This is a genomic window from Streptomyces cynarae, assembly GCF_025642135.1.
GTDB lineage: Bacteria > Actinomycetota > Actinomycetes > Streptomycetales > Streptomycetaceae > Streptomyces > Streptomyces cynarae.
Genome location: NZ_CP106793.1, coordinates 8588646 through 9050018, shown reverse-complemented (window position 1 = coordinate 9050018; position 461373 = coordinate 8588646). Strand labels below are relative to the sequence as shown.

Below are 461373 nucleotides of genomic sequence, written 5' to 3'. Positions count from 1 at the left end.
TCGGCTTCCTGCCGCTCGCGCCAGTCCCATTCCATACGGCCGGCCGGGCCTTTGCGGCGGGCCGCGGGCGGCTGAGGCGGGCGCAGCCTGGCCGTCTCGGCCACGCGCAGCAGGTGTGCGCGGTCTCCTGGCGTGGCGAGCAGTTCCTCGTCCTCGCCGGATAGGAGCCGGGCGAAGCAGGCCGCGGCCCGCGGGAAGATGCCCGCCCACGGCGGTACGGGGTAGGCGGCGCAGCCGTCGGTGTAACGGGCGCGGTCGTGCAGGGCGGGCGTGGCTGCGGCGTCGTCGTAGTCGCGGGGGCGGGCGGTGGCAAGTTGTTGCAGAGAGGCGCCGGTGAACAGAGCAGCGGTGAGGGTCGCGGCCAGGCTGGGATGTGCGGTCGCTGTGTGAAGCCGGTGGGCGACTCGCTGGGCGGTGGGCGCGGTGAGAGGCACGGGTGGTGGGCGGTGCCGCCAGGCGATCGGCGGTGGCGTGCACGGGTCGGCGCAGGGGCGGGGGCTGTCGTAGGAGACGAGGCGTTCCAGTGCCGGCAGGGTGAGCCACCGGCTGGCCGGCGCGGCGGGCTCGTCTGGGGGCGGGGGTTCGGCGATAGGCGTGCCGTAGTAGTGGCGGCGGGCGGCCGCGAAGTCGGCGGTGACGGAGTAGTCGACCGTCCGCAGGGCCTGATGCAGAGCGGCGGGAAGGTGAGGGCGGTGGCAGACCAGGGTCAGGTGGATACCAGCGAAGGCATGTAGCTGCAGGAGGCGCATCGTGCGGCGGGCAGTGAGGCGGTGAGCGCGCAGGACGGTCAGCCTGGTGACGGGCAGGGCGGTCAGCCAGGCAGTGGCGGCTTCCCAGGCGGGCTGACGACCGCCGGGAAAGCGGCCCGGGAGCAGGGGCGGTTTACCCAGGGCGACGAGAAGGTCGTGGGCGAGGCCGGTTTCGCTGGTGGTGCCCGGGCCGGGGTGCAGGGTGATCCGGCCGGACGGCGGATGGTGGGCGGCCAGAGCGGTGTGCGTGTGCAGCACGTCGTCATGACGGTCGAGAACCACGGTGACGGACGGCAGCGGCGGAGCAGGAGGCATGGACGGTGTGGTCAGGCGAGGCGGCTGAAGGCCCAGCGCAGCAGCTCCTGGTCGACGCGGGCACGTCCCGTACGGGCCAGTGCGGTACGGGTGTGGGCGGTCAGCTGGGCCCGGGCGCGGAAGTTGCCGTGCGCGGCGTGCTGATCGGCGAAGGCGATGTCCTCGGGGTCGGCGTCAGCCCAGACCGGGTGGAACAGCGGGATCACCTCCAGGACCTCGTCGGGTGTGAGGCGCGTGAACTGCTGCCAGATGAAGATGCGGGAGGAGAGCATCGGTTCGCGGCGCAGCACGGTGTGGCAGCCCGCGCCACCGACGAAAATGATGGCGAGCTGGGTTGAGGGTTCGTCCCAGAGGTAGCGGAAGTATTCGAACGCCTCCCCGCCTGGCCACTGGGCCTCGTCGACGAGGAAGGTACGGGAGCGTTCGGCCAGGGCCGTCTTCAGCAGACGGTCGAACTCGCTGGGGTGACGCGGTGGCTCCCCGGCCAGGTCGAGCGCGGTGAACAGTTCGTAGCGCACCGCGCGGGCCGTGGGACGGGCACGGAAGGTGATCTTTCGGACGTCCTCACCGGGTTCGAGTCCGCGCAAGCAGGTATTGACGGCGAGGGTCTTGCCGAAGCCGGCGCCGCCATGGATGCACATCATCGCGCGGGCAGCGACCGTGTCGGTGATGTTCTCCCGGGCAGTGAGCAGGGCGCGGGTGGTGACCACGGAGGCGTCGGGCAGGTCGACGTACTGGTAGGTGGCCGCGGTCACGAGGCGTCTCCGTCTTCAGCGGTGGTGGAGGGTACGGCCCGTCCGGCCGGGCCGTCGGGGACTGCAGGGGCGGAGTCACGGCCTGGCGGGAGCGGGGCGGGGCGGGCCGGCGCGGCCAGAGAGGGCGGGGTGCGCCAGTCGGCCGGGGTGCGGCGTGCGGGATGACGTCCGGCATCGCGAGCTGCGCGAGGTCGGATTCAGCAGGCTGGGCGAGTTCGGCCTCGACCTGCGCGGTGGTCAGCGCGCCGAGCCGCCGAGGGGGCTCGGCCTGGGTAGCGGCGGCATAGCGCTCGCGCTGCGAGGCCTCCAGGTCCTTCTTCAGGCGGCGCGCACGGGCGGCCCGCGTTTTCCGTACGGCACTGACCTGTTCCTCGGTGGCCTGATCGGCCAGGTCCGCGGGACCGAGGTAGCGGCCAGTGGCGGCGTGGTAGACCTCGATGCGGTGGTCGTGGTGGGGCATGAAGCGGATCCGGACCTGGATACCGGCCTGGCCGGTCATCCACGGCCCCACGTAGTCGCGTCTCCTGAAACGGATGCCGCGGGTGGTCAGCATGCGAGTACCGGCGTCCTCCAGGGTGAACGTCCACAGATCCGCGGCCGGCACGTCCCGCAGCGGGGTGGGATCGTCCTGCCACGCCTGAAGCGGAGTCTTGCCCCGCAACGGCGCCGGGCGGTGCTCGGTGTTCCACCAGAGCGTCCAGGCCAGAAGCTGGGTGGTGAAGTCCTCGAAGCCCAGCAGCACTTCGTCCTTCGGACGGAAGGAGCGTTGCCGGGGCACGGCTGGCGGGCGTAGCCGGGCAGCGCGGCCAGGAACATGCTCTCCACCGCACGGTTCAGGCCCTCCACGGTGCCCTTGAGGTGGGGGGTGTAGGCGGGCAGGTCCTCCACCGTCACGTCCAGGAGATCGAACGCTGCGGTCACCGTCCGGGACAGGAAGTCCTTGCCACGGTCCACCCGTACCTTCTCGGGCACGCCGCCGAACGGGCCGTAGGGTCCTCGCGCAGCACGGCGGAGCGCAGCGCAGCGAGTACCGACTCCCGCGACGGATGCCCGGGCGTGACGGCAACGCCGGTGATCGCGTTGGTGGCGCAGTCGGTGAACCAGGTGATCCACGGCCTGCGGGCATGGCCGTCGACGTCGACCAGCACCGCCGCCTGGACGTGGTCGGTCTCCCACACCTGGTTCCGCCAGCCCCGCAGCCGGGCCAGGAACACATCATGCTTGCGCGCCGCCCGCTCCCCACCTGCAAGCCCGGCCCGCTCCCCCGGCGTCAGATCACGGCGGATCGCCCGGTGCAGCGTCGGGATCGACGGAGGAGACTCGCCCTCGCCCCTGGCCGCGCGAGCGGTCAGCTCACGATGCACCGCCGCGACGTTGCCCTTCCACAGCCCCAGCAGAGCCCGGACCTCATCAGTAACCGTGAACCGCCCCGGATACGCAGCCCGCTCCCCCGGTGCCCGGGCCGCAGCCTCGTCCCGCTCGGCGGCCGCCAGCCACCGCCACACCGCACGCTCCCGCACCCCAGCACGTCCGCCGCCGACCTCACCTGCCCAGTGGTGAGGTTCCCCTCCCGCCGCAGGGCCAGCAGACGGCGCACCGCCGGCCCCCGCAACGCCCGAACCGACACAGCCGGCAAAGCCCCACTCGAATCACCACCCGCCCCTTCCGGGGCCAGAACCTGCTCTCCCTGATCCACCCCCCGAGCACACCAACACCCACCGGCCAGGGGATCAGAACTCACGAAACTGAGACAGCGTCACCCCTCATGCAATAACGCCCCAGAACAGCAATGCCCCGCAGCTCTCTCACGCCCAAGACAGTGGCCCCACGCCTCGAAACCGCCACCGACCAGCAACAACACACCCAGCCCCCACTGTCTCTCACCCCACTGTCCCAAAACCGAGAGATCGCACGCTCCGTACCGGTGGGGGGCACCGCCGCCGACTTCGCGGGCACCGCGCTCGCGCCCGTGCGCGACCATGCCGGCGCCGTGGAAGACCGCTCCGTCCTGGTCGGCGCCCCGCGCGCGCTCGCCCCCGCGCACCGCGAAGCGGTGGTCCGCGTCCACGTCATGGGCCAGGCGGGCGAGGACGTCGCCGCACAGCTGGGCGTTCCGCGCGGGACGGTCAAGTCCCGTACCCAGCACGGCGTCCGTGCGCTGCGGGCGGAGTTGGCGCGCCTGGGCATCCGCGGCGCGGCGGCCTGGGCGCCCGCTCCCACGGCAGAATGCCGCGCTGACACCTTACGGGGGCCACGGCCGCACCCCGTGGCGCCGTTGAGACATGTCGCAGGTGTGACACCAAAGGCCGGTGACATGCTCACCGCCACAGCAGATTCTGTCGGACAGCGCGTCACTCCCAGCTGTACGAGAGGTGCTTGGCTGATGGCATGGATCCGCCTGACGGCGGCGATATCGACAGGATTGCTGCTGGCCGCCGGAGGCGTGCCGGCCGCCTCCGCCCGGACGCCCCAGGACACCGCGGCGCGACCCGCCGGCGGCCAGGGCGCGCCGCCCGTGACCGTACGCCTGGTGACCGGCGACCGCGTGACGGTGACGCCGGGGCCGACGGCCGCCGCGCCGCCTCGGTCGAGCCGGGACCCGGCCGTGAGGGCATCGTCTTCCGCACGTACCAGGAGGACGGCGGCGACCTGACGGTGCTGCCGTCGGACGCCGTGGACCTGGTCTCCGCCGGGACGCTGGACCGGCGTCTGTTCGACGTGTCCGCCCTGATCGCCCAGGGCTACGACGAGGGCGGCACCTCCGCGCTGCCGCTGATCGTCTCCGCCTCCCGCGCGGCGGCGTGGCCCGGACGACCGCGAAGAGCGAGAAGGCCGCGGCGGCCGTCGCGGACCGGGTCGCCGCGTTCAACGAGGCATCGGCCCCGGCGCGGACCCTCGCCAGTATCGGCGCGCGGTCGCTGCGCGTCGCGGACGACGACCTCGGCGCCTTCTGGAAGGCCTTGAACCCGGGCGGCACCGAGGGCACCGCCCGCGCCGCCGCGACGCCGCGGGTGTGGCTGGACGGCCGGGTCGCGCCGGTGCTGGACCGCAGCACGGCGCAGATCAACGCGCCTGCGGCGTGGAAGGCCGGGTACGAGGGCCAGGGCGTGAAGGTGGCCGTGCTGGACACCGGCGTGGACGCCGCCCACCCCGATCTGGCGGGCCGGATCGCGGAGTCGAAGGACTTCTCGGGCAGCGGGAACACCGTGGACCACTTCGGGCACGGCACGCACGTGGCGTCGATCGTCGGCGGTACGGGCGCGGCGTCCTCCGGTTCCCGCAAGGGTGTGGCGCCGAAGGCGGAGCTGCTGATCGGCAAGGTGCTCGGCGATGACGGCTACGGCTCGGAGTCGCAGGTCATCGACGGCATGGAGTGGGCGGCCGCCGAGCACGCCAAGGTCGTCAACATGAGCCTCGGCTCCGACGAGCCGACCGACGGCACCGACCCGATGAGCCAGGCCCTCAACACGCTGTCCGCCTCCGGCGACACCCTCTTCGTCGTCGCGGCGGGCAACGCGGGCCAGAGCGGGGACTCCACGATCGGTTCGCCCGGTGCGGCCGACGCCGCGCTGACGGTGGGCGCCGTGGACCGCGACGACTCCCTGGCCTCCTTCTCCAGCCGCGGTCCGCGCCTCGGCGACAAGGCCGTCAAGCCCGACGTGACAGCCCCCGGCGTCGGCATCGTCGCCGCGCGCGCGTCCGGCACCACCATGGGCGACCCGGTCGACGCGAACTACACGGCGGCGTCCGGCACCTCGATGGCGACCCCGCACGTGGCGGGTGCCGTCGCGCTGATCGCGCAGCAGCACCCCGGCTGGACCGGTCAGCAGTTGAAGGACGCGCTGATCAGCACCGCGCACACCGTGCCGGGCACGAAGGCGACCGAGCAGGGCGGCGGCCGGATCGACGTCGCCGCGGCCATGGGCGCGGTCACGGCCACCGGCAGCGTGCTGCTGCCCGCCGTCCAGGTGGGCGGCGGCAAGCAGCAGTCGGCGACCCTGCACTACACCAACGCCGGTGACAAGGCAGTGGACCTGAAGCTGAGCGTGGCCCTGGCCAACTCCGACGGCGTGGCCCTGACGGCCGGTGTCGTCGCGCCCGGCGCGAGCACCGTCCACCTCGCCCCCGGTGCCTCCGCCGACGTGCCGCTGAGCACCGACGCGAAGGACGCCAGGCGCGGCGCCTACTACGGCTACGCCACCGCGACCGGCGCGGACGGCACCGTCCTCGCCCACACCACGCTCTCCCTGGTCGTGCACGCGCCGCTGCACCGGCTCACCGTGATCGCCCGCGACCGCGCGGGCAAGGTGCTGCCGGGCTGGCTGCCGACGATCTGGGGCCAGGACGGCTTCGTCTCGTACACCAGCGCCGACCCCGCGGTCGCCGTCGTCGAGGAGGGCACCTACCAGGTCGACTTCAGCACTTTGGACAACGCCTCGGACGGCCAGGAACTGGTCGAGGTGATCAACCCGCAGGTGAAGGTCTCCAAGGACACCACGGTGACGCTGGACGCCTCCAAGGTCACCCAGGTGCAGATCCGCACGCCCGAGCCCGCTGAGCAACGGGGATCCTCAGCTACCAGACGTACCGGCGCATCGAGGGCCACGGCCTGATCCAGGGCGTGATGTTCTTCGACATCGCCAAGCGCATCTACGTCAGCCCGACCGCGCAGGTCACCGACGGCACCTTCGAGTTCGCCTCGCGCTGGCAGATGACGGCCCCGCAGTTGCGAGCGAAGGTGTCCGGCACTTCGGCGCCCTTCGCCCCGTACTACCTGCCGACCTCACCGGTCTTCGACGACAAGGGCGTCCGGCTGACCGCGGTGGACGCCGGAGCGGGCACCGCCGCGGACTTCAGGGCCGCCCATGTGCGCGGGAAGCTCGCTGTCGTCCGCTACGACTTCGGTAACGACGCCGAGCTGGCGAAGGCCGCCGCGGACGCCGGGGCCAAGGCGCTGATGCTCGTCGTGCCCGAGGGCTTCTTCCCCTGGACGCGCTGGCAGCCGGAGGGCGACCGCCTCGCGCTGCCGATCATGCGCGCCGGCTCGACCGAGGGCACCGACCTGCTCAAGCGCGCCGGTAAGCGCACCACCACGGTGGAGTTCTCCGGCACGGTGAAGAGCCCCTACCTGTACGACGTGATGCAGGTGTCCCAGCAGCGCGTTCCCGAGAAGCTGGTGTACACGGTCAGCGAACGCAACAGCGCGGTGGTGAAGGCCGCCTACACCCGCACCGGTGCCTCGGCCTGGGGGAGCGAGCAGCGTTTCGGCTGGCGCCCCTACCAGGAGTTCGCCTGGAACCAGTACACCCGTGACGTGCCGGTGGGACAGCAGCGCACCGAGTACGTGACGGCCGGTGACACGTTGTGGAGCCACACCGTGCACCACGACACCGTCATGGACCGCGACCTCGCGCTGGGCGTCGGCATGCAGGACGCCGCCCGCACCTACCGGCCCGGACAGCACGCCGCGGAGAAGTGGTTCGCGGGGCCGGTACGCCCGTCGATCCCGCACGGTGTGACGGGCTGGCCCGGCTCGGTGCGCAACGGCGACACCTTGTCCCTGCACATCCCGGAATTCACCGACTCCCAGTCCGGCCACTGGTCGTTCGCGGAGGCCAGCTCGCTGGGTGGCGGTGTAGGCACCGGTGCCGCGGTGTCCGCGGTGGGCGACCCGAGCGACGTGGCCCACGCCGAGGTGTACCGCGACGGCCGGCTCGTGGCGCAGTCCGACACCGGGGCCTGGGGCGGATTCGAGGTGCCCGCGGGCAAGGCCGGCTACCGGCTGGACCTCACCACCGCCCGCACCTCCGCCGACTGGCAGTTCGGCACCGGCACCAGGACGTCCTGGACGTTCACCTCGGACACCGCGGCGACGGCCACGCTGCTGCCGCTGCTCCAGGTCGACTACAGCGCGCCGGTGGACCTCCGCAACGCGGTGGGTCCGCGCCGGTCGCACACGCTGGGTCTGAACGTACGGATGCCGGACGGCCTGGCCGCCCCGCGCGGGGTCACGCTCAAGGTCGAGGCGTCGTACGACGACGGCCGTACCTGGCACACCGCGCACACCGCCCGCACCGCGCGGCACGGCGGCACGCGGTTCACCGCCGCGGTCGAACGGCCGTCGGGGGTGCGCGGGGACGCGTACGTCAGCCTGCGGGTAACCGCGGTGGACGCCGCGGGCAACACCGTGCGGCAGACGGTCGACCGCGCCTACCTGCACCGCGGCCCCTCCTCGGGGCAGTGACGGCGGCCCCGCGGAACGGCTGAACGACGGCGGGGCCCGGGCGGAAATCCTGGCACCCGCCGTTTGCTTGCCCGGTCGTGGCCCGCAGTGCAAACTTCAACGGGCCGTTCCGCTTCTCGGGGCCGGCCGCGGCGAGGGAGGGGCACGGCATGCTGGAGCCGGCAGGTCTCACGGCGATCGAGGAGACGGTCTACCGGCTCCTGGTCGGGACCGCGACCGCGTCGGCCCAGGAGGTCGCCGACCAAACCGGGCTCCCGCGCGACTCCGTCGAGGCCGTCCTCGCAGCCCTGCGCGGCAAGGGCCTCGCCAGCACCACCGACCGCGATCCGCTGCACTACGCGGCCGTACCGCCCGACGTGGCGCTGCTGCCGCGGTTGCAGCGCAACGCCGACGCGCTCGACAAGGCCCGTACCGCCGTCACCGACCTCCTCGACAGCTACCGCAGTACGCGCCGCAGGCACGACCCCGGCCAGCTCATCGAGGTCATCACCGGAGCGGAGGCGCTGCGCCAGCACCTGCGGCAGATGCAGGACAACGCGCGCCACGAGATGCTCTGGTTCTGCAAGGCGCAGTACGTGGCGATGCCCTCGGGCAGCAACCGCGCCGAGTACGACGCCCTCGCCCGCGGGGTGCGCTACCGCGTCCTGTACGAGCAGGCCTTCTTCGACGACGAGGGCGCCGTCGACAACGTCGTGGAAGGTGTGCGCGCCGGTGAGGTGGCCCGCTCGGTCCCGCACCTGCCGCTGCGCCTGGCCGTGGCCGACCGCGCCATCGCCATCTGCCCGCTGGTCCCCGGTGGGCCCCAGGGCAGTCCCCATGTGGCGACGGCCGCGCTGGTGCGAGGCAGCAGCCTGCTGGAGGCGCTCATCTCACTCTTCGAGCGCTACTGGGAGACCGCGGTCCCGCTGAACGTCAGCGCGTCCGGAGGGGTGGAGGGCAGCGACGGGGTCGTCGACGCCGACCCGCTGACCGAGACCGACCGCCGGCTGCTCTCGCTGCTCGTGGCGGGTGTCGCCGACAAGGCCATCGCGAGTCAGATGGGGCTGAGCAGGCGCACCGTGCAACGCCACATCCAGCACATGATGACCCTCGCCGGCGCCGACACGCGGATGCAGCTCGCCTGGCAAGCCGCTCGCCGCGGCTGGCTCTGAGTCCCTCCGCCCCCAGGCGAACTGACTATTCGTCAGTCCCGGCGTGGTTACCGTCCGGTGCGGGGCCGGCCGGGCGCGGGCGAGCCCGTACGGACCGGTCGCGGCGGCGGCCGGGCGGCCAGCCCGGGCCCCTGGCATTGGCCAGAGCCTTCAGCCCTCGTCGCGGACTCGGTCGGTCGATGGGACGCTTCGTATGGCACACCGCGGGACGACTGGCCTTCGAGCAGCTGCACAACCGGCTTCAGCGGCGCGGACTGGACGTGCAGACCGAAACGCGATCCGAGGACGGACGGGTGATCACCGACGTGCTGGTGACCAGCGCCGGCGCACGCGTGGGATGGGAAGCCCAGCACTCCCCCATCACCGCCAGTACCGTGCGCCGGCGATCCGCCAAAGCCCGCGAGCGCAACATCGCACCTCTGCGGGTGACCCCAGACGCCACCTCTGCCCTCATAGACCGCGCCCCCAGGACCCGCGTCGACGACGTGCCCTGGCAGCGCATCATCTCCCCCCTCGCCCAGATCATCCGCGGCGGCGTCCGCCACCTGCAGATCTGAAAATGCACCCCCACCAGCCAACGCTCATGTCCCGAAAACGGCAGAGCATGCGGAAAGTGGCACAGCGGCTGGTCCCTGCCCGCCCCGCGCATCCCACAGGAACACGCCACCCCGCTCGACGAACTCAACGTCACCAGCGCCGACGGCGAACACCTGCCCGTACGCCCCCGCAACCGGCACGACCCCCACCGCACCTCCTACCTGTGGGCCCTGGCCCGCGACGTCAAGCGCTGGCACGAGATCACCAGCGAAACCAACACCCCGTCCGGGAGGTGGCCCACCCGACGACGAACCGGTCACCTACACCAAACAAGAACTCGACAGCTCCTGCCGCTACGGCGAAGAAGGCCCCCACACCAGCAGCCCACGCCCGCGACGCGAGACGTCCTCCGCCACCGGCCTGCACACCTTCGACCACACCCCCCCCCCACGACACCCTGCTCCAACCCACCAGACCCATCGCCCTCCGCCTGTCCCCCCGCGAACGCCTCGTCATCACAGCAGAACCGAAGTGCCCACCCTGGGAAATCGGCCCCTGCACGCTGCCTGCCACGCCCAACCACCGCTACGGCCCCCGAAGCCCCAAAGCATGCCCCGCCTGCCGCGTCACCACCCAGCACACGTAGGACCACGCCCCATACCAACAACCACTCAACCTGAACACCGGCCACCGCACGTGACACGACCTGATCACCCAGCCCGCCAACTGACAAAACCACAGACCAGACCCCACACAGCAAGACCACCACCCACACGCCAGCACCAGCTGAAACACCCGCGCCACCCGACCACACCCAACACAGCAAACTGATAAGCCCAGATAGAACCACCAGACACTGATCAGAAACACCGCTCCTGGACATCGACCAACTATCCGCCATCGGCATGCTGGGTATGTCGGTGAGTTTGAGGAACAGGTGTCGCTCAGCACCGAGAACGCCTCGGATTGAGGCGTATGGATGTCGGTGAGTTTCGGCAACACCAGGGGGCTTGCGGTGGGAGCATGGGCATGCTCCGTGCTGTGAGGGGGCGTCGATGGCGCCGAAGTCCAAGGTTGAGCTGTACGCGGCGATCCGCAGAGACTGCCGTGCCGGGTTGTCGAAGCGGGCTGTGATGCGGAAATACGGCGTAGGCCACCCGACGGTGCAGAGCGCGCTGGAGTCGGCTTGGCCTCGTCCGCGTAAGAAGCTGCCGCCGCGGCCGACCCGTCTGGACCCGTACAAGCCGGTGATCGACCAGATGCTGCGGGCCGATCTGGACGCCCCGCGCAAGCAGCGGCATACCGCAAAACGTGTCTTCGATCGGCTGCTTGAGGAGCATTAGGCCCACGGGCGTTTCCTACGGTATGGTCCGCGACTACGTCGCAGTGCGTCGTGGGGAGATCCGCGCGATGGCCGGTCGCGGTCCCGCCGAGGCGTTCGTGCCGCAATCGCACCGCCCCGGCGTCGAAGCGGAGGTCGACTTCGGAGATGTGACGGTACGTCTGGCCGGGCGGACGGTGACCTGCTACCTGTTCAGCTTCCGCCTGTCGTATTCCGGCAAGGCAGCGCACCGGATCTTCGCGTCCGGCGGACAGGAAGCGTTCTTCGAAGGCCACGTGCACGCCCTCAGCGTCCTGAGTGGGGCGCCGACCGGCAAGGTCCGCTACGACAACTTGAAGGCCGCTGTCGCCAAGGTGATCGGGTTCACCAGGGAAAGACGGGAAAACGAGCGGTGGATCACCTTCCGGGGGCACTACGGACTGGACAGTTTCTACTGCCGCCCCGGCCTGGCCGGCGCACACGAGAAGGGCGGAGTCGAAGGGGACATCGGCTACTTCCGCCGCAACCACCTCGTCCCGGTCCCCGATGTGGACTCCTTGGCCGAGCTGAACCTGCTCGTCGATCAATGGGACAAGCATGACGATGCCCGCCGTATTCGGATGCGGCCCCGCACCGTGGGCGAGTACTTCGCCGTCGAACAACCTCTGTTGAAGCCACTGCCGGACGAGCCGTTCTGCACCAGCCGCACCTTCGCCCTGCGGGTGGACCGACACAGCCGCATATCGGTCCGCACCAACAGCTACTCGGTGCCGGTCCGCTTCATCGGCCGCCGGGTGCGGGCCGTGCTGCACGCCAACGAACTGGTCGTCTACGACGGCAGCACAGAGATAGCCCGGCACGAACGGCTGATCGCAAAGGGCGGAGAACGACTCGTACTGGACCACTACCTGGAAGCCCTCGTGCGCAAGCCCGGCGCCCTGCCCGGAGCGACCGCGCTCGAACAGGCCAAAGCCGCGGGGAAGGTCACCCCGGTCCACGACGCCTGGTGGGCCGCAGCCTGCAAAGCCCGCGGCGACCGCGACGGCACCCGGGCCCTGATCGACGTCCTGCTGCTGGGCCGGCGCATCCCCCACGAGCACCTGGTTGCCGGGCTCGCATCCACCCTGCGGGTGGGCGCGCTGACCGCGGACGCAGTCGCCCTGGAGGCCCGCAAGGCCCAGGAAGCCGACGACGCCGACACGGCCCTGCCCGAGCCAAAGCCGCCCAGGCGAGAGCCGACAGTCACCTACCTGACCGCGCGGCGGCTGGCCCATCTGCCGCCCGACACCCGGCCGTTGCCCTCACCGGCCCCCTACGACCAGCTCCTTGGCCGCCGCACCCGCGGCACGACCGCTGCCAGCAAAGGAGAGCAGATGCCATGAACGCCACCAGCCGCCGTCGGATGAGCGAACAGGCGGCCGAGACCGCCGTGGTCGGTGCCTGCCGGATGCTCCAACTGCCCACCATCCGTCGGAAGTTCACGGACCTGGCCGAGCAGGCCGCCCGCGAACAGATGTCCTACCTCGCCTTCCTCGCCGAGCTGCTGCTGGCCGAGTGCGACGACCGGGCACGACGCCGATCCGAGCGAAGGATCAAGGCAGCTGCCTTCCCGAGGCAGAAGTCGCTGCGGGAATTCGACTTCGACGCCAACGCCAACATCGATGCCGCGGTCGTGCACACCCTTGCCACCTGCGAGTGGGTGAAGAAGGGGCAGCCGCTCTGCCTGATCGGCGACTCCGGCACCGGCAAATCCCACCTGCTGATCGCGCTCGGCACCGAGGCCGCGATGGCGGGCTTCCGCGTGAAGTACACCCTGGCGACCAGGCTCGTCAACGAACTCGTCGAAGCCGCGGACGAGAAGCAGCTGACCAAGACGATCGCCCGGTACGGCCGCGTCGATCTTTTATGCATCGACGAACTGGGCTACATGGAACTCGACAAACACGGCGCCGAACTGCTGTTCCAGGTTCTGACCGAGCGGGAGGAGAAGAACAGCGTCGCCATCGCCTCCAACGAAGCTTTCGGCGGCTGGACCAAGACGTTCACCGATCCCCGGCTCTGCACCGCCATCGTCGACCGGCTGACCTTCAACGGCACCATCATCGAGACCGGCACCGACTCCTACCGCCTCGCCCAGTCCCGGGCCAGGGCAGAACAAGCCGCCGTGACCTGAACAGTGCCGGGGAACTTGCAGTCAGTTCACCATCGCGCGATGGCGAGCTTCCCGGATGATGCGGTCGGCGGTCTCCTCGGGAGTGAGGGCAGCGGTGTCAAACCACCAGCCGACATCGCCGAGCTCGCGCTTCATGTCGGCATCGAGATCTTCATAGCCGTCGAAGTCGAACCGCTCCCGTGGATCACGGAGAGTGTTGCGGTGCTGGCATGCCTCGATACCCGGTGCGAGGACGACGAACAGAACTTTCCTGGCCGGAAGGAGCGAGACGAAGAAGTCCAGCTGCCTGCGGTCGGGGATCACCCAGTCGATCACGGGCGCGAAGCCGGCGTCGGCAAAATTGTTCGCCAGCATGCATAGATTGCGGTTGCACAGCTCCACCTGCCGCGCTGCCTCGTCGGCCGGTTCACCGAGGGCCCAGACGTGACCGCTGACGATCAGCCTGTTGATGAAGTCGCCGTCGAGCCGGGCGGAGCGCGGCAGACGCTCGGCGACGAGCCTGGTCACCGTCGACTTCCCGGCCCCGGGCATCCCCGTCACGATCAGGCAGTCCGGCGTCTCAGAAGTGATCACGCTTGAAATCGTGCCAGCGTGCCTGGTGGCCAGCAATCGTATTGTCAAGGAGCGGTCCTCATGAGCAGTCCGCTCCGGCCCCGGGGGCGAGAGAGCCCCCGCCCAGGTCTCGGGGAGCTGCGAGCGGGTGCCCTCACACCGCATGGCCGACAGCCGCCTGGCTATGCCGCGTTCCTAAAACTCGCCGACACTTCTGCGGCCGAGCCCCTCAAGCGTTCCCGGAACTCACCACCACACGTTGCTGCTTCCCACCGACACAATCAGGCATGCGCTGGACATAGGAAGGCGCACGTCGCGGGAGACGCCGGCGGGCACGTCAACCATGTCTGCCATTTCACCGGGCCGGGCGAGTGGTCGTCGAGGCCTGCGGTGACCCCGCTCGTCCCGACGGCCTCCGCCTCAAGGTCGACCGCGCCGTTCTAGAGGGGTCGAAGGACGCGTGCGGGCGGAGTCTGAACGTCTTGCCGCTGGATCTGCTGGGCGCCGGGATCGAAAGTGCTCGAGCGGTCGGCACTCGCCCGGCTCATAGTGGTCCGCCGCCCTCCCCGGCGGTGTGCCCGGGGAGGACGGTGGAGGTCGCAGAGCGTGCGTCACAAAGGTGACGACGGTGCCGGGCTGGGCCTTGGCACCGGGGAAGCCGCCGGCGTAGGTGCCGGTGGCCGTCCAGCGCACGGAGGCGTGGTGTCCGGCGACCATCGGAGAGCGCCTGCGCGGAGCGGCGTCGATGCCGGACTGGTCGCTGTGCGCCATCGACTCCGTCAGCCTCAGGGCTGCAAAAGGCAACCACTGACCGGACCGAGCTTCCCGTCGAGTTCGTGCGGATGCACAGCGGGCCGGGGCGTCCCGCCACCGCCGGTGCGCAGCACCGGCAGAGCCCGTCCCTCCTTGCCCTCGGCCAGCGCAACCGGAGGGAACACCCCGTCCTTGGCGGTGATCAGCACGTCGTAGCGCTCGGCCATGTCCGGCAGCAGCGCATCCGCCTTCGTGTGCTCGACGGGGTGACCCGGCGGTCCTCAGGCGGAAGGTACCAGGGAGAAGACCACCCGCTTTCCGGTGGTGGTGTCCTCCCGCTCGTTGAGCCCCCACAGGCGCCCGGACGAGGGGGCGTAGGAGAGGTTCTGGGTCAGCGGCGGGGCATGGGTGAGGACATGCGGCGCGGCGCCAGGCAGCGCCCGGTGGATGCAGTACGGCACGTTGGAGTCGGTGGTGCCCGCGGTCTCGGGGCATTCGCCGCTGAAGTAGTAATAGGTGCCGTCCGTGGCGGCTCCCTGCACCTTCCAGATCGGCACGGTGTAGGCACCGGTCGCCGTGACGGTCCCGGTGTAGTCGTTCGCGGTGTCGGTGTCCGGGAGCGCCGTGCTCGCGTTCAGCGGCCAGCGGATCAGCGGCCCACCCCCCTGGGTGGCGAACTGCGAGGTGACCAGGGCGTCCGGTGAGGATGTGCGGTCCAGGCTGAGCGAGGTCAGGCACGGCCGCGTGGCGTCGCAGGGGTCACCCGTGTTGCCGGTGAAGTAGACGCCGGCCATGGGCAGCGCCCAGTTGTGGTAGCGGGCCGAGGACTTGCCGTTGCCCAGGATGCCGACCTGGTCGGTGGAGGTGTCGCTCATCTTCCACAGGTGCCGCAGGTCGTAGACCTGTATCTGGTGCCCGGTGGCGACGAAGAGCTTGTTGCCGTACCAGGTGACACCGTCCGCATGGCCGCTCAGCACGTCCATCCCGAACCGGTCGCCGGCCCCGCCCACCGGGCGGAAGGTGTAGCCGCTGCTGGTGGAGTACGGGTCGACCAGCAGCACGTGCTGGTAGGTGACCGAGGTGCCGGTCGACTCCGCGATGGTGATCCGCGCATAGTCGTTGTCGGTGAAGTGCCAGGAGGCGATGTAGAGGTAGTGCCCGTTCCAGGTGCCGCTCGGCTGGGCGTCGTGCGAACCGGTCAGTCCCTGGGGCGTCCAGACGGCGGAGGTGTCGTCGGCCTGGTCCCAGCAGAAGCCGTCGTACTTCAGTGAGCCGTCGAGGTTGGTGTTGTGGCACAGTGCCGCCCGACCGGCGTGACCACCGTCGGCGAGCACCTGGTCGGGCGAGGTGCGCACGGAGACGCTCCCCGACGCCTCGATCTGCTGGATCGCGGCGCCGCGGTTCGTGAAGTCCCCCGCCCGCATCGTGAACCCGCTGGGGTCGATCGGGGCCAGGACGGAGGCCGCCGCCGCCGGATGAGCCACGGAGAGGGTGACCGCCGAGAGCAGCAGGGCCAGAAAAACGCCAACCGCCCTGATCCACCGGGGGTTTGTGCGGCACATGATTCTGTTCATGGGCGCTGACGCTACATCAGCAACCACAGGAAACAGACAGACCGGGGGGCGCCTGTGCCCGCTCTTTCCTTGCCGGCCCAGGGGGGTTGCGGGACCGGGGCCCAGCTGCTGCAGCAACTGCGTGGCGACACGGCCTTTCCTGCCGGCCGGTCTACACGTTCATGTCCACGACCGTACCCAGGACGTCTCCGACCGGGCCGCCGCCCTGCGGGCCGGCGCGAGCGGCTTCCTGGTCAAGGACATGGCGCTGGTGGACATCCTCACGGCGATCCGCGTGGTCGCCGCAGGCGACGCCCTGATCGCGCCGAGTGTCACCCGCCGCCTGATCGCCGATCTCACCGCGCGGCCCGGACCGGCCGCGCGGATGCGCCGGCTGCCGGGCATCACCGAGCGCGAGCGCGAGGTCCTGACCCTGGTCGGCCGCGGCTTGTCCAATGCGGAGATCGCCGAGCAGCTCTTCATCTGCCCTGCCACCGCCAAGACCCACGTCGCCAGGCTGCTGACCAGGCTCGACGCCCGTGACCGCGTCCAACTCGTCATCGCCGCCTATGACGCGGGCCTGGTGTCCCCGTCCGGCTGAGCCCACGCGGACGACAACGCCAGGACGGGAACCCCGAGCACGGCACTGCTACGGCAGCTGGACGGCGACTTCCGGCTCGTCCGGTGAAGGCCCGTCCAGCAGCGGCTCCGGTACGCCCTTCAGCTGCAGGTCGAAGAAGTCCCCAAGGTACGTCCGGGTGATCGCCAGCCCGCGCACCGGCTCGATCGCTCCCGGCCGGCTGGGCAGGCCCGCCGCCCTGGCAAGCAGCGGCAGGTCGCTGAAGGTGCCGTGTTCGGCGCCGGCGATCGTGAGCCGGCGCTTCCAGCCGTCCAGGCTTGTCCAGGCGTCGTCCCAGCTGGAATCCATGCCCGGGCTCTCGTCGGACTGGGCGCCGAACAGGAGGAAGGGCCTGCCGTCCAGACCGGTGGCCGGGACCGGCACCTGGAAGGTGCCGTCCATGTTCACCCCGGCCCGCACCCGGCGGTCGGCGGCCATGGTCACGGCGGCAGCGTCCCCGCCGATGGAGTGCCCGGCCATACCGATGCGTCGTCGGTCGATCAGGTGGGCACAGGCCCAGGTCGAGTGATGGGACGTCAGCTGGTCGATCACGAAGGAGGCGTCCTTCGCCCGGCTCCTGGCGACGGCCGGCAGCCCGCCCGCCGGCGGCTGGTCGCAGATGGCGCAGGGCAGGGTCCGTCCGTCGGGGAAAGTGACGCCTGGGGTCTCGTAGGTGTGGTCGATCAGCGCGACGACGTACCCGCGGCTGGCCAGGTCCTCGGCGACACTGCTGAACAGCGCCCGCGGGAAGCCGAGGCCGGGTGAGAGCAGTACCAGCGGGAAGCGGCCGTGCACCGGGCGCGCGTCCGCCCGCGCCCACGTACGGACCGCGCTCAGCGCCTCGGGCGGAATTCCGGAGCCCGGAACCTTTTCCCGCAGGAAAAGCCGGGCCTCCTCAGTGGTCATGTAGGCAGCGGCTACCCCGCTCCCGAGCCGGGCCGGGTAGTACATCGACACCATCAGCTGCCGAGGTCCCGCCGCCGGCACCCAGGGGTCCTGGCGGCCGCCGTCGACGAGGTGGAGCATGTTCCGGCCGACTGCGTACCGGCCGGTCGGGCGGGGCAGTGCCGCCGCGAACCCGCTTGCCGCCGGGTGAGCGGAGGACACGGCGTCGGACGGCGCGGCGGAAGGCCGGTGCCGCGACGGCAATCGGCAACGGCAGGAAGAGTGCGAGCACGGCGGTCAGCGCCGCGCGGCGGATACTCGTCATGCACCAGAAACTAGGGCGCAGGCACACCCTCTGACGTCAGCTCAGGAGCGGGACAGCGCCTCCGCTTCCAGGCGGATCCGCCGTCCCCTCGCAGGCGGACCACTGGCTACCGTCCGCGGACAGCGGCGCCCCGGGAGACGAAACTCCGCGCGCGCTGAGGGAGACTGGCGGCCTCCAGCGCACTGTATCTCCCGCTCGCCACGAGCTGGAACTTGACACCCTCCCGACCCTCGGGGTGCTCGTAGCCGTCGGGGAGGAACCGCCGGTAGTGCTCGCTGGCGCGTTGGAAGAACTGCGGGCGCTCGGAGCGGGAGAGACATCCCTCGAGATTGAGAAGGAAGAGGTAGTGACGGATCATACGAGTGAAGAGGAAGGGAGCCACAACCTCCAGGGCGCCGCGCTCCTCGAGCAAGTCGAAGCTGTCTTCGTACCGGCCGAAGACGTCGAAGTGGGTGCCGCCCGGTGAGCCTGCGGGGTGTTGAGTGTGCCGACGGCGGATCTGGACGCAGTTCCACTTCAGGACGGCGACCCGGTCGGCGGCGAGCATGGCACGGTGGACGACTGCGACCTCCTCGTGGAGACCGTCAGGGAACGCGAGTTCCTGCCGGGTCCACAAGTCGCGGCGGACCAAACGGTCCCAGGAGTAGGCGGGAGCACCGAACAACTCGGGCTGGTCCATCGAGGCGAAGGGCTCACGTCCCTGCCGGGCAAGCAGGCCGGCGGCGGCACCGGGCCATGAGCGGCCGCGATGGAGGCGAGTGTGCCCGAAGAGAAGAACGTCCGGCTCGTCTGCCGATTGCAGCCGATCGACCATCGCCTGAAGCGTTTCACCCCCGATGATGTGATCGCTGTCCAGGAACAGCAGGTAGTCACCGGCGGCGCGCTCCGCCCCCGCGTTGCGTATCCGGCCGATGCCAGCGACGCCCGTCAGCCGCACGACCGAGACCCGCCCATCCCGCCGAGCATAGTCATCCACCAAGTCCGCAGGGCATTCAGCAGACTGGTCCAGGACCGCGACAACCTCCACGTCCCGGAAGGACTGGTTCAGTATCGAATTCAGGCAGACCTCCAGCTGTCCCTGAAGGTCGTACGCGGCGACTATGACGCTGATCATCGGCGTGAACTCCGCTCTAAACGCTGCGAGATGAACAGGGGACGGGCCCGCCACGGGGTGGTAAACGAGCCGCGCCTCTGTCTTGACGCCGCCCGCATACCTCCCCCCGGAGATCAGGCGGCGTGATCCCGACCGGGGTCACTGTGTTCAGCGCGTCCCAGGTCCTGCGTGTCACAGGGGGCGGCCCATCGTTACAAGATCACCAAGTTTGTGATCGATCTCCTGCTGCTGACGAACGCGACTTCCGGCAGAGGCAGGAGCAGCCCCCGCAGTCCGCCTGAAACAAAATCACCTGACTCTACGAAAATCGGGGCAGCTCACATCCTGAAGCCCCGGCAGGCTTGCCCACGCTCCGTGATCCGGTCACTTCGCCGGCGTGGAGGGCAGTGAAGTCGGCGTGCGCGGCCTCGACGGCTTCGGGGTACGCCTCCCTCTTCCCGTGACCGGCGAGCGCCCGGTAGGTGCTGGCGACGGAGGGGTCCTGTCCTTTGCGCTTGCCGGTGGGGATGACGAGGTCGCGCTGGCTCTGTTCGACGGACTCGCCGCCCGCGCGGCGCTGCAGCACGGTGTGGAGCATGTCGTCGGTGATGACAGGGAGCCGGCCGCTGCGCTTGGCCTTGCGGGCGGCGGTGTCGAGCCCTTCGATGGTGGCCACACGGATGTTCTCCCTCAGCGTCCAGGCCCTCGTTGACCAAATCTCGGCGGACCACGGGGAGGGGTTCTTGCCCCCGGTGGCGGTCAGGGACGGAGGAGGGTTTTGATAGCGCGGCGTTCGTCCATGGCCTTGTAGCCTTCGGCGGCCTGGTCGAGGGGCAGGGTGAGGTCAAAGACGCGGCCGGGGTGCACGGGTCGAGGCCTCGCCAGGGCCGGGCGTCTCGCCCGCAACGGCCTGACGTCGAGCTGTATCTGTCCCGGCTTCAGTTCCGAGGAGCATCGGTGTTCGTCTTCTTCCCCGCCCGCCTGGCCACGGCCGGTGCGGTCTTCGCGGTGGCCGCCGAGTGCGGCGCCGCATACCCGCCCGTCGACCGTCTCCCGGCCGGTGACGCCGTCGTCATCGTCATCGTCGTCCTGGCCGTCACCGTGCTGGCCGCGACCGGACCTGAGGTGCCCGCCGCGCTGGGCGTGCTGGCGGCCACGGCCGCCGGCCGGCTCGCGCGTGCCCGGCCGGGGCTGGGCTCGGACGTGCGCCGCGCGTTCGGCAGGGCGCTCTGATGGCTGGCCGACCGCTCAGCCCGCTTCCGGACAGTACGCCCCCTCAGCTGCGGGCTCTCGTGCAGCGGCTGCGCAACGCCAAGGAGTCCTCGGGCAAGACCTTTGAGGTGCTCGCCAAGGACAGCGGAGTCTCGGAGAGCGTCGTACGGCGCGCCCTCGCAGGAAAGCGGGTGCCCCTGCTGGAGACGATGGAGAGGATCGCCCGCGCCTGCGGCCGCAACGAGTACGACATGGCAAAGCTCTGGCACGGCGCGAAGGCGGAGGAGGTCCTGCCGTCTGGTGCGCGGAAGTTGGGCCCGAAGATGGTCACCTCGGGCGTCGAGTTCGTCGAGTCCATGATCTTCATGCGGATAGAGGGCGGGTACCCGCCGCTGCAGCAACTTGAGCAGAGGGCGGGCAGAGACCAGGGCGGCCGGACGCGGTTGCCGCACTCGACCCTGCAGCTGGTCCTGAAGGGACGTATCCCCACCACCGAGAAGCTGTTCACCGTCTTCATGGACGCCCTGGCGGTACCTCCCACCCAGATGCGTAACTGGCTGGACACCCACCGCCGTCTCGTTGCCGACGCCACCACGCGGCGCGCCTGGGGGGAGCCTCCCCCCCCCGTCGTACGGGACGATCCGGCCGCGCTCACCTCATGTGAGACCGCCGACCTTGCACTTGCGCGTATGGACCGCCATGAGGAGATCAAACGGAAGTCCGGACAGCTGCGGGAGCCGGACGACTACGAACTCCCGCAGGATGCGGACCTCGGCGTCACCAAGGGCGACGCGATCACCGACAAGATCGACCTGGCGCTGCGCGGCGAGCACCCGACCCAACCGGCCCTCTACGAGGCCGAGTACGCCACCCTCACCGGAACCCGGCCCGACTACACCCGCCCCGGCGCCTCGGGCCCGGGCACGGTGCCGCTGCCCAAGGGTTCCTCCGCCACCTTCTGGGTGTACTCACCCACAGACGGCGAATCGGCGGTCTGCGTCGACCACTTCGGCGGCGGCCGGGCAAAGGTGCTGCTGGACGGTGAGGAACTCGACGTCCCCCAGGTGGGAGGCGAGACGAAGGGCACGGACACGCTGCGAGTGTTCCTGTCCGGGGGCATCAACAAGATCACCGTGAACGGTGACTCGAAGGAACTGCTCCTCGACCGGCTGCGAGTGGCCTCGGGCGGCGGCACCCTCGTACCGATGGTCTACCAGGCCGAGAACGGCACGCTGACCGGCGCCACCAGGGTCACCACCGCATACCCCTTCGCCGCCGGCGGCAAGGCGGTCACTGACATCGGCGCCGCAAGGGCCAACGCCCTCACCCTCGACGTCACCGCCGAGCGCGCCGGTCGGCACGCCCTGACCATCCGCTACTCCAACGGCGAACAGGCGCCGTCCACCCACTACAACCCCGACCCCATCGCCCGGCACGCCGACCTCTCGGTCAACGGCGGACCGGCCCGCAGGATCCTGTTCCCGACGACCTTCCACTTCAACAGCTTCCAGGGCCTGACCATCCGGGTCACCCTCAAGAAGGGCACGAACCGCCTCACCTTCACTGCGGAGGAACTGCCGGACTTCGACGGCGACACCTACAACGAGCACGGCCAGCGATCCTCGTACGCGCCGGTGATCGACCAGATCGCCGTCACACCGCTGGCGGCCGGATAGCCCTCATCGCGCACGGCTGAGTACCGGTCGCCGATCCGGACGCTGCGTCGATCGGCGAGTATCGACGGACTCAGGTCCGTCCCCTGTTCATCGGATACCGGCAGGCCGGACGGGCCGTCGCGGGCACTCATCTCCAGCGCGCCGATGGAGATGAGGGCCCGCCCGAGCCAAGTGCCCTCCCCCGTCGGCACTGCGCCGAGGAGTTCGCCGCCGAGGTGGAGCGCTGTGGCGCCACCCTCGACTCGCACGCCGATGGCGGCCAGCGGCAGCGCGATGCAGATGCGGTTGCCCTCGGCGAGCGCGCGCCTGGTCCGCCTCCCCGACACAGGTGCGACCTGGCCGGAAGGCGCGGGACGCGCGCCGCCGGCTACCTCTCGGCCCGGGCGCCACCGCGGGAACGCCCTCCGAGCCTGGCGCGCGACCGGCTCACTTCTCTTGCCCGCGCACCCCGAACAGCCTCCCTGTTCAATTGAGGAGCGCACTTTATCCGAGGGCCGTCGACGGCAGGCTGCACTGCGACCGCGACGAGCCCGTCCGACTCGATCTGGGCCCTGTGCCCGGTGCCACTGCCTGACAATGCGAAGGAGTCTGAACAGCACATGCGTTATCGCGAACTCGGCCGTACCGGACTGACCGTCTCCGAAATCGGCTTCGGGGCTTGGGGGTTGGGTCAGGGGGCGTGGGTCGGCGCCGACGACGACTCCGCCGTGCGCGCCCTGCACCGTGCCCTCGACCTGGGCGTCAACCTCATCGACACCGCCAGGGCCTACGACCGAAGCGAGCGTGTCGTGGGCCGTGCCCTCCGGGAACTCCCCGGCGGCGGTGACGGTGTGTACGTGGCGACGAAGGTCGGGCCCAAGATCCCGGTCTCCCTGGCGCCCAGCGGACTCGACGTCATGGAGGTGTTCCCCGGCGCGCATCTGCGCGAGGGCCTGGAGACCAGTCTGCGGGAACTGGGCCGCGACCACGTCGACCTGCTCCAGCTGCACACCTGGGAGGACGAGTGGACCGGCCGCGGCGACTGGCTGGAGACGGTGGGCGCCCTCAAAGAGGAAGGCAAGATCAGGTTCTTCGGGATCTCCGTCAAGGACCACCAGCCCGAGAACGTGCTCACGGTACTGCGCACCGGAGTGCTGGACGCCGTCCAGGTCATCTACAACATCTTCGAACAGGCCCCGTCCGAGGCCCTGTTGCCGGCCTGCGCGGAGTACGGCGTCGGTGTGATCGGCCGGGTCGCACTCGACGAAGGCGCCCTCACGGGCTCGATCCGTACGGGCGTCACCTTCCCCGAGGGCGACTGGCGCAACTGGTACTTCAGGGACGACCGGGCCGCCCTGGTCGAGAGGCGCGTGGACGCCCTTCTGGCCGACCTGGGGATCGGTGTCGACGAGCTGCCGTCCGTCGCCCTGCGGTTCGCGCTCGCCGGACAGGCGGTCTCCACGGTCATCGTCGGGATGCGGTCACTGGCGAACGTGGAACGCAACGCGGCGGTCGCCGAGACACCGCCACTGACCGACGGGCAACTCACGCTTCTGGCCAAGCACCGCTGGCCGAAGAACTTCTACAACTGATCCGTTACCGCGGCCCGCCCCCCGAGCCGGTCGCCCGGCTACTCACTGTGACGCGCCTGCCGCTGTATGCCTCCCCTCACGGCCGGGGCACGGAACGGCGCCCGAGAAGGCTGGTCAGAAAACTTCCTTCTCTCACGGCTAGAGGTCGGACGGGTATCCCTTGGCACGGAGCCAGGTACCGAGGGCGAGAGGGACGATGCCTCCATGCGGTAGACCAGTGTCGGCGCTGTAGCGGCGGATCCGGCGCTGAAGCTGGAGCACTTCGGGGACGGCGTGGTTGAGCTGTCCGCGTTTGGTGTGCCGGTTTCCGATGACGTCCAAAGTGTCCGGGTGCGGCGTAGGAGCGTCGTCGGTCGGGTGGGGCTCGGCGTCGAGCGCATCGGCGATTTCACGCAGTCGACGGGCGTAGGGGGAGTGATCAGGCACGCGAGCTGCTCCGGTCGGTGTGGCTAGGCGGATAGCTATCCGCTATAGGGCTATTGGAATAGTCGCGGGATGGGCGTCCGCGAGCGAGAGAAGCGTTCGCGGACACCCGGGGAGATGTACGCCGCGTCAGAAGCCGCGGGCGCTGAGCCACTCGTCCAGCGCGACCGAGAGGAGGCACTGACCGCCGGCAGCTCGCCTGACCGCCGCGGGGCCATCGGGAAGAGACGACAGGAGCACCCAACCCTGCCATTCCGCAGCCAGTTACTCCTCGGGGGCGGTCCCATGCAACGTGCGACCGGGCACGGGACCGCCAAGCCCTGCCGTCCTGTCCGAGCCGGGCACTGAAAACCGTACGAAGACACGCAGCCGAACGCACGCTCAGCAGCGCGCAGGAGTGGCCTTCGATACCGCGTGTGCAGGGCGAAGACCTCGACGGGCGGCTGATCGAGGGCAGCAGGGGCCCTCTTTCACTCCCAAGGGCGAAGAGATCGTCTGTCTCTCGCCGTCGCCTGGCTATGGGGGCAAACTGGCCGACCTCGGGCTGGAGTGGGCAGCACGGGTGCGTGCGGCATCCAGGTCGGCCACCTCGCCCGCGGGCTCGGCTCGGTCGGCAGCCGGGGCTGGCGCGGCTGCCGGGAGGGGGTGGGGAAGCCGACCGGGGCGCTCAGCGGCTTCGTCAGACGCCCCTTCGCCCACTGCTCGGCCGCCTGAGGGTCGGCGAGCACGGAGTGCAGGGTGCCCTGGACCTCGTGCCGCGTGTTATCGCTGATGGGCTGCCCGGCCTGGGCCGTCAGCTCGCCGGCCTGCCGGGCAGAGCGGAGGTGAGCTGGTGCTGCTGTGCCGACAGCTCCCTCAGTTGCTCACCGTCCAGATCCTTGTGAGCCTGCCGCAGCGCCTCGCCCAGCTGCAGCAGCCGCTGCACCTCCTCGGGCTGCTCGCGCATCAGCAGATTGCTCGCCCACGCGGCCTGGGTCGGGCGGCGCAGCCGACGGATCTGGTCGGCCAGATCGCGGTCCCCCGCGGCGCGGGCGGCCTTGACCCGGGCGTCCCGTGCCGGGGTGAAGTCACCCGGCGGCAGGCCGTACAACTCATCGGCGACAACATCCAGATCCACCCTTCCCTCCCACCCGCCAGAACCGATATGCAGATTTTGTCACTGTTAGATCTGGTAAGGGTTGAATTTCGGGGGTGGTCACGGGGTCGAAGCCCGTGTGGTCATCAGCTGTCATGCCGCCTCCTGGACTATGGCCAGCGCGGCAGGTGTCAGTGGGCTCCGCTTGGATGGCTCCGTGTCAGTCTATGAAGTGATCAAGCAGCTGCCTGCCATCGCGACGGTCCGCGATCGGGCCAGGGCCCTGGCGGTGCTGGACGCCGTTCTGAGCCCTGAGTGTGAGTGGAGGTATTACTCCTTCGATTCCGGCTGGTCGCCGGGCGAGGAGATGGCCTCGATGAGGGACGGCGCTGGCAACGACTACGCCATCGTGTTCTCCGCCGCCGGGGTCTATGCCCAGGCGTGCGACCACGAGTCGCCGATGTTTCTCTATCACGTCGCGCCTCCGGCGCTCTGGCCTGGGCTCTTCGACTCGGTACCGGACGTCTTCCGTCCCTATCTGGACGAGCCCGCCTTCGCCGACCACAACGGACTGCCCCGAGCGACCGTCTGCTTCTGGCGCGAGAGTGCGGACAGCCAGTGGAGGTGCGGCGAAGTACACGTGCCGGACGAGGACATGGACGACGCCGACGGTGCTGAGTGGCTGTTCGATGTGCTCATCGCGGGCAGTGCCGAGGCCTACCGGGAGTTCGCCGAGGAGGTCTACGAAGTGACGCTTGACCTGGCCGCGGTGCAAGCGGTTTTTGATCTCACGCCGCTGACTCAGGAGATCGTCTCGGCGTTGAACCCGGAAGTGACACTCGGTGATCTGGCCAAGGACATAGCCCAGATCGGCTACCCGACGACCAAATGAGCGCCGCTGCTGTCTGGCGGCCTCCCGGACTCGGCAAGGGGCGAGACAGACCGGGAAGCGGCGCTGTGCGCACTGCTGTCTGTCCACCCAGTGGTGGCGTTCACGTTCGCGTGGACCCGGCGGGCGGTCGAGTCGCGGGACGGGCGCTCAGCGCCTCGTCTCGTACCTGGTCAGGATCACGCCGCAGGGAAGCGTCCGCGTCTCTACCACGTTCAGGTTCACCCAGCTGTCCAGCGCGGTGAAGAACGGCGTGCCGCCGCCCACCAGGACCGGCGCGGTGGCCAGCACGTACTCGTCGATCAGCCCAGCCCGCATGGCCACCCCGGCGAGCGTCGCGCCGCCGATGTCCATCGGGCCGCCGTCCTCGGCCTTGAGCCGGGTGATCTCGGCGACCGCGTCGCCGGTGACCAGGCGGGTGTTCCAGTCGACCTTGTCGATCGTCGAAGAGAACACCACCTTCGACATGTCCCGCCAGCGACGCGCGAACTCAACCTGCGCCGGGGTGGCGTTGGGCTGCTGGTCGCCGGTCGGCCAGTAGGAACTCATCGTCTGCCACAGCTTGCGCCCGTACAGCGTCAAGTCGGTCGCCTGCAACTGGTCGGACCAAAACTGGAACAGCTCGTCGCTCGGCACGCTCCAGCCGATGTCGTCGCCGGGCGCGGCGATGTAGCCGTCCAGGGTCAGGTTCATGCCGTAGATCAGTTTCCGCACGGCTCCAGCCCTCCGTGAGTCGGTCTCACGCGTACAGACCGGCGCAGCGCGGGAAACTCATCGGTGCGCGATATGAGCTCGCCTGTAGTCCTCGTGCTCGGTGGCTCAGCCTGGAGACGGCCCCGAACGTGGCGACGATCGCGTGATCGCTGCCGTTGGTCAGTCGGTGGCCGTTGCGAAGCGCGGTGCGCGTGTCGGTGTGCTCATTCCACTCCGCGCCGATCCGGGCCGTCGCCTCGGCCTCGATCAACTCCTGGAGCATCCGCTCGGCCACACCACGGACGAGTTCGAGCCCGTCCGCCGAACGTAGTGACTCAAGCAGGCGGAGTTGCACGGTGGCCCACCCTGCGGGCGGGGAGCGGAAACCACGTCGGCCTTCGTCTTGGTCAAGTGCACCTTGGTCGGAGCACAGGATCAGGCGAAGGCCGCCCCCACGTCCGCGAATCCCCAGGTGAGCGACTCAGTTCGAGACGCCGTTCGAAGCAGGTAGATAAAGAACAAGTGAAAGCGGATGTACTCGCGGTTCGTGGCCCTGCGGATCTTGCCGGCCGGACGCGCGAGATCCGCAAGACACCGACGGACCCGAACTGCCCGTGCGCTGGCTGCTGGCCGAACGGCCTGCCACCGAGCCCGAACCGGTACAGTTCCGGCTGTCCAACCTACCCGCCGACACCCCGCTGGCCACCCTCGTGCGCACCGCGAAACTGCGAGCACGACTACCACGAGATGAAGCAGGTCCTGGGCCTGGCCCACTTCGAGGGCCGCACCTTCAGAGGCTGGCACCACCACGTCACCCTCCCCTCCAGCGCATCGCCCGGCCCCCAAAAGGGACGGCGTCGGCCTGAGCCTCTACAAGGCCGCCCGCGAACTGCAGCTACTCCTCGCAGTCCGGGCCGGCGCCTGCCCCACCTATCACCGCGAAACGCCACAACCCATCCCGACCTGACCAAGCACTACTAGCCGGTGACGCGGTGGAAGGTCCACCGCTGGTTGGAGCCGCCGGTGTCGCGGTACTGGATCAGTGCGGCGCCGTCGGCCGTGCTGCCCCCGCTGACGTCGAGCACCTTGCCGCTGTTGCGGTTGACCAGAATGAACTGGCCACCGGCCTGGGGGCGCAGCTGCCACTGCTGGCTCGTGCGGCCGTCGGCGGTCATCTGCACGACCCGTGCGCCGTCCGCCAGTGAGGACCCTGCCACGTCGAGGACCTTGCCGCTGTTGACGCAGGTGATGGTGTGGTAGCCGTCCGCGGTGGACTGGAAGGTCCACTGCTGGTTCGGTTTGCCGTTGTCGGGCCACTGGATCACGGCGGCGCCGTCCGCCTTGGAGGCACTGGCGACGTCGGCGACCTTGCCGCTGCGCACGCTGACGCACGTGTAGGTACGGGTGGGCGCGATGGTGTACTGCACCGAGTCCACGTCGACGTAGCCGGTGTTGTTCGGGTTGTAGGTGTAGAGACCGATCCGGTCGCCGCGGTAGCCGCCCCAGGTGAGCTGGTAGGTGCCGCCGAAAGCGGTGAAGGTGTTTCCGTCGAGGCTGTAGGAGAACTGGCTGACGCCGCTCACGTTCCAGGTGGTGCGCAGCCACACGGCGTCCTGCGTGACGGCCGGGCCGTAGGTCAGGGTGCCGCCGGCGTTGTGAGCGATCGTGGTGGTGGTGCCGGAGCGCCGCACGCCCAGTCCGGCGTAGGTGGCCGCGTAGTGGCACAGTCCGGCGTGCTGGCCGTCGGCGAGGCCGGCCAGTTCGAGGCGGACGGTCACCATCGCGTCGCCCGCGGTGCGCAGCACCCGTTGGGTGAGGGTGTTGCCGACCTTGGTCAGGTTGTCGGCCGCCAGCGGTGCGAACGCCTTCAGCCTCAGGTAGCCGGGGCGTTCGGTCAACGACCAGTGGTCCACGCGCGGCTGGTAGTACCACTCCCACTGCGGCTTGAGGCGGGTGTCGGTGAACAGGTCGCTGGTCACCACGGGGGGCAGTGCGTCGAGGGGCAGGCCGGGTGTGCCGCCGCCGGGTACCTGGCCGGTCCACACCATGTTGCCGATGCCGTCCGCGCCCACCTGGCCCAGGATCGGCCAGCCGTCCACCCAGGTCACCGGTAGCAGGGACAGCGGCCTTCCCTCCCAGTCGCCGTGGCCGTGGTGGGTCACGAAATACCAGGTGCCGTCCGGCGCCTGCACCAGCCCGCCCTGGTTGGGCTCGCGGTCCACCGAGGCGTTGACGTGCTCCAGTTGCCGGGTCTCGTAGGGGCCGTAGAGGCTGGAGCCGCGGTTCATCATCAGCACTCGGCCCTCGGACTTCACCTCGCTGTACAGGTGGTAGTACAGGCCGTTGATCTTGTACAGCTTGTTGGCCTCGCTGCCCGGCGACTGGTGGATGACCGTGGGCGAGCCGACCAGCGACTTGCCGTCCTCGGACATCTTGAACAGGTTGATCTTGTAGCCGTCCGAGTAGTGCGTGGCGACCAGGTAGCCCTGGCCGTCGTCGTCCCAGAACGGGCACGGGTCGTCCCAGCCGGAGGTCCGCCACACCGCCGTCAGCGGATCCCACGGCCCGCTCGGCGATGGGGCCGACGTCATGAAGAAGCCCTCGTCGGGGGTGTTGAAGTACACCCAGTACCGGCCCGCGTGGTAGCGGATGGCCCCGGCCCACACGCCGCGGCCGAAGCGGTTCATCCGGTCCCAGTTCAACAGGGGGCCGATGCTGGTGAGATCGTCGACCGCGCCGCCGAGCGTCCGCCAGTTCACCAGGTCCGTCGAGTGCAGGACGGCCACGCCGGGCGAGTACCCGAACGTGCTGGTGATGCCGTAGTAGTCGGCGCCGACCCGGATGCAGTCCCAGTCGCTGAAGTCACCGGGGAGGATGGGGTTGACGTAGGTGCCGTCGCCCTGGTCCCCCCACGTACCGGCGGGAGGTGTGGCTGCCGCCGCCGTGCTGGGGGGCAGCAGGCTCGGCAGCAGAAGCGCCCCGCAGCCGACCGCGGCGAGCCGGCCGAGTTGTCGTCTGGTGATGTCCACGATTTCCGTCCTTGTTCAGGAGTCATCACGTGTATGGGAGGGGTTCGTACACAAGTACGCGGTGGTGGAGGTCAAAAGGGGGCGGTGCCGGTCCGCGTTTCACCGGCACCGCCCCTCATGCCCTTCGACTCTTTCGGTCCGTCCCCGCAGCAGGCCGAGGGGCTGAGCAGGGGCCTGCGGCCCCCGGCGGCCGGCAGCCACCGGAGTCAGTCCACGTTCACCGCCTGCCACAGCTGGCTGTCGGCGTTCGTATCCTTCGTCTGCACGAGCTGAGTCGACGAGCCGGACACCGCGAGCAGCATGCCGCTGTTCACGTTCTTGATCTTGTAGTAGCCGTTCCCGCTGGCGGTCAGCGTCCAGTGCTGGCTCGCACCGTTGTTGTCCGGCTGCTGGATGATGGTCGCGCCGTCCTCGGTGGATGCGCTGGTGACGTCCAGCAGCTGGCCGCTGTTCTGGTTGACGATCTCGTAGCTGTCGTCACCCACTGCGACGAACCGCCAGTGCTGGTTCTGCGCTCCAGTGTCGTTCCACTGGATGACGTTCGCCCCGGCGGTCGACGATGCGCCCGAGACGTCGGCCGCCTTGCCGTTGCTCTTGTTGAGGACCTTGTAGAACGCGTTCTTGGCGGGGAAGGGAATGGAGGCGAACGCGTCCAGCGCGCAGACGGTGTTGGACGAAGCCGCGTTCTTCGTTCCGGAGCACACGACCTTGATGGTGTGCGGACCTGCGGGAAGATCCGTCTTCTCGAACAGCGGCACCTGCTTCGTCACCGTCGAGGCGTACGCGTCGATGCCCGACTGCGCCAGGGTGCCGTCGATGTAGACGTCGACCTTCCCCATGTTTGGCTGCTTCATGCTGAGATACCGAACGCCCGAGCCGGTGAACGAGTACTGGACGTAGTCGCCGGTCTTGTTGGTGTATCTCTCGGATCCGTCGAAGTCCTTGGAGTCGTTCCAGTTCGACCAGGCAGAGGAGTAGGTGAGACCCGAGTCCTTGTCGTCGACGTAGGCCCATCGCTGCCGTACGAGGGACTTCGACGCGGCGGACGCGTTCCCCTGGGTGTCCAGGACGTAGAGGCGGTAGTCGCCGACCGTCGGCGGGACACTGATGGTCGTCGCCGTTCCGGACGCCTTGGTCATGGTGGGGCCGACGGCGAACGTCGTCGTACCCGAAGGAGCCAGCCAGAGCGTCTTCGTCGCGTCGCCGAGGCTGCGGACGGGGATTGACGACACGCCCTTGCCGGTGAACGTGCTCGCGGGCAGGGCGTAGTCCTGCGGACCCAGGTCGCTCTGCGGGACGAGGTCCTTGTAGGCGTCCTCCAGACCGGAGTTCACGGCGATGCTGTACGCCTGCGACGGCCACACGTCGTCCGAGTACGCGTGCACGTCCTGGATGGTGCTGTTCGGGACGCTCTTGCTGAAGATCTTGTTGACGGTGCCGTAGGTGTTCGTAATGGTCAAGTCGTGCTGCCTGCCCCATGTACCGGAGTTGATGGTGTAGGCCACGTTCGGGTCGACGTCGAGCACGTTGTCGTGGAAGTTGAGGTAGGCGGACCCCTCATCGGGGTGCAGTCCGTACTTGTGGCCGGCCGGCACGCCCTGGATGTAGTTGTTGCTGATCACGGTGCCCGGCTGGCTGCCCAGGTCGTAGATGGGAGCGGAGTCGCCCAGCACCTGCATCGTGTCGACGATCTGGTTGTAGCCGATGGTGTTGTTCTTCGCCGTGGTGGTCGGTGCCCCGGGATTGATGGACTTCGCCGAACCGTCGAAGTTCCACCATCCCCAGCCGAGGGTGATGCCCGCCCACGGGGACTTCTCGATCCGGTTGTGCTGCACGGACAGCCTGTCGGTGAAGTACGCCGACACGGGGCTGGACCCCTGGAACAACACCGCACTGTCGTAGAGGTAGTTGTCCGTGATCGAGATGTTCTTGCAGAGACCCTCGACGTCCACCGGATACTTCTCGTGGTTGGTCGATGTGTAGTCCCCGATGTACACGTGTTGGGGGTGCCCCACGGTGATGGCGGATCCGGCTATGTCGTTCGTGACGTTGCCGATCAACTGCGAGTCGGTCACGTCGTTGACCATGTTGATCCCGTCGGCGCCAGTGTGCTGCACCGTGTTGCGTTGCAGGACGATCCCGTCGGCGTTCTCGACCTGGATGGCACCCGGCGGCAGGTCGACGTTGCGGTAGGTGTACGCGTGGAAGTTCTGCTTCGCGTACACGGTCGAGCTGGCGTTGCCCTGCTGTCCCTGCCGGAAGACGGAGCCCGCGACATTGACCAGGTTCCAGTCGGAGTGCTCGACCGTGAGACCGGAGAACGTGATGTTCCGCGCGTGGTCGGTTGCGGACGTTCCGGCGATCTTGATGATCGTGGACACGTTGTTCGGCGCGAAGACCTGCGCCGACGTCATGTCCTCGGAGCCGGACTTGTAGTAGTACAACGTGTGCTTCGTCTTGTCGAAGTAGAACTCGCCGGGCTGATCCAGGAATTCGTACGCGTTCATGAAAGTGTGGCTGCCGCTGCCGGCCTTGAAGTTGCCGTTCGGCGTTCCCTGGGCGATGGCCGCGCCCGGCTCCTGGAACAGGGCCACCCGGTTGGCGCCGTCCGAGCTCGTGGTGATCTGGCGGACGCCCACGATGGCCGTGGTCCAGGTCGTCGCCGACTGGATCTCCACGTCGTCCTGGTTGGAGGCGATGGCGGGCAGATCGGAGAGGCTGTACTTGGCCCCGTCGCACTGCGAACCCGACTCCCACGCCCAGGAAGCCTGGCCGACTGTGACGGCGTAGGACCCGTAGCACCCGGCCGAGTTGATCGTCTTGGAGGCCATCTTGGCGCGCTTGCCGTTGACATAGAGCGAGCGGAGCTTGATGTTGCGGTTCAGCGTGGCCTTCCAGATGTTCTCGCTGTGCTGAGTCCAGCCGGTCACCTGAACGCCTCCGTCCAGCACCGGCTTCTCGTTCTGGTAGGCGGCGTACACGACATGGTGGCCGTTGGTTCCGGAGTCGGCCGACGTGAAGTTGATGGTGCTGCTCACCGGGTAGTCACCGCCGCGGAGATAGACGGTGATGTCTCCGGTCATGTCGCTGTTGACCGTGCGCACCATGTCCCGTGCGTGCTGCAGGGTCTTGAACGGTGCGGTGATCGTCCCGGCGTTGGCGTCGTCACCGTTGGGGGCGACGTAGTAGGTCGCTTGGGTAGCGGCCGAGGCCGGGGTCGGTGTCGTGAGGGAAGTCAGCAGCGCAGCCGAGCAGGCCATGGCGACCACTGCTGACAGCTTGCGGATGGTGGAGGTGAGGGGCCTCATCGTCTGCCCCTCCTTCTGCTGCCGATGGTCGGCAAAGCGTTCATGTGGCGGCTCCGGGGTGTTGTCAGTGTGATTGACGCGGATCTTCATCGCCCGGGCCGTCGAGCGCCCCGAGGGCTCAGGAGCGTCGGTGAGCGGCACGATCTCGCGTATGGGGGGCGACTTCAGCAGGCGGACATCGACGGTGCTTGGGGTGGGTGGTCGGGAAGGCGATGGCGGCGGCCGGAAGGCCGGTGTCGCGCCCCGTACAGACCTCTGCGATCACCCGTGCACGGGCGACCAGGGTGGACGGCCGTGTAACGGACGGCGAGTGTCATCGTGTTCTCCGGAGTTCCCTTCAGCACGAGAGCCGGCGGTCACCTACAAACGGGAAGGCGGTACACGGCGGTCGCGGTACCGGCGAGGAGCGCGCAGATCTCGTTCCCGGCACAGTCGGTGAGCAGTTCGTCCGCGGTGGCGGCCCAGCGGTTCCAGCCGCCCGCAAAGTTGGCGACCGGACCAGCCCGCGTTCGGCATAGGGGCGTTGCAGCTCCTCCGGGCCCGTCTCGCCCTGGACGAGACGGCGCTCTCACGTACGGTACGGACCGTGCGGCCACCGTGCTGTGCGGACGGCGGCCGGCGATGGGCTGGTTGGCGATGGTATGCAGATCGTCGGGGGCAGGTCGATGCCAGGGCGGGGTCGTCGAGCCGGGGTAGCGGACGCTGGTCGAGCTCCCACAGGTGGTGGATGAGTGGGGCGGTGGTGGGGGGCCACTGCTGGTCCGCAGGCTTGTTGACGGTCATGAGTGATTCCCTTGGTTTGCAGGGGCCCGAGCAGGTCGGGGGAGCTTGGATGAACCGACGCCGGGCCGTCCCGGTCGGCGTCGCTTAGATGAGACGGCTGTACCGAACCAACGCGGGAAGAAATTAGCCGCCTCATCAAGGGGTCCGTCAAGAGCGTGTACGACACTTCTTCGATGGACTTGAGGCGACGGGCATTACTTATGCACTGTTATAACCAGCAAGGTTGGTGTATACGCTTGAAAGCCAGGGCTTGTATTTGTGATCCTGGTCAAAATGAGTACGACTTATCAATCTGCGATTCTGTCGACTCACAGCGATCGGCAGCGTTTGGGCTGTAGCCACCCGGGGAAGTAGCGGATGGGCGACACGCCAGCGATCGAAGCGGCCAGATTGCACATCGTCAGCCCCCAAGGACATCACGCCGCAACGGTCAAGCAACCTGCTCCAGGACGTCTTGGCACACGAAGCCACGACGGACCTGCGGGGAGCCCTCAGCCATGCCGTGGCCTGGTTCGCCGAAGAGGACCGGCTCGACGACGCGGTGCACACGGCGACCTACCCGCAGTTCAGCGAGCAACTGCCCAGCCGGGCGGTCGGCCCGATGGCGGTGGTGTTGAAAAGCTGGCCCAGGAAGTCCAAGGTACCGAGTTTTCGCAGGTGGGGCACAGTGACCAGGACCCGGTCGGCTGAGGCGAGCTTGGCTTTGGCACCTGCGCCAGGGGCCACCAGGCGCTCGTGCCCTCGACGTGTGCGGAGCACTTGCTCGCGTGAACCTCGGGTCCTGGAGCGAACGACGCGTGAGGCGAGTCGGTCTGGCCGCCAGGGCCTCGTCCGGTGTGCTGCCCGTGGTCGCCGCGTGCATCGGAAGCTCGGGGTGGAGGGTGTAGTTCCTGTCGCCGTGGGAGCGATGGCGAGTGATGGGCAGACAGAGCGGCGATCTCGTCGTCGCTGACGCGGATGCCGGTGGGGTATTCACCGCTGTCGAGTTCGGCATGGACGGTGAGATCGGTGCGGCTGGTGGTCGCAGCGATGGTTTGGAGCATGACTTCATCGCTGGTCAGGGTCTGCCGCGCCAGTCATGGTGATGTGGGAGAACAGCCGTGCTCGATGTTGTTCCACTTCGATGTGCCGGGCGGCAGGTGACACACGGTGATCTCGAGGCCGGCCTCGCTGGCGAGGTCGGCCACGTGGATCTTCCAGCCGCGAGTGCGATAACCGTTGGACCGCCGTGGGACGAACTCGGTGCCGACGACTACCTCCCGGCCGTCTCCTCCGCCGGCAGTGGGGAGAACGCCAGCGAGCCACTGGCCGAAGAGACTATGGGTGGTCTTGAAAGTTGAGCGGCGCGGAGGTGTCCGCGGGCCCGGCGTGTGGTGACGCTGTGTCCGTAGTCGTTGGTCGTCGGCGTTGCGAAAACCGAAGGCGTTGCGAGCGACGAGCTTGACAGACCCTGCTGGACAGCATCGACCACATCACCGCACAGATCGACCGGCTCACGCAGCGGATCACCGCCGCGATCGACGACCTGCCCGGCCCCGCCGACAGCGCCTCCCGGCCGGGTCCGTCGCTGGTGGCCCGGCTCGATGCGATACCCGGTGTCGGCGCCGGCACCGCACCGGTCCCGCTCGCCGAACTGGACCCGGACATGAGCCTGTTTCCCACCGCCGCAGGTCGGCGAGCAGGTTGATGATCTGGGCCTGGACGCTGACGTCGAGCGCGGCCACCGCCTCGTCGAGGATCAGCAGCCGGGGCCGCCGCAGCGCCAGCGCCCGGGCGATGGCGGCACGCTGCCGCTGGCCGCCCGAGAGCGCTCGGGGCCGGGCCGCTCCCTGGCGCTCGTCGAGGCCCACCTGCTGCAGGAGCTGCTGGACGCGTTCGCCGTGGTGGGCGCTCTCCTCGGGGAAGTGGACGCGCAGGATCTCCCCGATGGCCGCGGCCACGCTCTGGTGCGGGTCGAGCGAGGTGTAGGGGTCCTGGAAGACCATCTGCACCTCGCGGGCCCGCGTCCTGCGCTCCCGATGATGGGCACGGCCGGTGGCCCGGGCCGTGCCGTCGTATCCGATGAGACCGAAGGTGGGCGTCTCCAGGCCGGCGATCATCCTGGCGACGGTGGTCTTGCCGGATCCGGACTCCCCTACCACGGCCAGGGAGCCGCCGGGAGGCAGCGCGAACGACACGTCGTCCACGGCGATGAAGCCTTCTGCGTCCGTGGCTCGGGGCGAGGGGAAGACCTTGCGCAGGTGCTCCACGCGCAGCAGCGGGGTCATGTCGTCTCCGATCGTTGCGGGGCGTCCAACGGGAGGCGCCCGTGCAGTTCCTCGGCCCGGTGGCACGCCACTTCGTGCTGGTCCACGACGCGGAGTTGCGGGCGTTCGGTGCGGCAGCGGTCCTGGGCGAAGGTGCAGCGGTTGGCGAAGACGCAACCGGGGCCTACTTCGAAGGCCGAGACCGGTCGTCCTGGGATGGCCCGCAGCCGCTGGACGTCCACCGTGCTCGGGCGGGAGGCGAGCAGGCCCGCGGTGCAGGGGGCGCAGGCTGGGGCAGCCGGGAAACGCTGGACGTCACGCTGGTGGGAATCTTTCCGGATCCGGGCGTAGCGTGAAATGAGAGGACTCATATCTGCGCTTAGAGGGGGCTGCGGCGAGTGGCCCTGATCACGGGGCCTCGGTGCTTCACGGTCATCCTGGTCATCCTGAGTGAGCGGGTGAAGGCCTGCAGAGGGCGACGCCGATGACAGCTCGGTGCTAATGAGGATGCCGGCGTCGGCATCGCGTCGAACTTCTCGGGTGCTGAGAGACGAAGGGTCGCTCATGCCTCGATTCATGCGCGCGCTCGTGGCCGTGAAGGCCGGCGAGCCCACCGACGTCCTGCGGCTGGAATCCCGGCCTGTTCCCACGCCGAAAGCCGGTCAGGCGCTGGTCCGTGTGAAGGCGACTCCGATTCACGCCAGTGATCTGCACGTGCTGCGCGGCCGCTACGGTTTTTCCCCCGGATTCCCCGCTGTCGGGGGCGCCATGGAGTGCGTGGGCCGTGTTGCGGTCCTGGGCCCGGACACCGAAGGACCGACGGTCGGCGAGCGTGTGGTGGTCGCCGCGGTCCCCGCGGTACCCGGCCCCCCTGTGGTCGGCACCTGGCAGGAGTACCTCGTCGCCGACACGCAAAGGCTCCTGCCGGTCCCCGAGGACCTGAGCGACTCCAGTGTCTGCCAGCTCGCCGTCAACCCGTTGACCGCTTTGCTCCTCGTCACGCGGGAACTCGACGTACAGCCGGGCGAATGGCTGCTGCAGACGGCCGCGGGCTCCACCGTCGGCCGGCTCGTCATCCAGCTGTCCAGGCATCTGGGTATCCGCACGATCAACGTCGTGCGGCGACGAGCCGCCGTCGAGGAGATCGAAGCGCTCGGTGGGGACGAGGTCATCTGCACTGAGGACGAGGACCTGTTGCAGCGCGTCACCGAGACGGCGGGACCGGCCGGCGTGCGGAAGGCCATCGACTGTGTCGCGGGCCCGGTGGGCGCCCAGGTGTCCCAGGCACTGGCTCCGGGCGGGGAGGTCGTGGTCTACGGCGCGCTCTCCACCCACCGGCAGACCGACCCGGCGGCGCTGACGATCCCGCTCCAGGCACGCTCGGTCATCTACGAGACCAAAACGGTCCGAGGCTTCTGGCTGAACCGCTGGTTCGGCACCACCTCGCCTGAGGACGCACTGCGCGCGCTGTCCCAGGTGCGCGATCTCGTCGCCGATGGGGTCCTGAGCATCCCCCAAGGCCGGCCGTTCCCGCTCGAACACTTCCCCGAGGCCGTCGCGCTCGCCGAGGCCCCCGCGCACGGCACCAAGCCGCTCTTCGTCTTCGAAGACGGCCGGGACGGGGACAACGGGTAGGAAGAGGCCCTGCCGGTGCATCGGCGGTGCGGTCGCCGCGTCCAGGGCCGCCTGTGAACCTGGTCAAGCCTGCCGGGGCGGCCCCGACTGCCGCCGCACGATGGGACAGTGATCGGTCAGGACGCGTCCGCCAGAGCCTGCGCATCCGCCTCGGGCTCCTTCGACGTGGCGGACGCCGTCCGGCCCGAGCCGCCGCGGCTGAGGTGCACACCGATCGCCGAGGTCGCCAGGCCCAGTACGGCGGCTGCCCACCAGGCAATCCGGAAGTCGTGCCGTGAGGCGGCACCGACGTGCGAGCCGACCACCGCGACCAGGACGGCCACGCCGATCGTGGCGGAGATCTGGCGGACGGAGTTGACCAGCGCCGACCCGGTCGCCGCACGGTGCCCAGGCAGGGCGTGCACACCGGCGGCCACCAGCGTGCCCAGAGCCAGGCCGACGCCCGTACCGGTCAACAACTGGCTGGGCAGCAGGTCACGCAGGTAGTCCGGCGTGACGGACGCGAAGCACACGCGCCAGACCATGCCGCCGGTGAACAGCAACCCGCCCGCGGCGACCAGCGGACCGTGCCCGAAGCGCTGCGCGGCGCTGGCGGTCAGAAGGGTGACGACGGGCACGAGGGCGGGACCGGGGACCAGGGCGACACCGGTGCGCAGCGCGCTCCAGTGCCAGACCTCCTGGCACCACAGCACGTTCGACAGCAGCATGATCGCGAAGGCGACGCCGAACACGAGGCTGCCCGAGTTCGCCGCTCCGAAGCGCGGCAGCCGTAGCAGGTGCAGCTCGAACAGCGGGTGGGGGTGTCGCAGGGACCTGAGGACGAACGCGGCGCCGCCGATCACAGCAACGGCCAGGAGCAGTACGGACCCGCCGCTCGTCCAGCCCCGGTCGGGGGCCTGCACCAGCGCCCCGGACAATGCCGCGACCGACGAGATGAGCAGCAGGGCTCCGAGGAGGTCGGGCAGCGGTCCCGTCTCCCGCGCCGGCGGCTTCGGCAGGGCCGATCGGCCTGCGATGAGCGCGGCGATGCCGATGGGCACGTTGACCGCGAAGACCCACCTCCAGTCCACCTCGGTCAGGAGGCCGCCGGCGACGGGCCCGGCGGCCGCGGCGAGCCCTCCGACCGCAGCCCAGTTCCGGGTGGCGTGGGTACGGCGTTCGGCCGGCACTGTCGCCAGCAGCAGGGCCAAGGACGTCGGGATCTGGGCGGACGCCCCGACGGCCTGCACCACCCGGGCCACGACGAGGGTCCCCAGGTTCGGGGCCAGTGCACAGCCCAGCGACGCGAGGGTGAAGACGGCGATCCCGGTGAGGAAGACCGGCCGCTGGCCTATGCGGTCACCGGCGCGCCCGGCCACCACCAGCAGCGCGGCGAAGGTGATCGCGTAGGCGTTGAGGACCCAGGACAGCGAACCGAGGGTCACTCCGCTGCCGCCCCCGGAGAAGCTCGCTCCCATGGCCGGAAGGGCGACGTTGACGACCCACAGGTCCAGGTTGGTCATGAAGACGGCCACCAGGACCACCACAGTGGCGGTTCGAGCATGCTTTGGAAATCCAAGCGTCATGGGCATGGCGCTAGTGAACCATGGGGCGGTTTGGAACTCAAACCATCGCGAGGTGATACTGGGTCCGTGACCACACGCATCGATCCCCAGGACATGACCGGACGCCCCTGCTCGCTCACCGCCGCCCTGCAGATCGTCGGCGACCGATGGGCTCTGCCGGCGATCCGCGAGGTCATGCTCGGCAACCACCGGTTCCGGCAGATCGCCAGGAACACCGGCGCCCCCACGGACCGTCTGGCGGCACGCCTGAAGGCGCTGGTGGAGAGCGGCGTCCTCGAACGGCGCCCACTGCCGGACGACGCACGCCACAGCGGCTACTACCTGACCGAGGCAGGACGCGACCTGGCCGGCATCACCCGCGAGCTCATCGGCTGGGGCGATCGCTGGGCCGTCACCTCACCGCCCGTCCGGCTCCTCCACCGGGACCACGAACTCGTCACCCACACGGTCTGCGAGGCCTGCGGCGAGCGGGTCCACGCCGAGGACATCCACCGGGAAGAGACGACCCCTGGCTGGGACCGCTCCGGTCCAGTGCAGGCGTCATAAACAGCGGCGGGCTGCGACCGCAACGGCAGCGGCATGTCCGGGCACGTCGCGCGATGCAAGGGAGCGGCGCGCAGGAGTGAGGAGCAGGCTGGACGGGGGTGGCGGACATCCGTGGCGCACAACGAAGCCATCTCGCCCTTCGATGGCGCGGCAGTACTGGAAGCCCTGTTCCACCAATCCCCGACAGGCCTGAGGGTCCTGGACGCGGAGCTGCTCCTTCGGCCGGGGCGAACTCCAGCTTGCCGACGGCGCCCCACGCTGGTGACCCGCGGCCGCATGGTGCGGTTGCCCCACCTGGGTCGGGCGCTGACCCAGCTCTCGCCCCGGAACGGCGCGCCGGGCAAGAGCGCAGATCTCACGCCGCGCCTTAAGGAGATGTGATGCAGGTAGCCGTGGTCACCTACGACGGATTCAACGAACTGGACAGCTTCATCGCTTCCGCGCTGATCAACCGGTGCCGTGAGGACGGCCTGGAAGCCTTCATCACGACGCCGACGCCGGTGGTCACGTCGATGAGCGGCGTCGAGGTGACCGGGCAGCGCCCGATGGAGTTCGTGCCCGAGGCCGAGGTCGTGCTGATCGGCAGCGGCGTGAAGACGCGGGACGTGGTCGCCGACGATGAGCTGGTCTCCCGGCTGCGGCTCGACCCTTCACGCCAGCTGATCGGCGCGCAGTGCTCCGGCGCGCTGGTGCTTGCCCGGCTGGGGCTGCTGGAGGGCATGCCGGCGTGCACGGACAGGAAGAGCCGGCCGTTCGTCGAAGCCCGCGGCGTCACCGTGCTGGACACGCCGTTCCACGCCGAGGGGAACATTGCCACAGCGGGTGGTTGCCTGGCGTCCCAGTACCTCGCCACCTGGGTGATCACCCGGACACTCGGGGAAGAGGCCGCACGCGAAGTCGTCAACTACGTGGCTCCCGTAGGCGAAAACCAGGAGACCGTCGATCGCGCCCTGCGCGCCGTCCAGACGGGAGCGCTCGCACTGCACTGACGTCCCGTGATCGTGGCTGCTGGTCACGAGCGGTTGTCGGAATGACGAACTGCCTGTGCCGACCGCACCGTCCCCCGGCCCGGAGCCCTCGGACGTAGCGCGGTCGTCCCCCTCAGGAGACCAGATGAACGAACTACTCACCGAGTCGATCAAAGCCCACGGCGGGAACATGCGCTGGCGCCAGCTGACCCAGGCGCGAGCCACCCTTGTCAGCGGCGGTCAGCTCTTCGCCGCCAAAGGCCTGCCGCAGGATCCCGCGCCCCGCGAGATGACCGTTCTCCTCCACGAGGAGCACGCCTCGGTCAGACCCTTCGGCGCCCCCGACCAGAAGACCGACTTCACGCCCGGACGTGTGAGCATCGACAAGCTCGACGGGCGAGTGGTGGCTGCACGCGAGAACCCACGGTCATCCTTCACAGGCCACACCCTGGAGACCCCCTGGGACCCGCTGGACCGCGCCTACTTCAACGGTTACGCCCTGTGGACCTATCTCACCACCCCGTTCCTGCTGGCCATGCCCGGCTTCACGGTCACCGAGATCGAACCATGGCGGGAAGGAGACGAACTGTGGCGGGGACTGCGCGCCGCGTTCCCGCCCGACATCGCCAGCCACAGCACCCACCAGAACTTCTACTTCGGCCCCGACCGGCTGCTGCGCCGACACGACTATCACGTCGACGTGGCGGGCGCATTCCCGGCCGCGCAGTACGTCTACGACTTCGTGGAAGCGGACGGCATCGTGCTGCCCACCAAGCGCCGGGCATACCGCCGCGACGCACATGGCTCTCCCATCCTCGAGCAGGTCATGGTCTCGATCGACCTCAGCGATGTGCACTTCAGCTGACCTCAGGAGAACACCTGCCCGGTGAGCTGACGCGGACTGACGAGCCGCGGGGACGTCCGAGCAGAGACTGGTTGGAAGTCAGCGCCCGCGGAGAGGACACCTGCGCACGGCTCGGAGCACGGCCTTGCGAAGCGACTTGCCCAAGCGCAGGAAGGGATGTGGAGGGGGCCGCCAGGCAGGCGGCCGCTCCGGTAGCAGCGGGACCCGCGGCATGAGGTAACGAGCCCGGTCGACCTCCATCTCACACAGGACCACCCCGCCCATCTCTCCCAGCCTGATAGTCACAGGACGCGGCGGATCTCCCGGGAATTCGGCACGCAGCACGGCGGTACCCGCCCCCGGTACCTGTCCCTGGCCGACCACCTTCCCGTCGACCAGCACCTCCACCGAGCCTGAGGCGCGTGCCGACTGGACCGTGACGGAGTGGCCGTCCTGGTCAAGGTGGAAGCGGCTGCCCACACCCATGCATCCAGCGTAGGGCCGCCCGAAAGGGCACGGTCCGGTTCAAATGCACCTGCGCAGCGGCGCCAATCCGATCCGGACGTCGACGGCGCGGGCGTACGAGGTGACGATCACCCTAATCGTGGAGTACCTGCTGGACCGCCGGTAGGGATGGGTGGATACCTGCCGGGAGCGGTTCGGGCAGGCACCTCAGGTCGTCTTCCACGAAGCCAACACGGTGGTACACACGCTGGAGTACGAGGGCGACCCCCCGGCGCCGGCCACTGACCTACGACGAGGTCCAGGCCCTGTTCGACGCGGCGTACCCTGCTGCTCGGCAGGTACGACGACCGCGGCCGCCTTCAGTACACCGGCCGCACCACCGCTCTCGCCGAGACAACGAGCAGCACGGTCACCGGGCTACTCGCCCCGGCGCGGCACGGTCATCCATGGACGGGCTGGTCGTTCTCCGCCAGGTGGGGCAGCCGCGAGACGCTGGACGTCACGCTGGTGGAACCCGAGTTGGTTGTCGAACTGGGCGTCGACGTCGCCCGCGACGCCTCAGGCCGGTGGCGCCATCCCGCACGCCTACACCGTGCCCGCCCCGACCTCTCCCCCAGCGACGTCGCCCGCTTCGGCACCTGACCCGCGCCGTACGACGGAGTCAGTCCGCTCATCGTCTTCAGCGCTCCCCGCGGTCGAGGGCGGCGACCTCGCGTACGGCCCCGGCGATTGCTTGGTAGTCCTTTCTCAGGATCGCGCCGTGGTTGCTGGGGACCTTCGCGCTGACGCGGAGGTTCGCGTTGCGGGCGGTCACCGCATCGAGGCCGGCGCGTATCCGTTCCTGCTCATCACCGCGGCTTCCGAGGGACGTGCCCGAAGCGACCACGTACCGCACCGGGACGACGATGTTCTCCAGCACAGGGCCCAGCTCGCTCTCGCGGGAGAGCCTGCCGAGCTCGATGTTGCTGTCCGCCTGTTCTTCGGCGGTCATCCGCGGGGTCAGGCCAGTCGGGCGCAACAGCGGCGTGAACCAGCCCATCCGCCGAAACAGCTTCCGGATGCGCTCCTCCATGGCCTCATCCAGCCAGTCGTGCGGGAACGCGCCGTCGACCAGGACCGCGCCCACGGTACGGGCCGGATTACGGTCGGCCCAGTGCGCCCCGACGACCGCCCCGTAGGACCAGCCCACCAGCAGCGCCCGGTCCACGGCCCTGGCCGCCAGAACGGCGTCGACATCGCGGACGGCGGCCTCGAAGGAGTAGTCCGCCGAGCGCTTCGACTTCCTGCCGCGGGCCCGCTCGTCGTAGGTGATGTGCCGCCATCCTGTTCCCAGTTCGGCGATGACCCGCCTCCAGTAGCCCTGGGTGGCGAACTGGCCGTTGAGGTAGATCACGGGGATCCCGGGGCCACCGCTGTCGGTGACGGCCAGGGCCGTGTCGTCGACCGGCACCATGCCGGTCCACTGTGCATGGGTCGAGAAGGTGCTGTTCTTCCTCATGGGTTCCCCCTGGTCGCGTGAAGCGTCTTGTTCGACTTCTGCGGGCGCTGCGCGTGGAGCGCGGGCCCCTGGAAACAGGCGGCCGGGTCGTCGGCGTCCACCGGGATTGCGGTGGCGGTCGACCCGGCCGGACAGTCCCGGCTCTGCTCGTCGCAGGCTGCGGATCTACAGGCTGCGGGCGGTGATGTCGCCGTGGGAGGTGGTGGCGCGGATGTCGAGTTCGGTGGTGCCGTCGTTCTTGAGCGCGTTGCTGATGCGGCCGTGGCCGGTGCCGGCGTCCAGGGCGGCCGAGACGCCGGCGGCGGCGACGACCGAGATGTCGCCGGACTCGGTGCGCAGCACGACCGTGCCGCGCCCGGCCTCGGCGATCCGGATGTCGCCCCGTGCGGTGCTGATCTGAGCGGAGCCGCCCAGCCGGCCGACCTCGACATCGCCGTCGAGCGCGGTGAGGCGGACGCTCGCGGCCTCGTCGATCTTGATCTGGCGGTACGCGCCTTCGAAGGCGACGTCGCCCAGGCGGCCGACGACCCGGAGTTCAACGCCGGCCGCCTTCGCCTCGACGTGGGAGCCGGCGGGCAGCTGGACGGTCACCTCGACCGACCCCGAAGGGCCGAAGAGCTGGTTCTTCGCCTCCGGGGCCGCGATCCGCAGGACGCCGTCGCCGTAGGCGACCTCGATCTGCTCCGCCGCCTTCACGTCGCGGCTCTTGGCGGCATTGGCGGGCAGGACCTCGACCGTGGTGTCGGCCCGGTCGGCGGCGATGAACTGGATGCGTCCCGCGGGGATGTCGAGGACGGCGGAGACCGGGGCGGGGGTGTGGAACTTCTGCATGACGTTCTCCTGTGGGCTCGTTGTTTCTGATATTGGAAACGCTACGTTGCGTTCGAGGACTTGGCAACAAGCTCGTTGCGAATGAACGGAATCCATGCAGGTAGAAGAGGAATATTGTTGCAATGGGTATGCTGGCTAACGCAACAACCTCATGCGGTTCGTTGCAATAGATTGAGAGTGAAGGCTATGGTGGAACCGCCACCCACCGCGGTGACCTTCTGCCAGATCACCGCCCTCCCCGGCACGCGCCGTCCCGCTTACGGCGTAGGCGCCGCTGGTACGCTCCTGACCTACACCACGTCAGAGACCCGCCGTTGCGCGGCGGCTGAATCCGGGTTACATCAACGGGCCGAGAGCGACGTCCGCCCCGCACTCGGTGCAGGCCACGGCGCCGGGGCGGCGCAGCACCTCCAAGGCCGCGTACACGTCGAGCTCCTCCGCCTCCAAATAGGTGGGGACGACGTCGTACCGGACGCCGCCGATGGGCCGCACCTGGCGAGGGGTGAGCCAGACCCGGTACTCGCGCGGCTCGACGGTCTCGGTGGCGGGATCGTCGGCCCCCAAGGGCAGCGCCACCCAGTACAACCACCCGGCCTTGGGAAACTGCCCCGGGCGTGCAGCCGGCCCCGCAGTTCCCACCCGTCAGGCAAGATCACCCGAACCTGCGGCGGGGGTCGCTCAGCGGAAGGCATGAAGACCCACTAGCTGCCGGACGGGTGACCGCCGTCCGATCCCCTCTCCACGGCCTGCCCCCGCTCCCACACCCTCAGCACCCGCTCGCTCCCGTCGCCGTCCTCGGCGAGCCGGATGACGACCTTCTCGTCGCTGCCGTGGCCCGAACCAGTCACGCCAGGTACGGCGAGCGGTCGCCCCATCGGCCCACTCCCCGGCGACCGCCGGGCCGCCGACCTCGTGCCGACCACCTCGCCGCCGCCTGGCAGGCCGCCTACGGGCGCAGCCCGGACCCGGTGCGTTCGTACAGCGAGGCGATCAAGGCGGTGGAGTGCGCGGCGCTCGCATGGAGGCGAGCCCGTCGGCACTTCCGGGGTGGCATCAGTCCGCCGTGCCGTACCTGAGTCCGTCGAGGGTGAGGTCGAGGAGGCGTTCGGCCTGCTCGCGCTCCTCGGGCTTTCCCGAGGCGAGGGCGACGCCGGTGAGGGCGGCAAACAGGACGGCCGGGCTGATGTCCGACCGGATGGTCCCGGCTGCGGTCGCGGCGTCCATGAGCGAGGTGAGGGCGGTCATGATCAGCTCGCGGCTGTGGTCGTAGGGGTTGACGCCGGAGTCGACGACGGCGCGGAGGGCCTCGGCCATCCCCAGTTTCGCGGTGGCGTAGTCGATGAAGCGCCCCATCCAGGCGCGGAGCGCCTCGCGTGGCGGCATGGCCGCCAGGAGATCGGGGGCGGCGTCGCACAGCCGGCTCAGTTCGTTGCGGTAGGCGGCCTCGATCAGCGCCTCCCGGGTGGGGAAGTTGCGGTAGAGGGTGCCGGAGCCCACGCCCGCCTCCTTGGCGATGCGCTCGAGGTGCGCCTCCAGCCCTTCTTCGGCGAAGACGCGTACGGCCGCGGAAAGGATCTTCTCGCGGTTGCGCCGCGCGTCGGCCCGCAGCGGTCGCCCGGTGTCTGTAGTCACGTAAGGGCCTTTCCTCATCGAAATTAAGTGGAGGCGTCTCCACATCTTGCTAAGTGGCGACGCCTCCGCTTACAGTCGAGGAAGCGGAGACGCCTCCACTTCCGAGTGTAGAGCACATCCCGCCGCCGTCCGCAGGGTGCGGACACACCCCATCGCAAGGAGAAAACGATGAGCCTCCCGCTCGAAGGCAAGGTCGCCGTGGTCACTGGCGGCGCGTCCGGCGTCGGCCTGGGGATCGCCCAGGAGTTCGTAAACCAGGGCGCCCGCGTGGTCATCACCGACCTGCAGCAGAAGCCGCTGGACGAGGCGGTCGCCACGGTCGGCCCGAACTGCTCCGGCATCGTCGCCGACGTCACCAAGCTCGCCGACATGGAGGCGGTGTACCAGGAGGTCATCGCGCGCCACGGACGCCTCGACGCGGTCGTGGCCAACGCCGGCATCGGCGCCCACGCCCCGCTCGGCTCGATCACCGAGGAGCAGTTCGAGCGGACCTTCAACGTCAACGCCAAGGGCGTCCTGTTCACCGTCCAGCCGGCGATCCCGCTGCTGCCGCCCGGCGGCACGGTCGTCATCATCGGCTCGACCGCCTCCATCCAGCCCCCGGCCGGCATGGGCCTGTACGGCGGCGCCAAGGCCGCCGTGCGCGCCTTCATCCGGTCCTGGATCCAGGACATCAAGGGCACCGGCATCCGCATGAACGTCCTCAGCCCCGGCGCCGTGGACACCGAATCCCTGCGCCGCGCCCTCGCCATGGCACAGGGCGCCGACGCCGTCCCCGCCGCCATCCAGAAGATGGGCGAGGGCAACCCCAGCGGCCGGATCGCCGACCCCCGCGAGATGGGCAAGGCCGCAGCCTTCCTCTCCAGCGACGCCTCCAGCTTCATCACCGGCGTCGAACTCTTCGCCGACGGCGGCATGGCCCAGGTCTGAGCAGCCAAGCCGTAGCACGCGCGCCCGACGACCAGGCCCGCCGCGCGCGCCCCATCCCGCCGACATCCTCTTACCGGGCCAGGCTTCGACCGGCCCGTTCCCGCCGGCACGCAAGCGCCCGCGATCACCCCTCTCCGGCGGAGCCAGGCGCGACCGCCGCTCCGCACACCGCTCACACTCTGTCGGCCCCCGAAGGCCAGAACAGGACCCCACCATGTCCGCAACGCAGCGCATCCCTGCCGCCATACCGCCGACTTCGTCCGCCCAATCGCCTGCCACTTTGCAGCGCAGCAGCCGCCGCGCGGCGTTCGGCATCATGATCGTGCTGGTCGGGCAGCTGATGCTCACCCTCGACGGCACCATCGTCAACGTGGCCCTGCCCAGCATCGGCACCGGTCTCGGCCTGGGCCCGTCCGCCCTGTCCTGGATCGTCAACGCCTACACCCTCGCCTTCGGCGGCCTGATGCTGACCGGCGGACGGCTCGGAGACACCTACGGCCGGCGGCGCGTCTTCCTCATCGGGCTGAGCGTCTTCACCGCCTCCTCCCTGCTCGGCGGCTTCGCCCAGAGCGCCGCCCTGCTGATCGCCGCCCGCGCGGCGCAGGGCATCGGAGCGGCCCTCGCCGCACCCGGCGTGCTCGCCCTGGTCACCACCAGCGCCCGCGACGACGCTGCACGCAACCGGGCCCTGGCCCTGTTCGCTGCCGTCGGTATCGGCGGCAGCACCCTCGGCCTTCTCCTGGGCGGTGTGGTCACCGAAGTCGGATCCTGGCGCTGGACCCTGTTCATCAACGTCCCCATCGGCATCGCCGTGCTCGCCCTCGTCCCGCGGTTCGTTGCCGAAACCCCGCGCAACCCCGGCCGCTTCGACCTCGTCGGCGCACTTAGCGCCACCGGCGCGGCCGTGGCCATCGTCTGGGCACTGATCGGCGCACCCGAGCACGGCTGGGCCTCCGCCCAGACCATCGGCTCTCTCACCGCCGGCGTCGTGCTCCTGGCCGTCCTGGCCATGACCGAACGCCGGGTCGCCCACCCGATGCTGGTGCCCGCCCTGCTGCGCGACCGACGCCGCCTGGGCGCTCTCGCCGTCACCACCCTGGTCTTCGGCTCCCAGATCGCCACGTTCTTCCTGGTCGTGCAGTACGTCCAGCGGGTGCTGCACTTCGGCCCCATCGCTGCCGGTGCCGCGTTCTTGCCGATGACGCTGGGCATCTTCGCCATGGCACGCACCGCTCCCAAGCTGGTGGCCCGCTTCGGACAGAAGCCGCTGCTGATCACCGGTGCCCTCGGCCTGACCGCCAGCTACGTCTGGCTCAGCAACATCGACACGACCAGTGGCTACGTCACCGCGGTCCTCGGCCCCCTGCTGATCAACGGCATCTCGGCCGGACTGACCTTCATGCCGGCCGCCTCCCTGATGATGAGCGGCGTCGCACCGCAGCACGCCGGAGCGGCCTCCGGCCTGCTCCAGACGGTCCAGCAGCTGGGCGGCGCCATCGGACTCGCCGTCGTCGTCTCGGTCTACGCCGCGGGAGCCGTCCCCGGCCAGTTCGTCCCCGGAGCCCGCGCCGCATTCCTGACCACCGCCGCATTCACGCTCCTGGCCTCCACCCTGGCAGCCCTCATCCTGCGCTCCCGCCGACAGGCCCACGCCAAGACCAACTGAAGCACCACCCGGCGAGCCGGCTTCCCACCATCGTGGAAGCCGGCTCGCCGCCGTCCATCCGCCCACGGGCCAGGCGGCCAGGCGGCCAGGCGGCCAGATCCAACGAGCCGTTCCCGACCAATCACAACCGCAGCTCTGTTATGTCGGCCTCAGGAACAGGCACTGACAACGGCCACCCGGTGGTCCTGGTCTTGCACACGGGGCGGGCGGCCGTCTCGTGATCCGCAGAGATCGACAGCGGCCCGGCTGCAACCGGGCCGTTCTGCTGTCTGGTTAGTTGTTGTCGAGAGCCTTCTCGATGATCTTCATGGTGACCTCCACGACCTTCGTCAAGAAGGCGTAGAAGCGATCGCGGGCGAGGCGAGCATCGCTTTGAGGATGCGTTGCAGCTCGACGCGGTCCTGGGGGGTGACCCTCGCCAACCTGCGATCGTACTCCGCCGCGAGGGCTGCAAGTGCGCGATCGCGTGCTTGCGTGCCCTCGGCGGTCAGTACGAGCCGATGACGCCGCAGGTCCGCCTCGTCGATCTCGCGTCGGATGAAGCCCTTGGCGACGAGGTTGCGAACGTAGACCGTCACGCTCGCCTTGGGCAGCAGCAGCGCGGTCGCGATCTCGGCCGGGTACGGCGATGCCTCTACCTCGGCCAGGACGAAGAACTCCTTCGTCTCCAGCCCGAGCTCGGCCAGCTCCCGCGTGCAGGCGTCCATCACGACTGCCAGCAGCCGCTGGTTCAGCGTCCACAGCTGCGCCCCGTCGACTGACATGCGACCCCTCCATCCATGCGGTACAGTTTCGTTTCGTATTAGTTCTGGATCGTACAAAATACTATCTCGTACTGGACTCCTATGGAACAACAATCTCACGAAGGAAGCCACACATGCTTCAGCACCTCACGATCCCGCGCGGCCCCATCAACCTCGCCGCAGACCTCCACCTGCCCGACAACGCCGACAGCAGCGCACCGCTGCGCGCCGTCGTGCTCTCTACCCCAGGCAGCAGCGTCAAGGAGCAGATCGGCGCCAACTACGCCTCCCGTCTCGCCGCCCGCGGCATCGCCGCGCTCGTCCTCGACCCCGCCCATCAGGGCCAGAGCGAGGGCGAGCCCCGCGACCTCGAAGACCCCTACCGCCGAGGCGAGGACATCTCCTACGCCATCGACGCGCTCACCACGACCCTCAGCATCGACCCGCAGCGCATCGGCGTCCTCGGCATCTGCGCCGGTGGCGGCTACGCCGTGCACACCGCCCGCACGGACCACCGCATCAAAGCGGTCGGCACGGTCGTCCCCGTCAACATCGGCGCCGCGCTGCGCAACTTCTCCCCCGACGGTCCGGCCGCAGCACTCGACGCCCTCGCGGACGCCCGTACCGAAGAGGCCCGCTCCGGCGAGACAACCCGCGTGAACTGGCTGCCCGACACCCTTGAGGACGCCGCGGCAGCGGGCCTGACCGACATCGACACCACTCAGGCCGTCACCTACTACCGCACCGAGCGGGGCGGCAACGAACACTCCACGAACCGGCGCCTCTTGCGCAGCGACTCCCTCCTGCTGGGCTATGACGCGTTCCACTTGGCCGATCGGCTCATGACCCAGCCACTGCAGGTCGTCCTCGCCGGACGCATCGGCAACACCGGCTCCTACGACATGGGCATGCAGCTGTGGAAGCTGGCCCCCAACCCCGTCGACCTCATGGTGATCGACGGCGCCGGCCACTACGAGATGTACGACGAACCGGCATACGTCGACGCCGCCGTCGAACGACTCACCAGCTTCTATGCGAACAACCTGTAAGGCACCCGAACCGGCGAACCGACCATCTCATCACTGATGCCGTGAACGCCGTACGCCGCCTCGGTGCCCGGCACTTCCGGGTTGACCAGCGTGTTCAGCAGCGTCTCACCAGTCACGGCGTGCACCATTGCCGCAGCCGGCGTCAGCGGGCCTGGTTCAGCGCCCGGGTCAGTTCCCGGTTAGCCGCCCGCGCAGCATCGAGTTCCTCGGTCCGCTCATCGAGTTGGCCCCTTATGTCGGCCAACTCTTGTTCGAGCAACGTGATGCGACGTTGAAGCTGGTCAATGTCGGCGGACGCACCAAGGCCGGATTCCTTCCAGGCGGTTTCACCGAGGCTCTCGGACAGACGCTTCTCCAACTGCCGGACCCGGACTGTCAGCCGACTGTTCCGCTCCAGCGCATTGGTCAGGTCTGCCCGCAGCGAGGCCCGGCTGACGGCCGCGATCCGGCCTTCTTCTGGTGGGGCTGCTGCGGCGGCGTGGACGCGTTCGAGGAGGTCGCGGTGCCGGTAGATGTAGGTACGGTCCACTCGTGCCGCGCGAGCCAGTCCGGAGACCGTGATGTCCTCGTCGCTTCGCAGCAGGACATCGAGAGCTTTGAGAACGCGTTCACGGCGGCGGGCCGAGTCGGCTCGCCGCCCGTCGATCATGCTGGCCCTCCGGTACTCTCCGGGCGAAGGTCCGGCAGGGGCTGGCGGACACGCGGCATGCCCAGGGACACGCCGCGGCTGCGGCGGACCAGCGCGACTGCCTCGCGAATCTGGGCCCGGTCCTCGTCGGTGAGCTCGTCGAGGTCCTGGCGCACCCGCTGACCCAGGCGACGGACACGGGCAATCTCGTCGTCCGATGGTGTGGCCTCCGCCTTGGCCCAGGGGTCGGCGTTGGCGAAGGCGGCCAGACGTTCACGGTTGCGCAGCAGGTCGGCCAGGTATGCCTCAAGGTCGGGGAGGTAGGAGACGTCGGTGCGAAAGTGTCCGCAGCCCACGCAGTGATGCGGCCATCACCCGGCAGGGCCGTGCCGTGGTGAGTGTACTTGCCCACGTCCAGGGCGCAGAACACATCGATCGATGTGAAGTCGTTGCTGGTCACCGGGCTTTCCCCTCCCCGGAGTCACCACCGGTGGCCCGCCGGGCACCGGAGATCGGCAGCCGCATTACGCAGCCCTGCCTGTCGGCGGACACGCTTCCATCAGCGACCATCCGGTGCCGCCGGGACCGGCGACAGCACCCCCCGGATCATCGAGGACAGGGGCAAAGAGTCATACCGGCCCCGAAGGCCACGAGCCCCAACCGGGCTCTACAAGGAAGGTAATGGGCATCGGAAGCCGCTTGTGGCGGGTCCGAGAGGCACCGCCACAAGCTTTGTCCGGTATGACGAACGATGGTCGAAGGGGCTGAGTACAAATGGAAGAGAACGACCAAGCCCTCCTTCCGCGACGGACGCTAGTTCAGCACGATGCGCCAGCGGTTGTCGGCGGTGCCGTCGTCCGCGTCCTGGACCGCGAACGCGCCGACCGCGGTGGAGTTGCCCGCGATGGCGAGCAGCTTGCCGCTGTTCTCGTTGCGGATCTTGTAGGTCCCGTCGCCCTGGTCGAGCAGCGTCCACCTGTGGTCGGCGGTGCCGTTGTCCGACCACTGCAGGACGGTCGCGCCGTCCGTCGTGGACATGCTCAGGACGCCGAGCACCTTGCCGCTGTGGGCGTTGCGGAAGCGGACCGCGCTTCCATCAGTGATCATTTCCCAGTTGTGGTCGGCGGTGCCGTTGTCCGTCCACTGCAGAGCGCGGCCACCGTCGGCCGTGGACATGTTCTGAATGCCCAGCAGGAGACCGCTGCCCACGTTGGCGAGACGGACGGTATTGCCGGTGGTGTTCCAGTAGACGGTGTAGTTGAAGCCGTGCGCGTCGTGGAATGGGCCCAGGTTGACGGTGGAGCCGTTGGCGGTGGCGGTGAAGGCGAGTGAACTGCTGCTGGTCCGTTTGATCGAGGACGTGGTCAGCGCAGGGAGGGAGCTGAGCGTGGAGTCACCGTAGTTGCCGGCAAGGACCACCGGGCCGTAGGTGATCGCGGCGACGTTCGCGTTGTCGTTGGCCGGTCGGATGCCGATCCGCATGGGCAGGCGGACGGTGACGGTGTCGCCGGAGGTCCAGGAGCGGTTCAGGGTGGCGTAGCTGCCGGGGGTGGTGGTGATGTTCTGCGCGACGCCGTTGACGCTGATGGTGGCCCCGGTGGTCCAGCTCGGTATACGGATGCGCATCGCCCACGTTCCGCTGACGCTGCCGGTGACCTGAAGGGTCGTCGTGTCGCTGACAGGGTAGGTCGTCGTCTGGGTGACGGTGATACCGCGCTCCGTCCAAGTGAGCACCGACGGCACGAACATGTTCACGGTCAGCGTGGTGTCGTTGTGGAAGTAGATGGAGTCCATCAGCCTGGTGTGCATCTCCAGGCCCGTGCCCTGGCAGCACCAGAAGGTGCCGTAGTCGGTGCTCCAGGTGCCGCCGCCCAACGCCGGGCCCACACCGCGCCGACCTCCCGGCTTGAGGGGGGTGAAGTAGGTGACGTGGCCGTGGTCGTCGGCCGGGTTCTGCTGGCCGATGATCTGGTTGAGCCACGCCCGCTCGTAGTAGTCGAACAACGCGACGCGGTTCGGGTCGAGCGTGAACAGCTCCCGGGTGAGGGTGAGCATGTTGATGGTGTTGCAGCTTTCGCACGTGTCGTTGGTCAGGTAGCCGGCGATGGCGTTCGGGGCGCGGAAGTGCTCCGCCTGGCTGTTGCCGCCGATGGCGTAGGTGTGCGCGTTGACGGTGATGTTCCAGGCGTTGGTGGCGATGTCCCGGTAGCGGGTGGTGCCGGTGGCCTTGTACTCCCGGGCGGCACCGATCCACTTGGGAACCTGGGTGTTGGCGTGCAGTCCGCCCAGCTGGTCCTGGTTGGACGCCAGGGGGTCGAACACCGCGGCGTGGTCGAAGCGCTGGGCGACGGTGAGCCACCGCGCGTCGCCCGTCTGCTGGTAGAGATCGGTCAGCACGGCGTTCATGCCGCCGAACTCGACGCGCAGCATGGTCTGCATCTGCTGGCTGGTCAGCCGGCTGGTGCGCCAGTCGACCCATCCGGCCAGGGCGAGCAGCACGTCCCGGGCTTGTGTGCTGCCGATGTGGCGCCATACGTCCAGCAGGCCGACGAGGGTCTTGTGGATGGTGTAGTACAGCACTTCGCCACTGGTTCCCTGCTCGAGAGCAGTGAAGTTGGACTCGGGGTAGCCGGAGAGGTACCCGGCGCTGAAACCGGCGGCGCTGTTGTTGGCCTGGCATTTGGCCAGTTCCGCGACCATGTAGGTGGCCTTGTCCCGGCAGGTGGTGTCCCCGGTGACGGCGTACGACTGTGCCCATGCCGTGAGGAAGTGCCCCTGGATGTGGGTGCGGAAGCCGAAGTTCGGCGCGTCCCAGCCGCCGTTGGCGGTCGCGCCGTTGGTGGACAGCTTGTGGTTGGCGCGGAAGTTGTACAGCAGCCGGTCGACATCGATGAACCGCAGGTAGTTCTGGGTGCGGTTCTGGTTGTCCAGCCACCGGCTCGCGGTGAGTCGTACCTGGCCGAGTTCGAAGGGGTGCGCCAAGACCCCGATGTCGGTCCTCGCGGGGGCGATGGCCGCTTGGGCGGAAGACGCGCCGAGGAAGGATCCTGTGGCAGAGGCGGCCACGGTGGCCCCGGCCAGTTGCAGGAGACGACGCCTGCTGACGGAGGAAGACATCTTGAGCCTTTCGATACGGCAGAGCGACTGCTTGGACATTTGATGTGCCGGCTCACACGTCCGACGGTCGGGCGCGGCGCGTCACGGGCTTGTGTGCTGCCGACGCGGCGCCCTACGGCCGACAGGCCGACGACATCTTCCTCACGTGGTTCGACTTTTCAAACGTCGTCCGAAATATGGAACGCGAATCCTCGCTGACACATGGGATGGATTAACGGATATGGACGTTGCTTGTGTCTAGCCTTGTGAACTCAAATTCTTACCGGCTGTCGGGTTGTCCCGTAGTTCTGCGGCCACGTGCTGCGGGGGCGCAGTTCCACGCCCCGGTACACGATGGCCTGCGGACGGGCCGTGTAGCCGCTCTGCGAATGCGGGTTGGCGGACAGCTTCGCGTAGCCGGCGGTGTAGGGCGCGGCGCCGACCTTCACCTTGGCGGCCATGCGGGCGAGGTAGGCGCCGGTGTGGAGGAGGCCGGGGTGCGCGAAGGCTCCGCCCGCGGCCACCGAGGGGGTGGCGACGCCGGCGAGACCGACGGCTGCGGCGCCCGTGGCCTTGAGCATGGTGCGCCGACTGATCTGTCGTGTCGCGTGCATGTACAGGAGACGGGGGGGACGGCGGCGCAATAACAGAAACTGGGTGGACGTTTTTCAGGGGATTGCCTGACGGGGTTGAGCACTGCCGTGTGGCTGGTGATCGAGGGTGGGGCCGGCTGCTGGTGCGGCGTGCTGGGGGTTGTGCGGGCGGGGGATGTGCTGGATGCATGGGAGCGGAGGCGGGCGCTAGTGGCCTCTTTGAGCCACCGCGGCCTGCCCGGCCCTGCCCTCGGCCGGCGTTCCCGGTAGTTGCGCTGGGCGTCGACCAGGGAGACCTTGTTCGCGCCGCCAGCCATGGTCGGTCAGCGGAACTGGACCCCGCCGTCCCCCAGAAGCGGACGGGGCATATCTCGTATGAGCCGGGCCAGGGAGCCGGGTGAGTGCCGGATCGCTCATTTGCACGTCAGTGGATCGGATGTGTCGGATGCATTGACGCGCCCTCCTTTCCGGATCTAACCTCTGCCCGATTTCACGAACAGTGTTCGATATATCGTTCAACATGCCTGATTGGACAGTGAGTTGGCTATCAAGGCTTCCGGCCGAAGCGCCGCGCACCTGAAACGCCTTCACGGGCGCTGAGAAGCACAGACACCCGGCCTGTGTCGCAACCTCCCCACCTGGGTGGATGCGCGTGCTCACGCGCCCTGACCCGCCGTCGCCACGGCTTCAATGGGCGAAGCGGTGAAGCACCGTTGTTCGGATCCGCCCTTCCGGCTCGCGCGGTATTCGGGTCCTGTCCCGCCCATTCCGAGACCAAGTTCCCCCCGCCGCCCCGCTTTCCCTTAGCCGGCGGTGGCACCCGCACGCGACAGGAGATCCCATGTCTGCGCTCCGCGCCCGGCTGACGTTGATATTGCTCGCCGTCTGTCTCCTCTTCACGGGCCAGGCCCTCACCGCACCCCAGCGAGCGGCCGCCGCCGACCCCGGCTACCTGATGGTGCATTTCACCGGCGACTCCGCGACCGGGCAGATGCTGTACCTCGCGCACAGCACGGACGGCCTGCACTGGAACGACCTCAACGGCGGAGCGCCGGTCCTGAACTCCAAGATCGGCACGAAGGGGGTGCGCGATCCCGCACTGGTGCGCTCTCCCGACGGGAGCAAGTACTGGATCATCGCGACCGACCTGTGCATCCGCTGCGGCTCCACGTACACCAACGGCAGCCCCAACTTCGTGGTGTGGGAGTCGACCGACCTGGTGACCTGGTCGGATCCGTGGCTGCTCGGCGCCGCCACACTGATCCCCGGCGGAAAGAACGCGTGGGCACCGGAGGCGATCTTCAACCCCGAGACCAACGACTACGTCCTGTACTGGGCGACGAACGCCACGGTCAACGGCATCTTCAAATACCGCATCTACTCCGCCCGCACCAAGGACTTCCGCACCATCACCACCCCGCAGATCTGGATCGACCCCCCCGGCAGCACGCCGGTCGTCGACACCCAGATGACCGAGGTGCCCGCCGGCATCGGCCCCTACCGCTACCTGAGGGTCTCCGGCGACGGCCAGAACAACGTCGAAGCCAGCAACTCGATCCTGGGGACGTGGACCAACCTCGGCAACCTCTCCAGCATCGGCCTCACCGGCAACGTGGTCGAAGGCCCGGTGTGGATGAAGTTCAGGGACCGCAACGAGTGGGCCCTCTACATCGACTACAACAACCCGCAAGGCGTACGCGAATACCGGCCGATCCTGACGACCAACCCGTTCGACGTCAGCACCTATCGGCTTCAGGACGCGACCAGCTACGACATGGGCGGCACCCCCAAGCGCCACGGCGCGATCATGACCCTCACCGCGGCCGAGGAGAGCCGCGTGCTCGCCCGCTGGCCCAACACCCCGGCCCAGCGGCTCCAGTCGTACAACTTCCCGGACCGCTACGTGCGCCAGATCAACTTCGACGTGCGCATCGACCCCACCGTCACCCCCGCCGAGGACGCCCAGTTCCGGCTCAGGCCCGGCCTGACCGGCACCGGAACTGTCTCCTTCGAGTCGGTCAACTACCCCGGCTACTTCCTGCGCCACGCCAACTACGACTTCCAGCTGGTCCGCAACGACGGCAGCGCCCAGTTCGCCGCGGACGCCACCTTCAACAAGGTCGCCGGCCTCGCCGACTCCACCTGGTCGTCGTTCCAGTCGTACAACCACCCGGACCGCTACATCCGCCACTACGCCTACTACCTGAAGCTAGACCCGATCACCACCGCGACGGGACGCAGTGACGCCACCTTCCGCGTGACGAGCTGACCCGACACCGACAGGGGTGCCGGCGCCTCCGCGGAGAGCTCCGGCACCCGACCGTCCACCACACAGGCAACGGCGGTACAGCGGCTGTGACACCACACCCACCGTGGTGCCAGGGCACCAGCCGGTTCGCCGCCATCCCTCGGAGCTGACCAGCAGCCCGCCCCGCCTCCGGTGCCGACAACGGCCGAAGCCGCACCGGCAACGGAAGCTTCGACGCGACCCGCACCGTCCGCACAGCCGGACACCCGGGTTCGTCGACGCCCACCCTCACCCCATCCTGTGAAGGAGCCCTTCATGTTCAAGCCACCGTGGATACGCCGCGTCAGACGCGCGCTGCTCGCGGCCGGTGCCACCGCCGCGCTCGCCGCCGGTCTGCTCACCGCCACGGCCGCCCCCTCGCAGGCCGCCACCGAGGGGCCGTGCGACATCTACGCTGCGGGCGGCACCCCCTGCGTCGCCGCGCACAGCACCACCCGCGCCCTGTACAGGGCGTACAACGGCCCGCTGTACCAGGTCAAGCGCGCCTCCGACAACGCGACCAAGGACATCGGCCTGCTGAGCGCGGGCGGATACGCCGACGCCGCGCAGCAGGACTCCTTCTGCGCGAACACCAGCTGTGTCATCACCGTCATCTACGACCAGTCACCCAAGCACAACAACCTCACCCAGGCGCTCAAGGGCTACTGGCCCGGTCCGGCGGAGAACGGGAACGACAACCTGGCCAACGCCTTCGAGGCGCCGGTCACGGTCGGCGGGCACAAGGCGTACGGCGTCTACGTGGCCCCCGGCACCGGCTACCGCAACAACAACACCAACGGCATCGCCACCGGCGACCAGCCCGAGGGCATGTACGCCATCTTCGACGGCACGCACGTCAACGGCGGCTGCTGCTTCGACTACGGCAACGCCGAGACGACTGGCAACGACGACGGCAACGGCACCATGGAAGCCATCTACTTCGGCACCAGCACGGGCTGGGGCTCCGGCAGCGGCACCGGCCCCTGGATCATGGCCGACTTGGAGAACGGCCTGTTCTCCGGGGTCAACCGCGGCTTGAACGCGGGCGACCCGACCATCAACCACCGGTTCACGACCGCCATCGTCAAGGGCGGCCCGAACCACTGGGCCATCCGCGGCGGCAACGCCCAGTCGGGCAGTCTGTCCACCTTCTACGACGGCATACGCCCCACCGTCGGCGGCTACAACCCGATGAAGAAGCAGGGCGCGATCATCCTCGGCATCGGCGGTGACAACAGCAACACCGGCCAAGGCACCTTCTACGAAGGCGTCATGACCCAGGGCTACCCCTCGGACGCCACCGAGAACGCCGTCCAGGCCAACATCACCGCCTCCGGCTACAACAGCGGCTCGACCAGCACCGGAACCCTCACCCCCGGCTCCCGGATCTCCCTGCAGGCCACCACCGCGCCCTGCTGCACCTCCCACTACCTGCGCCACAACAGCGCCGACACCAAGGTCGTCATCTCCAGCGTCAACTCCACCAGCTCGGCCACCGACAAGGCCAACGCCACCTGGATCGTCCGGGCCGGACTGGCCAACACCTCCTGCCTGTCCTTCGAGTCCGCCGACAAGCCGGGCCAGTTCCTACGCCACTCCAACTACCAGCTCTACCTGAACACGGACAACGGCGGCAGCTCGTTCGCGAAGGACGCCACCTTCTGCCCCACCGCGGGCAACAGCGGCGTCGGCACCTCCTTCCAGTCCGTCAACTTCCCGACCAAGTACCTCCGCCACTACAACTACACGGCCTACATCGCCAGCAACGGCGGCACCAACGCCTGGGACAACACGACGTCGTGGGCCCAGGACACCAGCTGGCTCACCGCGGCTCCCTGGAACTGACGAGGGACCGAACCTGTGGGCGGCTCCGGGCCGGGCCGCCCACAGGTTCTGGATCCGCCCGCACCTTCCTACGCCCCGGAGGCACCAGATGAGCGCAACCCCCCTCCCGTCGCGCCGGCTGTTCCTCGGCATGGCCGCGGCCGTGCCGCTGTCCATGACGGGTGCGCTGACCGTCGGCAGCCGGTCCGCGAGCGCCGCGACGGCCTCCCCGTTCGTCATGGCCTACTTCACCCAGTCACCGAGAAACCTCGGTACGGACTACGGCCTGCACCTCGCCGTCAGCACCGACGCGCTGCAATGGATGCCGCTGAACCAGAACAACCCCGTCGTGACCCCGACCGCCGGCGACGGCGGTCTGCGCGACCCCGTCATCCTGCCCAAGCAGGACGGCACCTACGTCGTCATGGCGACCAACCTGAAGGGCACCGACTGGACCAAGAAGAGCCCGTACATCCACGTCTGGGACTCCGCCGACCTGCGCTCCTTCGACAACTACCGCCTGCTGAAACTGTACGACATGGCCACCCACACCTGGGCGCCCGACGCCTTCTGGGACGCCTCCCGCGGCCAGTACGCCATCCTCTACTCGGCCGTGAACAGCAGCGGCCACAACGTGATCATGGTGAACTACACCACGGACTTCCAGACGGTGACGGCACCGCAGGTCTTCTTCGACCCGGGCTACGACGTCATCGACGGCACCCTGGCGAAGGACGTGAACGGCGTCAACTACCTGTACTACAAAGGCCACAACAGCCTCACGGGTGCGAAGTCCACCTCGCTCAATCCCGGCAGCTTCACCCAGTTCACCTCGGGCCTGGCGCCTCAGGGAGGCATCGAGGGCCCGATCCTCGCCCAGGCCGCCGGCACCTGGTACCTGTGGGGCGACGCCAACGCGCTGTTCTACACCTGGCAGACCAGCGACCTCTCCACCGGCACCTGGACCGCCACCGACCGGCGTGTCTACACCCAGCCGCTGAACTCCAAGCACGCCGACATCAAGCAGATTCCCCAGACGGTGTACGACAACATGGTCGCTCGGTGGGGAAAGCCGGCCTGGAACCGGCTGAAGTCCTACAACTTCCCGGACAGATTCTGGCGGCAGGCCGACAGCATCGGCCGCATCGACCCGTACCCCTTCGACCCCTACATCGACTCGCAATGGAAGGTGGTGCCGGGGCTGGCCGACTCCTCCGGCGTCTCCTTCCAGTCCGTCACCGACCCGACCCGCTACCTGCGGCACGCCTACTTCCAGCTGCGACTGGACGCCAACGACGGCACCGCGAAGTTCGCCCAGGACGCCACCTTCCACAAGACGGCCGGGCTCGCCGACCCGTCCTGGTCGTCGTTCCGCTCGCACAACTACCCGGACCGCTACATCCGGCACTACGACTACGTGCTGCGCATCGACCCGATCTCCAACACCACCGGCAGAGCCGACGCCACGTTCTCCGTCTGGTACTGAGCTTGGCGTTTATCCTCGCCTGTCACCCGACCTGCTGATCTGTGGTTCTTCCAGGGACAGCGGAGGCGGCCGTTCTCCACGCTTCGAGATGTCGAGTAACGAAGCCCGAGAGAACGGCCGCTGCGTATGAGTCTCCCGTCCCTGGGTCCGCAGGCCAGGCATCGAGCGTGTTGTCCCGCTTTCGGGTCGAGTCTACGACTGCCTTTACGCCCGGGCGGATGCGCTCTTCGAGCTCACGGACGCGGTGCTTGTGCGGACGGGCCGGTGAAGACGCTGGTCGAGTTGTCGCTGGCGGTCGAGCACCGGCGTGTGCACGGCGCCTGTACGCGGCGATGGACCGGGGCCGGGCGGAGCCGGCACGGTTGCGCCGCGCGCTGGCCGGCTTGCCGCTGCCGAAGGCGGCCGACGGACGTGTCGTGGTGGCCGTGGATGTGAGCAACGGGCTCCGCCCCGATGTCCCCACCAGCGACGACCGGCTGTTCTGCCACGTCTACGGACGCGGCGCCCGCAGTAGGGACCAGTTCGTGCCGGGCTGGCCGTACTCCTTCGTCGCTGCCCTGGAAACGGGCCGTACCTCCTGGTGCGCGCTGTTGGACGCCGTGCGCCTTGGGCCCACCGACGACGCGACCGCCGCCACAGCAGCCCAACTCCACGGCGCTGTAAAGCGGTTGATCCACGCGGGGCAGTGGGAGCCAGGAGATCCCGAGATTCTGATCGTGATGGACTCCGGCTACGACGTCGCCTACCTCTCCCACGTGCTGGCGGACCTGCCAGTGATGCTGCTCGGGCGCCTGCGCTCCGACCGCGTCATGCTCCGCGACCCTGGCCCGCCCCGTTTTGGCCCCAGAGGCGGGCGCTCGCGTCGGCACGGCGGTGTCCTCGCCCTGGCCCGGCCCGAGACCTGGCACACCCCGAGGTGACAACGTCCACGGACACCACCCGCTACGGCACCGCCGAGACCATGGCCTGGGACCGGAAGCACCCCAGACTCACCCACCGCGGCCCCTGGCTGGAACACGCGAAGGATGAACTGCCTGTCCTGCACGGCTCGTTGCTCCGTCTGAAGGTCGGACGGCTGCCGGGCGACCGCCACCCGAAACCCCTATGGCTGTGGTGCTCGGCCCCCGGCGCCACCAGCACGGATGTCGACCGCTGGTGGCATGCGTTCCTCCGCCGCTTCACCTGGAACACACCTTCCGGCTGATGAAGCAGACACTCGGCTGGACACGCCCAAAGATCCGCCTTGCCGACACCGCTGACGTGTGGACCTGGCTGATCATCGCCGCCCATACACAGCTGCGTCTCGCCCGCCCCCTCGCCGAGGACCTCCGCCGCCCCTGGGAACACCGCACCGAACCCCGCCGCCTCACTCCCGCCCGCGCCCGCCGCGGGTTTCGCAACATCCGCGCGACCGCTGCCAGCCCGGCAGCCGCACCAAAACCATCCCGCCCAGTCCCCGGACGGCCGCCCGGCTCGAAGAACAAACACCAAGCCAGACACCACGACGTCGGCAAGACGGTCAAACGCAGAACACGAAGCCCGCCGAGGATAAACGCCAAGCTTTCAGCAACATGACACTGCTGACGCACGCAATCGACATCGAGGGTGACGGCTTCCTGCAGAGCGGGCAGCCGTTGACTGTGCACAGCACGGCCGTGCTGCTGGCCTTCGGGGCTGATCCTTAGCTCGCAGACCCAGACGGCCACACCCCCATGGACATGGCCAATCACTACGGCCACGACCTGGCCGTGAAACTGCTGCAGGCCCACATCAGCAGACGAGCCGCCGATAACATATGAGGGTGCAGGCGATGCTCGTGAAGGCGAGGAAGTGCTCGGCCCTGCGCTCATAGCGGCGTTGGAGGCGGCGGCAGCCGACGAGCCAGGCCATGGTGCGTTCGATGCTCTAACGGCGCCGGCCAGCCGTTGGCCGGAGTCGGTTCCCTTGCGGGCGATCCGGGGCGTGATCCTGCGGGCGCGTGACCATCGCCGCAGGGGTCGTAGTCGTAACCCTTGTCGCGGTGGAGCTTGCCCGGTCTGCGTCGCCGCCGGCCGCGCCGGGAGCGGATCGGCAGGACGCCCTGCAAGCGGGATGAGGGCCTGGCTGTCGTGCACGTTGGCGCCCGAGATACCGACGGACAGGGGCAGACCGGTCCGCTCGGTGATCAAGTGGATCTTCGAGCACTTGCACCGGCTGCACAGCAGCCTCGACTATCGCAGCCCCGCCGACCACGAAACCGTCCTGGCGGCCCGACCACCACACCGAAGGTGTCCGTCAAAGCGGAACAAGCTCAGCGTCGGTGCTGACGTCCCACACTACGGGGGAAAGCACATGACGGGCCGCGGCCACCACTCCGTACCTCCGGAGCGAGAGCGCCCGTCGGTGTCGTTGCGTCAGCCCACCTCGGGCGCGGGCTCCTTGACCGGCTGGGCGGGGATCTCCGCCATCGGCGCGGCTGCTGCTTCCGACTCCTCTGGCTTCGCCGTACAGACGGTCTCGCCGTTCAGGGCCTTCTTCGCCCGCACGGCGTCCAGTGCGCCCTCCCAACGGGACACCGCGAAGACGGCGACGCAGTTGCCCAGCAGGTTGGTGACGACGCGCATCGAGTCCATGATGCGGTCGACGCCGAGCAGCAGGGCGACGGCACCGGCCGGGAGGACGCCGAGGGCCGACGCGGTCGCGGACAGGGCCAGGAAGGCCGAACCGGGCACGCCGGCCATTCCCTTGCTGGTCAGCATGAGCACCAGCACCACGGTGATCTGCTGGCTCAGGCTGAGGTGCACCCCCACCGCCTGGGCGATGAACAGGGTGCCAATGGACAGGTAGAGCGAGGCACCGTCGAGGTTGAAGGAGTACCCCGTGGGCAGTACCAGGCCCACCGCGTCGTCGCGCGCGCCGGCGCGGCGCAGCTTCTGCATCACGCGCGGCATGACGGACTCGGTGGAGGCGGTGCCGAGGGCCAGAAGCACCTCCTCACGGATGTACCGGACGAACTTCCACAGGCTCAGCCCCGTGACCACTCTCAGTGCCACGGCGAGCAGCACGAGGAAGAGTGCCGCTGCCGCATAGCACAGCACGATGAGCTTGGCGTACGTCTTCATCACGCCGAGCCCGTACTGCCCCACCAGGTGAGCCATCGCACCGAACACGGCGAGCGGCGCCAGACGCATGACGAAGCCGACGATCGCGAAGATGACGTCCTGCGCCTGTTCGATGGCGGGCAGGACCTTGGGCACCTTGGTGTGGCCGAGGTGAAGCAGCGCCGCGCCCACCAGGCAGGCCAGCACGAGCACTTGCAGCAGCGCGTTGTCGGCGAAGGCGCCGAGGAAACTCTGCGGCAGGGCGTTCAGGATGAACTCGGCCGCCGACGGCAACGCACCGCCGTGCGTCTGCTTGTCGATGGCCGACGCGTCGAGCTTGGACGGGTCGACGTGCATGCCGGAGCCCGGCCCGACGACGTTGGCGGCGACCAGTCCGATCACCAGCGCGGCCGTGGACGCGACCTCGAACCAGATCAGGGCCTTCAGTCCGATCCGGCCGCAGGCCTTCAGATCGCCCGCCTTGGCGATGCCGACGACCACGACACAGAACACGAGCGGCGAGATCACCGTCTCGATGAGCCTGGTGAAACCGTCGCCGAGCGGCTGGAGAGCCGTGGCCGTGTCCGGCCACAACATTCCGACCACTATGCCGAGCACGAGGGCGCAGGCGACCTGCGCGAAGAGAGAGGTACGCAGTATGCGTGCGACGCGTCGCGGCAGGGAGGGTGCGGACTCCGTCACGAGCACTCCTAGAGGGGACGATGGACTCACAGAAGCCCGAAGGAACTTCTGCCATACGGAAAGCGGATTCCGTGGCGATCACTCTGGAGGTTTTCTTGCTTGCAGGGAAGACCTCTGTGTTTCAGTCCTGTAAATCACGTCACGAGTGACACATCGCACACACAAGGTTCAAACCACCGTCGCCTTCTGGGAGCGCTTCCTGAACGGTGGTCAGCCGCCGGTCGCAACAACCCTGCGAGCCATACACGGGTGGCATCCGCGTGTTCTGCCGACCGCGTGGCGCGGTCGCGCGGCACATCGGTGGTGTACTCAGCATCGCCGCTGCAGGTGTCGTCGAGCGTGACCAGGTATTGCGCCGACCACCGCGGGTCTCCACGGCGCCGCGGCCCGCTCACCGGGCCTCAGAACGGTGCGCAGCCGGTCGCCCGTTGGGAGCGTCGCTGGTTGTCGTCCATGGTGCCCGCGGCCAGCGCGGCCCTGCGTGCGCAGCCTGCACGCAGGGCCCGCCCCCAGGAGGTCTTGCTCACCACGACGGCTCCTGTGAGCATGGAGATGCTCGCAGTGGTCTCACGCACGGTGTCTCCAGGGGCAACTCCACTCTCCCCCAAGAGGACGTCACTGGGCGTCAGGGCTTTCCTCCGATTGCCCCCAGGTGCTCAGATGCGCCCCTGTCGCCCACCATCACCGTGGGCTCCTGGGCCGGATCGAGTACTCGCAGCAGGTGCCTCATACCGGATTCGGGCACGGTGATACAGGCCAATCTGCCGTCTTGGTGGTCCCCGTGCAGCCAGATGCCGCCGCCCTTCTCCTCGCCTTCAGGACGGGTCGGGATCGTGGGGCGGGGTACCCCGGGAGTGTAAATCTAACGGCGGATCCGACGATCATGGGAGCGACGTCAAGTGACTGACACCGCCGTGGAGTTGGAGACCGTGGAGCCTGTCGAGAGTGCCCAGTCGGGGCAGCCTGCGTCCGTGTCCGACGAGCAACTGGTCGCGATGCTGGTGGAGCGGGCCCGGTCGGAGGGGCTGCAGCTGACCGGGCAGGGTGGGCTGCTGCAGCAGCTGACCAAGCGGGTCTTGGAATCTGCCCTGGAAGGCGAGATCACCGATCACCTCGGTTATGAGAAGCATGATCCGGCAGGGAAGAACAACGGCAACAGCCGTAACGGCACCCGTGCCAAGACGGTGCTGACCGACGTCGGGCCGGTCGAGGTGAAGGTGCCGCGTGATACCGCCGGCAGCTTCGAGCCGCAGATCGTCAAAAAGCGGCAGCGGCGCCTGACCGGCGTCGATGAGATGGTGCTCTCTTTGTCCGCGAAGGGCCTTACCCACGGGGAGATATCGGCTCACCTCGCCGAGGTGTACGGCGCCGAGGTGTCCAAGCAGACCGTCTCCACCATCACCGACAAAGTGATGGAGGGCATGGCCGAGTGGCAGAACCGGCCGCTCGACCGCGTCTATCCGGTCCTGTTCGTGGACGCCATCAACGTCAAGATCAGGGACGGGAAGGTCGCGAACCGTCCGGTCTACGTCGTGATGGCGGTGACCGTGGACGGCACCCGCGACATCCTCGGCATCTGGGCCGGCGATGGCGGCGAGGGCGCCAAGTACTGGCTGCACGTGTTCACCGAGCTGAAGAACCGCGGCCTGGACGACGTGCTGATGCTGGTCTGCGACGGGCTCAAGGGCCTTCCCGAGGCCGTGGAGACCGTCTGGCCTCGCACGATTGTCCAGACGTGCGTGGTTCACCTGCTGCGGAACTCGTTCCGCTACGCCGCCCGTCAGGACTGGGACAAGGTCGCAGGGGCCCTCAAACCCATCTACACCGCACCCAGCGAGGACGCGGCCACCGAGCGGTTCCTGGAGTTCCAGGAGTCCTGGGGCCGGAAGTATCCGGCGATCGTGAAGCTGTGGTCGGACGCCTGGGCTGAGTTCGTGCCCTTCCTCTCCTTCGACGTCGAGATCCGCAAGGTCATCTGCAGCACGAACGCGATCGAGAGCGTCAACGCCCGCATCCGCAGGTCCGTCCGCGCTCGCGGACACTTCCCCAACGAAGCCGCCGCTCTCAAGTGCATCTACATGGCGCTGATGAGCCTGGACCCGACGGGGAAGGGCCGCAAGCGGTGGACCATGCGCTGGAAAGCACCCCTGAACGCGTTCCAGATCGCTTTCGAGGGCCGCCTGACTCCGAGCAACAACTGACCATCAACAACCAAGATCAGCCGTTAAATTGACACACCCGGTACCCCTGAACCGGTTGTAGTCGATGGCGATGACGTAGTCGAAAGCGTTCGGGTGCAGATCCAATGAGGGTGTTGTCGATCAGGCCGTGAGTGTGAGTTGGTCGCGGTAGCGGGCCTGATGGTTGCGGGCGTACTCCTGCTTCTCGTGCCAGCTCCAGTAGGTGTTGAAGTCGCCTTTGGCGCGCAGGGCGCGGAGCTTGAGAACGGCCTCGGCGCCGGCGAGTCCCCAGCGGGCCCCGGTGTTGTCGAGTCGGTCTTTGACCAGGTGGCGGCAGGCGCCCTCGATGATTCTCGTCGCGATGGGCCAGCCGCGTTCGAGCGCGGTGTCGTAGCACAGGTAGGCGGCCTTGTTGCGCAGGTAGCCGACGGCGTCGTCGATGCCCTTGCGGCGGTTCTTCTTCGGCCGGGCGGCGCGGGCGGCTGTCTGCAGCGCGGCCGCGACCTGTTCGGCGCCACCGCCGAGGATGGTGGGGGCGTGAGGTGCGACGAAGGCTTCGGCGGCCGGGTCGCCGGCCTGGTGCAGGCACCAGGCCGCGTCCCAGAGGTATTCGAGCACGTGGATGAGGTCGATGACGATGTGCACCGTCACGCCCCGGCGTTCGGCCTCGGCGGTGATGAGGTCGAGTTGGTGGCGGGCGCCGTCCACGAGCACGACCCAGCACCGGCGGTGGGTGGGGTCGCGGTGCTCGGCCTGGTCGAACGCGGTGGCCACGACCTGGGCGGCGATGTCGTCGACTGAGCCGGTCAGCCACTTGGACCTGGCCTTGGGCCCGGGACGGCGTTCGTGCCCGTCACTGTCACCGTCGTCGGGGTCGGTGATGATGTCGTCGACGCCGCGCTTGGCGGGCTCGGCGTCGTAGACCGCTGCCAGGGTGGCCATGCGCTTGCGGCTGTGCTTCTCGCCGGCGGCAAGGCGGGACTTCATCTTGTTGCCGCCCTTGGCCACGGCGGCTTTGGCGGTGGCCTCGCGCAGCGCCTCCGGCCTTATCACCACGCCCTTGCCGTCGACCGAGATCACCAGCGTGGTCACGTCGGTGCACGGGGCGGGCATCAAGGCGTCGTAGAAGTCGTCGATGTCGGCGGCAGCGGCCACCGCGAGTTCCTGGACCTGCCGGTGGCCGATCCCGGCGCCCGTCACGGCGTTGATCCGCTCGCATGCCTCGGCGAACGAGCCCCTCGACGCCTCGATCGCCGCGAGCTTGGCCAGCACGTGGCTGTGCATCCCCGCCGGCAGGTTCAGCACCGCGTCGGCCGGGTGCAGATCGGCCACCGAGCTGCCGCGGTAGGCGATCCGGGTCACCATCACCTTCCCGAACACCGTGGCCAGGGTCAGCGAACGGCTCCGCTCGATCCTCGTGCGCTCCCCACCGCTCGCGTCCACCGCTTCGGGCAGCCGCTGCTCGGTCAGCTCCCGCAGCCGCAGATGGTCCTGGAACAGCTGCCGGGTCACTTCCCGGATCCGCGAGCCCAGCAGGTCCTCCAACTGCGAGTGCGTCAAGGAGGCCGCGTCGGTGGATGCCAGTTCGTCGACGACGGACTCGAACAGGCGGCGGGAGGCCGCGAACTCGGTTTCCGCGGTCACCAGATCCGCCCCGCTCCCGCCGCTCACCGGGCACCCGGCCGGGACCAGCGCGAACAGCCCCGACTCGGCCTAAACGAGGATCCGGCGTTCGACCAGCCGCTTCAGCTTCGACCGCATGCCCTCGACGTGATTGGCCTGTGTCCCCAGCCCCACAGCGGGTGCACACTCCTTGCACCGCAACGGCCCCTCAGCCTCGGCGAACGCCACCAGGATCCGACGGTAGGCCGGCGCGGTCACCGTGGCGTCCCGGACGCCTGCGCAGCGAGCATCATCGCCGCCAGATCCGTCAACGGCGCCACCGCCGCCTCCACATCCCCCACCGGGTCCGCGGCCGCGCCGGGCCGTCGGACAGCACATCGTCCACGGCCTCCCGCGTGATCCGAAAGCCACGACAGCTCCGCCTCCGCCTGCGACAACTCCTCGGAAATCCCGGCGATCTGCTCGCGCAGCCGATCGGCCCGGCCACAAGCCGCTACTTCCCTGGCCTCAAGTGCCTCGATCAACGACGGCACCACGCCACCCACCCCGCAACGGTGCCCGCGCCCACGGCGGGCTCAACGCCGACGACGGTAGAAGCCAGCCCGGGCAGCCACACCGCAGAACCACGCGAAATCACCCCATCGGGACAATCCCATAAGATCTCCGCCCAAAGCGTATGTGCACTTCGCTCGATTCGATCGTCTTCACGCTTGAATCGAGCGCAGCGATCCGGCATTGTGCTTGAAGCAAGCGCAATGCCTGCCGTTCGCGTAGGCGAGAGAGGTGCTTCATGGACGAGATCGACCGGGCCATCCTGCGAGAGCTGCAGGTCGACGGCCGGATCCCTTACGCCGATCTGGGGCCGAAGGTGGGGTTGTCACCCTCGGCCGCGAGGCTCCGGCTGCAGCGGCTGATCGACACGAACGCGGTCCAGGTCGTCGGAGTGACCGATCCGATGACCATGGGCCAGCAGACAATGGCGCTCCTGGGCTTGCGCATCGACGGCGATCCCCGGGCGGTCGCCGATGAGCTGGCCCGGCACGACGAAGTGGTGTACACGGTCCTGACGTCCGGCGGCTTCGACCTGTTCGCGGAGGTGGTGTGCAGTCAGCCTCGAGATCTTCTGGACTTCATCAACGACGTCGTGCGGCCCATCGAGGGTGTCGCATCCCTGGAGAACTTCCCCTACTTCGGGATTCACACTCACCGCTTCTTGTGGCATGTCGACTGAGGCATCCGAGCGTCCCAGCCCTGTTTGCCCGCACCAGCCGAGGAACCCTGCATGCTGCCCGACGAGTACCGCACGATCGACTTCTTCACCGAGGACGCCCTTCCCGTACCCCGCGTGGCACCGGCCGAGGCTGAGCTCATCGCTGCCGAACACCTCGGCATCACCGCTCGCGCGCAGTCGCTGGGCAGCCAGCAGGACGCCAACTTCCTGCTGTACGCCGACGATGGGACGCCCGCGGCGATTCTGAAGATCGCCAACCCTGCCTTCAGCACTGTGGAGATCGAAGCCCAGGACGCGGCAGCCGACCTGATCGCCTCGGCCCGCCCGGAACTGCGCATCGCCACCGTCCTGCGCGGCCCTGACGGCTCCCCGCGTCGCACGACGGTGGACACTGAGACGGGTCCGGCCGTCGCGCGACTGCTGCGCTACCTGCCCGGCGGCGCACTCTCGGGACCCCGGCACCTGTCACCTACCACGGTGGCGGCCATGGGCACGATCGCCGGAAAGGTCAGCACCGCCCTGCGCGACTTCCGGCATCCGGGCCTCGACCGCGTTCTCCAGTGGGACCCGCAGCACGCTGATCGCGTCGTCGCCAAGCTCGCCGGGCACATCGACGAGCCCGACCAGCGTGCCGCCGTCCAGAACGCGACCGCCGAGGCCTGGGCACACGTCCAGAAGCTCGCCGCCGCGCTGCCGTCGCAGGCCGTGCACCTGGACCTCACCGACGACAATCTCATCCGCCGTCCTGACACCCGTCCGCCGATGCCGGACGGAGTCATCGACTTCGGTGACGTGACCACGAGCTGGGCGGTCGGCGAACTTGCCGTGACACTGTCCTCACTGCTCCACCACGACGGGATCGAGCCTCACCACGTACTGCCGGCCGTCCGCGCCTTCCACGCCGTTCGGCCTCTCTCCCCCGAGGAGGCGGAGGCGTTGTGGCCGCTCGTGGTCCTGCGCGCCTCCGTGCTGGTCGCCAGCGGGAGGCAGCAGGCTGCCGTCGACGAGGACAACGCCTACGCGAAGGCCGCACTCGACCGCGAGTGGCGCATATTCGAACAGGCCACCTGGCTGCCCCTGCCGGTGATGATCCACCTCGTCAGGGGCGTGACCGGCATGGCCGACGTGCCTGCCCGGACCACGCAGGCCGATACGCCGGTGCGCCCTCTCCTGCGGGACCTCGCCGCCGGCGACGTCACCCTCCTCGACCTGTCCACCGACGCCGATTCCATGGACCACGGAGCCTGGATGGACGCCGGCACCGAGGACAGGCTGGCGGCCGCCGCGCTCGCGGACGGAGCAGCCTCCGTCGCCACCCGGTACGCACATGCGCGGCTCACTCGGACACCGGCACTGTCGGCGGTCTCCACCGCCACGGTGCCCACCGGAATCGACCTCTGGCTCGGCCGGGATGCCGTGGTGCAGGCGCCCGCCGCGGGCAGGGTCCTCGCCGCGGCGCCGGGCCGCGTGGACCTCACCTACGGCGCGCAGGCGCTGTCGCTGTCCTTCCCCCGCGCGATCCAGCCCGTGGTCAGCACCGGTGCGACGGTGCAGGCGGGCGAGGACATCGTCCAGCTCAGCTCCGGCGCCTCGGTCCACGTTGCGTTGCGTGACGCCGACGGCCCCGCCGCCCCGCGCCTGGTCCGTCCCGAGTACGCCGCCGGCTGGCTCGCGCTCACCGCCGACCCCGCCCCGCTCCTCGGCCTCCCGGTCGACTCCGACCGCACGTGCGAGAGGGACCTGCTCGACCGGCGCGACGCCGCGTTCGCGACCGTACAGGAGCACTACTACGCCAACCCTCCCCAGATCGAACGAGGCTGGCGCCACCATCTCCTGTCCACCGACGGCCGCTCGTACCTCGACATCGTCAACAACGTCACCCCGTTGGGCCACGCCCACCCCCGGGTCGAGCGGGCGGTTTCCCGGCAGCTGCGACGGCTCAACACCAACTCGCGATTCCACTACGCCTCCGTGGTGGAGTTCACCGAACGTCTCGCCGGACTGCTTCCCGAGCCTCTGGACACGGTGTTCCTGGTCAACTCCGGTTCCGAGGCGGTGGACCTGGGCATCCGGCTGGCCGTCGGGGCCTCAGGGCAGCACGATGTTGTCGCACTGCGCGAGGCGTACCACGGCTGGACGTACGCCTCCGACGCGGTCTCCACCTCGCTCCAGGACAACCCGAACGCCCTCGCCACCCGCCCGAGCTGGGTCCACACCGTGGACTCGCCCAACTCCTACCGAGGCCGGCACCGCGGGACGGACGCCGGGCGCTACGGACCCGAGGCCGTCGGGGTGATCAACGAACTGGCCGCTTCCGGCCGCCCGGCAGGAGCGTTCATCGGCGAGACCTACTACGGCAACGCCGGAGGCGTCGCCCTCCCCGACGACTATCTCGCCCAGGTGTACGCGGCTGTCCGCCGTCACGGCGGCCTCGCCGTCGCCGACGAGGTCCAAGTCGGCTACGGCCGCCTGGGACACTGGTTCTGGGGCTTCGAGCAGCAGCGGGTCATCCCCGACATCGTCTGTGTCGCCAAGGCCATGGGCAACGGACACCCCCTCGGCGCCGTCATCACGTCCAAGTCGGTCGCGGACCGGTACCGCGACCAGGGCTACTTCTTCTCCTCCACCGGTGGCAGCCCGGTCTCCAGCGTCGTGGGCCTCACCGTCCTGGACACCCTGCGCGACGAGGACCTCCAGGGCAACGCGGTGCGCGTCGGCGGCCATCTGAAGCGCCGGCTCGAGACACTGGCCGACCGCTACGGCATCATCGGCGCCGTCCACGGCTCGGGCCTCTACCTCGGCCTCGAACTCGTCCGGGACCGCACCAACCTGGAACCCGCCACCGAAGAGACCGCCGAACTCTGCGACCGCATGCTCGACCTCGGGGTCATCGTCCAGCCCACCGGCGACCACCTCAACATCCTGAAGATCAAGCCACCGCTGTGCATCGACACCGCCGCCGCGGACTTCTTCGTCGACATGCTCGACCTGGCCCTCATCCAACTCGGCCACGGCCACACCTGGTGACACCCGGCTCGGCATCGGCGCTTCGCGATTCGGCGCCGAGGTGACGCTCGACCTGCTGGCCGGCGACCGCTATGTGGTCCGTACTGGGTGCGCTTGGAGGCAGTTGCCGAGGGATTCGCTCCCTGGCAGACCGTGTACTGGTACTTCACCTGGTGGCACGGCGACGGCACGGTCGGACGGATCCACGACGCCCCGCGGAGCAAGGTTCGTGAGGCTGATGGCCGCCAAGCCGAGCCGAGTGCCGGGCTGATCGACTCGCAGTCGATCAGCACCGCCGACACCGTCCCGGCCGCCACCAGGGGCTTCGACGCCGGCAAGAAGCGGGCTTGTCCTTCCGCCGTGCGAGGGTGGAGGTCACCTGCGAGTGCGGCGGGGCGGGGTTGGCCCTCGGCGACTCCGACTGCGGCACCTTCTCATGCCTGATCATCATGGGCAACGCGGCCGGGAAGGTACGGCTCGCCCCCAGGCACGGACTTCCGCGTGTGGCACACCACGTGGCCGGCATCGCTGCAGATCCCAAACACGGTCTCAGCGAGCCGGTGGGGTGAGGGTGGTGCGGTCGAACGGGCCACCATGTGAGGCGGCGTACGTGACGGCGTCGTTGACGGCGTTGAGGCCGAACGACCGGACCCGTTCGGCGGCGAGGTCCAGGGTGCCCGAGGCGAGGAGCCTGATGATGCCGACGTTCGCTGTACGCGGGTACATCCACTGGCCGCGCACGGTGATCGAGTTGCGCATGATCCATGGGTACGGGAGGGCGAGGTCGTCGCCACCGAGCATGCCGACGCCGCCCATGAGAACGACGCGGCCGTATTCGCGCACGGTCATGGCTGCCGTGCGCGCTGCCGAGCTGGGTGCGCTCGGCGGTAGCAGGTCGATCACCATGTCGATCGGGCCGTCGGCCGCCGCGGACATCGCCGCGCGGTCGCCGGCCTCGTCCCCGGTGAGCGCGACCGGGCGCACGAGCGGACCGAACCGGTCGGCGAGGAGGTCGAGCGCGGCCTGGTTGCGGCCTGGGGCGACCACGCGGCCCGCCCCCATGGCGAGCGCGACCGCAACCGCACTGCTGCCGAGGTTGCCGGTAGCCCCGTTGACGAGCAGCGTCTCACCGGCTGCGAGCCCGCCGGCCAGCAGCCCGCCGTAAGGGATGACGTGCACGCCGAGCGCGGCCCAGCGGGCCGGGTCGTCCCCCGCCGCTGCGGGGAGCGGGAAGACGTTCTCCGTCGGGACCCGCATGAGCTCGGCGAACGATCCGTCGTGCAGGTACCGGGCGAGGCGCGCGCCGCCCTCGCCGCGGGAACTCCAGCCCTGGAGCGTGATGTCGGGCGTCAGGGCGTCATCCCGCGAGCGCACCGTCGAGTCGCACCACACCAGGTCGCCGGGGCCCAGCCGGGTGGCGTCCGGGCCCACGTGGACGACCCGTCCCACGCCGCCGATCCCGGGCACGACGGGAGGGACCAGGGGGTAGTTCCGCTCGCCGCTGAAGACCTCAGCCGCGTAGGGCGCCACGCTGGCGGCGAGGACCTCGACCACCACCTCGCCGCCGCCGGCCTCGGGGTCGGGAACCTCCCGCACCGTGAGCGGGGCACCGAACTGCGTCAGAACTGCTGCTCGCACGTGATGACCTCCGTGTTCGTCCGTGTTCGTCGGGATCGACACTAGGAACCCGGCGGGCATGCGGGAAGCGACGATCAAGCATCTGTGGTATGCGTATCCCGCATGGACATCTCCAGCACAGGCCTACGGGTCCTGCGGCAGATCGCCGAGTCCGGCAGCTTCACCGCAGCAGCCACCCGGCTCGGCTACACACAGTCGGCGGTCTCACGCCAGGCCGCCGCCCTCGAACGAAGCGCGGGCGCCGCCCTGTTCGAACGCCGCCCTGACGGAGTGCGGCTCACCCCCGCGGGTCTGACTCTGTTGCGCCACGCTCGCACGATCCTGGACTGTCTGACGGCGGCCGAGCGCGACCTCACCGGCACCGTCTCGCGTACCGAAGTGGTGCGGCTCGGACTGTTCCTGAGCGCGGGCGCGGCCATCCTGCCTCTCTCACTCACCCGCCTCGCGGCGACCGACCCGCAGATCACGGTCACGACTACCGAGGGCACCACGCCCTCCCTGGTCCGGGCACTGCGCGCGGGCTCGATCGACCTTGCCGTGCTGACGTCCCGCCCGCCCCACCGGCCTTTGGACGGCGAGTCGCCGCGCCTGCACGTCGAGACCGTTACGGACACCGAACTGGTCGTGGCGGTGCCTTCGACCGGAGAGTTCGCCGGCCGCACCACGGTGCACGTCGACGAACTGATCGACGCCCCGTGGATTGCCGCCCCGGCGTCGAACGCCGAGCCACTGCTCGGCGTCTGGCCTGGCCTGCCCGGACGGCCGGACATCGTCCACTGCGCGCGCGACTGGCTGACGAAGCTTCAGCTGGTCGCCGCTGGCTTCGGGGTGACAACGGTCCCCTCCCGGCTCTCGCCGATGCTGCCGCCCGGGGTGAGCCTGCTGCACGTCGAAGGCGCACCTCCCGAGATCCGCCGGGTTCTCGTGGCGCGGCTCCCCGGCCGCCCCACCCCGGCGATCACGGCCGTCACCCGAGCAATTGCCTCGACCACCTGATACGTGCCGCCGGCCGTCAGATTCGGTGCCATAGCCCGCCGAGGGCGCGCACCATCACGTGTACCTCTGCATTAGCCTCGAACTTTCGTGATGGGCCGTCGACGAAGTCGGCGGCCCATTTCGTTGTCGGTGGTGGAGGGCGGGCAGGCTGAGGGCCCGGGTGTCGTCTCGGGTGGACGCCGGGTTCCACTGCTCCGGGCTGGATCCACTTCTCGCAGGGACGGGTGAGTCCGCTGGTCATCCGGGGTTCGGCAGGAGTGCGAGCCGTTCGAGGGCGTCGGTGATGGCACGGGCCCAGGGCCAGTGGTGGGCGAGGCGGAGGATGCGGCGCCGGCCGGTGGTGACGAGCTGTCCGGCCGCGGAGAACAGGCAGAGCCGCAGGCGACGGGGTTCCCAGAGTCGGGCTTTGCCGGTCAGAGCGAGCATGGGCATCCAGGCCAGCAGGTCGAGTGCGATCTGGACGATCTCCAGCCAGACCTTGTTCTGCGCGGTGTGGTGGAGGGGCAGGTTGCGCAGGCCATTGGACCGGGCGGCCCGGATCCGGTCCTCCGCTCGGGCCCGCAGACGGTGACGGAGCTCGAGCTCGGCGATCGGCCGACCGGTCGACCGGTCGTATTGGTAGCGAAGCAGGTGATCCGCATGCCGTCCGCGTCCGCGATTCTCAACTGGGCGCCGGGGTGAGGTCGTTCCTTGCGGACGATCAGCCGCATGCCGCTGGGCCAGCCGTCCAGCAGCTTGCCCGTGAGCTCGGCGACCCAGGCTCCGTCGCGGACCTGGCCGTCGGCCTCGACGGCCGGCGTCCATGCCGGGCCGGGGATCTTCAGCACGTGCTGGTGGATCGCCTCGGTGATCACCATGCCGACCGAGTAGGACAGCCATCGGCCTCGCTTCGCGAGCCAGGACACGAAGTCGTGGGTGCCGCCGGCGGAGTCCGTGCGGATCAGCGTCATGCCGTCCTCGCCGGTACTTCTTCGGCAGTTGAGCCAGGGCCCGTTGGGCGGTGGTGATGTGGTCGGCGGCCGTGTTCGAGCCCGCGTTACCTGGTCTGAGGACAGCGGCGACCGGCTCTCCGGTTCCGCCCGGGCCGTGGTCGACGAAGGCCGTCAGGGGGTGATGGCCGTAGGTCTTCTTCCAGGTCGCGGCCGCATCCTCCTTGTCGGAGTGCGCCATCACGAGGACGCCGTCGATGTCGACCGTGACCCGTCCATCAGTGTCCGGGGCGTTCTTGCCCGCCAACGACCAGACCCGGCTGCGGACTTCGGCCCGTGCGGACCGGATGGCCTGCAGGGCTTTCTCGTCGGAGCCGGCGAGGGTGTCGATCAGGCGGGAGACCGTCGGGTCGGAAGCGACCGGCCCGAAGACAGCCGGCTCACACCTCAGCATCGCGACGTCCGCGAGGCAGTCCCCGCCCAGTGCGACCGCCAGAGCAAGGTCCAGAAGGATCTTCCCAGGATCGTGGACGGCCCGCGGCTTGCGCCAGGACGCCAGGGCTGTGTATATCGCCTGGTCAAGGCCGATCTTGCGGACCGTCTCCAGCAGCAGGACCGCACCGGCCAGCGAGGCCACCCGCCGACCGTCTCCCTGGACACGGACACGCGGGTACGACGAGATAGGCTCTCTCACCTGGAAAGTGCTCTTTTCCTTGCAGCCAACAGGACCCTCAGCAAGTCCCATCGTTGCAGGTCAAGGGCACTTTCCGCGTTTCTGATCAACTCCTGGACAGCTCACCTCGTGCGAACGCGGAGGTTAGGGCACTTTGTATCCGGCGGCACGGAACAGTTCATACCATTCGGATCGGGTGAGCGGGATGTCTGAACCAAGCGCGGCGGCCCTGACACGTTCTGGCGTGGTCGTGCCGAGCACGACCTGTATCTGCGCGGGATGGCGCGTGATCCAGGCGACCGCGATCGCCTCGGCCGGCACGCCGTATTTGTCGCTCAGCCGGTCGATTACGGCGTTCAACTCGGGGAAGCGTTCGGAACCGAGGAACGGGCCGTCGAAGAATCCGGCCTGGAAAGGCGACCACGCCTGAATGGTGATGTCGTGCAGGCGGCAGTAGTCGACGATTCCGTCATCACGTACGACCGACTGATCGAGGCCCTGCATATTCGCGGCGACGCCCTGCGCGATCATCGGGGCGTGAGTGATCGACAGCTGCAGCTGGTTCGCCACGATTGGTTGCGTCACGTGTTTGCGCAGCAGGTCGAGTTGTCGGGGGGTGTGGTTGGAGACGCCGAAGGCACGGACTTTGCCTGCCGCCGACAGCTCGTCGAAGGCACGGGCCACCTCCTCCGGCTCAACGAGAGCGTCGGGACGGTGCAGCAGCAGGATGTCGAGATAGTCCGTGTCCAGTGCCCGGAGTGAACCGTTCACGGACTCGATGATGTGGTGATGAGAGAAGTCGAAGTATGACGCGTCCTTGACGATTCCAACCTTCGACTGAATGACGAACTGCTCACGCTCCGCCAGGCTGAGTTTCATGGCTTCAGCGAACCGACGCTCGCAACCGTGGTCGTCCGAGCCGTATACGTCGGCGTGATCGAGGAACGTGATGCCGGTGTCGCGTGCAGTGTTCACGAGCCTGCGCACCGCCTCGTCGGTCATGTTCTGGATGCGCATCAGTCCAAGAACGACGTTGGGGACCACCATGTCGGTGCCGGGCAGGATGAAGGTCTTCATGTGACTCTTTCGCTGTGACTTGAACGTTTCAGACCGAAGGAAGTGCGAACTGGTCGGCTATGAGCTCGAGATCGGCCGCGGCTGCGAAGTCGCGGATGCTTGCGGAGCGCGAGGCCCTGGGGATCGGGATGACGGCGGGCGCGAGCGCGAGTTCCCAGGTGTGCGTGATGCGGTGGACGTTGGTGCCTGTCTCGTTGGCGGCCTGGTGGATCGCGCTGTAGCGTTCTGCGTGACCCTTCGCGTTCGCGATACCGCCGAGCGGGCGCCAGGGCAGGAAGGCGAGGCCGAGCTTGGTGCAGTGCTCGAGTTCTTCCCGGCTGGAGCGGAAGCGGGCGAGAACTGGTCCTGAACCGACACGAGCCCACCGCCGAGCAATGCGCGGGTTGTGTCGATCTGTGCGACGGCGGCGTTTGATATTCCGGCCATCATGACGACATCCTCGTCGAGCAACTTCCGTATTTCACCGAGCCGATCGCGTCGACGCCGAGCCAGTGGGCGGGCCGATCGCGGAGACGTTCCGGTCGCCGAGGATGCGATGCTGCATCAGCTTCCTCCTCTCGGACGCCTTGGCGAGTTCGCGGTGCTGTGCGACGTCGCGTGCTCACTCTAGAAATGGCCGATCTGGAAATCCAACAGTTGTTGGTTCTGATATTGAGAACTGTGGGCTCTGAATAGATTTGCGCCAGACGGTGTGCGTGCCTGCGATCGCTGAGTGCGCGACTGCCGTAGCGGCCGCCCCCTGCGCTCTGCTCCCCCTCCAGGGAGGCCGAGGTTTGCGGAAGACGACATGTCGCATTCGCCCTCATCGAGAGTGCCTCCCTAACCTCGAACTTCCCACCTTCTGCCCGTGGCCGACGACGGTCGTCTTGAACCCCTGATCCACCAGGGCCTTGTGCACCGTGTCGGTGTCGGCGGCGGCCTTGTCCAGCAACGCGATGCCGGCGGCGTTGTCGTGCGCGGACGCGGCCAGCACCACCACCGCGATCACCAGACCGAGAACATCAACTGCCAGGCCGCGCTTGCGGCCTGGGACTTTTTTGCCGCGTCCCTTCCGGTGGTGCCGGCGGGCACCCCGGCGGCCGCGTGCAGGCTCTGGGTGTCGAGCACCACCAGGCTCGGGTCCGCCTTGCGCCCCCGGCTCTCGCGGCCCTGCCAGCGCAGCAGGTCGTGGATGGTCTGGTCGGTGCCGTCGTCGCGCCACGTGTGGAAGTAGTACTTCACCGCGCCGACCGGTGGTAGATCGAGGGGGAGGTAGTCCCACTGGCAGCCGGTACGGGACTGGTAGAGCAGGGCGCAGCTGGCGCAAGGCCCCTGGACCGACGTCGACCAGATGAAGCGGGGATCTTCCCGTGAGTCACGTGGTAAAACGAAAAGCATCTGCACTCCGCGCTCGGCTACTGCCACCAGCCGAGTACGAGGAAACCTGCTCGCACAACCAGGAGCACGCACACAGTCCGTCTGAAACAAGGTCACTGAGTTCTACGAAACCGGGCAGTTCATTCCCCCGCCTGGCGGGTGGTGCCCAGCCGACCGGCGGGGGCGAACCGGCCGACTGCCGGATGGGTTCCCGATCGTCGGTCACGGACACTGGGATCATGACAACGGCGAGTGGCAACGGCGGCGGAGGGCGACGGGAAGCCTTTTTCGTGACCGGAGCATTCACACACGGCGGCGCGGCCGCATGGCTGAATCCCGCCTCTCGGGTGCCTGCCGACGACGCCACTGTCCCTTCTCGGATCTGCTCCAGCCGATGTGCCTAGCGTCGCCCCGGCTACGGCACGGAGACCTAAGGTGAGGTGCCTCCGCCCTCACCAGTGCCGTCACTGTGACAGGTCCGCTTCGAGGAAAACGCTTCTGCGCCGCCCGCGTGGACAGCACGGACGCCGGTGCGATCGATGTCTGGAGCTGCCGGTCCACCGCACCATCACGAGCAACAGGGAGATCTTCCATGACGTGCTTCTTCGACCCGGTCCACGGCCCCGGCGCCACGACCGTGACCTGGTCACCCCAGTGGGGCGTGTCCCGCCCTGTGCAGGTGTGCGGCGCCTGCGCGCAGCGCGTGCAGACCACCCCGCCGCCCTACTACAGCCCATACCAGCCGGGTTATCCGCAGGCTGAATACGCGCAGGCACCCGGCTACCCTCAGCAGGGCTACCCGGTTCAGAACACAGGCCCCCAGCAACAGGGATACCCGGCCCAGGACACGAGCCCCCAGCAGCAGGGCGGGCGCCGTTTCGGTGCCGGCGCGCTGATCGGCGCCGGCGCAGCCGGTCTGGTCGGCGGCGCACTCCTGAACGAGGCGATGAGCGGCGACAAACCGGAAGCGGTCGTGAACAACCACTACGGGGACGACGACTTCAGCGACTTCGAGTAAGGCGATCGACGTGGCGTGGCGCTTCACACGGAGACCACGCCGCGTCCGGGACGCCACGTCTCCGCCCGAAATCATTCCTGGGCCAACTGCCTGCCATGGCATGCTCGCGGCACCCAGTCGGGGGACGTCGCAGAACGCTGCGGTCGTGGTGCGGGACGAGGCCGTCCCCGGGGCGGGGCCCGGCCGGTCCCCGCCCCGTCCTTGCCAGCCGTTTCCGCGCCCGTCGCGCTCCATCAGAGTCGCGCTCCGCCCGGACTCCAGAGCAGTCGCCCGCCTGCGCTTCATGTCTTCCGCTGCTGACAACCAGTCCCGCATCCACGGCCCGGCGATCCGGGCCTTCTCCACTCCCCCACTGGCGTTCAAGTCCGACGCGCCCATGCAGGCGCGCCAGGAGGAACCCACACACATGCAGCCCCTCACCGACAACGCCCGTACTTTCGGACAGCACCCCGAGGAGTTCGCCAAGCCGGCCGAAGGCCAGTTCCCGCGGGCGCTGTTCATCACCTGCTCCGATTCCCGGTTCGTCCCGCCGCACACCTCGCTCCACCCCACCAGCGAGGCGGCCACCATCGAGTAAGCCGTGGAAGTCCTCGGCGTCCGCGACATCCTCGTCTGCGGCCACTCGCACTGCGGCGCCGTCGGCGAGAAGGTCCGCGGCGACGGTCTGGACGCCGTACCCGCCGTACGCGACTGGCTCGCGCGCACCTCCCCGCGCCCGGTCGGCACGGCCCAGGGCCCCGAAGTCGCCCAGGGCGTGTAGGCCCACATCCTGACCCGGCTGCTACGCCTGCGCTCCTACCCGTGCATCGAGCGCGAACTCACCGACGGCCGACTCAACCTGCACGCCTGGTACTGCCAGGTGCACACCGGCGCCGTACGCACGTCCATGCGGATGGAGACGTTCAGCGAGTCGCTTGATGTCAACCATGCGCTGGCCTCCTGGTGGGCCGACACCGAATGCGGCTTCCCGGCCCTCGCCGGACCGCACTGGCGTGATGACGCTCATGTCCACGTATCGAAAGGGCGATGCCGGGCGAGGGTGGCGCCGATCGCGGTGACGTGCCACATGCGATCCGAAACCGGGTTTTCGTACGCGGCCGCAGTCCATGCCGTCTCACGGGGTCTGCTTCGTGAACACGCTCGATCCTCAGGGTCTGGGATTCATGGATCGCGTGCGTGGTCTCGTCCGACCAGGTCGTTCCCTGTCCCGTTCGGCATGCTGAGGCAGACGAGGCATCCGCGAGCATCGGGCGGGTTGTGCTCAGGAGGGCCGGGTGGGGGCCCGTAGTTCGGTCTTGTATCCGCCCTGTGGGGTGGGCTCGGCTGTGAGGGTGCCGTCGAGCAGTTCGGCGCGTTCTTTCAGGCCGATGAGGCCGTGCCGGGCGCTGGGCAGGGCGACGGAGGAGCGGGTGGGGGCGGTGTTGGTGACGGTGACGCCGAAGTGCTGCGCGTCGTGCCACAGGCGCACCTCGGCAAGGGCGCCGGGGGCATGCCTGCGTACGTTGGTGAGGGCTTCCTGGACCGTGCGGTAGACGGTGCGTTGGGCGGTTGTGCTGATGCCGGGCGGGAGCCCGCCGGTCAGGGTCACCTTGATGCCGCTGTTGGCGATCAGCTGCTGGAGGTCGGCGAGGGTGGGTTGGGGGGTGAGGTCGGTTTCCTTGCCGTCGGAGGCGCGCAGCAGGGTGACCATGTGGCAGAGTTCGTCGAGGGTGTTCACGCTCAGGGTGCGGATGGTGCGGGCGGCGTCGCGGGCGTCGGGGTCCTTGGCGGCGACCTGCAGGGCTCCGGCCTGTACGGCGATGAGGCTGACCTGGTGGGAGACGACGTCGTGCATCTCCCGGGCCAGTTGGGCGCGTTCGCGGGCGAGGACGGTCCGGGGCGCTGCCGGTCGCACGTGGAGCTCCGCCTTGAAGGTCGGCACGGTGGACGCGTTGCTCGGGCTTGCGGTCGTGGTGGCCAACGCCGTCGTCAAGTAGGGCAGTTTGCCGTCCGCCCCCGCCGACCGGCCGACGCGATGCCGTTCCGCCGGTCGGCGGGGCGGTCCCGGCCGGTCGGCGGGGGCGTTACCGAAGCCTGCCGGATGGTCCGCCTCCCGACAGCACCGAGAGATTCTCCGTATGACACAGATACAGCCGCCGCAGGAGACAGCACGACGTCCGGGTGCTCGCGTCGGATCACGTCGGCGGACGATCGCCGGATACTTCCTGGCCCAGGCGTCGGCGAACTCGGCGAATCGCTCCAGGGCGGCCTCTTCGGTCGGAGCGGTGTAGACAGGCTCGAGGAGCCACGCGATCTTGTCTCCCGGTCCTGGCGGGCGGCATAGCGGAAGGAGTTCCGCAGTAGGTGGACCACGCAGGTCTGCACGATCGTGCGGGGCCAGACCATCTCCACCGCCTCGGGCAGCCCCTTGAGCCCGTCGCAGACCGTTGCTGCCGATCCACACCCCAGGCGCCCCTCAGGCACCGTCGCACCTCGGACCTCAAGCGGAGTCACACGCGAGACCCGCGCCGCGCAAACTCGCGTTCGGGCTCAACTTCTGTGACACGGTAACTGTGAGAGATGGCTGAGCGTCTCAACGCGGCACCTGAAGACGCTCGACAATGTTCCAGGATCACGGCCGTTGAGCGGACAGTTCGGGGGCCTTGGAAGAATTCGTGCTCGGGCTGAAGGAGCTGCTGTTCCCGTCGATCCGGCACGTCGTGGTGCAGTCGGTGGACGATACCGAGACAGTCCGCGTGGACGCGCAATCCACCCCGGCCGGCCCCGCCTGCCCCGGATGCGGAGCTTGGTCGACCCGGGTTTCATGGCTCCTGCCTGCGGCTTCCGCAGGACGAGCGCAGCGGTCAGCCTAGTGCCCGGCCGGCAAGAGGCACGAGTCGGCCCGCGCTCGTGTGGACCCCAGCAGCATGGACAGTAAGGCGCCAGGACAGGCCGACGCGTCCACGGTAGACGCGGCCGCTTTCGATGCAGCGGCTGCTTCCATCCTGGTTGCGGAACACCGCCGGAACTGTGAGCCCGCTGCGCCGGGCCGCAGGGTGGAGTGCGCAGCGGCAGGGTTGGCGGTTACCGGCTGGCTCGCATGGCCGGTACCGGGGCCCGCCCCACGGAGGTTCCGAGCCCCGTGTGCGCGTGATACCACTTGTCGGAGCCCCGCCGCCGCGTCCGCGGCGTCGCACGGACGAGCCTTCACGCGGCCGCGCGCAGCGCCATCGGCGTGCACTTGCGTCAGCCAATCACCCCTACGTCGGGCCGACTTCTCGGCTACGATCGCGTGGCCCGTCGTCGTCGCGACCGGAGAGGGAGTCATGTTGCGCAGGCTGGTCGGCACGGTGGCCGGTTTGCTCGTGCTGTTCGTCGGCAGTCTCGCCTTCAACGCCGCCTCCGGGCAGAGTCGCTGGCCCGGGCCGCTCGACTTCGTGCGCGTCCACCCCTGGGCGGTGCTACTGCTCCTGATCCCCCTCGCACTGGCCGAACTGCGGCCGGAGCGGCGCGGTGACCGCACACCGCGCCCTGCCACGGCCGCGACGTACCGGCTGCCGCCGCGCAACACCCACTTCACCGGCCGCGACGCGACCCTGCGTGAGCTGCGGCGGCGCCTCACCTCGGCGGGCGACGTCGCGATACAGGTCGTGCATGGGCTGGGCGGCGTGGGCAAGACACAGTTCGCTGTCGAGTACGCGTACCGCTACCTGTCGAAGTACCGGTTCGTCGCCTTCGTCGACGCAGAGGACCCCGACCTGGTGGCATCGCAATTCGCATCGCTGGCCAGGGAACTGGGACTGGTGGAGGTCGGCTCGGAACAGGTCGTTTCGGGTGTGTACGCCACGTTGCAGGATCGCAGGCCCTGGCTGATCATCTTCGACAACGCGGAGAAGCCGAGCACGCTCGTGCACACGCTGCCATCGGCGGACCTGGCGAGGAACGGCCACGTCGTCGTCACGACCAGGGTGAGCGGATGGTCAGGCACGGCTGACGTGATGGACCTGCAGGTGTTCACCAGGGAGGAGTCTGTGGAACTGCTGGTCCGGCGGGTGCCCGGTACGACCGCACAGACGGCGGACCGGATCGCGGAGCAACTGGGGGACCTGCCGCTCGCGTTGGAGCAGGCGGCCGGCTACATGGGTTACAACCAGACGCCGCCCGACGAGTACCTGGCCCTGCTGACGTCGCGGCTGGAGGAAATGATCGCGCGGGGCGAACTGGCCGACCGGCCGGCGGTGGTCGTCGCGACCCTGTGGCAGCTCAGCGTGCGCAAACTCCAGCGGGAGCAACCGCAGGCGGTGCCGCTGCTGGAACTGTGCGCCCTGCTGGCCCCGGACCCGATCCCGCTGGACCTGTTCACAGGCAGCCCGGAACCGCCGATCACGGCGGCGGCCGACCCGCTGGTTTGGGACACGACGGTCGGCACCCTGGCCGGCCTGGGCCTCGCAAGGCGCGAAGACACCTCCTTGGTGCTGCACCGGCTGGTCCAGGCAGCGATCCGAGCCACGATGCCCGAAGACCTGCTTGCGACAGCCCGGGCCACACTGTGCCGTGCACTGCTGACGGCCGTGCCGCACGACATCCACGGTGATCCGGACGCACGGCCGCGCTGGCACAGGCTGCTCCCGCACGTGCTGGCCGTGACCAAGGACGACCCACCGGCCCAGTGCGCCGCGGAGACGGCGCTACTGCTCCGGCTGGCCTCGCAGTTCCTCTTGCAGATCGGCGACCACAGAGTGGCTCTGCCGCTGTGCGAACGCGCCCTCGCGCTCGACGAAGCGCTTGAGGGCCGGGACGCAGAGGTTGGCTTCGACCTGATCACTTTGGCGCAGATCCACCGGGACCTCGGCGCGCCGCAGACGGCCCGCCCGCTCGCGGAGCGTGCGCTACACCGGCACGAGTCCTGCCTGCCAGCCGGAAGCCCCGCCATCGCGACGGACCTGGCGACACTCGCGCGGACGCTGTCCCTTCTCGGCGAGCACCGGGCGGCGCTGCCGCTTACCGAGCGGGCACTGCAGATCGACGAGGCCGCATACGGGCCCGACGACCCCTACGTCAGCTTCGACCTGATCGCCCTGGCAACCGTCCACCTGGACCTCGGCGACCCCGCCACAGCCCTGCCACCCATCTCACGGGCGCTACGGATCCGCGAGGCCCACTACCCGCCGGACCACCTCTACATCGGCTATGCCCTGCTCCTCAAGGCCCGAGCCCTGCACGCATTGGATGATCCCTCCGCAGTGAACCTCGCACGCCGGGGCGCGCATATCCTGCACACCCAACTCGGCAGGACCCACCCCAAGACGGAAGATGCTCTCGCGCTGGCAAACCGCCTGAAACGATGAGCCGGATCAACTGCCGGGCGGTGTCCATGCGGGTGGCGGACCTCGTCGGCCAGGCAGCGTGTGCGGCACCAGCAGGTCCTCCCGCGCCCGCAGCGCCACCACGTACTCCTTGCCGCGCATCACGAACGTGGTGATGCCGGTCTTGTTCTCCTTCTCCCCCACGGCGCGCTTGGATCCGGTAGCGGACCGTCGGCGCCTGTGATCGTCACACGCGGGGTATGGCGGGCCCATCCGCCCCCCACCTCAGCGTAGGACTGATCATGAGTGCGGTCCTGGGCTTCTTCTACTCGCGTTGCCATGGCCGCTGGACGCCCCGGGCGAAACGCGTCCCCGGGATCAGCGCCGGGACGCGAGCACGGTAGGCGTCGTAGGACGCTCCGAACTGACTGCCCATAAGGCCATCCTCGGTCCTGACCCGGCGCAGCAACCACGGGACGGCGACGATCAGGACGGCAATCCAGACGCCGAAGCCGCAGGCCAGCATGGCGCCGACGATCAGGCCGAGCAAGCCGGTGTAGATGGGATGGCGGACCAGCCGGTAGGGGCCATCCGTACGCAGCTCGTGTTGCTCCCGGACCATCGGGACGCTGGACCACATGGTGCCCAGAACCCAGCGGGCCCACAGCAGCAAAGCGGTGGACGCGACGGCAAGCAGGCCGCCCAGGAGCGCGAGCTCGGATTGCCAGTACTGAAGATGGCGCCAGAAACCTTCAGAGCGCCTGACCAGAGAGGAGAACACGTAGGCGCCTGTGATGAGCAGGACCCGGCGGGGCAACGTGCGCCGCAGTCCACGCGCCCAGCCGCGCAGCCCCGCCGGGCTCTTCACACCGAAGTAGACAGCACCCGCGATCCAGGCCACGACGAAGATCAGGATGCAGACGCCTGTGAGAGCAACAAGTGCCGAGTGAAGTGAACCCATGCCTCAAGACTGCTCGGATCGGGAAACGGATCACCACCACCCACGGGTTGATGGAGAGGTCTCCACCCACGGATGGAGGCCCGACAGCGGAGGGCGCCGAGGCGACGACCAGGACCAAGGCAGGAGAGCCGCACCTCAGAGCGACGGGAGCGATGCCCAATTGATCAACCTGGCCTTGACGGCGGCTCGACACCATGTGCTCCTATTCACCTGGAGACACAGAGTGCGGGAAGCCGAGGGGGCTCGATGGGAGAATGGCGAGGAGTTCCTTGGCGCGAAGCCGCTCAGGTCATCGTGCTCAGCTGGGTTGTCTGCGGGGTGGCGTGGGGCATTCTCAGCCTCCTCGACGAATCGATGTTGCCTCTCGCCGTCCCGGTCGTGTTGCTCTTGGTCAACTGGTTCTGGTACCGGCACCGGTACTGGGCCGCGGGTGCTGCAGCTGCCTGCGTGGGCTCGGCCGTCGCCTTCATTCTGGCTGATCTGGCACGGCCACATTTGGACCAGATCACGGCAGGTGCATTGGCGACAGCAGGTGCAGCAACAGTCGCTCTGGTCGTCTTCACGGGTGCGTCGCGGCTGAAGTCTCCAGCTACCCGATCAGGACCCACGTGATCCACAACTCTTGACAATCACTTCGTGGACTTGGGCCCACTCCGCGTCCGTGAACAGGGCTTCACGGCCTTGCCGCTCATCAGCTGCGCGCGGACGGCGGTTACGGCGCGCCTACGTCAATGGGCCACACACGAGACGCCCCGCCGAGGTAAATCGATCTCGGCGGGGCACCCGTGGCAGGGTCAACAGCCGGCGGCCGGGCCCTTGCTCGGGTCCCAGGCTCCGACCGTGTAAGCGGCGGAGCCGACCCCCATGGCGCCCGTCTGCACGTGCCAAGGCCCGTCGCCGACGGGATAGAAGCGTAGGGTGAGGGCGCAGCCGGAGGCAGTGAAGATCTCTGCGACCGAGTGGTCCAGCAGGATCCGCAGCGTCGCGGTGGGCCCCTCTGCCGGAAGGCGCCAGCTGCCGCCCTTCGCTCGGGGGTCGAGGGAGGCATGGTCGCGGTCGACGACCAGTTCGCCGGTGACCAGGTGGTGGACGATGTCGAGGTACTCGGTCCCGTCCGGTGAGGTGAGCAGCCGGAGACGTCCGTCGCGCTCCAGGAACACGGTCAGATCGGTGGCCCGGGTCACCTCGCCGAGGTCCGTCGGCTGCTCGGCGCTCGCCTTTCCTGCTGCGGCGATCCGTCGTTCGCCGCGCAGGGCGAGGAGTTCGCGAGCGGGCCGTTGGATCAGCTCGCCGTCCGGGCCGGGGGTCAGTTCGCGGGGCAGGGAGAGCATTCCGGCCCAGCCGACCTCGTCGGTCCAGGCGCTGGGGGCACTGACGCGTTCCTCGTCCCGGGCCTCCCAGGTCCAGGCCCACATCAGCCAGCGCCCGTCGGGGGCGCGGAGCAGGGCGGGGGCGTAGAAGTCGGGCCCGTGGCCGAGGAGCCGGGGTGTCGCCGCAGCTTGGAACTCGCCGTCCTGTTCGCGGCCCGGCCAGTAAATCGCGCAGCTCGTCCCCTCCACCGGATCCCAGGCGCTGGCGAGAACCGCACCGGTGCCGTCTGGGAAGGCAGCGTACTGGGCGCACTCCCAGCCTTCCCCGGTGTTGCGGCCACCAGGAAGCGGGTGGGGCGAGCGAGTCAGGAAGACGCCCTCGTACGACCAGTCCTCGAGGTCGTCGGAGGTGTACTCCAGCGCTGCTCCGCGCCCGTCCGCCAGGGCCGCGCCGACCAGCATCCGCCAGCGGTCGCCGTCCCTCCACACATACGGGTCGCGGAACATTTTCCGGTTGAAGGTGCCTGCGCAAAGGCGAGCGGTCACAGGAGGCCGACGATCGCCGCGTACGGCGGATGCGGCTTGGCGGCCGTCTGGGCCGGCGAGCCGTCATGGACTCTGGCCAACCAACCGACCCGTCACGTCGCACAGGGGTCAAGGGCGTGGGAGGTAGTGGGTCATGCGGGAGCGTGCTTTGCCGGCGCTGATTCCGAGGGCCTTGCCGATCGTCTCGGGCGACAACTCTTCGGCCTCCGCCGCGTAGGCGGCCTCCCGACCGCCTTCAGCGCGGCCGCCGGTGCCTGCTCGGCGAGCGCGGTCAGCTGCTCCTCCAACTGGTCCATGAGCTGGGTGAGTTCGGCTGGCAGCGGCATAGTCTGATGTTCGACGGCACGGATGTGCTCGCACCAGTCGTCGTACGGGCCGCTGAAGTCCAGCTCGTCCAGGCGGTCGTGTTTCACCGTGTCCCAGTCGATCGGGTAGCTATGGCCGCGCCATCCGCACGAGCATGAGCCCCGGACGGCGGCTGCCTTCGGCCGGCGCATCGTTCCGTCGTACGCTCACCACTCGCTCGTTGTGCGCCCCGCAGTACCGCTGCCGATGTCCAGGTACACCGGATTTGGTTCACTGCCGTCGGCGAGGACCGCTCCCGCAATGCCCTCGTGGGACTCACCGAACTCTTCCGTGCGTCATCGCACCGTTCTCCTCCCCTTTCATCCCGTGGACGACCGCGGCTCGTTTTGCCCCACCCCAGGGCGGCCCGGCACCGTCCCTGAGCGGCGACGCTGCCGCATCACGGCCCGAGAATGCCGCAGGCCATGCCGGCGCAACGGGCGAACTCCGCAATCCGACCCCATCGGAAGCACGTCATCGGCCATCGGACCTCCGCTGCGAAGGACTCCGTGAGGTCCACTGACAGTCACTGATCACCGGGCCCGCCAACTCACGGCCGGCGGGCCCACAGCGTCAGGCCATCGAACGCAACCGGTCCAGTTCGCTGCCGATTGCCGCCCGCAGCCCATCGTGCTGCGGGCCGAGCCGGAACCGCTCGTCACTCCACCGGTCACGCGGATACAGCCACACCGGCTTACCCACCAGCTCGGCCGGCTCCCACTCGAACCGCGGCCAGACATGGGCATGCAGGAACGGGTCTGTGTTGCCGAGAATTTCCAAGTTGACGCGGCGGAAATCGCGGTCCAGTCGCCGGCTGGCCCGCTCAACCGCTTCTCCGAGCTGGTCCATGTCGGACAGAAACGACAGCCGCTTGGCCCTCGGCAGGTCAGACAGCCGTTGAACACCCGGCTCGTCCGCAAGGAGAACTGAGTACCCGGGCAGGAACTGAACGTCGCCGATAACCGCGAAGCCAGACTCAAGCCGCCGCATCACGGTCGGATTCTCGCCCCGCAGAGCAGCCCCGATCCGGTCCATCCTCCAGTCACCGGTCATGACCCGAGCCTATCCGCAGGTGATCAAGACCTGCTCTTGGCTCCCCACCCTGCCCACTCACTTCAAGCACGTACCAACGCACCTTGGACGAGCGGCCATTAGGCCTTCTCCTTCGGACCACTCTCACGGGCGTGCGATAGGTTGCCCGCCATGACTGAGCTTGGACCCGTCGCCTGGCCACCTGCTCCGATCAGGACCGAGCGGCTCGTGCTCCGAGAGTCCAAGGCCCGGGACCGTGCGGCGTTCATCGAGCTGTTCGCCTCGCCAGAGGTGGGCACCTACATCGGTGGCCCTCGACCGAGTGATGAGCTCGAGCGCACGGCGCCTGAGGTGCCCGGGCGGCGCCCTGGCTTCTTCGTGATCGATCTCGACGGAGCGATGATCGGCATGATCACGCTCGATCGGCGCGACGCAGAGCGTCCGGGTCACGTCCGTCCGGATGCCGAGGAGGCGGAGCTCGCCTACATGTTCCTGCCAAAGGCGTGGGGACGCGGGTACGCCGCCGAGGCGTGCGCAGCGGCACTCGACTGATTCGCCGGCGCGCTTCCTGGCGAGCCTGTGGTGCTCTGCGCGCAGACCGCCAACGACCGCTCGATGCGCCTCGCGGCGGAGCTGGGATTCACCGAGGTGGAACGGTTCGAGGAGTACGGCGCCGAGCAGTGGTTCGGTGTGTGGTCCTCGCTCCCGCCGTCCAGTTGAGCTAGTAGTGCTTCGTCAGGTGCTAAATCTGGTTCGCTGGTGATAAGGGGTCGCCACAGGTGGTGCAGGTGCCGGTCCAACACCTCACCAGGTCCTGCATTGTCTGCGCACCCTCCCCCATCGCCCAAGGGTGTCCATCGGTCGCGCGGCTGGGGCCCTCATCTGTTGCATGGCCGCAGGGCAGAACCGGCCCACGACCCCCGACAGGGCATGCGGATCAGACCAGTTCCAGCCCGCCGTCGATCGTGAGGATCTGGCCCGTGAGCCAGGTCGACGTGGGATCGGCGAAGTGAACGATCCAGGACGCCACTTCCTCGGGCTCACCTCGCCTGCCGAGAGGAATCTGTGCGGCCTGCTCCTTCTTGACCCTTGTCACGTCCTCCTCTGTGAGACCGCTCATGGACAGCGCCTCGCTCTCCGTGGGGCCGGGCGCTATGGAGTTCACCCTGACCCCGTCCTTGGCCAGTTCGAGCGCCCAGGTACGTGTCAGCTGTTCCAGCGCGGCCTTGGACGCCGCGTAGTGGGCGGCGCCCGGCTGCGGGCGGTGGCCGTAGGTGCTGGAGATGTTGATGATCAAGCCGTGACTGTGGCGAAGATGGGGAAGTGCCGCTTGGGCGAGCATGGTGGGCGCGACGACGTTGAGGTCGAACAGATCAGTGATGCGCTCGCGTGTCACCTCTTGGAGGGAGACACGTGCGGTTGCGCCCGCATTGTTCACCAGCACGTCCAGTTGCTTCCACCGGTCGATCGCCGCGCCGATGATCAGCTCGGGAGCCTGCTTCGAGCGCACGTCGACGGCGAGGGTCGCGATGTTGGAATTGACGGCGGCGGTCTCTTCCAGGGCTGTCTCTCGTCGGCCCACACCGAGGACGCGGGCCCCCGCCTCGGCCATGGCGATCGCCGTGGCTCGGCCGATCCCCGAGCCTGCGCCAGTCACGATCGCGACGCGACCGTTGAGGGTGGGCTCATGCTTCATGACGGTACTTCCTCACTCTAGTGACAGGTGGCTGAACCGAAGCGAGGGCCCAGCCGGGCATCGACGCCCCGCTTCGCCCTCCTCGGTATCGCGCAGCCTCTGCGGACGAGGCAGCGCATGAGTTTCCTGAGCAGCGCGCGGTCCTTGAACGAGGCGAGGGCCTCTGGGTTCGGTGTGGATTGCGAAGGGTGCACCGATGCCCAGGAAGCCCTCGTTGTTCCACCGTAATGCCCCGCTGGCCGCGCCGGCAGGCTGCGTCTGGTCCGGTGTGTCGTCGACGACGGATGGCCGCTGCGGCGGGCCGCCGAACGCTTTCAGGTCAGCCATACCACCGCCTCCCGGTGGGCAGACCGCTACCGGCACTCAGGAGCCGCCGGGATCCAGGACCGCTCCAGCCGCCCGCACCACCAGCCTGGCCGTGCCCCGGCCGCCATCGAGGAGCAGGTCGTGCGCCTGCGCCGTGAGCACCGCATCGGACCGGCGCGGCTGGCCGCCCGATGCGGCATCGCCGCCTCCACCGCCCACCGCATCCTGCGCCGTCACGGCCTGCCTGCCCTGGCCGCCACCGACCGGGCCACGGCGAACCCGTACGCCGCTACGAACGAGCCCACCCCGGCGAACTGCTCCACATCGACGTCAAGAAGCTCGGCCGCATCACGGACGGCGGTGGACACAAAGTCCTCGGCCGGGCAGCCGGGTCGCCGGTGAGGGCGAACAGTGCGGCGCCGGCGGCCGTGCGGGATGAGGGTGGCCGAGTGCCCGCCGACGGCCGGTGCCTGCACGATGGGCGCGTCGACACCGCAGCCGGCCGCTCGACGTGCCTCGTCGGCCGAGGCGACGCACTGCGTTGGTGCCGAACACCTCAAGCAGACGGTGCATCGTGCAAACACCGGCCGTCGTTGACGTGCTCAAACGCTTCCCGGCCGCGCCGGGTGGTGGCGGTCGGGTCGGTGAGTTGATCCGCATGTTGGACGCTGACCTTCGTTTGCTCTCCGTCACTGAGTGACTTTCAGCGTCCAGATGGCGCGGTCTCGCAACGAGGGTTGCCCGGGCACTCACTCATAGAGCCGAAGGCCATCTCCCGAGTCACGCGGATGCTTGAAGCAGCCGTACGAAGGCCCGATGTTCGTCGACTTACCATCGGCTCCGGGTGGTGGTGGGCAGGCGGTCACCAAGGCCCCACTCGTGTCGGCGACGACGCGCAGTGCGTGCTCGCTCCACAGCCGGCCGTGCCCGGCTGATTCCACCATCACCTTCACGACGGTGGAGGCTTCGGCAGCCTGCATCACCACCGGTGGGGCCGTCGAGGTCAGCTGCCGACGGGGTACCGGCTGGTGATCGCGACGCGGTTGAAGGCGTTCATCACGGTCGCCAGCCAGGCGACTGCCGAGACCTGGTCTGCGGTGAGTACGGCCGCGGCGGCGTTGAAGGCCTCGTCGCTGACGTGTCCGTCCGGCACGCGTGTGATCGCCTCGGTCAGGCGGAGGGCGGCGCGGTCGGTGTCGGTGAAGTAGCCGGTCTCTTCCCATGCGGGCAGCACGGCGATCCGGTCGGGGTTTTCGCCCTTCTTGAGGGCGTCGCGGGTATGCATGCGCAGGCAGAACGCGCAACCGTTGATCTGGGAGGTGCGGATCCTCAGCAGCTCGACCAGAAGCGGGTCGAGGCCCGCTGCGGTGGCGGCCTTTCCCACCTCCGACGACAGGGCGATGAGGGTCTTGTAGGCGGCCGGGTGCTGCTCGCCGATGTTGACGCGCTGAGGGTCGGTCATGGTTCTTTGTTTCCTTCGTGTGGTCTGCGCCGCGCTCTTCGGGCACGTCTTGGTGGTGGGTGGGGCGTGGTCTGGCAGGGGCGGAGCTCGTGAAGTGTGTTGCCGCCCCGCTGCGTGCCCCGGGGCTACGACTTCGGGTCGTCGACCTTGAGCTTGGCTCCGGTGTCGGAGACGAAGACGACCAGGAGCTTGGCCGGCTTGGTCCGGCTGGTGTTCTCGGTGAGGACGTGGTGGGCGCCCGGCTGCTCGACCCAGTTCTCGCCCTGGTGGTAGGTGGTCACGGGCTTGTCGTCGAGCTGGCTGCGCACGGTGCCTTCGAGGACGTAGGCGTAGACGAACGCCTGGCCGTGCCGGTGCGGCAGCGCTTTTGCGCCGGGCGGGAAGGCGACGATGGCTGAGGTGAACGTCTTGCCCTTCACATTCGGAAGGGCCTGCTGAAGCAGCGGTGTGAGGGTTTCGGCGGGGGCCGTCGATGCCGCGACCGTCGCCTGCGCCTCGGCGTGGGCGGGCTGGTTCGAGGTCGAGCACGCCGTGGCCGCGGCCAGCGTGGCAGCAGCCAGGAGGCCGGCGGCGATTCGCATTCCGATCACAATGAGTCTCCTGATTCAGTCTTCCGTGACGCGGATGATCGTCTTGCCCGGGGTGTGCTTGCCGGGGGCGAACGCGGAGGGTGCTTCGGCGAGCGGCCGCACGGCACCGACGGCCGGCTTGAGCCGGCCGTCCCTCAGCCGCGCGGCGAGATCGGTGAGCCGGGCGCGGTCGGGTTCGACGACGAAGAAGACCGCCCGTCCGTCCTTGGGCTGGACCTTGGGCGGCATGGTGATGGTGACGAGCGTGCCACCGGGGCGGACCAGGGCGGCCGAGCGGTCGAGGATGTCGCCGCCGATCACGTCGAACACGACGTCGGCCTCGCCGGCGTCCTCCAGCTTCTCGGTCTGCAGGTCGATGAAGGTGTCGACGCCCAGGGCGAGCGCCCTGTCCCGGTCGGAGGCCCGGCCGGTGCCGATGACGCGGGCGCCGGCCTCGCGGGCGAGCTGTACCGCGATCGAGCCGACGCCGCCCGCGGCACCATGGATCAGGACGGTCTGACCCGTGGTGAGACGGCCGTGGTCGAACAGGCCCTGCCAGGCGGTGAGCCCGGAGATCGGCAGCGCGGCTGCCACGGTGTGGTCGATGTCGGCCGGCAGCGGGGCCAGGTTGCGGGCCTCCACCGCGGTGTACTCGGCGAGGCTGCCGTTGCGGGCCCAGTCGGTCAGGCCGAACACCCGCTGTCCGACGCTCAGGCCGGTGGTGCCGTACCCCAGCTCCACGACGACACCCGACAGCTCGTGCCCGGGCACGCTCGGCGTCCGGTCGTGGCCGGCGCGATCGGTCCACGTGGCTGGCCAGTCCAGCTCGCCACGGGTGAAGCCGGCGGCGTGCACCCGCACGATGACGTCGTTCTCGGCCGCATGGGGGTAGGGCATGTCCGTCAAGGACATCCCGCCAAGACCGGCGTCACGGTCTCGCACAGTGATGGCTTGCATACAGGTCCTTACTGGGAGGGGCGACTCGAGCGCGCAGCCCGCTCGCGCGAGGGCTCATGGCGGCTGCAGGTGGATGTATGCCGCTCTGCATGATCGATCTCACCTGTTGCCGAAATTCCTTCGTCGCCCGTTCTGCGTTCTCATTAGGGAGACGAGGTAGCCCCTCCGGGTGTGACAGCTCAGACGCGCACGAGTTTGTCGGGGTTTATCACCCTGCGGTACGCGGTGATCAGACCGTTTGTGATCTGGACCGTGTCGACGGAGTAGACCCGGCCTTCCCGGTGGAACACGAGGGCCAGCTCGCCGCCGACCTCGGCGAAGTCGATGCGGTCCGGACGCCACTGGCGCCCCGTACGCACCATGACTTCGGCGACGCGTTCGCCGCCGTGGATGAGCTTGCGCGCCGCGGAGACCTTGCCGCCGCCGTCGGTGACGTAGACGGCGTCCGGGTGCAGGAGTCTGACCAGGCCGGCGAGGTCCCCGGCCTCGTAGGCGGCGCGGAACACCGCGAGGACGCGTTCGCGCTCCGCCTTCGACGCCTGCGGCGTGGACTGTTTCGCTTTGGCCACCCGCCGTCGTGCCCGCGAGGCGAGCTGCCGGGCACCCGGCCCGGAGACATCCAGCACTTCGGCGATCCGGCCGAACTCAAGACCGAAGACATCGTGCAGGACGAAGGCGACCCGCTCCGGCGGGCTCAGCTCTTCCATGATCAGGAGCATCGCCGAACTGACCGACTCGTCGACGAGTACCGGCTGCGACGCGTCCGGCCCTGTCAGCAACGGCTCCGGCAGCCACGGGCCGACGTAGGCCTCCCGACGGAAACGGGCACTCCTGAGAATGTCGTACGACCGTCGCGCGGCCACCGTCACGAGCCAGGCCCGCAGATCATCGATGTCCTGCAGATCCGCTCCGGCCGCTCGCAGCCAGACGTCCTGGGTCACATCCTCGGCATCGGCCACACTCCCCAGCAGCCGGTAGGCCACACCGAAAACCGCGGGCCGGTGCGTCTCCCATTCGACTCCGAGCGGGTCCTCCTGCTCGGACCGTCCGGGCCCGTACCCGTCACCCATACGGATCGCAACCTCCTCCAGCTCGCGGAGCAAGCGTAGTTAGTCGATCTCAGGAAGTTCGCTCTGACACGGCGGCCGTAGGTCGTGATCAAGCTGTTTTGGGGATGGTGTAGGCGTACGGCGGTGTTTCATGGTGGGGGCCACCATCCCTAGCGCAACCCGACCCCGAACCCCACTCGCTGCGGCACGCTCAGCAGCGGGTCCGTTCGCTGTGAGGTCCGCTTTCCCAGCCCGTCCGCATCGGGTCTCCGGTCGGCCCGTGAACGCGCGATCGCCCGGCGTGGAGGGCCGCAGCCAAAGCCAGCGCCCCGACGAAGCCGACGTACAGGTAGCCCGTGGTCTCCAGTCCCCATGAGGGCGCCGCGAGCCCGGCCGCGAGGGACGGAAGACTCAACGCCGCGTAGCTGATCACGTAGACGGCCGAGAAGACCTCCGACCGCGACTTCGCCGTGGTGACCGCGCTGATGGCGCGGAGGCTGCCGTTGAACGTCAGGCCGACGCCCAGCCCTGCGACGACCGATCCGCCCACGTATACGGCCGGCGACACGACAGCGATGGCCACCGCCAGGCCTGAGGCACCCAGAGTCAGGAGAACCGCCCCCAGCAAGGTGGCGAGCCGTGCCTTATGCCGAACGGACCAGAACCCGCCCACGCTGTTGGCCAGAAACAGCGCCGCGATGCTGAGCCCGCCCGCAGCGCCGGACCGCACATGCAGGACATTACTCACCAGGGACGGAGTGAGCGCCAGGAACAGACCCGTGACGGCCCACCCCGCGACGAGGCCGGGAACCGAGGCGAGGAAGGTCGGCCGGGCCTCCCGAGGAACCCGGACTCTCGGTCGCAACGACGCCAGCCGAAACGCTCGCGGAGCGAGCGTTTCAGGGATCCTGAGGATGACAGCGGCCAGGACGACGAAGGTCAGCGTAAGAACCGGAAAGACATACGCATCGGGACGAGAAGTCGACTGAACCAGCAACCCCACGCCTCCTGCACCGGTGGCCATGCCGATACTCGTGCCCACCGCTGTCATCGTGGGCCCCAGATGCGGGCGTCGCTCGGGTGAGAGGTCGACCAGTCCGGCGGCAAGACCGCCCGTGGCCGTCCCCGTGGCGATGCCCTGCACCACCCGGGCGATCAAGAGAGAGACGACACCCTCGGCCGTCCAGAAGATCGCCGTGCTGGCCGCCGCCACCAGAAGGGCGGCGGCCAGCACGAGGCGGCGCCCCAGGTGGTCACTCAGCGATCCGACCGTCAGCAGCGCGCCGAGCAGACCGACGACGTACACCGCGAAGACCACCGTCAGCATCGTGACCGACAGGCCCCAGCGCTCCCGGTACAGCGGGTAGATCGGTGACGGTGCGCTTGCCGTGGCCATCATCACCACATTGGCGCAGACCAGGATGGCGAAGGCCGCACGTCGCCCGAGACGACGCCCGTCGCGAGGGCGACTCACACGTTTCATCACGTTGCCTTTTATGGCGTCCTGATCAGCTCGGCCAGGGAGCGCCCAGCATGCGCTCGACCGTGGTGGTGCGACGGAAGCCTGGAATGAAGTGCTCCAGCACATCCGAATTCACGGTTCCGTTCGTGGTCTCCGGGCGGTGCTTGAGTCCGTCGAAGTAGGCCTGCAAGAACTCGTTCTTGAAGTCGCCCCGCGGGTGGACGGCGGTGATCTCGTCCACCTGGCTGCGATCCAGCTCGTCGAGACCGAAGCCGATCACGTCGGTCAGAACTCCGAAATTGGTGATGGCGATCTCCGGGCCCATCCGCCCGGGAATTTCCGGGGTCGTGTGCAGCGCGATCGCCGTCCACACCACGTCGGCGGCCGTGGCCGGGAAACCGCGGTCGAGCATGAACTTGCGCGCGTGGTCGGCTCCGTCTACCTCGAAGCGCTGCTCCACTTCGGAAAACGGCGTCAAGAGGCCGGTGTCGTGAAACATGGCGGAGAGGTAGAGAAGCTCCGGGTCGGGCTCCAGGCCGAGCCTGCGAGCATGAATGACGCCGAAGACGAAAACGCGCCGGGAGTGGTGGTAGATGAGGGGGCTGGTCATCTCCTGCATGAGGCGGGTGGCTTCGGCGACTGCCGCCGTTTCAGGGATCTCCACACCCGCGATGATCTCGCTCATGATCTCTGTGCCTTCCGATATCAGTGTGCTTCGAATGGACGGTGCGTCCGTCTTCCACACTGCAACCAACCGGAGTCCGGCGCCGCCTCGGTCCGGCCATGAATCACCCGGATCCGGACAGGCGGGGAGCGGGGGTGTGGGCTCCGCCGCGCATCGGGGCGCGCTCCTCATCTGTGACGGGTGAAACTCCTGGACGCCGCCGACCCCGCAGAGATGATCGCGAAAGCGAAGCGGCTCTGCGCCGACCACAAGATCGTGCTGACGTCACCGACGAGACGCCGATGTCTCCTCGTCCATCGGGATCCGGACCGTGATCGCCACCGCTGCCACGCAGCCCGCTCCCGACACGTTCCTGGTGGCCGGCGCGGACCTCCACTCGCGTACGCCTGTCCCCCGCGTTCTGATCGAGGCCGCGCGTACGGCGGCGGTCCGGGCCGACCGGGCCGCGTCCATCTCTCCGGAGCATTCGTCCTCGGCGCTGCCGGCCTCCTGCACGGCAAGCGTGCGACCACCTGCTGGAAGGTCGCGTACGAGCTCGCCGCCCGCTGCCGGGCCAGCCGTCAGTCAGACGGCCGTGTCCTGCGCGAGGCTCCGGCCGTGAAGCGGTGCACCGGCATGACGGACGGCTCCATCGCGCTGGTGCTGCAGGTGAGCCGTCGTGCCGTGCAGAAGCACCCATTCGGGACGGGAACACAGCCTCGAGCGCCGAGATACGCGACGGCTCGCCCGTTCGCCATCCGGTAGCTCCCGAGCCTCGGCGCCATCGCCACCCTCAACGACGGCATGTGGATCGGTGCGCCGGCCTGCCCTGAACGACCTGGCACGGGACCCCACAACGTCTTGTCGCCCTCAGGCCGTCCTGAAGGCCGCCTCCGCACGCCTGCCGAAGCCGGGCCGGACAATACAGGGTGCATTCACTCCGTGGTGAACACCTCGTCATATTCGAGGCGAGGCAGCCGCGGAAGCCATGCTTGCTCGCCCGGCTTGCCGATGTTCACCACGGCGAGGACCCCATGCTCGCCGTCGGGGAAGAACTCCTTGTTGATGCCCTCGGCATCGAATCCGGTCATGGGACCGGCCGCAAGACCGGCGGCACGAACGCCCAGGATGAAGTACCCCACCTGAAGGGCGGCGTTGAATCGCGCGGACTCGACGCGAACCTCGCGCTCGGCGAAGACGACGTCCTTGGCCTGCGGAAAGTGTGGAAACTGAGCGGGCAGTTCCCGGTGGAACTCGTAGTCGGCCGCGAGGATCACGGTCAGCGGCGCGGCAGCGGTCTTGGCCTGGTTGCCCTCGGCCATATGCCGGACCAGGCGCTCACGGGCGCCCTGGGACCGGATGAGGACCACACGAAGCGGCTGCTGGTTCATGGAGGTGGGCGCGAACTTCACCAGATCGTAGATGGCGCGCACGTGTTCGTCCGTCACGGGTTCGTCCGTGAAGGCGTTCGCGGTGCGTGCGTCGCGGAAGAGAATGCTTTGGGCCAATGCGTCGATGACGAGAGACATGGATACCTTCGGGTCCTGGGACGTGGGGCACTGACAAATTACTGACTCGCAGCCGCACGGAAACGCCGTCACCGATGGGTCGGCGACATCAGGGAGGGTGGCGATCCGCTGGGGCCTGCCTTATTTCGCGACTCTACGAGCGTCGCCACCGGAATCCATCGCTTATATAGGTTATTCCCCCGGAGATGGTCAGGGACTGGAGCTGTCGACTTCCCCGCGGTGCTGCCGGCGGCCGGGCGGATCGCGAGCGACGCACCGTCCGAGACGTCGGCACCGCCTCCACGGCCGTGGCGACCATCTTGTCCGTATTTCCCGCTCCCCCTCGTCAATTTGTGCAGGTCTGCAGGCATTACAGAGGCGGTTGCGCCGCAGGTATGTCCGGCAAATCGGTATGCCGGCCGGCCCGGGCCTGTTCCCACGGTCCAGCGCCTGACCGTCCTCCGACATCCCGCAGATGAGTGATATCGGTCTCGAGCCCCAAGTCCTGGTGTCGGCGCCTGTCACATGAACGAGGTATTTCCATGCCGCTTCTTCTTATCGCTCGCGGATTCCATTGACGCCCATCATCCAAGTGTCGACGCTTTCTCTCATAAACAGATGAGTGGCGGGAACCGAGGACATTCTCATGAAGACATTCGTGCATCGGGGACAGATCACCAAGGTGGCGTTCGGCAGCGGTACACGCAGCCGTGTCCCTGAAGAGGTCGATGCTCTCGGAGGCCGTCGGGTGCTCGTCCTGTGCACGCCTGCTCAGGTGGAGCTGGCAGCGCAGATAGGCGACCAGCTCGGTGCCACGGCAGCGGGAACCTTCGGCGAAGCGGTCCCGCACACCCCCGTCGAGGTCACGGAGAAGGCCGTCGCGTACGCCAGATCCGTGAGGTCGGACTCCGTCCTCGCCATCGGCGGCGGCTCGGCCATCTGCCTGGGCAAGGCGATCGCCGCTCGGACCGGTCTTCCGCAGCTGGCGCTGCCCACCACCTATGCCGGCGCGGAGATGACGCCGATCCTCGGAGAGACCGAGGGCCGCAGGAAGACGACCCGGCGGCTGCCGGAAGTGCTGCTCAAGACGGTGGTGTACGACGTCGACCTGACGCTCACGCTTCCCGTTGCGGTATCGATGGTCAGCGGCGTCAACGCGATGGCGCACGCCGTGGAGGCCCTGTACGCCCAGGACCGGGACCCGGTCGCCTTCCTGATGGCAGGAGAGGCGCTCGATGCCCTCACCCGATCGCTTCCGGTCATCGCGCGGCGTCCGGACGACGGCGAGGCGCGGTCGGACGCGTTGTACGGGGCCTGGCTGGCGGGCACGTGCCTCGGCACAGTGGGCATGGCCCTGCATCACAAGGTGTGCCACGTACTGGGCGGCACGTTCGCGCTTCCGCACGCCGAAACCCACGCAGTCGTCCTGCCGCACGTCGTCGCCTACAACGGGCCGGCCGCCCCCGAGGCCATGGCGCGCATCGTGCAGGCGCTGGCGGGGGACGACGCCGCGGGTGGCCTCTTCGACTTCGCCGGACGGCTCGGCGCCCCCAGGGCACTGCGGGACCTCGGCATGCCGGAGTCGGGGATCGAGCAGGAGGCTGAACTCATCGTGCGGGACGGGTACTGGAATCCGCGTCCAGTGGACGGGACCGCTGTCCGCGCCCTTCTGACGCGCGCCTGGGCCGGGGAGCCGCCGTCGACGTCATCTGGCAATGAACATCTCCAGCCCAACTCCGTCATCGAACACTCAATCGCCACAGGAGCGCGCCATGCGTGATCTGACCAGCGACACCATCACCGAAGCCGTGATCTCGACCATGCGGGACACCAAGGACTCCCGGCTCGCGGAGATCCTTGGATCACTGGTACGGCATCTCCACTCCTTCGTCCGCGATGTCGAACTGACGGAGGACGAGTGGGCCCGGGGAGTGGACTTCCTGACGCGCACCGGGCACATGTGCACGCCGACGCGCCAGGAATTCATCCTGCTGTCCGACGTGCTGGGCGTCACCATGCTGGTCGACGCCCTGAGCAATCAACGCCCCGCCGAAGCCACGCAGAACAGCGTCCTGGGCCCCTTCTTCAGGGAGGACCGGCCGCAGTACGGCGACGCCGCCGACATCTCCGGAGACCTGCCCGGTACCCCGCTGTTCTTCGAGGGGCGGGTCGTGAACAGTGAGGGAGCACCGGTGTCCGGCGCCGCGGTGGATGTCTGGCACAGCGACGCGGAGGGCCACTACGACGTGGACGTGCCCGGCCGGGTCGACCCGGCCATGCGCGCGTTGTTCCGGACCGACGAGACAGGACGCTTCAGTTTCCGTTCCATTCGCCCGTCCAGCTACCCGATACCCGGTGATGGCCCGGTCGGCGAACTCATGAGCGCGACCGGCAGGTCGCTCATGCGTCCCGCCCATGTGCACCTGCTGATCGAGGCCCCGGGATTCCAGCGCGTGACCACCATGCTGTTCCCTTCGGACGACCCGTACCTGGACGCGGATCCGGTGTTCGGGGTCAAGGAGTCCCTGGTCCAGTCCTACTCCACGTATGCGGCCGACGCCGGGCCCTGCCGCGGGCTGACCGACGTGCCGTACACCCTGCTGCACCACACCTTCGTCCTGGAACCCCTCCCCGCGGAGTGAACGTCACTGCCGCCTCGTCGGCCACCTGCCCGTCCTGAAGGAGCTCGATGTGCCTTGAGCTCGGCGCAGCGCGATCCGTCCACCACACGCGCGACGACCTCGCGTACGTCATAGGGCAGCCGCCCCTGCCTTCTCGCCCTGCTCGACCGATATGCCCGCCAGCGCACCCACCGGGACGGTGCGTTCATCCAGTGTCCCGCGCAACGGGCCGACGCTGTTCGCGACATTCACGGAGGTCCTCCGATGACTGAAATGCTTGACATGGCAGCCGATTTCAGAGCCACGATGAGCCGGCTCGCCACAGGTGTCAGCGTGATCACCACCTGCTCCGGACCGACGCCCATCGGCATGACGGCGAGCGCCGTGTCCGCCCTGTCCCTGGACCCGCTGCAGCTGCTCGTGTGCATCGACAACCGCCTGTACACGCGAACCGCGATCGCGGAGCACGGCCGTTTCGCCGTCAACGTCCTCGGCGAGGGCAGCGAACCCCTGGCGCGGAACTTCGCCGTCTCCAAGCCGGACAAGTTCGCGGGCGTCGAGACCTTCGACGACCACGGCGTGCCGTTGTTGAAGGACGCCATCGCGGCTGTCGTCTGCGACGTCGCCGAGGCACTCCCCGGCGGCGACCACACCATCTTCGTGGGTGACGTCCGCCATTGCGCGCACCGCGTGGACGGCCGACCGCTGCTGTACTTCGCGGGAGGTTTCGGCGCGCTCAGGGCTCCGCACTAGTTCCGGTGGCAGCGGCCCCGAGGAGGCCGCTGTGGGCCGTGACCTGACCAGCCCATTCCCGCCCCCGATGTCCGGCTCTTGCGAGGGAGCCATGGCCGTCGGGGGCTCCGCCCGTCCGGACGACTCCACGGAAGGTGCCATGACCAACTCCGTGCCGACCTTGAAGCTGCATCCTCCGGCCCAGCCCCCGCACCTGCTGACACGTCCGCGTCTGCTGCGTCGGCTCGACGCGGCGACCGAGCCCGTGGTGGTGGTCTCCGCGCCGGCCGGCGCCGGAAAGACGGTGCTCCTGACCGAGTGGTCGCAAGGCCTGACGGCTCGCGGAGAGTGCGCCTGGGTGAGCCTGGACACGTACGACAACGCCCCGGGCCGGCTCTGGTCCGGCATCATGCGGGCGTTGCACCACGCGCGACCGGAACTACCCGCCCACCTCGACAGCGATGAGTGGACGCTCGGCGCATCGCCGGAGGAGATCCTGCCAAGCCTGTTGCCCGGACTGGGCGGACAGGGACCGCTCACTCTGATCCTCGACGGACTGGAAGCCATCACGGACGTCGACGCGGTCCGCAGCCTGGCGGACTTCCTGATGAGGCTCCCTCAGGTGGGATTGCGCGTCGTTGTGTCGACCCGGCACATTCCCGGAAGGCCCCTTCCGGCCCTGCGCGCCCGGGGTCTGGTCGCCGAACTCGACCGACGCGACCTGGCCTTCACCCCTGAGGAAGCACAGGCAGTGCTCACCAATCTGCTCGGGTCCACACCGACCCCGGACACTTCGGACGCGCTGTACGAGGCCACCGAGGGATGGGCGGCGGGGCTGTGCATCATGGGGCGCACCCTCGCACGCTCGGCGAACGAGGCTGACGCGGCCGGGAACCTGGCCCGTGGCAGGCAGGCGGTCACCGAGTATCTGGCCACCGAGGTGCTCTACCGACTCACCACCGAACAGCGCGAGTTCCTGCTGCGCACCACTGTGCTCGACGAGCTGAGTGCCGGTCCGTGCCACGCCATCGCCGGAGACCGAGCGGGCGTGCTGCTGCGCGAGCTCGCACGGACCGTGCAACTGTTGGTGCCCGTCGCAGCCGATCCGTCGGCATACCGGCGTCACCCAGCACTGACTGCGCTGCTGTCCGACGTCCTCAAGTCCGAACGGCCGGACACCGTCGTGTCCCTGCACCGGGCTGCGGCTCGGTGGTATTCCCGGCAGGGGAAGACGACCGCTGCCGTACAGCACTGGGTACGGGGCGGCGACGAGTCCGCGGCAGTCGCGGCGGTCCTCGACGGCTGGGAGCAGGCGATCTCGGCAGGCCGTAGCGTGGAGGTCTCGCATTGGCTGGACCTCTTGCCGCCCCGCACCGTCGCCGCCGACGCAAGGCTGTGCGTCGTGGCGGCGATGGCGGCTCTGTCGGCGGGCGCCCTGGAAACGGCCCGGCGCTGGCTGGACGTGGCCCAGCTCAGACAGACCGGACCGGAGACGGTCGGCGAAGGCAGCACCGTGTCCGATGCGGCAGCCGTCGCTCAGGCCGTGGCATGCTGTCTCGAGGGAGAGGTCCTGACCGCCGACCATCTCGCCGAATCCGCCGTTGCCGGCACCATGCCGTTGACCTTCTGGCGTGCCTTGGCCGGTACGGCCCGCAGTACCGCTCTGCTGTGGTCCTGCCGGTACGAGGAGGCGGAGGTGCTGCTCGGCGAGGCGACCCGTGACGCGCATGCCGCCGGGCACTGTTTGGCGCTCGTCCGCACGCTGGGCCTGTGGGCGGTGTGCGCGCTCCTGGCCGGACGGCGCGAATCGGTGCGGATTCTGAGCGACGAGGCTCTCGATGCCGCCGCGGCGGCCGGGCTGGGCGGACACTTCGTCGCCGTGCCCGCCCACATCGGCCGGGCCGGGCTGCTTCTGGAAGAGGGAAAGGTCGATGAGGCCGAACGGGTTCTGGCCGACGCGGAAGCGGCTCTCGCGGGATTGCCCCGGACCGGAAGCGAACCCCACCTACGTGCCTTGTCCCACTTCACGCGGTCGCGGCTGGAGAGCGCCCGGCACAACACGGACGCGGCGCGAAGGGCCCGCGAGGCAGCCGAGCGCGCGGTGGCCCGGTGCGAGTCGCCAGGGGCCCTGAAGGAGCTGCTCGGGCGAGCGGGTAAGGGCACGGACGTTGCGGCTTCCGCGCCTGTCCACCAGGACCTGTCTCCGGGGGAACGCCGGGTGCTCCGCGCTCTGTGCGGTCCGCTGACGCTGCGTGAGATCGCCGCCGAGCTCTACGTGTCCCACAACACCGTCAAGACACAGGTGCGGGCGATCTTCCGCAAACTCGACGCGCACGACAGGAGCGGAGCGGTCGCCAGGGCCCGGGAGTGCGGCGTGCTCTGACCCGGGCCCTGGCATCCTGCTACGAGGCGTCCTGGCGTCGGGCGTAGCTCGCCTGAGCCTTGTACGCGGTCTCCTCCTCATCGCTCACGCCCTCGATGCCGCAGACCTTGCGCGCGAGGTCTGCGATAGGGCCGCTCGGGGACAGTTCCGCACGCTTCATGGTGAGAGTGCGGATGGCCAGCAGAGGCGTGCCGTTGAAGTTCTCGAAGGTGCTGATGCGGTCGCCCCAGTCGGACAGGAACAGATCGCGGATCACGCGGCTGATCTTCAGCCTGTCGTGCGGCCTTCCGACCGGTCCGGTCTGCAGCGCCTCAAGCCAGGGCCGCAGTTCGGGTCGCTGCCACTGGCCCTCGGTCGGGAAGATGAGCGAGGCGCGTCCGGCCAGGTCGATGACCTCATTGACCATGCCGGCGACGTTCTCCAGGTAATAGGCCCGCCCGAAGTCGAACATCAGGACGTTCGGCTTGTAGAGGCCGCCGGGAGTCGTGAACCCCTCGTCCTCCGAAGCGATCACATGAGCCTTGAGCGTCTGGTGGAAGCCCGCGAACCGGGCGATCCGGGTCTGGACCGGTGGCAGTTGGTAGGTGCCGATGTGCTCGGTGATCAGCAAGGTCAGACCGAGCATCAGCTCGGCGCGCACCATCTGGCGCACCAGCGCCTGGTAGTGCAGCCAGTCGAAGACGCGCTGCGGGTACAGCGACGCGTGCTGGGGGTTACCGATGTGGAAGACCCGGTTCCAGGGGATGAACACGTCCTCGAACACGATGACGCTGTCCAGCTCGTCACCCTGGGAGGCGAGCGGGTGCTCGACTTCCTCCCCGTCCCGGACGTTGCTCTCCCGGCAGATGATGGTGACACCGGGGGCGTTGGGCTTCACCGCCCCGAAGATGATCTGTTCCGGCAGAATGCCGGGGCGGTAGAAGACACCGATGTGGATCCAGTCCCCGAAGGCCGCGCCGGTGCCGATCGCCTTCACGCCCCGCACGGTGATGCCCTCCTCCGAGGTGCTCACTACGCGCAGGGCCGGGGACTCGGCCTGTGCCGACTCGCGTGAGCGGTCCGTCTGCGGGTCGACGAAGGCAGGTGTCGTGTTGAGGTCGCCCTCCCGCACCACATTCCAGAAGTCGATGATGCCCTCGGTCAGGTCCCTCCCCCCAGTGCCGACGGACTGGCTGCTCCAGGGTTCCGGGTCGTCGACGTAGGTGAGCAGGACGTAGTTGTTGACGTCCGGGGTGCGCGGGGTCGCCCCGCCGCCGAGTTCCCGCAGCACCGTCTCCATGTAGCGGCGCTTGCGCTTCAGGTCGTCCTTGGTCCGGTGCTGGAACCACGTCATGGACCGCCTGACGCCCTCTTCGTCAACGAACGTCATGACGTCCTGGAGGTCAGGACGATGGTGCAGGTCGTAGAAGTCCGCGAGCCTGCGGGCATACGCCCGGGTCCTGGGGTGGGTGGCCACGTTGTCGACGAGTTCGTCACCCACCCACACCTTGCGGCCGTCGTTCAGTGCCGCCAGGTATTCCTTGCCTGTACGCACGTCATGCTCCTCTCCAGGGCAAGAGTTCTGGTCGGTTCGGAGAATGCGTCGCGGTGGGGTGAACGGACGGCGTGGAGCCGGCAGTCACCCGGGTGAAAAGCGCTGAGCCCAGGGGCACCGGCGTTGAGGACGGATGTGGCCGTGCGGCATGCTTGGCCCCATGAGCAGCACAGACGCCCCGGGGGACCGGCCTCCCGGGCCCGGTGACCGGGCCGTGACCGGGCTGCGCCTGAGGGGAAGGGACCGCGAGATCACGGCTGTCCGTGAGGCCCTGGAAGCGGTGCGTGGCGGACGGGGTGCCTGCGTCGTCGTGGAAGGCGCGCCCGGCGTCGGCAAGAGCCGGCTGCTCGCGGAGCTGGCCGAGCTGGCCCGGCGGTTCGGATTCGATGTGGTGTCCGTACGGGCCGACGAGTTCGACCAGTACGCGGCGGGAGCCGCCCTGCAGTCCGCCTTGCAGCCCTCCGACGGCTCCGGCCCAGCCGCTGCTGCCGCCGAGGACCGGCGGCTGTGGCTGCTGGACAGCATCACGGAGGCTTTGGAGGACCGGGCTCAGCGCGCTCCGGTGGCCGTGCTCGTGGACGACGTGCAGTGGGCAGATCCGGCCACGCTCCTCGTGCTCCGCACCCTGCCCCGACGACTGGCCGCTTCGCGGATCCTGTGGGTGCCGGCGGTACGATCGGAGACCGAGCGGCCGACTGTGGCCAGGGTGCGGGAGGACCTCGAACGCCTCGGAGCCCGGTGGCTGACCCTCGGCCCACTGCCGCAGCAGGAGCTGCAGCACATCGCGGCTGACGTGCTCGGGGCCGCGCCGTCACCCGGTCTGGCCAGGCTGCTGCGAGGCGTCGGTGGCAATCCGTTCCTGGCGATCGAACTGGTGCGCGCTTTTGTCGACGCGGATGCCGTCAAGGTGCGGGCGGGCGTGTCGAGCCTCCTGCACCACGACATCCCCGTCGCTTTCCGGCTGAGTGTCGCCGCGCGTCTGGACCGGCTCCCTGAGGATGCCGTGCGCCTGCTCCAGATCGGGTCGGTCCTCGGCCGCGAATTCGACCTCGGCACGGCCGCCCGCCTGCTCGGCAGGCAGGTCGGCAGCCTGTTGTCGGGCGTCGAGGCCGCCCTGAACGCGGGCCTGCTCTCGGCCGACGGCCCGCGACTGGCCTTCCGCCACGACCTCATACGGCAGGCTGTCCACGAGAACCTGCCCCTGGCCGTACGGACCGCTCTGCACCGGGAGGCGGCCGACACTCTGCGCGGTACCGGGGCACCGTCGGCGGAGGTGGCCTGGCACGTCGTCATGTCGGGCGGACCGGTGGACGACGAGGCCGTGACCACGCTGACCACCGCCGTACGGGAACAGTCGTCGACGGCCCCCGACGCGGCCGCGGACTTCGCTCAGCGGATCGCCGGACTGCTGCCCCCGCACGACCGGCGTCGCATCACCCTGCTGACCGACGCCGCCGAGTACCTCGGCCGGACCCGCCGGGTTCAGGAGGCTCTCGATCTGGTCGACACCACCCTGTCGGACGGTCTCGAACCGCAGCAGGAGGCCCGCCTGCGCCTGGTGGCCGCCGAGATCCACCAGGCCGCCGGCGACGACGCCGCCGCGATGACACACCTCCAGCACGCTCTGGACCTTCCCTCGCTGCGGCCCGACCTGCGCATACGGCTGCTGAAGACCAAGGCGACGGGTCACGTGTACCTCGGTGACATCGCCGCTGCCGAGCAGACGGACACCGGACTGGTCGAGGCCGCCTACCGCAGCAACGAGCCCGCCCTCGTCGTCAGCGCCATGGTGTTCCAGTCGCAGACGTCCTTCTACTGCGGGCGCCTGGCCCGCGCGCTGCAGCTTGCCGAGGAGGCCACCAGGCGCGCCGGCACGGAGTCCGCCGGGCTCTCTCTGCGCCCCCCGCGGATTCCGGCGCTGTGGCTGGCCACGGTGCTGACGGCCACCGACCGGCTCACGGACACCGAGCGGGTCCTGCGGGAGGGACAGCGCGAAGCCGAGGCGCTGGGCCTCGGCTGGTCCCTTCCCCACTGGCATGCCGTCCGTGCCTGCGCACTGCTCGAACAGGGTGCGCTGGACGACGCGGCCGTGGAGGCGGAGGCCAGTCTGACGGTGGCGGACGAACTCGAGATCACTCAACTGAATCCGCTGGCCCGCTCCGTGCTGGCGCTGGTGGAGATCAGACGCGGCGACCTCGCGAAGGCCAGGGACCATCTCCGTGCCGCCGAAGCCGATTCGGGCAGGAGCTTGCAGCGGTACGGCCCGTGGCTGTCGCTCGCGCGCGCCTGTCTGGCCGACGCGGAGGGCCGGGACGCCACAGCGGCGGCGGCACTCACGGGCAGCTTCGCAGACCGTGGGCCGACGCGGCTGCTTGCGGTACCTCCGTCCCAGTGGCCCGGGATCGTGCGCATGGCGCTCCGCGGCGAGGAAGCGTCGGTCGCGCAGGCCGTGTCCGGCGCATTGCGCAGCCTGACCGCACAGGACGACAGCCCGCGGATCATCGAGGCAGTCCGCGCGCACGTGGACGGCCTGCTCCATGATGATCCCCGTGCACTGGAGTCCGCCATCACCGGTTACCGGAGCGCGGGCCGGCGGCTGGGCCTGGCCGCGGCCTGCGAGGACCTCGGCGAGCTGATGGCCGCGTCGGCCGATACGACGCCGGCGATCCAGTACTTCGAAGAAGCGGTTCAGCTGGCGTCGGCCTCAGGAGCCCTGCGCGATCAGGAACGGATCAGGCGGCGCCTTCGACAGCTCGGCGTGCGCAGCAGCGCACCACGGCGCCACACGACCGGCTCCCCGGAGTGGAGGAGCCTGACCGAGTCCGAACGGAAATTGATCCCTCTCGTCGTGGACGGCCTGACCAACCGTGCCATCGCCGACCGGCTGTATGTGTCCGTGCACACCGTCAACACGCATATGAAGCACATCTTCGCCAAGCTCGGTATCAACACGCGAGTCGAACTGACCCGGCTGGCGATCGAACGGGGTGATCTCACCGACGGGGCGGACTGAACAGTACGCCCATCAGTTCGTGCGGAACGGAGTAGCGGACCCCCTTCGACGGAACTCGTGGACTCCCGGTTCGCCCGCCGAGTGGTACGGAAGACCGCGGTGAACGGCCGTCCGGGCAGCGGGGGCAGCCGTTGTCGTTCCTCGGCGAGCCGCGCTTGCCACGAGTCGCTCAGTGAATGCAGGAGTTGACCACGTCGCAGAACACCCGGCAGGTCGCCGCCAGTTCGCGGAAGCTCTTGCAGTGCTCGCTGAAACGTGGCTGGCTGCGCAGCGTCACCGGCGCTCGTAGGCCGACGCGCCGGGCGCCGCGGCGGCCCCTTGCATGGTGCGGACGGGAGCCGGCTGCCCCTGGGCCCCAGGGCCTCCCGGCTGCCTTCGGACCCCAGCCGGCTCCCAGGTCTCATTCCACACCGGTACGCGGAACGACGGCCACGCCCGATCGGACAGATGTCCCTCGATTCCGGACGTGTCGGCAACCGCCGGCCTCGCTCCGGGCGGTGTTGTCGCAATGCGAGGGCGCCGGGCGCCGTGTCCCGTCGGACCCGTTGGCTGCCGCGGGCGCGGGACGGCGTGAGGTGTTCCCGGGGACGAGCCGAGGAAGACGCGCGCCTCAGCACCTTCACGCGCGCACCGGAGCCGGCGGGTGGTGCCCGAAGCCGCGGTGCCGTGAACGCGCCGACGGGGTCCGCGGCGGCCATGGCCCCTTCACCGCGGCCGGCCACCGGACCGTACCTGCTCGCGGCCGCGCCGCCCTATGCGACGGCACCTGCGGACCGGGAAGGACGGATGTCGTACGAGATGCGTCCGGCGGGCAGGTAGAACAGGGCGATCAGCGCGCCTCCCCGCACCTCGGGGTAGTGATGGCTGCCCGGGGCGGGCGCGGTCCAGCCCGCTCCCTGCCAGCCGTTCGGCCCCACCAGCCGGGCTCCGGGGTCGATGGGGGCGACAAGGTTCAGTTCGCCGTACGGGTGCGCGTGGTACTGGCCCCGGTAACGCTCGACGCTGTCCATGTAGACGGCCGTGATGCTGAAGTAGTGGGTCTCCGCCGTCGGTTCGGCGATGAGGCTGCGGCGGTATCGGGGGCCGTCGACCTCGACGTTCGCCGCCCAGCCCTCCTCCAGGACACCGATCTTGATCAGGCGTGCGAGGTCCTGGTAGAGCTCGCTGTCGGGGCCGTAGGTGGTGTTCAGCCAGCTCTCCAGGTCGTTGCCGGCCGTACGGTTCCTGACCTCGGACAGGAACGGGATGCTGCGCTCGATCAGTGCCTTGCGGCTGTCCTCGCTCATGCGCGGGGTCCTCTCGCGTCGCCACTTGGTCTTACACGAGCACGATGCCGCGGGTTTTCGTTACAGTCAATAGCTGTAACGAAAGCCGGATATCCGTCGACCCGATGAAGCGGCGCCGGACGCGACCCGGGGCCCGCGCCCGCTCGGCGCCGCCCAGAGGGGCCCTCTCAGACGGGGCGGACCTCGCCGTCCACGGCGATCGCAGGCCAGACCGTGGCGACGACCCGTTCCGCGAAGTCGTCCGGGACCTCACGGCCGGTCCGCAGGTAGTCGGCGAAGTAACTGCCGAAACACAGGGTGACGATCATGTCCAGGTCCGCGTCCTCGCGCACGGCGCCGCGGTGCTGCAGCGAGACCAGCGTCATCATCAGTTCCTCGCAGCGTGGCCGCACGCCGTGCTCCCGCAACTGCTCCAGCAGGCCGGGCGCCCGCTCCACCTCGGCCATGAAGTTGCCGTGCAGGGCCATGGCCCGCTCGTTGTGGAAGCGGGGGTCGAGACGCCGTACCGCTTCGAGGAGCGCCTCGCGCGGGTGCAACTGCTCCATGTCCAGCGGAGGGTAGGCCTCGCGCTGCTTGCGCAGTCCGTATTCCAGGGCGTCGATGACGAGGTCGTACTTGTTCGCCCACCGCCGGTACAAGGTCGGCCGGGTGACACCGGCGTCCGCGACGATGTCCCCGATCGTCATGGAGGAGTAGCCGTCGGTGGCCAGCCGCTTGCGCGTGGCCTGGATGATCGCCTCCTCGATCGCCGGGTCCCTGGGCCGTCCGCCGGCAGGCGCCGCCGGCTCCGCTCCCGAGCGCCCCCCGCGCCCGCCGGCCCCTTCACCGGAACGCGTCGCCTTCGTCTTCGCCATCTCATTCCCTCCGACACACAAGCCGACTGGAGCCGGTTGCCCGTCAGGCCCCCGCCGCATCAGCACACTACGCGCACTCCGGCCCGCAACCCGCAGCGCCTTCACCCGACGGGCCCTCGTGCGGGCGTCCCTTCCCGAACATCTCCGGGACCGCCCTGCCCCGCGCGGCGATCTCGGCGGCGAGCGTGGTCACCTCCGGGCGCCAGCCGCGGGTCGGCAGCCACTGGTCGGGGGAGGTGGCCGGGTCTTCCTGGAAGAAGCCGAAGATCCGGGCGATGACCGCCTCCTCGACCGCGTCGACCGTCGACACGTCCTCCGGACGCAGAACGGGCTCGTAGTACTCCAGGGCGAGGCGGCTGCCCGGGGCGCTGAGCCGGGTCAGACCGTCGAGCAGCCGCTCGCGCTCCGGGCCGCTCAGGTACATGAAGAGCCCCTCCACGAGCCACATGGTGGGACGCGCGGGGTCGAACCCGGCGTCGGCGAGCACCGCCTCCAGGGGCCGCGCAGATCGACGACGACCGGGTGGCGACGCGTGGTGGGCTTCAGCCGCGCGCGCGTCAGCACGCTCTCCTTGAACCGCAGCACCGGTTCGGTGTCGATCTCGTAGACGGTGGTGTCTGCGGGCAGGCCCAGGCGGTAGGCCCTCGCGTCCAGTTGCGCCGCCAGGACGACCAGTTGGTGGATGCCGACGGCGCATGCCGCCGTGACCGGCTGTCGTAGTACGGGGTGCGCACGCAGAGGAACGTCGACAGCATGTACCAGGTCTCGGTCAACTCACCCCGGTCGCCCTCCGGTCCCGTCGGCAGGGCGACGTCCGGGTCCGTGCGGACGGCGTTGCGGACCAGGTCCACCGCCGTCGCGAGCGGGTCGTCGAACAGGCGGTCCTGCCGGGCGGACTCGATCGCCCGCATATGGGCCGTCATCAGACCCGTCCAGCCGACATCCCCTGGCAGGGTCACTCGCTCGCCGTCCGCCCGCCCGCCCCGCGGCTGATGCGCCTCTCGCTCTGCACGTGAACCTCCGCTCCGTTGACAGCCGGTTGTCACCGGCCTGCCGTGTCAGCCGTCCTTACCACGCGGCGGCGTCGACTCGCCCTGCCCCACGTGCTCACCCGGCCGGCGGCCCGGGAAAGCGCGCACCGCGAGTCCGGCAGCGCCTCGGCTGCCGGACTCGCGGTGCGGACAGGCGCACGGCGGATCCTGGGACCGCCGTGCTCCAGAGCAGGTCAGGCGAGGCCGGCCTTCAGGGCGGCAGCGACCTGGACCACGCGCTCGGCCTGGTGGCGGGCGGCGTTGCGGGTGTGCTCGCCGACCGGGTTGTTGCCCTGTGCGTCGACGTGCGAGGTGCCGTAGGGGTTGCCGTCGACGAACTTGACGGGGTCGGTGTAGCCCGGGGACACGATGATGCCGCCGAAGTGGTGGATGGAGTTGTACAGGGCGAGCAGCGTCGACTCCTGGCCGCCGTGAGCCGTCGCGGTCGTCACGAAGCCGCTGTAGACCTTGTTGGCCAGCTTGCCCTGTGCCCACAGGCCCCCCAGGGTGTCGATGAACTGCTTCAGCTGGGACGAGATGTTCCCGAAGCGGGTGGGGGTGCCGAAGACGATTGCGTCCGCCCACTCGACGTCGGCGGTCGTGGCCTCGGGAATGCCCGCGCTCGCCGCGGCGTGGGCGGCCCACGCCTCGTTCGAGGCGATGGCGGCCTCAGGGGCCAGTTCAGCGGCCTTCAGCAGGCGCACTTCGGCGCCCGCCTTCTCGGCCGCCTCCGCGATCTCCTTGGCGATCTCGGCCGAGAATCCGGTGGAGGAGTAGTAGATGACAGCAACGCGGACAGGGCTGGTCATGGAAGTCGTCTCCGATCCTGAGGATGCGTACGGTGCGCCACGCCGGACTGGGCCGGCGTGGCGCACAGGCGTCGCGCTCGGCGCGCAGTGCGAGGCGCGGCGATCACCGACGTTATGGTGAAGCTTAAACCATCTTGTTTAATCGTCAACCAACCGCTGGCGCACACGGGACCCTACGACCACGGCGGGGGCCGCCCACCAGGGCGGCGTCGAACAACCATGAGTCGGGGCCGGTCACCACCGGGACGGGGGCGGTGACCACGAGGAGCAACGGGAACTCCTAGCCGTCGTGCTGCACCCAGACCCGTTGCGCCACTTGACCGTGACCGCCACTGTCGCCACACCCATCGCGGCCAGCGGCGGGTGAGGGCCTCGATGGGCCAGCAGCAGGCCGGAGCCGATCTGGGAGCCGTCCGCCGCGAGCGCCGTTAGACCACCTCCGCGGGCTCCTCCTCACACCGGCGGGCGCGGTGCGCTCGCTGAACCTTCCGCCCCGGCCTCACCAGGAGCGCAGTCCGGTGCCGACGGGTCAGCGCAGGGCGACGAGCACCCGGCCGATGCTGCTCAGGGCGGCATCCAGATGGCCGTGCCAGCGGGCACCTATCTGCCGGCCGCCTGGGCCAAGGTCGCCGCCGCCGGTGAGGAAGTGGCAGTAGGCGTGAAGGACTTCGGCGGCACAGAGACGTGTCTGCGCCCTCGTCCTCGTCGTACGCACAGCAGCCCATCTTCTTCACGACAGGAGCCGCCGGCACCTCGGCCGGTGTGTACTGCTGCAAGAACACCGGCTCGTCCGCCGGATACTGCGACGACCACACACTGGTCAAACTCACCTGACCGTCACCCCGAAGGAGAGCCCTTCCCGTCGGGCATGCGGGCCGGGGTCACCCGGCCCGCATGTGCGAGATGCCCAACCGGTGGCCCGTGATTCCTGACGCAGGGGACTACGGCCGCACTCGGGCAACGGCCGCGTCCTCGCTGATGTCCGCTGCGGCGGCCAGCAGTGCCTCGCGGTAACGGGCGACGGTGGACTCGTCGTGGTGGGTCGTCGTCGACACGTTCACCGCAGCCACCACGTCACCGGATCCGTTGACCACCGGTGCGGCCAGGGAGCACAGACCACGCTCCAGCTCTTCCTCGACATAGGCCCACCCCTGAGCGCGCGTCGTTGCGAGGATCTCCCTCAAGGACGCCTCGTCGTGCACCGCCCGGGGGGTGGGCGGTGTGAGATCGGCCCGGGTGAAGTAGTCGTCGAGTCCGCTCGGTGGCAGAGCGGACAGCAACACGCGGCCCATGGCGGTGGCGAAGGCCGGGAAGCGGGTTCCGACGGTGATGCCTACGGTCATGATCCGCCGGGTGGCGACGCGTGCCACGTACACGATGTCCGTTCCGTCGAGCACGGCGAGGGACGTCGACTCGCCCAGCCGGGCGGAGAGTTGCTCGAGGTGGGGCTGGGCGATCTGCGGCAGTTCCAGGCCGGAGAGGTACGCCGTACCGAGGCACAGGATCCGTGGCGTCAGCGTGAAGCGGTTGTCCAGGACGCGTACGAATCTCAGTTCGGCCAGAGTGAGCAGAAGGCGACGTACGGTGGCCCGGCTCAGACCGGTTCGTGCTGCCACCTCGCTGAGGGTCATCTCGGGGTGCTGGGCGTCGAACGCCATGATCACCGCCAGACCGCGGGCGAGAGACTGGACGTACTGGTCTCCGGGTTCGGGCTTCTCGCTCACCATGGCATCGATCTTAGATTTGGGGGCGGCTCCGCCGTCAGCGGGCGCTCTCCCCGACTCGTCGCAGCGGAACGTCCAGGCGTGCGGCCAGGTCCTCGACCGATGTTCCGAAGGTTTCCCGTACGACGGCCCCGCCGGCCCCGACGAGGAAGGTGGCCACTTCGGTGTAGACGCGGCTGACGCACGCCAGGCCGGTCAGCGGATAGGTGCACTGAGGGACGAGTTTGGGGGTCCCGTCCTTCGCGAACAGGGACATCATCACGAAGACGTCCTTGGCGCCGATCGCCAGGTCCATGGCACCTCCCACGGCGGGGATCGCGTCGGGTGCGCCCGTGTGCCAGTTGGCCAGGTCGCCGTACGTCGAGACCTGGAACGCGCCCATCACGCAGACGTCCAGATGTCCGCCGCGCATCATGGCGAACGAGTCGGCGTGGTGGAAGTAGGAGGCGCCACGTTGTTCGGTGACCGGTATCTTGCCGGCGTTCGTGAGATCGGAGTCGATGTCGTCACCGTACGCGGCCGGCCCCATCCCGAGCATGCCGTTCTCCGTGTGCAGGACGACGCCCTTCTCGGGTTCCAGATGGTCGGCGACCTTCGTCGGCCGTCCGATGCCGAGGTTGACGAATGAGCCCGGCGCGATGTCGCGGGCCACCAGTGCGGCCACCTCGTCCGCGTCGAGTGGACCGCGGTCCAGGTGCTCGGTCGTTCGTGCGGTGCTGGTGGCGAGGGTCATGATGCCTCCTGGTCCTGGGCGGCGCGGCTGAGGTCGAGGACGCGGTCGACGTAGATGCACGGGGTGACGACGGACTCCGGGTCGAGTCGGCCGGTGTCGACCACGGAGCGGACCTGGGCGATGGTCAGCTTGGCGGCGGTGGCCATGACCGGACCGAAGTTGCGTGCGGTCTTGCGGTAGACGAGATTGCCCATACGGTCGGCCGTGTGAGCGCCGATGAGGGCGACATCACCCTTGATCGGATATTCGAGGACGTAGTCGCGGCCGTCGATGGTGCGCCTCTCCCGGCCCTCCGTGAGCATGGTGCCGACGCCGGTGGGGCAGTAGAACGCGCCGATGCCGGCACCCGCCGCCCGCAGCCGTTCGGCGAGATTGCCCTGAGGCACCACCTCGAGTTCGATGCGGCCTTCGCGGTAGAGGCCGTCGAACACCCAGGAGTCGTGCTGGCGCGGGAAGGAGCACACGACACGGCGCACCCGCCCCGCGGCGAGCAACGCGGCCAGCCCTTGGTCGCCGTTGCCCGCGTTGTTGCTGACGACCGTGAGGTCCTTCGCTCCCTGTCGGATGAGTGCGTCGATGAGGGTGACCGGCATGCCCGCCATGCCGAAGCCGCCGATCAGGACGGTCGAGCCGTCCTCGATGCCCGCGACCGCCTCGTCGGCGTCCGCGGTGACGGTGGTGGTGCTCATCGGGCCGCCTCCTCGTTCTCCAGGACCACGGCAAGCGCCTGGCCGACGCCGATGCAGATCGCCGCCACACCCCAGCGTTCGTTCCGTTCGCGCAGGACATGGGCGAGGGTGCCGAGGATACGGCCGCCCGAGGCGCCGAGCGGGTGGCCGATGGCGATCGCTCCGCCCTTGACGTTCACGATCCCGGGGTCGATGCCCCAGGCGTCGACGCAGGCCAGGGACTGCACGGCGAAGGCCTCGTTGAGTTCGACGGCGCCCACGTCGGACCAGCCGATGCCCGCGCGCCGCAGCGCTGCCGCGGCGGCCTCGACGGGCGCGTAGCCGAACATCTGCGGCTCCAGGGCGTGTGCTCCGCGTCCGGCGATGCGAGCCAGCGGGTCCTGCCCCAGCCGCTCGGCGGCGGGGGCGGAAGCGATGACGACGGCCGATGCGCCGTCGTTCAGGGGCGAGGCGTTGCCGGCCGTGATGGTCCCGTCCTTGCGGAACGCGGGGCGCAGCCCGGCGAGCTTTTCCACGGTGGTGTCGGGTCGGATGCCTTCGTCCCGGCTGAGTCCGACCCCCTCGACGGGCACCACCATCCGGTCGTAGAAGCCCGATTCCCAGGCCGCGTCGGCCAGTTGGTGCGAGCGGGCGGCGAAGGCGTCCTGCCGTTCCCGCGAGATGCCGAACCGCACCTGCAGTTGCTCGTTGCACTCCCCGAGGGAGACCGTCCACTCCTCGGGCATGCGCTCGTTGACCATGCGCCAGCCGAGCGTCGTCGAGACGGCGGTGACGTTGCCGGCCGGGAAGGCCTTGGAGGGCTTGGGCAGCACCCAGGGGGCGCGAGTCATCGACTCGACCCCGCCCGCTATGACGATGTCGGCGTCGCAGGTCTCGACTAGGCGTGACGCGATCATCGCGGCGTCGAGCCCGGAGCCGCAGAGCCGGTTCACGGTCGTCGCCGGGACGCTCACCGGCAGCCCGGCGAGCAGCACCGCCATCCGGCCGACGTTGCGGTTGTCCTCACCGGCGCCGTTGGCGTTGCCCCACACGACCTCGTCGATGTCGGCCGGATCGAGGTCAGGGACGGTGGCGAGGGCGCCCTTCAGGACCGTGGCCGCCAGGTCGTCCGGCCTGCTCTCGGCCAGGGCCCCGTTGAAGCGGCCGAACGGCGTGCGAACCGCCGAATAGACGTATGAGTCACCCACCCGAACCATCCTTGTTCGTATAGCGCACAGCTGTTCAACATACGAATACAGCGTAGGTCCCCGCCCGTGCCACGACAACCGTGGTTTTTTCGGACCCTCGCGCGTGCTGCTATTCGCCCGTCGCGTCGGGCTCGTGACGCCCCAGAGCGGGCCCCAGCACATCGGGCTCCGGGGTCGACAGGGCGCCGCGCAGGAAGCGGCGCAGGACCGGCGAGTCCTCATCCGGACGCCAGCACACGGCGGTCTCGACGACGCCAGTGTGCTGGCGCAGCGGGCGCGGCACCAGGCCGGGCCACACCAGGGCCGTGTGCTCCATCGGCACGAGCGTCACACCGGCACCGGCCTCGACCAGGGCCAGGGCGTGTGCGACCGACCCGGCCTCGTGGTGAGTGGCGGATGCCTTCGACGCACTGGACCAGGCCGTCCGCACATGGGCTGCCAGTCCTTCGCCGACCGCGTCGGCGACGACCACCCTGTCGTCCGCCAGCGTCGCCAGGTCGACACGGTCGAAACCGGCTGCGGGGTGCCGCTCGGGCAGGACGACGGCGAGGCGGTCGCGGGCGACGACGGCCACCTCCAGACCACGCGCCCGCCCCCCGGCATGGCGGGCCTGCCCCGGTTCGACCGGGGGGAGGTGCAGCAGTCCGGCGTGCGCCTCGCGTCGGTGGACGCGTTCGATGACGTCGGCGTCGGAGACGTCGGTCAGCGCGACGTCGACGTCCGGGCCGAGGCGCGGACTACCGGTCAGGCGGGCCAGCAACCTCGGAGAGACCGTGTGGCCGACCGCGACGGACAGTCGCCCACGTGTGCCCAGGCCGACCGCGCGGACCATCTCCCTCGTCTGCGCGAGCTCGGCGAACAGACGCCGCGCCCGCTCCGCCAGCAGGCGGCCCGCCGCCGTCAGCTCCACTCCCTTGCTGTGCCGCACGAGCAACTCGACCCCGAGCTCGCGTTCGAGAGACTGGAGGCGCACGGTGAGGGGAGGCTGCGTCATGTGCAGATGGGCCGCCGCCCGGCTCACGGAGCCGTGGTCGGCGACCGCGAGGAAACACTCCAGCCCACGCAGGTCCATAGCCGGAGGATATAGCGCGGGTTGCGGATTGGTATTGGACGTATGACTGACGTGTTTCCATACTCACCTCTGTGAGCCGGAGCACACAGATCGGCCGCACCGAGCCGCCCGGCGGATCTGTCGACCCGCCGCGAGGTGCGTCGGCGGCACTCCGGACTCTTCCCCATCCACCGCTGTAGAGACGAGGCGGCGTGAGCGAGACGCGAGACACGAGCGACGAGATCCTGACGACGGACGTGCTGGTCATCGGCAGCGGTCCGGCCGGAGGTTCGGCAGCCCTCTTCCTGGCGACCTACGGCGTCGACCACATCGTCATCACCAAATACCGGTGGACCGCCAACACGCCCCGGGCCCACATCACCAACCAGCGCACCGTCGAGATCATGCGCGACATGGGCATCGAGGACGACATCAAGGCCCAGGGCACACCGCCGGATCTCATGGGCGACACCGTCTTCTGCACCAGCCTCACCGGCGACGAGATAGGCCGCGTCCGCACCTGGGGAACCCACCCGGCCCGCAAGGCGGACTACACTCTGGCCAGCCCGTCCGAGAACTGCGATCTGCCGCAGACCCTGTTCGAGCCGATCCTCGTCGGCCGGTCCGCGGAACGCGGCAGCCGGATCCGGTTCGACACGGAGTACCTCTCCCTCGTCCAGGACGACGCCGGCGTCACGGTGACGGTCCGGGACCGGCTGAGCGGTCACACGTATCCGATCCGCGCCAAGTACGTCATCGCCGCCGACGGCGGCCGCAGCAAGGTCGCCGAGGACGTGGATCTGCCCTTCGAGGGTGAGATGGACCTCGCGGGCAGCATGAACATCGTCTTCCACGCCGACCTGGCCCGTCTCGTGGAACACCGGCCCAGCGTCCTGTACTGGGTGCTGCAACCGGGGTCGGAGATCGGCGGCATCGGCATGGGTCTTGTGCGCATGGTCCGCCCCTGGGACGAGTGGCTGGTCGTCTGGGGCTATGACATCAACCAGCCGCCGCCCCAGGTCGACGACGCCATGGCGACCAGGATCGTGCACGACCTCATCGGCGACGACACGATCCCGGTCACCATCCGCTCGACGTCCCTGTGGGGCAACAACAAGCGGTATGCCACTCGTTACCGCGCCGGCCGGGTCTTCCTCGCCGGGGACGCCGTCCACCGTCACCCGCCGTCCAACGGTCTCGGCTCCAACACCTCCGTCCAGGACTCCTACAACCTGGCCTGGAAGCTGGCGATGGTCCTCAAGGGGCAGGCGGGTGAAGGCCTCCTCGACAGCTACGACGCCGAACGGGCGCCCGTGGGCAAGCAGATCGTGCTGCGGGCCAACAAGTCCATCGAGGAGTTCGGCCCCATCTTCGACGCCCTCGGCGTCAGCTCGACGCCGGACCCCGAGCAGCAGACCGCCAACATGCGGGCGCGGGCCGGCAACACTCCCGAGGCGGCGGCCCAGCGGGCCGCGCTGCTCGACGCCCTGGAGCTGAAGAACTACGAGTTCAACGCGCACGGCGTGGAACTCGGCCAGCGGTATCGGTCCGGAGCTGTGATCGGCGACGGCACTCCGGAGCCCGGGTACATCCGCGACTCCGAGCTGTACTACCACGCGACGACCTGGCCCGGGGCCCGGCTGCCGCACTGCTGGCTGGGCACCGACGGCGGCCACAAGGTCAGCACCCACGACATCACCGGCAAGGGCCGCTTCTCCCTGCTCACCGGAATCTCCGGTGAGGCGTGGGCCGAGGCCGCGGTGGGCGCCGCACGCTCCCTCGGTATCGAGATCGACGCCCATGTGATCGGTCCCGGCCGCACCCACACGGACCTGTACGGCGACTGGGCGCGCCTGCGGGAGGTCCCCGAGTCGGGTTGCGTCCTCGTACGGCCAGACGCGCACGTCGGCTGGCGCGCCCACGAGCTGACCGCCGACCCGGAGAAGGAGCTCACCGACGTGCTGGCCCGCCTGCTCGACCGGGCCTGACCCGCACCCCTCCCTGCCGGCCGTCCGTGCACCCCGCACCGCTGGGGCGGGGTGGCCTGCGGCATCGCACGCCCCACCCGCCGTACGCGGCACATCCCCAGACCGAGGAGCGCAGTCGAAGGTGCAGAACTTCACGTACACCGGCCATTCCGCCCGGATCGTCTTCGGATCCGGCACGCTCCAGCAGGTGCGCGAGGAGGTCGAACGGTTGGGGCACGGCCGGGCCCTCCTCCTCACCAGTCCCGATCTCGCGGACTTCGGGGACCGGGTCGAGAAAGCTCTCGGCGCCCTGTGCGCGGGGCGGTTCGACGGGGCCGTGATGCACACGCCGGTGGAGGTCACCCGCGAGGCGCTCGCCGTGTTCGAGAAGGTGGACGCGGACTGCGTGGTGGCCGTGGGAGGCGGCTCGACGACCGGACTGGCCAAGGCCCTGGCCGTGCGCACGGGAGCCGACCAGGTCATCCTGCCCACCACGTACGCGGGCTCCGAGGTGACCCCGGTGCTGGGCGAGACCGACGCGGGCGTCAAAACCACCCGTTCCTCGCCGGACATCCTTCCGGAGACGGTGATCTACGACGTGGAGCTCTCCCGGGGGCTGCCCATGTCCATGACGGTCACCAGCGCGTTCAACGCCATGGCTCACGCTGTGGAGGCGCTGTACGCCCCCGACCGCAACCCCCTCGTAGACGGTCTCGCCCTCGACTCGGTCCGCCGTCTCGCCCGGGGCCTGCGCCGGCTGTCCGAGACCTCAACCGACGCGGCGGACCCGGAGGCTCGTGCTGACCTCCTCCACGGTGCGTGGCTGGCCGGCGCCTGCCTGGCTGCCGTCGGCATGGGCCTGCACCACAAGCTGTGCCACACCCTGGGCGGCAGCTTCGACCTGCCGCATTCCCCCACCCACGCGGTGGTGCTCCCGCACGCCATGGCCTACAACGCTCCCGCCGCCCCGGACGTGATGCGGGAGATCGCCGGAGCGCTGGACACCGTTGACGCTCCGCGAGCCGTGTTCGACCTGCTCACCGCCTCCGGCGGACCGACCTCCCTGCGCGAACTCGGGCTGGCTGAGGACCAGTTGCAGCGTGCGGCGGAGCTGGCGACCGCGTCTCCCTACCCCAACCCCCGCCCGGTCACGCAGGACGGCATCGAGGGGCTGCTGCGCGACGCCTGGGCGGGCGTACGGCCGGCCGGCACGGCCGGCGGTCCCCCGGACCTGTCCTGGCTCACGGCCGAGGTGGTCGCCTCCTTCGACAAAACCCCGAACCCCCGGCTCAAGCAGTTGCTGACAGACCTGGTTCCCCGGCTCCACGCCTTCGCGGTCGACAACGACCTGAGCCAGCAGGAGTGGCAGTACGCCATCGACTTCCTCACCCGCGCCGGGCACCTGTGCTCCGACACCCGCCAGGAGTTCGTGCTGCTGTCGGACACCCTGGGAGTCTCCAGTGTCGTCGACATGCTCACCAACTCCCGTAGCCCGCAGACCACTCCGTCGGCGGTGCTCGGCCCGTTCTACGTCGAGGGGCCGCCCGAGCTGGAACAGGACACCGACATCTCCCAGGACCTGCCGGGCACCCCGCTGTACGTCGACGTCGACGTCCTGGACACGCAGGGGCGGCCCGTCGCGAACGCGGTGGTCGACGTATGGCAGTCGAACGAGGACGGCTACTACGACGTCCAACTCCCGGATCTGGAGGGTCCGGTGCTGCGAGGGCGGCTGCGCACGGACGCCGAGGGCCGACTGCGTTTCTGGTCCATCCTGCCCTGCGAGTACCCGATTCCCGACGACGGCCCGGTCGGCGACATGCTGAAGGCAACCGGCCGCCACCCCTATCGGGCACCACACCTGCACTTCATGATCAATGCGGAGGGGCATCAGCAGCTCATCACCCAGCTGTTCGTGTCCGGCGGGAGGTACCTCGACTCCGATGCGGTCTTCGGCGTGAAGGACGACCTGATCGTGGAGTTCGTACCGCGCACCGGGTCCGCGCCGGACGGGCGGGAGATCAGCGGGGAGTGGCGCGAGTTGCGGTTCACGTTCCGCATCGCACCGGTCACGCTGACGACCGCGGAGTAGCGGTCCTCGCCGCTGCCCGGCACTGCAGCCTTCGGCTCCGCCGCCGGGCGGAGCCGTCGACCACTCCCACGGGGTGTGGTCGTTGAGATCGTCGGTTTCGAGAACGCCGGCTGTCGGCCTCAATCGACATGACCCAGCAGTTCTCCCGGACCACGAGCAGCGACACCGCGGGACGGCTCGCCTTCGAGCAGCTGCAGAACCGGCTTCCGAGGCGCGGCGCCAGGGCGGCCCGGGCGGCTGCCGAGTGGCCAGCCCACTTCGTCGCCTTCGATCTGCTGCGGCTTTCCTGGACCGACGACACCGGATGGCCATACCGGCGGCGCAGGACGCACTCGAGTCCCTGTTCACCGGCCGCCGGCTGTCCGCCCCGTGGGTGCTGTGCCCCTCGACCACCGACCCGGACACCGTGCGCGCGTGGCTGACATGGGCATCGGTCGGCATGGAGGGCGTGATCTTCAAGCGGCTGGACAGCGTGTACGAGCCCGTCGTGCGCGGATGGCGGAAGTACAAGGTGCGCGAGACCACCGAGGCGATCGTCGGCGCGGTCACCGGCACACTCGCCGCTCCCCGCGCCCTGCTGCTCGGGAGGTCCGACGACCGCGGCCGCCTTCAGTACGTCGGCCGCACCACCACTCTCGCCCAGACAACGAGCAGCACGGTCACCGGGCTACTCGCCCCGGCGCGGCACGGTCATCCATGGACGGGCTGGTCGTTCTCCGCCAGGTGGGGCAGCCGAGAGACGCTGATCATAACGCTGGTGGAACCGGAGCTGGTGGCGGAAGTCGGCGTCGACGTCGCCCGCGATGCCTCCGGCCGGTGGCGCCACCCCGGACGCCTGCACCGTGCCCGCCCCGACCTCTCCCCGCCGACGTCCCCCGCCTGGCGTCGGCGCCACGCTGACGGCGCCACTGGCGCGGAGGCCCCGCCGACGCGCAACCGGCTGAGCATGCGCCCGATCCCCGGCCGCGTCCGCGCCGCCCATCCCGCCCCTCTCTTCTCCTTCACTCCAGCCAAGGGACATCGGCGCTAGCGACCGTAACGGGGATGTCAGACCCCCGACCGTGCCCTTTCGCCTGTGGTGACCTGGGCGAACGTCCGGACGCCGAGACGGCTCGCGCAACTGTTGCCGCAACAGTCAGGCGCAACCCTTGGCGCAACGGATGTCGCAACCGGGCGGAGACTCAGAGCTCCAGGACAGCTTGACCGTGGAACCGGCCTTCGCCCGGCCCGTACCGACTCGTGGGCGCGGGCCAGTTGCCGCGCGCCCCGACGGACTTGCTGCTGCCAGTCGACGGCGATCACGGTTCTAGCAAGCTCGATGAAGTGTTCCAACTCATCGTTCATCTTCTCAGCTGACGTGTTCCAGGCCCTCGGTCTCACCCCCGACCACGCCGCCGCAGCTGACCCACACGTCGGCCCACATCCACAGATCCGCCCGGCCCCGCTCCTGGCGACCACCGAGATCGAAACGGAAAGGCGCAACAGCGATGCCGACTCTGGGAATCATCGGAAGCGGAAACATCGGCAGTGCCGTCGCACGGCTGGCCGTGGCCGCCGGCATCGACGTGGTGATCGCCAACTCACGCGGCCCGCAGAGCCTGACGCAACTCGTCGAGGAACTCGGCCACCTGGGAGCCGATCAGTTCGCGGTGGGCTCCTCGTAAGGGATGCGGCTCAGGTGCCGGACCTCGCCCAGGGTGCCCCATTCGTCCCCGCCGAGCTTGGTGAGCGGGCGCAGCAGCTCGCTGCTGGGGCGCTCGTCGACGATGCAGTCCTCGTCCACCGCGGCATGGACCACCCGTCCGAAGACGAGTGTGGAGTTGCCCATCCGCAGGGTGGTGTGCGAACGGCACTCCAGAACCACGTGCGAGATGGCCACCCTGGGGGGACGCACGCACCTGCTGGCCTCACGCTGGATGCCCGCGGTATCGAATTCACTGACCGACCGGGGGTGGTCGATGGCGGTGGCGTTGATCAGCTCCAGCAGTGGTTCGGACGAGAAGTTGACGACGAACTCGCCAGTGTCCTCGACGTTGCGCAGGGAATCCTTGCGGCCGATTGAGGTGAACTGCACGATCGGCGGATCGGTACTGGCGATGCTGAAGAACGAGTGGGGCGCGAGGTTCTCGGTGCTTCCGTCCGAGGTGATGGTGGAGACCCAGGCGATCGGGCGAGGGACGACGACCGACGTCAGGAAGCTGTAGAACGCCGCCTTGCTCATTGCTTCGGGATCGTATTCGACACGCATGCGCCCCATATTGATCCGAATGCATTGTGCAGTCGTGGACGGGTGCGAGCGCGTGTCGGGCACGGGCCGCCTGGCGGGGCCGGAGCCATGCCTTCACCCGCCCACCGGGGTGAGGTGAGCGGGCGCAGGCGGTGCGGTGAGTCGATCAGAGCGTCTTGATGAGGCCGCCGTCGATGGTGAAGTCGGCACCGGTGATGTTGGCGGGCGGTCGCCGGCGAGCATCAGAACGAGGTCGGCGACCTCACCGGGGCGTGTGAAGCGTCCGGTGGCGAAGCCGCCCAGGCTGTTGATCGCCTGGTCCACGGCTTCCTGCGGTTCGACGCCCATGGCGGTCGTCTCGCGGTCAGGTGGCGATGGTGGCCAGTCCGGCGATGCCGATGAGATAGATGACCACCGCGGCGATGCTGTCGATGCCCATGCGGGCGTACTGGCGGCGCGGGCGGAAGATCAGCCCCGCCATGTAGACGACCGTGAGGATGATCCCGAGCGCGGTGAGGTAGATGTCGGTGTCGTGGGCGGCCGGCAGGACCGGTTTGCCGGAGATGACGGTGGCTAGCAGGAACAGCACGGGCAGGAAGGCGTTGCCGCCGAAGATGTCGCTCACAGCGAGCTGGTAGTCGCCCAGTTTCGTGGAGGTCAGGCCGGTGCTGACCTCGGGGAGGGAGGTCGCGGCCGCCAGCACGGTCGCGCCGAACAGCACACCGCTCAGGCCCTGCCGGGCGAAGAACTCCTCCCCGCTGCGTTCGATCACGACACCGGCCACGAGTGTGGCCAGTGCGGACACGCCGAACACCAGCCCGGCGCGTGCGGTGCTCACGCCCTTGTCGATGGCGGCCTTCTCCTTCTTGCCCTTGGAGTGGCCGCGCGGTTCGGGCTGACTGTCCGGGGCGTCGCCGCCCTCCCGCCACGGCAGACCCCGGCCAGCGCGGTTCAGCAGGACCAGGCCGATCACCCACAGGACGGCGATCGCCACCGAAGCGGGAGCCAGGCGGGCGGCATGCAGGTTCGGGGAGAGCTGGGTGCCCATCACCACAACCGCCAGGACGACCACCACCATGGCCCCCTCCAGGACCAGCTGCAGACTGGCCGCCAGGCGGGTCAACGGAGCACGCGGGCGAACCCCGGCCGCGTCCAGGACCGCGAGCACGATGGTCTGGATGGCGATGCCGCCCAGGATGTTGCCGACCGCCACGTCGAGCTGGCCGGCCATCGCCGCACTCGCGGTGATCGCGATCTCGGGAAGGTTCGTCGCGATCGCCAGCAGGATCAGACCGCCCAGTGCGCTGCCGAGATGAAGCCGTTCGGCGAGCACATCGGTGGTGTCCGACAGCTTGATCCCCGCAATCCAGATGACAGCCGCACTGGCCACGAACAACGACAGCAACACCGGCGAACCCAAAGATCCCATGCCGCTGCAGGTACCCGCCGTCCCCGATGTCAAGGGCCAGCGGTTCCCGCCTCTGAGCGACGGCTGTAGCGGGAACAACTCGAAGATCAAACCCGCTTCTCACCCAACAACTGATGACTGCCGACCCTCAGCGCCAGCGCATTGTGACCTGCTGCATTGCGATGGATGCTGACAGGTAACCGGGGCAAGCGTGTGAGGGTGCCCCCTGTCCGCTGTTCTTCTTGGTGATTGCCATGGCCTCATCCGCCTATTCCCGCCCGAGGTTCACGTCGGCGTCGGCCGACGAGCTGGCGGAAGAGTTGGAACGGCTGCGTGCGGAGAACAGACAACTGAAGCAAGCACTCGCCTCGCACGCCGTCGTCGACCAGGCCATCGGCGTCCTGACCGTTCTGGGACAGATATCCCCGAGCGACGGCTTCACGGTGCTGCGGGAGGTCTCCCAGCACACCAACATCAAACTCGCCCAGGTCGCTGAACAGGTCCTCAAACACGCCCAAGGCGCGGCGCTGCCCGACGTCCTTCTCGGGGAACTGCACGCAGCGCTGGCCCGCCACGCCACCGACTCACCCCCCGGCTGACGGGGGCGACCCCGTCGGCCTACAGGGGCCGGTGTCCGACGGCGGCGCCAGGGTCGTCCAGGAGGGCGATGCGGACGGTGATGCGTTGCCGAGCGGTTCCCGCTGCGCTTCGAAGCCCTGGGAGACGGCCCTGACGATCTCCAGACCGTGCTGGCCCACCCGTCCCGCGTCGGCGGCCCGGGCCAACGGCAGCACCGGATCGCAGTCCCACACCACACCCTCCACCGCGTCGCCGACGATGCACAGATCCATCAGCACCGGTCCCGGCGCGTACTTGCGGGCATTGGTCGCCAGCTCGCTGACCACCAGCTGGGTCAGGTCCAGGGCACGCTGCGAGACCGGCAGACCGTGCTCGGTCTGGACGCGCGTGAGGAAGCCGGCGGCGAGGTGGCGGGCCCGGGCGATGCACGTTCCGTCGCCTTCCAGGGCCACCGTGGCCTGTATGAACTGATCATCCGGTACCGCACTGTCCTCACCCACGGGGCTGGTCCCATCGCGGCTCGTTTCTCCTGCCCTGTTCGGACCATGTGCGTACCCACGCATGCTTGGTGCACGCTTTACGCTGTGGTCGCGAGGGCATTACCCGCTCTGTACAGGGCGGCAGTGCAGGTGAGGTCTTGGTGTGCCAGTATCACCGACATGGCCGAAGGAGAGATGGCGGACACCGAACAGCTTGCGCAGCCAGGACAGCTGTCGGTTGTCTCCAACACCACCGACGGCATCCGTGTGCTGACCTTGGCGGGAGAGATCGACCACGACACCGGCCAGACGCTCCGCCAGGCCTTGGACGCCTCCGGAACTCCCCACCCCCGCACCGTGGTCGATCTGAGCCGGGTCACCTTCATGGACTCCACCGGCATCAACATCTTCATCGCCGCCCACCACACCCTCACCGAGGCCGGCGGCTGGCTGCGCCTGGCCGCACCGGGCGAGGCCGTGATGCGCACCCTGCAGATCGTCGGCGTCGACTCCGTCATCGACTGCCGCGAAACCCTGCGCCAAGCACTCACCACCTGACCGGCCCCCCGTACCAGCCATGCGCTGCCCAGTCGGCTCAGTGCTGATGGTGGTCGCGCTTGGACAGGTAGAGGGGACTGAGCTGGCGCCAGTAGCCGTGCACGAGGTCTTCGGCCTCCTGCACCACCCGCTGAGCGCAGGGCGCGTCCGTCGGCACGCGCTGCCCGGCTTGGGCCGCGGTGGAGCCCGTGCGCCGACCCTCCCTCAGGACCGTCCAGCGCAAGACACGGCGGGACACGGCAGCAGCGCGTGGCCTGCCACCTGGGCCCGCCAGGCACCATCGCACGAGCAGAATCGCCGCCACCACCGACAACGCGCTGGCGGCATACACCTCATGACCGGCCACTGGCTCCTCCTGCCTACACCCCTACGACCCTGCACTGTTCGGGCGTATCCAAAGCCCTCGTGCCTGACCGATCAGCGCAGCTCTCGTTGAATCCCGCGGAGGAAGCTATGGGGCACTGGGTGTACAAGTTCGTGGGCTGTCCCGACACCGGGAAGGTCATGGAGCTGTTCGGCGATCTTCTCCCCCGCCTGGCACGCCGCCAGAGCCCGCGCTGCCGCCGCGTATTCGTCCTCGGCGTTCTTCAGCAGACGGCGCTCATGGGCCAGCCGCTCGCCGTCTGCCATCTCCGTCATCGCCGCCACCGCGACCTCCACGGGCAGCATGGTCACCCGCACAGCGCCGCGCGCCGCGAATCGCACGAACTGCGCGGCAGCGGACTACGCTCCGCGAGGGGGCCGCATCGCGCGTACCCGGTCCTCGATACGCCCCAGGTGGTCCTCCGGATCAGCGACCTGGCGCTCGAGTCTTTGCCGGCGGGCACCGGGCGGCGTGATCGTCACATCCATCCGGAACCGGTCGACAACCGCGGCGTGAGCCTCACGGGCGTCCTCCAACGCCGGTACCAGCACATCCGTCATCGCTGCCATCAGCTACTCCAGGTGAGATCGGTGCGGGCATCACACCCCGCACGAAGAAGAGCCACCCCCCGTCCCCTGCACGGGCTGGGCAACCGGAACCCATCCTGCGCACCAGTGCCGAAGATCGCTCCGCGAGCTGCTTGCTCTGGCAAGCGGCAGTCCGACCACCTACCTGCCGCGAAGGCGGCCCTGATGCACGGGCAACCGCACACGCCAGTTACTCCATGCGGTTGACCATGTGGGACGGTCACGCACCACAGGCTTGGCCTCAGCTGTGTGAGCGCAGGCCGTCCGTTACTAAAGTCGCGAAGGCGGCGGCACAACCCCGGGGGCTGCAAGACGGGACATGGCGGTCTCGCCCGGTCGTGCCTGGATGGGCCCAGCGAGAGCTGGATGTGAACTGCCTGGTGGTGCTGATCGGCGCCGCCGGCGCGGGCAAGTCAACGCCGGCCGGTACCTGGCCCGCCCCAACGCCGGGCAACGGGCCGTGGCCGCGTTCGGGCGGCACGCGTCCCTCTGGGGAATCGTGACCGCAAGTATGGGGAATTATATGACGCCGATCATGCAAATCGTGGGGAATTACGTGACCACTGACAGATGACAAGGTTGGCGCGCAGGTCACTCCTGGCGGCATGCCACACTGCATCGTCATGGCCAGACGTTGGCTTGTGCTCGGAAAGTGTCTGGGTCGCTCTCCACAGGTAGTACGCACATCAAGTGACCGCCAGGCACTCGCAGTACACGGCACTCCTGCCACTGCGACACCTGCTCGGCACCCAGAGCGATCAAGCGCGCGGTTTCCGCCTCTATGTCGTCGGTCTCGATGTCCAGGTGGATCCGAGGTGCGTCGTCGACCGCTTGGACTGCCATGATCAGCCCCGGCAGGGCCTGATGGAGTGTGGTGAACTCCGGTGCCGGGGGAAACGGTCGGGCAGTAACACCGAGGGCTGCCGACCAGAAGTCCGCTGACTTGGCAGCCTCGGCCTCGGGTGTGTCGATCAGAACGGCGTATACGCGGCTTCTATGCATGGCAGCTCTCTTCCTGATCAGCTGGGAGATCGTATTTTGATCATCAATCGTCACGGTCAGGAACGCCGGCCTCCCTGGCTCAGACAGGCGAGTCCTTCTCGGAGGACGCCACCTGTCTGAACTTCAAAGACACGCACTCAGTGCGGCTGGGGAAACGCCAGGTTCGATGTGCCTCGGCTGCACCGCGGGGGGCGCCGGTGACGGGAGCTCGGGGAAGCGTCAGGGCATCACCGGATCCGGATTGCCGTAGTAGGCGTCAGGGCCGTGCTTGCGGGTGTAGTGGCGCTCCAGCAGGTGCCGAGGCGGCGGGGCCGTGGGTGACAGGGACATGGTGTGCAGAGCCATGTCGGCGACGGCCTCGCAGATGATCGCGTGTTCCAGGGACTTGCGGGCGGTGGCGCCCCAGGTGAACGGGCCGTGGCCGGCGACGAGGGCGGCGGGGACCTCGACGGCCTTGTCGTCGTTGCAGTCGAGGAGGTCCACGATGACGTGGCCGGTGTTGTACTCGTAGTCCTTCGCGCACTCCTCCTCGGTGAGGTCACGGGTGACGGGCACAGGGCCGTTGAAGGTGTCGGCGTGGGTGGTGCCGAGGACGGGTATGTCTCGGCGGGCCTGGGCGAAGGCGACGGCGCGGGTGGAGTGGGTGTGCGTGATCCCGCCGATGGAGGGGAACGCGAGGTACAGGCAGCGGTGGGTCTCGGTGTCGGTGGAGGGGCGCAGGTCGCCGTCGACGACGGCGCCGTCGGACAGGCGTACCGTCACCAGGTGGTCAAGGGTGAGGTCCTCGTAGGGGACTCCGGAGGGCTTGATGACGAACACCCCCGACTTACGGTCGACTCCGCTGACGTTGCCCCAGGTCAGGGTCGCAAGGCCGACCTGGGGAATGGCGAGGTTCGCCTCCAGTACCTCCTGGCGGAGGCTCTCTGGGACAGCTGTGGTCATGGTCCCTTCCTCTCTCACAGCGCCTGGGCGAGGCGGTGGTAGGCGGCGTTCCAGCGGATTTCCTTGGCGAGTTGTTCGGAACTGGTGTGCTCGTCGATGGTGAGCAGTTCGACGCCCGTCATGGCGGCGAAGTCGGTCAGGGTCTCCGTGTCGACGGCGGAGCTGAGCACGGTGTGGTGCGGGGCACCGGCGAGCAGCCAGCTCTCGGCCGACTCCGCCAGGGAGGGACGCGGCTTCCACACGGCCCTGGCTACCGGCAGATGGGGCAGCGGCTGGCTCGGGGCCATGACGTCGACCTCGTTCGCGGTCAGCCGGAAGCGGTCCCCGAGGTCGGAGAGGCCGACGACGACGGCGGGCCCCTCGGCGGCGTCGAAGACCAGGCGGACCGGGTCCTCGCGGCCGCCGATGGACAGCGGGTGGATCTCGCAGCGGGGGCGGTCTGCGGCCACCGACGGGCAGACCTCCAGCATGTGGGCGCCGAGGACGCGCGGGGTGCCGGGGCCGAGGTGGTAGGTGTAGTCCTCCATGAAGGTGGTGCCGCCGGGACGTCGGGCGCCCATGACCTTCATCGTGCGCAGCAGGGCGGAGGTCTTCCAGTCGCCCTCGCCGCCGAAGCCGAACCCGTCGGCCATCAGGCGCTGGACGGCGATGCCGGGGAGCTGGCGCAGTCCGCCGAGGTCCTCGAAGTTGGTGGTGAAGGCGGTGAAGCCGCCTTCGGTGAGGAAGGTGCGCAGGCCCAGTTCCTGGCGGGCGGCGTACAGCAGTGAGTCGTGGCGGATGCCGCCGGGGCGCAGGGCGGGGACCACGTCGTACGACTCGACGTACTCGGCGGCGAGTTCGGCGGCCGCCTTGTCCTCGACGTCGTCGACCACGGCCACCAGGTCGTTGACGCTGTAGGTGTTCACCGAGAAGCCGAACCGCAGCTGCGCCTCGACCTTGTCGCCCTCGGTGACGGCGACGTCGCGCATGTTGTCGCCGAAGCGGGCCAAGCGCAGGGTGCGTGCCGTGTGGCGGCCGGCGGCGGCCCGTGCCCAGGCGGCGACACGCCCCACGACCCGCGGGTCCGTGGTGTGGCCGGCGACGATCTTGCGGTTGACGCCGACGCGGGCCTCGATGTGCGCGAACTCGCGGTCGCCGTGGGCGGCCTGGTTGAGGTTCATGAAGTCCATGTCGATGCTCGACCAGGGCAGCGACAGGTTGTACTGGGTGTGCAGGTGCAGTACAGGCCGGTCCAGCGCGCTCAGTCCGGCGATCCACATCTTCGCCGGGGAGAAGGTGTGCATCCAGACGATCACGCCGACGCAGGTGTCGGAGGCGGTGGCCTCCAGGCACAGGCGGCGGATCGACTCGGCGTCGGTGAGGACCGGCTTGAACACGATCCGCAAGGGGATCTCGCTCGCCGCGTCGAGGCGCTCGGCGATCTTCCGGGACTGGTAGGCGACCTGGGCCAGGGTCTCCTCGCCGTACAGGCCCTGGCTGCCGGTGAGGAACCAGATCTCGTGGCTGTCGTAGGGCTGCGGTTGTGTCGTCATGGCGGTTCCTTTCACAAAGTGGCTCAGACGGAGGCTTCGGTGCGGATGCGGCGCAGGCGGTGCATGACGTCGTTGGTGCCGCGGCCGAAGTAGTCGTGCAGCACCCGGTACTCCGCGTACAGGCGCTCGTAAGCCGCCGCACGTTCGGGGTCGGGTACGTAGGTCCGGCGCTGGACCTTGCCCATGGCGTGGGCGGCTGCGCGGATGTCGGGGTACGCTCCGGCGGCGACGGCGGCGTGCATGGCGGCGCCGAGGGCCGGGCCCTGGGTGGAGCCGATGACGCTCAGCGGGCGGCGGGTGACGTCCGCGTAGATCTGCATCAGCAGTGCGTTCTTCGTCAGGCCACCCGCGATGATCAGTTCCTTCACCGGTACGGCGGCGGCCTCGAAGGCGTCGATGATGGTGCGGGTGCCGAAGGCGGTGGCCTCCAGCAGGGCGCGGTAGACGTCCTCGGGGCGGGTGGACAGGGTCTGGCCGATGAGCAGGCCGCTGAGGTCGTGGTCGACCAGCACCGAGCGGTTGCCGCTGTGCCAGTCCAGGGCCAGGAGTCCGTGCTCACCGACCTTCTGTTCGGCGGCGAGGGCGGTCAAGTACTCGTGCGGGCTCTGGCCCGCGGCCGTGGCCTTCTCGGCGTACTCGGCGGGGAAGCCGGTGCGTACGCACCAGGCGAAGATGTCGCCGACACCGCTCTGGCCGGCTTCGTAACCCCACAGTCCCGGCAGGATTCCGCCGTCCACGACACCGCACATGCCCGGCACTGAGGCCTGCTGATCGGAGCTCATCACGTGGCAGGTGGAGGTCCCCATGATGGCGACCATCTGTCCCGGTTCGACAGCCTTCGCCGCCGGGGCCGTGACATGGGCGTCGACGTTTCCGACGCAGACCGCGATGCCCTCCGGCAGCCCCGTCCAGGCCGCGGCCTCAGCCGTCAACCGCCCTGCAGCGGCGCCCAGCTGTCCGATCGGCTGGTCCAGCTTGTCGGTGACGAAGCCGGCGAAGTCCGGGTGCAGGGCCGCCAGGTACTCGGGCGACGGGTAGGCCCCGTCCTGGTACTGCCCCTTGTAGCCGGCGGTGCAGGCGTTGCGGACGTAGGTGCCGCACAGCCGCCACACGATCCAGTCGGCTGCCTCCAGCCACCGCTCGGTGCGGTGGTAGATCTCCGGGTCCTCCTCCAGGACCTGCAGGGCCTTGGCGAACTCCCACTCCGAGGAGATCTTCCCGCCGTACCGCTGCAGCCACGGCTCCTTGCGTTCGGCGGCCAGCGCGTTGATCCGGTCGGCCTGGCCCTGGGCGGCGTGGTGGCGCCACAGCTTGACGTAGGCGTGCGGGCGGGCGGTGTATTCGGCGAGTTCGCACAGGGGGGTGCCGTCGGCGAGGACCGGCAGGACCGTGCAGGCGGTGAAGTCGGTTCCGATGCCGATGACCTGGTCCGGGCGTACCCCGGCGCGGGCCAGGGCCTCGGGTATGGCGTTGCGCAGGACGGCGACGTAGTCCGAGGGGACCTGGAGGGCCCAGTCGGGGGGCAGCCGGGTGCCGTCGGGCAGGGTGCGGTCCAGGACGGCGTGGGTGTAGGCGTGCTCCGCCGACGCGAGCTCCGCGCCGTCCCGGACACGGACGACGACGGCACGGCCGGACAGGGTGCCGAAGTCGACGCCGACAACACAGGGTTCTTCCATCACGGCGGCCCTTCTTCTTTCATGTACGGATTGTTCGGTACTTCGATCGATGTTCGAGTGGACGGCAAGGGGTTTGTGTACGCCTTTGAGAGGGAGCGGGGCCCGGCCGGCAACCGGGCCCCGGTGGCTGAAGGAATCGGTCAGTTGACCCGGGCGATCTGCCAGAGCTCGTCGTCGGCTCCGTTGTCCGCCGACTGGACGATCAGCGCGCCGTTGGCGGTGGAGGCCGAGGCGACGTCCGCCACCAGGCCGCTGCCGACGTTGACGAGCTTGAAGTAGCCGTTGCCGGCGTCCGTGAGCGTCCACTTCTGGCCGTTCGCGGTGGACGACGAGTTCTGGACGACGGCCGCGCCGGCCGAGGCCGAGCCGTTGTTGTCGAGGAACAGACCGCTGTTGACGTTCTTCACGGTCCAGGCCCCGCCGCTCTGCGCCGTGAAGGTCCACAGCTGGCAGTTGTTGGCGGTGTTCACCCACTGGCCGGCCTGCTTGCCCACCGTGGTGGAGGCGCCGGGCATCTCAAGGAACTTGCCGCTGTTCTTGTTGATCAGGCGGTACTGGCCGGTGGCCAGGTTCGGCAGCGCGGTCTGGGCGAGGTTCCAGCGCTGGCAGGCGCAGCCGGTGTTGTCCCACTGCCCGGCGGCGGTGCCGACGGTGGTGGACGCGCTGGGGATCTCCAGGTACTTGCCGCTGTTGCGGTTGACGGCCGTGAAGCCGCCCGCCGGGTTCGGGGCGACGGCCCACTCGTGGTCGAGGGTGCCGTTGTCGTCCCACTGCAGGACCTTGGCGCCGTTGGCGGTGGAGGCGTTCTGCACGCCCAGGAGCTTGCCGCTGGCCACGTTGAAGATCTTGAAGTAGCCCGACGGCTGCTGGACGAACTTCCACTGCTGGTCGGTGGCGTTGTCGGCGTTCTGCTGGGTGGCGAAGGTGCCGTTGGTGGTGGTGCCGCCGACGATGGTCAGCATCAGGTGGCTGTTGGCGTTGGACATGGTGTAGGTCGCACCGTCGGAGATGCCGCCGCCCAGGTCGATCGTGCCGTAGGTGACCGGGTTCTCAACGGTGCTGCTGACCACGCCCGCGCTGAAGATTTCCAGGCTGTGGCCGTCGGCGAGGGGTACCATGCCGCGGCTGTAGCCGCGGGGGACGGTGGAGGCGATGCGCGTCCAGGCGCCCGCCGCGCCGTTCTGCGTGTTCAGGAAGAGGTCGGTGGTGCTCTGGGCGCTGACCGCCAGGGTGCCGTTGGGACCGCCGGTGGGAAGCCAGGTGATGTACGGGGCGCTGGTGGGCACGTACCCGTCGGTGGACCTCAGGACGGTGCCGGTGACGGAGCCGAACGCCTCGGGGTCGGAGGAGATCTTGTAGTAGACCGCGAAGTTGGCTTCGGGTGCGCCCCCGTACTCGTACGTCATCACATAGTTGCCGTTGGGCAGTTGCGCGACGATCGGCATGCCGGGGCGGTCGGTGTAGGTCGGCATGGCCACGTCGTCCACGGTGGAGGACCAGGTGATGCCGTCGGTGGTGGTCTGGTGGACGATCTTCTGGGCGTGGTTGGGGTCACGCTGGTCGGAGTAGTACACGATCAGCTTGGAGCCGGACACCATCAGGAACGGCTCCCACACGGGGGTCTGGCCGTTGGTGACGTCGGCCTTGCCGCCGGTGGCGATGGTGCTGACGAACGACCAGGTGCTGCCGTGGTCCGTGCTGGCGTACAGGTCCAGCTCGGTCGAGGACAGGTCGTTCGGGATGGAGTTGCCCGCGGCGAGGATCGTGCCGGCCGGGAAGCCGCCGACGGCGGTCGGCAGCTCGTACAGGAACGGCTGGTAGCGCATGCCGTAGCCGTTGTGGGTGTCGCTGATGCTGGAGATCTGCGTCCAGCTGTTGCCGTTGTCGGTGCTTCGGTAGATCGGGAAGACGGGGGTGCCCGAGCTGTACTGCTCGAACGTGGCCAGCAGGGTGCCGTTGGACGCACCGCTGTACTGCAGGCGCACGGCGCGCGGGTAGAGCGCGCCGGGCGACGGGGCGCTCGACGGTGAGGTGTACATCGTCTGGGTCGCGCGCGAGACGGCGTGCGCCTGGCCGGAGGCGGGCAGGACGAGGGCGACGGCGGCTGCGAGCAGGGCCAGCAGCAGGGTGATCGCCTGGGGTCGGGGTACGGCGCGGAGTCTGGCGCCTTCCCTGGTGGTGGACATGGGCGGCTCCCAAGGGATGTCCGGGAAGAGGGGGTGGTGCGGGGCCCGCCGCTCCGCAGGGGGAAAAGGGGGTTGGGAGCGGCGGGTGTCGGAGGGGGTGCGTCAGCCGGCGTGGCGCAGCCGGATGACGTTCCAGGAGACGGGCGGCAGGCTCACGGTGAGCCGTCCGTCGGTGACGAAACCGGTGCCGGCCTCGCGCGGGCGGACCCGGCCGGGGTTGTCCTGGGTGTTGGTGGCGCGGACGTCGGTGTCGTTGAGCACCGAGTGTTCCACCGGCGTGTAACCGGGGAACGCCCGCAGGTCGATGGCGAGTTCGACGTCCTCGCTCTGGTGCCGGTTGACGGCGAAGACGGTGAGCTCGTCGGCCCCGTCCGCGCCGGCCAGGTGCGTGGCGACGGCGTCGACGACCGAGACCTCGCCGAACCGCTTCGTGTCGTACACGGGGGCGACCGGCTCCACCCGCAGAACCGTGCCGCGGGCGTGCCGGGCGGCCTGCGCGAAGGGGTGGAAGGTGGTCTGCCGCCAGCTGGGGCCGCCGGGCTCGCTGCGGATGGGCGCGATGACGTTGACGAGCTGGGCGAGGCAGGCCGCGGTGACGCGGTCGCTGTGCCGCAGCAGGCTGATCAGCAGGCCGCCGACCACGACGGCGTCGGCCACGTTGTACTCGTCCTCGATGACCCGGGGGGCCACGGCCCAGTCGGTGGGCTTGTCCTGGGCTTCGAATCGGGTGTTGTACCAGACGTTCCACTCGTCGAAGGAGAGGTTGATCCGCTTCTTCTGGCGCAGCTTGGCCCGGACGTGGTCGGCGGTGGAGACCACGGACTCCACGAAGTGGTCCATGTCGACGCCGGAGGCCAGGAAGCTGCCGAGGTCGCCGTCGAGCTCCTCGTAGTAGGCGTGGCAGGAGATGTAGTCGACCTGCTCGTACGCCTCCTCCAGCACGGTGGCCTCCCAGGCGCCGAAGGTCGGCATCGAGGAGCTGGAGCTGCCGCAGGCGATCAGTTCCAGCGTGGGGTCGACCATGCGCATGGCCCGGCCGGTCTCGGCGGCGATACGGCCGTACTCGGCGGCGGTCTTGTGGCCGGTCTGCCAGGGGCCGTCCATCTCGTTGCCCAGGCACCACATGCGGATGCCGAAGGGGTCGGGGGCGCCGTTCTTGATCCGCTGGTCGGACCAGGCGGTGCCGCCCGGGTGGTTGCAGTACTCGAGCAGGTCCAGGGCCTCGGCGACGCCACGGGTGCCGAGGTTGACGGCCATCATCGGCTCGACGCCGGCTTTCTGCGCCCAGCGGTGGAACTCGTGCAGGCCAAAGGCGTTGGTCTCGGTGCTGTGCCAGGCGAGGTCCAGACGGGTGGGTCGGTCGGCGACCGGGCCGACGCTGTCCTCCCAGCGGAAGCCGGAGACGAAGTTGCCGCCGGGATAGCGGACGGTGGTCACGCCCAGCTCGCGCACCAGGTCCAGGACGTCGCGGCGCAGGCCGTCCTCGTCGGCCTGCGGGTGGCCGGGTTCGTAGATGCCGGTGTAGACGCAGCGGCCCATGTGCTCGACGAACGAGCCGAAGGTACGGGGACTCACGTCGGCGACGCGGAAGGCGGGGTCGACGGTCAGGGAGGCGTGCAGCATGGAAGGTCGCTCCGGGAGGTGGTCGAGAAGAGGGGGCAGGGGCTACGTGAGGCTTCCGGCTACTTGAGGCTTCCGACGGTCAGACCGCCACGCCAGTACCGCTGCAGGAGGAGGAAGGCGACGATCAGCGGGAGGATCGCCACCAGAGAACCCGCGATGACGAGGGTGAACAGCGCGTTGGCGCCGGACTGGATCAGCGCTCCCTGGTACCAGGACTGAAGGCCCACGGTGAGCGGGAACAGCTTGTCGTTGTTGAGCATCACCAGCGGCAGGAAGAAGTTGTTCCAGGTGCCGACCATGGAGAACAGCAGCACGGTCACCAGCGCGGGCTTCAGTGTCGGCAGCGCCACATTGAACAGCACCCGCATCTCGCCGGCGCCGTCCACGCGGGCGGCCTCCAGCAGTTCGTCCGGCAGGGACTCCTGCACGTACACCCGCACCAGGTAGACGCCGAACGGGTTGAGCAGCGAGGGCAGGATGACCGCCCACATCGTGTTGGTCAGCGCCACCTTGCTCAGCAGCAGGTAGGTGGGGATGGCCAGCGCGGTCGCCGGGACCATGATGGCGCCGAGGAGGCTGGAGAAGAGCAGGTTTCGGCCGGGGAAGCGGTACTTGGCGAAGGCGTACCCGGCAAGGGTCGCAACGGCGGTGGCACCGACCCCGCTGACGCCCGCGTAGATCACGGTGTTGCCCATCCAGCGCAGGTACTCGCCGTCGTCGTACGTGAACAGCTGCTGGACGTTGTCGAAGAACGACCCCGGCGAGTGGAACCACAGTGCCGCGGTGGAGAACAGGGCGTCGTTGTTCTTCGTGGCCGCGACGACAAGCCACCAGAACGGCATCAGGAAGTAAAGGATCATCGCCACCATCACAGCGTTGACGGTGACGCGCCCCCTGGCGGAGGACTTGACGCGGGGCGCCCGGGCGGCGGCAACGGTGGGAACGGGGGCAGCGGCGGTCGTCACTTCAGTCCGCTCCTTTTACGCGTGGCGAACAGGAAGAGGTAGGAGCCGATGAAGACCACCGCTCCGAGCGAGAAGGAAATGGCAGCGGAGTAGTTGAACTCCGAGTACTGGAAGGCGAGGTTGTAGGCGTACAAGTTCGGTGTGTAGTCCGGGCTGATCACCGAGGACGCCGTCGGCTCCAGGACCCGTGGCTCGGTGAAGAACTGGAGCGTGCCGATGATGGTGAACATCAAGGTGAGCACCAGCGCCGAAGAGACCATCGGGATCTTGATGCGCAGGGCCGTCTGGATCTGGCCGGCCCCGTCCAGCTTGGCCGCCTCGTAGACCTCGCGGGGCAGACCTTGCAGGGCCGCGTACAGGACGATCATGTTGTAGCCGGTCCACTGCCAGGTCACGATGTTGCCGAGCGAGGTCAGCATCAGGCTGTGACCCAGCAGGTCGAACTTCCCCAGACCGAGCGCGTTGCTCAAGGAGTTCACCGGGCCGAAGGTGGGGCTGTAGAGGAAGCCCCACATCAGCGCGCCGATCACCGCGGGCACGGCGTACGGCATGAACAGCGTCATGCGGAACACCTTGGCGAGGCGGCTGGTGACCTCGTCGATGATCAGCGCGCCGAGCAGAGCCAGCCCCAGCATCAGCGGGATCTGCACCACGCCGAAGACCAGCACGCGGCGCACACCGGACAGGAAGTGCGGGTCGGTGAAGGTCTGCTTGTAGTTGGCGAACCAGCTGAAGTGGTCACCGCCCACAAGGGTGGAGGTCCTCAGGCTCAGCCAGAAGGCGTACGCCAGCGGTGCCACCAGGAAGCCGGCGAAGAGCAGGCCGAACGGGGTGACCAGCAACAGGCCCATGGCCTTGTGCCGGGTGCGACCGGACAGCTGTCCGCTGCGCCGACCCGCCTTCCGGCCGGCGGCGTGGGCGGGGCCCTCGCTGGTGACGGGTTGGTTCAGGGGTACGGCCGCCGGGGGTCCCTGCTGTCGGAGCAGGCTCATCACATCTCCTTGCGCGTCTGGCGGGCCCCCGCGGGCGGCGGGCGTACGGCGCTCGCGCGCCGCCTGCGGGGGCAGTGGGGAATCGGGGACTGGGGCCGGTTACCGGCTGACCTTGAATCCCTGCTTGGTCGCGTAGGAGGCCACCTGCTGCTGGACGTTGTCGTTCACGGCGGACCAGTCGGTCTGGCCCTGGAGGGCCTTGCCGACCTCACTGGTGTCGGTGTTGTAGGCGAAGTCCTGGAACGGGCTCCAGTCGAAGCTGCCGATGCCGTTCGCCGCGGTCACGAACACCTTGTTGATCTGCTGGCCACCGAAGAAGTCGTACTTCTTGTCCCCGAAGTACGAGCCGTTGAGGATCGGCTTGGACAGCGGGAAGAGGTAGGCCTGGTCGATGCCGATCTTCCAGGCGGCCTGCGATGTGCCGAAGAGCTCCCGGGCGACCTCGGTGGCCTCCTTCGGGTGCTTTGTCTGCGAGGTCACGGAGAAGCTCGAACCGCCCCAGTCACCCTGGGCGGTGCCGCCCGCCGTCCACTGCGGCAACGGGGCCACGCGCCACTTGCCCGCGGTCGCCTTCGCGACGCTGGAGAGGTAACCCGGACCCCAGCCGGCCGCGATGTAGGTGGCGTACTTGCCGCTGCTGAGGCCGTTGTAGAAGTCCGTGGTCGCATACGACTGGGTGTCGACCAGCTTGTTCTTGACCAGGTCGCCCCAGTACTCGTACACCTTCTTGGCATTGTCGTCGTTGAGCTTCACGCCGATGTCCGGCAGCTTGCTCGCCGAGTAGGTGTAGGGGCGGGAGCCGGCCTGCCACATCAGGCCCTGGCGCCAGCCGCCGGCCGTCTCGTCGCTGCCGAAGTCGGTCATGTACGCCTTCGGGTCGGCGGCGTGCAGCTTGGCCGCCTCCTCCTTGTACTCCGCCCAGGTCGTGGGGACCTTCAGCTTGTACTTCTTGAACAGGTCGGCCCGGTACATCATGGCCATCGGGCCGCCGTCGACGGGGATGGCGTAGACGTGGTCACCGTCGGAGACCTGCTTCCAGGCCCAGTCCACGTAGTTGCCCTTGTCGGCGTCCGCGCCGTACTTGCCCATGTCGAGCAGACCCTTGGTGAGCTGGATGGTCGGCAGCTCCTGGAACTCCAGCATGACGACGTCCGGGGCGCCCTGACCGGCCTTCAGCGCCGTCTTCAGCTTGGTGTACTCGTCCTGGCCGACGCCTGCCTGCACCCAGTCGACCTGGACGTCCTTGTGGGTCTTGTTGAACTGGTCCACGACCTGCTTGAAGTCCGGGTACCAGGCCCACACCTTGATGTGCACCGGGCCGCTGCTCGCGGCACCGCTCCCGCTGCCGCCGCCGCTTCCGCCGCCGCAGGCCGCGAGGAGCATGCCGGCGAGGGCGGCGGAGGTCGCCGCGACGGCGGTCCGGCGGACGGAACGGAGCCTGGGCTTTCTGCTGGAGGACATGACAATCTCCCGGGTGAGGGTGCCTAAAGGGGCAGGAGGACGGAGGTAAGGGGAGGAGATAGAGAGGTGCGCACAGGGGGCGCCGGGCACACGGAGATACGGCGTCGGAGGCCCGAGGCATGCGGGTACGCCGGCCCGGGGTGAGCTGCCCGCCGGCGGATCCTGGCGGGCGGACGTCAGTGGACGCGGGAGGGTGGGGCGTACGTGACGTCGGTGAGAAGAAGGGGCAGTTGCGGGATCAGCGCGCGGGCGCGCTCAGAGAAGAACGAGTAATGAGTGATGCACCATCAGGACGGAAGCGGCTCCCGGCCCGCGAGAAGTTGCTGTTCCCTCTGCGGCTCCTACTGATTGGCCCCGTGAGTGTTGCCGGGGCTCTCTGCTACGCTCTGCAGCGCTGCAAAAGTGTTAACCGAGAACTTGCCGCGCTGCAAGAGGTAACCCCGAGGAAACTTTCAGCGCTGAAACCGACATCCGGGATGAAGGTGGCATATGGCTAAGGGCGTGACACTCCGCGACGTCGCGTTGCTCGCCGGCGTCTCCAGCCGGACCGTGTCCAACGTGGTCAACGGCTACGCACCGGTCTCCGAGGCCACGCGCGCCCGCGTGCAGCAGGCCGTGGACGAACTCGGCTACCGGCCGAACGTGCTGGCCCGCAACCTCGCCGCCGGGCGCTCGGGCCAGATCGCGGTGGTCGTGCCGTACCTGGACACGCCGTACTTCGCCGAACTGCTGCAGGGCATCATCCGCGCGGCCCGGGTACAGGGTTACAACGTCCTGATCGACCAGACCGACGGCGACGCCGAACACGAGAAGATGTTCCTCAGCCGCGGCTCCCAGCAACTGCTGTTCGACGGGGTCATCTTCAGCCCGCTCGGCCTCGCCCAGTCCGACCTGGCCGCCCGCGATCCGGCCCTTCCGCTGGTGGTGCTCGGCGAGCGGGTCAGCGACGGCAGCTTCGACCACATCGGCATCGACGACGTCACCGCCTCCCGCGAAGCCACCGAGCACCTGCTCGGCCTCGGCCGGCGGCGTGTCGCGGCGATCGGCGACCAGCCCTACCGCACCGGTGAGGCGGCCCAGCTGCGCACCCGCGGCTTCCGGCTGGCACACGAGCGCGCCGGGATCCCGGTACGGGAGGAGCTGATCATCTCCACCCCGCGCTTCAACCGCTCCGACGGCGCCACGGCGATGGCACACCTGCTCGACCTCGAGGAGCCGCCGGACGCGGTGTTCTGCTACAGCGACCTGGTGGCGCTGGGCGCGATGCACACGCTGGCCGCACGCGGGCTGCGCGTCCCGGAGGACGTGGCGATCGTCGGCTACGACGACATCGAGGACGGCCGCTACTCCAACCCGTCGGTCACCACGGTCTCCCCGGACAAGAGGATGATCGCGGAGACGGCGGTGGAGCGGCTGCTGAAGCGGATCGGCAGCCCCGCCCCCGTCCCCGGAAGGGAGATCCGGGCCCCGCACCAGCTGATCACACGGGCGAGCACCATCGGACAGGAACGGCAACCGGACCGTGAACACCAAAATGTGCACCACGGGTGACCGATCAAATGTCGTCTTCTCCCGGTGTTTCATCCCGGGAGCCGTAGTCGATGCCGCTTTGCGCCATCACGCCAGGAGGTCGTGGTCTCGCCGGCGAGGCTGCGGGTCATGAGGTCGGTCACGGCGAAGTGGATCATGGCTTCGGAGCGGGCAGGGAGGGTTTCGTAGTCGCGGGCGAGGCCGCGGTGGAACATCAGCCGGCCGTAAGTCCGCTCCAGTGCCCTCTCGCCTTCCAGCCTACGTCGGCGAACTACGTACCCCAGCCGGCGCACACGGGACGGCGGCATTCCCGCTCGGCAGTCCAGCAGAAGGCGATGACGCCGAACCCGACGGGCGCATCGGGCGGCGGCTTGAGCAACTGCCCAGGCTTGCAACGGCTAACACAATGAGGTGGCGGAGCCGTGGTGTCCGTGTCTTGACGGCGAGTTGAGCGTTGTCGGATGCGTGGGGGCATCACCGTGGATCGTGTCGGATGAACTGTGGGAGCGGATCGAGCCGCTGCTGCCGAGGCGGGAGCGCAGGTTCCGGTATCCGGGCCGTAAGCCGTTGCCGGACCGGCAGGTGCTGTGCGGGATCCTGTACGTGCTGCACACGGACATCCAGTTGGAGTACCTACCGAAGGAGCTGGGGTTCGGTTCGGGGATGACGTGCTGGCGGCGGCTACGCGACTGGATGACCGGAGCGGTCTGCGGGCCGACTGCCACCTGACGAGCGGCCTCCTCCCCTATGCGGTGCCTGGCCGGCGGCTCGCCGTCTTCTTCTTCGCGGTCGTCTTCTGCTTCGGCTTCACCAGCTCGTGCACCTCGGCCTGGCCCGGCCTCCTCGCCGCAGGAGGCCTTCCCTTCGACACCGACTCCTGCAACGCGGTCATCAAATCGAGCACCGCAGCCGGCCGCTCTGGCTCAGAGCCCTGTGGTACGCGCTACCGCGACCCTGGGAGTAGCCACCGCTGCCGGGCAAGGCCTCCCTGTGTGACTGAGCGCCTCAGTTGGCCAACCCCAGCCGCGGATCCCGCGGGTCGTCGGCGTCGACGAGTACGCGATACGCAAGGGACGCGTCTACGGGACCGTGCTGGTCGACGTCGAGACCCGCAGACCGGTGGACCTACTCCCGGATCGGAAGTCGGGCATTCTCGCGGCCTGGCTGGCCGAACACCGGGGGATCGAGGTCGTCTGTCGCGACCGGGCCCCGTTCTTCGCTGAGGGCGCCAGCATCGGGGCGCCCACCGCCGTCCAGGTCGCCGACCGGTTCCATCTGTGGCGCAACCTTGGCGAAGCAGCCGAGCGATGCGTCTCTCGCCACCGCCCGTCTGCGCGCGACCTTCGCTGATCCGGCCCCTCAAGCTGAGACGTCGGCACCGCCCGACAGCGGGTCGCTATGGCCCACCGGGCACCGATTCGCCAACCGCACACACGCGAAGCACGCCACTGTCCACGCGCTGCTGGCCGCCGGCCACAGCCGACGCGCGATCCAACGCCAACTCGGCATGACCTACCGCACCGTCCAACGCCTGGCGGACGCCGCGGCCCCAGAAGACCTGTTCCATGGGCAGTGGCAGGGCCGCAGGACCAAGCTCGACGACTTCAAGCCGTACCTGCGCGAGCGGTGGGCTGAGGGCTGCACGAACGCCTGGACACTCTGGGAGGAGATCAAGACGCACGGCTACCGCGGCGGCTACGGAGCCGTGCGCGCCTACCTACGTCCGTTCCGCACAACCCCGACCGCACCGGCGACCCGCCCACCCTCGCCCCGGACCGTCCCCAGGTGGATCCTGACCCACCCCGACACTCTGCCGGAGAGCGAGCGACTCAAGATGAAGTCCGTCCTCGCGCACTGCCCTGAACTGGCAGCCCTCACCGCCCACGTCCGCGCATTCGGGAAGATGCTCACCCAGCTCGAAGGCGACCGGCTTCCACAGTGGATCAAAGCGGTCCGCGCCGACGACCTGCCCAGCCTCCACGCCTTCGCCAACGGCCTCGAACGAGACCTCGCCGCCGTCACCGCTGGCCTGACCCTGCCCTGGAGCTCCGGCGTCGTCGAAGGCCACGTCAACCGCATCAAAATGCTGAAACGCCAGATGTACGGACCGGCTTTGCGCTCCTCAGGAAGCGAACCCTCCTCGTATCCTGACCCTGACCCCGTCGGCAGCTACTCCGCGAGTCCGAAGTCGTCCGGGAACGCTTCCAGGAAGGCACGGCGTCCTGGATTAGTCTCGGCTACGGCCATTGCCTCGATCATCTGTTGGAACTCTGCACGCTGGGAGTCCGACATGCGACCCACCACCGCGGCGACACCCTCCAGCGCCTTCACCGCATCGTCCTGATCCATGTGCTCGTCGTCCGCGCTCTCGATGAACCAGGTGAGGTCCACGAGCACCTCCGCCAGGGCGCGAGTCAGCGATGGGTACTGGGACATGAATGATCTCCCCGAAGGTGATGGCTACAGAACTCCCCGCGCGCCCAATCACATGCGGCCGACAACACTCAGTGTCACCGCTCCACAGAAGTTGGACCAGAACCGAAACTCATCGACAAACGCTGTCGCTGGAAGTGAACGAAGCCAACCGGAGGTCTTGCAAGCCCTGGCAGAGGGGCAGCGCGAGCGCCTGGAGCAGCTCGGCATCATGCCGCTGGCCCCGGAGCCGGAGAAGCCCGCGAAGCCGTCCAGGACGCCCGCAGGGGCCTTCGAGCTCCCTGTCCTACGTGTCCCGCCGGGTGTCCGCCGCTGCCTGGCGATACCGGGCACAGGTCACGTGCACGCCCCCGCCGGCACCGGCGCCGACCGGATCAACCCAGCCGTCGGCACAGTCGAACCGCTCGACGAACACACCTGCGTCCTGCACACCGGCGCGGACACGATCGAGACCCTCAGCGTCTACCTCGGACCGCTAGGACTTGTCCGGCCGATCATATGACCGCTCCATGTCCGGGTCGTTGCTTTGGGTATACGGCGGGGTGATCTGACGGATGCCGAGTGGGAACGACTGCGGCCGTTCCTGCCGGTCAGCAACGGGCGTTGTGGCCGGTGGCGAGATCACCGACAGGTGCAGCTGACTGCGCTCGCGGTGGTTGGTGCACCCCTAGGTGGCCGCTCGGGATGGAAAGGTTGCCGCCGTATCCGATGTTCTTCAGATCCCTTTCGAGCCGTGCACCGGTCGCCGAGAAATCAGCATCGGGACGGCAACCTTCTCGTCTCCTGCGGCAACTGGGAGCCGGAAGAGACGAGACGAACCACCGGATGGACGGGCATGAGGGCAACGAAGCACGCCGCGCCGCAAGCGTGGCGGATGCGCGGACTGGGCACGGGCCTTTCCTTGAGGCTGCTGGTCGTCGGTGTGCCGGCGTGCCCGGCCTGACCGTCCTCACCGGGACCGGAACCGGTGCCGGAAGGGGGGCCGACGCGTCCGCCGCAGCCGCGCGGGGGCCGCACCCGTCCGATGCCGGGCGGCGGGCGGCGGGCGGCGGGCGGCGGGCGGCGGCGCGAGTGTGACGGTGCAGCCGACGGCCTCGGTCAGTCCGACGATCCCGGCCCCGGCCAGTCGTCGCGCAGCCGACCGGTGTCCAGTTCGCCCGGAATTGACCAGCCTGCCGGTCAGCCTTCACCGGCCCGCAACCGAGCACGACCGCCGTTCGGATCCCAGGTCGGACATTGTTAGAATGCGCCGGGTTGTTAAACGTGCAACCAACGCGCACATCATTGCCAGGAGAGGGCGACCGGGGGATGGTCCTCGAGGACGCGTCCGCGGAGTTCCACGAATTCTTCGAACGCCACTATGCCGAACTCGCCCGTCTAGCACACCTGCTGACCGGGGAGACCGACGCGGCGGACGACCTCGCGGCGGACGCTCTGGTCGCCCTGTGGCAGCGCTGGGACCGGTTGCGGCAGGCCGACCACCCGCTCGCCTACGCCCGCGGTGTGGTGGCCAACCTGGCGCGGGGACGGATCCGCAGCGCGGTGCGCGAGCGACGCCGGATCACGCTGTTCTGGTCCCGCGGCCCCGAGAAGGTGGAGGGGCCGGACACGGCGGCCGTGCTGGACGTCCGCGCGGCGCTCGCCCGGCTGCCGTTCCGCAAGCGCGCCTGCGTGGTGCTGCGGCACGCCTTCGACTTGTCGGAGAAGGACACGGCGGTGGCGCTGGGCATCTCGGTCGGCACGGTGAAGAGCCAGACCTCGAAGGGAATGGCCGAACTGGAAAGGATACTGGGCGCACGAGCGGTCGGGGACCTGGTGGCAGGGAGGAGGAACCGGTGAACGAGGAGATCGCCCGTCGGCTGCGCGAGGCCGCCGAGGCCCACCGGCCCGACCGTGCCAGGATGCTGGCCCGGGTGCAACGCGGCATGGCCGGCCCCGCCGTCCGTCACCGCGTGCGGCCGTTCGCGAGGTCCGGGACCAGGGTTGCGCTCGCCGGGCTCGCCGCCACCGGCATCCTGGCGACCGGCGGCCTCGCCGTCGCCGCCATCGTTGCGCACACCTCGCCGTCGGCCACCGTGACCACGCCTGCCCCCCCGTCCCCGACGGTCAGCTCCCCGCACCCGACATCGGCCCGCCCCACCCCTGTCAGGCCGGCCCCGGTCACCACCCCGGGCAGCTCGCGCCCGACTCCGCCGGCCACCAGTCCATCGTCGACCGCCGGCAAGAGTCAGAACGGGGCGCTGTGGTCGGCCGGCTCGGTGGACCCGCGCAGCACCGTCTACTGGACGCAGAGCAACCTCGTCCTCAAGACGACCCAGCCGCTCACCTCGCTCACGGTCGAGATCCGGATTGTGCAGACCGGCGGGGTGATGAACACCGGCACCTGGCAGACCCTGCCGAGTGGTGACTTCACCGTCACCGCTCAGGAGGCCGGCGGCACGCTGGTCTACCGCTGGGTCCTCAAGCCGGGCCTGACCGTGCCGGCCGGAAGCTATGAGTTCGCCGCCCAGTTCAACAACGGCACCGGCGTGCGCAGTGGCGCGGGCGACGGCTACCGCGTCGACGCGCAGGGGTCGGGCCACTCCGCGTCGGTCCGGGGAGGGTTCGCCCCGATCCGGTGAGCGCCGCTGTGCGGCAAGGGGACGGGGCCACTTGCCGCACACTCGGTGGTCGAGCAGATCCCGGTGAGGCGGCCCTGGTCGAGTACCAGCAAGGCAGGTGCTGCCGGGTCGGCTCCCGGCTCGCGGCGAAGACACGCATGCCCTGGGCACCCAGGCGCACCCGCGCGGACCGGCGCGTCGTTGAGGACGTCGGTCAGCTCCACGGGGGACTGGACCTCGGTCCAACAGTAGGCGCATTCCTTGTCGCAACCCGGATCCTGGCGGCGTGCGGCGCCCAGGCGAGGCCTCATGCGGCCCGAGATGCTTCCCGGGTGCGAACCAGCTGCCGCAAGTCGGTGCGCGCTGCCGGCGCCGAGCGGGCGGCGTTCCAGTACGGGTGCCACCACAGACGTGCGGACAGGCGCAGCTGGTGGCGGCGCAAGGCGGTGGTGTCACTGTGGTGGGGCGCGGCGAGCACGGCGTAGGTGGCATTCCAGGCATGCTGCGTCTGCATCTGTGCCTGAGCGCGCTAGCCGGCCCATCCGGCCAAGTAGGTGCTCAGATTCGTCACCACGCGTCAGTCGCCGTGGAGGCCCCACTCGTCGAGCCCGCCGTAGACGTGTGCTTCGAGGCACTGCGGAGCTTCAAGGCCCACGGCCTCGCCCCGGTACACGGCGATGAGCAAATCCTCGCCCCGCCACCAGGCGTCGGTCACCCCCTGCACCTCGGGCACCGGCTCGAAGCCGCCGAGATCCAGTTCCTCCACGGCCTTCCCCTTGACCCTCGTGGCGGTCTTGGCCCACCGGGCGTGGGCGGCCAGAGCCAGGGATTCCACCCATCCGTCCGTGCTGGCAAGGTGTCCAGCGGTAGGCGTCGATCCCGAACGCCCCATCGGGGCCGACCATGAATCCGTAGGCCATCGACACCCGGCAGTCCCCTGCCGGGAACGACCAGCCTTCTGCGGGCATCCGCTCGGGACAGTCGGCGTCCAGGATGCGCGGTCCACCTTCGTAGAACGGGGCCGGCGGCAGGGCAAGGCCGCCCCAGCGGTCCTGAAAGGCGGCGGCCCGGTCGATCTCCGCAGCGGGGATCCCGTGCCCGATCCAAGCGTCGCGGTGTCGCAGGATGTCTTGCCGGTGGACGCGGATGCCCTCCACCTCGACGAACTGCTGGGCCCTGTGGCTCAGGCCAGCGGGTGCGACCGGGATGGGCGATGTGAGGTCGTCCGTGGAGCTCGGCGGCTCAGGGTGGTGGGCCCCGCAGCGCGAGCAGGCGAACCCGAGATCACTGGTCATGGGGCCGGAGCCTAGTGACCGGCTCCGCTATCACCCTGGGCGGGAGCCCCGCCCGGCACATGGACGTCAACGGCGGATCCACCGCCGACGGCGCGAGCATCATCCAGTGGTGGAACTCGGGTACCGCCAACCAGCAGTGGAACATCGTTCGCGTCAGCGGACAGCTCTACAAGATCGTGAGCAGGAACAGCGGCAAGGTCCTTGATTTGGGCTGGGCCAGCCACTGGAGGAGTACCGCGCTGCAGCAGGACACCTACAACGGCAGCAACAACCAGCTGTGGTACTTCGAACCGACCAGCGGAGGCTACCTCATCCGCAGCTTCGAGAGCAGGCAGATCCTCGAGGTGAGCGGCGGGTCGACGACGGGCGGAGCCGCCATCGATCAGTCGATGCCCGTGAATGAGTCCTTCCAGGCCTGGACGATCCAGTGACAGGCTGACACTTCACCCGATACAAGCCGGTAGGCGGTGGGGCCGGAAGCCGATGGCCTTCCGGCCCCACCGACCCACTCGCCGACCACGGCGAAGCCGCCCCCTCGTCGAAGGGGCGGCTTCGGCATCACATCCAGCAGCGGGGCTGCGGCGGGCGGCAGTGGACTCCAGCCGGCCACCGCGAGGCGGGACGTGACCCCGCTCCGCCGCTCCACAATCTCCGACATGCTGCGCGACGACTCCCTTCCTCGTTTCGACCGGTACACGACGTACCTGGAGGCCTGCGACGTCCCGGACCTTTCCTACTAGGTGCATATGTGGCGCAAGCTCTTTGAGGAGGAATCCAAGACACGGATCCGACTTGTCATCGAGGCCGCTGAGGCGCGGATCGTTCCACGTGCCCTGTAGCGGCTGTGCATGCGTGGATCTCACGATGCGGGTGACCGGGGAAGCTGCGCATGCACGTCGACGAACTGTCTTACCTGGGGAGACGCTGCAACGTGCCCCCGAAAATACGTGTGCGGGCGACGTCTTCGCAGCCGTCGCCCGCACACGTTTTGGTGCCTGGGCTGTCCAGTCGTGCGCCGGGTAGGTCACACGGTTGTGCAGAGTCGCGCGGAGACACTCAGCGGGCTCCGCGGCGACCGCGGGCTGCCCTCAGGTTGCCGTGCGGCAGGAGCAGGTTCGGCGTACAAGATGCCCTCCACAACGACATGGAAGCCGTTGTTCAGGGCGTAGCGGGTGGTCAGGTCGATCAGGCCGATGTCGGCGCCGCCGGGCCGGTCGCGTTCGCGCAGCACGATGCGGCGCAGGTTGTCCTGGCCGACGATCGCGAGGTTGCGGCCGAACTTCTCGCGCATGCCGGCCGCGACGGGTGGGACACCGCCGCCCGGACCGTGCAGGGCCTGGTGATGATCGAGGGGAGTACCCGGGTGACGGTGAGATCACTTGGGACCAGGCGCAGGAGGTCGGCCCCCCGCCCGGTTGCGGCTACCAGGTCTCCGGGATGCTGCTGGACGCTGAGGGCGAGCCCGTCGAACTCCCTCGGATCAGCACGCTCACTGTGCCGGTCCGCTAGCTGCACCTGGCGGACACGCCCGTCTCCCCCAGCCGCCACGACGCCTCGTTCCGGGGTCCGCTGTCCCGCCTCCGATGAGCTGGTCCGGGAACGGGGACGTCGCCTGCGGCGACCGGATCGATTGAGACGCCGCGTCGCCGGAGATCCCAGTCGATCTGGTCCTGGTCGGACGGATGCCTCCCGCTGTCTCATGCGATCCGGTCCGTCCGCACCGTTTCGGGGACGCGCCGGGGCTTCGTCGGCTCAGGGCAGTTCGTGGTCACCAGGGGACGACGCCGTCGTCCTCGAAGAACGAACCGCTCGGGCCGCCGTCGGGCAGTGTGGCGAGCCGGATCGCTGTGGCCGCGCCCTGTTCGGGGGTGCGGGATCCGTGGAAGCCTGTGAAGTCGGTGGCGACCAGGCCCGGGCAGGCGGCATTGATCAGGATGTTCGTACCGGTGAACTGCCGGGCGTACTGGACGGTGAGGGCGTTGAGGAACGACTTCGACGGCGCGTAGGCCGCCATGATCGGGCCGATCTCGGTGTCGGGGTCCGCCTGCCGGGTCAGGGATCCGACGCTGCTGGAGACGTTGACGATGCGTGGCGAGGCCGAGCGCCGCAGCAACGGCAGCATCGCGTTGGTCACCCGGACGACACCCATGACGTTGGTATCCACGACTGTGCGGAGCACCTCCAGGTCGAGCGCGGTCGGGTCCTGCTCCCACCCCGGGCCCATCTCGCCCGATATGCCGGCGTTGTTGACCAGGGCGTCCAGGCGCCCGGCAAGCCGTTCGACCAGTTCCGCGGCATCGGTGACGCTCCGGTCATCGGTAACGTCCAGCGGTACCCCGAACGCGTCCACGCCGAGGGCGCGCAGTTTTCCGACGGCGGTTTCGCGTCGGGTCTCGTCGCGGGCCCCCACACCCACGCGGTATCCGAGGCTGCCCAGCCCGGCCGCGATCTCGTACCCGATGCCCTTGTTCGCGCCGGTCACCAGCGCGATCATCGTTTCGCTCATGCTGATGATGGTGGCCCTCGGACGACTGGCGCGGCCAAGACCGATCCGGTGCCCTGTCATACCCGCCAGGTATCACCACGTATGCTGCGGCCGTGGACACCCTCGAAACCCGCGAGTTGAGGTACTTCGTGGCCGTTGCTGAGGAACTGCACTTCGGGCGCGCCGCCGAGCGCCTCGGCATTGCCCAGCCGCCGCTGTCGCGGGCGATCCAGCAGCTCGAACGGCGCCTCGGGGTCTGCCTGCTGCAGCGCAGCCGCCGTGGTGTCCGCCTGACCGGTGCCGGAGAGGTGCTGCTGCATGAGGGCCGGGCGGCCCTCGACGCGACCGTCGCCGCCGCTCGCCGAACCCGGCGCGCCGGCGGTGCCGACAGCCCCGGCGGCCCCCGCAATCGGCTGGTCCTCGCGGTCAAGGCCGCCGCGTCCCACGAACTGCTGCGGAAGCTTCTCGACGCCTACGCGGCCGAGCCCGACAGTGCCGAGATCGAGGTGCTGCCGTGTGGCATCTGCGAACAGGAAGAGCTGCTGCGCGACGGACGCGCCGATGTCGCGCTCATGCACACGCCGTGGAACTCCCTCGCCGGATTCGACAGCGAGGCACTGACGACCGAGGGACAGGTCGCCGTCCTGCCGGCCGGGCACCCCCTCGCCGCCCGCGAGACCTTGTGCCTGGCCGATGTCAGGGACGTCCCCGATCTGCCGCTCGCCCGCTGGCCCACCCACGGCACCTACGCACCCGGCCCTGGCCCCGAGATCCACAACCAGACGCAACTGGCCCAGCTGATCGCCCTCGGACGCACCGTGGCGGTCGTCCCCGACTCCGCCCGCTCCTGGCTGTGGGCCGAGCACACAGCCGTCCCCTTGACCGACGCACCTCCCGTCGTGACCCACATCGCCTGGCCCGCGCACAGCCGCTCCCTCACCCTGGCCGGCCTGGTCCGCACGGCCACACGACTATGACCAGGTCCGGCCCCCATCGGCCACCACCCGGGACAGCTCAGACACCACCAGGGCCGGTGGGACCGAAGAAGCAGACCTGCCGGACCAGATCATGTGAGACAGGGACCGGACCGCCTTGGACGGGACATCCGCACAGAAAGTGATCACCTCAACGGGGCTGTCACGCTTGTCGCGCTGTCACGCGAAAACGGCCCTGGAGGGGGCTCGGGGGGGTATTCCGCCCCCGGAACATGCTTAATTCGGGCATTCGGGTGGCTGCTGTCACGCGATCGGTGGCGGGCGTGACAGTGTGCGTGACACCCCGATTGTGACGCTCGGTGAACGTGACACTGGTCGGAGGTGCGCCGCCTCCCAGGCTCCTCGGTCGCCTCTCACGAACGCGTCCACCTGGGGATTCGAGGGGACAACCTCCCAGGCATTCCGGGCAACTTGACTATTTCCGGCTCCCAGATCCCTCGGGGCGCAGCTGGTTGAGGAGATGTGGGAGGTTGCCCTCGGTGATCAGCTCGGGAGAGGAGTCCAGACGTGGAGCCCGCGGCACTGCCCGCAGGCGGCGCAGCTGGCGCACTCCATGCAGAACAGGCCGGGAGGCGCGGGAAGTTGCAGATCGGGTTGTAGTCGGGGTCGTCGTCGCCCTCGAAGTGCGGCTCCCCGAGTGGAGGCGCGTAGTCGACGTGGATCTGGCCGTCGGCGGTGAGCGTCTCGTGGCGGGTTCCGCAGGCCGTCGGCTTCACCCAGGTGGCGACCACCAGTTCCTCCGGGCGGGCCGTCGTGACGTGGTTTCCGTGCGAGCTCCGGTGCCGACCTCGTACGCGCGGGCGAGCAGCGCGTTGAAGGCGAGCGCGGCCGCGGCCTCGGTGGCGGTCATGCCGGTGGCGGGCCGAGCGGCGGCCGACCTTCGTCCAGTCGACCGGCCGGCGGGGCGCGGCAGCGCCGGGTTCGGGGACGCGCAGACGGCGGCGGGATCGGGTAACGGGGGTGCTCACACGAGCCCCCCAATCGTCGCGAAGACGGTGACGGATTTCCGGCCGCCGCGTCGTGGTGCGGCGGCCGTAGACCGTGCCTCGAAGACGTCTCCTGCGGGCGGCGGACGTTCGTTGAGCAGGTTGCGGGCCTGACCCGGCGGTACAGCCGGCGGACCGAACGAATGCGGTCGGTGCTGGGCGAGCTCGGCCTCGCCCTGGCCGTCCAGGTGCCCGGCCGGCCGACGTCTTCGGAGCGAGGGTCAGCAGGAATACGGTCCTGAGGTTGGTAGACGCTCTCCCGGAGCCCCAGCCACAGGTTCCGCGTGTGGTCGGCGTCGACGAGTACGCCATGCGCAAGGGCCGTGTCTACGGGACCGTGCTAGTCGACGTTGAGGCCCGCAGAGCGATTGATCTACTGCCTGATCGCGAGGCGGGCACCGTCGCGGCCTGGCTGGCCGAGCGCCCGGGCATCGAGGTCGTCTGTCGCGACCGCGCTCCGTTCTTCGCCGAGGGCGCCAGCATCGGAGCACCCAACGCAGTCCAGGTGGCCGACCGGTTCCACCTCTGGCGCAACCTCGGCGAAGCGGCCGAGCGGTGCGTCTCCCAACACCGCTCGTGCCTCCGCGCGACCTTCGCCGAGTCGGAACCGGAGAAGGCGCCGGCTCCGATGTCGGCTGAGAGCGGGTCGCCATGGCCCACCGGGCACCGGTTCGCCGACCGCACCCGAGCCAATCACGCCGCTGTCCACTCGCTGCTTGCCAGCGGCCACAGCCGACGCTCGATCCAGCGACAGCTTGGCATGACCTACCGCACCGTCCAACACTGGCCGACGCCGCCAGGCCAGAAGAACTGTTCCAGGGGCAGTGGCAGAACCGCAGGACCAAGCTCGACGACTTCAAGCCCTACCTGCGCGAGCGATGGGCGGAGGGCTGCACGAACGCCTGGACCCTCTGGGAAGAGATCAAGACGCACGGCTACACCGGCGGCTACGAAGCCGTCCGTGCCTACCTCCAGCCGTTCCGCGCATCCCCGACCGCACCTGCAGCCCGTCCTCCGTCTCCACGCACGGTCGCCGGATGGATCCTGACTCACCCCGACACCCTGCCGGAGAGCGAGCACCTGAAGCTCAAATCCGTTCTCGCCGGCTGCCCCGAACTGGATGCCCTCACCGGCCACGTCCGAGTGTTCGGGAAGATGCTCACCCAGCTCCAGGGCGACCAATTTCCGCAATGGATCAAGGCGGTCCGGGCCGACGCCCTTCCCAGCCTCCATGCCTTCGTCAACGGCCTCGAACGGGACCTTGCCGCCGTCACCGCCGGCCTCACGCTGCCCTGGAACTCCGGCATGGTCGAAGGCCACGTCAACCGGATCAAAATGATCAAGCGCCAGATGTACGGCCGGGCCAGTTTCGGCCTGCTAACGGAAGCGAGTCCTCCTTGCCTGACCACTGCTCTGTCGTCGACGAGCGGTCCGTTCAGCTGATCGCAAACGGCAAGGGATCCAGGCCCAGCTTGCTCCGGCATGAATCGACGGCCCGCGTGACCCGGGCAGTCACGGCGTCGTGATCTGCCGCGATCGCGTAAAGCTCACGAGTCTTCTCCCGGGCTTCGACGATCCAAGGCGCCAACGCATCCTCTCGCAGGACTCGCTCGAAGTGATCGCGGGCCATGTCCGGGTCCCCGCTGAGGGCGGTCGCGATCCCGGCGTCGAAGCTGTCCCAGAGGAATCCCCGCCGCACCGGCCTGGACGTCAGGTATCGGGCGACATTCGGCATAGCCGGGAACTTCTCCCTCAGCGCGGTCACGTTCGCAGCCGCCTGTCGGCTGAGGTCGAGCGCCAGCGGTGTGAACTGGTCCTCGGTGCGAAACAACTCGGGGCCGGTGCGGACTGCGTCCACGTGGAAGGCCAGGTGGTCCACGTCGTGCCATAGCCACATCGCACCGACGTACAGACCGCTGCCGGCAATCCGCGGCGGAGTGAACCCCACAACCCCGAGCCACCACCCGTGATCGTCGATCCACAGCCGCGACCGCCCGCGCTGTGCCAGGCCGAGCGGCTTCAGAGACTCCCGCGCCGCCGAGGTGATGATCCGGAGCACCGGACTGCGATCTGCCATGACGGGCATTATCGACTGTCCCACCGACACACCGTCGGTCGTGGTGGCGCATCACCATCGCAGAGCCGTTCACCAACACTGAGCGTCACAGCTCCACAAGAGTTGGACCAGAACCTGAGTTTGGGAGGCGCAGCGGTTCTTGCGCGGGCAGGCGGGATGCTCCTGGTGAAAGGTCCTGATCGTGCAGCAGATGCCGAAGGTCGTGGCCCTCGCCGCCGCCTCCGTCGGAGACGTCGGCATCACTTACGCGCCTCCTGACCACGCCTGATGCGGGCAGCAGCAACAGCCTGCGGTCTCAGCATCGTCACGTATGGTGCGATACGACCCAGCGGTGTGGTGGAACCTGCTGGAGTGCTGCCATGACCACGCCCAGACCCAGAACTGGTGCGCGCGGCGCGCAGTTGCACCGCATCGTCGCGCGCCTGCGCCGCCGGCACCTGACGCCCACGCCTGCCGCGGCCCCTGCCTCCGCGACCGTGCCGCCTGCGAGGTCAGCTGTCCAGGGCGCCGGGACGCAGCCGCCAGCTACCTCCACGACGACGGCGGCCCCTGCGGCAGAGCCGGATCGCAACCGGTGGTGGACACGGATGGAGCGCTCGATGACCCTTCTGGTGAGCCTTTCCACCCTGACCGCTGCGGGGTTCACCTGGATGACGATCCGACAGGCGAATACCGAACAGCAACTGGCCCGGGATGGACAGGTCACCGACCGATACACCGCCGCGGTCGCGAACCTCGGCGACACCGCAGAAGAAGTGCGGATCGGCGGCATGTATGCGCTTCAGCGCATCGCTCAAGACTCCCCTCGCGACGCCCCCACCGTCGTCCAAGTCCTGTCCGCCTACGTCCGCAGTCACACACCCGATGCCCGGAAGAGCACCGCGAAGCCTGACCAACCGGCCAACGACGTCCAAGCCGCCCTGACCATCCTCGCGGCCCCCCTCATCGAGAACACCCCAGTGGACCTGCACGACGCGGACATACACGGCGCGAACCTGCGCGGCGCGGACTTGGAGGGCGCGAACCTGGACGGCGCGAACCTAGGGAACGCGCACCTGGAGAGCACGGATCTGCATGGCGCGAACCTGGACGGCGCGAACCTAGAGAACGCGGTCCTGGACAGCGCGGATCTAGACGGCGCGAACCTGCACGTCGCGAACCTGAAGGACGCGCACCTGGCTGGCGCGCACCTCACGGATGCGATCCTGAGCGGCGCGGACCTGTTCGGTGCGGACCTAGCGAAAGCAAAGCTGCACGGCGCGATCCTGGGCGGCCCCTTGAGCGCAGTGCAGCGGTACGGCCCGTCCTCGATCGTAGCGGACCTGGGTGCCTCGGACCTGAGGGGTGCTGACCTGAGCGACGCGGATCTGAGCGGCGTGGACATAAGCGGCGCGAACCTGGACGGCGCGAACCTCACCGGCGCGAAGGGCTACAAGCCGCTGAAGACTCCCCAGCCCAGCCCGTCCACGGCCCACTGACGTTCCGCGGCGCCTGGACACAGCCGTGCCCAGCCTTCTGCCGGCGCCGTCGTCCCAGTCCTAGATCGTCGCTGCCCCGCAAGTGAGTTTGATCGTGATCTCTGGGGGTTCTAACTCAGCCTCACCCCTTTGAACAGGCAACTCAACGGTCGCAGCTCGCCGATCGCCAGGTTGTGAGATCGACCAGCTTCCTGAGACTGGACCCGTGCCGTCATCTCTCGTCGAGATTCACGAACCGGTTGATCACCAACGGCCTCCGCAACCTATCGACAAACGCTGTTCCCCGAGATGAACGAAGCCAGCTGCCCGATGCCCACCGCCGGCCCGCTGAACGCGGATTGTTCCAGGCCGGCTCTTGCCTGAGCTGGGTCTACGGAAAGCCCCTGACGTCCGGTGAGGTCTGACGTGCTGCGGTGGCACGTCTTGTGTCAGTCTGGTTCACCACCCTGCGTGTAGGTGTGTGTGGTGGTGTAGTCCTCAACGGGCGTAGCCATGTTCGCGGCGTACTCGGCACGGGCTTGGCGGTCCGCCTCGGTGATCTCAGGGTGTACCGGTGGCGTCTGAGGGGCGCGCCAGAGTTGGATCAGGTGGCACTCTCCGTGGTCGCCGATGCCTGGTTCGGGGTCGTCGGTGTGGCAGTACAAGCGCATCCGCCCCCAGCCCTGGCCGTCCGGGGCGGGCGGGACCTTGAGGACAGGCTCCTCCTCCGGCCAGGGGTCGAGGATGTCGCCCTGCTCGAGAGTGGCGAGGGAGAGGGTGGGGTCGTCGGCGCGCAGGCTGATTTCCTCCGCGGGCTCCCACTCGTCGCTGGTCTCGGGCGCGGGCGCGGGCGGGGCGTCGTGGACCTGGATGGTCATCTGCAGGGGGCCGGTGTCGGTGGTGGTCAGAACGACGGCGCCGTCGTCGGTGGCCGGGCCACAGCGCCAGCCGAAGGGCATCTCGGCTGGATACTCGTAGTCGTCGGTGAAGCCGATGAGGTAGCCGTTTTCACCGAGGTCGACGGTGAACGAGACTTCACGGACCAGCATGAGGGGGCTTCCTTGCACTAGAGCAAGGTGCCCCTCCCGGCGAAACTGGGACAGGGCACCCTGTTGGGGCGGGGAGTGTAGCCGCGGTCAGGCGATCACACAGAACGGGTCGCCATCCATGACGTGCCTCTGGCCGCGCCATGCGGTGATGCGTCCGCCCGAAGACGGCACCGGTGGCTGCCGACAAGCCGTTCTGGGCGGGTCGTCTCGCCGCCCTCGGCGCCGCCACCGACCCGATCCCTACCGATCCTCACCGCCGACCGGCTCGCCGCCGCCCTCGACCGCATCGTGAAGCAGCAGGCATACACACGAGGCGCCGCGAGAGCTGCGCACCACGTGGCGACCGAGGACGGGGCAGGGCAAGCCCTCGAGAAGGAACTGCCCCTGCCGGCGGCGAGATCACCGCCTTCGACCACATCGGCACTGGCCGTCACGGTCGTGGGGGCAGGCGCACGCCTCGGGAAGGTGAGGTCGAGCACCTGTTGGGAGTGCCGGTCGGCAGGGGTCCGGCCGCCTGGTGCGGCGTCGGCGAGTGAGTGGACGCGCTACTGGGAGAACGAGAAGTACAGGGTTCGACCGTAGTCGCCCGTCGCCGTGGTGGGGGCGCCGGTGGGGCCGAGCGCGGCCGGTGGGTCGAACTTGGTGCCCATCGCAGGGATGGCGTCGAGGAAGGAGAGATCGCCCTGCGGGAAGGGCGGCGCGGTGTGGCGGGGGTCGGGTCCGAAGCGGGGGGTGAAGAGGCGCAAGTAGAGGTTCTCGTCCTCGCAGACCAAGGTGAGACGTCCGGCGGTGGTGTGCAGGGACGCCCAGCGGACGCCCGCGTGGTAGCCCTTGAACTCCGGGTACACCCAGCCGTCGGCACCGGTCGCGGTGTCGTTGTACTGCTTCGTCCACACGTCCGTCGCGACGCCGCGCAGCCGGTTCTTCCACACCCTGTGGGGTCCGTGGCCGAGCCATGTCACGCCGGTCACCTGCGATTCGGGATGGTCGAAGCCGACGCCGAAGAAGTCGTACTCGCCGGTGAGGTGGTAGCGGTAGTCCAACTGCAGCCAGCCGCTGGGGTGCAGATGCCACCGGACGTGGCGCAGGACGCCGGAGTACTCGGCCTGCACCGTGTAGCCGTTGCCGTCGGGCCCGTGCGTCAGGCGGGCGAGTTCGGCCGTTCCGGTGGTGGGCAGCGGACCGCGGGACAGCGCGAAATCCCTCCCTCCGTGGGTGACGCCGGCCAGCATGCCCGTCGTGGCGTCGAGCGTGACCGTGGTGTCGCGGGATGCGAGGGTGAGCCTGTCGTCCGCGAGCCATCCGCGTACGGCCGGTCCGGGGCCCGTACGTACCAGCCGTCGGGCCTGATCGGCGGCGGATGCGATGGTCCATGTCCAGCTGCGGATCTCGCGGCCGTCGGCGTCGGTGACGGTGAGCGCCATGGCGTCGGCGCATCGCCAGCCGGACGGCAGGGGCAGGCGCAGCACTCCTTGTGCGCCGGGCTCGATGTCCGGAGCGGAGGCGGTGCCTTGGGCGCGCACCGTGTGGCCGTCCCGCCGCTGCGACGGGGTGCGGAAGTCCAGGAGCCGCCACGTGAACCGGCAGGTACGGGTGTTGGTGAAGGCGTAGTGGTTGGTGAGGCCGATCCGCCCGTCGAAGTCGTCCGGCAGGCCGGAGGTGAACCGTTCCGGCTCGGCGAGTTGTACGGGAGACCAGATGTCCTTGATCGTGTAGAAGCTGGCCTCCTTCTCGCGGAAGGGGCCGAGGATGCCGTCGGGTGCGGCGTTGCCCGCCACATCGATGCCGCCGCCGAGGTCGTCCCGCACGATGCCCTCGTCGAGCAGTGCCCACAGGAAACCGCCGGCGGAGAGCCGTTCACGGCCCATCAGCTTCCAGTAGTCGTCGAGCCCCGCGCCGGCGCCGCCGTCGTAGAGGCCGTGGAGGAACTCGGTGGGCATGAAGACGTCGTCGCGTTCCTGGAGGATGCGGCGCGTGCTGTCGTACGTCTCGTAGTGGTCGGTGTTGATGCCGCCGAAGTTCGCCCAGGGGTGGAGAACGGTGCGCTGCTGGGGATCGTGGCGGGCGTAGTCGCCGTCGAGGGCGGTGTTCCAGCCGCCTTCGTTGCCGTTGTCCCAGAACAGGATCGACGGGTGGTTGACATCACGGGTGACCATCTCGGCGACGAGGGGCCTGCCTGCCGCCTCGTCGTAGGACTTCTGCCAGCCGGCCAGTTCGTCGAGCACGTACAGCCCGAGTTCGTCGGCGAGGTCGAGGAAGTGCGTGTCCGGCGGGTAATGGGACATCCGGACCGCGTTCATGTTCATCTCCTGCATCAGGAGGATGTCCTTGCGGCTGATGCGCGCGCTGGTCGCCCGGCCGGACGTGGGCCAGATGGTGTGCCGGTTGGCCCCTTTGAGGAGGACCTTGACGCCGTTGACGTACACGCCGTCGCCGGGGCGCACCTCGACGGTGCGGAAGCCGAATCTCTCGTCGACGCGGTGGACGGTGCGGCGCTCGCCGGCGCGGAGCGCGACCTCGACGCGGTAGAGGTGCGGGGTCTCCGCCGTCCACTGTCGGGGGGAGTCGACGGCGGTTCTGAGGGTCACCGTCGTGTCGCCGGGCGCGACGGCCGCGGTGAAGGGGGCGCCGACCGGCCGACCGGAGAGGTCGGTGACCTGGGCGACGAGACGGTCGGCGGTACCGGTACCCGACAGATGGGCGTCGATCCGCAGCGTGCCGTCGGCGCGGGCGTCGACGGCGATGCGTTCGATGTGCTGGAGCGGGAACGCCTCCAGATGGACGGGGCGGTAGATGCCGCCGAAGTTCCAGTAGTCGCCCATGCGTTCGGCCCGGTTGACGGAGTCGTCGGCGGATTCCTTGCTGACGGTCACCTCCAGGAGGTTGTCCTGCCCCGGACGCAGCTTTCCGGTCACCTCGTGACGGAAACGGTAGAAGCCGCCGCGGTGGACGGGCCCTGCCGGCTCGCCGTTGATCCACGCCTCGGTGTCGGTCATCGCCCCTTCGAACACGAGGAAGACACGTCTGTCACGCCAGTGGGCGGGCGGCGTGAAGGTGTATCGGTAGTGACCTTTTTCCTCCGGGCGCAGGTTCCACCCGTAGTTGTACGTGCCGTATCCCTGGAACTCCCAGTTGGACGGAACCGGGATGCTGCCCCAAACGCCGCTGCGCCGCCCGCTGGTGCACAAGAAATCCCAGTCGACCGGGTGGTCTGCGTCCTCTCCGGAGAGAAACAGGCGCTCGGTGCGCGCGGAGGCGTCTGCTGCGTCGGCCGTCTCGGCTGCCCGGGCCGAGCCCGCAGGCATGCCGCCGGCGACAGCCGCGCCGGCGGCGCCGAGGATCAGAACGCCACGACGTGACATTTGCATGAGATCTCCAGCCTTCAGGCACCATCGGGGAGGGAACGGCGGGGACGTGCGGGTCAATCGGCGAGCCCGGTCGGCACACGGTCGTCGAAGCGCTTGCGTACACAACACCGCAGATCAGAGCACACCCGCGGGAGCGACGACGACATTAGGAGTCGAATGAATCGAACACAAGAGGGCAACAGAAGCTGCAGGCGCCTCCGGAAACACCATGTCAGCGTCGGCACTGCAAGCCGTGGCACTCGGAGCGGGCCGGCGCCGGCAGTGGTACGGCCCTGAAGCCGGCAAATGAGCCAAGGGCGAGTATCGGCCGTCCCGAGTAAGTCGCGGCCATGGGCCTTGCAGCGCCAGAGTGGGCTTCACCCAAGCCCTGTGCACGCGTGAAGGCGTGCCCTGACTGGACGTCCGACCCAGCCCGACACAGCGCCCGTCCCTGCACGCACTCTGCCCACCACCCGGCGCTTTGCCGCCGACACCCAGGGCGCCGCGATGTTCGCCGCCGCCGAACTCGCACTGTTCGCCACTGCCCTGCTCGCCGGGCAGCGCCTCAACTGCGCATGCTGCGTTGCAGGCGACCACGGGAGTACTCGCCGCGCGGCTGGGGGCGTTGCGGCGTGCGTCGAAGGAAGGTCGGTAGGCGGTCCAATGGGCCTGACAGATCATCATCGGTGTGGTTACGATGCTGACGATGAAGAATCTCTCCTCTCACGGATTGGGGGAATCGTTCGCGCAAGGTGAGTGCTGATGGCACATCACTTCGCGAACACGATTCCGGCCCACTTGTCGATGTGGCGGCGCGTGCGTGAGTACGCCGTGCCACCGTCCATGATCGAGACCGCGACCGCGCGGCGTGCGGTCGGTGACTGGGCAGGGGCCTGCGCCGCCGCCCGGATCGACGTCGATCTCGATCTGCGCGCCGTGCGCAACCGCCACGGCTCCGATCTCGTCACCCACCTCCGTACAGATCTGCGTCTCCTGGCGCCCGATCTGCTCCGTTGGCACATGCCCCGGGTCGCCCCGGACGGGCGGCTCCGGCCCGGCCTCACCATCTCCCTGGCCCATTACCCGAGTTCCGGCGCCACACCGCTGCAGTTGGTGGTGCGGACACCGCCGGCCTGGGCGGACGCCGGGCAGCGGATGTCCTTGGCCCTGTGGGAGGGGTCCGGGAACGGCGCCCCCTGGCACCATCCGCACCCGCATCCCGCCCGGCGTTTCCGGCTCGACCTGCACCGGCATCTCTGGGACTCCGGGCGGAGCGGCGAACTGGCGCGACGGTGCGGTAGGGGCGGGGTACCGTCCGTGGCGTCGGCGTCGGTGGGGCAGCGGCGCAGTTCGCTGGCTTCGCCCGACCGGGCCCACGAACCCGGCCTTCCAGTCCTGCCGAACCGGCCGGACCTGCCAGAGCGGACCCATCGGTCCCCTCGCCCCGCCGTCACCGATTCCGGGTGGGCGGTGACGAGTTGGGCCGCAGAGGCGGAGTTGCTGTTGCGGGCCGAGGGGCGCCCTCGCGGGGCCTTCACCGTGCGGCTCGGTGCGCGGAGCCGCGCCGTGCTCGAACTCGTCGCCCCCGACGACAGCCATGCCCCGACCTTCCGGCCGCTGCGGGAGGCTCTGCCGCCGCACAAGATCGCGGCTCTTCCGGTGCTACCGGAGGCGGCGGCCCGCGTCCTTCCGGATCTGGAGCTGCTGCGGGCCGGGCTGGTCGCGGTCGAGCGGCTGCATCCGCTCGTCGCCGCAGCACTGACGGCGCCCGGCTCGGTGGCGGGGTCCGACTCGGCGCCGGTGGCCGTCCCCGCCCCCGAGCCCGGCGATCCGCACCGGGTGGAGTGCAGGGGCGAGGTCCACCGGATCGCGCTGCGGGACGGGGTGCTGACGGCGATCGACCACGACCCGGCCCAACTGCGCCGGGAGGAACTGCTGGTGGCGCTCGGCGGGCCGGCGCTGCCGTGCCTGCGGGCGATCGAGGCGGTGCACCGCAGCCCGGAGGCACTGCCCGCGGTCCGGGAGCGGCTCGGCCACGGTGACGTCGCCGGGGCACTGGCCGTGGTCGAGGGGCTGCTCGGTCCCGGTGCGGTCCTACGCGACGGGCCGCTCCGGGAGGAACTGGCGTCGGCCGCGGCTCGCCGCATCGACCACGGGCTCTTCCGCTCGGGACTGGTCGCCGAGCACCCCGCCGCCGGTGCGGTCGGGGACGGGAACGCCTTGGGCGCGCGGCACGCGGAGGCGGGCCACCGTCCTCGGCTCGACCGTCGTACGCCTCACGACATGCGCCGCAAGCGCAGCAGCCGGGCCCGACCCCGCACCGGGCTGCACCGCTGACCGGCGGACCCCACCCAAATCCCTTTCCCACACCGTGCGTTCCTCGCCGCGCGACCCCACGACATCCGGGGCGGCCCGTCCCGTCCCCCTATTCCACACCCGGTGATGCCCATGACTTCCAGCACCCTCCTGCCCACCCCGGTCCCGGCCGTCGGCACGTCGGCACCCACCCCCGCCGACGCATCCGGAACCGGCACCCGACTCGCCGTCGCCGACGACCTCCTGGCCCTCCTGCGGACGACCACCACCGAGGCGCGCCCCGACGAACAGCTCGAAGCCCTCACCCTGGCCGTGGCGGCCGACCTGCCCGTGCTGCTCTGGGGCGAGCCGGGCATCGGCAAGACCGCGGCCCTGACGCAGCTCGCCACCTCCCTCGACCTGCCGCTGACCACCGTGATCGCCAGCGTCCACGAGCCGTCCGACTTCTCCGGGCTGCCCGTCGTGGGCGACGACCCGGCGGTGCAGGGGGTGCCGATGGCGCCGCCGCAGTGGGCGGTGGAGCTCGTGCGGGCCGGGCGGGGGCTGCTCTTCCTGGACGAACTCTCCACCGCCACCCCGGCCGTGCAGGCCGCACTGCTCCGGGTCGTCCTGGAGCGGAGGGTCGGTGCGCTTCGACTGCCCTCGGCGGTGCGGATCGTGGCCGCCGCCAATCCGCGCGCGTCGGCGGCGGACGGGTGGGAGCTGAGCCCGCCGCTCGCCAACCGGTTCGTTCACCTGTACTGGGTGCACGACCGGGAGGTGGTGGTGCGCGGCCTCGGCGGGGTCTGGCCCCGGGCGGAGCTGCCCCGGCTGGTGCCGGACCGGCTGCCGGAGGCGGTGACTTTCGCCCGGCGCGCGGTCTGCGGCTTCCTGGAAGCCCGGCCGACCCTGATCCACCGGCTGCCGAGCACCGAGACGCGGCGCGGCGGTGCCTGGCCCTCGCCCAGAAGCTGGGAGGTCGCGTTGACCCTACTGGCCTTCGGCGCGGCGGCATCCGTCTCCCGAGAGGTGCTGGCGCTGCTGGTGCGGGGCGCGGTGGGGGACGGGCCGGGGCTCGAACTCCTCGCCCATCTGGACCGGATGGACCTGCCGGACCCGGAGTCGCTGCTGGCCGATCCGGCCTCCGCAGAGCTGCCGGAACGGGGCGATCTGCGTCAGGCGGCGCTGGAGGCGGTGGTGGCCGCCGTCGGGGCGCGGCCCGAACGACAGCGGTGGGAGGCGGGCTGGGCGGTGCTGGTCCGGGCGCTGGAGACCGGCGCCCCGGACCTGCTGGTCGGCCCGGCGACGGCGTTGGCCGCGCTGCGGCGCGACGACTGGGAGGTGCCGGAGGCGGTGGAGCGGCTGGCCGGGGTGGTCGGTCTCGCCCGGCGGGCCGACCGGTCGGTGGGGCGGGCCGCGGCGGCGGCCGACGCCGGGCGTGCGACGGGGCGCGCCGATGACGGGGGCCGCCAAGCGCCCGGGGCCACGCCCGCTGCCGCGCCCGATGTCCCCGCCCCCGCCACCACGACCGGTGCGGGCCACCGTGCCCGGGCCGCCGGCCGGCTCCGGCGGGCGGCCGGCCGGCCCGGACTCCCCTGGACATGGAGAAGTTGCTGGCCGCCCGACTGCACGCGGTCAAGGTCCGCCCCTACCTGGCCAGTGCGCTCTTCGCGCTGCATGTGCTCGAGGACCGGTCGGTGCCGACGATGGCGGTGGACGCGCACTGGCGCTGCTACGCCTCCCCCGGCTTCGTGGCGCGCACCCCGGTGGAGGAGCTGGCGGGCGTCTGGGTACATGAGGTCTCCCATCTGCTCCGGGACCACCACGGGCGGGGTGAGCGGTATGCGCGGGAGCACGGGGAGCACGGGCCGGGCGAGCGACTGCGGCGGAACATCGCCGCCGACTTCGAGATCAACGACGACATCTACGGCGACGGTCTGCCCCTCCCTACCGGGGCGGTGCTGCCGTCGCTGCTGCGGCTGCCGTCCGGGCTGCTGATGGAGGAGTACCTGCGTACGGCGTCGATGTCCGGGCTCGCCGCGGACCTGGCCTGGCTGGACTGCGGCAGTGGCGCCGACGGGCAGGTCCGGCCGTGGGAGCGGGGGCCCGACGGGGCACATGGGCTGAGCAGGCAGCAGCGGGACGCGGTTCGCTTCCGGGTCGCGGAGGGGATCAAGGGCCGACCGGGCGACGCGCCGGTGGGATGGCGCCGGTGGGCGGACGAGGCGTTCCATCCGCCGCAACCGTGGCGGCAGTTGCTGGGGGCGGCTGTCCGCTCGGCGGCGGGGGCGCCGGGGGCGGGCGAGGACCACAGCTACCGGCGTCCGTCCCGGCGCTCAGCCGGCATCCCCGGGGTGCTGCTGCCGAGCCTGCGCCGTACGCCGCCCCGGGTCTGCGTCGTGATCGACACCTCCGGGTCGGTGAGCGACGCCGAGTTGGGCAGCGCGCTGCTGGAGGTGGCGGCAATCTCGCGGGCGGTGGGCGGACGGCGCGACCTGGTCTCGGTGATCTCCTGCGACGCGGCGGCCGGGGTCGCCGTCCCGCTCTGCCGCGCCGAGAACATCGCACTGGTCGGTGGCGGGGGGACGGATCTGCGCTCCGGTTTCGCCCGGGCGCTGCGCTCCCGGCCCCGCCCGGACGTGATCGTCGCCCTGACGGACGGCCAGACGCCGTGGCCCTCCGCGCAGCCGCCCTGCCGCACCGTCGTCGGTCTCTTCCCTCGTCCCGCCCGCGCCGTGGACGAGGAGAACCCCGACTACGTCCCGGACGGCCCGCCGCCCTGGGCGCGTGTCGTCACCGTCGGCTGAAAACGCGCAGTGGCGCGGCATCGCCATCCGTCAGGGGCGGCCCCCGGACACGTATTGGGATGGGCGGAGACCATGTGCTCGCGGCTGTGGGCCCCGACTGCGGGAACTGCGCCGCAAGCGCGGCATCACCCTGGCCCTCCTGGCCCCTCCCGCAGGGCGCTCGCACACAGCACGGCATCGATGGCGTACTTGTGGCCGTGCAGCCCCGCTGCGCGCAGCAGTGCAGCAGTGGACGCCGCGACGGCCTGGGTCACCCGCTCGACTCGACGGGGCACGTCCCCGCCCCTCGAAGGTGCGCGAGGAGGTCTGACGCCGGCCCGACCCGCCTGCTCTGGGGAGTGCGGCGACCTGGCGCCCCGCAGACCGCACGCCACCGGGCGGCGGACAGGGCACCAGGTCACGCGAGAACGAAGTAGCGCAGCCACACGTAGAGCAGTGAGATGGCCACGGTCGTACCCGTGACGATCAGGCCGTACTTGGTGAACTGCCAGAAGGAGATGGGCTGGCCCTGATCGAGGCGGCACACGCCGAGCCGGCTCTGCGCCCTCTACCCGTTCACGAGCCACTGGGCGCTGCGCTTCTCGACCACCACCCGGCCGCGCCTGACCGCCGTCGGACCGTGCCTGCTCGCGAACAGCGACGGCACGTACGCGGTCGGCAGGAGCCTCACCAGCGATGACCTCAGCCGGTTCGCCACAGCGCACCAGGCCGTGGCAATCGCCGTCCGCCATCTCCCGGCCGGGCCCGGCCCGTTCGCGCTCGGCGAATTACCCTTCAGGATTCCGGGTGGGGTGACACGCGACAACGACATGCCCGGATGCTCATCAGCCATGCTGGAGGAGTCGACCGAGCGTCAAGGTGCGCCACTCAGTCGCCCGCGGGGTTCACGGTGAGACCCTCTTCAACGCGCCGGCCGCAGCAGGTGACCGCCGAGAGCAGCAGGACCAGAAACGCGCCGACCGCCCCGATCCACCGGGGGGTTGTCCCGTACATGATTCGGTTCATGAGCGCTGACGCCACACCACATCAGCAACCACAGGAAACACACAGAGGGGGACGGCTGTGCCCGCTCCTTCCTGTCGGCCCAGGTTGCGGAACCGGGGCCCGGCTGCTGCAGCAACTGCGTGGCACGACACAGCTGTTCCTGCCGGCCGCTCTACACGTTCACGTCCACGACCGTACCCAGGACGTCTCCGAACCGGGCCGCTGCCCTGCTGAAAGCCCTTCGGAGACGGCAACGTGCCGCGTTCCTACCGGAACGGTACTCGCGCTTGAACTCCAGCGTCTGGCTCTCAACCTGATCCGGGCCCGCGACCAGCGCCCGTATGCGCTCCCTCGTCAAATCCGCCATGGACGCGGCGAACAGTGGGGCAACCATCACGACATCATCCCCATCTTCCCTTCTCACTGCTGCGAGTTATGGGGTACCGACGTGACCCGTGTGCAGATGACCGAGGAGCTCCTCATCCCGCTCAGCCTGGCAAAGATCCGCAGGCTCCTGGCGACATGCCGCCCCAGAACAAGCCACCGCCGCCGCCACATTGATCGGATACTGACATGGTCCCGGTGGCGTCGTCGCCACCAGGCGATTGCCATGCGCTGCCACTACAAGCGCCGAACCGCCGGTCACGAACTCCGACCACATGATGTTCGCTGGGGTGCGCGTGTCCGCCCCACTGGTTGGACTGAAAAGGTTCAGGCCGCTGGCACGCGCGCGGCCGTGACGGACGAGGTACCCCGATGGCTGTCCGATCGGGTCGGTACCGTACCGCGGTGGCCGTCGCCGCCACCGCCCTGTCGGTCGTCGTGTCCACACTCGGCCCGGTGACGGCGACCGTCGCCCCCGGGCACGCTGCCCACACCAGCGCGACGCACCAGCACACCGTCGACTGCCGGGTGGTGCGGTGCGTGGCCCTCACCTTCGACGACGGTCCGACCCGCTACACCACCGCGGTCCTCAGATCCTTGGAAGACGGTCATGCCGTCGCCACCTTCTTCCTCATCGGGCCGCGCGCGCTCCAGAACCGCGCCGACGTGCTGCGGGAGTACCGGGACGGCGACGCCATCGGCGATCACACGGTCACCCATCCCCGCCTCCCCCTGTTGTCGCGGGACCGGATCGACCACGAGATCGACGTCGCGGCGCGGCAGATCGCGTCTGTCACCGGCCACAGGCCAGCACTCTTCAGGCCGCCGTTCGGAGCGATGGATTCCCGCGTACCCAAGGCGGCTGGTGCGGTGGATATGGCGGTGGTCCTGTGGAACGTCAGCCCCAGGACTGGAAGCACCACAACCCGACCCTCATCGAGCGGGCCGTCCTCGCCCGAGTGCGGCCCGGCGCGATCATCCTGCTGCACGACCGGTACGGCACGACCCCGCCAGCTGTGCCCCGGCTGGTCGACCTGCTGAGGGCCCGCGGATACGACCTCGTCACCGTCCCCCAGATGTTCGCCACCACGGGCGGCATCCGCAGTGGGGCGGTTTACCACCACGGACCTACTGCCTGACCAGGCGGACCGATTGATGACGTCCGCGGTCACCCCGGAGGCGAGGATCGCGCTCGTCTTCCACCATGCGCGCAGTTGCTCGAGCGGCCGGGTGCGCTGCTCGGGTGGGCGGGTCATGTTCGCCGCGATCCGGTTCAGCTTGGCGCGGGCCCGCTCGGAGACCTTGGGACCGAACTCCAGGTTTGCCGTCGTCGACGGTGACGTCCTCGTGCCCCAAGTCTGCCCGACAGCGCGCGCCACCAGCGCGGTGTCGGTCCGCGGGCTCAGGTGAGGGCCGCGACCAGAAGGGCGCGGACGGCGATGATCACGGTGACGCGGACATAGTGAAGCGAGCAGGGTGGACGCGGTGCACACCGGGGACTGCTCGGCAGCGGCCGAGAACGGCCCCTGCCCCGCTTCGAGGGGCGCACCGTCACCAGGACCTTTGCGCGCAAGGCCGCCGCTTTTCCCCGCCCGCGCCGGCGTCGTGCTCTATGACAACCCCGACGCGTTTCTCGTCTGCGCGTTCAAGCGGGACAACGCGCTCTGCGAACCCGACCCGGGCGCCACTGCCCCACGGCAGTACGACTGCCAGCCCGGCTTCGGCAACACCGTCCGAGCCGACGCCCACGCCCGCAGGCTGCGGCAACGAGCCACCGAACTCGACACTCTTGCCGCCCCAGCACCAGGACCGATCGCCAAGCGCTTGAAGGCGATCGCCGCCCAGCTCCCGGCCACGGCCACGGCCACGGCCAGCGCGCACGACACCACCGCTCCATCCGCAGAGGCCCTGACGTGACCGAACAGCATCAGGCCGAGCGCCACCACATCCGCGCGGCCATGGACCGGGTCCTGGCAGGACAGGCCATCGCCTCCAACGGCAGTCTGACCAACGTCGCTCTCGCTGCCGAGGCCGGCGTCCACCGCATGGCCCTCATGAAGCGACACGCTGATCTGAAGAACGAGTTCTACGAGCGTGTCCGCAGCGAAGCCCAGCAGATCCCGGAGCCTGAGAAGCGGCTGCGGAAGACCGTCGCTGAGCTCAAGAGGACCATCGCGAACCAGAAAGTCGAGATCGAAGAGCTCCGCCAGTTGGTGACCAACCTGGCCCTCGCCAGTGCTGTTCTCGCCCAGGAACAAGGGGCTTCAACAGAGCCCGGTCCGGCCGACAACGTGATCCCGTTCCGCCCCACCCCCGACTGAGAGCGGCAGCCTGCAGGGGCGTTCCTCCTCGAACAGGTGGCTGAGCACGGACACCCGTATCCGATGGTGCGAGCGGGTGGGCGGTCAGACGACGGCTCACCCAGTGCCGTTGGATGAGCGGAAGTGCTTGCAGCCCATCCTGTTCGTGCTCCATACCGGCATCAACTGGGAGCCTCTGTCGCGCAAGCTCGGCTTCGGCATCACCTGCTGGAGGCGCTTCTCTAGGGCCCGTCTTCAAACGGTGGCGCGGTTCACCTGTTGAGGCTTGCCTGGCGCAGGACGCGAGGTGTGGACACGTGGCCATCTCGAAGAACCGAGGCTTCTACAAGCACGGCGACATCGGCGGTCAGGGAACGACTGGCGCCGTTCTCGGCCAACCAGCGAGCTGCGGCCACGGTGCCATAGGTTGACCAACCGCCGATCAGCACGACGCGAGTCTTCGGGTTGAGGGGGTTCGCAGCTCGGACGATGTAGCCGCAGTCACGTACCACCTCGCCGTCCGCGGCATCGCCTGTGTAGGCCGTCCCCTCCCAGGTGATCGCTCCTGCGCCCAGCCGGAACGGCAACGCCTCCGTCATGGCCTCCAGGATGCGGCGGGCTACCTCGTTGTTCTTCGGTCCGCCCAATACGAGCAAGTCGTGCTCCATCTCGCTGCCCGGCAAGTGCGCCGACAGGCGGACCTTCTCCAAATCGAGGTCCCGGTAGGCGTGGGTGAGAGAGGGGACGAGCACGGACAGCGCCCGGACCTGTCCCAGACCGGCTACGGGTCGCTGGTAGCGGCCGGTGTCGACGTAGGAGGTGTCCAGAACGATGGAGAGTTCGCCTGCGTTCAGGTAGCGCCACGTGCGACGTGCGGGTAGCCGCTTGACCACGAACCAGCGCACCAGGGTGCCGATCCCGGTGAGCACGGCGGCCACCACTGCACTGAGAATCTGCGAGCCCACAGCCCCCGCAATAACATCCATGGCGATCTCCCCCTCCGCGCGCCCCTATTGGATCATGGGCTGTGCATCGACATGAACTCACCGACCAAGAGTGGGAATTACTCACTCCGCTGATACCCCGGGCTGGAACCGGCCGTCCTCGAGTAAAGATCCGTACCGGGACCACCTGGCGGGATCTACCCGAACGCTACGGTCCCTGGAAGACCGTCTACACACGTTTCCGGCGGTACGCCCTACGAGGCGTGTTCACCCGCGTCCTACAGCAGCTCCAGACCCGGGCGGATGCGGCCGGGAACATCGACTGGCTGGTACAGATCGACTCCACCATTGTCCGCGCTCACCAGCACGCCGCCGCCACGGGCCGAACTGCCGCTCAACCACAGCAGGAAGAACGGGACGATCACGCCCTCGGTCGGTCTCGCGGAGGACTGACCACCAAGATCCATCTGGCCTGCGACGGTCGCGGCCGCCCCTTGGCCGTGCTGCTCAGCCCCGGTCAGCGCAATGACAGCCCGTGCGCTCGCCCCTTGCTGGAACGCATCCGCGTACCGCGAACCGGACACGGTCGCCCACGCTGCCGCCCGGATCACCTGATCGCGGACAGGGCCTACAGCTCCCGCGGCTTCCGGGCCTACCTGCGCCGGCGCGGGATCGCCCATACCATCCCCGAACGCTCCGATCAGAAAGGCCACCGTCGACGCCGTGGCAGCGTCGGCGGTCGCCCGCCGGGCTTCAACCAGGAGATCTACCGCCGCCGCAATACCGTCGAGCGGTGCTTCAACCTGCTCAAAGGCTTCCATGGCATCGCTACCCGGTACGACAAGACCGCCACCAGCTATGAAGCAGCGGTCTGCCTCGCCTCATGCCTGCTCTGGGCAAGATCCCTTTGAAGACGGACCCTAGTGAGATCGGCTGTTGGCGGCGCCTTGCCCAGCGTTCCCCGCTTACGCCTTGAGCCAGGTGGCCCAGGTCGGCATGGCCTTGAGCATCATGGCCATCGCGTTCACCGACTCCCTGAGTGTCTGAGCGAAGCCGGCCTGGTACTCCCGACTCCCGCCCCGGTGGCCGCAGGCCATCCACAGCTGCCAGGTCGCCGCTCCCACGCGTCCGGCGAACATGCCGGTGAACGCCGACTCATCGACCGCCCCGACCGCCCCTCCCGCAGCGACATACCCGGACAGGCACGCTTGGACGATACGGCGCTCGGGCAGTTCCAACCGCCGGCCGAAGCCGGCGAGATGGAAAGCGGTGAAGACCAGTTCCCACCACGGGTCCTGCGCGCCAGCGGCATCGAAGTCCAACAGCACCGGTCCACCGGAGCCGGTCAGAATGTTCTGGTGCCGGATGTCGCGGTGCATGACCACCTTGGATCGCCACAAGTCCTGCTGATCTTCGATCATGGCCTCGGCCTGCTCCAGCGACAGCTTGAGGATGCGGACATGCTCGGCGCTGAGGACCTCGAGGCGTTCGGCCTGAGCGAACCATTCCTCCCACTCTTCCTGGGAGTTCGACCGGTAGTCGCCGTGGACCGTCGGGTCGGCTGGAATCGCGCACCGTGCAAGGTCAGCGACGAGCCCGCCAGCCCATGCCGCCAACGGTTCGGACGTCGGCGCGGTGGGATGCGCGCCCTCGACGAAACGCACCGCACGGGCGTAGGCACCGTCCCCGATCGGTCGCCACAGACCCGCTTCTCCCAGAGTCGTCGACTGCGGCTCGGGCATCGCGACACCGCTCTCCCACGCGGCGGCTTCAAGCGCCCCTGCCTGGGCAGCCATGGGCATCCAGAAGTCACCCCAGGGCTGGGCAATCTTCACCACCCATGAGCCGGAGTCAGTAACGGCCTTCCACACCGGGCTCTGCTCGTCATCCTTGAGCAGCAGCGGGGCGTCCAGCAACTGTCCCAACCCGAGCCGCTCGGCCGCCTGTGTCAGGTTCATAGCCGTCACTCAACCCGCCCGCCACCCCAGCGGCAAGCGAATTAGTACTCCAGCTGTAGATCTTGATCACGACTGTTGGAGGGCCTGACGTTGGTAGTGGCTGCTTCGTGCATGGGCCTGGTGTCGTCGGCGCCAGCATGACCAACTGAGCCAGTGCGCCAGGCCGCGTGGTTGCGGTGCGGCGAAGGCGGTGAAGGCGATGAAGGCGGTGAAGAGACGTTGGATCTCGCCGCAGGTCAGCGGGGCGAGCCCTGGCGGCGTGGTCACGGTGGTCCGTTCGATGGCGGCCGTGACCACGAGGAATGCGTGCGCGAGCATTGCCAGCGTGGTCCAGCGATGCCAGGAGGTCCAGCGGCGGACCTGGTGCTCGTCCAGGCCGGACAGGCCCTTCGCGGACTGGAAGGTCTCCTCCACCGTCCAGCGGCGCCCGGCCACCCTGACCAGGGCGCTCAAAGGAACGGGTCCAGCCGAGTAGCCACGGTAGAAGGCGAGTTCGCCGGTGCGCCGGTTGCGTCGAATGAGTAACGACCGGTGACCCGTGCTGCTCGCCGGGCTGCCGATCTCTACTTGGGCCCAGTCGTAGAAGCGGTGACCTTTGGCGCCGTCTCCGGGTGAGGGTCGCTGCCATGAAGTCTTCGGGAGGCAGTGGGCCAGTATGCCGGCCGTGAAGACGCCCGCGCGGGTCGGGATCGGTCGCTTGCGTGAGACGGCGAGGACGTAGCCGACCTGACGGCGCTCCAGTTCGGCGCTCAGGTGGGGGTCGCCGCCGTAGACCTCGTCGCCGGTGACCCATGAGGCCGTGACGCCGGCGTCCAGGGCCTGGGTGATCATCTCGGTGGCCAGGGCGGGCTTGGTGGCGAACCCCGTGTGGTCCGGGATGCCTGCGTCCCGGCACCGGTCGGGGTCCTGAGTCCAGGAGCGTGGGATGTAGAGGCGCCGGTCGATGGCAGCGTGCCCGACCGGGGTGGAGTAGACGAGGTAGACGGCGACCTGGGCGTTTTCGATTCGCCCCGCGGTCCCGGTGTACTGGCGTTGCACCCGACGCTCGCGGTGCCCTTCTTCAGGTCACCGGTCTCTTCCACCATCAGGACGGCGTCCTGGTTGCCGAGGTGCTCGACCACGAAGTCCCGTATGTCGTCGCGGACTCCGTCGGCGTCCCAGGACGCGCGGTTGAGCAGGTGCTGCATACCGGCGGGACTGCTGTCACCGGCATGCTCCGCAATCGTCCCGCAGTTCTTCCGCGGCAACTCTGCCAGCAGGCCCAGCACGAAGGCCCGTGCCCTGCGACGCGGCTCGACCCGGGCGAACCGCCTCGCCACCTCCGCCATCAGGTCGTCGAACACCGGCTGCCACCGGGCAGGGTCTACGCTGTGGCCCACGACCATCGGCTGATCTTCGTCTGTCCACACAACCGACGATGATCAACGGTGGCCGTACCCTTTCTACGCCACCCAGCAGTACAGGTTCTCGTCTCCCTCGCGGACGGCACGGGCCAGGTCGGCCAAGCCGCTCAGGATCCACACGGCGATCTCGGGGTCGAAGACCTCGCCGTCTGCCGCCCGCTCGGCCACCCACAGCCGGCTGACTTCAGCGAGCCGTTGCTCGACGGCAGTGCACAGGGCATCTCGAAGGGTGCCGGAGACGGCGAGGACGAGCGGACCCTCGCCGTCGTCCGGGTCGACAACAGTCTCGGGAACATCGTCGTCAAGGACTTCCTCAAAGCTCCGACCGGTGAAGATGCCCTCCCACTCGATCAGAGCCTCCTCGACATCGAAGTTGCCGAAGGTCAGGGACTCGAAGACCCCGTCGGGACCACCCTCCGCGACAGCAGCGGCAGCTTCGGCGTCCGGTGCCCCGAAGAACTTGATGACGATGCTCACCGGGGCATAGTGCCTGTTCCACCGGGCCCGGTCTACCTGCCAGCGGCCAGCAGAAGCCGACCTACCGACCCGAGATGCTGTCCGCCCACAGGCCAAGATCAAGATCTACAGCTGGTACTAGGTTCACCATGAGATCGGGTACAGGTTTCATGGCACCGTCCTCCGGCGGTGCCCTAGCGTCGTGCCATGACGATTCCAGCTGGACTGAGACGCACGGTCCTCCGGGCGCAGCGGGACACCGGCTTTCTTGCCGCTGGTGTGCTGCCGCACCTGGCGCTGGTGCCCGTGTGGGCCTGGGCGGCGGCGACTACCGCCAGGACGGGGAACTGGCTCCTTACGGTTTCCATGTCGGCCGCCCTGGTCCTGCTCGGCACCCCGGTGCTGACGGCCGTTCAGCGGGCTCGCTACCGGGTGCTCATCGGTGTGGACGTCCCCGGGCTCACTCCCACCGCGCCGGAACGATGGACGTGGGCCTCGACCGCCCGGTGGCTCGCGGCGACGCGGCCTTGGCGCAAGATCGGCTACCACCTCCTGCTGGGCCCGCTGCTCGCGCTGCTGGAGCTGCTGGTGCTCGCGGTGGCAGCGGCGTGTCTGGCGGGCGTCATCGCCTACGCCTGGTCATGGGCGCTGCCAACCGGAATCCGCCAGGACTGGTTCGGCTACCTGACCCAGCTGCCGGCTTACACGGCGGCTGGACTCCTCCTCCTGTGCGCCCTGCCCTGGACCGCGCGGGCAGTAGCCCGGGCCGAGGCGCGGCTGGCGTTGGGCCTGCTCGGGCCCAGCCGGGCGCAGCGGCTCCAGGAGCGGGTCGATCAGCTGGCCGTGAGCCGGACCGACTTGATCGAGGCCGTCGACGCGGAGCGCCGCCGGATCGAGCGCGACCTGCACGACGGCACCCAGCAGCGGTTGGTGTCTCTCGCGGTCAACCTGGGGCTGGCCATTGCCGCCCGCCCGGACCTGCCGAGTGATGCCCGCGAGGTGATCGCGAGAGCGCACCTGGAGGCGAAGGAGGCGATCGCCGAACTCAATGACCTGGTGCGGGGGCTGCACCCGGCCGTGCTCGAAGACCGAGGTCTGGACGCGGCGTTGTCCGGGCTGGCTGCCCGCACGCCCCTGCCGGTGCGGCTGCGGGTCAATCTGGAGGAGCGGGTGGCGCCCAACGTGGAGTCAGTCGCGTACTTCGTGATCTCTGAGGCGCTGGCCAATGCAACGAAGCACGCCAACGCGATGCGTGTAGAGGTGATAGTCCGCCAGGTCGGCGAGGTGCTGCGAGTGCGCGTTACCGACGACGGGCTGGGCGGTGCCGACGCCGCCGCCGGCACGGGGCTGACCGGGCTGGCCAAGCGGGTCGGCTCCCTCGACGGGGCCTTCCACGTCAGCAGCCCCGTTGGCGGGCCCACCACCATCACCGCGGAGCTGCCGTGCGCGCGGTGATCGCCGAGGATTCGGTGTTGTTGCGGGTCGGCCTGATCAAGGTGCTGGAGATGGGCGGGTTCCAGGTCGCCGCGGAAACCGGCGACGCGGAGGGGCTGTTGGCGGCAGTGGCGGAGCACCGGCCCGAACTTGCCTTGATCGACGTCCGGATGCCGCCCGGCTTCACCGACGAGGGGGTGCGGGCGGCGATGGAGATCCGTCGGCGCTGGCCGGGGACGCCGGTGGTGCTGCTTTCGCAGTACGTGGAGGAGCGGTACGCGGCTGACCTGCTGTCCGCGAACACCAGCGGTGTGGGCTACCTGCTCAAGCAGCGGGTTGCCGATGTCGCGGACTTCGTGGCGGCGGTCCGGCGAGTGGCGGACGGGGGCACGGCTCTGGACCCGCAGGTCGTCGCCCAGTTGCTGCTGCGGCGCGACAGCGACCCGCTCGCGCGGCTGACCCCCCGCGAACGGGGGGTGCTCGGCCTGATGGCCGAGGGGCGCTCCAATGCCGGCATCGCGCAGGCGCTGGTGGTCAGCGAGAGCGCCGTGGCGAAGCACATCAACAACATCTTCGCCAAGCTTGACCTGCCCGTGGTCGACGCGGACCACCGCCGCGTCCTGGCCGTGCTGCGGTTCCTCGGAGCGTCCCGGGCCTGACCTTGCCATCCGTGATCACGGTCTACGGCTGGAGTACTAGGGTCCGTCTTCAAACGGATCTTGCCCAGAGCAGGAATGACGCGAGAGAGACCGCTGATCATCCGGTTCGTCCTGCCGGAGGGTCCCCTTTTTCGGCCCATGGCCGCGGCGTGCTGATGGGCCCGGACGATGGTGGAGTCAACCTGGACCAGCCAGTCGATGTCTCCGGCCGCATCCGCCCGGGCCTGCATCTGCTGCAGGGCCCGGGTGAAGACGCCGTCGAGGGCGTAGCGCCGGAAGCGGGTGTAGACCGTCTTCCACGGCCCGTAGCGTTCGGGCAGGTCACGCCAGGAGATCCCGGTCCGGATCTTGTAGACCATGCCGTTGATCACCCCGCGGTCCTCCACCCGCGGTCGTCCCGTCTTGGCCCGCGGTATGAGCGGAGCGAGTAACTCCCACTCCTGATCGGTGAGTTCATGACGACGTACCACCCCACCGTGATCCACCATCTAGCAATCTTTGAAGACAGACCCTAGTTGCGTACGGCGTCCGAGATCGGCTTGGCCCCGCCGTGCGCGGTGAGGCCGCCGTCCACGGGGATCTCGGCTCCGGTGATGAAGGACGACTCGTCGGAGAGAAGGAAGGTGACGAGCGGGGTGACGTCGTCGACGGTTCCGGTGCGGCCGAGTGGTGTCCCGGCAAGGTTGGCCTCGCGGAAGGCGGGCGCGGCGGAGGCGGTCATCTCGGTCTCGATGAAGCCGGGGTGGATGGTGTTCACGCGTATGCCGCGTGGCCCCAGTTCCATGGCGGCGGTGGCCGACAGGCCGCGCAGTGCCCATTTGCTGGCGGTGTAGGCGACCGGGTAGTGGGCGGTCAGTGCCGCCGAGGAGCCGACGTTCACGATGGATGCCCCAGGGCGCATCAGCGGTGCCAGGTGCTGGATGCCCAGGAGCGGCCCGGTGACGTTGACCGCATGGACGCGGGCCATGTCCTCGGGGCGTACGGCGTCGAGGCGGACACGCCAGGTGACACCGGCGTTGTTGACCAGGCCGTGCACCTGTCCGTACGACTCCCCCAGTTCGGCGGCGAGTTCGGCCCAGTCCTTCTCGCTGGTGACGTCGAGCCGGCGGCAGCCAGGTGCCTCGGTCACGTCGGTGGCCATGACCCGGGCGCCCTCGCGGGTCAGCGCCTCGGCCTCGGCGGCGCCCTGGCCGCGGGCGGCGCCGGTGACCACGACGATCTTGCCGAGGAGCCTCTTGGGGTGGAGGTCGGTCACGGCCGCTCCCGGGAGCGGCGTCGGCCGGTCGGCAGCGGGATCGGGGCGGCTCCGGCGACGACCGTGTTGGAGACGCTGCCGATGCCCTCGACGGTGAGGGTGACCGTGTCGCCGGGCTTCAGCGGGGGCGGGTCCTGCCCGCCCCGTACGCCCCACAGTTCGGCGAGGCAGCCGCCGTTGCCGCAGGTGCCGGAGCCGAGGACGTCACCGGGGCGGACGACGGTCCCACGCGAGGCGTAGGCGACCATCTCCTCGAAGGTCCAGCTCATGTTGGAGAGAAGGTCCGTGCCGACGGTCTCGCCGTTGACGGAGGCGATGAGCCCGAGCCGCAGGAAGCCGTCCGCGTCCCGGTACTTCTCCAGCTCGTCCACGGTGACCAGGTACGGGCCCAGCGTGGTGGCGGTGTCCTTGCCCTTGCACGGGCCGAGGCCCACCTTCATCTCCGCGGACTGCAGGTCCCGTGCCGACCAGTCGTTGAAGACCGTGTATCCGATGATGTGGTCGCGAGCGTCCTCGGGCGTGAGGTCGCGGCCCTCCTTGCCGATCACGGCGGCCACTTCGAGTTCGAAATCGAGCACGGTCGAGCCGGGCGGCATGGGGATGTCGTCGTGCGGGCCGTACACCGCGTACGGGTTGGTGAAGTAGAAGGTCGGGCCCGCGTACCACTGCTCCGGTACGCCTGGGGCGCCGTCCACGGAGCGCCGTACGCCCTCGACATGCTCCTCGAAGGTGACGAAGTCCCGCACGGTGGGCGGCTGGAGCGGGGGCAGCAGCCGTACCTCGGAGGCGTGGGGGCCGGCCGGGACGTCCAGCGCGGTGGAGCCGGCCTCCAGCAGCTGGGGCAGGCCGCCGCCCTGAGCGAGCAGGCCGGTCAGGGAGCCGACACCGGGCAGCGGGTAGAGCGTGCCGTCCTCTTCGACGACGGCCACATGACGTCGGTTTCGGTACTCGTACGCGGCGAAACGCATGGCGGTTTCCTGTCGGCTGTCGGCGTGAGGGATGGGCGCGAAGGCCGGGGGCGCGGTGTGGGAGTCAGGGCGGTTGACGGGGCCACCGCGCCCCCGGGGACTGAGGGATTCGCCCATCAGACCGGCGGGGCGACGAACACGCCGCGGTCGACGTCGTTGAAGGATTCCTTGGTGACCAGCTCGTTCATGGGGTTGGCGGTGCCCCACTGGTCGGTCACCTCGGGCTTCGAGAAGTCGTAGACGTGCGGATGCCAGGTGTCCTCGTCCAGCAGCTCCAACTCCGTCGTGTACTCCACGGTGTTGCCGTGCGGGTCGAGGAAGTAGGTGAAGGTGTTGTCGCCCGCCATGTGCCGGCCCGGCCCCCAGATCTTCTTGAAGCCGGCGCGCATCACGCGGCCGGAGCCGCGCATGTACTCGTCGATGCCGCGCATCTCGAAGGAGATGTGGTGCAGCGAGGTGTGCGGACCCTTGGCGATGGCCATGGAGTGGTGCTGGTTGCTGATCCGCATGAAGTGCATGACGTCGCCGATGTGCGGATGGCCGAGCGTGTCGGAGAGCCGGAAGCCGAGGTGCTCCTCGTACCACGCCTTGGTCCTGTCCAGGTCCGGGGAGTTCAGCACGACGTGCGACAGCTTGACCGGGATCGACTCCTTCTCCTCGATCTTGCGGTGCTGTCGTACCTCGACATCGGCGGAGACCTCGATGGTGCGCCCGTCGACGTCGAAGAAGCGGAAGCCGTAACCGCCGCCGGGCGTCTCCACCTTGCCCGGCTGGGAGATCAACTGCACTCCGTCCGCGAGGAGTCGCTCGGCGAGTGTGTCCACGTCGGCGGCGCTCGCGGCGCCGTAGGAGACGAGGTCGAGGCGCTTCTCGTCGGCCTTGCGCAACCGGACGACATACTGCTCGGGGCTGCCCTCGGCGGCCAGGAAGGAGATGCCGGAGTCCTCGGCCACCTTGGTCAGGCCCCAGACGCCGGCGTAGAAGTCGAGCTGCTTGTCGTAGTCGGGCACGGCGAGGTCGACGTGCCGCAGGTGGGTGAGCAGGCGGTTGGACATGTGGAGGCCTCCTCAGGAGAGGTTGAGAAGCGCGGCGGCGTTTCCGCCGCGTATGGCGTGGAAGTCGGAGTCGGGCAGCCGGGCGGCGCGCAGGGCGGCGACGGGGTCGTCGGTGCCCATGTCGAAGGCGTGGTCGGAACCGAGCAGGACACGGTCGGCGCCCGCGGCCCGGACCAGTTCCCGCAGTACGTGCGGGTCGTGGACGAGGGAGTCGAAGTACAGGCGCTTCAGGTAGCTGCTCGGCGGATGGGCGCAGTCGGCGCCCGCGTCCGACCGGGCGGACCATGCGTGGTCGGAGCGGCCGATGTGGGTGGGCAGGTAGCCGCCGCCATGGGCGGCGATCAGCTGCAGCCCGGGGTGCCGGTCCAGCACGCCGGAGAAGATCAGGTGCGACAGCGCGACCGCGTTCTCCACCGGCTGGCCCACGGCGTTGGACAGATACCAGCGATCCAGGCGCTCGTCGAGCGTGCAGCCGAAGGGGTGCAGGAAGAGGACGGCGCCCGTCTGCTCGGCGCGGGACCAGAAGGGTTCGTACGCGGCGTCCGAGAGCTCGCGGCCGGGGGCGTGACTGGAGATTTCGACGCCCGACAGGCCTTGTTCCAGGGCGTGTTCGAGGGCGCGTACGGCCTGCTCGGGGTGCTGCAGGGGGACGAGGCCGAGTCCGTGCAGCCGTCCGGGAGCCTGGGCGCAGTGGGCGGCCGTCGCCTCGTTGGCGCGCCGGAAGACCTTCTCGGCCGTCTCCTCGTCCGCCCAGTAGTGGTAGTGAGAGGGGGACGGGCTGACCAGCTGCACGTCCACACCCTGGGCGTCCATCACGGCCAGCCGTGCGGTGACGTCGGTCATCCTCGGGGCGCGCTGGCGGACCATGGGGCCGCTGACGGCGAGGGACGCGGGGCCGTTACGGCGGGCGTCGAGGGCCCGGGCCTCGGCCAGTCCCGGCAGGTCCGCCACCAGGGCGTCGACCTCCGGCAGCAGGACGTGCGCGTGCACGTCCACGGTGGGCACGGTCACGGCAGTTCCTTGAGGAAGTTCATCGTGCGCCCGATCAGCCCGGGGATGTCGGCGTCACGCACGCCGTCCAGTTGCCACTGGCCGATCTGCACGGACGCCTCGACGACGGTCCGCACCCGGGGGATGCGGCGTTCGTAGTAGCTCTGGAGCAGCTTGTCGTCCCAGTCCCGTCCGCTGGTCAGCAGTTCGGCGAGGACCATGGCGTCCTCCAGGGACATGGCCGCGCCCTGGGCGATGGTGGGCGGGCAGCAGTGGGCGGCGTCGCCGATCAGTACGACCCGGCCGCGGTGCCAGGAGCCCTCGACCAGCAGCCGGTCGAACCAGGTGTAGTTGACCTTTTCCGGGTCGGTGATGTGCTTGGTGATCTCCGGCCAGGCTCCGCCGTAGGCCTGCGCCAGGCGGTACATCTCGTCGGCGTAGGTGGCCGGGTCAATGGAGGCGCGGTCACGGCACGCTTCGACGACGAACGCATAGATGGTGTTCTCGCTGGTGGGGGTGTATCCGGCGATGTGGGCCGGACCGCCGTAGGCGAGGTCGGTGCGTTCCACGCCCTCGGGGCGCGGGGCGGCGATGCGCCAGATGGCCATGCCGGTCGGCTCGGGTCTCTCGGCGATGCCGATCGCGGCGCGGGTGGCGGAGCCCAGGCCGTCGGCGCTGATCACAAGGTCGTAGCGGCCTTCGGTGCCGTCGCTGAAGCGCACGGAGACACCGTCGGCGTCCTGTTCGAGGGCCTCGGCGGTGGTACCGAGTCGAACCGTGGCGCCGGAGGCGCGGACCGCGTCGATGAGGATCTGCTGAAGCTGGGGGCGCTGCATGCCGAGGGTGGCGGGCAGATCGTCACCGCCGGTCCTGATGTCCTCGGCGACGTGCAGCACGGTGCCGTCGGGGGCGACGATGCCCAGCGTGCCGAAGGGGAAGCCGGAGGCGCTCACCCGCTCCCAGACACCCAGGTCGCGCAGCACGCGCAGGGCGTTGCCCTGGAGAGTGATGCCGGAGCCGGTGGTGGCGTTCCAGTCGGGCTTGGCCTCGATCAGGTCGACGGTGATGCCGGCGCGGCGCAGCAGAATGGTCACGGCGTTGCCGGAGGCGCCACCGCCGATGACGAGGACGGTGGGGGTCCCTCCGCTCGAGCGCATGCGGGAGTGGGGGCGTGTGGGGCTGTCTGCCATGTCGGGATCCTCCCGAGGTTGGGCCGCGCGGCTTCGGGCGGCGGGGTGCGGCTCGCCCGCCGGGAGGGCGGGCCAGGTGCTCTGGTGCATCACCCGTCGGCGGGTGGAGCGGGTGGGGGCCGGATGCGTCGCTGCCGGGGAGGACGCATTCGGCTGGTTCTGCGGGCTATTTGACGGCGACGGGGTTGACGGGTGAGCCGACGGCGCCGGTGATGGGCAGGGGCGCGGCGGTGAGCCAGAACTCGTACACGCCGTCGGCCGCGCAGTCCGCGGCGAGGGTGTCGAGGTCCCACATCTCGCCGATCAGCAGGCCCATGTTGGGGATGGCGACTTGGTGCAATGGCTGGAAGGCGTGGTCGAACTCGTTGGGCCGTACCTCGAAGCCCCAGGTGTCGGTGGCGATGGCGGCTATCTCGGTGCCGTGCAGCCAGCCGGCCGTGGTGAACGACAGGCCGGGCGCGGGCCCGCCGGCATAGTCGCCCCAGCCCTCGCGCCTGGAGCGGGCGAGGTGTCCGGTGCGGACGAGGACGATGTCCCCGCGTCCGACGCTCACCCTGTGGGCTTTGGCCGCTGCCGTCAGGTGGTCCTCGGTGATCGCGAACGCGTCCGGCAGCTCGCCGTCCGTGCCGAGGACTTGGCCTACATCCAGGAGCACCCCGCGCCCGGCGACGTGCGGCGCCATGTGCTCGATGCCGGTGACGAGGTCGCCATCGGAGGTGACGACCTTCTCCGCCGCCCGCCCGTTCCACGCCTTGCCGTGGTCGAAGATGTGCCCGAGCCCGTCCCACTGCGTGGAGCACTGCAACGGCATCGCGATCACGTCATCGGCGCCGCCGATGCCGTGGGGGAAGCCCTGGTTGCCCAGGGCCGCGTCGGTGCCGGTGTCGAGCATGGTGTGCACGGGGTTGGTGCGGCGGCGCCAGCCCTTCTGCGGCCCGTTCATGTCGAACCGCTGCGAGAGCGAGAAGCTCACGCCCCGGCGCACGAGTGCCGCGCCCTCGCGCCGCTTGGCCTCGTCGAGGAAGTTGAGGGTGCCGAGGACGTCGTCCTCACCCCAGCGGCCCCAGTTGGAGTACTTCTTGGCGGCCTCGGCTATCGCGCCCTCGGGATCCGTACGGTCGATCACGCGTCTGCCTCCTCGGCGACACAGCGGGTGCGCTGGACGCCCAGCCCCGTGATCGAGCCCTCCATGACATCGCCGTCACGCAGCAGCCGCCCCCAGTGGATGCCGTTGCCGGCCGGGGAGCCCGTGAGCACCAGGTCCCCCGGCAGGAGCCGGGCGGTCTGCGAGATGTACGACACCAGGCGGGCGATGCCGAAGAGCATGTCCTTGGTCGACTCGTCTTGCATGGTCTTGCCGTTGAGCTTCAGCGTCACCCGAAGGTCACCCGGGTCCGTGATCGATTCGGCGGGGACGATCCATGGGCCGAGCGGCGTGAAGCCAGGGGCGTTCTTGCTGCGCAGCCAGTCAGTGCCGATGGCCTTCATGTCCCGGCGGAAGACGGTGGCCCGGTCGGTGAGGTCGTTGGCGATCGTGTACCCGGCGACGTACTCCAGCGCGTCGTCGACGGAGACACGGTGGGCAGGCCTGGCGATGACGGCCGCCAACTCCAGCTCCCAGTCCGGTTGTTCGGCCCAGGCGGGCAGGACGACGTCGTCGTACGGTCCGGTGATCGCGCTCGGCAGGCCGATGAAGACGTACGGCAGGTCCTCCGCCGCCCGCCGGTCCATCACCGCGGCGATCTCCGCTCGCGCCTCCTCGACCGTGCGCGGGTCGTCCGGGGAGCGGTGGGCCACCTCGAGGTCGATGACGTGCTGTCGGTAGTTGGCGCCGGACTGGAAGATCTGCCGGGGCTCCACTGGGGCATGCACCCTCAGACTGTCGAGCCGCTGCCACTCCAGGGCGGCTTCGCCCGCGAGGGTGTGCAGAACGGGAAGGGTCTCCTCCCACCGTTCCAGCACGGAACGCACATCGGCAGGCTCCCAGGCCAGAGCCTGGCTCAGGTCCAGCACCCGGTCCCGGACCACCAGGCCGGGGAACCGTTTCCCGTCAGGCGCGGAGAGCGTGCCGAGAGCGAACAGGCCGACGGGTTGCGCGAGCGTTGCCATGAGATTTCCTCCCGCTGAGTCGCGGTCTACTCTGACCTGGATCCTCAGATCGGGGAAATGAATCTCGTGGATGATGCGCATCCACACCAGGAATACCTATGACCTATCTCTTTCCAGGTGGTGCCCGGTGAACCTGTCCCGACTCGACCTCAACCTGGTCGTCGCCCTCCGCGCACTTCTGGAGGAGCGCAACGTCACCCGGGCCGGCGAGCGCATCGGACTCAGCCAGCCCGCGATGAGCGCGGCGCTGTCCCGGCTGCGGCGCCATTTCGACGACGAATTGCTCGCCCGGACCGGAAACTCCTACGAGCTGACCCCCCTCGGCGCCGCCCTGCGCGACCGCAGCGCCACCGCCTGCGACCTGCTGGAGCGGGTCTTCGCCAGCCAGGCCGACTTCGATCCGACGGCCGAGACCCGCGAGTTCACACTGCTCGCATCGGACTACGGCGCAGCCGTGTTCGGGGCCGCCCTTGCCCGCGCACTGCACCGCGAGGCACCCGGGATCCGGCTCGCCTTCCAGCACCCGGCGCCCTCCGTCGTGGAGAACACCGCGACCGTGCTGAGCACCGTCGACGGACTGCTGATGCCGCACGGCGTCATCGACGGTCTGCCCGCGGTCGACCTCTTCAGCGACCGCTGGCTGTGCCTGATCGCCGACGATCACCCCGAGATCCGCGACGAGCTCACCCTCGATCATCTGGCCCGGCTGCCCTGGGCCGTCTACCAACGCCCCTACGACGCCCCGGCCGCGCGCCAACTCAGCATGATCGGCGTCAGCCCCCGGGTCGAGGTCTCCGTACAGACCTTCCAACTGCTGCCCCACATGATCGAGGGCACCAACCGGATCGCGATGATCCAGGAACGCCTCGCCCGCAAAGCGGTCCGCGCCGCCGCGGTACGCGTCCTGCCCTGCCCGTTCGAGGCCGTACCGGTGCAGGAGGCGATGTGGTGGCACCCGGTGCACGCTCAGGACGCGGCCCACATCTGGCTGCGGCAGAAGGCGGCTGAGGTGGGGGCGACGTTGGCGGCCAACGGCGACGGCGACGCCCTCAAGGGGCGCGGGGACGAGTCGCATGCGAGTCGTCCGCGCTGACACGACTGGCCACGATGGCGCGGCAGCCGCGCTTCGGCACATCGTGGCAGTCCCGATGGAGCGTACGTCCGTCAGGCCGTCCGCTCCGGCAGCGGCCGGGAGTCGACGGCACCGACGTGGCGGCGGACCGCGAAGAGACCCGCCGCAAGGAGGGCGGCGGCCAGCCCCAGCACGGCCACCGCTCCGGCCAGACTTCCGACCGCCGACTCCACGGCGAGCAGTACGAGCGGGCAGAGGAACTCACCGCCGAAGAAGGCCGCCATCCACAGTCCCGTGCCGCGGCCGCGGTCCTCGAACGCCAGACGTGACATGGCGCTGGTGAGGAGGGCGGGCAGCAGTATGCCGGTGCCCACGCAGTTGATCACAGCTCCGACGACCAGCAGCGGGGCGTTGCCCGCCAGGAACATCACCCCGAAGCCGGCCGCACAGAGCGCGAGGACTGCGGGCAACATCGGAGCCGGGGAGCGCCTCAGCCGGGCGAAGGTGACGGCTCCGCCCACGGTGGCGGCGCTCGAGACCGCGGTGGCCAGGCCGATGACACCGGAGTCCTGCACCCCGAGACCGTCGAGCAGGTACGACATCTCCACCGGTACGGTGTAGAAGACTATGGCCCCGAAGAAGGTGAGGGCGCAGATGCCCGCCATCCGCCGCCACAGGAACGGGCGGCGGCTCTCCGCCCCTACCGGGACCTCGTCGGCGGTCGCGCGGACCGCCGGGTTGGGCAGAGCGGTCGCCATCAGCGGGGCGAGGACCAGGCTCACGGCGTACATCCAGTAGGGCACCCGCCAGCCCGCCGATCCGGCGGCCCCACCGATCACGAAGAAGACGGTGGCCGACGCCGAGGCGCACATGGTCTGCAGGGCGAGGTACTTCACCCGCCGCGGACCGCTGTAGTAGTCGCCGATCAGCGTGGTGCAGCACGTCATGATGGCGGCCTCGGCGACACCGACCAGGGCGCGGCTGGCGATGATGGCGCCGAGGGAGTTCAGATAGAGCGGTGCCGTCCCGAACACGGCGTACAGGAGAGTCGTCACGATCAGCAGGCGCTTGCGGCCCAGCCGGTCGACGATCACCCCGGCGAACGGGGCCAGCAGCGACAGCGCCAGCGCCGGGACGGTCAGCGCGAGGGGAACCAGCGCCTTGGCCCCCGGGGACGACTCGAAGTGGTCCTGCATCTTCGGCAGCACCGGTGCGATCAGCACCGCCCCGAGGATCGGCAGACAGCTGCCCGCCATCAGCAGGGTCACGCGCAGTAGATGGGCCGGGCCGGAGACAGCGACGGGCGACGACGCGGCGTCGTCGACCGCGGTGGCAGACGGCGGGACGGAACCAGGCATGGCGACTCCATGGGACGGCGTACGGAAGCACACATGCCTGTATGGGCGCTGCAGCGCACGGCATGCTGAGGATGGCCTCACGTCGGCCGCTGATGTGGACAGCCGCGTGCGGATCGGGACGACTATGGGCTGCCCCGCGCCCCGCTGCCATCCCTCGAGCGATCCGAATCTCGTATCCGGCTCATCCACACCGTGGATGACCGTGGTGACAGCACTGTTCCGGACATGCGCAGACAGCGGTGTCCCGGGAAGCCTCCGACCGGACCAGGGGGCACCGCACACGTCCACTCATGGTGACCCAGGCGGTTCGCAACAAGCCTCAGGGGAATCGCTGCAGTCGCGGTGGCCAGCGGCTACAGGACGTCCACGACGAGATAGCCGTCGATCCGGCGCAGGTGCTCGCTGTCGGGGTCGGGCGGTAGCGCGTGGCCGAGGTCCCCGGCGCGGACCTCGCTGATCCACTGGTCGTGCTGGTACTCGTGGTTGATGAGAGCGGTCAGCAAGCGGGCGGTGACGATGGCGAGTTGGGTGGGGGCTCCGACCCGGCCGGCGGCGATGTCGCCGATACGGGCGTGCACGCGCTCCGCGACGGTCTCACGGAACTCGGTGAGCCGTTTGACCGTGCGCAGCGTGCCGCGGAACTTCTCCGGGTTCGCCGAGTCCATCAGGGCGTCCAATCGGCCGGGGCGAGCAGAAGCGGACGTTCGCCGAGGAGTTCGGACCCTTTGGCCGCCGATCTGGGGATGCCGTCACCGCTCGCTCGGCGGCGGCGAGAGCGCCTTCGATGTGTCCGGCGTACTGGTCGGCCGTTTCGGTCGAGGCCCAGTGCAGCCTGCCGTCCAGGGCGGCCTTCTGGTAGAGGGGGGCCGAACAGGGCCCGGCGCCGGAGTGCCGCAGGGCGTTGAAGGTGGTGACACCGGCGCATGTCGGGCCCCTTGGCGGCCCACCGCGCTGTTCGGCTTCGCACCGGCCCGGGGCCTCGGCCGCGATGCCGAGTCACACGTCCGCCGCAGCGGTCCCGGGCCTCCAGGCACACGGTGTCGCGCCCGGCAGCGACCAGAGCGGAGGTAGCGGCAAGGCCGACGATCCCGGCACCGGCCACGACGACGTCGTGTCTGTCACGCTGGAGCATGTACGGCTCCCTCTCTCTGCTCCCGGCGCGGACGGGCCGGTGGAGCTTGGAGCCGCCGCCGACGCCGCCTGGCATGGGCTCCCGGCGCGCAGGACGGCGAAGCCGACGGCGGACTTGTCGGCGCTGAGAAGCACGAACAGGAGTCTCTACAAAGCGCGAATAGAGGTGCCAGTCGTGGCCGACCGAGCTGTGCGCGGTGGTGAGCCGGATCCCGGTGTCGTCGACCGTCCCGCGGATGTCCCCCTGCCGTTCGGCGAGCCGGTGGAGGTGGCGCGCCTGCAACCACGCCAACTCGCCGACGGCCGGCCGGTATGCCAACTCGCAAGCGGGTCCATCCGCGCCGCCGCCGAGACGTGCGCTTGCTGCGGGCGCGACACCGGCTGGATCTACACGGCCACCTTCTACACCGCACACGAGGTCGACGGACGTTTCTGCCCGTGGTGCATCGCGGATGGAAGCGCGGCTGAACGCTTCGCCGGTGAGTTCACCGACTCCTACGGGCTTGACGGCGTCAGCGAGGATGTCTTGCACGAGGTCACCCGCCGCACCCCTGGCTTCCACGCCTGGCAGGATCCGCACTGGCTCGTCCACTGCCAGGACGCGGCCGCGTTCGTGGGCGAAGTCGGCTACAGCGAGTTGGCGGCGCATCCGGCAGCCCTCGACCAGCTGCGCGTCGACATGCACATCGACGGCCGGCGCGACGAGCACCAGCTTGAGAACTTCCTGACGCACCTGGGCGAGGGGGCGACCGCCATGCTTTTCCGCTGCACCATCTGCGGCGACCATCTCGCCTACGCCGACGCATCCTAGAAGTGAGTCTGCGACAGCAGATGAGGGGTGCAGGCGATGCCGGCGAAGGCCAGGAAATGGCCGACCCGCGTTCTTGCGCCGGCGCAGGCGTCAGCATCCGGCGAGCCAGGCCGTGGTGCGTTCGATGGTCCAGCGGTGCGGGCCCGACGCTGGCTGAAGTCTGCACCCTCGCGGGCCATTCGGGGCGATCACACCAGAGACAGTCCCTCGGCGAGCCGGATCACGTTCCAGGACAGCGGTTCGAGGACAGCGCTGAGGGTGCCGTCGCTCAGGGTGGTCCCGGAGACCTGGTGCGGGGTCACGCGTTGCGGATGGGTGAGGGTGTTGCGGGCGTCGGGGTCGGCGTCCGCGAGGGCGTTGTGCTCGACGACCGACGTCAACCCGAGGCCGTTCAGGGTGACTTGCAGGGGAAGGGATTGGGTGCGGCTGCGGTTCACGGCGAAGACGGTGACCGAGCCGTCCTCGGCACGCACGGCGGTGGCGTGCAGCAGGTCTGCCTCGCCGTACTTCTCCGTCTCGTACGTCGGCGAGTCCACCCGCACGTCGAGGACCTGCCCGCGGCCGTACTTCGATGCCTGCGCGAAGGGGAAGAACGTCGTCTGCCGCCAGGCCGGGCCGCCCGGCTCGGTCATGATCGGGGCGATCACGTTGACGAGCTGAGCGAGGCAGGCGACGGTCACCCGGTCCGCGTGGCGGAGCAGCGCGATCAGCAGGGAACCGAAGACGACGGCGTCCAGGACGCTGTAGTTGTTCTCCAGCAGACGGGGTGCCTGCGCCCAGTCCCGCGAGTCGGAGTTCTCTATCCCGTGCCACTCCGCGGCGTACCAGACGTTCCACTCGTCGAAGGACAGATTGATCTGCTTCTTCGACTTCAGCCTCGCACCCACGTGGTCGCAGGTGGCGACGACGTTCTCGATGAAGGACTCCATGTCGACGGCGGAGGCGAGGAAGGACTCGAGATCGCCGTCCCGGGGCTCGTAGTAGGCGTGCAGGGAGATGTAGTCCACGAGGTCGTACGTCTCCTGCAGCACCGTCGCCTCCCACTCGGCGAAGGTGGACATCCACTGGCCGGAGGAGCCGCAGGCGACCAGTTCCACGGACGGGTCGATCTGGCGCATGGCGCGGGCCGTCTCGGCGGCGATGCGACCGTATTCCGCGGCGGTCTTGTGACCCGTCTGCCAGGGGCCGTCCATCTCGTTGCCGAGGCACCACAGCCGGATGCCGAAGGGGTCCTTGTCGCCGTGCGCCCTGCGCAGGTCCGACAGGGCCGTGCCCTCCGGATGGTTGGCGTACTCCTGAAGTTCCAAGGCCTCGGCGACGCCGCGCGTGCCGAGGTTGATCGCCATCATGGGCTCGGCCTGGGGGCCGATCTTCTTCAGGAAGGCGATGTACTCGGACAGGCCGAAGCGGTTGGTCTCGGTCGACCGCCAGGCGAGGTCGAGGCGGCGTGGGCGGTCCTCGACCGGGCCGACCGAGTCCTCCCACTTGTAGCCGGAGACGAAGTTGCCGCCGGGGTAACGGATGGTGGTGACGCCGAGCTCGCGGATCAGCTCCAGTACGTCCGTGCGGATGCCCGCCTCGTCGGCCGAGGGATGGTCCGGCTCGAAGATTCCGGTGTAGACGCAGCGGCCGAGGTGTTCGACGAAGGAACCGAAGAGGCGGGGGTCGACCTCGCCGACGGTGAAGGAGGGGTCGAGGGTGAAGCGGGCCGGGCGGATGGGAACGGCATCGGCGGTACGGGGGCTCATGGAGGTCCTTTCCACAGAGTGCTTGAGCGTCGGCCAGGCATTGCACATCGCTGTTTCCCGTGCTGTCGGCGTACGGGCCCGTCAGGGACGTGGTCCTGCCGACGCTGATCTTCCCAGGTGGAGTTCACCCCGCGCAGGGACGTCCTGGGAGGCGAACGGGTAGGAGTAGAGGCGTGCTTGACCACGTGCGGGCAATCAGCGTACGAGGGCCCCCGGTGGGGGAACGCGGGTTACCTGATGCCTGAGGTGGAGATGCCGGCGATGAAGCCGTGCGGTGGTACGCGCCGCGGCCGGCGCGGAAGCCTGCCTCCCGCAGGGCGGATCCCGAACGAGCGGGGGCCAGCCCGGTTGATCAGTGCCTTACGGCTGACCCAAGTCCCCCTTCCGCATCACCGGTGCCCAGACGCACGGTGAGGGTCGCCGAGTGGGGGTGGAGGCGGTGCTGGGGCAGGGCGTCCGGGCCGCAGGAGGCGCTTCCGAGCCCGTGGTGGGCCAGGTCGAGGGTGAGCCAGAGGGTGCCGTCCGGGACGAGGTCGCTGGTGTGCCGTGCAGCGTCCATGGCCTCGGCCGTCCACGGCCGCAGGGACAGGTCGACGCCGGTGGGGGCGGAGAGGTGCAGCACCTGGCCGTCGGCCCAGCGGATCTCCGCTTCGCGTACGCCGCTGCGGTTGCCGTTCTCCTGGGGCCGCACATAGGGGGTCTGCAGTTCCTCCACGGTGGCGTGGAACCTGCCGAGGCGGACGGCCCGCCTGCTGTCGCGGTATGACTCGCCGGGCCCGTACCCGTACCAGTCGAGGCTCGCCGCGCCGCCTGGCAGACCGAGCCGGATCCCGAGTTTCGGCAGGGTGGCCGGCTGCCCCGGTCCGGCTCCGTGGCGCGGATCCCCGAGGCCGGTGTCGAGCCGGCCGACCGGGGTGAGGTCCAGCTTCAGCTCGAGTGCGCCGGAGTCGTAGGCGGTCCACGTCCAGCGTCCCTGTATGCCTCCGTCCTGACCGGCGGCCCGGCTGACGGTGTCGACGACCAGCCGCTCACCGTGGAGTGCGCAGTCGACGGTGCGGTGCACGAGCCGGTGCAGGCCCAGTTCTCTCCACGCCCGCGCCTGTCCGTTGCCGCCGCGGTCGTTGTCCGTGGGGGCTCGCCACAGGTCGAGTCGGGGGCTGACCAGTGCCAGGTCGCCAAGCTGGACGAGTGCACCGAGGGCGTCGAAGGTCGCCTCACCCAGTGTCCAGCCTCCCGTCGTGCGCTGCGGGCGGGTGGGGACCGGCTCGCGGCGCGGTTCCTCGGGCGTCGTAAGGATCAGCTGCGTGAAGGCGATCTCGTGTCCGGCCGGGACCCCGTTGTGGTCCTTGGCCAGTACGGCGCGCACGGTCAAAACCTGTTCGCGGCCGGCCTGCGGGGCTGTGGTGGCGGGTTCGTCGAGGACCACCTCATGGCTCGTGCGGGCCGGGAGCGGTGGCAGGTCCAGGACGCCGTCCGCCAGCGGGACGCCGTCGGCTTCCATGCGCCAGTCGAAGGCGAGGAGGGAGGTGTCGAGGAAGTCGAAGTCGTTGCGGATCAGCAGTGTCAGCCGGTTCGACGCGTGCTCCAGTCGCATGCGGACGGGGGCGATGACGGCCTTGTACTCGACGAGGCCGGGTGAGGGGCTGCGGTCGGGGAAGACCAGGCCGTCCGCGATGAAGTTGCCGTCGTGGACCACCTCGCCGAAGTCGCCCCCGTAAGCGTAGAAGGGCCGGCCGGCGTTCGGGCCCTGGGTAGTCTTCCGGAGGATGCCATGGTCGATCCACTCCCACACGAAGCCGCCGTGCAGCCGGGGATACCGGTCGAACAGCTCCTCGTACTCGGACAGGCCGCCAGGACCGTTGCCCATCGCGTGCGCGTACTCGCAGAGGATGAACGGCAGCCGCCGGCGGTGCGAGTCGGCCGCGGCGTCGGTGGTGCGGGGCTCGGCGTGCATCCCGATGAGGGCGACCTCGTCGGGGCTCGCGTACATCCTGCTGTACACGTCCACGTAGGGGCTGTCGTAGTCGCCCTCGTAGTGGATGAGTCGGTCCGGGTCGCGGCGGCGGGTCCACTCGGCCATCTCCCGGATGTTGTCCCCTTCGCCGGCTTCGTTGCCCATCGACCACATGACGACGCTGGGATGGTTCTTGTCGCGTTCGACCATCCGCTGGACCCGGTCCAGGAAGGCGTCGCGCCAGCGGTCGTCGGCGGAGGGGTTGTTCTTCCAGCCGAGCGGGCCGAAGCCGTGCGTCTCCAGGTCGCATTCGTCGATCACCCACAGGCCGTACTCGTCGCACAGGTCGAGGAACCGGGCGTCGGGCGGGTAGTGGCTCGTGCGGACCGCGTTGATGTTGTGCCGCTTCATCAGCAGAACGTCGGCACGCATGGTCTCCGGATCGAGGGTGCGGCCGGTCTCCGGGTGCCATTCGTGCCGGTTGACGCCCCGGAAGCGGATGGGCGAGCCGTTGACGGTGATGGTCCCGTCGACGATCCTGACGGTGCGGAATCCGACGGCGAGGGTGAGCGTCTCCCCCTCGGACCGGAGCGTGCCCGCGTACAGCCGGGGCGTCTCGGCCGTCCAGGGCTCGACGTGGGCGATCCTCTGCGGCTCGCCGGTGGGCAGGCCCATGACGTCGAGTTCGGGGATGTCCACCACGGCGGGGACGTCGCACTCGACCAGGAGCAGGCCCTCGCCGGTGCGGTGGTCGAAGTCCGCGTGCACGAAGTGGTCGCCGATCGCTCCCGCGGGCCGCTCGATCAGCTGGACGGAGCGGAAGATGCCGGAGAGCCACCACATGTCCTGGTCTTCGAGGTAGCTGCCGGCGGACCACTGGTGGACCCGGACGGCAAGAACGTTTCGGCCCGGCCGAAGCGCCTCGGTCGCGTCGAACTCGGCGGGCAGCCGGCTGCCGGTCGCCCAGCCGAGCTCCGTGCCGTTCAGCCAGACCGTGAAGTGCGAGTCCACCCCCTCCAACCGCAGCACCCAGCGCGGCCCGGGAGCGACGGAGTCGACGGCGAACTCCCGGCGGTACTCGCCGGTGGGGTTGTCCTCCGGCGGGTGCGGCGGATCCACCGGGAAGGGATAGACCACGTTGGTGTAGGCGGGCAGGCCGAAGCGACCCCGGCCCGCGTCCAGGAGGTCTCCGTTCTCGTCACGCAGGCCTTCCATCTGCCACATGCCGGGAACACGCACGTGGTCCCACACCGAGTCGTCGAACTCTGCCTCCTGGAAGCCTTCGGTCATCTCGCCCACTGACGGACTGAGCCGGAATCGCCAGCGACCGTCCAGATCGATCGTCCGGGCGTCGCTGCGGGCGCTCGCCCTCGGGGTCATACGGCCCTCGCCCGGGCTGAACGAGGCAAGCCGCCTGCTCGTCGGGGTGTGCGGGGTCATGGAACGCCCTCCGTAGCGGGATTGCAGGGGTCGGGGTGAGGGTGTGCGCACGTGCGCGCCTTCGGATCACGCGTCGTGCTTGATGTCGCCGTAGAGTTCGACCTCGGAGAGGTTGCCGTACCAGCTCGTGGCGTTGTAGATCCGCAGGTACCGGTAGTGGTCTCCGCCCGAGGTGGGCTGGTCGCTCCAGGCGTTCGCGGCGGCCCCGGTGAGTGGCTTGGTGAGGTCGGTCCAGGTCTGGGCGTCGTTCGACCCCTGCACGACGGTGCCGTTGGCCCGCTGCGGGTGGCTGGTCCGAGGCAGGATCAGAACCTCCTCGGGCCGTACGGTCGCGTGCGCGCCGAAGTCGATGACGTAGTACGCTCCCGCTCCGCTGTTCAGGTCGCCGTACGTGTCGGGGTCGCGGTCGAAGAGCAGGTAGCCGACCTCGTCGGCGCCCAGTCCGCTGCCCGGCCACTGTTTGTCGGAGGCGGTGACGGTGGCCAGCTTGGCCACGTCGACGAAGTGCGTGGGGTCGCCCGCGATGTACAGCTTCGATCCGTCTGTGGTGCCGTAGGCGGTCGGCCCGGCCTTGCCGTTGGCGTCGAGGTAGTCGACCGCGACCTGGATGTCGCCCGGTGGCACGTTGTCGAGTTCGACCGATGCGGTCCAGTTGACGCCGTCCGCCGAGTTCGCCTTCGCCGTCACACCTTGGACGGTGACGGTGACCTGTTGGATCGGCTTCTTCGCGGTAACCGAGACGTCGACGGTGTCACCCGTCATGATCTTGCCCGCAATGGCCTGAGGTGAGGCGATCGAGGTCGCCTTGACCAGGTTGCCGATCTCGTGCCGTTCGCCGTAGATGTGGAACTCGGTCATCTCGAACACGTTGCGGACGATGCCGTAGAGCACGTCGGGCAGGGGTTTGAGCATCTGGACCTTGAGGTAGCGGAATTGCGCCTCGCGCTGAGCCGGGTCGACGGCGAGCGTGTTGAAGTCCTGAGTGAACTGGGTCACGCCCGGGGTCAGCCGGGTCCAGTTCTTGCCGTCGTTCGAGCCGTAGACGGTGGAGTTCGCGAGCCGGTCGGCGAAGATGTTGCTCTGGAATCCGAAGCGGGTCGCCGAGACCCGGAAGTCGGGCCCGAAGTCGAAGGTGTGGGAGAGGTTGACCGCCTGGCTGTACACGGTCCCCGACTGGTTGTCGCCGTCGACGAGGTTGCCGATGTTGGCCCCGGCCGTGGAGGCGACCACGAGTGAGGGGTAGTCGAGACTGCCGTCCACGGCCGTGTGCGGGGAGACGAGGGTGAGACCGTCGACCGCCGTCACGAGGTGGGCCAGCGCCGCGAGGTACTCGTCGTCGGTTCCCTTCGTGCGCAAGGCCTCGGCAGTGGTGAGTGCCTGGTCGTAGGCGGTCCGGGTGTCGGAGACGTACTCGGCGTCGGCGTCGTGGCCTTGCTGGGCGAGCGTGAGCGCCTCGAAGCGGTTGTGGGCGGCGGCGAGTACGACGTGGTGGCTCGCCACCGTGGTGCCGTCGGAGACTGTCACGGTGATGACGGTGGAGCCGGCTGCGGCGGGCGTCCAGGTCAGTTGGCCGGTGGAGGCGTCGAGGGTCGCCCCGGTGGGCAGTCCCTGGGCCGTGTAGGCGAGGCTGTCGGTGCCGGTGTAGTGCGCGGAGAGGTCGGCGGTGGCGGTCGCGCCCTTCCAGTCGACGATGCGTGCGGTGGAGGTGTCGTCGAAGGTCGGGGGTGTCAGTTCGGCGGCGGCGTTGGTGTTGATGTGATCGATGTCGATGGTTCCGTTGCCGGTGGCCTGGATGAACAGGATGTCGCCGATGGAGTGGGGGTACATGACGTACCGCCATTCGCCGCCGGTGTTCGGCACAAGGATCGTTCGGTCGTCGTGGCGGTCGAGGCGCAGCCGGACCTCGCCGTCGGTGCGGATCCGGAAGGCGAGGAGCTGCTTTTTACTCGAGCCGCTGAGGTAGGCGATCTCGGAGCCGTGGCCCGCGGTCGACATCCGCACGTAGCCGGTGTCGCCGTCGGTTCTCTGCTCGACGTCGCCGGAGAGGCGGGTGTACTTGTTCTCGACCTCGAGGATGGTCGGACTGGCAGGCAGCGGCGGGACGGTTTGCCCGGCCGCCGAGGCCGGCGCGAAGAGCCACGAGTCGCCGCCTCCGTCCACGTTGTCCCATGCGTTGTTGAGGCCGCCGCCGTAGTAGAAGAGGGGGCCGTTGCGCTTGGCGTACGCCTCGGCGAAGTACGGCGCGAGTTTCTTGACGTCCTCGCCGCGGGTGAACGCGTAGTAGTAGTAGATGTCCCAGAAGCTCGCGGTGTTGTAGCGCCCGCGGTAGCCGTACGAGATGTGGTTGTAGGTGTCGCGGATGGTGCCGTCAGGCGAAATGGCGTAGGCCATCGGAGTCCACGGGGTGTCGTAACCGAGCATGTATCGCCAGAAGTAGTCGGCGGCGGCGAGGATCCGGTTGTCGAGGAACTCGTAGGGGCCGACTGCGTTCGGGGCGTCGGAGACGGTGCCGGCGACGGGGTCGACCTTGGTCCCCTGTGCCAGGAGCATGCGGGAGATGATCGCCGCGTTGGTGAGGTCGCCGCCGCCGTGGGCCTGGTCGCGTCCCATCTCGGCGTGCTGGACGTGCGGGTTCTTGATCGGCTTGCCGGTGGCGTCGTTGGTGTCGACCCATCGGAACAGCCGCGCGATCGAGCCGTTGAAGCCCTGGTCCTTCGCGGTGGCGTTGACGGTGAACCACTCGACCGACCGCTTGTAGAGGGCGGTGTCGTCCATGAAGATGGCTCCGGCCATCGCGCCCATGAGCGGGTAGCTGTGCTGGTTCATGAAGTAGTTGTTGTCGTTCTGGAAGGTCTTGATGACCGGGACGACAAGGTTGTCGGTGAACGCCCGCGTGTCCGCGTCGGTCCAGGGGTACCCCTCGTCAGCGCACGAGGTGTAGCGCAGCAGCTCGGCGGCGGAGACCATGCGGTTGAGGGGTATGCCGGTGTGGATGTGCGAGTCGGTGAAGTACTCGTACTTGGCGGGGTCCATCTGCTCCCAGATGCGGATGATGTCGAGGGCGTTCTTGCGGTAGACCTCCTCACCGGTGAGCACGTAGAGGATCGCCTGCGTGTAGGACTTCAGGCCGTCGGCGATGAAGCGGCCGTTGAAGCCCTGACTGTTGAACGCGTCGGAGGCGGGCTTGGTCGGGTCGGCGCTGCTCCGGTTGGACGACGTCACCCCGGTCCCGGCCGCCGACGACCGCCGCATCGCTTGCAAGGACGAGGTCCAGGGTTCCGCGCCCGCGGCGATCTGCCGACGGGCGTTCTCCAGGATCGGTTCGGTCAGGCCGACGCCGGGGTGGACGAACCCCTGCGCGCTGACAGTGGACCGGAACGTCACGGCACACGTGCCGAGCTCCTGGGCGGCGGCAGGCCGGGCTACCGCGATGAGGAGTCCGGTGACGAGCAGGAGCGCTGCGGCGAACGCGCCAAGTTGTCGGACGCGAGCACCTGCGGCGGCTGGAGTCGGATTCACAGAGAGCACCTTCTTCCTTGGGCGGAGGATTCAGAGGAGGAGTTCGGTGCGAGCAGGAGCCCTGCGGCGAACGCGTCGGCACGCACGGCGGCGGATCAAGCAACGGATCGACCGTCACGACGGGGATGTTCTGCCGTTCGAGGCACTGGTACTGGGATGCAGCTGGTCCGGCGAGGTCGAACAGCACACCGGAGGATCCGCGCGCGGCGAGCCTGTGCACCACCGGTCAACGAACCCTCCTTCGCTCGAGGGAGCGCGTGCCGTCGAGACGACCAGGTCGTAGCCGGCTTCGTCGACGGCGGTTTCCGCTCCGCGCAGCACAGCGCCCGATCGCGGCCCGTACAGCCAGGAGCCCTCACCAGGGAGCCAGGAGCCGGCCGTTACGTGCGCCGGGCGGACGCGGGGTCACTTGAGGCTGCCGAGCGTGACCCCCGAACGCCAATAGCGCTGCATCGAGACCATGAGGATCACCATCGGGATCAGCGAGATGATCGATCCGACCACCACCATGCCGGTGAGGTCGACGGAGCTGTCCGTCTTCACCTTCAGCCAGGAATACAGGCCGAGCATGACCGTCCACTTGGTGCTGCTGCGCAGGAAGACCAGCGGACCGAAGAACGAGTTCCACATGCCGACGAAGCCGAGGATGAAGATGGTCGCGGCGCCGGTGGACATCAGGCGGGCGCCGATCGTGAAGAAGATCCGGTACTCCCCCGCGCCGTCGATACGTGCCGCCTCCAGCAGCTCGGGCGGGACGGCTCCCTCCGCGTACACCTTGGCGAGGTAGACGGAAAAGGCGTTGAAGAAGCTCGGGAGGATGATGGCCGACGGGGTGTCGACGAGGTTCAGGTCGGTGAAGAGCAGGAACGAGGGAATGGTCAGCAGGGCGCCGGGGATCAGGAACGACCCGATGATGCAGCCCATCAGGAATCCGCGGCCCTTGAACTCGTACATGGCAAGGGCATAGCCACAGGCCACACAGATCAGGGTCATACCTGCGGTGCCCAGGAACCCGTAGATCAGCGTGTTCCGCATCCAGGTGAGGAAGATGCCGTCCTCGTAGGTGAACAGCTGCCGCAGGTTGGTCCCGAGGTGGATGGTCGAGAACCACAGGCCGTTGGTGGTGTAGAGGTCCCGCTGGCTCTTGGTCGCCGAGACGATCAGCCACCAGACAGGAGCGAGCGAGTAGATCAGGAAGAGAACGAGGCCGGTGATGACGAGTGCTTTGGTACGGGTGGCCTGGTGGGGCTGACTGCCCTCGCTGCGCCGCCGGACTGGCCTCGTGCCGGCCGGCTTCGGTGCGACGGCACGGCCGTTCGTCCTGTTCATGGTCGTGGTCATGAGGTGGGCGCCTTGTTCGTGAGCCGGTAGAAGATCGCCGAGGTGGTGCCGACGACGACCGCGAGGATGATCGACAGGGCGGCTGCGTAGTTGAACTCGCCCTGGCTGAAGGCCCAGTCGTAAATGTCCATGATCGGGGTGAAGTCACGGGTGACTGTCTCAGGCGTCATCGACCGGAACAGCACGGGATCGCTGAATATCTGCAGGGCTCCGATGATGCTGAGCACACTGGTCAGCACCAGGGATCTGCGGATCAGCGGCACCTTGATCGACCAGGCGATACGCCACTCCGAGGCCCCGTCGATGCGGGCGCTGTCATAGATCTCGGTCGGCAGTGCCCGCAGCGCGGAGTACACGATGAGCATGTTGAAGCCGATGCTGCTCCATGCGATCAGATTGCCGATGGATATCCAGATCATGGAGCCGCTGTAGAAGTCGGCGCTGATTCCGAGATGTTTGAAGAATGGTGTCAGCGGTCCCACAGCCGGGCTGTAGATGTAGATCCAGATGAGCGTCGCGACGATGCCGGGAATCATGTAGGGGATGAGGAGCGCGATCCGGAATCGGTTGGCGACTCGTTGCGACGCCGCGTCGAGGAGCAGCGCGAGTCCCACGGCGGCCAGTTGGATCAGCGGGATGCTGATCGCCCCGAAGAGGGCGACCCGGCCCATGGCGCCCCAGAAGTGGGTGTCCTGGAGCCCCTTCGTGAAGTTGTCGAGTCCGACGAACTCGACGGTCTTGCCCCCGAATCCCAGTCCTGAGCTCTGCTCCCGGTACAGGCTCTTCCTGAGGGCCATGACGATCGGCGTCACGGTGAAGAGCCCGAACCCGAGGAAGAACGGCACGGTGAGGGAGGCGCCCTTGAGCGCCATCACTCTGCGCCAGCGCAGACCCGGCGCGCGGGACGGCTGCTGCTCGACGACGGTCATTGCTGTCAGCCCTCGACGTTGATGTGCTTGGACTTCAGGTCGGCGACGGTGTACGTCTGCATGTGCTCAAGCGCCTGCCGGACTGTGATCTTCTTGGTGACGATCTTCGCCCACTGGTCCTGGAGTTCGGCGAACACGCCGGTGTAGTTCGGCCCGACCACCCAGGAGTCCTTGGCACTGGCGACCGCCTTGAGGATCACGGTCTTCGCCTCGGGCCGGTACGGCCCGAAGAGCTTGGGGGGGACGGCGGAGTCCACCCACGGCGACGGGTCGGGGATCGCGCCGGGCCAGGTGTACTGCTTGGTGTCCTTCTGGTAGGAGGCATCGATCGCGTCCTTGGAAGTGTTCAGCCAGACACCGGCCTCGGTGGCCTCTTTCAGGTGGGCGCAGCCCTTGGGCACGAGCATGCCGGTGTTGGCGTTGTGCGCCTGGGTGGTGAACGATGTCGCGTCGGAGAACTGCGGGAGGTCGATCGGTTCCCAGTCCCCCAGCGTCTTCTTGTAGTTGAGTTCGTACTTGGCCAGCTGCCATGTCTGGGTCGGCAGGGAGACCATCTTGCCGGAGTCGAAGTAGCTGATGAGTGCCGGCCGGTCGGTGTACGTCTGGTTGGCGACGATGCCGTTGTCCACCAGCTGCTGGACGATGTTCCCGGCCTTGAGAGACTCAGGGGACAGGAAGTCCACCTTCCACTTGTCCCCGTCCTGCTTGTACCAGGAGCCTCCGGCCTGCTGGACCAGATTGACCAGGGTCGACGGGTCTTCGCCGGCCAGGTTCATCACGTAGATGCCGTGCTTCTTGAACTCCTTGCCGGCCGCGATGACGTCGTCCCAGGTCTTGGGGGGCTTGATGCCGTACTGGTCGTAGACCTTCCGGTTGATCACCATGAACGAGGGGTTGAATCCGGTCGGGATCGCGTAGTCCCTGCCCCCGGCCTGGATGGCGGGAACCGATGCCGGGATGAAGAGTCCCTGCTTGACGTAAGGCTCCAGGTACTGGGTGATGTCGGCGAGCAGTCCCTCACCGACCAGGCCTGGGACCTCCGCGCCGTTCTTGACCAGGCACGGGACGTCCTTGCCCGAGGCGACGGCGTTGCGGAGGTTGGCCATCGCTCCCGGGTTGTCGACCTGCTTGACCACCTGGATCTTGACGTTTTTGTGGGTCGCGTTGAACTTGGCGGCAACCGGCTCGGTGCTCTTGGCCTCGTCCCAGGTCCACCACTTGATGGTGACCGGGCCGTTCGCGCTGGAGTCGGTACCGCCCTCACTTCCACCGCCGCAGGCGACCAGGGCCGCGGACAGCGCCATCGCGGTGGCGGAGGCCAGTACGACCTTCTTGCGGTTCATGAAAACCCTCCCAGGGGTCCGGGCATGAATGACGACCCGATCGCCTTGCCCGTCCGTGCGTACCGGAACGGAACCATCACAGAAATCGCTCTCTACGGAAGCTAGGTGCTCGTCGCCCCCCGAAGCAAGATGTCAGGCAGGAAAATCCTCTGTTAAGAGGCACTGTCCGCCCCTCGTGGGACCAAGTCCGCACCTACGAAGACGAGGTCCGAAGCAGTTTGAAAGAGATCGTTTACTATCCATCGATCCAGGACTCGGCACGCCTCGCGCAGGCCGGGCAGGTCATCGGCCGGGGTCCGGGTGGAGTCCCGGACGACGACATGTGTGCCGAAGAACTGGTGCCGGTCTCGGGGAACTCCTCGCGGTGCAGGGCCAGGCCTACCGCGGCACGGCCCAGTTCCTCGTGCGGAACGTGGACCGTGGTGAGTGCCGGGTACACGTCGAGCGCCGTCGTGATGTCGTCGTAGCCCGCGGTGGTGACGTCGTCCGGCACCTGGATGCCTTCCTCACGCAGCGCCTGTATCGCGCCGGCCGCAACAATGTCGGTGGCCGCGACCACCGCGCCGAAGCCTGCGCGGGAGGCGAGCAGCCTGCGCACCGCCGGTAGCCCGAACTGCGGAAGAAGAGGCCGTCCACGGTCAGTGCAGGGTCGTGGCACAGGCCGCTGATGCGCTGGGCACTGGTGGAAAGCCCCTGCACCCGGCCCGGACAGCTCACCCGGCGGCGCCCGGAACTGAGCAGGTGCGTGGTCAAGGCGAAGGCGCCGCCACTTGGAGCCGGTGCTGCCACCGGATACGGTCGCCCGGCAGCGAGGCCACGCCGCCCAGCACGAACGACGAGACGTTCTCGATCCGCGCCTGCCTGCTGCCCGCCGTCACCTCGCTCCAGCACCGCACCACCGGCAACTTCCCCATGAGCAGGTAGTGGACCGAGACCCGCAGATCGGTCTCGGGGCCGTGCAGATGGACTGTCAGATGCCCGGCCTCGGCCACATGGTGCTCATAGCGCAGCCGGGCCCCGGCTGCGGAGTCGACATGGCGTTTGTCCGAGGTCCCGACCCGGCCGTGACCCGTGACCTCCACCTCGCCGAGCGGGAGCGCTGCACGACTCTCGGCCGACCCGTTCAGGCTGAGCAGACGCACGTGGCTCTCGGGAGATATCCCGAAGTTCAGGCTCAGGGCGCCGTTACCCCATTTCTCGCCGCCTGCCCTTTCTTCAGTCGTGGGCGGCGTCACTCGGCCGCCGGTATCGGAGCGCCCGCGGACTGCGGGTGCTCCGGGTTCGCGAAGTCCTCACCGCGTGCGAACCTGATCACCTCATCGACCACGTGCTCTCCCATCCTGCGCAGTTCGTTGCCGACGGAACCGGCCATGTGCGGAGTGAGGAAGACGTTGTCCAGGTCGTAGAACGGGTGGTCGGCGGGCAGTACCTCGGGGTGGGTGACATCGAGGATCGCGTTGAGGCGCCCTGCGGCGAGTTCGGCGAGCAGCGCGTCCTGGTCGATCAACGCCCCCCGGGCGCTGTTGATGACCGTCGCACCGTCCGGCAGCAGCGCCAGCAGTTCGGCTGTGATCATGCCTCTCGTCTCGGGCAACAGTGGAGCATGCACCGAGACGACATCGACCGACCGCATGAGTTCGGGAACGCCGACCACGTGGACGCCGAGAAGTGCGGCCTCCTCGACGGACAGGTACGGGTCCGCCACGACGATCCTGAGGTCGGTGCTCTGCCGCAGGCGCTCGATGACGAGTCGGCCAATGCGTGAGGCACCGATCAGCCCCACCGTCCGCCGGTAGTTGCCCGCGTCGGGAAAGGCCGCCTCACGGTCGATGAAGTCCCTGCGCTCGCGGTACAGCCTGGCGGATTCGAAGATCCGCTTTCCGGCCAGCAGGATCATGGCAACGCTGTACTCCGCTACTGGAACAGCGTTGGCGGCGCCGGCGTTGGCGAAGCGCAGCCGTTTGGCGAGCACCGGATCTGCATGCAGCGGCGGCAGGGCGGAGCCTGCGGCGCTGACCACCGCCGCGAGTCGAGGAGCACAGGCGAGGGCGTCGGCGTCCAGCGGGGGGCACCCCCACCCGGTGAGCAGGACGTCGGTGTCGGCGAGTTCGGCGCGCGAGGACGGGGAGGTGAACTCGGTGAGGATCTGCGGGGACACCTTCACGGCCCCTTCCAGGCGGCGCCGGACGGCATCGGGAAAGAGATGGTCCGCCAGGCCGGGGGGTGACATCGCGAGGGTGCAGCGGATGTCCGAGGTGGCTCGACGGCGTGGCTGCAGGGTCATGAGTTAACGTTTTCTCTCAGGAAATCGCATGACAGGGAGATGCCGGATAGTAAGCGATTGCTATGGCCCGAGACTACGGAACCCGGAACGAGCTGGCAAGCATGCCGCCGGTTCCGCCGGACAGCCGTCACCCGCCGTCCGGCGCCGGCCGCCGCCGCTCTCAGAGCGGACTGACGTCCTCGGCCGGATTGCGGCCGTACTGATCGGGGGGCACTTGATGTGCAGTACTTTCAGAGTGTGACGAAGACAAACGGCGACGGCGACCGCGCGCGGTCCGACAGGACGGTCCGCGGTGGAAAAGGTGTGAAGAAATCGTTTCCCGCGGCGAGCGAGGGAGCGCGGCGCCGCGCGACCCTGAGCGACGTCGCGCAGATGGCAGGTGTGTCGAACGCCACCGTCTCGCGTGTCCTTGCCGGCAACTACCCGGTCTCCGTGACCACGAAGAACCGGGTGATGCGCGCGGTCCGCCAGCTCGACTACGTCGTCAACGCCCAGGCCCGGGCTCTGCAGGCGGGTGCCAGCCGCACCATCGCCTTCGTCCTGCACGACATCACCGGGCCGTCCTTCGCCGAGGCCGCGGCTGGAGTCGAGGAGGAGGCCGCCCGCTACGGCCGGCTGTGCGTCGTCTGCACCACGAATGGCAGCCGGGAGCGCCAGTCGAAGGTCATCGACCTCATGCGTGCACAGGGTGCCGAGGCAGTGATCCTCATCGGCGGGACCGACAACGACGAGGAGTCGCACGGCCGACTGGTGGCCTACGCCCGGTCCCTTGCCGCGGCCGGCTCCCGCCTGGTGCTGTGCGGCTGCCCACCGCCCAGGGAGCCGCTGCCGGTGACCGTCATCGACTACGACAACGAGGCGGGCGCCTACGCGGCCACCGCCCACCTGCTCTCGCAGGGCCACCGACGGATTCTCTTCGTCGGCAAGGGAGAGGGATACACCACCTCGGAGGCACGGTTCGCCGGGTACCTGCGGGCGCTGACCTCCTTCGGCATCGAACCGGACCCCGAGTTGCAGGTGGTCGTCGACTTCAGCCGCGCGGCAAGCGTGCGCGCGATGCGGGAGGTCCTCGCCCGCCAGGTCGCGTTCACCGCCGTCTTCGCCGCCTCCGACATGACCGCGGCAGGGTGCATGCAGGTCCTGCGCGAACAGGGCAGGAAGGTTCCCGAGGACGTCTCCGTGGTCGGCTACGACGACATCCCGATGACGATCGACATGACCCCCCGACTGACCACCGTGCACGTTCCCTACCGAGAGCTCGGCCGGGCCGCCGTCCGACACGTCATGGAACTGGACCCCGCAGCGCGCCAGGACATCGACCACGTCGTGCTGGGAACCCATCTCATGGTGCGGGAGTCGGTCGCACCGCCGGCTGTCGAGCCGGCCTGAGACACGGTCAACCGGCGATGCGTTCCACCGCGAAGGACATCGGTCCTGCAGCAAGCTGACGGGTGGGCCGCACGCCGGGCCCGCAGGGAGCGCTGCCGATGCCGCAAGGAACGCGCCCGCGTCCGCAGCGAGAAGGGCACCCGCTGGGGCGGACGCCCCCTCGACACCGCAGCCTGACCAACTGCGAACCGCAGCCCCCGAACGCCGAAGGGGACAAGTCCAGGAGAAGGACAGCGACAGAAGGATGACTCAGGAGGCGGACGGATCGATCTCTCCCGCAAAGACGATGACCTGGTCGATGAGGCTCCGCCGCAGATGGACGACGTCCGTTCCCGCCAGGCGGGGTCCTCCATCCGGCATGGTAAAGACCCACTGGTACCGGGCCCACTCGTCAGGCATGTCCACCGCCGAGCAGCGCACCATCGTGCCGGTCCCCGCGGGGTGGCGCCGGATGTCCAGCACGAACCGCTCGACCGCCGCGATTCCTTCGCTGCGACCCAACGGCCCCCAGAAGACCACGTCTGAGGTCAGAGCCTGGGAGAGCAGGGCAGTCACATAGCTGTCGTCCGAGGCGTTGAACGCGGAGATGAACGTGTCGATCGCGGAGCGTGCAATCTCTTCCTGCATGCCCCATTAATACCAGCCGTTTCGCGTGCGCTCGCCCCGCGAGCCCGCTTCCGATCACGGTGAACCATCCCGGTCACAGCACTAGTGCCGCGGCAGGCAACGTTTGCCCGTCAAGGAACGGCGTCCGGTGCGTGCTCTGGGGGTACCCCCTGCTCGAAGAGCTTGGGGAGTGCCGGCCGGAAGCCCTCGTACTGGACGTACTTGGGCTTTCGGCCGGTGCGGCGAGTGGGAGTCCCCCTGCTCGAAGAGCTTGGGGGAGCGTGCCGGGCGTCGCGACGGGGCGAACGTTGCCTGTTGCGGCACTAGCGTGCTCCCATGAACGATCACGGTGTTGCTCACGGTTTCACGTCGGTGGACACGCAGCCTCGGCCCGCCGAGTGGGTTGAGGTCCTGGACCGGCTGAGTGCGGAGCCGTTCTACGCCACATACAAGCAGCGGCTGCAAGAGTTCCTGCGTGCCGAGCCCGGCGGGCTGTTTCTTGAGGTCGGAGCGGGTACTGGGGACGCCGCCGTGGCCCTGCGCTCGCGCAATGGGGCAGAGGTCGTCGCGGTCGACAGCTCCTTGACGATGATCGCGCAGGCACGGGACCGAGGACTGCCACGCGCCGCTGTCGCGGACGGGCACCGGCTGCCGTTCGCAGCGGGTCGGTTCGACGGCGCCTGGGCCGACCGGGTCCTGCAGCACGTCGTCGAACCGGCCCGGGTGCTGGACGAGCTGCTGCGGGTGGTCCGCCCCGGCGGCCGGGTCGTCTTGGCAGACCCGGACTACGACACCCAGGTACTCGACATTGACGACCAGGAGCTCGCCCGCCGGGTGCTGCGCTTCAGGGCCGACGTGGGCCTGCGCAACGGCTCGCTGGCCCACCGGCACGCCGGATTGCTCGCGGCCCGCGGCATCCATGACATCACGGTGGAAGCCTGGACTCTGGTCGTGCGCGACCCGTCGGCGGCCGACAATGTCATGGGCCTGCGCACCTGGGCGCACACAGCCGCAGCCCGGGGCTACCTCGACCCCAAGGACGCGGACCGGTTCGTGGCCCAGTTCGACGATGCCGTGCGCGCAGGCCGCTTTACCTACGCCGTCACGTTCTTCCTCACTGCAGGCACGCTGCCCTTGTCAGACTGATAGCCGGCGAGTGAAGGCGGCATGCCGCGCATCAGGCCGCAGTGGCGAGGGGGCGTCCGCCCCAGTGGATGCCCTTTTCACTTCGGATCCGGGCGCGTTCCTTGCGTTCGGCGGCCAGTACGTCGTCGGTCAGTCTGCGCACCCGGACAGGCTCAGCCATCGCCCCTCCAGCGGTCGGATCGGACATCACCGCACATCCAACCGCCCGACGTCCGACCCGGCGAACCTAAGCGGTCAGAGCACTAGGCGGCCCATTTTCCCGTGCGTCGCGCCCGCCTCCGGGGAGGTCGCGCTGGGTACGGCGTCCCCGCTTCACAGATAGCGACGCAAGGACGTCTCGGCTGCTGTGGAGAGAGACCCTGTGGAGCTGTTCCAGGATCTCCATACCGAGCAGGCCGGCGTCCAGGCTGATCTGCTGGAGCTAGATGTCGGTGAGTGCGCGGCGCTCCGCAGGGTCGGTCCAGACCCCCGGGCGGCGAGCCTCAATGTTCGTTGTCGGTAGCCAGAATCCGCTGCACCCTCTCGGCGTTGGTGGCGATGTGGTGGCTCACCTCGCGCTGCGCGCGCTGGGCATCACCCGCCCGTATCGCGTCCATGAGCGGCTCGTGCTCGCCCACCACCTTGCGGGGATTCTCGTACTCGCGCTCGTAGGCGGACAGGGCCATGAGGTAAAAGCGCAGTTCGCGGGTCAGTCCGGCGTAGAACGTATCGATGCGGCTGCTGCCGAGGGCTGCCACGATCGCGGCGTGGAAGGCCAGGTCCGCGGTCACGAGGTCAGCACGTTCATGTGATGAGGTCGCCGAGTCGAGGTTGCTGTAGGCCTCCTCCACGACGGCGAGCCGGTCATCGGTGAGGGGTGTGGCCAGCGCTGCCGTCTCCAGGCGCTCGCGAGCGGTGTAGAGCTCCGCGACCGTCTCGGGTGTCGGAGAGATGATCACGGCCCCGCGGTTCACCTCGAAGCGGACCAGACCGCCGTGCTCGAGCAGACGCATTGCCTCGCGGACCGTGTTGCGTGCGATGCCGAGTTCGGTGGCGATCGCGCTCTCACGTAGACGCTCACCAGGGCGGAAGGCACCCGCGAGAATCCGTTCCGAAAGCCCGTCCGCGACCTGCTGGGCGGTCGTCGTCCTGCGGGCTACCAATCCGTCGAGTCCCTCGAGTGCCGTCATGGCCTGATCGTACCGAGAATCACCTCTAGCGCTCAACAGTAGAACTGTCCTACAGTTGCGCAGCACCGCGACGGCCCACCGTTCGCGCAGTCGAAGGACTGCCTTGGGACAGCGGCTCGATGCTGGTCACAAACGATGCCAAGAGGCCTGTCCCATTTCGGCCCGCTGTCACGCCAGGCGGGCACCCACCTCCATATCCGCGACGCCGCGCGCCGACGTGCCGCTCTGGCGCACCGCTGACACATCCGAGTCCACATTCGCATCCGCGATCAGTGCAACGACGCCGCAGAAAGGCTCCCACAGTGCAGACAACTCCCGAGCTCGCCTCAGAGCACACCCAGTCCGACGCACCCAGAACACTCAGGCAGCGACACGTCCGAATGATCGCCCTCGGCGGCATCGTCGGCGCGAGCCTCTTCGTCGGCAGTGGAGCGGTCATCCACGCCGTGGGACCGGCCAGCATCCTCTCCTACGCCCTCGGCGGCCTCCTGGTCATCCTCGTCATGCGGATGCTGGGAGAAATGGCCACCGCCTCCCCCACCCTGGGGTCGTTCATGGAATACGCCCGAGCATCGCTCGGCGGCTGGGCCGGCTACACGATCGGCTGGCTGTACTGGTACTTCTGGGTCGGCGTCGTGGCATTCGAGGCGGTAGCCGGCGCCAAACTGCTCATGCTCTGGATACCAGGCGTACCCCAGTGGGTCTTCTCGCTGCTCCTGATGACGCTGCTCACCGCCTCGAACCTCGTGTCCACTCGCTCGTTCGGTGAGACCGAGTTCTGGCTGGCCTCCATCAAGATCGTCACGATCGTCGTCTTCCTCCTCACCGGCACCCTCTTCGCTCTCGGGATCTGGCCCGGCTCGAAGCTGTCGGTCGGCAACGTCACCGCAGGCGGCTTCGCTCCCCACGGGCTGTCGGCGATCCTGCACGGCATCGTGATGGTGATCTTCGCCTACGTCGGCACAGAGATCGTGACCATCGCGGCGGCGGAGTCCGCGGACCCGGTGAAGTCGGTGGTCAAGGCGACCTCCTCCACGGTCTGGCGTGTGATCATCTTCTACGTCGGTTCGGTGACCCTGCTGGTGATGATCACCCCCTGGGGCCAGATCCCGACCCAGACCAGCCCGTATGCGGCCGCCTTCGGCAAGATGGGCATCCCCGCAGCGAGCACCATCATCAGCGTCGTCGTCCTCACCTCTGTGCTGTCCGTGCTGAACTCCGGCCTGTACACCGCCTCGCGGATGCTCTTCGCGCTCCAGCGCAACAACTGGGCGCCGAGATGGGTCGCCGACCGCAACCGCAGGGGAACACCCTGGAAGGCCATCCTCGCCTGCACCTCGGCCGGCTATGTCGCCGTCATCATGAGCTACATCGCACCGAACACCGTCTTCGACTTCATCATCAACTCCGCAGGAGCCGTAGGCCTGTTCGTCTACGCAATCATCGCCGGATCACAGCTGCGCATGCGGCGGCAGCTAGAGCGCGAGGCGCCCGAGCGGCTCAAGCTGCGCATGTGGGGCTACCCGTACCTGAGCTGGATCACCCTGGCGGGCATCCTGGTCGTGGTCAGCTCCATGTTGCTGGTCCCGGACGCCCGCTCGCAGCTCTACCTCAGCGTCCTCAGCCTGGCCGTCATCCTCGCCACTTACCTGATCGTGCAGTACGTGCGGAGAAACGCTGCACGTCACTGACGGCCACCGGAAGCGGCAACCCGTCAGCCACCGCGCACGAAGCGGGCCCCGGGCGCCTGTGGCTCACGCACCCAGCGCACAGCACAAAACCCCGTTTGACGCGGGACCGAGCCACAGAGCGTCCCGGCCCAGATGTGGTTCTGATGTCCCCGACGAACCGATGGAGAGACCGGGCATGACCCACGTCCCCACACCGCCACGGGTAGCTCTGGTCACGGGCGCCACCTCCGGCATAGGAGCCGAAACCGCCCGGCGGCTCCACCACGACGGATTCGCCGTACTCCTCACCGGCCGTAGCAGTGGACGAGGCGAGGCACTGGCTCGTGAACTCGGCCCCGGCGCGGCCTGCTTCGTCCCGGCCGACCTCACAAAGGACGGCGAGCCCGACCGCCTCCTGCAGTACGCCCTCGACCGGTTCGGCACGATGGACGCCGTGGTGAACAACGCAGCAGTCGACCACACCGGAGAACTGCTGAACGTCCCGGCCGCCGAAATCCGCGACACCTTCGAGATCAACACCTTCGCCGCGATCGCCGTCCTGCAGGCAGCAGCGCGCACCATGCGGCACTCCGGCGGCAGCATCATCAACGTCACCTCCCGGCTGGCCACCATCGGCGTCCCCACGATGGGCGTCTACAGCGCCAGCAAGGGCGCGATCAAGGCCCTGACGGCCGCAGCCGCAGTGGAACTCGCGCCGTACAACATCCGCGTCAACGCCGTGGCACCCGGCATGACCCGCACACCGCTCTACGAGGCCTGGCTCCGCTCCCACAACGACCCGGAAGCCACCGCCCGCAAGGTGGCCGACGGCATCCCGCTCGGCCGGCCCGCCACCCCGCAGGACGTCGCAGGCGCCATCGCGTTCCTGGCCTCACCCAGCGCCGACTACATCACCGGCATCACTCTTGCCGTCGACGGCGGCTACACCGCCCAGTAACCCACGCACCCCCAGGGAAACCGCCATGCCCAACGAGAACCCGCCCGTCCTGACCGGGCCTGCCCTCTGGAGCGCCCAGGCCCACCTCCCGTCCGTCCTGGGACGCCAGCTGACCGTGGACCGCGCCGAAGGGAGCTATGTCTTCACCACGGAGGGCCGCCGTCTGTTCGACGGCACCGCCGGTCTGTGGCACGCGAACGTCGGCCACGCCCGCCCCGAACTCGCCGAGGCCGCCTACGAGCAGATGCGGCGCCTGGAGACGTACCACATCTTCGGCCGCTACTTGAACGACCGAGCCGTCGAACTCGCAGAGCGCCTGGCCTGGCTCTCACCCATCGAGGACCCCAAGGTCATCCTCAACAGCGGCGGCAGCGACGCCATCGACGTCGCCTGCAAGCTCGCCCGCCGCCACTGGCAGCGCGAGGGACGCAGCGACAAGACCGCGATCCTCAGCCGCGAGTTCGCCTACCACGGCCTGCACGCCTACGGCACCAGCATCGCCGGCCTCGACTTCAACCGCGCCGGCTACGGCACCGAGTCCCTGGTGCCCGAGACTGCGCGAGTCTCGACCCACGACATCGAGGCGGTCGAGCGCACCGTGCGCGACATCGGCCCGGAGAACATCGCGGCGATCGTGTCCGAGCCCATCCAGGGCACCGGCGGCGTCAACCCGCCCGCCCCCGGCTACCTGGAGGGCCTCCAGCGCATCTGCCGGGAGAACGACATACTCCTGATCGTCGACGAGGTCATCACCGGGTTCGGACGTACGGGCCACATGTTCGCCACCGAGCGGTACGGCCTGCGCCCCGACCTGATCACCTTCGCCAAGGGCGTCACATCCGGATACGCCCCGCTGGGCGGCGTGCTGGTCGCACCCCACATCTGGCAGCCGTTCTACCGCGACTCCTCCGACACTCCCATCTTCCGCCATGGCGCCACCTACGCCGGACACGCCACCGCCTCCGCCGTCGCCCTGCGCAACCTCGACATCCTCGAAGAGGACAAGCTGCTGCCCCGAGTGACCGAGCTGGAGCAACTGCTCGCACGCGAACTGCACGGCCTCACGGCCCGGGCAGCAGTTGTCGAGACCCGTGTGGCAGGTTTCCTGGGCGGCATCACGCTCACGGACGACCTCAGCGCCGAAGCGGTCACCGACCAACTGGTCGAGCACGGGTTCATCACTCGACCGCTGCGCGGCAACACCGTACAGATCAGCCCGCCGTTCATCACCACCGACGACGAGGTCCGGCAACTCGTGGCCGCCATCGACACCGTCATCGCCGACCAGGAAGCCAAATGACCACCATGCGCACCCTCCCCGAGGCGGAACCGACCGCCCTGGCCGACTCCGAGAAGGTCCTGGCCAACCTCGACCTCGCCGTTCCGGGCGTGACCCGGACCTTCGACGTCCACGATCCGGCCACCGGCCAGACGATCGCGCAGGTCCCCGACTTCGACGTCCAGCAGGCCCTGGAGGCCGTCGCCCGCGCCGACACAGTAGGCCGGTCCTGGACCGCCACCACCACCCGGCACCGCGCCGACATCCTGCGCGCCTGGTACGACCTGATCACCGGCAACGCCGAGATGATCGCCCTGCTCATCACCCGTGAGATGGGCAAGCCGCTCGCCGAGGCCCGCGCGGAGGTCTCCTACGGGGCCGACTTCGTCCGCTGGTACGCCGAGGAAGCGGTACGCCCGGCAGGAAACCTTCGCGACGCTCCCACCGGCGGGGCCCGCCTGCTCACCCGGCGCGCACCGGTGGGGTTGTCGGTTTTGATCACCCCGTGGAACTTCCCGCTCGCCATGGCGACCCGCAAGATCGCCCCGGCGCTCGCCGCCGGCTGCCCGGTGGTCGTCAAGCCCGCGCCCAACACGCCCCTGACCACCATCTTCGCGGTCCAGCTAGCCCTCGCAGCCGGCGTCCCCGAAGACCTGGTGCAGGTCGTGACCACCACCGACGCACCCTCCTTCAGCACCGCCGTGCTGGCCGATCCGCGCGTGCGCAAGGTGTCCTTCACCGGATCGACCGCGGTCGGCAAGGTCCTCCTGCATCTCGCCGCGGACAACGTACTGAAGAGCTCCATGGAACTGGGCGGCAACGCCCCGCTGCTGGTCTTCGACGACGCCGACCTGGAGCGGGCCGTCGACGGAGCGTTCGCCGCCAAGATGCGCAACGGCGGCCAGTCCTGCATCGCCGCCAACCGCATCTTCGTCCAGGACGGCATCGCCGACGCCTTCGTCGAGGCCCTGACCGACCGGCTGGCCACGCTGGAGGTCGGCAACGGACTCGCCCCCGGCGTCGGCCTCGGCCCCGTCATCGACCACAACGCCGTGACCAGACTCGCCAACCTGGTCCAGGACGCGACCCGCCGCGGCGCACACCTGGTCACCGGCGGCTCGGCTCCCAGCCACCCCGGCTCGTTCTTCGAACCGACGCTCCTGGACCACGTACCAGCTGACGCCGCCCTCGCCCACACCGAAATCTTCGGGCCCATCGCCGCCATCCAGCGCTTCTCCCACCAGGACGAGGCCATAGCACGCGCCAACGACACCGAGTACGGCCTGGCAGGCTACGTCTTCACCGAAAACCTCGACCGCGCCTTCAACGTGGCCGACCAACTGGCCACCGGCCTGGTCGGCATCAACCAGGGCGTCCCCTCGAACGCGGCCGCACCGTTCGGCGGCATCAAACAGTCCGGCCTCGGACGCGAGGGCAGCAGCGAAGGACTCGAGGAGTACCAGGAGATCCGCTACTACAACCTTCAACTGCGTCCGACCAGGTGATCCGTGTACAGCCACCGCGGCGCCTGGACGAATAGACCGGCGGGTACGACGCCCTGACCCTGTACGGCTCTCCTGCACCCTGGCACAGGCGCCATCCTGCGTCAGGGGCGAAGGCCGTGGTCGAGCATGCGATGTCGCATGCCGCTTGCCGTGACCGACAACCAGTCTCCGGTCCGGTGGCCCGTCACCGGCGGCGCCAACCAGGACTGGCAGATGTCAGCCTCTGACCGACGGCCCGCGAGACTGCGTCCGACCGGTGAAACGGGGTCACATCCTGCCAGGACGTGACCCCCTTTTCTGCAGTACGAGCCGCACGGCGGTCAGGCCCAGGGGCTGACCGGTGCGAAGAAACTGTCGGCTCGGAAGGTGGCGTTGTCCTGGTAGGTGTCGAGGCGCAGTTCGTAGTTGTAGTGGCGGATGTAGCGGCCGGGGTAGTTGTACGATTCCAGGCTGACCGAGCCGGTGGCCGAACCGGGCCGGGCGCAGTAGGTGGCGTCCTTGTTGAAGAGCGCCGTGTCGTTGCTCGCGTCGGCGCGGATCCGGAAGTCCTTGTGGCGCAGATAGCGACCGGAGGAGTCACGGAACGAGTAGCAGCTTCCGTCGGCCAGGCCGGGTACGACGGTGAAGGTGGCGCTCTGCTTGACCGCCGTGGTGCTGGAGGACGTCACCGGGTCGAGGTAGCCGAGGCTGTCCGAGCGCACGACGGCGTAACGACCGGGGAAGTTGACGGACCGGAGCGAGCGGGTGGTGTTCGAGGGCAGGGTGGTGCCGCCCGAGACGGGGTCGATGCTGCTCAGGGTGGGGACGACCTTCTTGATCAGGCCGTCGGTGTCGAACGCGAGCTTGTCGATGGTGGTTTCTCGGTGGGTGCCGTCACCGCCGGGGATGGCGAAGCGGTGGTAGGCGATGTACCAGTCGTCGGTGCCCGGCACCTGCACCACGGAGTGGTGGCCGGTGCCCTTGATACCGAGCGAAAGGTCCTTCTCCAGGATCACGCCCCGCTTGGTCCAGGGCCCGGTGGGCGAAGAGCCGGTGGCGTAGGCGACCCGGTAGTTCTCGTCGCGCGTGTCGTTCTCCGACCACATGAGGTAGTAGGTGCCCTTGCGCTTGATGACGAAGGAGCCTTCGTTGTAGCCGCTGGGAGTGATCTCGGTGACCTTCGAGGCGTCGAACGAGACCATGTCGTCGTTCAGCGGGACCACGTAGGCGTGACCGTTTCCGAAGTAGAGGTAGGACTGGCCGTCGTCGTCGGTGAAGACGTCCGGGTCGATCATCTGGCCGGCGTAGACGCCGCGGGCGATCAGCGGCTTGCCCAGGGGGTCCTTGAAGGGACCGGTGGGCGAGTCGGAGACCGCGACACCGATGCTGGTGTCGGCGGAGTAGTAGAGGTAGTACTTCCCGTTCTTCGCGGTCGCCGTCGGGGCCCAGGCTCGACTGTCGGCCCAGCCGATGTCGGGACCGAGGTCGAGGATGACGCCGTGGTCCGTCCAGTGCACCAGGTCCTTGGACGAGTACGCCTTGAACTGCGTACCGCTCCAGCCCGCGAAGCCGTCAGTGGTCGGGTAGATGTAGTACGTGTCGCCGAAGCGGACGATGTTCGGGTCTGCGGTGAGCCCCGGCAGGACCGGGCTCCTCATGATCTGCGCGGAGACCGTCCAGGCGCGCTTCGTCCCGCCGGAGCCGGTCACCTGGTACGTCACGGGGTTGGTGAAGTCGCGCGGGGTGCCGGAGGCCGGGCTGATCGACGAGCCCTGGGCGAGGGTGAACTGCGGGGCGAGCGCGGTGAGGTCGGTGCCCTCCCTCATCGGCAGGGTGATCCTGCTGTTGGCGTCGTCGATGAGGGCAGCGATCTTCAGTGAGGGGTCGGTGACCGTGGCGATGCCCGTGGCGTTCCCGCTGACCGTGAGGACCTCCGCGGGCGTCAGCGCGCGGTTGTAGACGCGGAAGTCGCGCATCTTGCCCTTGAAGAGCTTGTCATTGGTGAAGAGGGACTTGCCGATGTAGTCGGCCGTGGTGGTACCGGACCCGATGGAACCGGGGGTGAGGGTGACGGACGTGTTGCGGGCCACCTCCACGCCGTCCCTGTAGAGGACTCCCGTGGTGCCGGTCTGGGTGTAGGTGACGTGCTTCCAGGCCGAGCGCGGCAGCGCGGTGGAGGTCCGACTGTTCTGCTCGGTGGACGGGGCCCCGGAGGCGATGGCGGTCCGGAAGGTGTCGCCGGTGGTGAAGAGGTACCCGTTGCCGGCGCCGTTGCTGGTGTTGCCGAAGCCGTAGAGGAAGTAGGGCGTGGCCTGGGCGGCGTCGATCTGCACATCCATCGAGACGGTGATGGAGTTCATGCCGCTCATGATGTTGTCCGGCACCTTGATGTAGGTGTCGGAGCCGTTGAACGTCAGTCCCTCCCCTGTGCCCGACCAGCCCGCGGTGCCGTTGACGGTTCCGTTGCGGCCGTTGCCCGAGGAGTCCACTGCCACGGTGCCCGAGGTCGCGTCGAGTTTGTACCAGAGAGCCAGACCGTCGGTGATATCCGCTGCCTGGGCGGGAGCTGACAGACCGACCGTACCCGCCAGGAGCGCGGCGGCGACCACGGTGGCGACGGCGCCCCGCCGGAATGTTCGGCGGCTCTGAGGTCTCACGCTGTGCATGGGTTCACATCCCCGTGATGAAGACATGCCTGAGATGGCGACTCGCGGCCTTGGCCGAGGTGCTGACGTGCCGCCCGAATGACATTGCGCTGCGTGAGTGTGAATTGGGATACGAGTCGGCGTCAATACTTTTCGAACGACATCCGAGATACCGAACAACAATGACGTGCGCGGACGGTTTATCTGACGGCCGACCACTCCGAGGTCTTGACATCCTTTTTGCCAGCCCTATAGCGTCTGGCCGATTTTCCGGAGGGCTTTCTAAATATCGAACGACGGGTCATCGGTTCCCTTCTGCCACGGCTGAACCCTTCTCCTCGATTGAGGCACCCGCAGAAAGACAGGAAACGTAGATGCGCACGCTTCTCTCCCGGCTGGCGGCGATACTCGTCGCCGCCTGCCTGCTCTTCACAGGGCAAGTCCTGACCACACCGGAACGCGCGGCCGCCGCTGATCCGGGCTACCTGATGGTGCACTTCACCGGGGAGGGGGCGACCAATCAGCAGATGTACCTCTCGCACAGCACGGACGGCCTGCACTGGAACGACCTCAACGGCGGCGGCATGGTCCTGCGCTCCACGGTCGGTACACAGGGGGTGCGCGACCCCGCGTTCGTGAGATCCCCCGACGGCAGCAAGTACTGGATCACCGCCACCGACCTGTGCATCAGCTGCGGACAGAACTGGGACACCGCCATCAACAACGGCAGCCGCAACCTGGTGGTGTGGGAGTCCACGGACCTGGTCACCTGGTCGAAGCCATGGCTGCTCAACGTCGCCGGCGCGATCCCCGACGGCCGCAACGCCTGGGCGCCCGAGGCGATCTGGGACCCCGAGACCAACGACTACGTCCTGTACTGGGCGACGAACGTGCCCTTCAACGGCGCGACGAAGCACCGCATCTTCTACGCCCGCACCAACGACTTCCGCACCATCACCACCCCGCAGATCTACATCGACCGCCCCGGCACCCAGGAGATCATCGACACCCAGATCATCCAGGTGCCCTCCGGAGTGGGCAACTACCGGTACGTGCGGGCCTCCGGCGACGGGCAGATCACCCTCGAGGGCAGCAACTCCATCCTGGGGACCTGGACCCGGCTCGGTGACCTCTCCGGCATCGGCCTGACCGGCTCCCAGGTCGAGGGCCCGATGTGGATGAAGTTCAACGGCACCAACAAGTGGGGCCTCTACCTCGACCAGTACGCCACCAACGGCGGTTACATGCCGGTCGTGACGACCGACCCGTCCAACCCCGCCGCCTACCAGAAACTGGCGTCCACCAGCTACAACATGGGCGGCACCAAGAAGCGCCACGGCTGGATCATGAACCTGACGACCGCCGAGGAGAGCCGCGTGCTCGCCCGCTGGCCCAACACCCAGGCCAACCGGCTGCAGTCGTACAACTTCCAGGACCGGTACGTACGGCACACCAACTTCGACGTGCGCATCGACCAGAACGTCACCAGCGACGACGCCGAGTTCCGGCTGAGGACCGGCCTGGCGGGCTCCGGCACCGTCTCCTTCGAGTCGGTGAACTACCCCGGATACTTCCTGCGCCACTCCAACTACGACTTCCAGCTGGCCTACAACGACGGCAGCAGTCAGTTCGCCGCGGACGCCACCTTCCGTCAGGTCGCAGGACTGGCCGACTCGACCTGGTCGTCGTTCCAGTCCTACAACTACCCCGACCGGTACATCCGCCACTACGCCTACTACCTGAAGCTCGACCCGATCACCACCGCCACGGCCCGCAGCGATGCGACCTTCCGCGTGACGAACTGAACTGGAACCGGGATGCCGGCGCCTCCCTGGGAGAGTGCCGGCATCCCCTTCATCAGCTCGGCTTCAGCAGCACCGCCTGGCCGCCCGAGGGGGCCATGGCCACGCTGAGCACGGTCGCCGAGGTGACGGTCCGGGTGCTCACCACGACCGGGGTCTGGTAGGCGTAGGTGCCGGGCGTGCCGTCGGCGTAGACCGTCGCCGTCCAGGTGCCGCTGCCGAGGAAGGACAGCGGGAGCGACAGCGTCCGGGCCGACTCGTTGGTCATCGCGCCCAGGTACCAGGTGGCGTCCTTGCGACGCGCGACCGCGACGTACTGGCCGATCGACCCGTCGAGGGTCCGGCTCTCGTCCCAGGTGGTGGGGATGGCGTCGAACCACGGCAGGCCGGGCCAGTTGGCGGTGTTGGAGAACTTCGACGGAGAGTCGTACCAGTAGATGAAGTTGAGCGGCTGGTAGTAGACCGCCGCCATCGCCATCTGGTGGGCGTTGGTGGTCTGGTCGCGGGACTGGCCGTAGCAGATGGTGTAGTCCATCGGTCCGCCGACGTTGCGGGCGAAGGGCAGCGTGACGTTGTGGCTCGCCGTCGGGAAGTGCTCGTTGCCGCGTACGCCCTCCATGCTGACCCAGTTCGGGTAGGTGCGCTCGTAGCCGAACGGGCGGACGTCGTCGTGCGAGTCGATCAGCAGGTTGTGCTTGGCCGCCGTCTTCACCCAGGCGGTTATCTGGTTCGTCATCGCCTGGGTGCCGTCGTTGATGAACCCGAGTTTGACGCCCGCGACGCCCCAGCTCCTGTAGAGGCCGAACAAGCTGTCGGCGTTGGCCAGCGCCATGGGGTTGACGTAGAGCAGCAGGCCGACGCCCTTGCCGGCGGCGTAGGAGAGGACCCTGGGCAGGTCGATCTCGGGGATGGACTTGGTGGCGTCGGTGGTGCCGCGCTCGGGGCCGTACCAGCCGGAGTCGTACTCGATGTACTGCATCCCGCGGGCGACGGCGAAGTCGACGCCGGCCAGACCGGCGTCGGTGGTCAGCTGGCAGCGGAAGACCTTGCCGGGCTTGATCCACGAGGTGTCGCTGAGGGCGCCCGCGGGAGCCAGGTTGAGCACCAGCTCGGCGTTGTCGACCAGTTCGGCGTGGGTGGAGCCGGTCACCACCGCACGCCAGGGGGTGGCGAACGGGGTGGTCACCGTGGAGGTCGTCTGGACGGGCCCGCTCCCACGCGCGGTGTGCTCCATCAGATAGGTGGCCAGTGTGTTCGGCTGCTCGGACACCGAACTCAGCATCAGGCGGGGGAAGTTGAGCCGGGACGACTCGCAGACGCAGGCGATCAGCCCACCGCTCGCGTACGTCGCGGTCAGTGGCAGGTCGGTCAGCGGGCCGGTGTCGGTGCCGGAGGTCCCGGTGGACGGGATCGAGCCCGGGGCGACCGGGTTGTACGCGTCCTCGTCCCGGGCGCTGTAGACGAGCGTGCCGTCGGGGAAGACGAACGTCGTCAGCTCGTCGGCGATGGTGGCGGTGCCCTTGTCGAGCAGCACGTACCGGAAGGCGACACCGCTGGGGTAGGCGCGGATCTGGACGCTGAAGTCGATGAGGGTGGCGGTGTCCTGGAGGTTCCAGCGCATCTCCTGGTACCAGTCGCGGACGGTGGCGTTGCGGCCGTAGGCCGGGGTCCAGGTGTTGTTGACGGTCCAGTGCTGGTAGTTGGTGATGACCGTGCCGCTGCGGCCGAGCATCGTCCCGTCGCTCAGCTTCAGGCCGAGGGCCGAGGTGTTGACGACGCTCGCGCCCCGGCGCTTGGCCGACCAGCTCAGGACGCCGCCGGTCAGGGACAGGGTGATCGTGGTGCTGCCGTCGGGGGCCGTCGCGGTGACCGACGCGTCCGCCGCCGCGGCCGTACCCGTCGTGCCGATGCCGGCCGCGGCCGTACCGGCGGCGACCGCCGCGCCCTTGAGCAGTCCTCGGCGGGACACCGAACGTGCTGGAAGCTGCATGAAAGTACGCCTCTCCGTGGGGTGACCGGCGTCGATAGAGCGAGAGACCGATTCAACACAACCGAACAGTAATCAACGGTTTGCCACCAACATCGAGCAGTTCTACGGCAGTACTCCAGGTAGGTCAACAGCGCGAGCAATACCAATACTCGGCGTCAGGTTTCTGCGAAGCTGGGCCACTTGGGTGCTGACGTGCGTGTCGAGGCAGAGTCGGCAGGTCACCACACCCGTCGCCCCGACCGGCTGCCTCCGTCTCGAGCAAACAAAATCGATCGTGCCTATTGACACCCACCCGAACAGGAAGCTCTCATTTCCCACGAAACAGCGCAGCCACTTTTCCCACGTCGGCCGCGTTCACCGCTCTTTTGCGGCCCCAACTCCCCCGTCCAGCGCGCCGCCAAGCAGCTTCGCCGTGCGGACGGCGTCATGTCAGAACCTCGAAGGAGAGGCAGAGCATGCCGAATCGAGCGCCCCACCACAGACCCTCGCGCAGCCGGTGGCGGGCAGTCGCCGCCGCCTTCCTCACCCTGCTCGGAGGTCTCACGGCCCTGCTACTGCCCGCCGCACCAGCCAACGCCGCCTCCGTCTCGTTCACCCTGGGCGCCACAAGGACCGACCAGAACGGCAACACGCTCCAGTTGCACGGCCTGGGCATTATCAAGGTCGGCAGCACCTGGTACGGCTTCGGTGAGGACAAGACGGGTGAAACCTCATCCAACACATCCTTCCAGGACATCCCCTGCTACACCTCGACCGACCTCTCGAACTGGACCCACCAGGGGGTGGCCCTGGCTAAGCAGGCCAGTGGCGACCTGGGCCCGAGCCGGATCGTGGAGCGGCCGAAGGTCATCTACAACGCGTCGACCAGCACGTATGTGATGTACATGCACATCGACAGCATGAACTACTCCGACGCGAGGGTCGGTGTGGCGACCAGCAGCACCCCCTGCGGGCCCTACAGCTACCGGGGCAGCTTCCGCCCGCTGGGCAACCTGAGCCGTGACATCGGCCTGTTCCAGGACACCGACGGCACCGGCTACCTGCTGAGCGAGGACCGCAACAACGGTCTGCACATCTACAAGCTCTCCGCCGACTACCTCTCCGTGGACAGCGGCGTGGCCCTGCTGGGCAGCGGCGGCTCGGCCAACAGCTTCGAGTCGCCCGCCATGGTGAAGATCAATGGCGTCTACTACCTGCTCGCCTCTCACCTGACCGGCTGGAACACCAACGACAACGTCTACACCACCGCGACATCGCTGAGCGGCCCGTGGGCACCGATGCGCAACTTCGCGGCACCGGGCACCCGCACATACAACAGCCAGGCGGCGAACATCATCACTGTGCAGGGCAGTTCCGGCAGCACCTACATCTACGCCGGAGACCGGTGGAACCCCAGCGATCTCGGAAACTCGCAGCTGATCTGGCTGCCGATGACCATCCGCGGCAGAGTGGTCAACGTCGGCCAGTACCCGAGCTGGTCGCTCGACACCGCGGCCGGCACCTGGACGCCCAACTCCGGCGTGCCCACCAACGCGGTGCACACCCTCACCAACGCGGGCAGTTCGCTGCTGATGGACGTCGCAAGCGGCTCCACGACCAGCGGCACCAAGATCATCCAGTGGCAGTCCAACGGCGGCGACAACCAGAAATGGACGCTGAACCGGGTGGCGGACAACGTCTACACGCTTGTCAGCGTCAAGAGCGGCCTGTGCCTGGACGTCCCGGGCAAGTCGACCGCGGAGAACGTCCAACTGCAGCAGTGGACCTGCAACGGCGGCGCCAACCAGCAGTTCGCCGCCGACCTCGTCGGCAGCTTCACCGGCACGAAGTTCGTGCTCGTCAACATGGGCAGCGGACTGCACATCGGTGTCGACGCATCCTCCACCACCGCGGGCGCCGCCGTCGTCCAACTGACCGGAACCGGCGCCACCAGCCAGCAGTGGACGATGTCCTGACCGTCCCGATGCGGTCTGCCTGGAGCCACCGCAGACATGCCTCGCACACGCACCGAGTAAACGGGACCGGCCAAGCCTGCGTAACGGGTCCCGTCCTCACGTTTCCCCAGTTGGAAGCGCTTCTCCCGAGGATTGGGCGGGCCTTGCCGATCAGCGTCCGGTCACGACGTTCCCCGAGGCCGTTCCGTGTCAGGTCCAGGGCGCCACGAGGACGAAGGAGCGGCTGGCCCGGTACGCGGTCCCGGAAGGGTCGAGCCGCAGCTGGAGGTCCCGGTGGCGGAGGTAGCGGCCGGGATAGTTGTACGACTCCAGGGAGGCCGAGCCGGCCGCGGAACCGGAACGGGGGCAGAAGGTGGCGTCCCTTCTGGAAGATGGCGGATCCGTCGTCGATGTCCTCTCAGTCGGACGCCGCGAACACGCCGCTGAGGTGGACCACGGCAGAGGCGCCCTGGAAGGCCTGGGCAGCCCGCGGTGAATGCATCCAGTCGTCGACGACCTTGTCGGCGGGCAGGTCCTGCGCCGTCCCGACGAGTGCGACGACGCGCACGTCCGGAGCGTGGCGAGGCGGGGCATCAGGTCTCGTCCGGTGCGGCTGTTCGCGCCGGTCACGAAGGCGGTGCTGCCGATCCTGCCCGCGCAGGGGCGCGGACACATCACCCTGGTGGAGCCCGGTTCCTAGGGCATGGACTGGGGCGGGGCGAGCGCGGTCTGGGCTTCAGGGACAGCCGCCGCATCAGCCGGTGCGCCAGGCCGTGGTTGCGGCCGCGGCGAGCATGCCGCAGTACGACCCGGCCGCGCTCCACCCTGGCCGCCGTCGGTCTTGCACTGGCCGGCCGAGCTGGCTGCTTACCTCGGCGTGTCAGTGGGCCGGAGCATGGTCATGCGCCTGGTCGACGCGTTGCCCGAGCCGGAGGTGCCGGCGCCGCGGGTGGTCGGTGTCGACGAGTACGCCGCCCCAAGCGCCCCCACTACAGCACTGTCCTGGTGGACGTCGGAACGCACCGTCGAATCGATCACCTGCCAGACCGGGAAGCGTCGAGCCTGGTCGCGTGGCTCACCCAGCGGCCTGGTGACGAGGCCGTCTGCCGGGAGTGCGCCATTCTTCGCCGAGGGCGCCGCAGTCGGAGCGCTGCAGGCGATCCAGGTCGCGAAGCGGTGGCATCTGTGGCACAACCTGAGCCAGGCCGCCGAGCAGCGAGTCGCCCAGCACCGCTGCTGCCTGCACGTGCTGACGCCCGCGACGCCTCCGCGGGAACCCGAGGCCGTTTCGGTCGCCGATCCATCCGCGTCACCCTGGCCACGAGGACACCGGTTCGCCGACCGGACGTGGTCCCGGCACGCAGCCGTCCACGCGCTGCTGAAGGCAGGACACAGCCGGCGCTCGGTCCAGCGGCAGCTAAGAAGAGCTGGCGCAACGTCAAGCAGTTCGCCGACGTCGCGACGCCAGAGGAACTGTTCACCGGTCAGTGGCAGAAACGAACCGTCCACCGCTTCTCGACGACTACAGGTCCCACCTAGTGCCCAGCAGGCAACGTTCGCCCCGTCGCGACGCCCGGCACGCCCTCTCGCCGCACCGGCCGAAAGCCCAAGTACGTTCGACCCGACCGCGACGCCGTCATCGCCGCCCTCACGCCGCCCTGGAACTCGGACGCCGTGGAGCAGCTGTCCGCCATCGGCATGCGAGGGACGTAGCGCACAGGCAGCTTGGGCTTCGGCTGCCCGTGGTGGGTGACCGAGATGCCTCCCACGTGAGGTATGCGGTCATCAGCGCCTGGTCGGCCTCTCGGCCGTTCGCGTGGACGGTGACGTTGCGCGCGGAGAGCGGGACAGTTCGCTTTTACGGCAAGGGCGGGGAATCCTGTGGGCTTGGCGTCGGTGGAGGGGATGCGGCGAGTTGGGCCCGCACCGTATTGCCGGCCGGCGGCGCCGGCGGTCACCGCATTTCCGGGGGCCGGATCGCGGGGATGGACAGTGAGTTCGGCTCGCAGCGTGCCCGTGCCATCGTCCGCCCCCGCCTCCAGCCGGACAGCGGCCGCGACCACGGATGTCGCGTCGTCGTCGGGGAAGGCCAGGCAGAGGATCCCGCCCGCCGCGCGGTCGTACTCGCCGGCGGTGAGGCCCTCCAGGGACTGGATGCCGGAGGCGAGCGAGAAAGGCTCGACCCGGGGGGAGGGCGACAGCGGTCAGGGTCAGCCCCCGTGTGCGGTCAGTGTGTAGCCCTCGGGGCCCTCGAAGGAGAACATCGGCCCGAAGGGACTGTCCGCCATCGGCGTAAGGATCTTGATCCCGGCGGCGGTGAGCTGCTCGTGGAGCTGGTGGGCGTCCGAGGTCTGGAACCAGAGCACCACGCCGAGGCCGGGCCGGGCGCCGTCGGCGAGGTCGGTGCCCGCGAGGAGCTCGCGTACGGCGAACGGGGTCGGTTTGGTGTCGAACACGACCGCGTGGGGCGGCGAGACCGCAGCCCGGCGCAAGCCCAGGTGCTGCTCGCAGAAGGCGGCTGCCGCGTCCACGTCGCGGACTTGCAGGGCGACGAAGTCGGGGCCGTCGATGGTGGCAGACATGTTTTTCTCGATCCTTCGATGTCAGGATTTTGACATTGGTCAGGCTAGGGCGCCGCGATGACTATGTCAAAATGCTGACATGAAGGAGAACCTGCCGGCCGAGCCGCCCCGCGTCACCCAGGACGTCACCCGACACGTGGGGTATCTCCTCAAGCGTGCCCAGGCCGCCCTGCGCGGCGCCATGGACAAGGTCCTGCGCGAACACGGACTGACCGTGCCGCAGTACGCCACGCTCGAACTCCTGGCCATGCACCCCGGCATGTCCAATGCCGACCTCGCCCGCGCGACCTTCGTCACCCGGCAGTCCGGAAACGTCGTCCTGCGGGGCCTGCAGGAGGCAGGACTGATCACCCGGCCCGCCACCGCAGGACACGGCCGCGCCCGGCCCGCCCACCTCACCGGAGCGGGCCACGCACGCCTGGCCGCGGTCCAGGCCGCCGTCTACGCCATCGAACAGCGCATGGTCGGAGCGATCCCGCCGCAGCGCCTGGCAGCGCTCCTCACCGATCTCGACCGCATGGCGGCAGCCCTGGAGGAATGACCTCTGGACGGCAAGAAGCCGGCCGCCGAGACCCGGACGACGCTCCGGCACGACGGCACCGACACCCAACACCGGCAGGCGCGCCCCCATCCCCGGCCGCGGCCACGCCGCCCATCCAGCCTGTCCCCCTTTCGTTCGCTCCAGCCACGGACATGGGCGAAAGCGGCCGCAACGGGGATGTCAGCGCCCCGGTCACACTGAAACCGAAACCGGGTGGTGACCTGCGCGGAGACGCTGACGGTTCACCGGGTCACGCAACACCCGGCGCAACCGCAGGCGCAGCCCTGTCGCAACCCGGCTCCTGGCCAGGTCTTCCACGCTGCTTCTCAGCGGCGGCCAGCCGCATCCCCGCCCGGATCACCCGCCGGCACCACGGCCGCCTTGATCCGTTTGCCCACGGCTCGCGATGGGCTTCAAAGCTCCGGCAGACGGCCATAACGATCTCCAGCCCGCGCCTGCCCGACCAGCCCTGGCCGGAGCTGCGCGTGGTCCGCCCGGAGGTGTCATCGGCCTCGTGGACGAGCTGCCGCGGTCGCCCCGACCACGGCGGCCCGGCGGTGATCCCGCCGGCGTCCGGGCGGGTGACTTTCCCTGCGTCCGCGGGCGCAACTCGGCAGGTCCGCCCGCGCTTCGCGCCGTCCAGCTGGACCACGATCGTGTCGTGGTCGTCCCAGTGGACACCGAACCCCTCGCGGTCCAGAAGGCGTACAGGTTCGCCTGCACGCGGGTGCGCAGGTCACGCTCGATCGCTTCGACCAGGCAGGCGAGGGGCGGGTGAAGTTCGTCGGCACTGTCCAGGGCGAGCGAGGCGCTCTCCTGCAGGCGGGCGTGCAGCTCGGCGGGGTGGAGGCGGTGCCACACGGTGCCGGCGCGTGGCCACGGGGGCGGTGTACCCGCCGACCATCAGCGTCTCGTCGTCACGGGAAAGCCACATGCGCGGCGGCTGAAGCCGGTGGCTGCTGAGGATGTGGTCGAGGTCGTCCGAGGTCATCATTCCAGCGACGTCGAGGGCGCCGGGCACGTGGCGGTATTCGCGGTGCGGTGCCTGGGCGCGGAAGTCCTCGCCCAGGCTTGCCGCCACATCGGACCGTATGGCAGGTTCTCGTGCTTCTTCGTCGTGAAGGGTGCATTCCGGCGGAAGGTGACGCTTGTGACCCCGGACCAGCTGCGCAGCTTACCCGCCGGACGGGGCCGCAGCCCTCCGAGTGATCCACGGCCGGCGTACCGTGCTGCCGTCCGGCCGCGAGGGTGCTCGGGACTCGCCGGGCCTCCCGATGAGGCCCGACAGTCCCTGGTGAGGCTCTGCGGTCAGTGCACCCTGACGGTCCGGGTCGGCGTGACCAGTACCAGGCGGAGCTTGTTCGAGCCCCAGTCCGTCTCGTAGAGCGCGCCGCGGAACTGCAGCGTGCCACGGTGCTGCGCCTTCACCCAGGTGTCGACCGAGCCGCCGTCGAAGACCGCTCCGTGAGCGCACTTCACCGTGCGCCACGATCCACGGTCGCCCTGTCGCTCCTGCACGCAGAACTTCTGGAAGAGGTCGTCGTCCTTCTCGGCGTACCCCTTCAGGTGGATGTGCGCGCCGACCTTGACGGTGTGCGGGCTCGCCTTGAAGTCGTAATCGGCCTTCGCGGAAGCCGTCACCGCACTCAACCCGAGTGCCGTCATGCCGACTGCCGTAACGATGGCCGCGCGAGCGGCGCGCCGGTTGAGAAAGTGCATCGTCTGTATCCCCCTTCGGATGGTCTGATGCTCGGCGACAGCGACAAACGGACGGCAGGAACCTGGTCCCCGGTCCGTAATGGCCGTCCAGTTCGCTGATCGCAACCTGGCAGAGGGGGGAACGAGGGTCCGCCGTTGCCTCGCAATTCACCATTTTTTCGTCCGCTCTCCGCAAGGAAGGGCTTGACCTGCGCGGGGCAGAGAGCCATGCAGGTATGACTGGGACGGACACAACTGTGGGGCAGAGGCCCACGGTCGCCCTCAGTGGGCGAGCCGGATCCCGCGGGGCCGGCGCGGCTCGACGACGATCGCGCCCTTCTCCTCGCACTGCCGCAGTTGGTAGTGCACGGCGGACCGGCTGCGAAGCCCTACGTGCTCGCCGATCTCCACCACCGTCGGCGCATCGCCGTGCTCGGCGATCCGCTCCCGGATGAACGCCACGATGCGCTCTTGCCGCTCGGTGAGGTGGTCTACGCGGTGCCTGGCCATGCTCTGATATGGGACAAGGTGACCCAGGGGTGTAATCGCCTAGGCAATACGGTTGAGGCGCTTTGACTGGGCCTTTCGTGGGCTGATGCGCCCGTGTGGCACATCTGGGCCACACGCCGCGTTGACCGGAACCGGGTGGCCGGGCGGCACCAGCCGGTGTAGCGTCGTGATCAGCAGTCGTGGTTCCGAAGTCCCGTTCGCCCGTGATCGCAATCGCGGGCGTTTTTGCTGTTCAACGCTCTCCGGACCAGGGCGATCACCTCCGGATCCCGCACGGTGCGGGACCCGGCACCAGTCCTTTCGAAGGAGACAGGCACATGGCCAAGGGCACTGTGAAGTGGTTCAACGCGGAAAAGGGCTTCGGCTTCATCGAGCAGGAGGGCGGCGGCCCGGACGTCTTCGCCCACTACTCGAACATCCAGTCCCAGGGCTTCCGTGAGCTCCAGGAGGGCCAGAAGGTCGAGTTCGACGTCACCCAGGGCCAGAAGGGCCCGCAGGCGGAGAACATTCGCCCCCTGTAACGCCGCACGCAAAAGAGGCCCCGGCCGGGATGCATCCACCGGCCGGGGCTCGTCGATGTTGGCGGGACGTCAGGCCGTCGGCCAGGTGATGCTCTGGTCCTCGGGTGTCGCGAGGACCTCGGAGCGTTCCAGCGGCGGAGCGCCGTCCGTCCGCCGGCGCAGCAGGTGATCCTCGACCGCGTCCCACAGACGCACGGGTCCACCCTGGCGCACCGTCCACTCCTCGCCGTGCTGGGCGAGCGCAGACCAGGCGCCGGGCCTCGACGTCGACGAGGACGTGCTCGGGCCCGTCGGCGCCCGAGAGGCTGATGCGCTGAGCGCGCGGGGCTGCGAGCTCGGCGACGAACCGCGCCGTCCAGTCGTCCAGGACGCCGGCGCCGAGGCGCGCGCCGCGCTCCTCTCCGTCTTGCAGGTCCGGGAGGATGCCCAGAGTCGGCGGCATCTGGGGGCGGGCGAGCATGAACGAGACCTGCCCGCCGAGGAGTCGGCCGCGGGCCGTCCCGTCGTCGCCGACGGTGAGCCGTGCCAGCTCGGACGAGTACAGCCAGCCGCACAGCGAGTACAGCCAGCCGCACAGCGTGACCAGCACGATCCCGCCCGGCTTGGTCTGCTCGAGCCACGTGCGGGGCAACTCCAGCACCCCGCAGGCGGCGATGATCCGGTCGTAGGGGGCGCTGTCCTTGTGTCCGGCCAGGGTGCTCGCGCGAGCACCTCACGGAACTGGTCTAGCAGTACAAACGCCGCCCGTTCGTGGACGCCGAACTGTGGGCCGGGAAAGTCGCTGAAGTCGTCGTCCCCGTAGTGGTTGTTCACGACCGTTTCCGGTGTGCCGCCGCTCATCGCCTCGTTCAGGAGTGCGCCGCCGACCAGACCGGCTGCAGGCACCCGAGAGACGAGTTTCAGCCATGTGGCCGCGCCGCCGTATGGGGATGCCCCGATCATGAAGAAGGCTTCTGGTCGCCCTCCGCTGCCGTCGTCACTCGCCGTTGTCATGATCCCAGTGTCCGAGACCAAAACTGAGACCAGAGAGCCTCGGCTTTCGCAGGCCGCCGGAGCGTCGCGGTAGTGGGTTGTGTCCACAGACGCTGCGTACGGTCCTCCGCTCGCGGGGACACCTTCCTGAGCCAGGGAGCGACATCCATGGTTCACCCGAACGAAGGTCCAACGCGGATGGCGGCTGTGGGCCTTCCTGCCCGCGCCGTCTATCTGATTGCGGAGGGCAGCCGATCCGGGTTCGTCAGGGCTGTTGAAGAGACCAGCGGGCGCTGGGGCGGCATGACGGAGCCTATCGCCCCGGTCGCCGTAGATGGCAGCGTCAGCGCCAAGCACGTGGGCATGGTCGGTGCCCACGCCGCTGGCCCGTGCACCGCTCAGGGAGCGCAATCCCTGTGGCAGCCCGCTCTGCTGCCGCTTCATCAACCTCGACGTTGACGGCAGCCTCCAGGGCGGCGTACGCACGCAGGGGACAAGCCCGCGCACCCGGACCGGGGACTACTGCCGGACCCATTTCCGGTCGCTGCCACCGATACAGTTCGAGATGCTGACGGCGGTGCCATTAGCTCTGCGCGCGCCTATGTCGTCGAGGCACAGTCCGGATTCCGCGCCGGGGACAGTGCCATCTTTGTTGAGCCGCCACTGTTGGTTTGGCACCGCCGTCACAGTCCCAGATGTTCAGTTGGGTGCCGTCGGTCCGGTTGGTTCCGACCACGTCCAGTGAACGGTTTGAGCCCCCGCCCGGCGACAAGTACCTATCAACCTAGGGTGCCAGGCCCATGAATTTCAGGGCCAGCAGTGCCATGCCGGGTTTGGGCAACTCGTGACCGTACCCCTGGAAGCTGTTGGCCTCGACCGGTGGTTGCGTGCTGGCGTTACCGTAGCGGGTCCTTGTCCAGATCGACTGGGGCTGGTCGGTGAAGACCGGGGTTTGGCTGACACCGAGGACGTTGGTCCACTGTTTGATCTCTTCGCCGAGGTTGTGGTGGTTGAGTGCCTCGTCCTGGGTGCCGTGCCACAGTTGGATACGCGGCCGTGGCCCGGTGTAGCCGGGGTAGGCGACGCGGACCAGGTCGCCCCACTCCTGCGGGGTCTTGGTGATGTTGCCTGTGGAGCAGTCACTGTTCCAGCCGCGGAAGGTGCCAGTGTAGAAGCAGTGGTACGGCACGCCCATGAACGCCGATCCGGCCTTGAACACGTCCGGGTAGTCGGCGAGCATGACGTTGGTCAGCATCGCGCCTGAGGAGATGCCGGTCATGTAGACCTGGTGCTGGTTGGCGCCGCGGTTCGCGATCTCCCACCGCACCATGGACATCACGCCGGCCGGGTCGCTGGAGCCGTCGTGCTTCAGCGCGGCGTCCGATGCGACGTCCCAGCACTTGATGTCACCGGTGATCGAGGGGTAGACCACGATGAATCCGTACTGGTCGGCCAGTGACGCGAATTCGGTGTAGTTGTACATGTCAGGGCCGGACCCGGTGCACCAGTGCGCGGCCACGAGCACTGCCGGATGACGGGGCAGCTTGGCCGGCACGTACTCGTACATCTGGAGGTTCGTGGGGTTGTAGCCGAAGTCGTCGACCTGGGTCAACGTCGCCGCGGACGCCGGTGATGCGAACGTCAGGCTGCCCGCTATGACGCTCAGGGCCACGGCAGCCGCTGTGGCTGCCTTCCTCAACCACCCTCCACTCCTGCCGACGTGTGTCGCCCGCGCCAGGGTGGCGGCCGCGACCGCGAATCGACGTCGTTGTCTGCTCATGCTTCCTCCAACGTGCGGATTTGCTTACTGGCGGCGCTGTCGGCCGATGCCTGCTCGGCGTGGTCGGATCAGCGTCGGATCTTGAGTTGCAGCCCACGTCGGTCACCGTGAAGGTGGCGCTGCCCATGGGCTGTGCGACCGCGGCGTATCGGCTCGGAGCCATGCTGCTCGTTTGGTCCGCACCTTGCCGCGTCGATCCGGCGGAGAGCATTGGCCCCACTGCGGCGGCCCTTCTTCATTGAGTGTCGAAGCGCTTGAACCGGCTGCGAGGCTAGCGGCACACTTTCCCGTTCGACAAACATTTCGATGAAGCAAATCCTTGCCAGCCAGGGACGTTGACAGACCCGGTGCCGCATGCCAAGCGTTCGAAGCGCTTGAATGCTGGACCTCACCGAGGCATCGTCGCGTGTTCCCCTGTCCCTGCCCGCCGCCGAGCGAGCGCCGTACCGCGATCTTGCGCTCCCGGTGGACGAGCGCAGCGACGACCTCATCTTCAGCTCATGGCTCGATGAGCATGCGCAAGTCGGCCGTCGGCGTCATCGCGACTGCACATGTCGACGTCGTGCCCATGAACGTAGACGGCCCGGGACGCACGCCGCGGACGGGCAGCGGTGCTGCCGGGCCGTCAGCCGCCGGCGCGGCGGGGGTTCACCTGCCGTGCGTAGCCCTGCTGCGGCGTTGGCGGAACACCAGCACGGAGCCGGCGGCGATGGCCAGCAAGCCACCGAGGGCGCTGTAGGTGACAGCGCTGCTCGCCCCGGTGGAAGCCAGGCCACCGCCCGTGTTGCTCTGGACCTGCCGGACGACGGGTACACCGGCCGCCGACGCCTGCGCTCGGGTGCCGATCGTGCCTGAGGCGGAGGCAACCGGCGCAGCGGCGGCCGGAGTGGGGGCAGGAGACGGGGCGTCAGCGCGGGTGGCCGCCGAGGCGGGCTTCAGTTGGAGAGTCGTGATCGAGTACGGGGGCAGCGTCTGTGCGGCCGCCGTTCCCCGCGTCGCCGTGGTCAGGGCGGTGCCGCCCTTGGTGAACGAAACGGTCCTGACCGTTCCTCGGGCCGGGGTGTATCCGATGTAGGAGAGCGACACCTGTGCCGCGTTCTGCGGGCTCTTGTTGATCAGCATGACGTTCAGGCCGCCGTTGCTGCTCCGTACCGCGTGCACGGCGACCGACGGGTTGGCCGAGGACGCCTTGACCATGGTGTCGCCGGGCCGGGCCAGTGCGGTCAGCGAGCGGATGCCCCAGTAGGTGGGGAAGGGCGTTTCGCGGGCCGGCTCGCAGGTCCCACCGGAGCAGGATCCGACGGAGAGCACACCCCCGTCCTGGTAGTCGGTCTCGCCGTCGACGGTGGTGGGCTTGCCGATGCCGTTGTGCAAGTCCCACCAGTCGACGTTGACAGCCCCCTGCTCGAGCCAGCTCATGTACGTGTCCGGCGCGAACAGCGCCGCGGCCTGGCTGGTCTGGGCCGGCGACTCGGCGCTGGAGGTCTCGGTGACCGCGATCTCCACTGAGGCGGCGTGCGGGCCCGCGTAGGTGTTGATCAGCGAACGCACCGCGGAGGTGGTCCCGGCGATCTTGGCGGGCGTCTTCAGCACGTCCGCCGTGCTGTTACCGCCCGGGTACCAGTGGATGATCACGAAGTCGATCGACTTGCCCGCGACGGAAAGCACCGTGTTGTTCCAGTCGGCGTCGTCGCCGGAAGCTTTCAGCCCGTCCGGCCAGGAGCCCGGAGTGGTGAGCACCGCCCCGATCTTCACCGTCGGGTCCACCGCCTTCATCGCCTTCGCGTAGGCGACCAGGTTCTTCGCGTACTCCCTCGGGCTCTTGTCGGCGTGGGTGTCGACCTCCCACTTGCTGCCGTAGTGCCCGTTGCCGGGGATCTCGTTGCCGATCTCCCAGTACTTCACGCCGTAGCCCTTGTCGACGTTGGCGTACTTGACCCAGTCGGCGGCCTCCTGCGCGGTCCCGGAACCGTAGTTCGCGATCACGATCGGCTGCGCGCCGACCTTCTTCGTGGTGGCCATGAAGTGGTCGAAGTCGGTACCGGGCGCGGCCCAGCTGCCGCCGGTGACGGTGTGGGTCTTCCAGTGGTAGGCGTCCGCGACCGAGCCGCCGGGGAAGCGCAGCTGCCGGACTCCAGCCGCCTTCATCAGCGACGCCGCCTTGGCGTCGTTCATGTAGGCGTCGTAGACCGCCGTGTTGAGACCGACCCCGGTGCTGGGCACCATGCCCAGCGAGGTGCCTGCATCGACGGTGACGGCGACGGTCGGCGCGGCGTTCGCGCTGAACGCCAGGACGCCCGCGCCGCCCCCGGCCAGCAGGGCAGCCACCGCCCCCGCCACGATGTGGCGGCGCGTTCGGCTACGGCGGTGCGTACGGCCCCGAGGCATCGGCTGCTCGCTGGTCGTCGGGTCGTCAGATGACATGTTGTGGCTCCCGATCGGAGTGCGTGGATACGGGCGGCGTAGCGCAGCTGACTGCGCTCACCGTGGTTGGTGCACCCCTAGGTGGCCGCTCGGGAGGGAAAGGTTGCCGCGGTGACCGATGTACTTCAGATCCCTTTCATGCCGTGCACCGGTCAGGGCCACGGCCTTCGCCCCGATCCTGTTCGGCCGGCTCGTCCAGGCCAGACACGACGTGGCCCGCCAGCTCGTCGAGGTCGAGGAGGCCCGCGAACACGAACGCGCCCTGTACGCCCAGACCGTCCTCGCCCGCGTACGCGCCCAACTGGCCCGCGAGATGCACGACGTCGTCTCCCACCAGGTCAGTCTCATCGCCGTACAGGCCGGAGCCCTGCAGGTCGCCGCCAAGGACCCCGACGCCCGCGACGCCGCCCGCACCATCCGCACCCTGAGCGTGAACACCCTCGACGATCGAAGCGCTTCACATTAACCCCTCAAGCCAATGAGAATTCTCTGGCGAACCAGAGGAATGCAGGCGATGCAACCTCCTAACACCAGGCATTGACATCACATCCGGCGCAATGGGAGCGTCGAAGCGCTTCACCACCCGTGTCGCTCGCTCCTCCTTGACCACAGCAACCACCGTGCCTGCCACTCCGGTTCGGCGGGCGCGGCCGGGAGCATCGCCCCGGTCGCGCCGACTTCCAGAAAGGACAGCGTCATGTCCCGGAAGCCCAAGAAGAGAAGCGTCAGAAATTTACTGGTAGCCCTGCTGATGGCGATTTCGCCGCTGATCGCGGCGCTCGTACTGACCGGCACCTCGGCCACCACCGCGTCGGCCGCCTCACTGACCGAGGTGACCAACTTCGGCAGCAACCCCGGAAACCTGCGGATGTACGTCTACAAGCCCGACAGCGCTCCGGCACGCCCGGCGGTGCTGGTGGCAGTGCACTACTGCACCGGCACGGGGCCCACCTTCTACTCCAATACGGAGTTCGCCCGCCTGGCCGACCAGTACGGGTTCATCGTCGTCTACCCGGACGCGAACGTCAGCGGGCAGTGCTTCGACGTCTCCTCGCCCCAGGCACTCAGGCATGACGGGGGCAGCGACCCCACGAGCATCGCCCAGATGGTCCGGTACACCGTGCAGAACATGAACGCCGACGCCGGCCGGGTCTACGTCACCGGCGCCTCGTCCGGCGCGATGACGACCAATGTCCTGCTCGGCGACTACCCCGACCTGTTCAAGGCCGGTGCGGCGTTCATGGGCGTGCCGTTCGGCTGCTTCGCCACCACCGACGGCTCCGGCTGGAACAGCGACTGCGCCACCGGCAAAATCACCAAGACTCCGCAGGCGTGGGGCGACCTCGTCCGGGGCGCTTACCCGGGGTACACCGGTCTCCGGCCGCGGATGCAGCTGTGGCACGGCACCGAGGACGAAGCGCTGAACTACGTGAACTTCGGTGAAGAGATCAAGCAGTGGACCAATGTGCTCGGAGTGAGCCAGACTCCGGTCTTCACCGACTCCCCGCAGTCCGGCTGGACCCGCACCCGCTACGGCTCCGCCACCGCGCAGGCCCCGGTCGAGGCGATCAGCATCCAGGGTGTCGGGCACTCCCTGCCCGCCGGCGGCATGGCGGCCCGGGCCATCGCCTTCTTCGGACTCGACGGCTCCGGCGGGACCACCACAGGTCCGGTCCACGCCACCGGTTCCGGCAAGTGCCTCGACGTGCCCGGCCTTTCGCAGACCAACGGCGCCCAGACGCAGATCTGGGACTGCAACGGCGGCAGCAACCAGACCTGGACCAGCACGTCGACCAAGCAGCTCACCGTCTACGGCGGCGCGAAGTGCCTCGACGCGACCGGCACCGCGGCCGGCGCCAAAGTCGCGATATGGGACTGTAACGGCGGCACCAACCAGCAGTGGGACCTCAACTCCAACGGCACCGTCACCAGCGTCCAGTCAGGCCTGTGCCTGGATGTGACCGGTGCCTCCACCGCCAGCGGCGCACTGGTCGAACTGTGGGACTGCAACGGCGGCAGCAACCAGCAGTGGCACCTCGGCTGATACACCACCGACCAGGACTGAGAGGGCTTCTCGAAACCACACTCGGTTTCGAGAAGCCCTCCAAGCTCACACCCCCGATACTGCCCTCCTCCCCCGCCCTGCGGGCAGACGAGCGACCCGTACCCGGACCGTGACAGCCCGCCCCGGCACGCCACCCGCGCCTATGCCACTCCGCGAACCGAATCCGCCCTCGGCCGGCCGTCATCTCAGGGCGTACGGCTCACTCGGTGCGCAGGCCGTCCGGGCGCATCAGCCGCAGCAGTGGTGGCAGGCTGAGCACGGTCACCAGCAGGACGACGGCGGTGGCGATCCCGGTCATCGACAGTACGCTCGCCCAGTCCACGCCCACCGGCTTGTCCGTCATCTTCAGCAGTGCCGCGCCCAGTGTCATCCCGACCGCTGTGGCCAGCGCCAGGCCGAGGCCGATCGGGATCGCCGTCTGCCACAGCACGGACAGGCACAGTGTGCGGCGCCGGGTGCCGAAGGCGATGAGCGACGACAGCAGTTTGCGGCGCTCGCGCAGCTGCTCCAGCTGCGAGACCAGCAAACTCGCGCCGATCAGCGCCAGTACGCAGGCTGCGCCGACGAACAGGAAGGTGCGGATGGAGGCGTAGGTGTCGTCGCGCTTGCTGGACACCAGCATCGCCGGGTCGGTCGGCATGCCTAGACGGCGGGCCGTGTTCCGCGCGTACTCCGGCGCGGCCGCCAGCCCCTCGTCGAGCGCGAGGTAGATCTGCCCGTCCAGACCATGTGCGCCGCCGGAGGGCAGGGCGCCCGGCGTCAGCAACAGGCCGCCACGCTTGAACCCGGACGGGTCCGCGATCGCCCGTGCCTGCTTCACGCCCGCCGGCACGGTCCAGGGCGTCGGCCTGTGCTGTGCAAGCGAGCCGTCGATCGCGTCGAACCACAGCTTTTGGCCGGCCTTGGAAAGGTCGGCGGCCCCCATCTCATCGGCCTCGTCGTCGCCACCCCGGACGACGAAGACGTCACCGTCCTTGCAGGAAGGGAAGGAGGCCACCTCCCGCAGGGAGGCGCAGTCGGCGATGGTGACCTCGGCGGTGTTGAGGCCCGAGCCATGGGCCGTGCGCCGGTCGCTGATACGGCCCTCGTCGTAGGCGTAGACCTTCGCAACGCCTCTGGTCGCCCTGAAGTCGGCCGCCGCCCGGGCGAGCGGGACCCCGTCCGGCAGTTCCGCGCGCATCTGGGCCCGGGTGGGGTCGTTGGTGGTGTGCTTGGTGTACTGGCCCTGCACCCCGGAGAACAGCATCTGCAGGGCGACGGCGCCCGCCACAGCGACCGCGATGCCGTTGACCATGCGGGCGGCCGTTCCACTGCTCAACTGAAGTCGGCGGATGGCCAGTTGCCTGGCGACCCCGCCGGAGCCGAGCCGGGCGACGACCGTCTCCACGACCCACGGCAGCAGCGCGGTCACCCCGACGAGCAGCAGGAGGACACCACCCGTGACCTGGTACTGGTTGAAGTCCCTGCTGTACCGGTCCTTGCCGATCATCGGGTAGAGCAGTCCGAGTCCGCCCACGGGCAGCAGTATCCGCCACCACAGCCGGCGCCGCGGGGGCTTCGCGGTACGCACCACGCCGAGCGGCTCGATCACCACGCCCCGCAGCGCGAACAGCGTGACCAGCACGGCGGCCGCCGGGACCGCGACCGCGACGAGCAGGGCGAGCACGGGCGAGGGGATCAGATAGCTGGGGAACACGCTCACGTCGAACAGGTCAACGGACCCGGAGAACTCCCGGACGATCAGGAAGAAGACCGTGCCGAAGGCCAGGCCGGCCACGGCGCCGGCGAAGGCCTCGCCGGCGGCGATCCGCCGGGTCATCCGGCTGTCCGAACCCACCAGCCGCAGGGCCGCGAGTCGCCGGTCACGGCGCTCGCCGCCGAATCGCACGGCCGCGGCGATGAAGACGCCGACCGGCATCAGCAGCGCCAGGAACACGACGAGGGCGAGCAGGACGAGGACGGGGTCCTTCTTCTCCGGGATCTTGAACCCTGCGCCGAATCGGTCGATGCGTTCGACCCCACCCACTTCCTGCCTGACCACGAGGTGGTCGGCGCCGCGGTAGAAGGCGAGTTCCTGGGCCCCGATCAGTCCGGGTTCGGCGATGGTACCGACGATCCGCTCCGGCAGCCGTTCACGCAGCAGATTCCCTTCCCCGGACTCCAGCAGCTGCTTCAGTGCGGGAGAAACCACCATCTCGCCCACCCCGGGAAACCTCGAGACCCCTGGCGGCAGAGGCGCCCTGGGACCCTCGGGCTGCAACTCCCGCCCGCGCACCTCCTTGTCACGGAAGGCCGTCCCGGCCTCGCCGACCACCAGCGTGTCGTCCGCCTTCTTCAGCGGCGACTCGGTGTACCCATAACTCAGGTCACTGCGCGCCGTCTCGCGGTCCTGCCGGACGGCCAGCGCGTTCGGGATCGCGGTGAAAAGCAACAGCAGTGCCACGCCGAGCCCCACGCCGACGGCGGTGAGGAGCAGCCGCACCCACCCCTCCCGCCCGCCGGTGAAGGCGAACCGGGCCCCCATGGCCAGATCCCTGGACCACTGCCGTGCACTCATATGGCGTGCTCCACGTCACGGGACCTGCCGTCGCGTACGACGACCTCGCGGTCGGAGTAGGCGGCGACCCGCGCCTCGTGCGTGACGAGCACGACGGCCGCATTGGTGGAGCGGGCCGCCTCGGTGAACAACCCCATCACGCGCTCGCCGTTGAGCGAGTCGAGCGCACCGGTCGGCTCGTCGGCGAACAGCACCCGGGGGCCCGTGACCAGCGCCCGGGCCACGGCCACCCGCTGCCCCTGACCGCCGGAGACCTCGCCGGGCCGCTTCTTGCGCAGGTCGTCGACCTCGAGCCGCTCCATCCACCCGAGCGCGGCCTGCTCGGCCTCCTTGCGGGAGGTGCCGTTCAGCCGCAGCGGCAGCGCCACGTTCTCCACACAGGTCAGCTCGGGCACCAGCTGACCGAACTGGAAGACGAAGCCGAACTCGGAGCGGCGCAGCGCACTGCGCTGGGCGTCGTTCATGGTGGCCAGCTCACGCCCGTTGTAGGTGATGGATCCGGAGTCGGGCGGCACGATCCCGGCGAGGCAGTGCAGCAGCGTCGACTTGCCGGACCCGGAGGGGCCCATCACGGCGACGACCTCACCGGGGTGGATGGAGAAGTCGGCGCCGTCCAGCGCGGTGGTCGGCCCGTACGCCTTGCGCAGGTCCTGGGCGGCGAGCAGAGAACCGGGAGGAGGAACACGGTTCACGCGGTCACCGCCTCGGCGAGCTTGTCCAGACGCGCGGTGGTCAGCTCCAGCCAGCGCAGATCCGCTTCGAGGTGGAACAGGGCGTGGTCGCAGATCAACTGGTCGGCCAGGTCACCCTGGCGCTTGCGGTCGGTCAGGATCCGCATGCTGCGCAGGTGCTCCGCGCGCTGCGCGTCGAGGATGCCGGCCGCGTCCCGGTGCGTCAGCAGCGCGAGGACGACCTTGCTGTACAGCAGCGACTGCAGGTACGGCTCGGGCTTCTCCGGCGTCGCGAGCCAGCGCTCGACGTCGGTGATCCCGGCGTCGGTGATCGCGTACCGCTTGCGCTCGGGCCCACCGCCCGCCTCGATGCCGTCGACTTCGACGAGGCCGTTCTTCAGCAGCCGGGACATCGTCGCGTAGACCTGGCCGTAGTGCAGCGGCCGGTCATGACCGAACTTCTCGTCGAAGGCCCGCTTCAGCTCGTAACCATGTCGCGGACCGGACTCCAGGAGCCCCAGAAGCGTATTACCGATGGACATGCCCAGCACTCTACACAGCGTGTATACATCGTGCGTATACGGGGAGTGCTCAGATCATGTCGGCGAGTACGCCTGCGCAGGTGGGGGCCCTTTGTCACGCTTCTGACACGAGGGGCCCACCGCTTCGGGCGGGGCCGGGGCGCTCTCGGGCAGCCGTCCGGCCCTCCAACAATGCCTCGCAACAGCCGCTCATAGGTCCGACCCTGTCGCCACCTCCCTCCATGCCGGGTTCAGAGGGCAGCGGCTACACGTCGGCGAAGCGACAGCGGTACTCCTGGAGGCCAAGTCCCCGACACCCGAGCAGACCACGATCGTCGAGGAGCGGGACGCCCGGCGCGGCCGCGACTGCAGACGCTGGGCGGGGGTCTCGCAGTAAGCCAGGGGAACCGTCGCCTGGTACAGGTCGCCCGCGGCCGCGGTCCGGTAGGCCATCGCAAGCATCAGCGCGATGCTCTGCAGTGTCACGTCTCCACCGTCGGCGGCGTCTTTCCCCAGACGGGCGCGCAGCACGCGGTCCGCTTGGTCCAGGACCTCGGGCCAGACACCGGCGTACGTCTTCGGGTCCACCCCGGTCAGGGGCGTCAGCCACAGGAACACCTCCCCCATCGCCGCCGGCGACATCGGCGCCCCGAATGGCTCGCGGAACAGGTTCACGAGCAGAAAGTCGCTGCCGCCCGCCGCATCCGGCAGAGGGCACGGCGCGCCGTAAAGGGCCGGGCGGGTCAGGAGCCGGCTCCGGTGTAGCGGCGGACCTGGCCGTGGTAGTCGAAGTCGCCGCGGACGAGGCGCCGGTAATCCTGTGCGCACCGCTGGAGCGCGATGCGGGCCTGACCGGCATGCGGTCGGTTGTCGCTCAGGCGGGTCAGTTCCTCCTCGGCGACCAGGATGCGGTCCACATGCTCCCCCAGCAGGACGTTGGAGGCATCGACTGCTTCGTGCAGTGTCTTGTCCTCGCGGATGTGCAGGATGTAGACGGCGTTGTGGAGGTCCCCGACGGCCACTTCCTTCTCCAGCGAGCCGATGTCGTTGTGAAGCCAGATGTAGTCGCTCGCCGCGTTGCGCAGTTCCCGGTAGGCCGACAGGTGTCGGTCCGCATGCGGGATATCGATCCCGGCGTCGATCTCGTGCAGGTCGAAGTAGAGGTTCATCGATCGCGTCGCGGCGCAGATCGACGAACTCTCCCGAACTCGGCTTCGCCGGGCACCGGACCGGCCGCTGGCCGGCAGCGTCAGTGACGTCTGTGACCGTCCGAGTGTCCCTGTCCGGCGGCGTGCCGGGTGTTGTTCCGGATGCGAAACCGCTCGTGAGAAGGCACTGGATGCGTGGCCACGGCGCACACACCAACACCGTGGGAACACTACAACCAGCCGCCAAACCCACGAAAGCGGGCATTCCTGTGGGCAGGTGGGTAGCGCAGGTTCGGAATACCACCTGTTCACCGGTTGAAGGCCGGGTGGAGCCCGCTTGGTAGCCGGAAGGCGACGGCGGCAGTCGGGCAGCCAGCCGGGGACGGGGTGGGGCAGTGGCTCATCTCGTCGATGGGGTCCGCGATCAGGATGGGCAGATGGGTGATGACGTGTTTTCGGAGCTATTCGGCCGGGGTCGCGTGCCAGCTGTTGATGACGCTGATGCTGGTCACCCAACTCGCGAGTCTGGAGCGGGCGAGCATCGGCAGGGCGTGCACGAAGGGGTCAACCGCAGGAGCAGGGCTGGAACGGCTTGACGGTGATGTTGTCGATGACGGGCCCCGAAGCGCTGTTGACGGTCGTGCTGCCCCCATGGTGTGACCGAGGCGCCCTGTCCTCGTTGGGCGGCATGCGGTCGAGACCGACAGGAGATTCAGGTGCACCGAACCGTACGTTCCTCTCTGGCAGCCACGGCACTTACCGCCGCTGCTCTGGCCGTGACCGCAGGATCCGCGCATGCAGGAGGCATTGGAGCCGGGCTCGGACCGAGCGGAGGCAACACGTGCGCCAACCACGACGACAACCACGTGGCCGGTCCGATGTCGAGCGCAACCGGACTCGCCGGGGGAAACCTCGTCGAACTGCCGGCTTCCCGCCCCTACAAGTGGTGCGGTGGCGCGGCCCTTCCGATGATGTAGATCGCTCGATGGTGGCGCCGAACATAACCGGGCCGACGTGGGCGGAATGGCTCTGGCGAGAGAGATGTGTTAGGCCCGTCGGCTGTCGGTCAGCGGAAGTCGCTGGGAACGTAGGCGTTGGTCCAGTGTGAGAAGGCAGCACGGTCGGTGGCGGTGAGGACCGGGCCGGTGATGCGGTACTGCCGGTAGAAGCGTTGCCCCGCGTCGATCCGGACGCCGCGTACCTGCAAGCGGGCCTGGTGAAGCAGGCGGTGGCGGCCGGATGCGCAGGTCGGCTGGCAGGTGTTGATGTCCACGGTGCCGGTTGCGGTCGCTGTCTGCCCGCCCCAGGTGTTCCAGCGCAGATCAGTAAGCGCGACGTGCGAGGTCACCTGGAAGGCACTCGGTCGGGCCGAAGGATGCTGGGAAAGGTCATCCAGCAGGATTGTCGTTGGCGTCGGCTGCCAAGACGCGGCCGACGCGAGCGCGACGGTGGCGGCGACAGCAACGACAGAGCGCACAACTCTCACGTGACCTGGCATGCCTCGCCTCCCCTGAGAAACGGGCAGCGGCCCTGCCGCTGTCGAGTGCTTTTCCAGATCAGCTTCACTGCGGTGGTTTCCAGGCTAAGCCGTCTGCCCGGGTGCCGCCTGTCGAACATCACTCGACGAGGGAGTCGATAAGGTCGGCGCCGTTGGCGAGGAAGGCCCGCGCGCAGGCCCGTCCTGGCGCAGCCCCGCCAGGGAGCGGGCTGCGGTTTCGCGAGGCGGCTCTTGTGGGCGGCTATCCGGTTCTACTTCGCCTGTGCCCGCTCGGAGACCTCTGGCGCGAACTTCAGGGTGCCGTCGTCGGTGGCGGTGACGCACTCGTGCTCAGGTCGGTGAGGCGGGCGGTGATCTGCTCGCTGCGGCGGACTGTCCAGCGGATCAGCTCGTGGGGGACGCCGGCGACTTCCATGACCGGCCGACGCCCAGACAGCGCGCATGACGGCCCCTCACACTACAACCACAACGAGCAGATACTCCCCCGCCCGAACCGCCGAACCACCGACGACAGCCCCAACACGGGGTGTGCGCCGGGATCTTGCACCCCTTCGCCCAAATGCCCTCTAACAACGGCTAACGAACCGCTGGACCTTGGCGTTCTGAGCTGAGCTGCGATGTGGGGCAGCTCGTGTCGCAGGACGAACAAGCGGGCTGGGTCTGGATGACGAATCCGAGGGCGGCCAGGCGCTGCCGAGCGGAGGCGATCAGGCCGTGACGGGCTGTACCTCCTGGGCGGCCCGCGCGTCGTAGGCGTCGCGGGCGTCCAGCACGGCGTTGATGTTCTCCTCGGACCAGGCGCGGATCGCATGCATCAGCGCGGTGACGCTCTCGCCCAGCCCGGTGGCTGTGTATTCGACCTTTGGCGGAATGGTGGGGTAGACCGTGCGGATGACGAGGCCGTCGCGCTCCAGGGTACGTAGGGTCTGAGTGAGCATCTTCTGAGTGATGCCGTCCAGGCGGCGCCGCAGCTCGCCAAAGCGCATCGGGCCGCCGGACAGTGCGCCCATGACCAGCATGGTCCACTTGTTGGCGAGTACGTCCAGGATCTGGCGGGAGGGGCAAGCAGCCAGATAGGCATCCGCGCCGCCGTAGAAGCGCAGGTTGTCAGTAGTACCCATGAGGTACCTATATACCTTTGAAGTGCCTTCTGTTCAACGGGTACCACGCTGCCGAGGATAGGGACATCCAAAACGAATCTCCGAACAGGAATGCATGACGATGCGTGCGATCACCCAGAAGACCTTCGGCGGCCCCGAGGTGCTGGAGCTCGTCGACGACGCGCCCAAGCCGGCTCCTGGACCGACGCAGGTGCTGGTCCGAGTCAGGGCGACCAGCGTCAACCCCGTGGAACTGTTCGTCCGATCCGGCGTCTTCCCGTTGCTGGGCGAGCCGCCTTTCGTCCTGGGCTGGGACGTCTCCGGGGTTGTAGAGCAGGTCGATCCAGGTGTGCACCGGTTCAAGGTCGGCGACGAGGTATACGGGATGCCGTACTTCCCGGCCGCGGCCGGGGCGAACGCTGAGTACCTGGTCGCCCCCGCACGGCAGTTGGCTCGCAAGCCCGCAGGGATCAGCCACGAGGAGGCCGCGGCGCTGCCGCTGGTCGGCCTGACCGCCTGGCATGCACTGGTGGAAATCGCGCAGCTGCGGCCGGGGCAACGGGTGCTGATCCACGGTGCGGGCGGCGGGCTCGGGCACGTCGCGGTGCAGCTGGCCAAGCACCTCGGCGCAGAGGTGATCGGCACGGCGAGCGCGGCCAAGCACGACTTCCTGCGCGAGCTGGGTGCGGACCAGCTGGTCGACTACCGGACCCAGGACTACACAGAGGTGCTTCAGAACGCGCCAGTTGACGTTGTGTTGGAGACCCTAGGCGGTGGGAACGCCGAGCGTTCCTTCGGCGTGCTGCGGCAGGGCGGCGTGCTGGTGACGGCGGTGGAGCGGCTCAGCACCACCCTGCCGGAGCTGGCGGAGCAGTCCGGCGTGCGCTTCGCGGCGGTAGGCGTGGAGCCGGACCCGCGCGGCCTGGAGGCAGTGACCCAGCTTGTCGAGGCGGGGAGGCTTCGGGTGCACCTGCAGCAGGTGTTCCCGCTGGAGAGGTTGCCCAAGGCGCACGAGGTGCTGGCTGCCGGCGGTGTGCAGGGCAAGCTTGCGATCACGGTCTGAAAGAATCGCGTGAGGTGTGATCAGGCGGCGGCGTCCCCCCGCCGCTCGGACGCCGTTCTCGAACCGGCGCCCGTGCGGACCAGGGCGACGAGGTTGGCTCCGGTGAGCGCGCGCCGGCGGGCCTGGGCGGACTCACGAGCTTGAACGCCATCGACAGGGTGGCGGGGCTTGCCGACGCCGCGGGTGACCTTGGTGCGGAGTTTGACGGTGGAGAAGGTCGACTCGATGGGATTCGTCGTCCGCAGGTGGATCCAGTGTTCGGCCGGGAAGTCGAATACCAGCGGGACGCCATGGTCGCCTATGCCGACGCCCGGCTGAGCTGACCGTCACCGGTTGCTGGGGGCTGCAGACCCCGGCAACTTGGCGCCTTCCACCCCGCTCCCCCGCCTTCGGCCCGCTCCCATCTCCTGGCGGCGCCTCCCGTACGGTGCGGCACCGGCCCGCCCCTGGAGTGCTCTCTGTGATCCCCGCCCACTGGCCCCGCCACCACCGCCGTGAGGACAACGAACTCCTCGGCCACCTGCGTCCCGTTGAAGAAGCCCTGGGCCAGTTTGTCCCGGTCACCCCCTTCGGTTATCCGCTGAGCGGACCGGGCAGCGAAGACCACGCCCGCCAGTGCTTGGAGAGCGCCGGACTGGACTACCTGGCCCAGGACTGGCTGCTATCCCTGCCCGGCCGCCCGGATCCCATCGCCGTTCAGATCGTCGAGGCCACCCCGGAGCACCTTCGGGTGAAGAACATCGACTACGGCTACCCGGATGCGGACATCGGCCACATCTTCGTCCTCGGCGTCCCCACCACCGGACAGCTCCACCCGCGCTGACCCCATGCTATGCAGTCCGGCTGCGACAGCGGATCCCATCGGACGGTCGGCAGGAAAGCCCAGTGGCGCCACTACGCGACGGACGTCCTCTCGCGGAGACAGCGTGCCCCGTCCTGCCGGCCGGCCTGTTCGAACCCCTGTAGGACCCGTTCGCGGCGCTACTGCCCGAGCACGTCGACACCCACCCGCTGAGCTGTCACAACCCGCGCGTCCCCGAGCGGACCGTCTTCGAGCACGTGATTGCCGCGCTGGTGCACGGGTCCGGCTATGAACGGATCGCCAGCCCCAGCAGCTCGGACCACACCATCCGACGCCACGTCAACTACTGGTGCCCAACTGGACATTGCCCAAAAGATCCACGCGCTCGCCCTGGAAACCCACGACCGCGTGATCGGCCTGGAGCTGGGCGAACTGTCCGTGGACGGCTGCATTACCAAGGCCTCTGCGGTGGGGAGGCCGCCGGGCGCTCGCCGGTGACCCGGGACAAGAAGGGACTGAAGCGCTCGGTGGCCACCGAGGCGCGCGGTGTCCCGCTCGGCATCGTGGTGGCCGGAGCCAACCGCCACGACTCTCCGCTCCTCGTGCCCACCCTGCAAGCCGCAAAGGAGCAGGTCGGTGAGCTGCCTCGGCCGGTCAACGCGAATCTGCACCGGGCTACGACAGTGACAAGACACGTTCCGCCCTGGCTGAGCTTGGCTTCACCGGCGAGATTGCCCGCAAGGGTCTCACCGCCCCGATCCAGGCCGGCAAGCGCTGGATGGCGAACGCGGTCACGCGTGGTGAACGGTTCGGCAAGCTGGGGCGCTGCACCGAGAAACGCAGCCGCGTCGTGGACTTCTACCTCCACCTATCCGCCGCGATCGTCACGTGCGTATGCTGACGCCGCGCGACCCCGCTCTACCGCTGGGACGACCGCCCCACGACCAAGCGCCTGAAGTGACGCCTACTGCCGGGCGTTCTTAACCCCGGTTATTCAGCGAAATTGGGCGAGCTGACGCCCCGACAGCAGATGCGAGTGTCTAGGTCGTATCCGGTGCAGGAGTCAGGACACCTTTCTGGTGAGCCAGCGTACGGGGTGAGATCGTGGGCTGTCCGTGGCGGCCGACGGAAAGCGGCTGGTCGGGCATGCAGTGGCAGTCCTGCTGCGTCGGCTGGCGGACCCGATGGGGCTGACGCGAGGGCTCGCCGGGGTGGTTCCCCCAGTACGAGCGCCGGGTGGCGGGAGCGGGCCGGGGTGCTCGCCCAGCTCGCCGTCGCGATGGTGCTCGGGGCTCGGAGCCTGATGGAGGCCGAGCAGCTTCAGGTTCACCGCCAGGGCTTGTTGGCCCGGCGGCATCGGACTCGACGATGCGCCGCCTGCTGGCCGAACTGGACGACAAAACCCTGACGCGGATCGCGAAGGTTCGGCGGCGGGTGCGTCGGCACGTGTGGATGCTGCTCCGCCTGCGGCCCGGCGGCTACCCGTGGCTCACAGTCGCCAGACGGAGGCTGACGGCTGGATCGTCGTCGACCTGGACGCCACGGTCATCACGAGCGCGTCCAGCAAAGAAGGGGCCGCGGCCACGCTCAAGGGCACCTTTGGCTTCCACCCGCTGGGCAGCTAGACCGTTTCGAAGTAGGTGAAGCCATTCGTTGATGGCGGTGCTGTGGACGGTGGCCAGGTAGCGGACGGCAAGCTTGTCGAACCGGGTGGCTGCCACCGGTGGCGTTTGAGGCGGTTGATGCCGCACTCCACGGCATGCCGGCCGCGCTCGTCGATCGGGTCGAAGGCGGGCGGCCGCCACGGCTGCCGCGCCTGCGCCGGTGACCGGCCTGGTCAGCAGGCTCGGGAATGGTGCAGGCGATCTGGCGCCGCCGCAGGTGGGCGCAGATAGCGCGGGAGGAATACGCCTTGTCGGCGCGAACCCGCTGCGGCCAGGTCCGCGGTCGGCCACCATCCAGCCGGGCGAGGCGAATACCGGCCATCACCGCCTCGAAATACGGGGCATCCCCAGCCTGCCCGGCGCTCAGGACCAGCGACAAGGGGCTTTGCCCGTGCTCGCAGGCCAGGTTCAGCTCGGTCGACAGCCCGCCGCGGGAGCGGCCCAGCGCGTGATCACCCGGCCCGGTGTGCTTCCGCCGGGCGGCTCGCGCTGGGCATCCGGCTGCCGACGGGCGCCGGCGGCGTGCTGAAGCGCGCGCATGATGGTGGAATCCACACTCACCTGCCAGTCGACCAGCCCCGCCGCATCGGCCCTGGCCTGCAACGCGGCCAGGATGCACGTCCAGACTCCGTCGCGCTGCCAGCGCCGGAACAGCGCGTAGACCGCCTGCCAGGAGCCGTGGCACGCAGGCACGTCTCGCAACCGCGCGCCGACCCGCAACCGCCATCGGATGCCGTCGATGAGCTGCCGCGTGGTCCACGTCGAGGGCCGACCCGGCCGCCTGGGAGCAGGTAAGACCGGCTCCAGGCGCCACGAGGTCTCCGGTGTCTGGTTCTTCTTGGTCGATGAGCCCTTACCGAAGACCTCGCTCCCTCCTGATCAGGACACGCCGCCGTTCAGCTCACTCCGAAACACGCCCTAGTCGCGATTGGGCCAGATGAGGCCCTGATCGGTCCAGATGACACCCTTGTTGCGGCAGAGGCAGAAGGGGTGGCCGATGGGGTCGGCGTAGACGCGGAAGCCGTAGCCGTCGGGGCCGGTGCAGTCCCGCTGCAGGGTCGCGCCGAGGGCCAGGACGCGGCGCTGTTCGGCCTCGATGTCGTCGACTTCGAAGTCGAGGTGGAACTGCTTGGGGTGCTCGCTGTCGGGCCACTGCGGGGCGCGGTAGTCCTCAACCTGGATGAAGGCCAGTTCGACCTCGCCGAACTGGATACCGGCCCAGTTCTCGTTACTGCCCTCCTTGACCGGGAGCCCCATCACCTCGGAGTAGAAGGCTGCCAGCTTCATCGTGTCCGGGCAATCGATGATGAAGTCGGTTAGTCGTAGCATCCCGCGATCTTGCCACAAGATCAAATGAGCCGGACTTTGAGACAGGCCCTAGCTGTTGCGGGTCAGGACGTTGGTGACGGCGCATAGTGGTGGGCAAGATCGGCGGCGAGGTCGCGGAGGTGAGCCCTGGCTTCGGTGGGGCCGTGCACAGTGATGGCGCTCCCGAACGGCAGTAGTGCTCGCACGTCCTCCAGATGCAGGAAGCGGATCGTTACCTTGTGGCCGGTGGCGGATTCTTCATGGTCGTCCCGGAGGAGTCGTTGGCCAAAGATCCGTTGCGCTCGCTCGATCTGGGTCTGGTCGATGGTGGCGCTGACCTCTATCGCGTGGTTGTGTTCCCACTGATCAATGAGCGCTGCAGCGACGGTGGCCAGAGTCTGGTTCTCGCGGATCCGTCGTGGCTGGTCGCCTTCCTTCCACGTCGTTATGCGTTCGAGTCGGTACATCCGTGGCACTCGGGCACGGTCGGCGACGAGGTACCAGATGCCGGCCTTGGCGAACAGCCCGTAGGGATCCACAACCAGGTCACGTGGGCACGACTCGCGTGGGCTGTCGTACTCGATCCGTAGCCGGCGACCTCGCCGCACGGCGCCGATCAGCGAAGCCGGAGTCGTGCCGGAAGCTCGTGCCTGACGCCAGGGACGGCTGTCCACGTGCACTACGTCCGTGAGCGGCAGGAGCTCATGAACTCGACGTGGCTGCGTAGCGGCGATCTTGGAGAGCGCGCGCCGGCTTTCGACCGATGCGTTGAGCTCCGCACGTTGCTTCTCATCCAGCCCAGTGAGCGACAGATGATCACGCTCGCCCGGTGTGAGTCGCGTGAGGTCGAGTCCGGATCCGGGCAGCATGGTCACGCCTCCGACGCGGCCCCGGTGTGCGGTCACCGGCAGACCGGCGTCGCGGAGCCAGTTCAGATCTCGGGTGATGGTTCGAAGGGACACCCCGAGCGCTGAGGCGAGTTCCTGTGTGGTCACGGCATCCCTCGATTTGAGGAGCAGCATCAGGGTGAAGAAGCGGTCTGGGGTCACACACCAATTTTTTCAGGAATTGCGACACGATGCGGCGCATATCCCGGTCAGGCTCGTGGATGCGTACCTACGACCTGTGAGAAGGAACAACCATGACCGCATCCGTCGTGTCCATCGTCTACGTGAACGACGCTCCCGCCGCAGCTCGCTTCTACGGCGACCTCCTCGGCATGAGCCCCTCGTTCGAGACTCCGGGATACATCACCTTCGACCTCGGGCCAGGCGCTGACCTCGGTCTGTGGTCTGGCCAGTTCGAGGATCTGTCACCGGACGTCCCGCGCACCAGTGAGGTTTGCCTGGCCATCGACGGTGGACCCGCCGAGCTCAACGCGACCTTTGAGCAGTGGAAGTCCAACGGGGTCACGATCCTGCGCGAGCCTCATGATGCGGGGTTCGGGCTGACCTTCCTCGCAGCCGATCCTGACGGGAACCGTATCCGCGTCGCACCGCAGGACTGAAAGGCCGCAATGCGGCAGGCGCGCACGATAGGTTTCGCGCCTGCCGTCGTCTGACTTCGAGAGGACCACGAGTGCCCCACGCGAATGCGTCCCTGAGCGTCGAGGGCCGTAGGCGGCTCGTGAAGCGGTGCCAGACACGTCCGCGCGACAACGGCCTCGCTGCAGCTGGTCACTCCGCTGGGCGGACCGGCCGCGGGCTTCCTCGTGGATTCGGCCGGACCGCCCTTCTCGCTGCTGGCGGTTGGCGGTGTGTATCTGCTTGCCACGCTGTGCCCGGTGATCTTCCCGGCCTGGAGGCAGATGGACCGTATCGGTTCTCCCCATGACAAGGCGGAGGGCTCGTTGCCGCAGGGTTCGGGGGCGAAGCGGGTGTAGTCACGGAGACGGCCGTTTCGGCGCTGCTCACGAAGTCCGGAAGTCGGTGCTCCCCGTCGCGCTCAAGCGGGGGGCCCGGCCTTCTTCGTCCAGCTGTCGGTGCGGGGGCCGATGCGGGTCAGACGCCGGGTCATGAGAGTGCTGAACGCCCAGTTCAGGTGTGCCTCGGCGTGTTAGGGAAGCCGCTCGTAGTCCCTCACGTTGCGGCGGGCGTTCATGATCCAGCCGATCGACCGCTCGACTTTCAAACGGCGAGGCAGCACGACGAAGCCCCTGGTCCCCACGAGCCAGCCAGGAAGGGGATATGGCTACGACCAGGCTTTCTATTAGGTGCTCTAACTCCCGCAGCTGACGGCCTGGAAAATAAGGTGCGGTCGGCTGAGCTGGGGTGATAGGTAAGCGATGTGACAGAGAGTCTTGAGTATTCCGCTCTGCTGCAACTGATCGACGAGCGGTCGGCCGCGTTCCGGAGCGCGGTTGCCGCCGCGCCCAGCCTTGACGCGCCGGTGCCGTCCTGCCCCGAGTGGACGTTGTTCGATCTGGTGCAGCACCTGGGTACGGGCCAGCGCTGGTGGGCCGCGATCGTTGCCGCGGGCCCGGCCGAGGCTCCGCCGGCCAAGGATGCCGCGGAGGCGCCGCGCGAGCTCGAGGCGCTGCTGGCCTGGTACGCCGAGTCGAACGAGCTGCTGCTGAGTGCGCTGCGCGAGGCTGGCCCGGAGCGCGAGTGCTGGGTGTGGTGGGGCGCCGGCGTGTCGCCGGCGAGTGCCTGGGGCGTTGCCCGGCGCCGGGTGCACGAGGTGCTGGTGCACACCTACGACGCCCAGCTCGCCGCAGGCGCCGTGCAGCCGATGCCGGCGGACGTCGCGATCGACGGCGTGGCCGAGTTTCTCGACACCTGCAACTCCACCCCGGCGGCCTGGCCGCACGAGGCCGCCACCATCCACTACCACGCCACCGAGGGCCGCTCCTGGCTCCTCGCGCTGGACGGCACCGGCGCCTGGCCCGCACCCCTCACGGACGACGCCGCGCCCGCCTCCGCTTCGGCCACGGGCACGGCCGAGCAGCTGCTCCTCTTCGTCTGGGGCCGCCTCACGCTGAGCGACCTGAAGATCGAGGGCGACCAGCAGGTGTTCGAGCAGCTGATCGCCTGGGAGCCCGAGGAGTAGCCAGTCAATACCGCCAGCGGACGGCCTCGATGACGTCCGCGTCGGTGAACATCGCGAACAGCTCCGCCTCCGCACGGCGGACGGCCAGTACGGCCTCGTACAGCTCGGGCCCGAGCGCCTCCCGCAGCACTGCCGACTCAGCCAGGAAGGGGATATGGCTACGACCAGGCTTTCTGTTAGGTGCTCTTAGTGGGATCCATGGTCCGGGAGAGCGTGGCGACGGACAGGCCGGTGAGCTTCTTGAGCGTGGTAAGGGTAGCGTCGGCGGGCCTGAGCTCGGCGAGTTGCCGGGCGGGCGGGCGAACTTGTTGTTGGTGCCGGTGGTGGTGCGCCGGGGTCGTCCCGTGATCATCCTTCCCTTGAACCGGGAGCCTGGTAGGGGCGCACCGTTGTGCGCCCCGTCAGGCATCTCTCAGTTCGCCCCGCCGGGCTGCTCGTCGGCCGTGGCCGTGGTGGACGGCGGGATTCGGCGCTCGGGCTCGGCCGCCGGGAGCTGGGCGGCCGGCAGCACCTTCTTCTTGCGCTTCCTGCGGCGGTCGGTGACGACCAGGGCGATGAAACCAAAGCCCTTCTCGGCGTTGAACCACTTCACAGTGCCGCTGGTCGTGCCGTAGTACTTCGTTCTCGCTGGGAGACCCCGGCTGGGTGAGATGGGGTCCTTGCAACGAGGACAGGCCTGGCGTCCGCCCTTCCCACTCGCAGCCCGGTTATCCGATCATTATCTCCAGCAGGCGCTGCGGCCTGGCACAGAGGTCACGTACATCGCCGCTGAGGGCACTCGCTGATCGTCGTTGCTCGTCTGCCGCTGCTTTGTTCGCTTGTCGCTCAGCGGACGTCGTCCTCGGGAGCAAGTGCCGACGTTCCATAAATCCCCATCGACCCTTATCGGTCGCAAGGGGACGACCTCAGGAGCAGACTCGTGTGCCAAGGCTCAAGGCACATGTGCGCAGCCGGGGCTGGGCAGCGTTGAGCGTGGAGGGGGACCATGGCTCTGTTCGGCCGTCGACAGCGTTCTTCGGTGCCCTCGGGACTTCCCGCCGACATCGTCAGCCGTGTGACGCACTACGGGCGGCACGAGTTCGATCCGCAGAACTACCACGGCCCCGACATCAACGCGACGATCTACCAGAGCCTGTACCCGCTGGCCTCCGCCGATCCGGCGGGCTTCACCGAGCGGCTGTCCGCCGCGGTCCTCCCCGTCGGCGGCTGGGCGGTGTACGGCGGCGAGCGGCTCGTTCCCGATCTCTGCGACCGGGAGCGGATCAGCGGCCTTCCGGCCTATCTTCGATAGCGACCTCAGGTGGTGGCTATGAGCCGGGGCTCCAGGCGGCGTGTGACTCGCGCCCGTTGATCTTGGGTTATAGGGTGTTGACCTGCGGGATACTTACCCCTCATGAGGCTAATGGCGGGGCTGCGCGACGCTGACCGGACGCTGAGCAAACGGACGGCCTCCCGCATCCCGCCCCGAGCCGGCACGGTGCTCTCCGCGGTGGAGGAGATGGCCGAGAGCTCGAAGCTATGGTGCGGCGCCGCCGCCGCAATGGCGTGGCTGGGCGGGTGGCGCGGCCGTAGCCCGGCGCTGGTGGAGATCACCGATCACTGGGACGACCTTGTCGGCGCCGGACGGCGCAGCCGTCTGCGCCGCGATCTGTTGCCGTGGGTGAGCCACTACTACGCCTCGCCCACGCCGCCTGCCCCGTCCTCGCGGTGCCGCCTTCGCCGCTGAAGGCCGGGCTGACGGCCGCGCACCGCCACAACGCCCTGGGCTGCGGCTGGACACACGGCACGTCCGGAAGGAGTTCGAGACGGTGCCGCCCGAGGCCCTGAGGCCCTGGTGGGTCTCGGCTCTCAGAAGGTGATCGCGGCCGTGCGCTCAGGATGTTCCGGCCGACGCTCCGGTGCCGTCGGCACGCTGAGCACGAACAGTCCCACCGATTCCATGCCGAAGGTCTCGCGGACCCGTTCCAGGAGGGCTTCGAGGCTGGTCTCGCAGCGCAGGACGTTGCCGACGAGGAAGGAGAGGATCTCCGACTCGGCGCGTAGCCGGGCTGCCTGGTGGGTGCAGCGGGCGGCCAGGTCGACTACGGACGCCACGGACACGGCGACCCCGAAGAACACCGCGATGGCGACGATGTTCTTGGGATCCGCGATCGTCCAGGTGTGGACCGGCGGTGTGAAGTACCAGTTGATCAGTAGGGAGCCCGCCACCGCGGACGCCAGGGAGGGGAAGAGGCCGCCGAGCAGGGCCGCCGCCACCGTCATCGTCAGGAACAGCAGCATGTCGTTGGCCAGTCCGACGCCCGGGAAGACGCTGCTCAGCGGCCACGTCAGCTGCGCGGGCCCGCCGAGGCCGACGAACCAGCCCCACACGATCCGGGATCGGCCAAGCCGTGCGCCCCTGGCAACTGGCAGGCCGCGGCCCTTGCCCGCCTCGTCGTGCGTGATGAGGTGGACGTCGAGGTCGGGCCCGGAGTCGCACGGACCGCGGCGCCGACGCCGGGGCCGAGAACGTACTGCCAGCCCTTGCGGCGGGACACGCCGAGGACGATCTGGGTGGCGTTCACGCCGCGTGCGAAGTCCAGCAGTGCGGCGGGAACGTCGCCGCCGACGACCTGGTGGAAGGTGCCGCCGAGGTCTTCAACGAGAGTGCGCTGGACGGCCAGCTCCTATTCGGGGAGGCGGAGGTCAGACCGTCGCTGCCGGAGATGTGGACGGCCACCCGGATGGTCAGCCCTCGGTCCGGGCCAGGGTGCCCGCGATCAGGGTGGCCAGCATCTCTTCCAGCGTGTCCGTGAAGTCCATGCGCAGGGCCGCGAGCGATGGGTCCGCTTCGTACGCGGCGAGCATGGCCGCGGAGGGCCGGGCGTGGGTCCACACCGCGCCGGTCACCATGATCGCCTGGGCGCACAACTGGTCGGCGTGGTCGCCCAGTTCGGGCAGGTGGCGGCGGGCCAGGGCGGCCAGGACGGCGACGTTGCCGAGGGCGGAGCGCTTGTAGCGGGCGGCGACGTCGGCGGAGACGTTGTGTTCCAGGACGCCGGCCTGGGCGCTGAGCAGGTCGCACAGCACCCGGTGCTGCGTGAGGGAACGGGTCAGGACGGCGGCGAACGCCTGACCGCGCTCGGTCACGGGAGCGTCTGGGACGATCGCGGCATCCAACTGCGCGGGGAGCTGGGCCGTCCACTGCCGCCAGTGGTGGTCCAGGAGTTCCAGCAGGACCGCCTCGCGTGACTCGAAGTACCGCAGCACGTTGGACTTGGCCAGGCCCACGCGTCGGCTCAGCTCGTTCAGGCTGACCGCGCTGACCGCCATCTCGTCGAGCATCGCCGCCGCGGTGTCGAGGATCGCCCGCTGCCGGATCTCGCGCTGCTCCTCACTGCGCGCCCGCTGGAAAGTCGCCATGCACCCATCTTACAGACTGCCGGTCTTTTGACATCGGACCATCGGTCTCTTACCTTGAAGAAGTGAGAGACCGGCGGTCTGTTATTTCGGGATCGTCGGCCGTACGCACCGTCCTGCACATGAAAGAGGTCCACCGTCATGAGCGTTTCCAGCGTCGCCCTGGTCACCGGAGCCACCACCGGCATCGGCAAGGAGACCAGCCTGGCCCTGGCCCGCGCCGGTCACGCCGTCGTCGTCTCCGGCCGCCGCAAGGAGGCGGGAGAAGCCGTCGCCCGCGAGATCCGCGACAACGGCGGCCAGGCCGCCTTCATCGCCGCCGACGTCGACTCCGAGCAGTCCGTCATCGCGCTGATCGCGGCCACCGTCGAACGCTTCGGCCGGCTCGACGTCGCCGTCAACAACGCCGGCGTCTCCCTCGACACCGGCCGCCTGGCCGACGAGCCCACCAGCCGCTTCCAGCAGATGCTCACCACGAACGTGCTCGGCGTCTTCTGGGCCATGAAGTACCAGATCCGGCAGATGCTCGCCCAGGACAACCCCGGCGGCGCCATCATCAACCTGGCCTCGATCGCCGGCCTCGGCGGCATGCGCTACGCGGCCAACTACTCCGCCACCAAGCACGCCGTCGTCGGCCTGACCAAGTCCGCCGCGCTGGAATACGCCACCGACAACATCCGCATCAACGGCGTCGCCCCCGCCGCGATCAAGACCGACATCCTCAGCACCGCGATCCAGGCCGGCACCTGGGACGAGACCACCATCGCCGCCCTCCAGCCGGTCAACCGGATGGGCCTCCCCACCGAGGTCGCCGAAGCCATTACCTGGCTCGCCTCCTCCCAGGCATCCTTCGTCACCGGAACCATCCTCAACGTCGACGGCGGCTACAAAGCCCAGTAACAGTCCCGCTGCCACCACCAGGAAGAAGCAGATCCCGACCCGCGGCGCCCAGGAACGCCTCAACCTCCAAGGCCGGTGGCGGGTAGCGGACAGGTACGCATGTAAGGCAGCGGCGAGGATTTCGGACCTGCCTGACGCTGTCGGTTCCAGGGCCATCCGCTGATTCTCTGCCTGGGCACTGACCACGGCCGGGCATAGCTGCCGACCAGCTGGAACATGCCCGGGCGCCTGCGTGGGAGGCATCACGGCATGACGTGGCCCTTGCCCGAGCCGATGCTGATTATGGCCGTGGACAGCCCCGCCCTCCCCCCAGGATGGGCCGCGGAGCCGAAGATATGGACAGGGTTTTGGCCTTGTCCCTTGTCCGCGGATGTGGACTGCGGTTTGGTGCACGCCAGCGGCACTCGATGTCCGGGGTAAGTGGACTCAGGAAGGAGGCTTTCGCTTCGAGCTGCCGAGGAACGCTGCGGCGAGCGCCGCGACGCCACCGCCCAGCAATACCCGCCGCAGGCACCGCGGCGCCGTGGTCGGCAAAGTATTTGGCGACCCAGAGGTAACGGGCGGGAGCCGGACGGCCGAGGACGTCCGGCTCTTCGGGGTCAGCTCCGGGCCGGGACCAAGGTGCCGAAGGAGGCGGCGGCGATCTGCTGGATGTAGCGCATCTCGGTGCCGTTCAGGTTGGTCGGGTTGACGGAGTAGACGATCTTGCGGGAGAGGTCCCGCGTGGCGAACACGCCACTGGTGTAGCCGGGGCGAGAGCCCGTCTTGCCCCAGACGACGACGCCGTTGGAGGCCTTGACCCGCATCAGGCCCATGGTCATGCAGGCCCGGCCCGCGTCGGCCTCGGTGCGGCACTGGCTGCTGTGGAAACTGGGCACGTCAGGAACGGTGAAGAGCTTGGTCTGCTGAGCCGGCGGCAGGAGACGGCCACGGAAGAGCGCCGTCATGAAACGGTCGAGGTCGGCGGGGGTGGAAATCATGCCGCCCTCGGCCCAGGGCCAGGGACTCTGCTCGGTCACGTCCACCGGATGCGTGGTGCCGTCCGAGGACTTCACCGTCAGGTAGCCGTGGGAGTGCGGGCTCGGCAGGTGCGGGTCGTCGGCGCCGGGGACGTACGTGTCGTGCAGGCCGAGAGGCCGGGTGATCCTGGACCGGACCTCGTCGGCGAAAGTGTGCCCCGTGATCTTCTCGACCAGCAGGCCGGCGACGAAGTAGTTCATCCCGTTGTACTGCTGCGCAGTTCCCGGCGCGTACTGCATCGGCTGCCCCGCCATCGAGCCGATCACCTGCTGCGGGGTGAAGCTCTTCATGCGGTTGGCCGCGAACCATTCGGGGCTGCCGTCCCCGAATTCCGGCACGGCGGCACTGCGCGGTAGGCCGCTGGTGTGGTTGAGCAGTTGGCCGACCGTTATGGGTGGCAGGTCAGCGGGCAGGACACCTGGCAGGTACCGCTGGACGGGCTCACCCAGGCCGATCCTGTGTTCGGCGGCGAGTTGGAGGACGATGGTGGCGGTGAAGACCTTGGAGATGCTGCCGATGCGGATGTACGCGTTGCGTGGGACGCCCTGACCGGTCTCCAGATTGCCCAAGCCCGAGGTGCCCGACCAGTGGCCTGAGCTGCCGGTGATCCGTAGCAGCGCGCCGGTGAGGTCCGCGTTCGGCAGGCCGCCGATGGCCGCCTTCAGCGTGACCGGGTCGAGAGCGGGCAGCGGCGCGGTGGTGGTGGTCGGCGCGGAGGCCGGGATGGCGGCTGAGTCAGGAGCGGCCATACCCGCGGCCAGAGTCAGCAGTAAGGTGCCGGAGGCGGCCAGGGCGGACCAACGGCCGTGACGAGCGGAGCGATTCACGAGAGGCTCTCCAGAAAAGTCGCGGTCGGACCGGCGTCCGGCCGGCCCGACCAGCAGTCTCTTGCGCATCCGCAGCCCCGCTCATCAGGGAACGCCCCTGAGCAAACCCTGATCGATCCCGGATGACTCATCTCAGGTCAGATGGTGAGACGGCGAAGGTCGCGGCCGACGCCGTCGGTCCCCTGCAAAAGCCCGAAGTGTCAGACGACGTGCCACTGCGAGCCCGCTTCCGCCCCTCGTGCCGCGTTCTCGAACTCCTCGGAGGCAGGGGCACAAAGGCGCTGCACTCCACGCGCGGCGCCGACCGCAGACGTAGGAGCGGCAGCGTAAGGCGAACAAGGCTGCTGCTGGTCATGTCCTTGTGGCCGAACAGGTGGGTCGGGTCGTCGTTGACGGTGGCGGGCAACGCGACGGCATGGTGGACGATGTCGAGCCCGAGCCATTCGCCTCCTCGCCGGTGAGCTTGCGGCCCGTGAGGACCCTGCCGCGCAGCTTGTGGCGGATACGGCCGTCGGGGCCGTTCTCGGTGAACGCGCAGTCGGGGGCGAGCTCCCGTACCTCGGCGTCCCTTATTCCGGAGAGGTACGCGATCACGATCCAACATTCTGTGCGCATATGGACCACTTCGGTGGCCAGTTCCAGCGGGCCAAGGCCCGGCCGCCATGGACGTCCGCTGCCGGGCCGGATCGACGGCGCGGTCCGCAGGCCGCCGGCCTGGTAGCCGAGTTCGGCGGCAGCCTCCGTCTCGTGAAGTGAGCGAAGTCGTTCCTCGGCCTGACGATCGAGACCGTCAGCAGGCCGAAGCACCTCCCCGGCTTCGTCATCCTGCCGCGTCGCTGGATCGTGGAACGCTCCTGGGCATGGGCGATGCATGCCAGGCGCCTGGTCAGGGACTACGAGCGGCTACCGCTGCACACCCGAGGCGATGTCACCATTGCGGCGATCACGCTCATGTCCCGGCGTCTCACCCGTCAGCCCGCCGGGCCCAACGGGGCATCGCCACGGCCCCAGCCAGCAGTTCAAGCCGCGTGAGACAGCCGGCCTTACCTCTCGGCCGGCCTCCTCCTCGACCTGATAGAGCGGAAGGTCGCTGAAGGCCAGCAACGCCTGAACCGGCCCGACGGCCTGTCTCCCCTCTTCACTGAGTTGATCGATGATGACGCTGCAGCCGGCCCAGCCACTGCCGCACTCCGAAACCATGGCCCTGACCGCGGCTGCCTGGTTCCCGGTCTCGATCCAGTCGTCGACTAACAACACCTTGTCGTCCGGCGTCAACGCATGCCGCTGAAGGCGAAGACAATTCCGTTGTTGCCGATAGTCCGGCGCGGCCCGACGCTCGACCTTCTCGCCGGGAAACAGCCCCTCGCCCTTGCGGACCGGGATGAAGCCGACGCCCAACTCCACCGCGGCGGCGGCGCCCAGGAGGAATCCTCGCGACTCGACACCGCAGACTGCGGTGATGCCGCCATCCTTGAACGGCTCGACGAGCGCCTTGACGACTGCGTTCAGGGCCGTGGCGTCTCGGAAGATCGCCCACACATCGGCATGGCCGTGAATCCATGCGAAGTTCTCCAGAACGAGGTCACGGGCGGCTTTGGTCACGGACCGGAGTCTCCACAGGGGCGGGGCAGAGATCAACCGAGTATCGGCAACCGCCTTCCGTTGGTACGCACCTCTGGTACGCACCTTGTTGGGCTCCACGGCACGTCTCGGAAGTGGTTCCACGGCGTGAGAAATTGATCTTGCCGCACCCGCAGGCCAGAGCCGTGAAAGGCTCGGCGGATGGACTACGCGTTCGATGCCCCGCCCGTCGACCGGGAGCTTCTGGACTTCGCTGTTCGCCTGGCCGGTCGTGCCGGGCAGTTGTCGGCGCGACGCTTCTTCAGCGATGACTGGCACAGCCGTCTCAAGGAGGACGGCACCGAGGTCACCGAGATCGACGTGGCGGTTGAGGAGCTGATGAGGGACGAGTTGAGCCGGCGGATGCCGGACGACGGGATCTTCGGAGAGGAGGCCGGCTCGACCGGCGGGTTGTCAGGACGGCGATGGATCATCGACCCCATCAACGGCACGACATACTTCACCCACCGAGTGCCGCTGTTCTCGAACGATCTCGCCTACGAGGACGAGCACGGGCCGGCCATCGGCGTGATCAACATGCCGCTGAGCCAGCAGATGATCGCGGCGGGCCGCGGATTGGGCTGCTGGGTGCTGCCGGGACCGGACCCGGATCTGCCATCGGGCCGCCGCGCCCAGGTCACGGAACGGACCAACCTGGGCGGGGCGAGGACGTTGATGCACAACCCGGCCGGTTGGCCGGAAGAACTCCTTTGCGCTCTCCACCGCCGGGTCCTGCTGATGCCCTCAACCGGCATGATCGCGGCTCTGGTGACGGGCCGAGTCGATGCCGGCGTCATCGCCGGTCCGCCGATGGGCTATGAAGACGTCGCTCCGATGCCCGTCATCGTCACGGAGGCGGGCGGCCGGGTGACCGACCTGGACGGAGCGTCCGTGCTGGAAGGCGACATGTCGGTGCTCATCACCAACGGTCGACTGCACGACGAGTTCCTGCAGTTGGTGAACGGCCTGCCGCACAGCCGCGACTATCGGGCCCTCGACGACGGCGAATAGCGCGTCTGGCAGCGCCGCGGTACAGACCGGAGAGACTCACAGACAGACAGCCGCCTGCGCTGCCAGCCACACGCACGACAGAAACGTCACAACCAGAAGTCGGGGCTCATCCGGGTCCGGCTTCTCGTCGACGGTCACGTACCTCTCCAGGTGTCCCCGGTGGATGGTGTCGGTCGTGTCGGTCGAGCACCGTTGTCAGCGGCCCCTGCCAGCATGCACAGATGACCTCAACTGAACACCTGCTCGCCGCCCCTGACGGTCAACCGCGTGCACGCCTTCTGAAACTGGTCGCCGCCATCGAACCGTGGGACGACCTGGAGCGCACCCATCTGAAGACAGCCACGCAGTCGATCGCCAGCGGATCCCCCATCTACCGGCTGCGCAAGCCAGATGTTCCGGCGATGCATTTGCCGCCCCATGGGCCCGAGCCTTGCGCAGGTTCGCCTCCCTGAGATCCGCACTGGAGAAGTCCGCCTCCCGCAGGTCGGCCTTGACCAGGCGTGCGCCGCGCAGATCGGCTTCGAGACAGCGCACCTGGTGGAGAATCGACGTCCCGAGTTCGGCATGCCGCAGGTTGGCCTCGATCAGTGACGCCCCGCTCAGGTTGGCCTGGTACACGCTCGCCGCTTCCAGGCATGTGGCGTCGAGGTTGACGCCGTTCAGCCACAGCCCGTCGCAGTCGGCTCGACGAAGGTCGGTGAAGCTGACGTTGAGCCAACCCGGTCTGCGTTCCTGGCCAAGGACCCCAAGGCAGGTGAGCGCCACTTGAGCATCGGCGGCACGAGTCTCCAGCGGGCGCACCGAGTTGATCGAGGCGTCCGCCGCCAGGGCACCCGGCTCCTGTGGCGGCCACGGCAGGTGCGTCCGAAGGTATGCCGCCATGATCGAGACGACGGCCTCGTGGTCACGGGCGGAGTGGTCCGCGATCCGCCACAGTGCATAGATGCCGCCGATCCGCACGTCCAGCTTGTCACTGCCGAGCTGTTCTACAGCCCGGCTGAAGCGATCGGTGACATTGCCCTCCCGGGTGGCGTTCAGCCCGTCCTGGCTGACACGCAACTGCCGCCAGGTGGCGTAGGCGCCGAACAGGACGACAGAGCCACCGACCGCCTGCAGGAGCGTGGTACGCACGTTGTTCACCGCGTTCATCCGATCCGCGGCGGCAAGGTGGCCGCCGGCGAGATCGTGGTCCACCACCATCCCTGGAAGGACCAGAAGCACGACGAACAGCACGGCCAGTGCGGCCACCCCGACCAACGCCACGGCGATCATGCGAATCGCGCGCCAGCGGCTATGAACACTTTCCCCCATACCCATCGGATCCTAGAGCAAAGCCGAATCCGGCGAACCTGTGTGGTCACGGCACTAGCGGCGGCACGATCGCAGTGCGGGTGGTGTCAGACGGGAGTCCATCCGAAGCAGTCCGCAGCCGTCAGGATGGTCGCCAAAGGGAATCAAAAGCGCCTACGAGCCGGCAGAGGGTGCCGGGCATGCGTGCGGCACCCTCTCGGTTCAGACGGATATAGCCCTGTGCGAGGTAAGTACAGATATACGCCAACGAGGCAGCACGAGGCGGAGCCGCGCAGCTGCGAGCCTTCTACCGCCCCTGGGACCGACGAATGGGAGGAGTGAGCCGAGCGGCTGGCCCTTCCGTAAACGGTTCCGGCTGCAGGACCCCACGGCCCCCACCCGGCCGCGGATCTGGACCAATCGCCGGGGACCGTGAGCCGGAAGCCGATGTCGCCCACGGTGGCGATCCAGGCGGCGACGCCTCAGGTCCCCGTCGTCACCGTCATACCCGACCGTGACATCGGCTGCATCCGCAGCGACGACGCGGCGCCCGCGTCGTCATCGACACCGGGAGCCACCGCGCATCGACCTCATGCGCCACTGGAACGACGGCACCGCCACCTCTACCCCGGAAAGGTCGGCGGCCTCGGCACCAGCACGCCGGTGGACCTTGGCTGGGGCACGGGCCAGGCGTAGGCCGGGCAGCCCGTGCCGTGTGGGATGGCCACGCGTGCGCCACCACCCCGCACGTCATCATGTGATCACGCTGTTGACGTTCCAACCCGTCCTCGACCGGATCACCGAGGAGATCGAGAGCCTGTCCGGCAGGACGCGGTGCGGTTCTCGTATGACGAGACGTCATGCTTGCCATTCAGTATCCGCTTGACCGGTTGGTCGGGCCCAAATAGAGCGCGACTTCGGATAATCAAGGTGTCTAATACTCCAGCCGTAGATTGTGATCAGGAGCCACCGCGTCGACGAGTCCCATCAGTACCAAAGGGTCAGTCCGACCGCGCCAAGTCCCGTGCGCGCCGCGTAACGCAGCACCCGAAGCGGGCCGTTGAGTAGCTCGTCGACGTCGTGGTTCGGGTCGTCCGCCATCTCGTCCAGCCATATCCGTATCCGGGCGGCCGCGTTGGCCCGACGCGGCTGGTGAAGGACGAGCGCCTGCTCGGTCGCGGGGAGCGCGGCTTGTACCTGAGCGGCATCGAACAGGAACTGCCCGCAGCAGCCTGGGAGTCTGAGCGTCGCGTCGAGGCCGAGCCCCCACATGAGCGCGGCCGCGCCATCACCCCTGGGTACGGCGGCGCAGAACATGCCTTCGCTCTCTTGCTGCGGGACCGCGTGAAGCAGATAGTCCTGGAACTCGTCCACCTTGGTCTCATCGTTCCGGACTCTGTCGACCGCGTCGGCGAAACGCACGATTTCGTCGATGCGCGACGGCCGCTCGGGCGTCCCGTCGAACAACCCCGCGGGCTCGAGCCGCTCGCGCCACCAGCTCATGTCGGTGGACGACTCCGGCCACGTGCCGTGGGCGCCTGCCGCGTCGGGGAATCGGCGACGCGCTTCCTCAACGGCATCGTCCGCCACGACGCCGACCACCCAGACCCCCATCACGCTCATCCGCGCTCCTTCATGTCCACGTCGCTCAAGACCGACGATTGGATCCTGAGCAGCTTGGCTGCCTTGGTTCATGCCTTCGGCGAGGACGAAAAGGCCCTGTACCGCTGGGTGGCATAGGAGGGCACGGCCACCATTGACCATCGTCGGTTGTATGGAAAGACGAAGATCAGCCGGTGGTCGCGGGCCACAGCGTAGACCCCGCCCGGTGGCAGCCGGTATTCGACAGCCTGATGGCGAAGGAGGCGGGCGGTTCACTCGGGTGGAGCCACGTCGCAGGGCACGGGCGTTCGTGCTGGGCCTGCTGGCAGAGCTCTCGCGGAAGAACTGCTGGACGATCGCCGAGCATGCCGGCGACAGCAGTGCGGCAGGGATGCAGCACCTGCTCAGTACTCCAGCCGTAGATCGTGATACGACGCGCTTGGTTCCTCTGATCTGCCCAAGCTGAGCCTGGTGTAGTGGCCCACAAGCACGAGTTGCGCGGGATCGCGGTCAGCGTTGCTGGGCCAGGAATGCCTGGAACGCATCCACTCCCGGTCCGGTCAGCGGGGTGCCGTGGCCGAAGCCGACTGCGGTGACGTTGGTGGGAATCCGGGCGGCGCCGGATGCGCGGGCTGCGGGCTCAGCGGCGAAGGTGGCCGGCCCGTAGCCAAGGCGGCGGGCGTGGAACACTGCGTCGCCGACCAGCGCCGTGCGGGTGGGTTCGTGCAGCAGCGCAATATGGCCGGGTGAATGGCCTGGCGTGTGAATCACACGTAACCCGCCGGAACCGGCGATGAGTTCGCCGTCTTCGACCGTCGCATCGGGTTTGAACGGCGTCCAATGCGCGACCGGAAGCTGGTCGAACCGCCGGGCTGCCGGGCTGGACCGGCCGTCCACCGGCACCCGTCCGTTGGCCAGCCAAGCGGCGTCGGCTGCATGGATCAGGACACGGGCGCTGGTGTGCTCCCGCAGTGCGGGCGCGCCCTGTACGTGGTCGGGGTGGGCATGGGTGAGCACGATCCGGTTCAGGTCGGCAGGGTCTCGGCCCAACTCGGCGATCGTGCGCAGCAGCAGATCGACGGCTTTGCCGTTGCCGACGTCGACGAGGGTCAGGCCGTCGTCACCGTCGATCAGGTAGGCGTTGTTGGTCTTGGATGTGGCGATGTGGATGACGCCGGGAGCAAGGTGCGACACGGTTTCTCCTCGGTGCGGAGCAGGGTGAGTTACCAGCGCAGTGCTGTGAAGTCGATGGGTCGGGGCGAGAGCTCTGCGGTGCGGCCGACCAGGTCGTGCATCCGGTGGGCGAACTCGTCGCCAGGCAACTGCTTGCGGTCGCCATGGCCTGGCAGTAGCCATTCGAAGCGCACGCGCGGTGCCGTACGGGCCAGCGATGCGGCCAGTTCGGTGATGGAGTACCAGGTGACCGACTCGGCAACGGCGACGTCGTCCGCGGTCCGGGACCAGTAGAAACTGTCACCGCTGAAGCAGTAGGTGTCGTCGGCGAGGTACAGCACGCTGCCCTCGGTGTGCCCGGGCAGCGGGTGAGCGGTCACGCCGTCGGTGATCTCGATCGGCTCGCTGCCCCGGAGAATGCCGTCGGCGTCCGGCGCGGAGGCCAGGTCGCCTTCGTGGATCCACAGGCGGGCGCCGAACCGGTCGGCGTATTGGCGGCCGTGCGCGGCGTGGTCGCGATGGGTGAGCAGCACATCGGTGATCGGGCCGAGGGCGGAGTATTTCGTGGCCAGTGCGGAACTCCAGCGCGGCGTGTCGATCATCATCAGATTTCCAGCTGGTCGGCGCAGCAGGTAGGAGTTCGCGCCGGCAGTGTGCGGCGAGTTGTGCCCGCACAGGTGCACGTGCTCGGTAAGGCGCAGCGGGAAGGGGTCGAGTACCGGGTGCGGTCCGCGTGCGCCGTGCCGGATCGATCGGGTGTGGCACGCGAATGCCGCGGCATGTAACGCCTTTTCCTCCGCGGCGGTGCGCGGCTGGCGGACGACCGAGGAGCGGCCGGCGACCTCGGCGATCAGTCCCGGTGCGAGCTGCCGGGCGGCGTCGCAGTTGGTGCAGCGACGATCGACGCGCCAGGCGGCGTCGGTCGAGTACTCGTTCATGGCGTGGTCCCCCGCGCAGGCCGGTGGCGATTGGCGCTCAATTGAATATCACGTGCCAGGCGAGATAACCAATCGCGGAATGTTATTGACTTTGTCGGAAATCGCTGTTCTTGGACGCCTCTTTCATGTGCGGTTGACAATTTTGGAAATAGTGCTCTGTCCAGATGGCACACTCGGCTGCTGTCTGCAGGTAAAGGCCATTGCCTTGATGCGCTGATGCTCCGCCGTAGACCGTCATCTTGCTGGTCACGGCCAGTGCGCAGACGTCTGTGGCCACCGTTGATCATCCTGAGCTGTGTCGACAAACGAAGATAGGCGGTGGCCGCAGGTCGCAGTGTGGTACCTGCCTGGTGGCGGTCGATGTTCGATCAGCTGATGGGCCGCATCGCGGGCCGCTTCACGAGGGTCGAACCGCGGCGCCACGCAGAGGCGTTGGTCCTGGGTCTGCTGTCCGCCCTGCCGAGAAAGAACTGCTGGACGCTGGCCCAGCAGCATGCGGGGCGATCGCACCCCGGACGGCATGCAGCACCTGCTGCACCGTGCGAAGTGGGACGCCGATGCGGTCCGCGACGATCTACGCGCGTACGTGGTCGAGCACCTCCACGACGACGAGGCCGTGCTCGTGGTCGACGAGACCGGAGACCTGAAGAAGGGCACCGCGACGGTCGGCGTGCAGCGCCAATACACCGGCACGGCCGGCCGCACCGAGAACTCCCAGGTCGCCGGGTACCTGGTCTACTCCGCCGCACCGCACGTGGGCACGCGGCTATCGACCGGGCCCTGTATGTGCCGCGCTCGTGGACCGACGACCCCGACCGCTGCCGGGTGGCCGGCATCCCCGACAGCCTCGCCTTCGCCACCAAGCCCCGGCTCGCTGCCCGAATGGTCGCCAGGGCGCTGGACGCCGGCCGGCAGGCAGACGTTCCCCTGCCACACCCGGCGCATGATTCACAGTCACCCGACGATGCTCTCGTCTCATAGACGGTAGTGGTTTCGCCCTCGCTGCTACCGGAAGTTCCGCTACTGCTCTGGCTGGTTCCCTGGTCAGCGCTCGACGCATATTCATAGGCGCCGCCGGGAGTCTTACCGGAGCTACCGTCTGAGGAGCCACTGGCATCGGCATCGCCATCAGCGGAATCCCCAGATGGAGCCGCCCGAAACACCGTCGTCCGGGACGTCAGGTCTTGGGGGCGCTACGCCGTTTCGGTGCCGAGGCGGCGGGCCTGGTCGCGGCCCACCTCGGCGGCCTTGCGGAGGTAGTCGGCGATGATCTCCAGTTGTTCGTCGCTGTAGCGGTCGAGCATCGCACCGAACGCCTTGCCCGGGGTTTCCCACACCTCCGCGATCCGCGCCGCCGCGTCAGGGGCGAGAGCGACCAGAGCCCGCCTGCGATCGTTCGGGTCGTGCCGCCGCTCCACGAACCCCGCTTTCTCCAAGCGGTCGACCAGCCTGGACGCCGATCCGGACGCCAGGCCGGTGAGGCGGGCGATCTCCCCGGTCGTCACTGGTCCGGGCTCCAGATCGAGCAGCGCGATGCACTGCACATCGGTGGGGTGCAGCCCGATCCGGTCGGCGAGCGCCTGGTTGAACAGCGTGTACGCCGCGTAGTGCCGCTGGCTCTCACCGACGACACGCGCGAGCAACTCCGACCGGTTTGACATCCGGCACCTCCAAGCCTCAGATTTATCTTCGCCGCGAAGATACTTCGCCGCGAAGTATCTTCGTAACGCCCGGCAGTCTATCCCGCGCCGCCGGGGCGCTTTCCCTGGCCACCGGCTCACCATCTGCTTCCACGCCCGGCCATGGGCGCGAAGTCTGCCTCGTCACGCCCCCACTGAAAGGGATCACCAAGATGACCGTTCTCGTCACCGGGAGCCGCGGCGCCGTCGCCCGGACCCTCATCGGCCTGCTGCGCGAGCGTGGGCTTGCCGTTCGGGCGGCCTCCAGCCGCCCCGGCGACCCGGACACCGTCCACTGCGACCTGACCGACCCGTCCACTTTCACTACGGCGCTAAAGGGGGTGACCTCGGTCTTCCTTTATGCCGAGCCTTCCAGGATCGGCGAGTTCGCCCACGAGGCCACCAGCGCAGGGGTCGAGCACGTCGTGCTCCTGTCCTCCGCGGCAGTCCTCGCCCCCGACGCCGAGAACAGCCCGCTGGCCAAGTCCCACCTGGACGTGGAAAAGGCGCTCGACGCCTCCTCCCTCCGCACGACCTCGCTGCGCCCCGGAGCGTTCGCGAGCAACGCGCTGGCCTGGAGCTGGAGCCTGCGGTCGGGCCGGCCGATCAGCCTGCCCTTCCCCGGTTCCCACTGCGACCCCATCCATGAGGCCGACATCGGTGAGGCCGCCCTCGCCGTACTCATCGATGCCGGCCTGGGCGGACGCCCGTACACCCTGACCGGTCCGGAGTCCCTCACCTTCGCCGAGCAGATCGACGTCCTGAGCCGGGTGACCGGGCGGTCCATCCCCATCCGTGAGGTCACCCGCGAGGAGTGGAGGGAGGAGACGGCCGAGTACGTCCCGGCCGCCTTCGCCGACTCCCTGCTCGACTGGTGGCAGTCCAACGACGGCTCCCCGGTCGATCTCACCCCGTCCGTGCAGGAGCTGACCGGCCACCCCGCGCGCACCTTCGCGACCTGGGCGCGGGACCACGCCGACGACTTCCGGGTCTGACCGATTCCACCCGGCCAAGACCGACGAGGAGCAGCTGCTCCTCGTCAGCCCCGAACTGGTTGACGTCCGCAGCACGATCACCGCCCGCGGCCGTGATCCCCGAACAGGTGCGATCCCGATGCTGCCCAGCTACGACATCGCGGAGAAGGTCTGGAACCTGCCGATGCTGCTGCTGTTCCATCGGCCGGCGGAAGGACGTTCGGGAATCGGCGTCACCGAGTTGACGGCCGCTGCGGCGGGTTCGGCCCGGTCTCGGGCGTGTGGGAGGTGCCCGTCGGTGCGTGCTGACGCGTGCGACTGAGGCCATCGAGGATGAGGCCGAGCCCGAACTCGAACTCATCGGCGAAGTCGAACCCGGTCTTCGCCAGTTCCGTGACCACCTCGGCGAGGTAGGGGTAGTCGTCGGTCCCCGACGGTTGCCGGTCGACGACGGCTTCTCGTCGTCGCGCCGCCTCTGCCGGGATATCGCCGGCGAGGGTCTTCTCCTGGAGGGCGAACCCGTAGATGTAGGCGTCCATCAGGTTGTACGCGTGCACGGCCATGCGGAAAGGAAAGCCTGCGTCACGGCGGAGGCACCGCATCACAGCGTTGTGGTGGTGCAGGTTCGCCGGCCCTGGAGTACCCGTCTCCATCCGGCCAACCGCCCACGGGTGCCGGAGCAGAGCCTGCCGCATCGACGAGGCGCGTGCGCGCATGGCGGTACGCCAGTCGACGTCGACGGGCACCTCGACCTCGGCGAAGACCAGGTCGACCATGCCGTCAAGCAGCTCGCGCTTGTCCGCCACATGCTTGTAGAGCGCCATGGGCACGACGCCGAGCCGGGCCGCCAGCCTGCGCATGGTCAGTGCCTCGAAGCCGTCCTCATCCGCCAACTCGACGGCGGCGCGTAGCACCTTGGCGCGGTTGAGCCGGTCCCGTCCGGCGGCTGCGGCGGTGTCCTGCATCGGAGCCCTAGACCTCCTGACCGATGTCCAGCCTTGACAGGTGTACATAGTACACCTAGCTTTGCCGCACCAAAGGTGTACGTCGTACACCCCCGCCGTATACCCCCTCGGAGGAGCAAGGCATGAGCGCGACGCCAGGACCCCTCAGGACGAAGCAGCCCCCCATGACCCCCACCACAAAGAGGCTCTCGCGGGCCGCCGGAATCTCCGCCGCGATCGCGGGGATGCTGTTCATCGGGGTCCAGATCAACCATCCAGGCATGGACCTCTCGTCGGTCACCACCACCGACTGGGCCGTGCGCAGCACAGCAAAGGCGCTCATGGCCGCGCTGGCGCTCGCCGGCATCACCGGCATGTACCTGCGTCAAGTTCGGGAAACTGGGATTCTCGGCTTCCTCGGCTATGCGTTGTTCGCCGCCGGCTATCTGCTCATGCTGAGCATCGAGGTCGTCGCCGCCGCTGTTCTGCCCGCACTCGCGCACACAGCGCCCGGCTACGTCTCAGACGTCCTCGCCGTCGCCTTCGGCGGCACCGCAACCCATGGCATCGGCGCCATGCAGACCGTCTTCGTCCTCAGCTCCGTCGGTTATTTTGCGGGCGGGTGCCTGTTCGGTATCGCCCTGTTCCGGGCTCGCGTCCTCGCCCGGTGGGCCGCGGCGCTCCTCGCCGCAGGCACCGTCGCCACAGTCGCGCTCGCGGTACTTCCGGAGTCGTTCAATCGGCCGTTGGCCGTTCCGACCGGAGTGGCCTTGATCGGCTTGGGCATCTCGCTGTGGCGCGATCAGCCGGCCACGGTCAGCGACACCCCAACGCCTCCCCGCGCGGGATACGCCACCCCACAATGATCACCAGCAGCCGGGGGCCGCGTAGTCCCAGACCGCCGAACCGAGTGGCTCCGTGCCACTCTGGCCGCGGTCGCTCTGGCCCTGGCAGGCCGGGCCGGCGCCCGTCTGACCGACGTGTTGGGTGACCGTCAGCCACAACACGGTCTTGCGGCTGGTGGATGCGCTTTCCGAGCCGGAGGTGCCCGCACCGAGACAATAGCTGTCTCTGTTCGGCGCGTTGAATCTCGTCCTCGCCGTAATCAACGCGAGGGAGGGCACCCGAGGGCGGACTCATGAGCACATCGACCGAGCACGCGGAATCGCAACGCGGTTGGGCGGAGACCGCAATGACTTCGACACGGAGTTCGGGCCGACCAACGTCGAGATCCACGCCGCGAGCACGGCAGTGGAGTTGCGAGACGCAGGGCTTGCCCTAGAGGTGGCCCAACATGTTGACGCATCGGGTCTGTCGCCCGAACGGCAGTCACGTTTCTTGCTTGACGTGGCGGGAGCGCACGCGCAGCGGCGACACGTCGGCGAGGCCACAGCAGCACTCATGGAGGCCGAGGCCCTAGCGCCCGAACAGATCCACGAACACCACTTGCCCCGCGAAGTCATCCGCGACTTGAACCAGCTTTCGGACCCCCGCATCCCCGAGTCGCGGCGCAACTTGGCCGAGCGAAGCGCCGTCATTTAGAGCGTTCCTCCGGATCACCTCGCGGACCAGATGGGGACGAGAAGACGTGGATGTGTATGAAGCCGTGGACAGCCGCCGGGCCGTACGGGCGTTCAGCGATGAGCCAGTGCCGAAAGAGGTACTCGACCGAGTGCTGACTGCAGCTACGCGGGCTCCGTCGAGTGGGAACCTCCAGCCGTGGCATGTATACGTCGTGACCGGCGAGCCCCTGGCCGAACTGAAGAAGCGCGCGACCGCCAGGGCACTGGCGGGGGACCCGGGTGATGAGCGGGAGTATCCGATGTACCCGGCCGAACTGACCTCGCCGTATCTGGATCGCTTTTCCGCCGCGGCCGCCCAGCGGTACAAAGCGCTGGGCATCGAGCGCGACGACCCCGACAGGCCCACAAAGATCGCCGCCTTGAACTCGGGGGCGTTCGGGGCGCCGGTCGTGCTGTTCTGCTACCTCGACCGGACGATGGGGCCCGGACAGTGGGGGGACGCGGGGATGTACCTGCAGACGGTCATGCTGTTGCTGAGGGCGGAAGGGCTGCACAGCTGCCCTCAGGTGATGTGGACGATGTATCGCAAGACCGTCAGCCAGATGGTGGGAGCCGATGACAGGCTCGCGCTGTTCTGCGGTGTCGCGGTGGGATTCGAGAAGGAAGGCGCGCCACGACTGCGTACCGGGCGCGCGGACATGGCAGAAACAGTGAGCTTTATCGGGGTGTGACCGCTAGGCAGTCTGGGCAGTCAAGATCTACAGGGCGGGCCCGGGCACCCAATATCCCAGTGCCCTGGCGCAGCCGGGGCTTGATGAAATAGGGAAACTTCCACCGCCCGCGGCCTCAGGCGGTTGCGTCCGCAGAGCTGTCACGCTTTCGGACGGCCGTCTACTGGCATGTCCAGCGGGTCGGCGGCCTGCCGAACACGGGCATCGGCGGAAGGTCGAGCCGGTCGCTGAGCCGCGTCGGTAAGCGCGAGATCAGCGGGCGTCACCCGTCGACTGTGATCCAGCAGATGTCACCGGATTCCGGGGAGCGGCCAAGGCTTTCCATCTCGAACGCAATCCTGGAGAGCGTCCCGGCCTTGTCCGTCTCCCACGCTACGAACGGCTTTTCTTCGTCGGCGGTCAGGTCCCCGGCCTTGGCTCCCAGGTCCAGCAGATCGCCGACGATGCGCAGGGTGAGCCGATTCCGCTCCTCCATGCTGTGCCCCTTGCCGAGGAGCTTTCCGACTGTTCCGGTGATCACGGAGAATCCGAGCCAGTCTTCGTATACGTAATCGGCCAGGTAGGAGAACTCTTCTCCGTATTCCTCTTCCGTCGGCATGCCGTGTCCTTCAGTGTTGCGGTATGTGGAGTCGCTTGGCGTCCAGGCCGTCTACGTCGTTCATGTCAATGGTAGGGCCCCCTGACTTGCTGAACGGCCGATACGTCACCGTGGACGGAGGGTCATCGGACAGCCGCCAGACCTCGATGTTCCCCTTGGGCGTCGCCTTGATCTCTGGCTCACCGAGGCGCTCGAACAGTTTTTGACGCGCCTGCTGCAGTTCTTCCTCGGTTACCATGCGTACGCCTTTGGCGTCCTCCTCGCCGACGAGGTTCCCTTGGTCGTCCGACATGACGTCGCGAACGGCCTTTGACTTCTCCTCATAGGACTTCGGCAGTCCTTCATCTCCGGAGTCGTCCGCGGGCGGTTCGTCGTCGCCACCTCCGGTCGGAGGTTCGTCGCCGCCTCCGCCGCCTCCCCCGCGTCCGCCGACGCCGGCTGGTTCACGGGCTTCCGTCTCGGCGAGCTCTCGTTCGAGAACCTGGCTGACCTCGGTTGTCTCGGCGTCTACCGCCTCGATCTCGGGGACGCCCTCGGCGGCGGCCTGGAGGGAGATCTCGATGTCCGCGATCATCTCGGTGCCGATAGAGGTGACGGCCGAGTCGAGAGTGACCTCGACATCGCCGAGGATCGCGGCAGCCTCCGTTGCGTCGAGGGCTCCTGCAGCAGCGTCCGAACCGCCGCCCGTGAAGACGGTGAGCAGAACACCGGCCGCCGTGGTCAAGCCGATGGCGATACCTGCCTCGGCCATCTTGGATTCGGTTTGACTGTGCGCGTCGTCGATGGCCTGAGCGAAGGAGTCGCATGCTTTGGCAAGCTCGTCGCAGGCGTGCTTCGCGGTGGAAAGTGGAGCTTTACCGCCGCCCTGGCCGTCCTGCCAGATTTTGCTCCAGAATTCGGCCATCGCGTCGATGGAGTCGTCGGAATTGTTTTCGGTGATGGCCAGCACGTGCCGGTGCAGTCCTGCACCGAGGGTGTCGATGGCGGTGGACGCGGTCCGATACGCGTCAGCTGCTGCTCGCAGTTTGTCCTGGTGCCCGTTGGGCCAGTACTTGGCGATGGCGTCAGGCATGGAGGAGTCTCCGGGCCCGATCGCCGAGGCCGGGTCCGGGTATGTCACATCGGTGAACACCCCTGGCGGCGAGAACTGGTCGGGCCCGCTGCCGCCTGCCTTGGCGTTGGAATGGTGGTCGGCCTTGAGGAAGTTGTTGGCAGTGGTCACCAAGGCGGTGGACGCCTGGCCGATCGCACGAGCGGAAGCGGACAGCGCGGTGAAAAGAGCCTTGGCCGCCGGGTCGTACTTCGCACCGAACTTGTGCCCGTAGTCATCGTTTCCCGCCATGCCTCCGGCGTTCTGAAGCGCCGCATTCAGCGTGCTGGCGATGGAGTCGATGGTGTCCTGACCGCTCGCGAAGTGCAGACCAACGCTGTAGAGGTCCTCCGGATAGAGGTTGATGGGTCCGCCGCTGCCGCCGCCGTCGGCCGGGCGGCTCATCGGCCGCGCCACATACGCACATTGGCGGCCCGCGCCCCCGCGTAGTTGCCATGTGCCGTTTCGACGATTTTCTGCAGGTCGCGCAGCGCACGGTGCAAGTCACGGGAGGAGGAGCGCCATTGCCGGCAGTAGCCGTGGAATGCGTCATGGGCGTCGCCCTCCCATGTGTCCGCTATTCGGCGCACGGCATCGTCCAGCTCGGCCAGGTGGTCCTGGATCGCGTTGGCTATCGAGCCGATGTCCTCGGCGGCCTGAGCTAGGTCCTCTAACTTGACTGTCAGTTGCCCCGGCATCCGATCCCCCATATCTGTCGACCACGAGAGAATGCCACGGCCAGGTATCCGGAACGAGTGCCTCCAGCTGCTGCAGCAGTCCATTGTTCCTGGAATTTCCCATTGCTTGACCTGCGGCTTACCTCGGGGCTTCGGCGAGGTCCGCCGACGGGATACACCAGGGCCCGGGGAGAGTCGGGTTCGCCCGATTTGACCTTGGCGGTGCCGGACGCGACCTCGGACTCGGCCCGCGAGCCGGCAGGCGTTCGCGGTGGACGGAAAATTCTCCGCTAATTAATGCGGTGTCACTTCCCGACCCGGCCTAGTTCGTACGGGCAGGTCCCCTCCATAACGGATCGGCACTGGGGGGAAGCAGCTACCGACCGACGCGGGCCACGTCAATCGTAGGCCCGATGCCGGGTTGCCCACGGGTGTGATGGAGTTGCAGCACAGCAGCGGAGTACAGCAACCACCGCACCCGAAGGTGGCTATCAACGGCCGTCGATGACCTCGCGACCAGCGTCCTGGTCCGCAATGGCCATCCAGCCGAGAGTTCGGGACGAAGAGGTCGTGCCAGACGCGTGCCGGATCCTGCGGGGAACCACGGGGAACACCGGGGAGTCAAGGGACCCGCCACCACGCGTCGATAACTTTCCGCCGCAGGCCAGCCCTGCGGCGAGCCCCAGATCACCTCAGCTTCCCAAGCTAATGGCGGTAACCGGGGTCGGCCTCGACGTAGACAGACAGCAGCAGCTCCGTGCCGTCCTGACCTTGCTCCTTTGCAAGCACCGCGTTGACTGTCACGATCAAGCCGTGGCCAACCTTTCGAAGATCGCAAGTCGCCTGGACGCCTTCATGGACCTGATGGGCCCAGTGATCGGCGTCATGCTGCTGGCGGTGGGCATCGAGACCTACCGCAACGGTGGATCCATGGGCTGGCCCATCGCGGCAGCGGTCCTGCTTGTGATCAATTTCTGGGTGGCCTGGCGCCGCCTCACCAGGCGCCGGAAACCGGCATCCTCGCCGTAGCGACGCCGCGCACCCGCAAGCTTCTGACATCCACGGCTGACATCAACGACGCCGGACGGGGGCGCACACCAGCACACTTATCCGGCCGTCGCACCAGTCGACGGCGGTAGCTGAAGCGGGCTCGGATCGAACTCCTAAGACCGTGTCCTGAGTGGTGAGGCGGAGAAGTCGCTTGTAGCAGCAGATGGCTGCGGCGAGTCCGAGGAAGGCCAGGTAGTTGCGGGGGTGGCGCTCGTAGCGGTGGTTGAGTCGTCGGTAGCCGGTCAGCCAGGAGATGGTGCGTTCGATGACCCATCTACGGCGGCCGAGTCGTTCGCTGGACTCGATGCCTTTGCGGGCGACGCGCACGCCGATGCGCTTGCCGTGTAACCATTTACGCAGGTGAGGGACGCCATAGGCCTTGTCCGCGTGGAGGCGCTGGGGCTTGAAGTGGCGGCCGCGGTGGGGGTCGTGTCTCGTTTGGTGACCGGCCACCATCGGCTTCAGCGCTTCGCTGTCGTGGACGTTGGCGGCTGAGACGCCGACGAGTAGGGGCAGTCCGTTCGCGTGCCCGGCCCAGCTTCCGGAGGAACTTCGTTCGGTCGCGTCCGCTCATCCCGAGAAGGCTGCCGCCTCGACGTCAAGCTCGGTGTTGATTACGCGGCTCGGTTCCTCGCGCCTGCTCGGACTCTGGCAGCAGTGGATCGACGGGCATCCCCGCAAGGACCGCGAGGACAGGGACGGCCCGGGGAGACGGCGGACATCATCGTGCCCGCCGCTCACTGCGAGATCGTCTATGAGATCCCGATCAACCCCTAGCTGAGACAGCCGAGACCTCGGTCATTGCGCCCGACGCTAGGTAGCGTGGTGAGCATGACCAATGCCGTCCGCCATGCGAACACCTGTGGCCTATGCGAACAACCGCTCGACGGGGATCATTACCACGAGAAGGAGACTCGCGGAACCCGAGTCGAGTACGAGGTAGTCGAAGTTCGCGGCGTGCTGGCTGATTCGGTTGCGGTCCATGACCCGAATGACAAGCATCTGCTGCCCACCCGGATCCTCGCTACCGCCCTGGGTGTTGAGGCCGGTTCGCTACTCGGCCTTCATTACACGTGTCTCGTTTCCCGTGATCCGTACGGAGCTACTCGCTCTGACTACCGCCTTGGGCGCAGTGGCAGCTTGCCGCCGGCGGCTCAGCCGGGGGTCTGACGCTGAGCGGTGCGGCGATCGCCTCCCTAACAAGAGTCGAATGCGTGTCGAAGCTTGCAGTTGAGAGGGATCTGATCGGACGTTCGAGCAGATCAGCGCCCACCTTGCCTCTCAAACACCAGGCGCCTTCTCAGCACTGGACGTGCGCAGCTCGATGTGAAAGCCGACGAAGTCCGGGCGACAGTGCAGCAGGGAAGTACCGCAACCGACGCGACCGAAGCCAACCGTGATCGGCTCGAGGTAGCCGCCTGACCAGCCCTGCAGACCTCAGCATCCACCCCGCCCGTAGTTCGCATCGAGATGGTCGCCGGTTCGTGAAGCCACCGGCGGTGGTCAAGAACCGTCCTGGCGATGCCATGTTGGTCGTCGGCGGTCGAGCCTGGCCATCACTTGCTCTGAAGGCCAGATCAGGCACCGCACGACCACGTTGTGGACTACATACCAACCGGGGTTCACCCAGCCACGTTCCTTGTCCACAAGCCCTGGACCTCCGTCGCTGTAGACATACCGCAAGTAGCAGCGGAGGAGAGGGCCGCCGGCCACGAGAAGGATCGGGGCGAGCGCCATGCCGCCGACCGTAGCGCAGAGACGAGCCGTCCAGGAGGTCACAACGCCAATCCGCATGGCCGCATCCTGGCATCACGCCATCCCCGGCGGAAGCGTGGTTTGACGTGCCCGCTGCGTGCCCATCTGACGGGTAGGCGGCGGGGAAGTACGGAGAAGAGCGGCGGTGCCGATCCGTAGGCCCGCGAAGGGGCCGTTCGAGGTCACGGCGTGGCCGCCGCACTGGTCTTCCAAACTAGGGACGCAGAGGGCGGCTACCGGTACCAGTCGCCATCGCCCCCGAGGGAACGGTGCAGGTAGTCCGCCAGCTCGCGTGCAGCCCACAGCCGACTGTCATCCTCGTGGTCCCAGACGAAGATGTCCGGACGCTCAGATGTCAGCACGAAGGCGAACTGGTTGCCCCCTCCGTTGTCACCGAAGAACAACAGCGGATCGAAGGGCATGTACAGGCCCGAGAACGTATCGGGGGACCAGAACAGCAGGTTCTGCTCCACAATCCGATCCAAGGTCCATACGACGTCAGTCCCGTACTCGCCGACCATCCCGTTGGTCTCCATCAGCAGAGCAGTCAGCTGCGCCGGCAAGCCTCGGCCAAGGCGCCGCTCCGCTTCGGCTAGAGCAGTCGCGTCAACGGGTGCGCGGAACTCGACCTCGGGCAAGGCTTCGGCAGCGGCTTCTCTCCACATAGGCGCAGCTTAGGTTGAAGGACTGACCACCCGACAACCGGCGCTGTGCAGCAGCGTAGTACCGCAACCACAGCAACCGGCAGCGCCCCACACCGGCCCTCATGAGCCTCCCGGCAACCTGTATGACCTTCAATGACCGAGTTCTACAGAGCTTCGGATCAGAAGGTCAGCACGAGGCAGGTATCCGCGTGCCACAGCCGTGCCAGATGCAGGGGTCAGCCACGGTCGAGAGGGGTGGCTAGCGGCTTCACCTGGGCTGACCAGCTCGGCCAGCGAAGCCATAAGTCACCGCCCAGGCGCCCCTCCTCTCCCCTAAAGCGTGTGTCGTAGGTTCAAATCCTGCCGGGGGCACCGAAGAAAGGGCCAGCTCAGGAGGGTTTCCTCCCAGGCTGGCCCTTAGGCGTTTCAGGGTCGTGGCACAGGCGTGCCACTGCGGACCTGTGGGGTCCTTCTCAGTGGGCGGTTCGTAAGGCGATGTCCGTTTCTGGCTGAGGTGGGAGCAAGGACGCTGGTGGAAGTTCTGCTGGCTATTGCTTCCTGGCGAAGTTGCCGGTGTCGGCCTCGGTGAGGATCCCGAGTTTGACCAGGCGTTTCAGCTTGGCGCGGGTGCCTTCGACGTTCTTCGGCAGCAGTTCGTGGCCGAGGGCTGCGCAGACGTCCTTGGCCCGTAGCGGCCCGGTCGCGTGGTTGAAGGTGGCGAGGATGCGGGGGTAGTCCGGGTGCTCGGGCAGGTCCGGCGCGGACGCGGGGAGCCGGTCGGCGAGGCCGATGACGGTCTTGCGGGTGATCGTGAGGTGCTCCAGGTGCGTCTCGGCCTCCCGCAACCGGGTCTGCAGGTCGTCGATCTGTGCGCGGAGGTCGTCGGCCAGGGCCCGGGCGGCTTCTTCCTGGAGGTCCAGGGCATCGAGCAGGGGCCGGATGTTCACGCTGCCACCGCCTGCGCCGCGCGCCAGGAGGGGGCGCTCGCGCCGGTGAGGCGTCGGGTCATGACGTGGGTCATCGCCCAGTAGACGCGGGAGGCGGAGGAGGAGGGCGGTGCTCGTAGTCGCGGACCAGGCGCCGGTGCAGTATCAGGATCCCGTAGGTCTGCTCGACCCTCCACCGCTTCGGCTGCGGCACGAACCCCTTGTCCTGCGGGTTGCGCGCGACGATCTCGACATCAATTCCCAGGCCGGCGCCATGCATGACGACCTGGTTCTTGAAGCCCTGGTCGACCAGGGCTTTGCGGACGGTTCCGCCGGCGTGCTCGGCGACCTGGTCCAGCAGGATGATGCCCGCGGCGTTGTCGTGGGTGTTCGCGGCGAGGACGACGACTGCGATGACCAGGCCGAGGACGTCCACGGCCAGGCCGCGTTTGCGGCCGGGCACCCGCTTGGCCGGATCGTGGCCACTCGTGGTGGCGGGGACCCCGGCGGCCACATGGACACTCTGGGTGTCCAGGACCACCAAGGTCGGGTCCTCTAATCGGCGGGCGCGTTCACGGACCTGGCAGCGCAGGAGTTCATGGATGACCTGGTCGGTTCCGTCGTCCCGCCAGGCGGCGAAGTAGTAGTACGTCGCGCTCTTCTGCGGCAGGTCGTGCGGGAGATAGGCCCACTGGCAGCCGGTTCGCCCCTGGTAGAGGATCGCGTTCACGATCTCCCGCATGTCGTAGACGCCCTGGTGGCCGCTGACCGAGCGGTGCCGGTCCTTCCACGCGGTGATCACCGGCTCGATCAACGACCACTGCTCGTCCGATAAGTCACTCGGGTACGGCTTGCGTTCACTCACCCGAACACATCACCAGATCAACAACCGTGGGCCGGCGGATTCCGCCCCGCCGCCACACCATCAGGCGACAGCAAATCCACTCAAAGACTCACGAACCAGCCACTCAGAGGAGCCCGACGCTGCTCCCGCACCGCCCCGGATCATGGCGCAGAGCCGGTCGGCGATGGCCCGGTCACGGTCGCTGGTCATGTGCTGATAGATCAGCGCAGCGCGCGAGCTGCTGTGGCCCATGCGAGTCATCAGCTCCCGGGTGCTGGCCAGGGCGTGGCATCCTCCCGCGGTGCCACCGGCACCTTGAGGGACCCTCCCTCGGCCTTACGCAGCACCCGGACCTTCCGCAGGACGTCGAATCCGACAAGCCGCAGTTCGACCACACCGGGCTTGACCGTCGTGACGTAGACGGCGTGAACCCCCCGGCGTGCCGCAGTCGTTTGGCCGACGCGGCGGCGTCTGCCGGTTCCTGCCCCGATGCGAGCCGGAGCCGGAGCCGCAACCGGGTCGACATGGGCCGGATAATTATCCGGCGCGGGGGGGGAACGGGACGGACCTCACGTCGGGTGGTGGCCTTGACCGCGAGGACCCGCAGCCGGGATGGAGCCACGGTCAGCCCGCAAACCTCCATGATGGAGCTGTACGAGCTGAGCAGCCGGGCCACACAATTTGCCCACTCCTCTATATGAGCAAGCAAGCGTGTTGGGGTGTACGAGTTCGAAGAATCAGCATTACAAGCGCTCGGTCCGCGAATGCAGATGGTCCGTCCGCCCGCCTGCCGAGAGAGGTGACTGTCAGACCCGTCCGGCATGATCTGCCCATGCTGATTGCGACGAACTCCCGAAGCCACGTGGTCAAGCGCCCCTCGAAGCCGGCCATTGGCACCATGCTCGCCAACCTGCGACGCGGGATGCACCTGGTTCTTGAGCGGCAAGACGAGGATCTTCAGGGCGACTGGTACATCCAGGTGCTGATGCGTCATAACAACACCTACCAGCTGGAATACCGCGATGGTGCCGCCGCCGAGCACTATCAGACGCAGACCGTCTCGCAGGAGAAGGTGCTGAAGGCGCTCCTCGGCTGGGCTGCCAACAAGCCGGACTGGCGGGAAGGCTTCATGTGGAACAACATCAGCTCCATGTTCGAGCCGCCCGCCTCCGACGCCACGGAACCATCCACCGCTTAGCGTCGCGGCAGGTCCGTCCGCAGAGCACTGTCCCTGCAGACCCCTGCGGCCTACGATCACGTTGCCGGGAGCTGGTACGACAGGAGGTGGTCGTCCGCCGCCATGACCGTGTCGCAGACCTCCACGGCCCGTCCGGAGCAGGTGAATGACTGGCACACCAAAGGCCAGACGGAGCGTCTTGACCTCAGCAGGCGAGGGCATCCGGGCCCGGATCTCCTCCTCGAAGTGGCCGAGGCGATGGCCCAGCTCCTCGAGCCGGGCGTAGATGCCGCCGGGCCGACATGAAGACCCACTAGCTGCCGGACGGGTGACCGCCGTCCGATCCCCTCTCCACGGCCCGCCCCCGCTCCCACACCATCAGCACCCGCTCGCTCCCGTCGCCGTCCTCGGCGAGCCGGATGACGACCTTCTCGTCGCTGCCGTACAGCCCGAACCAGTCACGCCAGGTACGGCGAGCGGTCGCCCCATCGGCCCACTCCCCGGCGACCGCCGGGCCGCCGGCCTTGAACCGCAGGCAGACCAGGTGCGTCGTCACGGCAGCCGTTCCAGGGCACGAGCCTGGCGGCGCAGCTCCCCCCGGGCCGTCGGCATCCGGCCCGGGCCGGACCAGTACGGGTGAAACAGCAGCCGGCCGGACAGGATCTGCAGGCGGCGCAGTGCCGTGGTGTGCACCGGGCGCGGCACGGCAAGCGCCGCGTACGTGCGCTGCCAGTCCGCCTGGACCTCGATCAAGTCGCGGGGGAAGGGGGCATGCTCCATGCACCTAATTAGGCCACGTGTTCGATATCCTGGCCAAGCCGACACGACGGAGCCGTCACATGGCGGTGCGACTGAGCGCTTCAGCCAGTGGGCGCTTCAGTTGGCCGCTCCGGCGCTCAGCTTGCTGCTTCATCTTCCAGCCGGTCATGCACGCGGGCCGAGCCAGGGAGGTGAGCGGTAGCGGGCCGCGACCGATGACGGTGCGGATGCAGAAGGTGCTGCGGGCGTCGCGAACGGGACCGTTGGCCAGGATCTGGTTTGTGAGCACCTTTTCGAAGGTGCGTAGGTCCGGCACGGCTAGCTCGACGAAGAAGTCGGCGTCGTCGGAGACCACATAGCAGGCAACCATGTGGTCGATCGCCCTCAGTGCCGCTTCGACCACCGGGGAGGTGGTGCGGGAGTGCTCGACCTTGAGGGAGAGGAACACCGTCAGCCCGAGGCCGACGCGCTCGCGGTCCAGATCGGCCCGGTAGCCGGCCAGGACCCCGTCCTCCTCCAGCGCCTTGGTGCGGCGCGAGGGTGACAGGCGTACGGCCTCGGCGAGGTCGACGTTGGGGGTGCGTCCGTGGCGCTGGAGGTGGTCCAGGATCGCCCGGTCGATGCGGTCGCACAGGGGCCGTGGCATGAAATTCGGCCTGTTGTGGCGGGCGGGGACCGTCGCGGAGAACGTCGCCATCGAGCCACCGCTGGTCAACAGGCCACCGGATCTCGCCGGCGGCACCGTCTACACCACCGCGGTTTACGCCACGCTGTCCGGCGTCGCGGAGCTGGAGGTCCCGCAGCGCCCGGACCTGTCCACCGTGATATTCCGCATCCGCCCCGCCGACGGCAGCCGGGCCGCCGCCGAGCGGGCCGATGAGGCGAGTCGCCGTCTGCTGAAGCGGATCAACGGCCACCAGCGCATCGTGCTCTCCAGGACGGTCGTCGACAGCCGCTACACCCTGCGCGTCTGCGTAGTGTCCCACCGCACCCACCGCGACCGCATCGCCGAGGCGCTGAAGATCATCACTGCCGAGGCCAGGAACATCCCCGTCGCGTAGCCGCCGACGGCCCTGGACTCGGGTGGTGTCCACCTGAGGGACGCCTCCGTCAAATCACGAATGCAAAGAGGACTTCATGACCATCCATCGTGAATTCCTTCCCGCCAGGGGAACAGCCATCGTGACCGGTGCCTCCTCGGGTATCGGTGCGGCCTACGCACGTCGGCTCGCTGCGGACGGTCACGATCTGGCGCTGGTGGCGAGTCGCGCAGAGCGTCTCCGCGCACTTGCCGCGGAGCTGGCCGGTCCCCCCGTCGTCAGAGCGGCTACGGGCGTCCCGTGGGTCTGCGAGTCGACCGCTCGTAGGCCCTCAGCTTGTCGGGCGCCAGGACCCAGTACAGCGTGTCGATACCGTCCGGTCCCGCGGTGACGCTCACCAGAGCGACCGTGACCCCGTCCTGGACGAGCAGCAGGCTGGGTCGGCCGTTCGCCTGGGCCACGCCGTACTCAGCCCCGGGGAAGAACTTCTTCGCGAAGGCGCTGACCCTGGCCACGCGCTCGGCTCCCACGATCTCCACCCGTGCCACACCGCGCATGCCGTTCCCGTCCGCGTAGGCGACGACGTCCGCCGACAGCACACTCTCGAGCGCGGCGACGTCACCGTGCTGCGCGGCGGCGACGAAGGCCTCGACCAGCCGTCGGTGCTGGGCCGCCTCGACGGGTTCCCGCCGCTCGGCGGACAGGCGCTTACGGGCCCGGCTGAGGATCTGCCGCGTATTGGCCTGGCTCAGCTGGAGCATGCCCGCGATCTCGTCGTACGCGTAACCGAACGCCTCCCGCAGCACGTAGGCCGCCCGTTCCACGGGGTTCAGCTTCTGAAGGACCAGCAGCACGGCCATCTCCAGCGCCTCGCCGCGCTCCGCGCCGACCTGCGGATCCACACTGGTGTCCACGGGCTCCGGCAGCCACGGCCCCACGTACGCCTCACGGCGAACCCGCGCCGACTGAGCCACGTTGATCGCCAGACGCGTGGTGATCTTCGCCAGGAACGCCCCGGGATCCCGCACCGCGCTCCGGTCGGCACCCTGCCAGCGCGGCCACACGTCCTGCACGACGTCCTCAGCCTCGGACACGCTGCCCAGGATGCGGTAGGCGATACCGAACAGCCGGGGACGCAATCGCTCGAACGCGTTCGTCGCTTCGTCGAGGGAGTCGTCGGTGAGCTGCTGTTGCTCGTCCATGGTGCCGATGCCTCCGCAGGTCAACCGTCGTGCCCCCAAGGCGGGGCGTACCTCCGGCGCGAGGACGCCCGCCCGCTGCGATCCTACGGCCGCTGTATCTCCGCGTTCGCCGCGTTGGGCTGTCACAAACGGGGAGGCCGTCTTGTCCTTCCTGTGGACAGTCCCTGTTTGGAGGAGAACATGAGCGCCGAGCACGCACACCTGCCCCCGGGCGTTGAGGTGATCGCTGCCCTGCCGGAAGCGGCGGCCCGGATACCGGCCGACGCCGAGGCCAGGACCATCCGGGTCACCCTGCCACCCGGTGACCCCGGTGCGCCGCCGCACCGACACCCCGGGCCGGTCTTCGGCTACGTGACCCAGGGCGAGATCCTCTTCGAGCTGGAGGGGCAGCCGCCCCGGGTGCTCAAAGCCGGTGACGCCCTGTTCGAGCCTGGGGGCGACGTGATCCATTACCAGGGCGCCAACAACCTCCCGGACGCGCAGTCACAGCTGGTGGTGACCATGTTCGCGCCGCCGGGTACCCCGGTTCTGACCGTGGTCGGCGCCGAGGAACTGGCCGAACGACGACACCTACGGGTTACCCGGCCCTGATGCCCACGCCCAGAATCGGAAGTTCGAGTTCTCGAAGCTGACGTACAGCCAGGCCACGGTGGCGACCCAGGGCGCCGAGAGGGCCGCCGCCGGTCGCCCAGACGCCGGCCCTCTTCGCGGATCAGGCCGTCGGACCCGACGGAGTCCGTAGCGACATCGCAATGATGCCCGCCGATGACATGGTGCGAGGCGGTCTCGATGCCGCCGGCTCCCGGATTGTGGCGGCCGCCGACGGGAGGCAGGGTGGTGGGGAGACCGTTTGGGCGAGGCAGGAGACGCAGGGCCTGTCACGGATGTGGGCTGTGGCTTGTCCTCATCGCGAAGCGAGTTGTGTGAGCCGGGTACCGGCGAACATGGTCACCGCCGAACGAGTGGGTCGGTACACCTGTCCGGAAATGCGGTGGCCGGCGCAAGATCGCCCATTCCGGGCAGGCTTACGGAGGTGTGGTACATGTCCGCGAAGAACTCAGAGCACGGAAGCGCCCACGAGGTCTCCTTGCCGCCCGAAGTCAAGTTGCTGCAGGAAGTCACTCCGCCCTTCTTTCCCGAAGGGGGTTCGGGGATGACCATCCTCGTCGAGTGGCCTCCCGGTCATCCCGGGCTCCCTCCGCATCGCCACTCGGGCCCGTCGTTCGGCTACGTGATGGAGGGCGCCCTCCGGTTCGAGCTCGAGGGCGAGCCGGAGCGTGTGGTCGAGGCCGGTGGGACGTTCTGGGAGCCAGGCGGTGACGTGATCCACTACCAGGACGGCAACGCCCTGTCGGACGCACCGACCAAGTTCGTGGTGACCATGGTGTGCGCGCCGGGTCAGCCGATGCTCACGCTGGTCGACGAGGAGGAGCTGAAGGAACGAGCGCACCGGCGCGCCCCGCGTCCATCCGAAGGCTGACCCGCGAGATCGACAAGAGTGCGGAGTTCGGAACACCGGTCCATGTACCGCGCTTAGACGCAGCCGGTGGCCGCCCTGGTCCGCCGGAACGGGAATCACCACGCGGATGCAGCGCTTGCGCAGATGGTCGCGGATCGCGCGGGAGGAGTGCGCCTTGTCAGCAAGGACCACGTCCCAGAGCCCATGCCGAACGGGCTGATGCGAGCTGACGCAATGTTCAGAACACGTTGATCGCAGTTGGTGCCCGCTCCGCGCGAGTCAGGGCACGCAGCATTGCCGCTTGGCCATGGCGCCGGATGGCAAGCCCCGTCAGCAGCGCAACTACCGGATCGAGGGCCGCGCCGGGAAGCTTCGGCACGCTGAGGCCCACGCTGACCGCCAGGTCATCCATATGCACAGCGAGCTCGACCAGTCGGGTCACGAGGAAGTCGTCCAGGCTCAGCGCCCACCCCGTTTGCGGCATGAACACCACCCAGTCGCCATGCACCTCCTCAAGGCCGGACCGCTGCTGGTCGAGCGCGGCATGGACCCGCTCGACCAGGCGCCGCACGCCTTCGGACGAGATGCCGTCGCCCTTCGCTCGAATCCCAGAGCTGACTTCACCGTCGAGCGGCGCATCAATCCACACGGCTCGCGCATAGTGTTCCAGCACTGGGATGGGTTCCTGCTCAGAGGCGGGTCCCTCCAGCGCCGGATCCACGCTGAAAATCTGATACGCGAGGTGGCCGGCCAGACCACCGACAGTCCACTGCGCCAATGCGCTGGGTTTCTCCCACGAAGCGGCCACTTCCGGTGAGTCCAGCAACGCTGCGGCCAGCGCGGCGGTCTCCAAGTAGGCGTTCTTCAGACTCACAAGCCCCCCATGATCCGTCCGGAAGCCCAACATTACGCAGTACCGCCGAGGCGGAAGCGAGATGCCACACGACCTCCACGCAGCACACCCGCTTGGAGAGGGCATAACCGATCGAATACCCCGCATGGCGACACGCGGATGGGCCGAGCGACATCAGAAGCCACTGACGTTGATCAAGCCGACATCTCCCTGAGTGAGGTTTTCTCAGAGGCCAGGTTCAACGTCTCTGCCGGATCCGGCGTGGACCACTTCGAGTATGCGGGCCTTCGCCAGTAGGGAGTCACACCGGGTTCGGCAGGTGCATGAGCGCGAGTTCGGCCGGATCGACCACGGCGGTGATCTCGGTGATATGGCCGTCGGCGACAGTGAAGGCCAGGAGGGAAAGCGTGGTGCCGTCCTCGCTCCAGGAGATGACGCCGGGGCGGCCGTTGACGGTCGCCGCATGTCCTCGTGCTGCGCTGCCGGCCACTCGCGCGCGGGTGGCGACTTCAGTTGCTCCCAGCGTCACGAACGCGCCGTTCGGGGTGTGGACGGTGAACTTCACTTCGGGGTGGAGGACCTGCAGCAGCTGCTCGAATCGGCCGTCGCGGGCCGCGGCCAGGAAGGCTTGGACCACCGCGCGTTGTTGTCGTCCGGCGCTTGCCGGCTGCTGGGCGGCTTGTACTTTCCTGCGGGCGCGGCTGGCCAGCATTTTGGTCGCGTCGGCGGACTTGCCGAGAATGGTGCCGATCTCGCCGAAGGCCACGGCGAACACGTCGTGCAGCACGAACGCCAGTCGTTCGTCAGGGCGAAGCGAGTCGAGGACCGTGAGGAGCGCGAGGCCGACGGAGTCCCCGAGCGCCACGAGCTCCTCCGGAGCAGGTGCGTCGTCGAGCGTCACGGTGAATTCGGGCAGCTGGTCGTCGAAGGAGACTTCCGGGCGGATACGGCTCGACCGCAGGTAATCGAGGCTGATGCGGCCGACCACGGTGGTCAGCCAGCCGCCGAGGTTGTCGATGGTGTCGGCGTCCTGGCGGGACAGACGCAGCCACGCCTCTTGGACCACGTCTTCCGCGTCGGCATGTGATCCGAGCATGCGGTGGGCGACGCCGTGGAGCCGGTCACGGTGGCACTCGAAGGCGTCGGCGATCGGGTCTGCGGGATGGGTGCCGGCCATGTTGTTACCTCCCTGGAAGCTGCTCCGTCATAGGGATGACGCGCAGAGGCGCCGCAACGTAACTCGATGAAGGAGAGCACTCCCCCATGGAGAACCGGCTCAAGAACAAGAACACGGCCAACCCGGATGTGTGGACCGCGATCGAGCACCTCCACAAGGCGATCGCCGCCGGGGGCGTCGACTCGAAGCTGCTCGCGCTGGTCCACCTGCGCGCCAGCCAGATCAACAGCTGCTCGGCGTGCGTCTACGCTGGTGTCTCCGGGGGGAAGAAGGCCGGTGACACCGACGAGCGGCTGCACAATGTCGCAGCGTGGCGCGAGGCGCCGTTCTACACCGATGCGGAGCGCGCGGCTCTGGCGCTGACCGAGGCCGCCACCCGGCTGCAGGATGGTGCGCCAGGTGTCACGGACGAGATCTGGGAAGAGGTCAACGCCCACTTCACCGAGGAGCAGATCGGCGCGATCAACCTGGAGATCGCGCTGACCAACTTCTTCAACCGGATCAACCGCACCATCAAGGAACCGGCCGGCAAGACCTGGGGCTGAGCCCAGCGCGGCTCTTACCCACTGAGGCTCCCCCAGCGAAATGATCTCCAGGTGGGCCACGAGGACGGGCAGGCGTGAAGCCCCTGGTAGGACTGGTCTTTCAAGATCATGTCCGCTCGAACCAGAGGCTTCACGTTGGTCGCCTATGCTGCCGCGCCCGACGTCCCACGCCACACCGTGGAGTTCCTCGCCAGGTTGCCGGCCGCCCACCGGCGCGAGATCGGCACACCGAAAGGCTCTCCCCTGATCCCTGGCCTCGGGGAAACTGAAAGTTGTTCAGCGGAACCCAGGGGTCCGCCAGTATGCCTCAGGCCGATCCATCCGCGGGTTCGGGTGAAACAAGGGGATGCCGAGCAATACGACGGACTTCCGCGGTGACGTCGGCCTGACGTCCTCCGTCATGAGGGGCGCCCGCCGAACTGCCAGTTGTGCACCTCGATGTCGGCGTACCGGTCCGGGGTCAGGATGGCGCGTGCCGTCTCCGGGTCCGGCGCCCGGAGCAACACCGCCGTGCCCAGCCAGGTGGTGCCGTCGTCGGACAGTAGCGGCCCGTAGGCGATCAGCTCGTCCCGGTCGGGCGGCACCGCGAGGTCGGCGGCCTGCCCTGTGCCGAGGCCGAGCACCAGATACCGGTTGCCGCCGGTCCGGCCGCCGGGGAAGTCCCACATCGTGCGCCTCAGCGTGTTGCGCCACCGTCGCAGCAGTACGTCCCGGTAGGCGCCGGCCTGGTAGTTCGGCTCGTCGAAGGCGAAAGCGCGGGCAGCGGCGGGATCGGGCAGGTCGACGATGTGCACGCTTCCGGTGGGTGTGTCGCCGTCGGCGGCGAGGGTGGGGCCCCGGGCGATCATCTCCTTCGCGTACCGGTCCATGTAGGACCAATGATCTTCCACTAGCTCGTCGCGCAGCGGCAGGGAGCCGGGCCGGTCGCGGTGGTAGCAGAGGAACTCCATGCCCATAGGGTCTCTTCAAGGAGGTAACCAGGGCGAGCGAGTTTCGCCGCGATGACTGCTCGACAGTCTCACCCAGAAGCACGCGTACCGACGCCGCGTAGCGGATGGCCGTCTTCTCATCGATGCCGAAGACGAAGGACAGGCGGAGCGGGTCGGCGCCGTGGGTGGGCCTCTTCGACCTGGCGGTCGGCGCCGAGCCGTTCAAGGGCGGAGGTGAGGTCGCGGGTGGCCCGGGTGGATCAGCTTGTTGCACTGACGCGGGCTCAGCCCAGTGAACGGGGCTATCCAGGAAGGCTCGGACGCCGTGATCACACCAGCTATCCCAAGATCATCTCTTTGAGATGGGGGCGATGCGCGATGTCCCTCGGAATCCGATGGCGCAGCGCAGTTCAGGCGTCAAGAATCACCGGATGCATGAAGTGAAGTTGTCCGACGGGATCATCGCTCTGTCCCCGCTGCGCCTGGACGATGCGGAGGCGCACCTCGCGGGGGAGGATGAGCCGCTGGTTCGCTGGCTCAGTGGCGGTCCCGGCACACGCGAGGGCGTCGAAGCCTACATACGGCACTGCCAGGAGCAGTGGGACACATCCGGCCCGCTCCGCGCTTTCGGTATCCGGGTGGGCACCGACGAGACGCTCGCCGGGACGATCGACCTGCGGTTCACAGCAGAGGGCTTGTCTCCCGGCCAGGTGAACGTCGCCTACGGCCTCTACCCGTCCTGGAGAGGGCGCGGCCTGGCCACCCGCGCGGTCCTCCTGGTCTCCCGATACGCCGCAAGTGAGGGTGGGAAGGAGGCCGTGATCCGAGTAGAACCGGAGAACGCCACATCAGCCTCAGTCGCCCGCCGGGCCGGATTCACACCCGGCAAGCACACACACGGCGAGGACGGGACACGGCTCGACTGGTACATCCGGGACTTGCGCATCGATACCCAGAACGACCCTGGTGCTCCCAAGCCAGCATGAGGGCGTTGGGCGACGCATGACCAGCGATTACGGGACTTCCCAATGCTGATGTCAAGCAGCTGCCGCGACGGGTTGCGAAGCGTGATAGCACGCTCTGTCACGGATCATCGCCCACAGGACGTTGACGCGTCGGCGGGCGAGGGCAAGGAGAGCTTGTTTGTGCCCCTTCCCTTCGCTCCGCTTTCGTTGGTAGTACGCCTTGGAGGCGGGGCAGGACTTGAGACTGGCCGGCGCCGACAAGTACATGGTCCGCAGCAGACCGCGGTGATAGCGGCGTGGCCTGCGCAGATTGCCGCTGACGCGGCCGGAGTCACGGGGCTGCGGGGCTAGGCCGGCGAAGCCGGCCAGGCGGTCGGCGCTTCCGAAGGCGTCCAGGTCGCCCCCCGTTGCGGCGATGAACTCGGCGCCGAGTCTGGCACCCATGCCGGGCAGGCTGCGGATCACCTCGGCGTGCGGATGCTCGCGAAACCTCGCCTCGATGAGATCGTCAAGCTCGGCGATCTCCTCCTCGAGGGCCATCACCCCCTTCGCGAGGCGGACAACCATCGCTGCGGCCAATCGCTCACCGGGCAGCGCAGTCTGCTGGGCCTGCGCGGCTTCCACGCAGGTGCGCGCGAGCGCGGCGGCGCTCTTGACCTTGCGGTTTCTCAGCCAGGCCTCGATCCGCTTCACGCCTGTGCGGCGGATCGCGGCCGGAGTCTGGTAGCCGGTCAGAAGCACCACCGGACCCTTGTTGGTCAGGTCCAACGAGCGCTCCAACGCAGGGAAGATGTCCAGCAGTTGGGCCCGGAGACGGTTGATCTGCCGGGTGCGGTCGAAGACAAGATCCAGTCGTCGGGTGGTAAGGGTGCGCAGGTCGGTGGCAATCTCGTCGCCGGGCCGCAGCAGCCCCAGGTCCCAGCGGATGCGGGCCTGGTCCGCGATGACGAATGCGTCCTTCGCGTCCGTCTTTCCTCACCGCGGTAGGTGGCGGAGGCCCGGTGCACTGCCAGGCCGGTGAGATAGGCGACGGGCTGACCGTGGACGGTGAGCAGCCCGATCAGCAATGCAGCACCGCCGTGATTGAGATCGACTGCCCACAAGACGTCGTTGGATATCGCCAGCACATCGCCGATCAGCGCCAGCAGCTCAGTCTCGTCGTTCTGGATCCGGCGAGACAGCAGCCGCTCGCCCTCCGCGTCGATCACCACGGCGTGGTGATGCGTCTTGCCGATGTCCACCCCGGCCCAGATCTCTGGCACGGCCACCTCCGCCAGCTCGTCGTACATCGATCCCGCAGACGACCTCGCCGGCGTTGTCCTACAGCAGCGATCGAGTCGCGTCTCCCAATTGGCGGTCGAGTCGTCGCGGGGCTCCGGGCGGCCAAGTCCCGTAAGCCATCCAGCGGCTCAGCCTTTACAGCCATACCCGGAGCCCCCGGGCCCTCCGATCGTACGAGTGACCAGATCAGACCCACGTCGTGAAGGTAGGACAGCCCTTAGATGATCAATTCCAAGGGGTGCCTGCGGAGGGTGTGAGGGTGGGCGGTCAGGCGTCGGGGTCGACTTCAGGGTGCGTGAACCGCACGGGCTTGCCCAGCGACCGGGCGTAGGCGATTTCGGCTCGGGTGCTGTCTCCGATGTAGTCGCCGACTACGAGCACCTCATCAGCGAGCCGGATCTTCGCTCGGTGCAGATCGTCGAGTCGAACCTTCAGCGCCACGGCCTCGACAGGATCGGACCAAAGTTCGTGCGGCGACTTCATGTCGCAACCCGGCTTGACGACAATCTTTCCGGCTTTGGTCTCCCGCAGATCGGCCTCGGTCATCTCGGTCATGAAACGGGTGGAGCCGCAGATCACGACGATACGCGGGAGGCTCAGCTGCTTCTTCGCGTCGGCGAGTTTCTCATCGGGGGTGAGCGGGCGCGGGTATGACACTGGTTCCTCCTGGTGGTGTGGTCCAAGGAGTGCCTGCGGAGACGAGAACGAGGGTGTCCAAGATCGTCTTATGGCGAACGACGTGGACACCCTCGCAACAGCACTCTATGCGACGACCGACGACATGCTGAAAGAGCATCCCTACCTGGCGCCGTCGCGCCCGCCGGTCGGCATTACGCCCCGCCTGAGCGATGCCGAACTGGTCACCCTCGCCATAATGCAGGCCATATTCGGCTTCACCTCCGATGCCGAATGGCTCCGCCATGCCCGTGCCCACCTGCGCCACCTCTTCCCCTATCTGCACGACATTTTCGACCGGTCGCCGCCCGCAGCCGCCAGCCCGCAGCCGCCAGCCGGCAGCGACAGCCTTCCTCGACGGCCTGTTCCGTCACCGACGGCTGATCGGAGGCCGGTGCAACTTGAGCATGGGCGAGCGTCCACCGCACCACCGGCAGCCTCTTTCCCCGACGGCGGACCGGGCACGGTGTCAGCCTCCGATCCGGAGCATGGCTGACGGTTGTCGGTGAAGGAGGAGCAGGGCGATGTCGTCGCTGCGGGGATCGGTGTGTGAAGTGCGGCCGATGAGAGTGTCGGCGAGGGCGTCAAGGGGCTGGTCCCCCGCTCGTGTGAGATGGTCGGCGAGCCCGGCTGTGGCGTCGTCGAGATCGACACCGGGTGTCTCGATGAGGCCGTCGGTGTACAGGGCGAGCAGGGCATCGGGGGGCAGGACGATCTCGCCGGCCTGGTAGTCGGCAGCGGGGTCGATGCCGAGCAGGAGCCCGGGCGACAGCCTGACGATCTCGGTGTGTCCGTCGGGATGACGCACCAGCGCCGGTGGGTGGCCGGCGGTGGCCAGCTGGGCGCGGTGGTGGGCAAGGTCGAGGTGCACGTACAGGCAGCTGGCGAAGAGTCCGGGGTCGAAGTCCGTGAGCAGGCGGTTGGTGCGGGCGAGGACTTCGCCGGGAGGTGCGCCGGCGGTGGCGTGCACGGCGGTGCGGATTTGTCCCATCAGGGCGGCGGCATTCACGTTGTGGCCCTGGACGTCGCCGATGGCGGCGGCGACGCTGGTGTCGCCCAGGCGGATGAGGTCGTAGAAGTCACCGCCGACGTCCATGCCGTGGGCGGCGGGCAGATAGCGGGCGGCGATCTCCAGTCCGGGCACAGTGGGCAGGGTGCCGGGAAGCAGCCCTGTCTGCAGGTCGTGGGCGAGCTGGTGTTTGGCATCGTACAGGCGGGCACGGTCGAGGGCCTGGGCGATGAGTCCGGCGAGAGAGGTCAGGACGGCACGCTCGTCGGGGGTGAAGCAGCGGGGCCGGTCGAAGGAGAGCACCCAGCAGCCGACCGGGCGGCCGGAGACGATCAGCGGCAGGAATGCCCAGGCCGACCTCTTCGTCAGCCGCGGGATGTCGGGGTGGAACTGCTCCATTTCCTGCGGTGAGGGGAAAAAGAGGGGAACCCCGTCGGTCAGGGCGTGCACGGTGGGTGCTGATCGGTCCGTGAGCGGCGGTCCGTCGAAGGGGCGGAGGACCTCGGGCCGGTATCCGCGGGAGCCGACGATCTGCAGCCGGCCGCCGTCGGCGACGGACAGGACGAAGCCCTGGGCGTCGAAGGCGGGCATGATCTGGTCGGCCGCCAGCTCGACCACGTCCCGCACGCTGACGGCCTGGGTGAGCGTGGCGGCCAGGTGCATCAGGTCATACAGCGCGTGTGCTCGCGTCGGCCTGGGGGTGGTCTGCATGCCGCCGCTGGGGCGGTCCGCCGTGCCGGTTTTGCCGGCGGGGACGATGCGGACGCTGGTGCCGGAGGCATCGGGGTAGAGCTGGAAGTCCAGCCAACCGTCCGATGGGAGCCGGGCCGTGAAGGAAGCGGGCTTGCGGCTGATCACCGCGGCACGGTAGTGATCTTGGAAGACCGGCTCGTCCAGCCATGGCAGCGCCTCACACAGCGGTGTTCCGAGCAGATCTGGCGCGCTGCTGCCGAGCACGTCGCAAGCGGCGGCACCGATGAAAGTGATCCGGCCCTCCAAGTCCAGCCCCAGGCATCCCTCCTTGAGGCGGTCCACGAATTCCACGGCGGCCAGTGCCTGGAGTGGATCGGGTGTCCGGGTCCGCGGCGGGGCCGGCACGTGTGGCTGCTCTTGGGGCAGGACCGGGTGTCCGCCCACAGCGGCCTGTTCAAGGAACTCAGCCATCCGCTCGCAGGTGGTGGTGACCACGTCGCGCTCGTTGGCGCTCAGCCGGGGCGGGTGCGTGTCGGGCCACAGCAGCGCCAGCACGCCCCAGGTGGTGGCGCCGGTCGTGATCGGGGCGGCAGCCATCGCCACCGGATAGGGCAGCGCGAGCGCGATCCGCGGGTAGCGCCGGGCCAGCTGTGCGTGACTGGCGATCCACACGATGTGTTGTTCACGTAGCGCGTCGGCTACCGGACCGCCGTCCGCCGGCGCCACCCGCTCCCACAGCGCCGCGGTCTTCCCTCCGGTCACCACGGCCAGCCGCAGCGCCTGACGGCCCGGCGGCAGCAGGTATAGAGCACTCGAGGAGGCGCCTGCCTCCCGCACCGCCGCCAGCAGCAGTGCAGACAGCCGTTCAGGGTTGGTGTGGTCAGACTGCGCGGCACGATCCGACCCGGCCCGCGTGATCCGTCCGAAGCGGCGCCTGGCCGCCGCACCGGTGATCCCCAGGCGGGCGCCGATCCGCGCCCAGCTCGCCCCGGCCTGCCGATCGGCCAGCACGGCATGCTGCACCAACTGTTCGGCCAGTGCGAAGACCTGGGACACCGCGGCACTGTGACCCGCCACAGCGGCTTGCCCCTGGGACAGATCGTTCGCCTCGTGCAACACCGCTTCAGCTCGAGCCAGCAGCTCCGCGTCGGCGAGCACCATCGCCTGACGCGCCGTGGCCGCAGCGGCCCATCGGCGCCGCGCCCGCCAAGCCGCCTGCCGGTGCGCCGGGCGGCAGTACCGCCGCCTGGAGCCGGCCTGATCGGGCAGTGGCGCATCACACCAGCCGCACCGAGCAACACGCATATCGCTACAATATGCGCGAATGGCGTGACGGTGTACCGGCAGCAAAACAACGTTTCCGACCGGGCGGGCCCTGAGCCTTGTCCAGCTCATGGCGCCACTGACGGTCGCCCACCCGCCGCGCCGGACATGACGTGTGCGAGGCCTGGTGCGACTTCCCCGGTGACTTGCTCGCCAGCGCCCGCATGCCTGCCGTGGCTGACCGCCGGCAGGACGCCGCAGCAACCAGGAACGACGCGGTCATCCTCGTCGGCTTGGCTGTCGACACGCTTCCAGCCGCCCTTTCAGCCGCCCGCCTCCGCGCACGAGGCGCCGCCCACCCCCGCACACGAGGCCGGGCCCTCGATTGCCCAATGCCGCGACGTACGCCGCCGCCGGCCGCTCAAGAAGGCGGGCGAGTGACCTCGGGTGGAACCGGTCTGCACCGTCTCGCCGCGGCCGTCATCCGGCTCCGCACTCGCCGTGCCACACGCCCCTCGCACGCCTTCCGCTGCGGCGGCCTTGTCCCGGCCACCGACCCAGCGGTACGTGCCGGCTCAGCCCTCAACTGCTCGAACGCCGGCGCCCCTGGCAGATCCCGCAACCTGCGACCTCTGCTCATACAGCACCAACGCGCCACCGCACGCAACGTCACGCGATACCACCGAACGGAGCCCGCCGTAAACCGACACCTCCCCCGCCCCGCAGTTGCCGCTGGCCGCCCGATCTACTGCATGATGGGGCGCCGCACTCCAGGGGCATCGCGAAATCGTCCGAGCCGAAGTTCCGACCTTGTCACGCAAGCGGTGGCACAGAACCGAGGGTCTCATCGGTCTCTTACGATCAAGGCCGATCACGGCTTCTGGGGGATACGAATGGCTTTCGAGATAGACCTTCCGCTTGCTGAAGACGCCGAGGCCGCTTGGCTCGCTTCCGAGCTCACCGAACTCGGCAACGAGCGCTTCCTGCAGGCTGTGCTCCGCGACCAGGCGCGCTTCCACCACCGCAGCACCGATCGCCTCGTCGGCTGGTCCACCGGCGCTTCGGAGAGTGCTGAGCCCACCTCCAGCCTCCTGCTGCGCGCCGTTCACCTGTGCTTCACGGCTCACCTGCCACTGAGCCTCTCACCCGACCTGCTCTGGTACGTCGTCGTGCACGAGGTAGCCGTCCACGTCCGCCTGAACTCCGGCACCTACGCGGGGCTCTTCACCGAAACGCCGATGCACCAGCAGACCATCGCCGTCCGCGACGACCTGGCCCCGCTGGATTGGGAGCGCTCGATCAACCTGGTCCAACAGCCCCTGCGTGCCCGCATCGGCGATGATGTAGCCGACCTCTTCCAGCCCGCCTTCTCGACCACCACCCCCACCGACGCCACGGCCGTGCTCGTGGCGCTGATGGACGTGGTCAGCCCGTACTACCGCTTCCGATGGACCTCGCTCTGCGGCATCCCCCGGATCCGACTGGAGGGCACGGACCGAGACTGGCGCCTGCTGGCAGCCCGGGTGCGGGAGCTGGAAGGATGGTTCGAAGGCCTGCGGCCGTGGTTCGCCGCCTTGCACCCGGTGCTGGACTCGATCAGCGCGACGGCCTCCGGGTGGGGTATCGACCAGGAGTTCTGGCGTTCGCTCTACAAGTGGGAGTCGGCGTCCGGCGGCGACAGGGTCACCGGCTGGATCACCGCTTTCTTCGCCCACCGATACACCGACGACGGACCGTCTCCCAAGCAGTCGTTCGGCCCGGGCACCACCGACGAGGAGGACTTCCCCTCGCACATCTCCCGCGTCTCGTTCCGCTGGGAGACGCCCACCGGCACCTTCGAGATGGCCTTCCTCGGCGGAGTACTCGGCACAGAACGCGACGGTGAGTGGATCCGGCCGCGCCTCGGCTACGCCGTGGTGGAACTACTCCCCGCCACCGAGCCCCGGGACGAGCGCCTCCCCGAGCCGTGGACCATGTCCGATATTCAGCGCGTCACCGGCTGTCCACAAGCCGAGCTTCTCACCACCCTCGGCACCGTCACCCTGCACGGCGAACCTCTCCAAGCCGACTGCGCGATCAACTTGAAGGGGCTCTGCGCGGTGCGGGCCGACAACGGCGACTGGTATCTCGGCGACCTTGTATCCGACACCGGTGATATCCAGTGCTGGGGCAACTACGGCCCTGACCTCGGCTACGCCCTTCGGTCGCTCTAGGGTGTGCCTGCGGCACGGTACGGCTCCTGCGACAAGGAACCTTGTGCGTGCCCAATTGCAGGGGTGACTGTCCGCAGGTTCGGCTCGGATACTGGGGACATGCAATTCGTCTTCTTCATGACCCTGCCCGGGCTGGTCATCGTGCTGACCCTGCTGGCCTTCGTTGACCAGCTGCTGCTGCGCGCGGGGCGGGCCGGAGTGCTGCCGTGGCGGAACAGCGCACGCCAGGGGCAGATATCAGCGACCGGATTCGAACAATTGCATGCGAGCCTTTCCCCGGGCAAGCAGAACGAACTGAAGGAGCGGCAGTCGTCACTGGTCATGCCGGACAACGAGGATGACGGGGCCCCGCCGAACAGGACGACGGTTGACCTGACTGCAGGGACGGCGGTCGTACGGATGCCGCGCTCCGGGCGGTAGGAGTATCGCCTGACCATCGATGGCACACGGTCCGGGTTCGTCGTCGCAGGACATGTGGTAGAGCGTCGTGCATGCCGCGGGCACAACTGACCGTCGAAGTGCGGGAATTCGTCGAGCCGTACTGCCGGTCGGTTGGTACGGTCCGTGTCCCGAGCGGCTGCGGCAGCAGTTCGAGGGCGTGATCTGACGGTTGGCGGTTTCGGACCGGCGGGCAAGGGCGGTTTCGGACCGGCGGGCAGTGGCGGGAGATGCCGGCCGAGTTCGGCGCCTTGCGCACCCTCCACAACGGCTTCAGGAAGTGGCGGGATGCCGATGTCTTCGAGGCCCTGCCCGAGGATCCGATAGCCGAAGCCGCGATGCGGAGACAGGATACTGTGACTTCGCATGACCGACACCGAGATCGAGATCACCGCAGACCTGGTCCGCGACCTGCTGCAGGAGCAACATCCAGACCTTGCAGGGCTGGCCATCCGCGAGGTGGCGGGCGGCTGGGGCAACCAAATGTGGCGCCTCGGGGATGAGTTGGCCGTCCGCATGCAGCGCATGGACCGCACCCCGGAGCTCCAGCTCAAGGAGCGGCGATGGCTACCCGTGCTGGCTCCGCGCCTGCCGCTCCCGGTACCGACTCCGGTGCGGTTCGGCGCACCGTCCGAGCGCTTCCCCAAGCACTGGACCGTGATGACGTGGGTTCCCGGCGAGCCGCTGGACCACGGCTCGATCAGCCGCGGCGCCCACGCGGCCGACACGCTGGCGGGTTTCCTCCGGGCGCTCCATGTGGAGGCGCCCGCCGAGGCGCCGATCGCCACGGACCGCGGTGCCCATCCCAGGAACTGCACGGACGGCTTCGAGAACTTCTTCCAGGCCGTTGCCCCCGACGACATCGCTGCCGACGTCCGGGCCGTCTGGGACGACGCCGTTGCGGCCCACGCGTGGGAGGGCCCGCCGGTGTGGGTGCACGGCGACCTCCATCCCGCGAACGTCGTCGTCTCGGACGGAACGCTCTCGGGCATCGTCGATTTCGGTGACATGTTCGCCGGCGATCCGGCGTGGGACCTCGCCGCCGCATGGGTGCTGCTACCCGCGGGCACGGCCTCACGGTTCTTCGACATGTACGCGCATGCGGACGAGGCAGCGATCCGGCGCGCCCGCGGGTTGGCCGCGATGAAGAGCCTCTTTCTGATGCTCATGGGGCAGAACGGAGATCGGGGCCTTCCCGGCGGCAAGCCGCACTGGGGACCTGTAGGCCGCGCGGCACTTGATCGTGTTCTGAAGGGCGTTTGATGCACGCTTCTTTGAACTTGTTCTCGATCTTGGTCGAGGGTCACGCGGCAGTCCACCTTCGTGGGTTCATCGATCACCCCGCGTAGTGGGGATGCCAAGGTTCACGGCCGTATGCTGCCCGTGGCCTCATCTTCTTGCGCGGCTCCGGCGGCCGAGATCAGAGCCCTCTGCACGGTGTTGAAGCCGACGCCGTACTTCCCATGAGCGCGCGCGTCGACATGCCGGTCCCGGCATCACGCCGGATCGTCGCGTACAGGTCGACCTTGACGTTCGGCAGCACCCGGCCCCCTCGTCGTGACCGCTTCCACGGTCACACCATCGGCGTCGACGAGCCGATAGGGCTCGTACCGGTCGCCGGTCTCTCCACCAGTCGACCCCATCGAGGAACCACCAAGGCGACCAGAGCCCGTTCGGGCGGATCGTTCGTCACGACCGGTGACCGTAGCGACTACGGACTCCACTTTCCCTCTGAACTGCGGAATCTCCAAGGTGCGTTCAGTCAACGGGGCGTGTCGGTGCTGGCAGGGCCGGCCATACAGGAATCGAGTGGCGCCTGTCCGCAGAGAGCCTGCACACAGCCGCCCGCTTCGCCACCACCACCGAGCAAGCCATCCGCGTCGAACAGCGCCTGCTCCCCCGGCTGACTCGCCCCGAGCAGAACCGAGGCCAAGGCTGGCACAGGCGCGAACCGTGCTCGCACTCGATCACCTGGCCCCCGCGCAGACATCCCTGATAGCCACCCACCCCTCACAGTTCCTGCGGCTGACCGCCGTGATGTGGCCGAGGCCGCGCAGTGGGCGCTGTGCGCGATCCCCGGCAACCTGCCGTCCCGTGCCGTGATCAGGTCACGCGTCGAGGCGGAACGCAGTGCCGTCGCGTCGCACGTGCCCGCCCGTCGGGTGGGTGAAGTGGCTGCCGAGCAGCAGCGTGCCGGTGTCCGCCACGGAAGCGAGCAGGGCGGCGCGGGTGCGGGCTGCCATGGCCGGATCGGTGTCGGCGGTGCAGCCGATGCCGGGCCGGGCGAGCTGCACGGGGTGGTGCAGGCAGTCGGCCGTGATCAGCGCCGAGCTTCCGGCGCTGTCGATGCGCACCGCCACCTGGCCGGGAGTGTGGCCGGGCGCGGGAAGCAACCGCAGACCGGCGGCCACCTCGACACCGTCGTCCGGCACGTCCACCAGGTCGAGCAGGCCCGCGTCGCGCACGGGGTGGACGGAGTCGACGAGGAGTTCGCGACGGGCGGCCGGCAGCTCGGCACCGTCCCAGTACGCGTACTCCGTGCGGGTCATCAGGTAGCGGGCGTTGGGGAAGGTGGGGCGCCATGTGCCGTCGTCGAGCCGAGTGTTCCAGCCGACGTGGTCCATGTGGAGGTGGGTATTGATCACCAGGTCGACGCTCTCGGGCGGGAATCCCGCGGCCGCCAGCCGGTCGGTGAACGGTGTCGCGAGGTGGTCCCAGGCCGGATTGGGGCGCGCCTTGTCGTTGCCGACGCCCGTGTCGACCAGAATGCGCTGCCCGTCCACCTCGACGGCGAAGGTGTGCACCGACGCGATCAGTTCCCCGTCGCCGTCCACGCTGGACGGCGGCAGCCAGGGCACCTCGGCGACCACGGCGGGCGTGGCGTCGGGGAGCAGCATGCGGGCGAGGCCGGTCACCTGGATCTCGTCCACCCGGTGGACGGTCGTCCGACCGATCTGCCACCGGACTGCGGGGTGTGTCTCCATGCTCCCGAGGCTACGGCAGCCACCCGTGACCGTCCTGCGCCGTCCTGGTGCTCTGGGTACTCGGCTACGGCCCTCGAAGCCTGCCGGATGCCTCTGAAGCGGAGCAACGAACGCAGTCACGGCCTGACCGCCTCCTACGTCCACTTCGGAGAATACTGCCGGCGTCGCCTTCACTGCATCGACTGGATCATCGTCGGTGGTGAATCCGGTCCCGGTGCCCGCCCGATGCACCCGCAGGGGACGCGAACCCTAGGCGATCAATGCGAGTGGGCGGACGTGCCCTTCTTCCTCAAGCAATGGGGGCGTACGCACCCGAAGACCACGGACACGACCGGCGGTAGCGTCGTTCTCATCGACGCCCAGGGCCGCAAATGGAGCGGAAGGGAAGGCGACGCCCCGCCGGACGCGGTCCGCATGCGTCGTGTCGGCAAAAAGGCCGCCAGCAGGCTCCTGGACGGCCAGCCCCACGACGCCGTCCCGGCCCCGCCCGGTGAGCAGCATGACCCGCCGGGAGTACCTGGAACGTGGCAGGCCCGTCACCGTGATCATCCCCTACCGCACCCGCCGCGCCCCCGACATCACCGCTGCCGGCTGCACTTCCAGTGGCCCGGCCGACGACCCACCGCAGGGCCACGTAACGTCGCGGTCCTCCGTGCCGACGGATCCGTCTTCGTCCGGCCCTTCCGCGGCCTCACCCGGAAGGCATCCGCCCAAACAAGGCGCGCGCCGCTCCCCCCTGCAGCACCTGCCCGGAGCGCCGCGTCCCGCCGACCCAGATGGCTCCCCGTCCCGCCCGCCGCCGACCGGATCCAAGACGTCCGCGACCTGGCCACCGCCCGCGACGTCCTAACCTGGACGGCCTCCACCCCCGTCGCCGGCGCCGCCGGACCGCACCAAGGCCCTCGCGGAGAACCAGATCGCCGCCCGGGGCGGAAACCCCTGAGGTTCGATGTCCGGCGAAGCGGATCAAGCTCAGGGGGTCGGGATCAGCCGCCTGAGGCCGGAGCGTGTGCATCAACCCCCCGGCTCTCGCCGCGTGACCAGAGGCATCAACGGCCTGTCAGGGCCGCTTGGTCAACGCATCGTGAGATGACGTGCTCGTCGGCAGGCTGTTCTGCGATGAGTTCTCACGTGCAGCGGACTCTTCGGGCGCGAGGAGAACGGCTACCTTGCTGGCGTGGGCGACAGCGTCGCTGACGCGAGGGTGGAAGAACGCCTCGACGGTTCCGCGGTGGTGGGGACTGATGACGATGAGGTCGGCTCCCGCGTCCTCGGCAGTGGCCGAGATGGTTGCGGCGATCTGTGTGGTCAAGGCGCGGACGACGGTACCGTCGGCCGCGACCCCGCTGTCGCGCAGTTCGGCGACAGCCTCATCCAGTACGGCCTTGGCCTCGACGTCATCTTCCAGAGGGACGACGGCGGCTAGTGAGGCCGCAGTTGCGGCGATGTGCAGAACGCTGACCGTGGCCTGGGTCAGCCGGGCCACGTCGCCGGCCAGGCGCAGCGTGGAGTGGCGTCCCGGATCGGAGTCGATGGCGACCAGGATGTGCTGGAACATGGGTGTCGTTGCCTTTCAGGGTTATATGCAAGGCGCGTGGACGCCGAGAACATGTCTTCGCCGGAGGCAACTGCCTGATGTGATCCGCTATTCCTGCGTCATCGGGCAGTGTCGCGTCCGACCTCACGTCATGGTCCGGGGCGGAGCGTCCTGGGCCGCTTCGGCACTCTCCGATGGGTCATCTCATTCGCTGACGGCTTACTGGCTCTAACGAACCGGGGCGGCTGCGCCTGCTCTTGCGCAACGTCCGACCGTACCCGTGAAGACGACTCAGGCGGACTCAGGCGGAAACAAAGAAGCGGCGGCTGCCGGCTGTCCCGAGTGACGACCGATTGGCCAGATCGATACCGGCCTGCGACAGCGCCACCAGGTGCGAGAGCCGATCCCGTTCCCAGTCCGCAAGCAGCGCGGCCGACAAGTCCTGTTCAGACGATCGCGATCGCCGCCTCGGGGCGGCCGGCGCCCCGGTACGGATAGGTCACCATGGTGTTGGTGAGCACCGAGCGCAGCCTCGCGTGGACGCGTGGCGTGGTGTACGCGCCGGTCGCCATCCATGCCGTCTGCATCGGCAGGCCCACACCGAGGTCGGGTAGGCGCCGACGTCTGCGTCGATCGTCAACTCGTAAGCGAGGAGCCGTCCTTCGGCGTCGGCGGCGAGCCGGACGGTCTGGTCCTGCCCCCGGCCCCGGGTGGCGACGAGCATCGACTCCAGGCGGTCCTCGATCCAGCGGACCGGCCGCCCGAGCTTCACCGCCAGGTGGGCGACGACCACGACCTCGGGGAAGGCGGCGCTCTTGGACCCGAAGGCGCCTCCCGTGTCGGGGACCACCACCCGGATCCGGTCGATGGACCAACCGAGCAGTGCGGCGAGGTCCCGCCGCAGCCGGTGCGGCATCTGGTGCCCCGGCCATACGGTCAGCCGGTCCCCCTCGGGTACGGCGAGGATCGTGCGGCACTCCATGGGGCTGGGCATCAGCAGTTGCTGGCGGTAGGTCGCCTCGACAACGGCGGCCGCATCCTGCCAGACGGACGGGTCGACGGGCTCTCCCGCCTCGCCCCGCAGGGCGATATTGCTCAGCCCGTCGAACAGGCGGACGGAGTCGTCCAGCGCCGCGGACGGTGTCACCACTGCGGGCAGGGGATCGATCGTGGCAGTGACCTCGGCGACCCCGTCCTCGGCCCGGTACCGGTCCTCTCCCAGGACGACCGCAAGCGCCTCGCCCGGATAGCGCACCCGGTCCTTCACGAGGGCCGGCCACTCCCGGCCCGCGACGGCATCCTCCGTGGAGAGCCTCGCCAGCAGCGTGTACGGCACCGGAGGGAGGTCCGGCAGATCCGCGGCCGACCATACTCCCACGACACCCGGTACCTCACGGGCCGCCGTACAGTCCACGGCACGCAGCATGCCGTGGGCCACCTTGCTTCTCACAAAAGCGGCATCCAGACACCCCGGCACGTCGATATCGGCAACATACCGGCCTCGACCGGACAGCAGCCGCTCGTCCTCGCGCCTCATCCATTGCGCCACAACAACACCTCGTTCGTGTCTTTGCGGCAATTGGCAGGGCGAGAGCCGCACATCCTGCACCCATCGCCGTGCAGGATTTCCGATCCATCGCCGCACGGCCGCCCATAGGGAACATTACGGGCGAGGAGACCGACACGGCCTGCCAGTCGGCCGGGTTCCGGAAGGCCTGCGGAAGCCGGCCCTCGGCTCGGTGCGGTGGCTTCTTGTCCTTGGTCGGCCGGCGCTCAACCTGTCGCGGGCCACGGGCCTCCGCGGTCTTGGCAAAGTCGGGGCCGATGCCCCTGCCCACGCAGCCTCCTCGGAACGCGTCCTCGACGGCGTTCTCGATCTGCCGCTCCCACCCGACCGACCGTTGCAGCACGTGGCCCGCCCCGACCTCGGTCGCGGCGGAAGTCCTGCTCAACGCCGCCCCCTATGTCGGCGGCGTATCGAGCCGGCCGGCGACGCGCCCACTCCCGCACAGATGGCGGCCACGCTCGGCGCGGGTGCTGGGACGTGAGGTCCGGCACGAGTGCATACCACTGCCAGAGATCAGCAATCCCGGTATCCATGCGGTGTGGACGTTCCTGAACGGACCCGGCTATCGCGCGGCCATTCCCGCACTGCGCGGCACTCATCCGGGAACTCCGTGGGACCGGATTCGCGGACTGGGCACGCACGTTCGTTTAGGGGGCGACCAGTGCGCTCGTGGACTTCCCTGCGTGCAGGGAAAGACAGGGAAAGACAACTGTCTGGGGTAGCCGTCGCTACCGTAGCAATGGCGCCACGAAACGACCATTGCGGATCATTCGAGCGGAGGCCTTCGTGAAATCGCAGACGAAACCCCTTTTGGAAATATGGAAGTGGCAGGCCGACGCAGCGTGCCGTGGCATGGACAGCTCCGTCTTCTTCTCACCCACCGGTGAGCGGGGCGCTGCACGCCGACGGCGGGAAGAGGCAGCACGCGCGATCTGCGGGTCCTGTCCAGTCAGTTCTGCCTGTGATCTCTTCGCCAAGGCCTCTCGTCAGGCCTACGGCGTCTGGGGCGGTCGCACCGAGGCGGAGCGGCGGGAGAAGGCCCAGGACGTTCGTCGCCACTGACGCGTCCAGCCCATGGCGTACCGGGCTGGCTGGTCGCGTTGCCGGCCGTCGCGTCCGGCATGACGGTCGCCTGAACCACAGAACCGTGGGAACCGGTCAAGCACGCGTCGCTCAGCGCGGCGACCGCCGTGATGCGAAGGCCCCACCCGATGGCTGGCGCCCCGCAGGAGCGGGGCCCCGGTCATCGGGTGAGCATCCATGGCCGGCTACCGCGTCCGCTACAGCACCGGCGCCAGCCTGGTGAATGAGCTCGTTGAAGCCGCCGACGACAAGCAGCCCGGCAAGACCATCGCCCGCTACGGGCGAGTCGACCCGCTCGAAATCGATGAACGCGGCTACCTCAACTCGACCGCCGCGGGGCCGAGATGCTCTTCCAGGTCCTCACCGAACGTGAGGACAAGAACTGTATTGCCATCGCCTCCAACGAGGCGTTCACCGCCTGGTCCAAGACTTTCACCGACCCGCGGCTCTGCGCGGCGATCGTCGACCGGCTCACCTTCAACGCCACCCTCATCGAGACCGGTAAGGAGTCCTACCGCCTGGCCCGCACCAAGGCGAACAAGACCAACGGAATCAAGTAGTGCCCAGCTCGCGGGGCTCGCTGTTGACGTGTGTGGTCAGCGTCAGGCGATCATGGTGCATGACTCGCGCCCTGTCGACGCCGCCCGTCATTGCCCCCGGTTTGCTCGGTGACTCCCCCCAACCCGTACTCTCCGCCACCGGCGGCTTGCTGCTGCGCCCCTGGGAAGAATCCGACGCACCAGCGTTCCTGTCTGCTTATCAAGATGATGAGATCCGCCGCTGGCACACGCGTCGGCCCTCCTCCGAGGCCCAGGCCCGCGAATGGTTCGACGCATACCGCCAGGACTGGAAACGCGAGAAGGGCGGCCACTGGGCGATCACTCGCGACGGCGACGAGGTACTCGGCCGGATCGCACTGCGCGGACTGGACTTCGACGACGGCACAGCCAACGTGGCCTACTGGGTGCTCCCGATCGCCCGCGGCGCCGGTGTGGCCTCGCACAGCCTCTGGGCGCTCACCGCCTGGGCCCTGCACGAGATCGGCTTCCACCGGCTGGAGCTGGACCACTCGACCCGCAACCATGCCTCATGCAGGGTCGCCACCAAGTCCGGTTACCTCCTGGAAGGCACCAAACGCAGCGCCGCCGTGCATGACGACGGCCGACACGACATGCATCTGCATGCCCGCATCCGAGGCGACTGAGCTTTCCCGATCCATCACACAGGCCCTCCCGACCCGCGACGAGACGAACGCGCCTCCCGGAGCGTGATCGAAACGAATGGCAGCCAGTTCATCGACCTGATCGGCTACAAGCGCCGCTGCTGGCTGCCGACGTCCTGATCGACCGCCTGCCGGGACACCCATCGACACCGCCCGGTGGTCCCAGATCGGACCGCCAGAATGCAGGCGTACCGCATAGGGTAAGAGGCCCGACTCGGGGCGCTCGGCTTGGTCCTCAATGCCGCCGCGCTCTGGACGAACCGCTACCTCGACGCCGCCGTCGACCACCTGCGGGCCCCGCCGCCCTAGGAGCGGGAGCATGACCTCTTCGACGAAGACGTGGCCCGGGTCTCCCCGCTGAAGCACGCCGACCTCAACTGCCTGGGCCGCTACAGCTTCGCCGCCCGCCCGCCACGCGAGGGCCTGCGCCCACTGCGTGACCCGGTGACCGTCCACCTCGGCGAGGACGACGAGAGCACCGGCGAATGACGCGGCGTCAGGGCGCGTATCGGGTCGTGATCAATGAGTATCTCAGCTTCCCGGCGTGTGCCGTCTGGGGTGCGGGGCCCGGCGATCTGCGGACGGCCCGCAGGGAGCTCACCGCCGCGGGACCCTGCCGCACCGCTGCGTCGTGTGGACGCGAGTGACCCGAAGCGTTGCCGTAGGCGGGCAGCGGCGGGGCCAGAGGGCTCCGGCCGCGTGCCCTGCCGGGATGGTGTGTCAGAGCACAGCGAGCCGGTCCACCAGCAGTTCCACCCTCGGCTCGGCGTCCTCGGGCAGCAGCCGTCCCGCCCGGGTCAGGGTCGCGAGTCCGTGCAGGGACGCCCAGAACAGCTCGGTGAACAGCCCCGGGTTGACGCCGTCGCCGGCGACCTCGCCGAGAGTCTCCAGCAGGGCGGCGAAGGCGTCCTTCAGAGGCTCGGGGGTGTCCTCCTGCGCGTACGCCAGGCCACCGTCGAGCTGGAACAAGGCGTCGTAGACCGCCGGATTGCGTGCGGCGAAGTCGAGGTAGGCGCGGGCCAGGGCGGCGACCCGGGCGCGCGGGCCGTCCGCAGCAGAGGTCGCGGCCCGCACCGCCCCGGCCAGTTCGGCGGCCCCCTGAAGGGCGACGGCGCCGATGATCTCGCGTTTGCCGCGGAAGTGGCTGTAGAGGACGGGCTGGCTGTATTCGATGCGCTCGGCGAGCCGGCGGGTGGTGACCGCGTCCCAGCCCTGCTGCTCGGCGAGTTCGCGGGCCGTCGCCACGATGAGGCGCTCGCGCTCCGCCCGTTCGCGCTGCTTGCGTTCCTGTACCGACATGACTGGATTCTAGCACTGCTAGACAACCGAGCGATAGCAGTGCTAGCGTCGCATCATCAGCTAGCAACGCTAGTTCACGGGAGGGATCGTCATGCTCAACGCACTCGAGGTCGTCACCACCGTCGTCGTCGGCCTGATGGTGGGGGTGGAGTTCTCCGTCGCCTTCATCATGAACCGGATCCTGGACGCGCTTCCCGAGGACAGCGGCCAGCTCGGCCACGCCCACGGCGGCCGGATGCTCGGCGCCCTGATGCCGTTCTGGTACATCGGCTCGCTCGTCCTCAGCGCGATCTGGGCCGTCGCCGGATGGCACCACCACGGCGCCGGACTCGTCGTCACCGCCGCCGGACTGCTGATCGTCAGCGTGATCATGTCGATGCTGCTGCTCGTCCCGATCAACAACCGGAACAAGACCTGGACCCCTGAGAACCGGCCCGCGGACTGGAAGGAGCAGCTGAACCGCTGGGAGCGCTTCCACTACGTCCGCGTCGCCGTCATCATCGCCGCCTTCGCCCTGCTCGTCTCCGCTCTCGTCTGACAACACCGCACCCCCGACATGCGCTGGTTCGCCCCTTCATATCGACGGCCTTTGCCCCGTCGGGGTGAGCCCGAGAGGGCTTCGGATTTCTGACGCAGCGGGCCGACGCCGCGCCGGTGGCGCACAATCCCCACTCCTCGGGCGGCAGGTGGCCACCTAAACCGCAGTCGGGAATGCAGCTGCCGCTCAGACCCCACAACTGTGGTCCCGAACCAGCCACCCCCTCGATCAGCGTGCGCGACCGGCCACCCCCTTGATCAGCCGCGCGCGGCCTGATCAGCCCCCACAGGACTCAGCAAGCTCCACGAAGCTCACCAAGCCGACGAAGACTCGCAGGGAGAAGAACGATGTCGCTGAAGAAGATCAACACCGTCCTGGCCGCCGCCTTCATCCTCTTCATCCTCTGGTTCGGTGGGGAGTTCATCCTGAGCCCGGAGACGACGGCGCCGACCTTCGGCCTGCCGCGCTGGCCGTCCGGCGACGGCGGCGGCTTCCTGATCATCAAGGGAATCCGCGACGTCGTCTTGGCCCTGGTCCTGGGCATCCTGCTGGTCACGGGCCACCGGCGGGCGCTGGGCTGGGTACTGCTGGTGGAGGCACTCGCCGCGTACGGCGACATGGCCACCGTGCTGGCCCACCACGGCTCCGTGGCCACCGCGCTCGGCGTCCACGCCCTGACCGCGACACTGATGGTGGCCAACGGCCTGCTGATAATGCGCGAGACCCGCAAAGTCGCGGCCGCTCCGGCAACGCCCGCCCCGCAGCCCGCCTAGGGCACGTATCGAGTTGCGGTTCTCGCCGCCCTTGAGCAGCCTGATGCGGTAGATCGTCTTGTGTGACTCAAATGCAACTGACGGATGCGGAGTGGGAGTTCATCGGGCCGTATCTGCCGATCGGCAGATACGGCCCGTACCCCGAACGGCTGCGGCAGCAGTTCGAGGGCGTGATCTGGCGCTTCCGGACGGGTGGGCAGCGGCGGGAGATCCGCAGGAGTTCGGTGCCTGGTCGACTGTTCACGACCGCTTCCGGCAGTGGTGGGACGCTGGCGTCTTCCAAGCCCTGCTGGAGGGCCTGATCGCGGAAGCCGCGAAGCGGGGTGACGTGGATCTTTCCCTGGTCAGCGTGGACTCCACCTCCCGAGCCCACCATGACGCTGCGGGGATGCATCTTGCCCCCGACGCTGTCGCTGCCTTGGCGAAGGCCGCCGCCGAAGACGACAAGGGGCGGCAAAGGGGGGCAGCCCGGAGGAGCAAGGTGATCAGGACACTGGAGACGACCCGACACGGGAAGAACGCCGACGCACCCGGCGCCGACACAAGCTCCGTCTGAAAGCCGCCCTCCTCGGGCGTTCGAGGGGCGGGCAGACCAGCAAGGTGCACCTCGCCGCCGACCGAAATGCCGCCTGATGGCGACGTCCTGACGCAGGACGGACTGCCGACAGCCCGCAGTTCATCCCCCCGGGCTCAAGAAAGTACGAGTCCGCAGGCCCATCGGCCCTACCCGCACCCGACCCGACGCGGTCGCCGGAGACAAGGCGTACTCGTCCCGCGCAAACCGCGCTCACCTGCGGCAACACCCTCGCCGGACGCCGCTCTTGGCGGGGCCGCGGCGGGGCATCGCCCGCGGTCACGCAAGACCCTGGACGACTACGACTTCCCCTTCCAGCCCGAGCTCGATCCGCGCAAGGTCAAGGACCTGGCCACGCTGTCCTTCGTCGAAGCGAGGGCGAACGCAGCCCTGCTCGACCCGCCCGGGGTCGACAAGACTCACATCGCAGTCGCCCTGACGGTCGCTGCCTGCCGGGCCGGCTACTTGATCTACTTCACCAGCCTCGACGACATGGTCCGCCACCTCAGGGCCGCCGAGACCGCAGGCGGCTGACCAGCAGACTCCGCACCTATCTGAGGCAGAGCGTCCTGGGTTTCGACGAGGTGGGCTACCAGCCCCTGGAACGAGCCAAGGCCAACCTGGTCTTCCAGGTGATCTCCAAGCGCTACGAGATGGGCTCGATCGTCTGACCTCGAACAACGCGTTCAGCGAGTTCAACCCGAGTTCCGGTCAGATCAACGGTCTGAGCACCCTGGGCGCCGCGTTCAAGTCGGCATCGGCTGGAACATCATGTCCGAGCTCACCCACTTCGGCACCCGGGTCCAGGTCGGCACCAACTGGAACAGCGTGAGTTACTCGCCGGCGGCGACTTCCACGCCGGCTGCAACGGTGACGTCGTCGCCGTCGAGGCACCCTCCAACGCCGCCGGAAACCTCCACCTCTACCCTGGCACCGGGACCCAGATCCACACCAACTGAAAGTGGCGCCAGACAAGTTGACAGCAAGTCAGCACCCCCGCCAGCACAACCCATACCACCGGGCGGGCCCTGCGCACCCCGCGCGGGCCCGCCCGGTGGTGTTGCATCAGCCCCCGTTCCGACCGTCCTAAGCCGACGACGCCAAGGAGCTCCCCTCGTGAAACGCCTGCCCCGCCCCCTCGCCGCGGCCCTATTGGGCCTCATCTCTGCTGTGTTGGCGCTGCTGCCGGGCACCGTGGCCTCGGCGAGCACCTTGCTCGCCGACGGCCAGGTCGCCACCAGCACCCCGATCACCCGCACCGACCCGTCCGCGTACACCTTGACCTGGGATGCCACCGACACCGGCTACGCCCAGGCCGTCCAGAACGCCAACCCCTCCCTGGCGCCGGTGCCGCTGACCACCGTCGCCGGGCAGGCCACCACCCCGGCTCAGGCGTTGTGCACCTCCACCGGAGACCTCACCACGGCCCAGGGCTTTTGCTGGAACGCCGCCAACGGCGATGAGACCGGCACGAGTTGGGTCCCCCAAGGCGTCACCACCTCCTCCGGGGCCGGTACCACCGGGCTCGTCAACGGCCGCAAGCTCGTCCTGGTCAGCTGGCACAACAGCGACGACAGCCAGGTCCGTGTCACGGTCGCCGACGAGACCAACCCCAGCGCCGTCACCTACCTGCACGCGCTGCTGGTCGTCCCCAGCAAGAACCCTGCCACCGGATTCACCGCCATGCCCGGCCACGGTGACGCCGTGGTCCTGTACGAAGACAAGCTTTACGTCGGCAACCGCGTTCCCAGCGTCGACGGCACGCCCGCCAACGAATACTCCGGCTTCGACGTCTTCGACCTGAACGACTTCTGGGCCGTTGACACCACCCGCACCACCGTCGGCCTTGGCACCGACGGCAAGTTCCACGCCGACGGCTTCCCCTACGTCCTGCCCCGCATCGGCACCTTCACCTACCCGATCCCCAACTCCTGCAGCCAGGACCAGCCCACCCAGCCCTGCATCAGCGGCGCCAGCCTCGACACCAGCCAGGCCACCCCTGCACTCGTCACCGTCGCCGGCTCCGACCAGGCCCCCACCTTCGGCGCCGGCAACGGCACCATCGTCCGGTGGCCCCTCGACCCCGCCACAGGTCTGCTCGCCATGACGTCAGGTACCGCCCACGCCAGCGATGCGTTCCTCGACTCGGTTCCAGGCGTCCAGGGCATCGCGATGCGCCACGACCAGTTCTTGCTCTCCGGCCCGTGCCCCGAATGGGTCAAGGGCGGCACCACCAGCCCCTACTGCCTCTACCAGGCATGGCTTGGCGAACCCGTGCTGCTCACCGCGCGAGTCGCCACCAACGGTGAGAACATCGCCTACGACACCCAGCACGACGAACTGTGGTACATCAACGAGTACTCCCAGGACCGTCTTGCCATCCACATCCCCTGGCCCACCTTCCAGCCCCCGCTCCAGCACCCGGCTGCAGCAGATTTCACCGGCGACCGCCAGGCCGACATCGTCGGCATCGAACCGGCCTCCGGCAACCTGTACCTCTACCCCGGCGCCGGGGGCGGCACCGTAGGCAGCCGCACCCAGATCGGCTCCAACTGGGGCGGCATGCAGCAACTCGCCGCCGGCGACTTCACCGGCGATGGCAAGCCCGATCTGATCGCCCTGGACAGCTCCGGCGCCCTGTGGCTCTATCCCGGGAGCGGCACTCTCAACGGCATGAACACCCTCGGCGTCCGCACCCAGATCGGCTCCAACTGGGGCGGCATGCGCCAACTCGCCGTCATGGACGTGTCCGGCGACGGCAGGCCTGACCTGATCGCCCTGGACAGCTCCGGCGCCCTGTGGGCCTACCCCGGGAGCGGCACCCTCAACGGCATGAACACCCTCGGCGTCCGCACCCAGATCGGCTCCAACTGGGGCGGCATGCAACTGGCCGCCCCAGGGCCGCTCACCGCCGGCGGTAAGCCGGTCCTGCTCGCCGTCGACACCGCCGGCGCCTTGTGGGCCTATCCCTCCGCCGGAACCCTCAACGGCATGAACACGCTCGGCAGCCGCACTCAGATCGGCACCAACTGGACCTCCATGCAGCAACTGGTCGGAGCCGATTTCAACGGTGACGGCATCGGAGACCTGGACGCGATCCAGACCAGTGACGGCGGTCTCTACTTCTATCCCGGAAGCGGCACCCTCAACGGCATGAACACCCTCGGCAGTCGCACCCAGATCAGCACCAACTGGTAAGTAGCTGTCATCTTTTCGACCTTGATGGGTTGCGCTTCGAGCGGGAGACCCGATCGGGTGGTTGCATGGCCCTTGACGCATGCGGACGGGGCCTTCTGAACACCCGGCGACAGAGGGTGCCGCGTATGCGTGCGGCACCCTCTCGATTCAGACGGATAAGGAGTCACTTCCCGTCTGATGAAAGTTATCTACGGCATCGGCCTCCTTGTCACGTACGGCTGCCACACTTGAGTTGTGCATCGAGCTGTGCTACCGCCTTGGGACCGTCGTACGTCCAGTACCGCTCTTCGGGGACATGCGCGGATTTGACTACCATGGCCAGGCCTCGGCTCTGCCAGTCGTCGCGGACCACGTACGGGATCTTGAGACCCACGAGCAGCCCATGGCAGGCTCATGCCGCATGATCGATGAATTCGCGAAAGACAACCTGCACTGGAGACTGCGGCGGGACCGCAAGGCGCTGCTCTGGAAACTCGACGGCTTGTCCGAATACGACGCCCGCCGACCTTTGACAGCGACCGGGACCAACCTCCTCGGCCTGGTCAAACACGTGGCCACCGTCGAGGCCAGGTACTTCGGCGAGGTCTTCGACCGCCCTTCCCCGGAACCGCTGTGCCGGTGGCAGGACTACGACGGCAGCGATCTGTGGGCGACCGAGGACGAGACCCGCGATCAGATCATCGGGTTCTACCGGCGCACGTGGGAACACTCGGACGCGACGATCAACGAGCTTCCCCTCGACGCCCCCGGCCGCGTGCCGTGGTGGCCGGAGCCCGACACGAACCTGTTCGCCGTCATGGTCCATGTCCTCAGCGAGTCCATCCGGCATGCCGGGCACGCCGACATCCTGCGCGAGGGCCTCGACGGCCGGACCGGGTTGCGCGCCGAGCTCGAGAACCAGATCGACGAGGAAGCCCGTGCAGCCTACTGCGCGAAGATCGAGCAGGCCGCCAGGTCGGCCGCATCAATCAAGGCTTAGAGGTTGCCTCACGTGACTTGATGTTCGAGCGGCATGATGCCGGCCGTGGGTGCTGATCTATCGAAGTGTCTGATTCCTGATGAACTCTGAGAGCGGGTCCCCCCGTTGCTGCCGTCGTTCGCGGCTCGTCCGCAAGGTGGTGGCACCGCTCCGTGTGACGAGCGGGCCGTGTTCACGGCAGTGGTGTACGTGCTGACCAGCGGCTGTGCCTGGCGGCATCTGCCGCCGACGTTCGGCACGTCGCCCGCCACCGCGCATCGCCGCTTCACGGTATGGACCGAGGCCGGCCTGTGGCGTCGGCTGCACCGGGCGGTGCTGGACGAACTCGGGGTCCGGGGCGAGGTGGACTGGACCTCGGCGATCGTCGACGCGGCTCCGTTCGCGCCAAAAGGGAGGATCGCTGACGGGTCGAACCCGGTCGATCGCGGCAAGAAGGGCAGCAAGCTGCACGTGCTGTCCGATGCCCAGCGCATCCCGCTCGCCGTCGCCGTGTCCGGCGCGAACATGCACGACAGCCTCGCCCTCAATCCGCTGGTCCCGCGGCATACCCGCCGTCCGGTCCCGCCGGGGACCACGGCGGCGCCGCCCCGTCAAACTCCGCGCGGCAAGGCGTTTTTCTCCACCGAACACCTGGCCTGGCTGCGCGAGCGCGGGCTCGTCGCGCGCATCGCGCGGCCCGGCATCGAATCCGGCGAACGCCTCGGTCGGCACCGCTCAAAGATCGAACGGTCGATCGCCTGACTCTTCGGCTACCGCCGCCTCACCGTCCGATACGAACGAAAGGGCTCGCACTTCCTCGCCTTCCTCGGCCTGGCCGCCGCCCCGACCTGCTACAAGAAGCTCGCGCACTTGCCACGTGAGACACCCTCTTAGGGTCGGGCATGCCGTAGACGCCGTACACCCAGAGACCGAGAGCGCGAGAAGTGCCAGGCGGGGTACCGACCCGAGCAGCACGAAGAGCAGCGGAGAAACTCCTCGTCCAGCCCCACTGCCACCACTAGTCAGTCACGGGATACGACGCGGATCAGGCGCTTCTGGAAGCCGTGGGCTGCGAGACCTCCGCGGGATGCTGCGGTCTCGCCGGCTGGCATCCTCGCCAATGCATCCACACCTGACCGGCGGATCCTCGCCGACGGGCTCTCCTGGCGCACTCAAGTGCGCGAACTCGCCGGCCTCGACAGCCGTCACCTCGTGCAGATCATCGCAGACGCCCTCCGACGCTCAACGGCCTCGCAAGGGCAACGGTCGTAAGCGCGAGTTCCTGGCGGCGTCTTGATCCCACCCCCCTATCTGCCAGGGCGGCCTGCCAAGGCTTGGGGTCAGGGAAGATCGGGTGTGCACATCAGTGAAGCTCGGTGGTGCCTTGGCGCAGGGCTTGGTTTCGAGGGCGAGCCGGCGGATCACCTCATCGTGGGTGAGCGCACAGCCGTCGGCTCGGTATCCGGAGACGAGACCACACTCGAACACTTCGGGTTCGGCGACGAGGACGCCTTGCGGTTGGCCTGACCTGCGCGGTCCGAGGACGGGCGGCGGTACTCGCCGGCGTCCCATGGGTTCGGCGAACTATTGGGCCGGTTCCTGTCCGTGCGACCAGATGGTTCCTACGAAGGCGGCCTCGGCGACATTCGAGCTGGACCGGTCAGCAGTGGCCAAGGCACGCGCCATGCCGGACGCCGGCAGCACCGGTACGGTCGAGATCTCCGAGGACGGACGCACTGCCCCCGGCGGCCTCACAGTGTCCCTGTAGGGGCGCTCACGGCCCAGTAATACGGCTCTGTGACTCGCTTCGGTCGCTGCGCGTCTCCGCAGTCGTCTCATCCGCATCAAAGCGCGTGGCTTCGCGCTCGTCCGCCGCGTCGGCGTATAGGTCGAGCAGCCAATTGTGCAGGCCGAGCCCGCCGTCCACCGTGATCACCGATCCGGTCATGTACGCGGCCAGCCGCTCGTCGCTGAGGGCCAGCACCCAGTGCGCAACGTCCTCAACGGTCCCGAGCCGGCCCAGTGGTACGGGACGGCTGGAGCGCTCGACGTGTGCGCGGGACCGCTCGCTGCCGTTCGACCAGGTATCGATGGCACCGGGGGCGACCGCGTTCACGCGTACGCCGTGGGGGCCGAGTTCCACGGCCAGCTCCTTGACGAGCATGGCCAGCGCAGCCTTCGAGCTGCTGTAGTCGGGGTTCATGCGGATCGCGTCGGAGTGCAGTGAGAGCACGAAGACGATGGATCCGCGCCGCCCGGCCGTCAGCCACCGCCGGACCACGTCCCGTGTCAGGAACCATGGCCCCTCGATGTTGGTGGCGTACGTCCTGCGCAGGTCCTCAGGCTCGATCTCCAGGAAGGACTTCCCGGACCGGACAGCAACGTTGTTGACGACGACGTCGACGGCACCCCCCGCCAACAGGCGCGCTGCCAGCCCCTGCGGGTCTGAGCCGACGTCCGCACACACAAGTTGTGCCCCTTCCGTACCGCCGAGCTGGGCGGTCAGGCTCTCTTCCGAGACGTCGACCGCGCACACGGTAGCTCCCTCACGCAGGAAACAACGGGCGACGGCCAGGCCGATGCCGTGACCGGCTCCGGTGACGACCACCCGCATTCCCCGGAAACGCCGTCCCTCCGGCCGAAGGACTACCGCGTCCGGTTCTGGTAGAAAGTCTCCAGCGTTCTCCATATGGCCGTGTAGTCCTTCCTTCGCGAGGAGTCGTACCAGGATGGCGTGTCGGCCCGCAGCCCTGCCTGCCGGATCGAACGGCAGATGGCTTCGTTGAGCAGGTCACGAGAATGGCGGCCGGTCGCCTCTGCGGTGTAAGGACACAAGCCGAAGCCGCACTCCTCCCCGCAGGGCCTGTCGGCGGTGAGACGCGAACGGTATGCCCGGCTCGACATGCACAGCGGCAGACTACTTCGGAGACTGTTGGAATCGCGCTTGCTCTGTTCGGCCTTCTCGTTGTGGTTCAGCCAGAGGGTGACCTCACCCAGCAGTTGCAACGCCTCCGGGGCCAGCGCCGACACGGCGGATCCGCTAAGGCTCTCCTCCGAATACCACAACAGCCGGGCCCAAGGTTCATCCGCGCAACGCAGGGCGAGCGCTGCCATGGCCCGGACGAAGGGGTGGCTGTCCCGCCGGGCCTCCCGCAGCGCACCCAGTGCCCCCGGGGCACTGGGGTTGTGGTGCAAGCGGCGGCCCACTGCCTGGACTGCCTCAAGTCGGGCATACCAGAACCTACCGGTGCGCAGCAGTTCGCAGGCGCCCGCGTCTGGAGGCAGCGCGGGGTACCGGAAGGCGGCAAGTTTGTATCCCTGGGCCAGCGAGGACTCGGCGCCGAGCGCGCCGGGCGCGTCGCGCAAGGTGATCTGCTCCAGACAGCGCCGCAGTTCCAACAGATGGCCCGCCGCCCGGTCCTTTGCGGCACCCGAGGGCAGACCGTCGGCGAGCGCAGGTATGAACCAGAACGCGCGTTCCACGATGTCGCTCCCACCGGTCGTGCCATCGGGCGCCCGCATCCGGCTGGTGAATCCGTCGACGAAGTGGGCCACGCTCATGTAGCGGTCGACGTCCGGCTCGGCCAGCAGCTGGGCGCAGGCCCAGCGTGCCACGTACTGGTCTTCGCGATCCAAGATCGACCACAGGAACGCGCCACTGTCCCGGACGTCGAGCAGGCCGACGAACGGCACGGCCGCGCCTCGGTCAGCGGGCCGAGCTTGTGCCCATAGCCGGATGTAGAGCCGCAGACACCTTCGTTTCATGCGCGCGTCCGACAGGGTGGCGGCGACCGAAGCCAGCATGTTGGCCACGGAGAGGTTTCTCAAGGCCGGTGCGTCCGGCGGCAGTTCCTCGGCAATGTCCATCAGGCGGCGGGCGCAGGCCGGGGACGGCTCACGTGACAACGCCATCTCCAACGCCAGGACGGGTTCGCGCATGGCCGTCCCTACCAGCACTGTGGCCAGGAAACGCCGTCCGCGACCGCTGCGCAGGCTCTCGACCGCGCTCAGCGAGGCGACGTGGCTGAGGACCAGCGGGTGCCGGAAGGCGACCTGTCCGCCGTCCAACCCCATACGCAGTAGGCCGATGCTTTGGGCGGCACGCAGTACCGCCAGCAGTTCGCTGCGGTTCTGCGGCCGCCTGCCCATGCCGGGCGCATCACTGACGGACAGGTACTCCTCCACGCCGCACACGGTGTGTCCGAGCCGGATCTGCGTCCAGGCGATCGAACTGAGTACTCGCAGAGGGCGCTCGGACACCGCCGCGTGGGTGATCCGCCGGGCAATCACCCGATCCAGGAGGGAGACTCGGCGTGCCAGAACCGAGCCGGGGAGGCCGGCGACCTCGCACAGTTCGGCAAGCGGAAGCTCACGGCACAAGACGGCGTAGAAGGGAACCTGGTTCAACTCGAGTCGGGTGGTGAGTTCGCTGCCGAGTGCCGAGGGGATGCCCCACTCGGCGAGCCGGGCGACCGTCTCGGCGACCGGCAGTGCGGGAATGGGGAACCGGTAGCCGGGCAGGACGGCCGGCAGCGACTCCGGCCGCGCAGCAAGCACCAGCCCGACATCCTCGTCCGCGATGCGGTTCAACAGGACGCGGGTCAGCTCCCGCACGTCGACGAAGCCACCTTCGCTTCCCATCTCGTCCAGCGAGTCGACCAGGACAATGACGCGACGCCGTTCTCTCAGCTTGCGCCAGATCTTCTCGCCGTCACTCTCCCGGGTGACGAAGCGGTCGATCTGGCTCAGGAAGCCGACCCTGGCCAGGGCGGTGACACTGTCGTCAGGGTGCCGGCCGCGCATCGACAGCATCACGGGTACGAGTCCTTGTTCCGCCAGCCGCACAGCGAGCCGGCGGAGGAGCATCGTCTTGCCCGAGCCGGCAGCCCCTGTGACGATCAGCGGCACGCCGGCGGGGCCGAAACGCAGCTCGGTCTCCAGCATGGCGAGAATTCCTGGGGGTTCGACGAACTCGTCCGTTCCAGTGCCCGGCCCGATGTCCGCCATGAGCCGCCGGGGGTTTTCGCGGATCCGGCGCAGATGACGGCGAAGGACGATCCAGCGGGAGATTGTGCCGATCCACAGCAGCGACACCAGGAAGGCGACGATGATGCTGGACATCAGGTTGGTGACCAACCCACAGGCCACAGGCTGCCGTGTGCAGACGCCGTTTGCGTCGCCGTCCCCGAGCGCTTGGTACCCGATGGCCGCCGCGCCGACCAGAAGGGCGGCGACGGCCACGGACGCAGTACGCTGCCGCCGCACGGGCGGCCACCAGAACGGCCGTAGGTCACCGATTTTGGCCAGAGCGCCTGTCAGCCTTCTCCTCAGCACCCAGTCCCCCGGATCTCGTCTGCGGGCGTCCCCTCCGCGCCGACATCGGCGTTGCGCTGCTCGGCTCAGTGCGGCCACCGTGCGTCAATGTCGGTGACCGAGCCGGCCGCCGCAGCCATCAGCAGCCCCGTCTTCCGGACACAGACACCGCCGAGGGTCATCAACTCGGCCACCTGATGCAACCGGTTGCCACGAGTCGGCGACACGCCACTGCCGCCGGGAGCCGTGGCGGTGCGTCGGTAGACGGCCAGGCTGCCGCTGCGTCCCTTGTATGCGAAGTCCCGGCGCCGAAGCAGTACGGTCATGATCGCAAGCGTGACCTCGACGGAGTAGAAAGCGTCGTGGATCGCGAGCCAGCCTCCGGGCCGCAGTTGACGACAGACACGCCGCAGGTCCTGCGCCGCATCGCGGAAGCGGTGAGAACCGTCGACGAAGACCAGTCCCGCCGCCTCGATGACTTCGTCCGGAGTCTGTGCCGACCGCATCCGTAGATGCCTCACGCGTCCTTCCGCACTGGCGAGCGCGATGTTTCGGTGGAACTCCAAGTGCACCGCCTCGGAATCTACACCGGCAACTGCGGACCTTCCGGGCCTCGGGCCGACTTCGTCACCCTCGAAGGGGTCGACGGCATAAAGAACGACGCCTTCAGCAGCGCCCGAGATCAACGAAAGCGTAGACCGCCCGAGGAAAGATCCGAATTCCACGATGTGCGCCCCGTCGGGAATGCGCGAAGCCAGCTCCGAAAGAATTCCTGCCTGCTTCAGCGTGAGCCAGCCGGCAACATGAGAGACGATCTCCCTCACGCATTCCTCTGCTATGGGGGACGTGCACCGGTACTTCATTCGGCAACCCCGATTGCGACGTCGACCCAAAGAGTGCAACTGAGAGTGACACGCCACCGAGCCTCTGTCAAGATGCCATGAGACCTGCGGACTTGATGAAAATGACGACTCGGTCGGTCCCTCTCGTCCCGGCCGTCACAGCTTTACGCGGCAGACAGGAGACTGAGTTTGCGGCAGCATGAAACAGTTCGGATCACCGGACCGGAAACCCTGAGGAAAACCCTTGCCAACGCAGCCATCCGGAGAATTCTCATACTGGCGTGGCGTGACGTACAGGACGGTGCGGCAGGTGGTTCTGAATACCACACGAGCGCCATGGCGAAAGTCTGGGCCGACGCGGGCGTCGAGGTATTGCTGAGGACCTCGACTGCGCCGGGGCTTCCCAGCCGAGCGATCAGGGACGGATACCAAGTGGTGCGCAGGGGCGGCAAACTCACGGTGTTCCCGGCTCTCCTCGCAGAGTCAAGGCTCTTGCGGCGGCCGGGCACGGGGGTGGTGGAGGTATGGAACGGCGTTCCCTGGTTGGCGCCGCTGTGGGCCGTCGGTCCCGCCGTCACCTGGGTGCATCACGTTCATGGCCACGTGTGGCAGGAGCACTTCGGGCCGCTTGTCGGCCGCTTTGGCTGGCTCGTCGAATCACGACTGGCCCCACGACTGTACCGGCGCGCCCGTATCTGTACGCCAGGGAACTCCACCCGTGATGACTTGGTCAGGCGGCTGGGACTGCCCCTGTCGTCGATCAGCGTGATCCCTCCGGGCGTCGACCGAGCATTCAGCAGTGCCCCGCCCGGTGCGGGCGTCGAGGGTGACGGCCGGTCATCCTCCCCCACGGTGCTGGTGGTGGCGCGGATGGTGAAGTCCAAACGGATCGAGCTGGTGATCCGGGCGATGTACCAGGTGGTGGAGCGTCACCCGACGGCGCGGCTTTATGTGGTCGGTGACGGTCCGGAACGCGCCCGCCTTGAACGCTTGAGCGTGTCCTGCTTCGGTCACTCAGCCGCGGTCGTCTTCCTCGGACGTGTGGAACAGGCGGAACTCATCCGCCGGTATCGCTCGGCCTGGTTGTTGGTCAGCGCCTCCTCGGCTGAGGGGTGGGGTCTGGCCGTCAGTGAGGCCGCGGCCTGCGGCACACCGGCCGTCGTCACCGACATACCGGGCCACCGCGACGCGGTGATGGATGAGGTCACCGGATTGCTGGTCCGACCCGGACAACTCGCCGGCGCCATCGAGCGGCTTCTCGTCGACCACCACCTGCGCCGACGTCTCGGGAACCAGGCGGCCCACCACGTAGCCCGCCTGCGCTGGGAGACAACCGCCTGGCGTACGGCAGAGCTCTTGGTCACGGCGACTCAGGCGGGACCGCGAACCGGGAAGGAGGGGTCGACTCGGTAACTGGCCGGGCCAGGGCCTCGAGGGGCCCGGCGCCTTTCAGATGCCGTCCGGCAGGACGACCTGCCCACCATCCACACCCTCGCCGCAGGCATCGACCGCGTCCTGGACGCCGTCATCGCCGGTCTGACCTTGCCCTGGAACTCGGGTGTGGTCGAGGGGCACGTCAACCGGATCAAGATGCTGAAGTGCCAGATGTCAGGCCGGGCCGGCTTCCGACTCCTCCGGAAGCGCGTCCTGCTGTCGTGACGCAGAGTCGTCGCCCCCACAGTTGTCGAGTCAGAACTCGGGTCTGGAGGCGATCACAGCGGTGCCCGGGCTCTTCCCCCTCCACAGGAAGTCTACAGCTGTATACTTGCGTGAGAGTTACTTCGTATGACCGCAGAGTGCGGGTGTGCGAAGCGGGTCCCATGAGAGGGAAATACGAGATGAACCTCAACCTGACCGGTAAGCGCGCGCTCGTCACAGGTTCGAGTGCGGGGCTCGGCGAGGCCACCGCGAAGCTGCTGGCGGCAGAGGGTGCCGCGATCGTGGTCCACGGCCGGGACAAGGACCGCACGGAGAAGGTCGCGCGGGAGATCCGCGAGGCCGGCGGGACGGCCGACACGGTCGTCGGTGACCTTGCCGACGACCGTGCCGCAGCCGACGTCGCCCGCGTCGCCACGGCGGACGGCCCCGTCGACATCCTGGTCAACAACGCCGGCTTCTACCGGCACCTGTCCTGGGCCGAAGCCACCCCCGAGGAGTGGCGCGACACCTACAACGTCAACGTGGTCTCAGGCGTCCGCATGATCCAGCACCTGGTCCCCGCCATGCGCGAACGCGGCTGGGGCCGTGTCGTCACCATCGGCGGCGGACTCGCCTCCCAGCCGATGAACACCCACCCCCAGTACAACGCCACCCTGGCCGCCCGGCACAACCTCGCCGTCTCCCTCGCCCGCGAACTCAAGGGCACCGGCGTCACATCCAACATCGTCTCCCCCGGAGCGATCCTCGTCCAAGCCACCAAGGACCTGGTCACCGACATCGGGCCGGCCCGCGGTTGGGGCCGGACCTGGGAGGAGATCCAGCCCAACGCCGTCCAGGCCCTCATCCCCAACGACCAGGAACGCTTCGGCGAACCCGAGGAGATCGCCGCAGCCGTCGCCTACCTCTGCAGCAACCACGCCCAGTACATCAGCGGAGCCACCATCCGCGTCGACGGCGGACTCATCCGCTCCGCCTTCTGAGGCACACCCACCCCGCCGTCCCGCGTGCCGTCGACGGACGGCTACCCGTCGGTGACGGGCAGACCGGTTCCTGGCACCGACCCGCCACCCGCCCCGCGGATGACCGGTTCGAGCATGTCGGCGACGAGCGCGGCGAGGCGGCCGTCGTCGGCCGAGACGAGCGCGGTGGTACCGACGACACTGCGCAGCAGCCACGTTCCGGCGACCAGCGCGAGGGCAAGTTGCGCACGGACGTCGGCGTCCTCTGCGTCCTCCGCGTCCGGTCCTTCGAGCAACCTCGCCAGACGGGCGCCCACATGGGTTTCCACGCCTTGCCGGACGATGTCCACCGCCTCCGGATCCGGTGCCGACCGCAGCAGCAGGAGAAACGGGTCGAGCCGCTCGGCGCCGGGGGCGGTGCGTTCGGCGAGCGTGTGGGCGATGGTGCCCGCCAAACCGGTGCGTTCACCGCCGACGACGGTCGGCGGTGCGAAGGCGCGATCGACGGCCTGCGCGAACAGGCCTTCCTTCGAGCCGAAGTAGCGGTTGATCATCATCGCCGTCACACCCGCCCGCTCGGCGATCTGACGCACCCCGGCCCCGGTGTATCCGTGCTCGGTGAACTCCACGACCGCTGCAGCCAGAATCGCCTCGCGTGTCGCGGCGCCATCGCGCCTGCGCGCAGGACGTTCAGTGCTCATGGGCAGGAGCATACGCGGCGCCGACGCACGGATTCCGGGACGGCGGAGCCGCGATGGGCCCGCCGGACGAGCAAGATCGCTCGCAAGGCGAGGCGCCCCGCCGACGTAACTCACAGTGGCCGCACCACAGAAGTTGAGCCAGAACCCGAACCCACGAACAAAGCCATCCAGAACTCAGCCCGTTTACGGGTGTCGAGAACGGGCCGTCGGCTCCGTCCTCGGTATACCGGTGGCCTCAAAGGGCCGCGCAACGCAGAGGGAGAACCGTCATGACGCTTCAGCGGATGGACAACGTCGGCATCGTTGTCGACGACCTGGATGCCGCCGTCGCCTTCTTCACCGAACTGGGCATGGAGGTCGAAGGCAAGGCGCAGATCGAGGGCCTCTTCGCGGATCAGGCCGTCGGACTCGACGGAGTCCGCAGCGACATCGCGATGATGCGGACCCCGGACGGCCACGGCAAGCTGGAGCTCGCGCAGTACCACACCCCCGCGGCGATCGGCGACGGATCGCACAACCCGCCGCCGAACACGCTGGGCCTGCACCGGGTCATGTTCGCCGTCGACGACATCGACGACACCATCGCCCGCCTACGCCCCCATGGCGCCGAACTGATCGGCGAGGTAGCGCAGTACAAGGACATCTACCGCCTCTGCTACCTCCGCGGCCCCTCAGGCATCATCCTCGCTCTGGCCGAACAGATCGGCTGACGGCCCTTCGCGGCCGGTCTGCGAGCAATCAGAACAATGCGCTGGACTGATGAGGGAGGACAGGCGACGAACGTCCGTCTCATCCGTCTCCAAAGCGAGCCGGCACCCCCACCGCCGTGTCCCACGAGCCGCGGCGAAATCAGAAGAACGGCGGTTCTCCAGACACCCGCAATTGAGCAGCGCGACGACACACGTCGATGGGTCGATTCCTTTCTGCGGTGTCCGGGGTCTACATGGTGGGAGGGCGCGGCCCGCACGACGGGCCGGCCGGTCTCCCTCATGTACGCCGAGAAGGAAAGGCTGATCGCCAATGAGCATTCCCGCGACCATGCGCGCGCTGCAGCAGACTTCCCTCAACGGCCCGCAGGACATGCGCCTGATCACCGACGCGCCGGTGCCGAGTCCCGGACAGGGAGAGATCCTGATCCGCGTCACCGCCGCCGGGGTGAATTTCGCCGACATCTCGAAGGCCCACGGCGCGTTCCTGGACGGCCCGCAGCCACCGTACCTGGCGGGTTTCGAGGCCGCCGGTGAGGTCGTCGCGGTGGGCGAGGCAGTGACCGGTCCGCAACCGGGGGCCCGCGTCGTCGGCGTCGGAACCGGCTCTTTCGCCGAGTACATGGTCCTGCCCGCGGCTGCGGCGGTGCCCGTGCCTTCGGGCTGGACGGAGCAGCAGGCGCTGGGTCTGGTCGTGAACTGGCCCACCGCGCTGGCCGCGCTGAAGCCTCTGGGTGGCATCGCTGCCGGGCATGTCGTGCTGATCCACGCTGCGGCGGGCGGGACCGGCCAGGCTGCGGTGAGAATGGCCAAGCACTACGGCGCGACGGTCATCGCCACCGCCTCGCCGGTCAAGCACGAGACAGTGCTGGCACTGGGAGCCGACCACGTCCTGGACTCTGTCGGTGGCGATCTGGCCGCCGAGGTGACGGAGCTGACCGGTGGTTGTGGCGTGGATCTGGTTCTGGAGTCGGCCGGCGGCGCCACCTTCGCCGCCAGCCTGGCCGCGGCCAAGCGGGTCACCGGCCGTGTCGTCGTCTACGGCGTGGCAGGAGGCGAAGCCCCGATCACCAACTGGGAGCTGGTGTACAAGCACCAGGTCCACATCATCGGCCTCGACATCGGCGTGCTGATCAAGGCCGCACCGCGGATGTTCGGCGAGCTGGTGGGTGAGCTGTCCGCGCTGATCGAGGCCGGCGTGCTCGCCCCAAGCCTGCCCACCGCGTACGAACTGGCCGATGGTCCGAAAGCGCTGACGGAACTGGAAGCCAGGGCCACCGTCGGCAAGCTGGCCCTGCTGCCCTGAGCAAACCCCCTTGTACCGAGCCGGTGGCGTCGCACACCGGAGGTTGGCATGACAGGAGTTGAAACAGATGACCGCAACCGTGGGCCCGGCCGCCAGGCAGATGGCGCGATTCGTCGTGCTGTACGACACCCCCTCCGACGTCGAGGCGTTCGAACGTCACTACAACGATGTCCACGTTCCGTTGGCGAAACAGTATCCGGGCCTGCGTCGTTACACGCGCAGTCATAAGCCCACAGCAGTGATCGGCACGCCGTGCTACATCGCCGTGGGCCAATGCGTTGTGGCGGCGAGCTCGGCGTACGTGTGGTGCGGTGTCACCGCGCCCTGACCTCGTCGACGTCCAGACCACGGTCGATGCCGTGGGAGATGACCTTCTGCCCGGGCTCGAGTTCGAGACGCTTGCCGTCGAGGTAGACCTCGACCTGGTCGGGCTCGAAGGAGACCATGTCGTTGATGCGTCCAACCTCGGTGTAGGCGTTGCGGTAGGACCAGGCGGCGCGGTGGGCGTCGCCGATGTCGTAGTAGTCGCACAGGCCCTTGTAGGGGCAGAAGGTCTGTCCTTCGACGGGTCGCAGCTGGGTCTCGTCGATGTCGGCGCGCGGGACGTACCAGCGCGGGCCGAAGCCTGATTCGTAGAGCACGATGGGGTGTTCGGACCGGGCGATCACGGTGTCGCCGACGCGGACCTCCAAGGTGCGCGAGGTGTTGCGGATGTCGATGCGGTGGTACGGGTCCGCAGCGTGACCCAGGATGCGTTCGTCCTCCTCGTAGAAGGCGTCCATCGCCCGCCACGCGAAAGCGATACGGCCCTGGAGTACGGTGGCGTGACCGGGCAGCGCGGTGAAGTCCCAGGCCGCGCGTTCTGCGGTGCGCTCGCCCGCGCGCACCGCGTACCAGGCGGTGTCTCCGAAATCCTTGTGGCGGGTGGTCTTTCCGCTCGCGACCAGGGCCTGCTCATCGATGTCCTCGCGGGGGAAATAGGCGACCGGGTAGCGGCCCGGTTCGTGCAGCAGGATGACGTTCTCGCTGTCGGCGATCCACGTGTCGTTGAACTTCACGCGCATGCGGCGACGCAGCCGCTCGGCGAACAGCAAGCGCTCGGGCAGGGGCTGGGGAGTGAGGAAGTGTCCGATCGCGCCGGCGGAGAGGGGGCCCTGCTGCCAGGACAGTCCCATGGTGTGTTCCCTTCCGGGTGCGGGGTGCGGCGTGGAGCCTGCAGCTTGATGGGTGCGGGTGGTGGTCGGCGCCGGTCAGGGCGTGCAGGAGCAGCGGGAGACGGCTGCTTCGGGCCGGCGGAAGCAGATCCAGACGACCTTGCCGTCGTGGTCGGCGTCTTCGGTCTGCACTCCCCAGTCGTCGCAGAGCTCCCGGACGATGTGCATGCCTCGCCCGTCTTCAGCGCTCCAGGAGAGGACCGGGGTGCGGACGGCGGCGCGGCGAGTGCTGTCGTGGACTTCCAGGTGAAGGCAGTACGGGTGGCGGATGAGCCGAACCAGGTAGTCACGACCATCCGGGCTCCCGTGCTGGACGGCGTTGCCTGCGAGTTCCGACAGGCAGACTCGGATGTCGTCGCGGCGCCTGCAGCCGCCCCAGGACTCCAGGGCCTGCATCGCGAAGGCGCGGGCGGTGCGCACTGTCCGGGGGGTGGGGCTGAAGGCCCGCTGGGCAAGGTGTGACATGGCGGATCCTTTGCCGGCTGCGGCAGGAGGGGCTGGTAAGCGGTCGCCGCAGCCGCTCGACGCCCTGCGTGTCAGGCGAGGACGCGGGCGAGGAAGTCGCGGATGTGTTCGATGATGGTCTCGAGGTGGCTTTCCAGGGCGAAGTGCCCGGACTCGAGCAGGTGGATCTCGGCTTCGGGCAGGTCCTGGCGGAACGCCTTCGCGCCCGCGGGGCCGAAGATCTCATCATTGGCGCCCCAGACCGCCAGCAGCGGGACCCGGGAGTCGCGGAAGTACTGGTGGACCTGCGGGTAGAGGTCCACGTTGGTGGGGTAGTCGCGGAAGAGCTTGAGCTGGATCTCGTCGTTGCCGGGCCGGTCGAGCAGCGCTTGGTCGTGGACCCAGTTGTCGGGGCTGACCAGGCTCGGGTCGGCGACACCGTTCACGTACTGCCAGCGCGTGATCTCGGGGCTGAGGGCGCCCCTCATCGGGGCTTCGGTGTCTGGTCCCGGGGCCTTGGCATAGGCGAAGACGCCGTCCCAGAAGGGCTTGACGAAGCCCTCTTCGTACGCGTTGCCGTTCTGGGTAATGATCGCGGTGATGCGGTCCGGCGCCTGGAGGGCGAGACGCCAGCCGATGGGGGCGCCGTAGTCCTGCACGTACATCGCGAACCGGTCGACGCTCAGCTGCTGCAGCAGGCCGGAGGTGACCTCGGTGAGGGCCTCGAAGGTGTAGGGGAAGTCCTGCAGGGTGGGCATCGCGGACAGGCCGAAGCCGATGTGGTCGGGCGCGATGACGTGGTAGCGGTCGGCGAGCGCCGGGATCAGGTGGCGGAACATGTGCGAGCTGGTGGGGAAGCCGTGCAGGAGGAGCACGACGGGCGCCTTAGGGTCGCCGGCCTCCCGGTAGAAGACCTCGAGGCCGTTGACGGTGGTGGTGCGGTGGTGGACTGCGGGAGCCATTTATCTAACCCTTCTACCTAGGTTGAGTGGTTACACATCCAGTCGACCACACGCATCCTAACCCGTCAAGGTGCTTTTATCGGTTAGCTCGAGGCGGTGTAGCCGCACTCGGACGAGGCACCCACGGCCGGCCACGAGGCTGGATCCATAGGTGGGGTCAGGTCAGCGTCCAGATCCAGCCTCCGCCCATGGACGGCCAGGAGCCAGCGCAGCTCGCCGTGAGCGCGCCCAGACGACCGAGGTGGAGCTGTCGGTCTCGTGCAACACGGGGACCATGTCCGACGGCCTTCCCTGGCGGGCGTGGCCGACAGGCCTGAGGTGACCGGGCGTCGGCCTGATTCCAGCTGCTGCGGCTCCACGTTCGAGGCCGTGCGGGCGCATGAGGCGGCGCGGTCCTCGGGCCCGGTAACGACGCACCATTAGGCGCAGGACACAGAACTGCTCGGATCAGCTGCGGCCATCTGTCGGCTGGGCCGCCGTCGCCGGCAGCGGCGCCATCGCGGGCATCGGCGCCACCGGCTTCCATCCCGGTACGCAGGTCCAGGACCAGCCGGCTGCCGCCCAGGCCGAGGCTCAGCTGCGCTTCCCACGCCACCCGGCACAAGGCCGGGAAAGCATTGGACGAGGTCAGGGCGGTCAGCAGGACTGCGGCACCGCCGGATTCGCCGGCCAACAGGGCTTGGCGCGGTAGGCGGCCCGCCTCATACGGCAGGCTGGAGAGCTCGTCGCCGTGACGGCCTCCTGCTCGAAGGCCGTCACATGCGCAGCCGCTCGCGCTGTTGCATCCCGGGAACGTCGACGCCGCCGCCCTGGCGCGCGGTCACGGTCGTGTCCTTCCTGTCGTGGCGACTGCCTGCCTGGCGGGTACGCCTGCCCGGCGGATACGCCTCAACCGATGGGCATCTAACTATCTAAATAAATTTTGCCAGTTAGAATGACGCTCCTTCGTGTAACCTGTCAAGTGAAGCGAAACGGTTAGGAGGTGGCATGGTGAGCGATCGAGAACGGCAGGACGCACTTCTGGAGCTCCTCAACAGCACGCCGGTGGTCAATGGCGTCGTCCAGGACCAGCTGGCGGATCTGGAAACGGCCAGGTCATGGCAGCAGGCCCGCGGCGGCAGCGGCACCGCACAGGAGCAGGAGCACCTCGTGCAGGCCCGTGATGCCCTGCAAGAGGTGGTCCGCGGGAACCAGCCGGTCACCTCGCTGGAGCCGCTCCTGAAGGACGTCACTTCCCACCCCCGCCTCTCCCCCGCGGGCGTGTCCTGGGAGCTCCAGACCCCCAAAGATCGCCGGCTGGCGGTTGAAGCGGTGCTGACCTGGGGCGCACTGCAGGAGACGATGCCCGGCAGACTGCGGCCCTGCGCCAATCCCGAGTGCCGGCGATTTCTCCTGGACCGCAGCAAGACCAACAAGGGCCGCTGGTGCTCGATGGCCCTGTGCGGCAACCGCATGAAGGCCAGGCGCCACTACCAGCGCACCCGGGATGCAGCCGCCGAATAACTCCCGAGCCCCCAGAACAGGCGGCCGGACTCAGCCCTGAGCAGCAGGAACTTCCCCCGACCGGTCCCTGGCTGCGGTATCGACCGTGGGCAGCCTCCTCCGCCGCAGGTCAGCGACAATCACCCGAGCGCGCCCGGCCCCGTCACCGGACCGGAATGCGTGGGCAGCGGCCGAGAACGTCCAAAAAACAAACAGAAAGCCCGGCGCGGCGGGCCCCACCCTCACGCGGAACGAAAACCGCGTTCCTGCAGCATCCACACGTTGCCGTCGGGGTCGGTGAACTCCGCGAAGCTGGCATAGTCCCGCCGCTCCGGGTCGACGCCGGGCTCAAAGCCTCCCTGCCACGTCTCGACTGGCGCCTTGTGACGGATCTCCCCCACGTCGACGCCCCGGCCCGCCAACTCGGCGCACGCAGCCTGGAGATCGGCAACCACCAGGTACAGGCCCTTCACCGAACCAGGCTGCGCATCGGTGATGCCCACGCCGATCTGCACTGAGCAGGCGGAGCCAGGAGGCGTCAGCTGCACGACTCGGAAATCGGGCCTGGGTCCGTAGTCCACGTCGAGATGGAAACCGAGCTGCTCTTTGTAGAAGGTCAATGAACGGTCGACATCACTCACCGGCAGAATGACAACCTCGAACTGGTACTCCATGTGATCATTCTGATCCACCGCGGCACCGCCCCGCCACCCGCGCAATCATGCGCGATCTGAATGATCAGACACGAAAAAGCGAATGACCAGCCCAGATCCCCGCACCCCTCGGCATTCAGCAAATCTCCGCTGACGCCTCAAAAGGCTCATGATCGATGAATAGCGGGCGGCGCAGGCCAAGAACTAGGATCGGGCGCAGCACGTACTTCACAGCGCCATGAGGGGCTGACCCCGGCCACGCCCAGGAGAACCGCAATGGCGACGCTGCTGTCCGTCAACGTAGGGATACCCAAGGACGTCCCCTGGCAGGGAAGGACCGTCCACACAGGAGCGTGGAAGTCCCCCGTGCACGGCCCCCGGATGGTGCGGCGGCTCAACATCGACGGAGACGGCCAAGGGGACCTGGCCGGGCACGGCGGTGAGATGCGGGCCGTCCTCGTCTATCAGGTGCAGTCCTACCAGTACTGGCAAAAGCAGCTCGGTCGCGACGACCTGGCTTTCGGGATCTTCGGGGAGAATTTCACCGTCGACGGACTGCCTGATGACGAAGTGTGTATCGGCGACCGGTACCGCATCGGCGAAGCCGAATTCGAGGTCAGCCAGCCCCGCGTCACGTGCTACCGCGTCGGCATGCGTCTGGGCGAACCCACTATGGCGTCCCTCCTGGTCGCCCACCGCCGCCCCGGCTTCTACCTGCGTGTCATCACCGAGGGACACGTCCAGGCCGGTAACGAGATCACCCTCACCCGAAAGGGTCCCGAACAACTCAGCGTCGCCGACATCGACGCCCTGCTCTACCTTCCCAACCGCGACCCCGAAAAGCTGCGCAAAGCACTCAACATCCCCGCTCTCAGTCCCGGATGGCAGCAATCCTTCCGCGAACTCGTCGCCGCCCAGCAGCCCACACAGGAACCGGGATGGCCGGGCGAACGCGCCAGCGCCCAGCAGCCCAGGGAGGAACCGGGATGGCCGGGCTTCAAGACCATGCGCGTCGCCCGCATCGTCCCCGAGACCCCCACCGTCTCCTCGATCTACCTCGACACCACTGACGGCACACGACTACCGCAGCCCCGCCCGGGCCAGTACCTCTCCATCCGCCTGGACGTCGGCGCAGCCGCCCCCGCCGTGCGCAGCTACTCGCTGTCCTCCGCGCCCGCAGCCGGCACGTATCGCATCAGCGTCAAGCACGAGCCCCACGGCCGGGTCAGCCACTACCTCCACACCAGCCTCCACCCCGGGGACCTCGTGGACGTCGCAAGCCCCCGCGGAGCCTTCGTACTCAAAGAGAGCACCGACCCGGTCCTCCTCATCTCCGCAGGCATCGGCGCCACCCCCGTCCTGGCCATGCTCCACCAACTCGCCGCCACCCAAGACCCACGCCCCGTCTGGTGGATCCACACCGCCCACGACCGCGCCCACCACCCCTTCGCCGACGAGGCCCACACGCTCCTGACACAACTCCCCCACGCCCACGAGCACATCTACTACACAGCCGAAGCCCCGGATCCCGGCCAGCTCCACATCACACAGGGCCGCCCAACCGCCACCTCACTCGCCGCCATGGGCATCCCCGCAAACGCCGACGCCTACCTCTGCGGACCACCGGCCTTCATGGACGATCTCAGCGGCTATCTGCGCGACCACGGCCTCAGTCCCGGCCACATCCACACCGAAGCGTTCAGCGCCCTTCCCGCCATCAACCCCGGCGTCACGCCAACCGCCGTCATCCGGCCGCACCAACCACCCGGCCCCGCCGGCACCGGCCCCCTCATCACCTTTGCCCGCAGCGGCATCACCACCCCCTGGTCACCCACGCATGCCACCCTCCTCGACCTTGCCGAAGCCTGTGACATCCCAACGCGATGGTCCTGCCGCACCGGCGTATGCCACACCTGTATCACCCACCTCGTCGCAGGCGACATCACCTACACCACCCAACCCCTCGAACCCCCAGAATCCGGCACCATCCTCATCTGCTGCAGCGAGCCCACCACCGAAGTCGTCCTCGACCTCTAGCCGGCGAGCAACCCCACCGGCACTCGGCCCTGCCTATGACGCACCGGGCACCCCCTGCCACACAGAGGTCCAGCCGCCCGATACAACTTGTGCAAGGCCGACGACGGGCAGGAGAGACGCGAGCAGTCACGCCTGACGACCACGGTCGGCACGACGCTTTGCCCTTTCGATTTCGCCCTCGATGGGCAGCCAGTAATAGGGGATGAACGCGGCGATCACAGCCATGCCCAGCACGGGAATCAAGGCGCCGAGCAGCGTTCCGGCACCGAGCCAGACAAGGGCCAACCGGAAGCGCCGGCTGATAGCCCTCACTCCAGCGGAATCGATGGTGACAGCGAGCAGCCGACGATCACGGCGGGCATACCACCAGATCACGTTGAACAGAACGGCCGCGAACTCAAATGCGGCACCATGCAAGACGACCGCAACGCGCTGGCCACGCCCGTCATGGAACGCATCGGCCAGCACAGAAGCGGCGAACGGCAAGAACGCAATGTCCATCAACAGCACAGTATTGAGAAACAGCACCACCCGGTCGGCACTGCGGATGTGGTCGAACATGACGTGATGGTTCACCCACACCTGACCGATCAACATAAAGGTGACACTGTATGCCAGATAAGACGGCCAGAGCGTCACGAGACCACGCAAGAGATGACCCGTGTCGTGCGGCGGACGAATTTCCAGAACAAGCAGCGTCACGGCGATGGCAACAACACCGTCACTGAACGCGGCCACTCTGGCAGGATTGCGCTCCACCCCGAAAGGCGTTGGCTTCACCGGTCCATCAAGAGGCTCTGTCATCGCCCCAGTCTCAGACACCGCACACCGCCGGCCAGGACGAAAGGGCATTCCATCAATCTGATGTACACCGACGGGCTCACGTCCTGTTCAGCGTCGCGAACCGGCCGTTCCCCTGGACTGTGGTTCACCTGGCATGGACAGGCCGCGAAGAACGTGCACCGTGGCCGATGACAACGCCGCTTGCAAGCTTGGCCGAGCTCCTCGCCGAGTAGGTCGACCACGGCTGCAGCGACGATGAGGCATCGTCTCCGGAATCAACGGTGGTCGCGGTGCTCGTTGTACCGCTCTTCGTGGAAGCCGGGTGGCCGGCCCAGCACTGGATCCACCTGCGCGCCGCAACCGCGCATGTGCGGTACGAGGAGGGCGGGACCGCCTGTTCGTCAGTGTCGTTGCGGGAACCTGACGGACATCGCCTTCCGGGGCGGAAGCCCCTGATCTTCGATGTCCGGCAAAGCGCCCAGAGGATCGGGATCAGCCGGCTGAGGCCGGAGCCTGGGCATGCACACCCCCCGGCTCTCCCCGCGTGACCAGAGGCGTCAACGGCCTGTCAGGGCCGCTTGGTCAACGCATCGTGAGATGACGTGCTCGTCGGCAGGCTGTTCTGCGATGGGTTCTCACGTGCAGCGGGCTCTTCGGGCGCGAGGAGCACGGCTACCTTGCCGGCGTGGTCGTACGCCTCGGCGAACCGCTCGACGAAACCGGGGTGACCGTGCAGTGCCCGGTGTGTGCGACCGACGGGACGGGTGCACGGCTTCCACGGGCGCATGGTCGCGGACGTGCCGGTGGACGGCCGGCTCGGCCCCGGTCCGGGCCGACACTCGGTACGTGACAGAGCCGAACGATTTACAGTCCCCTTCACAGACGTGAGCCTGCCGGCGCCAGGCTCGCAGCATGGCACCGGCAGGGTGGTGGGCCGGCTCAGCCCACGGCGAAGGTGTAGCTGCCCGCAGAGACGCGGTAGGTCGTCGCGGAATCGGTCCGCTCCTGAGGCGACGGTCGGGTGGAGCCCCTCGCGGTGATGCGGTCATGGGCGTCCGCAGGCACGCGGACCACGGCGGTGCTGCCTGGGGGGACAGTGACCTTGAGGCTGAAGCGGCCGTGGCCGTCCTTCTGCCACTTGCTGGTTACCAGGCCCTGCGGAGTGCGGTAGCTGCCCGAGGCACGGGTGAGGTCCCCGACCACCCCGGGAGCTGTCAACAGCTGGTGGTAACCGATCGAGCCCGGCGCCTGATTGATGCCGGCGAGCTCGTTGACGAGCCAGGCGTCGACCTGGCCCAGGAAGTGGTGGTTCTGCGAGCCGGAACCGTCGAGGGACTCGGAGAGGGTGGTGTGGCCGCTGGTGACGAGGTAGCCGTAGCCGGGCGAGGTGGGGTTCACGACCATGTCGTAAATGATGTCGTCGCGTCCACCCGCGTGCAGGGCCCGGAAGAGCGGCCCGAGCCCGACCGAGCCGCTGGTGATGTGGTTGCCGGCCGTGCGGACGGAGGCGACCAGCCGGTCGAGTACCTGCTGCTGGTCGGTCGCGGGGACCAAGCCGGCGTCCAGGGCCATCGCGTTCGAGGTCTCGCTGTCACTGCCGTAGTAGACGGCTGCGGCATCCTCGTGGTGAACTCGTCGGCCACGGTCGAGGCAAGCTCGGAGTACTTGTCCTGGTCCGCCTTCTTCCCCAGCACACCGGCGATCTGCGCCATGTCGTGCGCGGCCGTGTGATACCCGCCAGTGGGCGGCGGACTGCGCCGATGGCCATAAGCTGGCGGCACGATGAGTCCCAGCAACACCGCCAAAAGCGCAGGGCGGAGAACATGAAAGGCCGACACCGGGCCGGCACGCGGCATCGCCGAGATGACCGCACCCCGGCCCGCACGATTGTGGAGCACCTCGCTCTCGCGGCCCTTGACGCCGTGTCGGACTCCGGCGGTTACGACCCGCTCCTTACGTCGCACACCCGGCTGCCGGCCCAAAGTGGTCGTTGGTCTTACTGCTTATTTCGGAGGCGCGTTGGGCCGGGAGACCGATTCGCGCCCGCTCGGACGACAATACGGTGAACCGCATGAGCGATGCACCGCAGAGGACTTGCCGCGACCGCGCGTTGAGCGTGGTTCGAGGCTACGCGCACAAAGACGCCGCTGCGGTCCAGGAGGCACTGGCCGGTCTGGACGCCAGCGGCTGGATCGAGGTGTACGCCCTGCTGACTGGTCTGCTGCGCTCCACCATCAGCATCATGGAACTGGCCGGCAGGCACTGGAAACTGGACGACCTGGTCCGGCGCTCCGACGACATCGCCACCGCGGCGCCGCCCCACTACGAGTTCGCCATGGCCGAGGCGGCGCGGGCCTGGGCCGTAGGTGACGAGTCGGCGATGCGCGCGTTGTCCTGCCGGGACGTCCCAGGAGCCGTGCACATGACGGCCGTTGGTATCGCCGTTCTGGGTCTGACCCTGTGGGGCAAGGCCGGATTCCTCGATGTCATCGAGGAGTTCGACGCTGCCGCCGACGCACTCGCGAACGATCCGGCTCCTGGCGTCTGACGTCCAGATTCCGGCGTCCGGAGATCAGACTCTCGCCGGCTTCGTCGTCGATGCCACCCGCCTGGCGAAGCCGGCGAGAAACCCCGTCCCATGTTGTACCAAGGACCGTGCCATGAACTTCCGGCCTCCGCTCTCCGCCCTGTTCCCGGGGACCTCGGGCCGACTCCTCACCGCCCTCGTCGGCCATCACACCGTCGACGCCGCCAGGCCGCTGCCGATCGACGAACTGTCCAAGGACGCCGCCGTAACGCCCAACCAACTCGAAGCGGCGCTATTCCGACTCGGCCTGCTCGGCCTCATCGCGCCCAGACGCAACGGAGAGAGCGTACGCCTCGTCGGAGGCCATATCGGCTGGGGCGCTCTGCATGACCTGACAGACCTGAGGGACCGTGTGATCGACATCGTCCGCGAGCACGCGCAGGCCCATCTCCGTCCAACGCCGGACCACGACGCTGGAGACGCCCGGCAGGCGGTAGACGAGGTTCTCCACCTCCTCGGCGGAGATCTCCTGGTCGGCCCGCTTGAAGAGCACGATCCCGCACACCGGGACCGAACAGTCACAGCGCACGGCCGCCCCCTGAGACACAGAGACTCACACGTGTGGGACACCAACCGCGTGTCAGTCCGGTCGGGTCACCAGGCGTACCAGTTGCGCCCAGGTGGCCTGGAGCCGCTCGGTGGGAACGTCGCACTCACGGCGCAGGTGGTCCGCCGTCTCGAAGGTCGTGAAAGCGAGCATGGCGTGGGCCAGCATGTCGTGGTCGGCGTCGACTCCCGCTTCCCGCAGAAGGGTCGAGACGTGACGGTGGAAAGCCCGGCCCGTCTCGGACGCATTGCGGCTGCGTCGTCGGAGCTGACGCGCGAGTGACGCACCGAGATCGTCGTCACTGGCCATGCGGCTGATCAGGGTGCTGCCGAAGGCCGTCAGCCGGTCCGCTGCCGGGGCACCGGGGCCCAGGGGCGGGGGACCGGAGGCGTACGCCTCGTGGAACTCCGCCTCTGCCTCGTCAAGGAGGGCTCGCAGGAGGCCGTCCCGGTCGCCGAACCGGCGGAAGAGGGTGCCCTTCCCCACGCCGGCTTCCTTCGCGACCGCTTCCATGGTCATCTGTTCCGCGCCCAGGTCGTCGACCAGGTGCCGGGCGGCCTCCAGCAGCCGGGCACGATTGCGGGCGGCGTCGCATCGCTTCGAGCCGGCGGAGACATCGTCCGGTGCCTGCATCAGCCCTATCCCGTCACCCGCACGCACCCCGTTTCCATCGTCACCCCAGACCGGGCGGGAGCACTGCGGCATCATTCTCCTGGCCAGGGTCGATGGCCCAGATTAGCTGTGCGGTACGGCATCGGGATGCGACTCCGGTCCGAGCCCGCGTCATCCCATGGACCTAGTGCTCTCGCACCGCTTTGCAGCCGCCTCAGGGGCTGCGGCCGTCTGCCGGCCCAGCTTTGGGTCCGGCGGTGCTGCACCCGACGGAGCCGACGAAGAGGTCGTACTCGAGCGCGCGACCGACGCCGTACTTCGCGATGTCGGTCATACCGATGCAACGCAAAACGTCGGCGTAGATGGACGTGTTGCCGGTGCAGTCCCGTGACGGTCGGCTGAGGATGTGTACCGCCGCGTCGGCGACGATGTCCGCGGTGCGTCCAACTTGCCCGGCGCGGGACATCGCCGTCGGTAGTGCTCCTGGGAATACGGATCCGCGCTTGATCTTTGAACACGGTGGCACGGTCGGCGTCGGCCTTCCGACACGCGGCCGGCCAAGCCTTGTCCGGACGAGAAGGTGCGGTGATCACGCGATGCGGGCGGTTCGGTTTCACGAGTACGGCGGGATCGATGTGCTGCGGGTGGAGGAGGTGGAGCGGCCGGTGCCCGGTCCAGGGCAGGTGCTGGTCGAGGTCCGCGCAGCGGGGATCCAGCCCGGCGAGGCGCACATCCGCACGGGCGCGTTGCACGAACGCTGGCCGGCGTCGTTTCCCTCCGGGCAGGGCAGTGATCTGGCCGGCGTCGTGGTGGAGGCCGGCCCGCACGTTAGGGGCTTCGCGGTGGGTGATGAGGTTTTGGGCTTCACTCACAGGCGGGCCAGCCATGCGCAGTTCGTCGTTGTCGACGACGTGAATCTGGTCTCCCGTCCAGCGGGGTTGGCCTGGGAGGTGGCCGGGGCGCTGTACGTGGCCGGCACGACCGCCTACGCCACCGTGTTCGCGGTGGACCCCGGCCCGGACGACACGGTCGTCGTCTCCGGTGCGGCGGGCGGAGTCGGGTCGCTTGCCGTGCAGCTCGCGCGGCGGCGTGGCGCCACAGTGATCGGGCTGGCGAGCGAGCGGAACCACGCTTGGTTGAAGGAGCGCGGTGTCCTCCCGGTCGAGTACGGGCCAGGCGTGGCCGAGCGGATCCGTCAGGCGTCCGGCGGCAGGGTCGACGCGTTCATCGACACCTTCGGCGACGGCTACGTGGCACTGGCAGTGGAGTTGGGCGTGCAGCCCGAGCGGATCAACACGATCCGCGACTGGCAGGCCGCGGCCGAGGTCGGCGCGCGGACCTACGGAGAAGGTGCGGCGGCGTGTGCGGTCGTGCTCGGCGAGCTGGCCCGGCTTGCCGCGCGCGGGCAGTTGGAGGTGCCGATCGCCCGCACCTACCCGCTGGAACAGGTGCGAGACGCCTTCCTCGAGCTGGAACAGCAGCACACCCACGGCAAGATCGTGCTCCGGCCCTGACCGCGGCTGCCCGAGGCGACGATCGAGCAGACATTCCGGCAGGACCGGATCTGACGTCTGGCCGGAGGCTGCGGCGGTCTGGCCGCCGGGGTGTCCTCGCTCGTCACAGCCATGAAGTATCGCTGACGCGATCCAGACCAGGCGCCGCTCACTCCAGCGCCGTTGGCGCTCGCCGGTGATCATCAGGCCGGTCCGGGCGACGCTGACCTGCATGTCTCCCGCGATCTCGGGCAGCAGGCCGGCCACGACGAACTCGGTGGTGCCCATCAGGAACGTGCTCAGCGCGAGCACGTACACGACGAGCGGAAGCCGGGAGGGCGCCGCCTGCTGAGGCTCCTCGGCCCGTGCTTCGGCGGGGGCGTGAAGGGTTCCTCCTCGCGTACTCAAGGTTCATCTCCGTGGGTCGTGATCGGGGTACGTGTTCCAGGAGACCGGCTTCGGCGCGGGCGGAGAAGGTCGTGTTTATGGGGGGTACAAGCTCAACCTCCCTCGGCGCCCCTCGCTGGCTACCGTGGATCGCATGGACGACCGAAGCGATCACCGTGCGCAGATCCGGGACTTTCTTGCCAGCCGCCGCGCGAAGATCACCCCGGAGCAGGCCGGGCTGCCCACCAGCGGCCGCCGCCGGGTCCCGGGACTGCGGCGTGAGGAGGTCGCCGTGCTGGCCGGGGTGAGCACCGAGTGGTACACCCGGCTGGAGAAGGGCCATATCAGCGGAGTGTCCGAAGACGTGCTGACCGCGGTCGCCAATGCCTTGCAACTGGACGAGGACGAGCGCACCTATCTGTTCGACCTGGCCCGCGCCGCACGGCCCGCACCCCGCGCGCCGTCCCGCCGCAGGGACGTCGAAGTCCCGCCCCGCATCCAGTGGTTGCTCGGCTCCATCACGATGTCCGCCGCCTTCGTACGCAACGGCCGCTTGGACGTCATCGCCCACAACGCGCTCGCCAGGGCCCTGCACGCACCGATGTTCGACAGCCGCACCACCGACAAACGCGGCCGTCCCAACTTCGCCCGCTACCACTTCCTCGACCCTGGCTCACAGGACTTCTTCGTCGACTGGGACGCCGGCGCCGCCGTCACCGTCGCGTTGCTGCGTGCCGAGGCCGGGCGTGAGCCGCATGATCGGGCCCTGCGCGAGCTGATCGGCGAACTGTCCACGCTCAGCGCCGACTTCCGCACCATGTGGGCCGCGCACGACGTCCGTATCCGCCACGAGGGCATCAAGCGGCTGCAGCACCCCGAGGTCGGCCTTCTGGAGCTGACCTACCAGTCTCTCGGCCTGCCCGTGTCTCACCGGACCGTGCACGACCTGAGTCTCTACACCGCCGAACCGGGCAGCACCTCGGAAGAGCGCCTCAAGCTGCTCGCCAGCCTGGCAGCCACTCCCGTCCAGGCGGAGCCCACCGACCGGCTGCACTGAGCGGCTGGGGTTGTCGAACCAACGAGCACGCAGGAGGCCCTGTTGCCGCCGTTGTACGTGTTCGCGCCGGCCGGGTCCGGTCCGGCTACCCGGTCGTGTGACTGCCTCGCGCACCGGTTCGGAAACGCAGGCAACCATCCGCACAGGTGGCCGGGCTATCCATTGGATATGACGGATGCGGAGTGAGCAGTCGTCCACGAAGCGATGCCGCTCCCGCTCTGGCAGGAGGACCGTGGCGGCCAGACGGTGGACGGGATGGGAGCTGAGGAGAGTAGCGAGTTGCTGTCGAATGCAGAGCCGGCCGACCGGGCCGTTCGCGGCGCGACCTCGCAGCTGCCCTCGGCTGCCGTGTCAACGGTCCCCCTGCTCGATGTCCAGATGGATGGGACCCCGAAGAACGGGGCTGGGCCGGTACGGCGGCGGGTCGGCGACAAGCCTGGGGCGGTCGAGCCGGCGCACCAGCTCGGTCAGCGCGATCTGGGTTTCCCGCCGGGCCAGCGGACCGCCGAAGCACAGGTGGACGCCGCTTCCGAACCCCAGGTGCTGGTTGTCACGCCGATCCGGGTCGAAGCGGTCGGGATCGTGGAAGCGCTTCGGATCTCGGCTGCCTGAGGCCAACATGAGCATGATCTGCGAACCCTTGGGGATGACGGTGTCGGCGACGGTGATGTCGCTGTACGCCGCCCGCCAGGGAATGATGTGCACGGGGGGCTCGTAGCGCAGCAGTTCCTCGACCAGCGGCACGACGAGGTCCGGTTCGTGGCGCAGTCGCTGTAGCACCTGCGGGTGGCGCAGCAGCGTCAGCATGCCGTTGGTGATGAGGTTGACGATGGTCTCATGGCCTGCGATGAGGAGCAGTCTGGCGGTGGCGACGATTTCGGCGTCGGCCATCCGGCCGTCGGGCCCGTCGTCGTTGGCCAGCCGTGACAGCAGGTCGTCTCCTGGCCGGCCGTGGCGCTGTTCCACCAACTCGCCGAGGCGCTGGCGCAAGTCCTTGCGGGCCTGTATGCCCTTGTCCAGTTTCTCCTTCGGGTCGGTCTCGGGGTTGTAGTCGATCGAGTTCATGATGTCGTTCACCCAGAGGTGGAACCTCGGCTCGTCCTCGCCTGGCACGCCGAGCAAGTGACAGGTCACGGTTACGGGGAATGGAAGGGCAAAGTCGTCGACGACGTCGATCTGCTCCTTGCCCGCCAAATCGTCGATCAGGCTGCCGACGGTGGCGGTCAGGAAGCCTTCAAGTCCGGTCACCAGTCCAGGGGTGTGCGGGGGGCCGAAGTGACGCATCGCCATACGCCGCAGGCGATCGTGCTCGGGCGAGTCCATGTGGATGAACGACGACGTGACCCCTTCCTCGGCTGGGGGCATCGGACGCGACAGATTGCGCAGGTCGGAACTCAGATGCGGGTCATTCAGCACGTCCGTGATCTCGCGATGGGTACTGATGACGTAGCTGTCGTCCTCCTGCCGGGCCACCGGCGTCCTGCGCAACTCGGCATACAGCGGGTAGGGGTCGGCCCGGGCGGAGTAGTCGAAGATCCGTTGCAGCGTGCCGGGCGTCCCGGTCGTGGTCGTCCGGCCTTCCTCCTGTCGATGCTGGTGCACGGCCGTGGCCCGGCGCTCACCCGGGGCATGGCCTGTGACGACCACCGTGGCGCCCGGCGCGAGCAGGGCGGGGCCGGGGAAGTCGACGGGCACCGGTTTCGTGTCGGACGGCTGGTCCGGCGTGGGGCAGCGGGGCGGGAAAGGTGCGGCCGTCTCGATCAGCCGTCGGTAGTGGTCCAGCCACTTGCCGTTGTTGAAGCTCACGGCAGCCGTGACGCGGCCCCGATAGCCATATGCCGTGACGAAACGGTGGTCGTCCAGCGATCCCTGGGTGACGACCACCTCGTCGGCGAAGGTCGGCACGCCGACGGACTTGATGTTGACGCCGAACTGGATCGACCAGAACAGCGGGATGGACAGGTGGGGCCGGCGGTCCGCCTGGGCGCTGACCATGTTGTGTGCCGCGACCTCGGCCTGTTCCACGGCGTTGGCCCAGTGCTCCTGTGCGATGAGCCGGGAATCGTAGATGGGGTTCGGGCAACGTGCCACGTCTCCCGCGGCGAAGACGTCATCAGCGACGCGGCCGTTGATGTCGAGGGCGCGGCAGCCCGTGTCGCAGGTGATTCCCCACACGCCCGCCGCCAGTCCCGAATCCCGTAGCCACTCGGTGTTGCGGATGCTCCCGAGTGCCACCACCGCCACATCGGCATCGACCGTACTGCCGTCGTCGAAGTGAGCACGGCGAAACCGTCCCTGCACGTCGCCCTCAAGCCGGGTGACCTTGACACCGCACCGCAGGTCGACGCCGTGAGCGCGCTGCAGGTCCGCCGCGACCTCACCGATCACGGCACCCAGCGCCCCGGCCAGCGGGGCCGCCCCGACTTCGACGACGGTCACCGGGATGTCCCGCTCGCGGCAGACGGAGGCGATCTCGGAGCCGGTGAATCCCGCACCGATTACCAGAACGCGGGAAGGCCCGGCGGCGAGGGCCCGCTGCAGGCTCTCGGCATGCTCGCGCGTACGTACGACGAACACTCCGTCCAGGGCAGCCTCGGACTCGACGAACCACGGCCGGGCCCGTACCCCGGTAGAGATCAGCACCCGGTCGAAGGGAACCTCGCGTCCGTCGGCGAGACGCACGTGGTTCGTCGCGAGGTCCAGCCCGCTGGCGGGCACGCCCAGCAGCCACTCCGCGTCGATGTCACGACGGCGGGGCAAAGTGGTGCCCCTGGCCGGCACCCACCCGTTCAGTACTTGCTTGGACAGGGGAGGCCGGTCGTAGGGCCCGCCCAACTCGTCACCGATCATGGTCAACGATCCGGTGAAACCCTCCCCCCGTAGAGCCTCCGCGGCCCGCAGCCCCGCCAGCGAAGCCCCGACGACCACGATGCGGCCATCGCGCTTGAACGCACGCAGGTTGTCGGCACTGGTCATGACGGCGACGCCTCCGCCGGTGCGTGCCGTGCCTCCAGCCGGTCGACCAGGATCGCCTGGACCGGGCACGCCGCAGCGGCGCGTAGCACCTGGTCGCGCCAGACGTCATCGGGGTTCGGGTCGTACATGAGCGCTTCCTCACCGTGCATCCGGAACGCCTCCGGAGCCAGGAACGCGCACTGCGCATACCCCTTGCATCGGGAAAGATCAACGACAACTTTCACCCCGGCCTCCACAGGGAGTGGGAGCTGCAGACCCTCAAGCCGGCGCCACTACGGCGCGCAACGACGGAGGTCCCGGCCGCTGCCCATCACTGCGAAGCGCGAGCAGGATCACCACGCTCGCCCGGGTCCCCATGGAAAGAATTGATCATCGTGACTCAGGCGATCGGCGCGTGACCAGGGACGTATCCCTGGTGGGGCTGCTTTTTGGTTACGCAAGCGGCGCTCTTTTGGATTGCCGTTTCGGTGGACCCATATGGCACGCTGGGCCGGAACGCGTCACAAAACCAGCGTAACAGCGGCACGGATACCGGTGAGTCCGACGCAACGACGCTGGACAGCGGCGTACGCGGCACTGTAGAGGTCCGCTGCACGACCCCGCCGCTCCGGACGAGGACGACGATCAGCGGTGAGACGGAGCACGGCGGGCAACGCCTGCCTCGGCGTGCCTGTCGGCCTCGGGCGCACAGCAGCGTGATCAAATAGGGCATGGCATCGTCCTGGACCGGTAATCGGGTACGCCTGCGCGCTGTCGAGCCCGACGACTGGGCGGCGTTCGCGCGTTTCGCCGACGATGACGGGCCGCGAGCGGGCCGGCTGGATCTGCCGAGGTCTACCGAGAGCTACCGTGCCTGGGCGAAGGAGCAGGCCGTTGCCGAGTGCGATGACGACCGCTTCCGGTTGGCGGTCGAGGCGACGGCCACGGGAGAGCTGGTCGGCGCGGTCGGCTCACATCGCACCGGCCCTCACTCAGGCTGGTTCGAGTTCGATATCACCATCAGCGCCGGCCACCGGCGCAAGGGCTACGCGACGGAAGCCGTGGTGCTGCTGCTGCGCTTCATGTTCGCTGAGCGGCGCTATCACAAATGCCTGGCGGCGGTTTTGGCCCACAACGAGGCATCGCTGGCACTGTTTCGTGGGCTCGGCTTCACCGAGGAGGGGCGCTTGCGGGAACACGTTTTCTTCGCTGGCCGGCACCACGACCTCGTCATGATGGGCATGCTCGTCACCGAGTTCGACCGGCGACACACGATGTGCGAACCATGAGCCGGTGATCCGAGCGCGTGTGGAACGGCACTCGGACTTGATCGACGTTCGTTGTTCGCGGATGGAGGCGGCCTGCCACCGAAAGTAGGACTGCCCTCAGCCGCGCAAGGTGGCACGCAGGTGCAGGCCGGCGGTTGCGAGACCTTCGAAGGTGGTGACCCGGTAGCCGGGTTCCGCACCGGGCGGCTCGCTCAAGTGGTATCGGCGGGCTGTCTGCGCGGTCATGAGCGTGAGCATGGCCATGGCCAGGGCGGCTCCCTCGCAGCCGTGCGGCCCGGTACCGAAGCCGAGGAAGACCCCGGGTTTCGCCGACGAGCCCGAATCGTCGAGCCAGCGTTCGGGCCGGAACCGGTCTGGTTCGGGGTGTTCCCGTGCGTCGCGGTGGGCGGTGTAGGGGCAGACGAGAACGGTGGATCCGGCGTCGATGGTGTAGTCGGCGAGCTGAGTCTGTCGCGGGGCGCGCCGGGTGAGCAGCCAGCTCGGGGGGTGCAGTCGGAGCACTTCGCGTACCAGCGCCTGGGTGTATTGCAGGTTGTCGAGGTGGGTGCTGGTCGTCGTTGCCGGGTCGGCGGGCAGCAGGGCGGCTTCGGCCGCGACGCGGTCCGCGGCCTGGGCGTATCGGGCCAGGTGGAGCAAGATCCATCCGGCTGCCCGGGAGGGTGTCTCGAAGGTGGCGACGGTGATTCCGGGGAGAGTGTCCAGGACGGCTTCTTCCGACAGCGGGCCGTAGCGGGAGGAGGGCCGGAGCATCTGTCCCAGCACGTCGTCACCGAACTGGCCCGATGAACGGCGCCGCCGGACGATGGACCGCAAAGCGTTGGTGAAGGCGACTTGCCGCCGTGTGCGGAACCGCCGTGCCGGTGTGGGGACCCAGCGCGGCCACACCCAGTGCGAGGGGCGTACGAGCACCTCCCGGGCCACGAAGAGCTGCCAGGCGAAGGGCAGCAGGGCAGCAGCGTCGTCGGAGAAGAGGTAGCGCACGCCGATCTCTGCCAGGACGGGCCGGACCATGGGCAGAATCTCGACGTCCCGGCCCGTGGGCCACTGATCAGCAAATCGAGCGGTCCCGGGCGCAATCTCACCGATCCGGTCCGCAACCGCCTGTGGGCGCAGTCCGCGCATGCGGGCGGCGCGAGCATGCACCCGTTCCTCGGGCGTCGGCGCTCCGCCGGTCCGCTTCAACGGCGGGAAGAGAGGCGAGGACGGCTTGGGGAAGTCCTGCGCGCGGCGCAGGACCGCTTCACACACCCCGGCCGTAGCGGCTACGTAGACACCGGACTCCAGCTGCCACACGTCCCCGCACTCGTCAGCGCCACGGCGCGCCAGTGCCAGCCGGTCGCGGCTCCAGGCCGCGAAGCTGCCTCCCGGCAATTGCGGCGGCTCATTCACTCGGCCCATGGGATCGCCCCTGACTTCTCGTTCCAGTCAGGCCGATTTCGTCGGCAGCGTGACCAGGAGTCGGCGGGAGCCCGGGGCGCCCGCCGAGCGTGTGGTCACACCCTGTCGTCGCCGGTGTGCGTACCCCAGTCGTGGGCCCCGTACGCACCGTAGTTGCGGGTGAAGGACAACTTGGCGAGCAGCTTGGCGATCATGAGGCACTCCTCTCGCTTGCCTTCAGCACCATGTGCCGTACGTCCAATTTTTTCGCATATAGCACATGGATACAAGGCACGCGCTTGCGGGCCGGGCAACGCCGCCCTGGTGTGGGCGGTCAGTGCCGCGCCCGGCCGCGAGGTGTGGCGGCGCCGGGCACCTCAAGACCTGGCGGCACCAACGCCCCGAAGGAAGGGAACGGCTTTCGCGCGAACCGGTCACCTCGCACCTCGGGAGGGCGGCGGGTTGGCGAGCTGTGACCACTGCCGATAGTGGCCGACGACGGCACCGATCCGGCGTCGTCCGCCTACAGGCCGGGCGCCCGGAGGCCGTTCAGGCACCAGAACGCCGCCGGGTACCAGGCCAGGGCGATCACCGTGACGAGCGCGCCCACCGGCGAGAGGGAGCGCCCAGCCCGACCAGCGGCGGTGGCGCACCACGACGACCTCGGCGACGAAGGCCCCGTAGAGAAAACAGCCGGCGAGCGAGTGCAGCGCCTCGCGGGCCGGGGCAGGCTGACGCCGTAGGCGAGGATGCACTGCTGGGCGATCGGGACGTAGAACAGGAAAGCGAACATACCTGTCAGGCGGCGCGCGGTGCCCACCGGGTGTGGCCCGGCCCGCAGGCCGGGCAGTTGGCCGTACACCCACAGCGCGAGAAACAACTGGATCAGAGTCAGTCCCAAGAGGGCGCTTCCAGCCGGGACTTGAGCAGGGACACGGCGTGGCCGTGCGCCCCGAAGAAGCTGCGCCGGTACTCCGGGGTATGTACCCGGCCGTACCAGAGCAGGGCGGCGGTCACCGCCAGGGGCAGCAGCTGCCACAGCAGCCCCAGGAGCTGCCGGGTTCGGTGCGGAGGGTGAGGCGTGGCACGTGATCAGCCGCCCCCACCGTCGGCCTTGTCGCCCCGAGGAGCGCTGGTCCGAGTGGACGCAGAGTGCGGCGGGCCGGTGATCAGAAAGCCGACGAGCGCGGCCACGGCGCCGACGGCCTCGGCGATCGCGCTGCCGGTCCTCTTCGGCCCCCAGAACGGCTCGTACATGTTCGGCAGCGGACCGAGAGCGCCCACGTTCACGAAACCGTAGAGCAGAACGGCGCCCAGCGCGGAGACGGAAACCAGGAACGCGAACACCCACGCCGGCCGCCGGCGACCGAGCAGCAGGACCAGCAGCGCAGCCAGCGACGCCACGGCGGCTTCGAGACGAAACAGCGTTCCCTGGCTGATCTGCCGCCCGACCACATCGTAAGGGGCGGCGAGGTCGGCGTGCACGTAGGCGTCCACAGCCAGTGCGGCCGCGGTCACCACTTGGAGCAGCATGCGCACGACCGTGCGCATGCTGGTGGCGGTGCGGTGCGGGGGGCCGCCGGGTCCGGGAGCCATCGCTACTGCCCGGTCGCGGTCGCGGCGGCGCTGCCGGGGGCCGGTGACACCGGGCCGTTCCCGCCGACCTGGAGGTGGGTGTCCATGCTGAGTTCCCGGTGTTTGTCGATGGAGCACCACAGTTCGTAGCTGCCGGCCTTGACGGTGACGGTGAGCCGCGCCTGGCCGAACTTCACTCCGCCACGGGCGTGGCGCGGAGATCCGAAGCAGTGCACGGCCATGTTTGGCGGACCTCCCTTCCGCGACAAGACTGGCCCTCGTTCCCGGCCGCGCCAACGCCGACACTCTCCACGGGCGGGCCATCACCCGATCGGGCCGCCGTGGTCTGGTGCAGGGCACCCGCCAGTGCTTCGACATCGGCTTTGAGTTGGGCGATCTACTCCGCGTCGGAGGCCCGGAGCTCCTTGAGTTGCCGGGGCGCCATGGCCGACGGCCGCATGCCGACAGCCAACGCCGCCACCGGCGCGTGAAGACCGCCCTCATCCACGCCGCCGAACGGCAACCCTGAGCCTCGGACCCCGTGTCCGGCCCCCGGTCAGCCTCGCCTCACGCCAGACCGACCTGGCCAACGAACACGCCCGCAACACCCGGCTCACCACCCAGATCAGACGCTTGGAACGACGACTGTCCGAGCTGATGGGCGAGCAGGAGTGGCGGAAATCGGGCCTCTGCGGCCCCGCCGACTACAAAGAGCTGCAGCGCCAGGTCTCCCGTCCGGAACAATGCTGGCAGGGCGGTTCGTCATGGGGAACAATGCTCGGCATGACGATTTGAAGAGCGCCTGACGAGCGACAGCGGTGGCTCAAGGTGGGGACCTGGGAGACGGTCCCCGATGGGGATCGGCGAATATGCGCGGCCTGTGGGACGCCCGTCCGCTCATACCGGTACCGCTTCTATCCGCCGGAGTCCTCCATGTTCGAGCGGTGCATCGGGTTCGCATGGTGTTCCGGCTGCCGGGTCTACTCCGGCTCGATGGTCCATGTCCCACGGAAGCGTGTCCTCGTGGACGCCCTGGCATCGCTGCCTCGTGAGCAACGGGAACGCCTGAAACGGAGCGAAACCGGGTTGATCGAGTACCTGGACAGACAGCTCCGAGGAGGCGGCACTTCGCCCGATCGCTGACGGCCCGGCAGATCTCAGGCGACGCCGCTTCGCCCTCGACAGCGGTGAGGCCGTTCTTGAGCCGGTAGCCGGGGCCCTTGATCGGGACGACCTCACAGTGGTCGAGGAGCCGGTCGAGGATGGCGGTGGCCAGGACCTGACGCTGCTTCAGCCGCAGCCGCAAAGCGGTCCGCCCGGCACCGGCCGAGCCGACCACCCCGGCGGCCCCGGTTGAGCCCGCCGAGCCGCGGCGGCACCGGCGAAACCTGCGCCCCCTCCCCGCTTCCGGCTCGGCGCCGTCCATGCCGAGGAGCAGCCGTGCCAATGCTTCAGAGCTGCCGCCGTGGGCCCGGACCAGCCAGCCGAAGGCGTCCGCGCCGGGCGGTGGACGGGCGGTAGACCCGGACCGCGTTGCGGCGCGTCCCGGCGTCGAGCCAAGCGTCTCCCAGGCGGGCCCCACCGGGCCGACGACCGTCCGTCCGGGCCGCGACGGCCTCGCGGCGGCCCGGACGGTCGTCGTGCGGCAGGTGCCGCCGGGCGTCAGCGCGCACGGGAGGCGGCGCCGCGCAGGAAGCCGGCGCTGGTGAGCGCACCCAGGAGCACGATGGCGGCGTTCACCGCGATCGCGACCTTCAGGCCGCCAAGAATGGCCGAGGCGCCGGTGCCGGTCATCGCGGCGGTGGCGATGGCGCTCATGAGCGGCGTGCCCATGGTGATGCCGATCTGCTGCGTCATGGTGGCGAGCCCAGTGGCCAGGCCCTGTTCGTGGTCGGCCAGCCCGGACGTGGCGGTGACCATGAAGCCGACGATGACGAGCATGTTCCCGACGCCACCGGCGAAGGTGGCGACCAGCAGCAGCCACATCCACCCGCGCTCGTCGCCGAGGCCGAGCAGGGCGGCCGTGAACACCGTCTGCAGCAGCCCGCCGGCGATCAGGGTGTTCTTGCTGCCGATCTTCCCGATGACCTTCGGGGCGACGGATCCGCCGACGACCGTGCCGAAGCCCAGCACGCCGAAGGACAGCCCCGCGGCCAGCGCCGAGAAGCCCAGGACCTCCTGGAGGTAGAGGGTGAGCAGGAAGACCAGGGAGGTCTCGGTGAGGAAGGCGATCAGACCGGCGAGGTTTCCCCAAGCCACCGACCGCTTGCCGAGCACGCCGAGCGGTACGAGGGGCGCCGCCACCTTGCGCTCGACGGCGTAGAAGACCAGGAGCAGCACGACACCGGCGGCCAGGGGCAGCAGCGCCGAGGACGACTCCCAGCCGTGTTCGCCGGCCTGCGTGAGGCCGAAGACGATGGCCAGCAGACCGAGCGTGACGCTGACGGCGCCGGGCACGTCCAGCTTCGGGCGCTCGTCGGGCCGGGACTCATTGATGACGGTCGGTACGACGAGGAGGACGGTGAGGGCGACGGGCACGTTGATGAAGAACGCCCATCGCCACGACAGCAGGTCGGTCAGCAGACCGCCGAGGACAGCGCCGGTCGTGAACCCGGCGGACATCAGCGCGCCGTTCAGGCCGAGGGCCTTCTCACGCAGCGGCCCCTCGGGGAACGACGTGGTCAGCAGGGACAGGCCGGCCGGGGTCACCGCCGCGGTGGCCAACCCCTGGAAGACCCGCGCCGCGATCAGCACCTCGGAGTTCTGAGCCAGGCCGCCCACCAGCGAGGCCACGCCCAGCACCGCGAGGCCGCCGAGGAACAGCCGCCGGCGCCCGAACAGGTCGGCGACACGTCCGAACAGCAGGGTGAAGCCGGCCGCGCACAGAGCGAACGCGGTCCCGATCCACTGCAGGTGCGCCAGGGAGAATCCGAGGCCCTCGCCGATCACCGGCAGGGCGACGTTCAGGATGGAGAAGTCCACGGCCAGCATGAACTGGGCCGCGAGCAGCAGCACCAGCACCAGTCGCCGCCGGGGGGTGAGGACGGCCGGGGGCGTACCGGCGGCCGCACCAGGCGCGCCGGGAGTACCGGCGGTACCGCCGGTTTCAGCATCGGTGATGGACATGACGTCGACATCCCTTTCTCTCAAGCACAGGCGTCTTACGCGCGCCGCTCGGGAAAGAGACTCATCCGCGTCGGGGAGGCCAGCCAGAACCCTGTCTCGCACAGCCAACGCAAGGGTGGTCATCTCATGACCACCCTTACCGCCCCCAACTGCCGGGACCTGCGGGCATCATGGACGAAGAGCCGCTCACGACCGCATGCACCTTCGCCCGGCGGCCGCGCGGCCGAGCACGTACGACACGGGAGGCAACGATGGACGCTCCGTCCGAGCTGGGAGACTTCCTCAAGTCCCGCCGTGCCGCACTCCGGCCCGAGGACGTCGGCATCACGCCGCATCCGACCCGCCGCCGCGTGACCGGGCTGCGCAGGGAGGAGCTGGCCATGCTCGCCGGCGTCAGCATCACCCACTACACCCGCCTCGAACAGGGCCGTGCCACCAGCGCGTCGGACGCCGTGCTGGACGCGATCGCCCGCACCTTGCGGCTCACCGAGGACGAGACCGCGCACCTGAAGGTCCTGGCCCGCCCCTCCGCCGCGTCCCGCCCGGCACCGCCGCGGGTGGAGCACGCCAGCGCCTCCGCACGCCAGTTGCTGGCCTCGATGACGGACGTGCCGGCGCTCGTCCTGGACCGCCGCAACGACGTCCTCGCCTGGAACGTGTTGGGCCACGCCCTGCTCGCCGGACACCTGCCGTCCGACAGCCCCGACACCCCGGGCAACCGCCCCAACCTGACGCGGATGCTCTTCCTGGACGAGCAGTACCGCGAGCTGTACACCGACTGGGACGAGGAGGCACAGCTCGCCGTCGCCTCCCTGCGCCTGGTGGCCGGCCGCCACCCAGACGACCGCCGACTTGCCGAGCTCGTCGGCCGGCTCACCGTCCAGTGCGACGAGTTCGCCTCCCGCTGGGCACGGCACCCGGTGCGCACCTGCACCTCGGGCATGAAGCGGCTGCACCATCCGCTCGTCGGCGTGATGGACCTCAGCTTCGAGAACCTCGTCCTCCCCGGTACGTCCGGACAGCGGCTGATCGCCTACACCGCCGAGCCCGGCTCGCCCTCCGAGGCGGCGCTGCGCCTGCTGGGCAGCGTGGCCGCCTACAAGGGCTCGACGGACGAGGACGTCTCCGCGACCGCGCGGCGCTGACGGCGCGCTCAGGACCTCTTACCCCGGCGCGCCGACCTCGTCACAGCCTTCAAGCAGGCGTGGGAGGTCAAGGACACAGATACCCTCGTAGGCCTGCTGGCCCGACGCCACAGCGACCGGAGTGGCGGGTGCTTCACCAGGGTGTGGCAACCACTCCGCAAGCCGAGGCTCATGACGGTAAGGCCAAGGTCAACGCCGGGCGAGCGCTTTCCGTCGTCCGGGTGGTTTGCACCTCCTGCATGCACCGCCCCGGGGTGGTCGTCCCAAGACTGACCTGGGTGGCACCCGCCACCGGGGAGGGGCGGCATGGCCGACAGCAGCAAGATCCTTATCGCGGTGGGGGCGCATCCGCAGGACGAGGGCGCCCAGGCCGAGCAACTGGTGAAGATCCGTGAGGCGATCGAGATCGGAGGGTTCGGGGTCCGCTGGGCGGTCAGCGCCGGCGACGCCGAGGCGGTGCTGCGTACCGAGGCCGGTCTGGCCGCGGCATTGGTGGCGTGGGACCTGCCGCCGGGCCGCGGCGCGGACGGCGACCCGGCCGGTGCGTCGGTCCTGCGCCGGCTCGGCAGCAGGTTCCAGGACCTGCCGGTGTTCCTGGTCATGGCGAACGACGGCGTGCACGACCTGCCGCTGTGGGTGTCGGAGTCGGTGGTGGGCTATGTGTGGCCGCTGGAGGACACACCGGCGTTCATCGCGGGCCGGATCACCACCGCCGCCCGCGCATACCGGGAAGCCGTCCTGCCACCGTTCTTCAAGGCGCTGCGCCGTTTCGACGACGCGCACGAGTACTCCTGGCACACTCCGGCCCATTCCGGAGGCGTCGCCTTCCTGAAGTCACCCGTGGGCCGTGCCTTCCACGACTACTTCGGCGAGCGGCTACTGCGCAGCGACCTTTCGATCTCCGTTGAGGAGCTCGGCTCGTTGTTCGAGCACACCGGGCCGATCGGCGAGGCGGAGCGCAACGCCGCCCGCGTCTTCGGCGCCGACCTCACCTACTTCGTCCTGCACGGCGACTCCACCTGCAACCGGCTGGTCGGCCACTTCAGCGCCACGCGTGACGAGATTGCGTTGGTGGACCGCAACTGCCACAAATCGGTCCTGCACGGCCTCGTCGTTTCCGGGGCGCGTCCGGTGTACCTGATTCCCACACGCAACGGCTATGGCCTGGCCGGGCCGCTGCCCCCGGCTGAAATCGAGGCGGGCCGGGTGGCGGCGCGGATGGGCGCCAACCCGCTGACCCGAGGTGCCCTCTCCCCCGACGTGGCGTACGCCGTTTTCACCAACTCCACCTACGACGGCCTGTGCTACGACGCCGTCGCGGCGGCACGGGCGTTCGCCGAGACGACGCCCCGGCTCCATTTCGACGAGGCGTGGTTCGCCTACGCACGCTTCCACCCTCTGTACGCCGGTCGTTACGGGATGTCGGTGGGGCCGGAGAACTTCCCCGGCCCTGAACGGCCCACCGTCTTCGCCACTCAGTCCACCCACAAGCTGCTGGCCGCACTCTCGCAGGGCGCCATGGTCCACATCAGGCCCGGGCCCAGGGCACCCGTGGAGCACGACCGGTTCAACGAGGCGCTGATGATGCACGGCACGACCTCGCCGCTGTATCCGATGATCGCCTCGCTGGACGTGGCCACCGCCATGATGGACGGGCCGCAGGGGCGCTGGCTGGTCGACGAGGCGGTGACCGAGGCAGTTCGTTTCCGCCAGGAGATGGTGCGCATCGGCAGGCGCATCGAGGCCGCCGGGGACCGTCCGCCCTGGTTCTTCGGCGTGTGGCAGCCGGAGACGGTGACCGACCCGGCGAGCGGCAAGCGGCTGCTCTTCGACGAGGCGCCACCCGACCTGCTGCGCACGGAGCCGTCCTGCTGGCACCTGGAACCCGGAGCCTCGTGGCACGGATTTCCCGGGCTGACCGAGGGCTACTGCATGCTCGACCCGATCAAGGTCACCCTGACCTGCCCGGGAGTCAACGCAACCGGTGACATGGCCGACTGGGGCATCCCGGCCCGAGTACTCACCGCCTATCTGGCCACCCGGAACATCGTGGTCGAGAAGACCGACAGCTACACCACGCTGGTGCTGTTCTCCATGGGCATCACCAAGGGCAAGTGGGGGACGCTGCTGGACGCCCTGATGGACTTCAAGGCGCTCTACGACGGAGACGCCCCGCTCGATCGCGTCCTGCCCGCACTGGTCGCCCGGCATCCGCAGCGCTACTCCGGCCGGACCGTGCGCGAGCTGTGCCAGGAAATGCACGACCACCTGCGTTCGGTACGCCTGGTCGAGCTGCTGGACACCGCCTTCCAGCAGTTGCCGGAGCCGGTCGCCCCTCCGCAGGTGTGCTACCAGCGTCTGATCCGCGGCGGCACGGAGCGCGTGCGGCTGGCCGATGCACCCGGCCGGGTGGCGGCCGCCATGGTCACCGTCACCCCGCCCGGCATCCCTGTGCTGATGCCCGGCGAAAGCGTCGGCGACGAGGACGGCCCCCTGCTGCGCTACCTCACCGCGTTGGAGTCCTTCGACCGGCGGTTCCCCGGGTTCCGCAGCGAAACCCACGGGGTGACCCTCGCCCCGGAGACCGGCGACTACCTGATCGAGTGCCTCCAGCCGGAACAGCACGAAGAGATCAACGGCTCAAAGGGCCTCCGAGCCGCAGCACCGTCCCAGTGGCGCGGTTCAGAGGCCCTCCGGCCACCAGCCCAGAGGTGAGGGCACCCAAGCGGGCTCAGTCGGTCCGCTCCAGCGGCACCGCTGAGGGCGGCCCGAGCGGGCAGTCGGTCTCCAGCTCCTTCTTCCGGGATTCGGCCGCGGGCGTTCGCGGCTGCTGAGACCTCGTCCGCCACGGCCGAGCAGTCGGGTGGTCGGCACAAGAGGTCCGGGGACCACGCAAGGCCCGGAGCCGCAGCCCTCAGCGGATGCGGCTCCGGGCCTCGGATGTCGGCGGACGGTTCTCAGCCCAGTAGGGCCACCATCGAACGCGGTGATCGTTTTGGCCGTGCTGCGGCACGATCAGCGCCTGGCCGACATGGCCGGCGGCAACGGCATCTCCGCCACCACCGTGCGCCGCCGGCGGGACGAGCTGATCGCACTGCTCGACGCAAGGGCCCCGCGGCTGGACCGCGCCCTGTACAAGATCGCCAAGCGGGGCGGGGAGGCCATCCTGATCGACGGCACCCTCATCCCCACCCAGCGCCGCACCGGCACGGCGAACCGCCCGAACTACTCCGGCAAGCGTCGCCGCCACGGCCTGCCCGTGCTTGCCCTGACCGACGAGCGGGGCCGTCTGGTGTGGATATCGGCGGCCGGGCCCGGCCGCACCCACGACATCTCCGCCGCCCGCCGCGACCATATCCTGGCCCACCTGCGCGCTGCCGGTCTCGGCGCCTTGGCCGACCTGGGCTCCATCTGACGAACGTCGAGGCCACTACAGGCAATTGATCTCTACCGCAGGCAGCCCTCGACCTGCACAAGCACCCGGAACAGCGTCACTGAGCCGGGATCGGCTGGGTGAGGTTCACCGGGTTGCCGTCGGGGTCCTGGATGTGGGCGACGCGCTGTCCCCACGGCATGTCGTTGGGGCCGCCGCGGACCGAGCCGCCCAGAGCCTCCACCCGGCCGAGCGTCTCATCGACGTCGTCGACACCGATGCTGAGCAGGATCCGCGGTGCCGCCCCGGTCCCCAGGTTCGTCTTGGCCACCAGCCCGAGGTCGGTGTCGCCGATGCGCAAGCCGAGGTAGAAGGCCGGGCCTTCCTCCGGTACCCGGTAGATCTCCTTGGCGCCGAACAACTTCGTATAGAAGCCGAGCAGGACGTCTTGGTCGGCCGTAATGATCACTGGCTGGATGGTGGACATGGCACTCCTGTCGAGAACGGTCGTGTCGCTGGATAGACCGTTCGAGGACGGTGAACTCATCGGCAAAACCGCCCCGCCAGACGACCTACACCCCAGACTGCCGCCCGCGACCAGTACCAGCAGCCCGAAACGGGGTCACACCACTCCTGCTGACCAACCACTTCCGGGTACGGCACCCCGCCCGCCGTCGTCCTGACCGTGGGAACCATAACGACGTCATCCAACTCCTGCCCCTGCTGGATGCCGTCCCGCCCGTCCGCGGCCGGGTCGGCCGGCCTCGCCTCAGAGCGGTCACCCTCTACGCGGACCGCGGCTACGACCACGATGGTCATCGCAAGCAGATCTGCGCCCGGGGCGTGGTGCCCGTCATCGCTCGCCGCGGCACCGAGCACGGCTCCGGCCTGGGCGTCTACCGGTGGGTGGTCGAGCGCACCTGCCCTTGTTACTGCGGCCGCCAGCCAGGTCCCCTCCGGCGAGTCGGGAGCTGTCGTATTCGATTCGCCTTGCATCGGAAATCGGCACGGGGGCAGAAAAGCCGTCCCTTCTCTCACGTCTGTCATGTGGGGTTCTCTGCGTGTTTCATAGAGGTGTGGTCTGAGGTGCGCGACCATACGGACGCGGCACAGCGAATTTTCCAGCCGGTGGGCGTCATGGCGCGCTGCTCGCGTGGGGCGACGTGCTCGACACCAGCAAAGTCAACGACGTCGAAAGCGGCAGCCGGCAGAACGCACACCGAGACAGAAAGAAGGACGGGCATGTCCGGCAGTGAAAGCGAGAATCCAGCAATCCCGTCACCGACGCCCACGCCGACTCGGCGGCCCAGGACGAACCGGGACTGGTGGCCGAATCAGCTGGACCTTCAGGTTCTCAACCAGCACTCGCCCCGATCCAACCCCATGGACGAGGACTTCGACTACGCGAAAGAGTTCGCGACCCTCGACGTCGACGCGCTGAAGCGTGACGTCTTCGAGGTGATGACGACATCCCAGGACTGGTGGCCTGCCGACTACGGTCACTACGGGCCGCTCTTCATCCGGATGAGCTGGCATGCCGCGGGAACGTACCGCATCGCGGACGGCCGTGGCGGTGGCGGCAGCGGCGCACAGCGCTTCGCCCCCCTCAACAGCTGGCCTGACAACGCGAGCCTGGACAAGGCCCGCCGTCTGCTGTGGCCGGTCAAACAGAAGTACGGCCGGAAAATCTCCTGGGCCGATCTTCTGGTCTTCGCCGGAAACTGCGCCATGGAATCCATGGGGTTCAAGACGTTCGGGTTCGGTTTCGGACGAGAGGACATCTGGGAACCCGAGGAGATCTTCTGGGGGCCGGAGGACACATGGCTCGGAGATGAGCGCTACAGCGGCGACAGGGAACTCACCGGTCCTTTCGCCGCAGTACAGATGGGACTGATCTACGTCAATCCGGAGGGGCCCAACGGAAACCCGGACCCGATGGAGGCCGCCCGGGATGTTCGGGAGACGTTCGGGCGCATGGCGATGAATGACGAGGAGACGGTCGCACTCATCGTCGGCGGCCACACCTTCGGCAAGTGTCATGGCGCGGTCGAAGCCAGTTATATCGGCCCGGAACCCGAGGCCGCCCCCATCGAGCAGCAGGGCCTCGGCTGGCGGAACACATACGGCAGCGGCAGTGGCCCTCACGCACTCACCAGTGGTCTGGAGGGCGCATGGACCACCGAGCCGACCAAGTGGGACAACGGCTACCTGGACAATCTTTACGGGTACGAGTGGGAGCTGACGAGCAGCCCCGCCGGCGCCCACCAGTGGACTCCCACGGATCCCGCGGCCCGGGACACCGTACGCGACGCCCATGATCCGTCGAAGCGGCACGCCCCCATGATGCTGACGACGGACCTCGCGCTGAAGGTGGACCCGGTCTACGGCCCGATCACGAAGAGGTTCCACGAGAACCCGGACGAACTGGCGGTGGCGTTCGCCAAGGCGTGGTACAAACTGCTGCACCGCGACATGGGACCCGTCTCGCGTTACCTCGGCCCGTGGATTCCCGAGCCGCAGCTGTGGCAGGACCCCGTTCCCGACGTCGATCACGAACTGGTCGGGGACGAGGAGATCGCCGCCCTCAAGGGCAGGATCCTCACCTCGGGCCTTTCCGTCTCCCAGCTGGTCACCACCGCCTGGGCGTCGGCGGCGAGCTTCCGCGGCACCGACAAGCGCGGCGGGGCGAACGGAGCACGAATCCGGCTCGCGCCGCAGAAGGACTGGGAGCTCAACGACCTCCCTGAGGTGACCGAGGCACTGCGCACGCTCGAGCGGATCCAGCAGGACTTCAACCTCTCCCAGACCGGCGGAACGCGGGTCTCCGTCGCCGACCTGATCGTCCTCGGCGGGTGCGCGGCCGTCGAGCAGGCCGCGAGGAACGCCGGGTACGACATCACGGTTCCGTTCGCACCGGGGCGTACGGACGCCTCGCAGGAGCAGACCGACGCGGCGTCCTTCGCCGTGCTGGAGCCCAAGGCGGATGCCTTCCGCAACTACCTTCCGGCGGGCGAGAAGCTGTCGCCGGAGACCCTCATGCTGGACCGCGCCAACCTGCTGACGCTGACCGCTCCCGAGATGACGGTGCTGATCGGCGGCATGCGGGCCCTGAACACCGGCTTCAAGGGATCTCCCCACGGTGTCCTCACCCACCGGCCGGGAATCTTGACCAACGACTTTTTCGTCAACCTGCTCGACATGGGAACGGAGTGGAAGGCGTCGGCTACGGACGAGAACGTGTTCGAAGGCCGGGATCGCGTCACCGGCGAGGTCAAGTGGACCGCCACCGCCGTCGACCTGATCTTCGGTGCGCACTCCCAGCTCCGAGCCCTCTCGGAGGTCTACGCGGCTCAGGATGCGGGAGAAAAGTTCGTACGTGACTTCGTGGCAGCGTGGAACAAGGTGATGAATCTCGACCGGTTCGACCTCGCCTGAGCCCAACCTCCCGGTCGGCTCTCATCGGCTCGGGCGGCCTGTCCGGCAAGGTCCGGGAACGTCGCGCGGATGGTGGGCAGCCGGAGCATCCGGCAGGCGCCGACCAGGGAGGTCTGCGGCCGCCTGCGGGCCCCCAGGGCGACGGCGTCCGCGGTCGGCGTACCCGCCCGCAGCATGGCCTCGAGCCCGGCCACCAGGCGCTCGCGCGGGATGCGCCTGCCGAGTGACAACGCCTCGGCGCGGGTACCGTCCCGGTCGTCCCGGGCCTTGCAGACCGCAACCCACCAAGCGTCGTGGACCGGGGCCCCTGCCGATTTGGCCCGTTCGAAAGCAGTCGCTCCCTGGCGGAGCGCCGGACTTGCGCGCCAGTGCCACCAGGTAGTGGTCCAGGACCAGCCGTTCCCCGCCTTTGGCGATCAGCCGCATTCAGCAGGGGCTGTTCGACGGCGAAGTACTCGCCGACGGTGCACGGCCGTATCCGGCCGTTACCGGAAGAGCCGGTCTGCGCGTTCCTGGGTGTCCGGTCCGGGACCCGGGTGTCGGCGCATCAGCGCCTGCGCGGTCGTCTCGGCGGCGGCGAACCTGGCCCGTCCCGCGTCGGTCAGGGTGACCTCGACCGTCCTGCGGTCCGCGGCACGACGATGGCGGTCAATCAGCCCGGCCGCCTGCAGACCCCTGAGGAGGTAGGACATTCGGTCCCCGGATTCATGGAGGAAAGCCGCCAGCTGGGCCACGGGAACAGATCCGCTCGCGGCTTCGGCGAGCGCACCAAGAATGAGGTATCCGTGGAGCGACAGACCGTGCAGTGCCCGCAACTGACCGTGCACGAAGCCCAAAGTCCGCAGGATCCCTGGAGACTGCCCCCGGATGGTGTCCGGCGGATGGTCGTCGATCATGTGCCTTCCCAAGAGTCGGTTCTCCGGCCGCAAGCCCGGGCCGCATCGTCACAACCAGATTCCCTACGACACCGATCCCGCGCCGGACGGACACGAAGCCCCCGGATCAGGACGCAGCGTCATCCGCCCGCGGGCCCCGACCGTGCGACGACAGCAGACAGCAGGCCGTCGCCCGGCCGATGTCCTGATGTGAGGCCGTTGTGGCCCGCCCGGCCATCCGTCTCCGCACTCCCGGCGTCCTAGCGTCCTCAGTGAGACGCGGTCGAACGGGTCGGTCTCCGCAACGGATGCGAAGTCGTCGGACACGGGACACGCAGGCGGACGACTGTCGCGGCCGCGTCCGCCGTCCGAAGGCTTCGCACAGGAAAGAAGGCGTTCGCGCCATGGCGTCGCAATCAGACACCGCTCGATCAGCGTCTCACGGGCTGGACTTCGGGCTCAACGCATGGGTCGTGGACGAGCAGCGACGGCGTTACCTCCACAACCCCGACTCGGTCGACCAGACGTGGAGGGACTTCTTCGCAACCCTGGTGTCCCCGGCCGCCGCGGCCTCACGTACCGCCTCGGCTCCGAGGCACAAGGACAGCGACGAGGCGGCGCTCAAGGCGGTCCGGGTCGCGGCACTCATCCACGCGTATCGCGTGCGTGGGCACCTGATGGCCGGCACGGACCCGCTCATGGCGCAGACCGCCGCCACACATCCGGAGCTCGACATCGCCGCGTTCGGACTCAACGACTCGGACCGGGCGGAGGACTTCGTCGTGGACGGGTTCGCCGGGCACTCCACTATGACACTGGACGAAGTGCTCGGCGCGTTGAGGGAGTTCTACTGCCGCACTGCCGGGTTCGAGTACATGCATATCCAGGACTCCCGGGAACGCCGCTGGATCCAGCAGCACGTCGAGGGGCCGCAGCGCCGGCCGGACCGCGCCGGGCAGCTGCGGATCCTCTACCGGTTGGGGGCCGCGGAAGCCTTCGAGACGTTCCTGCAGACAAAGTACGTGGGCCAGAAGCGGTACTCGCTCGAAGGCGGCGAGTCGGCCATCGTGCTGCTCGACGCCCTGTTGCTCCGGGCCATCGAAGCCGGTGTCCATGAAGCAGTCATCGGGATGGCGCACCGCGGCCGGCTCAACGTCCTGGCCAACATCATCGGCAAGTCCTACAGCCAGATCTTCGACGAGTTCGAGGACGCGGTGGACATCCGGTCGGTCCAGGGCTCCGGGGACGTGAAGTACCACCTCGGCGCGGAGGGCACCTACCGTGCCCTGGACGGCGGCACCATCGCCGTCTCGGTCGTGGCGAATCCCTCGCACCTGGAGATAGTGGGGCCGGTGGCCCAGGGGGTGGTGCGCGCCAAGCAGGACCTGGCCGCGGACGACGGCGAGCCCTTCCCCGTACTGCCGGTCGTCGTCCACGGCGACGCGGCCTTCGCCGGCCAGGGCGTGGTCGCCGAGACCCTGAACATGTCGCAGCTGCCGGGCTACCGCACGGGCGGGACTGTCCACGTGGTGGTCAACAACCAGGTCGGCTTCACCACCCTGCCTGCCAACGGCCGTTCGAGTACATACGCCACCCATGTGGCACGGATGGTGGAGGCCCCGATCTTCCACGTCAACGGCGACGACCCGGAAGCCGTCGACCGGGTCGCGCGGCTGGCCTTCGACTACCGCCAGACGTTCCACAAGGACGTCGTGGTCGATTTGGTCTGTTACCGGCGCCATGGGCACAGCGAGGTCGACGACCCGTCCATCACGCAGCCGGTGATGTACGAGCGCATCGACGCCAAGGCTTCGGCGCGTACGCTGTACGCCGAAGCCCTGGTACGCCGCGGGGACATCGGCGAACGACAGGTGGACGGCGCCCGCCGCAACTACCAGGATCACCTCGAACGGGCCTTCGCCGAGACCCGGGCGCTGCCCGCTCCCGCACCGGCCGAGGACCTTCCCTGCACCGGCGTCGGACAGGGGTCCACCCAGCGCACGGCGACCGCGATCGACGAGGCGACCGCCCGGCAGGTCATCGCATCGCAGACCGAGCTGCCGCGGGGCTTCACCGTGCACCCGCGCGTCCTGCCGCAGCTCCGCCGGCGTGCGGCGACTCTCGACACCGGCACGGTCGACTGGGCCACCGCGGAGACACTGGCGATCGGTTCGCTGCTGCTGGAGGGCGTCCCGGTGCGGCTGGCCGGGCAGGACTCGCGGCGCGGAACGTTCGGCCAGCGCCACGCCGTACTGACCGACCGGCGTACGGGCGCGGAGCACACGCCGCTGAACTCCCTCAGCCCGCAGGCCGCGCGCTTCGCACCGTACGACTCGATGTTGTCCGAACTGGCGGCGCTGGCCTTCGAATACGGCTACGCGCAGGCCCGCCCCGAAGCCCTCGTGCTGTGGGAAGCCCAGTTCGGGGACTTCGCCAACGGCGCGCAGACGGTCGTCGACGAGTACCTTGCCTCGTCCGAGCAGAAGTGGGGCCGGCGCTCCGCGGTGACGCTGCTGCTGCCCCACGGCCTGGAGGGCCAGGGTCCGGACCACTCCTCCGCCCGGATCGAGCGCTTCCTTCAGCTGTGCGCGCAGGACAACATGACCGTGGCCCTGCCCTCCCTGCCGGGCAACTACTTCCATCTGCTCAGGCAGCAGGCTCTGGGCGGCCGAAGGCCACTGGTGGTCTTCACCCCGAAGTCGATGCTGCGGTCCAAGGCGGCCACCTCCCCCCTGGCCGAGTTCACCCAGGGCGGCTTCCGCCCGGTCCTTCCGGACGACACCGCGGACCCGGCCCGGGTCACGCGCGTGCTGCTGTGCTCGGGCAAGGTCTTCTACGACCTCGACGCCCACCGGCACACCGTGGGGTCCACCGACACGGCGATCGTCCGCGTGGAGCGCCTCTACCCGTTCCCCGACAAGGAACTCGCTGTGGAACTCGCCCGCTTCCCTTCGGCCGCGGACGTGCGGTGGGTGCAGGAGGAGCCGGAGAACCAGGGTGCGTGGTCGTTCGTCGCGCCGCGTCTGTACCGGCTGGCCCGGCATGCTGTGGAGTGCGTGAGCCGGCCCGAGGCGCCCGCGCCCGCGGTCGGCTCGGCCCGCCGGCACGCCGTGGAGCAGAAGGCTCTCGTGGCATCGGCCTTCCAGTGAGGGTCTGAGCCATCCAGAGCCGGTCGGTCGGCCGGCCGGGGAGATCCGCGCCTTCCTGATCGCCATGTCGCGGTCACGGGAGCCCATCTGGGCCCGACCTCGGCGTCGTGGAACCGACCCTGGCACTGCACCGGGTCATCGACTCCCCGCGCGACCGGCTGCTGTGGGACGTCGGGCACCGGGCGTACATCCACAAGATCGTGACGGGGCGGCCGGTGAGTCCTCCGGCTTGCGGCGGCGCAGCGGGCTCTCCGGACACCTCAGCCGGGAGGGGTCCGCGCACGACCACATCGAGCGCTGCCGCGCGTCGGTGGCCCTGTCGTACGCCGACGGCATGGCCAAGGCCGCTCAGCTCACGGGAGAGTCGGACCCGCACATCGTCGCCGTCGTCGGCGATGGAGCACTCACCGGAGGGCAGGCCTGGGAGGCCCCTCAACAACATCGCGGCGGCACCGGAGCGGCCGTTGGTGATCGTCGTCATCGGCAACGGACGTTCGTACGCACTGACCGTGGGCGGCCTTGCCCGGCACCTGGCGGCCCTGCGCACCCACGCCGGCTACGAGCGTATGGCCGGCCGTGGCAAACAGGCGCTCGAGGGTGCCGGCGCGCCGGGGCGGACGCTGTACCGCACCCCGCACACGGCCCAGGAAGACATCAAGGAGGGCCTGAAAGCGGGCCTGGGAGACGGCCGCGCCGAGTCCGTGATGCCGCACTCGGTCTTCTGCGAGCTGGGACTGCACTACCTCGGTGATCGCAACAATGCTCTGGGCTGTCGTGTTCGCCGCCATGGTCGCCGCCAAGCTCCGGGCCCGCCCCACGACCGCGCACGGATCCGCTGGTGCGGGACGGGCGGCCCGCCCGCAGAGCACGGCCTCGACGGCGCCCGGGGAGCTGCCATGGGCACGGGTTCCGGTGCAGCGCGAACCCGGCTGCCCGTCGGCAGGCAGCCGGGTTCGCATTGCGTCCGCGTCATGCGGAGCGGTGCACGGGGCATGTCATCGGCGGGCGCGCTCACGCTGTCGGACGGCATGGCGCAGGGAGTGCCAGGCGACCACCGCCCAGGCGGCGACGAGCAGGGCGTACAGGACAACAGCGATCCAGACGAACAGCTGCGAGCCGGTACGGGCGGCGAGCGCGCTGGTGCCGGTGACGCAGGCACCGAGGGGGAAGATGAAGGACCACCAGGTGGCTGCGAAGGGCAGCCCCCTGCGGATTTCCCGTACGGTCAGCGTCGTGGCCAACACGAGCCACAGCAGGGCGAAGCCCCAGATCCCGAGTCCACCCAGGAGCGCTGCGACCGCACTGCCGCGCGCGTACGTGTCGGGCAGCGCGCTCGGAGCCGCCGTGGCCAGCGTCCCGAGCGCCGTCACCGCCTGATCCAGCGCCCCCACACCGATCCAGACCGTGGGCACCACCGCACCGCCGGGCGCGTCATGATGCACCAGGCGGCTGTAGACCATGGCCAGCACCAGCAGGACCGCGACCAGCCCGAGCCCGAGCATCGAGTAGCAGCCCAGCAGCAGGGCCAGCCGCACCTGCCCGGCCGGCGCGCGCGGGACGAGCAGCGCGCCCGTCGCGGCGGAGACCATCGGCGGCACCACCGGCAGCAGCCAGCCGCCGAACGCCGCGTCCGGCGTGAAACGGTGCCGCGTGACCATCACATACGGAACCGTGCACGCGGTGGCAAGACCCAGCACCGTACCAGCCGACCACAGCACCCAGTCCACATCCACCGCCGCACGCTCCCCGATCAGCCGCCGGCCGAGCAGCAGCGTCCCGGCCCCGACGGTGAGCAGCGCCACCGGCGGTGCCCCGAAGAACTGGGCCAGTACCGGATCACCGGCATGCGCCCGCAGCGTCCGCTGCCCGATATAGCTGCCGGCGAGCACGATCAGCAGCACCGCGGTCCCCGCCCAGACCACCGTGGCGGCCTCACTGAGCCCGGGGAAACCGCGCGGCAGGGTGGCGGCCGCGACGGCGACGATCCCGCTGCCCATGACGGCCGCGAACCAGCCGGGACCGAGTCGGCCCCGTTCCCTGCCGTTCGCTTCGTCCGGCTGGTCTCCGAGATGCACGGACGATCTCCGGGCCGGGTCGACCTGGGAGGGGACCGCTCGGCTGGTACTGGCGTGGGGTGTCACGGCGCGGAGTGCCTTCTCTTCTCGTGTCGGATTCGTCACCGCCACGTTCAGCGACGGTGACCGGCCGGACCGCCGTCAGCAGCCCACGGGCCGCCACCGGGACCGTCGGCCTGTTGGGACCCTCGACGCTATGGCGAAGCACGGCTCCCGCCACAGAACAGCACGCGCCATGACGCCCTCACACCAGGACATCGAGCACCGTGCAGGCCCGTTGCCGAGTGCCCGCCGGATGCCTCGATGTCCTGATCCGAGTGTGTTGTGGCCGCATGCGCGGCCATGACGAGACGGCAGGCGACCGCTGAAAGCGGGTGAGGCGCCGAAACCCGACGCCTCGACCCACACAACGGAACGCAGCATCATGCCGCGTGGAGGCGGACGACACTCGTACGGAAGCGGGCGGGCGTCGCCGGGCGGATGATGGTGTCCTCCGCTGTGGGTCCCAGTCCGTCCGGAAGGCGCACGATGAAGGACATGCCGTCAGGCAGGAAGCCGCTGCTGGTGAGCGTGCTGGTCTTCCCCGGCGTACGGCTGCTCGACGTCACCGGCCCGATCGAGGTGTTCACGACGGCCAACGAATTCGGTGGCCGTTACCGCGTGCGCACGGTATCCCCGGACGGCGCCGACGTGGTCACCGCATCCGGCACCGGACTGCGCGTCGACCTGGCTGCCGCGCAGGTGCAGGAGGCCGGCGGTGTGGTCGTCATCCCCGGCGGCCCGGAGTGGCCCTCCCTCATCAAGGACGACGCCCTGCTGGACGCCATAAGGGCGCTCGACGCGCGCAGCTGCCGCACCGCGTCCATCTGCACCGGAGCCTTCCTCCTCGCCGCGGCCGGACTGCTCGACGGACGCAAGGCGACCACGCACTGGCGTTTCGCCGACCAGCTCGCTCTTCGCTACCCGCAGGTGACCGTAGAGGCGGACGCCCTGTTCGTGCGCGACGGCCACATCATGACGTCCGCGGGCGTCAGCTCGGGCATCGACCTCTCGCTCGCCCTGGTCGAGGAGCACCTCGGCGCCGATGTCGCCCGCGCTGTGGCCAAGGACATGGTCGTGTTCATGCAGCGGCCGGGAGGCCAGTCGCAGTTCAGTGTCCGTACCCACACCCCGCGCGCGAGACAGGAGATGCTGCGCCGGGTCCTGGACACGGTCGCCGAGGACCCGGCTGCCCCACACACCCTTGCCGCCATGGCGCGCCGGGCGGGTGTGAGCACCCGCCACATGACACGCCTGTTCCACGACGAGATGACCACGACCCCGGCCCGCTACGTCGAGCAGGTCCGCATGGAAGCCGCCCAGGCGATGCTGGAAGACAGCGACGACCCCATGGCCACGGTGGCCCGGCGCACCGGCTTCGGGTCACCTGAGTCCCTGCGCCGGGCCTTCGCGCGCAATCTCGGCATCACGCCGGGGGCCTACCGGGCACGCTTCCGCACCACACACACCACAAGTGACGGCAAGCGCGCCTGACGCATTGTGAGTATTCGGCGAGCTCAGGCAATCGCCGAAACCCGACAGGCCGACCGTGCCGGACAAGGCCGAATCAGGTCTCCCGGACAGTCCGCCCCGGCATCGACTCTGCCAGCGCGGCCCGCCACGCGGGCGCGCCGAAAGGACCGGCGAAGTACTGCGTCTCGTGCACGACCTGCTGGCCGGCGAATTCCATGACGCTCACCGAGTACGAAGGCGCACCGTCGTAAATGATGACGCATTCGCTCACCCATATCGCTGCCGGTCGGCCGGGTGCCCGCCGCGTTGCGCCGCGATCGTCTCGCGGCCCCGGAAACGCTCATCCGACTGCGGATAGTCCAGCATCGCGTCCGCAGCGTAGATCGCATGCTCGGACTCGATGTCTCCTCGTTCCGAAGCCCGCCAATGCTCCTCGATCGCGGCTCTGATCCGGGACTCGGCATCCATGGCACCGCCCCTTCCGTATCAGTGTCAGCCTAGATATCTCCGATCGCAGCCGCCCAGGCGCCATTCGCGGACGGCCTACCGCTTCCGTTCACGGAACGGGCGCCGAAGACGTCATCGGGGAAAGTGCCCCGTGTGGCCGATGACCGGCTGGCCGGGGCCGTCTTTCAGGAAGTCCGGCGCAACGGTGCCGACACCCGCTCTCGAAGGCAGCCTGATCGCCCTGTTCGCCGACGGCCTCGTCGAGACCGCCGACCGGGACGTGGGCGTCGGGCTCGTGGGAGGCCGGGCCCGCCGCGCGGTCGAGGCGCAGGACGAGGTTGTCAAGCTGCGTGAGCAGCTCGTCGGGCGGATCGTCGACCTCAGCGAGTGTGAGGACAGCGGTAGGGAGGCGCCTCATGGTGGCCGAGGCTCGGACGCCGTGTCCGACGACATCGCCCACGCCGTGTGCGACCGTGGCGCCGGACAGGGTCGGCGAAGTGCTCAGCGGCCACCGCTGCAAGCTCGTGACCTTGCCTGATCCTTACGGCGCCGAGGCGACGGGCGTGTCCAGGCCGCGGGCCGCGACGAGGCGTGCGGTGCCGTCGGCCAGGCTGTAGCACAGGCCCACGACGGCGGCCTCACCGGCGCCGACCCGCTCGGCCAAGAGGCGGGAGCGGTCCAGCAGCAGGTCGACGGTGTGCCTTATGTGCTCGGCGAGGATCTCGTCGGCCCTCATGCGTCCGGCGGCCCTGGCTGCCAGCACGCTGGGAGTGACTCGCTCAACGACGTCCCGAATGTAACCGGCCGGCGCCATGCCGTCCTCCAGCGCGGCGCACGCCGCGCCGACCGCGCCGCACGAGTCGTGACCGAGGACCACGACCAACGGGCAGTCCAGCACGTCGACGCCGTACTCGATGCTGCCGATCACTTCCGGGCCCATGACGTGGCCGGCGGTGCGCACCACGAAGAGATCGCCCAGACCGCGATCGAAGATGATCTCTGCGGCCAGGCGGGAGTCGGAGCACCCGAACAGCACGGCGAACGGCCGCTGGGACGGAGCCACCTCAGTGCGGCGGGTGGCGTCCTGGTTCGGGTGCTCCGGGGCACCCGCGACGAACCGCTGGTTACCGGCCAGCAGCAGCTCGAAGGCTTCATGGGGCGTTACGGCCTGGATCTCGGTCATGGCGGCAGCTTACGTTCCGCCGCCGGCGTGGAGTTGCCAGGTCCGCCCGCGCCCCGCCGGGATCCCGGGCGTCGGGCGATGTCGGCTTCGGTCCGGATGCGCAGCGTGCAGCCGATTCGGGCGCTCCCGTAGAAGGGCCGGCCCACGTCGTGGGGCGGGGCGAGCGCGTCACCGTGGGCCTGAGCCGTCGTTCACTCCCGTCACCACAGACCACAACGAGGGAGATTCCGATCACGCGCCGGATGAGCGTACACAGCCGCCACCCACTGCCCATGAGTACGCCCGGCAGGCGCGGGGGCCGGGCATTTCGTAAATTGAAGAAGGAGCAACTCACAGGGAAAGCGCGTGGCGGCACCGGAGATCGACTACACGGCGGTGTTCACCGCCCTCCCGAGCCCGTGCCTGGTGCTCGGCACGGACCTGGTGATCGCCGACGCCAACCCGGCCTTCTGCGAGGTGACCGGACGGAGCCGGGTGGAGCTGCTCGGGCAGTACCTCTTCGACACCTTCCCGGACAACCCGGCCGACCCGGAAGCCGACGGGGTGGCGACGCTGAAAGCCTCACTGCACCGTGTCCTGTCCTCGGGCCAGACCGATCACATGGCGTTGCAGAAGTACGACATCCCGGTCGCCGACAACCCCGAGGTGTTCAAGGAGCGATGGTGGACCGCGATCAACGTGCCCGTCCTCGGCCCGGACGGAAAGGTCGCCTGGATCATCCACCGGTCCGAGGACATGACCGATGTCGTCCGCGCCCGCCGCACGGCGCACCTGCCGTCGGTCAGCCCCGGCCGGGAAGCGGCCATGGAAGCCGAGCTGTACGCCCGGGCGCGGCAACTGCAGCGGCTCAACGAGGAACTGCGGCAGGCCCACGCCCGTGAACGGCGCATCGCCGTCGCCCTGCAAGAAGCCATGCTCCACTCCCCGGATCTGGCCCGGCACCCGGACGTCGCCGTGCGGTACCTGCCGGCGGCCGGGTCACTGAATGTGTGCGGCGACTGGTACGACGCGGTCGACCTGCCCGGGGACCGCTTCACTGTGGCGGTCGGTGATGTGGTCGGCCATGGGCTGATGGCCGCCACCGTCATGGGAATGCTCCGCAGCGCGCTGAGTGCCGCCATCCGCACCGTCCACGGTCCTGCACAGGCCCTGGAGGTCCTGGGGCTGTACGCGCGCTCTATCGACGGAGCAATGGCCGCCACCGCCGTCCAGGTCGTCGTCGACCGCCACAGCCATCTGCTCATCTACAGCAGCGCCGGCCACCCTCCGCCCGTCCTGCTGCACCCGGACGGCACCTTCGAGCTGCTCGACCAGGCGACCGACCCACCGCTGGGTGCCCGCCCCGAACACGTCCCCCGCCCCCAGGCCACCACGACCTACGCTCCCGGCGACACCCTCATCCTCTACACCGACGGCCTGATCGAACGCCGCGGTGAGGACATCGACGCAGGCCTGACCCGCCTGACCTCCACGCTCGCCACCTGCACCGATTTCGGCGCGGAGCACCTCGCCGACGCCCTCCTCGCCCGCCTCGACCTCACCGGCGGCGCCAAGGACGACATCGCCATGGTCGTCGTCCGCCTGAACGGAATAACCCGACCGTCCTGATCGGGCCGGTATTGAAATCGACGGTGGCCGACCGCGGCTGCGCCGGCCGCGACCTGCTCGCGACGCGCTCGGCCGGCGGAGCCACCTGCTGGTGGCTCCGAGTCCGGGCGGCGTCTCCCGTCGATCGACCGCCTTCACGAAAGCGCGCGGCATTCCGCTCTGTCGGCCAGGAAGGGCTCCGGATTTTTTGCTGACGCGCTGGTCACCCGGTCGACCTGCGTTCACGACTGCGCTCCTGCATCGCTTGACTTCGACTGTCGGACGTGCTTAGCCTCGCTGGTAGAAAGAACGTTCTCTCTCCCGGAGCCGGCATGACATTCACCCACGAGCACGACGTGCCCGCGATCGTCCTCGTCCACGGCCTTTGGATGACCCCGCGCAGCTGGGAGCACTGGGTGGAGCGCTACAGCGCCCAGGGCCTCCAGGTGATCGCTCCGGCGTGGCCCGGGGTCGAGAAGGAGGTCGAGGACCTCCGAGCAGATCCTTCACCGATCGCAGGTGTCGGCCTGCGAGAAATCGTGGACCAGTACGAGCAGGTGATCCGGACCCTGGACCGGCCGCCCATCCTGATCGGACACTCCTTCGGTGGAGCGATCGTCCAGCTCCTGCTCGACCGCGGGCTGGGTGCCGCGGGCGTGGCCATCGACTCCGCCGGGGTCAAGGGCGTCCTGCCGCTCCCGCTGTCCACGCTTCGCTCGGCCTGGCCGCTACTGCGCAACCCGGCCAACCGCAACAAGGCCGTCGGCCTGACGTTCCCGCAGTTCCGCTACGCGTTCGCCAACACGCTCAGCGAGCAGGAAGCACGGGCCGCCTACGAGCGCTACCACGTCCCGGGGTCGGCGCGGGTGCTGTTCCAGGGCGCCTTCGCGAACTTCAATCCCAACGCGGCCACGCGCCTCGATCCCCGCAATCCGGACCGCGCACCGCTGCTGTTCATCGCGGGCGGCTCCGACCACATCGTGCCGCCGAAGGTCAACGAGGCCAACGTTCGCCTCTACCGCAAGTCCTCGGCGACCACCGACTACCGGGAGTTCCCCGGCCGCTCGCACTTCATCGTCGGCCAGAGCGGGTGGGAGGAAGTCGCCGACTTCGCTCTCGCATGGGCCGCCGACCAGTCCCTGACCCGACGCTAGGCCGGCGCTCGCCCTCGGGCGGCACCCACTCACCATGTCCCTCCTCCCCCAGAGCAAAGCAGAGCCATGCATCGTCGATCCTTGTCCATAGCCGCCGTGACCGCCGTGGCCGGCCTCGCCACCGCTGCGGCCCTCGTCCAGTCCGCCCAGGCGTCGTCCCCCGCCGTGCAGCACCAGAAGCCGACCGTGGTCCTGGTCCATGGCGCGCTGGCGGACTCCTCCAGCTGGAGCTCCGTCACCAAGCAGCTTCAGCACGACGGCTACCGGGTGGTCGCCCCCGCCAACCCGCTGCGCAGCCTCTCGGGCGATGCGAACTACCTCGCCGCCTACCTGAAGACCATCAGCGGCCCCATCGTCCTGGTCGGCCACTCCTACGGCGGATCCGTGATCTCGGAGGCTGCCGCGGGCAACTCCGATGTCCGGGCCCTGGTCTACATCGCCGCCCTCGCACCCGCCAAGGGCGAGACCGCCTTCCAGCTGGTGACGAAGTTCCCGGGCACCCGCATCACGGACGACCCCAAGGCGCCGGTCCCCACCGCTCTGAACGCCGTGCCCTACACCGAGGGCGGCACGACGCAGGTCGACCTGTACCTGAAGCCTGACAAGTTCCGGGACGTCTTCCTCAGCGACCGGGTCAGCGCCGGCGAGGCGGCGGTGCTCGCCGCCGCCCAGCGCCCAGTCACCGCCGAGGCGCTGAGCGAGCCCTCCGGGACTCCGGCATGGCGGACCACGCCGTCGTGGTACCTGGTGGCGAACGACGACCACGTGATCCCGTCGGCCGCGCAGCGTTACATGGCCGCTCGGGCGCACGCCCACACCAGCGGCGTCAACGCTCCCCACGACGTCCTGCTCACCAATCCGAACGCCGTCTCGAAGGTGATTCTGAACGCCGCCCACAGCGTCGGCCGCTGATCCCGCGCTTCCTCGGTCTCCCAGGAACGGGCGGCAAGTCCGCCCTTCCGAAGGCCGGGGCGCCGTCGCTCGGTGCGCCGCCGTAACATGATCGCCCCGGAAAGGTGGCCGGTAGGATATGAACGTGCCAGCCGAGAGCAACCACCGGAAGACGACCCCACGGTCCGTCCCACGCGAGCGGCTGCTCGCCACTGCCGCCCGGCTGTTCTACACAGAGGGGATCCGCTCCGTAGGTGTGGACCGGGTCGTGGAGGAGGCCCAGGTAACGCGAGCCACCTTCTACCGCCACTTCCCCAGCAAGGAAGACCTGGTCCGTGCGTACCTGCAGGCCGAGGATCAGCGCATCCGCGGCCGCGTGGCGGAGGTCACGGCCGAGGCAGCCACCGCGGCGGATGCCCTGAACTTGATGCTCGGGGGTATCGGCGCGGAGATATGCGGCCCGGGATTCCGTGGCTGCCCCTTCATCAACGCCGCAGCCGAGTATCCGGACAAACAGAGCCCCGTCCATCAGGCCGTGCTCGAGCACCGCAGTTGGTTCCGGGAGGCCATCGCCGAAATCCTCCGCCTCGGTGACCACCCGGTGCCGGAGCATACTGCCGACACCCTGGTCGCCCTGCGCGACGGGGCGATGGTGGGCGGTTACCTGGGCGACCCGAAGAAAGCAGCCGACTCCTTCCGGCAAGCCGCCCTCGCCCTTGTCGCCGATCCCCGCCCCGCCCGCACCTGACGGAGGCAGTCAATACGGCGGCGGTGTCCAGCACGCACCCGGCCCGCCCCATCGCCCCGTGCGGCAGAGGGCCGACCCCGCAGGCTGGTTGGCGGCGCCGGCCCTCGGGCGGCTCGTCAGCTCATGTGGTTCAGCTCGTCGTCCAGCGCTGGTTGGCGGAGGCAGTGCAGGTCCACAGCTCCATAAGTGTGCCGTTGGCGGTGGCACCGTTGGTCACGTCCAGGCACAGACCTGACTGGACGCCACGGATGGTGCCGTCCGGTTGGGGCGTCCACTGCTGGTTGGCGCTGTCCTTGCAGGTCCACAGGATGACCTTTGTGCCCGGTGTCGTTCCGCCGCCGCTGGCGTCCAGGCACAGCCCTTCGGTGGTCAGTGCCTTGCCCGAGGTGTAGGTCCACTGCTGGTTCGCCCCGGTGCCGCAGTCGTAGATGTCGACCCGGGTGCCGGCCGTGGTGCTGCCGCCCGGGTCGTCCAGGCAGCGGCCCGAAGCAACGCTGACCAGTTTGCTCGTGGCGGGCAGGCCGATCGACACCGAGCCGAGCGTGCGCACCTGCTCCGCCGGGGTGCCGGTCACCGAGGCGACGGTGCGCGCGCTGACGGGGTCGGACGGCTGCTGGATCAGGTAGGAGTGGCCGTTCGTGACCGGGACCGAGAACTGTGAGTCGGTGGTCGGGGCCACCACCACGGTGCTCTCGTCACTGCCGTCGACGACCTCGACCTGCCGGCCCGGCCAGGGGTTGCGGACTTTGACGGTGCCGGTGGAGCCGGCGTTGATGCCGACCGTGGTGATCGTGCCTCCGTGGACCTGGACGGAGACCTTGTGGCCGCCCTGGATGAACACCGTGCCGTCCGCGTCCCAGCCGGACGGCAGCGCGGGGGCGATGCGCAACAGCCCGTCGTAGTCCTGCACCAGCGCCTCACCGAGCGCGGCCGACGCCACGCCCTGCTGTTCGGCATAGGGTTCGCTGCCCGAGAAGGTCGCCAGACCGGAGGGCAGCGTCTGGTACTTCTCCGTCAGACCGGTCAGCGTGCTCGCGACCTCACTGCCCAGACCGAGTCGGGCGGCCTGGATCGGGTCGTTGCTCCAGTCGTTGACCATTTTGTTCGGGCGGTTGGTGTATGTGCGCTTGGCCAAGTCGGACATGCCGGCCGAGTCGCCGATCAGGTTGTAGGGCCACACCGGCTCCAGGCCGATGTTCTCGGTGTTGTGCTTGGCGGCGGTCGGGTCGTAGGAGGCGGCGATGACGTCGTTGCCGACCGCGTCGTCGGAGGGGGAGAGCAACTGCGACTGCGTCGAGGCGTCGGTGCGGGCGAACGGCCGGATCTTGGGGATCGCGGCGTTCAGCTGGGTGACGAGGTCGGCGTCCTGTCCGAGGGTCTGTGCCGCCTGCACGGTGGCGGGGAACAGGGCCTGCATGGCCGCGATGTCGGTGGTGGGGTCGTGGACGTCCCACTGGGTCTCATGGGCGTTGGACGGGTAGGTGTGCAAATAGCCGTCCGAGCCGGTGGTCGAGTACGCGAGCAGGAACCGGGCGGCCTCGGCCATCAGCGGGTAGTCGGTGCTCAGGAAGGACTTGTCACCGGTCATCAGGTACTGCTGCCACACCCACAGGCCGACCTCGGCCCCGGTGGTGATCGTACGGGCGTTGTAGTAGGCGCCCGTGGAGGAGTCGCACAGCACGGGTGTGGAGGACAGCCAGGTTTCGTACTCGTAGCCGACGCCGTTGAAGCGCATGGTCTCCGGGACGCAGATGCCCGCGCGGTTGTTCATGTGCGCCTTGGTCCACGCCTGGATGGTGGCCAGGTTGTCGTGGTACAGGCGGAAGTACGGGGCGTTGAGGTCGAACGCGCCCGCGGACAGGTTCGCCTGCACCTGCATCCGGAGGTTCCACTGCCAATAGGCGGCCGGGTCCCACTTGTGGGTGTCCTGGTACGGGGAGAACAAGTCGGCGACGCCCGCCTGGGAGCCCGGGTAGGTGTCCCGGCTCTCGGCCGCGGCGTCGTACAGGTCCAGGGTCCGCAGGCTCTCCAGATAGTCGGCGCTGCCGTCGGATGAGGAGAACTTGATCAGCCCGATCCGGTTCCAGAAGGAGTGCCACCACGACAGGTGCGCCGACTCCAGTGTGGACGAGGAGGCGCCGGCGTCGGTCCCGAGCAGGGAGGACGCGGTGGCCTGGGCGTCCCCGCCGGCCCAGTGCGGGGCGGCGGCGACGACCCGGAAGGAGCCGTCCGAATTCGGGGTGAAGGAGACCTTCACGGTCTTGGAGTCCACCACGCTCGCGCTGACGTTCCGGCCGCCCGCGGTGATCGCGCCCAGCGAACCGTAGGTGTTTCCCGTGTGCCCGGGCTCGGTGCTGTCCGTCCAGGTCTCACCCAGGGTGGCTGTCGAGCCGGAGGCCTGGGCCTGCGGGGAGCGGCCGGACCACAGCGCCAACTGGGCCGTCTGCGCGGAGCTGGGGTCAGCACCGGCGACGTCGACGACCAACTCGTCCTTGTCGGCGCGGACGTACACGGTCGCCGTCATGCCGGCGCCGGACTCCGTGAACGTGCCGTCGTACAGGTCCAGATGGGCGGTGTAGTCGGGAGCGCTGGTGAGCTTGGCGAGTCCCGGGATGGTCAGCCATCCGGGCGACTTGCGGTCGGGCAAGGTGTCCGACCGGTTCAGCTGCGCGGTGAAACCACCCGCCGCCCAGACGGCGGCACCCAGCGTCCCGTTGCCGAGCGGCATGAACTGCGACTGTCCGCCGTTGGGCCTGCCGAGCACCACGTTCGAGCGGCGCACCAGGTTCGGGGTGTCGAGGTTGAACTGGCCCGACTGCCAGGCAGTCGTGGCGGTGACCGCGTGAGCGGCCGGCCCTGGCGGGGCGATGATCAGGGCAGCGGCCAGAGCCAGGACGCCGGCGGCGCCCGGTGCCGTACTTCTTCTCAGGACAGCCATTGGGTTACCACTTCCTCGTGGTGGACAGCGGCGGGGATAAGCAAGTTGAGCGACAGATAGGATGTATGCCTTGACGCTTTGAACGGGAGACGTCGAACGGTCAAGAGTTCTTCGAGATCCACCCTGATCTCTCACGTTCATTGATCCGATGAATGTGAGAGTTGCGTGGCCGCTCGGCCTGCTCAGCCGGGCGGCGGCCCTGCTGCATCAACCGCGCCCAGGCTCTGCACGAGCCGCCGCTCCGCGCTCGCGCCATGTGCACCGTTCTGGGTGGGGACGGCCCTGCAGCAGCATGGACCGCTTGCCCGACAGGCCCGCTCGGCGATGACGAGGGGAGCATGGTTGGGCAGCATGACGCCGCCCGAGCCGAGGCGGACGCGGTCGGTGTGAGCGGCCAGGTGGGCCAGGACCACGGCCGGGGAGCTCGCCGCGACCCCCGGCAAGGAGTGCTGGACGAAGGCTTTCACCGATCCGCGGCTCTGCGCGGCCGTCGTCGATCGCCTCACCGTCAACGGTGCCATTTTCCAAGCCGGCACCGACTCCTACGAGTACCGCCTCGCCCACACCAAGGCCCCGGCTGAGCAGGCTGCCGCCAACTGAACAAGACTTCATACGACAGGGGCAGATCGGCGACTTACGCTCTGTCAGGCAAGTTTGCGCCGGCGGCATCCCTGACCGGACCCGGCCGAAGAACCTCGTGATAGCTTCAGTGCCGCCGTGCATCGCTGCGAACTCAAGGAGGTGAGACCGATCAACGCTGTGACAGGTCGGGCCTCCCTCCTCCGCATGGCCTAGGGAGTGCCCGCAAGGCACCCCGAAAGGCTTGAAACGCTATGCGCTTCGTCTCTGAGACGTGCTCCGACGGCGTCTGCGAACAGCTCTTCTTCCTCAACGACGTTCCCGGCGTTCTATGGACGCCGGAAGGTGCTGCCGGTACTCGTCCCCTCATCGTCATGGGACACGGCGGCGGTCAGCACAAGAAGGCCCCCGACATCCTGAGCCTTGCCCGCCGTTTCGTGACTGAGTGCGATTTTGCCGTGGCGGCGGTCGACGTGCCGAACCATGGTGACCGGCCTGTGGACGAGAAGTACAACCGCATCGGGACCGAGAACCAGGCACGTGTGGAGGCTGGAGAAGAACTGGCACCGCTCGTCGCCGCATTCCAGGCTCTCGTGGCCCGCCAGACCGTCCCGGAATGGCAGACGGTTCTGGACGCGGTCCAGCAGCTCGATCACGTCGGCGCCGGCCCGGTGGGCTACTGGGGAGTCTCACTGGGATGCGGACTCGGCGTTCCCTTCGTCGCCGCCGAACCCCGGGTCCGCGCTGCCGTGTTGGGCCTCGGCGGGGCCTTGGCCTCGGCCGCGGACGCCACGCGGATCACGGTCCCGGTGGAGTTCTTGGTGCAGTGGGACGATGAGCGCGTGCCGCGAGACCAGAGCCTGGCGCTGTTCGACGCCTTCTCCTCCGCCGACAAGACGCTCCACGCGAACCCCGGTAAGCATGGGGACATACCGGCCTCGGAGCTGGAGAGCTCTCTGAGGTTCTTCTCCCGGCACCTTGCCTGATACCTGCCGCCCGCGGTGACCGACGCGCCGATCGGCATTCAGGTCCGGTCGGCGCGTCCGACGCACCGCTCGTTCGAACAGGGCCTAGTGGTGCCAGGCATGCCCGCGCGTGTTGTGGATGAATCGCTGCAGCACCTTCAGGGTGGTCAGGTACTCCTCGTCAGAGATGCCCGTATGCCGTTCCGCCCATAGTTCGTCCTGAAGAGCCGCGGCTCTGTCGTAGAACGCCCTGCCCTCGGCCGTGATGCTCAGGCGTCCGTCGACGTCCTCGGTGATCCAACCCTGGGCGATGGTCCTGTCGATCTCCGACTCCATGGTTGCCGAACCCGTGTCGAGGTAGTTCCGGAGGAGGCTGGACACGTCGCCGCGGGTCTTGACGGTGTCGGCGCGCGCGACCTGCGCGAGGACCCACCACTGCGGTTGGGTAGTGCCGATCCCCGCGAGGGCGGCCCGGGTGCGGGTGACGATGGCCTTGTAGGCCGCCCAAGACCAGTACCCGATGGGTTGCTGGATCAGTTCGGCGTCACTGTGCGAGTACTCCATGGCCAGTACCTCCAACGTCGCATTGACCTGGTTCGACGAGACCGACCGTAGGAGCTCGACTTAACTTGAGGTCAACGCTGTTCGGCCATCTCTGCCTCTTCCCTTCAGGAGCACCGAAGGTGCGAGGCCGAAGAAGCCTCGTCGACGTCATCGCCTCGTTCCCAGCGGATGCGTAAGCCGCGGAAGCCGTGGAGCCAGGCGATAGCACGTCGGAGCGGCATGGAGGACCAGCTCGGCCTGGTCCTGAACACGGTCTGGCTGTGAACCACGCCGTACATCGACGCCCCGGTTGAACAACTCCGCGCCGAAGCCCACGAGATCCGGAATGAAAATGTCGCGCGGCTGCCCCCGCTCAAGCACCGCAACCTCAACATGCTCGGCGGCTACGGCTTCACCTCCTCCACTCCCCCGCTGGCGCCCTGCGGCCCCTGCGCGACCGTACGCGCCGAAGCTGGGGGAAGACGAAGACGGCGGCGATGGCTGAGGCGTAACTGATCGTCTCAGAATGAGGCTCGTAGTCGGCGCAGGCAGATGAGGCTGCAGGCCAGTGCGAGCAGCCCGTCCGCAGCACGTACGTGACGCCGGTGAGGGCCGCTCGGTCGGGAATGCGCAGTCGCCCGGGGTGGCGGTGGCGCCGCTCGGGGGCGGGTGGCAGCAGCGGAGCCACCCGCCCCCACAGGTCGTCCGGAACAAGATCAGCACGCGCCCGGACAGCCTGCCCACCGTGACCTCCAACGGCAGGACGTTCAGCTCGACTTCGTTCCTGTGGACCTCGGTAGTGAGTTGGCGGGGGCGCGAATCGGATCAGTTCAGCTGTGGTGGGACCCAGGCGTGGTGCCGAAGGATCATGCGGGTTGCGAGGTGGGAGGGTGTCAGCCGCATCGCCGTGTTGCGCAGGGTGACGGCCAGTGGGTGGGAGAGCTGCTGGCCCATGCGCCCGGCCTGCCGGGCGGCCCGCGCAACCGCCTGGCTGCGCGGCCGACGCTCGGCGTCGTAGCGGGCGAGCCCGGCTTCGACGGTGGGCTCGGCGGCGAGCGCGGCGGCCAAGGTGATCGCGTCCTCCAGCGCCTGGCAGGCGCCCTGTCCGAGGTGGGGGGTCATCGCGTGTGCCGCGTCACCGAGCAGCGCAATCCGGCCGACCGTGTACGAGGGGAGCGGCGTGCGGATCTCCTTGACGTCGTGATGCAGCACGGCGGCGGGTCGGGTTGCGTCGAACAGCGCGGGGATCGGGTCGTGCCAGTTGCGGAACCATCGGCGCAGTTCGGTCAGCGGGTCGGCGAACCGCGTCCCGGCGGGCAGGTTGAGGACGGCGTGCCACTCGGCCCGACCGTCCCGAAAGGCGATGTGTCCGAACTCGGCCCCCCGCCCCCAGGTCAACTCGAAGTCGGTGCGCAGTTCGACCGCCCGCTCAGTGATGGCGCGCAGCACTGTCGAGCCGCTGTAGACCGGGCCGGGGTGGGCTGGGAAGAGAAGGCTGCGCACCTTGCTGCCGATGCCGTCGGCCGCCACCACCAGATCGGCGTCCAGGACCGTGTCGCCGCAGCCGACTCGAACCGTCCCGGGGCCGGCCTGCCGGACCGAGCCGGCCTCGGAGCCGATCAGCATGGCCTCGGCGGGCAGAGCCTCGCGCAGCAGCCGGTGCAAGGTGGAGCGAGGGATGCCCATGATCGGCGTGCCCACCGCCTTCTCCAGCACCGCGCCGTCCATCCGGGCCAGCCAACCACCCTCGGGTGTGCGGGTGCCGCCTCTGTACTGGCCGCGCGAGGCATCCCGTACCGCCTCGCCGACGCCGAGTTCGTCAAGTGCCCGCAGGCCATTGGCGGCCAGTGATATGCCCGCCCCCGCGTCCTCAAGAATGGACGCGCGCTCGACGACCGTCAATTCCCATCCGGTGCGGCGCAGGCCGATCGCGGCGGCCAGCCCGCCGATGCCCCCTCCGACCACCACTGCCGTGTTGCCCATGCCCAAACCCCCAGCGCTTCTACATCTGTAGAAGGATCACCCTATCTGAGGCGCTACAGGTGTAGAAAGGAGCCATGGCTTCGGATCGGCGCACCCTCCTCGCGGACGCGGCTGTCGACGTACTCGCCGACGAAGGGATCCGCGGCCTGACCCACCGGGCAGTCGACCGTAAAGCGGCCCTGCCGCCCGGCACCACGTCGGCGTACTTTCGCACCCGGGCCGCGCTGCTCACCGGACTCGTCACTCGCCTGGTCCAACTCGACCAGGAGGAACTGCAAACGGTGGCCGAGCATCTCCCGCCCATCCGCACGGTGGAGGAACTGGTGGACGGCATGGTGTTGCTCACCCGACAGCGACTCACCGGCGAGGGCCGCCGCCGCTCGCTCGCCCGTTACGCCTGTGCCGTCGAGAGCGTGCGGGACCCCGAACTGCGCGAGATTCTCATCCCCCGCGAGAACGCCGGCCGCGAGGCCGTCCGACTGTTCCTCGCGAGTCAGGGCGTGACGGATGTCGAGAACCGCACAGACACTTTGCTGACCTGCATCGACGGGCTGGTCTTCGACCGGCTGGTGTGCGGCGGCGAAGTGCCGCGCGAGCCTCTCCAAGGCCTTGTCGCCGCCGCCCTGCGTTAGACCCCAGCCGCCCACGGTTCCGGCCCGAGCAGCGTGCCCTCGCTCAGAAAGCACGCCTCCGCCCCGTTCAAAGGCTCGGCATCCGCTTTCGCGTGGCGCGTCGACCTCACCTGAAGCCCGCTTGCACCAGCCTGCGCCCCTCCGCCGCCCACGCCCTCATTCTGAAGCGGTCAGTTAGTCCCCCGTGCGGCCGACGGACCATCACGGTGTCCCCTGCGCCCGTCCCCGGGACGGGCCGGTGCCGAACTCCGCGACGAGTGGATCGCCTTCCCTCGCCGATACCTCTCCAACGAGAACGTGGACGCCCTCTACACCGAGGGCCCCACCATCCTGCCCACCACGTCAAACGACTGATCGCCTATGCCACGGCAAGCGACATGACCGTCTCGGCCAATCCGCCCCGTCCGTTTCCCTGGATAGGCTCACGGCATGTCACAAACACTTCCAGCCCTGGTCACCGAGGCAGCGGCACTGTCCGTTGCCGGAGCGGGGCTCCGCCGGTACGAGATGGGCACGGCAGTGATCGGGGCGGGGGCGGACGCGACCGTGGTCATCGTTGAGTCCGGGGACAACCCGCGGGTCTGCGGCGTCCAGGACTCCAGCAAGGTGCTCCTGTGCGGGGACCCGATTCCCGATCTCCGCTCACGGTTCGACTTCGAAAGCCCCCTGCTCATCCACGTCTTCGTCCGTCTTGACCGGGGTTGCCTTTCCCTCGGCATCGCACGGTGCAGGGGCAGCGCACTTCCACGCGCCGGCTTCAACCAGTGCGAGCTGGAACTTGCCCGGCCACTGAGTCGCGCGGTGCTGGACGCTGTCCGACCGGTCCCGGCGCCCGGGCCGGTGCCGGATGTGGACTGGGTCAACGACGTCGCAACGGATCCGATCCGGGCCATGGAGTCGTTTATCCTCGGCTGGTTCCCCGCCGAGGAAAGTGAGTCGGCCGGGGACGAGAGCACGGCAGGGGGACTGGACGGCCTGCCGGAGGCGTTGGCCACCTTCTATCGCTTGGCTCGCCTCCGCCCGGCGATCCTCCGATTCCCCGATCCTGTGCTGAAGCCGCCTCGGCGTGCTTCCTGTTCGCTCGGCGACCGGCTGGTCTTCGCCGAATGGTGCGGAGCCGCGAAGGACTGGTCCATCCCGTGGCCACTGGATAATCAAGCCGGAACCGACCCCACCGTGTGGTTCACCGAAGACCCCTACGATCCATGGTTCACCGATGACCCCTACGATCCGAATGCGGAGGCGACCCCCGAAGAGGAACCGCTGAGCCGGTTCCTTCTGCAGTTCACTCTCAACGGCGCGATGAGTTCCGCCCCCTACGGCGCACGCACCTATGCCATGCCGACCGAGCGCTTTGCTCCCCTGTGGAACATATTGCGGCCCGTGCCGCTGAGTCCGTTCGCCTACACGCACGAGCGGTTCTTCGTGGCGCCGGGATTGCTGGCCCGCGTCCAGGGCGACGAGGAAAAGACCATCATGGGCTTCGCCGCACTTCACCGCGGGACACTGACACCACTGCTGGAACACGGATTCCGCTGGAGCACTTTCCATGGTTGAGACATGAAACCCGAGCGGGATCGCATGTCCGGTCGTGGTCGAGGTCCGCTCCGAATGAGGTCTCCGAGCAGATCGTCGAGGCACGGAGATGGAAGGGCGACGACATACCTCGTCGGCCTCCACTCGTGGGTCCGGTTCCTGCGTCACCTGCGATAACGCGGACGGACCGGTGTCCGCCTGGTCATCTCCGGCAGCCACAGCGGCCTGCCAAAGCGATCCGCAAGGTCATGCTTGGCGCCGCCTGGCAGCGCTGCCGGGTCAACTTCGTCCACAACGTCTTCGCTCTGCCAACCACGTCATACGGCTGATCGCTTACACCACGACAAGGAATGTGACCGCAACCGCCCGCCAGCGGGCCCAGCGCATCGCTCAAGGCCTCTACCCGGAACACGGTATCCGCTCCGGCCCTTCGGGGCGCTGCGTCGACTGTGAGCTGGACGGCACGAGCCACCAGCCCGCCACCGTCCCGGTCCAGCGCGTGCTGGAGGGCCCGCAGCGCAGCGCCTGCAGCGACTGCGGCGCGCGGATTCTGTTGATTGGCCGGGCCCTTGAGGCGTGCATCTAATACGACCCGTCACCGCAGGGCCCCTGGGCTCGGTCGCCGGCAACAGTTGCCATGGGACCCAGAAGCAAGGAAGTGATGACCGTCGTGGCCGCTCTCGTCTGGTCCGATTCGTCGCTGTTGGTGTCAGCCGTTGATGTCAGACATCAACTGGCGGTTTGACAATCGCCCAGATCGGCTACGACTGCCACCCCTGCGGCGAGCATTCTCGCGACCACAAAGTTTTCCAGCTCTTCATCGCAGATCACTTCGGCCATTGGCGGATCGCCTTTAAGGATCGGCAGGTAGCCGGCACCGCTTCGAAAGAGTGCCCACTGGTCCCGTTCGCTGGTCCACATCCGCTCGTACTCGGATAGGTCTGGGTCGCTCATGCACACCCCCTGCGCAGCAGAGTAGCGCACGGGGCGTCTCGCCTCCCGACGCTCGGCTGGCGCGCTTGAGCACTTGTTTGGAAGATCGCGTACGTGGGTTGGCGCTGAGTTGGCGAGACCTGATCTGGATTTCTGGGGGACTTGCAGACGTTCCCCGTGGTTACCGCCGTTCGCATTTGACCGGGCACGCAGGGGGTACGGCGTCGTTCTCCCGACTTTCCACTCAGTACCCATGCACCTGGCACTGGTGCGACACGCCCACCCCCTGCACGGAATCCTGTGGAGCCTGGCCGGTCCCGTCCGTAGTCTGAGCGCATGGCGCATGCAAAGACCTCATACGTCTGCCTGCCGTGCCGGGCCTCGTACAAGCAACCGTACGTCGGCGACCACGAACGGTTGTGCCCGCGTTGCGCTGAACCGCTCATCCATGTTGGCTCCGCCTTCGCCGTGCCGCGTCGTCGGGACACCGCTGGCTGGCGAGTGCTCTCTGTGCTGTTGAACGCGGGTGTCCGTTTCCACAAGAGCTGTTGCGGTGGCCCCGGCTATCGACCGCGGACCCTCAGGGAGATCCGTGAACGTATGGCGTACGCCCGCTCGAGCGGGGAGCCGTGCGCCAAGGCATTGGTGCGCCGCGAGTTGCCCTAGCCAGTTCTTCTGGAAGTGGGTGCAGGCAGCCTCCCACCTCGGCTCCCTACCGGCGGCACCCTTCTGGCCCGCGCTGATGTTGTCGTCGGTTGTCATCGTCTGTCAACGTTGGTTCGCCTCGGACGGCCCACCGACGGCCCCGACCAGGAATGGCCATCGGCGGATGTCCGCCACCTGCGCCTTGTGCGCGCCCCTACCCAAAGCAAGACATCAGGGATAGCCGCGATCAGAAGCACCCAAACCGGGTGCAACCCCTACCCCTTGCCTGCCGCCCCTCCGATCTCGCCGTCGTGCGCCGGTCAGCGGTTCTCACTCCTCGGCAACTCTTCCGAGAACGGAAGTCCTGACGGAGCTCTACGAGGGAGTGTCGGGTTTGTCCACTGTCCCGGTACGAGTGGGGGGTTCGTCGCGAAGGTGTTGGGCCGCTTCCTGGTAGGCGGTGGTGGCGCGGGTGAAGTAGTCGAAGAGGACGGCGCGTTGTTCGGGGGTGTACGAGGCCAGGAGGCGGGCGAGGTTCTGGCGGGCGGGGGCCAGTACGCGGTCGAGGTCGGCGGGCTTGGCGACGGGTTCGACGATGACCTTGCGGCGGTCGTCGGGGGCGGGGACGCGGCGGACGTAGCCGGCCTGCTCCAGTCGGTCGACGAGGCGGGTGGTCGGGCCGGTGGTCAGGCCGGTACGGGCGCCGAGTTGGCCGGGGGTCATCGGGCCGTCGAGTTCCAGCAGGTTGAGCGCGTACAGATCGCTGGCTCCCAGATCGCAGAGTTTCGCTCCGGCGTGGGCGTGCAGCAGCACGGCGCTGAGGTAGCGCCGGTAGACGCGGCTCGCGTCGTCCGGCGTAGGGCCCGGGACTGTTGACACGGCTGTACTCCTTCCATAATCTCTTCCTAAGAGAAGAGAGTTCATTCGAGCAGATTCTTTATGGGGGAAGTTATCATGGAGACCGGGACCACCCCGTACACCGCCGACCGCGAAACCGACACCACGGCGATCCGCGCTGTCCTCGACGCGGCCGTCGAGGCATGGAACCGCGGCGACGGCACCGCCTACGGAAGCCTGTTCACGCCCGATGCCACCGACGTCACCTTCGTGGGCACCGTCTACACCGGAGGCGGGGAGATCGGGCGTGCCCACCAAGCCCTGTTCGACAGCTTCCTCAAGGGCACCAAGCTGGCTGTGGAGATCGTCTCCATCCGCCGCTACGGGCCCGCGACCGCCGTCGTCCTCACCCGTGGCGACACCTACAAGGGCGCCTGGCCGGCCCGACTCGGCAAGCTCGCCAGCTACACACTGGTCCGCGAGGCGGCCACGGAGCAGTGGCGTATCGCCGCCGTGCAGAAGACCCGGCACCGTCCGTGGATGGAAGCCCTCTCCTTCCGCTTCCAGCCCGCCACCCGTCCCACCCGCAAGCCCACGCTTGTTCAGGAGAAGTGACGGCCAGGCGGCAGAGGGGGTGGGGCGGGTAATCCGTGGCGCATCGTGTGGTCTGCCGGGCACCATGTGCGGCATGGTCAGGGTCAGAGGTGCGTCGCAGGACGACGTTCCGCGGCTTGTGGTACTTCATGGCATCGTTCATGGCTTGCATGTGCGGGAACGACCAGACGTCTTCGTCGCTGAGCCGGAGCAGGTACGGCTCAACGCTTTCTTTCACGACGCCTCGCTGAGCCCTCCGTGCACGTTCTCGTCGCGGAGCTCCCGTCCGGGGGGCCACTCGCTGGGTATGCCCTGGCCCGAGTAGCGGAGCGCCAAGGCAGTGCGCAGGTCCAAAGCAACTCGGTCGTGACGATGCGGCAACTTGCTGTGTACCCGGGCGCTTCACGTGGTGGAGTAGGAACCGCTGGGTCCCCGGCCGACCGTCTACGACGGGGACGTCAAGGGCACCACACGGCCACGGTCCCCTCTCCATGACTACGGGTACAGCTTCTCGCCCTTCGCCAGCATCGCTACGTACTTCTCGATTCGGCGCGCCCGGGTCTCGGCCTTCTTGGCGTCCTGGATCCGGTACAGGATCGCGTAGCGGTTCTGCCGGTCCAGTGTCTCGAAGAACTCCGCCGCGCCCGGGTCGGCGGTCAGGGCCGCCGCGAGGTCGTCCGGCACCGTGGCGGTCTTCGCACCGTCGTAGGCCGCCTCCCAGCGGCCGTCCGCCTTGGCGCGGTCGACCTCGGCCTGCCCCGGCGGACGCATCCGACCCTGCTCGATCAGAGCGGCCACCTTGTCCCGGTTGACCTTGGACCACTTGCTGCGCGGCTTGCGCGGGGTGAACCGCTGGAGCCACCACTGGTCGTCGAACTTGCCCTTCTGGCCGTCGATCCAGCCGTAGCAGAGTGCCACGTCGAGCGCCTGGGCGTAGTCCAGCGCGACGATTCCGGGGCCCTTCTTACGAAGCTTGAGCCAGATGCCCGGCGAGACGGCGTGGTTCTCACCGAGCCACGCCTCGAACGTCTCGGCGGATTCGAATGCGACGATCTCCAAGTCCTGAGTCACCCCAGCAGCGAACCACACCCGGCCGATTGTCGTGACGCATTCGGGCATGGCCCCGGATGCAGGACGTCCGTGGACCTGATGATCATCTCTGTTCTCGACGCACAACGATCATGCAGGAGCCACGGGCTTGCTCAGCGATACGACGTTGCTGCTGAAGAACCCGTCAAGGTCGGCTGAGTGCGACAGCTGCCGATCCTGACCTGAGCGACGAGGGCGTTGAGGGACATCGGAACGAAGACCGGTGCCAGAAAATTGTTGTATGTGGGTTCAGCGAGTGAGCGAACTGACCGGGTGGGAACCGCTCGGGATCTCCGTCGACTGGACGGCGATCGAGGGAGAGCTGGGGGTTCCGCTACCGGCCGACTACAAGGAGCTCTACGAGGCGTTCGGCAGCGGCGTCTTCAGTGATTCCCTCTACTTTCTGGGGCGCGACGAAGGCTCCGCCTTCGACCTCCTGACACAGTGGCGGGTCTCCCTGTCGGTCGACCAGGACAGCAAGCTCGGAAACGTCTCCGCCGTCGAGCCCTATGCGATCTACGCACCGGGCGGCAAGGGGCTGGTTGAGTGGGGCTCCACCGAATGGGCCGACGAGTACTTCTGGCTGATCGATGCCGAGCGGCCGGGCGAGTACCCCGTCCTCGCGCGGTCCAATGACATCGGCGGATGGCACCGGTACGACATGTCCACTTCGGAGTTCCTCTACCGCGTCCTTGCCGATGCCGATTTTCAACCTTTCGGGCTGGCGCAGTACGACCTCGGCGCGAGGTTCATGCCCGGCGCCGGCGCCCCCTTCGACGGCCAGGCACTCTGACGAGAAGCTGGCTGTCCCACGTTCGTGACCACGAAGGCTGCTGGAGGACACCGCTGCCGCAGCTCCTGCAGGCCCGGCCGCCTTCGAGAAACAGCGGCAACTGTTGTGGTCTGTCGCCCAGTTCGACCAGGCCTCGCGGACGCGGTGACGTATATAGGCGCGCTCGATGTCCGGGCGCTCGATGTCCTGCAACGCCTGTCAGACTGCCCAGCGTTTTGGGACCGAGGTTCGTGTGCAGGCAATTGCTGCTCCTGACACCTGGAAGGGATCCTGTGTCAGCGACGCCGGCGAGTTGGCGAGCCTCGTGGCGGCACGGGCTGACCGCGGTCGGTTGTTGGGGCAACTCCCCGTCACTTGACGTGGGCCAGGGCGCTTGACGGCAACCAGAGCCGTGGCTTGCCACCCCTGGTGGGTGAAGCGGGGCAGAGTGCTGGGCGGACCGTGCGGCAGGCGGAAGACGTTGCTCCCCGCAACCGCCGGAATGGCCCCTCCCCCACGCTCTCTCGCTACGCCGCCGTGGAGTGCTCCTTCCCGCAACCGCGAGGACGGTCCCGCGTTCTGGTTGGCGAAGTCGATGGCACAGAACTGCTCTCCGTCCCCCCGGCGATGGTCCTGCGCCGATCCGATGCGGTGTCGCAAGTGCCGCTGCGCCACGCCCCCGCTGGGTTGATCCCGCCCAGTTCGCCGTGGCGGGCGTCCGCAGGCACCCGCGGCGATGGATCCCGGACACCCGGGGAGACGAACGTGTTCATCAACTGCTCCCCGCGCCCGCAGGCGGTGGCGCTGGGCGACGCGACCGAGCACGACGTCTCGCGCGAGCCCGACCCGTTCCATGCGGCGTCATCCCCCTGAGCCCGTGACTAAGGGGATTGCTCCACGGGACCTCCAGCATCTCCGCAGGACGGCAACGCAACAACCCCGAGCCACCACCCGTGATCATCAATCCACACACGTGACCGCCCGCGCTGGGCCAGGCCGAGCTGTTTCAGCGACGCCCGCGCCGCCGAGGTGATGATCCGGACGACCGGACTGCGATCTGCCATGACCGGCATTCTCGACCGCCCCACCGACACGAGCGTCATATCGTGATCACATCACCATGCAACGGCGGCCTTCAACACCACTGAGCGTCACCGCTCCACAGAAGTTGGAGCAGAACCTGAGAAACGACAGCGCTCCCTGTGCGCCCCGCCGTCGCAGATCCACCGCTCGGCAAGCCGCGACAAGACCCCGAGTAGCTCTGCGTTGTGTTCCGACTCCGTGGCATCCGGCCAAGGAGCCTCCGCAAAAACCCGTTTGGCGGCCACGGCGACCACTGCTACGTTTTTGGAGGCCGTGCGAGAGAACGAGGAGGTGGTACCCGTGAACGCAGTATCGACATGGGTGCTCCCCTCCGGGGTCACGGTCGGGCGATAGGTCGTCCGGGAGCGCCGTTCCAGAGCGCTCCCGAAAGGCACGACCATGCAATTCACTTCCGAACAGCGCGTCGGCGACGGCGTCCGCGAACGCGATTTCGCCCTCGGCGAGATCCCCGGCACCCTGTGGACGCCTGAATCCGCCGCACCGGCCCCGCTGATCCTGATCGGCCACAACGGCGGCTTGCACAGGCGGGACTCCCGGCTGGTGGCCCGGGCACGACAATCCGCAGCGTACGGCTACGCGGTGGCCGCCATCGACGCTCCCGGGCACGGGGAGCGGCCCCGTTCCGCCGTCGATGAGCAGGCCCGCGCCGACCTCCGCCGGGCGATGCAGGCCGGCGAGCCGGTCGACGAGATCTTCGAGTCCTTCATCGGCCCGCTGGTCGAAAAGACGGTCCCGGAATGGCAGACCACCCTGGACGCGCTCCTTTCGCTGCCCGAGATCGGCGGCCCGGTGGGGTACTCGGGGTGGACCGCCGTCGGCATTCGGCTGGCGGTGGTCGAACCGCGCATCGTGGCCGCTGGTTTCTTCGCCGGGGGTTTTGTCCCCCGCGCCCAGCGCGAGGAGGCCCGGCAGGTCACCATCCCGCTGCTGTTCCTGCTGCAGTGGGACGACGAAGGGAACCCCCGGCAGCAGGCCCTGGACCTGTTCGACGCCTTCGGCACCAAGGAGAAGACACTGCACGCCAATATGGGCGGGCACGCCGGCACACCGTGGTTCGAGGTGGACGACGGGGACCGGTTCTTCGCCCGGCACCTGAAGTGAGGCCGGGCCGTCAGGCGGGCAGCAGAGGGTGAACGGTGTCGGCCCCCTGGCACTCGGCAGGGGGCCGCACCGCCCGAAGCCATGACGGTCCGTGAGCGTCTCGGCAGGGTGGGCGCCGGGATGCGGGGCCGGGAGCGGGCTTTTCGATCGGGTCCGCAGCAGTGGCGGTGGGAGATGGTGTCCGGGATGCCGAGGCGCTGCTCGCCGGATGGCGGAGCATGTCGAAGCGGTCGACGACGTCGAGGCTCGGTGCGGTTCCAGTGCGACCACCCCGTCGGGTGATCTTTGGTCGGACGCACATGGTCGACGCGATCCGGTACCTCGCAGACAACGAGGGGGCTTCGGCCCCACTGATCGCTCGTCCATATTCTGGGCAGGCGTTCCAACATGTGGACGTCTCGGCCGTGAGGATCTTGGTATGGGCAAGATGCCTCGCATGACTAAGGAGATACGCAAGGCATACCTGCTGGGCGCCGAGCGGGCTGTGCACCTGCTGGCCACGGAAGAGGTGGCGCGCTGCTGGGGCAAGGAGTCAGTGCTACCGGGGATGACGGTGGGCGGACTGGCTGGTCACCTTGCGCGCAGCGTCCTGCAGGTCGAATGGTTTCTCGACGGCGAGACAGTCGGCACGGAGCCAGTATCGCCAGTGCGCTACTACGCGCGGCTCGTCGGCACGTCTTTGCCGGACTCCGCACTCAACGTCGGCGTGCGCGCGCGGAGCGAGGAGACGGCAGCCGCCGGCCCCGCCGCCGTGGCTGAACAGGCGCGCGCCGCATGGCAAAGGTTGGCACACCGGCTGGGCCAAGAGCCAGCCGATCGGCGAGTGGCCATCCTCCACCGGCCCGGAGAGGAAATGCTGCTCGATGGCTACCTCCAAACCCGATGCGTCGAATTGGCAGTGCACCTTGATGACCTGGTTCTGAGCGTGGGTGCTCACTGCCAGACACCCGAAGCCACGCTCGCCATTGCAGTCGATGTCCTTGTCGCAGCCGCCCGTGACCGACACGGCGATCAGGCCGTGCTACATGCGCTCGCCAGGCGTGAACGTGACGCCGACCAGGCTTTGCGCGTGCTGTGAGAAGCAGTAGCCGCTGCCCTGTTCGCGGTGAGCACTGGTTCGCGCGCGGCGACTCGCTTGAGTGACCTTCGGTCGAGACGTGCATGAGGGCAGGGCCTCCTGTCCAGCTCGGGATCGCTCAAGTCCTTCGAGCGTCAGCAGGCCCTGTGCCGCAGTTTTGCGTTTCGGCGCCCTTGTGGCCCAACTCCCTTACCACCGCCTCGCCGCTGCTTCAGTGTCAGGCGTGGAGGACGTGCGGGTGGAGGGCTTCTGGCCGGGCAGCAGGCGGTGAGGCCAGCGCCGATGGCTGCCGGTCCCGGCGAAGTGCCCGCCACCGGACGGCCCCACCTCGGGGCCGGTCTACCGCTGCCGCCAGATCATTGCGGATCGTCATGCCCGCTTACCGTGAGTGATGATCCACGGTGCTGTCGCCACCTGTTCGGGTCCTCTTCAAGGGCCGCCCGGTCCCAGCCGCCGCGTTCCGCAGCAGCCTTGTAGGTCGTGTGCAGGAAACCGGCCAGTACCCGGTCCGGGTCGGCTGCGGCACGCACCGCTTCGTACGGGAGAAGGAACTGACCGTGCTCACGGCTGTAGAACGCGTCGGCCGGGGTGACGGGCTGCGCGGCGAAGCCATCCGGCTCGGGATAGGCGTACGAGTAGAAGGCCCCCTCTTCACCGCCGCCGGGCCAGAAGCCACAGCTGCTCAACTCGCGGGAGTAGCCTTCCATCATCACCCAGTCACCGCAGTTCGGGGCGCCGCCAGGGTGCGGCGGGGCAGCCCGTCCTGAGAACCTCGTGCAGGCCAGGTCCATGGCACCCCAGAAGAAGTGCACCGGGCTGACCTTGCCGACGAAGCACGAGCGGAACTCCCCCAGCACCCGATTCGCCTGCAGCAACTGCTGCCAGAAGAGCTGCGCGGCGCTCGGGTCGTAGGAAGCGTGCTGGTAGTCCTCATCGAAGGGGATCGCCGGGTCCACCTCGTTCGGAGACGCCTGGATCTTTGTCTCAATGCCCAGCTCGCCCAGGGCGTGCATCGTCTCGCGGTAAAAGTCGGCCACCGGCCTCCCCTCCAGGGCCACGCTGCGGTTGGCGCCGTCGCTGCTGCGGATACACAGCTGATGGTCGAGGAAGTCGAACTCGATGTCGAAGACCCCTGAGCGGTAGGGGATCGCCGATGTGGTCAGGCCGCGCGGGCTGACGTACAGGGTGACCTGCCACCAGTGATTGACCAGGGGCGCGTGGGCCAGCCGGATCTTGCCGACGATCTGGGTCCACATGTGCAGTGTGTCCCGGGTCTCTGTCCAGTCGGCGACCCGCAGCCGCGGCCACATCGTCCGCGACGCCCCATGGGAGACCATGGCCACAGCGCACTCCTCCCAGGACAACTGACCGATACCGACCACGCTGCCCCGAGCCGAAGAATCAAGCAACCCGGCGCGCCTCACCGGCCATCGGACCGGAACGCTTGGTATGCGAGCAGCCGCTGCCCCTGCCTCGCCCGGACAGTGATCCACCGGACCGGTCTCACTAGGGGCGGCGAGGCCCTGTAAGGGCAATTCGCAAGGATTCTTGACCATGGATGTCGACCAGCCGGTGCCAGTACTCGGATCCACCGGGGGCCGGGCAGTGCCCTCGTCAGCGCGATGCCGCGGGATGGGCGTCACCGCTGTCCGCGCCCAGGCCCGCGAGCAAGCGCAGCCCGTCCTCGGCGGGGCTGCCGGGAGCCGCGGACAGCACCAGCAGCTCCATGCCTGATTCGTCCGGTAGCGCGAAGTTCTCCTGGTGCAGTTCCAGCAGTCCGACCAGCGGGTGCCGGTACGCCTTGCGTCCATGGGTGCGGGCGCGCACGTCCGCGCGGGCCCAGAGGCGGCGGAAGCGTTCGCTGCCCATCGCCAGCTCGCCGATGAGCGAGGCCAGTCGAGGGTCCTCGGGGTATTTGCCGGCGGCCAGGCGCAAGTGCCCGACCACGTGGAGGGTGCAGTTCTCCCAGTCCGCGTAAAGACCGCGCTCGGCCTCCTCGAGGAAGATGTGCCGGGCGGTGTTCAGGCCCGGCACCGGCCGGCCGTAGAGGAGCGCGGCGAGGCGGTTCCCGGCGAGTACGTCCAGGCGGTGGTCCATGATCAGCGCGGGTGCGTCGGCGACCAGGTCGAGGACGCGCAGCAGCTCCGGCCGGACCCGCCCGCCCGGCGCCTTCGCGCGGCGGCGGCGCTGCCGGGCGAGCCGGCAGAGGTGCCCGCGTTCGGTCTCGTCGAGGCCGAGGACCCTGGCCAGCGCGTCGAGGACCTGCTCGGAGGGCTGGGTCGCGCGGCCCTGCTCCAGGCGTACGTAGTAGTCGACGCTGACTCCGGACAGATGCGCGACCTCTTCGCGGCGCAGCCCTTCCACCCGGCGGCGGCTGTCTGTGGGGATACCGACGACCGCAGGGTCGACCCGGGAACGCCGGGTCCGGAGGAAGCTCGCAAGATCGTCCATGCCTCCAGTATGGCTTCGACGGCGCCCGTGAAGGTGGTCCTGCCGTTACCAGGAAGTCCCGTCCGACGGAAGAGGAGCCCCTGAACGCCGGGCGCCGCGGCGCCCAGGATCGAAGGCACCCGATCCGAAGGAGTACCCATGAAGACGCTGATCGTCTACGCCCACCCGGAGCCGAAGTCGCTCAACGGCTCGCTGAAGGACCTCGCGGTGTCCACATTGGAGACCGCCGGGCACGAGGTACGGGTGAGCGATCTGTACGCGATGAACTGGAAGGCGGTCGTGGACGCCGCGGACTACGGCCCCAACGCATCAAGTCGACTGAAGGTCGCCCTGGACTCGGGCCGGGCCTTCGACGCAGGGACGCTCACCCCGGACGTCCTGGCCGAGCAGGAGAAGCTCCTCTGGGCCGACACGATCATCTTCCAGTTCCCGCTGTGGTGGTACTCGATGCCCGCCATCCTCAAAGGCTGGGTGGACCGGGTGTTCACCTATCACTTCGCGTACGGCGTCGGCGAGCACAGCGACACCAAGTACGGCGAGCGCTTCGGTGAAGGCACCCTCGCGGGCAGGAAGGCTCTGCTGTCAGTGACCGCCGGCGGCCCGGAGTCGCATTATGCCGATCGCGGGATCAACGGCCCCATCGACGATCTGCTGTTCCCGATCCACCACGGCATCCTCTACTACCCGGGCATCGAGGTGCTGCCGCCGTTCGTGCTGTACGGCGCCGACCGGATGACCGACGAGGACTACCCGGACGTCGCGAAGGCCTGGCGGCAGCGCCTGATCACCCTGGAATCGACCGAGCCGATCGCGTTCCGGCGGCAGAACTTCGGTGACTACGAGATCCCCTCCCTGCACCTGAAGGAGGGGCTGGAACCCGCGGGCCGCACGGGTTTCGCACTGCACGTGCGCGGCTGACCGCCGACGATGGGCAGGACGACCTGACGACCGGCGCCGCGGCCGGTACCGCCCGCCGGGTGGACTGCCACCAGGATCCCGACGGCTCCTCGCGGAGTTCCGCCAGGCGCAGACGGGCACGAGGCGTCAAAGCGATTGTCGGCGCGAGACACGAAGACCTCATGGTTTGGCGGAGCGGTTCCTCGACAGCTCCACTCCACAACCGGAGGTCTTCACCTCACCCGTCACCCGATTCGGACGGGGTCAGAGCAGGAACTCGACCAACCTGCCCCGAGCCACCCAGGTGTTTCGGGTCATGACGTCGTCGTTGACGCGTCGGTCAGCGGCTTCTGAGGGTAGGCGCGAAGCACGAGGGAGGTGGTGACAGGGCCGTAACGGGCAAGTGCGTCGACAACCTCTTCGAGCCGTCCTGCCCTCGGGCAGTAGACATCGAAGATGAGGCAGTCTTCCCCAGTGACTCTGAGGGTGGAGGCGATCTCAGGAGTCCGGGAGGCGAAGTCCAGGGCGGGTGAGAGCTGGGCATGCGTGGTGCGCAACCGGATGACCGCGTGAATGTTCAGCCCGAGGGCTGCCGGGTCGACCACAGCTCTGTAGCCGGTGATGACTCCGTGCTTTTCCAGCCGCTGGATGCGCGCGCTGGCGGCGGGCTGCGACAGTCCGACGCGCCGCCCTACCTCGGCGCCGGTCAACCGGCCGTCGGCCTGGAGCAGGGCGAGGATGTCTCGGTCTGTACGGTCAAGTGATTCCATTGCCGTCCGCACCACTTTCTTTGAGATCACTTGTGCCACTGGTCGCTGCACCGATGCATCCAACAGAATCTGCGCCAGGCGCCCCCGCAATCCTAGGGAGCAACGAGTGATGTGGTGGTGGGCAGTGTCCGCGTACGTCATCATCCCGGGCATCGACGGCTCAGATGGGCAGCACTGGCAGACCTTGTGGGAACGACAGTGGGGCACCTCAGCGGTGAGGATCTCCCCCGCCTCGTGGTCCACTCCAGAACTGGATGACTGGACCGACGCCGTCCAGGAGGCGTACGACGAGGCTTCCCGGCAGGACAGCCACGTTGTGCTGGTGGCCCACAGCCTGGGCTGCTGGGCGGCGTCCACGTGGCTGAACAAGAACCTCTCAAGTCCGATAGGCGGCGCGTTCCTGGTCGCGCCGCCCGACCCGCACGGGCCGGAGTTCCCCCGCCGGGCTGCCGCGTCGTTCACCGAGGTGTCGGCACAACCTTTGCCGTGCCCGGCCCTGGTGGTGGGCAGCGCCAACGACCCGTACTGCACCCCTGAGGCAGCCGCCGACTTCGCGTCGCGGTGGGAAGCGCGATGGCACCTGGCGGGCGAGTGCGGACACATCAACTCGGCCAGTGGCCTGGGCTCGTGGGAGCACGGCCGTGAACTCCTGCGCTCGCTGACCCAGCACTGATCAACCACCGTTCGCCTCCCAGGCGGGTGGGCCGGTCGAGACCTTCGTGTCCCGGCTAGGAGAACGCTCGATGGACGAACCTCGACGAGTACTACGGTTTCAACCGTGACGGATTACCACCGCCTGGTTCGCACCAAAGCACAGAAGAACACCGAGACGAATGAGCCCCTTACAGGGCGGTGGAATAGCTGAGGTCCTGCGCGATGAGCGAGGCAGGCACCATACGCAGCCACATCGTGCCGCGTTCGCCCGGATCGTCGTGGAGGTAGTGCACGAAGCGCTCATCCCACTGAGACTCGTCTGTTCCCAGGTAGCGGGTCAGCTTGCGCCGCCCCCTCGGCACATCGAAGGGGACAAGCTCGGCCCGACCCCGAGCGATCACCTGCCGGACGCGCCCCGTCGCGAGATCGCATTCGTCCACCACGAGGGCGACGCTGGGGTCCTGCTTCACGCGGTCGAACAACCGTGTCCATGGGCCCGTCAAATTCCAGAAGGCGCCTTCTTCCCAGAGAAACCAGACGGGGCGCACCGTCGGCCCGCTCGTCGCGATGCGAGCGGTCAGCGGCTGCTGCAGGAAAGAGTCCACATCGAAGTCACGAGACGCCACAGCTCCAATCTTCCAATTTCGATCCGCACTTGACCACCGACCTGCGACCTACTACCTACGACCAGGGCCGCATGCGCACGGTGCACGCGGAAGGCCGGTCCGCGACGCTGCCTCAAGTGGTCCCAACAAGGGCCCATGCCCGGGTGCCGCGGTCGTCGGCGACGCGGCCGGGCCTCCGCCCTCATCGTCGCCCGCATGCTCGGCTATCACGACGAAACCACCACTCAGCTCGCCGCCGAGGTCGGAGGAGCCTGGCGACGCTGTGCCCCGGGCGACCACACCCGCTGATCACAAGCCCGCCAGGCGCCGCTTGACCTTACCGCTGGCGGCAGGGTTGAACGATGGCCGGCATGGACAGCAGCACCGCACCCCGGACCAGCAGGATCGTCGCCGTCACCGGGGCCGGCACCGGGATCGGCCGGGCCACCGCCCGCGCCTTCGCCGCCGAGGGCGCCCACGTCCTCGCCGTCGGCCGACGGGCCGAACATCTCAACGAGACCGCCGCCGGGCACGACCGAATCACCCCTCTGGCTGCCGACATCACCGCCGACGGCGGGCCCGAGCTGATCGTCCGGACCGCGCTGGACATCTACGGCCGGTTGGACGTGCTGGTCAACAATGCCGGCATTGTGCACAGCGGTGCCCTCGGCACTCTCACGCCGGAGATGATCGCGCCTCAGATCGCCACCAACCTGATCGCACCCATCATGCTGGCGCAGGCCGCGCTGCCGCCTCTGGAGGCGTCCGGCGGAGTGATCGTCAACGTGAGTACGTCGGTGGGGCAGCGGGCCTGGCCAGGCAGCTCGGTCTACGCGGCGACCAAGACCGCGCTGGAGCTGCTGACCCGCAGCTGGGCGGTCGAGCTGGCACCTCGCGGGGTCCGGGTGGTGGCGGTCGCGCCCGGCGCGATCGACACCCCGATCGGCGAGCACCAGGGACTGACGCCTGAACGGATGGCCGCAGTACGGGAGTGGCAACTGGCGCACACCCCGTTGGGCCGGATCGGCCGACCGGAGGAGGTGGCCTGGGCGATCACCCGACTTGCCGCCCCAGCCGCGTCGTTCGTCACCGGGGTAGTACTCCCGGTCGACGGCGGGGCGGTCGTGGCGTGATAGGAGTAAGCCCCGGGAGGGTGGAGCGGGTGCAGATCGGTGAGTTGGCCAAGGCTACCGGGGCGACCGCCCGTGCGCTGCGGCACTACGAGCAGGCGGGGTTGATCTCCTCGGAGCGGGCCCCCAATGGTTACCGCGTCTATGACGAGCGTGCGGTGGTACGGGTCCGCAACATCCGCTTTCTCCTGGCCGCCGGGCTCACCCTGGACGACGTGCGGGTCTTCCTGCCGTGTCTGGACGGAGACATGCCCACGGCGCCGCCGTCCGACAAGGGCATCCGGGTCGCCGTGGAGCGACTGGCTGTCCTCAACGAACGCATCGCCGCCCAGACCGCGGCCCGGGACCGCCTCCAGGCCGCACTACGCCAGGCAACCAGTGACCGGATCCGGCCAGTGGCCTGATCGCCCGCCTCACTGCAGAACTTCGGAAGAGCCGACCGCCGCCAAGCCCCCGACGGCCACCTGCAGTGAGCACAGTCCGGGACGGCGGGGCTGTGGGGCGGTCAGGGTGTAGGGAGAAAACGGTGTCGCCCGCCGAAAACCTGGTTGGTCTGCAGGCACGTCTGCCCCTGAGTGATGAGGAAGCCGAGCCCTTGTCGGCTTTGACCGTTTCGGCTGCGACGAGGCCCAAGACGCTGTACGCGAGAGGGAAACGGACGTCAGCGACGACTGGTGGCGAGCTGTGCCCGGCCTGCCAGAGGGTGCTGCGCATCCGCTGGGCGCTCCGGCAGGAACGCTGAACGGTAGCGATGCTGGTCATGCCGTGGCTCGGGGTCCCGCGGCGCGGCGGAGCCGGTTGGCGATCGCCAGTCCCAGTCCCTCCTCCACCGGCAAGGAGGCGACGATGAGGTCGCAGCCCCGCTGGTCGAGTTCGCGCAGGAATCCGTACAGCCCGCGTGCGTAGGCGGGCATCGAACCGGGGACCGTCACCACGGCGTGCGTCTTCACTGAAGCGTCGGCGAAGGAAGGGGGTAGAAAGACGCCCACCCGGTGCCCCAGCTCTTGCGCGCGCTCCGCTTCGATGACGACCTTCTCCGGCTCGACGAGGACGACCCGCGCCCGCGGCGCGTAGTGGGACGGGTGCTGGCCCGGCACCCGGACACGGCTCGTCAGGGGCACCGCGATCGGGCGCCCCAGCACCGCTTCGAGGTCCTCGCGTGTCACCCCACCGGGCCGGAGGATGCTCGGGATCTCGTCCGTGGCGTCGACGATGGTCGACTCGACGCCGACCTTGCAGGCGCCGCCGTCCAGGACGAAGTCGACGGCATCGCCGAGTTCCGCTCGGACATGGTCCGCCGTTGTGGGGCTGACCGAGCCGAAGCGGTTGGCGGACGGAGCCGTGACACCGCCGCCGAAGGCGGACAGTAGCGCGAGAGCGACAGGGTGGTCGGGCACACGCACGGCGACCGTTTCCAGTCCGCCAGTCGCTTCGAGAGGCACCCGCCGCCCGCGCCGCAGGACCAGCGTGAGTGGCCCGGGCCAGAAGTGTTCGGCCAGCAGGCGTGCGGTTGCGGGCACGTCCTCGACCCAGTCCTCCAGGCTTTCAGCTCCGCCGATGTGGACGATCAGCGGGTGGGAGGGCGGGCGTCCCTTGACCTGGAAGATGCGCGCGACGGCGGCAGGGTCCTCGGCGTTGGCACCCAGTCCGTAGACGGTTTCGGTCGGGAGGGCCACCAGGCCCCCGGAGCGCAGCACACCGGCCGCCTTGTCGATGTCACTTGTTCTTGCCGTCACCCTCGAATCCTCTCACTGTCCCGCTCTGCAACGGGCGACCGCACAATATGAGCCCGGACGCAAGAAAGCCGCGACCGCGGCACAGGGCAGAACCACCAGGACGGTCTTGCTCAGGTCGAAACGCGGCAGCAGTCTCGCCCCCTCCCATACCGTTCGCGCGCGGTCGGCTCCCCCAGTCCCCAACGACCCGGCAGCTCCAATGTTCCGAGCACATCGAGCAGGGGCCTGAGCTGGGGGACGTCGTTGCGGTTGCCGCCGGTCAGGACAACCGCCGACGGGGTTCCATGCCCGTCGGTGCAGGTGGTGTCCGGAGCCGGCCCTGCCCCGGTCGACCGGCGACGCCGAGGACAGCGAACGCAAGGCCGCGGTTTACAGCCCAGACGTCTTGTCCAGCTCCTGCCGACACCGCGATCAACGGGCTGAAGCAGCCCTGGCCGCGGCCGCGCGCTGCGACAAACGCGGCTACATTTTCCCGGCACCGCCGCTCAGCTCGGGGGCCGAAGACATAGGCGCCCGACTCGGCGTCGTGGACGTTGCACGCGTCCAGTGCGGCGGAGCCGACCCGGAACCGGATGCGGCCGGACAGGACCACCCAGCCTGCGACCAACTCTTCAACCTCCACGAGTCGCCTCAACGCGACTTCTTCCGGACCTCCGGCACGGTCGAGGAGCTCGCGCAGCGGTGCGCCGACTGGTTCGAGAGCCTGTTGAGCCGCCCTGTCGTCCGCGCCGAGTGGCCGCCCAGGGCCGGAACGCCCGCGACCCGCTGGGAGTTCGCCGACACAGACGAGGCCCTCCTCATCAGCGGCGAAGTTCCCGCCGACGGCTCACCCCCGGACCGCCGCATCCCGGTCCGTCCCTGATCCGCCCGACAGGCTCAAGGGCAACCGGGGTCAGGGGTGTTGCCGTCGGCCGTGGCGATCGTCCATAACTTGACGATAGCTGCGAGCGCGAGATCCTGGGGCCGCGCCGACCGGCGGCAGATGCAGGGCTGCAGCGGCCCCGGGCAGACGCACCGACGGCTCCCATCCCACGAATGGGAGAGAGCCGTCCAGGTGCATGCGGATGAGCCGGTCACGCGTGACGGTGCGAGCGTCGGTTACCGGTGACGAGGCGGTACAGGGCAAGCAAGATCAGGGAACCGACAATCGCGGCGACCCAAGTAGAGAGGTCAAAGAACCCGTCGATGGAGTCGACTCCAAAGATGACCTTGCCGAGCCAGCCCCCGAGCAGACCACCGACGATGCCGATAAGCATGGTGACGATGATTCCGCCGGGATCCTTACCCGGCATAAGGGCCTTGGCGATGGCTCCGGCGAGCAGCCCGATGATGATCCACGCGATGATACCCATGTTTGCCTCCGCTCGGTCGAATAAAAATTCTGTTAGCTCATCGTGTGCACCATCTGCGCTTGAACAAACGTCTCTTCTTTCGGCTCCCGATACGCCGCCCTCCCCGCTGTTCGCTCCCCCACCTCAGGGCTGTATCCGGCGCGAGGGTCGACGTTTCAGCAGTCCCGCCTGGGGGCTCATCCGTCAGTCCGTCGCGGTGCCGAGTCGGGCACGCCGTCACATCCGCCAGAGATACTAGCCATGGCTATAGTAGCCATGTAAGCTATTGGTCATGAGTAAGGGCTCACCGGGTCCCACGCCTGGTTTCCTGGTATGGCGGCTCGCCAACAAGTGGCGCGTCGCGGTCGATCGCGCGGTGGCTCCGTTGGGCCTCACCCACGCGCAGTACTCGCTGGTCGCGTCGCTGCACGGCATGCAACGCACCGGCGAGCGGCCCAGTCAGCGCCGACTCGCCGACCACACCGGCTTGGAGGCGCTGTACGTCTCGAAGTTGGCGCGCGCCCTGGAATCGGCCGGCCTGATCGAGCGCACCCGCGACCCGCGCGACCCGCGCGCCGTGCAGCTTTCCCTCACCGAGCAGGGCCAGGCCGTCACGCGCCAGGCCATCGCCGTGGTCCAGGAACTGCTTCAGCAGTTGCTGGAGCCGCTCGGCGGCCTCGACGCCCCGCGGACGCGGGCGTTCACTGACGAGCTGATGACTCTGCTCGACGTACCTCTCGCTCCAGCCGTGCCGAACGACGACAGCACTCAGGGGAGAACACCATGACCACCACTGCATCCACTACCACTGCACCCACCACCGCTGCACCCGCCGCCGACGCCCGCGTCCTCGGCCTTGCCCACTACGCCGCCCGCGGCGTCCTGGAGCACGTCCTGGCCCGGCACGGCATCACGTTCCAGCAGCAGATCGTCCTGCGCGCCGCCATCACCGCCGACGCCCCGCAGACGCCGGACGATCTCGTCACCCAGGTCCGAGGCTCCCTCAAGGCCGATCCGGCCGACATCCGCGCCACGCTCGACGAACTGCTGGCCAAGCAGCTGCTCGTCGCGGACGGCGCGCACGTTCACCCCACGGACGCAGGGCGCGAGCTGACCGCCTCAGCCGGCGCGGAGACCGCCCCCATCTCGGCCCGCATCTGGGGCGGGATACCCGCCGAGGACCTCGCCGCCGCCGGCCGCGTCCTCGCCCTGGTCACCGAGCGCGCCAACGCCGAGCTCGAGGCATTGACCTGACGTCCTTTCAGGGTGGCGTCTCAGGGTTGTCGAAGCGCTCGGGATTCGGCTCTTCTGCAAGGCGGCGTCCTGGAACAGAGATCGACCGCTGCGGTGGCATCGCCGCCCGACCGAGCCGTTCAGCTCAGGCCTGGCTGAGACAGGGCGGCGGTGCAGTCGCTGGCGATCGCCACGCCTGCCAGCAGCGGTCGACATCCGCCGGGGTCGCTTCGGTGCGGAACCACCGGCAACGATTCGCTCAGGCAGCCACGCATTGACGTCACGGGCCGTCGCTCGAGCCACCGACTGCTGGAGCCAACTGCGCGAGCCGTTGATCAGAGGCTGAAGACCCGTCGGGCGTTGCCGGACAGGAACAGCTCGGTTGCCTCCTCGTCAAGGCCCAGTTCGCCGAGGTGCTCCAGTGCCCGGCCAGGGGTGATCATGGGGTAGTTGCTGCCGAACAGCACCTTCCGGCGGCCTCGGCCGCGCAGGTAGTCGACCAGCTCGCGGGGGTAGCGGCGGGTGGTGTAGGCGCTGGTGTCGATGTAGACGTTGGCATGCTTGTCTGCCACCGCAATCATCTCGGTGGTCCAGGGGTAGCCGATGTGTCCGCACACGATGGTCAACTCGGGAAAGTCGAGCGCGATCTGGTCGATGTAGGGGATCGGACGGCCGGTCTCGGACGGGCGCAGCGGGCCGGTGTGGCCGACCTGGGTGCAGAAGGGGATGCCGAGGTCGACGCAGGCGGCGTACAGCGGGTAGTACAGGCGGTCGGTGGGCGGGAGCTGCCACAGCCAGGGCACGATCCGCAGAGCCACGAAGCCGAGTTCCCGCACCGCGCGGCGCAGTTCGCGCACGGCCTGGACCGGCCGGGCGAGATCCGCGCCGGCCACCCCTCGCAGCCGCCCGTCGGACTGGGCGACGAACTCGGCCGACTCGTCGTTGCTGATGAGTGGCCCTTGGGGCCCGTACCAGGCCGCCGACAGTCCGATCTCGACATCGGCCGCGGCCATCGCGGCCACGGTGGCCTTCACCGGCAACGACTCCTCCAGCAGCCCCAGCCCCGTCCACCTGCGCAACGACTCGAACATCTCGTGGTTGGAGTGACGGAGCGTGGGGTGCTGCATCCAGGCATCGATGACTGGCACGAGGTTCCCGGCCTCTCTGCTGACGCTCGACCGTCCTGCGCCGAGTCGGCTAAGCGATCGCTTACCACAAGCTTGATCGAACGTGTCGCCCGTAGCCACCGTCCGACGGCGCCGTCGCAGCTGTCGCAGCCGTCGAAGAGACAGGCGCTCGCAAGCGCGGGCACCTCCCGTTCCCGAGGGACTCAACTGAACGTCCAAGCGCGCAGGCGCCATGGCGCGCTGGATTCGGCGGGCGGCCCCGGACCTCTTCGGATCTGCTGCTGCTCCCCTCGACGGGCCCAGCGGCGAGGCAGCGCGCCATCCAAGTCCCTCACCACCGGTCGCGGTGGCGTCCTCTCTCAGGTGCTGTCATTTCCGTCCGTGGGGACAGTGGCCGCGATCCGTCCCTGCCGCCCGCGTCGGATGCGGTGCGTGTGGAATGTGTCCCAGTCGCAGCGCAGCTGGAAGACCTTGTGCGGGGGGATCTCAGAGATGTCCGTGGTGGCCGTGAAGTCCGGTCCCTCGAGAAGGAGAAGGACCGCTTGGCGGGCATCGTGCGAATGTTCGTCGATCACGTGTGCCAGGCGGTCGAGACTCGTAGTGATCTCCTGGTGTCGCAGACCGGTTGGATCGAACAAGGCGATGATCCGCGAGGAATCGCCACCATACGCAAGGTGGCGGCGCAGCACTTGCTGCGCGCTCAACTCCTTGTCGTCCAAGGGGAAGACCTCGTGCGGGCCTGGCAGCGGGAACGCGGGGTACAGGCGCGTCTGACCGTCCGCGTCGGGGATCTCGTGAACGAGCCCGGCGGCGATCATGAGGGTCAGCATGTCGTTGAGCGTGGACAGCGGCGGCAACCCGTAGTGAGCTGCGTAGCGGGTCGAAGTGGCCGCCTGAGCTGCTCGTAGCTCCGTCAAGTCCGCCCGATCGCGCTCGTCTCCGTCCCCCCAGCACGAGGCATGCCAGTCACCGGAGGAGTTGACGCTGCTGCGTACGAAGGGGCGCAGCTCCTCCCGCGTCAAGGGTTTCCCCCTTCCGGTGAGGGCCGCCAGCAGGAGCCCCAGCATGGGCGGGGGCATGCGAAGCCAGCCGCCGCCGATCACACTGTGGAAGTGCTGTTCTCGGTGGTCCTGCGACCAGTCGGTCAAAGGCTCCGTCCTCATGCTGACTTCCCTCCGCGGCATCTCGGTCGGTGGGTGGTTCGGGATTTCGGCGGTGCCGATGGCGTGAACGCTCGCCATGCCATCGTCCGGGGGGTGGCGGCCGAGGCAGGTGGAGTGGAGCGGGGACCCGGCACGGCTGGACAACGCAGGCGGAATGCCCGGGTCACAGCTTGTGCCGCCATCCGGGTGCTCAGACCCTCCCCCGCACGCTCAGGTATCGCCACCCTCGCAGGGGGTCTGGAACCAACTGCGTCATCCGGGCACGCTGCCTTCACGGAACCGCTGCCGGGCGTCGGTGAGACAAACCGCCGAAGCGCCGGTTGCTGAGGTGGGGCCGCAGGATTCGGCGTGCATGGCCGGAGCGCAGACACGCCCCGGCGGCGATCACCAGTGCAGCGGTGCCGTAGGCCCATGCCTGGAGGGGGAATCCGGGAAGGAGCCGGCCGCCGAGGTAGAGGGCGGTGCCGGCGAGGGTCACCGTCAGCCACTCCCAGCGGCCGTCCATGGCCACGAGAGCGATCACGAGCAGGGAGTACCAGGGATAGCTCGGGGAGAAGAGGAGCAGGGCGGTGCCGGTGAGCAGCAGCGCGCCGCGCCACGGGCGGGCAGGGTCCCCGCGCCACCAGACGTACAGGCCGATGAGCGCCAGAAGTACGGCTGCGGTCACTCCTGCAGCGGCGTCCGGCAGCAGCAGTCGCAGCAGGGCGAAGCGGCGTACGTCGCCGGGCTCGTAGCCCTCCTCGTGGAGGTAGCCGGGCAGGTAGCCCAGGACATGCGCGCCGGAGGTGATGACGTAGGGCAGGTAGGCGAGGGCGATGGCTGCGACGGCGGCCGCGACGAGGCGCAGGAGCCTGGCGGGGTTGCGTTGCCCGGACAAGGCGCCGGGCAGGGCGAGGACGGGGAGGAGTTTGACGGCGATCGCCGCGCCGAGCAATGCGCCACGGCGGGCCCCGGTGGTGGCGGTGCCGAGCGCGAGCACGACGAGGAGAGCGCCGAGGGTGTCGATGTGGGCGTTGTTGACCGCTTCCAGGGCGATGGCCGGACACCAGGCCCACAGCGCGGTCCGGGCCGGGGCCCTCTGCGGGTCGGCTCGGCGGCGAAGGACTCGGAGCAGGGCGAGAGTCGTGCCGAAGGCCAGGACGGCGCCTGACACTTGCAGTGGCTTATGGCGGCTGTCCGGCGGGGACAGCGTATGGACGGCGAGGTACCAGCCTTCGGCGACGGGCGGGTAGATGGTGGGGACGGTGGGCCGGTTGATGCGGACGCAGAGGCCACTACTGGTGTGGGTGAGCCCCCATCCCTTGCAGGCCTCTTGTGTGGGGAACAGCCAGTGGTCGCGCAGGCGTGCGAGTTCAGGTGCGGCGGGCGGGTAGGCATAAGGGGAGATACCGGCTGCTTGCACACGGCCGTCCCAGGCGTAGCGGTACATGTCGTCGCTGGTGCGCGGCTGCGCGGTGAGCCCGGCCAGGGCGAGTGCGGCCGAGCCTGTCAGCACGAGGACGGTCGCGGCGCGGGCCGGGACCTTGCGCACAGTCCATACGGCTGCGGCGAACAGGGCCCAGGCGACGGCGTATCCGCCGAGCAGGCGGCCAGGGGCGCTGTGACTGTCGCCCGCGCGGAGGGTGTTGACGACGATGGCCGTCAGGGCGGCGAGCAGGAGCGCGGTGGCGGCAATGCGGATCCGGGTCCTGTGTGGGGTCGCTCGTGCCGTCGGACGCGAGGGCGGGGGCGCAACGGAGCGCCCGGGGTCGTGGCGGTGCGGGGCGGCGGTGTCGGTCATGGGCGGTCCGGCCCTCCATGGGGCATGGCGTGGGTGGCGTCGGGCCCCGGGTTGGGGCGATGGAGTTCCAGGAAGGTGCGGTTGCCGGTTGTCCACCGGCTGGTGAGGATCCACGCGGTGGCGTCGGCGGCGTGCAGCAGGGCCGTGGCGCCGATGCGGGCCCAGGGAAAGGGGCGTCCGTGCCTGCCGTGGGCGTCCTCGACGCGGACGGTGAGACGTTCGTCCACGTCTTGCGGGGCGACTTCGGCCAGCAGGCGCCCACCGGGGCGAAGCAGTTGGCGCAGGCGGGCGAGCAACGCCGCCGGGTCGCCGCCGATGCCGACGTTGCCGTCCATCAACAAGGCCGTCCCCCAGCGGCCCTCTCTCGGCAGTCGGTCGAAGACGGACCGTTGCAGGGCGGTGCCGCCTCGGCGGCGGGTCCGGGCGACGGCGGCCGGACTGATGTCCACTCCGAGCACGGGTACGCCCCGGGCGGCCAGGGCGGCCACGAGACGTCCCGGCCCGCAGCCGACGTCCAGGACGGGCCCGGAGCAACGGTGCAGTACGCCTGTGTCAGCGGCGTCGGGCGCGGCGCAGAAGCGCTCCACGTCCAGTGGCAGCAGCTCGGCCACCCCCTCGGTGGGCGGTGTCATGCGGCGCAGATACAGCGGGCCGCGGCCGACGCGCAGGGCACGACCGTAGGGGTCGTCCGTCCAGGGCTCCCCCGGCTCGCCGGGCACCGGCCGATCAGCGCACGGCAGGGGGGCTTGGGGCTGGGAAGGCAGCGTGACGTGCAGGACGTTCTCTTCTGACGCGCTTCTCTGCACCAGTTCCGTCCCTGCGGTGCCCGCAGTGCGCGTTCCATGGGAGGTGCCGCTCATCGGACGCTCTCCGCGAGCGAGGCCAGGGTGGCGGCGAACCGGGATCCGGGCGCGCAGCAGGCGGCCGCCGAGGCGGCGTCGGCGGCGGTGTCCACGTCCCGCAGCAGCGGGAGTTCACCGATCGTCAGTCCCGCCTCGGTGAGTCTGCGACGCTGGATGGCCCCGGTACGGTCAGTGGACATCGGGACGCCCCGCACCAGGACGCCGTCGCGGCCCGGATCGGCGAAGCCCAGAGCCCAGAATCCGCCGTCGGCGGCTGGGCCGAACCAGGCGTCGTGCCCGTCGCTGCCGACGTCGGTCAGCAGGCGCGGAGTGAGCTGCGGAGTGTCCATGCCGACCAGCAGCGAGGGTCCGTCGCAGAGGGCGAAGGCGGCGGCGATCCGCTCGTCGAGGCCGCCGGACGCCTGGGGCACGACCTCGAAGCCGGGTGGCAGCCACGGACCAGGAGCTCCGTCGAGGACCAGCACCCGGCGTCGGGCGGGGACCTGGAGCATCGTGTTGAGCGTGTCGGTCAGAGCGGCCTCGGCCAGGGCAGCCGCCTCCAGCGGGGTGTAGGGCGGGGTGAGGCGGGTCTTGACGCGTCCGGGCACCGGCTCCTTGGCAATGACCAGCAGGGTGTCCGGACCCGCGGCCTCGCGCTGGGCGTTCATCGGACGCCTCCCGCGATGCCGGCGCCGTCGGCCGGGGCCGCAGATGGCCGCTCGGCGAGGACGGCACGCATGTCGCGCACGGCCTGCCAGGTACCGCGCCAGGTGCCGGTGACCTTCGAACGGCCCGTACGAGGTCGGTAGGGCACGTCGGTCTCCGCCACCCGCCAGCCGGCGTCGGCGGCGCGGACGACCATCTGCAGCGGATACCCGGAGCGCCAGTCGGTCAGGCCCAGGGCCAGTAGCGCCTCCCGGCGGGCGGCACGCATCGGCCCCAGGTCGTGCAGGCGCAGGCCGGTGCGGCGGCGGACGAGGCGGGCCAGCTGCAGGTTTGCCAGCCGGGCGTGTACGGGCCAGGCACCGCGGGCGGTGGGGCGGCGACGGCCCAGGACCAGGTCGGCTGCGCCGTCGAGGACGGGGCCGACGACGGTCGGCAGCAGGCCGGGGTCGAGGGAGGCGTCGCAGTCGCAGAAGCAGACCACGTCGGCCGTGGCGGCGGTGAGGCCCGCGTGGCAGGCGGCCCCGAAGCCGCGCCGCGGCTCACTGACCACGTGGGCACCCAGGTCGTGGGCGATGTCCGGGGAACCATCGGTTGAGCCGTTGTCGACGACGATCGCGCGCCAGCCGGACGGGATCCGGTCCAGCACCCACGGCAGGGCCTCGGCTTCATCGAGGCAGGGCAGCACGACGTCCACAGAAGAGGGGGATGTATCGATCACCTCACTCACAGTACGGACGCAAAACAGACATAAAGGATGCCGTCTCCTTACGGATCGCTGACGTCGTTCGGTGCGTCGGTCCGCGGCGGGACCCTGGTGCGAGACTCGGTCGGGTGAAACGCGTACTTGTGGTGGACGACGACCCGACCGTCTCCGAGGTCGTCGCCGGATATCTGGACCGGGCGGGCTTCGCCGTCGACGTGGCCGCCGACGGCCCGGCCGCCGTGGCCCAGGCCGCCTCCCGCCCGCCCGACCTGGTGGTGCTGGACCTGATGCTGCCCGGCATGGACGGCTTGGAGGTCTGCCGCCGCATCCGTACGGCCGGCCCCCTCCCGGTCATCATGCTGACCGCGCGAGGCGAGGAGGAGGACCGCATCCTCGGCCTGGAGGTCGGCGCGGACGACTACGTGACCAAACCGTTCAGCCCCCGGGAGCTGGTGCTGCGGGTGGAGTCGGTGCTCCGCCGGGCCGGTGCGTCGACGGCCCTCAGGTCCGAGGCGGCCGAGCCCTGGCTGCGGGCCGGCCCGCTCGCCCTGGACCCCACGGCCCGGCGCGCCACCCGTGACGGCTCCGAACTCGCCCTGACCATCCGCGAGTTCGACCTTTTGGAGTTCTTCATCCGGCACCCCGGGCAGGCCACGAGCCGGGAGCAGCTGATGCAGCGGGTCTGGGGCTGGGAGTTCGGCGACCTGTCGACCGTCACCGTGCACGTGCGGCGACTGCGCGAGAAGATCGAGGACGACCCGGCCCACCCTCGCCTCATCAGCACGGTCTGGGGTGTCGGCTACCGCTTCGACCCTCCCCGGTCACAGGAAGCCGAGGTCGGCCATGGTCGGTGACACGCTCCTCATCGCGTTGTACGCGGCGATCGGCGCGGGGGGCTCCGGACTGCTGGGGGCGGCAGCCCTGCGGGCGCTGCGCGACCGGTCCGTCGCCGTCTCCCTGGCCGTGGTCGCCGCCGTCACGGTGGCGGCCATGCTCGCCGGAACCATGCTGGTGTCGTGGGCGATGTTCCTGTCCGACCACGACCTGTGGGTGGTGACGATGGTGTGCGCCATGGCAGCGGTCGTCTCGCTCGTCGTGACGCTCATCCTGGGCCGCAGCGTCGTGAAGGGCAGTCGGGAGCTGGCCGAGGCCACCCGCGCCCTTGGAGACGACGGCAGTTTCATCCCGCCCACCCTCGCGCCCACCGCCGAACTCGCCCACCTCAGCCGCCAGTTGGCTGCCACCAGCGCCAAGCTCGCCGCCTCCCGGGAACGGGAACGGGCCCTGGAAGCCTCCCGGCGCGAACTCGTCGCCTGGATCTCCCACGACCTACGCACCCCCCTGGCCGGTCTGCAGGCGATGACCGAGGCCCTCGAGGACGGCATGGTCGACGATCCCCGGGACTACCACATCCGCATCCGCGCGGAGGTCGGCCGTATGAGCGCCATGGTCAGCGACCTGTTCGAACTCTCCCGCATCCAGGCCGGCGTGCTCGCTCTGTCCCCCGCCCGGATGTCGGTCTACGACCTCGTCGGCGACGCCATCGCCGGCGTCGACGCGCTGGCCAAGGAACACGGAGTACGGCTCGTGGGCGAAGGAGTCGAACCCGTGCCGGTGGAAGTCGACGGCCGCGAGATGTCCCGCGTCCTTGCCAACCTGCTGGTCAACGCGATCCGCCGGACGCCCGCCGACGGCACGGTCGCCGTCTCGGCGCGCCGTGAGGCCGACAGGGTCGTGCTGTCGGTGACGGACGGCTGCGGCGGCATCCCGCCGGAGGACCTGCCCCGCGTCTTCGACACCGGCTGGCGCGGCACTGACGCCCGCACGCCGCCGCCGGGGCGGGGCTCGGCCTGGCCATCGTGCGCGGCATCGTGGAGGCCCACCAGGGACGCGCAGCCGTGCGCAACGTTCCGGGCGGCTGCCGGTTCGAGGTGCACCTGCCCGCAGCGGTCTGAGGACGACGACAGAGCAGGACGGCCCGGCGGGAGAAGCCCGGGCCGGTCCCGGCGCGGGCTTCTCCCGAGAACGGGACGAGCTCACCCGGCCCGCAGGGGCGCCGACGCGAACTCCGTCATGCCTTCCGCGAAGACGACCTGCGGCTTCCAGTCCAGCTCGTCGCGCAGTCGCTGCGAGGAAGCGGTGATGTGGCGGACGTCGCCGAGCCGGTACTCCCCCGTGACGACCGGTGTCGGTCCGCCGTACGCCGAGGCCAGCGCTGCGGCCATCTCACCCACGGTGTGGGGCTCTCCACTGCCGACGTTGTACGCCCGCGAGCCGCCCTCCGGCAGACCCTCCACACCGTCCAGCGCCGCGAGGTTGGCGCCGGCTACGTCCCGAACATGGACGAAGTCCCGCCGTTGCCCGCCGTCCTCGAAGACACGCGGGGCCTCGCCACGTGCGAGCGCTGACCGGAACAAGGAGGCGACACCCGCGTAGGGGGTGTTCCGCGGCATGCCCGGCCCGTACACGTTGTGGTAGCGCAGCGCGGCGACGCGCCCGCCGGTCGCCCGCGCCCACGCGGCGGCCAGGTGCTCCTGCGCCAGCTTCGTGGCCGCGTACACGTTGCGTGGATCGGCCGGGGCGTCCTCGCCCACCAGGCCCGCGGCCAGTGGCTCACCGCAGTGCGGGCACGGGGGCTCGAAGCCTCCCGCTTCCAGGTCCGCCACCCTGCGCGGCCCGGGTCGTACGACACCGTGCCGCGAGCACTCGTACCGTCCCTCGCCGTAGACCACCATCGAACTCGCCAGCACCAGGCGCCGCACGCCTGCTTCGGCCATCCCGGCAAGGAGCACGGCGGTGCCGAGGTCGTTGCAGCCCACGTAGTCCGGGGCGTCGGTGAAGTCCTTGCCGAGACCGACCATCGCGGCCTGGTGACACACCGCGTCGACACCTCGCAGCGCGCCGGCCACCGCCTCCCCGTCACGGACGTCGGCATGCCGCCAGTCCACCCCGTCGGGGATGGGCGGGAGCGTGCGGTGGGCGGCGGGCAGCAGCGCGTCGAGGACGCGCACCTCATGCCCCCCATCGATGAGGGCTGTGACGATGTGCGAGCCGATGAAACCCACACCGCCGGTGACCAGGATCAACATGCCACCGACCGTAATGCGGTTCACCTGGCGGCAGGTCGCTCTGTGCAAGGACGTCAGGGGTTCGTAAGGCTTCCCGGCTCCTGCGCGTCCTCGGCGGACCGGGACGCGGCACCGCAACGCGCAAGACACCGGTAAGACCGTTCGTCCGTCGGCGGGACCAGGGAAGTCACCCACCCGGCCGCCGGCGACCACGCCCGCACCCACGCACGGCCAGCCAGAGCGCCGTCACTACGGCCACGGCCACCAGTGCGATCAGCCAGTTGCGCGGATAGTCCAACGGCAGCACCGACGAGTTGGCCGTCCTGCCCGGCCGTAGCAGCACGGGCAACGCCACCGTCGTCAGCGCACCCGCGACCAGCAGGGCCCCGCGGACCGGTCCGCGCGCGGCGCCGCGCACCAGCAGCAGTCCGACCAGCAGCACGGCCGGGGCGATCACCACATCGTGCAGGACGACCGCCCCACCAAGCCACACCAGCACATCCGCCAAGTCGCGGACGCCCATCAGCAGGAACGCCCCGACCCCCATGAGTGCCACACCCGCCGTACCCGCCGTCATGCGCAGCGACTTCATGCCGGCACCTCCAGTCGGCCGACCCACTTGGTCTGCAGAACGCCCGGCCGATCGGGGGCGATGAGCCGCGCCGGGTAACCGTGGTCCGGGTCGAGTTCCTCGCCGTTCAGGCGCAGGGCCAGCAGGGTCAGCGGGTCGCGGGCGTGCTCGGGCCCCATCTCCGACACCCGGTAACCGCCCCTCGACTGCAACGACACCACCCGCACCCGCGCATGCTCCGGCGCCCCCGCACGATCCAGCAGATCCCTGACTCGTACGCCGGTCCAGCGCGCCGACTTGCTCCAGCCCTCCACACAGGCGATCGGCAGCTCGACCTCGTACTGTGGCAGGGCGCGCAGCTCGTCCAGGGTCAGGGTGTACTGATGCGGGCCGGCCACCACCAGGCGGTACTCCACGGCAGTGATCCTGCCGACCCCCGCGGCGTCGGCAGTCCGGTTGACCGGCAGCGCCTGCGGGCCTTTGTCCGGGTGGCGGGGTGCGAACAGGAGGAAGTCCTTCAGCGGGGTGAAGGACTGGCCCACGGTGGTCAGTGTGACGGCACCGACGGCAGCGCCCACCGCTGCCAGCAGCGAGCGCCGGTCGGGGCCGTCCTGCGAGGGCAGAGCGAGCGTCCCGGGTGACCGACGACCCCAGTGCGCCTTGATCTCCGGCGCCTTGACCGCGACGTGCAGCAGCAACGCCCCGATGACCAGCCACGCCACCGCGTAGTGCACTGGGACGAACGAGAACGGCCACGGGTACCACTGGGCCGTGTTCAACAGCCCGGTCGCCAGCTCGAAGACGGCGCCGGCCACCAGCACGCCGACGGACAGCCGCTCCAGGGCGTGCTTGACCGACCGCACCAACGGCCATTCGTACAACCGCGGATATACCGTCCAGAGCTTCGCCGTCAGCAACGGGATCGCCGCGATGCCGGAGGCGACATGAAGTCCCTGAGTGAGCCGATAACCCCACACCGGCCGGCTCGGGACTCTGTCTGCCAGCCAACCCGGCGGGTGTTGCATGAAGTGACTGACCAGTCCGGTGACGAAGCAGACGGCGAACGCCACCCCCAGCCACCGGCCGACGGAGGTCGCCGTGCGGGCATCGTGCAGTCTGCCCTTGAACACCGGCGGAAAGAGACCCAGTTTCATGCCCTCCATCCCACTCGGCGCCAGGCCGTCGCGGAACCATCGAACCCTTACGGAACACGGACGTTCCGTCGGCGCGGCGCCGGCAGTTGCTGAGCTCGGGCCCAGGCCTCGCCGGCAAGCCCGACGCCGTCACGCATGGAAGTGGCGTACCACCTGGGCTGCGACGGCGCGGGCTGCGCGGGAGGGCCGACGGCGGCGGTGGCGTGCCAGGTAGACAGGAACATCGGGGAGGGAGGGGCCCGGTACTGCCGTGAGGCGGCCATCGCGTAGTGATTCGGCTACGTTGGCGTGGGGAAGCACGGTCAGGCCGAGTCCGGCTGTGACACAGGCGCGGGTGGCTTCGATGCCGCCGAATCGCGTCAGCCGGGGCTGGGCACCAGCGACCGCCTGTAGACGTTGAGCGAGCCAGTCGCTGTAGGAACAGCCTTCCTCGTGGAGGAAGAAGTTCTCCCGCGCCAGTTCCTGCCAGGTCGTCGGCTGTTCGCGGCCGGCAAGAGGGTGCTCGGGGGCGCAGAGCAGGACCAGGGGCTGGCTGGTGATGCGCTCAGCCGTGACGTCCGGGTAGTCCGCCTGTTCCTCCAGCAGGAGAGCGCAGTCCAGTCTTCCTGCTCGCAGTCCTTCAACGGCGGTGGCGGTGCTGCACGCCTGGAGGTGCACTTCCACATCGGGGTGGAGGCGGCGCAGCGCGGCGATCACACCTGGCAGATGGGCAGAGCACAATGTTTCGCCCGCGCCCACCACGACTGTTCCGCTGACCGGGCCGTCCTCGGTGGCCGCCGCGAACAACCGTGACTCGGCCTCCAGTACTTCTTCGGCCAGGGTGAGCAACCGTCGCCCGGCCTCGGTGAGCATCGCGCCTCTGGCCAGTCGATCGAAGAGCCGGGTGCGCAGTGTGTTCTCAAGGGCTCTGATCTGCACGGTGACCGTGGACTGCGCAAGCTGAAGTTCAGCAGCGGCCCCGGTGAAGCTTCCCGTTCTGGCGAGTGCGGTGAAGGTCTGGAGCAGCCGGGTATCCATGACCGAACCCTAGCAAGCCATCGTAAACATCGATCGAATTCATCGATAATCATCGTTTGCATTAATGGAGTCAGGGCGGGAGGGTAAGGGCATGACTCGCTCAACGGTTACCGATGTCCTGCGCTACGCGGCGTTCACCTCCCACCCCGACGGGGGGAATCCGGCCGGCGTCGTTCTCGACGCCGCACAACTCGACGAGCAGCGCATGCTGGCGGTCGCCGGCGAGGTGGGGTACTCCGAGACAGCATTCGTCACCTCTCGCGACGAGCAGCACCGTCGGTTCGCGCTCCGCTACTTCAGCCCCCTCGCCGAGGTCGCCTTCTGTGGGCACGCCACCGTTGCCGTATCGGTGGCGCTTGCCGAACGCATAGGCTCCGGTCCTCTGGTCTTCGACACGCCTGCCGGCGAGATCAAGGTGGAGACCGTGACCGATGGGCATGGTGCTGTACGGGCGACACTCACCAGCGTCCCCACCTGGTCCCGTCCGGCACAGGCCGCCGAGGTGGACGCCACGCTGTCAGCCCTGGGGTGGGAAAGAGCCGACCTCGACCCGGCGCTTCCGCCGCACGTCGCCTTCGCGGGCAACGAGCATTTGGTGCTCGCCGCGGGCTCCCGTGGCCGACTGACCGACCTCGACTACGACTTCGAGGCCCTCGCTGGCGTCATGCAGGTCCACGGCTGGACGACGGTGCACCTCGTCTGGCGGGAGCGCGACGACCGCTTCCACGCGCGTGACCCGTTCCCCGTCGGCGGCGTCGTCGAAGACCCGGCCACCGGAGCAGCAGCAGCCGCGTTCGGAGGCTACTTGCGTACGCTCGACCTGTTGCCCCCAGCGGGTGTGATCGCCATCCGCCAGGGCGAGGACATGGGACGGCCGAGCGACCTGATCATCGAGGTAGGCCCACACGACGCTCGCGTACGGGTCACCGGCCACGCCGTGCCGATCGCCGGATGATCAGTACCGGACGCCAAGCGGATTCAGGTGGGCTGGATGTTCTGTCCCGAGGGGTTGTGGACACGTCATGCAGGTTCGGCTGACCGATCTTTAAGTGGGTGAGGGCCTTCTGGCTCGACGTGGATTGCGGACGTGTCGGCCCGAGCATTTCCGCGCCTTCGCAGGTATCGCCGCAACCCTCATCTGCTACCACCGACTGACCAAGGGGTGCACTGCTCAGTAGCATCGCCTTCCATGATCGCACTGGTCGTCACCATCGGACTGGCGTTCGTCGGCTATGTCGCCACCTATCTCAACGGCCTACGCCTGTCACAGCGCCAAGAACGTCTGGCACGCCTGAACCGTCAACTCAGCGACTTCTACGGACCCCTGTTCGCCCTCACGGAGGCCAACAGCCGCAGCTTCCACGCGTTCAAGGAGCGCAACGCCCGACCTGACGGCAGATCACCGTTCATACATGAGACTCCACCCACCGAGGAAGAACTCGCCGAGTGGCGGCTGTGGGTCACGACCGTGTTCCTCCCGAACATCCAGGCCATGCGCGATCTCGTCATCAGGCATGCAGATCTCTTGAAGGAACCGGAGATGCCGCCGATCTTGCTTCAACTGTGCGCCCATGTCTCGGGCTACGAGATCACAGCTGCCAGGTGGACGCAGGGCGGATACGACCAGCATCTGTCGTTGGTGCCGTTCCCCAGCGAGGAGCTCGCCGTGTACGCACGGCAGGGGTTCGCCGATCTGAAGAGGGAACACGCTCGCCTGTTGGGGCAACGGGGCGTCCACTGACGAAATGCGACGACGTCTTTCAAACAGCAACGCGGCGAGACGACGAATCTGATCGACTGCCACAGCGCGCCCATGCACAACGACGCCGAGGCCAAGGCCCACGGCCGATCGATGGCCTCGAGGATCCGCGCTGTCGAGCACGAGCTCAACCGGACGGCGGGAGCGAGGACCACACACCGAACCACTGCTCGGCGCCGAACTCCTCGAACCGCTCCACCTCCGTGAACCCCAGCTTCGCCGCGAGGCGCATCGAACGGTCGTTGGCGGTCTGCGTACAGAGCACCACCGGCTCGCCGGGAAGCACGTCGGCGAACCAGTCGAGCGCCGCTGCGCACGCCTCGCCGGCGTATCCGCATCCCCACACCTCCGGCAGGAACATGTAGCCGAGTTCGGCCTCCCCGGCGTCCGGACGGATGTGACCCGGACGCTCTGCGCCGCGCCGGTCGAGAGTGACCATGCCGATCATCGCTCCGTCGAGATCGATCACAAAGAAGCCAGGGCGCCGCCCGGGCACCTCGGGCGCCGTGCGCTCGAGCTCATCACTCGGTCGAGGGCCACCGAGATAGGTGCCCACCTCTGGCGAGGCGAACAGCTCGATGAACGCCGCACGGTCGCGGGCCTCGGACTCCCGGAGCACCAGCCGCTCGGTTCTGATCGGGACCGGCGGCCAGGCGACAGGTCCAAGCTCAGTCATGGCGGGCAACCTATCGCGCCCCTTGCCCGCGCACTCAGCGTCCTGTCGGATCCAGGCCCGTACGGGGACCGGACCCGAAGGGTGATCACGACATCACCCGGACCCTGATTGCCCGTCACCCGGCTCACGCCCCGCAGGCGGCTACCCCAGGCTCCGCAGCCGTGTCATGGCGTCGGCGAGAGTGTCGCGGCAGAATGCGAGGTGATCGGGACCATAGCCGCGCGGCCCGCATTCGACGATGAGCAGCAGGCCCAGGTAGAGCTGGTAGAGGGCCAGTCGGTGACGGAAGGCGGGACTGAAGTCGAGGCTGCCTCCGGCCTCGACGTAGCCGGCGACGAGGTCGCTCTCGGGGTCGGTGTCGCCGCCGAAGGCCAGGGAGACCAGCTCAGCAGCCGGGTCGCCCCAGAACGCCCTTTCGTGGTCGATGAGTCCGGTGATCCGGGCGTGCGTCCCGTCGGTGCCGAGGTCGACGAAGATGTTGCCCGGCCACAGGTCGAAGTGGACGAGCCGGGGCTCGGCGACTTCGTCGAGGGCGTACCGGCCCTCGGCCACCAGCGCCCGGATGTCGGCCGGCGGCTCGCCCAGCGGGGACTGCCATCGATCGGCGTCGTCGAGGAGCGCGTCCACCATCGCGGTGAACGCGGTCCGCCAGTCGGGGGCACAGAGCCCGGATTCACCGGCTGGATAGCCGAACCTCCCGTCCTCCGGGGCCAGGGTGTGCAGACGCGCGGTGATCGCACCCAGCTCGCGGCGAAGCGCCGCCCCGGTGGAGGGGTGGATGCGGTCTGCCGCCTTGTCCCAAGGGGTCCCCTCCAGGACGGAGAGGGCGAGGAACTCCTCCCCGGCGTAAAAGAGTTCCGGTGTCGGCACGCTGCCGCCGGGGAGGGCCGCGAGCCGCCGGTACACCATGGCTTCCGTGGCGAGGATGCCGCGCTCGTACCGGAGGACCGCCGCGCCGGCCGGAGGGGCGAGCTTGACGACGGCCGGCCGACCGTCGTCGAGCAGGACGCGGTAGGCGGTGTTGAACCAGCCGTCGGTCAGCTCGGTCTCAAGGCGACACCCGATGCCCGCAGTGCTGCGCAGCAGAGCATCGAGCTGGTCTGGGGACATCTGGCGCTTGGTCTGGCTCTGCACGGCTGCACGCTTTCGGTTGCGGTCGGGTCATCGACTGGAGCGGCGAACGGAACGGAGCCGGTTCCCCTGCGCTCGCGCAGGTCGAGCAGAGGAACCGGCTCGTACCCGCTTCAGTCCGGGTAGGGCAGGTCGGCCGCCGGCGTGCCGGCGGGGCGCGTGTGGAGGGTTCCGTCCGGTCCGCCGAGCCGGAGCTGCCAGGGGTGAGGGCTGTCGGTGGTGATCCGGAGGCGGTCGCCGTCGCGTCGCAGGTGGAAGCGAGCTGCCTCCCCCGGCCCTTCGGCGCGCGGGATCACCAGCGTGCGTTCCGCGCCGTCGGCGAAGGCGTGGACCCGCAACTCGGCACCGTCGGCCCAGGCCGAGACGGGATTCTGGTCCTCGGCGGCGAACGGGATGACCGAGTCGGGGCGGGCGAGCAGCGGCAGGGTGTGGAACCCGTGCTGTTCGCGCACCCAGCGCGGGCCGGTGACCTGGACGCCGGTCAGTAGGTTCGTCCACGTCCCGTCTGGCACGTAGTACTCCACCGTGCCGTCCTCGGAGAAGACGGGCGCGACGAGCAGGTCGTCCCCGAGCATGTACTGCCGGTCGAGCACGGCGGCGGTGGGGTCGTCGGGGAACTCCAGCACCATGGCCCGCATCACCGGCACCCCGGTGGCGTGGGCCTGCTGGGCCGCACGGTGCAGGTAGGGGGCGAGGCGGTGCTTGAGCAGGGTGAACTCCCGGGTGACCTCGACCGCTTCCTCGCCGTAGTCCCACGGGACACGGTAGGACTTGCTCCCGTGCAGCCGGCTGTGCGAGGAGAGCAGGCCGAACTGCACCCAGCGCTTGAAGACCGTCGGGGTGGGGGTGCCCTCGAAGCCGCCGATGTCGTGGCTCCAGAAGCCGAAGCCGGACAGGCCGAGGGAGAGGCCGCCGCGCAACGACTCGGCCATGGCACCGAAGTGGGACTCGCAGTCCCCGCCCCAGTGGACCGGATACTGCTGGCCGCCGGCGGTGGCCGAGCGGGCGAACAGCAGCGCCTCGCCCTCGCCGCGCTCCTCGCGCAGCAGCCCGAAGACGGCCTGGTTGTAGAGGTGGGTGTAGTAGTTGTGCATCCGCTCCGGGTCGGAGCCGTCGTGCCAGACGACGTCGGTGGGGATGCGCTCGCCGAAGTCGGTCTTGAAGCAGTCGACGCCCTGGGCGAGCAGGATGCGCAGTTTGCCGGTGTACCAGTCGCGGGCGGCCGGGTTGGTGAAGTCGACCAGCGCCATGCCGGCCTGCCACAGGTCCCACTGCCACACGCTGCCGTCGGCGCGGCGTACCAGGTAGCCCTCGCGCATGCCCTCGTCGAACAGATGCGACTTCTGGGCGATGTAGGGGTTGATCCAGGCGCTGATGCGCAGACCCTGCTGCTTGAGCCGGGCCAGCATGCCCTCCGGGTCGGGAAAGGTCTCCGCATCCCACATGAAGTCGGACCACTGGTACTCGCGCATCCAGAAGCAGTCGAAGTGGAAGACGCTCAGCGGGATGCCGCGCTCGGCCATGCCGTCGATGAACCGGTTGACGGTGGCCTCGTCGTATTCGGTGGTGAAGGACGTGGTCAGCCACAGCCCCAGCGCCCATGCCGGGGGCAGAGCCGGGCGTCCGGTGAGGGCCGTGTAGCGGGCGACGATTTCCTTGGGGGTGGGGCCGTGGACGACGAAGTACTCCAGCGACTGGTCCTCGACGCTGAACTGGACCTGTCCGACCGACTCGGAGCCCACCTCGTAGCTCACCCTGCCGGGGTGATTGACGAAGACCCCGTAGCCGCGGTTGGTGAGGTGGAACGGGACGTTCTTGTAGGCCTGCTCGCTGTTGGTGCCGCCGTCGGCCTGCCAGATGTCCACGGACTGCCCGTTCTTGACGAGCGGGGTGAACCGCTCCCCCAGGCCGTAGACCAGCTCTCCGACTCCCAACGACAGCTGGCCGAGCATGTAGTGGCGGCCTTCGCCGTCGGTGACGAACCCGGTGCCACGCTCACCCGCGGAGGTCAGCACCCGTCCGCCGGCGGTGAACTCCAGCCGCCACGGCTGTTCCGTGTCCACGCGCAGCGTCAGTTCGCCGGAGACCAGCTCCAGTACCGCGCCGTCCCGGCGTACCTTGCCGGCGTTCTCACCGGCGCCGGGCAGCGCGAACTCCGGGCCCCGGCGAGCCGATCCGGCATGGTGGGTCGTCCGCACACCGATGACCCCCTCGGCCGGGGACCAGCACTCCACGGTCAGCAGCGGGCTGTTGAGCGTCTGCCCGCGTCGACTCACGTGTTTCACGGGCGCGTACAGGGTCATCCGGTGGTCCTCGGCGCGGACGTCGCCGACCTCGGCGGCGTAGCGGGCCGTGCAGCCGGGACGCATCAGCCAGTAGCCGTCGGTGAACTTCATCGGGCAGGTTCCTCCGTGCGTGCGCGGTGCGCGGCGATCAGACCCCGGTACCAGTGGTAACTGTCCTTGGGGGTGCGGACCAGGGTGTCGTAGTCGACGTGGACGAGGCCGAAGCGCTGGTCGTAGCCGCGTGCCCACTCGAAGTTGTCCAGCAGCGACCAGACGTAGTAGCCGCGTACGTCCACACCGGCGGCGATGGCGTCGGCCACGGCGGTGAGGTGGTCGGCGAGGTAGCCGATGCGGTCGGGGTCGTGGACCTGCCCGTCGGGTGAGACCGTGTCGGCCTCCGCCGAGCCGTTCTCGGTGATCCAGATCGGCGGCGCCTGCGGATAGCGGGCGTGGAGGCCGCAGAGCAGCTCGGTGAACGCGGCCGGGACGACCGGCCAGCCCATGGTGGTGTGGCGGGTGCCGTACGGGTCCAGCTCGGCTGCGCCGATGTCCACGGCGGTGCGCTGCTCGGGGTCGGCCACGCGGTGCGGCGCGGCGGCCACGGTGAAGGGCCGGTAGAAGTTGACGCCGAGGAAGTCGAGCGGGGCACCGATCAGGTCCAGGTCGCCCGGCAGCCGCCAGGGGCCGTCGGCGAGTCCGGCCCAGGTCTCGGCCTCGTGCAGGGGGTAGCGCCCGGCAAGGAGCGGTTCCGTCCAGATGTCGTTGTGGAGGGTCTCGGCGCGGCGCAGGGCTGCCAGGTCCTCGGGCCGGTCGGAGGCGGCATGGATGCGGTCGAGGTTGAGGGTGATCCCGACTTCCCGTGCGCCTGCGGCACGCAGCTCCCGCACCGCGAGGCCGTGGGCGACCAACAGGTGGTGTGCGGCCGCCAGCGCGCCGCGGCCCTCCTCGGCCCCAGGCGCGTGCCGCCCCTCGGCGTAGCCCACGAAGGCCGAGCAGTAGGGCTCGTTGAGCGTGATCCAGCGGTCCACCCGGTCGCCGTAGCGTTCGGCGGCGAGGGCCGCGTACCGCGCGAACGCCTCTGCGGTCTCTCGTGCGCGCCAGCCTCCACGGTCCTCCAGGGCCTGCGGCAGGTCCCAGTGGTAGAGGGTGACCGCGGGTGAGACCCCGGCGGCCAGCAGCTCGTCGATCAGACGGTCGTAGAAGTCCAGGCCCTTGTGGTTGATCGGTCCGGTGCCCTGGGGCAGCAGCCGGGACCAGGCGATCGAGAAGCGGTAACCGTCCACGCCGAGTTCGCGCAGCAGGGCGACGTCCTCGCGGTAGCGGCGGTAGTGGTCGCAGGCGGTGTCGCCCGTGGCGCCCCCGAGCGTTCGCCCGGGGGTGTGGCTGAAGGTGTCCCAGATGGACGGGCCACGCCCGTCCTCGTCATGGGCACCCTCGATCTGGTAGGCCGCGGTGGCGGCGCCGAAACGGAACCCGGGGGGCAGTACCGGGAAGGGCGGGGAACTCACGTGGGGACACCTCGTGGGTCTCGTCGAAGTAGTGGCTGATACCAGTTCGTGGACAGCCGGCGAACATGCCGACGGCGTACGGCGGCGGAGGCGGCCCGGGCGGAGTGCTGCTCCGTGTGTGCGGTGGGGCCGCTGGTGTGACGCCCGGGCGGCGTCCGCGTCAGCAGCCGTTCGCGATCGGGCGAGACGGTCGTTCCCCGGACGGAGACGGGTGGCTGCGGTGCAAGGGTCACTGCTCGGGTGCGAGCCCCCGCTCGGCCAGCCAGTCCAGTTGGACGGGCGGGTTGGAACCGCAACCGCCGCCATGGTCCGCGAAAGGCCAGACGGTCATGGTCCGGTCGTCACCCGCGTAGTGGTTGAAGGCGGCGTAGACCGTGGAGGCCGGACAGATCGGATCCATCAGGCCGACGCTGAACAGGGCCGGTGCGGTGGCCCGCTGAGCGAAGTGGACGCCGTCGAAGTAGTCGAGGGTGGCGAAGGTCGGCTCCACGCGGTGGCGGCTGTGCCAGCGCAGGTACTTGGCGATTTCCGGGTAGGGGCCCTCGCCGGTGATCTGGACGGCGCGGCGGAAGTGGCACAGGAACGGCACGTCGGGCATCACCGCCGCCACCCTGTCCCCCAGGAGGCCGGCGGCGGCGAGAGCCAGTCCGCCGCCCTGGCTGCCGCCCGCGACCACGACCCGGCGGGCGTCGAGACCGGGCAGTTCCGCGACGGCGTCCACCGCACGCGCGCAGTCGGTCATCAGGCGCCGATAGTAGTAGTTCTCGGGCGAGTCGATGCCGCGGGTCATGAATCCCTCGGCCCACTGCGTGCCGTCGCCCTGATTCCGGTCGGGGGTGTCGTGGCCCTGGCCCCGGCTGTCGACGACGAGCTGGGCGTACCCGGCGGCCGACCAGAAGAGGTGGTCGGTGGGCAGGCCGCGGCCACCGCTGTAGCCGATGTAGGTGACGACGACGGGCAGCTGGCCTTCGGCTCCGCGCGGGCGGAGCAGCCAGGCGGCCACCGGTTCGCCGTTCCAGCCGGGGAAGCGCAGGTCGTCCACCTCGACGGTGCGCAGCCGGAACCGGTCGGTGACGCGCTCGGCCTTCACCGCTCCGCCCTGCGATCGGGCGTCGTCGAGCGTGCGCTGCCAGAAGGCGTCGAAATCGTGCGGTGCGGTCGACACCGGTCGGTAGCCGACGAGTTCGTCATGGCCGAGGTCGGTGAGAGGCATGGGGACTTCCTCCGGATGGAGAGACGGTGAAGCGGCGGGATGATGGAACGTGAACAGCACGGGAACTCCTGGGCGTGGGCGGCGGCCCGTCACCACCCGAGGACGAGCGGCCGCCGGTCTGGGGGCGGACGCTCAGCCCTTCGCCTGCGACGAGTCGAAGCGGAACGCTGCGAGGCGGATGTGGCCGTGGAGGACCAAGGTCAGGTCGTGCAGGCCGGCTTCGACGCCGGACAGTTCCGCGGTGACCGTGGTCCAGGCGTACTGGTCGCCGGTGACCGGCACCGCGATCCGCGCCAGCTTCCGCTCGCCCGCCCGCACCTCCACGCTCGCCTCTCCTGCGGCGTCGCCCTCGCGGGCGACCTCGGCCTCGACCCGGACCGCTCCGGTCAGGTCGACGGAACGGAACAGCAGCGTCGCGGGGCGCGCGGGATCGGCGGGGGCGACCGCATCGCCGGAGGCCCGGGTGGCGTCGACGAGGGTGATGTCCGCGTGGTCGTCGAAGTCGACGGCCGGGGTGCGCCGGTCGACGACCGCACGGGGGCTGGGCGCGGGCCCGGTCACGGTGAGCCGCGTGGTGCCGACGATGTTCTCGGCGGAGCGCGCGAGCAGCACCTCGTAGTCGCCGGGGTCGACGGTGAAGGCTCCGGTGGTGACGTCCCAGTGGGCGAGCCGTTCGGCGGGGAGCCGGAAGGTGAGCTCCCTGCTCTCGCCCGGATCGAGCCGGACCTTGTGGAAGTCGGCCAGCCGCCGCCGGGGCGCCTGGTAACGGGCGTCCAGGGGCCGGACGTAGAGCTGGACGACCTCGCTTCCGGGCCGGGAGCCGGTGTTGGCCAGCGTCACCGTCACGTCCACCGAGCCGTCCTGGGTCATGGAATCCGCGGAGAACCGCAGGTCCCGGTGGGCGAAGTCGGTGTACGACAGGCCGTGTCCGAAGGGGTAGAGGGGTGCGGCCCGGTGGTACTGGTACGTCCAGCCCGCGTTGATGATGTCGTAGTCGAGGGGGTGCGGCAGCTCGTCGTCGCCGCGGTACCAGGTCTGCGGCAGTCGCCCGGCCGGGTCCGCCTCGCCGAGCAGCACCGCGGCCAGCGCGCGGCCGGTCTCCTGCCCGCCGTGCGAGGTCCACAGCACGGCCGGCAGGTGGGCGTCGGCCCAGTCGACGGCGTAGGGGTAACTGCTCATGACGACGAGCGCGGTCTCCGGGCGGACGGCGGCAACCGTGCGCAGCAGCGCTTCCTGGGTCTCGGGCAGGGCGATGCCGGTACGGTCCTCGGTCTCGCGGCCGTTGATCATCGGGTGGTTGCCGAGGACGACGATCGCCACGTCGGCCTCCTCGGCGGCGGCCCGCGCCTCGGACGCGCCGTCGCGCAGCAGTGCTCGCTGCCAGCGCTCGGCCGTCGCGGGGCTCTCGGCGGTGACCCGCACCCGGCCGTCGGCGGGATCGAGGGCGGCGTAGCGGCCGGTGCGCACGTTGCGGAGCAGGAAGGTGTCGCCCTCACCGTCCGGGGCGGGCTCCAGACAGAAGGTCTCGTTGACGAACCAGTTCTTCAGCAGCGTCCGTTCGGCGACGAGCGAGGCGTCGTCCTGGAGGCCGAGGTAGCGGCCGGTGCCGGCCTCGCACAGGGTGAGGACGCCGTCGCCCCACTCCTGGACGTCGAAGGCGGCTGCGCCCAGCGGCTCGCCGGAGGTGCGGGAGCGCAGCTCGATCCGGTCGGCACCCTGCACGCAGACCACCTCGCCGCCCGCCTGCGCGAGCGCTGCGCGCAGGCCGGTCGCGATGCCGACCTGGTACGGAAGGGTGCCGCTGTACCAGTCCTCGTACAGGCTGTCGGCGTGCGGGCCGATGACCGCGATCCGCGGTGCGCGGGCCGGTTCCAGTGGCAGCAGACCGTCGTTCTTGAGCAGCACCACCGACTCGGTTGCGGCGCGCCGGGCAAGGGCGCGGTGCTCGGGGCAGTCGACCACCTCCGGGCCGATGCCGGCGTACGGGTCGAGGTCGGGGTCGAACTCACCGAGGCGGAAGCGGAGTTGCAGCTGGCGGCGAACCGCCCGATTCACGTCCTCCTCCTCGATCAGTCCGCGCTGAAGTGCCTCGCGCAGTCGGCCGATCACGGTCGCGCTGTCCTCGCGGTGGTCGGTGAAACTGTCGATGCCGGCTTTCAGCGCGGCGGCGTGGGAGGTGGCGTGGTCCTCGAAGTAGTGCTCCATTTCCACCAGGTTGGAGGGCGCCTGCTCGTCGCTGACCACGAACAGTTCGTGGCCGGTCTGCCGTGCCCAGCGCCGCAGCTCGTCCTCGAGGAGCGGACTGACGTGGCAGGGGCGGCCGTTGACCAGGTTGTAGGCGGCCATCGCGCCGGTGGCCGCGCCGGAGGCGATGATCGGGCGGAAGGCGGCCAGGTCGTACTCGTGCAGCACGCGGGGGCGCAGAACGGAGGAGGTGACGCAGCGGTCGTTCTCGTTGTTGTAGGCGAGGAAGTGCTTGAGCACCGGGGCGGCGCGCAGGAAGTCGGGATGGTCGCCGGCCAGGCCCCGGCAGTACGCGGTCCCGAGGCGTGCGGTGTGCAGCGGGTCCTCGGAGTAGCCCTCCTCGTTGCGACCCCACCGCGGATCGCGGAGCAGGTTCACCACGGGCGACCAGATCTGCAGGCCGTTGGGGCCGAACCCGGTCGGGGTCGGCCGGTGCCGGTGGAGAGCGCGCAGTTCGACCGAGACCGCCTCGGCGACGGAGCGCACCAGATCCTCGTCCCACGAGGCGCCCAGCCCCACGGCTTGGGGAAAGACGGTCGCTTCCCCCATCCCGGCCACACCGTGCAACGCCTCTGTTCCGGTACGGAACGAGGCGATGTCCAGGCGTGGGACGGCCGGGACGTACTGGTGCAGCATGGCGAGCCGCTCGTCCAGCGTGAGCCGGTGCAGGAGGTCGTCGACGCGCTTGCTGATCGGAAGCGCGGGATCGCGGAACGGCGACCCGGCTTCGGGCAGGGCGTGCTTGGACGGGCTGTTCACGTGGGAACCCCTTGTGCGGTGCGGTGAGCGAGCAGCGGAAGAGCGTGGCGGCAGTGCGTGTTGTCGAAGCGCTTCGAAAGTGACATGGACCCAGCGGGCTGTCAATCGGCCGGTGACCATTTCGCCGCCGCTCAACCCCGTCTCAACTGCCTGAATGGCGGATATCTTCTGAGGACCGGCCAGGTCAGGACCGATGCCGGGGAGGGACGGGACGAGTTGCGTCCGACCACTTGTCGGGCATGAAAGCCGACGTTAACGTAACGCTTGTCGAAGCGCATCGACTCGGCGGCCTGCCGTCCGCCTCCGAGGTGCCCCGGCTCGGCCTCGGCGGATACCTGCGGCAACTTCGACCCGGCGGCAAACCTCCAGGCAACCACCTGCCCATCGGCGGCCACCGAGGGGGAACACCGGCTTGATCTTCCAGAACGGATGAGCGATGAAGAAGCCGGCAACCTTTTCCCTTCCTGCGGTCACTGAGCAGTGCACCATCAGCTCGATGTTCCGAACGGACGGGTAATGAAGACAGCGAGGCAGGCCGCGCGGCAGCGCAGGCACAGACGCAGGATCATGCTGGGCACCGCCTTGGGGCTGACCGCCGCGGGCGTTCTCGCCACCCTGGTGGTGGCATTGCTGCCCGACCGCAAGGTCGATGCACGGTCTGCGGCGGCCGCACCCGTCGCCACCACCCGGGTGGGAGCCACCGCCGCGACCGAGTCGGGTACCTCGACCGCTTCTGGCTCCCCGAGACCGACCGGCACCCCGACCCCGACGGCTTCTGCGACCGCCGCGACAGCTGAGCCCTCGTCCACTCACAGCTCGCGGCCCCCGCGGACTGCGCCCACGACCTCGTCGGCGGGACGGATTCAGCCCGGGACCGCCTACCGAGGAGTCGCCACCGCCTACGAGGCCGGGAACGGAGACGGCGCCTGTCTGTTCGGCCCGAGCCCCGACCTCATGATCGCGGCGATGAACACCACCGACTACGATACGTCCCGGGCGTGCGGCGCGTACGTGCTCGTCCGGGCGGCCAACGGCAACTCCGTCACGGTGCGGATCACCAACGAGTGCCCCCTGCCCTGCGCGCCCGGGCAACTCGACCTCAGCCAGCAGGCCTTCGCCAAACTCGCCGACCTCAGCGTCGGCCGGATCCCGATCACCTGGAGCCTGCTGAGCCCCAGCACGTCCGGCACCATTTCCATCAGGTACAAGTCCGGGTCCAGCCCCTATTGGTGCGGCATTCAGGCGATCGGCCACAGGAATCCGGTCACGCGGCTGGAGGTCCGCGCCTCCGGCGGCTGGCGGCAACTGCCCCGCACCGACTTCAACTACTTCATCTCCGCCGACGGCAGCGGGTGCGGCAGCGCGATCAGGCTGACGGACATCTATGGGGAACGGCTGACGATCAACGGGATCGCGCTGCGGCCGGACGTCGTACAACCGACCCAGGTCCAGTTCGCCCAGCACTGACCCCGCCGCTCACTTCCGCGACCCCGCAGCCGGGGCGACGCCCGCTGTACGGCCCTCGTGCCCGGTGCGCCGTATACCTCGGGCCTGGGCTCGACCGGCTCCCGCAACGGCTTCGGGGCGGAGGAGTTCGACGAGTGTGTCGGCGGGCAACAGGCCCTTGCTCAGGACGTGACCGACGTACGGGGTGAGGGTCAGGCAGGTGTGCCCGGCGGGGTCAGGCGGAACAGGCACGCTCCATGAGCGGGCAGCTCCAGACGCAGGTCGCGTCCGTCGTGCGGGACGTCCCCGCGTGTCCACACCTCCCGCACGTGGTGGTCGGCGCCCGCGCCGATGGACCCGAGGGGTACGGCCACCCGGCTCGGGGCGTCGGCCAGGGAGAACACCGCGGCGTAACGGGTGCGGCCGTCCACGTCCCCGGCCGTCCAAAGGACGAGGTCCCGCTCGCGCAGGACCTCCCGGTTGTCCCTACTGTGCCACAGCACGGCCAGCGCCTCGTCGTTGGTGAGGAGGTCGATGGTCTCCGGAGGGCTGGTGGGCAGGTCGCCGCCCATCATCAGGGGGGAACGCGAGATCAGCCACAGGGTGAGCAGGCTGGTCTGCTCGGCGTGGGTGAGGGAGCACAGCCGGTCCTCGCCGCGCTCGGCGCGGATGCCGACGTGCCCCAGCGGCAGCATGTCGGCGTCCGCCCAGCCGCGCTCGCTCTGCCAGGGAGCCCAGCGGGCCATGCGCGCGAACTGGGCTTCGACGTCCTCCCACCGATCCCACAGGTCGTCGCAGATCCGCCACATGGTGGCGTGTTCCCGCAGATGGTCGAGACGGGCCAGCGAGACGTCGGTGCCGGGCGACAGGCTCAGCTCGATCGGCCGCCCGCTGCGCTCGATGGCCAGGGCGTAGGCGGCTATCTCCCGTTCGTGGTACGGGAAGAGCATGTCGTCGGCTTTGACGAAGTCGACTCCCCAGTCGGCGAACTGGGCGACCTGGGAGTCGTAGTACGCCTGGGCGCCAGGGTGGTCATGGTTGAGACCGTAGTTGTCGGAGTTCCAGGGGCAGACCGAGCCGGTGTCGGCGACCTCGTCGGCCGTGAAGCCGGTTCCCGCGACGGGCAGCCGGGCGGCGACGGCGCGGCGGGGGATGCCGCGCATGATGTGCAGGCCGAAACGCAGACCCAGGTCGTGCACCCGCTGGGCCAGCGGTGCGAAGCCCGCTCCCGCAGCGGCCGAGGGGAACCGGTTCGGGGCCGGGAGCTGGCGGCCGTACGCGTCCAGGACCACGGGCGCGTCCGTGTTGTAGCCGTGAGCGCGGGCCGTCGGCTCGTACCACTGGATGTCCACCACGACGGTGTCCCAGCCGTGCGCGAGCAGGTGGTCCCGCATGAAGACCGCGTTGGCGAGCACCTCGTCCTCGGTGACGGTGGTGCCGTAGCAGTCCCAGCTGTTCCAGCCCATCGGCGGGCGCGCCTGGTGCGGGGGGATGGGGCGTGGCTGTCGGGTCATCGCTGATCGCTTCCGGTGCGGGCGCGCACGACGCTTTCCGGGCGGGTGCGCAGAACAGTGAAGGAGGAGGGTGCGAGGTCGCAGACCGGGTCGGTCACACGGTTCTTGACCGGAGAGGCCGGGGTGGGTGCGAAGCTGCTCGTGGCGTGCGGCTGAGCCCCGAGCATGGTCCGCGAGGAGGTCTCGCCGACGTCGGGGAGGAACCCCGCGCCTCCGGCCGTCTTCCGGGCCTGGGCGGCGAAGACGCATGACGGCCCGTCCACCGCGTCCGCGAGCGACAGCCTGGCTCCCGTGCCGCTCTCCGTCTGCCGGACCAGGCCCTCGCCGTCGGACTCCCGGACACCGGACTCAGGGCGCCGGGTGGCGGATCCGGGGGCCGTCTCCGCACCGGGGGAGCCCAGGCGGACGTCGGTGAAAAGCGCCGTGTCGCCGGAGTTCACCGAGTGCATGCGCTGGACTGTAGTTGAGCGTGGGCCAGACGTGGGCGTTGCCGAAGCAGAAGCGTTTCGAGCTCGGCGTCCCCCGACATGGACTCGCTTCCACATCGAAGCGGATCATTGAGCCGCGCCCCGACCGAGTCTGCGGTGGACCGGTCGGGGCGCGGGCAGGTATGGGCAGGTGATTCTTTTGGCGGCCGCGCCGGGAAGCGCGTGGAGCGCCCCGCCGCAGCCGCTTGTCCTGCCGGTGCGAGGGTCACACCGCCGTGAAGGTCCACTCCAGGTTGGGGCTGCTGTTCCCGGACCACTGCTTGGTCACGGAGCCCGAGGGCACGTTGCCGCCGCCGTCGAGGACGAGGCCGGTGGTGCGGTTGGCGATCCAGTACCTGCCGCCACCGCGGGGCGTGATCCGCCACTGCTGGTTGGTGCCGCCGTTCCAGGGAGCCTGCTGGGCGGCGGACCCGTTCGTGGTGGCGCCCCATCCGTCGGCGACCATGCCGTTGGTGCGGTTGACCAGCTTGTAGTAGCCGTTGCCGAGGTCGACGGCCTGCCACTGCAGGTTGGTGCTGCCGTTCCAGGTCCACTGCTTGAGGTTGGAGCCGCTGGGGACGTTGCCGCCGCTGTCCAGCACCAGCCCGTCGGTGACGTTGGTGATCCTGAGCCAGGCCGAGGGGTTGAACTGTACCTTCATCGACACGACGGCGTCGTTGTTGCCGGTGTTGCGCAGGTCGGCGTTGTCGGCGCTGAAGGTCCAGGCCGTGCCGGTGAAGTTGTCACCGGAGTAGCCGATGATCTGGTAGCCGGGGGCCAGCTTCAGCGAGGACAGGCTGCGGCTGGGCAGTCCGGCGAGCGTCAGCTGGTCGGCGGTGTAGGAGCCGATCGGGAGCACGGCGTAGCCGCCGGAGTAGTTGACGTCCTGGTAGGCCACGGCCCCGGCCAGTGGCTGCAGGGTCGGGATCTGGCCGGAGAAGGTCAGCTTGACGACGTAGGCGAGGGCGGAGAACGGCGCCGACGACGAAGGCAGGGTCACGTGCAGCCCGGTCGCGTCCTGCGTCGGCGCGGGCAGGTTCGTGTACGTGCCGGCGGTGGGGTTGAGCAGCTGCGCCGAGGCCAGGGAGCTGACGTTGATCCGGGCGGAGTTGAGCGTCGATATCGTCAGTGTGCTGCCCGGCCAGCCGAGGACCGTGGCGTACAGGACGGTGTTGTTCTTGTTCCGGGTGAAGCGGATGTCCTGCGCGGTGCCGGCTTGCGGGTTGGTGAACGAACCGCCGCCCATCTGCGTGGGGCCTTCGCCGTACGCGGTCCAGGCCCGGGTCGAGTAGATCGACTCGCCGAAGCGCTTCAGGTAGTCGCCGATGCCGAGCAGGATGTCCTGCTGTGCCTGGGGGATCGTGCCGTCCGCCATCGGGGCGATGTTGAGCAGCATGTTGCCGTTCTTGCTGACCCGGTCGATCAGCGAGTGCAGCATCTGCTGGGTGCTGTAGTAGCCGATGCCGTTCGTGTAGCACCAGCTGGAGCTGGAGATGCTGTCGTCGGTGAGCCAGTAGGGGGCGGTGACGTCGGCGGGGCCGCCGCGTTCGTAGTCGAAGACCTCTCCGTGGCTGTCGAAGCCGTCCTTGTAGGTGGCGACGACTTCGCGGCCCCAGGCGTTCGCCTGGTTGTAGTAGTACGACAGGAAGTTCAGCCGCTGGGCCTCGTCGACCTTGGACAGGTCGAAGTCCTCCCAGAGGATGTCGGGCTGGGCGAGGTCGACGACCTCCTTGAGCTTGTCGTACCACAGCTGGTTCTCGGCCGTGGTGCCCAGCTGCCCGTAGAGCTTCTGCAGGCTCGGGTCGGACTGCGCCGGCACGTGGTCGTAGTAGCCGTTGAAGTTGAACGCGTGGTGCATGGCCACCAGGAGCTTCAGCCCCTTGGCGCGGATGGAGTCGGTGAACAGCTGGAGCAGGTTGAGCTTCGGGCCCTTGGCGACCGAGTTCCACTCGTTGACCTGGCTGTTCCACATGGAGAAGCCGTCGTGGTGTTCGGCGACCGGTCCGGCGAACCTCGCGCCCGCGTCGACGAACAGCTGCGCCCACGCGTCGGGGTCGAAGTTGCCGCCCGCCGACTTCAGCTTCGGTGCGAACTGCACGAAGTTGCCCGCCAGGTCCTTCGCCCCGTTGATGAAGTTGTGGTACGGCCACACGGACGGGTCGCCGTAGGTCGCGACGTGGTGCTGGTTGGCCGCGCTGCCGGCTATGTACATGTTGCGCGGGTACCACTCGCTGTCGTACGCGGGAACGCTGAAGACGCCCCAGTGGAAGTAGATGCCGAACTTGGCGTCCTGGAACCACTCGGGGGCGGGCGGGTGCTGGTCGACCGAGGACCACGACGGTGTGTAGGTGCTCGGTGCCGCCTGCGCGACGCCCGCCCCGAGGCCGCCGCCGGCGACGGCTGCCGCTGCCACGCATGTGGCGGCGGCCAGGAACTGGCGTCTGTTGAACGAGCTCGACATGAGGACATCCCTGAAGTGGGGGACAAGGGGAGACACGACGCCCCCGGGCTCTGGAGCGCCGCACGTTACGCATGAAGTTCGACCATGTGACGGGCTGATGTCAACGGGTGTGCAGGGATGAAAGCAATCCCTCGACTCGACCCTTCACCCCAATTAAGACACTTATGTTCCTTTTCTTCAGCGTCAGACATGGAATGTTTGCGCGATGCGATGCACGAAAGACGCGACGCCCCGGCAGAGCCCGCACGCAAGCCGTCGGCGCATCACAAATACGCATCATTGATGGGATCGATTTGCCTCAGTGGTCACTGCGGAGAGCTACAGGACCACCTGTTTTGCAGCGACTTTTCCCGAGACCTAGACAGCACCCTCGGTCGCCGCCTATACATACATCCCATCTCTTCGAATGCGGCGACCACGGCTGTCGCTCTGCGAACCATCTCCCGCTCCGGGACCAGCGCGAGGAAGTACCGATGAGACTCAGAACCGCACTCTGCACCACCGCCTCGGCCCTGTCCGCCCTGGCGCTGCTCAGCGCCTGCAGCAGTGGCTCGGGCACCGCTTCGTCGTCGGGCAGCGCCCCGCTGGTGGGCGTCGACTACCCGCGTTCCGACACCGACTTCTGGAACTCGTACATCAAGTACACGCCGGAGTACGCCAAGCAGCTGGGGCTGTCGCTGAAGACGACGAACTCGCAGAACGACGTCGCCAAGCTGACTGCCAACGCGCAGACGTTCATCAGTCAGGGCGTCAAGGGCCTGGCGATGGCTCCGCAGGACACGGCTGCCATCGCGCCGACCCTGGCGCAGCTGGAGGCGAAGAAGATCCCGGTTGTCACGGTCGACACCCGCCCCGACAGCGGCAAGGTGTTCATGGTGGTGCGGGCCGACAACCGCGCCTACGGCGAGAAGGCGTGTCAGTACCTGGGCACGAAGCTGGGCGGCAAGGGCAAGGTCGTCATGCTGGAGGGCGGTCTGGACTCGATCAACGGCCGGGACCGGACCGAGGCGTTCAACGACTGCATGAAGAAGAACTACCCGGGCATCAAGGTGTTCGGTGAGCCCACGAACTGGGATGGCGCCACCGCCGCGCAGAAGCTGCAGACGGACCTGACCGCCAACCCGGACATCAAGGGCGTCTACATGGAGTCCAGCTTCGCATTGTCCGGGACGCTGCAGGTGCTCAAGCAGAAGGGCCTGCTGGTGGGTCCGAAGGACAAGAAGCACGTCTTCATCGTGTCCAACGACGGCATCCCCGAGGAGCTGAAGGACATCGCCGCCGGGCAGATCGACGCCACCGTCTCGCAGCCGGCCGACCTCTACGCGAAGTACGCCCTGTACTACCTGAAGGCCGCGATCGACGGGAAGACGTTCCAGCCCGGCAAGACCGACCACGGCAGCACCATCATCCAGGTGCGTCCCGGTCTGCTCGAGGACCAGCTCTCCGCCCCGCTCGTCACTGCTGACGGCGGTACCTACGGCGGCGTGCCCAGTGTCAAGAGCGACGACAAGTCGCTGTGGGGCAACAACCTCGGCTGACACCACGTCCGAAGACCAACGGCGAACATCACCAAGGCGGTTGAGATGAGCGACGGGGAACGAGCAGTCCGCCCCGCACCCGCCCCGACGGACGACGGACGGGTCCCGGCAGATCCGCCCGTCGTCGAGGCGGCGGGCATTGTCAAACGATTCGGTCCGACGGTGGCGCTGAACGGCGCCCGGATCACCATCAGGCCCGGCGAGACCCACGCGCTCGTCGGCCGCAACGGCGCCGGCAAGTCGACCCTGGTGTCCGTCCTGACCGGCCTGCAGGCCCCGGACGAGGGAACGGTGACCTTCGGCGGCAGCCCGGCGCCGCGGCTGGCGGACCGCGACGCCTGGCGCCGGCGCGTGGCCTGTGTCTACCAGAAGTCGACGATCATCCCGACGCTGACCGTCGCCGAGAACCTCTTCCTGAACCGGCACGACCACGGCCCAAGCCGGCTCATCAGCTGGCAGGGTGTGCGCCGGCGGGCGCAGGAGCTGCTTTCGACCTGGTCGGTGGATGTCGACCCGCAGACGCCCGCCGCTGATCTCAGCGTGGAGCAGCGGCAGTTCGTGGAGATCGCCCGCGCGCTGTCCTTCGGCGCCCGGTTCATCATCCTCGACGAGCCGACCGCCCAGCTCGACGCCGCGGCGATCAACCGGCTCTTCGACCGCATCCGCGACCTGCAACGGCAGGGTGTGACGTTCCTGTTCATCAGCCACCACCTGCAGGAGGTCTACGAGATCTGCGACATGGTGACCGTGTTCCGGGACGCCCGCCACATCCTGACCGCGCCGGTGGCCGAACTGCCCCGCACCGAGCTCGTCGCCGCGATGACCGGTGAGGCGGCGGCCGACCGGCGTGAGGAGCGGGCGAGCACCCTCGACGCCGGCGCCACGGCCGTGCTCAGCGTCCGCGGTCTGAGCGGCGAGACCTACGAAGACATCAGCTTCCAGGTGGGCGCCGGGGAGATCGTCGGGCTCGCGGGGGCCGCGGGCAGCGGACGCACCGAGGTCGCCGAGACCGTGGTGGGACTGCGGGCCGCCGACAGCGGCGAGGTGGAGATCGCCGGCAAGCGTCCGCGTCCCGGCAGCGTGCCCGCCGCGCTCGCCGCCGGTGCCGGGTTCGTCCCGCAGGACCGGCACCACCAGGGCTTCGTGCCCGACATGTCGATCGCGGACAACGCCACGCTGTCCGTTCCCCACAGGCTCGGCAGGAACGGCTTCCTCAGCCGTGACCGCCGGGACCGGCTCGCCGACAACATGATCGAGCACCTGGCGATCAAGACGCCCGGCCCCGACCTGCCCGTCTCCGCGCTCTCGGGCGGCAACCAGCAGAAGGTCGTCATGGCCCGCGCCCTGGCCGACGACCCGAAGCTGCTGGTTCTGATCAACCCGACCGCGGGCGTGGACATGCGCTCCAAGGAGTTCCTCCTGGGCAAGGTCGAGGAGACCGCGGAAACGGGCACCGGAGTGCTCATCGCCTCCGACGAACTCGACGACCTGCGCATGTGCGACCGGGTCCTGGTGATGTTCCAGGGCCGTGTGACCTCAGAGATCGCCCGCGGCTGGCACGACCACGAACTCGTGGCCGCGATGGAAGGAGTGGACCTCAATGCCTGAAACCGTCCTCGCGGACACAGCCGCAGCCAAGGGCCCGGAGCGTGAGGCGAAGCGGACCGCGCTGTTCGGCGGCCGGATACCGCTGGCCCGGCTGCGCGACCTCGCCCTCGTCCCCGCGATCGTCGTCATCGCGATCGTGGGCCAGATCGTCAACCCGGTCTTCCTGCAGGCCGACAACCTCATCAACGTCCTGCAGACCATGTCCGAGATGGCTCTGCTGGTCCTGGCCCAGACGATGATCCTGATCGTCAAGAAGATGGACCTGTCGCTGGAGTCCACCATGGGCCTGGCGCCCGGCGTCGCGGCCTGGCTGGTCGTCCCGGCCGGCGCGGGCCACGGACTCGGGCTGTTGCCCGGTGCCTGGGCGATTCCCGTCACGCTCGCCGTGGGCGCGCTGGTCGGCGTGATCAACGCGCTGCTGATCATCCGCTTCGGTCTCAACGGCTTCATCGTCACCCTCGGCATGCTGATCGTGCTGCGCGGCATCCTCACCGGCATCTCCGGCGGCCAGACCTTCTTCCAACTGCCGGCGTCCATGCTCTACCTGGGCACCGCCGAATGGTTCGGGATGCCGGCCTCCATCTGGATCTGCCTGGCCCTGTTCGCGGTCGCCATCGTCGTCCTGGGTTGGACCAGCTTCGGCCGCTCCCTGTACGCCATCGGCGGCAACGTCGACGCGGCGAAGGCGGCCGGCATCCGCACCGACCGGGTGCTGTGGATCGTCATCGTCACCGGCAGCGTGCTCGCCGCCCTCGCCGGGCTCCTGCTGTCCGGGCGGCTGGCCTCGGTGGCCTCCGCGCAGGGCAACGGCTACATCTTCACCGTCTTCGCCGCCGCCGTCATCGGCGGAATCAGCCTCAACGGCGGCAAGGGCACCATGTTCGGCGCGTTCTGCGGCATCCTGCTGCTCTTCATGATCCAGAACGTGCTCACGCTCGCGGGCGTCCCCGCACAGTGGATCGGCGCTCTCAACGGCCTGATCATCCTGGTCGCCCTCGCCATCTCCCGCATCACCGGCGGCAAGGTCCAGGAGTGAACCGGGCGGCCGTCGCCGCCGCACACCGCTCGCCGCCGCCCGTTCCGTCGCAGGGGGCCCGTCTCCCACCTGCTCTCACAGGAGTTCCCGCCATGTCCTCTGCCGTGTCCGCATCCGCCCGTATCACCGCCCTCGACGTCCTGGACGTGCGGTTCCCGACGTCCGAGCACCTGGACGGCTCGGACGCGATGAACCCCGAACCCGACTACTCCGCCGCCTACGTGGTCCTGCGCACCGACGCCGGCGACGGGCTGGAGGGCCATGCCCTGGCCTTCACCACCGGACGCGGCAACGACGTCCAGGCCGCCGCCATCGCGGCCCTCGCACCCCACGTGGTCGGCCTGTCCGTCGAGGAGGTCTGCGCCGACCTCGGAGCGTTCTCCCGCTCCCTCGTCCACGACCCCCAACTGCGCTGGCTGGGCCCGGAGAAGGGCGCCATCCACATGGCCACCGGAGCCGTCGTCAACGCCGCCTGGGACCTCGCGGCCAAGCGGGCCGGCAAGCCCGTGTGGCGCTTCCTCGGTGAGATGTCACCCGAGGAACTGGTCGCCCAGGTCGACTTCCGCTGGCTGTCCGACGCCCTCACCCCCGAGGAGGCCCTGGACATCCTGCGCCGCGCCGAACCGGGCCGCCAGGAGCGCACCGCCCGCCTGCTCGAGCGCGGCTACCCCGCCTACACCACCACCCCCGGCTGGCTCGGCTACTCCGACGAGAAACTGGCCCGCCTCGCCCGCGAGGCCGTCGCCGACGGCTTCACCCAGATCAAACTGAAGGTCGGCGCGGACCTTCAGGACGACGTACGACGCATGCGGGTCGCTCGCGAGACGGTCGGCGACGGCATCCGCATCGCCGTCGACGCCAACCAGAGATGGGACGTCCAGCCCGCCATCGACTGGATGCAGGCTCTCGCCCCCTACGCCCCGTACTGGATCGAGGAACCCACCTCCCCCGACGACATCCTCGGCCACGCCGCGGTCCGCAGGGCCGTCAGCCCGATCAAGGTCGCCACCGGCGAGCACGTCGCCAACCGGGTCGTCTTCAAGCAGCTCCTCCAGGCCGGCGCGGTCGACATCGTGCAGATCGACTCCGCACGGGTCGGCGGCGTCAACGAGAACATCGCGATTCTGCTGCTGGCCGCCAAGTTCGGCGTTCCGGTCTGCCCGCACGCCGGCGGCGTCGGTCTGTGCGAGATGGTGCAGCACCTGTCGATGTTCGACTACGTCGCCGTCTCCGGCACCCTCGAGGACCGGGTCATCGAGTACGTCGACCACCTCCACGAGCACTTCGTCGACCCCGTCCGCATCGCCGACGGCCACTACCTCGCACCCACCCTGCCCGGGCTCAGCGCACAGATGCACCCCGAGTCCCTCAAGGAGTACGCCTACCCCGACGGACCCGTCTGGACCGCCCGTGTCTGACGCCCAGGCCCTCGTCGACGCCCACCACCACGTCTGGAACCTCGACGTCCGGCCGCAGCCCTGGCTGGACGAACCCGGGCACGAGCCGCTCCGCCGGAGCTTCAGCTCGCACGCCCTGCGATCGGCCGCGACCCGGCCGATCGCCGGACGACGGCTGACGAGCACGGTGGTCGTCCAGTGCATCACGTCCGTCCCCGAGACACGCGATCTGCTCGCACTTGCCGACAGCGACCCGCTGATCGGCGCCGTCGTCGGCTGGGCGGACCTGACGTCCCCCCGGATCGGCGACGCACTCGACGACCTGCGGACGGGGTCGGCAGGCCGGCACCTGCGGGCCCTACGGCACATCGTGCAGGGCGAGTCCGACCCGCACTGGCTCCAACGCCCGGACGTGGAGCGGGGGTTGCGAGCGGTCGCGGAGCGAGGGCTCGGGTATGACGTGCTGATCCGCAGCCACCAGTTCCCGCAGGCGATCCGTCTCGCGGAGAGGCTGCCGGAGCTGCCCCTCGTCCTCGACCACGCGGGCAAGCCGCCTCTCGCACAGCGGGAACTGACCGACTGGGCGCAGCAGGTGCGGACACTGGCCGGGCATCCCCAGGTCCGCTGCAAGGTGTCGGGGCTCGTCACGGAGGCCGACCACGAGAAGTGGACCGTCGACGACATCCGCCCGGTGTGGGACGTCCTGCTCTCCGCCTTCGGCCCCGACCGGCTGATGTTCGGCTCCGACTGGCCGGTCTGCGTCCTCGCCGGTGGCTGGAACCGCTGGGCCGCCACCGTCGAGGAACTCCTGGACGGCTGCTCCGGCACCGAGATCCACGCGGTGCTCGCCGGTACCGCGACGGCCTTCTACCACCTGACGCCTGCCCCGACGAAGGAGGGGACGCCGTGCTCCTGACGGAACTGCTGCACCCGGGAATCCTCGAAGCACTGGCCGGAGCCGGCCACGGCGCCCGCGTCCTGCTCGCCGACGGCCACTACCCCGCAAGTACGGCCACCGGCGAGCGGGCCAGAACCGTCCACCTCAACCTGAGGCCGGGCCTGCTGGACGTCACCACCGTGCTCGACGTCCTCCTGCGCGCGATCCCCGTGGAGTCGGCACAGGTCATGGTGCCGCCCGAGGGCGAACCGGAGCCCCCGGCCATCGCCGAGTACCGCGCCCGGCTGGCGCCCGCCCCGGTGAAGACGCTGGACCGTTTCGAGTTCTACGACGCCGCACGCTCCCCCGACCTGGCGCTGGCGATCGTCACCGCCGACATCCGTACGTACGCCAATCTGCTGCTGACCATCGGCGTCCGCGCTGAAGGGACACTGACCCCACGATGACACTCGCAGTCCGCTACAAAGCCGCCCGCACCCTGGACACCGCTCCGGTCGAGACCTCCTCCCCCGGCCCCGGGGAGGTGGAGCTGGCCCCCGCCTACGTCGGCATCTGCGGCACCGATCTGCACATCTTCCACGGCGACATGGACGCCAGGGTCGCCGCGCCCGCCGTCCTCGGACACGAGATGTCCGGCCGCGTCGTACGCGTCGGGCCGGACGTGGAGGGCTGGCAGCCCGGTGACGCGGTGACCGTGATGCCGCTGCGCTGGGACGGCACCTGCCCGGCGTGCACCTCCGGTCACCGGCACGTCTGCCAGAACCTCGACTTCATCGGCATCGACTCGCCGGGCGCGATGCAGCAGCGCTGGACCGTGCCTGCTTCCACGCTCGTACGCCTGCCGGAGTCCGTCTCGCTGGACCGGGCCGCCCTCGTCGAACCCACCGCCGTCGCCGTTCACGACGTCGGCCGGGCCCAGGTGCGGGAGGGTGAACGGGTCGTCGTGGTCGGCGGCGGGCCGGTCGGGGTGCTCATCGCGCTGGTGGCGCGGGCCGCCGGGGCCGAGGTCCGCCTGGTGGAACTGAGCACCCACCGGCGCATCCTGGCCGAGGAGTTGGGCCTGACCGCCTGGGACCCGGCCGCCGAGGACGTGCCCGAGCTCGTCCGGCGGTGGACCGGCGGCGCGGGCGCGGACGTCGCCTTCGAGGTCTCCGGCGCGGCGGGCGGTGTCGACACCGCCGTGGAGGTGCTGGGCGTACGCGGCCGACTGTGTCTGGTGGCGATCCACCCCCGGCCCCGCGAGGTGAACCTGCACCGCTTCTTCTGGCGCGAACTCACCCTCGTCGGTGCCCGGTTGTACGACCGCTCGGACTTCGAGAAGGCGGTGACGCTGGTGGCGGACGGCACGATCCCCGCAGAGCGGCTGATCAGCAAGGTCGTGCCCCTCACCGAGGCACCCGCGGCCTTCGAGGCGCTGGAGGCGGGCGGGGACGTGATGAAGATCCTGGTGGACTGCGGCAACGACACGACGGGAGCCTGAGATGCCTCTGTTCGACCTGACCGGGCGGCTCGCCGTCGTCACCGGGGCCCGGCGCGGCATCGGCCGGGCCATGGCCCGGGCCCTCGCCGAGGCCGGCGCGGACGTCATCGGTGTCAGCGCCACCCTGGAGACATCCGGCAGCGACGTGGAGAAGGACGTCACCGCCGCGGGACGCACCTTCGAGGCGATCCGCACCGACTTCGCCGACCCCGACGCCGTACGGGCGCTGGGTGCGGAACTCGCGGGCCGTGAACGGCCGGTGGACATCCTGGTCAACAACGCGGGCACGATCCGGCGCGCCCCGGCCGCCGAACACTCCGACCGCGACTGGGAGCTGGTGCTTCAGGTCAACCTGAACGCGCAGTTCGCGCTGTCGCGTGCGGTGGGCGGGGCGATGGTGTCCCGTGGCCAGGGAAAAATCATCTTCACCGCGTCGCTGCTCAGCTTCCAGGGCGGCATCACCGTCCCCGGCTACACCGCCGCCAAGCACGGCATCGCCGGACTGACCAAGGCCCTGTCCAACGAGTGGGCCCCGCACGGCGTCAACGTCAACGCCATCGCCCCCGGTTACATCGCCACCGACAACACCCAAGCCCTCCAGGACGACCCGGTGCGCAGCAGGGCCATCCTCGACCGCATCCCCGCCGGACGCTGGGGCAGCGCCGACGACCTGGCCGGCGCCACCGTCTTCCTCGCCTCGGACGCCGCCGCCTACGTCCACGGCACCGTCCTGCCCGTCGACGGCGGATGGCTCGGCCGATGACCACCGATCTCGCCTCCGAGCTGGCCGGCGCCCGGGTCCTGCCGGTGCTCACGGTTCCGTCCGTGGCGCACGCCGGTCCGCTCGCCGACGCGCTCACGGCGGGCGGAGCCCGGTGCGCCGAAGTCACCTTCCGTACCCCGGACGCCGAGCAGGTGGTGAAGGCGATGGCGGCCCACGGCGGGCTGGCGGTCGGCGCGGGCACCGTGCTCACGTCGGAGCAGGCGGAGCGGGCCGTTGTGGCCGGGGCCCGCTTCATCGTCTCCCCCGGTTACGACGCAGACGTCGTCGCCACGTGCCGTGAGCTCGACGTACCCGTCGTACCGGGCATCGCCACCGCCACGGAGCTGATGCGCGCCCTGCGCGCGGGCCTCGACACGGTCAAACTGTTCCCCGCCGAGCCGCTCGGCGGCATCGGGATCCTCAAGGCGCTCGCGGCTCCCTTTCCCCAGGCACGCTTCCTGCCGACCGGAGGCGTCGGCCCCGCGCACCTGCCCGTCTACCTTTCCCATCCGGCGGTCCTCGCCGTCGGCGGCAGCTGGATGGCGACCACCGGCCACCTGCGGCGCGGCGACTACGACGGGATCCGGCGGCTGACCGCCGAGGCCGTCCGGAGGAGTACGGGATGAGCGTCCCCGATGTCATCGCCCTCGGCGAGGTCATGCTGCGCTTCGACCCCGGCGAGGGCCGTATCCGTACCGCCCGCACCTTCCAGGTCTGGGAGGGCGGCGGCGAGTACAACGTGGTCCGCGGACTGCGCCGCTGCTTCGGCCTGCGCACGGCCGTAGTGACCGCCCTGGTCGACAACGCGGTGGGGCGGCTGACCGAGGACCTGATCCTCCAGGGCGGTGTCGACACGTCACTGATCCGGTGGGTGCCCGGCGACGGCATCGGCCGCACCGCCCGCAACGGGCTGAACTTCGTGGAGCGGGGCTTCGGCATCCGGGGCGCGCTGGGCGTCAGCGACCGTGCGAACACGGCCGTGTCCCAGCTGCGCAAGGGGGACGTCGACTGGCACGCGCTGTTCGCCACGGGCCCGCGCTGGTTCCACACGGGCGGCATCTTCGCCGGCCTGTCGGACACCACCGTGGACGTGGCGGAGGAGGCGATGGACGCGGCGCGACGGCACGGGGTGACCGTTTCCTACGACCCGAACTACCGGCCCAGCCTCTGGGCCGACCGCGGCGGTGCCGAACGGGCCCGCGAGGTGGACCTGCGGCTCGCCCGGCACGCCGACGTGGTGGTGGGCGCCCTCGGCCTGAGCGGACCGTACCCCGGAGCGGTGCGCGTCCGCGCGGAAGAGGTGCCGGATGCGCTCGCCGAGGTCGCCGACCGGCTGCCCGGGGTGAAGGTACTGGCCACGACGCTCCGCGACGTGCCTTCGGCAGGTGTGAACGACTGGTCCTCGGCGGCCTGGTCGCCGGCGACCGGCTTCGTCGCGGGTCCGGACATGCCCGGCCTGCACGTCCTGGACCGCATCGGCTCCGGCGACGCCTTCGCGGCCGGGCTGATCCACGGGCTGCTGACGGCCCCCGGTCCTGAGGACGAGCTCACGACCGTTTCCGAGCCGGATCCCGGCCGGCGGAGCGGCGAGACGCCTGAGCACGGCCCGCTCGGCCTATCCGGGTCGGAGCACGCATGGCTCCGGCGTCCCGCCTCCGAGCCGCTCGCGGGTGCCGAGCCGACCAGTGCCCCGCTCACCGTCGCCTGTCTGAAGCGGGCCCTCGCCTACGGCACGGCGCACGGCGCACTCGCCATGACCACGCCCGGCGACGTCTCCATGGCCTCGCTCGCCGAGGTCGAAGCGCTCGTGGCGGGCGGCTCGGCCGTCGTCAGGCGCTGAACGGCGTCCCTTTCCCACCCGTCGGCCCCGTCCCGCCCGAAGGACCCGAGGAGCATGTCTTGAGAACCCGGAAGATCACGAACACCACCGTCGACGTCACCGAGCTGGGCTTCGGAGCCTCCGTCATCGGCAACCTCTACCGGGTCACACCGGCCCAGGACGCGGCGGCGGCGATCGAGGCGGCCTGGGACAGCGGCATCCGGTACTTCGACACCGCGCCCCACTACGGGCTCGGCCTCTCCGAGCAGCGCCTGGGGGCCGCCCTGCGTGATCGGCCCCGCGAGCAGTACGTCGTCTCCTCCAAGGTGGGTCGGCTGCTCGTGCCCAACGAGCATCCGCGGGGCGTCGACAGCGAGGGCTTCGTCGTACGCGACGACCTGCGCCGCCAATGGGACTTCAGCCGGGACGGCGTGCTCCGCTCCATCGACGCCACCCTGGAGCGTACGGGTCTGGACCGGCTCGACATCGTCTACGTGCACGACCCCGACGACCACTGGCGGCAGGCCGCCGAGGAGGCCATGCCCACCCTCGCGGACCTGCGCGACCAGGGGGTGATCGGCGCGATCGGCGCCGGCATGAACCAGTCGGCCATGCTCGCCCGCTTCCTGCACGAGACCGCCGCCGACGTGGTGATGCTCGCCGGCCGCTACACCCTCCTCGACCAGTCCGCGCTGGACGACGTACTGCCCGCCGCACAGCAGCACGGCAAGAGCGTCGTCGCGGTCGGCGTCTTCAACTCGGGTCTGCTCTCCCAGGACCGCCCGACACCGGGGATGAAGTACGACTACAAGGTCGCCCCGCCGGACCTCGTCGCCCGTGCCCTGGCCATCGCCGAGGTCTGCGAACGTCACGGCACCACCCTGCCCGCCGCCGCGATCGCTTTCCCCTTCAGCCATCCCAGTATCATCAATGTCACCCTGGGGATGAGGAATCAGGAGCAAGTCGGGCGCAACGTGGAACTCCACCGTCGGCATGTGCCGGAAGCTCTCTGGCAGGACCTTCGCACCCAGGGTCTGATCAGTCCGGACGTACCCACGCGGAACAGCGCGGAGAACACTCCGGGGGAGACGGAAGGGGTGGCGCGCGATGTCGCTGACGGACAAGGCCATTGAGCGGATCCGTGAGCTCATCCGCACCGGCGCGCTGCCACCGGGCTCGAAGCTGCCGCCGGAGCCCGAGCTTGCGGCCCAGCTCGGTCTGTCCCGCAACCTGGCCCGCGAGGCGGTCAAAGCACTCGCCGTCGCCCGCGTACTCGAAGTCCGGCGGGGCGACGGCACCTATGTGACCAGCCTCCAGCCGAGCCTGCTGCTCGAGGGCCTCGGCGGCGCGGTGGAGCTGTTGCAGAGCGACTCGGCGGCGTTGCTGGATCTGATGGAGGTCCGTCGGCTCCTCGAGCCGGTTGCCACCGCTCTCGCCGCCACCCGGATCTCCGACGACCAGCTGGCAGAGGTGAAGCAGCACCTGGACGCCATGCGAGGGGCGCGCGACGACGTCGAACAGCTCAACGCGCACGACGCGGCGTTCCACCGCGCCGTGGTCTCGGCCACGGGCAACGAAACGCTGCTCACCCTGCTGGAGGGCATCTCTGGCCGTACGCTGCGCGCCCGGATCTGGCGCGGCCTGGTCGACGACCAGGCCGGGGGGAGGACCCTCGCGGAACACGAGGCGATCTTCGATGCCCTGTGCACCCGTGACGCCGCCCTGAGCCAGGCCGCCGCACTGATGCACGTGAGTCACACCGAGCAGTGGCTGCGAGAACATCTCAAAAGCGCGGCCCTCCCGCGCGGTGTCACTCCGGCGACCGGGAAACGCAGCTGACACCAGTCCCCCATCCACTCGCGGATCGTCTCTGGGTGTTGCTGTCGACGATGATGCTGCCGCCCATCAGGACCGGCAGTTGAACGTGTTCACCCTCAGCGGGTGTCGCACGCTCCAGCGCCCGCGCGCACACCCCGCATGGCCAAGCCGCGTCCCGGTCCGTCATGAGCCCAGGCGCAGACCGGAGTTGCGGAACCGGTTCGATATGACGGTGAGACCGTAGAGCCGGGGCGAGACCCGGTCAAGACCGCTGCGCACCCTTCCTGGGCAGCGCCTGACTGTTGCGCAAAAGACCGCGCGGGACCATTGACAGTCGACGGGGCGCCTCCTAGCTTCATCGCTGAGCGAACCGGTTCGATGGACGGCGCTCGCGTTACCCGACCCGTTCCTCAGAGCCCCGGTACGCTGTCGCCCCTCGGCAAGAATCGAACCGGTTCGCTCGCAGCGCAGCAGAGGAGTCGCCGTGAACATCGGTGAGATCGCCCGGCGGGCCGGTGTCTCGCGGAGCACCGTGTCCTACGCGCTGAGCGGGAAGCGTCCCGTGTCGGACGAGACCCGCCGCAGGATCCAGCAGGTGATCGACGAGTTGGGGTACCGGCCCAACGCCAGCGCGCGGGCTCTGGCGAACGGCCGGACCAGCACGATCGGCCTGGTCTTCCCGCCGGCCGGGAACCATTACACGGGGATGCAGCTGGATTTCATCGGCAGTGTGGTGGAGGCCGCGGCGGCGTACGACTACGACGTGCTGTTGTCCCCGAGCGGCGTGGACAGTGACCGCTCGTTCCAGCGGCTGCTGGGGGAGCGGCGGGTCGACGGGGCGATCCTGATGGAGATCAGGCTCGAGGACGACCGGGTCGATCACCTGGCCGCCCTGGACTTCCCCTCCGTCGCGATCGGCCGTACCGCCCGTCCGGAGGGCGGCTGGTGGGTGGGCCTGGACCACACCGCGCTGGCGGAAGCGTGCGTCCACCACCTGGCGGACCTCGGCCACCGCCGGGTCGCCTTCGTCAACCGTCCCGAACAGCTCCTGCGGGCGGGGTACGAGTCGGCACACCGGGGCCTCGACGGGTTCACCAAGGCCGCGGCCGAGCGCGGGCTGACGGTACGGACCTACTGCTGCGGGGACGACGCCGCATCGGGCCAGGCATGCCTGGAGCAGATCCTCCAGGAGGAGCCGGCCACCACGGCCCTGGTCACGCTGAACGAGGCCGCGCTGGGCGGCCTGTACCGGGGGCTCGCCCAGGCGGGCCGCCATGTGCCGCGCGACTTCTCCGTCACCGGAATCGCCGCCGGCCGCTGGGCGGAGACGGTCACCCCGCAACTCACCGCGGCGGACGTACCGGCAGCGGAAATGGGCCGCTTGGCCGTCGACCTGCTCGTCGAACGACTCGACCACCCTGACGCCCCCGCCCGGCACCACCTGCTCACACCCCCGATCTCCTTGCGGGCCAGCACCGGGCCCGCCGCTGCTCCGCCCCCCGCCGAGGCCCGGACTCCGGCCACCGCCCGCGTCCCTGACCCGGGACACGGGACCCCCGTAGCCGCCTCGCGGAACTGAGCACCCGAACTCGCAGCCTCCCCCTTCGCCGACCGAGGACCCGAACCCCTCACCGTCGCATTCGGTCTGCCCGTATCCCCCTGTCACGGCTCCTTCGGCACGCCACCTGGACCGCGAGCAGCCACCTGCTGCTCGCCGAGGCGCACGTTCGGTGCGGCGCCGCCCCGACGACGGCCGGCAGCGCCGGCAGCCACTGATCGCCGCCTCAACACGCACACCCACCCAACCCCCTCACCCCGCACACCGGGAGAGCCGCATGTACTCACCGCGCCTGTTTTCCAGACCCCGGACCGGCAGCAGCCCCCGCCGCCGGGCCATCTCCACCGTCGCCGTACTGCTGGCGTCCCTGGCCGGAACGGTTCTGCCGGCCGTTCCGTCACAGGCTGCCGACACCAGTGTCACCGTCGACTTCTCCACTGCCGGGGGCGCCCCCACCTACCACGCCTCCGGCATGATCTACGGGATGACCCCGGACGGGTCGCTGCCGCAGGACCACTTCTTCAAGGACATCAAGTGGCACTTCATGCGGGCCGGCGGCGCGCAGCTGAACAGCGGCGGCTACGCCACCAGCCTCGCCGACTACCAGACCCGCTGGAACGCCACCCTGGCCCAGTACAAGCGCACCGTCGCCCTCGGTGGAACGTTCGTCATCCTGCCGCACGACCTGTGGGGTGCCGACGGCACCACCAGCCAGGGCTTCCCCGGTGACAACGGCGACTGGACGCAGTTCGACAACTTCCTCAGCCGGCTCTTCTCCGACGTCAAGGCCAACAACATGACGGTGGAGTGGGATCTGTGGAACGAGCCGGACGGCAGCGGATTCTGGGCCCGGTCCCAGGACCAGTACCTGCAGATGTGGTCCCGGTTCTACGCCGCCGTGCGGGCCAACTTCCCCGGCCGGCTCATCGTCGGCCCCAGCATCGCCGGCAAGCCGAACTCCTCCAACACCTGGTGGACCACCTACCTGAACTACGTAAAGGCCAACAAGGCCGCCCCCGACATCTACAGCTGGCACGACGAGCCCGGTGACCCGGTCGCCGACGTCGGCCGCGCCAACTCGACCATCGCCGCCGCAGGCCTGACCAACACCCGTCCGTACCAGATCAACGAGTACGCCACACTGTCCATGCAGAACCCGGGCGGCGGCGCCTGGTTCATCGGCCGCCTCGAGCGCGCCGGCGCCGACGGCCTGCGCGGCAACTGGGCCTCCGGCACCGCTCTGCACGACGACGAGGCCAACCTGCTCACCAAGAACAGCGCCGGTCAGTACCTGCCGCTGGGCGAGTGGTTCATGTACCGCTACTACGGCTCGCAGACCGGCAACATCGTCAACCTCATCCCGGGCGCCAACACCGACGGCCTCGCCACCAAGGACAACACCGCCGGCAACGCCAAGATCCTGCTCGGCAGCAACGGCAACACGGGCACCGTCACCGTCAACCTCACGGGCCTGAACACCACTTCCGTCGTGGCCAACAACCAGGTCCGCGCCGTCGTCCAGCGCATCCCCTACAACAACGGTGCCGCCGTCACCGGCCCGACCACCGTCTCCGACAGCACCCTGACGGTCACCGACAACGCCGCCTCCGTCAGCATCCCGTGGACGAACGCGAAGGACGGCTACACCGTCACCCTGCTCCCGCCGTCCAACACGACCATCACCACGGTCGCCGTGAGCGAGAACAGCGGCCAGTGCCTGGACGACACCAACCTGAGCCTCGCCAACAGCACCCAGTACCAGCAGTACTACTGCGAGGGCGGCTACCAGCAGATGCTCGACCTCAAGCCGGTCGTCGGCCGCACCAACACGTACACCATCGTCGATGAACTGAGCGGCAAGTGCCTGGACGTCTCCGGCGCCTCCACCGCCGACGGCGCCCCCGTCATCCAGTACACCTGCAACGGCCAGACCAACCAGATGTTCACCCTCAGCCCCGTCACCGCGCTCGGCAACAGCCAGGACTACCAACTCGTCGCCGTCCACAGCGGCAAGTGCGTCGACGTCTCCGACGTCTCCACCGCGCCCGGCGCCCTGATCCACCAGTGGACCTGCGACTCCGGGAGCACACTCAGCACCAAGAAGAACCAGATCTGGCGCCTGCAGGGCAAGGCCTGACACATCCCGACCCGCGGTCCCCTGCTCTCTGTCCGGCTCCTCCGGCACGGGAGCAGGGGGCCGCCCCATACCTCGTTGCCGGAGCAGGCGCCGGTACTTTGTTCGAGCCGTTGCCGGCCACGTCGATGGCTACGCCCGCCTCGAGTCACCGTCCGTCGATCCGGCCACCTCGATCGAGGACGCGGCGGCGTTCAGCGCGGAATCACCCAGCTCGGCGCCCAGGTCCCGGCGGCGTCGTGGCCGGTGGCTGTGGCGGCGAGGTGGGCGTGGAGGGCGGCCAGCGCCGGGTGGGGGTTGTCGCGGTGCCAGAGGAGCGAGTGCGGGTAGACGGGCGTCGGGTCGGTCACCGGGATGCGGCGCAGGCCGTGGCCGGCGGGCCAGACGAGGCGCGTATGCTCAGTCGTGAAGGTGGCCAGGGCCGGGGTGTCGGCGATGGTGTCGAGGAGTGCGTCGGAGCCGAAGTTGGGGCCGGTCGCCTCGATGGTGAGGCCGAACTCCGCGACGAGGTCGTCGTAGTAGGCGGCCCACTCGGTACCGGGGACGATGCCGGGCATCCAGATCCGGTGCCCGGCGAGCTGGGCGACGGTCACCGACCGGGCACGGGCCAGTGCGTGGGCGGGGCCGGTGAGGAGCTGGTGCGGCTCGTCGAGAACCCGGACGGACGCGATGTCCTCGGGGAGGGGCCGCCCGGGCATGGCGACGGCGCGGAAGGATGCGTCGATCTCACCCGACCGGATGGCGGCGACCGCCGTCTCGATGTCGAACAGCATCACCACGTCCAGGTCGATCTCGGGGTGGGCGCGGTGAAATCCGCGCAGCAGACCCGATGGCGCGACCCGCGAGGCGATCACGTCGACGCGCAGCGGACGGTGGCCGGTGCGCACGGACGCGGCCGCGCGCTCGGCGACGCGCAGCAGCTCGCGCGCGTGGGGCAGGAACGCCTGCCCGTCGATGGTGAGCTCGACGCCGCGCGCGGTACGGGTGAACAGCCGCACGCCGAGGTTGCGCTCCAGCGCGGCGATGCGCTTGGAGACAGCCTGCTGGGTGACCTCCAGCTCGGCGGCGGCCTCCTGGAACTGCCCGGCGTCGGCGGCGGCGAGGAAGGTCCGGACGGTGTCGAGATCCATGTCGACACCCTATGGGCACAACCGTTGGTTGTGTCTGGACGGTCCTGCGGTTGTCCGATTCCCGGGTGTGGTGCTCGCTTTGATGTTCCGATCGTGGACCGGTTGTACGGGTGAGGGGCGAGGAGCGCCTGGGCATGAAGAGCGGGCACCGGCTGGGGCATCCGCTCGGACATCGGCTGGGGCGGCGGTTCGGTGGCTGCCGGGTGCTGCACGCCGCACCGGCCGAGGTCGCCGCGCTCCTCCGGGGGCTGCGGCGGGTTCGCGGCCGTGGCTGTGCCGCTCGGCCCCTGGGTGGAGTTCCGCCGCAAGCGGCGGGTGCTGATCACGATGGACCTGGTCCGGTTCGCGGGCGCTGCTGACGGTCCCCCGTGACGCCTGTGAAGAGCGCGTCCCGGGCCAAGTGGTCTGGCGACCACGGCTGTCACCGTGATCGAATTGCCTGCCAGGCCCGATCGCGAGCAGCATCAGCGCCGAAGGAGGCCCAGACGTGTCCGCTCCCTGGGACGCCATTGTGACCACTGGCATCGGCGCCGCCGCAACCGTCGCCGGCATCCTGATCGGCGGGGTCGTCGGCCGGCGCAACCAGAATCAGCAATGGCTGCGAGACACCCAGGCTGCGGCCTACGCCGCCTACCTTCGTGAGTTCACCGCGATCGAGATCGAGCTGCGGGAGGCGTACCTCGACGACCGTTCCAACACAGCCGACTGGGCACCGTTCAACGCCGCACTGACGTCGCTCAGCCTCGTTGCCACGCCGGAGGTCGCCAACGCCGCCGGCGACTTGACCGAGGCCGTTGGACGCCTCGCCCTCATGGTTGCCGACCGAGGCCCCAAGGACCGCGACGAGCTCCGACAGATCATGTCCGACCTCGCCTCCAGGCAGGTCTCCTTCGTCAACGCGGCCCGCCGCTCCCTCGACGCCTCACAGCAGCCTCTCGGGAGTCAGTTGGGTGGACCTCCGCCCTGGCGCGAGATCGAGCCCTACGCGCCCGCGCCACGCTCCGGACAGTGACACCTCAGGCCATGCAGTGACCAACTGGTCACGTACGTCGGAGGGCTGTTACTCCACGGAGTCGAAGCGGCTGGTGTCTCCGTGGGTGTCGTTGCCGACCTCCAGGCTGCCCCCGGCGGCGTCCTTGGGGGTGAGCGTGAAGGCGATTCGATGGGTACGGATCCGTGAGGCCTTCGTATCGGCGTCCGCGTTGACCACCCATGCCTTGACGCCGCCCTTGGCCCCGGCCTCGCGACGCAGCTCGACCGTGAACTCCATCTGAATCGGGCCGACGTCGAAGCGCACCGCTTCCCCGGCCCCGGCCGTGGCCGCCTGCATCAACCCGTCCCTGATCGCCCTCACCGCGGCGGCGAGTTCGATGTCCTGGAAGTCCGGCACTGACCCTCCTGTCGTCGACTGGTGATCGACGGTAGGGCATGACGACCCGTCCCGTCCTCGTCACCGGCTGCTGAGGCGACGCCACCAGGGAGACGGCGGCTTCGGCGCATCGGATGTGGGGTGGTACGTCAGCACCTGGCGTACCGAACCAGGCGGCAGGCATTCGGCTCCGGTGACCCGCAGATCGCCTGAGGATGCCCAGCTCAGGGTGACCGAGACGTCGGCAATGCCGGCGAGCGCGGAGAGGTCCACGGTCGCCGACCTACGGCCTGCCTGCGTGAACTGTACGTGGAGACGAAGTTTCTGAAGCGAAGGAAGCATCCGGGCAAGGAGGTCTGCGGTGCAGCGGTCTGCGGTCGCATGGGTGGTCACCTGCGCGCTGGTGACGCCGGGCAGACGGACCACCTGGGAGAGGTCGGACGGGCACAGGTCTTCGATGGTGAGGTCCACGTCCTTCAGCGAGGGGAGCCGGCTGAGCGCGGCGAGCTCTTCTGCCGGCACCGGTGTGCCGGACAGGGCGAGCGAGGTGAGCTGGGGCCAGCGACGGATGGCATGGAGGTCGGCGACGACCAGGTTGCCGAGGATCCGGAGGCGTCGGAGACCTGCCGGAAAGGGGACGTCCGTCAGTGTGAGTCGGCGTGCCGCGCCGCCCCGGTCCCAGCGAAAAGTCGCATCGTGGAGCGTCTCCACGTCCTGCAAAGGGGACAGGTCGGGGCCGCTGGGCACGTTCCGGAGTATGACGGTGTTCATACGGAGGCGACGCAGCGCCGAGTAGTCCGTCAGGCCGCCGCAGTCGGAGAGGCACAACGCGGACAGCTCCGGCAGGTCCACCGCGAGGAACTCCAGGTCGCGCAGGACGTCGTTGGCATCCAGGGTGAAGTCGTCCGGACGGGCTCGGCGGAGCACCGGCGAGAGCGCCTCTGCCGGGAAGTCGCCCACGCAGGCGAGCACGGGGACCGAGGCCATCGTGGAGAGCGCGGACAGCTGCGCCGCACTGCTTACGGTGAGGCGTACTCCTGCAAGCGGTGTGTGGACGAGGATGCCCTCTGCGTATGCCCGGGCGTCGAAGCCGTCCCAGGCATCCGCGAGTTCCTGTCGGACGTTCTGGTCCGGATGTGCCCGGAAGGAGTGCAGCACCTGATAGGCGTGCTCCCCGCCCAGCAGGCGGGCGGTACGGACGACCGCGCCGGCCTGCCCCGCCGTGAGCCCCTCGGGCGAGGGCAGCAGGTCCAGTGCCACCGTTCCGGCCTGAGCGAGCAGCTCGGCGTCGGCGGGGCTCTCGGGCGGGACCAGAGCTGCCGCACGCCTCTCGACCTCGACGCGAACGTCAGGGGCGAGAGCCGTCGCGTGCTCCAGGCACGCTGCGGCAAGCAGGTGCAGCCGCTCGCGCTGCGGCGAGGCGGCCATGTCGCCGAGTTCCAGCAGGCGGCGCAGCAGTATCGCGCGTTCGTCCGCGCGGGCGTGCCCGACCGCCATCCGCACCACGTCCTCCCACTGCGGCTCGTGGGCGTGCGCGGCGACAAGGTTGAGGTCCTGGCCCTCCACAGCGGCCTTGGATCCGAGGTAGTCCTGGAAAGTGCGGTGGATGAACTCGACGGTGTCGGGGGATGGCGCGCGCAGGATCCCACTGCGCAGCAGCAGGTGGTCCAGGACGTCCGCGGCCTGCTCGGGCGCGGCGACCTGGGGCATCGAGCGCAGGCCATCGGCGAGGACCCGCAGCACGTTGGAGCGGTCGGCCTCGGCATGGCCGTTGCGGATCATCCAGTAGGCGAGCTGCTGCAGCAGCCACAGCTGTGCGCTTTCGTTGATCTGCAGATGCGTGGCGACCCTTCGCTGCACGTCGCGCCGGACCAGCAACATGCTGAGCGCGGCCTCGTAGAGCTCCAGCCGGTTCTGCGGCAGGTAGGAGTTGCGGTCACGGTGCAGTGCGCAGATCATCGCGCACATCAGGGGGTTGGTCGCAAGGCGGCCCAAGTCGTTCTTGCGGGGCAGGGAGTCGGCCAGCACCTGCTCGTACTCCGCCAGCTGGGCCCGTTCATCCGAGCGCTCGACGGTCCGGGCGGCTGCCTGGTGCCAGCGGTGCATGAAGGCGGTGACGTCCTGGCGGTTCATCGGCAGCAGGTTCAGCTCGGTGAACTGCTGGCTGCTGAGCCAGCCGTCGTCCACTGCCGAGGGCCGGGTCGTCACCAGGAAGACGCAGTCGGGGTAGAGGGTGATCAACTGTTTGAGCCAGTCCCGGGTCCGCTGCCGGTCGCCTTCCTGTATCTCGTCCACACCGTCGATGAGCAGGAGCCCGCGCCCCGACTGGAGGACCTGGTCGGCCCAGCCTCCGGGCTGCAGGGAGTGCAGCGGATTGCCGACGGCGGAGAGGAAGTCCTGTGGTTCCGGCAGCGCATCGCGCCGGGTGAGGGTGCGCAGGGGCAGAACGAACGGCAGGCAGCCCTGAAGGTGCCCGAGCGCGAGGGGAAACTCCCGCCGGGCCGCGGTCACGGCCAGCCACTGCACCAAGGTCGTCTTTCCGGAACCGGCGTGGCCGCGCAGGAGGATGCGGGTCCTGCGTGCGAACGCCGTTTCGACGCGCTGTCGGCCGCCGCCGACCGGATCGTGGAACCGGCCGCCCGGCTCCCCGACCCTGTCCTCCGGTCCGGACCTTCCTCTGTGGCGGGGTGCCAGCTCCAGGCTCAGATACGCCGTGTCCAGCGGCCACTGCGCGTGTTCCTGACGGCTGAAGTCGAGCCCGAAGATCCTGAGTTCGTTGTAGAACTCGGCCACGTACGCCGCGTACCGGCGCTCGAACTCGGCGTGCGGGTTGTGCTCGGGATCCGTGAGTTCGTCCACGGTCGGCTGATGACCGGTGTGTTTCACCAGCCGCTCCACGAACTCCGGGTCCCCGAAGAGGACACGGCTTCGTACGGCTTCGAGGCGACCGTGCTGCCAGTTGACGGGGTCGGTCACCACCACACCGATGATCGTTCCCTGCGCGAACAGAGCCGCACCGGACATGCCCGCCCACGGCGAGGAGCCTTCCGCCCGCGCGAGAGGCGGCGTATACGGGCTGTCGAGTACGTACCGCGAGCGGACCATGCGCGAACCGGGCTTGAACGTGCCCACGACCTGCTCGGTGTCGAGTCCGTCCTCGCCGTCGCGCTGCATCTGCGGGAAGCCGATGGCTTGGCAGGATTCCATCGGCGCGAGTCCGGAGGGCACGCCCCAGCGCACCGGCTCCAGTTGCTCGGCGAGTTCGGCAGGGATCAGGTCTCGCTTGGCCAGCAGCAGCGCGGCATCGCACTCGCGGTCGTGCCGCGACCACACCACTCGGCATTCGACCTCGCCGACACCGCCGAGTGTCGCGACCTTCGCCAGGTAGCGGTTCTGCACCACGTGTCCGGCGGTGAGGACGAGGCGGGGTGTCAAGAGATACCCGCTGCCCTGGCGAGTGCCGAGTACGGCGGCGATGCGGAAGCGTTCCGGTCCCACGGGTCACATTCTCCGCAGAAGTAGTGTTCGGTGGCTGCCTGCTGTGGTGGAGTCGCCCGAGCAGCCGGCTGGGCCCGGCCCTGATCCCCGCCACCGCTTTCGTTGCTGTCCGCCCGCCCCCACCCTAGGACATTCACTACCGTCAGGTCGGCGATTCCCGCGGTCCGCAGGGCAGTTGGGGTGCTTGGGGAAGTACCGCGTCACCCCCGTCCGGAGCTGCTCCGGACATGCTCGGTGTCACCGACTTGTTCGCGTTCTTCACCAGCCCCCCGGGCACGGGACATGCACCCGAGGCAATCGCGGTGCCGGACGAGCCGATTAAGACGTCATCTCAATTGGTGGCATCGGTAGGCTGTGGGTCGTGGTGAGGATTGTTGAGCGGCTGGTGCCGGACGAATTGTGGGAGTTGTTCCAGCGGGTGGTGCCTGACGCCCCTTCGCGGCCTCAGGGCGGTGGCCGCCGCCGGCATGGCGACCGTGAAGTGCTGGCCGCGATCGTGTTCGTGGCCACGTCGGGCTGCACGTGGCAGCAGTTGCCCGCTGCGTCGTTCGGTCCGTCGGGGGCGACGGCTCACCGCCGTTTTGCCGAGTGGACGCAGGCCAGGGTGTGGGCCAAGCTCCACCGCCTGGTCCTCGACGAGCTCGGCTCCCGCGGCGAGTTGGACTGGTCCCGCTGCGCGATCGACTCGGTGAACATGCGGGCCCTGAAAAGGGGGACCTGACAGGCCCGAATCCTGTTGATCGGGGCAAGTACGGATCGAAGATCCATTTGATCACCGAGCGGACGGGTCTGCCCCTGTCCGTCGGAATCTCCGGGGCGAACCTGCACGACAGCCAGGCACTGATTCCCCTGGTGAAGGGCATACCACCGATCCGCTCCCGCCGCGGGCGGCGGCGACGCAGGCCGGACAAGCTCCACGCAGACAAGGGCTACGACTATCCTCACCTGCGGCGATGGTTACGAGAGCGCGGCATCAAGCACCGCATCGCCCGCAAGGGGATCGAGACCTCGCAGCGACTCGGCCGCCACCGCTGGACCATCGAGCGCACCATGTCCTGGCTCGCCGGCTGCCGCCGCCTCCACCGCCGCTATGAGCGTAAGGCCGAGCACTTCCTCGCCTTCACGAGCATCGCCTGCACCCTCATCTGTTATCGGCGGCTTGTCTGCTGATGTGGGCCTGCAGCAGTTTCACGGCCAGGTCGTGGCCGTGGTGATTGGCCATGTCCATGGGGGTGCGGCCGTCTGGGTCTGCGAGCTCCGGATCAGCCCCGAAGGCAAGCAGCACGGCCGTGGTGTGCACAGTCAACGGCTGCCCGCTCTGCAGAGAGCCATCACCCTCGACATCGATCGCGTGCGTCAGCAGCGTCATGTTGCTGAAGACCTCATCGGGATCGGAACCAGCGGCCAGCAACCGGGCCAAGGCCTCAGCATCCTCCTGCTCGACCGCGTGATGCGCGGGTGTCCAGTGGTCGCTCACGACGACATTCAACCGTCCCCACGGCACGCCTGCCAGCAACTATCTACGCCATCAGCCACCAATTGAGATGACGTCTAAGGCAACATCGGCCCCCGCACGCCAGCGGCCTCCGCCGAGGCTGAGGAGGAGTTGGCGCCACGCAGCGTACGCGTGAAACGCCGTCCCCCAATACCCGAGGCACCCGTTCTGGACCGCTTCCCATGCTTCGGCTCCGGTCCCGATGCGTGCCGAACTACTGCTGAGATCGGCTCAATGAGTGGCTTTTCCAGACCGGACCGGCGTTATGCAGCGACATTCCGAACCAGCCCTGTATCCCTTGGACGCTGCGTCAGGCGATGGGAGGATGGAGACGATGGTCGGGCGAAGGAAATTCCTCATGGCCGGTGCCCTCGGCGGTGCGGCCGTGTTTCCACGGGGTCCTCTGGGAACACAGGCGTATGCGTTGTCGGCTCACGGAACAAAATCTGCGGACACACCGGTGCCGCACACCCCTCCGCTGAAGAAGTACGTCGACCCGCTGCCCAGGCCGATGACAGCCGTCCCGGATCCTTCCGTCTATCCGGGCGCCGACTACTACGAGATCACGATGCGACAGGGCTCGTGGCGTTTCCACCGGGATCTCGGGCCGGCGACCGTGTGGGGTTACTGGGCCGAGAACCCGCACGATCCTCGCAAGGCGATCGGCATGGGCTATCTGGGGCCGACCCTCAGCGTGACCAAGGACCACCCTACGGTCGTCAAGTACCGCAACGAGCTGCCGACCACCCACCTGTTCCAGTTCGTGATCGACGCCATTCGCAACGGGGACCCCCAGCTCACCCCGATCGCTCCGCCTCCCTACGAGAGCAAACCGCCCTTCCCTCCGAATATCAACGTGTGGAACGTCGTACACCAGCACGGCGGTTTCACACCACCACAGTCCGACGGCATGCCGCTGCAGTCGTTCAGCCCGGACGGCTTCCATGCAGAGTCCTACTTCACCCTGGACCCGAGCCGGGTCAAACCCAACGAAGCGATCTACGGCTACACCAACCACGACCGGTCGTGCCTGCTCTGGTATCACGATCACGCCATGGGGATGACCAGCGTGAACGTCTATGCGGGTCTTGCCGGTCTCTACGTCATTCGTGACCCCGCCGACGAACGGCTCGGGCTGCCGCGAGGCGAATTCGAGGTTCCCCTCGTCCTGCAGGACCGGACCTTCCACCGGGACGGCTCGCTCGCCTACACCATGACCCAGAGGCAGGGCGAGGACACCCCGGTCGTCAACGGGAAGGCGTACCCCTTCCTCGCCGTCGAGCCGCGACGCTACCGGCTGCGCATTCTCAACGCTTCGAACGAGCGTTTCTGGCGGCTGAGATTCGACGTCCCGAGGGACGTACTGCCTCAGCCCACACTGCCGTTCTGGCTGATCGGCACCGACGGCGGATTCCGTGCTCCCTTGCAAATGCTGAACTTCCTGATCTCGCCGGCCGAGCGGTACGATCTGATCGTCGACTTCAGCCAGATGCCCATGGGTACGAACGTCACATTGACGAACTACAATGCGCCGGTCCACTACCCGGACGGTGACGGACCGGAAATCTCGGAAATCATGCAGTTCCAGGTCACCAAACCATTGTCCGGAGGCGCGGACAGGACGACGCCGCCCAAGAGACTCAGGCTGCCGACGGTCGCTCCCATCGAGCCGAAACCGCACACCCGCCGACGGGAATGGGTCGTGTACCAGCACCAGCTCTTCGGCACCATGACGTTCAACGCGGTGCCGTTCATGGAGCCGTCCCAGGACTTCATCAAGGCGGGCTCGACCGAGATCTGGGAGTACATCAATCCCAACCACGACGCCCACCCGATGCATGTCCACCTCGTCAACTTCCAGGTGTTGAACAGGCAGCCGATCGACGCGGCCGCCTACCAGGCGGATTACGACAGATGGATCTACGGTGGCCGCAAACCTGAAGACCGACCGGTGCTGGAGAACTATCTGACCGGCCCACCGATTCCGCCGGACCCGGACGAAGCGCGGTCCGCCAAGGACACGGTCAAGGTCTATCCGGAGCAGGTGACCAGGATCATCATTCAGGAATTCAGTCCGCCGACCGGTACCATCGCGTCGATTCCGGGCAGCGGCACCGAGTTCCCTGCGACGTACGTCCACCACTGCCACATTCTCGAACACGAAGATGATGACCTGATGCGCCCGTGGACGATCATCGATCAGGACGACCACGGCAGCGGCGAGCACGGCGGCGGCCACGGCCACGGCCACTGACAGGTCGATCGACCCGCCCGTGCCGGTCCAGCTCGAGCGCTCGGCCGGCCGGGTGCCGCCCGGGACGTCGCAGAAGCGGTGTCCAGGGCGGCCGTGGACGTGCCACTGAAGGGCACCATCGAGGTGGCCGGCCCCCAGCAGTTCCGTTTCGCCGAATGCACAGGGTGGCGGGCGCGCCGGTCCTAGGGTCTGGAGGCGGTCGTTGATCAAGCACCGACGGAGCGGGGCGTGTCAGGATGGTTGCCATGTCTGGTCGCGCGCTGAGCTTCGGAGTGGTGGCGGAAGCATACGAACGGTTCCGGCCGGGGTATCCCGTGGAGCTGTTCGACATGGTGATGGCGTACGCGGGCCATCCGGTTCGGACTGCGCTCGAAATCGGAGCCGGGACAGGGAAAGCAACTCGCCTGTTCGCTCAACGGGGGGTCATGGTCACCGCGACCGAGCCTGACAAATCCATGCTCGCCGAGCTGCGCAAGCACGTGCCGGGAAACGTCAGGACGGTGCAAGCTGCGTTCGAGGACTTGCGATCGAGCGAGCGGTACGGGCTGGTTTATGCGGCGGCAGCGCTGCATTGGACGAACCCGGAGGGCCGGTGGTCACGCATGGCCGCGCTGCTTGAGCCGGGTGGCGTGTTTGCCTCGTTCGGCGGGCCATTCCGACTGGCCGACCCGGCTGTGGAGGAAGCTGTTCACGCGGCGCGAGCACCGTTTTTGGACAGCGACGAGATTCCGTCCCCAGACGGGACGCCTCCGGGGCATGACATGCAGTGGCCGGGTACGGAGCTCCAACGGTCTGAGTGGTTCACTGATGTTCAACAGTCCACCATCGGACGGCGCTTGAGCATGAGCGCTCGCGACTACGTCGGGCACCTCTCAACCATTTCGGCTTATCTCGTCCTGCCGCCCCTGGCACGAGAGCAGGTGTTCAGCGAGATCATGCAGGTCCTACCGGACAGGGTCGAGATGACCGCCGACATCACCGTCCATCTCGCACGTCGACGCTACGAGAGCTGACGAGTGCACGACGCCGCGACAGCTCACAAACAGGTCGAGGGAGGCGGTTCGGAGGCCTGCCTGTACGTTCGGGATCACGTCACTCCGGCCAGGACCAGGGGATATGAGACTGAGGGCGTGCTCATACAGTTCCTCACTGCGGCCGGCGTGCTCACTGTGCTGACCATGGTGCCCGGGCCGGACATGGCCGTCGTGACGAAGCGGGCCGTCTCTTCCGGATGGCAGGACGGGCTGCGGACGGTCGGCGGCATCACCGTCGGGCTGCTGGTCCGGGGTGTTCTCTCGGTCGCGGGCCTCGCCGCGGTCCTGGCCGCCTCTGCCACCGCGTACACCGTGGTCAAGCTGGCCGGGGCCGCCTACCTTGTCTTCCTCGGCGTCCAGGCGCTGATCCACAGCCGGGGTGTCCAGGCGCAGGCCGAGGACATGCCCCCTGCCGCACCTGTCGGCAACCCCTGGCGGACCGGCCTGGTCAGCAACCTCTTCAACCCCAAGATCGCCGTCTTCTACACCGGTCTGCTGCCGACGCTGGCCCCGTCCGGGCTTTCCCCCCACACCGGAATGGCACTGCTGGTCCTCATCCACGCGGCGCTGACCGCCGTGTGGCTCGGCGGCTACCTGATGCTGCTGGCCAAGGCCCGCGTCTTCTTCCAGAAGCCCGCCGTGCGCCGGGCCATGGACCGCGTCACCGGCGTCGTCCTGATCGGGTTCGGCCTGAAGGTCGCCGCGACTCAGCCCTGACCATCAGCGCTGCCGATCGCCCAGGGCAATGCGGCGGGAAGCCCGCAGGGCGGCCCCGCCGCACGTCAGGAGCCGGCGATGAGGTCGAGGGTGGACTCCATGGAGTTGAGCTGGGCGACGATGTGCCTGACCCACTTGGGCAACTTGGTTGCTTGTGGGGCATCACGGCCGGCGTCCTGCGCAGTGCGCATGTACGACCGGTCGCGAAGATCGCTGGGTCGTCGCAACGGTGGTGAACCGCACGATCCAGGGCAGACGGGAAGTGATCTTCGTATCGGTCCCGTTGGGGGGAGTAGACCTCGTGGCAACGCCCGTCCGCCGTAGGCGACCAGTGAACCCTCGGCGCGCCTTCGATCTGCGCTACACGGCCCTCTTCTTCGGTCTCCTGGCCGCTGTCGTCAGCCTGGTGGGCTTGACCGCCCGGACGGCGATCAGCGTCGCCGAGCAGCGCCCCACCTGGGCCGCCGTCCTCGGAGTACTCGTTCTGACAGCGGCCCTGCTCCTGCGGCGGCGTCGGCGGCATCCGGTCTCCGTGGCACGGACCGCGCGCAAGGCCACCGCCGCGCTGGACGAGGCGACCAGGACGGCACTCGACGTGCTCGATCACGACCCTTCTCCCGGCGAGGCCCCCGCCGCATCCGACACGGCCGACGGACCGCTCGTCATACCCGCCGGGCGGACGGATCCCCACGAGACGCCCGCCGTCTCCCGTAACGCCGAGGAGGCCGTCACGCTCACGCCCGACGTGGCGACCGTCCGCCCGACGACCGGGCCCGTCGACCTCGAGGCCCTGGGGCCCGATGAGTTCGAGCAGGCCACAGCCGCCCTGTGCGAGCGCGACGGATGCACTGAGGTGGAGGTCGTCGGCGGAGCCGGGGACCTCGGCGCCGACGTCGTGGCCACGGCTCCGGACGGAAGGCGTGTCGTCATCCAGTGCAAGCGCTACGGCGACACCAATCGGGTCGGTTCCCAGGACCTCCAGCGCTTCGGCGGCACGTGCTTCACGGTCCACGGGGCAGATGTCGCGATCGTCGTCACCACCAGCGGCTTCACCGCCCCAGCGCTGGAGTACGCCGAGCAGTGCGGGATCGTGTGCTGGGACGGGGAGGACCTGCAGGCGTGGAGCGACGGCACCGGGCCGGAACCCTGGCGGCCACGGACGCCGAAACCGACGTACGCTGACCCTCAAAGTGGCTCTGACCGGCAACCGCTGTACGCACCCGCCACGACCGGCAGTGGCAGCCCGACCTGTCCTAGCCGTCGATGTCGAGCGCCGTTCCATAGAGCCGGTCCACCTTCAACCGGATGACCAGTCGCCGCTCGGCAACCAGCTGTTCCAGGAACGCATCCTCGTCCTCCGGCTTTGCGTCCTGCGGGATCATCCCGAGCAGTTCCCGGCCGACCTCGTCGCCAGCAACCCTCGTGATCTCGGAGACCTCGGCCTCGCCTTCAGCGACGGCGAACGACCACACGTCTCCGCCCCGCACATGCAGGGCCGCACGTGGGTCGCGCCGCAGGTGGCCGACCTTGACGCGGTCGGCCGTCGTCGAGAACCGCACCATGCGGGAGTTGGAGTCCCAGCTGTACAGCATGGTGGTCAGGTGAGGATGACCACTGCGCTTGACGGTGGCGAGTGTACCGAACTGCTGCTTGGCGAGCAGTTCGGAGAGGGCTTCGTCGGACAGTGTGCGAGGTGCTGGTCCTTGAGTCATGATCTGTTCAACGCCCGTGACCGCCCGGCAATTTCATCAACACTGCCAGTCCAACCCCCACTTCGACGACACCGCCCGCCGCGGCACCGAGCACGGTACCGGCCTCGGTACCCAACCGATTCCCAAGGCGATGAGCACAGGAATGCAGCCGGAAGCCTGGGGTGTTGCCATGTTCCACAGCGTGCATACGGACTCGGAATATTGAATCGCATCAGCAGGGAATAGGGAATCGCTCGGCCGGTTCAGTGCGCTCCGGGGCAAACCTGGTGCGTTGTGGGTCAAGAGCCGAAGTACGGCAATGGTTGGGCCACCGTGCAGGCGGGACATCCCCGGTCAAACAGCCGAGATCATCGGACTCCACGTACTCGGGTCCGGCAAGCTGGAGATCCGCGTTCCAGAAGCGCACGGACCGCGCCACCTCAGATGCGATGGGCCTGGACCAGCGCCCGCCGTTGACCCGGTGTGAGCCCGCCCCACACCCCGTCCGTCTCGCCGTAGCGCAGCGCCCACCTGCGACATTCACGCAAGACGGGGCAGCGGTGGCAGACCTGCTTGGCTCGTTCGACCTGGAGGAGGGACAAGCCGTCGTCGCTGACGGGAAAGAACAGTTCAGGATCTTCAAGGCGGCAAGCGGCCATCTCACGCCAATTCACAGCACCTCCACTTGCCGGCATCACGCGGCGCGGTGCAGTGCGGCACCGATGACGTCCCGCTCATGATTGCCCCTGCAAGGCACCGTCCAAAATAGGAGCGGATTGAGGCTTTCGTCTATATGCCGACCTCTTCACCGCATCGTGACCAACCGCAAGGTGACCAACCGCAAGGTAACCGACCGCAAGGTGTGACGTGGAAAGGGCAGCGGCACCCGGGCCTGAGCCGGCTGGGGCGCCAGGCCGATGCGAATCGACGTACGGTGTGATGGAAACAGCCGGCCCAAGCTCGCCGTGCCGGAAGCGGTTACCAAGCCCCGCGGACCGAAGCGATCCGAGCAACAAGCTCAGGAGAGAAAACCATGACCACGCGTGTCCGCCGACCGAGGAGGCGGCGCTCCGCATCCCTGCGCACCGTGACCCCGCTGATCATCCTGGCACTGACGGCCGCAGCCTGCGGAGAGGCCACGCAGCAGGGACCGGCCGACTCCCGCCGGCCTCTCGCCACCAGCCCCGGCGCGGAAACCCCCGGCACCGCCGGTCCCCTGCCCAGCCGCACCACGCCCGGTGCCCCTTCGGCCACCACCGGGGCCGCCTCCTCGGCCGCCACGACCACCGCACCGCCGACACCCGCTGCCACGTGCACGGACCGGTACTTCTCCGGCATGACCACGGCTCAGCGGGTCGGGCAGCTTTTCATGGGTGGAGTCTCCGCGGCCCACCCCGACGCGGCCCAGCTGGGCACTCTGCGTGACCATCACGTGGGATCCATCATGCTGACCGGGCGCAGCAGCGCCGGCACGACGGTGACCAGAAGGCTGGTCGACGGATTTCGCGGTCAAGCGGACCAGGTCGCCGGTGAGCGGATCGGGCTGATGGTCGCCACGGACCAGGAGGGCGGCCAGGTGCAGGTGCTGAGCGGCCCGGGATTCTCGGCCATTCCCAGCGGGCTGACCCAGGGCAGCTGGCCGGTCACGACACTGCGTACGCGGGCCGCGGACTGGGCGAAGCAGCTGAAGGCTGCCGGAGTCGACCTCGATCTGGCCCCGGTCGCCGACGTGGTCCCGGCAGGCCTGGGCACCCGCAACGCACCCATCGGCTCCTTCGACCGTGAGTACGGCCACACCGCCGACACCGTGACCTCTCACAGCAACGCCTTCGCCGCCGGCTTCGCGCAGTCGGGTGTGATGACGACGCTCAAGCACTTTCCGGGACTCGGCCAGGTCATCGGCAACACCGACGTCAGCGCGAACGTCGTGGACTCGGTGACGACCGCCGGCAGCTCCGGTCTCACGCCCTTCCGGGCGGGGATCCGTGCCGGTTCGCCGTTCGTCATGGTCTCATTGGCCACGTACGCCAAGATCGACTCCAAGCACCTGGCGGCCTTCTCGCCGACTGTCATCGGTCAGCTGCTGCGTCGTGACATGGGCTTCAAAGGCGTGGTGATCTCGGACGACCTCGGGAACGCGGTCGCGGTGCGGTCCTTCACCCCGGCGCAGCGGGCGCTGAACTTCCTTTCGGCAGGCGGCGACATGATCCTCACCGTGCAGCCGAGCACGGTACCGGCGATGGCGCAGGCGATCCGGACCCGGATGCAGCAGGACGCCTCCTTCCGAGCCAAGGTGGACGACAGCGTGCACCGGATCCTCGCCGCGAAGCACGATGCGGGGTTGCTCGTCTGTCGCTGAGTCCGTATGCGTTCGCCGCGGGAGAAGGGCGGAGCGCCGCCCGCGCCACCGGGGAACTGCCGGAGGGGTGGCCACCGGAATGCGGCGGAGTCCAGGCGTTGCGGGGGCGGCGAGACAAACCTGGCCCTTGGGGGCCGGGATTCGGTGGTGCGGTCCGACAAGCGCTACGGCCGGTTCAGGCTTCGCGTGCCCTGCCCGTGCTCTGCCGGACGATCAGCTCCGGCAGCGGCACACGTACCGTCCGCGCCGGTGAGCCGTCCAGCAGGGAGGTCAGCTCACGCGCCGCGGTACGCCCGAACTCGACGCTGTCGCGGGAGAGCGCGGAGAGCCACGGCTTGACCATGCGGCACAGCACGGAGTCCTCCCAGGCCACCACCGATACGTCGTCCGGGACGGAGAAGCCCAGCTCGGCCGCGGCGGCGACCCCGGCGACCGCCATCACGTCGTTGTCGTAGATCAGCGCGGTCGGCGCGGCGGGACCCGAGAGGACCGAGCGGGTGACGGCGGCTCCTTCCACGTCCGAGTAGTCGGTGGTCACCGAGCGGACCTCGGTCAGGCCGTGCCGTTCGGCCTCGGCGCGCAGACTCCGCATACGGCGCTCGGTGTGCGCGAGCCCGGGGATGCCTGCGATGTGCACGATCCGGCGGTGGCCGAGAGCGTGCAGCTCGCCCACGACCGCCGCCATCGCGCCGGCGTCGTCCGCCCACACCGTCGAAAGCCCGGAGTGGCGCTCGTCCGGGGCGCCGCCGATCACCACGGCGGGCAGGCCGAGTTCGTCGAGGACGCCGGGGCGGGGATCGTCGGTGCGCGGGTCGACCGCGAGGACGCCGTCCACCCGGTGCTCGGCCCACCACCGCCGGTAGACCGCGCACTCGTCCTCGACGTCCTCCACCACCTGGAACAGCAGGCCCAGATGCCGCTCGGCCAGCACTTCCTGGATACCGGAGACGAGTTGCAGGAAGAAGGAGTCGACGCCGAGGGTGTGCGCGGGGCGGGCCAGAACGAAGCCGACCGTGGCCGCGCCCTCGCCGGACAGTTGACGTGCCGCGGCGCTGGGACGCCAGCCCAGCTGTTCGGCCACCCTGCGCACCCGGGCACGGGTGACCTCCGAGACGCCGGGGCGTCCGTTGAGGGCGAAGGAGACGGCACTCTCGGACACCCCGGCGCGCTCGGCGATGTCCCTCATCGTCGGTCGGCGCGCGGGTGAACGCTTGCCTGACAACGCTTCCCCCATTCCACGGAACCTCAGCACTAAAGCGGTTGAGTGAAACTACTCTAAAGCGCATTAGTGATCAAGCGCAAGAGCTCAGATGCGACGCTCTGACCTGCGACTTTATCGAGCTGAAGCCGAAGATCGGTCGGAATCCATTGACTTTTTCCCGGAGAAGGATGCAAGGTCTGCCTCTGTACCCGGGCCGGCACCGTCGCCGTGGCCCGCCGTGTAAAGGAGCCTTCAGCCGTGCGCATCTCCCGCAGAATCCTCGCCACCGCTGCCACCGCCGCGGTCCTCCTGCCCCTGAGCGCCTGTGGCTCCGGGAGCGGCGACAGTTCGTCGAGCGACTCCTCGGGCAAGGTCCAGGGCGACATCTCCTTCCAGACCTGGAACCTTCGCGCCAACTTCAAGTCCTACTTCGAGGGCCTGATCGCCGACTTCGAGAAGAAGTACCCGGGCACCCACGTGAAGTGGATCGACCAGCCCGCCGAGGGCTACGCCGACAAGATCAGTGCGGATGCGGCCGCCGGGACCCTGCCCGACGTCGTCAACGTATCCCCTGACCTGGCGGCCCCGCTCGCCAAGGCAGGCCTCGCACTCGACCTCGACAAGGACAAGGCGGCCGCGAAGTACAAGAGCGAGTACCTGCCCGGCGCCTGGGCCGGCAACGAGATACCGGGTCTGCCGGGCACGTACGCGTTCCCCTGGTACCTCAACACCGGTCCGCTCTTCTACAACAAGGCCCTCTTCAAGGAGGCCGGTCTGAACGCCGACCAGCCGCCGAAGACGTACGCCGCACTCTTCACGGACGCCCTGCAGATCGCTCACAAGACCGACGGCAAGGTCGCCACACTCGCCAACGTACCCACCATCGAGGACTTCGGCCGCTACGGCGTCGAGCTGATGAACAAGCAGGGCACCGCCTTCGCCTTCAACGACGCCAAGGGTGTCGAACTGCTCACCAAGTACAAGCAGTTGTTCGACGCGAAGGCGCTCGACCCGCAGGCCCTGACCGCCACTCCGGAGTCGTCCGGCCAGAAGTTCCTCACCGGCGCCGTCGCCATGAACCCCGGCAGCGCGCTGGATCTGCACAACTTCAAGACGCAGGCACCGACCCTGTACAAGAACATCGGCATCACCGACCAGATCACCAACACCGGTCACGTCAACATGTACGTGATGGGCCTGCTGGTCAACTCCAGGTCCAAGGAGAAGCCCGCCGCGGTCGCCTTCGCGCACTTCATCACCGACGCGCAGAACCAGATGTCGTTCGCGAAGAAGGTGGCCATCTTCCCGAGCACCGCCGGTTCCCTGGAGGACCCGTACTTCACCAAGGAGGACGGCACCGACGAGACCCGCGTCCGGGTCGCCGCGGCCAAGTCGCTGAAGACGGCCGTCAACTACACGCCCGTGCTGTTCAGCGACCAGATGAAGACCGCGCTGCGCAACGAGGTCGCCAAGGCGCTCCAGGGCAAGGAGAGCCCGAAGGCGGCGCTCGACAACGCTGTCAAGGCGTGCAACCAGCTGCTGCAGCAGGGCTGAGTCACCATGGCTGGTTCCACTGCTCCCTCCGGCTCCCGGGTGCGGCGTCAGCTGCCCACCAGTCCGTGGCTGTTCGCCGCACCCGGGTTCCTCGTCACAGGCGTGTTCGTCCTCTATCCGTTCCTCTCCACGGTGGTCGACGCGTTCACCGACCGGCGCACTCTGATACCGGGCCGGTTCGTGGGCCTCGCCAACTTCCGCGAGCTGCTCCATGACGACATGTTCTGGATCGGCCTGCGCAACAGCACGCTCTACGTCCTCGGGGTCGTCCCCGCGCTCGTGGTCCTGCCGCTGCTGCTGGCCCTGCTGGTACAGAAGAACATCCCCGGCATCGCCTTCTTCCGGTCCGCCTTCTACACCCCTGTCGTCGCCTCGATCGTCGTGGTGGGTCTGATCTGGGTGTGGCTGCTGGACGAACGCGGCCTGGTGAACTCGCTGCTGGAGACGCTCGGTGCCGGTCCGGTCGGCTTCCTCAGCGACCAGTGGCTGCTCCTGGTGAGCGCCATGGCCGTCACCGTGTGGAAGGGCCTCGGCTACTATATGATCATCTATCTGGCCGCGCTGGCCAACGTGCCGCGCGAACTGCACGAGGCGGCCGCGGTCGACGGCGCGGGCGCGGTCCGCCGCTTCCTCACCGTGACCGTGCCCGCCGTCCGCTCCACCATGGTGCTGGTTGCGGCCCTGTCCTCGGTCGCCGCGTTCAAGGTGTTCTCCGAGGTGTATCTGATGGCCGGCCCCAGCGGCGGTCCGGCCGGCGAGGACACGACCCTGGTCATGCTCGTCCAGCGCACCGGCACCGGTCTGACCGGCCGCGTCGGCTACGCCTCCGCGATCTCCCTCGTCGTCTTCGCCGTCACCGTGGTGCTGATGCTGCTGGTGCTGCGCGCCGACCGGAAGGACGAGGCATGAGCGTGATCGAGAAGGCGCGGCCCGCCCATCGGCCGGCCCCGGCCCGTGCGTCCCGGTCCGGACTCACCGACG

General features: G+C 68.8%; 388 protein-coding genes and 76 pseudogenes (2 of these 464 running past the window's edge). 203 read left to right on the top strand and 261 right to left on the bottom strand.

Going from position 1 to position 461373, the window contains the following annotated elements; genetic code table 11:
• The 3 genes and pseudogenes from N8I84_RS41105 to N8I84_RS43340 all read right to left on the bottom strand — a co-directional run.
• Positions 1–1064, bottom strand: the 5' portion of a protein-coding gene (locus tag N8I84_RS41105) for a hypothetical protein (RefSeq protein ID WP_263234603.1). 49 nt of this gene lie to the left of the window's left edge; only the first 1064 of its 1113 coding nucleotides appear in the window; its start codon is at positions 1062–1064; its stop codon lies off the left edge, out of view.
• Positions 1065–1075: 11 nt separating this feature from the next.
• On the bottom strand, positions 1076–1819 hold the full coding sequence (locus N8I84_RS41100; RefSeq protein WP_263234602.1) for an ATP-binding protein: 744 nt from the start codon (positions 1817–1819) through the stop codon (positions 1076–1078).
• A gap of 70 nt (positions 1820–1889) precedes the next feature.
• A pseudogene (locus N8I84_RS43340) lies at positions 1890–3416 on the bottom strand (transposase); the annotation flags it as partial.
• 327 nt (positions 3417–3743) lie between these two features.
• On the opposite strand from N8I84_RS43340, the gene N8I84_RS41085 reads away from it, so the two are divergent.
• The 7 genes and pseudogenes from N8I84_RS41085 to istB all read left to right on the top strand — a co-directional run bounded on the left by N8I84_RS41085 (position 3744) and on the right by istB (position 13245).
• On the top strand, positions 3744–4472 hold the full coding sequence (locus tag N8I84_RS41085) for a sigma factor-like helix-turn-helix DNA-binding protein (RefSeq protein WP_263234600.1): 729 nt from the start codon (positions 3744–3746) through the stop codon (positions 4470–4472).
• Positions 4473–4620: 148 nt separating this feature from the next.
• Entirely contained in the window at positions 4621–6432 is a 1812-nt protein-coding gene (locus tag N8I84_RS41080; RefSeq protein ID WP_263234599.1) for a S8 family peptidase, read from the top strand.
• Positions 6433–6443: 11 nt separating this feature from the next.
• Positions 6444–8063 carry a hypothetical protein gene (locus N8I84_RS41075; protein ID WP_263234598.1) on the top strand — a complete coding sequence of 540 codons (1620 nt, stop codon included), beginning with the start codon at positions 6444–6446 and terminating at the stop codon, positions 8061–8063.
• A gap of 149 nt (positions 8064–8212) precedes the next feature.
• Positions 8213–9214, top strand: coding sequence for a helix-turn-helix transcriptional regulator (locus N8I84_RS41070; protein WP_263234597.1), 1002 nt, complete (start codon positions 8213–8215; stop codon positions 9212–9214).
• Positions 9215–9393: 179 nt separating this feature from the next.
• Positions 9394–9771 (top strand): competence protein CoiA family protein, encoded by a 378-nt coding sequence (locus N8I84_RS41065; protein ID WP_263234596.1) that lies wholly within the window; start codon positions 9394–9396, stop codon positions 9769–9771.
• Positions 9772–10806: 1035 nt separating this feature from the next.
• A pseudogene (gene istA / locus N8I84_RS41060) lies at positions 10807–12454 on the top strand (IS21 family transposase).
• Positions 12451–13245: an IS21-like element helper ATPase IstB gene (gene istB / locus N8I84_RS41055; protein WP_263234595.1), complete on the top strand. Its 795-nt coding sequence runs from the start codon at positions 12451–12453 to the stop codon at positions 13243–13245. The pseudogene istA and the gene istB overlap by 4 nt, the downstream one beginning before the upstream one ends.
• Positions 13246–13266: 21 nt before the next feature.
• On the opposite strand, the gene N8I84_RS41050 is transcribed toward istB, so the two are convergent.
• From N8I84_RS41050 to N8I84_RS41040, 3 genes and pseudogenes are all read right to left on the bottom strand, one after another.
• Positions 13267–13818 (bottom strand): AAA family ATPase, encoded by a 552-nt coding sequence (locus tag N8I84_RS41050; RefSeq protein ID WP_263234594.1) that lies wholly within the window; start codon positions 13816–13818, stop codon positions 13267–13269.
• Between the two features lie 797 nt (positions 13819–14615).
• Positions 14616–14822, bottom strand: a pseudogene (locus N8I84_RS41045) (multicopper oxidase family protein); the annotation flags it as partial.
• Between the two features lie 9 nt (positions 14823–14831).
• Positions 14832–16124: a hypothetical protein gene (locus tag N8I84_RS41040; RefSeq protein ID WP_263234593.1), complete on the bottom strand. Its 1293-nt coding sequence runs from the start codon at positions 16122–16124 to the stop codon at positions 14832–14834.
• 199 nt (positions 16125–16323) lie between these two features.
• Between N8I84_RS41040 and N8I84_RS41035 the strand changes: the two are divergent.
• Positions 16324–16704: pseudogene (locus N8I84_RS41035) on the top strand (LuxR C-terminal-related transcriptional regulator); the annotation flags it as partial.
• A gap of 48 nt (positions 16705–16752) precedes the next feature.
• Here the strand turns inward: N8I84_RS41035 and N8I84_RS41030 are convergent.
• From N8I84_RS41030 to N8I84_RS41015, 4 genes and pseudogenes are all read right to left on the bottom strand, one after another.
• Complete coding sequence (locus N8I84_RS41030) at positions 16753–17748, bottom strand: alpha/beta hydrolase family protein (RefSeq protein ID WP_263234592.1); 996 nt, start codon at positions 17746–17748, stop codon at positions 16753–16755.
• 290 nt (positions 17749–18038) lie between these two features.
• Positions 18039–19046 carry a glycosyltransferase family 2 protein gene (locus N8I84_RS41025; RefSeq protein ID WP_263234591.1) on the bottom strand — a complete coding sequence of 336 codons (1008 nt, stop codon included), beginning with the start codon at positions 19044–19046 and terminating at the stop codon, positions 18039–18041.
• A 298-nt stretch (positions 19047–19344) separates the two neighbouring features.
• Positions 19345–19701 (bottom strand): hypothetical protein, encoded by a 357-nt coding sequence (locus tag N8I84_RS41020; RefSeq protein WP_263234590.1) that lies wholly within the window; start codon positions 19699–19701, stop codon positions 19345–19347.
• Positions 19702–19784: 83 nt separating this feature from the next.
• Positions 19785–19892 (bottom strand): annotated as a pseudogene (locus N8I84_RS41015) (IMP dehydrogenase); the annotation flags it as partial.
• A gap of 90 nt (positions 19893–19982) precedes the next feature.
• Between N8I84_RS41015 and N8I84_RS41010 the strand changes: the two are divergent.
• The gene (locus tag N8I84_RS41010) at positions 19983–20258 is read left to right on the top strand and encodes a hypothetical protein (protein WP_263234589.1); all 276 of its coding nucleotides are present in this window, start codon (positions 19983–19985) and stop codon (positions 20256–20258) included.
• Positions 20258–21913 (top strand): helix-turn-helix domain-containing protein, encoded by a 1656-nt coding sequence (locus N8I84_RS41005; RefSeq protein WP_263234588.1) that lies wholly within the window; start codon positions 20258–20260, stop codon positions 21911–21913. Before N8I84_RS41010 ends, N8I84_RS41005 begins: the two co-directional genes overlap by 1 nt.
• On the opposite strand, the gene N8I84_RS41000 is transcribed toward N8I84_RS41005, so the two are convergent.
• Positions 21835–22239 (bottom strand): hypothetical protein, encoded by a 405-nt coding sequence (locus N8I84_RS41000; protein ID WP_263234587.1) that lies wholly within the window; start codon positions 22237–22239, stop codon positions 21835–21837. The genes N8I84_RS41005 and N8I84_RS41000 overlap by 79 nt on opposite strands.
• A 273-nt stretch (positions 22240–22512) precedes the next feature.
• On the opposite strand from N8I84_RS41000, the gene N8I84_RS40995 reads away from it, so the two are divergent.
• Positions 22513–23484 (top strand): aldo/keto reductase, encoded by a 972-nt coding sequence (locus tag N8I84_RS40995; RefSeq protein ID WP_263234586.1) that lies wholly within the window; start codon positions 22513–22515, stop codon positions 23482–23484.
• 138 nt (positions 23485–23622) lie between these two features.
• Here N8I84_RS40995 and N8I84_RS40990 read toward each other — a convergent pair whose 3' ends face one another.
• The gene (locus N8I84_RS40990; RefSeq protein ID WP_263234585.1) at positions 23623–23910 is read right to left on the bottom strand and encodes a hypothetical protein; all 288 of its coding nucleotides are present in this window, start codon (positions 23908–23910) and stop codon (positions 23623–23625) included.
• Between the two features lie 546 nt (positions 23911–24456).
• Between N8I84_RS40990 and N8I84_RS40985 the strand changes: the two genes are divergently transcribed.
• A complete protein-coding gene (locus N8I84_RS40985) occupies positions 24457–24621 on the top strand; it encodes a hypothetical protein (RefSeq protein ID WP_263234584.1) in 165 nt (54 codons plus the stop codon).
• 79 nt (positions 24622–24700) lie between these two features.
• Here N8I84_RS40985 and N8I84_RS40980 read toward each other — a convergent pair whose 3' ends face one another.
• Positions 24701–25024, bottom strand: a complete 324-nt coding sequence (locus N8I84_RS40980) for a hypothetical protein (RefSeq protein ID WP_263234583.1) — start codon at positions 25022–25024, stop codon at positions 24701–24703.
• Positions 25025–25199: 175 nt separating this feature from the next.
• Here N8I84_RS40980 and N8I84_RS40975 point away from each other — a divergent pair, with 175 nt between their 5' ends.
• Complete coding sequence (locus tag N8I84_RS40975) at positions 25200–25874, top strand: hypothetical protein (protein ID WP_263234582.1); 675 nt, start codon at positions 25200–25202, stop codon at positions 25872–25874.
• Between the two features lie 147 nt (positions 25875–26021).
• Here the strand turns inward: N8I84_RS40975 and N8I84_RS40970 are convergent, their stop codons facing one another.
• A complete protein-coding gene (locus tag N8I84_RS40970; RefSeq protein WP_263234581.1) occupies positions 26022–26585 on the bottom strand; it encodes a dihydrofolate reductase family protein in 564 nt (187 codons plus the stop codon).
• A gap of 163 nt (positions 26586–26748) precedes the next feature.
• Positions 26749–26919, bottom strand: a pseudogene (locus N8I84_RS43455) (transposase); the annotation flags it as partial.
• A 171-nt stretch (positions 26920–27090) separates the two neighbouring features.
• Between N8I84_RS43455 and N8I84_RS43450 the strand changes: the two are divergent.
• Positions 27091–27395, top strand: a pseudogene (locus N8I84_RS43450) (IS701 family transposase); the annotation flags it as partial.
• 146 nt (positions 27396–27541) lie between these two features.
• Here N8I84_RS43450 and N8I84_RS40960 read toward each other — a convergent pair.
• The 4 genes and pseudogenes from N8I84_RS40960 to N8I84_RS43445 form a co-directional block, all read right to left on the bottom strand.
• A complete protein-coding gene (locus N8I84_RS40960; protein WP_263234579.1) occupies positions 27542–29593 on the bottom strand; it encodes a family 43 glycosylhydrolase in 2052 nt (683 codons plus the stop codon).
• A gap of 206 nt (positions 29594–29799) precedes the next feature.
• The gene (locus N8I84_RS40955; protein WP_263234578.1) at positions 29800–32901 is read right to left on the bottom strand and encodes an RICIN domain-containing protein; all 3102 of its coding nucleotides are present in this window, start codon (positions 32899–32901) and stop codon (positions 29800–29802) included.
• A 356-nt stretch (positions 32902–33257) separates the two neighbouring features.
• A pseudogene (locus N8I84_RS43330) lies at positions 33258–33398 on the bottom strand (amidohydrolase family protein); the annotation flags it as partial.
• Positions 33399–34643: 1245 nt separating this feature from the next.
• Positions 34644–34871: pseudogene (locus tag N8I84_RS43445) on the bottom strand (ISAzo13-like element transposase-related protein); the annotation flags it as partial.
• On the opposite strand from N8I84_RS43445, the gene N8I84_RS40940 reads away from it, so the two are divergent.
• Positions 34785–35024: a hypothetical protein gene (locus N8I84_RS40940; RefSeq protein ID WP_263234577.1), complete on the top strand. Its 240-nt coding sequence runs from the start codon at positions 34785–34787 to the stop codon at positions 35022–35024. The pseudogene N8I84_RS43445 and the gene N8I84_RS40940 sit on opposite strands and share 87 nt — an antisense overlap.
• 165 nt (positions 35025–35189) lie before the next feature.
• Here the strand turns inward: N8I84_RS40940 and N8I84_RS40935 are convergent, their stop codons facing one another.
• Together N8I84_RS40935 and N8I84_RS40930 are read right to left on the bottom strand one after the other, a co-directional pair.
• Positions 35190–35951 carry an ATP-binding cassette domain-containing protein gene (locus N8I84_RS40935; RefSeq protein ID WP_263234576.1) on the bottom strand — a complete coding sequence of 254 codons (762 nt, stop codon included), beginning with the start codon at positions 35949–35951 and terminating at the stop codon, positions 35190–35192.
• Entirely contained in the window at positions 35948–36301 is a 354-nt protein-coding gene (locus tag N8I84_RS40930) for an oligopeptide/dipeptide ABC transporter ATP-binding protein (RefSeq protein ID WP_263234575.1), read from the bottom strand. The genes N8I84_RS40935 and N8I84_RS40930 overlap by 4 nt, the downstream gene beginning before the upstream one ends.
• Positions 36302–36494: 193 nt before the next feature.
• Between N8I84_RS40930 and N8I84_RS40925 the strand changes: the two genes are divergently transcribed.
• Positions 36495–37565, top strand: coding sequence for a zinc-dependent alcohol dehydrogenase family protein (locus N8I84_RS40925; RefSeq protein ID WP_263234574.1), 1071 nt, complete (start codon positions 36495–36497; stop codon positions 37563–37565).
• 116 nt (positions 37566–37681) lie between these two features.
• On the opposite strand, the gene N8I84_RS40920 is transcribed toward N8I84_RS40925, so the two are convergent.
• A complete protein-coding gene (locus tag N8I84_RS40920; protein ID WP_263235047.1) occupies positions 37682–39130 on the bottom strand; it encodes an MFS transporter in 1449 nt (482 codons plus the stop codon).
• Positions 39131–39196: 66 nt separating this feature from the next.
• Between N8I84_RS40920 and N8I84_RS40915 the strand changes: the two genes are divergently transcribed.
• From N8I84_RS40915 to N8I84_RS40900, 4 genes are all read left to right on the top strand, one after another.
• A complete protein-coding gene (locus N8I84_RS40915) occupies positions 39197–39676 on the top strand; it encodes a winged helix-turn-helix transcriptional regulator (protein WP_263234573.1) in 480 nt (159 codons plus the stop codon).
• A 380-nt stretch (positions 39677–40056) separates the two neighbouring features.
• Complete coding sequence (locus tag N8I84_RS40910) at positions 40057–40665, top strand: DJ-1/PfpI family protein (protein ID WP_263234572.1); 609 nt, start codon at positions 40057–40059, stop codon at positions 40663–40665.
• Positions 40666–40789: 124 nt separating this feature from the next.
• Positions 40790–41509, top strand: coding sequence for a hypothetical protein (locus N8I84_RS40905; RefSeq protein WP_263234571.1), 720 nt, complete (start codon positions 40790–40792; stop codon positions 41507–41509).
• Positions 41510–42460: 951 nt separating this feature from the next.
• A complete protein-coding gene (locus N8I84_RS40900) occupies positions 42461–42595 on the top strand; it encodes an ATP-dependent DNA ligase (protein WP_263234570.1) in 135 nt (44 codons plus the stop codon).
• 37 nt (positions 42596–42632) lie between these two features.
• Here N8I84_RS40900 and N8I84_RS40895 read toward each other — a convergent pair whose 3' ends face one another.
• The 5 genes from N8I84_RS40895 to N8I84_RS40875 all read right to left on the bottom strand — a co-directional run bounded on the left by N8I84_RS40895 (position 42633) and on the right by N8I84_RS40875 (position 45932).
• Positions 42633–43451 carry an alpha/beta fold hydrolase gene (locus N8I84_RS40895; protein WP_263234569.1) on the bottom strand — a complete coding sequence of 273 codons (819 nt, stop codon included), beginning with the start codon at positions 43449–43451 and terminating at the stop codon, positions 42633–42635.
• 165 nt (positions 43452–43616) lie between these two features.
• A complete protein-coding gene (locus tag N8I84_RS40890) occupies positions 43617–44282 on the bottom strand; it encodes a DUF4097 domain-containing protein (RefSeq protein WP_263234568.1) in 666 nt (221 codons plus the stop codon).
• 336 nt (positions 44283–44618) lie between these two features.
• Positions 44619–44858: a hypothetical protein gene (locus tag N8I84_RS40885; RefSeq protein WP_263234567.1), complete on the bottom strand. Its 240-nt coding sequence runs from the start codon at positions 44856–44858 to the stop codon at positions 44619–44621.
• Between the two features lie 125 nt (positions 44859–44983).
• Positions 44984–45130 carry a hypothetical protein gene (locus tag N8I84_RS40880; RefSeq protein WP_263234566.1) on the bottom strand — a complete coding sequence of 49 codons (147 nt, stop codon included), beginning with the start codon at positions 45128–45130 and terminating at the stop codon, positions 44984–44986.
• Positions 45131–45335: 205 nt separating this feature from the next.
• The gene (locus N8I84_RS40875; protein WP_390899004.1) at positions 45336–45932 is read right to left on the bottom strand and encodes a TetR/AcrR family transcriptional regulator; all 597 of its coding nucleotides are present in this window, start codon (positions 45930–45932) and stop codon (positions 45336–45338) included.
• 150 nt (positions 45933–46082) lie between these two features.
• Between N8I84_RS40875 and N8I84_RS40870 the strand changes: the two genes are divergently transcribed.
• Positions 46083–46844 carry an SDR family NAD(P)-dependent oxidoreductase gene (locus N8I84_RS40870; protein WP_263234564.1) on the top strand — a complete coding sequence of 254 codons (762 nt, stop codon included), beginning with the start codon at positions 46083–46085 and terminating at the stop codon, positions 46842–46844.
• A gap of 214 nt (positions 46845–47058) precedes the next feature.
• The gene (locus N8I84_RS40865) at positions 47059–48510 is read left to right on the top strand and encodes an MFS transporter (protein ID WP_263234563.1); all 1452 of its coding nucleotides are present in this window, start codon (positions 47059–47061) and stop codon (positions 48508–48510) included.
• A gap of 329 nt (positions 48511–48839) precedes the next feature.
• On the opposite strand, the gene N8I84_RS40860 is transcribed toward N8I84_RS40865, so the two are convergent.
• Positions 48840–49274, bottom strand: a complete 435-nt coding sequence (locus N8I84_RS40860; RefSeq protein WP_263234562.1) for a MarR family winged helix-turn-helix transcriptional regulator — start codon at positions 49272–49274, stop codon at positions 48840–48842.
• A gap of 113 nt (positions 49275–49387) precedes the next feature.
• Here N8I84_RS40860 and N8I84_RS40855 point away from each other — a divergent pair, with 113 nt between their 5' ends.
• Positions 49388–50302 carry an alpha/beta hydrolase gene (locus N8I84_RS40855; protein WP_263234561.1) on the top strand — a complete coding sequence of 305 codons (915 nt, stop codon included), beginning with the start codon at positions 49388–49390 and terminating at the stop codon, positions 50300–50302.
• On the opposite strand, the gene N8I84_RS40850 is transcribed toward N8I84_RS40855, so the two are convergent.
• The 5 genes from N8I84_RS40850 to N8I84_RS40830 form a co-directional block, all read right to left on the bottom strand.
• The gene (locus N8I84_RS40850) at positions 50284–50418 is read right to left on the bottom strand and encodes a hypothetical protein (protein WP_263234560.1); all 135 of its coding nucleotides are present in this window, start codon (positions 50416–50418) and stop codon (positions 50284–50286) included. The genes N8I84_RS40855 and N8I84_RS40850 overlap by 19 nt on opposite strands.
• 26 nt (positions 50419–50444) lie before the next feature.
• Positions 50445–50951 (bottom strand): DUF6262 family protein, encoded by a 507-nt coding sequence (locus N8I84_RS40845; RefSeq protein WP_263234559.1) that lies wholly within the window; start codon positions 50949–50951, stop codon positions 50445–50447.
• Positions 50948–51286 (bottom strand): transposase, encoded by a 339-nt coding sequence (locus N8I84_RS40840; protein ID WP_263234558.1) that lies wholly within the window; start codon positions 51284–51286, stop codon positions 50948–50950. The genes N8I84_RS40845 and N8I84_RS40840 overlap by 4 nt, the downstream gene beginning before the upstream one ends.
• 457 nt (positions 51287–51743) lie before the next feature.
• Positions 51744–54047: a beta-L-arabinofuranosidase domain-containing protein gene (locus tag N8I84_RS40835; RefSeq protein WP_263234557.1), complete on the bottom strand. Its 2304-nt coding sequence runs from the start codon at positions 54045–54047 to the stop codon at positions 51744–51746.
• Between the two features lie 251 nt (positions 54048–54298).
• Complete coding sequence (locus N8I84_RS40830) at positions 54299–54640, bottom strand: hypothetical protein (protein ID WP_313884334.1); 342 nt, start codon at positions 54638–54640, stop codon at positions 54299–54301.
• An 820-nt stretch (positions 54641–55460) separates the two neighbouring features.
• On the opposite strand from N8I84_RS40830, the gene N8I84_RS40825 reads away from it, so the two are divergent.
• The 5 genes and pseudogenes from N8I84_RS40825 to N8I84_RS40805 all read left to right on the top strand — a co-directional run.
• On the top strand, positions 55461–56888 hold the full coding sequence (locus N8I84_RS40825) for a glycoside hydrolase family 43 protein (protein WP_263234556.1): 1428 nt from the start codon (positions 55461–55463) through the stop codon (positions 56886–56888).
• Between the two features lie 294 nt (positions 56889–57182).
• A complete protein-coding gene (locus N8I84_RS40820; protein WP_263234555.1) occupies positions 57183–58751 on the top strand; it encodes an alpha-L-arabinofuranosidase B in 1569 nt (522 codons plus the stop codon).
• An 88-nt stretch (positions 58752–58839) separates the two neighbouring features.
• Entirely contained in the window at positions 58840–60216 is a 1377-nt protein-coding gene (locus tag N8I84_RS40815) for a glycoside hydrolase family 43 protein (protein WP_263234554.1), read from the top strand.
• A gap of 160 nt (positions 60217–60376) precedes the next feature.
• Positions 60377–61791: pseudogene (locus N8I84_RS40810) on the top strand (NF041680 family putative transposase).
• Positions 61782–62015 (top strand): annotated as a pseudogene (locus N8I84_RS40805) (ankyrin repeat domain-containing protein); the annotation flags it as partial. The pseudogenes N8I84_RS40810 and N8I84_RS40805, both read left to right, overlap by 10 nt.
• On the opposite strand, the pseudogene N8I84_RS40800 reads toward N8I84_RS40805, so the two are convergent.
• From N8I84_RS40800 to N8I84_RS40790, 3 genes and pseudogenes are all read right to left on the bottom strand, one after another.
• Positions 61987–62402 (bottom strand): annotated as a pseudogene (locus N8I84_RS40800) (transposase); the annotation flags it as partial. The pseudogenes N8I84_RS40805 and N8I84_RS40800 sit on opposite strands and share 29 nt — an antisense overlap.
• 207 nt (positions 62403–62609) lie before the next feature.
• The gene (locus N8I84_RS40795) at positions 62610–63998 is read right to left on the bottom strand and encodes a cation:dicarboxylate symporter family transporter (protein WP_263234553.1); all 1389 of its coding nucleotides are present in this window, start codon (positions 63996–63998) and stop codon (positions 62610–62612) included.
• A gap of 401 nt (positions 63999–64399) precedes the next feature.
• Complete coding sequence (locus N8I84_RS40790) at positions 64400–64573, bottom strand: hypothetical protein (protein WP_263234552.1); 174 nt, start codon at positions 64571–64573, stop codon at positions 64400–64402.
• 420 nt (positions 64574–64993) lie between these two features.
• On the opposite strand from N8I84_RS40790, the gene N8I84_RS40785 reads away from it, so the two are divergent.
• The gene (locus N8I84_RS40785) at positions 64994–66199 is read left to right on the top strand and encodes an IS256 family transposase (RefSeq protein WP_263235046.1); all 1206 of its coding nucleotides are present in this window, start codon (positions 64994–64996) and stop codon (positions 66197–66199) included.
• A 120-nt stretch (positions 66200–66319) separates the two neighbouring features.
• Here N8I84_RS40785 and N8I84_RS40780 read toward each other — a convergent pair whose 3' ends face one another.
• Together N8I84_RS40780 and N8I84_RS40775 are read right to left on the bottom strand one after the other, a co-directional pair.
• The gene (locus N8I84_RS40780) at positions 66320–67822 is read right to left on the bottom strand and encodes an ISKra4 family transposase (RefSeq protein ID WP_263234551.1); all 1503 of its coding nucleotides are present in this window, start codon (positions 67820–67822) and stop codon (positions 66320–66322) included.
• Positions 67823–68055: 233 nt separating this feature from the next.
• Positions 68056–68346, bottom strand: coding sequence for a hypothetical protein (locus N8I84_RS40775; protein ID WP_263234550.1), 291 nt, complete (start codon positions 68344–68346; stop codon positions 68056–68058).
• 245 nt (positions 68347–68591) lie between these two features.
• On the opposite strand from N8I84_RS40775, the gene N8I84_RS40770 reads away from it, so the two are divergent.
• Together N8I84_RS40770 and N8I84_RS40765 are read left to right on the top strand one after the other, a co-directional pair.
• Entirely contained in the window at positions 68592–69032 is a 441-nt protein-coding gene (locus N8I84_RS40770; RefSeq protein ID WP_263234549.1) for an Lrp/AsnC family transcriptional regulator, read from the top strand.
• Between the two features lie 51 nt (positions 69033–69083).
• Positions 69084–72059, top strand: a complete 2976-nt coding sequence (locus N8I84_RS40765; RefSeq protein ID WP_263234548.1) for an aminotransferase — start codon at positions 69084–69086, stop codon at positions 72057–72059.
• 528 nt (positions 72060–72587) lie between these two features.
• Here the strand turns inward: N8I84_RS40765 and N8I84_RS40760 are convergent.
• Positions 72588–73676, bottom strand: coding sequence for a zinc-binding alcohol dehydrogenase family protein (locus tag N8I84_RS40760; protein WP_263234547.1), 1089 nt, complete (start codon positions 73674–73676; stop codon positions 72588–72590).
• A 102-nt stretch (positions 73677–73778) separates the two neighbouring features.
• Here N8I84_RS40760 and N8I84_RS40755 point away from each other — a divergent pair, with 102 nt between their 5' ends.
• Positions 73779–74672 carry a LysR family transcriptional regulator gene (locus N8I84_RS40755; RefSeq protein WP_263234546.1) on the top strand — a complete coding sequence of 298 codons (894 nt, stop codon included), beginning with the start codon at positions 73779–73781 and terminating at the stop codon, positions 74670–74672.
• 237 nt (positions 74673–74909) lie between these two features.
• Here N8I84_RS40755 and N8I84_RS40750 read toward each other — a convergent pair.
• The 4 genes and pseudogenes from N8I84_RS40750 to N8I84_RS40740 form a co-directional block, all read right to left on the bottom strand.
• A pseudogene (locus tag N8I84_RS40750) lies at positions 74910–76295 on the bottom strand (IS1380 family transposase).
• Positions 76296–76418: 123 nt separating this feature from the next.
• On the bottom strand, positions 76419–77351 hold the full coding sequence (locus tag N8I84_RS40745; RefSeq protein ID WP_263234545.1) for an aldo/keto reductase: 933 nt from the start codon (positions 77349–77351) through the stop codon (positions 76419–76421).
• A gap of 28 nt (positions 77352–77379) precedes the next feature.
• Positions 77380–77625 (bottom strand): aldo-keto reductase family protein, encoded by a 246-nt coding sequence (locus N8I84_RS43320; protein WP_390899081.1) that lies wholly within the window; start codon positions 77623–77625, stop codon positions 77380–77382.
• A gap of 558 nt (positions 77626–78183) precedes the next feature.
• A pseudogene (locus N8I84_RS40740) lies at positions 78184–78644 on the bottom strand (transposase); the annotation flags it as partial.
• A 655-nt stretch (positions 78645–79299) separates the two neighbouring features.
• Between N8I84_RS40740 and N8I84_RS40735 the strand changes: the two are divergent.
• Complete coding sequence (locus tag N8I84_RS40735; RefSeq protein WP_263234544.1) at positions 79300–79725, top strand: hypothetical protein; 426 nt, start codon at positions 79300–79302, stop codon at positions 79723–79725.
• Between the two features lie 406 nt (positions 79726–80131).
• Positions 80132–80605 (top strand): annotated as a pseudogene (locus N8I84_RS40730) (carbonic anhydrase); the annotation flags it as partial.
• A 381-nt stretch (positions 80606–80986) separates the two neighbouring features.
• On the opposite strand, the pseudogene N8I84_RS40725 reads toward N8I84_RS40730, so the two are convergent.
• Positions 80987–81601 (bottom strand): annotated as a pseudogene (locus N8I84_RS40725) (sensor histidine kinase); the annotation flags it as partial.
• Positions 81602–81907: 306 nt separating this feature from the next.
• Positions 81908–82149 (bottom strand): annotated as a pseudogene (locus N8I84_RS40720) (transposase); the annotation flags it as partial.
• An 881-nt stretch (positions 82150–83030) separates the two neighbouring features.
• Between N8I84_RS40720 and fxsT the strand changes: the two are divergent.
• Positions 83031–85052, top strand: coding sequence for an FxSxx-COOH system tetratricopeptide repeat protein (gene fxsT, locus N8I84_RS40715; protein ID WP_263234543.1), 2022 nt, complete (start codon positions 83031–83033; stop codon positions 85050–85052).
• A gap of 6 nt (positions 85053–85058) precedes the next feature.
• Here fxsT and N8I84_RS40710 read toward each other — a convergent pair whose 3' ends face one another.
• The 5 genes from N8I84_RS40710 to N8I84_RS40690 all read right to left on the bottom strand — a co-directional run bounded on the left by N8I84_RS40710 (position 85059) and on the right by N8I84_RS40690 (position 89225).
• Complete coding sequence (locus tag N8I84_RS40710) at positions 85059–85214, bottom strand: hypothetical protein (protein WP_263234542.1); 156 nt, start codon at positions 85212–85214, stop codon at positions 85059–85061.
• 121 nt (positions 85215–85335) lie between these two features.
• Entirely contained in the window at positions 85336–85971 is a 636-nt protein-coding gene (locus N8I84_RS40705; protein WP_263234541.1) for a methyltransferase family protein, read from the bottom strand.
• Positions 85972–86765: 794 nt separating this feature from the next.
• The gene (locus N8I84_RS40700) at positions 86766–87788 is read right to left on the bottom strand and encodes a glycoside hydrolase family 32 protein (protein ID WP_390899003.1); all 1023 of its coding nucleotides are present in this window, start codon (positions 87786–87788) and stop codon (positions 86766–86768) included.
• A 170-nt stretch (positions 87789–87958) separates the two neighbouring features.
• On the bottom strand, positions 87959–88324 hold the full coding sequence (locus tag N8I84_RS40695; protein WP_313884332.1) for a hypothetical protein: 366 nt from the start codon (positions 88322–88324) through the stop codon (positions 87959–87961).
• 421 nt (positions 88325–88745) lie between these two features.
• Entirely contained in the window at positions 88746–89225 is a 480-nt protein-coding gene (locus tag N8I84_RS40690; protein WP_263234539.1) for an HIT family protein, read from the bottom strand.
• A gap of 150 nt (positions 89226–89375) precedes the next feature.
• Between N8I84_RS40690 and N8I84_RS40685 the strand changes: the two are divergent.
• Positions 89376–89924 (top strand): annotated as a pseudogene (locus N8I84_RS40685) (GNAT family N-acetyltransferase).
• A gap of 217 nt (positions 89925–90141) precedes the next feature.
• Here the strand turns inward: N8I84_RS40685 and N8I84_RS40680 are convergent.
• Positions 90142–90900: an SDR family NAD(P)-dependent oxidoreductase gene (locus N8I84_RS40680; RefSeq protein ID WP_263234538.1), complete on the bottom strand. Its 759-nt coding sequence runs from the start codon at positions 90898–90900 to the stop codon at positions 90142–90144.
• A 214-nt stretch (positions 90901–91114) separates the two neighbouring features.
• Here N8I84_RS40680 and N8I84_RS40675 point away from each other — a divergent pair.
• Positions 91115–91598: pseudogene (locus N8I84_RS40675) on the top strand (helix-turn-helix domain-containing protein); the annotation flags it as partial.
• Positions 91599–92209: 611 nt separating this feature from the next.
• Here N8I84_RS40675 and N8I84_RS40670 read toward each other — a convergent pair.
• From N8I84_RS40670 to N8I84_RS40640, 7 genes are all read right to left on the bottom strand, one after another.
• Positions 92210–92668 carry a carboxymuconolactone decarboxylase family protein gene (locus N8I84_RS40670; protein ID WP_263234537.1) on the bottom strand — a complete coding sequence of 153 codons (459 nt, stop codon included), beginning with the start codon at positions 92666–92668 and terminating at the stop codon, positions 92210–92212.
• 125 nt (positions 92669–92793) lie between these two features.
• Positions 92794–93249, bottom strand: coding sequence for a cupin domain-containing protein (locus tag N8I84_RS40665; RefSeq protein WP_263235045.1), 456 nt, complete (start codon positions 93247–93249; stop codon positions 92794–92796).
• Positions 93250–93273: 24 nt separating this feature from the next.
• Positions 93274–94194 (bottom strand): NADP-dependent oxidoreductase, encoded by a 921-nt coding sequence (locus N8I84_RS40660; protein WP_263234536.1) that lies wholly within the window; start codon positions 94192–94194, stop codon positions 93274–93276.
• Between the two features lie 179 nt (positions 94195–94373).
• Positions 94374–95264 carry an RNA polymerase sigma factor SigJ gene (sigJ, locus tag N8I84_RS40655; RefSeq protein ID WP_263234535.1) on the bottom strand — a complete coding sequence of 297 codons (891 nt, stop codon included), beginning with the start codon at positions 95262–95264 and terminating at the stop codon, positions 94374–94376.
• A gap of 190 nt (positions 95265–95454) precedes the next feature.
• Positions 95455–96726, bottom strand: a complete 1272-nt coding sequence (locus N8I84_RS40650) for an MFS transporter (RefSeq protein ID WP_263235044.1) — start codon at positions 96724–96726, stop codon at positions 95455–95457.
• A gap of 25 nt (positions 96727–96751) precedes the next feature.
• On the bottom strand, positions 96752–97390 hold the full coding sequence (locus tag N8I84_RS40645) for an HD domain-containing protein (protein WP_263234534.1): 639 nt from the start codon (positions 97388–97390) through the stop codon (positions 96752–96754).
• A 914-nt stretch (positions 97391–98304) separates the two neighbouring features.
• Entirely contained in the window at positions 98305–98898 is a 594-nt protein-coding gene (locus N8I84_RS40640) for a malonic semialdehyde reductase (protein ID WP_263234533.1), read from the bottom strand.
• A gap of 625 nt (positions 98899–99523) precedes the next feature.
• Here N8I84_RS40640 and N8I84_RS40635 point away from each other — a divergent pair.
• The 4 genes from N8I84_RS40635 to N8I84_RS40620 all read left to right on the top strand — a co-directional run bounded on the left by N8I84_RS40635 (position 99524) and on the right by N8I84_RS40620 (position 104613).
• Positions 99524–100657 carry a maleylacetate reductase gene (locus N8I84_RS40635; RefSeq protein ID WP_263234532.1) on the top strand — a complete coding sequence of 378 codons (1134 nt, stop codon included), beginning with the start codon at positions 99524–99526 and terminating at the stop codon, positions 100655–100657.
• Positions 100650–101519 (top strand): dioxygenase family protein, encoded by an 870-nt coding sequence (locus N8I84_RS40630; protein ID WP_263234531.1) that lies wholly within the window; start codon positions 100650–100652, stop codon positions 101517–101519. Before N8I84_RS40635 ends, N8I84_RS40630 begins: the two co-directional genes overlap by 8 nt.
• Before the next feature lie 243 nt (positions 101520–101762).
• Positions 101763–102251 (top strand): flavin reductase family protein, encoded by a 489-nt coding sequence (locus N8I84_RS40625; RefSeq protein ID WP_263234530.1) that lies wholly within the window; start codon positions 101763–101765, stop codon positions 102249–102251.
• A gap of 139 nt (positions 102252–102390) precedes the next feature.
• Positions 102391–104613 (top strand): helix-turn-helix transcriptional regulator, encoded by a 2223-nt coding sequence (locus N8I84_RS40620; RefSeq protein ID WP_263234529.1) that lies wholly within the window; start codon positions 102391–102393, stop codon positions 104611–104613.
• A gap of 19 nt (positions 104614–104632) precedes the next feature.
• Here the strand turns inward: N8I84_RS40620 and N8I84_RS40615 are convergent, their stop codons facing one another.
• Complete coding sequence (locus N8I84_RS40615; RefSeq protein ID WP_263234528.1) at positions 104633–106147, bottom strand: 4-hydroxyphenylacetate 3-hydroxylase family protein; 1515 nt, start codon at positions 106145–106147, stop codon at positions 104633–104635.
• A 160-nt stretch (positions 106148–106307) separates the two neighbouring features.
• Between N8I84_RS40615 and N8I84_RS40610 the strand changes: the two genes are divergently transcribed.
• On the top strand, positions 106308–109160 hold the full coding sequence (locus N8I84_RS40610; protein ID WP_263234527.1) for a helix-turn-helix transcriptional regulator: 2853 nt from the start codon (positions 106308–106310) through the stop codon (positions 109158–109160).
• Between the two features lie 752 nt (positions 109161–109912).
• Here N8I84_RS40610 and N8I84_RS40600 read toward each other — a convergent pair.
• From N8I84_RS40600 to N8I84_RS40545, 11 genes and pseudogenes are all read right to left on the bottom strand, one after another.
• Positions 109913–110446, bottom strand: coding sequence for a DUF4863 family protein (locus N8I84_RS40600; protein WP_263234526.1), 534 nt, complete (start codon positions 110444–110446; stop codon positions 109913–109915).
• 167 nt (positions 110447–110613) lie between these two features.
• On the bottom strand, positions 110614–111300 hold the full coding sequence (locus tag N8I84_RS40595; RefSeq protein ID WP_263234525.1) for a TetR/AcrR family transcriptional regulator: 687 nt from the start codon (positions 111298–111300) through the stop codon (positions 110614–110616).
• A 67-nt stretch (positions 111301–111367) separates the two neighbouring features.
• A pseudogene (locus N8I84_RS40590) lies at positions 111368–111954 on the bottom strand (class I SAM-dependent methyltransferase).
• A complete protein-coding gene (locus N8I84_RS40585) occupies positions 111858–112259 on the bottom strand; it encodes a class I SAM-dependent methyltransferase (RefSeq protein WP_263234524.1) in 402 nt (133 codons plus the stop codon). Before N8I84_RS40585 ends, N8I84_RS40590 begins: the two are co-directional and overlap by 97 nt.
• A 266-nt stretch (positions 112260–112525) precedes the next feature.
• Positions 112526–113140, bottom strand: a complete 615-nt coding sequence (gene wrbA, locus N8I84_RS40580; protein ID WP_263234523.1) for an NAD(P)H:quinone oxidoreductase — start codon at positions 113138–113140, stop codon at positions 112526–112528.
• Positions 113141–113669: 529 nt separating this feature from the next.
• Positions 113670–113855 (bottom strand): hypothetical protein, encoded by a 186-nt coding sequence (locus N8I84_RS40570; protein ID WP_263234522.1) that lies wholly within the window; start codon positions 113853–113855, stop codon positions 113670–113672.
• A gap of 226 nt (positions 113856–114081) precedes the next feature.
• Entirely contained in the window at positions 114082–114867 is a 786-nt protein-coding gene (locus N8I84_RS40565; protein ID WP_263234521.1) for an IclR family transcriptional regulator domain-containing protein, read from the bottom strand.
• A 34-nt stretch (positions 114868–114901) separates the two neighbouring features.
• Positions 114902–115597 (bottom strand): 3-oxoacid CoA-transferase subunit B, encoded by a 696-nt coding sequence (locus tag N8I84_RS40560; RefSeq protein WP_263234520.1) that lies wholly within the window; start codon positions 115595–115597, stop codon positions 114902–114904.
• Positions 115594–116286 carry a 3-oxoacid CoA-transferase subunit A gene (locus N8I84_RS40555; RefSeq protein WP_263234519.1) on the bottom strand — a complete coding sequence of 231 codons (693 nt, stop codon included), beginning with the start codon at positions 116284–116286 and terminating at the stop codon, positions 115594–115596. Before N8I84_RS40555 ends, N8I84_RS40560 begins: the two co-directional genes overlap by 4 nt.
• Positions 116283–117482, bottom strand: a complete 1200-nt coding sequence (locus N8I84_RS40550) for a thiolase family protein (RefSeq protein WP_263234517.1) — start codon at positions 117480–117482, stop codon at positions 116283–116285. Before N8I84_RS40550 ends, N8I84_RS40555 begins: the two co-directional genes overlap by 4 nt.
• A 100-nt stretch (positions 117483–117582) precedes the next feature.
• Positions 117583–118545, bottom strand: a complete 963-nt coding sequence (locus tag N8I84_RS40545) for a LysR family transcriptional regulator (RefSeq protein ID WP_263234515.1) — start codon at positions 118543–118545, stop codon at positions 117583–117585.
• Positions 118546–118736: 191 nt separating this feature from the next.
• Here N8I84_RS40545 and N8I84_RS40540 point away from each other — a divergent pair, with 191 nt between their 5' ends.
• From N8I84_RS40540 to N8I84_RS40525, 4 genes are all read left to right on the top strand, one after another.
• Positions 118737–120512 (top strand): FAD-dependent oxidoreductase, encoded by a 1776-nt coding sequence (locus N8I84_RS40540; RefSeq protein ID WP_263234514.1) that lies wholly within the window; start codon positions 118737–118739, stop codon positions 120510–120512.
• A 121-nt stretch (positions 120513–120633) separates the two neighbouring features.
• Entirely contained in the window at positions 120634–122583 is a 1950-nt protein-coding gene (locus tag N8I84_RS40535) for a maleylacetate reductase and hydroxyquinol 1,2-dioxygenase domain-containing protein (RefSeq protein ID WP_263234512.1), read from the top strand.
• Positions 122584–122887: 304 nt separating this feature from the next.
• Positions 122888–123613, top strand: a complete 726-nt coding sequence (locus N8I84_RS40530; RefSeq protein ID WP_263234510.1) for an ATP-dependent DNA ligase — start codon at positions 122888–122890, stop codon at positions 123611–123613.
• Positions 123614–123935: 322 nt separating this feature from the next.
• Complete coding sequence (locus tag N8I84_RS40525; protein WP_390899080.1) at positions 123936–124247, top strand: NAD(P)-binding domain-containing protein; 312 nt, start codon at positions 123936–123938, stop codon at positions 124245–124247.
• Here N8I84_RS40525 and N8I84_RS40520 read toward each other — a convergent pair.
• Positions 124223–124831 carry a flavin reductase family protein gene (locus N8I84_RS40520; protein ID WP_263234508.1) on the bottom strand — a complete coding sequence of 203 codons (609 nt, stop codon included), beginning with the start codon at positions 124829–124831 and terminating at the stop codon, positions 124223–124225. The two genes, N8I84_RS40525 and N8I84_RS40520, sit on opposite strands and share 25 nt — an antisense overlap.
• 343 nt (positions 124832–125174) lie before the next feature.
• Positions 125175–126239: a sodium:calcium antiporter gene (locus N8I84_RS40515; protein WP_263234507.1), complete on the bottom strand. Its 1065-nt coding sequence runs from the start codon at positions 126237–126239 to the stop codon at positions 125175–125177.
• 233 nt (positions 126240–126472) lie between these two features.
• Here N8I84_RS40515 and N8I84_RS40510 point away from each other — a divergent pair, with 233 nt between their 5' ends.
• Positions 126473–126817: an ANTAR domain-containing protein gene (locus N8I84_RS40510; protein WP_263234505.1), complete on the top strand. Its 345-nt coding sequence runs from the start codon at positions 126473–126475 to the stop codon at positions 126815–126817.
• Between the two features lie 19 nt (positions 126818–126836).
• Here N8I84_RS40510 and N8I84_RS40505 read toward each other — a convergent pair.
• A pseudogene (locus N8I84_RS40505) lies at positions 126837–127360 on the bottom strand (ATP-binding protein).
• Positions 127361–127456: 96 nt separating this feature from the next.
• Between N8I84_RS40505 and N8I84_RS40500 the strand changes: the two are divergent.
• Positions 127457–127834: an STAS domain-containing protein gene (locus tag N8I84_RS40500; protein WP_263234503.1), complete on the top strand. Its 378-nt coding sequence runs from the start codon at positions 127457–127459 to the stop codon at positions 127832–127834.
• Positions 127835–127871: 37 nt separating this feature from the next.
• Here the strand turns inward: N8I84_RS40500 and N8I84_RS40495 are convergent, their stop codons facing one another.
• From N8I84_RS40495 to N8I84_RS40440, 12 genes are all read right to left on the bottom strand, one after another.
• Positions 127872–128072 carry a hypothetical protein gene (locus N8I84_RS40495; RefSeq protein ID WP_263234501.1) on the bottom strand — a complete coding sequence of 67 codons (201 nt, stop codon included), beginning with the start codon at positions 128070–128072 and terminating at the stop codon, positions 127872–127874.
• Between the two features lie 179 nt (positions 128073–128251).
• Entirely contained in the window at positions 128252–128509 is a 258-nt protein-coding gene (locus N8I84_RS40490) for a hypothetical protein (RefSeq protein ID WP_263234499.1), read from the bottom strand.
• A 48-nt stretch (positions 128510–128557) separates the two neighbouring features.
• Positions 128558–128767, bottom strand: coding sequence for a hypothetical protein (locus N8I84_RS40485; protein WP_263234498.1), 210 nt, complete (start codon positions 128765–128767; stop codon positions 128558–128560).
• 639 nt (positions 128768–129406) lie between these two features.
• Positions 129407–129841 carry a VOC family protein gene (locus tag N8I84_RS40480; RefSeq protein WP_263234496.1) on the bottom strand — a complete coding sequence of 145 codons (435 nt, stop codon included), beginning with the start codon at positions 129839–129841 and terminating at the stop codon, positions 129407–129409.
• Between the two features lie 165 nt (positions 129842–130006).
• A complete protein-coding gene (gene araD, locus N8I84_RS40475) occupies positions 130007–130729 on the bottom strand; it encodes an L-ribulose-5-phosphate 4-epimerase AraD (RefSeq protein WP_263234495.1) in 723 nt (240 codons plus the stop codon).
• A gap of 14 nt (positions 130730–130743) precedes the next feature.
• Positions 130744–132261 (bottom strand): L-arabinose isomerase, encoded by a 1518-nt coding sequence (gene araA / locus N8I84_RS40470; RefSeq protein WP_263234493.1) that lies wholly within the window; start codon positions 132259–132261, stop codon positions 130744–130746.
• Between the two features lie 23 nt (positions 132262–132284).
• Positions 132285–133937, bottom strand: a complete 1653-nt coding sequence (gene araB / locus N8I84_RS40465; protein WP_263235043.1) for a ribulokinase — start codon at positions 133935–133937, stop codon at positions 132285–132287.
• Between the two features lie 140 nt (positions 133938–134077).
• Positions 134078–136123 (bottom strand): RICIN domain-containing protein, encoded by a 2046-nt coding sequence (locus N8I84_RS40460; protein WP_263234491.1) that lies wholly within the window; start codon positions 136121–136123, stop codon positions 134078–134080.
• A 102-nt stretch (positions 136124–136225) separates the two neighbouring features.
• Positions 136226–137746: an arabinosylfuranosidase ArfA gene (arfA, locus tag N8I84_RS40455; protein ID WP_263234490.1), complete on the bottom strand. Its 1521-nt coding sequence runs from the start codon at positions 137744–137746 to the stop codon at positions 136226–136228.
• 59 nt (positions 137747–137805) lie between these two features.
• Positions 137806–138711, bottom strand: coding sequence for a carbohydrate ABC transporter permease (locus N8I84_RS40450; RefSeq protein ID WP_263234488.1), 906 nt, complete (start codon positions 138709–138711; stop codon positions 137806–137808).
• A complete protein-coding gene (locus tag N8I84_RS40445) occupies positions 138708–139703 on the bottom strand; it encodes a carbohydrate ABC transporter permease (protein ID WP_263234487.1) in 996 nt (331 codons plus the stop codon). Before N8I84_RS40445 ends, N8I84_RS40450 begins: the two co-directional genes overlap by 4 nt.
• Before the next feature lie 99 nt (positions 139704–139802).
• Complete coding sequence (locus tag N8I84_RS40440) at positions 139803–141164, bottom strand: ABC transporter substrate-binding protein (RefSeq protein ID WP_263234485.1); 1362 nt, start codon at positions 141162–141164, stop codon at positions 139803–139805.
• 489 nt (positions 141165–141653) lie between these two features.
• Here N8I84_RS40440 and N8I84_RS40435 point away from each other — a divergent pair, with 489 nt between their 5' ends.
• Positions 141654–142715: a LacI family DNA-binding transcriptional regulator gene (locus tag N8I84_RS40435; RefSeq protein WP_263234484.1), complete on the top strand. Its 1062-nt coding sequence runs from the start codon at positions 141654–141656 to the stop codon at positions 142713–142715.
• 29 nt (positions 142716–142744) lie between these two features.
• On the opposite strand, the pseudogene N8I84_RS40430 reads toward N8I84_RS40435, so the two are convergent.
• Positions 142745–142936 (bottom strand): annotated as a pseudogene (locus N8I84_RS40430) (IS5 family transposase); the annotation flags it as partial.
• Between the two features lie 223 nt (positions 142937–143159).
• On the opposite strand from N8I84_RS40430, the pseudogene N8I84_RS40425 reads away from it, so the two are divergent.
• Positions 143160–143402, top strand: a pseudogene (locus N8I84_RS40425) (transposase); the annotation flags it as partial.
• A gap of 37 nt (positions 143403–143439) precedes the next feature.
• Here N8I84_RS40425 and N8I84_RS40420 read toward each other — a convergent pair.
• Entirely contained in the window at positions 143440–143586 is a 147-nt protein-coding gene (locus N8I84_RS40420; protein ID WP_263234483.1) for a hypothetical protein, read from the bottom strand.
• A gap of 104 nt (positions 143587–143690) precedes the next feature.
• Between N8I84_RS40420 and N8I84_RS40415 the strand changes: the two genes are divergently transcribed.
• From N8I84_RS40415 to N8I84_RS40390, 5 genes are all read left to right on the top strand, one after another.
• The gene (locus N8I84_RS40415; protein WP_313884359.1) at positions 143691–144044 is read left to right on the top strand and encodes a transposase; all 354 of its coding nucleotides are present in this window, start codon (positions 143691–143693) and stop codon (positions 144042–144044) included.
• A gap of 157 nt (positions 144045–144201) precedes the next feature.
• Positions 144202–145038 (top strand): transposase, encoded by an 837-nt coding sequence (locus N8I84_RS40410; protein ID WP_263234481.1) that lies wholly within the window; start codon positions 144202–144204, stop codon positions 145036–145038.
• A 249-nt stretch (positions 145039–145287) separates the two neighbouring features.
• Positions 145288–145629 carry a hypothetical protein gene (locus N8I84_RS40405; RefSeq protein WP_263234480.1) on the top strand — a complete coding sequence of 114 codons (342 nt, stop codon included), beginning with the start codon at positions 145288–145290 and terminating at the stop codon, positions 145627–145629.
• A gap of 806 nt (positions 145630–146435) precedes the next feature.
• Complete coding sequence (locus N8I84_RS40395) at positions 146436–146966, top strand: SigE family RNA polymerase sigma factor (protein ID WP_263234478.1); 531 nt, start codon at positions 146436–146438, stop codon at positions 146964–146966.
• Positions 146963–147748: a superantigen-like protein SSL4 gene (locus N8I84_RS40390; RefSeq protein ID WP_263234477.1), complete on the top strand. Its 786-nt coding sequence runs from the start codon at positions 146963–146965 to the stop codon at positions 147746–147748. Before N8I84_RS40395 ends, N8I84_RS40390 begins: the two co-directional genes overlap by 4 nt.
• 286 nt (positions 147749–148034) lie before the next feature.
• Here the strand turns inward: N8I84_RS40390 and N8I84_RS40385 are convergent, their stop codons facing one another.
• Together N8I84_RS40385 and N8I84_RS40380 are read right to left on the bottom strand one after the other, a co-directional pair.
• A complete protein-coding gene (locus tag N8I84_RS40385; RefSeq protein ID WP_263234476.1) occupies positions 148035–148241 on the bottom strand; it encodes a hypothetical protein in 207 nt (68 codons plus the stop codon).
• Positions 148242–148304: 63 nt separating this feature from the next.
• Positions 148305–148935: pseudogene (locus N8I84_RS40380) on the bottom strand (hypothetical protein).
• A gap of 101 nt (positions 148936–149036) precedes the next feature.
• Here N8I84_RS40380 and N8I84_RS40375 point away from each other — a divergent pair.
• Complete coding sequence (locus tag N8I84_RS40375) at positions 149037–149453, top strand: RICIN domain-containing protein (RefSeq protein ID WP_263234475.1); 417 nt, start codon at positions 149037–149039, stop codon at positions 149451–149453.
• Positions 149454–150136: 683 nt separating this feature from the next.
• Here N8I84_RS40375 and N8I84_RS40370 read toward each other — a convergent pair.
• Both N8I84_RS40370 and N8I84_RS40365 read right to left on the bottom strand, forming a co-directional pair.
• A pseudogene (locus N8I84_RS40370) lies at positions 150137–150355 on the bottom strand (kinase); the annotation flags it as partial.
• A 435-nt stretch (positions 150356–150790) separates the two neighbouring features.
• The gene (locus tag N8I84_RS40365; protein WP_263234474.1) at positions 150791–151528 is read right to left on the bottom strand and encodes an SDR family oxidoreductase; all 738 of its coding nucleotides are present in this window, start codon (positions 151526–151528) and stop codon (positions 150791–150793) included.
• Positions 151529–151620: 92 nt separating this feature from the next.
• On the opposite strand from N8I84_RS40365, the gene N8I84_RS40360 reads away from it, so the two are divergent.
• Entirely contained in the window at positions 151621–152484 is an 864-nt protein-coding gene (locus N8I84_RS40360; protein WP_263234472.1) for a LysR family transcriptional regulator, read from the top strand.
• A gap of 730 nt (positions 152485–153214) precedes the next feature.
• Here N8I84_RS40360 and N8I84_RS40355 read toward each other — a convergent pair.
• Entirely contained in the window at positions 153215–153352 is a 138-nt protein-coding gene (locus N8I84_RS40355) for a hypothetical protein (protein WP_263234471.1), read from the bottom strand.
• A gap of 183 nt (positions 153353–153535) precedes the next feature.
• Here N8I84_RS40355 and N8I84_RS43440 point away from each other — a divergent pair.
• Positions 153536–154893 (top strand): annotated as a pseudogene (locus N8I84_RS43440) (ISL3 family transposase); the annotation flags it as partial.
• 30 nt (positions 154894–154923) lie between these two features.
• Here the strand turns inward: N8I84_RS43440 and N8I84_RS40340 are convergent.
• Positions 154924–155565, bottom strand: coding sequence for a hypothetical protein (locus tag N8I84_RS40340; RefSeq protein WP_263234469.1), 642 nt, complete (start codon positions 155563–155565; stop codon positions 154924–154926).
• Positions 155566–156164: 599 nt separating this feature from the next.
• On the opposite strand from N8I84_RS40340, the gene N8I84_RS40335 reads away from it, so the two are divergent.
• Entirely contained in the window at positions 156165–157043 is an 879-nt protein-coding gene (locus tag N8I84_RS40335) for a pentapeptide repeat-containing protein (RefSeq protein ID WP_263234468.1), read from the top strand.
• Between the two features lie 428 nt (positions 157044–157471).
• Here N8I84_RS40335 and N8I84_RS40330 read toward each other — a convergent pair whose 3' ends face one another.
• Positions 157472–158071: a hypothetical protein gene (locus N8I84_RS40330; protein ID WP_263234467.1), complete on the bottom strand. Its 600-nt coding sequence runs from the start codon at positions 158069–158071 to the stop codon at positions 157472–157474.
• 545 nt (positions 158072–158616) lie between these two features.
• Positions 158617–161433 carry a glycoside hydrolase family 2 TIM barrel-domain containing protein gene (locus tag N8I84_RS40320; RefSeq protein ID WP_263234466.1) on the bottom strand — a complete coding sequence of 939 codons (2817 nt, stop codon included), beginning with the start codon at positions 161431–161433 and terminating at the stop codon, positions 158617–158619.
• A gap of 747 nt (positions 161434–162180) precedes the next feature.
• On the opposite strand from N8I84_RS40320, the gene N8I84_RS40315 reads away from it, so the two are divergent.
• The 3 genes and pseudogenes from N8I84_RS40315 to N8I84_RS40305 all read left to right on the top strand — a co-directional run bounded on the left by N8I84_RS40315 (position 162181) and on the right by N8I84_RS40305 (position 166520).
• Positions 162181–163755 carry a hypothetical protein gene (locus N8I84_RS40315; protein ID WP_263234465.1) on the top strand — a complete coding sequence of 525 codons (1575 nt, stop codon included), beginning with the start codon at positions 162181–162183 and terminating at the stop codon, positions 163753–163755.
• A gap of 111 nt (positions 163756–163866) precedes the next feature.
• A pseudogene (locus N8I84_RS40310) lies at positions 163867–165162 on the top strand (AAA family ATPase); the annotation flags it as partial.
• Positions 165163–165314: 152 nt separating this feature from the next.
• A complete protein-coding gene (locus N8I84_RS40305; RefSeq protein ID WP_263234464.1) occupies positions 165315–166520 on the top strand; it encodes a vWA domain-containing protein in 1206 nt (401 codons plus the stop codon).
• A 125-nt stretch (positions 166521–166645) separates the two neighbouring features.
• Here the strand turns inward: N8I84_RS40305 and N8I84_RS40300 are convergent.
• Positions 166646–166786: pseudogene (locus N8I84_RS40300) on the bottom strand (DNA-binding protein); the annotation flags it as partial.
• 131 nt (positions 166787–166917) lie between these two features.
• On the bottom strand, positions 166918–167046 hold the full coding sequence (locus tag N8I84_RS40295) for a hypothetical protein (protein WP_263235081.1): 129 nt from the start codon (positions 167044–167046) through the stop codon (positions 166918–166920).
• 46 nt (positions 167047–167092) lie between these two features.
• Here N8I84_RS40295 and N8I84_RS40290 point away from each other — a divergent pair, with 46 nt between their 5' ends.
• Complete coding sequence (locus N8I84_RS40290) at positions 167093–167413, top strand: DUF6193 family natural product biosynthesis protein (RefSeq protein ID WP_263235041.1); 321 nt, start codon at positions 167093–167095, stop codon at positions 167411–167413.
• Here N8I84_RS40290 and N8I84_RS40285 read toward each other — a convergent pair.
• Positions 167388–167513: a hypothetical protein gene (locus N8I84_RS40285; RefSeq protein WP_263234463.1), complete on the bottom strand. Its 126-nt coding sequence runs from the start codon at positions 167511–167513 to the stop codon at positions 167388–167390. The two genes, N8I84_RS40290 and N8I84_RS40285, sit on opposite strands and share 26 nt — an antisense overlap.
• Positions 167514–168293: 780 nt before the next feature.
• Here N8I84_RS40285 and N8I84_RS40280 point away from each other — a divergent pair.
• The 5 genes and pseudogenes from N8I84_RS40280 to N8I84_RS40260 all read left to right on the top strand — a co-directional run.
• On the top strand, positions 168294–168929 hold the full coding sequence (locus N8I84_RS40280; protein WP_263234462.1) for a polysaccharide deacetylase family protein: 636 nt from the start codon (positions 168294–168296) through the stop codon (positions 168927–168929).
• 114 nt (positions 168930–169043) lie between these two features.
• A complete protein-coding gene (locus tag N8I84_RS40275; RefSeq protein ID WP_263234461.1) occupies positions 169044–169298 on the top strand; it encodes a hypothetical protein in 255 nt (84 codons plus the stop codon).
• A gap of 195 nt (positions 169299–169493) precedes the next feature.
• Positions 169494–169805, top strand: coding sequence for a hypothetical protein (locus N8I84_RS40270; RefSeq protein ID WP_263234460.1), 312 nt, complete (start codon positions 169494–169496; stop codon positions 169803–169805).
• Entirely contained in the window at positions 169802–170209 is a 408-nt protein-coding gene (locus N8I84_RS40265; RefSeq protein WP_263234459.1) for a hypothetical protein, read from the top strand. The genes N8I84_RS40270 and N8I84_RS40265 overlap by 4 nt, the downstream gene beginning before the upstream one ends.
• A 109-nt stretch (positions 170210–170318) precedes the next feature.
• Positions 170319–170426 (top strand): annotated as a pseudogene (locus N8I84_RS40260) (IS5/IS1182 family transposase); the annotation flags it as partial.
• 34 nt (positions 170427–170460) lie between these two features.
• Here N8I84_RS40260 and N8I84_RS40255 read toward each other — a convergent pair.
• Positions 170461–171174 (bottom strand): hypothetical protein, encoded by a 714-nt coding sequence (locus N8I84_RS40255; protein ID WP_263234458.1) that lies wholly within the window; start codon positions 171172–171174, stop codon positions 170461–170463.
• A gap of 41 nt (positions 171175–171215) precedes the next feature.
• On the opposite strand from N8I84_RS40255, the gene N8I84_RS40250 reads away from it, so the two are divergent.
• Positions 171216–172043 (top strand): IS5 family transposase, encoded by an 828-nt coding sequence (locus N8I84_RS40250; RefSeq protein WP_263234457.1) that lies wholly within the window; start codon positions 171216–171218, stop codon positions 172041–172043.
• A 54-nt stretch (positions 172044–172097) separates the two neighbouring features.
• Here N8I84_RS40250 and N8I84_RS40245 read toward each other — a convergent pair whose 3' ends face one another.
• The 3 genes and pseudogenes from N8I84_RS40245 to N8I84_RS40235 form a co-directional block, all read right to left on the bottom strand.
• Positions 172098–173090 carry an aminoglycoside phosphotransferase family protein gene (locus tag N8I84_RS40245; RefSeq protein ID WP_263234456.1) on the bottom strand — a complete coding sequence of 331 codons (993 nt, stop codon included), beginning with the start codon at positions 173088–173090 and terminating at the stop codon, positions 172098–172100.
• Positions 173091–173156: 66 nt separating this feature from the next.
• Positions 173157–174475: pseudogene (locus N8I84_RS40240) on the bottom strand (IS701 family transposase).
• Between the two features lie 57 nt (positions 174476–174532).
• A complete protein-coding gene (locus N8I84_RS40235) occupies positions 174533–174970 on the bottom strand; it encodes a hypothetical protein (protein WP_263234455.1) in 438 nt (145 codons plus the stop codon).
• 186 nt (positions 174971–175156) lie between these two features.
• Between N8I84_RS40235 and N8I84_RS40230 the strand changes: the two genes are divergently transcribed.
• Both N8I84_RS40230 and N8I84_RS40225 read left to right on the top strand, forming a co-directional pair.
• Positions 175157–176404 (top strand): sensor histidine kinase, encoded by a 1248-nt coding sequence (locus tag N8I84_RS40230; RefSeq protein ID WP_263234454.1) that lies wholly within the window; start codon positions 175157–175159, stop codon positions 176402–176404.
• Positions 176392–177042 carry a response regulator gene (locus N8I84_RS40225; protein WP_263234453.1) on the top strand — a complete coding sequence of 217 codons (651 nt, stop codon included), beginning with the start codon at positions 176392–176394 and terminating at the stop codon, positions 177040–177042. The genes N8I84_RS40230 and N8I84_RS40225 overlap by 13 nt, the downstream gene beginning before the upstream one ends.
• An 86-nt stretch (positions 177043–177128) precedes the next feature.
• On the opposite strand, the pseudogene N8I84_RS43315 reads toward N8I84_RS40225, so the two are convergent.
• From N8I84_RS43315 to N8I84_RS40190, 8 genes and pseudogenes are all read right to left on the bottom strand, one after another.
• A pseudogene (locus N8I84_RS43315) lies at positions 177129–177530 on the bottom strand (IS5 family transposase); the annotation flags it as partial.
• Between the two features lie 23 nt (positions 177531–177553).
• Positions 177554–178297 (bottom strand): SDR family NAD(P)-dependent oxidoreductase, encoded by a 744-nt coding sequence (locus tag N8I84_RS40220; protein ID WP_263234452.1) that lies wholly within the window; start codon positions 178295–178297, stop codon positions 177554–177556.
• The gene (locus N8I84_RS40215; protein WP_263234451.1) at positions 178294–179265 is read right to left on the bottom strand and encodes a fumarylacetoacetate hydrolase family protein; all 972 of its coding nucleotides are present in this window, start codon (positions 179263–179265) and stop codon (positions 178294–178296) included. Before N8I84_RS40215 ends, N8I84_RS40220 begins: the two co-directional genes overlap by 4 nt.
• A 116-nt stretch (positions 179266–179381) precedes the next feature.
• Complete coding sequence (locus tag N8I84_RS40210) at positions 179382–180320, bottom strand: VOC family protein (protein ID WP_263234450.1); 939 nt, start codon at positions 180318–180320, stop codon at positions 179382–179384.
• Between the two features lie 12 nt (positions 180321–180332).
• Positions 180333–181331: an amidohydrolase family protein gene (locus N8I84_RS40205; RefSeq protein ID WP_263234449.1), complete on the bottom strand. Its 999-nt coding sequence runs from the start codon at positions 181329–181331 to the stop codon at positions 180333–180335.
• Entirely contained in the window at positions 181328–182500 is a 1173-nt protein-coding gene (locus N8I84_RS40200; protein ID WP_263234447.1) for an FAD-dependent oxidoreductase, read from the bottom strand. Before N8I84_RS40200 ends, N8I84_RS40205 begins: the two co-directional genes overlap by 4 nt.
• A gap of 166 nt (positions 182501–182666) precedes the next feature.
• A complete protein-coding gene (locus N8I84_RS40195; protein WP_263235040.1) occupies positions 182667–183623 on the bottom strand; it encodes a cyclase family protein in 957 nt (318 codons plus the stop codon).
• A complete protein-coding gene (locus N8I84_RS40190; RefSeq protein ID WP_263234446.1) occupies positions 183623–184609 on the bottom strand; it encodes a fumarylacetoacetate hydrolase family protein in 987 nt (328 codons plus the stop codon). Before N8I84_RS40190 ends, N8I84_RS40195 begins: the two co-directional genes overlap by 1 nt.
• Before the next feature lie 127 nt (positions 184610–184736).
• On the opposite strand from N8I84_RS40190, the gene N8I84_RS40185 reads away from it, so the two are divergent.
• Positions 184737–185702: a LysR family transcriptional regulator gene (locus N8I84_RS40185; protein ID WP_263234445.1), complete on the top strand. Its 966-nt coding sequence runs from the start codon at positions 184737–184739 to the stop codon at positions 185700–185702.
• Between the two features lie 71 nt (positions 185703–185773).
• Here the strand turns inward: N8I84_RS40185 and N8I84_RS40180 are convergent, their stop codons facing one another.
• From N8I84_RS40180 to N8I84_RS40170, 3 genes are all read right to left on the bottom strand, one after another.
• The gene (locus tag N8I84_RS40180; RefSeq protein ID WP_263234444.1) at positions 185774–187039 is read right to left on the bottom strand and encodes an MFS transporter; all 1266 of its coding nucleotides are present in this window, start codon (positions 187037–187039) and stop codon (positions 185774–185776) included.
• Between the two features lie 353 nt (positions 187040–187392).
• Positions 187393–187704 (bottom strand): hypothetical protein, encoded by a 312-nt coding sequence (locus tag N8I84_RS40175; protein WP_263234443.1) that lies wholly within the window; start codon positions 187702–187704, stop codon positions 187393–187395.
• Positions 187704–188171 (bottom strand): NAD(P)-binding protein, encoded by a 468-nt coding sequence (locus N8I84_RS40170; protein ID WP_263234442.1) that lies wholly within the window; start codon positions 188169–188171, stop codon positions 187704–187706. Before N8I84_RS40170 ends, N8I84_RS40175 begins: the two co-directional genes overlap by 1 nt.
• 174 nt (positions 188172–188345) lie before the next feature.
• Between N8I84_RS40170 and N8I84_RS40165 the strand changes: the two genes are divergently transcribed.
• The gene (locus tag N8I84_RS40165; protein ID WP_263234441.1) at positions 188346–188981 is read left to right on the top strand and encodes a CbrC family protein; all 636 of its coding nucleotides are present in this window, start codon (positions 188346–188348) and stop codon (positions 188979–188981) included.
• 188 nt (positions 188982–189169) lie between these two features.
• Here the strand turns inward: N8I84_RS40165 and arfA (N8I84_RS40160) are convergent, their stop codons facing one another.
• The 9 genes from arfA (N8I84_RS40160) to N8I84_RS40120 form a co-directional block, all read right to left on the bottom strand.
• Positions 189170–190729, bottom strand: a complete 1560-nt coding sequence (arfA, locus tag N8I84_RS40160) for an arabinosylfuranosidase ArfA (protein WP_313884329.1) — start codon at positions 190727–190729, stop codon at positions 189170–189172.
• 352 nt (positions 190730–191081) lie between these two features.
• Positions 191082–194123 (bottom strand): glycoside hydrolase family 2 TIM barrel-domain containing protein, encoded by a 3042-nt coding sequence (locus tag N8I84_RS40155; RefSeq protein WP_263234440.1) that lies wholly within the window; start codon positions 194121–194123, stop codon positions 191082–191084.
• Between the two features lie 66 nt (positions 194124–194189).
• Positions 194190–197642 carry a putative Ig domain-containing protein gene (locus tag N8I84_RS40150; RefSeq protein WP_263234439.1) on the bottom strand — a complete coding sequence of 1151 codons (3453 nt, stop codon included), beginning with the start codon at positions 197640–197642 and terminating at the stop codon, positions 194190–194192.
• Between the two features lie 405 nt (positions 197643–198047).
• Positions 198048–198983 (bottom strand): carbohydrate ABC transporter permease, encoded by a 936-nt coding sequence (locus N8I84_RS40145; RefSeq protein ID WP_263234438.1) that lies wholly within the window; start codon positions 198981–198983, stop codon positions 198048–198050.
• Entirely contained in the window at positions 198980–199912 is a 933-nt protein-coding gene (locus N8I84_RS40140; RefSeq protein WP_263234437.1) for a carbohydrate ABC transporter permease, read from the bottom strand. Before N8I84_RS40140 ends, N8I84_RS40145 begins: the two co-directional genes overlap by 4 nt.
• A gap of 5 nt (positions 199913–199917) precedes the next feature.
• The gene (locus N8I84_RS40135; protein ID WP_263234436.1) at positions 199918–201255 is read right to left on the bottom strand and encodes an ABC transporter substrate-binding protein; all 1338 of its coding nucleotides are present in this window, start codon (positions 201253–201255) and stop codon (positions 199918–199920) included.
• A gap of 235 nt (positions 201256–201490) precedes the next feature.
• Entirely contained in the window at positions 201491–201853 is a 363-nt protein-coding gene (locus N8I84_RS40130) for a substrate-binding domain-containing protein (protein ID WP_263234435.1), read from the bottom strand.
• A 151-nt stretch (positions 201854–202004) separates the two neighbouring features.
• A complete protein-coding gene (locus N8I84_RS40125) occupies positions 202005–202397 on the bottom strand; it encodes a hypothetical protein (RefSeq protein ID WP_263234434.1) in 393 nt (130 codons plus the stop codon).
• Positions 202398–202486: 89 nt separating this feature from the next.
• On the bottom strand, positions 202487–203539 hold the full coding sequence (locus tag N8I84_RS40120) for a hydroxyacid dehydrogenase (RefSeq protein WP_263234433.1): 1053 nt from the start codon (positions 203537–203539) through the stop codon (positions 202487–202489).
• A gap of 303 nt (positions 203540–203842) precedes the next feature.
• On the opposite strand from N8I84_RS40120, the gene N8I84_RS40115 reads away from it, so the two are divergent.
• The gene (locus N8I84_RS40115) at positions 203843–204928 is read left to right on the top strand and encodes a LacI family DNA-binding transcriptional regulator (RefSeq protein ID WP_263234432.1); all 1086 of its coding nucleotides are present in this window, start codon (positions 203843–203845) and stop codon (positions 204926–204928) included.
• Between the two features lie 249 nt (positions 204929–205177).
• Here N8I84_RS40115 and N8I84_RS40110 read toward each other — a convergent pair whose 3' ends face one another.
• Positions 205178–205555, bottom strand: coding sequence for a nuclear transport factor 2 family protein (locus N8I84_RS40110; RefSeq protein ID WP_263234430.1), 378 nt, complete (start codon positions 205553–205555; stop codon positions 205178–205180).
• 315 nt (positions 205556–205870) lie between these two features.
• Here N8I84_RS40110 and N8I84_RS40105 point away from each other — a divergent pair, with 315 nt between their 5' ends.
• Positions 205871–206680 carry a methyltransferase domain-containing protein gene (locus N8I84_RS40105; RefSeq protein ID WP_263234429.1) on the top strand — a complete coding sequence of 270 codons (810 nt, stop codon included), beginning with the start codon at positions 205871–205873 and terminating at the stop codon, positions 206678–206680.
• A 31-nt stretch (positions 206681–206711) separates the two neighbouring features.
• Here the strand turns inward: N8I84_RS40105 and N8I84_RS40100 are convergent, their stop codons facing one another.
• The gene (locus N8I84_RS40100; protein ID WP_263234428.1) at positions 206712–206840 is read right to left on the bottom strand and encodes a hypothetical protein; all 129 of its coding nucleotides are present in this window, start codon (positions 206838–206840) and stop codon (positions 206712–206714) included.
• A gap of 322 nt (positions 206841–207162) precedes the next feature.
• Complete coding sequence (locus N8I84_RS40095) at positions 207163–207849, bottom strand: GntR family transcriptional regulator (RefSeq protein WP_263234427.1); 687 nt, start codon at positions 207847–207849, stop codon at positions 207163–207165.
• Between the two features lie 380 nt (positions 207850–208229).
• Here N8I84_RS40095 and N8I84_RS40090 point away from each other — a divergent pair, with 380 nt between their 5' ends.
• From N8I84_RS40090 to N8I84_RS40075, 4 genes are all read left to right on the top strand, one after another.
• Entirely contained in the window at positions 208230–209540 is a 1311-nt protein-coding gene (locus N8I84_RS40090; RefSeq protein ID WP_263234425.1) for an amino acid permease, read from the top strand.
• 175 nt (positions 209541–209715) lie between these two features.
• Positions 209716–210477, top strand: a complete 762-nt coding sequence (locus N8I84_RS40085) for an SDR family NAD(P)-dependent oxidoreductase (protein ID WP_263234424.1) — start codon at positions 209716–209718, stop codon at positions 210475–210477.
• Between the two features lie 25 nt (positions 210478–210502).
• Entirely contained in the window at positions 210503–211777 is a 1275-nt protein-coding gene (locus N8I84_RS40080) for an aminotransferase family protein (protein ID WP_263234423.1), read from the top strand.
• A complete protein-coding gene (locus N8I84_RS40075; protein WP_263234422.1) occupies positions 211774–213261 on the top strand; it encodes an NAD-dependent succinate-semialdehyde dehydrogenase in 1488 nt (495 codons plus the stop codon). Before N8I84_RS40080 ends, N8I84_RS40075 begins: the two co-directional genes overlap by 4 nt.
• Positions 213262–213581: 320 nt before the next feature.
• Here the strand turns inward: N8I84_RS40075 and N8I84_RS40065 are convergent, their stop codons facing one another.
• Positions 213582–215897: a family 43 glycosylhydrolase gene (locus tag N8I84_RS40065; protein WP_313884328.1), complete on the bottom strand. Its 2316-nt coding sequence runs from the start codon at positions 215895–215897 to the stop codon at positions 213582–213584.
• Positions 215898–216259: 362 nt separating this feature from the next.
• Here N8I84_RS40065 and N8I84_RS40060 point away from each other — a divergent pair, with 362 nt between their 5' ends.
• Positions 216260–217690, top strand: coding sequence for a glycoside hydrolase family 43 protein (locus tag N8I84_RS40060; RefSeq protein ID WP_263234421.1), 1431 nt, complete (start codon positions 216260–216262; stop codon positions 217688–217690).
• Between the two features lie 52 nt (positions 217691–217742).
• Here the strand turns inward: N8I84_RS40060 and N8I84_RS40055 are convergent, their stop codons facing one another.
• Positions 217743–219677, bottom strand: a complete 1935-nt coding sequence (locus N8I84_RS40055) for a glycoside hydrolase family 97 protein (RefSeq protein WP_263234420.1) — start codon at positions 219675–219677, stop codon at positions 217743–217745.
• A gap of 455 nt (positions 219678–220132) precedes the next feature.
• On the opposite strand from N8I84_RS40055, the gene N8I84_RS40050 reads away from it, so the two are divergent.
• Positions 220133–221632 carry an RICIN domain-containing protein gene (locus N8I84_RS40050; protein WP_263234419.1) on the top strand — a complete coding sequence of 500 codons (1500 nt, stop codon included), beginning with the start codon at positions 220133–220135 and terminating at the stop codon, positions 221630–221632.
• A 189-nt stretch (positions 221633–221821) separates the two neighbouring features.
• On the opposite strand, the gene N8I84_RS40045 is transcribed toward N8I84_RS40050, so the two are convergent.
• The 3 genes from N8I84_RS40045 to N8I84_RS40035 form a co-directional block, all read right to left on the bottom strand.
• Entirely contained in the window at positions 221822–221944 is a 123-nt protein-coding gene (locus tag N8I84_RS40045) for an AbfB domain-containing protein (protein WP_263235037.1), read from the bottom strand.
• An 85-nt stretch (positions 221945–222029) separates the two neighbouring features.
• Positions 222030–222179 carry a hypothetical protein gene (locus N8I84_RS40040; RefSeq protein ID WP_263235080.1) on the bottom strand — a complete coding sequence of 50 codons (150 nt, stop codon included), beginning with the start codon at positions 222177–222179 and terminating at the stop codon, positions 222030–222032.
• Between the two features lie 1642 nt (positions 222180–223821).
• The gene (locus tag N8I84_RS40035) at positions 223822–224193 is read right to left on the bottom strand and encodes a VOC family protein (RefSeq protein WP_263234418.1); all 372 of its coding nucleotides are present in this window, start codon (positions 224191–224193) and stop codon (positions 223822–223824) included.
• A 79-nt stretch (positions 224194–224272) separates the two neighbouring features.
• Between N8I84_RS40035 and N8I84_RS40030 the strand changes: the two genes are divergently transcribed.
• Positions 224273–224734, top strand: a complete 462-nt coding sequence (locus N8I84_RS40030) for a MarR family winged helix-turn-helix transcriptional regulator (protein ID WP_263234417.1) — start codon at positions 224273–224275, stop codon at positions 224732–224734.
• A 250-nt stretch (positions 224735–224984) separates the two neighbouring features.
• On the opposite strand, the gene N8I84_RS40025 is transcribed toward N8I84_RS40030, so the two are convergent.
• From N8I84_RS40025 to N8I84_RS40015, 3 genes are all read right to left on the bottom strand, one after another.
• Positions 224985–225434, bottom strand: coding sequence for a cupin domain-containing protein (locus tag N8I84_RS40025; RefSeq protein ID WP_263235036.1), 450 nt, complete (start codon positions 225432–225434; stop codon positions 224985–224987).
• Between the two features lie 608 nt (positions 225435–226042).
• Positions 226043–226399 (bottom strand): hypothetical protein, encoded by a 357-nt coding sequence (locus tag N8I84_RS40020; RefSeq protein WP_263234416.1) that lies wholly within the window; start codon positions 226397–226399, stop codon positions 226043–226045.
• Between the two features lie 315 nt (positions 226400–226714).
• A complete protein-coding gene (locus tag N8I84_RS40015; RefSeq protein WP_263234415.1) occupies positions 226715–226942 on the bottom strand; it encodes a LexA family protein in 228 nt (75 codons plus the stop codon).
• A 317-nt stretch (positions 226943–227259) separates the two neighbouring features.
• Here N8I84_RS40015 and N8I84_RS40010 point away from each other — a divergent pair, with 317 nt between their 5' ends.
• Positions 227260–227463 carry a cold-shock protein gene (locus N8I84_RS40010; protein ID WP_263234414.1) on the top strand — a complete coding sequence of 68 codons (204 nt, stop codon included), beginning with the start codon at positions 227260–227262 and terminating at the stop codon, positions 227461–227463.
• Between the two features lie 69 nt (positions 227464–227532).
• Here N8I84_RS40010 and N8I84_RS40005 read toward each other — a convergent pair whose 3' ends face one another.
• The 4 genes from N8I84_RS40005 to N8I84_RS39990 form a co-directional block, all read right to left on the bottom strand.
• On the bottom strand, positions 227533–227676 hold the full coding sequence (locus tag N8I84_RS40005; RefSeq protein ID WP_263235079.1) for a hypothetical protein: 144 nt from the start codon (positions 227674–227676) through the stop codon (positions 227533–227535).
• A 1278-nt stretch (positions 227677–228954) separates the two neighbouring features.
• Positions 228955–229113 (bottom strand): RICIN domain-containing protein, encoded by a 159-nt coding sequence (locus N8I84_RS40000; RefSeq protein WP_390899001.1) that lies wholly within the window; start codon positions 229111–229113, stop codon positions 228955–228957.
• Between the two features lie 106 nt (positions 229114–229219).
• Entirely contained in the window at positions 229220–230134 is a 915-nt protein-coding gene (locus N8I84_RS39995; protein ID WP_263234413.1) for an extracellular catalytic domain type 1 short-chain-length polyhydroxyalkanoate depolymerase, read from the bottom strand.
• Positions 230135–230863: 729 nt separating this feature from the next.
• The gene (locus tag N8I84_RS39990) at positions 230864–232639 is read right to left on the bottom strand and encodes an LPXTG cell wall anchor domain-containing protein (protein ID WP_263234412.1); all 1776 of its coding nucleotides are present in this window, start codon (positions 232637–232639) and stop codon (positions 230864–230866) included.
• Positions 232640–232796: 157 nt separating this feature from the next.
• Between N8I84_RS39990 and N8I84_RS39985 the strand changes: the two are divergent.
• Together N8I84_RS39985 and N8I84_RS39980 are read left to right on the top strand one after the other, a co-directional pair.
• Positions 232797–233087, top strand: a pseudogene (locus N8I84_RS39985) (histidine kinase); the annotation flags it as partial.
• 249 nt (positions 233088–233336) lie between these two features.
• Positions 233337–234683, top strand: coding sequence for an extracellular catalytic domain type 1 short-chain-length polyhydroxyalkanoate depolymerase (locus tag N8I84_RS39980; RefSeq protein WP_263234411.1), 1347 nt, complete (start codon positions 233337–233339; stop codon positions 234681–234683).
• A gap of 220 nt (positions 234684–234903) precedes the next feature.
• Here N8I84_RS39980 and N8I84_RS39975 read toward each other — a convergent pair whose 3' ends face one another.
• The 7 genes from N8I84_RS39975 to N8I84_RS39945 form a co-directional block, all read right to left on the bottom strand.
• Positions 234904–237261, bottom strand: a complete 2358-nt coding sequence (locus tag N8I84_RS39975; protein WP_263234410.1) for an ABC transporter permease — start codon at positions 237259–237261, stop codon at positions 234904–234906.
• Positions 237258–237953, bottom strand: a complete 696-nt coding sequence (locus N8I84_RS39970; RefSeq protein ID WP_263234409.1) for an ABC transporter ATP-binding protein — start codon at positions 237951–237953, stop codon at positions 237258–237260. The genes N8I84_RS39975 and N8I84_RS39970 overlap by 4 nt, the downstream gene beginning before the upstream one ends.
• Positions 237950–238474, bottom strand: coding sequence for a PadR family transcriptional regulator (locus tag N8I84_RS39965; RefSeq protein ID WP_263234408.1), 525 nt, complete (start codon positions 238472–238474; stop codon positions 237950–237952). The genes N8I84_RS39970 and N8I84_RS39965 overlap by 4 nt, the downstream gene beginning before the upstream one ends.
• 189 nt (positions 238475–238663) lie before the next feature.
• Positions 238664–239128 (bottom strand): hypothetical protein, encoded by a 465-nt coding sequence (locus tag N8I84_RS39960; protein ID WP_263234407.1) that lies wholly within the window; start codon positions 239126–239128, stop codon positions 238664–238666.
• 68 nt (positions 239129–239196) lie between these two features.
• The gene (locus tag N8I84_RS39955) at positions 239197–239622 is read right to left on the bottom strand and encodes a terpene synthase family protein (protein WP_263234406.1); all 426 of its coding nucleotides are present in this window, start codon (positions 239620–239622) and stop codon (positions 239197–239199) included.
• Between the two features lie 1045 nt (positions 239623–240667).
• Complete coding sequence (locus N8I84_RS39950) at positions 240668–241078, bottom strand: hypothetical protein (protein ID WP_263234405.1); 411 nt, start codon at positions 241076–241078, stop codon at positions 240668–240670.
• Between the two features lie 728 nt (positions 241079–241806).
• A complete protein-coding gene (locus N8I84_RS39945) occupies positions 241807–242220 on the bottom strand; it encodes a winged helix-turn-helix transcriptional regulator (RefSeq protein WP_263234404.1) in 414 nt (137 codons plus the stop codon).
• A gap of 100 nt (positions 242221–242320) precedes the next feature.
• Here N8I84_RS39945 and N8I84_RS39940 point away from each other — a divergent pair, with 100 nt between their 5' ends.
• On the top strand, positions 242321–243262 hold the full coding sequence (locus tag N8I84_RS39940; protein ID WP_263235035.1) for an NADP-dependent oxidoreductase: 942 nt from the start codon (positions 242321–242323) through the stop codon (positions 243260–243262).
• Positions 243263–243282: 20 nt separating this feature from the next.
• Here the strand turns inward: N8I84_RS39940 and N8I84_RS39935 are convergent.
• A pseudogene (locus tag N8I84_RS39935) lies at positions 243283–243537 on the bottom strand (IS256 family transposase); the annotation flags it as partial.
• Between the two features lie 185 nt (positions 243538–243722).
• Here N8I84_RS39935 and N8I84_RS39930 point away from each other — a divergent pair.
• The 3 genes and pseudogenes from N8I84_RS39930 to N8I84_RS39920 all read left to right on the top strand — a co-directional run bounded on the left by N8I84_RS39930 (position 243723) and on the right by N8I84_RS39920 (position 245689).
• Positions 243723–244085, top strand: a complete 363-nt coding sequence (locus N8I84_RS39930) for a hypothetical protein (protein ID WP_263234403.1) — start codon at positions 243723–243725, stop codon at positions 244083–244085.
• A 161-nt stretch (positions 244086–244246) separates the two neighbouring features.
• A pseudogene (locus N8I84_RS39925) lies at positions 244247–245025 on the top strand (transposase).
• A 523-nt stretch (positions 245026–245548) separates the two neighbouring features.
• Positions 245549–245689 carry a hypothetical protein gene (locus tag N8I84_RS39920; RefSeq protein WP_263235078.1) on the top strand — a complete coding sequence of 47 codons (141 nt, stop codon included), beginning with the start codon at positions 245549–245551 and terminating at the stop codon, positions 245687–245689.
• Positions 245690–245707: 18 nt separating this feature from the next.
• Here the strand turns inward: N8I84_RS39920 and N8I84_RS39915 are convergent.
• The 3 genes and pseudogenes from N8I84_RS39915 to N8I84_RS39905 all read right to left on the bottom strand — a co-directional run.
• Positions 245708–246535: pseudogene (locus N8I84_RS39915) on the bottom strand (IS5 family transposase); the annotation flags it as partial.
• 111 nt (positions 246536–246646) lie between these two features.
• The gene (locus N8I84_RS39910; protein ID WP_263234402.1) at positions 246647–247057 is read right to left on the bottom strand and encodes a VOC family protein; all 411 of its coding nucleotides are present in this window, start codon (positions 247055–247057) and stop codon (positions 246647–246649) included.
• Positions 247058–247119: 62 nt separating this feature from the next.
• Positions 247120–248085 carry a helix-turn-helix transcriptional regulator gene (locus tag N8I84_RS39905; RefSeq protein WP_263234401.1) on the bottom strand — a complete coding sequence of 322 codons (966 nt, stop codon included), beginning with the start codon at positions 248083–248085 and terminating at the stop codon, positions 247120–247122.
• 92 nt (positions 248086–248177) lie between these two features.
• On the opposite strand from N8I84_RS39905, the gene N8I84_RS39900 reads away from it, so the two are divergent.
• A complete protein-coding gene (locus N8I84_RS39900) occupies positions 248178–248543 on the top strand; it encodes a VOC family protein (RefSeq protein ID WP_263234400.1) in 366 nt (121 codons plus the stop codon).
• Positions 248544–249097: 554 nt separating this feature from the next.
• Here the strand turns inward: N8I84_RS39900 and N8I84_RS43310 are convergent.
• A pseudogene (locus N8I84_RS43310) lies at positions 249098–249193 on the bottom strand (IS5 family transposase); the annotation flags it as partial.
• A gap of 129 nt (positions 249194–249322) precedes the next feature.
• Here N8I84_RS43310 and N8I84_RS39890 point away from each other — a divergent pair.
• Positions 249323–250084 (top strand): maleylpyruvate isomerase family mycothiol-dependent enzyme, encoded by a 762-nt coding sequence (locus N8I84_RS39890; protein ID WP_263234399.1) that lies wholly within the window; start codon positions 249323–249325, stop codon positions 250082–250084.
• 4 nt (positions 250085–250088) lie between these two features.
• On the opposite strand, the gene N8I84_RS39885 is transcribed toward N8I84_RS39890, so the two are convergent.
• The gene (locus N8I84_RS39885) at positions 250089–250214 is read right to left on the bottom strand and encodes a hypothetical protein (protein WP_263234397.1); all 126 of its coding nucleotides are present in this window, start codon (positions 250212–250214) and stop codon (positions 250089–250091) included.
• A gap of 282 nt (positions 250215–250496) precedes the next feature.
• Positions 250497–250736 (bottom strand): cold-shock protein, encoded by a 240-nt coding sequence (locus N8I84_RS39880; protein ID WP_263235034.1) that lies wholly within the window; start codon positions 250734–250736, stop codon positions 250497–250499.
• A gap of 333 nt (positions 250737–251069) precedes the next feature.
• On the opposite strand from N8I84_RS39880, the gene N8I84_RS39875 reads away from it, so the two are divergent.
• Positions 251070–251375 carry a hypothetical protein gene (locus tag N8I84_RS39875; RefSeq protein WP_263234396.1) on the top strand — a complete coding sequence of 102 codons (306 nt, stop codon included), beginning with the start codon at positions 251070–251072 and terminating at the stop codon, positions 251373–251375.
• Positions 251376–251477: 102 nt separating this feature from the next.
• Positions 251478–251810, top strand: a complete 333-nt coding sequence (locus N8I84_RS42935; protein WP_313884326.1) for a hypothetical protein — start codon at positions 251478–251480, stop codon at positions 251808–251810.
• A gap of 197 nt (positions 251811–252007) precedes the next feature.
• Here the strand turns inward: N8I84_RS42935 and N8I84_RS39865 are convergent.
• Both N8I84_RS39865 and N8I84_RS39860 read right to left on the bottom strand, forming a co-directional pair.
• A pseudogene (locus tag N8I84_RS39865) lies at positions 252008–252803 on the bottom strand (DUF4118 domain-containing protein); the annotation flags it as partial.
• Positions 252804–252811: 8 nt separating this feature from the next.
• The gene (locus tag N8I84_RS39860; RefSeq protein ID WP_263234395.1) at positions 252812–253486 is read right to left on the bottom strand and encodes a TetR/AcrR family transcriptional regulator; all 675 of its coding nucleotides are present in this window, start codon (positions 253484–253486) and stop codon (positions 252812–252814) included.
• Positions 253487–253624: 138 nt separating this feature from the next.
• On the opposite strand from N8I84_RS39860, the gene N8I84_RS39855 reads away from it, so the two are divergent.
• On the top strand, positions 253625–254383 hold the full coding sequence (locus N8I84_RS39855; RefSeq protein ID WP_263234394.1) for an SDR family NAD(P)-dependent oxidoreductase: 759 nt from the start codon (positions 253625–253627) through the stop codon (positions 254381–254383).
• A gap of 599 nt (positions 254384–254982) precedes the next feature.
• Here N8I84_RS39855 and N8I84_RS39850 read toward each other — a convergent pair.
• On the bottom strand, positions 254983–256152 hold the full coding sequence (locus N8I84_RS39850; RefSeq protein ID WP_263234393.1) for a serine hydrolase domain-containing protein: 1170 nt from the start codon (positions 256150–256152) through the stop codon (positions 254983–254985).
• A gap of 429 nt (positions 256153–256581) precedes the next feature.
• On the bottom strand, positions 256582–257037 hold the full coding sequence (locus N8I84_RS39845) for a hypothetical protein (protein ID WP_263234392.1): 456 nt from the start codon (positions 257035–257037) through the stop codon (positions 256582–256584).
• Here N8I84_RS39845 and N8I84_RS39840 point away from each other — a divergent pair.
• Positions 257038–257137, top strand: a pseudogene (locus tag N8I84_RS39840) (IS5/IS1182 family transposase); the annotation flags it as partial. It abuts the gene before it with no gap.
• Here N8I84_RS39840 and N8I84_RS39835 read toward each other — a convergent pair.
• Positions 257134–257832, bottom strand: a complete 699-nt coding sequence (locus N8I84_RS39835) for a phosphoribosyltransferase (protein ID WP_263234391.1) — start codon at positions 257830–257832, stop codon at positions 257134–257136. The pseudogene N8I84_RS39840 and the gene N8I84_RS39835 sit on opposite strands and share 4 nt — an antisense overlap.
• 180 nt (positions 257833–258012) lie before the next feature.
• On the opposite strand from N8I84_RS39835, the gene N8I84_RS39830 reads away from it, so the two are divergent.
• Positions 258013–258861 carry an inositol monophosphatase family protein gene (locus tag N8I84_RS39830; RefSeq protein ID WP_263234390.1) on the top strand — a complete coding sequence of 283 codons (849 nt, stop codon included), beginning with the start codon at positions 258013–258015 and terminating at the stop codon, positions 258859–258861.
• A 195-nt stretch (positions 258862–259056) separates the two neighbouring features.
• Here N8I84_RS39830 and N8I84_RS39825 read toward each other — a convergent pair whose 3' ends face one another.
• Entirely contained in the window at positions 259057–260133 is a 1077-nt protein-coding gene (locus N8I84_RS39825; RefSeq protein ID WP_263234389.1) for a pentapeptide repeat-containing protein, read from the bottom strand.
• Between the two features lie 450 nt (positions 260134–260583).
• Between N8I84_RS39825 and N8I84_RS39820 the strand changes: the two genes are divergently transcribed.
• Positions 260584–260847 carry a hypothetical protein gene (locus N8I84_RS39820; protein WP_263234388.1) on the top strand — a complete coding sequence of 88 codons (264 nt, stop codon included), beginning with the start codon at positions 260584–260586 and terminating at the stop codon, positions 260845–260847.
• A 291-nt stretch (positions 260848–261138) separates the two neighbouring features.
• Here the strand turns inward: N8I84_RS39820 and N8I84_RS39815 are convergent, their stop codons facing one another.
• Positions 261139–261774, bottom strand: a complete 636-nt coding sequence (locus N8I84_RS39815) for a hypothetical protein (RefSeq protein ID WP_263234387.1) — start codon at positions 261772–261774, stop codon at positions 261139–261141.
• A gap of 217 nt (positions 261775–261991) precedes the next feature.
• On the opposite strand from N8I84_RS39815, the pseudogene N8I84_RS39810 reads away from it, so the two are divergent.
• Positions 261992–262192: pseudogene (locus tag N8I84_RS39810) on the top strand (IS701 family transposase); the annotation flags it as partial.
• Between the two features lie 71 nt (positions 262193–262263).
• Here the strand turns inward: N8I84_RS39810 and N8I84_RS39805 are convergent.
• Both N8I84_RS39805 and N8I84_RS39800 read right to left on the bottom strand, forming a co-directional pair.
• Entirely contained in the window at positions 262264–262947 is a 684-nt protein-coding gene (locus tag N8I84_RS39805) for an MBL fold metallo-hydrolase (protein ID WP_263234386.1), read from the bottom strand.
• Positions 262948–262976: 29 nt separating this feature from the next.
• Positions 262977–263864, bottom strand: a complete 888-nt coding sequence (locus N8I84_RS39800) for an MBL fold metallo-hydrolase (RefSeq protein ID WP_263234385.1) — start codon at positions 263862–263864, stop codon at positions 262977–262979.
• Between the two features lie 375 nt (positions 263865–264239).
• On the opposite strand from N8I84_RS39800, the pseudogene N8I84_RS39795 reads away from it, so the two are divergent.
• Positions 264240–264770: pseudogene (locus tag N8I84_RS39795) on the top strand (IS701 family transposase); the annotation flags it as partial.
• 287 nt (positions 264771–265057) lie between these two features.
• On the opposite strand, the gene N8I84_RS39790 reads toward N8I84_RS39795, so the two are convergent.
• On the bottom strand, positions 265058–265525 hold the full coding sequence (locus N8I84_RS39790) for a MarR family winged helix-turn-helix transcriptional regulator (protein ID WP_263234384.1): 468 nt from the start codon (positions 265523–265525) through the stop codon (positions 265058–265060).
• Between the two features lie 191 nt (positions 265526–265716).
• On the opposite strand from N8I84_RS39790, the gene N8I84_RS39785 reads away from it, so the two are divergent.
• Entirely contained in the window at positions 265717–266538 is an 822-nt protein-coding gene (locus N8I84_RS39785) for an SDR family oxidoreductase (protein WP_263234382.1), read from the top strand.
• Between the two features lie 212 nt (positions 266539–266750).
• Here N8I84_RS39785 and N8I84_RS39780 read toward each other — a convergent pair whose 3' ends face one another.
• The gene (locus tag N8I84_RS39780) at positions 266751–267482 is read right to left on the bottom strand and encodes a TetR/AcrR family transcriptional regulator C-terminal domain-containing protein (RefSeq protein WP_263234381.1); all 732 of its coding nucleotides are present in this window, start codon (positions 267480–267482) and stop codon (positions 266751–266753) included.
• A gap of 122 nt (positions 267483–267604) precedes the next feature.
• Between N8I84_RS39780 and N8I84_RS39775 the strand changes: the two genes are divergently transcribed.
• From N8I84_RS39775 to N8I84_RS39765, 3 genes are all read left to right on the top strand, one after another.
• On the top strand, positions 267605–268327 hold the full coding sequence (locus N8I84_RS39775; protein WP_263234379.1) for a hypothetical protein: 723 nt from the start codon (positions 267605–267607) through the stop codon (positions 268325–268327).
• 217 nt (positions 268328–268544) lie between these two features.
• The gene (locus N8I84_RS39770) at positions 268545–269003 is read left to right on the top strand and encodes a hypothetical protein (RefSeq protein WP_263234378.1); all 459 of its coding nucleotides are present in this window, start codon (positions 268545–268547) and stop codon (positions 269001–269003) included.
• A gap of 46 nt (positions 269004–269049) precedes the next feature.
• Complete coding sequence (locus N8I84_RS39765; RefSeq protein ID WP_263234377.1) at positions 269050–269715, top strand: nitroreductase; 666 nt, start codon at positions 269050–269052, stop codon at positions 269713–269715.
• Between the two features lie 262 nt (positions 269716–269977).
• On the opposite strand, the gene N8I84_RS39760 is transcribed toward N8I84_RS39765, so the two are convergent.
• Genes N8I84_RS39760 through N8I84_RS39750 form a run of 3 tightly spaced genes read right to left on the bottom strand, consistent with a single transcriptional unit; the run spans position 269978 to position 272101 of the window.
• A complete protein-coding gene (locus N8I84_RS39760; protein ID WP_263234376.1) occupies positions 269978–270313 on the bottom strand; it encodes a hypothetical protein in 336 nt (111 codons plus the stop codon).
• Positions 270314–270323: 10 nt separating this feature from the next.
• The gene (locus N8I84_RS39755) at positions 270324–271808 is read right to left on the bottom strand and encodes a WXG100-like domain-containing protein (RefSeq protein ID WP_263234375.1); all 1485 of its coding nucleotides are present in this window, start codon (positions 271806–271808) and stop codon (positions 270324–270326) included.
• On the bottom strand, positions 271805–272101 hold the full coding sequence (locus N8I84_RS39750; protein ID WP_263234374.1) for a WXG100 family type VII secretion target: 297 nt from the start codon (positions 272099–272101) through the stop codon (positions 271805–271807). Before N8I84_RS39750 ends, N8I84_RS39755 begins: the two co-directional genes overlap by 4 nt.
• A 792-nt stretch (positions 272102–272893) precedes the next feature.
• On the opposite strand from N8I84_RS39750, the gene N8I84_RS39745 reads away from it, so the two are divergent.
• Complete coding sequence (locus N8I84_RS39745) at positions 272894–273109, top strand: hypothetical protein (RefSeq protein WP_263234373.1); 216 nt, start codon at positions 272894–272896, stop codon at positions 273107–273109.
• Positions 273110–273259: 150 nt separating this feature from the next.
• On the opposite strand, the pseudogene N8I84_RS39740 reads toward N8I84_RS39745, so the two are convergent.
• Positions 273260–273655 (bottom strand): annotated as a pseudogene (locus N8I84_RS39740) (transposase); the annotation flags it as partial.
• 168 nt (positions 273656–273823) lie between these two features.
• On the opposite strand from N8I84_RS39740, the pseudogene N8I84_RS39735 reads away from it, so the two are divergent.
• Positions 273824–273907, top strand: a pseudogene (locus N8I84_RS39735) (GntR family transcriptional regulator); the annotation flags it as partial.
• A gap of 1211 nt (positions 273908–275118) precedes the next feature.
• On the opposite strand, the gene N8I84_RS39730 reads toward N8I84_RS39735, so the two are convergent.
• From N8I84_RS39730 to N8I84_RS39715, 5 genes and pseudogenes are all read right to left on the bottom strand, one after another.
• On the bottom strand, positions 275119–275550 hold the full coding sequence (locus N8I84_RS39730; protein WP_263234372.1) for an SMI1/KNR4 family protein: 432 nt from the start codon (positions 275548–275550) through the stop codon (positions 275119–275121).
• A gap of 527 nt (positions 275551–276077) precedes the next feature.
• A complete protein-coding gene (locus N8I84_RS39725; protein WP_263227760.1) occupies positions 276078–276476 on the bottom strand; it encodes a hypothetical protein in 399 nt (132 codons plus the stop codon).
• Positions 276473–277320: pseudogene (locus N8I84_RS39720) on the bottom strand (IS5 family transposase). The gene N8I84_RS39725 and the pseudogene N8I84_RS39720 overlap by 4 nt, the downstream one beginning before the upstream one ends.
• Before the next feature lie 60 nt (positions 277321–277380).
• Positions 277381–277578, bottom strand: a pseudogene (locus tag N8I84_RS42930) (hypothetical protein); the annotation flags it as partial.
• Positions 277578–277969: pseudogene (locus tag N8I84_RS39715) on the bottom strand (FtsK/SpoIIIE domain-containing protein); the annotation flags it as partial. The pseudogenes N8I84_RS42930 and N8I84_RS39715, both read right to left, overlap by 1 nt.
• A 162-nt stretch (positions 277970–278131) precedes the next feature.
• On the opposite strand from N8I84_RS39715, the gene N8I84_RS39710 reads away from it, so the two are divergent.
• Positions 278132–278497 (top strand): hypothetical protein, encoded by a 366-nt coding sequence (locus N8I84_RS39710; protein WP_263234371.1) that lies wholly within the window; start codon positions 278132–278134, stop codon positions 278495–278497.
• A gap of 56 nt (positions 278498–278553) precedes the next feature.
• Here N8I84_RS39710 and N8I84_RS39705 read toward each other — a convergent pair.
• From N8I84_RS39705 to N8I84_RS39690, 4 genes and pseudogenes are all read right to left on the bottom strand, one after another.
• Positions 278554–278773: pseudogene (locus N8I84_RS39705) on the bottom strand (UTRA domain-containing protein); the annotation flags it as partial.
• A gap of 16 nt (positions 278774–278789) precedes the next feature.
• The gene (locus N8I84_RS39700; protein ID WP_263234370.1) at positions 278790–279032 is read right to left on the bottom strand and encodes a hypothetical protein; all 243 of its coding nucleotides are present in this window, start codon (positions 279030–279032) and stop codon (positions 278790–278792) included.
• Positions 279029–279256 carry a hypothetical protein gene (locus N8I84_RS39695; protein WP_263234369.1) on the bottom strand — a complete coding sequence of 76 codons (228 nt, stop codon included), beginning with the start codon at positions 279254–279256 and terminating at the stop codon, positions 279029–279031. Before N8I84_RS39695 ends, N8I84_RS39700 begins: the two co-directional genes overlap by 4 nt.
• Before the next feature lie 55 nt (positions 279257–279311).
• The gene (locus N8I84_RS39690; RefSeq protein WP_263234368.1) at positions 279312–279881 is read right to left on the bottom strand and encodes an Lrp/AsnC family transcriptional regulator; all 570 of its coding nucleotides are present in this window, start codon (positions 279879–279881) and stop codon (positions 279312–279314) included.
• Here N8I84_RS39690 and N8I84_RS39685 point away from each other — a divergent pair.
• Positions 279880–280296 (top strand): hypothetical protein, encoded by a 417-nt coding sequence (locus N8I84_RS39685; RefSeq protein WP_263234367.1) that lies wholly within the window; start codon positions 279880–279882, stop codon positions 280294–280296. The two genes, N8I84_RS39690 and N8I84_RS39685, sit on opposite strands and share 2 nt — an antisense overlap.
• A 76-nt stretch (positions 280297–280372) precedes the next feature.
• Positions 280373–280537, top strand: a pseudogene (locus N8I84_RS39680) (SDR family NAD(P)-dependent oxidoreductase); the annotation flags it as partial.
• Positions 280538–280562: 25 nt separating this feature from the next.
• Here the strand turns inward: N8I84_RS39680 and N8I84_RS39675 are convergent.
• A complete protein-coding gene (locus tag N8I84_RS39675; protein WP_263234366.1) occupies positions 280563–281477 on the bottom strand; it encodes an RNA polymerase sigma-70 factor in 915 nt (304 codons plus the stop codon).
• A 180-nt stretch (positions 281478–281657) separates the two neighbouring features.
• Here N8I84_RS39675 and N8I84_RS39670 point away from each other — a divergent pair, with 180 nt between their 5' ends.
• The gene (locus tag N8I84_RS39670) at positions 281658–282068 is read left to right on the top strand and encodes a cupin domain-containing protein (RefSeq protein WP_263234365.1); all 411 of its coding nucleotides are present in this window, start codon (positions 281658–281660) and stop codon (positions 282066–282068) included.
• Between the two features lie 451 nt (positions 282069–282519).
• Complete coding sequence (locus tag N8I84_RS39665; protein ID WP_263234364.1) at positions 282520–282957, top strand: cupin domain-containing protein; 438 nt, start codon at positions 282520–282522, stop codon at positions 282955–282957.
• A gap of 24 nt (positions 282958–282981) precedes the next feature.
• Here the strand turns inward: N8I84_RS39665 and N8I84_RS39660 are convergent.
• The 3 genes and pseudogenes from N8I84_RS39660 to N8I84_RS39650 form a co-directional block, all read right to left on the bottom strand.
• Positions 282982–283131, bottom strand: a pseudogene (locus N8I84_RS39660) (IS5/IS1182 family transposase); the annotation flags it as partial.
• Between the two features lie 43 nt (positions 283132–283174).
• Positions 283175–283810 (bottom strand): maleylpyruvate isomerase N-terminal domain-containing protein, encoded by a 636-nt coding sequence (locus N8I84_RS39655; protein WP_263234363.1) that lies wholly within the window; start codon positions 283808–283810, stop codon positions 283175–283177.
• Positions 283811–284090: 280 nt separating this feature from the next.
• A complete protein-coding gene (locus N8I84_RS39650) occupies positions 284091–284966 on the bottom strand; it encodes a sigma-70 family RNA polymerase sigma factor (protein WP_263234362.1) in 876 nt (291 codons plus the stop codon).
• An 86-nt stretch (positions 284967–285052) separates the two neighbouring features.
• Here N8I84_RS39650 and N8I84_RS39645 point away from each other — a divergent pair, with 86 nt between their 5' ends.
• A complete protein-coding gene (locus N8I84_RS39645; protein ID WP_263234361.1) occupies positions 285053–285511 on the top strand; it encodes a carboxymuconolactone decarboxylase family protein in 459 nt (152 codons plus the stop codon).
• 398 nt (positions 285512–285909) lie between these two features.
• On the opposite strand, the gene N8I84_RS39640 is transcribed toward N8I84_RS39645, so the two are convergent.
• On the bottom strand, positions 285910–286461 hold the full coding sequence (locus tag N8I84_RS39640; protein WP_263234360.1) for a YciI family protein: 552 nt from the start codon (positions 286459–286461) through the stop codon (positions 285910–285912).
• A gap of 237 nt (positions 286462–286698) precedes the next feature.
• Positions 286699–286782, bottom strand: a pseudogene (locus N8I84_RS39635) (IS5/IS1182 family transposase); the annotation flags it as partial.
• Between the two features lie 89 nt (positions 286783–286871).
• Between N8I84_RS39635 and N8I84_RS39630 the strand changes: the two are divergent.
• Complete coding sequence (locus N8I84_RS39630) at positions 286872–287426, top strand: GNAT family N-acetyltransferase (RefSeq protein ID WP_263234359.1); 555 nt, start codon at positions 286872–286874, stop codon at positions 287424–287426.
• Positions 287427–287477: 51 nt separating this feature from the next.
• On the opposite strand, the pseudogene N8I84_RS39625 reads toward N8I84_RS39630, so the two are convergent.
• Positions 287478–288694 (bottom strand): annotated as a pseudogene (locus N8I84_RS39625) (IS110 family transposase).
• A gap of 259 nt (positions 288695–288953) precedes the next feature.
• Positions 288954–289343 carry a hypothetical protein gene (locus N8I84_RS39620; protein ID WP_263234358.1) on the bottom strand — a complete coding sequence of 130 codons (390 nt, stop codon included), beginning with the start codon at positions 289341–289343 and terminating at the stop codon, positions 288954–288956.
• A gap of 70 nt (positions 289344–289413) precedes the next feature.
• Here N8I84_RS39620 and N8I84_RS39615 point away from each other — a divergent pair.
• A pseudogene (locus N8I84_RS39615) lies at positions 289414–289644 on the top strand (IS982 family transposase); the annotation flags it as partial.
• Between the two features lie 186 nt (positions 289645–289830).
• Here N8I84_RS39615 and N8I84_RS39610 read toward each other — a convergent pair.
• Positions 289831–292224 (bottom strand): SpoIIE family protein phosphatase, encoded by a 2394-nt coding sequence (locus N8I84_RS39610; protein WP_263234357.1) that lies wholly within the window; start codon positions 292222–292224, stop codon positions 289831–289833.
• 995 nt (positions 292225–293219) lie between these two features.
• On the opposite strand from N8I84_RS39610, the gene N8I84_RS39605 reads away from it, so the two are divergent.
• The 4 genes and pseudogenes from N8I84_RS39605 (at position 293220) to N8I84_RS39590 (ending at position 296240) form a co-directional block, all read left to right on the top strand.
• Positions 293220–294539 carry a DUF4419 domain-containing protein gene (locus N8I84_RS39605; RefSeq protein ID WP_263234356.1) on the top strand — a complete coding sequence of 440 codons (1320 nt, stop codon included), beginning with the start codon at positions 293220–293222 and terminating at the stop codon, positions 294537–294539.
• A gap of 99 nt (positions 294540–294638) precedes the next feature.
• The gene (locus N8I84_RS39600; RefSeq protein ID WP_263234355.1) at positions 294639–294959 is read left to right on the top strand and encodes a DUF6191 domain-containing protein; all 321 of its coding nucleotides are present in this window, start codon (positions 294639–294641) and stop codon (positions 294957–294959) included.
• A 71-nt stretch (positions 294960–295030) separates the two neighbouring features.
• A pseudogene (locus tag N8I84_RS39595) lies at positions 295031–295315 on the top strand (transposase); the annotation flags it as partial.
• Between the two features lie 28 nt (positions 295316–295343).
• Positions 295344–296240: an aminoglycoside phosphotransferase family protein gene (locus N8I84_RS39590; protein ID WP_263234354.1), complete on the top strand. Its 897-nt coding sequence runs from the start codon at positions 295344–295346 to the stop codon at positions 296238–296240.
• An 845-nt stretch (positions 296241–297085) separates the two neighbouring features.
• Here N8I84_RS39590 and N8I84_RS39585 read toward each other — a convergent pair.
• Entirely contained in the window at positions 297086–297961 is an 876-nt protein-coding gene (locus tag N8I84_RS39585; protein WP_263234353.1) for an MBL fold metallo-hydrolase, read from the bottom strand.
• Positions 297962–298048: 87 nt separating this feature from the next.
• On the opposite strand from N8I84_RS39585, the pseudogene N8I84_RS43305 reads away from it, so the two are divergent.
• A pseudogene (locus N8I84_RS43305) lies at positions 298049–298429 on the top strand (DUF5131 family protein); the annotation flags it as partial.
• 592 nt (positions 298430–299021) lie between these two features.
• On the opposite strand, the gene N8I84_RS39580 reads toward N8I84_RS43305, so the two are convergent.
• Both N8I84_RS39580 and N8I84_RS39575 read right to left on the bottom strand, forming a co-directional pair.
• Entirely contained in the window at positions 299022–299519 is a 498-nt protein-coding gene (locus tag N8I84_RS39580) for a universal stress protein (RefSeq protein WP_263234352.1), read from the bottom strand.
• A 425-nt stretch (positions 299520–299944) separates the two neighbouring features.
• Positions 299945–301035, bottom strand: a pseudogene (locus N8I84_RS39575) (xanthine dehydrogenase family protein molybdopterin-binding subunit).
• Positions 301036–301917: 882 nt separating this feature from the next.
• Between N8I84_RS39575 and N8I84_RS39570 the strand changes: the two are divergent.
• From N8I84_RS39570 to N8I84_RS43300, 4 genes and pseudogenes are all read left to right on the top strand, one after another.
• Complete coding sequence (locus N8I84_RS39570; protein ID WP_313884358.1) at positions 301918–302127, top strand: WhiB family transcriptional regulator; 210 nt, start codon at positions 301918–301920, stop codon at positions 302125–302127.
• 192 nt (positions 302128–302319) lie between these two features.
• A pseudogene (locus N8I84_RS39565) lies at positions 302320–302708 on the top strand (ATP-binding protein); the annotation flags it as partial.
• 59 nt (positions 302709–302767) lie between these two features.
• Positions 302768–303352, top strand: a complete 585-nt coding sequence (locus tag N8I84_RS39560; protein WP_263234350.1) for a GNAT family N-acetyltransferase — start codon at positions 302768–302770, stop codon at positions 303350–303352.
• 201 nt (positions 303353–303553) lie between these two features.
• Positions 303554–303859 (top strand): annotated as a pseudogene (locus N8I84_RS43300) (Tn3 family transposase); the annotation flags it as partial.
• A gap of 231 nt (positions 303860–304090) precedes the next feature.
• Here the strand turns inward: N8I84_RS43300 and N8I84_RS39550 are convergent.
• A complete protein-coding gene (locus N8I84_RS39550) occupies positions 304091–304669 on the bottom strand; it encodes a TetR/AcrR family transcriptional regulator (RefSeq protein WP_263234348.1) in 579 nt (192 codons plus the stop codon).
• 91 nt (positions 304670–304760) lie between these two features.
• Between N8I84_RS39550 and N8I84_RS39545 the strand changes: the two genes are divergently transcribed.
• The 7 genes and pseudogenes from N8I84_RS39545 to N8I84_RS39510 all read left to right on the top strand — a co-directional run bounded on the left by N8I84_RS39545 (position 304761) and on the right by N8I84_RS39510 (position 311604).
• Complete coding sequence (locus N8I84_RS39545; RefSeq protein ID WP_263234347.1) at positions 304761–305207, top strand: DUF1772 domain-containing protein; 447 nt, start codon at positions 304761–304763, stop codon at positions 305205–305207.
• A gap of 347 nt (positions 305208–305554) precedes the next feature.
• On the top strand, positions 305555–305980 hold the full coding sequence (locus N8I84_RS39540) for a DUF4267 domain-containing protein (protein WP_263234346.1): 426 nt from the start codon (positions 305555–305557) through the stop codon (positions 305978–305980).
• Positions 305981–306042: 62 nt separating this feature from the next.
• A pseudogene (locus N8I84_RS39535) lies at positions 306043–306834 on the top strand (transposase); the annotation flags it as partial.
• Positions 306835–306839: 5 nt separating this feature from the next.
• A pseudogene (locus N8I84_RS42925) lies at positions 306840–307299 on the top strand (ATP-binding protein); the annotation flags it as partial.
• 371 nt (positions 307300–307670) lie between these two features.
• Positions 307671–309752, top strand: a complete 2082-nt coding sequence (locus tag N8I84_RS39520; protein WP_263234345.1) for an FG-GAP repeat domain-containing protein — start codon at positions 307671–307673, stop codon at positions 309750–309752.
• 400 nt (positions 309753–310152) lie between these two features.
• The gene (locus N8I84_RS39515; RefSeq protein ID WP_263235031.1) at positions 310153–310731 is read left to right on the top strand and encodes a DinB family protein; all 579 of its coding nucleotides are present in this window, start codon (positions 310153–310155) and stop codon (positions 310729–310731) included.
• Positions 310732–310776: 45 nt separating this feature from the next.
• Positions 310777–311604, top strand: a pseudogene (locus N8I84_RS39510) (IS5 family transposase).
• Between the two features lie 880 nt (positions 311605–312484).
• Here the strand turns inward: N8I84_RS39510 and N8I84_RS39500 are convergent.
• The 3 genes from N8I84_RS39500 to N8I84_RS39490 form a co-directional block, all read right to left on the bottom strand.
• Positions 312485–313318, bottom strand: a complete 834-nt coding sequence (locus tag N8I84_RS39500; protein WP_263234344.1) for an SDR family NAD(P)-dependent oxidoreductase — start codon at positions 313316–313318, stop codon at positions 312485–312487.
• 38 nt (positions 313319–313356) lie between these two features.
• Complete coding sequence (locus tag N8I84_RS39495; protein WP_263234343.1) at positions 313357–315951, bottom strand: NACHT domain-containing protein; 2595 nt, start codon at positions 315949–315951, stop codon at positions 313357–313359.
• A gap of 158 nt (positions 315952–316109) precedes the next feature.
• A complete protein-coding gene (locus N8I84_RS39490) occupies positions 316110–316847 on the bottom strand; it encodes a class I SAM-dependent methyltransferase (protein WP_263234342.1) in 738 nt (245 codons plus the stop codon).
• A gap of 207 nt (positions 316848–317054) precedes the next feature.
• Between N8I84_RS39490 and N8I84_RS39485 the strand changes: the two genes are divergently transcribed.
• Both N8I84_RS39485 and N8I84_RS39475 read left to right on the top strand, forming a co-directional pair.
• Complete coding sequence (locus tag N8I84_RS39485) at positions 317055–318278, top strand: glycosyltransferase family 4 protein (protein ID WP_263234341.1); 1224 nt, start codon at positions 317055–317057, stop codon at positions 318276–318278.
• 425 nt (positions 318279–318703) lie between these two features.
• Complete coding sequence (locus N8I84_RS39475; protein ID WP_263234340.1) at positions 318704–319504, top strand: SDR family NAD(P)-dependent oxidoreductase; 801 nt, start codon at positions 318704–318706, stop codon at positions 319502–319504.
• Positions 319505–319545: 41 nt separating this feature from the next.
• Here the strand turns inward: N8I84_RS39475 and N8I84_RS39470 are convergent, their stop codons facing one another.
• Entirely contained in the window at positions 319546–320184 is a 639-nt protein-coding gene (locus N8I84_RS39470; protein ID WP_263234339.1) for a TetR/AcrR family transcriptional regulator, read from the bottom strand.
• 269 nt (positions 320185–320453) lie between these two features.
• Between N8I84_RS39470 and N8I84_RS39465 the strand changes: the two genes are divergently transcribed.
• From N8I84_RS39465 to N8I84_RS39455, 3 genes are all read left to right on the top strand, one after another.
• Complete coding sequence (locus N8I84_RS39465; RefSeq protein ID WP_263234338.1) at positions 320454–320894, top strand: VOC family protein; 441 nt, start codon at positions 320454–320456, stop codon at positions 320892–320894.
• A gap of 310 nt (positions 320895–321204) precedes the next feature.
• Positions 321205–322197 (top strand): zinc-binding dehydrogenase, encoded by a 993-nt coding sequence (locus N8I84_RS39460; RefSeq protein WP_263234337.1) that lies wholly within the window; start codon positions 321205–321207, stop codon positions 322195–322197.
• Between the two features lie 67 nt (positions 322198–322264).
• Positions 322265–322525 carry an EthD family reductase gene (locus tag N8I84_RS39455; protein ID WP_263234336.1) on the top strand — a complete coding sequence of 87 codons (261 nt, stop codon included), beginning with the start codon at positions 322265–322267 and terminating at the stop codon, positions 322523–322525.
• On the opposite strand, the gene N8I84_RS39450 is transcribed toward N8I84_RS39455, so the two are convergent.
• The 3 genes from N8I84_RS39450 to N8I84_RS39440 all read right to left on the bottom strand — a co-directional run bounded on the left by N8I84_RS39450 (position 322512) and on the right by N8I84_RS39440 (position 324817).
• Complete coding sequence (locus N8I84_RS39450; protein ID WP_263234335.1) at positions 322512–323372, bottom strand: DUF427 domain-containing protein; 861 nt, start codon at positions 323370–323372, stop codon at positions 322512–322514. The two genes, N8I84_RS39455 and N8I84_RS39450, sit on opposite strands and share 14 nt — an antisense overlap.
• A 75-nt stretch (positions 323373–323447) precedes the next feature.
• Positions 323448–323876 (bottom strand): ATP-binding protein, encoded by a 429-nt coding sequence (locus tag N8I84_RS39445; protein ID WP_263234334.1) that lies wholly within the window; start codon positions 323874–323876, stop codon positions 323448–323450.
• A gap of 71 nt (positions 323877–323947) precedes the next feature.
• Positions 323948–324817 (bottom strand): alpha/beta fold hydrolase, encoded by an 870-nt coding sequence (locus tag N8I84_RS39440; RefSeq protein WP_263234333.1) that lies wholly within the window; start codon positions 324815–324817, stop codon positions 323948–323950.
• A gap of 987 nt (positions 324818–325804) precedes the next feature.
• Here N8I84_RS39440 and N8I84_RS39435 point away from each other — a divergent pair.
• On the top strand, positions 325805–326320 hold the full coding sequence (locus N8I84_RS39435) for a CGNR zinc finger domain-containing protein (protein WP_263234332.1): 516 nt from the start codon (positions 325805–325807) through the stop codon (positions 326318–326320).
• Between the two features lie 221 nt (positions 326321–326541).
• Here the strand turns inward: N8I84_RS39435 and N8I84_RS39430 are convergent, their stop codons facing one another.
• A complete protein-coding gene (locus N8I84_RS39430) occupies positions 326542–326973 on the bottom strand; it encodes a VOC family protein (RefSeq protein WP_263234331.1) in 432 nt (143 codons plus the stop codon).
• A 255-nt stretch (positions 326974–327228) separates the two neighbouring features.
• Between N8I84_RS39430 and N8I84_RS39425 the strand changes: the two genes are divergently transcribed.
• Positions 327229–328989, top strand: a complete 1761-nt coding sequence (locus tag N8I84_RS39425) for an MOSC and FAD-binding oxidoreductase domain-containing protein (protein WP_263234330.1) — start codon at positions 327229–327231, stop codon at positions 328987–328989.
• Positions 328990–329115: 126 nt separating this feature from the next.
• Here N8I84_RS39425 and N8I84_RS39420 read toward each other — a convergent pair whose 3' ends face one another.
• The 3 genes and pseudogenes from N8I84_RS39420 to N8I84_RS39410 form a co-directional block, all read right to left on the bottom strand.
• Positions 329116–329793 carry a TMEM175 family protein gene (locus N8I84_RS39420; protein WP_263234329.1) on the bottom strand — a complete coding sequence of 226 codons (678 nt, stop codon included), beginning with the start codon at positions 329791–329793 and terminating at the stop codon, positions 329116–329118.
• A gap of 918 nt (positions 329794–330711) precedes the next feature.
• Positions 330712–331029 carry an alpha-L-rhamnosidase C-terminal domain-containing protein gene (locus N8I84_RS39415; RefSeq protein ID WP_263235030.1) on the bottom strand — a complete coding sequence of 106 codons (318 nt, stop codon included), beginning with the start codon at positions 331027–331029 and terminating at the stop codon, positions 330712–330714.
• A 21-nt stretch (positions 331030–331050) separates the two neighbouring features.
• A pseudogene (locus N8I84_RS39410) lies at positions 331051–331365 on the bottom strand (alpha-L-rhamnosidase-related protein); the annotation flags it as partial.
• 478 nt (positions 331366–331843) lie between these two features.
• On the opposite strand from N8I84_RS39410, the gene N8I84_RS39405 reads away from it, so the two are divergent.
• Positions 331844–332320: a hypothetical protein gene (locus N8I84_RS39405; RefSeq protein WP_263234328.1), complete on the top strand. Its 477-nt coding sequence runs from the start codon at positions 331844–331846 to the stop codon at positions 332318–332320.
• Positions 332321–332591: 271 nt separating this feature from the next.
• Here the strand turns inward: N8I84_RS39405 and N8I84_RS39400 are convergent, their stop codons facing one another.
• The 3 genes from N8I84_RS39400 to N8I84_RS39390 all read right to left on the bottom strand — a co-directional run bounded on the left by N8I84_RS39400 (position 332592) and on the right by N8I84_RS39390 (position 333984).
• Entirely contained in the window at positions 332592–332888 is a 297-nt protein-coding gene (locus tag N8I84_RS39400; protein ID WP_263234327.1) for a hypothetical protein, read from the bottom strand.
• Positions 332889–332939: 51 nt separating this feature from the next.
• Positions 332940–333539, bottom strand: coding sequence for a TetR/AcrR family transcriptional regulator (locus tag N8I84_RS39395; protein ID WP_263234326.1), 600 nt, complete (start codon positions 333537–333539; stop codon positions 332940–332942).
• Between the two features lie 193 nt (positions 333540–333732).
• A complete protein-coding gene (locus N8I84_RS39390) occupies positions 333733–333984 on the bottom strand; it encodes a Rossmann-fold NAD(P)-binding domain-containing protein (RefSeq protein WP_263235077.1) in 252 nt (83 codons plus the stop codon).
• A 130-nt stretch (positions 333985–334114) separates the two neighbouring features.
• On the opposite strand from N8I84_RS39390, the gene N8I84_RS39385 reads away from it, so the two are divergent.
• Together N8I84_RS39385 and N8I84_RS39375 are read left to right on the top strand one after the other, a co-directional pair.
• Positions 334115–335032, top strand: a complete 918-nt coding sequence (locus N8I84_RS39385; RefSeq protein WP_263235029.1) for an NADP-dependent oxidoreductase — start codon at positions 334115–334117, stop codon at positions 335030–335032.
• Positions 335033–335552: 520 nt separating this feature from the next.
• Entirely contained in the window at positions 335553–336455 is a 903-nt protein-coding gene (locus tag N8I84_RS39375; protein ID WP_263234325.1) for a helix-turn-helix transcriptional regulator, read from the top strand.
• Between the two features lie 351 nt (positions 336456–336806).
• Here the strand turns inward: N8I84_RS39375 and N8I84_RS39370 are convergent, their stop codons facing one another.
• The 3 genes and pseudogenes from N8I84_RS39370 to N8I84_RS39360 form a co-directional block, all read right to left on the bottom strand.
• The gene (locus N8I84_RS39370) at positions 336807–337928 is read right to left on the bottom strand and encodes a cytochrome P450 (protein ID WP_390899079.1); all 1122 of its coding nucleotides are present in this window, start codon (positions 337926–337928) and stop codon (positions 336807–336809) included.
• A 126-nt stretch (positions 337929–338054) separates the two neighbouring features.
• Positions 338055–339431: pseudogene (locus N8I84_RS39365) on the bottom strand (NAD(P)/FAD-dependent oxidoreductase); the annotation flags it as partial.
• Positions 339428–339655: a ferredoxin gene (locus N8I84_RS39360; RefSeq protein ID WP_263234324.1), complete on the bottom strand. Its 228-nt coding sequence runs from the start codon at positions 339653–339655 to the stop codon at positions 339428–339430. The pseudogene N8I84_RS39365 and the gene N8I84_RS39360, both read right to left, overlap by 4 nt.
• Before the next feature lie 486 nt (positions 339656–340141).
• Here N8I84_RS39360 and N8I84_RS39355 point away from each other — a divergent pair, with 486 nt between their 5' ends.
• The gene (locus N8I84_RS39355) at positions 340142–340699 is read left to right on the top strand and encodes a GNAT family N-acetyltransferase (RefSeq protein WP_263234323.1); all 558 of its coding nucleotides are present in this window, start codon (positions 340142–340144) and stop codon (positions 340697–340699) included.
• 96 nt (positions 340700–340795) lie between these two features.
• Here the strand turns inward: N8I84_RS39355 and N8I84_RS39350 are convergent, their stop codons facing one another.
• The 5 genes and pseudogenes from N8I84_RS39350 to N8I84_RS39325 form a co-directional block, all read right to left on the bottom strand.
• A complete protein-coding gene (locus N8I84_RS39350) occupies positions 340796–342097 on the bottom strand; it encodes a cytochrome P450 (RefSeq protein ID WP_263234322.1) in 1302 nt (433 codons plus the stop codon).
• Between the two features lie 413 nt (positions 342098–342510).
• Positions 342511–342938 (bottom strand): annotated as a pseudogene (locus N8I84_RS43295) (DUF6529 family protein).
• Between the two features lie 29 nt (positions 342939–342967).
• Complete coding sequence (locus N8I84_RS39335) at positions 342968–343093, bottom strand: hypothetical protein (protein WP_263234321.1); 126 nt, start codon at positions 343091–343093, stop codon at positions 342968–342970.
• A gap of 75 nt (positions 343094–343168) precedes the next feature.
• Positions 343169–343672 carry a hypothetical protein gene (locus tag N8I84_RS39330; protein ID WP_263234320.1) on the bottom strand — a complete coding sequence of 168 codons (504 nt, stop codon included), beginning with the start codon at positions 343670–343672 and terminating at the stop codon, positions 343169–343171.
• Positions 343673–343674: 2 nt separating this feature from the next.
• A complete protein-coding gene (locus N8I84_RS39325; RefSeq protein WP_263234319.1) occupies positions 343675–343893 on the bottom strand; it encodes a hypothetical protein in 219 nt (72 codons plus the stop codon).
• 391 nt (positions 343894–344284) lie between these two features.
• Between N8I84_RS39325 and N8I84_RS39320 the strand changes: the two genes are divergently transcribed.
• Positions 344285–344446, top strand: a complete 162-nt coding sequence (locus tag N8I84_RS39320; RefSeq protein ID WP_263234318.1) for a hypothetical protein — start codon at positions 344285–344287, stop codon at positions 344444–344446.
• Between the two features lie 382 nt (positions 344447–344828).
• Here N8I84_RS39320 and N8I84_RS42920 read toward each other — a convergent pair.
• Together N8I84_RS42920 and N8I84_RS39310 are read right to left on the bottom strand one after the other, a co-directional pair.
• Positions 344829–344933: pseudogene (locus N8I84_RS42920) on the bottom strand (ATP-binding protein); the annotation flags it as partial.
• 380 nt (positions 344934–345313) lie between these two features.
• Complete coding sequence (locus tag N8I84_RS39310) at positions 345314–346777, bottom strand: MFS transporter (RefSeq protein ID WP_263234316.1); 1464 nt, start codon at positions 346775–346777, stop codon at positions 345314–345316.
• 251 nt (positions 346778–347028) lie between these two features.
• On the opposite strand from N8I84_RS39310, the gene N8I84_RS39305 reads away from it, so the two are divergent.
• The 3 genes from N8I84_RS39305 to N8I84_RS39295 all read left to right on the top strand — a co-directional run bounded on the left by N8I84_RS39305 (position 347029) and on the right by N8I84_RS39295 (position 351337).
• On the top strand, positions 347029–347922 hold the full coding sequence (locus N8I84_RS39305) for a helix-turn-helix transcriptional regulator (RefSeq protein WP_263234315.1): 894 nt from the start codon (positions 347029–347031) through the stop codon (positions 347920–347922).
• A 306-nt stretch (positions 347923–348228) separates the two neighbouring features.
• Positions 348229–350637 carry an Orn/Lys/Arg family decarboxylase gene (locus tag N8I84_RS39300; protein WP_263234314.1) on the top strand — a complete coding sequence of 803 codons (2409 nt, stop codon included), beginning with the start codon at positions 348229–348231 and terminating at the stop codon, positions 350635–350637.
• Positions 350638–350908: 271 nt separating this feature from the next.
• Positions 350909–351337: a transposase family protein gene (locus tag N8I84_RS39295; RefSeq protein WP_263234313.1), complete on the top strand. Its 429-nt coding sequence runs from the start codon at positions 350909–350911 to the stop codon at positions 351335–351337.
• A 76-nt stretch (positions 351338–351413) separates the two neighbouring features.
• Here N8I84_RS39295 and N8I84_RS39290 read toward each other — a convergent pair whose 3' ends face one another.
• The gene (locus N8I84_RS39290; protein ID WP_263234312.1) at positions 351414–351782 is read right to left on the bottom strand and encodes a VOC family protein; all 369 of its coding nucleotides are present in this window, start codon (positions 351780–351782) and stop codon (positions 351414–351416) included.
• 203 nt (positions 351783–351985) lie between these two features.
• Here N8I84_RS39290 and N8I84_RS39285 point away from each other — a divergent pair.
• Both N8I84_RS39285 and katG read left to right on the top strand, forming a co-directional pair.
• Positions 351986–352216, top strand: a pseudogene (locus N8I84_RS39285) (IS5/IS1182 family transposase); the annotation flags it as partial.
• A gap of 321 nt (positions 352217–352537) precedes the next feature.
• Positions 352538–354730: a catalase/peroxidase HPI gene (katG, locus tag N8I84_RS39280; RefSeq protein ID WP_263235026.1), complete on the top strand. Its 2193-nt coding sequence runs from the start codon at positions 352538–352540 to the stop codon at positions 354728–354730.
• 485 nt (positions 354731–355215) lie between these two features.
• Here katG and N8I84_RS39275 read toward each other — a convergent pair whose 3' ends face one another.
• Complete coding sequence (locus N8I84_RS39275) at positions 355216–355626, bottom strand: MarR family winged helix-turn-helix transcriptional regulator (RefSeq protein WP_263234311.1); 411 nt, start codon at positions 355624–355626, stop codon at positions 355216–355218.
• A gap of 287 nt (positions 355627–355913) precedes the next feature.
• On the opposite strand from N8I84_RS39275, the gene N8I84_RS39270 reads away from it, so the two are divergent.
• The 4 genes and pseudogenes from N8I84_RS39270 to N8I84_RS43280 all read left to right on the top strand — a co-directional run.
• Complete coding sequence (locus N8I84_RS39270; RefSeq protein WP_313884324.1) at positions 355914–358754, top strand: multifunctional oxoglutarate decarboxylase/oxoglutarate dehydrogenase thiamine pyrophosphate-binding subunit/dihydrolipoyllysine-residue succinyltransferase subunit; 2841 nt, start codon at positions 355914–355916, stop codon at positions 358752–358754.
• Between the two features lie 107 nt (positions 358755–358861).
• Positions 358862–358906: pseudogene (locus tag N8I84_RS43290) on the top strand (hypothetical protein); the annotation flags it as partial.
• Positions 358907–358917: 11 nt separating this feature from the next.
• Positions 358918–359130, top strand: a pseudogene (locus N8I84_RS43285) (1-deoxy-D-xylulose-5-phosphate synthase N-terminal domain-containing protein); the annotation flags it as partial.
• A 19-nt stretch (positions 359131–359149) separates the two neighbouring features.
• Positions 359150–359443 (top strand): annotated as a pseudogene (locus tag N8I84_RS43280) (1-deoxy-D-xylulose-5-phosphate synthase N-terminal domain-containing protein); the annotation flags it as partial.
• A 306-nt stretch (positions 359444–359749) separates the two neighbouring features.
• Here the strand turns inward: N8I84_RS43280 and N8I84_RS39260 are convergent.
• The gene (locus N8I84_RS39260) at positions 359750–360829 is read right to left on the bottom strand and encodes a TDT family transporter (RefSeq protein ID WP_263234309.1); all 1080 of its coding nucleotides are present in this window, start codon (positions 360827–360829) and stop codon (positions 359750–359752) included.
• Positions 360830–361366: 537 nt separating this feature from the next.
• Here N8I84_RS39260 and N8I84_RS39255 point away from each other — a divergent pair.
• Positions 361367–362362 carry a GlxA family transcriptional regulator gene (locus N8I84_RS39255; RefSeq protein WP_263234308.1) on the top strand — a complete coding sequence of 332 codons (996 nt, stop codon included), beginning with the start codon at positions 361367–361369 and terminating at the stop codon, positions 362360–362362.
• Between the two features lie 73 nt (positions 362363–362435).
• On the opposite strand, the gene N8I84_RS39250 is transcribed toward N8I84_RS39255, so the two are convergent.
• The 4 genes and pseudogenes from N8I84_RS39250 to N8I84_RS39235 all read right to left on the bottom strand — a co-directional run bounded on the left by N8I84_RS39250 (position 362436) and on the right by N8I84_RS39235 (position 363971).
• Complete coding sequence (locus N8I84_RS39250; RefSeq protein WP_263234307.1) at positions 362436–362558, bottom strand: hypothetical protein; 123 nt, start codon at positions 362556–362558, stop codon at positions 362436–362438.
• A 50-nt stretch (positions 362559–362608) separates the two neighbouring features.
• Positions 362609–362809 carry a hypothetical protein gene (locus N8I84_RS39245; RefSeq protein WP_263234306.1) on the bottom strand — a complete coding sequence of 67 codons (201 nt, stop codon included), beginning with the start codon at positions 362807–362809 and terminating at the stop codon, positions 362609–362611.
• A gap of 288 nt (positions 362810–363097) precedes the next feature.
• A pseudogene (locus N8I84_RS39240) lies at positions 363098–363275 on the bottom strand (SpoIIE family protein phosphatase); the annotation flags it as partial.
• Positions 363276–363329: 54 nt separating this feature from the next.
• The gene (locus N8I84_RS39235; RefSeq protein WP_263234305.1) at positions 363330–363971 is read right to left on the bottom strand and encodes a carbonic anhydrase; all 642 of its coding nucleotides are present in this window, start codon (positions 363969–363971) and stop codon (positions 363330–363332) included.
• 345 nt (positions 363972–364316) lie between these two features.
• On the opposite strand from N8I84_RS39235, the gene N8I84_RS39230 reads away from it, so the two are divergent.
• The 4 genes from N8I84_RS39230 (at position 364317) to N8I84_RS39215 (ending at position 368351) form a co-directional block, all read left to right on the top strand.
• Entirely contained in the window at positions 364317–365579 is a 1263-nt protein-coding gene (locus tag N8I84_RS39230; RefSeq protein WP_263234304.1) for a SpoIIE family protein phosphatase, read from the top strand.
• 311 nt (positions 365580–365890) lie between these two features.
• Positions 365891–366712 (top strand): alpha/beta hydrolase, encoded by an 822-nt coding sequence (locus N8I84_RS39225; RefSeq protein ID WP_263234303.1) that lies wholly within the window; start codon positions 365891–365893, stop codon positions 366710–366712.
• An 81-nt stretch (positions 366713–366793) separates the two neighbouring features.
• A complete protein-coding gene (locus N8I84_RS39220) occupies positions 366794–367624 on the top strand; it encodes an alpha/beta fold hydrolase (protein WP_263234302.1) in 831 nt (276 codons plus the stop codon).
• Between the two features lie 118 nt (positions 367625–367742).
• Complete coding sequence (locus tag N8I84_RS39215) at positions 367743–368351, top strand: TetR/AcrR family transcriptional regulator (protein WP_263234301.1); 609 nt, start codon at positions 367743–367745, stop codon at positions 368349–368351.
• Between the two features lie 130 nt (positions 368352–368481).
• On the opposite strand, the gene N8I84_RS39210 is transcribed toward N8I84_RS39215, so the two are convergent.
• Both N8I84_RS39210 and N8I84_RS39205 read right to left on the bottom strand, forming a co-directional pair.
• Entirely contained in the window at positions 368482–371289 is a 2808-nt protein-coding gene (locus tag N8I84_RS39210; protein ID WP_263234300.1) for an RICIN domain-containing protein, read from the bottom strand.
• A gap of 314 nt (positions 371290–371603) precedes the next feature.
• A pseudogene (locus tag N8I84_RS39205) lies at positions 371604–371741 on the bottom strand (LLM class flavin-dependent oxidoreductase); the annotation flags it as partial.
• Here N8I84_RS39205 and N8I84_RS39200 point away from each other — a divergent pair.
• Positions 371740–371889: pseudogene (locus N8I84_RS39200) on the top strand (IS21-like element helper ATPase IstB); the annotation flags it as partial. The pseudogenes N8I84_RS39205 and N8I84_RS39200 overlap by 2 nt on opposite strands.
• Positions 371890–372122: 233 nt before the next feature.
• Positions 372123–372854 (top strand): alpha/beta hydrolase family protein, encoded by a 732-nt coding sequence (locus N8I84_RS39195; RefSeq protein WP_263234299.1) that lies wholly within the window; start codon positions 372123–372125, stop codon positions 372852–372854.
• Between the two features lie 84 nt (positions 372855–372938).
• Here the strand turns inward: N8I84_RS39195 and N8I84_RS39190 are convergent, their stop codons facing one another.
• A complete protein-coding gene (locus N8I84_RS39190) occupies positions 372939–373397 on the bottom strand; it encodes a MarR family winged helix-turn-helix transcriptional regulator (RefSeq protein WP_263234298.1) in 459 nt (152 codons plus the stop codon).
• Positions 373398–373542: 145 nt separating this feature from the next.
• Here N8I84_RS39190 and N8I84_RS43275 point away from each other — a divergent pair.
• Positions 373543–373881 (top strand): annotated as a pseudogene (locus tag N8I84_RS43275) (Tn3 family transposase); the annotation flags it as partial.
• Positions 373882–374007: 126 nt separating this feature from the next.
• Here the strand turns inward: N8I84_RS43275 and N8I84_RS43435 are convergent.
• Together N8I84_RS43435 and N8I84_RS39180 are read right to left on the bottom strand one after the other, a co-directional pair.
• Positions 374008–374064 (bottom strand): annotated as a pseudogene (locus N8I84_RS43435) (hypothetical protein); the annotation flags it as partial.
• Positions 374065–374201: 137 nt separating this feature from the next.
• Positions 374202–375359 carry an FAD-dependent monooxygenase gene (locus tag N8I84_RS39180; RefSeq protein WP_263234297.1) on the bottom strand — a complete coding sequence of 386 codons (1158 nt, stop codon included), beginning with the start codon at positions 375357–375359 and terminating at the stop codon, positions 374202–374204.
• Between the two features lie 74 nt (positions 375360–375433).
• Here N8I84_RS39180 and N8I84_RS39175 point away from each other — a divergent pair, with 74 nt between their 5' ends.
• From N8I84_RS39175 to N8I84_RS43430, 3 genes and pseudogenes are all read left to right on the top strand, one after another.
• On the top strand, positions 375434–375991 hold the full coding sequence (locus N8I84_RS39175; protein WP_263234296.1) for a TetR/AcrR family transcriptional regulator: 558 nt from the start codon (positions 375434–375436) through the stop codon (positions 375989–375991).
• Positions 375992–376420: 429 nt separating this feature from the next.
• Positions 376421–377548, top strand: coding sequence for a hypothetical protein (locus N8I84_RS39170; RefSeq protein WP_263234295.1), 1128 nt, complete (start codon positions 376421–376423; stop codon positions 377546–377548).
• A gap of 126 nt (positions 377549–377674) precedes the next feature.
• A pseudogene (locus tag N8I84_RS43430) lies at positions 377675–377835 on the top strand (transposase); the annotation flags it as partial.
• Positions 377836–378256: 421 nt separating this feature from the next.
• Here the strand turns inward: N8I84_RS43430 and N8I84_RS39165 are convergent.
• The gene (locus tag N8I84_RS39165) at positions 378257–378481 is read right to left on the bottom strand and encodes a hypothetical protein (protein WP_263234294.1); all 225 of its coding nucleotides are present in this window, start codon (positions 378479–378481) and stop codon (positions 378257–378259) included.
• Positions 378482–378796: 315 nt separating this feature from the next.
• Between N8I84_RS39165 and N8I84_RS39160 the strand changes: the two genes are divergently transcribed.
• On the top strand, positions 378797–379126 hold the full coding sequence (locus N8I84_RS39160) for a deoxyxylulose-5-phosphate synthase (protein WP_263234293.1): 330 nt from the start codon (positions 378797–378799) through the stop codon (positions 379124–379126).
• A gap of 354 nt (positions 379127–379480) precedes the next feature.
• On the opposite strand, the gene N8I84_RS39155 is transcribed toward N8I84_RS39160, so the two are convergent.
• The gene (locus N8I84_RS39155; RefSeq protein ID WP_263234292.1) at positions 379481–379984 is read right to left on the bottom strand and encodes a MarR family winged helix-turn-helix transcriptional regulator; all 504 of its coding nucleotides are present in this window, start codon (positions 379982–379984) and stop codon (positions 379481–379483) included.
• A gap of 75 nt (positions 379985–380059) precedes the next feature.
• On the opposite strand from N8I84_RS39155, the gene N8I84_RS39150 reads away from it, so the two are divergent.
• The gene (locus N8I84_RS39150; protein WP_263234291.1) at positions 380060–380557 is read left to right on the top strand and encodes an SgcJ/EcaC family oxidoreductase; all 498 of its coding nucleotides are present in this window, start codon (positions 380060–380062) and stop codon (positions 380555–380557) included.
• Between the two features lie 474 nt (positions 380558–381031).
• Here N8I84_RS39150 and N8I84_RS39145 read toward each other — a convergent pair whose 3' ends face one another.
• A complete protein-coding gene (locus tag N8I84_RS39145; RefSeq protein WP_263234290.1) occupies positions 381032–381625 on the bottom strand; it encodes a YdeI/OmpD-associated family protein in 594 nt (197 codons plus the stop codon).
• Between the two features lie 256 nt (positions 381626–381881).
• Between N8I84_RS39145 and N8I84_RS39140 the strand changes: the two genes are divergently transcribed.
• From N8I84_RS39140 to N8I84_RS39130, 3 genes are all read left to right on the top strand, one after another.
• The gene (locus tag N8I84_RS39140) at positions 381882–382418 is read left to right on the top strand and encodes an SMI1/KNR4 family protein (RefSeq protein WP_263234289.1); all 537 of its coding nucleotides are present in this window, start codon (positions 381882–381884) and stop codon (positions 382416–382418) included.
• A gap of 1461 nt (positions 382419–383879) precedes the next feature.
• Positions 383880–384602, top strand: a complete 723-nt coding sequence (locus N8I84_RS39135; protein ID WP_263234288.1) for a dienelactone hydrolase family protein — start codon at positions 383880–383882, stop codon at positions 384600–384602.
• Between the two features lie 436 nt (positions 384603–385038).
• A complete protein-coding gene (locus N8I84_RS39130) occupies positions 385039–385680 on the top strand; it encodes a maleylpyruvate isomerase N-terminal domain-containing protein (RefSeq protein ID WP_263234287.1) in 642 nt (213 codons plus the stop codon).
• Between the two features lie 356 nt (positions 385681–386036).
• Here N8I84_RS39130 and N8I84_RS39125 read toward each other — a convergent pair whose 3' ends face one another.
• Positions 386037–387017: a DUF5996 family protein gene (locus N8I84_RS39125; protein WP_263234286.1), complete on the bottom strand. Its 981-nt coding sequence runs from the start codon at positions 387015–387017 to the stop codon at positions 386037–386039.
• A gap of 277 nt (positions 387018–387294) precedes the next feature.
• Positions 387295–388131 carry a helix-turn-helix transcriptional regulator gene (locus N8I84_RS39120; RefSeq protein WP_263234285.1) on the bottom strand — a complete coding sequence of 279 codons (837 nt, stop codon included), beginning with the start codon at positions 388129–388131 and terminating at the stop codon, positions 387295–387297.
• A gap of 138 nt (positions 388132–388269) precedes the next feature.
• Between N8I84_RS39120 and N8I84_RS39115 the strand changes: the two genes are divergently transcribed.
• A complete protein-coding gene (locus N8I84_RS39115; protein WP_263234284.1) occupies positions 388270–389049 on the top strand; it encodes an NAD(P)H-dependent oxidoreductase in 780 nt (259 codons plus the stop codon).
• A 293-nt stretch (positions 389050–389342) separates the two neighbouring features.
• On the opposite strand, the gene N8I84_RS39110 is transcribed toward N8I84_RS39115, so the two are convergent.
• On the bottom strand, positions 389343–389798 hold the full coding sequence (locus N8I84_RS39110) for an Lrp/AsnC family transcriptional regulator (RefSeq protein ID WP_313884356.1): 456 nt from the start codon (positions 389796–389798) through the stop codon (positions 389343–389345).
• A gap of 109 nt (positions 389799–389907) precedes the next feature.
• Between N8I84_RS39110 and N8I84_RS39105 the strand changes: the two genes are divergently transcribed.
• Complete coding sequence (locus N8I84_RS39105; protein ID WP_263234282.1) at positions 389908–390471, top strand: RBBP9/YdeN family alpha/beta hydrolase; 564 nt, start codon at positions 389908–389910, stop codon at positions 390469–390471.
• A gap of 169 nt (positions 390472–390640) precedes the next feature.
• Here the strand turns inward: N8I84_RS39105 and N8I84_RS39100 are convergent, their stop codons facing one another.
• Entirely contained in the window at positions 390641–391078 is a 438-nt protein-coding gene (locus N8I84_RS39100) for a pyridoxamine 5'-phosphate oxidase family protein (protein ID WP_263234281.1), read from the bottom strand.
• Between the two features lie 341 nt (positions 391079–391419).
• On the opposite strand from N8I84_RS39100, the gene N8I84_RS39095 reads away from it, so the two are divergent.
• Positions 391420–392190, top strand: a complete 771-nt coding sequence (locus tag N8I84_RS39095; RefSeq protein WP_263234280.1) for an SDR family NAD(P)-dependent oxidoreductase — start codon at positions 391420–391422, stop codon at positions 392188–392190.
• Positions 392191–392219: 29 nt separating this feature from the next.
• The gene (locus N8I84_RS39090) at positions 392220–392591 is read left to right on the top strand and encodes a MerR family transcriptional regulator (protein WP_263234279.1); all 372 of its coding nucleotides are present in this window, start codon (positions 392220–392222) and stop codon (positions 392589–392591) included.
• A gap of 354 nt (positions 392592–392945) precedes the next feature.
• Here the strand turns inward: N8I84_RS39090 and N8I84_RS39085 are convergent, their stop codons facing one another.
• Together N8I84_RS39085 and N8I84_RS39080 are read right to left on the bottom strand one after the other, a co-directional pair.
• Positions 392946–393923 (bottom strand): L-threonylcarbamoyladenylate synthase, encoded by a 978-nt coding sequence (locus N8I84_RS39085; RefSeq protein WP_263234278.1) that lies wholly within the window; start codon positions 393921–393923, stop codon positions 392946–392948.
• A 164-nt stretch (positions 393924–394087) separates the two neighbouring features.
• Positions 394088–394262, bottom strand: a pseudogene (locus N8I84_RS39080) (IS5/IS1182 family transposase); the annotation flags it as partial.
• A 187-nt stretch (positions 394263–394449) separates the two neighbouring features.
• Here N8I84_RS39080 and N8I84_RS39075 point away from each other — a divergent pair.
• Positions 394450–394785, top strand: coding sequence for a hypothetical protein (locus N8I84_RS39075; RefSeq protein ID WP_263234277.1), 336 nt, complete (start codon positions 394450–394452; stop codon positions 394783–394785).
• Between the two features lie 211 nt (positions 394786–394996).
• Here N8I84_RS39075 and N8I84_RS39070 read toward each other — a convergent pair whose 3' ends face one another.
• Positions 394997–395275 carry a GlsB/YeaQ/YmgE family stress response membrane protein gene (locus tag N8I84_RS39070; protein WP_200419908.1) on the bottom strand — a complete coding sequence of 93 codons (279 nt, stop codon included), beginning with the start codon at positions 395273–395275 and terminating at the stop codon, positions 394997–394999.
• 271 nt (positions 395276–395546) lie between these two features.
• On the opposite strand from N8I84_RS39070, the gene N8I84_RS39065 reads away from it, so the two are divergent.
• Positions 395547–396041 carry a MarR family winged helix-turn-helix transcriptional regulator gene (locus tag N8I84_RS39065; protein ID WP_263234276.1) on the top strand — a complete coding sequence of 165 codons (495 nt, stop codon included), beginning with the start codon at positions 395547–395549 and terminating at the stop codon, positions 396039–396041.
• Positions 396038–396508, top strand: a complete 471-nt coding sequence (locus tag N8I84_RS39060; RefSeq protein WP_263234275.1) for a MarR family transcriptional regulator — start codon at positions 396038–396040, stop codon at positions 396506–396508. The genes N8I84_RS39065 and N8I84_RS39060 overlap by 4 nt, the downstream gene beginning before the upstream one ends.
• A 314-nt stretch (positions 396509–396822) precedes the next feature.
• On the opposite strand, the gene N8I84_RS39055 is transcribed toward N8I84_RS39060, so the two are convergent.
• From N8I84_RS39055 to N8I84_RS39030, 6 genes are all read right to left on the bottom strand, one after another.
• Entirely contained in the window at positions 396823–397614 is a 792-nt protein-coding gene (locus N8I84_RS39055; RefSeq protein ID WP_263234274.1) for an amidohydrolase family protein, read from the bottom strand.
• A gap of 359 nt (positions 397615–397973) precedes the next feature.
• Positions 397974–398777, bottom strand: coding sequence for a DUF6042 family protein (locus tag N8I84_RS39050; RefSeq protein WP_263234273.1), 804 nt, complete (start codon positions 398775–398777; stop codon positions 397974–397976).
• 271 nt (positions 398778–399048) lie between these two features.
• Positions 399049–400557, bottom strand: coding sequence for a glycosyltransferase 87 family protein (locus N8I84_RS39045; protein WP_263234272.1), 1509 nt, complete (start codon positions 400555–400557; stop codon positions 399049–399051).
• Positions 400554–401276 carry a class I SAM-dependent methyltransferase gene (locus N8I84_RS39040; protein WP_390898999.1) on the bottom strand — a complete coding sequence of 241 codons (723 nt, stop codon included), beginning with the start codon at positions 401274–401276 and terminating at the stop codon, positions 400554–400556. The genes N8I84_RS39045 and N8I84_RS39040 overlap by 4 nt, the downstream gene beginning before the upstream one ends.
• A 137-nt stretch (positions 401277–401413) precedes the next feature.
• On the bottom strand, positions 401414–402067 hold the full coding sequence (locus N8I84_RS39035) for a TIGR04282 family arsenosugar biosynthesis glycosyltransferase (protein ID WP_263234271.1): 654 nt from the start codon (positions 402065–402067) through the stop codon (positions 401414–401416).
• Positions 402064–402783 (bottom strand): glycosyltransferase family 2 protein, encoded by a 720-nt coding sequence (locus tag N8I84_RS39030; protein WP_263234270.1) that lies wholly within the window; start codon positions 402781–402783, stop codon positions 402064–402066. Before N8I84_RS39030 ends, N8I84_RS39035 begins: the two co-directional genes overlap by 4 nt.
• A gap of 113 nt (positions 402784–402896) precedes the next feature.
• On the opposite strand from N8I84_RS39030, the gene N8I84_RS39025 reads away from it, so the two are divergent.
• Positions 402897–403622 carry a response regulator transcription factor gene (locus tag N8I84_RS39025; protein WP_263234269.1) on the top strand — a complete coding sequence of 242 codons (726 nt, stop codon included), beginning with the start codon at positions 402897–402899 and terminating at the stop codon, positions 403620–403622.
• Positions 403612–404723: pseudogene (locus tag N8I84_RS39020) on the top strand (sensor histidine kinase). The gene N8I84_RS39025 and the pseudogene N8I84_RS39020 overlap by 11 nt, the downstream one beginning before the upstream one ends.
• A gap of 81 nt (positions 404724–404804) precedes the next feature.
• Here the strand turns inward: N8I84_RS39020 and N8I84_RS39015 are convergent.
• From N8I84_RS39015 to N8I84_RS39000, 4 genes are all read right to left on the bottom strand, one after another.
• A complete protein-coding gene (locus N8I84_RS39015) occupies positions 404805–405857 on the bottom strand; it encodes an NAD-dependent epimerase/dehydratase family protein (RefSeq protein WP_263234268.1) in 1053 nt (350 codons plus the stop codon).
• 166 nt (positions 405858–406023) lie between these two features.
• Entirely contained in the window at positions 406024–406428 is a 405-nt protein-coding gene (locus tag N8I84_RS39010) for a hypothetical protein (RefSeq protein WP_263234267.1), read from the bottom strand.
• Positions 406425–407561 (bottom strand): molybdopterin-dependent oxidoreductase, encoded by a 1137-nt coding sequence (locus N8I84_RS39005; protein ID WP_263234266.1) that lies wholly within the window; start codon positions 407559–407561, stop codon positions 406425–406427. The genes N8I84_RS39010 and N8I84_RS39005 overlap by 4 nt, the downstream gene beginning before the upstream one ends.
• 129 nt (positions 407562–407690) lie before the next feature.
• Positions 407691–408578, bottom strand: a complete 888-nt coding sequence (locus tag N8I84_RS39000) for a LysR family transcriptional regulator (protein WP_263234265.1) — start codon at positions 408576–408578, stop codon at positions 407691–407693.
• A gap of 91 nt (positions 408579–408669) precedes the next feature.
• Between N8I84_RS39000 and N8I84_RS38995 the strand changes: the two genes are divergently transcribed.
• The gene (locus N8I84_RS38995; RefSeq protein WP_263234264.1) at positions 408670–409533 is read left to right on the top strand and encodes a PhzF family phenazine biosynthesis protein; all 864 of its coding nucleotides are present in this window, start codon (positions 408670–408672) and stop codon (positions 409531–409533) included.
• A 234-nt stretch (positions 409534–409767) separates the two neighbouring features.
• Positions 409768–410319 carry a hypothetical protein gene (locus tag N8I84_RS38990; protein ID WP_263234263.1) on the top strand — a complete coding sequence of 184 codons (552 nt, stop codon included), beginning with the start codon at positions 409768–409770 and terminating at the stop codon, positions 410317–410319.
• A 145-nt stretch (positions 410320–410464) separates the two neighbouring features.
• On the opposite strand, the gene N8I84_RS38985 is transcribed toward N8I84_RS38990, so the two are convergent.
• The 6 genes from N8I84_RS38985 to N8I84_RS38960 form a co-directional block, all read right to left on the bottom strand.
• Positions 410465–411013 carry a GNAT family N-acetyltransferase gene (locus N8I84_RS38985; RefSeq protein ID WP_263234262.1) on the bottom strand — a complete coding sequence of 183 codons (549 nt, stop codon included), beginning with the start codon at positions 411011–411013 and terminating at the stop codon, positions 410465–410467.
• A gap of 141 nt (positions 411014–411154) precedes the next feature.
• The gene (locus tag N8I84_RS38980; protein ID WP_263234261.1) at positions 411155–412147 is read right to left on the bottom strand and encodes a phosphotransferase family protein; all 993 of its coding nucleotides are present in this window, start codon (positions 412145–412147) and stop codon (positions 411155–411157) included.
• 110 nt (positions 412148–412257) lie between these two features.
• Entirely contained in the window at positions 412258–414540 is a 2283-nt protein-coding gene (gene yicI, locus N8I84_RS38975; RefSeq protein WP_263234260.1) for an alpha-xylosidase, read from the bottom strand.
• A complete protein-coding gene (locus N8I84_RS38970; RefSeq protein ID WP_263234259.1) occupies positions 414537–415937 on the bottom strand; it encodes a GH1 family beta-glucosidase in 1401 nt (466 codons plus the stop codon). Before N8I84_RS38970 ends, yicI begins: the two co-directional genes overlap by 4 nt.
• A gap of 229 nt (positions 415938–416166) precedes the next feature.
• Positions 416167–417150: an acetylxylan esterase gene (locus N8I84_RS38965; protein ID WP_263234258.1), complete on the bottom strand. Its 984-nt coding sequence runs from the start codon at positions 417148–417150 to the stop codon at positions 416167–416169.
• 132 nt (positions 417151–417282) lie between these two features.
• Complete coding sequence (locus N8I84_RS38960) at positions 417283–420153, bottom strand: glycoside hydrolase family 3 protein (RefSeq protein ID WP_263234257.1); 2871 nt, start codon at positions 420151–420153, stop codon at positions 417283–417285.
• A gap of 516 nt (positions 420154–420669) precedes the next feature.
• On the opposite strand from N8I84_RS38960, the gene N8I84_RS38955 reads away from it, so the two are divergent.
• Positions 420670–421620, top strand: a complete 951-nt coding sequence (locus N8I84_RS38955; RefSeq protein ID WP_263234256.1) for an expansin EXLX1 family cellulose-binding protein — start codon at positions 420670–420672, stop codon at positions 421618–421620.
• 191 nt (positions 421621–421811) lie between these two features.
• On the opposite strand, the gene N8I84_RS38950 is transcribed toward N8I84_RS38955, so the two are convergent.
• From N8I84_RS38950 to N8I84_RS38940, 3 genes are all read right to left on the bottom strand, one after another.
• Positions 421812–423113: a glycoside hydrolase family 27 protein gene (locus N8I84_RS38950; RefSeq protein ID WP_263234255.1), complete on the bottom strand. Its 1302-nt coding sequence runs from the start codon at positions 423111–423113 to the stop codon at positions 421812–421814.
• Positions 423110–423562 (bottom strand): hypothetical protein, encoded by a 453-nt coding sequence (locus N8I84_RS38945; protein ID WP_263234254.1) that lies wholly within the window; start codon positions 423560–423562, stop codon positions 423110–423112. Before N8I84_RS38945 ends, N8I84_RS38950 begins: the two co-directional genes overlap by 4 nt.
• Before the next feature lie 244 nt (positions 423563–423806).
• Positions 423807–426041 (bottom strand): alpha-L-fucosidase, encoded by a 2235-nt coding sequence (locus N8I84_RS38940; RefSeq protein ID WP_263234253.1) that lies wholly within the window; start codon positions 426039–426041, stop codon positions 423807–423809.
• Positions 426042–426514: 473 nt separating this feature from the next.
• On the opposite strand from N8I84_RS38940, the gene N8I84_RS38935 reads away from it, so the two are divergent.
• The 14 genes from N8I84_RS38935 to N8I84_RS38870 all read left to right on the top strand — a co-directional run bounded on the left by N8I84_RS38935 (position 426515) and on the right by N8I84_RS38870 (position 442093).
• Positions 426515–427579 (top strand): sugar ABC transporter substrate-binding protein, encoded by a 1065-nt coding sequence (locus tag N8I84_RS38935; protein WP_263234252.1) that lies wholly within the window; start codon positions 426515–426517, stop codon positions 427577–427579.
• 45 nt (positions 427580–427624) lie between these two features.
• A complete protein-coding gene (locus N8I84_RS38930) occupies positions 427625–429187 on the top strand; it encodes a sugar ABC transporter ATP-binding protein (RefSeq protein ID WP_263234251.1) in 1563 nt (520 codons plus the stop codon).
• Complete coding sequence (locus N8I84_RS38925) at positions 429180–430223, top strand: ABC transporter permease (protein ID WP_263234250.1); 1044 nt, start codon at positions 429180–429182, stop codon at positions 430221–430223. Before N8I84_RS38930 ends, N8I84_RS38925 begins: the two co-directional genes overlap by 8 nt.
• A 92-nt stretch (positions 430224–430315) precedes the next feature.
• Positions 430316–431641, top strand: coding sequence for an L-fuconate dehydratase (locus tag N8I84_RS38920; protein ID WP_263234249.1), 1326 nt, complete (start codon positions 430316–430318; stop codon positions 431639–431641).
• Positions 431634–432536, top strand: a complete 903-nt coding sequence (locus tag N8I84_RS38915) for an amidohydrolase family protein (RefSeq protein ID WP_263234248.1) — start codon at positions 431634–431636, stop codon at positions 432534–432536. Before N8I84_RS38920 ends, N8I84_RS38915 begins: the two co-directional genes overlap by 8 nt.
• Positions 432527–432964, top strand: a complete 438-nt coding sequence (locus N8I84_RS38910) for an RbsD/FucU family protein (RefSeq protein ID WP_263234247.1) — start codon at positions 432527–432529, stop codon at positions 432962–432964. Before N8I84_RS38915 ends, N8I84_RS38910 begins: the two co-directional genes overlap by 10 nt.
• Positions 432961–433998: a zinc-dependent alcohol dehydrogenase gene (locus N8I84_RS38905; protein WP_263234246.1), complete on the top strand. Its 1038-nt coding sequence runs from the start codon at positions 432961–432963 to the stop codon at positions 433996–433998. The genes N8I84_RS38910 and N8I84_RS38905 overlap by 4 nt, the downstream gene beginning before the upstream one ends.
• A gap of 1 nt (position 433999) precedes the next feature.
• Positions 434000–434761 (top strand): SDR family oxidoreductase, encoded by a 762-nt coding sequence (locus N8I84_RS38900; protein WP_263234245.1) that lies wholly within the window; start codon positions 434000–434002, stop codon positions 434759–434761.
• Entirely contained in the window at positions 434758–435387 is a 630-nt protein-coding gene (locus tag N8I84_RS38895) for a bifunctional 4-hydroxy-2-oxoglutarate aldolase/2-dehydro-3-deoxy-phosphogluconate aldolase (protein ID WP_263234244.1), read from the top strand. Before N8I84_RS38900 ends, N8I84_RS38895 begins: the two co-directional genes overlap by 4 nt.
• Positions 435384–436601, top strand: coding sequence for a sugar kinase (locus tag N8I84_RS38890; RefSeq protein WP_263234243.1), 1218 nt, complete (start codon positions 435384–435386; stop codon positions 436599–436601). The genes N8I84_RS38895 and N8I84_RS38890 overlap by 4 nt, the downstream gene beginning before the upstream one ends.
• 59 nt (positions 436602–436660) lie before the next feature.
• The gene (locus N8I84_RS38885; protein WP_263234242.1) at positions 436661–437713 is read left to right on the top strand and encodes an aldo/keto reductase; all 1053 of its coding nucleotides are present in this window, start codon (positions 436661–436663) and stop codon (positions 437711–437713) included.
• The gene (locus tag N8I84_RS38880) at positions 437688–438419 is read left to right on the top strand and encodes a FadR/GntR family transcriptional regulator (protein ID WP_263234241.1); all 732 of its coding nucleotides are present in this window, start codon (positions 437688–437690) and stop codon (positions 438417–438419) included. The genes N8I84_RS38885 and N8I84_RS38880 overlap by 26 nt, the downstream gene beginning before the upstream one ends.
• 463 nt (positions 438420–438882) lie before the next feature.
• Entirely contained in the window at positions 438883–439977 is a 1095-nt protein-coding gene (locus tag N8I84_RS38875) for a LacI family DNA-binding transcriptional regulator (protein ID WP_263234240.1), read from the top strand.
• A gap of 256 nt (positions 439978–440233) precedes the next feature.
• Positions 440234–442093 (top strand): RICIN domain-containing protein, encoded by a 1860-nt coding sequence (locus N8I84_RS38870; protein ID WP_263234239.1) that lies wholly within the window; start codon positions 440234–440236, stop codon positions 442091–442093.
• 191 nt (positions 442094–442284) lie between these two features.
• On the opposite strand, the gene N8I84_RS38865 is transcribed toward N8I84_RS38870, so the two are convergent.
• Complete coding sequence (locus tag N8I84_RS38865; protein ID WP_263234238.1) at positions 442285–443220, bottom strand: LysR family transcriptional regulator; 936 nt, start codon at positions 443218–443220, stop codon at positions 442285–442287.
• 487 nt (positions 443221–443707) lie between these two features.
• On the opposite strand from N8I84_RS38865, the gene N8I84_RS38855 reads away from it, so the two are divergent.
• The gene (locus N8I84_RS38855) at positions 443708–444232 is read left to right on the top strand and encodes a hypothetical protein (protein WP_263234237.1); all 525 of its coding nucleotides are present in this window, start codon (positions 443708–443710) and stop codon (positions 444230–444232) included.
• Positions 444233–444280: 48 nt separating this feature from the next.
• Here the strand turns inward: N8I84_RS38855 and N8I84_RS38850 are convergent, their stop codons facing one another.
• Together N8I84_RS38850 and N8I84_RS38845 are read right to left on the bottom strand one after the other, a co-directional pair.
• On the bottom strand, positions 444281–444610 hold the full coding sequence (locus N8I84_RS38850; protein ID WP_263234236.1) for a trypco2 family protein: 330 nt from the start codon (positions 444608–444610) through the stop codon (positions 444281–444283).
• Positions 444611–444670: 60 nt separating this feature from the next.
• The gene (locus N8I84_RS38845; RefSeq protein WP_263234235.1) at positions 444671–448087 is read right to left on the bottom strand and encodes a serine protease; all 3417 of its coding nucleotides are present in this window, start codon (positions 448085–448087) and stop codon (positions 444671–444673) included.
• A 370-nt stretch (positions 448088–448457) separates the two neighbouring features.
• Here N8I84_RS38845 and N8I84_RS38840 point away from each other — a divergent pair.
• Positions 448458–449257, top strand: a protein-coding gene (locus N8I84_RS38840) for an IS5 family transposase (protein WP_263234646.1) whose coding sequence is annotated in 2 segments (ribosomal slippage) — positions 448458–448797 and positions 448797–449257 — 801 coding nt in all. Because the reading frame shifts where the segments join, the coding sequence is not laid out codon by codon here.
• On the opposite strand, the gene N8I84_RS38835 is transcribed toward N8I84_RS38840, so the two are convergent.
• Positions 449229–449564: an ankyrin repeat domain-containing protein gene (locus N8I84_RS38835; protein ID WP_263228084.1), complete on the bottom strand. Its 336-nt coding sequence runs from the start codon at positions 449562–449564 to the stop codon at positions 449229–449231. The genes N8I84_RS38840 and N8I84_RS38835 overlap by 29 nt on opposite strands.
• Before the next feature lie 376 nt (positions 449565–449940).
• Between N8I84_RS38835 and N8I84_RS38830 the strand changes: the two genes are divergently transcribed.
• From N8I84_RS38830 to N8I84_RS38820, 3 genes are all read left to right on the top strand, one after another.
• Positions 449941–451836, top strand: coding sequence for a multicopper oxidase family protein (locus tag N8I84_RS38830; RefSeq protein WP_263234234.1), 1896 nt, complete (start codon positions 449941–449943; stop codon positions 451834–451836).
• Positions 451837–452081: 245 nt separating this feature from the next.
• The gene (locus tag N8I84_RS38825) at positions 452082–452849 is read left to right on the top strand and encodes a class I SAM-dependent methyltransferase (protein ID WP_263234233.1); all 768 of its coding nucleotides are present in this window, start codon (positions 452082–452084) and stop codon (positions 452847–452849) included.
• A gap of 117 nt (positions 452850–452966) precedes the next feature.
• Positions 452967–453587: a LysE family translocator gene (locus tag N8I84_RS38820; RefSeq protein ID WP_263234232.1), complete on the top strand. Its 621-nt coding sequence runs from the start codon at positions 452967–452969 to the stop codon at positions 453585–453587.
• 65 nt (positions 453588–453652) lie between these two features.
• On the opposite strand, the pseudogene N8I84_RS42915 reads toward N8I84_RS38820, so the two are convergent.
• Positions 453653–453757, bottom strand: a pseudogene (locus tag N8I84_RS42915) (RacP protein); the annotation flags it as partial.
• Positions 453758–453888: 131 nt separating this feature from the next.
• Here N8I84_RS42915 and N8I84_RS38810 point away from each other — a divergent pair.
• The gene (locus N8I84_RS38810; RefSeq protein WP_263234230.1) at positions 453889–454896 is read left to right on the top strand and encodes a restriction endonuclease; all 1008 of its coding nucleotides are present in this window, start codon (positions 453889–453891) and stop codon (positions 454894–454896) included.
• Here N8I84_RS38810 and N8I84_RS38805 read toward each other — a convergent pair.
• Entirely contained in the window at positions 454841–455299 is a 459-nt protein-coding gene (locus N8I84_RS38805; RefSeq protein ID WP_263234229.1) for a PPOX class F420-dependent oxidoreductase, read from the bottom strand. The two genes, N8I84_RS38810 and N8I84_RS38805, sit on opposite strands and share 56 nt — an antisense overlap.
• Positions 455300–455315: 16 nt before the next feature.
• On the opposite strand from N8I84_RS38805, the gene N8I84_RS38800 reads away from it, so the two are divergent.
• The gene (locus N8I84_RS38800; protein ID WP_263234228.1) at positions 455316–455504 is read left to right on the top strand and encodes a hypothetical protein; all 189 of its coding nucleotides are present in this window, start codon (positions 455316–455318) and stop codon (positions 455502–455504) included.
• 214 nt (positions 455505–455718) lie between these two features.
• Here N8I84_RS38800 and N8I84_RS38795 read toward each other — a convergent pair whose 3' ends face one another.
• Positions 455719–455952, bottom strand: a complete 234-nt coding sequence (locus N8I84_RS38795; protein WP_263234227.1) for a WhiB family transcriptional regulator — start codon at positions 455950–455952, stop codon at positions 455719–455721.
• A gap of 359 nt (positions 455953–456311) precedes the next feature.
• On the opposite strand from N8I84_RS38795, the gene N8I84_RS38790 reads away from it, so the two are divergent.
• Positions 456312–457637 carry a glycoside hydrolase family 3 N-terminal domain-containing protein gene (locus N8I84_RS38790; protein ID WP_263234226.1) on the top strand — a complete coding sequence of 442 codons (1326 nt, stop codon included), beginning with the start codon at positions 456312–456314 and terminating at the stop codon, positions 457635–457637.
• Between the two features lie 175 nt (positions 457638–457812).
• Here N8I84_RS38790 and N8I84_RS38785 read toward each other — a convergent pair whose 3' ends face one another.
• Positions 457813–458823, bottom strand: coding sequence for a LacI family DNA-binding transcriptional regulator (locus tag N8I84_RS38785; protein ID WP_263234225.1), 1011 nt, complete (start codon positions 458821–458823; stop codon positions 457813–457815).
• Positions 458824–459096: 273 nt separating this feature from the next.
• Between N8I84_RS38785 and N8I84_RS38780 the strand changes: the two genes are divergently transcribed.
• The 3 genes in view from N8I84_RS38780 to N8I84_RS38770 are tightly spaced (at most 6 nt apart) and all read left to right on the top strand, a layout consistent with a single transcriptional unit that may run on beyond the window.
• A complete protein-coding gene (locus N8I84_RS38780; RefSeq protein ID WP_263234224.1) occupies positions 459097–460392 on the top strand; it encodes an ABC transporter substrate-binding protein in 1296 nt (431 codons plus the stop codon).
• A 6-nt stretch (positions 460393–460398) separates the two neighbouring features.
• Entirely contained in the window at positions 460399–461301 is a 903-nt protein-coding gene (locus N8I84_RS38775; protein ID WP_263234223.1) for a carbohydrate ABC transporter permease, read from the top strand.
• Positions 461298–461373, top strand: the 5' end (the start) of a protein-coding gene (locus N8I84_RS38770; protein ID WP_263234222.1) for a carbohydrate ABC transporter permease. Its footprint extends 836 nt past the window's final position; only the first 76 of its 912 coding nucleotides appear in the window; the start codon lies at positions 461298–461300; its stop codon lies beyond the right edge, outside the window. Before N8I84_RS38775 ends, N8I84_RS38770 begins: the two co-directional genes overlap by 4 nt.

Coding starts and splice junctions, on each gene's coding strand:
- N8I84_RS41075 (WP_263234598.1), top strand. CDS start 6,444: ATGTTCTTCGACATCGCCAAGCGCATCTACGTCAGCCCGACCGCGCAG.
- N8I84_RS41070 (WP_263234597.1), top strand. CDS start 8,213: ATGCTGGAGCCGGCAGGTCTCACGGCGATCGAGGAGACGGTCTACCGG.
- N8I84_RS41065 (WP_263234596.1), top strand. CDS start 9,394: ATGGGACGCTTCGTATGGCACACCGCGGGACGACTGGCCTTCGAGCAG.
- istB (WP_263234595.1), top strand. CDS start 12,451: ATGAACGCCACCAGCCGCCGTCGGATGAGCGAACAGGCGGCCGAGACC.
- N8I84_RS41040 (WP_263234593.1), bottom strand. CDS start 16,124: ATGAACAGAATCATGTGCCGCACAAACCCCCGGTGGATCAGGGCGGTT.
- N8I84_RS41030 (WP_263234592.1), bottom strand. CDS start 17,748: ATGCTCCACCTCGTCGACGGCGGCCGCCAGGACCCCTGGGTGCCGGCG.
- N8I84_RS41025 (WP_263234591.1), bottom strand. CDS start 19,046: ATGATCAGCGTCATAGTCGCCGCGTACGACCTTCAGGGACAGCTGGAG.
- N8I84_RS41005 (WP_263234588.1), top strand. CDS start 20,258: ATGGCTGGCCGACCGCTCAGCCCGCTTCCGGACAGTACGCCCCCTCAG.
- N8I84_RS40995 (WP_263234586.1), top strand. CDS start 22,513: ATGCGTTATCGCGAACTCGGCCGTACCGGACTGACCGTCTCCGAAATC.
- N8I84_RS40955 (WP_263234578.1), bottom strand. CDS start 32,901: ATGAGGCCCCTCACCTCCACCATCCGCAAGCTGTCAGCAGTGGTCGCC.
- N8I84_RS40935 (WP_263234576.1), bottom strand. CDS start 35,951: ATGACCCCGCTGCTGCGCGTGGAGCACCTGCGCAAGGTCTTCCCCTCG.
- N8I84_RS40930 (WP_263234575.1), bottom strand. CDS start 36,301: ATGAGTCCTCTCATTTCACGCTACGCCCGGATCCGGAAAGATTCCCAC.
- N8I84_RS40925 (WP_263234574.1), top strand. CDS start 36,495: ATGCCTCGATTCATGCGCGCGCTCGTGGCCGTGAAGGCCGGCGAGCCC.
- N8I84_RS40920 (WP_263235047.1), bottom strand. CDS start 39,130: ATGACGCTTGGATTTCCAAAGCATGCTCGAACCGCCACTGTGGTGGTC.
- N8I84_RS40910 (WP_263234572.1), top strand. CDS start 40,057: ATGCAGGTAGCCGTGGTCACCTACGACGGATTCAACGAACTGGACAGC.
- N8I84_RS40905 (WP_263234571.1), top strand. CDS start 40,790: ATGAACGAACTACTCACCGAGTCGATCAAAGCCCACGGCGGGAACATG.
- N8I84_RS40895 (WP_263234569.1), bottom strand. CDS start 43,451: ATGAGGAAGAACAGCACCTTCTCGACCCATGCACAGTGGACCGGCATG.
- N8I84_RS40890 (WP_263234568.1), bottom strand. CDS start 44,282: ATGCAGAAGTTCCACACCCCCGCCCCGGTCTCCGCCGTCCTCGACATC.
- N8I84_RS40875 (WP_390899004.1), bottom strand. CDS start 45,932: ATGAGGAAAGGCCCTTACGTGACTACAGACACCGGGCGACCGCTGCGG.
- N8I84_RS40870 (WP_263234564.1), top strand. CDS start 46,083: ATGAGCCTCCCGCTCGAAGGCAAGGTCGCCGTGGTCACTGGCGGCGCG.
- N8I84_RS40865 (WP_263234563.1), top strand. CDS start 47,059: ATGTCCGCAACGCAGCGCATCCCTGCCGCCATACCGCCGACTTCGTCC.
- N8I84_RS40860 (WP_263234562.1), bottom strand. CDS start 49,274: ATGTCAGTCGACGGGGCGCAGCTGTGGACGCTGAACCAGCGGCTGCTG.
- N8I84_RS40855 (WP_263234561.1), top strand. CDS start 49,388: ATGCTTCAGCACCTCACGATCCCGCGCGGCCCCATCAACCTCGCCGCA.
- N8I84_RS40845 (WP_263234559.1), bottom strand. CDS start 50,951: ATGATCGACGGGCGGCGAGCCGACTCGGCCCGCCGCCGTGAACGCGTT.
- N8I84_RS40835 (WP_263234557.1), bottom strand. CDS start 54,047: ATGTCTTCCTCCGTCAGCAGGCGTCGTCTCCTGCAACTGGCCGGGGCC.
- N8I84_RS40830 (WP_313884334.1), bottom strand. CDS start 54,640: ATGCACGCGACACGACAGATCAGTCGGCGCACCATGCTCAAGGCCACG.
- N8I84_RS40825 (WP_263234556.1), top strand. CDS start 55,461: ATGTCTGCGCTCCGCGCCCGGCTGACGTTGATATTGCTCGCCGTCTGT.
- N8I84_RS40820 (WP_263234555.1), top strand. CDS start 57,183: ATGTTCAAGCCACCGTGGATACGCCGCGTCAGACGCGCGCTGCTCGCG.
- N8I84_RS40815 (WP_263234554.1), top strand. CDS start 58,840: ATGAGCGCAACCCCCCTCCCGTCGCGCCGGCTGTTCCTCGGCATGGCC.
- N8I84_RS40785 (WP_263235046.1), top strand. CDS start 64,994: ATGCTGGTGGAGCGGGCCCGGTCGGAGGGGCTGCAGCTGACCGGGCAG.
- N8I84_RS40770 (WP_263234549.1), top strand. CDS start 68,592: ATGGACGAGATCGACCGGGCCATCCTGCGAGAGCTGCAGGTCGACGGC.
- N8I84_RS40765 (WP_263234548.1), top strand. CDS start 69,084: ATGCTGCCCGACGAGTACCGCACGATCGACTTCTTCACCGAGGACGCC.
- N8I84_RS40755 (WP_263234546.1), top strand. CDS start 73,779: ATGGACATCTCCAGCACAGGCCTACGGGTCCTGCGGCAGATCGCCGAG.
- N8I84_RS40745 (WP_263234545.1), bottom strand. CDS start 77,351: ATGAAGACCTTCATCCTGCCCGGCACCGACATGGTGGTCCCCAACGTC.
- N8I84_RS40735 (WP_263234544.1), top strand. CDS start 79,300: ATGACGTGCTTCTTCGACCCGGTCCACGGCCCCGGCGCCACGACCGTG.
- fxsT (WP_263234543.1), top strand. CDS start 83,031: ATGTTGCGCAGGCTGGTCGGCACGGTGGCCGGTTTGCTCGTGCTGTTC.
- N8I84_RS40705 (WP_263234541.1), bottom strand. CDS start 85,971: ATGGGTTCACTTCACTCGGCACTTGTTGCTCTCACAGGCGTCTGCATC.
- N8I84_RS40700 (WP_390899003.1), bottom strand. CDS start 87,788: ATGTTCCGCGACCCGTATGTGTGGAGGGACGGCGACCGCTGGCGGATG.
- N8I84_RS40695 (WP_313884332.1), bottom strand. CDS start 88,324: ATGCGCCGGCCGAAGGCAGCCGCCGTCCGGGGCTCATGCTCGTGCGGA.
- N8I84_RS40690 (WP_263234539.1), bottom strand. CDS start 89,225: ATGACCGGTGACTGGAGGATGGACCGGATCGGGGCTGCTCTGCGGGGC.
- N8I84_RS40680 (WP_263234538.1), bottom strand. CDS start 90,900: ATGAAGCATGAGCCCACCCTCAACGGTCGCGTCGCGATCGTGACTGGC.
- N8I84_RS40670 (WP_263234537.1), bottom strand. CDS start 92,668: ATGACCGACCCTCAGCGCGTCAACATCGGCGAGCAGCACCCGGCCGCC.
- N8I84_RS40665 (WP_263235045.1), bottom strand. CDS start 93,249: ATGCGAATCGCCGCCGGCCTCCTGGCTGCTGCCACGCTGGCCGCGGCC.
- N8I84_RS40660 (WP_263234536.1), bottom strand. CDS start 94,194: ATGCAAGCCATCACTGTGCGAGACCGTGACGCCGGTCTTGGCGGGATG.
- sigJ (WP_263234535.1), bottom strand. CDS start 95,264: ATGGGTGACGGGTACGGGCCCGGACGGTCCGAGCAGGAGGACCCGCTC.
- N8I84_RS40650 (WP_263235044.1), bottom strand. CDS start 96,726: ATGAAACGTGTGAGTCGCCCTCGCGACGGGCGTCGTCTCGGGCGACGT.
- N8I84_RS40645 (WP_263234534.1), bottom strand. CDS start 97,390: ATGAGCGAGATCATCGCGGGTGTGGAGATCCCTGAAACGGCGGCAGTC.
- N8I84_RS40640 (WP_263234533.1), bottom strand. CDS start 98,898: ATGTCTCTCGTCATCGACGCATTGGCCCAAAGCATTCTCTTCCGCGAC.
- N8I84_RS40635 (WP_263234532.1), top strand. CDS start 99,524: ATGAAGACATTCGTGCATCGGGGACAGATCACCAAGGTGGCGTTCGGC.
- N8I84_RS40630 (WP_263234531.1), top strand. CDS start 100,650: ATGCGTGATCTGACCAGCGACACCATCACCGAAGCCGTGATCTCGACC.
- N8I84_RS40625 (WP_263234530.1), top strand. CDS start 101,763: ATGACTGAAATGCTTGACATGGCAGCCGATTTCAGAGCCACGATGAGC.
- N8I84_RS40620 (WP_263234529.1), top strand. CDS start 102,391: ATGACCAACTCCGTGCCGACCTTGAAGCTGCATCCTCCGGCCCAGCCC.
- N8I84_RS40610 (WP_263234527.1), top strand. CDS start 106,308: ATGAGCAGCACAGACGCCCCGGGGGACCGGCCTCCCGGGCCCGGTGAC.
- N8I84_RS40600 (WP_263234526.1), bottom strand. CDS start 110,446: ATGAGCGAGGACAGCCGCAAGGCACTGATCGAGCGCAGCATCCCGTTC.
- N8I84_RS40595 (WP_263234525.1), bottom strand. CDS start 111,300: ATGGCGAAGACGAAGGCGACGCGTTCCGGTGAAGGGGCCGGCGGGCGC.
- wrbA (WP_263234523.1), bottom strand. CDS start 113,140: ATGACCAGCCCTGTCCGCGTTGCTGTCATCTACTACTCCTCCACCGGA.
- N8I84_RS40565 (WP_263234521.1), bottom strand. CDS start 114,867: ATGGTGAGCGAGAAGCCCGAACCCGGAGACCAGTACGTCCAGTCTCTC.
- N8I84_RS40560 (WP_263234520.1), bottom strand. CDS start 115,597: ATGACCCTCGCCACCAGCACCGCACGAACGACCGAGCACCTGGACCGC.
- N8I84_RS40555 (WP_263234519.1), bottom strand. CDS start 116,286: ATGAGCACCACCACCGTCACCGCGGACGCCGACGAGGCGGTCGCGGGC.
- N8I84_RS40550 (WP_263234517.1), bottom strand. CDS start 117,482: ATGGTTCGGGTGGGTGACTCATACGTCTATTCGGCGGTTCGCACGCCG.
- N8I84_RS40545 (WP_263234515.1), bottom strand. CDS start 118,545: ATGGACCTGCGTGGGCTGGAGTGTTTCCTCGCGGTCGCCGACCACGGC.
- N8I84_RS40530 (WP_263234510.1), top strand. CDS start 122,888: ATGGCCATACCGGCGGCGCAGGACGCACTCGAGTCCCTGTTCACCGGC.
- N8I84_RS40520 (WP_263234508.1), bottom strand. CDS start 124,831: ATGCGTGTCGAATACGATCCCGAAGCAATGAGCAAGGCGGCGTTCTAC.
- N8I84_RS40515 (WP_263234507.1), bottom strand. CDS start 126,239: ATGGGATCTTTGGGTTCGCCGGTGTTGCTGTCGTTGTTCGTGGCCAGT.
- N8I84_RS40510 (WP_263234505.1), top strand. CDS start 126,473: ATGGCCTCATCCGCCTATTCCCGCCCGAGGTTCACGTCGGCGTCGGCC.
- N8I84_RS40500 (WP_263234503.1), top strand. CDS start 127,457: ATGGCCGAAGGAGAGATGGCGGACACCGAACAGCTTGCGCAGCCAGGA.
- N8I84_RS40485 (WP_263234498.1), bottom strand. CDS start 128,767: ATGGCAGCGATGACGGATGTGCTGGTACCGGCGTTGGAGGACGCCCGT.
- araD (WP_263234495.1), bottom strand. CDS start 130,729: ATGACCACAGCTGTCCCAGAGAGCCTCCGCCAGGAGGTACTGGAGGCG.
- araA (WP_263234493.1), bottom strand. CDS start 132,261: ATGACGACACAACCGCAGCCCTACGACAGCCACGAGATCTGGTTCCTC.
- araB (WP_263235043.1), bottom strand. CDS start 133,937: ATGGAAGAACCCTGTGTTGTCGGCGTCGACTTCGGCACCCTGTCCGGC.
- N8I84_RS40460 (WP_263234491.1), bottom strand. CDS start 136,123: ATGTCCACCACCAGGGAAGGCGCCAGACTCCGCGCCGTACCCCGACCC.
- arfA (WP_263234490.1), bottom strand. CDS start 137,746: ATGCTGCACGCCTCCCTGACCGTCGACCCCGCCTTCCGCGTCGCCGAC.
- N8I84_RS40445 (WP_263234487.1), bottom strand. CDS start 139,703: ATGAGCCTGCTCCGACAGCAGGGACCCCCGGCGGCCGTACCCCTGAAC.
- N8I84_RS40440 (WP_263234485.1), bottom strand. CDS start 141,164: ATGTCCTCCAGCAGAAAGCCCAGGCTCCGTTCCGTCCGCCGGACCGCC.
- N8I84_RS40435 (WP_263234484.1), top strand. CDS start 141,654: ATGGCTAAGGGCGTGACACTCCGCGACGTCGCGTTGCTCGCCGGCGTC.
- N8I84_RS40420 (WP_263234483.1), bottom strand. CDS start 143,586: ATGACCGCGTTGCAGGAGTCGGTGTCGAAGGGAAGGCCTCCTGCGGCG.
- N8I84_RS40410 (WP_263234481.1), top strand. CDS start 144,202: ATGACCTACCGCACCGTCCAACGCCTGGCGGACGCCGCGGCCCCAGAA.
- N8I84_RS40395 (WP_263234478.1), top strand. CDS start 146,436: ATGGTCCTCGAGGACGCGTCCGCGGAGTTCCACGAATTCTTCGAACGC.
- N8I84_RS40385 (WP_263234476.1), bottom strand. CDS start 148,241: ATGCAGACGCAGCATGCCTGGAATGCCACCTACGCCGTGCTCGCCGCG.
- N8I84_RS40365 (WP_263234474.1), bottom strand. CDS start 151,528: ATGAGCGAAACGATGATCGCGCTGGTGACCGGCGCGAACAAGGGCATC.
- N8I84_RS40355 (WP_263234471.1), bottom strand. CDS start 153,352: ATGACCGCCACCGAGGCCGCGGCCGCGCTCGCCTTCAACGCGCTGCTC.
- N8I84_RS40340 (WP_263234469.1), bottom strand. CDS start 155,565: ATGGCAGATCGCAGTCCGGTGCTCCGGATCATCACCTCGGCGGCGCGG.
- N8I84_RS40335 (WP_263234468.1), top strand. CDS start 156,165: ATGACCCTTCTGGTGAGCCTTTCCACCCTGACCGCTGCGGGGTTCACC.
- N8I84_RS40330 (WP_263234467.1), bottom strand. CDS start 158,071: ATGCTGGTCCGTGAAGTCTCGTTCACCGTCGACCTCGGTGAAAACGGC.
- N8I84_RS40320 (WP_263234466.1), bottom strand. CDS start 161,433: ATGTCACGTCGTGGCGTTCTGATCCTCGGCGCCGCCGGCGCGGCTGTC.
- N8I84_RS40315 (WP_263234465.1), top strand. CDS start 162,181: ATGGCACATCACTTCGCGAACACGATTCCGGCCCACTTGTCGATGTGG.
- N8I84_RS40305 (WP_263234464.1), top strand. CDS start 165,315: ATGGAGAAGTTGCTGGCCGCCCGACTGCACGCGGTCAAGGTCCGCCCC.
- N8I84_RS40285 (WP_263234463.1), bottom strand. CDS start 167,513: ATGTACGGGACAACCCCCCGGTGGATCGGGGCGGTCGGCGCGTTTCTG.
- N8I84_RS40275 (WP_263234461.1), top strand. CDS start 169,044: ATGACGTCCGCGGTCACCCCGGAGGCGAGGATCGCGCTCGTCTTCCAC.
- N8I84_RS40255 (WP_263234458.1), bottom strand. CDS start 171,174: ATGGATGTTATTGCGGGGGCTGTGGGCTCGCAGATTCTCAGTGCAGTG.
- N8I84_RS40245 (WP_263234456.1), bottom strand. CDS start 173,090: ATGAACCTGACACAGGCGGCCGAGCGGCTCGGGTTGGGACAGTTGCTG.
- N8I84_RS40230 (WP_263234454.1), top strand. CDS start 175,157: ATGACGATTCCAGCTGGACTGAGACGCACGGTCCTCCGGGCGCAGCGG.
- N8I84_RS40215 (WP_263234451.1), bottom strand. CDS start 179,265: ATGCGTTTCGCCGCGTACGAGTACCGAAACCGACGTCATGTGGCCGTC.
- N8I84_RS40210 (WP_263234450.1), bottom strand. CDS start 180,320: ATGTCCAACCGCCTGCTCACCCACCTGCGGCACGTCGACCTCGCCGTG.
- N8I84_RS40200 (WP_263234447.1), bottom strand. CDS start 182,500: ATGGCAGACAGCCCCACACGCCCCCACTCCCGCATGCGCTCGAGCGGA.
- N8I84_RS40190 (WP_263234446.1), bottom strand. CDS start 184,609: ATGGCAACGCTCGCGCAACCCGTCGGCCTGTTCGCTCTCGGCACGCTC.
- N8I84_RS40180 (WP_263234444.1), bottom strand. CDS start 187,039: ATGCCTGGTTCCGTCCCGCCGTCTGCCACCGCGGTCGACGACGCCGCG.
- N8I84_RS40175 (WP_263234443.1), bottom strand. CDS start 187,704: ATGGACTCGGCGAACCCGGAGAAGTTCCGCGGCACGCTGCGCACGGTC.
- N8I84_RS40170 (WP_263234442.1), bottom strand. CDS start 188,171: ATGCTCCAGCGTGACAGACACGACGTCGTCGTGGCCGGTGCCGGGATC.
- arfA (WP_313884329.1), bottom strand. CDS start 190,729: ATGAGCCCCCGTACCGCCGATGCCGTTCCCATCCGCCCGGCCCGCTTC.
- N8I84_RS40155 (WP_263234440.1), bottom strand. CDS start 194,123: ATGACCCCGCACACCCCGACGAGCAGGCGGCTTGCCTCGTTCAGCCCG.
- N8I84_RS40145 (WP_263234438.1), bottom strand. CDS start 198,983: ATGACCACGACCATGAACAGGACGAACGGCCGTGCCGTCGCACCGAAG.
- N8I84_RS40140 (WP_263234437.1), bottom strand. CDS start 199,912: ATGACCGTCGTCGAGCAGCAGCCGTCCCGCGCGCCGGGTCTGCGCTGG.
- N8I84_RS40135 (WP_263234436.1), bottom strand. CDS start 201,255: ATGAACCGCAAGAAGGTCGTACTGGCCTCCGCCACCGCGATGGCGCTG.
- N8I84_RS40120 (WP_263234433.1), bottom strand. CDS start 203,539: ATGACCCTGCAGCCACGCCGTCGAGCCACCTCGGACATCCGCTGCACC.
- N8I84_RS40110 (WP_263234430.1), bottom strand. CDS start 205,555: ATGCAGGAAGAGATTGCACGCTCCGCGATCGACACGTTCATCTCCGCG.
- N8I84_RS40105 (WP_263234429.1), top strand. CDS start 205,871: ATGAACGATCACGGTGTTGCTCACGGTTTCACGTCGGTGGACACGCAG.
- N8I84_RS40100 (WP_263234428.1), bottom strand. CDS start 206,840: ATGGCTGAGCCTGTCCGGGTGCGCAGACTGACCGACGACGTACTGGCC.
- N8I84_RS40095 (WP_263234427.1), bottom strand. CDS start 207,849: ATGACGGCACTCGAGGGACTCGACGGATTGGTAGCCCGCAGGACGACG.
- N8I84_RS40090 (WP_263234425.1), top strand. CDS start 208,230: ATGATCGCCCTCGGCGGCATCGTCGGCGCGAGCCTCTTCGTCGGCAGT.
- N8I84_RS40085 (WP_263234424.1), top strand. CDS start 209,716: ATGACCCACGTCCCCACACCGCCACGGGTAGCTCTGGTCACGGGCGCC.
- N8I84_RS40080 (WP_263234423.1), top strand. CDS start 210,503: ATGCCCAACGAGAACCCGCCCGTCCTGACCGGGCCTGCCCTCTGGAGC.
- N8I84_RS40075 (WP_263234422.1), top strand. CDS start 211,774: ATGACCACCATGCGCACCCTCCCCGAGGCGGAACCGACCGCCCTGGCC.
- N8I84_RS40060 (WP_263234421.1), top strand. CDS start 216,260: ATGCGCACGCTTCTCTCCCGGCTGGCGGCGATACTCGTCGCCGCCTGC.
- N8I84_RS40055 (WP_263234420.1), bottom strand. CDS start 219,677: ATGCAGCTTCCAGCACGTTCGGTGTCCCGCCGAGGACTGCTCAAGGGC.
- N8I84_RS40050 (WP_263234419.1), top strand. CDS start 220,133: ATGCCGAATCGAGCGCCCCACCACAGACCCTCGCGCAGCCGGTGGCGG.
- N8I84_RS40035 (WP_263234418.1), bottom strand. CDS start 224,193: ATGTCTGCCACCATCGACGGCCCCGACTTCGTCGCCCTGCAAGTCCGC.
- N8I84_RS40030 (WP_263234417.1), top strand. CDS start 224,273: ATGAAGGAGAACCTGCCGGCCGAGCCGCCCCGCGTCACCCAGGACGTC.
- N8I84_RS40020 (WP_263234416.1), bottom strand. CDS start 226,399: ATGACGGCACTCGGGTTGAGTGCGGTGACGGCTTCCGCGAAGGCCGAT.
- N8I84_RS40015 (WP_263234415.1), bottom strand. CDS start 226,942: ATGGCCAGGCACCGCGTAGACCACCTCACCGAGCGGCAAGAGCGCATC.
- N8I84_RS40010 (WP_263234414.1), top strand. CDS start 227,260: ATGGCCAAGGGCACTGTGAAGTGGTTCAACGCGGAAAAGGGCTTCGGC.
- N8I84_RS39990 (WP_263234412.1), bottom strand. CDS start 232,639: ATGTCATCTGACGACCCGACGACCAGCGAGCAGCCGATGCCTCGGGGC.
- N8I84_RS39980 (WP_263234411.1), top strand. CDS start 233,337: ATGTCCCGGAAGCCCAAGAAGAGAAGCGTCAGAAATTTACTGGTAGCC.
- N8I84_RS39975 (WP_263234410.1), bottom strand. CDS start 237,261: ATGAGTGCACGGCAGTGGTCCAGGGATCTGGCCATGGGGGCCCGGTTC.
- N8I84_RS39965 (WP_263234408.1), bottom strand. CDS start 238,474: ATGTCCATCGGTAATACGCTTCTGGGGCTCCTGGAGTCCGGTCCGCGA.
- N8I84_RS39955 (WP_263234406.1), bottom strand. CDS start 239,622: ATGAACCTCTACTTCGACCTGCACGAGATCGACGCCGGGATCGATATC.
- N8I84_RS39945 (WP_263234404.1), bottom strand. CDS start 242,220: ATGGGTACTACTGACAACCTGCGCTTCTACGGCGGCGCGGATGCCTAT.
- N8I84_RS39940 (WP_263235035.1), top strand. CDS start 242,321: ATGCGTGCGATCACCCAGAAGACCTTCGGCGGCCCCGAGGTGCTGGAG.
- N8I84_RS39910 (WP_263234402.1), bottom strand. CDS start 247,057: ATGCTACGACTAACCGACTTCATCATCGATTGCCCGGACACGATGAAG.
- N8I84_RS39900 (WP_263234400.1), top strand. CDS start 248,178: ATGACCGCATCCGTCGTGTCCATCGTCTACGTGAACGACGCTCCCGCC.
- N8I84_RS39875 (WP_263234396.1), top strand. CDS start 251,070: ATGGCTCTGTTCGGCCGTCGACAGCGTTCTTCGGTGCCCTCGGGACTT.
- N8I84_RS42935 (WP_313884326.1), top strand. CDS start 251,478: ATGAGGCTAATGGCGGGGCTGCGCGACGCTGACCGGACGCTGAGCAAA.
- N8I84_RS39860 (WP_263234395.1), bottom strand. CDS start 253,486: ATGGCGACTTTCCAGCGGGCGCGCAGTGAGGAGCAGCGCGAGATCCGG.
- N8I84_RS39855 (WP_263234394.1), top strand. CDS start 253,625: ATGAGCGTTTCCAGCGTCGCCCTGGTCACCGGAGCCACCACCGGCATC.
- N8I84_RS39850 (WP_263234393.1), bottom strand. CDS start 256,152: ATGGCCGCTCCTGACTCAGCCGCCATCCCGGCCTCCGCGCCGACCACC.
- N8I84_RS39830 (WP_263234390.1), top strand. CDS start 258,013: ATGGACTACGCGTTCGATGCCCCGCCCGTCGACCGGGAGCTTCTGGAC.
- N8I84_RS39825 (WP_263234389.1), bottom strand. CDS start 260,133: ATGATCGCCGTGGCGTTGGTCGGGGTGGCCGCACTGGCCGTGCTGTTC.
- N8I84_RS39815 (WP_263234387.1), bottom strand. CDS start 261,774: ATGAGCGTGATGGGGGTCTGGGTGGTCGGCGTCGTGGCGGACGATGCC.
- N8I84_RS39800 (WP_263234385.1), bottom strand. CDS start 263,864: ATGAACGAGTACTCGACCGACGCCGCCTGGCGCGTCGATCGTCGCTGC.
- N8I84_RS39790 (WP_263234384.1), bottom strand. CDS start 265,525: ATGTCAAACCGGTCGGAGTTGCTCGCGCGTGTCGTCGGTGAGAGCCAG.
- N8I84_RS39785 (WP_263234382.1), top strand. CDS start 265,717: ATGACCGTTCTCGTCACCGGGAGCCGCGGCGCCGTCGCCCGGACCCTC.
- N8I84_RS39780 (WP_263234381.1), bottom strand. CDS start 267,482: ATGCAGGACACCGCCGCAGCCGCCGGACGGGACCGGCTCAACCGCGCC.
- N8I84_RS39775 (WP_263234379.1), top strand. CDS start 267,605: ATGAGCGCGACGCCAGGACCCCTCAGGACGAAGCAGCCCCCCATGACC.
- N8I84_RS39760 (WP_263234376.1), bottom strand. CDS start 270,313: ATGCCGACGGAAGAGGAATACGGAGAAGAGTTCTCCTACCTGGCCGAT.
- N8I84_RS39755 (WP_263234375.1), bottom strand. CDS start 271,808: ATGAGCCGCCCGGCCGACGGCGGCGGCAGCGGCGGACCCATCAACCTC.
- N8I84_RS39750 (WP_263234374.1), bottom strand. CDS start 272,101: ATGCCGGGGCAACTGACAGTCAAGTTAGAGGACCTAGCTCAGGCCGCC.
- N8I84_RS39730 (WP_263234372.1), bottom strand. CDS start 275,550: ATGTGGAGAGAAGCCGCTGCCGAAGCCTTGCCCGAGGTCGAGTTCCGC.
- N8I84_RS39710 (WP_263234371.1), top strand. CDS start 278,132: ATGCTGATTGCGACGAACTCCCGAAGCCACGTGGTCAAGCGCCCCTCG.
- N8I84_RS39695 (WP_263234369.1), bottom strand. CDS start 279,256: ATGGAGCATGCCCCCTTCCCCCGCGACTTGATCGAGGTCCAGGCGGAC.
- N8I84_RS39685 (WP_263234367.1), top strand. CDS start 279,880: ATGAAATTCGGCCTGTTGTGGCGGGCGGGGACCGTCGCGGAGAACGTC.
- N8I84_RS39690 (WP_263234368.1), bottom strand. CDS start 279,881: ATGCCACGGCCCCTGTGCGACCGCATCGACCGGGCGATCCTGGACCAC.
- N8I84_RS39675 (WP_263234366.1), bottom strand. CDS start 281,477: ATGGACGAGCAACAGCAGCTCACCGACGACTCCCTCGACGAAGCGACG.
- N8I84_RS39670 (WP_263234365.1), top strand. CDS start 281,658: ATGAGCGCCGAGCACGCACACCTGCCCCCGGGCGTTGAGGTGATCGCT.
- N8I84_RS39665 (WP_263234364.1), top strand. CDS start 282,520: ATGTCCGCGAAGAACTCAGAGCACGGAAGCGCCCACGAGGTCTCCTTG.
- N8I84_RS39650 (WP_263234362.1), bottom strand. CDS start 284,966: ATGGCCGGCACCCATCCCGCAGACCCGATCGCCGACGCCTTCGAGTGC.
- N8I84_RS39645 (WP_263234361.1), top strand. CDS start 285,053: ATGGAGAACCGGCTCAAGAACAAGAACACGGCCAACCCGGATGTGTGG.
- N8I84_RS39640 (WP_263234360.1), bottom strand. CDS start 286,461: ATGGAGTTCCTCTGCTACCACCGCGACCGGCCCGGCTCCCTGCCGCTG.
- N8I84_RS39630 (WP_263234359.1), top strand. CDS start 286,872: ATGCATGAAGTGAAGTTGTCCGACGGGATCATCGCTCTGTCCCCGCTG.
- N8I84_RS39610 (WP_263234357.1), bottom strand. CDS start 292,224: ATGGTGCTCGCCGACGCGGAGCTGCTGGCTCGAGCTGAAGCGGTGTTG.
- N8I84_RS39605 (WP_263234356.1), top strand. CDS start 293,220: ATGGCTTTCGAGATAGACCTTCCGCTTGCTGAAGACGCCGAGGCCGCT.
- N8I84_RS39600 (WP_263234355.1), top strand. CDS start 294,639: ATGCAATTCGTCTTCTTCATGACCCTGCCCGGGCTGGTCATCGTGCTG.
- N8I84_RS39590 (WP_263234354.1), top strand. CDS start 295,344: ATGACCGACACCGAGATCGAGATCACCGCAGACCTGGTCCGCGACCTG.
- N8I84_RS39585 (WP_263234353.1), bottom strand. CDS start 297,961: ATGGAGACACACCCCGCAGTCCGGTGGCAGATCGGTCGGACGACCGTC.
- N8I84_RS39580 (WP_263234352.1), bottom strand. CDS start 299,519: ATGTTCCAGCACATCCTGGTCGCCATCGACTCCGATCCGGGACGCCAC.
- N8I84_RS39570 (WP_313884358.1), top strand. CDS start 301,918: ATGGACAGCTCCGTCTTCTTCTCACCCACCGGTGAGCGGGGCGCTGCA.
- N8I84_RS39560 (WP_263234350.1), top strand. CDS start 302,768: ATGACTCGCGCCCTGTCGACGCCGCCCGTCATTGCCCCCGGTTTGCTC.
- N8I84_RS39550 (WP_263234348.1), bottom strand. CDS start 304,669: ATGTCGGTACAGGAACGCAAGCAGCGCGAACGGGCGGAGCGCGAGCGC.
- N8I84_RS39545 (WP_263234347.1), top strand. CDS start 304,761: ATGCTCAACGCACTCGAGGTCGTCACCACCGTCGTCGTCGGCCTGATG.
- N8I84_RS39540 (WP_263234346.1), top strand. CDS start 305,555: ATGTCGCTGAAGAAGATCAACACCGTCCTGGCCGCCGCCTTCATCCTC.
- N8I84_RS39515 (WP_263235031.1), top strand. CDS start 310,153: ATGATCGATGAATTCGCGAAAGACAACCTGCACTGGAGACTGCGGCGG.
- N8I84_RS39475 (WP_263234340.1), top strand. CDS start 318,704: ATGAACCTCAACCTGACCGGTAAGCGCGCGCTCGTCACAGGTTCGAGT.
- N8I84_RS39470 (WP_263234339.1), bottom strand. CDS start 320,184: ATGAGCACTGAACGTCCTGCGCGCAGGCGCGATGGCGCCGCGACACGC.
- N8I84_RS39465 (WP_263234338.1), top strand. CDS start 320,454: ATGACGCTTCAGCGGATGGACAACGTCGGCATCGTTGTCGACGACCTG.
- N8I84_RS39460 (WP_263234337.1), top strand. CDS start 321,205: ATGAGCATTCCCGCGACCATGCGCGCGCTGCAGCAGACTTCCCTCAAC.
- N8I84_RS39455 (WP_263234336.1), top strand. CDS start 322,265: ATGACCGCAACCGTGGGCCCGGCCGCCAGGCAGATGGCGCGATTCGTC.
- N8I84_RS39450 (WP_263234335.1), bottom strand. CDS start 323,372: ATGGGACTGTCCTGGCAGCAGGGCCCCCTCTCCGCCGGCGCGATCGGA.
- N8I84_RS39445 (WP_263234334.1), bottom strand. CDS start 323,876: ATGTCACACCTTGCCCAGCGGGCCTTCAGCCCCACCCCCCGGACAGTG.
- N8I84_RS39440 (WP_263234333.1), bottom strand. CDS start 324,817: ATGGCTCCCGCAGTCCACCACCGCACCACCACCGTCAACGGCCTCGAG.
- N8I84_RS39435 (WP_263234332.1), top strand. CDS start 325,805: ATGGTGAGCGATCGAGAACGGCAGGACGCACTTCTGGAGCTCCTCAAC.
- N8I84_RS39430 (WP_263234331.1), bottom strand. CDS start 326,973: ATGGAGTACCAGTTCGAGGTTGTCATTCTGCCGGTGAGTGATGTCGAC.
- N8I84_RS39425 (WP_263234330.1), top strand. CDS start 327,229: ATGGCGACGCTGCTGTCCGTCAACGTAGGGATACCCAAGGACGTCCCC.
- N8I84_RS39420 (WP_263234329.1), bottom strand. CDS start 329,793: ATGACAGAGCCTCTTGATGGACCGGTGAAGCCAACGCCTTTCGGGGTG.
- N8I84_RS39405 (WP_263234328.1), top strand. CDS start 331,844: ATGAGCGATGCACCGCAGAGGACTTGCCGCGACCGCGCGTTGAGCGTG.
- N8I84_RS39395 (WP_263234326.1), bottom strand. CDS start 333,539: ATGCAGGCACCGGACGATGTCTCCGCCGGCTCGAAGCGATGCGACGCC.
- N8I84_RS39390 (WP_263235077.1), bottom strand. CDS start 333,984: ATGTCCCGCGCCGGGCAAGTTGGACGCACCGCGGACATCGTCGCCGAC.
- N8I84_RS39385 (WP_263235029.1), top strand. CDS start 334,115: ATGCGGGCGGTTCGGTTTCACGAGTACGGCGGGATCGATGTGCTGCGG.
- N8I84_RS39375 (WP_263234325.1), top strand. CDS start 335,553: ATGGACGACCGAAGCGATCACCGTGCGCAGATCCGGGACTTTCTTGCC.
- N8I84_RS39355 (WP_263234323.1), top strand. CDS start 340,142: ATGGCATCGTCCTGGACCGGTAATCGGGTACGCCTGCGCGCTGTCGAG.
- N8I84_RS39350 (WP_263234322.1), bottom strand. CDS start 342,097: ATGGGCCGAGTGAATGAGCCGCCGCAATTGCCGGGAGGCAGCTTCGCG.
- N8I84_RS39330 (WP_263234320.1), bottom strand. CDS start 343,672: ATGGCTCCCGGACCCGGCGGCCCCCCGCACCGCACCGCCACCAGCATG.
- N8I84_RS39325 (WP_263234319.1), bottom strand. CDS start 343,893: ATGGCCGTGCACTGCTTCGGATCTCCGCGCCACGCCCGTGGCGGAGTG.
- N8I84_RS39310 (WP_263234316.1), bottom strand. CDS start 346,777: ATGTCCATCACCGATGCTGAAACCGGCGGTACCGCCGGTACTCCCGGC.
- N8I84_RS39305 (WP_263234315.1), top strand. CDS start 347,029: ATGGACGCTCCGTCCGAGCTGGGAGACTTCCTCAAGTCCCGCCGTGCC.
- N8I84_RS39300 (WP_263234314.1), top strand. CDS start 348,229: ATGGCCGACAGCAGCAAGATCCTTATCGCGGTGGGGGCGCATCCGCAG.
- N8I84_RS39290 (WP_263234312.1), bottom strand. CDS start 351,782: ATGTCCACCATCCAGCCAGTGATCATTACGGCCGACCAAGACGTCCTG.
- katG (WP_263235026.1), top strand. CDS start 352,538: ATGTCCGGCAGTGAAAGCGAGAATCCAGCAATCCCGTCACCGACGCCC.
- N8I84_RS39275 (WP_263234311.1), bottom strand. CDS start 355,626: ATGATCGACGACCATCCGCCGGACACCATCCGGGGGCAGTCTCCAGGG.
- N8I84_RS39270 (WP_313884324.1), top strand. CDS start 355,914: ATGCGAAGTCGTCGGACACGGGACACGCAGGCGGACGACTGTCGCGGC.
- N8I84_RS39255 (WP_263234308.1), top strand. CDS start 361,367: ATGCCGTCAGGCAGGAAGCCGCTGCTGGTGAGCGTGCTGGTCTTCCCC.
- N8I84_RS39250 (WP_263234307.1), bottom strand. CDS start 362,558: ATGGAATTCGCCGGCCAGCAGGTCGTGCACGAGACGCAGTACTTCGCC.
- N8I84_RS39245 (WP_263234306.1), bottom strand. CDS start 362,809: ATGGATGCCGAGTCCCGGATCAGAGCCGCGATCGAGGAGCATTGGCGG.
- N8I84_RS39235 (WP_263234305.1), bottom strand. CDS start 363,971: ATGACCGAGATCCAGGCCGTAACGCCCCATGAAGCCTTCGAGCTGCTG.
- N8I84_RS39225 (WP_263234303.1), top strand. CDS start 365,891: ATGACATTCACCCACGAGCACGACGTGCCCGCGATCGTCCTCGTCCAC.
- N8I84_RS39215 (WP_263234301.1), top strand. CDS start 367,743: ATGAACGTGCCAGCCGAGAGCAACCACCGGAAGACGACCCCACGGTCC.
- N8I84_RS39210 (WP_263234300.1), bottom strand. CDS start 371,289: ATGGCTGTCCTGAGAAGAAGTACGGCACCGGGCGCCGCCGGCGTCCTG.
- N8I84_RS39195 (WP_263234299.1), top strand. CDS start 372,123: ATGCGCTTCGTCTCTGAGACGTGCTCCGACGGCGTCTGCGAACAGCTC.
- N8I84_RS39190 (WP_263234298.1), bottom strand. CDS start 373,397: ATGGAGTACTCGCACAGTGACGCCGAACTGATCCAGCAACCCATCGGG.
- N8I84_RS39180 (WP_263234297.1), bottom strand. CDS start 375,359: ATGGGCAACACGGCAGTGGTGGTCGGAGGGGGCATCGGCGGGCTGGCC.
- N8I84_RS39175 (WP_263234296.1), top strand. CDS start 375,434: ATGGCTTCGGATCGGCGCACCCTCCTCGCGGACGCGGCTGTCGACGTA.
- N8I84_RS39170 (WP_263234295.1), top strand. CDS start 376,421: ATGTCACAAACACTTCCAGCCCTGGTCACCGAGGCAGCGGCACTGTCC.
- N8I84_RS39165 (WP_263234294.1), bottom strand. CDS start 378,481: ATGAGCGACCCAGACCTATCCGAGTACGAGCGGATGTGGACCAGCGAA.
- N8I84_RS39160 (WP_263234293.1), top strand. CDS start 378,797: ATGGCGCATGCAAAGACCTCATACGTCTGCCTGCCGTGCCGGGCCTCG.
- N8I84_RS39150 (WP_263234291.1), top strand. CDS start 380,060: ATGGAGACCGGGACCACCCCGTACACCGCCGACCGCGAAACCGACACC.
- N8I84_RS39135 (WP_263234288.1), top strand. CDS start 383,880: ATGCAATTCACTTCCGAACAGCGCGTCGGCGACGGCGTCCGCGAACGC.
- N8I84_RS39130 (WP_263234287.1), top strand. CDS start 385,039: ATGACTAAGGAGATACGCAAGGCATACCTGCTGGGCGCCGAGCGGGCT.
- N8I84_RS39125 (WP_263234286.1), bottom strand. CDS start 387,017: ATGGTCTCCCATGGGGCGTCGCGGACGATGTGGCCGCGGCTGCGGGTC.
- N8I84_RS39120 (WP_263234285.1), bottom strand. CDS start 388,131: ATGGACGATCTTGCGAGCTTCCTCCGGACCCGGCGTTCCCGGGTCGAC.
- N8I84_RS39115 (WP_263234284.1), top strand. CDS start 388,270: ATGAAGACGCTGATCGTCTACGCCCACCCGGAGCCGAAGTCGCTCAAC.
- N8I84_RS39110 (WP_313884356.1), bottom strand. CDS start 389,798: ATGGAATCACTTGACCGTACAGACCGAGACATCCTCGCCCTGCTCCAG.
- N8I84_RS39105 (WP_263234282.1), top strand. CDS start 389,908: ATGTGGTGGTGGGCAGTGTCCGCGTACGTCATCATCCCGGGCATCGAC.
- N8I84_RS39095 (WP_263234280.1), top strand. CDS start 391,420: ATGGCCGGCATGGACAGCAGCACCGCACCCCGGACCAGCAGGATCGTC.
- N8I84_RS39070 (WP_200419908.1), bottom strand. CDS start 395,275: ATGGGTATCATCGCGTGGATCATCATCGGGCTGCTCGCCGGAGCCATC.
- N8I84_RS39065 (WP_263234276.1), top strand. CDS start 395,547: ATGAGTAAGGGCTCACCGGGTCCCACGCCTGGTTTCCTGGTATGGCGG.
- N8I84_RS39060 (WP_263234275.1), top strand. CDS start 396,038: ATGACCACCACTGCATCCACTACCACTGCACCCACCACCGCTGCACCC.
- N8I84_RS39055 (WP_263234274.1), bottom strand. CDS start 397,614: ATGCAGCACCCCACGCTCCGTCACTCCAACCACGAGATGTTCGAGTCG.
- N8I84_RS39050 (WP_263234273.1), bottom strand. CDS start 398,777: ATGAGGACGGAGCCTTTGACCGACTGGTCGCAGGACCACCGAGAACAG.
- N8I84_RS39045 (WP_263234272.1), bottom strand. CDS start 400,557: ATGACCGACACCGCCGCCCCGCACCGCCACGACCCCGGGCGCTCCGTT.
- N8I84_RS39035 (WP_263234271.1), bottom strand. CDS start 402,067: ATGAACGCCCAGCGCGAGGCCGCGGGTCCGGACACCCTGCTGGTCATT.
- N8I84_RS39015 (WP_263234268.1), bottom strand. CDS start 405,857: ATGTTGATCCTGGTCACCGGCGGTGTGGGTTTCATCGGCTCGCACATC.
- N8I84_RS39010 (WP_263234267.1), bottom strand. CDS start 406,428: ATGAAGTCGCTGCGCATGACGGCGGGTACGGCGGGTGTGGCACTCATG.
- N8I84_RS39005 (WP_263234266.1), bottom strand. CDS start 407,561: ATGAAACTGGGTCTCTTTCCGCCGGTGTTCAAGGGCAGACTGCACGAT.
- N8I84_RS39000 (WP_263234265.1), bottom strand. CDS start 408,578: ATGGATACCCGGCTGCTCCAGACCTTCACCGCACTCGCCAGAACGGGA.
- N8I84_RS38995 (WP_263234264.1), top strand. CDS start 408,670: ATGACTCGCTCAACGGTTACCGATGTCCTGCGCTACGCGGCGTTCACC.
- N8I84_RS38990 (WP_263234263.1), top strand. CDS start 409,768: ATGATCGCACTGGTCGTCACCATCGGACTGGCGTTCGTCGGCTATGTC.
- N8I84_RS38985 (WP_263234262.1), bottom strand. CDS start 411,013: ATGACTGAGCTTGGACCTGTCGCCTGGCCGCCGGTCCCGATCAGAACC.
- yicI (WP_263234260.1), bottom strand. CDS start 414,540: ATGAAGTTCACCGACGGCTACTGGCTGATGCGTCCCGGCTGCACGGCC.
- N8I84_RS38965 (WP_263234258.1), bottom strand. CDS start 417,150: ATGCCTCTCACCGACCTCGGCCATGACGAACTCGTCGGCTACCGACCG.
- N8I84_RS38955 (WP_263234256.1), top strand. CDS start 420,670: ATGAAGACAGCGAGGCAGGCCGCGCGGCAGCGCAGGCACAGACGCAGG.
- N8I84_RS38950 (WP_263234255.1), bottom strand. CDS start 423,113: ATGACCCGACAGCCACGCCCCATCCCCCCGCACCAGGCGCGCCCGCCG.
- N8I84_RS38945 (WP_263234254.1), bottom strand. CDS start 423,562: ATGCACTCGGTGAACTCCGGCGACACGGCGCTTTTCACCGACGTCCGC.
- N8I84_RS38940 (WP_263234253.1), bottom strand. CDS start 426,041: ATGTCGAGCTCGTTCAACAGACGCCAGTTCCTGGCCGCCGCCACATGC.
- N8I84_RS38935 (WP_263234252.1), top strand. CDS start 426,515: ATGAGACTCAGAACCGCACTCTGCACCACCGCCTCGGCCCTGTCCGCC.
- N8I84_RS38930 (WP_263234251.1), top strand. CDS start 427,625: ATGAGCGACGGGGAACGAGCAGTCCGCCCCGCACCCGCCCCGACGGAC.
- N8I84_RS38925 (WP_263234250.1), top strand. CDS start 429,180: ATGCCTGAAACCGTCCTCGCGGACACAGCCGCAGCCAAGGGCCCGGAG.
- N8I84_RS38920 (WP_263234249.1), top strand. CDS start 430,316: ATGTCCTCTGCCGTGTCCGCATCCGCCCGTATCACCGCCCTCGACGTC.
- N8I84_RS38905 (WP_263234246.1), top strand. CDS start 432,961: ATGACACTCGCAGTCCGCTACAAAGCCGCCCGCACCCTGGACACCGCT.
- N8I84_RS38900 (WP_263234245.1), top strand. CDS start 434,000: ATGCCTCTGTTCGACCTGACCGGGCGGCTCGCCGTCGTCACCGGGGCC.
- N8I84_RS38895 (WP_263234244.1), top strand. CDS start 434,758: ATGACCACCGATCTCGCCTCCGAGCTGGCCGGCGCCCGGGTCCTGCCG.
- N8I84_RS38890 (WP_263234243.1), top strand. CDS start 435,384: ATGAGCGTCCCCGATGTCATCGCCCTCGGCGAGGTCATGCTGCGCTTC.
- N8I84_RS38880 (WP_263234241.1), top strand. CDS start 437,688: ATGTCGCTGACGGACAAGGCCATTGAGCGGATCCGTGAGCTCATCCGC.
- N8I84_RS38870 (WP_263234239.1), top strand. CDS start 440,234: ATGTACTCACCGCGCCTGTTTTCCAGACCCCGGACCGGCAGCAGCCCC.
- N8I84_RS38865 (WP_263234238.1), bottom strand. CDS start 443,220: ATGGATCTCGACACCGTCCGGACCTTCCTCGCCGCCGCCGACGCCGGG.
- N8I84_RS38830 (WP_263234234.1), top strand. CDS start 449,941: ATGGCCGGTGCCCTCGGCGGTGCGGCCGTGTTTCCACGGGGTCCTCTG.
- N8I84_RS38825 (WP_263234233.1), top strand. CDS start 452,082: ATGTCTGGTCGCGCGCTGAGCTTCGGAGTGGTGGCGGAAGCATACGAA.
- N8I84_RS38805 (WP_263234229.1), bottom strand. CDS start 455,299: ATGACTCAAGGACCAGCACCTCGCACACTGTCCGACGAAGCCCTCTCC.
- N8I84_RS38790 (WP_263234226.1), top strand. CDS start 456,312: ATGACCACGCGTGTCCGCCGACCGAGGAGGCGGCGCTCCGCATCCCTG.
- N8I84_RS38785 (WP_263234225.1), bottom strand. CDS start 458,823: ATGAGGGACATCGCCGAGCGCGCCGGGGTGTCCGAGAGTGCCGTCTCC.
- N8I84_RS38775 (WP_263234223.1), top strand. CDS start 460,399: ATGGCTGGTTCCACTGCTCCCTCCGGCTCCCGGGTGCGGCGTCAGCTG.